Origin of the sequence: Streptomyces asoensis (genome assembly GCF_013085465.1) — a bacterium.
Classification (GTDB): Bacteria; Actinomycetota; Actinomycetes; order Streptomycetales; family Streptomycetaceae; genus Streptomyces; species Streptomyces cacaoi_A.
Genome location: NZ_CP049838.1, coordinates 3,480,656 through 3,942,028 on the forward strand (window position 1 = coordinate 3,480,656; position 461,373 = coordinate 3,942,028).

The window sequence follows — 461,373 nt, forward strand, 5'->3', positions numbered from 1 at the left end:
GCGGCTGAGCGCGGGCGTACGGGCGGCGAACCGGCGCGCTCGGACGGACGCGCCGTTCATGGTCGGCATCGGCACGCCCCGCCCGCCCGTACCGGAGCCGGACTGCGCCGAGTGCGACGACCTGGCGTCGCGCCGGGAGAGCGCCCGCGCCGCGCACGACCGGAGCGCGGAGACCGACGCGAACGTGCTGCTGCGAAGCCACCGGCGAGAACGGCATGAATGACCATGAACAGGCCATCTAGACACGGAGCGTGATCGTGCAGCACCGCTCACCCACCGAGCCGGAACGGACCGGCGAAGATCACATGTCGCCGACATACCGAACCCGTCCGTTCACAGCGCGCCGTGCGCGCCCCGCGCCCGGCCCTGAACCCCACGTCCTGTAACTGTCCGCATTGGATCTAGTGCGTTGAGTAACCGACCTCATAGGGTCAAAGCGTCGCCAACACCGCATCCCTGGAGGATTCGTGGCAAGGTTCCGCACTCGACTGGCCCTGCTCGGTTCGGCCGCGGCTCTCACCGCCGGCGCCCTCGCTCCCGCCCAACTCGCCGGGGCGCAACCCGCCGCCGCGGCGTCCTACGAATGGGTCGCCCTGGGCGACTCCTACACCGCCGGTGTCATCCCGGCGGCCGGCGAGGTCTTCGAAGTCCCCCGGGACGGCTGCGAGCGCACCGACCGGTCCTACCCGCAGGTCATCGACCGTGACCTCGGCTCGCTGATCGAGCTGACCAACGTCAGTTGCGGCGCCGCCACCATCGAGGACATCACCTTCAACGCCCAGCATCCGATCGGCCGCCACCTGCCGCCCTTCTCCGAGGACCCGGACTACCCGTTCCCCCCGGTGCCTCCCCAGTCCGAGGCGGTGCGCTCCGGCACCGACGTGATCACGGTCGGCGTAGGGGGCAACACCCTCGGGTTCGCCGACATCCTCTTCACCTGTCTTCAGCTGGGCAGCGGCAGCGGTGGCGTGGGCACGCCGTGCCGGGACGACCTCGCCGACAACATCCCCGGCCGGCTCGCCAAGGTGAGCGGGGACTACGACGACATGCTCGCCACCCTGCACGAGCGCGCCCCGCACGCCAAGATCGTGACCGTCGGCTACCCCACCGTCATCCCGGAGGACACCTCCAAGTGCCGGTACAACGACTGGGAGCAGTTCGCCTCGATCACCCCGGGGGACCTGGACTGGCTGCGCGACGACGTCCTGAACCCGCTCAACGCGACCATCGAGAAGAGGGCCGGTGAGCACGGCGACGCGTTCGTCGACCTCGCCCCCTCCACCCGCAACCACAGCGTCTGCGACGCGGGCCGCTGGGTGGAGGGCGTGTTCAGCACCTTCCCGAGCGAGGTGGCCTTCGTGCACCCCAACGCCAAGGGCCACAAGAACGCCGCCGATCACGTCTCCGCGGCGATCCTCAACGCCTTGGGCGTGAACTGACCCGCACGCACACGGCGCGAGGCCGGCCCCGACGGGTACTCCCCGTCGAGGCCGGCCTCGGTATGCCGGGTGCCGCGAGCGGCTACGCGCCGATCAGGCGGCCGGCGAGGTAGCTCTCGATCTGGTCGAGGGACACCCGCTCCTGCTTCATCGAGTCACGCTCGCGGACGGTGACCGCGTTGTCGTCCAGGGTGTCGAAGTCGACGGTCACGCAGTACGGCGTGCCGATCTCGTCCTGGCGGCGGTAGCGGCGGCCGATGGCACCGGCGTCGTCGAACTCGATGTTCCAGTTCTGACGCAGCGCGGCGGCGAGGCCCTTGGCCTTCGGGGAGAGCTCGGGGTTGCGGGACAGCGGGAGCACCGCGACCTTCACCGGGGCCAGACGGTGGTCGAGGCGCAGCACCGTGCGCTTCTCCATCTTGCCCTTGGCGTTAGGCGCCTCGTCCTCGACGTACGCGTCGAGCAGGAACGCGAGCATCGCGCGGCCGACACCGGCGGCCGGCTCGATGACGTACGGCGTCCAGCGCTCCTGGGCATCCTGGTCGAAGTAGGAGAGGTCCTGGCCGGAGGCCTTGGCGTGGGCGGAGAGGTCGTAGTCGGTGCGGTTGGCGACACCCTCCAACTCGCCCCACTCGTTGCCGCCGAACTGGAAGCGGTACTCGATGTCAGCGGTGCGCTTGGAGTAGTGGGAGAGCTTCTCCTTCGGGTGGTCGTACCACCGCATGTTCTCCTCGCGCAGGCCCAGGCCGGTGTACCAGTTCCAGCGCTGCTCCATCCAGTACTCCTGCCACGTCTCGTCCTCGCCCGGCTTGACGAAGAACTCCATCTCCATCTGCTCGAACTCGCGAGTGCGGAAGATGAAGTTGCCGGGCGTGATCTCGTTGCGGAAGGACTTGCCCATCTGCGCGATGCCGAACGGCGGCTTGCGGCGCGAAGTGGTCTGCACCTGGGCGAAGTTGGTGAAGATGCCCTGGGCGGTCTCGGGGCGCAGGTAGGCGATGGAGCCGGTGTCCTGCGTGGGGCCGAGGTGGGTGGAGAGCAGACCCGAGAACTGCTTGGGCTCGGTGAACTGGCCCTTGTTACCGCAGTTGGGGCAGTTCACGTCCGCCAGGCCGTTCTCCGGCTGGCGGTGGTGCTTGGCCTCGTACGCCTCTTCCAGGTGGTCCGCGCGGAACCGCTTGTGGCAGGAGGTGCACTCGGTCAGCGGGTCGGAGAAAGTGGCGACGTGGCCGGAGGCCACCCAGACCTCGGGGGCCAGGATGACGGACGAGTCGATGCCGACCACGTCCTCGCGCGACGTCACCATGTAGCGCCACCACTGGCGCTTCAGGTTCTCCTTGAGCTCGACACCCAGCGGTCCGTAGTCCCAGGCGGCCTTCTGACCGCCGTAGATCTCACTGCACGGGAATACGAAGCCACGGCGCTTGCTCAGGCTGACGATGGTGTCGATCTTGTCGGCGGCCACGGTGCTCTCTTCATAACGACGACGGGCGGCGAAGCGAGATGCGCTTCCAGAGAAGACTTCAGGGTACCGGCGGGGACTCCCCCTCGACCAAATCGGATCCCTACCCAGACCCTTACCCAGCCGTTACCAGGCCTTGTTGACAACGGTTTCCATATTTGTTGAAAATGACTGTCATGAACGTACGACGACGACTCATATCCGGCACCGCGATCGCCGCGGCCACCGCCCTCGGCCTCGGCACCCTCTCCGCCTGCTCCTCCGACAGCGCGGCCGCGACCAACACGGACAAGTTCGACGTCGTCGCGTCGTTCTACCCGATGGCCTTCCTCGCCGAGCAGATAGGCGGGGCCCACGTGAACGTCAGCAGCCTCACCGAGCCCGGCCAGGAGCCGCACGACCTGGAGATCAGCGCCCAGCAGACCGCCGCGCTCCAGAAGTCCGACGCGGTGCTCTACCTCAAGAACCTCCAGCCCTCCGTCGACGACGCGGTGGCCCAGTCCGAGGTCAAGACCAAGATCGACGCAGCCTCCCTCACCACACTGGAGAAGCACGGCAACGAGGTCGGCGGCCACGCGGCCGAGCACGACGACCACGAGAACGAGGAGCTGTCCGGCCTCGACCCGCACATCTGGCTCGACCCGGTCCGCTACTCCCAGGTCGCCGAGGGCGTCGGCAAGGCCTTCGAGAAGGCCGACCCGGACCACGCGGCCGACTACAAGGCGAACACCGCGGCCCTCGTGAAGAAGCTCGACGCCTTGAACACACAGTTCAAGGACGGGCTGGCGAACACGAAGACCAAGGTCTTCGTCACCACGCACGCGGCCTTCGGCTACCTCGCCGAGCGCTACGGCCTGACCGAAGAGGCCATCAACGGCCTCGACCCCGAGTCGGAGCCCAGCGCCGCCCGCGTGAAGGAGCTTGAGAAGATGGCCAAGGCCGACGGCGTCACGACCGTGTTCTACGAGACGCTCGTCAGCGACAAGACCGCGAAGACCATCGCCTCCGACGCGAACCTCGAGACCGACGTCCTCGACCCGATCGAGGGCATCACGAAGAAGTCCCGGGGCACGGACTACTTCTCGGTCCAGGAAGCGAACCTGAAGGCGCTGAAGACAGCCCTGGGAACGAAGTGATCTCTACGGAGGGCGTCATGGACGCGAGCGTCACCGGCGCGAAGGCCGAGTCCGTCTCATCGGAGTCCGTCTCTTCGGAGTCCGTCATCTCCCTGCGCGGTGTCCGCGCGGAGCTGGGCTCGCGCCCGGTCCTGCGGGGCATCGACCTCACCGTGCGGCGCGGTGAGGTCGTCGCCCTGCTCGGCGCGAACGGCTCGGGCAAGTCCACCGCCGTACGCACCGTGATCGGGCAGGTCCCGGTCAGCGCCGGGGAGGTCGAGCTGTTCGGCACGCCGCAGCGCCGGTTCCGGGACTGGGCGCGGATCGGCTACGTCCCGCAGCGCACGACGGCCGCCGGCGGGGTGCCGGCCACGGTGACGGAGGTCGTCTCCTCGGGCCGGCTCTCCCGCACCCGCTTCGGCGTCTTCCGCAAGGCCGACCGGGAGGCCGTGCGGCACGCCCTGGACCTCGTCGGCATGGCGGACCGGGCCAAGGACAACGTCGACGCCCTCTCCGGCGGCCAGCACCAGCGCGTACTCATCGCCCGCGCGCTGGCCGCCGAACCCGAACTGCTGATCATGGACGAGCCGATGGCGGGCGTCGACCTGGCCAGCCAGGAGGTCCTGGCGCGGACCCTGAAGGACCAGGTCGCGGCCGGTACGACGGTCCTGCTCGTGCTGCACGAACTGGGCCCCCTGGAGCCCCTGATCGACCGGGCGGTCGTCCTGCGCGACGGCTGCGTCCTGCACGACGGCCCACCCCCGCAGGCCCTCGGGCAGCACGCCCTGCCCGGCCACGACCACGTACACCCGCACGCACCCGCGGGCGCCGAACCGATCCGCACGGGACTGCTGAGCTGATGGACTTCCTGAACTACGCCTTCATGCAGCGGGCGCTGCTGGCCGCCGTCCTGGTCGGCATCACGGCCCCCGCCGTCGGCATCTACCTCGTCCAGCGCCGCCAGGCCCTCATGGGCGACGGCATCGGCCATGTCGCGATGACCGGCGTCGGCCTGGGCTTCCTGCTGTCCTGGTCCCCGGTGTGGATGGCCACCGCCGTCTCGGTCGTGGGCGCGGTGACCATGGAACTGATCCGCTGGTATGGCAAAACCCGCGGCGACATCGCCCTCGCCATGCTCTTCTACGGCGGCATGGCCGGCGGCGTGATGTTCATCAACCTCGCGCCGGGCGGCTCGAACGCCAACCTGACGTCGTATCTGTTCGGATCGCTGTCGACCGTCTCCGAGTCGGACGTCACGGCGATCTGCCTGCTCGCGGCCTTCGTGGTCGTCGTCACCCTGGGCCTGCGCCGCCAGCTCTTCGCGGTCAGCCAGGACGAGGAGTTCGCCCGGGTGACCGGCCTGCCGGTCCGCGCGCTGAACCTGCTGACGGCGATCACGGCGGCGGTCACCGTGACGGTGGCGATGCGGGTGGTCGGCCTGCTGCTGGTGTCGGCCCTGATGGTGGTCCCGGTGGCCGCGGCCCAGCAGCTCAGCCGCAGCTTCGCCGCCACCTTCGCGATCGCGGTGGCGATCGGCGTGACGGTGACCACCGGCGGCACGGTGACCTCGTACTACCAGGACGTCCCGCCCGGTGCGACGATCGTGCTGCTGACCATCGGCGCGTTCATCGCGCTGAGCGTGCTGGCCGCTCCGCTGGCCCGCCGCCGCGCCCGCGCGCTGGCGGCGGCGCAACCCGCCGGCGACCCGGCGGAGTGTGCGATTCCGGCCACCCGGGCAGCGGGGGACGAGGTCGGCGTCTGACCGCGCACAGCCGGGGCTGGCACAATGGCCCGGCAAGCCGCAGACGTGAGGAGGCAACGGTGACAACCGCTGGACCGCCCGTGAAGGGCCGTTCCACCCGCCAGCGTGCCGCCGTGGCGGCGGCGCTCGACGAGGTCGACGAGTTCCGCAGCGCCCAGGATCTGCACGACATGCTCAAGCACAAGGGCGACTCGGTGGGCCTGACCACGGTCTACCGCACCCTCCAGTCCCTCGCCGACGCGGGCGAGGTCGACGTCCTGCGCACCTCCGACGGCGAGTCGGTGTACCGCCGGTGCTCCACCGGCGAGCACCACCACCACCTCGTCTGCCGCGTCTGCGGCAAGGCCGTGGAGGTGGAGGGCCCGGCGGTGGAGAAGTGGGCCGAGGCGATCGCCGCGGAACACGGCTACGTCAACGTGGCCCACACGGTCGAGATCTTCGGCACGTGTTCCGACTGCGCGGGTGCCTCCGGCGGCTGAGCGGTTGTGCGGTGCGGGTCGGGTGACCGGCCCCTGGGGGCTGCGCCCCCAGACCCCCGCTTCGGCCTGAACGGCCTCGTCCTCAAGCGCCGGACGGGCTGATTTCGCTCAGCCGCGGCCGAAGCAGCGTTCCAGCTCGTCCAGGTCGTAGAACTTGCTGCCCTTGGATATCGGGGTGCAGGCGGCCTTGAAGGACGTCTCCTGCTCGTTGTAGAGCATGCGGACCAGGAACCGGCCGTTCTTCTCGTAGACGTCCCACTGGATGTTCGAGGCGAGGGGGGCCACGTCGGCGCCGCGCCACGGGTTCGAGGCGTAGGTGTACGGCTTGGCGGCGGTGACCGGCTTCGTGCTGCCGGGCAGGCCCATCAGGGCGGCCAGCGGGATGATCTCCTCGGCGTGGGTGAAGCGGAGTTCGGCGCCCAGGGTGCTGGTGCCGGACCGCTTGGCCTCCACCTGCTGGAAGAAGTCGTCGAGCAGGACGTCCGCCATCTTGTACGTGATGTCGCTGTCGGCGAAGCCGGGACCCTTCTCGTAGAAGTCCTCGGCGTCGCTCAGGTACCCGAACCAGGCGGCGTCGGAGGTGGAGATGTACCGCTGCATCCCCCAGCCCTTCCCGCCCGGGCTCTCCTCGCTCATCGCGGGGGCGATGGCGTACAGGTTGTAGACGGCCTGGGCTGCGGCGACCTGGTCGGCGCTGCCGAGCTGCTCGACGAAGGCGGCCTTGAAGAGGCGCCGCAGGACGCTGTACGCGGCCTTGTGGGTCTTCGGTTGGTCGGTGATCTTCGCCAGGGTGTCCGCGAGGCGCTGGTCGTTCGCGATGTAGTCGCGGTAGGCCGCGCCGCCGTCGGCCTTGTGGAAGTAGAGCAGGTCCTTGTCGGTGCGGGTCGTGCCGATCAGCGGCTCGAGGGCCGGGTCGGCGTCGGCGAGGGCGCCCGCGTACAGGTTGGCGCTGTCGACGGCCCGGCCCTGGCCGGAGCTGACGACGTCGATCTTCTCGCCGTCGCGCGCGATCCCGGCGAAGAGGGAGGGCAGCCGGGCGGCCGTGCGGGTGGCCGTGTCCTGGATCTCCTCCTTGCCGAGGCCGCTCAGGTTGCCGTAGCCGATCTTCGCCATGGCGGCCTGGAGGGCGCGTACCTTCGGGCCGAACTCCTCACCCTTGCCGGTGAGTTGGCCCGTGGCCTCGGCCTTGTCCCAGAGGGCGAGGATCAGGTCGCCGTCCTCGCTGTCCGTGGCGGAGCGGGAGCCGTGCCGGGAGACGTTCTCCGTGAAGACGGGGGTGAAGCCGGCCGGCGGCCGCTGGTAGGAGCGTGCGCTCTGCTCGGGCGCGTAGGTGGCCTTCGTGCCGTAGCTGTCGCGGTGCGCGAGGTGCGTACCGGAGCCGCCGGTGTCGGCGGCGTGGGCAGGCAGTGCGGTGAGCACGAGCGCGCCGAGGGCGGTGGCGAGGGCGGGGGTGACGCGGTTCATGTGCGGGCCGTTTCAGCGAGCGGGAGACCGGGGACGGACTGATCTCCCGCAGCGTCGACGGGCCGGGTGAACGCACGGAGGCTAGGAGGTGGCCTCCTGGTCCGGAGTCTTCCCCTCCATGGCCAAGAGTTCCTCATTCGTGACCGCGCCGCCGAAACGACGGTCCCGGGACGCGAACTCGACGCACGCCCGCCACAGGTCACGGCGGTCGAAGTCGGGCCACAGCACGTCCTGGAAGACCAGCTCCGCGTACGCGCTCTGCCAGAGCAGGTAGTTGGAGGTGCGCTGCTCGCCGCTCGGCCGCAGGAACAGGTCGACGTCCGGCATGTCCGGGTAGTACAGGTACTTCGCGAGGGTCTTCTCGTTGACCTTCGACGGGTCGAGCCGGCCCGCCTTCACATCCTCGGCGAGCGCCTGCGCCGCGTCCGCGATCTCCGCCCGGCCGCCGTAGTTCATGCAGAAGTACAGGGTGAGACGGTCGTTGTCCTTGGTCTGCTCCTGGGCGACCTGGAGCTCCTTGGCGACCGACTTCCACAGCTTGGGCATCCGGCCCACCCAGCGCACCCGGATGCCGAGCTCGTCGAGCTGGTCGCGGGTCTTGCGGATGAAGTCGCGGTTGAAGTTCATCAGGAAGCGGACCTCGTCGGGCGAGCGCTTCCAGTTCTCGGTGGAGAAGGCGTACAGCGAGATGTTGCGCACACCCATCTCTACCGCGCCCTGGAGCACGTCGAGGACCTGCTCGGCGCCGACCTTGTGCCCCTCGGTGCGCGGCAGCCCGCGCTCCTTGGCCCAGCGGCCGTTGCCGTCCATGACGATCGCCACATGCTCGGGGACCAGCTCGCCCGGGAGCTTCGGCGGGCGCGCGCCGGACGGGTGCGGCTCCGGCGTCCTGTACTCCCGACGCTGCCGCCCCAGGAACCCGCGTACGACCATGTGCCTCTCGTCTCCTCTGACTTTCGCTTGCTTGTTTCTCTGCGCTTGTTTCTCTGCGCTTGTTCCTCTGCGCCTATTTCTCCACGTACCTGAGTGAGCGCAGTCCGCGCTCCAGGTGCCAGTGCAGATAGGCGGACACCAGCCCGCTGCCCTCCCGGACGTGCCGCGCCTCGCACGCGTCCGCCGTCTCCCAGTCTCCCGTGAGCAGTGCGCCCAGCAGGACCAGGGTCTGCGGCGAGGGTACGACGCTGCCGGCCACCCGGCAGTCGACGCAGACGGAGCCGCCGGCCGCGACGGAGAAGAACCGGTTGGGTCCCGGCATTCCGCACTTGGCGCAGTCGCCGAAGCTGGGGGCGTATCCGTTGACGGCCAGCGACCGCAGCAGGAACGCGTCGAGGACGAGGTGCGGGGCGTGCTCCCCGCGGGCCAGGGTGCGCAGCGCCCCGACGAGCAGCAGGTACTGCTGGACGGCCGGTTCGCCCTCGTGGTCGGTGAACCGCTCGGCGGTCTCCAGCATGGCCGTCCCGGCGGTGTAGCGGGCGTAGTCGGTCACGATCCCGCCACCGTAGGGAGCGATGATCTCGCTCTGCGTGCACAGCGGCAGGCCGCGGCCGACCAGTTCGCTGCTGCCCCGCGCGAAGAACTGCACGTCGACGTGGGAGAAGGGTTCGAGGCGGGCGCCGAACTTGGACTTCGTCCGCCGTACCCCCCGCGCCACGGCCCGCACCCGCCCGTGCCCGCGCGTGAGCAGCGTGATGATGCGGTCGGCCTCGCCGAGTTTCTGGGTCCGCAGGACGATGCCGTCGTCCCGGAAGAGACTCATCGGGCACCGCCGGGGGCGGCCTGCCGGGGGTGCGGCATGCCGCGGTCCGCCGCACCCGGCTGCCGGGTGGGGGGCACGATGCCGTCGTCGCGGAACAGGCTCATACGCCCATTCTCGCCTACGCCGGAGGGGCGGTGTGCCCGCCCGCCACGATCGCTCGGACGGGGTGCGCGCGACCAGGGGCGACGCAACCAACGGGAGCGGAGAGACGTCCGTGACAGAGGAGACCATGATCCTCGACGGACGGAGAGAACGATCTTAAGCTCGCACCTTTCCCCCAGGCCCTCCCGCCGCACCCTGCTGACGGCCGGCGCGGCCGGCACGGCCGTCCTGCTCACCGCGGGCCCCGCCGGAGCCGCCACCGACGACCCCGTCACCGCCCGCCTGCGCGACCTCGAAGCCGGGCACGGCGCCCGCCTCGGCGTGTTCGCGTACAACGTCCGCACCGGGCGCTCGGTCCGCTACCGGGCCGACGAACGCTTCCCGGTCTGCTCCCTGTTCAAGACCCTGGCGGTCGCGGCCGTCCTGCGGGACCTGCCCGAGGCAACACTGGACCGCCGCGTCTTCTGGACGTCGACGGACGTGGTGGAGAACTCCCCCGTCACCCAGGACCATGTGGCCGACGGCATGACGATCGCCGAGCTGTCCGCCGCGGCCATCCAGCGCAGCGACAACACGGCCGGCAACCTGCTCCTGCGCGAGCTGGGCGGCCCCACGGCGATCACCCGCTTCGCCCGCTCCGTCGGCGACCGCGTCACCCGCCTCGACCGCTGGGAGCCGGACCTCAACTCGGCCGAACCGGACCGGGTCACGGACACCACCACCCCGTACGCGATCGGCCGGACCTACGCCCGTCTCGTCCTCGGCGACGCGCTGGCCCCGGCCGACGGCCGGCGCCTGACCGACTGGATGCTCGGCACGATCACCAGCGCCAACCGGTTCCGCGCCGGACTCCCTCCGACCTGGACGGTCGCCGACAAGACCGGCGGCGGCTGGTACGGCGCGAACAACGACGCCGGAGTCGCCTGGACCCCGGACGGCGCCCCCGTCGTCCTGGTCGTCCAGCTCACCAAGCCGGACCGGGAGGCGGCCTACGACAACGAACTGATCGTGGAGACCGCGAGGGTACTGGCGGAGACGCTGGTCTAGGGCCCGTCGGGCCTCAGTCGGACGCTGTCGGGGACGCCGTTCGGGGAAATGCCCGGGGCGGCGGCCTCCCACAGCTGGTCGAACCGGCGGATCAGGGGCTGGACCTCGTCGGCCCGGGCGTTCACCGTCGTCGAGGTGTTCACACTCAGCTGGTCCGCGTGGATCTCGTACGACAGCACCCCGTCGAAGAGGATGCAGTCGATCATCTTGCCGCGGCGCAGGTAGAGCGGGAGCTCTTCCAGGGCCACCACCTGGACCTGGATGCCCATCTCCCGCTGCTCCGCGCAGATCGGTTCCAGGGCGGCCAGCTCTTCGGGCCGCTTCACGATGAACAGGCGCCGGACCGAGATGCGCCGTTCCAGGATCGCCTCGCGCTGGGCGGTCAGGTAGCGTCCGGCCGGCTCGGTGTTCCAGAACCCGTCGTCGACGACGGTGGTGCTGATGGCGTCGATGCTCGTCCTCGCGCACTTGGTGAGGGTCAGGAGCCAGTCGTGGTTCTCGCCCGCGCACTCGGCGCTGAGGTTGGTGAAGTCCTCCATCTGCGCGGCGAGACGGTCGATCTCCGTATGCGCGAACTCGTGCAGGATGTCGGGCCCCATGGACACGACCTTGGTGGCGTGCTCGGCGAGCCGGGGCACCCCGTCGCCGCGCAGTTTCTCCACCTCGGTGAAGAGCTTCGTCGCCTCGCCTATGTCGGCGAACCGCTTGTCCACCGACTCCCTGAGTTCGCCCAGCTGGCTGACGAAGGAGGCCAGGAACTGCACGATCAGCACGATGCCGCCGCACAGCACGGACAGCACGAGCTGCCACGGGCCGTCCTCCTCGGACGGTCCGACGACATTGGTGAGCAGGTAGACGACGCCACCCGCCACCACGGTGATCAGGATCTTCTGCGTCACATGCCGGGCGCCCTCGCCGTCTCGGATCCGGTCGCCGCGGAAGTTCGGGTTCGTCGGTGCAGGCATCTCTCTTTCTCCCCCCGTCGGGATGCTGCGCGAACAGCTGTCGTGTTGCCGTCAGGACAGGGCCGGCACCTCGCCCCGGATGAGGTTCTGTAGTGCCAGCTGGTCCCGGATGCGCTGTGCCATGGTGTTCCACTGTCTGCTGAATCCCGGGTGCCGCTCGAGTTCCTCCCAAGGCGGGCTCAAGGCACGGTCCAGGCGTGCCTGAGGCATCCACAGGTGCAGCAGATGCTCGACGAGCGGACGCAGCACCTTCATCGCGGCCGCCTGGTTCTCGGAGCCGGGCGGCAGCCCGTCGAGCTTGTCGCCGACGGTCGTCAGCAGCCAGTCGTGCAGGGCGAGGTCCTCGCACAGCGTGGCCGCCGCCACGGGCGTGGTCCCTCGCGGCAGCCGCAGTTCGACGATCCGCAGGCCCGAGCCGAGCTCGGTGAAGCGCGCCGACGCCGGCTCGCCGTCGTCGGCCGGTGACGCGGTCCAGCGCAGGCTGGTGTCGGTCGTGGTGAGCGGAGCGTCGTGGTCCAGGAGGTCGTGCCGGCGGGAGATCCTCGCCAGCAGACTCTCGGCGATCGAACCGACGTCCAGCTGGTCCTGCTGATGTCCGGTCAGGAAGCCCTCGGTGACGGACTTCTCGGGCAGTCTGCCGACCGGGACCAGGGAACCGGGCCGGACCAGGTAGTACCCCCAGGGCCGCCGCCGGTCGGGCCCGGTGGCCGGGGCGGAGAAGTACGCCGTCGACTGGAGGACGCGGCCCTCGACGAGCCCCGCGTGCGCCGCCACGGTGCCGACCGCGCGGACCTTGGCCCCGGTTGCGGTGGGCAGCCGGCAGTCGACGCCGGTGAGGACGTCCGGGGAGAGGGCGTGCCGGTTGGGGCGCCGCGAGGTCCGGACGGGTTCGTCGGCGCGCAGCCGCAGCAGCCGCACGGCGGTCCGCTCGTCCACCGCCCTACGGGTGGGCAGCAGACAGGTCCGCACCTCACCGCAGGTGAGGACGGGACCGGAGGCCGTGCCCAGGCCGCTCATCTCACAACCCCGGCGGGAACACGTAGGACGTGCGGTCCACGACCCCCGCGGGCACCGTGCAGCCCTCGGCCGCGGACCGCGCGGCGACCTGCTCGAGCGCCTCGGCCTCGACGTGGACCTGGTCGAGGATGACGCGTACGGCGTGCTCGACGGGCAGGAACCGGGCCGGCAGGACGCTGCACGTGGCGTAGGCGGTGAAGGGCGTCGCGGAGGGGTTGAGCTGGAGGACGGGCGGCAGCGCGTCCCACTCGGCCGGGAACTCCTCACCCTGCCACCGGGTGGGGGTCAGCACGGCCGCGCCGTTGTCCCGCAGCAGCCCGAGCCGGACCAGCTGCCAGACGGATGCCAGGAAGGCGCAGGACCAGGTGCGCGCGTCCTCGGGCCCGTTCCACAGCTCGACGTCCAGGAACACGGAGTGGCCGCGTGCCTCGGTCTCGCTCGGCGGCTGCCAGACGCCGGTGGAGTCCAGGGCGGCCGAGGTCCGCTGGGAGGGGGCGCGGCGGCCGTTGGTGAGCCAGCCGGTGCGGCCGACGGGCGGGCGGAAGCCGTTGCTGCCGGGCGGCGGTGACTCCACCAGCCGGTGCAGGACCGACTCGGCCGGTTCGGCCCGGTCGCGGTGGGCGGAGCCGCCGGGGGCGAGGGCGGGGCCGGCGCAGCCCGACTCGCGGGCCAGGTAGTCGATGGTCAGCCCGGCCTCGGCCGCGGCCGCCAGCAGGGGCGGGATCAGCTCGGCGGGGGTGGACAGCCGGGAGAAGTAGTCGTCGATCAGGAAGCAGGTGCTGATCCGGGGCCGGCGGCCCGGCGGCAGCGGGCCGAGACCGGCCCGCGCGGCCTCCACCCAGGGCCGTACGCCGGCGAAGTGCCGACGCAGCCGGGCGGCCCCCTCGGCGAAGTCCTCCATGTACAAGTGGCCCAATTCCAGGGAGAGATGGGAGAAGGGCACGGATTCGGTGCGCGGGTCGGCGCTGCTCTCCCGGAAAACGGTGCCCGGCCCCTTCACAACTGCCCCCAGAACTTGTCGTCGGTCAGCCGCTGCGCGAGATCCCCCATGGCCTGCCAGGTCTCGTTGTTGGCGATCCGGCGGTCGTGCACGTCCTCGTCGGTGATGAGGCGTTCCTGCCACTGGAGGACGGGTTCCAGGGGAATGGACGCCAGCACCCTGGTTCTGCCGATGCCCCGGCCGGCCGCGAGTTCCTCGAGTTCCTTGTCGCACTGCCGCATCCACGCGTACTGCGCGGGCGACACCTGGGACCACAACGGCGACTCCAGATCGGGCACCGCGGCGCGCACGAACCTGATGGCGCCGCCCAGCACGTCCGGGTCGTGTCCGATGGCCGTACCGGCTTGCACTATCCCCTGTTTCCCGAATACGAGTTCGGCTGCCGCCATGACGTGCTGGCGGGTCCACCGGTGATAGACGAGCCAGCGGTTCTTGAGGCGGCCGAGCCCGCCCCGGGGCGATGTGGCGGCCAGTGCCAGGTCCATCGCATAACTGCGTCCGGCGCTCAGGTCGATGATGATGACGTCGAATTCGCGTTTCAGCCGAAGGACGAGGTCCACACAGCGGTGCAGGTTCTCCTCGTCGGTGACGAATTCACCGGCCGTGCGGTCGCCGGGCAGCAGTACCAGCCGCCCGGAGCCACCGGGCCTGCCGCGCAGGACGGGGTGCTCGGTGCGCGCCCAGACGTCGACCCGCAGCGGCTCGCCCGTCTTGCCCTTCAGATAGGAGTGCAGGCCACGCCCCTCGGCCTCGGAGAGGACGTCGGGCAGGTCGAACACGGCGGCGGCGGTGGGCGAGCCGAAGTCGAAGTCCAGGTAGCAGACGTCGTCCCCGTCCAGCGCGCGGTGATACGCGAGGTTGGCGCTGGTGACGGAGCGGCCGGTGCCTCCCTTGTCGGAGGCGGCGAAGACGAGCACTTCACACCCCCCGGGCGTCTGCGCCTCGGGCGCGGGCCAGGGCGTAGAGCCGGGCGAGGACGCCGAGGGCGAGCGCGTGGGCGGTGCCGGGCTGTTTGTCGACGAGCTGACGGGCGCGCCGCAGGTCGGCCTCGATGCCCTTGATCTCTTCTCCCTGGGGGCTCTTGGGGGCGGGGGCGGGCTGCTCCAGCTGCTCCTTGCCGAACAGGTGAGCGGCCTCGCTGAGCGCCGCCTGGGCGAGGGCGGTCATCTCGGAGCTGCGGATCGGATCCTGCGCGTAGAGGGCGTGCGCGGCGACCATGCACTCGGTGACGCGCTCGGTGATGCTCCAGGACAACGGCCCTGTGCGGACCGGTGATTCGGGGTACACGGCGTGCACGTTGTCCCACAGGCCGACGCCGTCGCCGTCGCTGATGCGACGCGCCCAGAGGTGGTCGAGGATGCTCTCGGCGAGCGTGAGCAAACGGTCCTGCGAGCCGATGTTCCGTGACAGCGCGCACAGTTGGACGGTCCGCTTGAGCAGCTGCGCGGAGAAGTCGCCCATCGTCCACTTCATGGCCGGGCCGATCTCCTCACTGCCGAGCAGCGGGAGGGTGACTCCGGGGTTGTGCAGACCGATCGCCGGGTCCTCACGGGCCGTGCGGCTGGTGATGCGGCCGCGTTCGGCGAGGCGTTCCATGACGGCCACGGTGCGGGTGAGGTCGTCGTCGGTGGCACGGCGGCGCACCAGGTCGTGGACGAGGATCGAGGCCACGGACAGGGAGAAGTACTCGGACTCCAGCTGCTGGAGCGTGGTGCGCCAGGGGATCTCCTCCAGCGGCCAGGTGGCGGCGTCGAAGCGGGCGATGCCCGACCAGTACTGCTGGGTGATCTCCCAGCGCAGCCGCAGCGCGTCGGCGAGCTTCTGCTGTTCGGCGGTGAGCAGGCCGAGGACGAGGGTGCGCTCGGAGGACAGGTCGGGGATGCCGTCGAGGGCGACGACGGTGAAGTACAGGTACGGCACGGCGTGGGCCACGCCCTGGGGCTGCTTGCCGATGTCCTGGGCGGTCTGCGCCTCCACCTCGACCTCGGGGGCGTCCTTCACCAGGCTCCAGGCCCAGCCGCACTCGAACAGCCGGTTCTCGTTGCGGAGTTGGTCGGCGACATCGGTGTCCAGGCCGAGGGTGACGCTCTCGCTGATGAGGGCGCGCAGCGACTTGAACCGGTCCTGGAAGCGGTGCAGGACCTGGCGGTCGGACAGCCGGCCCCGGCCGAGCAGCCGGGCGAGCGCCTGCCCCTGGTCGGAGCCGATGTCGACGACGTTGACGGTGAAGGAGCGCAACAGGCTCACCATGGCCGCGGTCAGGCGGGCGCTGGTCGCCTCTCTCAGCTTGTCGATGCGGGCCAGGGTGCTCGCCCGCTGGGTCTTGCCCCGGTACACCTTGAGGAAGCCGAGGGTGGCCAGGCAGAGAGTGATCGACATGGAGTAGGAGTCGACGACTCCCACTTCCTCCTGCTCCTTGGAGAGTTCCTGCTCCGGGTCCTCCGTGGCGAAGTAGTAGCCGCCGGCGAAGGTGGGGCTCTCCTCGCCGCGGTGGTTCTCCATGAAGTCGCCGAGGATCTCCAGGAGGTTCATGGGAATCTCGCTGGAGTCACCCGCGTTCCTGAGGGCCCTCTCCACGTCCAGCTGGGTGGTGTCGGGGTCGTCCAGGCGGAACGGCTCGATTTCGGTGGCGGGGTACAGAAGGCAGAGCAGACGCTCCGCGTCGGCGACGCTGCTGCGACCGCCCCATTCCCCCCATTCCCATTCTCCGTTGTCGAAAGAATGGCGAGCGATGGCCTGCCACACCTCGAGCAGGTTCTGTCTCGGCTTGATCTGCATGCCCATTCCCCTCGCACAGGCCCATCACCATGGAAAAGAACTCCGACATCTTATTCGTCGCGTCGGTCTTTTCGTTGCCCGCAGGCCAGGATCATACCCGTGTAGCCGTCCCGTACAAGCTGCTTCGGATTGGCTGTGCGGTGAATCTCCACATGGTCCGCGTAACCACTGAGAACCGCCCGCACTTCGGATTCGTCGATATCACGGGCGGGGAATGTGTGGGCACCGACGCGATATCCTTCGGAATGCTCCATGAAGGCGGCGGCGAAAGGTGCCCCGGAATTCAGGGCGTTCATGAAACAGCCCACCCCTCGCCGGAATTCGGCGAGCGAGGTGGTGATGGACTCGGCGACGAAGAACATCGTACCGAGGTCCCAGCGGCGCGTATCGGTGCAGAGATCGAAGAGACTGCCCGACTCGGGCTGCTGGACGGCCTCCTTGAACCGGACCCTGGGCGTCATGTCGAGCGTGGCATATGCCTCGTCCTTGCACAGGACGTTCCAGAACTGATCCCAGTGGGGGGCGTAGTCGGGGCACTGCCGCCGGAGGTAGTCCAGATTCCGGGCAGACCGCTCCAGCAGCGTGATCCGGTCGCACCAGGGAAGCATGGCGAGGGCCGGATAGAGATTGGGCCCGGCGCCGACGTCGATACCGGAAGCGACCCGCCCACGACCTCGGAAGTGATCACTGAAGTGATCGCGCACATGGGAGAGGATCTCCTCGTCCACGGCCTGCATCTCGAGGTAATTGTGACTGATGTACACACCGGGATCGAAGTCGTCCCAGAGCACATCACCATTCAGCTTTTGGTCAGCGGCGGGCGGTACCGAGGTCATGATTCAGCGTAGCAGGACGCATGGGTCTTGAAGGAGTGGGTGCACAGAGCAATGATGGAGATCAGGTACGCAAATCGCACTGGCTGCAATTCGATTTGTCGACATTCACAAGGGGACGGTATGACTCCTCTTCCCGGAGATCGTTTTCCGTCGGGCACCGGTTCGATAATGAGCCAGATGTCCGGAGAAAGACCCTTACGGATCAGAGCGGTCACCGAGGCGGATCTACCCCATATCGTGCGCCTCGATGCCGACGCCTTCCCCCACGGTCCCTACCCCTACTTCGTCCTGCGCCAACTCCTCGCCGCCTGTGCCGACCTCGTGTACGTCGTGGACGACGGCACGGACCTCTACGGATACGTGCTCGCGACCTCGCCGAACGACGCGCAGAGCTGGGTTCTCAGCCTTGCCATCACCCCCGGGCTGCGCGGAAAGGGTTTCGGCCGGCAACTGATGACGAAACTGCTCGGTCAGCTACGGGCGAAGGGCACCCATTCCGTCCGGCTCTCCGTCGAGCCGCGCAACGACTCGGCCATCGCGTTGTACCGCTCCCTGGGCTTCGTCCCGGATCCCGGCGGGCCCCGCGCGGACTACTTCGGCCCCGGCGAGGACCGTCTCCTCATGACGCTCACCCTGTGAGCCCCCCGAACCCCCGCACATACCTGCGCTGCCAAGGCGTCTCCACCGCGCGTCGGTCGTAGTGGCGGCGGACGTAGTCCACCGCCTCGCCCGCCGGTACGCCGTCCAGGACCGCCAGGCACGCCAGTGCCGTCCCGGTGCGGCCGCGGCCGCCGGCGCAGGCTATCTCCACGCGTTCGTCGGCCGCTCGGCGCCACGCCTCGGTGAGGGTCGCGTGGGCCTGCGCGCGGTCGCTCGGGAGGCGGAAGTCGGGCCAGCGGAGCCAGCGGGACTCCCAGGGCGGCCGTGGAGGCCGCGCGCCGAGGAGATAGACGCCGTACGCGGGGGTGGGGGCCGTACGGTCGAGCGGGCGGCGCAGGCCGCGGCCGCGGATCAGGCGGCCGGACGGCAGCAGGAGCACCCCTGGCTCACCCGCACGCCAGACCCACGCGTCGTTTCTCATCTCCCCATTCGAACGCGGTCATGGGGGACGGGCAACCGATTCGGCGCAACCGGTGGTCTGGAGGGCGAGGAGGGTGCTTGATGCAGGCCGAACAAGAAGACCGGTTCCAGGAGTTCGTCAGAGCCCGGTGGTCCCGGCTCGTACGGACCGCGTATCTGCTCACGGGGGACGTCCACCACGCGGAGGACCTGACGCAGACCGCGCTGGCCAAGGCGTACCGGTCATGGCGACGGATCTCGCGCAGCGACAACCCCGAGGCGTATGTGCGGCGGATGCTGGTCAGTTGCAACAGTGACCGGTTCCGCAAGCGGCGGGTCACCGAGGCGCTGACCGCGGCGCCGCCCGAGCGGGCGGGGCGCGACGAGGGCGCGGGGCAGGTCGAGGAGCGTGGCTCCCTGCTGGCCGGACTGGCCCAACTGCCGCCGAAACAAAGGGCGGTGGTGGTCCTGAGGTACTGGGAGGACCTGTCCGAGGCGGAGGTGGCCGAAGTGCTCGGCTGCTCGCCCGGCACGGTCAAGAGCCAGGCGTCCAAGGGACTCGCGAAGTTGCGCGTGTATCCGGGGCTGGCCGCCGACCGCACGGTGCCCGGTGGTCGGGGTCAGGGGCAGGGGCAGGGGCAGGGGCAGGGGCAGGGGCGCAGTCAGGTTCGGATTCAGGGTCAGGTACAGGGAGGCAGTAGGTGAACGGGGCGGGAAAGCAGGTGAACCAGGGGGACTTCGGGTTCGAGGAGCGGATGCGTGAGCTGCTCGCTGAGGACGCGTACACCATCCGGCCCTCGTCGGCGCCGTATCCGGCGATCCGGCGGCGCGGACTGGCCGAGCGGCGGCGGCGCGTGGCGCTGACCGGGGCGGCGCTGATGACGCTGGCCGCGGTGCCGGTGGGGGCGTACGCCGTGGCCGGGGGGAACGGGGGGCGGGGCGCTGACACGGCGGCACCGAAGCCGTCGGTCAGCGCCCCGCACAGCCCGGCCGGGAGCACGGGGGGAAGCACCGGCGGAAGCCCGTCCGCGACATCTACGGGCACGGCGGGCGGACCCGCGCAGCCCGCCACGGACGGGCAGCTGCTCGACGGGATCACCTTCGCGCAGGCGGCGGACGGGCTGAAGAAGTGCCTGGCCGCCGAGGGCGGGCCGCCCGGGAGCGCCGCGGATCTGGGCGAGGCCGAGGACTACCGGATCATCCTGGCGATCAAGAGCACCGGAGACTCCAACGCCCCCGGCGACGGCATCTACGTCACCGCGGTGAAGGAGCGGTCCGCGGGCCGCTGGGTGGTCTGCTCCATCAAGGACGGGGTGGCCTCGGGCATCAGCGCCGGCACGATCGACACCGGGGTGCCGGGCACGGGCCCGGTCGTGGTCGACGGCAACGGCGGGCAGCTGTACCAGCAGTCGTTCATGGACAAGGGCAGGTGGAAGCTGCCGTTCAGGTGGGGAATGATCGGCACCGTCGAGGCGTCGGTGGCCAAGGTGACCGTGTCCTACGGCGACGGCGGCCCCGTGACCGCGGCCCTGGACCACGGCTGGTTCGCCGCCGCCGGGATGCTGAACCAGCAGGTCACGCTGGCCCCGCACATCAAGGGCTACGACGGCTCCGGCAAGCTGGTCTACGACTCCGACGAGGACGAGACGTACCAGCGCACGCTGCCCTAGGTCGTGTCCTGGCCGACGTCGGTCAGGGGGCGCTCGGCCCCGGTGTCACCAGCCCCGACTCGTAGGCCACGATGACCAGTTGGGCCCGGTCCCGGGCGCCCAGCTTGCCCATGATCCGGCTGACGTGGGTCTTCGCGGTGAGCGGGCTGAGGCCCAGTTCCTCGGCGATCCCGGTGTTGGTCAGGCCTCGCGCGACCAGGGCCAGCACCTCGCACTCCCGTTCGGAGAGACACTCCGGGCCGCCCGCCGTGGGCGGCCCGGAGGGGCCACGCAGGAACTGGGCGATCAGCCGGGCGGTGGGCCCCGGCGACAGCAGCGCCTCGCCCGCGGCGACCGTGCGGATGGCGTCGAGTAGTTCGGCGGGCCGGGTGTCCTTCACCAGGAAGCCGGCCGCCCCCGCGCGCAGCGCCTCGACGATGTTCTCGTCGGTGTCGTACGTGGTCAGGACGAGGACGCGGACCCCGGCCAGCTCCTCGTCGGCGGCGATCAGCCGGGTCGCCTCGATGCCGTCGAGGTCGGGCATGCGGATGTCCATCACCACGAGGTCGGGGCGTTCGCCACGGGCCACCGCCACCGCCTCCCGGCCGGTACCGGCCTGCCCGACCACCCGCATGTCCGGCGCCGACTCGACGAGCATCGCGAACGCCTCCCGTACGAGGGTCTGGTCGTCGGCGAGCAGCACTCTGAGCGGCTTCATCGGTCCTTCCCGTGCGGCAGTACGGCGCTCACCTCGAAGCCCTTCCCGTCGTCGCGCGGTCCGGCCTCCAGCGAGCCGCCGACGCTGCGCGCCCGCTCCCGCATCCCGACGATCCCGAAACCGGGCGCACCACCGCCGTCCCCCGCACGCCCGCCATGACCCGCGCCGCCACCTCTCCCCACGCCGTCTCCCCCCGTGTCCACGCCCGCTCCGTCGTCGGTGACCCTGAGCCGCAGGGCGTCCTGCTCCTCGTACACCCGGACCCGGACCCCGACCCCCGCCGTCAGGTCGTCCGGCCCGCCGTCCCGGCCGCCGTGCCGCACCGCGTTCGTCAGCGCCTCCTGGACGATCCGGTAGGCGGCCGCGCCGACCGCGGGCGGTACCTCCCCGGACCGTACCGTCAGTTCGACCCGCGCACCGGCCGCACGGGCCGTCTCCGCGAGGTCGGGCAGACCGTGCAGGCCGGGGAGCGAACCCCGGGCGTCCGGCGTGCCGAGGTCGCGCAACACCTCCAGTGTCGTACGGAGTTCGCCGCGCGCGCTGCGGCAGGTCCCGGCGATGTCGTCGAGGGCCTTGGCGACGGCCGCGCGGTCCAGGCGGTCGGGGTCGGCGGCCAGGACGTGCGCGGCGACGGAGGTCTGCACGCCGATCAGGGTGATGGTGTGGGCGAGCAGGTCGTGCAGGTCACGGGCGATGCGCAGGCGTTCCTCGGCGACGCGGCGGCGGGCCTCCTCCTCCCGGGTGCGCTCGGCGCGCTCGGCGCGCTCGACGATGGCGGCGACGTACCGGCGGTAGTAGCGGACGTCGATGCCGCAGAAGAGGACGGCGATGATCCAGCCGGAGATCCGCAGGAGCTCCAGCGCCTCGTCCGGGTTGGTGAGGGCGTTGATGATCAGTGCCGGGCCGAGGACGGCGCACCCGGTGATCAGTGTCCGGCGCACCGTGCCGGTCGCCGCGACCGTGTAGAGCGCCACCATGGTCGCGGGGACGGGCGCGGCGTGGTTGTTGTCGAGGGCGTGGTACGGGACGACGCATACCACCACCGCGAGCAGGGCCGGCACCGGACGGCGGCGCCGCCACGCGAGGGGCACGTTCGCGGTGAGCAGCAGCGTCCAGCCCAGCGCGTCGGGCCGGGGCCCGTCGACGCCGAGCAGGGCGAGGGCCGTGGCGAGGGCGGCCGTCGCCGCGGCCAGCAGTACGTCGTTGCGGGTGCCGTGCGGGGCGGTGCGGGGGTCACGGTTGATCGCCGCCATGATCCGCTCGCCCCGGCGGGGCCTCACCGTTGTCGTGGTCTCCTGCACGGGTTCATCCTGCGGCACGAGGGCGCCCCTCCGGGAGAGAAGGGGCGCCCCGCCGGTCCGCGAGCGGCTCACACCGGCTCCGTCTGCCGCTCCGGTCGGCCCGGCTGCTCGGGCCGCCGCTGCTCGGTCTCCGGCGCCCGCGACAGCCGCCCCGGCCACCACACCTTGCTTCCCAGCGCCACGCTCGCGCTGGTCACGAGATAGGTGCGGACGAGGAAGGTGTCCAGCAGCACGCCCACCGCGATCACGAAGCCCAGCTCGACGAGTTGGACGAGCCCCATGTTCGTCAGCACGGCGAAGGTCGCGGCGAGGACGAGGCCGGCGGAGGCGATGACCCCGCCGGTCGTGCGCAGCGCGGTCAGCGCCGTGGCGACGGGATCGGCGCCGCGCATCGACTCCTCCCGCATCCGGTGCATGAGGAAGATGCCGTAGTCGACGCCGAGGGCGACCAGGAACACGAAGGACAGCAGCCCCAGCCCCGGATCCGTGCCCTCGAAGCCGAACACCGGCCCGAACACCAGCCCGCCGATGCCGAGCGCCGCGCCCCACACCGCGACCACGGCGGCGACGAGCATCAGCGGCGCGACGAGCGACCGCAGCAGCACGATCAGGATCAGCAGGACGGAGACGAGGACGAGCGGCACGACGATCATCCGGTCGCGGGCGTTGGTGTCCACCAGGTCGATCTGCTGGGCGCTCGGCCCGCCGACGTAGGAGCCGGTCAGCCGGGCCCGCAGTGCCTCGATGGTCGCCGTCTCGGCGGCGGACTGCGGCGGTGCGGCGGCGGTCACCGCGATCTCCGTCCAGCCTTCTCCGGTACGGCCCCGGCGTGCGTCGGCGACGCCGTCCGTGTCCCGGATCGCGGCGAGGGTGGCCTCGGCCCGGCCGGTCGGGGTCAGCACGTCGATGGGCTGGGCGGACTGCTCCGGGAAGGCCTTGGCCAGGGTCTCCATGGCGACGACCGACTCGGGCCGGTCGACGAAGGAGTCCTGCTGCTTGACCGCGCCGGGCAGGTTCAGCGCGCCCAGCGCGAGGGCGCCGAGCAGGACGGCGCCGGCCGCCAGGACGGTCCGCGGACGCCGCCCCGCCGAGGTGCCCATCGCGGCGAACAGCGACCGGCGGACCTTGGGCGTGCTGCCGTAGGCGGGCACCAGCGGCCAGAACACCCGGCGGCCCAGCAGGACGAGGAGCGCGGGCAGCAGCGTCAGCATCGTGACGAGCGCGCACAGCACGCCCACCGTGCCCAGCGGTCCCATGCCCCGGTTGGAGTTGAGGTCGGCGGCGAGCAGGCACAGCAGTCCGGCGGCGACGGTCCCGGAGGAGGCCAGCACGGCCGGCCCGCAGCCGCGCAGCGCGGCCCGCATGGCGTCGTACGGCCGCTCCACGCGCCGCAGCTCCTCCCGGTAGCGGGAGACGAGCAACAGGGCGTAGTCCGTCCCCGCGCCGAAGACGAGGATGGTCATGATGCCGGAGCTCTGCCCCGACACCGTGGTGCCGAAGGCCTGGTTGAGGCCGTAGGCGACCCCCATGGACAGGTAGTCGGCGATCCCGGCCACCGCGAGCGGCACCAGCCACAGCACCGGGCTGCGGTAGATCAGGATCAGCAGGACGGCGACGACACCCACGGTGGTGTAGAGCAGTGGCCCGCCGAGCGAGTCGTAGACCTTGGCGGCGTCGGTGGCCAGCGCCCCCGTCCCGCCCACCTCGACGGTCAACCCGCCCTCGCTGTGGGCGACTTCGCGTACGTCCTCGACGAAGGCGTCCCGTTTCTTCTCGTCGGTGCCGGGCTCGTTGGTGGCGACCGGGTACATGAGCGTGGCGCCGTCGGCGGACGGGACGCCTCGCGGGGCCCCGGTCAGCGCGTGGTCCCCGGCGACCCGGGCGACCTGCTCCCGCGCCGTCGTCCGGTCGGCGGCGGTCAGGCCGCCGTCGCGGTGGTAGACCAGCACCAGCTCGGTGCTCTCACCGCCGGGCAACTGCTCCTGGAGCCTCGCGACCCTGGTCGAGTCGGCGCTCGCCGGCAGGTAGTCGGTGACCCGGTCGTGCTGTACGTCGGCGAGCTTGGCGGCGAACGGCGAGGCGAGCGCGAGCACACCCACCCACAGCGCGAGCACCACCCAGGGGATGGCGCTGCGCCGGCCCTTCGTCTTCCCGGCCCCCATGAAATCTCCGGCCCCCATGAAACGGGCCCTCCCTTCGGCACGGCTGTCTGGTTGCGCTCTCCAGACTTCCGGCACGCAGGGGGCGGAGCGTCGCGCGTGAGGGCGAGTTCGGGAGTACTGCCGGGGGTGACCGGACGGGGGGACTACTCCCTGGGGAGTATCAGGACGGCGTCCGGGCCGCGACCAGCAGGCGGGTCACGTCTTCCGCGCGGATCGTCAGGGCCGCGCCCACCGTCGTGAGGACCTCTCGTTCGGCCGGGGTGTACGGGCCGTCCGCGAGGGCGATGCGGGCGCCCTGGAGCAGGATCGATTCGCGGCCGACCGCGGCGAGGTGCGGGGCGAGCGGGTCGAGGGCCTCGTGGAGCTCTATGGCGAGGCCCGCGCCGTACGGTTCGCCGTAGTTGTGACCGGTGTCGGAGGCGAGGGCGGCGACGAGCGCGGCGAGCTGTTCCTCCGTGCAGTCGGTGAAGCCGGCCGAGCGCACCGCGCCCGCCGCCGTCTCCAGCGACGTACGGGCGCAGGTACCGCCCGCGGACAGGACCGCGAGGGCGACGGTGTGGACGGCGTCGCGGAGCATCGCCGAGAAACGGATGGTGGTGGGGTGGTCGAGGACGTCGGTGCCGAAGTGGCGGCGGCAGGCCGCGCACTCGACGACCGGGCCGGTCTCGCCGCGTGGCACGACCGGCATGCCGAGGAGGGTGAAGCGGCGCTGGCCGGTCAGCCGCTGGTAGTTGCGGTCGCCTCCGCAGCCCGGGCAGAAGAACTCACCGTCGCCCGCGGGCGTCCACGCGGTGCGGGTCCCCAGGATGCGGGCAAGCCCGGTGACACGGCCGTCACGTCCCCGTTCTGGCAGCACGTCGCACCTCCGTAACCCCGCGGCAACATCGCCGCACGCCTCCGTGATGTTAGCCACATCCATGAGGTGTAGTCAGCACCCAGGACGAGACCTTCCCGTGACCTCCACAGGGGGATGGCCGATAAGCGACGGGGCCCTGACCGCCGTATACGGCGGTCAGGGCCCCGAAAGTCCCGGTCAGGCCGGTCAGCGGGTCGCGCGGTTGACGGCGGAGACGACCGCCTTCAGCGACGCACGCGTCGTGTTCGCGTCGATGCCGATCCCCCACAGGACCTTGTCGCCGATCGCGCATTCGATGTAGGAGGCGGCCTGCGCGGAGGCGCCCTCGCTCATCGTGTGCTCCTGGTAGTCGAGCAGGCGTACGTCGATGCCGACGGACTCCAGGGCGTTGAAGAAGGCCGAGATCGGGCCGTTGCCGGAGCCGGTCAGGACGGTGTCCTCGCCGTCGACCGTGGCCTCGACGGTCAGGGTGTCGACGCCGTCGGTGTCGGTCGTGGACTGACCCGTGCGGACCTGGATGCGGCCCCAGGGGTTCTCCGGGTTCGGCAGGTACTCGTCCTGGAAGACCCCCCAGATGGCGCCGCCCGTGACCTCGCCGCCCTCGGCGTCCGTCTTCGCCTGGATGAGCTTGGAGAACTCGATCTGCATCCGGCGGGGCAGGTCCAGCTTGTGGTCGTTCTTCAGGACGTACGCGATACCGCCCTTGCCGGACTGCGAGTTGACGCGGATGACGGCCTCGTAGGAGCGGCCGACGTCCTTCGGGTCGATCGGCAGGTAGGGGACCGCCCACTCGATGTCGTCGACGGTGACGCCCTTGGCGGCCGCGTCGGCCTCCATCGCGTCGAAGCCCTTCTTGATGGCGTCCTGGTGGGAGCCGGAGAAAGACGTGTAGACCAGGTCGCCCACGTACGGGTGGCGCGGGTGGACCTCCATCTGGTTGCAGTACTCCCACGTACGACGGATCTCGTCGATGTCGGAGAAGTCGATCTGCGGGTCGACGCCCTGCGAGAACAGGTTCATGCCCAGGGTGACCAGGTCGACGTTGCCGGTGCGCTCGCCCTGCCCGAACAGACAGCCCTCGACGCGGTCGGCGCCGGCCATCAGCGCCAGCTCGGCGGCGGCGACGGCCGTACCGCGGTCGTTGTGCGGGTGGATGGAGATGACGACGTGCTCGCGGCGGGAGATGTTGCGGCTCATCCACTCGAAGCGGTCGGCGTGGGTGGACGGCGTGGAGCGCTCGACGGTGGCCGGCAGGTTCAGGATGATCTCGCGGCCCGGGCCGGGCTGCCAGACGTCCATGACCGCCTCGCAGACCTCCAGGGCGAAGTCCAGCTCGGTGTCGGTGAAGATCTCGGGGCTGTACTGGTAGCCGAACTCCGTCTCGGGGCCCAGCAGCTTCTCCGCGTACTCGACGACCAGACGGGTGCCGTCGACGGCGATCTGCTTGATGTCGTCCTTGGAGCCGCGGAAGACCACGCGGCGGAAGACGGGGGCCGTGGCGTTGTACAGGTGGACGGTCGCCCGCTTGGCGCCCTTCAGGGACTCCACGGTCCGCTCGATCAGGTCCTCGCGGGCCTGGGTCAGTACGGAGATCGTCACGTCGTCCGGGATCGCGCCCTCTTCCTCGACGATCGAGCGCACGAAGTCGAAGTCGGTCTGACCGGAGGCGGGGAAGCCGACCTCGATCTCCTTGTAGCCCATCTTGACCAGCTGGTCGAACATCCGGCGCTTGCGCTCGGGCGACATGGGGTCGATCAGGGCCTGGTTGCCGTCACGCAGGTCGGTGGAGAGCCAGCGGGGGGCGACGGTGATCCGGTTGTCGGGCCAGGTGCGGTCGGGGATGTCGACCTGGTCGTACTGACCGTACTTGTGGATCGGCATGTGGCTGGGCTGCTGGCGGTTCGCCATGATGCGGTGGCTCCTCAGGAGGACCGGAGAGTGTCCGGACGGAAGGACGGCCGACGCGCAACACCAAGCACCGCGGGGAGGGGGTCGGCCTCGACTACAGGCCCTCGCCGCGGCAGCTAAGGAGAAGCAGCCCGAAATGCATAGTGCTCCGCAGCCTAGCGGAGCCGCTTCCGTCACGCGGGTTCGTTCCAGTATGCGGGACCGACAGGAGGAACCATAGGAAAAGGTGCAGAACGTGCGCCACGCCACTCGCCGCTCCTCCGCCATACCACCGGGCACCGCAGATCAGGCCCCTTTGTCACCGTATTTCACCAATCATGGTTGCCGGTGGTGACAGCGGCATAACGCAGTGCAAGGGTGCCGGGCATGACGACTCACGGGGGCTTCGAGCCCGTCTTCTGCACCGTCGTACCGCCACACGTCCTCGACCGGCTGGCGCGGAACGACAACCCCGCTCTCTCCGGTCCCGCCCGGCGCACCATCCTGCGCGACAGCGAGCTGCGCGCACTGCGCCAGGTGACCACCGAGTACGGCCTCCTGGCCGCCCCGACGGCGAAGGCGCCGTCGGACCAGCCGCTGCGCACGATCTACGACGCCGAGCACGGCACCTCGCTGCCCGGCACCAAGGTCCGCGCCGAGGGCCAGGACCCCGGCCGGGACGCCACCGTCAACCGCGCCTACTCCGGGCTCGGCGCCACCTTCGACCTGTATCTGAAGGCCTACCAGCGCCACTCGATCGACGGCGACGGCCTGCCCCTCGACGCCACCGTGCACTACGACGAGGGCTACAACAACGCCTTCTGGAACGGCGAGCAGATGGTGTTCGGTGACGGCGACGGCGAGATCTTCGTCGACTTCACCAACTCCATCGACGTCATCGGGCACGAGCTCACCCACGGCGTCACGCAGTACACGGCGAACCTGACCTACAACGGCCAGCCGGGCGCCCTCAACGAGTCGATGTCCGACGTCTTCGGCTCGCTCATCAAGCAGTACTCGCTCGGCCAGACCGCCGCCGAGGCCGACTGGCTGATCGGCGCGGGCCTGCTCGCCCCGGACGTCACCGGCACCGCCCTGCGCTCCATGAAGGCACCGGGCACCGCGTACGACGACGATGTCCTCGGCAAGGACCCGCAGCCCGCGACGATGGACGAGTACGTCCGCACCGGCCGCGACAACGGCGGCGTCCACATCAACTCCGGCATCCCCAACCACGCGTTCTACCTGGCCGCCACCGCCCTCGGCGGCTACGCCTGGGAGAAGGCCGGCCAGCTCTGGTACGACGTCCTGACCGGCGGCGAGCTCTCCGAGCGGGCGTTCTTCACCGACTTCGCCAAGCTGACGGTGCGAGCCGCGCGTGAGCGCTTCGGCAGCGGCGGGGAGGAGCTCCAGGCCGTGGAGAAGGCGTGGGAGCAGGTGGGGGTGCGGATTCTCTGAGTCCGTAATAGACAGGGACCCATGCGTATTCAGGTGAGTCGCACGGGCGGATTCGCGGGCATCGAGCGCCGTGCCGAGGTGGACACCTCGGGACGGCCCGACGCCCACGAGTGGCACGCCCTGGCCGAGCGGGCGGTCGCCGCCGGCCGGGGCGTGCCTTCGGTCGGCGTACCGGACGGCTTCAGCTACGAGATCACCGTGGACGGCAGGACGGTGTACGCGGCCGATCCCCGGCTCACGGAGGAGCAGCGCAAGCTGATCTCACGGGTGCTGAAGGAGGGGGCCTGAGGGGGCTCGCGGGAGGCTTGCGAGGGGCTTTCGGGAGGCTTGCGGGGTGCTTGTGGGAGGGGCATAACTGGCAGTTCACGCCGGGACGTTGACTTCCTTACCCAGCGGTAAGGATGATCCCGCCCATGGCGAACGATCCGCGCGACGCGGCGAACCCGATGCCCCGGTTTCCGGCAGACTTCCTGTGGGGCGTGTCCACCTCCGCGCATCAGATCGAGGGCGCGGCGGAGATCCGCGAACCTTCGGTCTGGGACACCTTCACCGCCGCGCCGGGACGGGTGAAGGACGGCTCCACGGCGGCGGTGGCCTGCGACCACTACCACCGCTACCCCGAGGACGTGGCGCTCCTGTCGGGCCTGGGCGTGGACGCCTACCGCTTCTCGATCTCGTGGCCGAGGGTGAACTCGCCCGGCGGTCTCGACTTCTACGACCGGCTCGTCGACGAGCTGTGCGCGGCCGGGGTCCGCCCGGTCCCCACCCTCTTCCACTGGGACCTGCCGGCGCGGCTCGACTGGCTGGAGCGGGACACGGCGGCCCGTTTCGCCGAGTACGTGTCGCTGGTGGCCGGGCGCCTCGGTGACCGCGTGCAGAAGTGGATCACCGTCAACGAGCCCGCCGAGCACACCCTGTTGGGGCACGCCCTCGGCACCCACGCGCCCGGCAAACAGCTGCTGTTCGACGCGCTCCCGGCCGCCCACCACCAGCTGCTGGGGCACGGCCTCGCCGTCCAGGCGCTGCGCGCGGCCGGCGCCACGGACATCGGCATCGCCAACTCGCACGGCCCGACCTGGCCGGCCTCCCGGGAACCCGCCGACGTGGAGGCGGCCGCCTTCTACGACCTCCTGCTGAACCGGCTGTTCGCGGAGCCCGTGCTGCTGGGCGAATACCCGGAAGGACTCGGCGAGTTGATGCCTGGGGACGTCCAGGCCGACCTCAAGGTGATCTCGGAGCCGCTCGACTGGTACGGGATCAACTACTACGCCCCGACGAAGGTGGGCGCCCCGCAGGGCACGGAGATCGAGTTCGGCGGCATCCGGATGCCGGCCGAACTGCCCTTCTCCGTCCAGCAGATAGAAGACGTCCCGGTGACGGACTTCGGCTGGCCGGTCGTCCCGGAGGGCCTGACGGAACTCCTGACCACCTTCCGCGACCGTTACGGCGACCGGCTCCCCCCGATCGTCATCACGGAGAACGGATGCAGCTACGAGGGCGTGGACGACCAGGAGCGCATCACCTACCTGGACGGTCATCTCCGCGCCCTGCACCGGGCCGTGGAGGCGGGCGTCGACGTGCGCGGCTACTTCGTGTGGTCGCTGCTGGACAACTTCGAGTGGGCGGAGGGGTACGAGCGCCGCTTCGGCCTGGTCCACGTGGACTTCGAGACCCAGGCCCGGACCCCGAAGGCGTCGTACGCCTGGCTGCGGGACGTCCTGCGGGCGCAGAGATGACGACGGCGGACAGGGCCCCGGCGGCCGCCCTGGCCGAGCCCGTCGAGCGGGTGGGCCGGGGCTGGGCATCGGCCCTGTCCCTCGCCAACGGAGCGATCTGGGTGGGCTGGTACGGCCCTCTCCAGATCCTGCTGGCCTCCCAGGCCGAGGACTTCGCACCCGGCTCGGGCATGTCGAAGGAGACGATGCTGGCCTGGGTCACGGGCGTGGGTGCGGTGGCGTCCCTGGCCGCGAACCCCCTCTTCGGCGCGCTGTCGGACCGTACGACATCGCGCCGGGGCCGCCGTACGCCGTGGATCGTGGCGGGGACCGCGGGCGGCGCCCTCTCGCTGCTGCTGCTCGCGGGAGCGGACGGCGTCTGGACCATGGCGGCCGGTTGGTGCCTGGTCCAGCTGACGCTGAACGCGGCCTTCGCGGCGGTCACGGCCGCCGTCCCCGACCGGGTCCCCCGCCTCCAACGGGGCTCGGTGGGCGGCTGGTTGGGCGCCGCGCAGATCCTGGGCGTGGTCGGCGGCACGGGGCTCGCGACGATCGCCGGGGGCGTCGGAGCGGGGTACGTGGCGTGCGCGGTGTTCACGACGCTGGGCGTGCTGCCGTACGTGCTCCGGTACGAGGATCTGCGGCTGGCGGTGGAGGACCGGCCGACGTGGTCCTGGCGGGGCTTCGCGGCCGGGTTCTGGCTGAGCCCGCGCACCTACCCCGACCTCGGCTGGGCGTGGCTGACCCGCTTCCTGATGAACCTGAGCAACGCGCTGGTGCTGCTGTACCTCCTGTACTACCTGCGCGACCGCCTGCACCACTCCGACCCCGAGCAGGGCGTGCTGATCCTGACGGCGGTGAACGGGCTGACGCTGCTCGCCACGGTGGTCGTCGGGGGCGTCTGGTCGGACCGTACCGGCAGACGCAAGCCGTTCGTGATCTGGTCGGGCGTGCTGATGGCGGTGGCGACGGCGGGACTGGCCGTCTGGCAGACCTGGCCCGGCGCGATCGTCGCGGCGGCGGTGCTGGGCATCGGCTTCGGCGTGTTCACGTCGGTCGACTTCGCGCTGATGACGGATGTGCTGCCGAAGGCCGGGGACCGGGGCAAGGACCTGGGCGTCATCAACGTGGCCAACGCCCTGCCCCAGGTCGCGGCCCCCGCCCTCGCCGCGCCGATCGTCACCTACCTGGGCGGCTACCGGATGCTGTACCTGGTGGCGGCGGTGGTCGGGCTGGCGGGGGCGGTGCTGGTGGGCCGGATCAGGGGGGTGGACTGACCGTCACAGGGCTCCGGCGTCCCGCGCCGCGTAGACGCTGGGGTACAGCGGGCGGAAGCCGAGTTCGCGGCGGATGCGTTCGGTGGAGGTCAGCTGGAAGAACGGGTCGGGGTCGGCGCGCTCGTAGAGCTCGGCGGGCACGTCGACCCCGTTGAGCTGGTGCAGTTCGACCGCCGTGACGGGCGCGTCGTCGGCGATGTTGTAGGCCCGCCCGGCGGCTCCCGGCGCGTGCAGGAGCCGCAGCAGTCCCTGGGCGACGTCCACGTGATGGACCATGTGCAGCCGCTGGGCCGCCGCCCAGTTGCCGGCCCACATCAGGGACTGGGCGAGGTGCGGATCGCCCTCGCCGTAGACGAAGGCGAGGCGGCCGACGCGCACGTCCAGGCCGTCCAGCGCGAACAGCTCCCGCTCGGCCACCCCCTTCGCCTCGGGGTAGGCGCCCCACATCGCGCCCCCGCCGGGCCGGACCTCGTCGTCCTCGACCAGCGGGCGGCCCCGCCCGAGGCCGTACACCAGTCCCGTGCTGACCTGCACGAAGCGCCGCACACCCGAGACCAGCGCGGCGCGGCCCAGTTCCACCGCCGCATCCCGGTTGACGGCCCACGCCTCCTCGTCCGGCACCCCGCGGAAGGACGCCGCGACATTCACGACCGCGTCCACCCCGGCCACCGCCTTGCCGAGCACCTCCGCGTCCCGCAGATCCCCGAGCACGACCTCGGCGCCCAGCTCCGCGAAGCGCTCCCCCCGTGCCGCGTCCCGCACCAGGACCCGCACCTTCTCCCCCGCCGCGGCCTGCGCCAGCAGCCTCGGCACAAAGCGCCGGCCGACCTGTCCCGTCGTACCCGTCACCAGTGTCAACATCGTCAGTCACTCCTCTTGGTCGGTGCCACCAGCCTCGGACGGGGCCGGGACGACCGGGAGAGACCCGTCGATCAGGGGACCAGCAGTCCCTGGATAAGACCGGCGGCCTGCCGCAGCCTGGAGGGGTGAACCGAACCGAACTCGCCGACTTCCTGCGCCGCGGCCGGGCCCGTCTGAACCCGTCGGACGTGGGTCTGACGTCGGGGGCCCGCCGCCGTACGCCCGGACTGCGCCGCGAGGAGGTGGCCCAGCTGGCGGGCATGTCGGTCGACTACTACACGCGCCTGGAACAGTGCCGCGGCCCGCGCCCGTCCCGCCAGATGCTGACGGCGCTGGCCCGCGCCCTGCGCCTCACCGCCGACGAGCGCGACCACCTGTTCCACCTGACCGGCGAGGAGCCCCCGCGCCGTGAGACGGCGTCGGCGCACGTCCCGCCCGGCCTGATGCTGATCCTGGACCGCCTGCACGACACACCGGCGCAGGTGGTGACCGACTGCGGCGAGGTCCTGGCCCAGAACGCGATGGGCAGGGCGCTGACCCGCGATGTGATGTCACGCCCCCGGCGCGAGCGCAACCTGCTCCGTCTCTACTTCCTGGATCCGCAGGCCCGTTGCCTGTTCCCGGAGGAGGACCGGCCGGACCACGCCCGCGCCCAGGTGGCCAACCTGCGCGCGGTGACCGCCGCCCGCCCCGACGACCCCGAACCGGCCGCGCTGGTCGCCGAACTCCGGGCATCGAGCGAGGAGTTCGCCCGCCTCTGGGACGAACACGAGGTGTCCCTGCGCCACAAGGCGACGAAACGCTTCCTGCACCCGCTGGTCGGCCTGCTGGAACTGGACTGCGAGGTCCTCCTCAGCCACGAGCACCACCAACTCCTGGTCATCCACACGGCCCGCCCGGGCACGGAGGCCTACGAACGGCTCCGGTTGCTCCGGGTGGTGGGGTTGCAGGACATGTCCCCGCAGGCCGTCTGAACGCCCCTGACGGCCTCAGAACCCCAGCTTGCGCAGCTGCTTCGGGTCGCGCTGCCAGTCCTTGGCGACCTTCACGTGCAGGTCGAGGAAGACGGGCGTGCCCAGCAGTGCTTCGATCTGCTTGCGGGACTTGATGCCCACGTCCTTCAGGCGCTTGCCCTTGGGGCCGATGATGATGCCCTTCTGGCTGGGGCGCTCGATGTAGATGTTCGCGTGGATGTCGAGCAGCGGCTTCTCCGCCGGACGGTCCTCGCGCGGGAGCATCTCCTCGACGACCACCGCGATGGAGTGCGGGAGCTCGTCCCGGACGCCCTCCAGCGCCGCCTCGCGGATCAGCTCGGCGACCATCACCTGCTCGGGCTCGTCCGTCAGGTCGCCCTCGGGGTAGAGCGGCGGGCTCTCCGGGAGCATCGGGGCGAGCAGGTCCGCCAGCAGTCCGACCTGCTGGTCGCCGACCGCCGAGACCGGCACGATCTCCGCCCACTCGAACCCCAGCTCCTTGCCGAGCTGGTCGATCGCGATGAGCTGCTCGGCGAGCGCCTTGGAGTCCACGAGGTCGGTCTTCGTCACGACGGCGACCTTCGGGGTCCGCTTGATCCCGGCCAGCTCCTTGGCGATGAAGCGGTCGCCGGGGCCCAGCTTCTCGTTGGCCGGCAGACAGAAGCCGATGACGTCGACCTCGGCCCAGGTGGCGCGCACGACGTCGTTGAGCCGCTCGCCCAGCAGGGTGCGCGGCTTGTGCAGGCCCGGTGTGTCGACCAGGATCAGCTGGGCGTCCGGGCGGTGCACGATGCCCCGCACCGTGTGCCGGGTCGTCTGCGGACGGTTGGAGGTGATCGCCACCTTCTTCCCGACCAGAGCGTTCGTGAGGGTGGACTTGCCCGCGTTGGGACGGCCCACGAAGCAGGCGAAGCCGGCGCGGTGGGGGGCCTCGGCCGACTGCTCGGATGACTGGTTACGAACGCTCATGGCCCCCATTCTCCCTGATCCAAGAAGCCCCGCCGCACACACGAGCGGCAGCGCCCTCCCTCGTGAGCTCCCGGAAACCTCCACGCAACGAAACGTCACGGAAACACACCTGTACGCGACCGGAAACCGGAAGCGGTGAACCTCTGACGAGCCCCCGCATCGTTGGAGACTCCCGTGACTCTGGCCGCCGTCCATGCGAACACCGGCGACACCGCCTGGCTGCTCGCCGCCACCGCCCTCGTCCTGCTGATGACCCCGGGTCTCGCCCTCTTCTACGGCGGCATGGTCCGCACGAAGAGCGTCCTCAACATGCTCATGATGAGCTTCGTGTCGATCGCGCTGGTCACGGTGGTGTGGCTGGCGGCCGGCTACTCGCTCGCGTTCGGCGACGACGTCGGGGGCGGACTGATCGGCGGGCTGGAGCATGCCGGGATGGCGGACCTCGGCCCGGACAGCGTGCAGGGCACGGTTCCCACCCTCCTGTTCGCCACCTTCCAGCTCACCTTCGCGATCATCACGGCCGCCCTGATCAGCGGCGCGATCGCGGACCGGGCGAAGTTCGGCGCGTGGCTGGTCTTCGTACCGGTCTGGGCGCTCCTCGTATACGTTCCCGTCGCGCACTGGGTGTGGGGCCCCGGTGGCTGGATCCTCGACCGGCTCGGCGCCCTCGACTTCGCCGGCGGTCTCCCCGTCGAGATCACCTCGGGTGCCTCGGGACTGGCGTTGTGCCTGGTCCTGGGCCCGCGCCTGGGCTTCAAGAAGGACGCGATGCGTCCGCACAACCTCCCCATGGTGATGCTGGGCGCGGGTCTGCTCTGGTTCGGCTGGTTCGGATTCAACGCGGGCTCGGCCCTGGGCGCGAACGGTCTGGCGGCCGCCGCCTTCCTCAACACCCTCGCCGCCGGCTGCACCGGTCTGCTCGGCTGGCTCTTCGTCGAGCAGCAGCGCGACGGCCACCCGACGACGCTGGGCGCGGCGTCCGGCGCGGTCGCGGGCCTGGTGGCCATCACGCCCTCCTGCGGCTCGGTCTCCCTGCTTGGCGCCCTGGTCGTCGGCCTCGCGGCCGGTGTCGTCTGCTCCTACGCCGTGAGCTGGAAGTTCAAGCTGAACTACGACGACTCCCTCGACGTGGTCGGGGTCCACCTGGTCGGCGGGATCATCGGCACGCTCCTCATCGGCGTCTTCGCGGTGGGCACCATGACCGGCGGCGCCGAGGGCCTCCTCTACGGCGGCGGGCTCACCCAGCTCGGCAGGCAGCTGGTCGCCGTGGTCGTCGTGGGGGCGTACGCCTTCACCGTCACGTACGGCATCGCCAAGGTGCTCGACAAGGCGATCGGCCTGCGCGCGCACGAGGACCACGAGCACACCGGCCTGGACCTTACGGTGCACGCCGAGACGGCATACGATCACGGCGTCCTGGGCCACGGCGCCCCGGTCGGCTCGCACTCCGTCCTCTCCGCCCAGAAGGTCAAGCCACAGGAATGAAGCTCATCACCGCGATCGTCAAGCCCTACCGCCTCGACGAGGTCAAGACGGCTCTCCAGGAGCTCGGTGTGCACGGCCTGACCGTGACCGAGGCCAGCGGCTACGGCCGGCAGCGCGGCCACACCGAGGTGTACCGGGGCGCCGAGTACCAGGTCGACCTCGTGCCCAAGGTGCGCATCGAGGTCGTCGTCGACGACGCGGAGTCCGAGGCTGTGATCGACGCGATCGTGCGTGCCGCGCACACCGGGAAGATCGGTGACGGCAAGGTGTGGGCGCTGCCGGTCGAGACGGTCGTGCGGGTGCGGACGGGGGAGCGGGGGCCCGACGCGCTTTAGCGTCAGCCTCCGGCGGGTTGGCCGACTTTCGACTGCGGGTCTGTGGGGGCTTGTCGCGCAGTTCCCCGCGCTCCCAGGGGGTTGCGCCGGAGCCTGATCACCAGCCATACCCCTGCTGCGATCGCTGCCACCACGACCCCCACCACCAGCCACGGCACCGCCACGAAGGACGCTTTCGCCGACTCCTCGGTGCCCTTGGCGGTCGCCGTCAGTTCGACGTCGGTCCAGTCGAGCTGGGGGGCGTCGCGCCAGCGTTCGGTGAGGCGGACGCGTTGGCCCGGGAGGAGCTGGGAGGGGAGCTTCTTCAGATCCCGGGTCAGGAGGGTACGGCCGAACAGGCCGCTCGCCTTCAGCTCCACCTTCGGCGCGAGGGTGACGTTGCCGGTGTTGTGCAGGGTGTAGGAGATCGTCGCCGTGCTGTCGCCGAGGCCGGGGATCAGCGGCTGGTCGTGGCTGATCCTGACGTTCTCGACGGCGAGCGCGGGCAGCGTGGGCCCGCCGACCTGGAGGTAGACGCGGGCGCCGACGGCCCGCTGGACGCCCAGCGCGACCCCGCCGTCGCCCTGCTCGACCCGTTCGTCGAGGGCGACGATCGCCCCCGGATGGTCGCCGGGCTCGGCGCCCTCGGGCACCCGGACCGTGAACGGCACGGTGACCGTCGCGCGGCCGGGCACGGTGACCCGGTCCTTCGGCAGCTCGGCCCACGCGCCGACGCCGCGCATCTTCTCGCCGAGCGACTTCACGGCGAACCCGCCGTCGCGCGCGGTGTTGTAGGCGTCGGCCGCGTACAGCCGGAAGGTGAGGGGCTCGTCCGTCTTGTTGGCGACGACGACCTTGTCCTCGATCGTCCGGCCGGGATCGGCGGAGACATAGAAGTAGGGCCGCGCGGCGACGGCCGAGGAGACGGGGTAGACCGACCAGCTGCCGTTGTCGGCGGCGCGGGCGGGGGTCGCGAGCGTCAGGAACAACAGCAGCGGCAGGAGGAGGACGTACGGCTTGCGCATGGGTGCGGACCCCCCAGCGAACGGGCCCCGGCTGGCGGGCCCCGACGAACGGGCTTCGACGAAACGGGCTTCGACGGCTGGGTGGACGGGCGGGTGCGGACCTGTGGGGCGGGCGCCCGGCCACCGGTGGACGTGATGCGTACGCTCAGGTGAGCGTGAGGGTCAGGACGCCGGCGTAGCTGCCCGGAGGCGTGAACGACGGTACGTCGAGGGAGAGTTGGGCGTCGGCGGTGAACTCGCCGCCGGTGGCCGTACCGTCGGGCGTGGACGCCAGGGTCGCCCCTGAGGCGCCGACCGTGCCCGCCGAACCGGCCTGACAGATGCTCGGGCTGCCCGCCTTGGTGGTGCACGCGGGTGTCCAGCTCAGCTTGCCGGCGTCGATCTTGGCGCCGGGGCCGCTGAAGTCGGTGACCTTGGCGGTCAGGGACCAGCCCGCGGGTCCGCCGCGGAAGTCCTTGACCGTCACCGTCCGGAGCGCGCCGGTCGAGGCCCCGCCCTGGCCGAAGTCGACCGCGGACAGCTGGACGGCGTCCCCGGCCTGGGACATCGACAGCGTGCCCGCCCGGACCGTGGTGGTCACCTTCTGGCTGCCCTCCGGTACGGGCTGGTCGTCGATGACGACGTACGCGACCGGCCCGGCACCGAGGTCCGAGCTCCACGCGCCGCCCTCGTACGCCACGACACCGGTCGTGGTGAGATCGCTGACGACGAGCGAGCCGGAGATGCCGCCCTGCGCGTCCGCGGTCACGGTCGCCGTGTCCGCGGTCTGGGCGGACGCGGAACGCCCGGCCAGCGTGACGGTCGCGCCCGCGGTGAAGCCGCTGCCGGTGACGGCGACGGCCGCGCCCGGACTCCCGGAGGCCGAACCCAGCGAGATCGCACGGGTGTTGGCCGGCGGGTTGTCGGCGGCGGTGACGGTCTCCGACACCGGGGCGGGCGGGTTGGTCACCGTGCAGGGGGTGTCCAGCTCCAGGATGTAGCTGGTGTGGATGTTGTAGTCACCGGGCGAAAGCGTGATCTCGCCGGGGGCGGTGACCGTGAACGTGCCGGTCATGGAGAACGACGGGAAGACGCCCTTGCCGGGCACCGGGTCGTTCTTCCTCGGCCCCGTGACCGTGACGGTGCCGGTCATCGCCCCACCGAGGACGACCTTGCCGGTCGGCGTCATGATGTCGGCGGGCAGGGCCAGGTCGGTGGGGTTGCTCGCGGCGGGCGCGACCACCGTGTAGGTGACGGTGACGACGTCGCCGACCTTGGGATTCGTGGGGTCCGCCGTGATCTTCGCGGTGGTGGTGCCGTCGATCGGCGGGAGGCCCGCGATCGCCGGCGGGATGCAGTGCGTGGCGAAGTCGACGTTGGACGCGGCGACGGCCGGGGCCGCCAGCGCCCCGCCGACGGTGACCGCGAGCGCGGTCGCCCCGAGCAGCGACGCCCAGCGCCGTCTTCGGGAACCTCGGGTGCTTCCGGAACTTCGGGGTGAACCCATGTTGCCCCCTCCTCCAGGGTGCGGGCGCAGCGGCTCTTCTGCGCCGACAGGGGGCATTGAGGTGCGGATCGCGTGAGAAGTCAATGGACATCACGTGATGAACTGATGGGCCGTCAGCTTCCTGACGCAGCAGGAGAACTGACGGCCTGTCGGCTCGGTTTCCAACCGCTATCAGCTGAACACGAACGGGCCCGGCGCCTGCGCCGCGTTCGCCGTACAGGTGACGGTGATCCCGAAGACGACCATCTTCAGGGAGCCGCCGTAGAAGTTCAGGCTGTCACCGGAGGCCACGGTCCCGTTGAGCGGACCGACCGTGATCGGGTCGCCGGTGGCCATGGCGGGGTTCACGGCGCCGGAGAAGACCCTGGCGGCACCGGTCGAGTTCGCCATCGTGAGCGTGGAACTGATGCTGTTCGCGCCGATCGGGATCGGCGCGGTGATGGCGGTGGACGACAGTTTGAGGGTGGCGGCCGTGCCCGTCTGGGTGGCCGTGAGGGTGGCTGCGCCGCCTCCGAAGAGACCGCAGTTGGCGGTGACGGTCGCCGTCAGCGGGGTGACGGCGACAGCCGAGGGCGCGAGGGCCAGTCCGGTGACCGCGAGGGCCCCGACCAGCATTGCCGCACCTGATCCGATTCGCTTGCCTCTCATGGGATCCGCTCCCTTCCCGAGTACGGGAATCCATGTGGGGGGTGGATGGACGGGAGATGCCGACGGGCCACCGCCCGGGAGGGATGGGTGCGGACACCCTGCCCGGGTGAAGATCTGACGTCCAGATCTGACGGTCCGTCGGAACTTGCGGTTCCATTGATGCGCGGGCGATACGAGAACGGCAAGGTTGAATTCCGGCCTACCTCGGGCCGCCGACCTGCCGACCCCCCGTGGACCGCTTCGGGCTGCTTCCGACTGCCCTCAGCCCGCCGTGACGGTGAGCCGAACGGTCCCGTCCGGCGAGGCGAGCAGCACCGGGGTCCCCGCCCCGCCGAGATCCCGTACGGCGGCCAGATCGGCCTCGGCGGCCGCCTCCGACGCGGTCACCACCGCCGCCGCCTCCAGCGACTCCGCCCCCGAGGCCACCGCCATCGCCACCGCCGTCCGGAGCGCGCTCAACCGCAGCGACGGCAGATCCACCGTCCCCGCGACATACGTACGTCCCGTCTCGTCCCGTACGGCGGCCCCCTCGGGTACACCGTTGCGGGCCCGCGCGGAACGGGCCAGGGTGACGATCTTGCGGTCCTCGGGGTCGAGCGCGTTGCTGTCGGTCATGCCCCGAGCATACGAAGAACCGACCGGGCCCGGTCACGCGGCCGCGGGACGGGCTCAGGGACGGTCGAGCCGCAGCCGTTCGGCCCGCGGCAGACCGGCGACCACCAGGTCGTAGGAGTCCTCGACGAGCTCCCGGACCAGCCGGTCCGGGAGCTCTCCGTCGACCGTCACCGTGTTCCAGTGCCGCTTGTTCATGTGATACCCGGGGACGATCAGCCCCTCGTGCTCCCCGCGCAGCCGCACCGCGTCGTCCGGGTCGCACTTGAGGTTCACCGTCAGGGGCCGCGCGTCCAGGGTGGTCAGGGCGAACAGCTTGCCGCCGACCTTGAAGACCGAGACCTCCGGCCGGAAGGGGAAGTCCTCCACCGCCGCGTTGAAGGAGAGGCACAAGGCGCGCAGTTCCTGAGGTGTCACTCCGTCACTCCGTCACTCCGGTTTCGTCTCGTCCTGTGGCCGGTCCGCCGCTTCCACCGGCTCCACCAGCACCGTGACGATCTTGTTCCGGCGGCCGGCCGCGGCCTCCGCCGTCAGCCGCAGCGCGCGCCCGTCCGGCAGGTCGACCACGCTCGACGCCCCGGCGATGGGCACCCGGCCCAGCGCCTTGGCGAGCAGCCCGCCGACGGTCTCCACGTCCTCGTCGTCGTACTCCTCGATGCCGTACAGCTCGCCGAGGTCGGTGATGTCGAGGCGGGCGGTGACCCGGTGACGGTCGTCGCCGAGCTCCTCCACCGGCGGGAGTTCACGGTCGTACTCGTCGGTGATCTCGCCGACGATCTCCTCGAGGATGTCCTCGATGGTGACGATGCCGGCCGTGCCGCCGTACTCGTCGATGACGACGGCGACGTGGTTGCGGTCCTGCTGCATCTCCCGCAGCAGGTCACCGGCGTTCTTGGTGTCGGGCACGAAGGCGGCGGGCCGCATCGCCGTCGACACCAGCTCGCCCTCGGCGTCCCGGTTGATGTGCGTCTTGCGGACCAGGTCCTTCAGATACACGATGCCGACGATGTCGTCCTCGTTCTCCCCGGTCACCGGTATGCGGGAGAAACCGGAGCGCAGGGCGAGGGTCAGCGCCTGGCGGATGGTCTTGTACCGCTCGATGACGACGAGGTCGGTCCTCGGGACCATGACCTCGCGCACGAGGGTGTCGCCGAGTTCGAAGACGGAGTGCACCATGCGGCGCTCGTCGTCCTCGATCAGGGACTCCTTCTCGGCGAGGTCGACCAGCGCGCGCAGCTCCGCCTCGGAGGCGAAGGGGCCCCGGCGGAAGCCCTTGCCGGGGGTCAGCGCGTTGCCGATGAGGATCAGGAGCGACGGGATCGGGCCCATGATCCGCGCCAGCGGGAGCAGCACGTACGCGGCCGCCGTCGCGGTGTTCAGCGGGTGCTGGCGGCCGATCGTGCGCGGGGAGACGCCCACGGCGACGTACGAGACGAGGACCATCACGCCGATCGCCGCGAACAGGGCCGGGGTCGTGCCGTCGATCTCCTGGAGGCAGGCGTAGGTGACCAGCGCGGCGGCCGCCATCTCGCAGGCGACGCGGACCAGCAGCGCCACGTTCAGATAGCGGGTGGGGTCGGCGGCGATCTGCGCGAGCTTGGCACTGCCCCGCCGGCCGGAACGTACGGCCTCCTCGGCGCGGAAGCTGGACACGCGCGCGAGGCCCGCCTCCGCGCAGGCGGCGAGCCAGGCGACGACGACCAGGGCGATCGCGCCGGCGACGAGGGTGGGAGTCATGAGACGGTCGGGGCCGGGGACGGGCCGGTGAGGCCCTTCTCCGCACGCCAGCCGTCGACGATGGCGGCCTGGAGACCGAACATCTCGGCCTTCTCGTCGGGCTCCTCGTGGTCGTAGCCCAGCAGGTGCAGCACCCCGTGGACGGTGAGCAGTTGGAGCTCCTCGTCCATGGAGTGCTGCGTCGGCGCCTCCGTGCCCTGCCGGGCGGCGACCTCGGGGCACAGCACGATGTCGCCGAGGAGGCCCTGCGGGGGCTCGTCGTCGTCCTTCGACGGCGGACGCAGCTCGTCCATCGGGAAGGACATGACGTCCGTCGGCCCCGGCAGGTCCATCCACTGGATGTGCAACTGCTCCATGGCATCGGTGTCCACGACGATCACCGAGAGTTCGGAGAGCGGGTGGATGCGCATCCGCGCGAGCGCGTAGCGGGCGATGTCGAGGATCGCCTGCTCGTCGACCTCGGTTCCGGACTCGTTGTTGACGTCGATCGACATGGTGCTGGCTTGTCTACTTCCGCTTGTTACGGCCGCCCTTGTGGGTGCCGTTCTCCGTACCGTTCTCGCTGTCGTACTGCTCGTACGCGTCGACGATACGGCCGACGAGCTTGTGCCGGACGACGTCCTGCGACGACAGGCGGGAGAAGTGGACGTCGTCGAGTCCCTCCAGGATGTCCTGAACCTGCCGCAGACCCGACTTCGTGCCGTTCGGCAGGTCGACCTGGGTCACGTCACCCGTGATCACGATCTTCGAGTCGAAGCCGAGCCGGGTGAGGAACATCTTCATCTGCTCGGGGCTCGTGTTCTGGGCCTCGTCCAGGATGATGAAGGCGTCGTTCAGCGTGTTGTGCGTGAGCAGATGGTCCTGGGTGACGTAGAGGGAGTCCTCGGCGGCCACCTGGATGCAGACGGTCTCCTCATTGCCTGCCGGCTCGATGCTGTCGATGAAACGCATCGGGCGCCCGCCGCCCCCGGCAGCAAGGTACTTGTCACGCTTGCGGGCGAGACGGAAGGGCTCGATGCCTTCGGGGAGGCGGATGTCGATGATGTGACTGTCGTACCGGTGTTCGACCTCCCTACCCCTTGCAAAACCCGGCTCGCGGTCTTCGGCAGCCCTGCGGCGGGTGTACGCGACACCGCCCAACGACTGCACGAGCGAAATCACGTCGTCGCGGAGCAGAATCGACGTCGTCGTGTACTGGATCCGGCAGGTGCGGTCCTTCTGCGTCACGGGACCGCCGTCGGAGTCGAGCAGGCCCTGCAGCACAGCCAGTCGCACCTCGGCCGAGTTGTACAGGTAGTCGTCAGGGACGAACTTGGTGTGCGACCGGGTACGCAGCAGGTCCAGTTCGCGCAGGACCCGCGTCACGGGGTTCTCCAGGGTGATCACATCACCGGGAGACTTGATCCGGTTGAGGACGTAGTCAGGTCCACTCTTGTGCCGCACCGCGACACCGGGAAGCGCGCCTTCCAGTGCCTGGGCCAGCTCCGCGTCCTCCGTCGCGAAGGACGGCGTCGTGGAACCGGTGAGGCACCCGTCGCCCAGCAGCAGCCCCAGCGCGTACGGGTCCATGGGGACCTCACGCTCGGGGAAACAAACCGGCGCCGTGAGCAACGGCAACTCGTACCGGCGAGCATGTGCCGCGCGCAGGTTCCCGATCATCTCCTGGGTCTCCAGGACCCGCCACGGTTGGTCGCGGCGCTTGTCGTCGCGCGTCCGGACGGTCCACAGGTGCTCACCGCAACACAGAGTCCAGGAGCCGTCCTGGGCGGTGACGCGGTAGATGTCCTTCTCACCCTGCGGATAGACACCGAGGACCGGAGTGGGCTCACCGTTCGAGCCGATGACCAGGTCCCCGACCTGAAGGTCGCCGATGGGGCGCCAGCCGTCCGGCGTCAGGACGTTCGTGAAGATCGGCTGCGCGCGACCCCTCATGTACGCCAGCGGCGCCACCTCGATGGTCCCCGCCGCCATCAGCTTCGGGATCGAGTCCGGGTCCAGCATGTCGTGCAGCGCGTCGTACAGCGGGCGCAGGTAGGGGTCGATCTTCTCGTACAGCGTGCCCGGGAGGAAGCCGAGCCGCTCCCCCGCCTCGACCGCCGGGCGGGTCAGGATGATGCGGTTGACCTGCTTGGACTGGAGGGCCTGGACCGCCTTGGCCATGGCCAGGTAGGTCTTGCCGGTACCGGCCGGGCCGATGCCGAAGACGATCGTGTGCTTGTCGATCGCGTCGACGTACCGCTTCTGGTTGAGGGTCTTGGGTCTGATGGTGCGACCGCGCGAGGACAGGATGTTCTGGGTCAGAACCTCGGCCGGGGTCTCCTGGCCGTCACTCGTCCCGTTCTCACTCGCCCGCAGCATGGCGATCGAGCGTTCCACTGCGTCCTCCGTCATCGGCTGCCCGGTGCGGAGCACCAGCATCATCTCGTCGAACAGGCGCTGGACGAGAGCGACTTCCCGTGGCTCGCCGACCGCGCTGATCTCATTGCCCCGGACATGGATGTCAGCCGCCGGGAAGGCCGTCTCTATCACGCGCAGGAGGGAGTCTCCGGATCCCAGCACCGTCACCATGGGGTGCTGGGCGGGAACGGTGAACTGTGCTCTCGCCTTGCCCTGCGCGGGCGTGTGAGCTGTGGGTGTCTGAGTCATAGGCCGGCCCGAAGGCCTCTACGTCCTCCCGGATGCGTCTCGCCTGCCACAAGGGCGGCCTGGCGAGTTCAAGGGTACGCCAGGGGACTGACAACGCCGTAGGGCTTTTCCGGGTCCGGCGGCGGGTCCGGCGGCGGTTCCGGCGACCGCGTCCGGCGACTATGCCGAGCGGCCGAAACCGATCGTCGGCACCGCTCTGCGCAGCGGCCACGGGGTGGCCTCCTCCGCCGCCGGGAGCAGCGTCGGGAGCAGGCCGTCCAGGAACGCGTACCTCAGCAGCGCCTCGGGGTCCTGGCTCTCGACCGACTGGACCCTGCGCCACCAGGCCGCGATCTCGGACCAGCCGGGAGCGGAGAGCGAGCCGCCGAACTCCTGCACGGAGAGGGCCGCGGTGAGGCCGGCGAAGGCGAGGCGGTCGGCGAGCGGCCAGTCGGCCAGCGTGCCGGTGACGAAGCCGGCCACGAAGACGTCCCCCGCGCCGGTGGGGTCGAGGGCCTCGACGGCGATGGCCGGGACCTCGGCGGACTCGCCGGTGCGCCGGTCCACGGCGTAGGCGCCCTCCGCACCGAGGGTCACGACCGCGAGCGGTACGTGCTCGGTGAGGGCGTGGGCGGCGGCGCGGGGACAGGTGGCGCCGGTGTAGCGCATGGCCTCCTCCGCGTTCGGCAGGAAGGCCTCGCAGTGCGCCAGGTCGGTGAGGCCGGCCAGGTCCCAGGCACCGGTGTCGTCCCAGCCCACGTCGGCGAAGATACGGGTGCCGCGACCGGCGGCCCGCTCGATCCAGGGGGCGGGCTTGCCGGGGGTGAGGGAGGCGACGGCGGCGCGGGCGTGCGGCGGGTGCTCGGGCGACCCTTCCTGCGTCAGCATGGCCTCGACGGGCGGTTCGTGGCCGTGCGAGACCATGGTCCGCTCGCCCTCGTAGGCCATGGAGACGGTGACCGGCGAGTGCCAGCCGGGGACGGAGCGCGAGGCGCTGAGGTCGATGCCCTCGCCCTGTTCGAGGGCGTCCCAGCAGTACTCGCCGTAGTGGTCGTCCCCGAAGGCGGCCGCGAGGGAGGTGCGCAGGCCGAGCCGGGCGAGCGCGGTGGCCATGTTGGCGACCCCGCCGGGGCTCGAGCCCATTCCGCGCGCCCAGGACTCGGTCCCGCGCACCGGGGCGGAGTCGAGCCCGGTGAAGATGATGTCGAGGAAGACGGTGCCGGTGAGGTAGACGTCCCACGGTGGGTCGTCGGGGGCGCGCCGGGCTGCCAGGGGGTCGACCCGGGCAGCCCGGCAGATCTGGCCGGCCTTGCCGGTCTGGCGGTGGTGTCCCTCTCCGGTGGACGCGTTGGACGCGGTCACGGTGCGCTCCCTGACGTGGTGCCGATCTGGCCAGTGTGCACCACACCGCCGACAACACCCCGTCCGTCACACGCGGGGCGGAAACACCTACCCGTCGGTACGGTGCCGGTCCCGGGCGGGCCGCGGCTTCAGGTGGCCCGGCATCCGCCGTTTCCCACCCGACGTGGCCGGGACTGCCGCGTCACCAGCGGGGGACGGTCGGGGTGACCCAGTCGGGGTCGGCCAGGCGCATGGCCGCCGCGTCGTCGCGCTCGCGCAGGGCGCCGTCGTCGTCGAGCCAGCGCCGGTGCAGGAACCGGAGCTTGTCCCGGTCGAGTTCGACGCCGAGGCCGGGCGCGTCCGACACGGTGACCTTGCCGTCGTCGAAGGTGAGGCGTTCGGTGAGGACGTCCTCCGACTGCCAGGGGTAGTGGGAGTCGCAGGCGTGGTGGAGGTTCGGCACGGTGGACGCCACATGGGTCATGGCGGCCAGCGAGATACCCAGGTGGGTGTTGGAGTGCATGGAGATCCCGACGCCGAACGTCCGGCAGATCTCGGCGAGTTGCCGGGTGTTGCGCAGTCCGCCCCAGTAGTGGTGGTCGGAGAGGACGACCTGGACGGCGTCGCGAATGAACGCCTCCTTGATCTCGGCGAACGTCGTCACGCACATGTTGGTGGCGAGCGGCACGTCGGTCTTCGCGGCCACCTCGGCCATGGCCGGGGTGCCGAGGGCCGGGTCCTCCAGGTATTCGAGGATGCCGCCGATCTCGTCGGCCACCTTGAGTGAAGTCGCCACGGACCAGGCGCCGTTGGGGTCCAGGCGCAAGGGGTGGCCGGGGAACGCCTCGGCCAGTGCGCGTACGGCGGCGATCTCCTCGTCCGGCGGGAAGACACCGCCCTTGAGCTTGAAGGAGGTGAAGCCGTAGCGCTCCTTGAAGCGCCGGGCCTGCTCGACCACCCCGGCCGGGTCGACAGCGGCGCCCCAGTCGTCCTTCTCCGCGGGGACGCCCTCGGGGTGATCGGCCCACTTGTAGAAGAGGTAGGCGCTGTATTCGACCGCGTCGCGCACCTTGCCGCCGAGCAGCGTGTGCACGGGCAGGCCGAGCGCCTTGCCGAGGGCGTCGAGGCAGGCGACCTCGAAGGCGGAGACGACGGACAGCCGCAGCTTGTCGGCGGTCTGGACGCCGCGCAGCCCGCCGACGTCCACCTGCCCGGAGACCCGGGAGCTGTCGACGGCCACCTCGTCGGCGATGGTGAACAGGCCGTTCAGGTCGCTCACCGGGCGGCCGTGGAGCTTCTCGGCGAACGGGCGGGCCAGTTCCAGGTACTTGGTGTCGCCGTACGTCTCGCCGACGCCCGTGACCCCGTCCGCCGTCTCGACTTCCACGATCAGCCGGGGCGTGTACGGCTGGTGCACGCCCTGGGTGTTGAGCAGCGGCGGGTCGGCGACCAGGATCGGGGTCAGGCGGACGTCGGTGATCGTGAGGTTCACAGCGCGGCTCCTACGAGGTCGAGGCCGGCGCTCAGGAGGGCCCTGAGATCGGCGAGGTCGGTGGGCGAGGGGTCGGTGAGCGGGGCGCGGACCGGCCCGACGGGGCGGCCGCGCAGCCGGGCCGCCGCCTTCACCAGGGACACGGCGTATCCCGGCACCCGGTCGCGGAGTTCGACGAGCGGGACGTAGAAGTCGCGCAGCAGCCGGTCCACCATCTTGTCGTCGCCGTCGCGCAGCGCGGTGAAGAAGGCGTTCGCGATCTCCGGGGCGAAGGCGTGGACGGCGGAGGAGTAGGCGGGGACGCCCACGGTGGCGTAGGCGCGGGCCTGGATCTCGGCGGTGGCGGCGCCGTTGAAGAAGAGGAAGCCGTCGGGGGCGGCGAGGGTGAGCCGCTGGAGGCGGTCGAGGTCGCTGTGGCCGTCCTTGAGGCCGATGACGCCCGGGATGGCGGCGACGCGCCGCAGCGAGGCGGCGGTGAAGGTGACCTGGCCGCGCTGGTAGGCGATGAGGGGCAGCCGGGTGCGGGCGGCGAGCTCCTCCAGCTGGGCGACGAGGCCGTCCTGCGGGGCGGCGACGAGGTAGTGCGGCAGGACGAGGAGGGCGTCGGCGCCGGCCTCTTCCGCGATGCGCGCGAACCGGGCGGCCTGGGCCCAGCCGTAGCCGACCCCGGCGACGACGGGCAGGCGGCCGCCCGCCTCCTCGACGGCGATCGTGACGACCTGCCGGTACTCGTCCTCGTCGAGGGAGAAGAACTCGCCGGTGCCGCAGGCGGGGAAGACGGCACCGGGTGCGGTCGCGATCCGGTCCGCGACATGCGCGCGGAAGCCGTCGGCGTCGAGGGAGCCGTCGTCGTGGAAGCTCGTGAGCGGGAAGGACAGCACCCCCTGTGCCATGCCGTCCCGCAGGCGTCGGACCGTTTCCCTGTCGAGGCTCACCCTCGGTCATCTCCCTATGTAGACGTCATCCACGTATGAAGATGGAGGTTAGATACGCGAACGTCGACCGTCAATGGGCGTGCGCCCCCCGACCCGCACACCCTTACGATCGGCACATGTCGGAGACAGGCGGCGTCCGCGAGGTGAAGTCCGCGGCACGCACGGTCGAGCTGCTGGAACTGCTCGCGGCGCGCGGCGACCGGCCGGCGCGGCTCCAGGAGCTGGCGGACGAGCTGGGGGTACCGCGCAGCTCGATGTACGCACTGCTCCAGACCCTGATCAGCCGGGGCTGGGTGCGCACGGACGTGACCGGATCCCTGTACGGCATCGGCATCCACGCCCTGCTGACCGGCACCAGCTATCTCGACTCCGACCCGCGCGTGCGGCTGGTGCGGCCCTACCTCGACGAGGCGTCCGAGGCGTTGGGCGAGACGATCCACCTGGGCCGGCTGGACGGCCGCGGCGTGGCGTATCTGGCGACGCGCGAGTCGCACGAGTACCTGCGCACGATCAGCCGGGTCGGGCGGCGGCTCCCGGCGCACGTCGGCGCGCTCGGCAAGGCGCTGCTGGCGCAGCGGCCGGACGGCGAGCTCCCCGAGGGGCCGTACGAGGCGTTCACCCCCCACTCCCGCACCAGCCGGCAGGCGCTGCTCGCCGACCTCGCCGGAGTGCGGGCGCGCGGGTACTCCGTGGACCGCGAGGAGGGCGTCCTCGGCATCGTCGGGTTCGGGTTCGCGCTGCGCTACGACACCCCCGCGCAGGACGCGGTCAGTTGCTCGGTGCCGGTGGCCCGGCTGACGCCGGAGCACGAGGAGCGGATCGTCGCGGTGATGCGGGAGATCAGGGCGAGGATCGAGGCGACGGCACCGGGTTCCGGCGGCGCCGCCGACTGGCGTTAGCGCCTGCCGCTACCCGGCCTCCCCCGCCCCAAACGCATGGTGATCCACATCACCCACCCTGCCCTTCATCTCGAACCGCGTGCTTGATACAAATTGCCCGCGCGTTCCTGTCCGTCGACGGTCGGCGCCCCACCCCTCCTCCGGCCCTTCCGAGCCGTCCCTTTCGCATGCCCTGGAACGCCCGTGTTCGCCCCTCGCACCACCCTGCCCTGGCCCGTCGTCGCCCTGTTCACGGCCGGGTACCTCGCCCCCTATCTGCTGCCGACCGTGGTCGGCCGACTGGACGCCGGGCTGCCGCTGTCCGCCACCGAGGCCGGAGCCGTCGGCAGTGCGCTGCTGCTCGGTTCGGCCTCCGCCGGGTTCCTGCTCGCCTCCCGCGTGGAGCGGATCGGGGCCCGGACCCTCGCCCGGATCGGACTGCTCCTCGCCGTGCTCGGCTACGGCGGTGCCGCCCTCGCCGGTGAGGTGACCGCCGTGGTCGCGGGCGCCGTCCTCGGCGGCTTCGGCTCAGGAACGGTCACCACAGTCGCCGCCACCCGGATCGCCGCCCATCCCGACCCGCACCGCGTCTCCACGGCGGGCCTGCTCGGGGTCTCCGCGCTCGCAGGCGTCGTCTATCTGACGGTGCCGCACCTGGGCGCGGGGCACGGTCAGCCGCTGGCGGCGATCGCCCTCACCGCGCTCGCCGTCTGGCCGCTGACGGGGCGTCTGCCCGGCCGGGCGGCCCCGGTCCGCACCCGCCGCGAGGACCGGTCTCGGCTGCCCCGGCTGCGGGCCGGACTCGTGCTGGCCGCCGCCATGCCCTGCTGGTCGCTGGTCCAGAACTCGCTCTGGGGTGTCAGCGGACGCATCGGCCTGACCCAGGCGCACCTCACCGAGGCCGGCGTCGGCGTCGTCTTCGCGGTGGCGCTGGGAGCCGGGCTCACCGGAGTGCTGGGCGCGGGGGCGCTCGGGGCGCGGCTCGGGCGGGCGGTGCCCATCGGCGCCGGGACCGTCCTGATCGCCGGCTGTGTCGTCGCCAGCGCCTCGGCGACCGGGCCGGTGAGCTTCGCGGCCGGTGAGATCGCCTGGAACACGCTCTACCCGATCGTGCTGTCGTACCTGATCGGACTGGCCGCCTCGCTCGACCCGCGCGGCCGTTGGGCGGTGCTGGTCGGGTCGGCGTCTTCGCTGGGGACGGCGGCGGGGCCGCTGACCGGGAGCGTGCTGTCGGCGTGGGCCGGATTCCCGGTGATGGGCCTGCTGCTGGGGGCCGGGCTGCTCGTCGTCGCGGTGCCGATGACCGCCGTCGCCCTGCGCACGGGCGGCGGCCCGCAGTTCGCGGGCTCGGTCCGACGGCGGGGCGGCACCCCGGAGCCGCAGGTGGTGGAGATCGCGGTGGAGGGCTCGGCGGTACCCGTCCGGGACGCGTACGGCACCGCCGGACCCCGACGGGCGGGTGCCGCGCCGGGGTCCGGTGACTGAGGCCGCCCGACCGGCCTGTCGTCGCCCGCTACCCGGCTCGCGCCGCCCTCGCCCGTCGGTGGACGTACCAGCCGGCCGCGGTGACCAGCAGTGCCAGGCCGGCCACCGTGCCGACGGTCGCGCCGGTGGAGGCGAGGCTGCCGCCGGAGGTGGTGCCGGTCGCCGACGTGCCCGTACCGCCCGTGCCGCCGGTGCCGCCCGTGCCGGAGCCGGACGTCGTGCCGCCGGACGTGCCCGAGGTCGAACCGCCGTCCGTGCCGCCGGTGGTGGTGCCGTCGTCGGTGTCCACCGGGTCCTGGCCGACGAAGGCGACCGGGACCTTCACGTCCTGGGAGCGGTCGCCGGAGAGGGTGTGGTCGGCGCGGGTGGCCAGGACGCACTTCGCCTTGAAGCAGTCGGTGAACTCGTCCTTCGCGTCCACGGTGAGTTCGACCGAGAAGGTGCCGCCGGTGCCGTACGGGGTCGCCAGCTCCTCGCCGTAGTCCGGCGGGTCGGAGGAGATCCACGCCGAGCTGTGCGAACCGCCGGTCATGTCGACGCCGCCGACGCACGGGGTCGGCAGTTCGCCGTCGCCGTTGTCGACGCACAGGGCGACGTAGATGCCCTTGTCGACGTCGTAGCCGGAGCCGGTGACCTTCACGACCTGGCCCTCGGTGGCGAGGTCGTTGACCGGGGTGACGGTGAGCTTCTGGCCCTCGCTGCCGGTGCCGGTCCTCGTGCCGGACGGACCGGAGGGGGTCTCGCCGCCGCCGGTGGTGCCGCCGTCGCCGCTCGTCTCCGTGACGGTCAGCGTGATCGGTGACGTGCGGGTAGTGCCCACCGCGTTGGTGAACTCGGCGCGGTACTCGTAGCCGTCCTGGCCGGCCTTCGCGGTGAAGGTGTACGCGTTCTTCGTCGCGCCCTCGATCTTCGACCAGGTCTGACCGCCGTCGGGACTGACGCTCCAGCTCACGGTGGGCTCGGGGGTGCCCTCGGCCGCCGCGACGAAGGTGACCTCGTCACCGGGGGCGACGGACTGGTCGGTGGGCGACTGGACGACCTTGGGGGACATCCGGACGTCGAATCTGACGACCTTGCTCTCGGCCGCCTTGGTGACGTAGACGGACGTGGCGCCGGGGGTCACGGCGACGCCCGCGTAGGTGCCCACCCGGACACTGCCCGGCAGGGCGACCGCGGCGGCCGCCGGCTCGAAGGTCGCGCTGTCGATGACCTCCAGCGAACCGGCGTTGTCCGTGGTGCCGTCGGCGAGGTCCTCGCGCAGCACGAAGGCCCGCCCGGTGGCCTTGTCGAAGGCCACCGCCATGGCCCGGTCCGCGCCGGTCAGGGTGGTCAGCGGCTTGGCGTTCTCGTCGAACACGAGCACGGACGCCCCGTTGCCGACCCAGACGTTGCCGGTCGCCGGGTCCGGCTCGACGAAGGTGAGGACGTCGGGGGTGAGTTCGGCCGTGGCGGTGACCTCGAAGGTGCCGGTGTCGACGCGGCGCAGCACCGCCTTGTCCCCGGCGGTGCCGAGGGACCAGGCGGCGCCGTGGGCGGCGTCCACGCCGAGTTCGCCGCCGCCCTCCAGGGTGACGGTGTCCTGCACGGTTCCGGTGGCGAGCTCGACGCGGCGCAGCTCGGGCCCCGCCGCGATCAGGACGGTGGAGGTGTCGGCGTCCTGGCCGACGCCGGTGTAGGTCGCGCCGGTGGCCCAGATGCCCCGCGCGGCCGTGTCGCCGGTCTTGGCGGTGCCTGTGCCGCGCAGGGGGTAGTGGAAGACGACGCCGTCGCCGGGGAGAGGGGCGATGATCCGGCGGACCACACGGGCGGCCATGACGCCGTTCAGGCCGGGGGCCTGGGCGATGTGGCCGAGCGCGGTGCCGTTCTCGGCGTCCAGGACGTACAGGCCCTGTTCGGCGACGGTCGAGGTGTCGGGGATGTTGTCCGCACCGACGTACAGCTTTCCGGAGTCGGGGTGCAGCAGCAGGTCCAGGGGGCGGCCGGCGTTGGTGCCGGCGAACTCGCCGGCCTTCGCCTCCACGTAGCCGACGGTGCCCGCCGGGACGTCCACTCCGTCGCCGCCGTCGTCCCCGTCGCCCGGGCCCTGGCCCTCGAAGGCGAGCGGGATGCGGACGTCCTGGGAGCGGTTGCCGGAGCCGTTGTGGTCGACCCGGGTGACGACCGAGCAGGCGACCTGGAGGCAGTCGAGGCCGGCGTCCTCGGCCTTGACGTCCAGGTCGACGTCGAAGGTGCCGCCTTCGCCCCACCGGACGGCGACCGTGCCCGCGCCCTCGTCGGAGGCGTCCCTGGGGATGATCCAGATCGAGGAGCCGCTGCCGCCTTCCTGGTCGGCGCCGCCGAGGCAGGGGGTGGGCACGCGGTTGTCGCCGTTGTCCTTGCACACGGCGACGTAGATGCCGAGGGTGTCGTCGTAGCCGGAACCGGTGACGCGCAGGGTCTCGCCGTCCGGGTCGAGGCCCGCGGAGGCGGAGACCGTGAGCTTCTGGCCGTCCTTGCCGAGCGCCGTCTTCGGGGTGTCGGCGGCCTCGGCGGGTGAGCCGAAGGTGACGGCCATGGCTCCGGCGGCCACCAGGGCGGCGGCTCCCAGGAGCGCCGCGGGACGCCTGAAGCGGCGTCCGGTCGTGCCGCCGCGCCGCTGCCGGCCGGTGCTGTCGTCTGTCATGAAGGGTTCCTAGGGTGACGGATGGTCACTGGAAGGTGGGACGGGCCGGAACGGGCCGGCCGGGTGGCCGGCCCGTGTGACGGCCCGTGTGACCGGCCCGTGCATCCGGTCGGGGCTACGAACGCCTACTGGAAGGTGACCGGGACGTGCACGTCGTACTTGCGGTCGTTGGTGTCGAAGTGGTCGGCGCGCGTGACGACGGCGCACTCGACGTCCTGGCCGCAGACGCTGCCGTCCTCGAGGGTGGCCTGGACGTAGATCTGCACGCTGAAGGTGCCGCCGGTGCCGAACTTGGAGCTGTTGGCGAACAGGCCGCCGAAGACGTTGTTGATCCAGTGCGAGGCACCGGTGGAGCCGGACTCGTCCTGGCCGCCGAGGCACGGGGTGGGCTTGTTCACGCCCGCGGCGCCGTCGACGACACACAGGCCGACGTAGATGCCCTGGCCGGTGTTGTAGCCGGAGCCGGTGACGGTGATGACCTGGCCGGCCGCGGCCGCGGTGTCGGGGGCCGTCAGCGACAGGTTGTAGGTGGTGCTGCCGTCGACGATCGTGCGGGTCGAGGTGGCGGCCGAGGCGGAGGTGGCCAGGCCCAGGGTGAGGGCGGCGGAGGCGGCTACGGCGAGACCGGCGCGGGCGATGTTGCGGGTGGCGGGGACTCTCATGACGGAAGGCCTCTCTCGTTCGATCCTGCGGGCGATGCCCCTGGAGGCCCCACAGGGAGAAACTTAGGTAAGGCAAACCTAAGTCCGATCTTCGGTTGCTTGTCAACAGACGGCAAAAAATCCCAACTGACCTGCGGCTTCAGGGGTTTCGGGCATGCCGAGGAGCGGACCGACCGGCCCGCTCCTGGCTGCGACTGCAAACGGCGTAACACGCAGATCAGTTCGGGGCTCCGACCCCGAACCGGACGCTCGATGCGCCCTGTTCACCCCCCACCACGGTCAGTTCGACCGTGTGCTCCCCCTCGAAGGCGTTGGCGTACACCGGGAAGCTGCGCGCGATCCCGCCCCGGGCGTCGGCCACCGCCTGGTAGCGCGTGTCGCCGTCGATGGCGACCAGCACGACCGCGCCGGGCGTGAACCCCTCGCCGGTGACCGTCTGTTCGGCGCCCGCGGTGAGCGCGGCACGGGCCACGGCGACGGTGGGTTTCCCCGGCACGCCCACCTGCGGTTCGGCTTCGGCGCTCGGGGACGCCTGTGGCGACCCGGCACCCTCCGGGGCCGCCGACCCGGCCTCCCCGGACTGCCCGGACTCCCCCGTCCCCGCTGTCACCTCGAGGACGCCGAGCCCGTCCCCGGCCGCGAACTCCGCGCCGCTCCAGGAGGACAGCAGCGCCGCCCCCTCCGCGGTGAGGGACGCCCGCAGCCCGCTCCAGGTCACCGACGTCGCCCGTACGACGGGGTCGGCTCCGGCCGCCGCCACCTCGGCGAGCGCCAGCTCGCGCGCCCGCCCGTCGACCACCGAACGGGCGTACAGGGCGCCCCCGTCACCGGCCAGCCGCAGCCGCAGCCCGGCGAGGACGAGCGGTTGCGACGCCGGGCCCTCGAAGCGGGCCGCGCCGCCCAACTCCAGTTCGGCGGCGCCGGTTTCGGGGTCGGCACCGCCACCGAGGGCCGGGAACGAGGCACGGTCCGCGCTCGCCCGTACGGCAGGCCGCGTGACGTCGAGCGACACACCCCGGCCGGTCAGTCCGGTGCCGGCCGTGGCCCAGCTCGCGGAGCCGCCGGACACCTCCCGCGGCAGCGCCTCCCCCTCGGTCCCGACCTGCGCGGCCGCCGCGGCCGGACAGCACAGCGCGAACAGGGCACCGGCCGCCAGGGCCGCGGCGCCGGGTCTCTTCGCCATCTTCGGTTCTCCCTCCGGTATATGAGGTGGTGTCGGCCTCGGTGACCGAGGTGGTGTCAGCTCGGGTTCGGGACGCTTCCGGTACGGCGCCGGCGCGCCCAGAACCAGACGCCGGCCCCGGCGCCGACCAGCCCGGCGGCGGTGAGCCCGACGGGCAGCGCGAGGTCGGACCCGGTACTGGCCATCGACCCGTCGGCGGCCTCGTCGGCCGCCTTGGTGGTGCCGGACCCCCCGGTCGTGCCGGACCCGGCGGTCGCGTTCGTGCTCGGCGTCGCCGACGCGCCGGAGCCGCCCGTCGCGCCCGAGGCCCCGAAGGTCACCGGGATCCGGACCGTCTGGGTCTGGTCGCCGCCCCGGGTGTGGTCGTTGCGGGTGATGACGGCGCAGGTCACCCCGGCGGCGGCGCAGTCGGTGTCGGCGTCCTTGGCGCGCACCTTGAGCCGCACGCTGAACGTGCCCTTGTGCGCGCTGCCGCCGTACGGCTCGGCCAGTCCCTCGCCGTAGGACGGCGGGTTGGAGGAGACCCACACGGACGCGCCCGACTCACCGGACATGTCGACGCCGCCGACGCAGGGCGTGGGGGTCTTGCCGGCGCCGTTGTCGACGCAGAAGGCGACGTAGATGCCCTTCTCGGTGTTGTAGCCGGAGCCGGTCACGGTGACCGTCTCGCCCGCCGGGTCGAGGCCGGACGACGTGGACACCGTGAGTTTCTGACCCTCGGGACCGGTCGCCGATCCGCCCGCCGCCGCGGCCGGTGAGGCCGCCGGGAGCAGGAGGGCGGACGCCGAGGCGACCGCCAGGAAACAGCCAACTCCGTGGCCGCGCAGGCCACTTGCCGACATCATGGAACACCCCCGCCACGTGAAACTAAGGGAAGGCTAACCTAAACTATTCTCCAACTGTGCACCAGCGGAGCGGAAGGGAAAGGCCATGCGCGTAGCCGGGAGACGCCGGTCCGGAAGATGCCTCGCCGCCCTCGGGCTGGCCCTCGCCGTACTGACGGGGGCCTGCGCGGGAAGCGGCGCGGGAAGCGGGAACGCGAAAGACCCGGACGCGACACCCACGTCCGCGAGCGCGCGGGCCGCCGCCGCGCAGAAACAGCTCGCGAAGAACTCGCTCGTCCCCCTCGAAGGACCGGCCCCCACCCCCGAGCTGCCGGTCACCGTCGACTCCTCCGACGGCCGCCGGGTCACCGTGACGGACGCCTCGCGCATCCTGCCGCTCAACGGGGGCGTGGCGGAGATCGTGTTCACGCTCGGGCTCGGCGACCGGGTCGTCGGCCGGGACATCACGGCCACCTTCGCGGAGGCCAAGAAACTCCCCCAGGTCACCAAGGCACACGACGTGAGCGCCGAGAGCGTGCTGTCGCTGAGGCCGACGGTGGTGCTTGCCGACACGGACACCGGCCCCAAGGAGGCGGTCGAGCAGATCCGGGACGCCGGGATCCCCGTCGTCGTGCTCGACCCGGCGACCAAGCTGTCCGACGTCACCACCCGCACCACCCGCATCGCGCAGGCCCTGGGCGTCCCCGCCGCCGGGAAGGCGCTCGACGCGCGCATGAGCGCCGAACTCGCCGCGGCCCGCGCGGGCGTACCCGAGGACAGCAGGCCCAAGGTCGCGTTCCTCTACATGCGCGGCAGCGCGGCCGTCTATCTGATCGGCGGCAAGGGCTCCGGCGCCGACTCGCTGCTGGCCGCGGCGGGCGCGGAGGACGCGGGCACGGCGGCCGGGCTGGACAAGCCCTTCACCCCCATCACCACCGAGGCGCTCGCCCAGGCACAGCCGGACGTCATCCTGATGATGACCAAGGGCCTGGAGTCGGTCGGCGGCCTCGACGGCCTCCTCCAGATCCCCGGCATCGCCCAGACCCCGGCGGGCATGAACCGCAGGGTCGTCGACATGGAGGACGGCGTGCTGCTGAGCTTCGGCCCCCGCACGCCCCTCGTCATCGACATCCTGGTCGACCGCATCCACCGGGCCTGACCAGGACAGGTCCTAGAACGTGTAGGCGTCGACCTCCGCGAGGTACCGCGCCCGCCGCTCCTCGTCGTCCTCCAGGAAGGAGGCGACGAAGGAGTTGCGGGCCAGCTCGCGCAACCGCTCCTCGCCCAGGCCCAGGGCGGCGCCCACGGCGTCGAAGTTGTCGCCGGCGTACCCGCCGAAGTAGGCGGGGTCGTCGGAGTTGACCGTGCACAGCAGCCCGGCGTCGAGCATGGCGGGCAGCGGGTGGTCGGCGAGGACGTCGACGGTCCGCAGCCGCACGTTGGACAGCGGGCACAGCGTCAGCGGGATCCGCTCCCGCACCAGCCGCTCGACGAGGGCCGGGTCCTCCATGCACCGGAGCCCGTGGTCGACACGCTCCACACCGAGCACGTCCAGGGCCTCGGTGATGTACTCCGGCGGCCCCTCCTCACCGGCGTGCGCGACGCGCCGCAGCCCGAGAGCGGCCGCCGCCTCGTACACCTCGCGGAACTTCACCGGCGGATGCCCGACCTCGGCGGAGTCCAGGCCGACACCGGTGATCCGGTCGAGGTACGGCTTCGCCGCCTCGAGGGTCTCGAGGGCCGACTCGGCGGACTCGTCGCGCAGGAAGCACAGGATCAGCCGGGTCGAGATGCCGTGCTCGGCCTCACTGCCGCCCAGCGCGCGCCACAGCCCGTCCACGACCGTGCCCATGCCGACCCCGCGGGCGAGGTGGGCCTGCGGGTCGAAGAAGATCTCCGCGTGCCGCACGCCCTGCGCGGCGGCCCGCGCGAGGTAGGCGTTCGCGAGGTCCTCGAAGTCGCGCTCGGTGCGCAGGACCGCCATGAGTTCGTAGTACAGGTTCAGGAAGGACTGGAGGTCCTCGAACTGATACGCCTTGCGGAGCTCGTCCGTGTCGGCGTAAGGCAGTGCGACCCCGTTGCGGGCAGCAAGCTCGAAAGCCAGCTCGGGCTCCAGGGTTCCTTCGATGTGCAGGTGCAGTTCAGCTTTGGGGAGGGGCATCAAAGCATCGTACGGCCGCTTTACCGCCGTTTCGGAACCGGCACTCGCAGCAGGTCGTGCGCCACGGTCAGCTCGCCCTCGAACCCGGCCGCCCGCGCCTGCCGCTCGAATTCCTCCGGCTCCGAGTAGCGCTGGCTGAAGTGGGTGAGGACGAGATGCCGCACCCCGGCGTCACGGGCCACCCGGGCAGCCTGACCGGCGGTCAGATGGCCGTGGTCGACGGCGAGTTGCTCGTCCTCGTCGAGGAAGGTCGACTCGATGACGAGCAGGTCGGCGCCGTCGGCGAGCGCGTGCACTCCCTCGCACAGCCGGGTGTCCATGACGAACGCGAACCGCTGCCCGCTCCGCACCTCGCTGACGTCGTCCAGCGACACCCCGCCGATCGAACCCTCCCGCTGGATCCGGCCGACGTCCGGACCCTTGATGCCGTGCGCGGCCAGCCGCTCGGGCAGCATGCGGCGGCCGTCGGGCTCGACGAGCCGGTAGCCGTAGGACTCGACGGGGTGGGAGAGCCTGGCGGCTTCGAGACGGTAGGACGCGCCGGTGGCCAGGACCCCGTCCGCGTCCACCGGGGCCTCGGTGATGCCGACGGTCTCGCGGTAGGCGGTGGAGTAGCGCAGCCGCTCGAAGAAGCGCTGCCCGGAGCGCGGGTAGTGCGCGGTGACCGGGTGCGGGACCTTGTCCAGGTTGATGCGCTGGATGACACCGGCGAGACCGAGCGAGTGGTCGCCGTGGAAGTGCGTGACGCAGATCCGGTTGAGGTCGTGCGCGGCGACCCCGGCACGCAGCATCTGGCGCTGGGTGCCCTCGCCCGGGTCGAAGAGGACGCCCTCGCCGTCCCAGCGCAGCAGGTAGCCGTTGTGGTTGCGATGCCGGGTCGGGACCTGGCTGGCGGTGCCGAGGACCACCAGTTCACGTACGGACACGGCGGCCTATCCGGGAGGCCAGTGCAGGCCGCGGCCGCCGACGACATGCGCGTGGGCGTGCCAGACGGTCTGGCCGGCGCCGGCGCCGGTGTTGAAGACGACCCGGTAGCTCTCCAGCTTGTCCTCGTCCGCGACCGCCTGCGTCTCGCGCAGCACGTCGGCGGCGAGCTCCGGCGCGCCGGCGGCCAGGGCGGCGGCGTCCCGGTAGTGCGCCTTCGGGATCACCAGGACGTGGGTGGGCGCCTGCGGGTTGATGTCCCGGAAGGCGATGGTCGTCTCGGTCTCCCGCACGATCGTCGCCGGGATGTTCCCCGCGACGATCTTGCAGAACAGACAGTCGTCCTGCGGTTCCCCTGCCATGCGGGTTCCTCCTCAGACGGTTGATCAGTACGGGGGCATGGTAGCTGTGAGGGTGCGTTGTTCCAGCCCGTCTGGGGGTCCCCCCTCTGGGGGAGCTTGAGGACGAGGCCGTTCAGGCCGAAGCGGGGGTCCGGGGGCGGCAGCCCCCGGAGACGGTCACCACGACGCCGGGTGAGCTATGACCCGGGCAGCAGCGGAGGCGCCTTCGCCGGGGTCTCCTCAAGTGCGGCCAGCGCCAGCGAGACCGCCTCGTCCAGCTGGACATCCCGCCCGGCCGCGTAGTCCTGAGGAGCACAGACCACCTCGACGTCGGGATCGACACCGTGGTTCTCCACGCCCCACTCGTACCCCTCCAGCCAGAACGCGTACTTGGGCTGCGTGACGAGCGTCCCGTCGACCAACCGGTACCGGCTGTCGATCCCGATCGTCCCGCCCCACGTGCGCGTGCCCACCACCGGCCCGATCCCGAGCGCCTTGATCGCCGCGTTGACGATGTCCCCGTCGGACCCGGAGAACTCGTTGGCGACGGCGACGACGGGCCCCCGGGGCGCGTCCTCCGGATAGCTGGACGCCCGCATCCCGCGCGGCAGGTCCCAGCCGACGATGCGCCGGGCGAGCTTTTCGACGACCAGCTGGGAGGTGTGCCCGCCCCGGTTCTCCCGGACGTCCACGATCAGCCCCTCCCGCGCGACCTCGATCCGCAGGTCACGGTGGATCTGGGCCCACCCGGGCGCCTGCATGTCGGGCACGTGCAGATACCCCAGCCGCCCGCCGGAGGCCTCGTGCACATACGCCCGCCGGTCCGCGACCCACGCGTGGTAGCGCAGCGCCTCCTCGTCCGCGACGGGGACGACGACGGCATGCCGCGGCTCGCCCCCGCCGGACGGCGAGATGGTCAGCTCGACGACCTTGCCCGCGGTGCCGACGAGCAGCGGTCCGGGCCCGGTGACCGGGTCCACCGGCTGCCCGCCGACGGCGACGACGGCGTCACCGGCCCGCACCGCGACGCCGGGCGCGGCGAGCGGGGAGCGCGCGTCGGGGTCGGAGGTCTCCGAGGGCAGGACCCGGTCGATGCGCCAACTGCCGTCCTCATGGCGGGAGATGTCGGCGCCCAGCAGGCCCTGCCGGGCGCCGCCGCCGTGGCCGCCGCGCGGCATGACGTAGGCGTGCGAGGTGCCGAGTTCGCCGTGCACCTCCCACAGCAGGTCGACGAGGTCGTCGTGGGTGGCGAGCCGTTCCAGCACGGGCCGGTAGCGGTCGAGGACGCCGTCCCAGTCGACTCCGCCCAGATCGGGCCGCCAGAAGTTGTCCCGCATGATCCGGCCGGTCTCGTCGTACATCTGCCGCCACTCGGCGGCCGGATCGACGCTGCGGCGGACCCGGCCGAGGTCGACGGTGATGTTGCTGTCGCTGTCCTCGTCGCCTGAGGCGCGGCGGTCGCTGGGGACGACCTTGAGCTTGCCGTCGGTCCACAGCAGCAGCCGCTTGCCGTCGCCGCTGACCTCGAAGCCGTCGGCGTCGGCGGCGAGGTGCTCGATGCGCTGCTGGGCGAGGTCGTAGCGCTCCAGTTCGGTGTGCGGGTCGGGGTCGTCCGGGGTGGCGCGGGAGGCGCCGAGGACACCGCGCACGGGGTGCCGCAGCCACAGCACACCGTCCTTCGCCGCGGCAAGCCCGGAGTACCGGCCGGCCTCGACCGGGAAGGGGACTATCCGGTCGGCGAGGCCCTCGAGGTCGATACGGGTGGTCGGGGTGCCCTCGCTGTCGGGCGTCTCGTCCTTGTCGGGGGCCTCGAAGGGCCTGCCGTGCCGCTGCGGACCGAAGGGGGACGGGGTCGTCGCCGCGAGGGTGATGAGGTGCGGGCGGGCCCCGGCCACGAAGGAGAGGTCGAAGACGTGCTCGTCGTAGACCGGGTCGAAGGCGCGCGTGGAGAGGAACGCGAGGTGCTTGCCGTCGAGGGTGAAGGCGGGCGCGTAGTCCCGGAAGCGCAGCGGGGTCGCCTCGGTGACCGACAGGTCGGTGACGTTGGCGAGCTTGAGCTGGCTGAGCGGGCGCGGCCCTGGGTGCGACCAGGCCAGCCATGCCGAGTCGGGCGAGAAGACCAGGTCGGACACCTCGCCGTCGGGGCTGCTGTCGACCTCGCGGACCTCACCGGTCTCCCGCTCGACGAGCAGCAGCCGCCCGTCGTGCGCGGCGACGGCGGCCCGGCTGCCGTCGGGCGCCATGGCGAGCTCCAGGACCCGCCCGAGCCGTCCGGCGGCGAGCCGGCGCGGAGTGGCGCCGGGGGCCGTCCCGGTGGCCGGGGCGAACTCCAGCGCGTCCTCGCCCTCGGCGTCCGTCACCCACACGACCCACTCCTCGCCCTCCGTGCGGAAGGTGCGCGGCAGCCGGGCCCGGACGCCGGGTTCGGCGGCGAGCGCGCGGGCGGGTCCGGAACGGTGGGTCACCCAGTGGACGGCGCCGCGCACCTCCACGGCGCTGCCCCGCGCGGTGTGGTCGGGCGCGGCCGCGCCCAGCCACCGGGAGGCGGCCACGGGATACGGGCGGCGGTCGGTGCGCTGCCCGCCGAGGCGGACGTCGAGCCGGCGCGGTTCGGCGCCATCGAGGTCGTCGAGGAGCCACAGCTCACCCGCCGACATGTACACGACCCGAGTGCCGTCACCGGCGGCATGCCGGGCGTAGAAACCGTCGAGCGGGGTGTGCCGCCGCAGGTCGGACCCGTCAGCGAGGGACGAGTACAGAGCCCCCGTGCCCTCGTGATCCGACAGGAAGGCGAGGCGCTCGCCCGCCCAGACGGGGTACTCGATGTTGCCGTCCAGCTCCTCGTGCAGCCGGACGAACTCCCCGTCGCCCTCCCGGTCGATCCACAGCTTGCCGGCCGTACCGCCCCGGTAGCGCTTCCAGTGGGCGGCCTCGCGCCCCATCGGCGCGGACAGCACCACGGTGTGCGGGCCGTGCGCGACCGTGCCGACCGGCCCGTACGGCAGGGTCGTCGCCGGTCCGCCGTCGACCGGGACCGCGCGGGCCCAGCTGCGGCGCAGGGTCGCCTGGTCGTAGGTGCTGACGGCGAGGACCCGGCCGTCGGGGGTCCAGCCCCGCACCCGGGTCTGCCGGCTCCCCCAGTACGTCAGCCGGGTCGACGGGCCGCCGTCGACGGGGGCGATGTGCACCTCGGGGGCGCCGTCGCGGGTGGAGGTCCAGGCCACGGTGGTGCCGTCGGGGGAGATGCGCGGCAGGGTGACCGGCACGTTGTCGGCGCTGACCCGCCAGGCGCGGCCGCCGTCGAGGGGGGCCAGCCACACGTCGTCCTCGGCGGCGAAGGCCACCGACTCGCCGTGCAGATGGGGGTATCGGAGGTATGCGGCAGGCGTCGCGGACTGGGTCACCGAATCACTGTATGCAACGGCGGGACCGCAGGTCAGGGGTTTCGATCACTTCTTTCCGCCGCCCCCGTCGCCGTCCCCGCCCACGGTCTCGGTGACGGTGACGGTCACGGTGACCGTCGGCCGGCCACCGGGCCGGTCGGAACCCGACGGCGCGACCGGCGACGGCGTCGCGGACTTGCAGTCGCCGAGCCCGCTCACCCGGAACAACTGCTTCTTGCCGACGACGGCGGTGAGATCCCCGCGCACACAGGCCCCGTCGACCGCCCGCGCGACCTGCCCCTCGACCGTGATGTCCCGCCCGTCGGCGGTCTCCCCCTGGCAGTCCACGGAGGCGACGGTCCCCGCCTTCTCCTGGCCCTCGTAGCGAGCCGTGCAGGTCAGCCAACGCACGTCCACGTCCCGCCGCTGGATCTCGGCTGTCGCGGCCTCGTCGGTGGTGTACGCCACGGACGTGCTGCTCAGCCCGCCCGGCTCGCACGCCACGGCACCGACCGCCGCCACGGCGACCAACGGGAGAAGCCAAATCCGCCTCAATGCCCCCATGGACGGCAGCGTGCCACTCGGGCGGGCGGTGCGGTAGCCCGTATGCGGTCACGTTCCGCGCGGGCCCTACCGTGGACGCATGAGCGACCAGCGCCGCCGGAGAACCCTCGTCGTGGACGAGACGACCACCTATGTGTGGACGGTCCGCCACCGGCACGAGGTCGGAGAGCCCTGCCAGGAGGTCCTCACCCTGCACCGGGACGGCGTGCGCACCCAGTTCATCTTCCGGGGCGGCGAAGGGCGTTACGTGGGTAGCGTCGCCTACGGGCACAGCGGCGGGGTGGGCGACCGCCACCATCACCTCAACCTCCACGAACCCGGTGTGGTGCGCGCCTTCGTCGACGAGGCCGTCAAGCGGGAACTGCTGCCCCTGGACGGCGAGTTGGACGGCTGGGAGCTGTTCACCGCGGTCGCGCTCAGCCGCGCAGCAGCAGCCACTCCTGAAGTTCCACCAGATTGCCCTCCGGGTCCTTGAGGTGGGCCACGCGCATCCGGTCGCCCATCGGGGCGGGGCCGTGGATCAGAGTGGCGCCGCGGGCGGTGATCCGCGCGCACATGGCGTCCAGGTCGTCGACGCGCAGCGCCACCAGGGAGCGGTGACCGTTCGCCGTGTCGCCCAGTTCACCGAGCACCTCCGCCATCATCGCCCGGTCCTGGATGGCTATCCCCGTCGAACCGGTGGCGGGAGAGAACTTCTCGTACGGTCCCCGCTCCGCCCCCGACTGCGGCTTGAGGCCGAGGACGTCGGCGTAGAAGCGGTAGCAGACCGCGAAGTCGGTGACCAGCAGCCTTACCTGGACGAATTCCACGATGTCCTCCCGGAGGGCGGGCGGGGTCAGGACCAGCGACCGGTCCTGCCCAGGATCAGGGACGCGGCCGCCGTGCCGGCGGTCGAGGTGCGCAGGACGCTCCGCCCGAGCCGGTACGCCTTCGCGCCCGCCTCCGCGAAGAGCGCCAACTCGTCCGGCGAGACGCCCCCTTCGGGGCCCACGACGAGCACGATCTCGCCCGTGGTGGGCAGTGCGGCGGTGGCCAGGGGCTCGCTGCCGTAGTCACGGTCCTCGTGCAGGACGGCGGCGAAGTCCGCGCGGGCGAGAACCTCCGCCACCTGCCGGGACGTCGACGCGTCGGCGACCTCGGGGAAGCGGACCCGACGGGACTGCTTGCCGGCCTCACGGGCGGTGGCCCGCCACTTGGCGAGCGCCTTCGCGCCGCGCTCGCCCTTCCACTGGGTGATGCAGCGCGCGGCCGCCCACGGCACGATCGCGTCGACGCCGGTCTCGGTCATCGTCTCGACGGCCAGCTCGCCCCGGTCGCCCTTCGGCAGCGCCTGGACGACGGTGATCCGGGGCGCCTCGGCGGGCTCCTCGATCACCTCTCCCAGGCTCACCACCAGCCGGTCCTTGCCCTCGACGGCGACGACCTCGCCCCGCGCCCAGCGTCCGGCGCCGTCGGTGAGGACGACCTCCTCGCCGGTCCGCAGCCGCTTCACGGAGACGGCATGCCGGCCCTCGGGGCCGTCCAGCACGAACGCGCACCGGGAGGCCGGGAGTTCGTCGACGACGAAGACGGGCGCCGTCACGAGGCACCGCCCTCACGGGCCTGGAAATCCGACAACGCTGTCCGCGCCTCGGCGATTTCGGACACCAGGACCTCCACCAGCTGCCCGGCGGGCAGCTCGCGGGCCAGCCGGTGTCCCTGTCCCGCCCACAGCGCCATGCCCTGCGCGTCGCCCGCCTTGGCGGCCGCCTTGCGCAGCGGCGAGGTGAGGTGGTGGACCTCCGGGTAGGCGGCGGGCGCGTACGGGCCGTGCTCGCGCAGGAAGCGGTTGACCAGGCCGCGGGCCGGGCGGCCGGAGAAGGCACGGGTCAGCTCGGTGCGTACGAAGAGGGGGTTGGTCAGCGCCTGCTTGTGCACGGCGTGCGCGCCGGACTCGGGTGTGACGAGGAACGCGGTCCCCAGCTGGGCGGCGTCGGCACCGGCCGCGAGGGCCGCGGCGATCTGGCTGCCGCGCATGAGCCCGCCCGCGGCGACGATCGGCAGGTTCACGGACTCGCGGACCTGGGCGATCAGCGCGAGCAGCCCGATGCCGGAGCGGTCGTTCTCCGGGTTGTCCCTGTGGGTGCCCTGGTGGCCGCCGGCCTCCACACCCTGCACGATCACCGCGGCCGCGCCGGCCCGTTCCACCGCGCGGGCCTCCGCGGCGGTGGTCGCCGTGACCAGGGTGAACGTTCCCGCGCGCCGCAGGGAGTCCAGCACCTCGGCGCTCGGGATGCCGAAGTGGAACGAGACCACCGCCACCGGGTTGTCCAGCAGCACCGCGAGCTTGGCGTCGTAGCCGTCGTCGCGGCCGCTGTCCGGGTCGCCCAGCTCGGTCTCGTACCAGGCGGCCTCACCGGCCAGCTGGTGGGCGTAGACCTCGACGGCGCCCGTCTCCGCATACTCGGGCTGCGGCATGAAGAGGTTCACGCCGAAGGGGCGGGAGGTGAGGCTCCGCAGCTGCTTGATCTCCTGGTACAGGCCGTCGGCCGTCTTGTACCCGGCGGCCAGGAACCCGAGCCCGCCCGCCTCGCACACGGCGGCCACGAGCCGCGGGACGGAGACACCGCCCGCCATGGGGGCCTGCACGATCGGATACGGGAAGAGATCGGTCAGTGCGGAGGACATGACGGCATGTTGTCACGTCCTCCGAACAAGTCCGAATCGACCCTTCCCATGGGCACGTGCTGTCACCTGCCGACAGATCCAGCCCGTCCTGCGATCGAGGACGAGGCCCGTTCAGGGCCGATACGGGGGTCTGGGGGCGCAGCCCCCAGGGACGGGAAAGGGAAGGGGCGGCGGGGGCGAGAAGGCCCCCGCACACCCACCGTCACCGCCCGTTGAACGCGTCCTTCAGCCGGGAGAACAACCCCTGCTGCCCGGGCTGGAACTGCCCGGTGGGCCGCTCCTCACCCCGCAGCTTGGCCAGCTCGCGCAGCACCCGCTCCTGCTCGGGGTCGAGCTTGCTCGGCGTCTGCACCTCGACATGCACGATGAGGTCACCACGCCCCCCGCCCCGCAGATGCGTGACACCCCGGCCGTGCAACGGGATCGACTGGCCGGACTGGGTACCGGGCCGGATGTCGACCTCCTCCAGCCCGTCCAGCGTCTCCAGCGGCACCTTGGTGCCGAGCGCCGCCGCCGTCATCGGCAGCGTCACCGTGCAGTGCAGGTCGTCGCCGCGCCGCTGGAACTGCGCGTGCGGCAGCTCGTGGATCTCGACGTACAGGTCACCGGCGGGGCCGCCGCCGGGGCCGACCTCGCCCTCGCCCGCGAGCTGGATCCGGGTGCCGTTGTCGACACCGGCCGGGATCTTCACCGTCAGGGTGCGGCGCGAGCGCACGCGCCCGTCGCCCGCGCACTCCGGGCACGGGGTCGGCACGACGGTGCCGAAGCCCTGGCACTGCGGACACGGCCGCGAGGTCATGACCTGCCCGAGGAAGGACCGCGTCACCTGCGACACCTCGCCGCGGCCGCGGCACATGTCACACGTCTGCGCGCTGGTGCCGGGGGCCGCGCCCTCGCCACTGCACGTCGTGCAGACGATCGCCGTGTCGACCTGGAGGTCCTTGGTCGTGCCGAAGGCCGCCTCCTCGAGGTCGATCTCCAGCCGGATCATCGCGTCCTGGCCGCGCCGGGTGCGCGAGCGCGGACCGCGCTGCGACGCCGTACCGAAGAACGCGTCCATGATGTCCGAGAAGTTCCCGAAGCCGCCCGCGCCGAAGCCGCCCGCGCCTCCGCCGCCCGACTGCGACAGCGGGTCGCCGCCGAGGTCGTAGACCTGCTTCTTCTGCGGGTCCGACAACACCTCGTAGGCGGCGTTGATCTCCTTGAACCGTTCCTGGGTCTTCGGGTCCGGGTTGACGTCCGGGTGCAGCTCGCGCGCGAGCCGCCGGAAGGCCTTCTTGATCTCTTCCTGCGACGCATCACGGCGCACGCCGAGAACGGCGTAGTAGTCCGTGGCCACTTACGACTCCGCCAGGATCTGTCCGACGTACCGTGCCACCGCTCGTACCGCTCCCATCGTTCCCGGGTAATCCATGCGGGTCGGTCCGACCACGCCCAGCTTGGCGACTGCCTCGCCGCCCGAACCGTAGCCGACCGACACCACCGAAGTGGAGTTGAGTCCCTCATAGGCGTTCTCGTGACCGATGCGTACGGTCATGCCCGAATCCCCCGCCTCGCCAAGGAGCTTGAGGAGCACGACCTGCTCCTCCAGTGCCTCCAGGACGGGCCGGATGGTGAGGGGAAAGTCATGTCCGAAGCGGGTGAGATTGGCGGTACCGCCGATCATCAGCCGCTCCTCGTTCTCCTCGACGAGCGTCTCCAGCAGAGTGGAGAGCACCGTCGTGACCGTGCCGCGGTCCTCGGTCTCGAAAGCATCCGGCAGATCCTCCACCAGATGCGGCACGTCCGCGAACCGACGGCCCGCGACCCGGCTGTTGAGCCGCGCGCGTAGATCCGCCAGCGAGGCCTCCCCGAAGGGTGCCGGGCAGTCCACCATCCGCTGCTCGACCCGCCCGGTGTCCGTGATCAGCACGAGCATCAGGCGTGCGGGCGCGAGCGAGAGAAGCTCCACGTGCCGCACGGTCGAGCGGGTCAGCGAGGGGTACTGCACCACGGCGACCTGCCGGGTGAGCTGCGCGAGCAGCCGTACGGTCCTGGCCACGACGTCGTCGAGGTCGACGGCGCCGTCGAGGAAGTTCTGGATGGCCCGCCGCTCGGGACCGGTCATCGGCTTGACGCCGGCCAGCTTGTCGACGAACAGCCGGTAGCCCTTGTCCGTGGGGATCCGCCCCGCACTGGTGTGCGGCTGGGCGATGTACCCCTCGTCCTCCAGGGCGGCCATGTCGTTGCGGACCGTCGCCGGGGACACGCCGAGGCTGTGCCGCTCGGTGAGCGCCTTCGACCCCACGGGTTCCTCGGTGCCGACGTAGTCCTGGACGATGGCGCGCAGCACCTGGAGCCTGCGTTCACTCAGCATCGCGCGCACACCTCCAGCAGTCGTCCCCAGTCCCCTGGGCGCCTCGTCTGGCACTCTTCACATCCGAGTGCCAGCGTTCCCCGGCCCAGTGTACGGCTGTGGGGTACACCCGGGGCAAGGTCGGCCCCCGGCTCAGCGTCGTAGGGCTAGCGTCGCGGTATGACGGTGACTTGGGAAGAGCTCGGGTGGGAGCGGGTCGCGGCCGGGGTGGGACGCGTACGGCTGCCGGGCTGGGACTGCACGGCGGGGCTGGTCGTCGGGACGGGCGCGGTACTGATGATCGACGCGGGGTCGAGCCTGGCCGAGGGGGTGCGGCTGCGGACGTGGGCCGAGGAACTCACCGGCTCGCGTGTGACCCATCTCGCGCTCACCCACCCCCACTTCGACCATGTGTTCGGGGCGGCGGCGTTCGCGGGCGCGGAGGTCTTCGGGGCGGTGGGCGTGGACACCGTGCCGGCCGAGGAACTGCGGGCGGACGCGGTGCGCAACGGTCTCGACGGGACGGCGGCGACGGAGGCCGCGGACACGCTCGTCCGGCCCCGGCACCTCGTCTCCGGTGAGTGGACCCTCGACCTGGGCGGCGGCCGGCAGGTCCTGCTGGCGAACGTCGGCCCCGCTCACACCGCCCACGACCTGGCGGTCCTGGTCCCCGGCAGGCCCGAGACGGTGTTCTGCGGCGACCTCGTCGAGGAGTCCGGCGAGCCGCAGGCCGGCCCCGACGCCGTACCGTCCCACTGGCCCGCCGCCCTCGACCGCCTCCTCGAACTCGGCGGCGAGGACGCGCTGTACGTGCCCGGTCACGGGGCGGTGGTGGACGCGGCGTTCGTCCGGGCGCAACGGGACGCGCTGGCGGCCCGTTTCGGCGTGTCGCGCTGATCGTGTGTCCCTCGGCCCGGCGCTTCTCCTATCGTCATGCGAATGCGCCAGTACTCCGCCGACCTGACCCCTCCCTGGAAGCGGCCGAAACCGGTCCCCGAGGTCCCGGCGGAGGCCGGGCTGGTGGTGGAGGAGCCCGGCACCGGGTTCTGCGGGGCGGTGATCCGCTGCGAGGCGGGCACGGTGACCCTGGAGGACCGCTACGGCAAGCACCGCGTGTTCCCGCTGGAGCCGCGCGGCTTCCTGCTGGAGGGCAGGGTCGTGACCCTCGTACGGCCTGCGTCCGGCGGTCCCGTACGTCCCACCCGTACCGCCTCCGGTTCGGTCGCCGTCCCCGGGGCGCGCGCGCGTGTGGCCCGCGCCGGCCGCATCTACGTCGAGGGCCGGCACGACGCCGAGCTGGTCGAGAAGGTGTGGGGCGACGATCTGCGCGTCGAGGGCGTGGTCGTGGAGTACCTGGAGGGCGTGGACGGCCTGCCGGCGATCGTCGCCGAGTTCGCGCCGGGACCCGACGCGAAGCTGGGCGTCCTGGTGGACCACCTCGTCCCCGGCACGAAGGAGTGGCGCATCGCCCGGTCGGTCACGAGCGAGCACGCCCTGGTCGTCGGCCACCCGTACATCGACATCTGGGAGGCCGTGAAGCCGTCGTCCGTCGGGATCGAGGCCTGGCCCCGGGTACCGCACGGCCAGGACTGGAAGACGGGCGTGTGCCGGGCCCTGGGCTGGCCGGAGAACACCGGGGCGGTCTGGCAGGCGATCCTGAAGCGGGTGGGCTCCTACAAGGACCTCGAACCGGAGCTGCTGGGGCGGGTCGAGGAACTGATCGACTTCGTGACGACGCCCTGAGTCGCGAGGCTCGGGGGTCGGGGCTCGGGGCAGCCGGAGCAACCGGGGCTCGGGGGGCAGCCGGACCAGCCGGGGCTCGGGGGCAGCCGGGGCTCAGGGGCAGCCGGAGCAACCGGGGCTCGGGGGGCAGCCGGAGCAACCGGGGCTCGGGGGGCAGCCGGAGCAACCGGGGCTCGGGGGGCAGCCGGACCAGCCGGGGCTCGGGGGGCAGCCGGACCAGCCGGGGCTCAGTCCACCAGGTCCCGCACCACCGCGTCCGCCAGCAGCCGCCCGCGCAGGGTGAGCACGGCACGCCCCTCGTCGTAGGGGCCGCGGTCGAGCAGGCCGTCCGCCAGGGCCCGCCGCGACGCCGCGAGCCCCTCCGGTCGCAGCAGGTCCAGCGGTACGCCCTCCCGCAGCCGCAGCTCCAGCAGGATCCGCTCCACCCGGCGGTCCTCGGCCGGCAGCAGCTCGCGTCCGGCCCCCGGCGACCGTCCGGCCGCCAGCGCCGCCGCGTACGCCCCGGGGTGCTTCACGTTCCACCAGCGGACGCCGCCCACGTGCGAGTGCGCTCCCGGGCCCGCGCCCCACCAGTCGGCGCCACGCCAGTACAGCTCGTTGTGCAGGCAGCGGGCCGCCTCGGAGGTGGCCCAGTTGGACACCTCGTACCACTCGTAGCCCGCCGCGGCGAGCGTCTCCTCGGCGATCAGGTACCGGTCGGCGTGGACGTCGTCGTCGGTCATCGGGACCTCGCCCCGGCGGATCCGGCGGGCGAGCTGGGTGCCCTCCTCGACGATCAGGGCGTACGCCGAGACGTGATCGGGGCCGGCGCCCAGGGCCGCGTCCAGCGAGGCCCGCCAGTCTTCGTCCGACTCGCCCGGGGTGCCGTAGATCAGGTCCAGGTTGACGTGGTCGAAGCCCGCCGCCCGGGCCTCCGCCACGCAGCGCTCGGGCCGGCCGGGGGTGTGCGTGCGGTCGAGCACCTTCAGCACGTGCTGCCTGGCGCTCTGCATGCCGAAGGAGATCCGGTTGAAGCCGCCCTCGCGGAGGGTGGTCAGGTAGGCGGGGTCGACGGACTCCGGGTTCGCCTCGGTCGTCACCTCCGCGTCCGCCGCCAGCCCGAACTCGTCACGGATCGCGCCCAGCATCCGTACCAGGTCGGAGGCGGCCAGCAGGGTCGGCGTGCCGCCGCCGACGAAGACCGTGCGGACCTCGCGCAGGTCGTCGCCGAGGACCTTGCGGGCCAGCCGGACCTCGTCGATCAGGGTGTCGGCGTAGTTGTCGCGGGAGGCGAGCACTCCGCCGGTGCCGCGCAGCTCGGTGGCGGTGTAGGTGTTGAAGTCGCAGTAGCCGCAGCGGGTCGCGCAGTACGGGACGTGCAGATAGAACCCGAGGGGGCGGTCGGCGGCGCCGGCGAGCGCGTGCGGGGGGAGCGCGCCGTCGTCGGGGACCGGCTCACCGTCGGGAAGTGCGGAAGGCATGTCGTCCATTGTCCCGCACGCCCGACCCCACCCCGGATGCCCGCCAACCCGCCCCCACCCACCGGCCCGGTACGGGGTGCCGACTGCCGGGCGGGCGCCGGGACGCCAGGCAGGCACCGGATACCAGGCGGGCGCCGGATACCAGGCAGGCACCGGACGCCAGGCAGGCACCGGATACCGGGCAGGCGCCGGACGCCAGGCAGGCACCGGATACCGGGCCGGGCCGGGGCCCGACGCCAGGCCGATGCCCGACGCCAGGCCGGGGCCCGACGCCAGGCCGGGGCCGGACGCCGCGGGGCGCTCAGCCCAGCAGCTCCGCGCCCAGCGGTCGTCCCGCTCGCGCGCCCGGCAGGATGTATGCCATCGCCGAGCCCCGGGCCTCGGCGAATCCGCTCAGCTCGTCCTGCGCCGCCATCCGGCGCTGCACCCGTGCGAAGAGCGTGGGGTCCCGCATGAACGCGAGGAACAGCATGCCCTGGTCGCTGGGGCCGTCGGCGTAGGAGTAACCGCGGCGCAGCATCCGGGCCCCCGCGTCGAGGCGGGGACTGACGGCCCGGACGTGGGAGCGCGGCGGGGCGGCGTCCTCAGGGCCTCCGGCCGACGGACCGGCCGACGGACCGGCGTCCAGCGGGCCGCCGGTCGAGCGGTCGCGGCCGATGATCTCCTCCTGGCGGTGGACGGCGAGCCGCGCGAAGTCCTCGAGGCGCAGGTGGACTCGTCGTACGACGAGGTAGGTGGCGTTGCCCGACCACACCCAGCGTTCGCACTCCTCGGGGGTCGGGTTGGCGGGCCCGTCCTGGAAGCCGAGCAGATTGCGCGGGGTGGTGCCGCCGTCGGGGGACGGAGGCAGGAACCCGTCCTGCCGCCAGCGCGGGTACAGGGTCTCCCCGGCCAGCCGGGTCAGGGTCGCGGCGATCGCCTCGGTGGCGTCCGCGGTGTCGGCGCAGAGCTGCACCAGCAGATCGCCGCCGCAGCGGTCGGGGTCGAGGCGGTCACCGGTGAAGGCGGGCAGGTCACGCAGGGCGGCCGGGGCCCGCAGACCGAGGCGCGCGGGGAGGGCGGGGCCGATACCGACGGTGACGGTGAGGCGGGCGGCGCGCGAGCTGTCCGACTCCAGCGTCTCGGCGAGGGCGTGCGTCCACGCCCCGAGCACTGCCTTCAGCGCACGCCCGCCCGCCGCGCCGCGCAGGGCGGGGTCGAGGTCGTACGCCAGGAGCAGCGCCGTGGCCTGCCGCGGGGTCGTCACCCCGGCCTGGCGCAGGCCGTGGAAGCCGGGCCCGCGGGCGTCCTCGGGCGGATCGGCGCCACGGGTACAGGCGGTCACGGTCAGCCCCAGCCCCGCGCCGGCGATCAGGACGCGTCGGCGGGTGGGCGTTTCAGATGCGGCATTCGTCGCCTTCGGCACGAACCGGACCATACATCCGCAGACCCGACCACCTGGTTTCCCCCGCCCCACCCGACACCGCCGGCCCTCTCCCGGCCGCCCACCGCGATCGCCCGGCCACCGCCACCGCCGTACAGGCCCGCCGCCATCGCCGCCGTACCCGGCTCCGGCCCCGCCACCACACCGCCCCGCCCGCCACACCCGGCCCCGCCGCCATCGCCGCCGTACCCGCCATACCCGGCCCCGCCGCCATCGCCGCCGTACCCGGCCCCGGCCCCGCCACCACACCGCCCCGCCCGCCGTACCCGGCCCCGCCGCCATCGCCGCCGCGCCCGGCTCCGGCCTCGCCACCACACCGTCCCGCCCGCCACACCCGGCCCGCCACCACTGCCGTACCCGGCCCCGCGGACTGGCACGAGCGGCGGCTACTCCGCCTGAAGCACCAGCAGTGCCAGGTCGTCCTCCGGCGGCTGGTCGCCGAACTCGTGCACCAGCCGCCGGATCCGCTCCGCGATCAGCTCCGCGTCGAGTCCGACGCAGCCCGCCAGCGCGGCGGCGAGACCGTCCTCGTCGTCGAACTGCCGGAGGCCCGACCGTCGTTCCGTGACGCCGTCGGTGACGCACAGCAGACTGTCGCCGGGCCGCAGCTCCAGACTGTCGCTGGTGTACGTGACGTCCTCGATGACCCCGAGCAGGGTCTGCGGACGCCCGCCCGTGGCGACCGAGCCGTCCGGCCCGAGCAGCAGCGGCAGCGGATGCCCGGCGGAGGCGAGAGTGCAGCGGACCCCTCCCTCGAAGGGGGCCAGCTCGCCGTAGAGGAGCGAAAGGAAGCGGGTCTGCGGGCCGTCGCCCGGCCCGGCGGGGCCGACGAAGGCTCGGGCGGCGGCGTCGGCGGCCTCGGTCGCGTCGTCGAGGAGGAGCTGGTTGAGCCGGTCCAGGACGTCGGCCACGCCATAGCCCTCGCGGGCCAGCAGCCGCAGCCAGGGCCGGGCGAGGCCGATGACGACGGCCGCCTCCGGGCCCTTGCCCTGCACATCGCCCACCGCGAAGCACCAGCGGCCGTCGCCCGCCGGGAACAGGTCGTAGAAGTCGCCGCTCGGGCCGCCCTGCTCGCGCGGCTCGTAGACGAGGGCGCTGCGCACCCCGGGGATCTCGGCGACCGCGCCGGGCAGCAGCCCCCGCTGGAGGACGGCGCTGATGGTGGCCTGGCGGGCGTACTGACGGGCCGCTCCGATGGCGAGCGCCACCCGACGGCCGAGATCCTCGACGAGCCCGGTGACCTCGTCGGCGAAGGGCGGCCGCCCCGCCTGCCCGATGACCAGGGTGCCGAGCGGCCGACCGCCGGCGATCAGCCGGTAGGCGAGGGCCGTGCCGTGCGGGCCGAGCGCCGCGCCGGGCCAGGGGAAGGGCTCGGGCCCGGAGCGGGGACCGCCGTCGGGCGGACCGGGCGGATCCTTCTCCAGGGCCCGGCGCAGCTCCTCGACGCGGTTCTCGCAGCCGTGCCAGACCCGGGCCAGCCGCGGCCCCGGCCCGCCGGCCCACTCACCGCGCCCGCTCACCTCGTCCTCGAGCCACACCGCGCACCAGTCGGCGAGCCGCGGCACGAGCAGCTGGCCGGTCAGCGCGGCCACCAGATCCTCGTCGAGCTGTCCGGCCAGCAGATCGGACGCCTCGGCGAGAAAGGAGAGGGCACCGCGGTTGAGCCAGTCCCGGTCCCTCGACCCGACCGGTTGCGGGACCGGGGCCAGGGCCTCGAGGAGACCCGGGCCGACGTCGTCGAGGGGGCGGTCGGGGTCGGCGGTGAGGCCGGCGTGGCTGAAGCAACCGAGGTGTCCCGCGTGGCCGGGGATGTTCTGCTCATGGCCGGGACGCGGGTGGTCACCACGGCCGGAGAGGTCGGCGTCCTGGGACTCGGCGGCCGTCGGCAGCAGCCGGGCCCAGACCGTCTTCGTCCCCCTGCGGTACGTCACCCCCCAGGCGTCGGCGAGCGCGGCGACCAGGCGCAGGCCGCGGCCGTACTCCGGCGTCCCGTACGACGGTTCGGCGGTGCCGTCGCGCGGGGCGCGGGAGGGATGGTGGTCGGAGACCTCGACGACGACCGCGCGGCAGCCACCGGGATGCCCGGGGTGCTCGGGGTGCTCCTCCAGCCGGCACGCCAGCTCGACGTCGGTGCCGGCGTGCACGACGGCGTTCGTGACGAGCTCGCTGACGACGAGTGTGGTGTCCTCCGCGAGGCGCTCGCCGGCGTCCCCGGTCTCGCCGGCCTCCCCGGCCGCCTTCGCGCCGAGCAGGCCGAGACCGGCCCACTCCGTCAGCGCGGCGCGCACCAGCTCGCGGGCGGCGCCGGGCGCGAGGGGGCTGCCGTTCAGGGTCGCGCGGGTGTGCGGGAGCGCGACCGAGTGCGTACTCGGGTGCGCGGGCGCGCCCTGGGCACGGGACGCGGTCTCCCGTTGCGTCGGAATGGCCCCCATGCGCAGCTCCCCGGGCGGTCGGATGCCCACAGGGTGACAGACCGATCCCGGCCATGAGCGCTGGGTTACCGAAGTGGGCCGTCCTGAGCGAGAACCGTGCTGCGCATCTGTCCGCGCATGCTCGATGAAGCGCGGTTGAGGGGCGGAATCCGAGCATTCGGACTCCGCCCCTCCGCGCGCCGACGCGCTGTGCCCCGCGCCGGTGCGCCGGCCCCGCGCCGTCGCGCCCCGCGCTACGCCTCGCGCGATCCGGCGTACATCTCGTCGATGAGGTGCTTGTACTCCCGCTCCACGACGGGCCGCTTCAGCTTCAGGCTGGGCGTGATCTCGCCGTGCTCGACGTCCAGGTCCCGGGGCAGCAGCCGGAACTTCTTGATGGTCTGCCAGCGCTGGAGTCCCTCGTTGAGCTGCTTGACGTAGCCGTCGATGAGCTCCACGGTGACGGGCGCGGCGACGACGTCCGCGTACGACTTTCCGGCCAGCCCGTTGTCCTTCGCCCAGTCGAGGAGCGACGGCTCGTCGAGGGCGATGAGCGCCGTGCAGAAGTTCCGGTCGGCGCCGTGCACGAGGATGTTGGAGACGTACGGGCACACCGCCTTGAACTGTCCCTCGACCTCGGCGGGCGCGATGTACTTGCCGCCGGACGTCTTGATGAGGTCCTTCTTGCGGTCGGTGATGCGCAGGTACCCGTCGGGCGACAGCTCGCCGATGTCGCCGGTGTGGAACCAGCCGTCGGCCTCCAGGACCTCGGCGGTCTTCTCGGGGAGCCCGTGGTAGCCCTCCATGATGCCGGGGCCGCGCAGCAGGATCTCGCCGTCGTCGGCGATCCGCACCTCCGTGCCGGGCAGCGGCTTGCCGACCGTGCCGGTGCGGTAGGCCTCACCGGGGTTGACGAAGGAGGCCGCGGAGGACTCCGTCAGGCCGTAGCCCTCGAGGATGTGGATGCCGGCGCCGGCGAAGAAGTAGCCGATGTCCGGCGCGAGCGCCGCCGACCCGGAGACACACGCGCGCAGGTTGCCGCCGAAGGCTTCGCGGATCTTGGCGTAGACGAGTGCGTCGGCGACCTTGTGCTTGGCGCCGAGCCCGAAGGGGACGGCGGCGGTGCCGGTGCGCCGGAAGTTGTCCTGGGCGGCCTTGGCGTACTCGCGGGAGACCTCGGCGGCCCACTGGAAGATCTTGAACTTTGCCCCGCCGCCCGCACGGGCCTTGGCGGCGACCCCGTTGTAGACCTTCTCGAAGATGCGCGGCACGGCGGCCATGTACGTCGGCTGGACGATCGGCAGGTTCTCGATGATCTTGTCGACGCGGCCGTCGACGGCGGTGACGTGCCCGACCTCGATCTGGCCGGAAGTGAGGACCTTGCCGAAGACGTGCGCGAGCGGCAGCCACAGGTACTGCACGTCGTCGGGGCCGACCAGACCGGTCGCGGCGATCGCCTTCGCCATGTACGACCAGTTGTCGTGCGGCAGGCGGACGCCCTTGGGCCGGCCGGTGGTGCCGGAGGTGTAGATCAGGGTGGCGAGCTGGTCCTTCGTGATCGCGCCGACCCGCTCCTTGATCAGCTGGGCTTCCTTCTCCAGCCGGGCGGCGCCGCGCTTCTCCAGCTCGTCGAGGGTGAGGATCCAGTCGGCGGTCTCCACACCGGCCGGGTCGATCACGACCACATGGGTGAGGGCGGGCAGCTCGGCGCGCTTCTCGACGGCCTTGGCGAGCTGGGCCGCGTCCTCGGCGATCAGCACCTTGGACTCGGAGTCCGCGAGGATGAACGCGGACTCGTCGGCGTTGGTCTGCGGGTAGACGGTGGTCGTGGCGGCCCCGGCGCACATGATGCCGAGGTCGGCGAGGATCCACTCGAGCCGGGTCGAGGCGGCGAGCGCGACGCGCTGCTCGGCCCGCACGCCCAGCTCGATGAGGCCGGCCGCGATCGCGTAGACCCGTTCGGCGGCCTGCGCCCAGGTCAGCGACTTCCAGGCGTCGGGTCCCTCGCCGGCCGCGGCCGGTACCGGGTACCGGTATGCCTCGGCGTCGGGCGTGGCCGCCACGCGCTCCAGGAAGAGGCCCGCGACGGACGGCGGACGGTTCTCGATCAGTGTCTGTGTGTCGCTCACGACATCCTCCGGGCCCGCGACGATGCGGCTGGCTCATTGCGGCGTCATTCGACGCGGCGGTTGCTGACAGCGGCGGTTGTTGACGGCGGCTGTTGTTTAACTCACGAGTAACTACCGAGCAGGGATCAGAGTAGAGGGCGACTGGCCAGCACGTAAGGGGCTCCGGGCAGTCACTTTCTCCTGAATAAAGCCACAGGGCCCGCCGCGCTGTCGCGCGACGGGCCCTGAAAACCGGCGTACATCGTGGCTATTTCTTGCCCTTGCCCGATCCCGCGTTGTCGTCACTGCTCAGGACGGCGATGAAGGCTTCCTGCGGAACCTCCACGGAACCCACCATCTTCATCCGCTTCTTGCCTTCCTTCTGCTTCTCCAGCAGCTTCCGCTTCCGGGAGATGTCACCGCCGTAGCACTTGGCGAGGACGTCCTTGCGGATGGCGCGGATGGTCTCGCGGGCGATGACCCGGGAGCCGATGGCCGCCTGGATGGGCACCTCGAAGGCCTGCCGCGGGATGAGCTCGCGCAGCTTGGCGACGAGCCGCACACCGTACGCGTACGCCGCGTCCTTGTGCGTGACCGCCGAGAAGGCGTCCACCTTGTCGCCGTGCAGCAGGATGTCGACCTTGACCAGGCTGGAGGCCTGCTCGCCGGTGGGCTCGTAGTCCAGGGAGGCGTAGCCGCGCGTCTTGGACTTCAGCTGGTCGAAGAAGTCGAAGACGATCTCCGCGAGCGGGAGCGTGTAGCGGATCTCGACCCGGTCCTCGGAGAGGTAGTCCATGCCGAGCAGGGTGCCGCGCCGGGTCTGGCACAGCTCCATGATCGAGCCGATGAACTCGGAGGGCGCGAGGATCGTGGCGCGTACGACGGGCTCGTACACGTCGTCGATCTTCCCCTCGGGGAACTCGCTCGGGTTGGTGACCGTGTGCTCGGCGCCGTCCTCCATGACCACGCGGTAGACCACGTTGGGCGCGGTGGCGATGAGGTCGAGCCCGAACTCGCGCTCCAGCCGCTCGCGGATCACGTCGAGGTGCAGCAGGCCCAGGAAGCCGACGCGGAAACCGAAGCCGAGGGCGGCGGAGGTCTCCGGCTCGTACACCAGCGCGGCGTCGTTGAGCTGGAGCTTGTCGAGGGCGTCGCGCAGCTCGGGGTAGTCGGAGCCGTCCAGCGGATACAGACCCGAGAAGACCATCGGCTTCGGGTCCTTGTAGCCGCCGAGCGCCTCGGTGGCCCCCTTGTGCAGGGTGGTGATCGTGTCACCGACCTTGGACTGGCGGACGTCCTTCACGCCGGTGATCAGATAGCCGACCTCACCGACACCGAGGCCGTCGGCCGACTTCATCTCGGGGGCCGAGACGCCGATCTCCAGCAGCTCGTGCGTCGCGCCGGTGGACATCATGCGAATCCGCTCACGCTTGTTGAGCTGACCGTCGATGACACGCACGTACGTCACGACACCGCGGTAGGAGTCGTACACCGAGTCGAAGATCATGGCGCGCGCGGGGGCGTCCTGGACGCCGACCGGCGCGGGGACCTCGGCCACGACCCGGTCCAGCAGCGCCTCGACGCCCAGACCGGTCTTGGCGGAGACCTTGAGCACGTCCGCGGGGTCACAGCCGATGAGGTTGGCGAGCTCCTCGGAGAACTTCTCGGGCTGGGCGGCCGGAAGGTCGATCTTGTTCAGTACGGGGATGATCTTGAGGTCGTTCTCCATCGCCAGGTAGAGGTTGGCGAGAGTCTGGGCCTCGATGCCCTGGGCGGCGTCGACCAGGAGGACGGTCCCCTCACAGGCGGCCAGCGACCGGGACACCTCGTACGTGAAGTCCACGTGCCCGGGGGTGTCGATCATGTTGAGGATGTGGGTCTTGCCCGGGTCCTCGGTCGGGGCCCAGGGCAGTCGGACCGCCTGGGACTTGATCGTGATGCCGCGCTCGCGCTCGATGTCCATGCGGTCGAGGTACTGAGCACGCATCTGCCGCTGATCGACCACTCCGGTCAGCTGGAGCATGCGGTCGGCGAGCGTGGACTTGCCGTGGTCGATGTGCGCGATGATGCAGAAATTGCGGATCAGAGCCGGGTCAGTACGGCTCGGCTCGGGCACATTGTTAGGGGTCGCGGGCACGCAGGGTCCTGTCTCTTGAGGCGCCTTGTGCCTCGGGTCGGATCGATACGTAGGCTCCATGGTCCCACGGGTGGCGACCGGGGACCGGTTTGGGCCACTCGGGGAGCCACTGGTAGTCTGGGCAGCTGTGTCTCTTGCCCTCTCAGCACGAGGCACATCGCCTCGGAGGACTTCTCGGACAACACTTCTCGGGAAACTTCGGGGCATCTCGGAAAATCATCGGTACGGGACCCGTAGGGGCCCGTGCCTGAACCTGAAAAGGCTCATTCGTGGCGAACATCAAGTCCCAGATCAAGCGGATCAAGACCAACGAGAAGGCTCGGCTGCGCAACAAGGCCGTCAAGTCCTCCCTGAAGACCGCGATCCGCAAGGCCCGTGAGGCTGCTGCCGCGGGTGACGTCGAGAAGGCCACCGAGTACCAGCGCGCTGCCGCGCGTCAGCTCGACAAGGCCGTCTCGAAGGGCGTCATCCACAAGAACCAGGCCGCCAACAAGAAGTCGGCGCTTGCTTCCAAGGTCGAGACCCTCAAGGGCTGAATCCCTCAGATCTGATCGCCGGAAGGACCCAGGGCGGGCCCTCTCTCATCCGCCCCCGACCGGCACCCAACGGATCGCGCGCGGCCTGCGTTCGCCACGCGGGCGCGATCCAGCAGCTTGAAGCTTGAACCGAAGGCCCCCGCGCCTCGCCCTTCCCCAGGGCGGGTACGGGGGCCTTCGGTCTGCCGGGGCGCCCCCGGGGCAGGGACCGGAACCGTCAGAGGTGACCGGAGGGGCCGGAGTGACCGGGGTGACAGGGGCAGCAGGGGTGGCAGGGGTGACAGGGGTGACAGGGGTGACAGGGGTGACAGGGCTCGTCAGGACCAGAAGTCGTTGCTCGTGTCGATGTCCTCGACGCACTCGTCGAGATCGCTGATCTTGTCACCGACGATCCGGAAGACGATGCCCCCGTTGTCGTCCATGTGCTTGCCGTTGCGGTCGGCGGTGATCCGGTGCAGGGAGACGGCATGCCCACGGCCGTCGACGAGTACGGTGCGCAGGTCGACGCGCAGCGACCCGCCCGTCTCCGAGAACAGCCTGCCGTACATGTCCATGACCGCGTCGAGGCCCTTGAAGTCCCCGGAGAGCATGTGGGAACCGGGCACGTGGTGCGTACAGTCCCCCGTCATCATCCCGCGCAGGGTGTCCATGTCCCCGCGGGTGAAGGCCTCGTATCCCTTGCGGACGAGTGCCGCGTGCGGGTGCTCAGCCATGTCGATCGCCACCTTTCGCATGCGTCGGCGATGTGCGGCCGGTACCCCGATTCTCCTCCCCGGCAGGGGAACGGCTACTGGATCACCCCGGTGACGCCTGGGACGTACGGCTACCCGCGGCCCCCGGACCGCGCCGCCCGCGCGACCGCCACGACGGCCTTCTCGAGGGCGTACTCGGGGTCGTCACCGCCGCCCTTCACTCCCGCGTCCGCCTCGGCGACGGCCCGCAGCGCGACGGACACTCCGTCCGGCGTCCAGCCCCGCATCTGCTGGCGCACCCGGTCGATCTTCCAGGGCGGCATACCCAACTCCCTGGCGAGATCGGCCGGCCGGCCGCCGCGCGCCGAGGACAGCTTGCCGATCGCCCGCACTCCCTGGGCCAGCGCACTGGTGATCAGCACCGGCGCCACCCCGGTCGCCAGCGACCAGCGCAGCGCCTCCAGCGCCTCGGCGGCCCGCCCCTCCACCGCCCGGTCCGCGACGGTGAAGCTCGAGGCTTCGGCCCGCCCGGTGTAGTACCGCCCGACGACGGCCTCGTCGATGGTCCCCTCGACATCGGCGACCAGCTGGGACACGGCCGAGGCCAGCTCCCGCAGATCGCTGCCGATGGCGTCGACGAGCGCCTGGCACGCCTCGGGCGTGGCCGACCGACCGGTGGCCCGGAACTCCTGCCGCACGAAGGCCAGCCGGTCCGCCGGCTTGGTCATCTTCGGACAGGCCACCTCCCGCGCCCCCGCCTTGCGCGCGGCGTCCAGCAGCCCCTTGCCCTTGACTCCGCCGGCGTGCAGCAGCACCAGCGTGATCTCCTCGGCGGGCGACCCCAGATACGCCTTGACGTCCTTGACCGTGTCGGCGGACAGATCGTGCGCGTTGCGTACGACCACGACCTTGCGTTCCGCGAAGAGCGAGGGGCTGGTCAGTTCGGCGAGCGTGCCGGGCTGCACCTGGTCCGGGGTCAGGTCGCGCACGTCCGTGTCGGCGTCGGCGGCCCTGGCGGCGGCCACCACCTCCTGCACGGCACGGTCGAGCAGGAGGTCCTCCTGGCCCACGGCAAGCGTCACCGGGGCGAGAGGGTCGTCATTCGCAGTCTTCCTGGCCATCACCGAAAGCATCCCACGAGCCACTGACAACCCGGGCCCCACCGACGAGCCGCCGACGGATCACGGTCACGGCTCCTCCCGCCAGCCCTCCCACTCCCCCGCGAACTCGTCCAGCGCCGCCGCGTCGAGGTGTTCCTCCTCGTCCCGCAGCAGGACGAGCCACTGCGCGTCCTCCGCGTCGTCCTCCCCCGCCAACGCGTCCCGGACGACCCTCGGCTCCTCGCGCACCCCGAACCGGTCCCCGAGCGCCTGGGCCACCTCCTCCGCGGCATCGCGATCGGGCAGCACCAGCACATGTCTCACATCACTCACCGCACCATTTTCCGACACCCGGTCTCCCCCACCCGGTCTCCCCCACCCGGTCTCCCCAGACGATCACCCCCACTCGGTCTCCCCAGACGGTCACCCCACTCGGTCTCCCCAGACGGTCCCCCCCCCAACGGTCACCCCAGACTTCAGCCATGGCCCTCTCCGCCCTCAGTCCCGCGCCACCCGCAGCTCCCCGCCCGTGCCGGTGGCCACCGCCAGCGCCCCGTCCCGGTCCGTCCGCAGCACTGCCGCCCCTCCCGCGCGCAACGCCGCGACCGTGCTGGGCGCGGGATGCCCGTACGGGTTGTCCGCGCCGCACGAGATCAACGCCAGCCGTGGCGCCACGGCGCGTATGAGGTCGGGGGCCTGGTAGGCCGAGCCGTGATGAGCCACCTTGAGCACATCCACCCCACGCACCAACGGTGCCGCCGGCGATCGCAACAACGCCTGCTGGGCCGGGGGTTCGAGATCGCCGAGCAGCAGCATCCGCAGCCCGGCCGCCCGCACGAGCAACGTCACGCTCGCGTCGTTCGGCCCGTCCGGGCGCGACGCCGGGCCCGGTGGCGGCCACAGCACCTCCCAGTCGAGAGCACCGACCCGCCGCCGCTCCCCGGCCGCGGCCCGCACCACCGGCACGTCCCGCGCCTCCGCCTCCCTCCGCACGAACTCCACCTGGTCCACGGGCTCCTCGAACCCCGTCGTCTCGATCGCCCCCACCGCCCGGCCCCGCAGCACTCCCGGCAACCCGGCCACATGATCGGCGTGGAAGTGGGTCAGCACGACGAGCGGCACCCGGGTGATCCCGAGCTTGCGCAGACAGCGGTCGACCAGTGCCGGATCCGGCCCGGCGTCCACCACCACGCCGACGCCCCCGCCCGCCGCCAGGACGGTCGCGTCACCCTGCCCCACGTCGCACATCGCGAGCCGCCAGCCCGGTGGCGGCCAGCCCGTGAGCACCCGGGTCAGCGGCGGCGGTTGCACCACCACGAGCAGAAGCAGCACCCCGCAGACCGCACACAGCCACGGGTGCCGCGACAGCCGCCGCCCGAGCAGCACCACCCCGCCCGTGACCAGGGCGAGCAGGAACGCCCCACCCCAGTTCCCCGGCCAGTCCACTCCCCCGCCGGGCAGCGCCGCCCCGCTCCGCGCCACACCGGCGATCCACGCGGCCGGCCAACTCGCGCACCACGCCAGCGCCTCGGCCACCGGCATCGCCACAGGAGCCGTCGCCAGCACCGCGAAACCCAGCACTGTCGCCGGCGCGACCGCGAACTCCACCAGGAGATTGCAGGGCACCGCCACCAGGCTCACCCGCGCCGACAGCACCGCCACGACCGGCGCGCACAGCGCCTGCGCGGCTCCCGCGGCCGCCAACGCCTCCGCGAGCCGCGGGGGCACCCGGCGCCGTCGCAGCGCGGCACTCCAGCGTGGCGCCAGCGTCAGCAGGGCCCCGGTGGCCAGGACGGACAGCAGGAACCCGTAACTCCGGGCCAGCCACGGGTCGTACAGCACCAACAGCAGCACCGCCGTCGCCAGCGCCGGGATCAGGGACCGACGGCGGCCGGTCGCCAGGGCGAGGAGCACGATCGCTCCACAGGCCGCGGCGCGCAGCACGCTCGGGTCGGGCCGGCACACCACCACGAAGCCGAGCGTGAGCGCTCCGCCGAGCAGCGCGGTCGCCCGGAGCGGGACGCCGAGGCGAGGTGCCAGACCGCGGCGCTCGACCTGCTGGGCCAGCCCGGGCGGGCCGAGGAGCAGGACGAGGATGATCGTGAGGTTGCTCCCGGAAACGGCGAGGGTGTGGGCCAGATCCGTCGCCTTGAACGCCTCGTCCAGTTCGGGCGTGATCCGCGAGGTGTCCCCGACGACCAGCCCCGGCAGCAGTGCCCTCGCGTCCGCCGGGAGTCCGTCGGTGGCCTCCCGCAGTCCCGCCCGCAATCGCCCCGCCAACCGCTGCGTGCCCGACGGTTCCCGCACGACCGACGGCACCACTCGGCCCCGCACCCGCAGCACGGCCGCGAATCGGTCCCCGCCGGCCAGCGCGGGCACCAGCCGCCCGGTCACCCGCACCCGCGTGGACGGCAACAGCCCCAGCCACGAAGTCCTGGACTGCACCCCGGACCGCACCCCGGAGCCCCGCACACCGCCGGCCCCAGCCGGGCCGACAGCCTCCTCGGGAGCACCGCCGAACGCCTGACGACCAGGCGCCTGGCGGCTGGGCCCCAGCTGGCCCGGCATCTGGCGGCTCTCGGGATTCGCCCGTGCCCCACCCGCGCTCCAGCGCGAGCCGACGTCCACCACCACCAGTACCGGGGCCCGCGTCGCGACGGCCGTCCGCGCCGCCCCCTCGACGCTGCGTACCTCGGCGTTGATCAGCACGGAGTCCGGGGTCACCTGGTCCCCTCTGACCCGGGGCCGGGTGAGTCGTGGATCGGAGGTGATCTCGACCTCGGCGGTGACGGTCGCGTACTCCCGCGCCAACTCCGGCACCGGCCCCCGGCGCAGATCGGCCCCGTGCAGCCCGGATGACGCGGCAGCCGCGCCCACGCAGAGCAACGAGGCGGCGACGGTGACCCGGGGCCACATCCGCCGACCGGCAACAGGCCCCGCAACGGGCCCCGCACCGCGCCCCGCCGCACGCCGCCTCACGATCAGCAGGGCACCGGCGGCCAGGAGGCAGACGGCCACGATGCCGCCCACCACCCCCGGAGACGCGTCCAACGTCAGCGCCGCCGTCACCCAGGCCGCCAGCGCGGGTGGTACCAGCCGTAGATCCACCGGCCCTTCCTGACGCGGATGGGCGTCGCCCAGCCGCTTCCCGGAGGCCGCGTGCACGGCCTGGCGGGCAGCGGAGCCGGGTCCGGCCCGGCCACCGACGGCCTCGCTGTCTTCGCGCCTCATGGCCGCACGAGATTCCGCAGGTCGGCGAAGCGTCGCTCGCCGATGCCGTTGACCTCGCGCAGTTCGTCCACCGACCGGAAACCGCCGTGCTGCGCCCGGTAGTCGATGATGTGCTGCGCCAGCACGGGTCCCACGCCGGGCAGCGTGTCGAACTGGTCCACGGTGGCCGTGTTGAGGGAGACGGGGACCGGTGGCCCTGCTCCCGTGCCGGCACCGGTGGAGCCCGCCGACGACGACCCCGCTCCCGTCCCGGCGGCCCCGGCCTGCGGGACGGGAACGCCGACGACGACCTGCTCCCCGTCCACGAGGAAACGCGCGCGGTTGAGACCGTCGGTGTCGGTGCCCGGTCGCACACCACCGGCCGCGCCCAGCGCGTCGACCACCCGTGAACCGGCCGGGAGGCGGTGGATGCCGGGCTTCCTCACCTTGCCGCTGACGTCCACCACGATCTCGGCCCCGGCCGTGCCGCCGACGCCCGGCGGGCCTGCGGAAGGGGCGGTACCGGCAGCCGAGTTCAGCTCCCCCGACTCGTAGGGGGCGGCGGCTCGCACCACCTCCGGTGCCCGCACCGGCTGGGCCCGGCCGACCCAGAAGTGCTGCACGGCGAAGGCGGCGGCGACGACGAGCAGCACCGAGAGCGCGAGCACACTCCTGCGTTCCAGCCCGCAGCGCGCCAGCAGCCACACCGGCATCCGCTCCCGCAGAGCAAGCCCCACCCGCTCCTGCCAGGGCCCGGCGACACGGGGAGTACTCCCCTTACGAATCTCGTCGCCGTCGCCGTCGATTTCGGCATCGGCATCGGCATGCTGCACACCCTCGCCACCGGGCACATCCACCCGTGACGCACCGGACCTCTTCAGAGCACCCGGCGCAACCGGCACCCCCGCCACCACCACCGCTACTGCCGCACCGGCCGATTCCTGTACACCTGACGCCCCCGATGCATCCGTTGCCCCCGACGCACCCGACGCACCCGACGCACCCGACGCACCCGACACATCAACAAGAACAGCACCCCCACCATCCCCACCGCCCTCACCCGGCGGCCCCATCCCCATCTCCCCTTGTTCCCGGGGCCGTTCGGCGAAGAGCACCTTCGCCCGGCGGCGGATCTCCTCCGCCGAGGCGTGTCGGTGTCCGTTCCGGCGGCCGCCCGGTGGACGGAGACGGTGGGAACGGCCGTCGGAGCCGGGGCCCCGGCCGGGGCCGCTGGTCGCGTTCGGGCTGCGTGGATGTGATCGAAGTGCCATGCGACGAGGATCGGGCACTTCGCCACACCGCGATGATCTTGCTCAATTTCCGGGGATGACCGCCCAGTTGTGGATAACTCCACCACTCACACGAGTGAGCCGAGCCTTCAGCGCGGCGAGACCACGACCCCCAGCAGCCCCGGCCCGGTATGCGCCCCGATCACCGCGCCGACCTCGCTCACATGCAGGTCGGCGAGTCCGGGCACGCGGGACCGCAGACGGTCGGCGAGCGCGGACGCCCGCTCGGGAGCGGCGAGATGGTGCACGGCGATGTCGACCGGCGCGCTGCCCGCCCGGTCGGCCCCGAGTTCCTCCAGGCGGGCGATCGCCTTCGACGCCGTCCGTACCTTCTCCAGGAGGTCGATGCGCCCCCCGCTCAGCTGGAGCAGCGGCTTCACCGCGAGCGCGGAGCCCAACAGGGCCTGGGCGGCGCCGATCCGGCCGCCGCGGCGCAGGTAGTCCAGGGTGTCGACGTAGAAATAGGCGGAGGTGCCGGCGGCCCGTTTCTCCGCCGCGGTGACCGCCTCGTCGACCGTGCCGCCCGCCTCGGCGACCTCGGCCGCCGCGAGCGCGCAGAAGCCGAGCGCCATCGCGACCATGCCGGTGTCCACCACCCGCACCGGCACCGGCGCCTCACGCGCCGCGACGACCGCCGCGTCGTAGGTGCCGGACAGTTCGGCGGAGAGGTGGAGCGAGACGATGCCGGTGGCACCGGACTCGGCGATCCTGCGATACGTCTCGGCGAAGAGCTGGGGGCTGGGACGCGAGGTGGTGACGGAACGTCGCTTGTGCAGGGCCTGGGCGAGGGAACGGGTCGAGATCTCGTTGCCCTCTTCAAGAGCCTGGTCGCCGAGGACGACGGTCAGGGGCACCGCGGTGATGCCGTGACGCTCCATCGTCCGCTGCGGCAAGTAGGCCGTTGAATCCGTGACGATCGCGACATGGCGGGACATGACCTGGAGGTTACCTGGCGTAGCCCCCGTGCGGCAGCCCGGCCCCTCGCAGCTGGACCGCCCTTGACCGAATCAAGTACCACGTCGAACGGCACCTGATCCAGGACCCCGTCACCTGGCGAACCGGGGCCCGGAGGGCAGGAATCCGGCTCCGGCCTCAGGTGGTGCTCTCGGGGCGCGGCTTCTTCTGCCACGGGTAGGCGGGGCGTGGTGCCGGTGGGGTGATGGCGGGCTGGGTCGGCTCCTGCGGGGTGCGCGCGCCGGGTGTCTCCGGCCAGGTCTGACCTTCCGCCGCGCTGTCGGCGGCCGGCGCCTCGGGCCACGGAGGCGGCGGTGTCTGCGTGGAGGAGTCCGCCGTGGTCCAGTGCCGGAGAGCACCGGCCTCGACGTCGATCTGGGCACTGAGGGAGTCGAGGTCGTCGTCCGCGAAGCGGCGGGCCCGGTCGCGGGCCGCCCAGCGCAGCGAGTCCGCCGATCCCACGACGCGCTCGGTGCGCTCGCGCAGTGAAGGCAGCCGCGCGGCGAGCGTCGCCCGGTCCGGTTCCGATTCCAGGCGCTTGAGCTCGGTGTCCAGTTCGTGTCCGTGCGCGCTGAGCCTGTGGAACAGGGCGAGGGACTCCTTGAGGGACTCGTCCTCGGTGACGCCCGCGTGCAGCGCGTCCTGGGTGGCCCGCATCGACGTGCGCAGCTTGAGCCTCAACTGGGCGATCTCGCCGGCCGGTCCGAACTGGGCGAAGGACTTGGCCCGCAGGGTGTGGTCCTCGACCGTGCGGCGGGCCTGGTCGATGGTGCGGTCGACGCCCCGCTTGGCGGCGCCGATCACCTTCACCGTGGCGTAGGCGCCGAGCACCACAAAGAGCACGAAGAGCAGGGCGACTACTGCGATCACTGCTTCCACGAGCTCCTCCTCCGGCCTGCCACGACACATCCGGCGCCGCACAGGGCACGCCGCACTTCAAACGGTAAACGAGACGGGCAGGCTCGGAGTTCCAGAAGAACCCCGAACCTGCCCGTAGGGGACTACCCGGAGCCGCACCCACCGGCCCGCGACACCCGGCCCCGCCGTGCGTACGGCCCGGTCATGCGCACAACCCGGTCATGATCGTCCGTACAGCCCGCTCATGCGTACCGCGCCGTCACGTTCAGCTCCCGCTCCCGCTCACGCCGGAACGATGTTCACCAGCTTCGGCGCCCGCACGATGACCTTGCGGATACCGGCCCCGCCCAGCGCCTTCACGACACCCTCGTCGGCCAGCGCCACCTTCTCCAGCTCCTCGTCGGAGATCGCCGGGGACACTTCCAGGCGCGCCTTGACCTTGCCCTTGATCTGCACGACGCAGGTCACGCTCTCGTCCACGACGTAGGCCGGGTCGGCGACCGGCAGGTCCCGGTGGACGACCGAGTCGGTGTGGCCCAGCCGGCGCCACAGCTCCTCGGCGATGTGCGGGGCCAGCGGGGCGACCAGCAGCACCAGGGCCTCGGCGACGGAACGCGGTACCGCGCCGCCCGCCTTGGTCAGGTGGTTGTTCAGCTCGGTGATCTTGGCGATGGCGGTGTTGAAGCGCAGGCCCTCCAGGTCCTGGCGCACCCCGTCGATCGCCTTGTGCAGGGCTCGCAGGGTGTTCTCGTCGGGCTCGGCGTCGACGACGCTCAGCTCGCCGGTGGTCTCGTCGACGACGTTGCGCCACAGTCGCTGAAGCAGGCGGTACTGGCCCACCACCGCGCGCGTGTCCCACGGCCGCGACACGTCCAGCGGGCCCATCGCCATCTCGTACAGGCGCAGGGTGTCCGCGCCGTACTCGACACAGATCTCGTCCGGAGTGACCGCGTTCTTCAGGGACTTGCCCATCTTGCCCAGCAGGCGGCTGACCTTCTCGTCCTGGTAGAAGTACGCGCCGTCGCGCTCCTCCACCTCGGCGGCCGGCACCGGGAAGCCGCGGCTGTCGCGGTAGACGTAGGCCTGGATCATGCCCTGGTTGAACAGCTTGTGGAACGGCTCCGCAGAGGAGACGTGCCCCAGGTCGAACAGGACCTTGGACCAGAAGCGCGCGTACAGCAGGTGAAGCACGGCGTGCTCGGCGCCACCGACGTACAGGTCGACACCGCCGTGCGGCTGACCCTCACGGGGGCCCATCCAGTACTGCTCGATCTCCGGGTCGACCAGCTTCTCGCTGTTGTGCGGGTCCAGGTAGCGCAGCTCGTACCAGCAGGAACCGGCCCAGTTGGGCATGGTGTTGGTCTCGCGGCGGTACCTGCGCGGGCCGTTGCCGTCGCCCAGGTCCAGGGTGACGTTCACCCAGTCCTCGTTGCGCGACAGCGGCGTCTCCGGGGACGTGTTCGCGTCGTCCGGGTCGAAGGTGCGCGGCGAGTAGTCCTCGACCTCCGGCAGTTCCAGGGGCAGCATCGACTCGGGCAGCGAGTGGGCGACGCCGTCCTCGTCGTAGACGATCGGGAAGGGCTCGCCCCAGTAGCGCTGGCGGCTGAACAGCCAGTCGCGCAGGCGGAAGTTGACGGTGCCCTCACCGATGCCCTTACGGGCCAGCCACTCGGTGATGCGGGCCTTGGCGTCGACGACACCCAGGCCGTCCAGCGAGATCTCCTCGTTGGACGAGGCGATGATCTTCGCGTCGTACGACCCGAAGGCGTTCTCCCACGTCGACGTGTCGGTGCCCCGGCCGTCGGTCGGCTCGACGATGCAGTGGATCGGCAGCTCGAAGGCGCGCGCGAACTCGAAGTCGCGCTGGTCGCCCGCCGGGACGGCCATGATCGCGCCGGTGCCGTAGCCCATCAGCACGTAGTCGGCGATGAAGACCGGGACCTGCTCACCGTTGACCGGATTCGTCGCGTACACGCCGGTGAAGACGCCGGTCTTGTCCTTGGCCTCGGCCTGGCGCTCGACGTCGGACTTCGACGCGGCCTGCGCCCGGTACGCGGCGACGGCCTCGGCCGGGGTCGCGTGACCGCCGGTCCAGACGTCGTGCGTGCCCTCGGGCCAGCTGTCCGGGGTGAACTTGTCGACCAGCGGGTGCTCGGGCGCCAGGACCATGTAGGTCGCGCCGAACAGGGTGTCCGGGCGCGTGGTGAAGACCGTGATGCGCTCGCCGTCCACGGGGAAGTCGACGCGGGCGCCCTCGGAGCGGCCGATCCAGTTGCGCTGCTGGAGCTTGATCGCCTCGGGCCAGTCCAGCGCGTCCAGGTCGTCCAGCAGGCGGTCGGCGTAGGCGGTGATGCGCATGTTCCACTGGCGCAGCTTGGCCTTGAAGACGGGGAAGTTGCCGCGCTCGGAGCGACCGTCGGCGGTGACCTCCTCGTTGGCCAGCACGGTGCCCAGACCGGGGCACCAGTTGACCGGGGCGTCGGAGGCGTAGGCCAGGCGGTACTCGCTCAGGACGTCGGCGCGCTCGGCGGCGGTCAGCTCGTTCCACGCGCGCGTGTGCCCCGGTACGCCGCGCTCACCGGACTCGAACTGGGCGACCAGTTCGGCGATCGGGCGGGCCTTGTCCGCCTCGTCGTCGTACCAGGAGTTGAAGATCTGGAGGAAGATCCACTGGGTCCACTTGTAGTAGTCCGGGTCGATCGTGGCGAACGACCGGCGCTTGTCGTGGCCCAGACCCAGTCGGCGCAGCTGGGACTTCATGTTGTTGATGGCCGCTTCGGTGGTGATCCGAGGGTGCTCGCCCGTCTGCACGGCGTGCTGCTCGGCGGGCAGGCCGAAGGCGTCGAAGCCCAGGGTGTGCAGGACGTTGTGGCCGGTCATGCGCTGGAAGCGCGCGAAGACGTCGGTCGCGATGTAGCCCAGAGGGTGGCCGACGTGCAGGCCCGCACCGGAGGGGTACGGGAACATGTCCATGATGAACTTCTTGGGCCGGGCCACCAGCTCGGGGTCACCGGCCAGGTCGCCCTTCGGGTTCGGTGCGGCGTACGTACCCTCGGCGTCCCAGAAGTCCTGCCAGCGCGCCTCGATCTCGGCAGCCATGGCAGCCGTGTAGCGGTGCGGCGCGGCCTCCGCCGGTGCAGCGGCGGCAGCGGGGTTCGTCTCGCTCATGGTCCTCAAAGCTCCATCGATCGTCTCTGCCAGCGGGTTGTCGTCCAGGAAACGAAAAATCCCCTCGCACAGGAGGGGACGCCGCGCCGATTCCGAACCGTCCGTTCACCGGCGGTCGGGACTGATCAGCGCGGCTCGCTAAGCAGAAGGCGTACAGCACGCATGGCGTTAGGGTACCGCAGGCCTTGAGCAAGGCGCGACGCTCGTACGTATGCATGGTCGCGACAACGTTGCTGCGACCAGAATGGCGAGGCCGGAACTGAACCAAGGTCAAGGGTTACTTCGCGTAACAGTAGCTAAGGGACATCACAACAGCCACATTGTCGTTTGATAACAGCGCAATAACTCAAACCTCGTACCCATCGGTATGGAGCCACTTAGAGTTCGGCAGCGGGACCGCTTTCCCGAAACTGCTCGGAGTTGCCCCCATGAACCCTCGTCCTAGTAACAGCTCGCTCCCCAAGCCCGGCCGGTCGGTCTATGGGGTGGCGACGGCTGTCGTCCTGGTCCTCATACCCGTGGTCGTGCTGGTCGGCGGCGACCAGTTCCAGGCATTCCTCAACTTCGGTGCGGGCGTGCTGTCACTGGTATGCCTCACCTGCTCGGTCATCTGGGGCCTCGTCGCCCAGGACCGGCTCATCCTCAACACGCGCCAGCGGATCATCGCGCAGGGCATCCACCGCGTGACCGCCGTGGGCTCCATCGCGTTCCTCGTCGTGCACATCTCCGTCAAGCTGGCGCTGCAACACACCGTCCTGATCGCCGCGCTGATCCCGTTCAGCCTGGGCATCAAGGGAAGCGCCGGACTCATCGGCCTCGGCTCTCTGGCCGCCCTGCTCATGATCTTCGTCGGCATCACCGGCGCGCTGCGCAACCGGTTCGCCGCACCCGCCGAGGTAGCCGCCCGCTGGCGCGCGATGCACATGCTGGCCTACCCGGCGCTGTGTGCGGCCCTGATCCACGGCCTGTTCGCGGGGCGCGCCGCCAAGCCGTTCTTCATGGTCTCGTACGAGCTGTGCCTGGCCGGTGTCATGGCCGCCCTCGCGCTGCGCTCCGCCCCGCGCCCGTTCAAGCGCAAGGTCGCCGACCGGATCGCCACGATCCTGGGTACGCAGGACCGCTCCGCCATGGACGGCCTGGACGCGTCACGCGCGCGCGTGGGAGAGACCGGATCGTCCGCGCTGCCCGGCTACGAAGGCCGCTCGGGCCGCTCGCCGCTGACCGACACGATGAGCTCCACCCGGATGTCCCCGCCGTCGTCACCGCTGTACGACACGCCCGCGCCCGCCGCCCCGGAGCCCGCGAACGGCTTCGCGGCCGCCTATCGCGCCGTCAACACACCGCAGCGCGGCCAGCAGCAGTCCTACGCGGCCGACCAGACGGCGCGGATGAACCTGCCGTTCGACATCCAGGCCACCGAGGCCATCCCCCGGGTCGACAACGGCGGCAGCACCTCGGGCAGCTGGCCGGTCCCGTCCCCGCCGCCGGTCGGCGAGGCGCCCCCGTCGGCCTACGACCCGCTCCAGGACACGGGATTCAGCATCCCGGTCTATGACAATTCGGGCACCGCCGGGTACGGCGGACGTGACGTGTACGACACCGGTGAGACGAATCCCCCTTACGGGACGTACAACCAGAACGACACGTACAACAGCGGTCCCGCCAATGAACCATCACCTGGCTCGTCGTTCGACGCACCGGGTTCGGGCGAACCTTGGAACACGCCTTCCGGAGGCTATAGGTGAACGAGGCCCTGCCCGACGTCCCAGAAGTCCGCGTGGTCGGGCTTCCGCAGCTCACGTCGGGCTTCGACCTTGTCGAAAGACTCGATCTGCCCATGCACCTCAAGGTGCACGGGCCGCTCGAACCCCTGGGCGGAGAGGCACTCGCGAAGCTCTCCGAGAACATCAACCTGAAGGGCCGCGGCGGCGCGGGCTTCCCCTTCCACAAGAAGCTGCGCTCGGTCGCCGAGGCGGCGATCAAGCGCGGCGTACGACCGGTCGTCGTCGTCAACGGCAGCGAGGACGAGCCGGCCTGTCGCAAGGACACGGTGCTCATCAACCGTGCCCCGCACCTCATCCTGGACGGCGCGCTGCTGGTCGCGGAGGCGCTGGGTGCCCGCACGCTCGTGGTGGGGGTCACCCGCGAATCCACCCAGCGCTCCATGGAGGCCGCGCTCGCCGAGCGCGGCCTCAGCAACGGCCGTAGATCGGCGCTGAAGGCATTCGTCCAACGCAACCCGATCCGCATGGTCACCGGCGCCGCCGCGTCACTGATCCGCTCCATCGACGGCGGCCCGCCGATCCCGCCCGGCCGCAAGGTCAGCGCCTCGCAGAACGGCGTCGGCGGCGCGCCGACCCTGCTCTCCAACGCCGAGACGTTCGCCCAGCTGGCCATCGCCGCCCGCATCGGCCCGGAGCGCTACGGCAACACCGGCCTGTACGACGAGCCGGGCACCGTCATGCTGACGGTCTCCGGCGCGGTCGCCCGCCCGATGGTGATCGAGGTGCCCACGGGCGTGCCGCTGCGCTACGTCCTCCAGCTCGCCGGTGCCCCGCCGGTGCCCCAGGGCGTGCTGACCGGCGGCTATCACGGCAAGTGGATCGACGCGGCGACGGTCAACGAGGCGATCGTCTCCCGCAACTCCCTCGACGCGGTGGGCGGGGCGCTCGGCGCCGGCGCGATCCTGCCGATCAGCCAGGAGACCTGCCCGCTGGGTGAGTCGCTGCGGGTGGCCCAGTGGCTGGCCGACGAGAGCGCGGGACAGTGCGGTCCCTGCTACCTCGGCCTGCCGGCCGCCGCGCGCGGCATGGAGGACATCATCAACGGCGGCGGCCCGGCCGCCCTGGAGGCGCTCAAGCAGGTCGCCAAGAACGTCAAGCGGCGCGGTGCGTGCTCGCACCCGGACGGCTCCGCGATGTTCCTGGAGTCGACCATCAAGGCGTTCACCGACGACCTGGCCGCGCATGTCCTCGGCAATGGGTGCGGACGCCCCGTGGAGGGCGTTCTGCCGCTCTTCGAGGCCGGCATGGCCCCGGCGGCCATCACGAGCGGCATCGCGCCGGAGGACAGCGGCTCGAGCCGTCAGAAGATCTTCGTCGACTGGACGCTGTGCCGCGGCCACGGCCTCTGCGCCGACATCCTCCCGGAGGTCTTCCAACTGGGCGCCGACGGCTTCCCGACGGTGGCACAGGCGAAGGTGCCACAGAACGCGGAGGCGAAGGCACTGCGCGCGGTACGCCGCTGCCCGGCGCTGGCCCTGCGCGTCGAGGAGGACACACGCCCTCAGGCGCCCGCCCGCAATCTCCCGGTCCTCTCCCAGGGCCGCGGCCGCCGCGCCCTCGGCCGCTGAGCACCACGACGACAGACGACAAGGGGCCGTCCGAGAACAGGCGGCCCCGAACCGTCGCCCCTGACGGAATGTCCGAAGAGGGAATGTCGGAACGCGATCCGAACGCAAAAAGATCCCGCCGGATCGAATCCGATCCGGCGGGATCTGCTGTGGAGCTAAGGAGAATTGAACTCCTGACCTCCTGCATGCCATGCAGGCGCTCTACCAACTGAGCTATAGCCCCTCGTGGCCAAGCGGCGAAGCCGCCTACCGACCGTGTCGCCCGGTTTCCCCGGCGGCGACGCCAACATTACCGGCCCGGGGCGTGGACCACCAAATCGTTTCCGCCCCGTCCGATTTCAACCGATATGCGGGTCAAGCGGTGACGAACGAATAGAACCGCTTCAGTGTGCAGTGCTCCTCGAGGAGCCGCCCGTAGATCGGCTCGCCCTCCAGCTCACGGTACGTCTCGATCGGGTCGCCTTTTATGATCAGCGCCCGCGCGCATTCCTCGCACCAGTACTGGTAGTCGGGGTTGACCGGCTCCATGTCACGGACGATCGGGGTGCCGCTGCCGCACCAGTCGCACTTTCGCCTGTGTGCACCCATCGATCAGCTCCAGCTGTGGCCGCAGGCCGTGCACACGTAGGAAATCCCGCCGTTGTCACCAAGAACCTGGGCCACATGACCGGAACCACAGGAGGGGCAGCGTAGCCGGGTGGCCCTGTCCGGTGTCACCGCCGCTTCGGAGAGATGACCGACCTCTCCGAGGATGCTCGCAGGCATCGCTACTCCCTCCCGTCGGGCCGCGCTCCCTTCCGGCCGTTTGATTCTGCCACGGCCGGGCCAATACGGTCAGCGACGCCTCAGTACCAGTCCGGACACGGCACCCAGGACAGCTGTCGTAGCGAGCGCGAACATGCATGTGAGAAGCGCTTCCGAAGAGGTATACGCCTCTGGGGCCCCAAGTGACTCAAGCCGGTGGAAGAACAGTGTGCCGAACGCCGCAACACCGATCAGCTGCCCGAGCTGGGTGACCGTGGCGAGCAGTCCGCTGGCGTCCGCCGCGTCCTCGGGCCGCACCGCCGCCAGCGCCCCGGTGAGCGTCGGGCTGAAGGCGAGGGCGAGCCCGACACCCACGCCGGCGTACGCCGCGTACAGCCAGGCACCACCGTGGTCGCCGCCCCGGAAGGCCAGCCCCACTCCCAGCACGGACAGCGCGGTGAGCGTGAACCCGGCCGGGGCCAGGGACCGTTGCCAGGCCGCGGGCCACCTGCGCCAGGTCAGCCCGACCGCCCCGAAGACCACCGCGGTCGGCGCGAAGGTGAGGCCGGCGCGCAGCGCGCTGTAGCCGAGCCCGCCCTGGACGTGCAGGGTCAGCACGAACAGGAAGCCCCCGTTGACCGCCATGACGGCCAGGACACGCAGGACGGCGAGACCCATCCCGGGGTGACGAAGCACACGGGGCGCGATCAGCGGGGCGCCGCCCCGCCGGGCGAGCCGGGCCTCGTAGCCACGGAACAGCACCAGCACGAGCGCGCCGACGGCCAGCGACACCCAGGACCACAGCGGCCAGTCCTTTTCCTGTCCGAGCACGAGCGGCACCGTGATCAGTGAGACGGCGGCGCCCAGAAGCACGAGACCGGGCCAGTCCATCCCGCGCGCCCCTTCCCACGCCCCCGCGCCCGCCGCTGCCCGTCCCGCTCCCCCACCACGGGGCAGGACGCGCCTGCCGACGATCAGCAGGACCAGACCCACCGGCACGTTCACGAGGAACACCGGACGCCAGCCGGTGCCCAGCAGATCGGCGGCGACCAGGACGCCACCCACCATCTGTCCGGCCGCCGCGCCGACGGCGAGGACCGCCGAGTAGACGCCCAGCGCCCGCACCCGGGCCTCGCCGGTGAACGTGCGCTGGATCAGGCTGAGCACCTGCGGGATCATCACCGCCGACCCGGCACCCTGCACCAGCCGGAACACGATCAGTTCGGTACTGCCCTGAGCCAGCCCGCAGGCCAGCGAGGCGGTCGTGAAGAGAGCGAGCCCGACGAGGTGGACGCGGCCGTGCCCGAACCGGTCGCCGAGGCGCGCGCCGGTGATCAGGAGCACCGAGTACGTGATGGCGTATCCGGCGACGACCAGTTGGAGGTCCGCGCCGGAGGCGTTCAGGTCGGAACCGATCGTGGGGGCCGCGACGTTCACGATGAAGACGTCGAGCAGTGCCATGAACTGGGCTGCGAGCACGACCGCCAGCAGCCGCCGCGGCCGATTGTCAGTGCCAGGGTCTTTACTGGCAGCAGGACTTGAAGCGGGTGGAACGGGCGCGGGGACCGGGCTCGTCCGGGGTGTCGTCGTCATGCCGTCGAGCGTGACGAGGATCCGGTACGGGTGCCGAGAGCCCGCCGATGCTGGTACTGACGGCACCTGGCAGAGAACGGGCGGGGGATCCACCATGGGGGACGTGACGACGGGGGACGTGACGACGGTGACGCGAACAGGCACGGAGACAAGGCCGGGACCGGCGCCGGGGCCTGCGCCGGGATCGCCGCATCGGCGCCGCCCCGAGCTGGCCGCGTTCCTGCGCAGCAGGCGGGCCCGGGTGACACCGGGTGACGTCGGGATGCCACCCGGGCTGCGGCGCCGCACACCGGGACTGCGGCGCGAGGAGGTCGCGCAGCTCTCGGGCGTGGGCGTGACCTGGTACACCTGGCTGGAGCAGGGCCGGCCGATCAACGCCTCCGCGCAGGTCCTGGACGCCGTCGCGCGCACCCTGCGGCTCGATCCGCCGGAGCGGGAGCATCTGTACCACCTGGCGGAGGTGCCCTACACGGCCGCGCCGGAAGCCCTGGTGCGGAGCGTGGGACCGGAGATCCAGGGCATCATCGACGCCCTGGCGCCCCGACCGGCGGTGGTCTACAACTCGCGCTACGACATCCTGGCCACCAACCCCGTCTACCACGACCTGTTCATCACGCCGGTGGACGCCTGCGTGCCGGGGCCGAACAACGCGCTGTGGCGGCTGTTCACGGTCCGGGAGCAGGACTGCCCGCTGCTGTTCCGGGACAAGGAGCTGCCGGTGATGGTGGCGACCCTGCGGGCGTCGTACGGGCTGCACGCCGGTGAGCCCGGCTGGGAGGACTTCATACGCCGGCTGTCGCAGGCGAGCCCGCTGTTCACGCGGCTGTGGGAGTCCGGTGACGTGGCGGAGCCCGGCCGCCGCGTGAAGGTCTTCCGGCACGAGGCGGTGGGCGAGCTGCGGATGACGTCGATGTCACTGTCGATCAACGGGATGCCGGAGTGCCGGATCGTCGTCTACACGCCCGACGACGAGGAGACGGAGCGCCGCGCCGCCATGCTGCGGAACGGAGCGACAAAAAATCCCGCCCCCTGAGGGGACGGGATCTTTGTCAACAGATCTCAACCGGTCGCTACCGATCTTTGACAACTCAACAGAGTGTCGACCGACAGACCAGGTGATCCGTGGAGCTAAGGAGAATTGAACTCCTGACCTCCTGCATGCCATGCAGGCGCTCTACCAACTGAGCTATAGCCCCTTGCGTTCTTCCCGCTCGGCGGGCGAACAAGAAGAACTTTAGCCTGCGACCTGCCGGAAAGTGAAATCCGGGTCCCGGCGGCCGCACGGCGCTCAGTCGTCGTCGCCGAGCACCGGCTCGGGCAGGGTGCCGGCGTTGTGCTCGAGCAGGCGCCAGCCCCGAGCGCCCTCACCGAGGACGGACCAGCAGCAGTTGGAGAGACCGCCGAGGGCTTCCCAGTGGTGGGCGTCCAGGCCGAGGAGACGGCCGATGGTGGTGCGGATGGTGCCGCCGTGACTGACGACGACGAGCGTGCCGTCCTCGGGCAGTTTCTCGGCGTGCCGCAGCACCACGGGAGCGGCACGGTCGGCGACCTCCGTCTCCAGTTCGCCGCCGCCTCGGCGGACCGGCTCACCGCGCTTCCACGCGGTGTACTCGTCGCCGTGGCCTGCGATGATCTCGTCGTGCGTCAGACCCTGCCAGAGGCCCGCGTACGTCTCGCGCAGGGCCTCGTCGTGGATCACCTCGAGGCCGGTGAGGGCGACGAGCTCGGCGGCCGTGTTCGCGGCCCGCGACAGGTCCGAGGAGACGATCGCGTCGGGCTGGAGGGAGGCGAGCAGCCGAGCGGCGCGACGGGCCTGGGCCACGCCGGTCTCGGTCAGCTCCACGTCCGTCGTGCCCTGGAAGCGGCGCTCCACGTTCCAGGCGGTCTGGCCGTGCCGCCACAGGATGACCCGGCGGCCACGGCCCGGCCGGCTGTCGGCGGCCGGCTCCGCGGGGGCGCTCACCGCAGGTCCCCGAACCCGGCGGTGTCGTCCTCCCCGGCCTCGGCCTGTAGCTTGGCGTGCTCCTGGGCCTTGCCGCGGGTCGCCTTGGCGTCGGCGGGCAGCTCGAGCTCGGGGCAGTCCTTCCACAGCCGCTCCAGAGCGTAGAAAACACGCTCCTCGCTGTGCTGGACGTGGACGACGATGTCGACGTAGTCGAGCAGGATCCAGCGGGCGTCGCGGTCGCCCTCGCGGCGTACGGGCTTGGCGCCGAGCTCCTTGTTGAGGCGCTCCTCGATCTCGTCGACGATCGACTTGACCTGGCGGTCATTGGGCGCGGAGGCCAGCAGGAAGGCGTCCGTGATCGACAGCACGTCGCTGACGTCGTACGCGATGATGTCGTGCGCGAGCTTGTCGGCAGCCGCCTGGGCGGCGGTCTGGATGAGCTCGATGGAGCGGTCGGTGGCGGTCACTACGTGGCTTTCCGTCGGCGGACACTTGTCCCCAAGGGTCTCACGGTCCGCCGACGGCACCCCACGTGATGGAGGGATCACCCGCGGGGGCCGCTTCGGTCCGGCCCCCGCGCGTGCTCTCAGTCGGCCGTGCCGGCCGAGGAGGGCTGGTAGTCCTCGCCCAGGACGACCGCGACGTCGGCGTTCGCGGAGACCGTGCCCTTCTTCACCGCGTCGACGTCCAGCCCCAGGGTCTTGGCGACCTCGGTGGCGTTCTCCTTGCCTGCGGCGTCCGCGTAGAGCACCTGGGAGGTGGCCTTCGTGTTGGACGGGGTGCCGGCCTCCAGGAAGGTGAAACCACCGTTCAGGAGCACCACGCGCGCGTCCTCGGTGTTGGCCTTGGTGCCGCTGGCGTTCTGGACGGAGACGCTGACGGCCGCGTCCTTGTCGGGGCTCTTCGCGGCGCCGCCGAGGACGTCCTTGACGACGCTCGCGCTGGCCTCCGCGTTGAGGGTGCCGTCGGTCTGCACGGGCAGCAGCGCGGTCTTGTAGTCGCCACCCTTGGCGAGGTTCGCGAGCTTGGCCAGGAAGGTGCCGAGGTCCTTGTCGGTCAGCGAGGGGTCGAGGATCTGCGCCAGGGTCTGGACGGTGACGGTGGCGCCCTGCGCGTCGGACGACACCTTGCGCAGCACTCCCTGCATGACCTGGCCGAACCGCTCCAGCTGGGCGTTCTGGGCCTCGCCCGTGGCGCGGTAGGTGGCGTAGGCGACGGCCGTCTTGCCGCTGAGGGTCTGGTTCTCGCCCTTGTTGACGAGGGGTGCCCCGCCCTTCTTGGCGGCCGGGTCGGGCACGGTGACGTCGGTGTCGACCTCGATGTTGCCGACGAGGTCGACGAGGTTCTGGAGGTAGGGCGTGTCGAGCCGCCAGGTGCCCTCGATGTCGGTGCCGAGGACGGTGTCCAGCGCGTCGCGCGTGCCGGCCGAGCCGTCGTCGTCGACGGACTTGGCGAGGGTCGTCGTGGTGCCGTCGTCGTCCGTGACGACGAGGGAGTTGGGCAGCAGGACCGTGGCGGCCTGCTTGGTGGTGGTGTTGTCGACGAGCAGCACCGTGGAGGTGCCGCCGCCGGTGGTGTTGTGCAGGTGGACGACGACCACGTCACGCTTCTGCGCCGCGGTGGCGGTCGTGGTGCCGGTGCCGGAGTCCGAGGACGACGGCAGGCCGGGCAGCTTCCCGGCGTACCAGAGGTAGCCCACTCCGCCGACCGCGACCAGCGCCAGGACCACGGCGAGAGCGACGAGGCGGCTGCGGGCGCGGCGCTTGGCCTCCTCACGGCGCTCGGTGCGGTTCTCCGTGAAGTTCAGCCAGTCGATGACGTCCTCGGAGTCACCGTCGGGCTCCTCCACGAACGCGAACTGCTCGGTCTCGTAGTCCCGTTGGGGCCGCCCGGGAGCTCCGGACGCGCCGCGCCCGTCCGCCGCCGCATCGGACCGTCCGTCGACGTCGACGCCGGTATCGGCCTCGGCCCCGGTCTCGACCGGACGGCCCTGCTGCGGGATGTAGGCGGTCTGCTCGGCGGCGCGGGGCTGTTCGACCCGGGGCTGCTGTCCGCTCGTGGCGGTCTGCCCGTAAGGGTCGTACGGGGCCTGCGTCGCGGTGCCGTAGGGGTCGTAGCCGACGGGAGCCTGCCGGCCGGTGTCGTACGGGTCGTACGCGGGTGTGGGCGGCTGCTGACCGGTGTCGTACGGGTCGTACGCGGGTGTGGGCGGCTGCTGACCGGTGTCGTACGGGTCGTAGGCGGGCGTCTGCTGCTGCCCGCCTGTGGCGTAGGGGTCGTAGCCGTACCCCTGCTGCCCCTGGGGCTGGTGCGTCTGCTGCCCCTGCTGCGTCTGCTGCCCGTACGGGTCGTAGGGCTGCTGCGGCACCTGCTGCGACGGGACCTGTCGGTAGACGGGCTGTCCGAACTCGTCGTAGCCGACGAGCTCGTACTGGTCGTCCCCGTACCCCGCGTCGTATCGGTCGTTCACCGGTACCCCTCTCGGCTCACTCGCCGCGGTACAGCTCGCGCTTGTCGATGTAGCGCACGACGCCGTCCGGCACCAGATACCAGACGGGGTCGCCCTTGGCGACTCTCGCACGGCAGTCTGTGGAGGAGATGGCGAGCGCGGGCACCTCGACGAGCGAGACACCGCCTTCGGGCAGACCGGGGTCCGTGAGGTTGTGTCCCGGCCGGGTGACGCCGATGAAGTGCGAGAGGGAGAACAGTTCCTCGCTGTCCCGCCAGGTCAGGATCTGGCCCAGGGCATCGGCGCCGGTGATGAAGAAGAGGTCGGTCCCGACGTTGAGGGCCCGGAGGTCGCGCAGTGTGTCCACGGTGTACGTGGGGCCACCGCGGTCGATGTCGATGCGGCTCACCGAGAACTGCGGGTTCTCGGCGGTCGCGATGACCGTCATCAGGTAGCGGTCCTCGGCCGGGGAGACACTGCGGTGGCTCTTCTGCCACGGCTGGCCGGTCGGGACGAACACGACCTCGTCCAGGTGGAACTGCGCGGCGACCTCACTGGCCGCCACGAGGTGTCCGTGGTGGATCGGATCGAATGTCCCGCCCATGACGCCGAGGCGGCGCTTGCCCGGGTTCGACGGGCCGGTAGGCATGTCCTGCTCTCCCATGCGTGCAGACCCTACCGGCCCGGTTCCGGGGCCCCGGCCGGCGGATGCCCGGAGCGCCCCGCTATGCCGGACTGCCCGTCGGTGAACACGTCGTGTCTCAGCGGTCGCGGTTGAAGCGGGTGGTGATCCACAGCAGGAGCAGCAGGATGAGGAAAGCCGCGCCGCCGGTGATGTACGGGCTGAGGCTCTCGTGGTTGCCACCGTGCTCCTCGCCCTCGGCGGCGAGGGTGACCAGCTGGGCAGCGGTGCTGTGAAGGCTCATCTTCGGCAGGACCTATCCGGTGGGCGGGATAAAGATGTCGGCCCATGGTAAGCGGGCGCCCGCGCGGCGATCACGCCGACTCCGCCATGGGGAACCTTCCCGGCGGCTCAGTCGTCCTTCCGCTTGTAGCCCCGCAGCAGGAACCACGCGGTGAGCACACAGCCCAGGATCATCACGACCAGTACGACGCGGAGCAGATTCCCCGCCCCCTGCTGCTGAGCGGCGCCGGCGGCTTCGGTGAGCCAGGCGGCTGCGGGGTGGTGCTCCATGGGGCGGGACTCCTTCGGTGTAGTGCCCGTCCACGGTAACTCCGCCTAGGCTGGGATCCGCTTCGGGGGCGCAAAGGGCCGCACAAGGGTCCGTAAAGGGTCAGGCAGAGGCCACACAGCAGGTAGCGGCCACACAGACGCACATGGGGGAAGACATGTCCGACGACGGCCACGAGCAGAACGGCACCGGCCACGAGAGCGTGCCCAGCAGGCAGCGCAGGCGCTTCCCGGGAATCTCCTCCCGTGCGTACGAGCACCCGGCCGACCGCTCCGCCCTGGTGGCGCTGCGCAAGCTGAGCGGCTTCGACACCGTGTTCAAGGCGCTGAGCGGGCTGTTGCCCGAGCGGAGCCTGCGGCTGATGTTCCTGTCCGACTCGGTGCGGGTCTCCGACCAGCAGTTCGCGCACCTCAACGACATGCTGCGGGACGCCTGTTACATCCTGGACCTGGAGAAGGTCCCGCCGATGTACGTCACCCAGGACCCGCAGCCCAACGCGATGTGCATCGGTCTGGACGAGCCGATCATCGTGGTCACCACCGGGCTCGTCGAGCTGCTCGACGAGGAGGAGATGCGCGCGGTCGTCGGCCACGAGGTGGGCCACGCCCTCTCCGGGCACGCCGTGTACCGCACGATCCTGCTGTTCCTGACGAGCCTGGCGATCCGGATCGCGTGGATCCCGCTGGGCAACCTCGCGATCATGGCGATCGTCACGGCGCTGCGCGAGTGGTTCCGCAAGTCGGAGCTGTCCGCCGACCGGGCGGGTCTTCTCGTCGGCCAGGACCTGAAGGCCTCGATGCGCGGCCTGATGAAGATCGCCGGCGGCAACCACCTGCACGAGATGAACGTGGACGCGTTCCTGAAGCAGGCCGAGGAGTACGAGGCCGGCGGCGACCTGCGCGACTCCGTGCTGAAGATCCTCAACGTGCTGCCCCGCACGCACCCCTTCACCACCGTGCGCGCGGCCGAGCTGAAGAAGTGGGCCGAGTCCCGCGACCACCAGCGGATCATGGACGGCCACTACCCCCGGCGCACCGAGGACAAGGACACCTCGGTCACGGACTCCTTCCGCGAGTCCGCCGGCCACTACGCGACGAGCGTCAAGAGCTCCAAGGACCCGCTGATGAAGCTGGTCAGCGACATCGCGGGCGGGGCCGGCGACCTGGGCGGCCGGGTGCGGCGCGGCTTCGGCGGGTTCGCGGGCTCGGCTCCGGCGGACGACCAGCCGCCGAGGAACGGCTCGGACGGGTCGGACCGGTCCGACGGCTCGGACGGGCCTACGGACACGCCTCCGCGCACCGACAACTGACTGATTCGAAGCACGGCCCTGAGCGGATTCACACCTTCGGCTGTGCGCTCGTCGCGAGCGATCCGCACAGGGCCGTCGCGCCGCCCGTCGCGTAGGGGTCCGTGCCGGCCGGGCCGCCCGTCTTCGCGGTCTGGCCGGCCAGCAGGGGGCGCAGATGGTTCGTGGAGTCCTCTGCACAGGACAGCGGGCCGGCCTGGACGTAGGACACGATCAGCTGGACCTGGTGGGTGCGCAGGTCGTTGCGGTCGAAACGGAAGTGCAGCTCGCGGCGGACGGTGAAGAGGGAGACCGAGGTGTCGGCGCCCGCGTCGGCCGGCCGCAGCGCGTACACGAAGGTGTGGTCCGCGGTGACCTCGAGGGTCGCGGAGTCGGTCTCGGCGGCCTGGAGCGTGCCCTGGACGCGGATGTTGCTGTCGGCCAGCTGGGTCTGGGCGGGGTCGAAGCGGACCAGCCAGCCGGTCGGCGCGTGTCTGCCGTCGGCGGCCGGGTGGCTGAAGCTCTCGTCGAACTGGTCGAGCTGCTCGGCGGCGACCAGGGCCCGCACGGGCCGGACCTGCTGCCGGGTGAGCACCTCCGGGTAGAGGGAGGAGTGCACGATGTACTCCTTGGCCGCGGTCAGGGCGGTGACGACCTGGCTGTCGGAGAAGTGCGCGGTGCGCCGGGAGGCGGGCAGCGGGATGCCCTCGGCGCCGACACGGAACTGCGCGGCGGGACTGTGCGCGAACAGCGACTCGGGGTCGGCCGCCCCGGGCACGACGCCCTGCGGGGAGAGCGGGATGACGGTCATCCGCAGGGGCTCGACGGACCGGCGCGCCACGGGGCTCTGGTAGGGGTTGCGTACGCCCATGTAGACGGCGGTCCCGAAGGCGACGGCGATCAGCATGACCAGGATCAGTGCCTGCCGCGACAGGCCCCGGCGCCGGGGCGGTCGGCGGCGGACGGCGGGCGCGTGGTCGGCCATGCGCTCCTGCGCGGAGTACTCCTGGATGCGGGCAGCACGGACGAACGATTCGTCGAAGACGACGGATCGGTACTCGTCCTCTCCACCTCCGGGAGTGCCCTCGGGTGTCCCCTCCGGTGGGTCTCCAGGCCCGGCCATACTTTCAGAGTAGGTCGCGCGGACCCCAGGTAAACGCCCTGCCGTACGACAACTTCTGACAGGCGCTCAGGGCGTGCGCGGAACCGCCGAGACAGGTGGCTGGGAGTAGTCGGCGGATGCCGAGGGAGGCGGCACGCTCCCCTGTTCGAGACCGGTCGTGGCGGGCGACGGCAGCTGGTCCCGGCTGCCCGAGGAGGCGCCCCGGTAGACCGCGGCGAAGGCCAGCGCGACCATGCCGACGCCCATGACGAGGGCGAGCATCCAGGCGACGGGGCGATGCCAGCGGACCTGCCTGCCGTGGGCCCCGGGGACGCCGTAGCGGCGTTCCCACGCTTCGGGGAGGTCGGCGTCGTCCGGATCGTCGAGATCGGGATCATGGCCGAAATCGCCGGGTCCTTCGGAACCGTAGGCGTCGTCGTAGCGGTCGCCTCGGGCGCGGGCCCGGCGGGCCTCGGCCTCGGCTCTCGCCTCCGCGGCGGCCAGGAGGCGTTCGACGGCGGTCGGCTCGTGCACCACGGCCGCCTTGACAAATGCCTCGTCGAAGACCACGGAGGCGAACTCTTCGTCCGACACCCCGCGGTCGTGGTCGTCGTCGGGCTCCCAGCCGTCAGGGAACGGCGTACCCCCCACGTCCTCCGGCACAAATCCAGAGTAGACCTGGGGGGTCAATTTGGGCAGTCGGTAGGGAAATTCATCCGCCGGATGAGATGCCTCTCACGATGCCCCGTAGGGGGTTTCAGCGCCGTACGTGCCCGTCGCCCGTGACGATGTACTTGGTACTGGTCAGCTCCGGGAGGCCCATCGGACCCCGGGCGTGCAGCTTCTGGGTGGAGATGCCGATCTCCGCGCCGAAGCCGAACTGGCCGCCGTCGGTGAAGCGGGTGGAGGCGTTCACGGCCACCGTGGTGGAGTCGACCAACTGGGTGAAACGGCGGGCGGCCTGCTGCGAGGTGGTGACGATGGCCTCGGTGTGGCCGGAGGTCCACAGCCGGATGTGCTCGACGGCCCGGTCCAGCGAGTCGACGACGGCGGCGGCGATGTCGTAGGAGAGGTACTCCGTCTCCCAGTCCTCGGGCGTGGCCTCGACCACGGTCGCCTTCGAGTCCTTGGCATAGGCCAGCACGCGCTCGTCGGCGTGCACGGTGACACCCGCCTCCGCGAGGGCGTCGAGGGCGCGCGGCAGGAACCGGGGGGCGATGTCCTGGTGGACCAGGAGGGTCTCGGCGGCGTTGCAGACGCTGACCCGGTGCGCCTTGGAGTTGATCAGGATGTCGATCGCCATGTCGAGGTCGGCGTGGGCGTCGACGTAGACGTGGCAGTTGCCGGTGCCGGTCTCGATGACCGGGACGGTGGACTCCGTGACCACGGTCCGGATGAGCGAGGCGCCGCCGCGCGGGATGAGGACGTCGACCAGGCCGCGGGCCCGCATCAGCTCGCGCACGCTGTCGCGGCCCTCGCCGGGCACCAGCTGCACGGCGTCGGCGGGCAGCCCGGCCCCGCCGACGGCGTCGCGGATCACCCGGACGAGAGCGGTGTTCGACTCGTAGGCGGAGGACGAGCCGCGCAGCAGGACCGCGTTGCCGGCCTTCAGGCAGAGGGCGGCGGCGTCCACGGTGACGTTCGGGCGGGCCTCGTAGATGATGCCGACGACGCCGAGCGGGACGCGGACCTGGCGCAGGTCGATGCCGTTGGGGAGGGTGGAACCGCGGACGACCTCGCCGACCGGGTCGGGCAGCGCGACGACGTCCCGGACGTCCGAGGCGATGGCCCGTACCCGCTCCGGGGTGAGGGTCAGCCGGTCCACGATCGCCTCGCTGGTGCCCGCCTCACGGGCCTTGGCGATGTCCTTGGCGTTGGCCTCGACGATTTCGCTCGTACGGACCTCCAGCGCGTCCGCGATGGCGAGCAGCGCGTCGTCCTTGGCGGCCCGGGGCAGCGGCGCGAGGTCGGCGGCGGCCGCCTTGGCGCGGTAGGCGGCGCGGGTGACCGGGGACATGGAGTCGTACGGCGAGAGCGTGGTCATAAGGGAAGGGTAGTGCGCCGCGCGGGCCGGTCCACCGTTCGTTCCACACCCCGAGATGTGCCGCGAGGACACCCCCGAGGCCCGTCGGCGGGAGTGTCAGTACGGGTGGACGCCAACCGGGGTCGCCGGGGCCGGTCCGTAGCCCTCCGCGATGCGCTGGTGGTAGGTCTGGCGGTCGATAACCTCCAGGCCGACGATCTCCCAGGGGGGCAGCCCGGCGGTCTGGCGGTGCTCCCCCCACAGCCGCAGGGCGACGGCGGCCGCGTCATGCAGGTCGCGGGCCTCCTCCCAGTACCGGATCTCGGCGTGGTCGCCCGCGTATCTGCTGGTCAGGAGGAAGGGATGGTCGTGGGCGAGCTGTTCGAGGGCCCGCCGGACCTCCTTCAGCGGGGCCTCTTCACCGGAGACGCTGAGGGTGACATGCCACAGCCGGGGGACGTCCACGGGCTGCCCGCCCTTCGACTCGGCACCCTCCTGGGCCAGGTACCGGTCGCCCGCCGCCACGCTGGTCAGGGCGCGCTCCTCGCCGGGCGCGCGCGTGGGCGCCGGAGCCGCGGCGCGTGACGACGCCGGACCGGCCGTACGCGACGCCGCCGAACCGGTTTCGCCGGTACTCCCACGGGCCGCTGCCACCCCAGGGCGCACTCGTCTCACGACGGCCTCCTTTACGCAGCGCTCGTGCGGAATCTGTCCCTGGTACAAAGTTGAGCAGGCCGCACGGCTCCGCGGGGCGGTTTCACGGAACGTCCCCCACCGGTACGGACCGTTCGAGCGGGTTTACGGGTGCAGGATCACCAGGTCGTCCCGGTGGACGACCTCGCGCTCGTACTCCGCGCCCAGCTCCCGCGCCAGTTCCCTGGTCGACCGGCCGATCAGCTGGGGAATCTCCTTGGCGTCGAAGTTGACGAGGCCGCGGGCCACCGCGCGCCCCCGGGTGTCGCGCAGTTCGACGGGGTCGCCCGCGCTGAACTCGCCCTCGACGGCGGCGATCCCGGCCGGCAGCAGCGAGGTGCGCCGCTCGACGACCGCGCGCACCGCCCCGTCGTCCAGGGTCAGCGAGCCCTGCGGGGTGGAGGCGTGCTGGAGCCACAGCAGCCGGTCGGCGGAGCGCTTGCCGGTGGCGTGGAAGTAGGTGCCGGTGTCCCCGCCGGTGAAGGCGTCGGCCGCGTGGACGGCGCTGGTGAGGACGACGGGGATGCCGGCGGCGGCCGCGATCCGGGCGGCCTCGACCTTGGTGACCATGCCGCCGGTGCCGACGCCCGCCTTGCCGGTGCTGCCGATCTCGACGTGCGCGAGGTCCGCGGGGCCCCGCACCTCGGCGATCCGTGAGGTGCCCGGCCTGGTGGGGTCGCCGTCGTACACGCCGTCGACGTCGGACAGCAGGATCAACAGGTCGGCGTGGACGAGGTGGGCGACGAGGGCGGCGAGCCGGTCGTTGTCGCCGAAGCGGATCTCGTCGGTGGCCACCGTGTCGTTCTCGTTGACGATCGGGAAGGCGCCCATCGCGAGCAGCTCGTCGAGAGTGCGGGAGGCGTTGCGGTGGTGGGCGCGCCTGCTCATGTCGTCACTCGTCAGCAGCACCTGGCCGACACGGACGGCGTAACGGGCGAAGGAGGCTGTGTAGCGGGCGACGAGCAGGCCCTGGCCGACGCTCGCCGCGGCCTGCTGGCGGGCGAGGTCCCTGGGGCGACGGCGCAGGCCCAGCGGGGCGAGACCGGCGGCGATGGCACCCGAGGAGACGAGAACGATCTCTTTCTCGCCCCCGCTGCGGCTCTTGGCGAGGACGTCGACGAGCGCGTCGACCCGGTCGGCGTCGAGCCCGCCGGAGGCGGTGGTCAGCGACGAGGAGCCGACCTTGACGACGATCCTGCGGGCCTCGCCCACGGCCTGCCTTGCCCCTGCCACCTTGTTGTTCGCCCCTCAGATAGGTCAACCGCTGCCCACCTGGCAAATCTACGGGAACGGTAGCGGAGGGCGCGCAGGGTTTCACTGCGCGGACAGGGCCGCCGCCGTAGCCGTTTGCTCACTCTTTGCGTACGGCAAAAAGGTTGCACGCGTTCCCCATACGATTTGAAGAGAACACAAATTTATTTTGAAGTTTGTGTCACCTACAGTTCGCACTGTGAAGCGCATACTCCTGAGATCGGGGAAGAGCCCCTTCGACGTCGTCCCCGTCGAGGAAGCCCTCCATCGCGACGTGATAGCCACCAACTCCGGCAACCTGATCTTCAGCGATGCCGCACACAAGATCCTCACCACGCCGGACACCGAGGTCGTCTCGAACGGCATGCGGACCGATGTGAACGCGGCGGCCCGGATCAACGAGGAGTACGACGCCTTCGTCATACCCCTCGCCAACGCCTTCCGGCCGTCCTTCGAGCAGCCGCTCCAGCGGCTGACCAGGCTCATCGGGAAGCTGAAGATCCCGGTCGTGGTGATGGGCGTCGGCGCGCAGGCCGCCCTGGACCAGGACCCGACACGGCTGAAGGCCATGGAACCGACCGTGCGGGCGTTCTGCTCGGCGGTGCTGGAGCACAGCGCCTCCATAGGCGTGCGCGGCGAGTTCACCGAGAAGTACCTCACCGACATGGGCTTCCGGGACGTCGAGGTCATCGGCTGCCCCTCGATGTTCCTGCACGGCGACCGGCTCCCGGTGGAGAAGCGGGCGGCGGGACTGACCGCGGACTCGCGGATCGCGGTCAACGGATCGCACACCGCGGTGCGCACCGGGGGCCTGCACCGGATCATCACCCGCACCCACGCGCACTACCCGAACCTGCGCTACATAGGCCAGAACCTCACCGACGCGCGGCAGCTGCACTGGCGGGACGTGAACTCGCCGGCCGGCCGGATGACGCAGATGCCGACGCACCCCGACCACCCGATGTACCGGGAGGACAAGGTCCGGGTGTACGTCGACCCGGTCACCTGGATCGACGACCTCAAGGAGTACGACTTCTCCTTCGGCGGGCGTATCCACGGCAACATCGCGGCGCTGCTGGCGGGCACGCCCGCGACCGTGCTGGCCTTCGACTCGCGCACGCTGGAGCTGTGCCGCTACTTCGAGATACCGCACCGCCTGCTCAGTGAGGTGCCCGCGGACCTCGACCCGGCCGACCTGTACGAGGAGGCCGACTTCAGCGCGCTCACGGGCAACCACAAGGAGCGCTTCGACCGGTTCACCGCGTTCCTGGACAAGAACGGGCTGTCCAACACCTTCACCCACGGTGACGGTGGCGTGGCCTTCGACAAGAAGCTGCGCTCGCTGCCCTTCCCGGCGGGCGTGCGCCCCTGGAACGACACCGACCCCGCCGCGCTGACCAGCCGGTTCGGCTGGCTCCAGCAGCAGATCGCCGAACTGGACTCCCACAACGCCCAGTTGAAGCGGGACCTGGCGAAGCACCGGCCCGGCGCGAAGGCCGCGGCCAAGGCCGCCGCGGTCATCCCCGCCCCGTCGATCTACCGTCGCGCGAAGCGCGTGGTGGGCGGCCCGCTGCGTCGCGCGCTGAAGCCGGGCAAGTAGGCCCCGCCGAGCACCACCGGGCGACACCACGGCCGGGCGGCACCGCCGGGAGGCACCGCACGCGGGCTCACGCGGCCGCCGTGCCGCCCGGTCGCATCGGGCGCCGGAGTCGGCGGAGCCTGCGGCGGACCTTGCGGCTGAAGCCGCGGAAGAAGGTTTCGGTCGGGTCCTTGCGCCAGCCCGGGAAGTCCTTCGCCTCGCGGGGCTCGGCCAGGTAGATCCGGTCGGGCAGGCCGGCCGTGCGGGAGCCGTAGTGCGGATAGGCCAGGTAGAGCTGGGTGTTGCGCTTCTTCAGGACCGGAGCCGGTTCGCTCTTGGCCTTGATGAACTCGAGGACGTCCACGAGGAGTTCGGAGCGCTGCCGGGCCACCAGCTCCAGGCGCAGCCGCTCGTGGACCCGGAGCCGCTGGGCGACGCCCTCGTTCCAGTAGGCGTCCATCAGCGGCTTGGCCAGCTCCATCTTGGTGCGCCGGATCTCCTCGTCGTTCCTGAGGAAGACGGGCCCGAACTGCGGCAGCACGGTGACGAGGAAGGGGCGGACCATGAGCACGTCCCGCTTGGCGCCGGGCGGGACGAGCCGCTCCAGCAGGCCCATCAGGGCGCGCGCGGAGTCGAAGCGCAGGGTGTAACTCCCGCTCTTCGTCACATGCTTGCCGTCGGTGCGGCCCACCAGGTAGTAGCAGGTGTAGTCGGCGACCACGGAGACGCCGTCGGCCCGCAGATAGGCCTCCATCGTGAACAGGGCGTCCTCGCCGGTCCACAGCGACTCGTCGAAGCGCATGCCGTGGCGCTCCAGGAACTCCCGGCGGAACAGCTTCTGCGCGCTGAGGGTGAACTTTATGTTGGAGGAGTAGACGTCCGTACGGTCGAGGGTCTCGCCCCACATCGACTTCGGCGGCTTGCGGTTGATGCCCTCGACCCGGCCGAGGACCACGTCCGTGCCGTTGCGGTCGGCTATGGCCACCATGCGTTCCAGGGCCTCGGCGCCGAGCCGGTCGTCGGCGTCGAGGAAGAAGACATAGCGCCCGGTGGCCTTGGAGAGGCCGACGTTGCGCGGGCCGCTGGGGCCGCCGGAGTTCTCCTGGCGGATCACGGTGACGGCCATGGGCACGCGGGCGGCGAACTCCTCCAGGTACTCCCCGGTGCCGTCCTGGGAACCGTCGTCCACGGCTATGACCTCCAGGCGCGCCGCGTCCAGGGTCTGTGCCTCGACCGATGCCAGGCACTCGACCAGGTACGGCATCGCTTCGTACGCCCCGATGACCACCGTGACGTCAGGCTGCGCAGTGGTCACTTTTCCCTCTCATCACGCACCGGTTCCCTCATATGAACACTTTGGATACCCGGTAGACGATGGATGAACGGGGTGGGTTGCCTAGGTTTCGGTACGTGTCCCACATCACAGAACGCGCAAGAGGCCGGGCCCCCGGAGAGAACTCTCCGGGGGCCCGGCCTCAGGAAATACGGGCGTCAGCCAGCCGTAACGCCCTTGGCATCCTTGGGCAGTTCCGTCGCGTCGTCCGGCGCGGCGCCGACCGCGTTGTCCGCCGCGGCGGCGTGCGACTCCTGGCCGACGTTGCGTGCCTCGGCCTTCAGCGCGAGGTCGGTGACCGCGGTGTCGAACTGTTCGAGCGAGGTGGGCTCGTCGGGTCCGAGCAGGTACTCCTTGAGTTCCTTGCGGTCCTTGGCCAGCGGATCGGCGGCCGGGGCGCGGACCGCGTCCAGCAGCTGGTCCAGCTCGGCGGCGCTGTTGCTGAGGATCACCGCCGCGCGCACGGCGGTGTTCTGCCGCCTGAACTCCTCGGCGCCCAGCTCGGCGGAGTCCGCGACTGCATACGGTTTGCCGCTCGCGATGAAGTCGGAGACCACGCTGGAGATGTCCGAGACCATCGCCTCGGAGGCGTTGAAGCAGTCGTACAGGCGGGGTCCGGCGCCGGTGATCACCCGGTGCTCGAAGGAGGGGAAGGAGCGCCAGTAGGTCTCGTTCCACTCGGCGCGCAGCCGGGCGGCCTCCTCGTGCTTGCGGACGTCGACGATGCCGTCACGGCTCGTCACGGCCTCGTCGGCGCGCTCGTCGAACGCGAGGGAGAGGCCGTCCAGCCGGGCCTTGAGGCGGGTCAGTTCCGCCTTGGCCTTGGCCTCGGCCGCCGGGTCCGCGGTGAAGCGGGGGTCGCCCACGCGCTGGGCGGCGGCCTTCTTGATCAGGGCGGTGATCCGCCGGTGCGCGGCGCCCGCCTTGGCGCTGCGGGTGCCGGTGAAGGGGTGCGGCTTGTACAGGACGCGGACCGGGGGATCGGCCGCGATCAGCTTCTTCACGATGTTCTCGCCGGCCAGCAGGAGCGAGGTGTTGCCCGGGTTGTCGTCCCAGCCCTCCCAGGTGGGCGCGTACAGCACCGTCGCGATACGACCCGCGGGTGTGCCCTCCGAGGTCCTGATCGGCGCCAGCTGCGGGCGGCCGACCTCCACGATGTCCTCGTCGCGGATGCCGACGTCGGCGATGGCGTAGCGGTCGCGGCCCGCGCGGCCGGCGGTCCACACCTCGTCGTAGACCTTGCTGAACGGGTTGACGCTGGCGAGCTTGTCGCTGTCGCCGTGGCCGATGAAGACGTGCTTCATGGTCGGCACCCGCAGCAGGTGGATGTTCTTGCCGACGTTCGCGCAGTACAACGCGACCCGCACCATGGACAGGTCCATGTTCATCAGGTGCACCCCCCCGGGCACGCAGACGACAGGGACCGAGGTGGGCGCCATCTTCTCCAGGACGGTGCGCTCACGCAGGATGACCAGGGGCCGGGACTCCATCTGCTCCATGGTCTCCAGCCACATGTTGACCTGGTAGGCGGAGTCGTCGGAGCCGGAGAAGTACAGCACCGTCTGCGGCCGGTACTCGCGCAGCCAGGCGCTGACCGTGCCGAGCACCTTGTCGGCCTTCGGCGGCAGCCGCTTAGCCCGCAGATGCGGCACCAGCACCAGCACGTACAGCGCGCCCAGGCCCAGGGTGACTCCGATGCCGGCGAAGCCCGCGGCCTCGGAGTCGGTGAGCGCGCAGACGAGGAGACCCACCACGGCCGCGAGGTCGAGGTGGAGCATCTTCACGGTGGCGCGGCTCAGCAGGCGGCGCGGCGGGGCGTCCGGTATGCGCAGCCTGGAGGCCAGGTCGACGTTCCTGGTCACGACCGGCATCTGACGGCGCTTGCCGATCAGGGCGACCAGCGCGCCGTGCGGGGCCTGGAGACCGAAGAACACCGTGAAGCACGCGATCGCCGCGTAGAAGACCGGCTCCTGGGAGAGGTCGAGTCTCGCCAGCAGCAGGATCAGCAGCAGTTCGCGGACCAGGAACCGGGTGGACAGACCTGCCCGCACCTTGCCCAGGAGGGCGATGAGGCGACTGCCTTTGCGGTGGAGGTAGAGGTCCGCCAGGTACGTCACGGCGGCCGCGGCGGCGAAGGCGGGGGCGCTCGGAACGAGCGCGGCCGCCATGAGGCCGGGGTAGCCCAGCATCATGAGGACCGCCGCGGCCAGTTCGGCCGCGCTGCCCACCCGGGCCACGCGAATAGCGGTGGATATCACGGAGAAACCTGCTCTGGGAGGGGGCCGGTCATAGGTACTAAAAGTCCGGAAAATCCTTTGTGAAGGTTTCGGGAGTTTTACGGATTCAGGCCTCTGTGAATTCTCCGTGAACAGGGAGCCACAAAGGCCTGAAAATTCGATGGCTATTTACGCTGGATTATGCCATGCCATCCTGTCGGTCGAGCACTCCGGCCAGGACCTGCTCGAAGCCCGAGGCCCGGCCGACGGCCGCCGTCGGGTCCTGCTGGCGGACGTCGATCACATGCCCGGTGAGCTCGGAGAGCAGCACGTCGAGCGAGGTGCGGGCGACGGCCTCGGAGGAGAGCAGACTGCCCGCGGGCTCCTGCCCGAAGGCCTTGGTACGCATGGGCGTAGCCGTGCGCTCCGGGTTGACGCAATTCACCCGGATGCCGTCACCGGCCCACTCGTCGGAGAGCGCCTGAGTGAGATTCACCATGGCCGCCTTGGTCGAGGAGTACAGGCTGTACTCGGCACGCCCCCGGGTGTAACTGCTGGAGGTGTACAGCAGCAGCTGCCCCTTCGTTTCCGCCAGGTACTTGTACGCCGAACGTGCGATCTGCACCGGTGCCAGGTAGTTGACTTTCAGCGCTTCCTCGATGGTCGCGTTGTCGGTCTCGGCCAGCTTGCCGATGCGCAGCACACCCGCCGTGTTGACGACGTAGTCGATGCGCCCGGTCTCGCTGTACGCCTTGGACAGGGCGTCGTCGACCTCCTCCGGGTTCTCCACGTGCGTGCCGGTGGTGGAGCGGCCCAGGGCATAGACCGTGGCGCCGTAGGACTCGGCGAGCTCGGCGATGTCCTTGCCGATGCCGTAGGAGCCGCCGAAGACGACCATGGTCCTGCCGGTGAGGAGCTCGCGGTAGACCTCCTCGCCGTTCTGCTCCGGGGTGGCGGAGGAGGCCAGCTGGAAGAGCTTGTCGGCGATGAAGACGTCGACGGGCTGGGTCACCTTCATGTTGTACTCGTCACCCGCCACGACGTGGATCGGCACGTCCGGCAGATAGCGCAGCACGACGGTGCAGTCGTCGGTGGCCTGGAAATTGGGGTCGCCCGCCGCCACCTCGTAGGCCCGGCGGATGGTGGACAGCTTGAACGCCTGCGGGGTCTGACCGCGGCGCAGCCGGGAGCGGTCCGGGATCTCGGTGATGAACTCGCCGTCCTCGCCGTGCGTGCGCGTGACGATGATGGTGTCCGCGGACGGGATGGCGACGTCGACCGCCTGGTAGCGCTCCAGCGCCGTGACGCAGTCGTCGATGACCCGCTGCGAGAGCAGGGGGCGCACGGCGTCGTGGAACAGGACGTTGAGGTCCTCGCCGTCGGCCAGCCCCTCGCCCAGGGCCGCGATGGCGCGCTCGGTGGTCTCGTTCCGCGTGGAGCCGCCCTCGATGATCTTCCGGACCTTCTTGAAACCGGCCTTGGACACGATCTTCTCGATGTCCGGCACATAGCCCGGTGCCATCAGCACGATGATCTCGTCGACCGAGTCGGCCTTCTCGAAGGTGGTCAGGGTGTGCTCGATGACTGCCTTGCCGGCGATCTTCAGCAGCTGCTTGGGGATCGACAGACCCACCCGCTGACCGGTGCCACCGGCCAGGATCACTGCGGTGGTACGGGGCTTGGCTATGTGCTGGGACACAGAGGACCTACCTTGGGGCGACAGGGAACGGGGAAATGGTCCCACTTGCGGTTACCGCGATGCAAGGTGAGCGCCGTTCGCTGCAAATGTGCACGCAACCTGGCATTCACCTTGCGTCGCCGACGATTGCCTAGACACCGACGCGGCTTCCCTGGATGGTCCCGGGAAATCCTGTGAGTTACTCCACAAGAAGTATGTCATTGCCGAGAGTGACGGAGTGACACGGACAAGAGCGGCGCCGAACGGCGTCAGTGCCGCCGCAGCCGCTTGAGACAACGGTGCCCGAGAACCCGCACGAGCTCCTTCGACGAGGTCTGGTGCACCGCGCGCGCCGAGGTCCCGCCGGGCGCCGCGGCCAGCGCGGCGAGTGCCCCGTACAGGGCCTGAGCGGCCACCTCGGGAGCGATCCGGGCCTCCGCCGGCCGTTGCACCTGCACGGCGGGCTTCGGCACAGCGGACAGCAGGGCCGGGTCACCGATCACCCGTACTCCCGTCCGTTCGATCCGGTCGGCCATCTCGGCGCCGATCCCGGTGGCCGCCCGGACGGCCCAGTCGGGTGTGGAGATCCTCACGTCCTGTGAGGTGGGACTGCACGTGTTCTTCATATGCATGACCGCGCCGTTACGAACCAGTAGGGAATAGAGCTCGTCGGGGAGACCATTACCGCGAAATTCCTTGTTGAGGTTGCGCAGCATTTCGGTCTCGGCGAGGGTGAGAGAGCGATTCGCCGTGTCCGGAACGGGCTGAAGGAGATTCGCGGGCAGTCCGAGCAGCCCCTCGAAGGTGCGCATCAGCCCGCCCCGGTCCCGGTCGTCCACCACGACGACGGTGACCCGCTCGGCCCCGACCGCCCGCACCCACCGCTCGACCAGCCGGTCGTGCCGGTGCCGACGCCAGAAACTGGGGTTGGGCTTCTCGTAGGGGGCCTTGCGGAGCATGTGCTCCAGCCACTCCTCGTAGCCCATGCGCAGGCCGTTCTGCACGTACTGCTGCCACTGCGAGGGCATGATCCTCACCAGTGGGCGCAGGGTGACCAGCACCTGCACCGACTCTCCGCCGAGCTGCTCGACGATCCGCCCGGCGGTCGCGTCGTCCGGGGCGTCGGCGAAGAACTCGCTGCTGATCACGGAGGTGCGGCGGCCGGTGGCGTGCACCTGGTCCACGAGCCGCGTCCAGTGCCGCTCGGTGGGCGTGGCGTCGCCGATCATCCCGGTCCGGGAGCAGGCCGCCAGCACGGCCTGCATGGGGTGTCTGCTCTGCGCCGGGTACGCGACGCCGTACGCCGGCAGCTTCTCCTTCGCCGCGAAGAGGGCGCCCTGGATCGAGGTGGTCCCGGTCTTGTGCGGCCCTATGTGCAGCAGGCGGGTGCCGGCGGGCAGCGGGGTGGGTTTCACGAGGGCCGGGGCGCCGTCACTCGTACAGTCCGTGGGGTTCGTACAGTCCGTCTCCATGGTCAGAAGACGGTAAGAGGGGTTCCTTAGGGGACGCTGAGAGGAGCCTGGGGCACGGATGAGTCCCGGGCTCCGGTCGGCGTTTTTCACATCGGGGTTTTCACACCCGCCGTACTCCGCTCCTACCGTCGGCCACCCGCAGCTTCGCGAGCGTACGGGCGGTCGCCTTCGGCTTGAGGACGGTGTCGACGACGCGGACGGTCGCGTCGACGGCGTCGGCGCGGAGGTCGAAGAGGTGGTAGCCGCGGTGGGCGTCGATCAGCTTCCAGTGCGGGTTGTCGGCCTTCAGCGGGTCCCACTGGGCGTGGAAGGCGGCCTGGTCCTGGTCGCCGTTGCTGGAGATGGACGTGCCGACGAACTCGGCGCCGACGACGGCGGAGCCCGGGTCGGCGAAGTCCTTCCTCAGGTCGCTGATCATGCTCAGGTGCCGGTCGCCGCTGAGGACGACCGGGTTGCGGACCGAGGCGAACTCCGCCAGGAGGGCGTTGCGTTCGACCTGGTAGCCGTCCCAGGCGTCGTAGTACCACTGCTTGCCCGGACCGGCCAGCAGATCGGTCTCCGCCAGCATGATCTGCGAGGCGACGAGGTTCCAGCGGGCGCCCGAGCCGTGCAGCGAGTCGAGCAGCCACTGCTTCTGCTCGGCGCCGAGCATGGTGCGCGCGGGGTCCTGGGCGCCCGCCTGGCCGGTGGCCTGGTCGGTGCGGTACTGCCGGGTGTCCAGCACGTTGAGCCGGGCCAGCCGCCCGAACTGGAAGCGGCGGTGCATGCGGATGTGCGGCCCGTCGGGGATCGCGGTGGCCCTGACCGGCATGTGCTCGTAGTACGCCTGGTAGGCCGCGGTCAGCCGGGCCACGAAGGCGTCGTGGGTCTGCTGCGCGGGATCCTGCGGGATCTCCCCGGCGTAGTCGTTGTCGACCTCGTGGTCGTCGAAGGTGACCACCCAGGGCGCGTGGGCGTGCATACGCTTCAGGTCGGGGTCGGAGCGGTACTGGGCGTACCGGTTGCGGTACTGCGTGAGCGAGTACGGCTCGCCGCTCCCCTCGTGCCGCCGTACCGCCGAGGCCGAGGGGCCCGACTCGTAGATGTAGTCGCCGACGAAGAGGACGACGTCCGGGTCCTGCGCCAGCATGTCGGCGTACGGCGTGAAGTAGCCGTGCTGCCAGTTCTGGCAGGAGGCGAGCGCGATGCGCAGCGGGCCGCCGGAGCTGAGGAGGCCGGGCGCGGTGCGGGTGCGGCCCACCGGCGAAAGCTGGCCGCCGGCCCGGAAGCGGTACCAGTACACGCTGCCCGGACGGAGCCCTCGCACATCGACGTGAACGCTGTGCCCGTACGCGGACCGGGCCTGGGCGGTGCCCTTGCGGACGGAGCCGGCGAAGCGCGGGTCGGGCGATATCTCCCACTGCACCGGGACGGTCCGGTCGGGCATGCCGCCGCCGTTCAGCGGGTCCGGTGCGAGCCGGGTCCACAGGACGATGCCGTCGGGCAGGGGGTCTCCGGAGGCGACGCCCAGGCTGAACAGCCCGGCGGGCAGCGGCGCTTCGGCCGCGCGGGCGGTGGCGGGCAGCCACAGCTGGGCGGAGGCGGCGGCACCGACCACGGCGGCACCCGCGGTCAGGAAACGGCGACGGTCGGGGGATGCGGTTCCGTTCGCGGCGGCGCGCTCGGCGGCCATCGGTGAACTCCCTTGCCTCGCTGGTCTCTTGGACCTTCGGAAGCTCCCACGGCTGGGCGGTCGACCCGCCGAACTCCAGGCTTCACGTGCATGACAAGTGAGAGGACAGCGGAGTCGGGCAGCGGGCGCCACCGCTCACCCGCTCCGCCACGGAGCACTCAGGGCATCGTCTGGTACGCGGGCGGAGTCTTGTCCGATACGCCGTTGTAAGTGATGCCTCCCCAGCCGACGTTCTCGCCGGAGATGTAGGGCGACGTCTCGCCGTAACAGGCGAGGAGCTGTCCAGCCGGGAGCACCTTTTCGACACAGTGGGCGTCGGGGTCGACATCCCATGCGGAATGCACGTACGAGCTCGTCATGGTGATGTTGACCGTGGCGTTGTTCCGGACGAGAAGGACCGCCTGCATGGTGTCGTTGCTGTGGTTGATGACCAGACAGGTCTGGAAGATCACTTTGGTGGACACCGAGTGGTTGTCGGTGCCCCCGCACACACTGTCGTCAGGCCGCACCCATGCCTGCCAATTGGGCGCGGCCGAAGCCGGACCGACCGCCATGGCAGCCGCCCCGAAGGTGACAGCGGCCACGGTCAGGAACCTGCGGATTGGACGACGCATGTGCTCTCCCTCGCTACACGGACATGTCCGGGCTCCTGGCGCGGCGTGACGTGCGCCCAGCCGGTCGGCCCCTTGATCATGATCTCCTCGCCAGGAGGATCATGCCCACATCAAATCGGGCCAATATCCGGAGCGGCGCGAGCAACAGGAAACGGCGAGGCGGGATCCCTGGAACAGGGCCCGCCTCGCCGCTTCCGTACGATCGCCGAGGGACTGAACTAGAAGGGCTCGAAGCCCTCGAACTCCTGGGTCGCCTCGTCGCGTTCGGCCTGCTTGTCCCGGCGGCGCTGGGTCGCGGGACGCGGCTCCTCGAAGCGGTGGTCCTCGCCCCGTCGGCCGAGCATCTCGGCGCCGGCCGTCACCGACGGCTCCCAGTCGAAGACGACCGCGTTGTCCTCGGGGCCGATGGCGACGCCGTCGCCACCGCGGGCGCCCGCCTTCATCAGCGCGTCCTCCACGCCGAGGCGGTTGAGCCGGTCGGCGAGATAGCCGACGGCCTCGTCGTTGTTGAAGTCGGTCTGGCGCACCCAGCGTTCGGGCTTCTCGCCCCGGACGCGGAACAGACCGTCCTCCTCCAGCGTGACCGTGAAGCCGGTGTCGTCGACCGCCTTCGGACGGATGACGATCCGGGTCGCCTCCTCCTTCGGCTTGGCCGCGCGCGCCGCGCCCACCATCTCGGCGAGCGCGAAGGACAGCTCCTTCAGGCCCAGGTGGGCGACCGCGGACACCTCGAAGACGCGGTAGCCGCGCGCCTCCAGATCCGGGCGGACCATCTCGGCGAGGTCCTTGCCGTCCGGTACGTCGATCTTGTTCAGCACCACGAGCCGCGGCCGGTTGCCGAGGCCGCCGTACTGCTTGAGCTCCTCCTCGATGATGTCGAGGTCGGAGAGCGGGTCGCGCTCGGACTCCAGGGTCGCCGTGTCCAGGACGTGCACGAGGACGCTGCACCGCTCGACGTGGCGCAGGAACTCCAGACCGAGGCCCTTGCCCTGGCTGGCGCCCGGGATCAGGCCCGGCACGTCGGCGATCGTGTAGACCGTGGAGCCGGCCGTCACCACACCCAGGTTCGGGACCAGGGTCGTGAACGGGTAGTCCGCGATCTTCGGCTTGGCGGCGGACAGGACCGAGATCAGCGAGGACTTGCCCGCGCTCGGGTAGCCGACGAGGGCCACGTCGGCGACCGTCTTCAGCTCCAGGACGATGTCCTGAAGGTCACCGGGCACGCCGAGCAGCGCGAAGCCGGGCGCCTTGCGGCGGGCCGAGGACAGCGCCGCGTTGCCGAGGCCGCCGCGACCGCCCTGGGCGGCGATGTACGAGGTGCCGTGACCGACCAGGTCCGCCAGCACGTTGCCGGCCTTGTCCTGGATGACGGTGCCGTCCGGGACCGGCAGGATCAGGTCCTGGCCGTCCTTGCCGGAGCGGTTGCCGCCCTCGCCGGGCTTGCCGTTCGTGGCGTTGCGGTGGGGCTTGTGGTGGTAGTCGAGGAGCGTGGTGACCGACTGGTCGACGACCAGGATCACATCGCCGCCACGGCCGCCGTTGCCGCCGTCCGGGCCGCCGAGCGGCTTGAACTTCTCACGGTGGACGGAGGCACAGCCGTGGCCTCCGTTACCCGCGGCGACATGCAGTTCGACGCGGTCCACGAAGGTGGTCATGGTGGGTGCCTCCAGCACTACGAAAACGTAAGGAACTATCTACTGCTCTAACACGCGAAAGGCGGACCCGCCTTCCCGGAAGGGAAGTGAGGTCCGCCTCGCGAAATGTTCGGTCGAAGCCGTGAATCAGAGGATTCAGGCGACCGGAACGATGTTCACGACCTTGCGGCCACGGTGGGTACCGAACTCCACCGCACCGGCGTTCAGCGCGAACAGCGTGTCGTCGCCGCCACGGCCGACGCCCGCACCGGGGTGGAAGTGGGTGCCGCGCTGGCGGACCAGGATCTCACCCGCGTTGACGACCTGACCGCCGAAGCGCTTCACGCCGAGCCGCTGGGCATTGGAGTCGCGACCGTTCCGGGTGGACGATGCGCCCTTCTTGTGTGCCATGTCTCCTCAGTCCCTTACTTCGCAGCCGCGGGGATCTCAGTGACCTTGATCGCCGTGTACTGCTGGCGGTGGCCCTGACGACGGCGGTAACCGGTCTTGTTCTTGTAGCGAAGGATGTCGATCTTGACGCCCTTGTGGTGGTCCACGACCTCGGCCTGGACCTTGATGCCGGCCAGCACCCACGGGTCGCTGGTCACAGCGTCGCCGTCGACAACGAGCAGGGTCGAGAGCTCGACCGTGTCGCCAACCTTGGCAGTGGAAATCTTGTCAACCTCAACGATGTCACCGACAGCAACCTTGTGCTGGCGGCCACCGCTGCGCACGATGGCGTACACGCGGATCTCACTCTCTCGCTCTGGGACGGCATCCCCGCAGTCCAGCCGCCCGGGAACGAACACGGACGGCCTCTCCCGGCCACCTAGGTACCGGTACCCGGGAGGAAGAGGGTTTACGGAGATGTGGCACGTCAACCGACACGCCGAGGGACAAGGCTACGGGGCCCGGCTTGAGGGGTCAAACCGGGCCCCGGGAGCACTCGCTCAGGTGAGGGACGGCTCAGGTCGGCGAGCGCCGAAGCCGTGCCGCTTCCTCCCTGTTCCTGGTGGCGGCGTCTCTCGCCTGAACCCGATCCGTCTCATGGATCAGGTGTTCCGCGAGGGACTCCAGAGCGACCGCCATCCTCTCGTGCCAGTCGACGGACTCCGCCGCCTCAGCGGATGCGAGCGGCTTTTGAGCACGTACCGCCCGAAAGTCACGCAGAGCGCTTCGAAGCTCGTCCGGAATGGTCATCGCTATCCCTTGCCTCCGATCAGCGGGAGGAGGCGAGTGCAGGCGGGACACGGCCCCAGCAGCTCGCCATGTTCGTCCAGCGGGAAGGCATTGCCTCTCGCGCCTCCCCCGATCTTCACCGACTGAAACGTCGCGCCCTCCAGTGCCTGGAAGTTCTCCAGCTGGACGGCACAGCCGACCTCACCGCAGCCTCCATGGTGACCGGACTGAGCCACGGCCCTGGCCGTCTTCTCCGGCATGCCACCGGTTCGCGAGTCCTGGGCGTAGGAGTAGACCGTGTGCTTTCCGTCTGCCGATGTCGCCTTGGTGGCGACGTTCGGACGAATCGACGAGTCGATGCTCAGCGCGTCGTCGGCGAAGTCGAGGAGGTCGTCGTCTGCATCACCGCAGTTATGGACGAGAAGGGCCGTGCTGCCCGCCGTCACGTAGTACGTATGGACGTCCGCGACCGTCAGGTCGTGGGTGCGCCGGCGCTGGTCGAAGGCGCGGACGGCCGTGAGTTCGACCGCGTCGCCGTTCGCCGTGTGCAGGCGCATGCCCGGCTTCAGATCGCCCGCCTCGATCCAAGCCCGCTCGGAGTCGGACCAGAAGGGGTGGGTCGTGGTGGAGACCAGGGACTCGGACGTTCCCGGCTCACTCCTGATCGTCAGGTCGACGAAGTGCTTGTCGTCCTCGGTGACGATGGTGCCGACGACCTCACGGACCGTCGTACCGCCCGACTCCGGGTCAGTGACGGTGATCTTGTCACCGAGCTTCACCTTTTCGATCGGCTTGGTCTTGCCGTTGCCGAGCAGCACCTTGGTGCCGGGCAGGAAGCTGTGCTTACCCTTGATCGGGCAGGTGCCGGCGTCCTCGGTCTTCTTGCGTTTCTTGAGGGCCGCCGCGGCCTTCTTCCTGACGTCCGCCAACTTCTCTGCGGCCTTGGAGAGTCCGAGCTTCGCCCGGCCCACCGCCTTGTTGGCGTTCCACAGGCTCTTGGCGCCGCCGATCAGGTCCCCGACCAGGTTGGTGACCCGCTTGGCGAGTTTGAGGCCCTTGGCCCACTTCCACGGCGCCCCGTACTTGGCGAGGATCTTGCCCGCCAGGCCGCCCGCGAAGCTGCCTGCGATGTTGAGCAGCGTTTCGCCGCAGGAACCGACGTCACCCGTGGAAATACAGTCCAGGGCCGCGTCCACACCGAGAATGTCTCGGGCAATCTTGACCAGGGCCTTGCCCGCGGACTTGATGCGCTGCTTGGCGGAGGACTGCTGCTGTTGCGCGGCCGCCACGTCGCCGGACGCCTTGCTGACTTCCGACTGCGCCTTGGAGACCTCCGGGTCGGTGTCGGTGACGGGGATGCCGCCACGGCACTCGATAAGGCCCTCCCGGCACTCCGGGACGATCATGCCGCTGGGGTCGGCGTGTGTGACCGGGGAGTTGTTGGCGTAGGCGTAGCCGTTGATCTGCTGCGGCTGGGTGTAGTCGATGATCGGGTCGACGGAGATGAACTTGCCGATCACCGAGTCGTACTCGCGCGCCCCCAGATGGGTCAGGCCGGTCGAGGCATCGATCGTGCCGCCGACATAGCCCTTCTCCCCCGGCCAGGTGCCGGTCTTCTCGCCGCGGTCGACACCGAAGGGGTCGAAGCGGCGCTGGGAGACGGCCCCGGTGACCGAGTCGATCGCCACCTCGCCCGTGCCGTGATGGTCAGAGGCAACGAAGGAGAGCTTCGCCGCGGTGCGGACCGCGACGGTCTGTCCGGCGTAGTCGTAGTAGCGGGTGGCCTCCTTCTTGGTTCCGTCGGCCGACAACTTCAGCTCGGTGCCCGGCAGGTAGACAGTGGTCCCGGAGGGGTCCTTGCGCTGCACCCTGTTGCCGGTCACGTCGTACAGATAGTTCGTCTGCGAACCGCCCGCCTCCGTGACCTTGCTCAGCGCACCGGAGTCGTCCCAGCTGAGAACCTGGGCGTTGCCGCCGATGGTGCGCTTGGTGGTGTTGCCGGAGTCGTCGTACTCGTACGACGACTGCCTGTCCCCGGTCGGGGTGTTCTCGGTGACCTTGGTGACCTGGTGCGGTCCGTCGCCGAGGGCGCCCGCGCCGCCGTACTCGTAGCTGCGGGTGATGTTGTTCGCCGCGTTGAGACCGGTGTCGTGGTTGGTCTCCGAGGTCCGGTTGCCGATGGCGTCGGTCTCGTACGACTTCCAGTACGGGGCCGGACCGCCCAGCGTGCTCGAACCGGCAGCGGCGTCACAGGCCGTGGGCCCGGTGCCGTCCACCGGCGTGGTGGAGCCGCGGGTCCCGGAGCCGGCCGCGGTCGTCGCGGTGGCCGCCGGGGTCCAGGCGTCCGACAGGCGCTGCCGGCTGTCGTAGGCGAAGCACTGCACGTCCGGCGAAGCGGAGTTCGCCGAGTCCGCGATCGACAGGACGTTGCCCGCCTGGTCGTAGGAGTAGTACGAGTCCTTCGCCGGGGCGGTCGCGCCGTAGACGTCGACCAGCGACCGGGTCAGCCGGTCGGTGCCCTTCTCATAACCGAAGGTCTGCCAGACCTTCTTGCCGCTGCCCGAAGACAGTTCCAGCTGCTGGAGCTGACTGGTCCTGGAGTAGACGGTGTTGGTGACATAGGAGGTGCTGCCCGTCATCGTCATGGGACGTTGGAGGGCGTCGTACGTGTACGTCACCGCCTCCGCCGGCAGGTCGCCGATGGCCGGCAGGCCGGTGGTCTGTAGCGTGCCGTCCCGGTTGTAGGTCTGCGAGTAGACGTACGTTCCGGCCAGGGAACCCTGAGAGGCGGGGACCTGGTAGGCGGTCTTCAGCGGGCGGTAGAACTCGTCCATCGACTGAACGGCCGTGGCGAAGTACTCCGTCGGCGAGGTGTAGCTGAGCGTGCCGTAGACCTGGCCCAGCCAGCCCGCCTTGTCGTACTTCGTCTCCGTCAGCTTGGTACCCGTGTCGGCGTCACCCGACCAGGTCGCGAGCACACGCCCGAGCTTGTCGTAGACCGTCGAGGTCTTCTTGTTGCGGCCGTCGTATGCCACGACCGGCCGGTCCAGCTCGTCGTACTCGGTACGCGAGGTACCCGCGTCCGGGTCGACCGCCTTGGTCTTGCGGCCCAGCTGGTCGTACTCGTAACGCCACACGTTGTTCTTGGCGTCGGTGACCGTCTCCAGCAGACCCGCCGTGTTGTACGTGTACTTCGTCGAGTCGTACGCCACGCCCGCGCCCGGCGAGGCGCCCTTGTAGTGGCGGATCTCGGAGAGGTTCCCCGCGCCGTCGGTGATCGTCGTGGTGGGCACGCCGCCGACCGGCGGGTCGACGTGCGTAAGTTCACCGTCGTAGCTGGTCGTGGTGCTCCACTGCTCGGCGCCACTGACCGCGGAGATCTGTGCGGTGGTACGGCCCAGGCCGTCGTACTCCAGCAGACTCTGCGCACCGACCTGACCGTTGCTCACGAGCAGAAGCTCGTCGGAGGCCGCGCCGGCCGCGTTGTAGGTGGAGTTGGTCTTCCTGACGTTGCCGGTGCCGTCGTACCACGTGTCGGCGACCATGCGGGTGCCGTCCGGGCCCTCCGTCTGCATCTGACGGGATCGCAGCATGCTGTCGAAAAGCTGGTATTCCGCGCCGTAGGAGCCGTCGTTCTCGATCTTCTCGGTCTTGATCGAGGTGACCTTGTCCTTGCGGACGTTGTACGAGTACTTGATGCTCGGCGTCTGGCTCGAGGCCCGGTCCGGCAGCCACACCGACGTCAGACGGCCCAGCGCGTCGTAGGCCAGGTCCGTCCGCTTGCCGTTCGGGTCGGTCTGCCCGGTCGACATGCCCCAGGCGGGGACATAGTCGGTGATGGTGTTGTGCCCGAGGACGTTGGTGACGGTCGTCCTGGTCAGCAGGCCGTTCGTCTCGACGTAGACGGTCTTGGTCTGGTCCGACGTCCCGTACTGCTTGGCGTCCTTCTGCGTGAGCGGACGGCCGAAGGCGTCGTAGGTCGTCGCACCCGTGACCTGGTACGTCGCCGTGGTGCCGTCGTGCGAGGTCAGCCGCTCCGTCTTGGTCGCGTCACCCTTCGTGGGCGCCGCGCCGAACGCGCCGCCGTCGTACGACACACGCTCGTCCCCCAGGACCTGGGTCTTGCGGTCGGGCGTGGTCGCGCACTTGACCGACACGACCTCGCTGCGGGCGGGCAGCGACAGGATGTTCTTCGCCGTGTTGTCCGCGTAGGTCGTACGCGTGCAGGTGTCGTCCTTCGTGGTGGAGACGTCGCCCTGGTCGTCGACGGTCAGGACCCGGCCGGTGCCGTTGGACGTGTCGTACGTCGTCGTGGACTTCGTCTCGCTCCAGCTGCCGTCGGACTTCAGACTGAAGCCCCGGCCGGTCTGGGTACGCACCATGACCGCGTTGCTGGTTCCCCAGCTGTTCTTCTGTGTAGCGGTGTTGTACTTGAAGGGCGTGTTGATCGTCTTGCCGACCAGCTTGGCGCCGTCGTAGGTGGCGACCTCCAGCTGCTGGCCGGTGAACTCCTCTGAGTCCGTGTAGGAGGCTCCCGTGGAGTCCTTGACCGTCACCGAGCGGGTGTTGCCGTCGGCGTCCTTGTCGCCGTCCATGCCCTGGAGGTACGTGTAGTCGACCCGGGTCTTCTGCACGTCGGCCGTACCGCTGGTGACCTTGACCTTGCCGTAGCCCTGCCAGCCACCCCAGGTCAGGTACTTCTCGTCGGAGATGCCGTCCGGCTTCGCCTTACGCCAGGCCGCGTCGCCCTGGTAGTCGTAGCGGGTGACCATCGAGTCGCTGCCGCCGGTGCGGTCGGTCTCGATGACCGCCGAGACCACGTACTTGTGGAACCAGTCCGTGATCGGATCCACATAGCCCGGCGGCGCCCACTTCACCGGATAGCAGCGCTTCGTCGACTCGCCCGGCTTCGGCAGCGACGCCTTCGCACAGTCGGCCGGCGCATAGGTCACGTCGAGCTGCGCGCCCGTCTCGCTGAGGACCATCGAGAGGCGGAAGCGGTAGAAGGGGGCGATGTTGTCGCCGATCGCGTCGACCCGGTTGGCGAGCTGCTCACCGAAGAGGTCCACGGACGGCAGCTTCACCGCCGTGCCGACCCGGCCCTCATTCTCGATCTTCGACAGCCACAGCGTCTTGGAGTCGTCGCCGTTGTCCGTGAACAGGTGGGTCAGGGTCCAGGCGTCCACGTCCTGGTACGTCGTGGCGTCCTTGCGCATCTGCGTGACGACCGACGTCAGCCGCTTGGTGGTGAAGAAGGTCGCGACGGGCGAGGTGCACTTGGTGGCGGACTTGCACTCCTGGTCGACCGGAACGTCCGGCCAGTAGGCGGCGTTCGCCTTGGTGCGCTTGCTCTCCGCGCAGTCGAAGTCGGAGGTCACCAGGCAGCGTTCGGCGGTGTTGAAGACGATCCGGGCCGGGGCCTTCGCCGCGTAGACCTTGGTGTCCTGCTGGCCGTAGTCGATGCGCTTCAGGTAGCCGCCGCGGTGGTACGCGGTGCCGTTGACGTCCGTCTTGCCATTGAGCGCGTAGTAGTTCGTCTCACGGTCGTAGAAGTAGGACATCACGTTGCCGTGGGTGTCCTTGACGTAGTCCAGGCTCCACCGCCACGCCTGCTGGCAGTACGCGCTCGTGAAGGTGGCGTTGTAGCACGGCTCACCGGAGTCGTCACCGAAGACGGGGGTCGTCCAGGTGGAGTTGGTCTCCTCGTTCCCGGTGGCCCAGCCCGGCAGACGGTTCTGGCCGAAGTAGTACTCGGTGCCGTCCGAGGTGGTGATGCGCCAGTACTCGCCGTCGTTGTCGCCGTTGGTGGCGCCCGTCAGCTTCTCGACCTTGCTGCCGTCGTCGGACGACATGTGCCACTTGCCGGTGGTGTCGTCCTTGACCAGCTCACCGGAAGAGCCGTTGAGCATGACCGTGGCGTTCTCGAACGCCCAGCACTGCTCGGCCGAGCTGTCGTGGCCGTCCTCGGAGCACGGCTTGTAGCGCCGCTCGATGTAGCCCGGGTCGTAGGAGAAGCCCTCACCGATCCAGGAACCCTGGTTGTTCGTCGCCGACGTGCGGCCGTCCGCCGACTGCGAGGAGTAGCCGAGACCGACGGTCGGGGTGAGGCCGCCCGGGGTCGGGACGGACCGGAAGGGATAGTTCCAGTTGAAGGCGCCGGAGGAGGTGGCGACACTCCAACTGGCCGAGGGGGCGAGAGCCGTGGCCTTGTAGGTGCCCTGCGCGCTCGACGGACCCGCCGCCACCGCCACCAGGGAGGTCGCGGTACCGGCCATCGTCGAGACGCCCTCGGCGGGAGCCGGGGCGGCCGTCACGTCGGCCGAGACCGTGCCCGACTTCACGTCGTTCACCGTCGGCAGCGCCTTCGGCTGCTCCGGACACGCCTTGCTGCCCGGAATCGCGACAGCGGCACACGCCGGAAGCTGAACCAGCTGGAGGCGGGAGGCGTACGAGCCGCCGAAGCCCTCGGCGAACTCCGAATAGTCGACCGTCAGGCGGACCTTGGCGGCCGCGTCCTCACCGTCGGCACGCTCCACACCGAGCAGAACACCAGCACCGAGCTGCCCCGCGCGCTTCGGATCGAGGACGTCCACGCGGACCTTCTCGGCGGCCTCGGACGACGCGACGCCCTTCGCGGCCTTGGACGTCTTGGACGCCTTGAGCGCCTTGCCGACCTTGACCGGCAGACCGCCCGCCTCGGTCGCGCCGGCCGCGCCGACACTCACCTCGGCGCCGCCCTGCTTCGGCCACACCGCCTTGTCGAGCCCCTTGACCGCCGCCTTGCGCGCCGGGTCTGAGGGACGGGACTTCGCTTTCGCGTCGGACCCCTGGGCGGGATCCCCGTCGTCCTGGACGCCGGGGCGGCTGGTGCGGCCCCGGTCGCCGTCGTCGAGCGCCAATGCCTGAACCGACGAAGCCGACAGCGCGAGCGTAAGCCCGAGCACCGTCGCGACAACCGTCGATCTGGGCATGCGGCGGCTCAGTGAGCGGCCACGGAAAAACATTCGGAGACTTCCTGATCGAAGGAGAACGTGATGAAGGGAAGGAGAAAGAAAGGTGACAGGAACAGGTGTGCCGGGCCCTCAAAGGACCCGGCACACCTCAGAACTGACGAGCTATCGGATCTGTCAGAGATCGGAGACGGCCGTCAGCGCGGACATCTGCTGCACCGCGATCGGGTCGGCGGCGCCGCTGTAGACGCGGACCTCGTCGATCGCGCCGGCGAAGTACTCGCTCGCCCCGCGCAGCGAACGGCCCACCTGGAGACCGCCGGTGGCGGACCACAGGGTGTCGTCCGTGCCGTAGGCGCCGGCGACCAGCTGACCCTCCACGTACAGGCGGATCGTGTTGGCGAAGGCGTCGTAGACCACCGCCAGGTGCTGGCCGGAGCCGCCGGTGTCGGGCAGTTCCTGGTCGTCGGTGAAGGTGACGACCGCGGGGGCGGCCACGTCCGACTTGGCGACCGCCAGTTCCCACTGGCCGGTGGTCGCCTGGTAACGGACCTGCACGCGGTTGGCGTTGGCGCCCGGCAGGGACAGCACCGTCTGCGACTTCTCCGGGTCCAGCGAGGTGAGCTGGGCGCGGGCGGTCACGGTGAAACTGGTGTTGCCGGTGACCGGGGCGGTCGCGGTGGACGCGTAGTCCCCGTCGCCGTCCAGGACCAGGTTGCCGTCGCCGACCAGGGCGGCCGTGTCGAACAGCGGGTCGGCGGGGCGGTAGATGGAGGCGTTGCCCGCCAGGGTGAGGGCCTGGCCGCCACCGGTCTCGACGGAGGCGCCGCTGCTGGCGTCGTCGAGCTGCCAGTAGCCCTTGCGGGCCGGCTTGACGGTCAGCAGCTCGGAGACCTCGGTCGCCGAGACGACGCGGTCGAAGACGCGGACCTCGGCGAGGTCACCGGTGAAGTTGTCGCGGTAGCCGCTCTTGGCCGTGGCCCGGCCGATCTGAAGCGGACCGTACGACTTCCAGGTGGAGCGGCGGATGGTGGACGCCTTCAGATCCTTGTTGATGTAGAGCTGGAGCTGCGGGCCGCCGGTCTTCTGCGCGTCGTACACGCCGGTCAGCAGCACCCACTGGTCCTTGACCACGGAGATTCCGGTGGAGACGGCCTTCCACTCGCCGAGCGAGTCCACGTCGTTGACCGGGACGGAGAACTTCCAGGTCTGCGCGGACGCGTCGTAGCCGAGGGCGAAACCGGGCTCGCCGGTGCCGTCCTGGCTGACCACCGTCATGTTCTTGTCCAGCGCGGTGGGCCGGACCCAGGCGCTGACGCTGAAGCTCTTGGCGGAGTCGAGGACGGTCTCGCTGGCGTCGAGGTAGGACTCGGCGGTGCCGTCGAAGTGGGCGGCCTTGTCGGCCTTCCCGCCGGGACCGTCGACACCGAAGGTGACGGCGCTGCCGGCGGTCGCCGAGTACTCACCGCTCTCGTCGTGGGCTTCGCCGCCGGCCTCGTCGGCGAGGTTCCACTGGCCGACGACCGGTCGGCCCTCGGCCACCAGGAAGTCGTACGAGTTGCTCGCGGCGTGCGTCGCCTTGTCGATGGCGATCACCTCGAGCACGTGCCGCCCGGCCCGGGTCGGCACCCACTGCGCGGAGACGGAGCCGCCACCGGTGGTCGGGGTGAGGGTGGTCAGCGCGGCGCCGTCGAAGGAGTACTGGTACTTGACGACGTCGGTGTCCGGGATGGAGTCGTTCGGGTTGGGCGAGAAGGTGAAGGTGCCGTAGGTGCCCACGCCGTCGTGGTAGACGGTGTCGGACGGGTACTGCTTGGACAGCACGTTCGGCTTGCCCGGCCAGGTCTTGTCGTAGATGAACTCGCAGCGCTGGGCGGGGTCTCCGTCCGAGCTCCACGGGCCGTTGCCGTCACCGTCGTTGGCGCGTGCGCTCCAGTAGATGACGGTGTTCTGCGGGATCGTCGACTTGACGGTGTGCTCGAACTTGGTGTTCGCGGTCGGGGAGAGCGCGTCCTTCGTGATGTAGGTGTATGAGCCGGGGGTGGTCCCGCCCCACTCGATCTTGAACTCGACCTTCACCTTGTCGGTCTGGCCGTTGCCGTGGTCGGGGTCGCTGGCGATGGCGCGCAGCTTCGGCGGAGTGTCGACGTAGGGACGGCTCGCGCCCCACTTGCACACGCCACCGGGGTCGGTGGACATGTCCGACGTCTTGATCTGCCGCGGCAGGTTGTTGTACGAGACGGACAGGTAGGCGTTGCCGCAGATCCGCTTCCATTCGGCGAAGCGGGACTCGTCGGCCGCGCGCAGGCCCAGCGTCATGGAGTTCCAGCCGCCGGCCGCGGCCGTCTTGATCTCGCTGGTCAGCTCACCGCTCGCGCCGCTCTCGAAGTGCAGGTTGGCCTGGCTGGAGCAGGACGTCGGGGAGATCGCCTTGTCGACGGTCTGAAGATAGTCGTCCCAGTCGTCCGAGGTGTTGGACCAGCTGCTGGACGAGCTGAGGGAGTAGTTCTGGCCGCCGATCCGGTACAGCTGGATGGGCTCGGCGGTCGGGGAGGCACTGTAGATGTGCTCGACGCGGGCGGAGAACGTCGCGCCCAGGATCTGCTTCCCCTTGTAGAAGGAGAGCGGCATCGTGAACATCACGCGACGGGTGCCGACGCCGTTGCAGGAGACCGGGTTGTAGTCGGTCGGGCACTTGCCCACGCCCGCGCTGCCCGAGTACTTCCAGTCCTGCTCGCTGGGCATCCCGGACATGACGCCGGTCCAGGAGGTGCGCGAGGTGGTGCGCTGGATCGGGTCGATGACGACCGGGAAGACGGTGTTCGCGCCCTTCAGGAGCTTCTGGTCGGGGACGAGACGCAGCTTGCCCTTGCCGACCTCGACGCCCAGCGGGGCCACGCGACCGCCGCCGCCCGGGCCCTCGAGCGCGGCCTCCGGGGCGGCCTGCGGGCCGGGGGTGGACGTAGAGGACGGGGTGGCCGAGGCAGTGGCGGTGGCCGTGCCGGTGCCGGCGGTCTCGTCGGCGCCGGCCACTGCGGCCGACGCGGCCTTCAGCGCCTTCGCGACGGCCTTCGGGCCCTGCTTCCTGCTCGTCGCCTCCTGGACGGCGGCCGAGTCCCACATCGAGGGCTTGCCCGCCTGGAACACGGTGCCGCCGACGACGGAGTCCTCCGCGACGATCGCTCCGGTGGCGTCCTCGGTGACCTTCAGGCCGTCCGTCGCCATGCCCAGGTCGAGCTGGGCGAGCCTCGGATCGGCCGCGGCCTCCGGCGTCTTGACGACGAGCAGGTGACCGAAGCCGTCGGCCTCGGCCCGCACCGTCAGGTCCACGCCGGGCAGGGCTTCGGCGTACGTGGCCGTGTCCCCCTCGACCGTCGGCGCGGGCAGCTTGCCGTACGGCCAGGTCAGGGCGAACTCACGCCCAGCCCGCTGCATCGTCACGAACGGCTTGCCCGCCTGACCGGCGGAGAAGGCCAGCTCGACGGTGGCGGCCTTCGGGCCCCAGCTGCCGTCGGCCCGCTTCACCAGCGTGGCGTCGACCTTGACCCACTTGCCGCCCTGCACCGTGCGCACCGGCTCGGTGTACTCACGGGCGGTGAACGTGCCGTCGGGCTCCGCGAAGATCTCCCGGCGCTCCGTGCGCAGACCCACGACCTCGGTCTTCTTGCCGCTGTCCTGCGCGGCAGCCATGGCCTGCTGCTCGGTCACCATCGGCTGGTCGGCGGCGACCGGTGCCGGTCCCGCCGGTGCGCCGCCCGGCAGGACCGCCAGGGTCCCGGCCGTCACCGCGCCGGCGACGGCGGCCGCGACGGCGGCGCGCACCAGCACGCCACGCCGTATCGGTCTCTGTGTGTCTGCGGACACGCGTCCACTCTCCCGTTGGGTCAGGTCAGTTGTGTCGAGTTTTTTGCGGGAAGCCGGTCGTCTGTCGTGGGCTGTCATCGGACCGCCGTCCCGAACGCGGCACCGCCGGCGGGGATACCGCCCTCACCGGGCTTCCAGGTCTGGGTCGGCGCGCCGCCCGAGGCCACGTTCCACGGGAAGCCGTGGACCGCGCGGCCCTCGGCCGGCCCGTAGGGCACACCCACGTACAGCAGCGACGGACTGGCCCCCAGGCCGATGCCCGCGTACGTACGGGCCGACGGACCGGAGGGAATGCCGTTGCCGGGCTCGATCCACGCGTCCGAGGCGCCGGGCGCCCCGATCATCGGGAAGATCTGGACACCGCCCGCCTCCGGGGCATCCTCGGTGGACTCCTCGCCGGGAACGCCCACCGCGAGGCGCACCGTGGCCGCCGTACTCACCACGTTGGTGGTGGTGTTGACCGCGGCGAGCCGCTGGCCGAAGAAGTCGCCGGCCTCGGCGACCCCCTCGACGTCCCCCGCGACGTTTTCCTGGTTCTGGTCGATCCAGTTGAGCAGGACGACCGTGCCGTCGGCCTTGACGTGGTAGACGTGCACCGCTCCGGCGTCGACGGTGGTGCCGAGGTCCTCGCCCGGCACGCCCACGGCGAGGAGCGAGTCGGTGATGGTGGCCGCGCCCGTCGGGCGGTACGGGGCCATCGCGAGGGCGGCGCCGTACCGGTCGTCGGTCTGGGCGGCCAGGTCCGGGTTCGTTCCGACGGTGCGGGCCTGCCCCATGCCGAAGAGCGGGTCGGGGATGCCGTTGGTGTTGATCGACGGCCGGAAGGCGACGACACCGCCCGCGAACGCGGCCGTGCCGAGGCTCTCGCCGGGGGCGCCGACCACGAAGTGCCGGTCGGTGGCGGAGACCGAGGCGCCGAAGCGGTCGTAGGGCTCGGCGTCCTCCCACACTCCGGTGGTGTCCTGGCCCACGGACGCGGCCTGGTAGTCGGTGCCGTAGACGTAGCCGATCACGCCGATGTCGGCACCGGCCGCGCCGTCCTCGCCCGGAACTCCGATGACCAGGAACGGGAAGCCGGTGCTCGAGGTGCCGGCCGCGACCGCGTAGCCGAGCCAGTCGTCGGTCTCGGGGCCGCCGCCCAGCGGCTGGGTCTCGCCCTGGACGAAGCCCTTGCTGTTGAACTCCGACCCGACGGCGGTGGTCGAGCCGTAGATCACCTGGACGTAGCCCGCGTCCTTGACCGTGCCGACATCCTCGTACGGAATACCGACGGCGAGGTCGCTGCAACCGTCCTTGTTGGCGTCGTACACCGCGAGCGAGAAGCCGAACTGGTCCCCGTCCTCAGGGGCGTCCGCCACGTTGGCGGTGTCCTGCGAGATCTCGACGACCCCCTTGCCGCCGCCGAGCACGATGTGGACCAGGCCCGCCCGCGCATGGCCCGACACGGTGGCGTCGGGATCGGCGATGGCCGTGTCCCGGACGCCGTCGCCGTTGAAGTCGGACGAGGTGCCGGCCGTGCAGGCGACGGCGGCCGCGGCCGGAGGCGCGCCGGTGCCCAGGCCCAGGAGCAGCAGCGCCGCCGCCAGCGATCCCGCGGCGATACGTCGGACGCCTGAGCCGGCCGGTGTCTGGTGTCTTCGACCGGACGGGCGACGGCGAACCGTCGAGTCTCCCGTCCGGTGTCCGCGTGCGGACATGGGTGTTCCTCCCCGTGAGGCTGGGTGTGCTTGTGGTGTCTGTGCGGGTCGTCTCCGCCGTGCCCGGACCACCGGGCACGGCGACGAACCGAAGGAAGAAGAAACCCGCCGGTACGAAAGGACCGCTACGCAAGGACCACGGCGATCAGCCGATGACCGCGCCGAAGGAGACGCCGGTCGCCGGCACCCCGCCCTCACCGGGCTTGATCGTCTGGGTCGCGGCCCCGCCGGACGCCACGTTCCACGGGAAGCCGTAGACCGCGCGGGTCTCCGCCGGGCCGTAGGGAACGCCGACGTACAGCAGCGAGGGGGTGGCGGCCAGGGAGATGCCGGTGAGCATGCGCGGCGCGGGGGTGGGCCCGACGCCGTAGCCGGGGTCGATCCAGTTGTCGGAGGCGCCGGGCGCGCCGACCAGCGGAACGATCTGGACGCCGCCCTTCTCCGCGTGCTCCTCGGCCGACTCCTCGCCGGGCACGCCGATCGCGAGCCGGGTGGTGGTGGCGGTGGAGACCGCGTTCGGGGAGGAGTTGACGGCGGCGAGACGCTTGCCGAAGAAGTCGCCGGCCTCGGCGTCCTGGTCCACGTCGGCCGTGTTCTGGTCGATCCAGGCGGTCTCGGTGAAGGCGCCGTTGGCGGCGAGCTTGAAGACCTGGACGGCGCCGGCGTCGACGGTCGTCGACAGATCCTCGCCGGGGACGCCCACCGCGAGCAGCGACTCGGTGGTGGAGGTGGCGCCGGAGGCCCGGTACGGGACCATGGCGAGCGCGGCGCCGAACTGGTCGCCGACCTCTTCGGCCCCGGAGATCACGTCCTGGTCCTGGCCGAGTCCGCCGAGCGGCTTCGGGGAGCTGGAGGTGAGTGTGTGGTTGAAGAAGGCCACGCCGCCCGCGAAGGCCACGGTGCCGAGCGCCTCGCCGGGCGTGCCGACCGCGAAGTGGGTCGGGGTCGCGGCGAGCGTGGAGCCGAAGCGGTCGTCCTGCTCGGCGTTGCCGGGAACGGCGCCGGCGACGTCGGTGTCCTGGTGGACGAAGGCCATCGTCTGCGCGGTGCCGCTGATGTAGTGGAACCCGCCCGCGTCCTCGATGTCACCGATCGACTCACCGGGGACGCCGATGATCAGGTACGGCGTGCCGGCCGAGGTCTTGCCGGCGGCCAGCGCGTAGCCCACCCAGTCCTCGTCCTCCTGACCGCCACCCAGGGGCTTGTCGGTGCCCTGGTAGAACTCCTTGACGGCCTTGGTGCCTGCGTTGAGCCCGCTCGTGGAGCCGTAGATCAAGTGCACGTTGCCGGCGTCGGGAACGGTGCCCATGTCCTCGTAGGGGTCGCCGACCACCAGGTCGCTGCACCCGTCGAGGTCGGCGTCGTACACCGCCAGCGAAGAGCCGTACTGGTCGCCTGCCTCGGGCGCCCCCGGGATGTTGTCGAGGGCCTGCGAGAGGGTGAGGACACCCTTGCCCCCGCCGTAGACGATCTGCACCTCACCCGCCCTGGCCGCGCCGCTGACGGTGGCTTCGGGGTCGGCGATCGCCGTGTCCCTGATCCCGTCCCCGTTGAAGTCCGACTCGACGCCCGAAGGACACGCCACGGCAGCCACGGCCGGTGTCCCCCCGATCCCGAGCCCCCAGGTCAGCAATGCCCCTGCCAAAACGGTGACGGAACCACGCCGCCACACTTTCCCCACCCTTGACACAGACGCCCCGTAGATAAAGAGGAACTAAAGAAGGTCAAGGGATCATCCCTTTACATGAAGTGCACATGCAACACCTGTCATGCACCCCTGAACATGACATGAATCACAGAAGACACGCGTCCGCTTCCAGGCTGCCGGCATATGCCGGACCGCCAGACAATCCGGACCGCCCGGACTGCCCGGACTGCCCGGATACCCGAAGCCGAGGCCGACAGAAAAAGGGCCCGCCTGCGAACTGGCGGACCCTGGTGGGTGGATGGGGCGTGGGGCGTCGAGGCCAGGGGGTACCGGCCTCGGCTTCGAGCAGGAGGAACCCCGAGGTGTCGAGCTCGAAGTCGAAGGGCGCCGGGATGCGCACGGGCCGCCCGAAGGGAACGTTGGTCCGGGACCGGTAGCCCTTGGGAGACGGATCCCAGAGGACGTCGATCTCCCCGATTCCCATGTCCAAAAGCAAATACACGGGGACAACCCGCCCGTACGTCTCCATCTTGTCGATCCGGTCGACATCCCTGGCCGAGTCCGAGGTCAGCTCGGCGGCGAGGGAGAGGGAGGCGCCATCGGCGTGACGGCCTTCGGCGTCGGAGGCGAACGCGTCGGCGAAGGAGAGATCGGGCCCGTAACCGCGCTCGGAGGGGGGAGGGGCGAGGTCTCCGTGACATGACCCAGCCCCTCGACGAACCGGACCATGCCCTGAAGAGTCCGCTCCACCGGGCTCAGGAACCAGCAAGGGACGCTTTCCGCAAAGCGGACCGGACATCCGGACGAGCGCAGAAATCCAGTACTTTATCAAATTCCGTACGGCAGCGAGCAAGAACCGGCACACGTGCGCCTTCGTCGTCCGCAAGCTGCACCGCATCCCGGAACCAAGCAATATCTTCCGCCGCCGCCAGGCCTCCGACAGAAACCGGGCCGACCGAGGCCTCCAGAACGAAGAGGATGTCAGAGATCCGCTCCGACGCATACGACATGAGATCGACGGAGTCGAAACGAGAACCGTTTACAGCCGACTGCCACGCCTGCACCCAGAGGTGACCCAGATCAGGCATCCCGAGTTCTTCCGATGCGCGACCTGAGGGTTCCGTGCGGATTCCCTCCGTCAACCCGGCAAAAGAGTGGAACGGGGCAAGATCTCCCATTCCGATATCTGTCAGCGCCGTCAGAGTCGCCTCCGCGGCAGCCACATCTCCAACCCAAGCCCCCAGCACGGGCGCGGCCCGCACCAGGGCAAGGTAGGTCCACCATTGCCGATGCGGTCTGCTCAGCCTCTCCACGAGCTGTCGCCTCTGCCGCATGAACTCCGGATACCGGAACCTCGGCTCGTCCCCGATCATCCAGATACGCTCGACCGTCTCGTCGATGCGCCGCCAGGCCACCGAAGCCGCCCCGAGTCTCAATGGATCGGGCAGAGCCTCTGAACACGTACACACCATGTCGATGGTGCGCGGGCCTGAGATCTCGACATCGAATGTCATCTCTTCGGACATCCGGTCGCTTCCCACGCCGGCGAGCCTGCGCGCACCTTCTTCCCGTATCCCCCCCAGCGTCTGGATGGTCCAGCGCGTGCGCACAAGACCAGTCCCAGCCGGCTCGGCGGGGGGCCAGGATACGACGGGGATTCGAACGTCACTGTAATTGATTTCGCCAGAATCCATCGCCATATCCCGACCGCCCACATGTAACGAGCTAGAGTTTGATGGTTTGCACCAGTTGCATGAAGGGCATAGCGCCAGGCCCGAAGATCACCTCTTCCGGCATCCCTTCTCCGGTGACTCTGGTCGTGATATGCCCTTCCGACACAAGCCGATCATACGTGCACCGACACATTCGGAAGATGGAAACCGCTGCTCCATTCCTTGCTCCCCTGTTCCGGGTCGCACCCCACTGTGCGGCGACACTGAGGTTGGAACCACCTCCGCGGGTGAGTTCATAGGTGAACAGGTTCCCGGGCTGTGCGACACCTCCCCCGCTCGAAGCCTCCTTCGCGGCTTGGCTGCTCAGCCCGTCGGACGCGATGCTGTCGGCGTGTTCCGCAGTCGTGCCGTGCGCGAAGTCGAGTTGCTCACCACAGTTGTGCACCAGCAGCGGCGTGACGCCTGCCAGCACGTAGTAGGCGTGAATTCCCTCGATCGTCAGGTCGTGCGTTCGCTGCCGCTTGTCGAAGTGGCGGTTGGCGGTGACCTCGACCGTGTCACCCGACGGAGTGCGCAGCTGCATGCCGGGGGCGAGATCTCCGGCCTTGACCCACGCTCGCTCGGACTCCACCCAGAACGGGTGCGTGGTCGTGGCGACCAGGGCCTGCCCCTTGCCCGACGGGCTCTTCACCGTGAGGTCGGAGAAGCTCTTGTCGTCCTCGGTCACGATGGTGCCCGCGACCTGGCGGACCGTGGTCTCACCGGTCTTGGAGTCGGTGGTGACGACCTTGTCGCCAAGTGCGACCTTCTCGATCGGCTTCGTGCTGCCGTCAGCAAGCAGCACCTTCGTGCCTGGCAGGAAGCTGTGGCATTCAGGCTCTGACTTCTTGCTCTTCTTGAGCGCGGCCGCAGCCTTCTTTCGGGCCTCGGCCAGCTTCTCCGTGGCCTTGGTCAGCCCGGATCTCGCCTTGCCCAGCGCCTTGCTCGCCTTGAAGTAGCCCTTCGCACCGCCGATGAGGTCCTTGACCAGCCCCACGACACGTTTGACGAGTTTGAGGCCCTTGGCCCACTTCCACGGCACCCCGTACTTGGCCATGATCTTGCCCGCCAGGCCGCCCGCGAAGCTGCCTGCGATGTTGAGCAGGGTTTCGCCGCAGGCTCCGACGTCGCCGCTGGAAATGCAGTCCAGTGCCGCGTCCACGCCCAGAATGTCCCGGGCGATCTTGATCAGCGCCTTGCCGGCCGACTTCATGCGCTGCTTGGCGGAGGACTGTTGCGCCTGCGCCGACGCGACGTTCGAGGAGGCCTCGTCGGCATCCGACTGCGCTTCGTCGACGGCCTTGTTGCCGGTCTCCTTCTTGTAGGTGCCCGCGTAGGCCGAGCAGTAGACCGGGTAGCAGCTCTCCAGTCCGGACGGGTCGGACAGGGTCACCGGGGTGTTGTCGGCGTACGCGTAGCCGTTGATCTGGTTCGGTCTGGTGTAGTCGATGATCGGGTCGACGGAGATGAACTTGCCGATCGCCGAGTCGTATTCGCGGGCCCCCAGATGGGTCAGGTCGGTCGAGGCGTCGATCGTGCCGCCGACATAGCCCTTCTCCCCCGGCCAGGGACCGATCTTCGCCCCGCGCTCCACACCGTAGGGGTCGAAGCGGCGTTGGGAGATCGCGCCGGTCGCGGAGTCGATCGCCAGCTCGCCCGTGCCGTGGTGGTCTGCTGCCGTGAAGGCGAGCTTCGTCGCGGTGCGCACCGCGACGGTCTGTCCGGCGTAGTCGTAGTAGCGGGTGGCTTCCTTCTTGGTGCCGTCGGCCGACAGCTTCAGCTCGGTGCCCGGCAGATAGACGGTTGTGCCGGTCGGATCCTTGCGCACGAGACGGTTGCCCGAAGCGTCGTACAGGTAACTGGTCTTCGAGCCGTTCGCCTCGGTGACCTCGTTGACCTTGCCCTCGTCGGTCCAGGTCAGGGACTGGGCGTTACCGCCGATGGTGCGCTTGGTGGTGTTGCCGGAGTCGTCGTACTCGTACGACGACTGCCTGTCCCCGGTCGGGGTGTTCTCGGTGACCTTGGTGACCTGGTGCGGTCCGTCGCCGAGGGCGCCCGCGCCGCCGTACTCGTAGCTGCGGGTGATGTTGTTCGCCGCGTTGAGACCGGTGTCGTGGTTGGTCTCCGAGGTCCGGTTGCCGATGGCGTCGGTCTCGTACGACTTCCAGTACGGGGCCGGACCGCCCAGCGCGCTCGAACCGGCAGCGGCGTCACAGGCCGTGGGCCCGGTGCCGTCCACCGGCGTGGTGGAGCCGCGGGTCCCGGAGCCGGCCGCGGCCGTCGCGGTGGCCGCCGGGGTCCAGGCGTCCGACAGGCGCTGCCGGCTGTCGTAGGCGAAGCACTGCACGTCCGGCGAAGCGGAGTTCGCCGAGTCCGCGATCGACAGGACGTTGCCCGCCTGGTCGTAGGAGTAGTACGAGTCCTTCGCCGGGGCGGACGCGCCGTAGACGTCCACCACCGAGCGGGTCAGGCGATCGGTGCCCTTCTCGTAGAAGAAGTTCTCCCAGACCTTCTTGCCGCTGCCCGACGACAGTTCGAGCTGCTGAAGCTGGCTGTTCTTGGAGTAGACGGTGTTGGTGACATAGGAGGTGCTGCCCGTCATGGTCATCGGACGCTGGAGGGAGTCGTATGTGTAGGTCACCGCCTCCGCCGGCAGATCGCCTATGGCGGGCAGGCCGGTGGTCCGAACCGTTCCGTCCGAGTTGTACGTGCTGGTGAAGGCGTACGTTCCGGCCAGAGATCCCTGAGAGGCCGGGACTTGGTAGGCGGTCTGAAGCGGACGGTAGAACTCGTCCATCGACTGGACGGCCGTGGCGAAGTACTCCGTCGGCGAGATGTAGCTGAGGAAGCCGTAGGCCTGGCCCAGCCAGCCCGCCTTGTCGTACTTGGTCTCGCTCAGCTTCGTGCCGGTACCGGCGTCGCCCTGCCAGGTCGTGGTGACGCGGCCGAGCTTGTCGTAGACCGTGGAGTTCTTCTTGTTACGACCGTCGTACGCCACGACCGGGCGGTCCAGTTCGTCGTACTCGGTGCGCGAGGTGCCCGAGTCCGGGTCGATCGACTTGGTCTTGCGGCCCAGTTGGTCGTACTCGTAGCGCCACACGTTGTTCTTGGCGTCGGTGACCGTCTCCAGCAGACCGGCCACGTTGTACGTGTACTTCGTCGAGTCGTAGGCCACGCCCACACCCGGCGAAGCGCCTTGGTAGTGGCGGATCTCCGAGACGTTGCCCTGGCCGTCCGACACGGTCGTCGTGGGCTCCCCGCCGACCGGCGGGTCGACATGCGTCAACTCGCCGTCGTACGTGGTTTTCGTGCGCCACTGCTCGGCGCCCGAGAACGCGAAGACCTCGGCGGTCGTCCGGCCCAGGCCGTCGTACTCGAGCAGGCTCTGCGCGCCGACCTGGCCGTTGCTCACGAGCAGCAGCTCGTCCGAGGCGGCGCCGGCCGCGTTGTAGGTGGAGTTGGTCTTCCTGATGTTGCCGGTGGCGTCGTACCAGGTGTCGGCGACCATGCGGGTGCCGTCCACGCCCTCGGTCTGGATCTGGCGGGCCCGCAGCATGCTGTCGTAGAGCTGGTACTCGGCGCCGTAGGAGCCGTCGTTCTCGATCTTCTCGGTCTTGATCGAGGTGACCTTGTCCTTGCGGACGTTGTACGAGTACTTGATGCTCGGCGTCTGGGTCGAGGCCCTGTCCGCCAACCACACCGACGTCAACCGGCCGAGGCCGTCGTAGGCGAGGCTGGTGCGCTCGCCGTTGGGGTCGGTCTGCCCGGTCGACATGCCCCAGGCAGGGGCGTAGTCGGTGGTGGTGTTGTGCCCGAGGACGTTGGTGACGACCGTCTTCGTCAGCAGGCCGTTGGTCTCGGTGTAGACGGTCTTCGTCGCGTCGGACGTCCCGTACTGCTTGGCGTCCTGCTGGGACTTCGGACGGCCGAAGTCGTCGTAGGTCGTGGCACCGGTGATCTGGTACGTCGCCGTGGTGCCGTCGTGCGAGGTCAGCCGCTCGGTCTTGGTCGCGTCACCCTTGGTGGGCGCCGCGCCGAACGCGAGGTTGTCGTACGAGGTGCGCTCGTCCCCCAGGACCTGGGTCTTGCGGTCGGGCGTGGTCGCGCACTTGACCGACACGACCTCGCTGCGGGCGGGCAGCGAAAGGATGTTCTTCGCCGTGTTGTCCGCATAGGTCGTGCGCGTGCAGGTGTCGTCCTTCGTGGTGGAGACGTCGCCCTGGTCGTCGACGGTCAGGGTGCGGCCGGTGCCGTTGGACGTGTCGTACGTCGTCGTGGACTTCGTCTCGCTCCAGCTGCCGTCGGACTTCAGGTTGAAGCCCCGGCCGGTCTGGGTACTCACGATCGCCGCGTGGGTGGTGCCCCAGCTCTGGGTCTGGGTTGCCGTGTAGTACTTCCACGGAATGTCGATCGTCTTGGACACGAGCTTCGCACCGTCGTAGGTGGCCGCCTCCAACTGGTGCCCCGTGAACTCCTCGGAGTCCGTGTAGGAGGCTCCCGTGGAGTCCTTGACCGTCACCGAGCGGGTGGTGCCGTCGGCGTCCTTGTCGCCGTCCATGCCCTGGAGGTACGTGTAGTCGACCCGGGTCTTCTGCACGTCGGAGCTGCCGCTGGTGACCTTGACCTTGCCGTAGCCCTGCCAGCCACCCCAGGTGAGGTACTTGGCGTCGGTGATGCCGTCCGGCTTCGCCTTACGCCAGGCCGCGTCGCCCTGGTAGTCGTAGCGGGTGACCATCGAGTCGCTGCCGCCGGTGCGGTCGGTCTCGATGACCGCCGAGACCACGTACTTGTGGAACCAGTCCGTGATCGGGTCGGTGTACCCGGGCGGCGCCCACTTCACCGGATAGCAGCGCTTCGTCGACTCGCCCGGCTTCGGCAGCGACGCCTTCGCACAGTCGGCCGGCGCGTAGGTCACGTCGAGCTGGGCCCCGGTGTCGCTGAGGACCATCGAGAGGCGGTAGCGGTAGAACGGGGCGATGTTGTCGCCGATCGCGTCGACCCGGTTGGCGAGCTGCTCGCCGAAGAGGTCGACAGATGGCAGCTTCACGGCGGTGCCGACCCGGCCCTCGTGCTCGATCTTCGACAGCCACAGCGTCTTGGAGTCGTCGCCGTTGTCCGTGAACAGGTGCGTGAAACTCCAGGCGTCCACGTCCTGATAGGTCGTGGCGTCCTTGCGCATCTGCGTCACGACCGACGTCAGCCGCTTCGTCGTGAAGAACGTCTGGACGGGCGAGGTGCACTTGGTGGCGGACTTGCACTCCTGGTCGACCGGAACGTCCGGCCAGTAGGCGGCGTTCGCCTTGGTGCGCTTGCTCTCCGCACAGTCGAAGTCCGATGTCACCAGGCAGCGTTCGGCGGTGTTGAAGACGATCCGGGCCGGGGCCTTCGCCGCGTAGACCTTGGTGTCCTGCTGGCCGTAGTCGATGCGCTTCAGGTAGCCGCCGCGGTGGTACGCGGTGCCGTTGACGTCCGTCTTGCCGTTCAGCGCGTAGTAGTTCGTCTCACGGTCGTAGAAGTAGGACATCACGTTGCCGTGGGTGTCCTTGACGTAGTCCAGGCTCCACCGCCACGCCTGCTGGCAGTACGCGCTCGTGAACGTCGCGTTGTAGCACGGCTCACCCGAGTCGTCACCAAAAATCGGCGCCGTCCAGACCGAGTTGGTCTCCTCGTTGCCCGTCGCCCAGCCCGGCAGACGGTTCAGACCGAAGTAGTACTCCGTGCCCTGCGGAGTGGTGATCTTCCAGTGCTCGCCCTTGTCGTCGGTGCTGCCGTCGTCGCCGTTGGTGGCGCCCGTCAGCCGCTCGACCTTCGTACCGTCGTCGGACGACATGTGCCACTTGCCGGTGGTGTCGTCCTTGACCAGCTCACCGGAGCTGCCGTTGAGCATGATCGTGGCGTTCTCGAACGCCCAGCACTGCTCGGCCGAGCTGTCGTGGCCGTCCTCGGAGCACGGCTTGTAACGGCGCTCGATGTAGCCCGGGTCGTAGGAGAAGCCCTCACCGATCCAGGAACCCTGGTTGTTCGTGGCCGAGGTACGGCCGTCCGCCGACTGGGAGGAGTAGCCGAGACCCACCGTGGGGGTCAGACCGCCCGGCGTCGGAACGGAATTCAGCGGATAGTTCCAGCTGAACCCACCGGAGGAAGGTGCGACGCTCCAACTGGACGACGGGGAAAGGGCCGTGGCCTTGTAGGTGCCCTGGGCACTGGAGGGGCCTGCGGCGACCGCGACCAACGACGCCGCGTCGGCCGCCATCGTGGAGACGCCGTCGGCGGGAGCCGGGGCGGCCGTCACGTCGGCCGAGACCGTGCCCGACTTCACGTCGTTCACCGTCGGCAGCGCCTTCGGCTGCTCGGGACACGCCTTGCTGCCCGGAATCGCGACAGCGGCACACGCCGGCAGCTGAACCAGCTGCAAACGGGAGGCGTACGAGCCGCCGAAGCCCTCGGCGAACTCCGAATAGTCCACCGTCAGGCGGACCTTGGCGGCCGCGTCCTCACCGTCGGCACGCTCCACACCCAGGAGGACACCGGCACCGAGCTGCTGGGCACGCTTCGGATCGAGGACGTCGACACGGACCTTGTCCGCAGCCGTCGTCGCCTCGCCCTTCGCGCCGGCCTTCCCGGTGGCCTTGGCCTTCGCCTTGCCGACCTTGACCGGCAGACCGCCGGCCTCGGTCGCGCCGGCCGCGCCGACGGTCACCTCGGCGCCGCCCTGCTTCGGCCACACCGCCTTGTCGAGTCCCTTGACCGCCGCCTTGCGCGCCGGGTCTGAGGGACGGGACTTCGCTTTCGCGTCGGACCCCTTGGCGGGATCACCGTCGTCCTGGACGCCGGGGCGGCTGGTGCGGCCCCGGTCGCCGTCGTCGAGCGCCAATGCCTGAACCGACGAAGCCGACAGCGCGAGCGTAAGCCCGAGCACCGTCGCGACAACCGTCGATCTGGGCATGCGGCGGCTCAGTGAGCGGCCACGGAAAAACATTCGGAGACTTCCTGATCGAAGGAGAGCGTTCTGGAAAGGGAGGGCATGTTGAGCCCCAACAGGCTTTGCACACAGGGGACATGGCGGTTGCGTCACATGGCGGGCGCCGCTGTCGGGCCGGACATCAGCCGGCCGCCCTCGCCGACCGAAGAGGCCTTGGCGTACAGGCCGACCGGCTAAGCGAATTCATGCCCCGCCCGCCGCCTCGACGGCACCCGCGAAGGCAGCCGTTACGCCGTACTCGCCGGATGCGTCATACAAGCCGGACGCGCCATACCTGCCGGACGCTCCGACCAACGAGTGCCGATCGAAGCCGTCGAGCGAGACGCCGAAACGGCGGTAGGACCCGCCGCGCTGGCCTGACACCGTTGCCAGGCGATCCACGACGGCCGCGTCACGCACTCCACCGCCGATGCCGTCCACATCGGTTCCACCGACGCGTCCGGCCACGCACGTCGGCGACACAGAAAAGATCCCGCTCGGGCCTGACGGCGGAAGTGCCGCCGCCGTGACAGCGGCGCCCCCGCGCCATCGCCCCATCCCCACCCCGGACACCAGCAGTCACCGTCCCCGTACAGTCGGCTGATCGCCACAGATCCTTTACCGACCTCTTACGTCTCACCAGACATGCATGTCCGACATGATCACATTCAGATGGTCACAGTTTCATCACAGAAACCCCGCAGGCATCGCCAATTACCCCATCTCGCACACACATGCCCCAATTACCTTCTCCCTTCCGTTCAGTTGAACTTCTTTACTGGTTCGGGGATTCAGGGGTCGCAGGGAACATTCGCCAACATCGCGGCTCCGTAAGGTCCATCAATACCGTGGGGGGTAGACAAGTCATGCCTGGAAAGAGACGTGTCGAGCTGGGGCGCAGGCGGTTCATAAGGGTCGCCGGCGGATCCGTCGCCGGGGTCGCGGTGGTGGGTGGGGGAACCTTCACCGCGCTGGCCACGGGAGTTCTGGACTCCCCCTCGCCGGATCTGCTCGACGGGGTGCCGCGCTCCCTCGTGCTGAGCCTTCCCGACGCCCCGGTCAGCACCCAGCCGCCGGTTCCGGAGCTGCCGGACCAGCTCGGTGACGGTGTCCTCAGCCCGCCGAGTCCGAGCACCCGGATCCCCTACACCGGTGGGACCCCGGACCCCGACGAGGGCTCCGTACCGACGACGCTGCCGTTCGAGTTCAAGACCTCGGGCTACAAGCTCGACACCGAGCTCCCCGAGTACATGCGGCCCTGGCGCGACCGGCCCACCACCTGGTCGAACGTCACGCCCAACACCGAGAACGTGTACCTCGACGCCGAGGGAGCCGTCCAGTACCGGCCCGACCGGAACACGCCGGGCTACGACCAGCCCGTCACCCAGATCCAGTTCGGGCTCGGCTGCATCTCGAGCTACCGCACCGCGACCGACCCCACCCGCAAGGCGCTCTTCCTGGAGCGCGCCAAGGCGCAGGCGAAGCGGCTCATCGACAAGCGGGTGGAGACGCGCGGCGCCTGGTACTTCCCCTACCCCTTCGACTGGTACCACCCCGAGCACAGCGGCGTCACCTACAAGGCGCCCTGGTACTCGGGCATGGCGCAGGGCGAGTCGATCAGCCTCTTCATCCAGCTGACGCAGCTGGACGGGGTCACCGAAGAGGAGAAGGCGCTCTACAGGGCCGCGGCCGACGGCGCGTTCGCCTCGCTGCTGCGCGGGGACAACGCCAAGCCGTGGGTCGTCAACAAGGACAAGAACGGCTACCTGTGGATCCAGGAGTACCCGGGCGCCACGGCCGGCACCGGTGACTACACCTTCAACGGCATGATCTTCGCCACCTTCGGCCTCTGGGACTACTACGTCGCCACCGGCAACGAACTGGCCCTCAAGATGTACGACGGAGCGGTCACCACCATCCGCGACCACTTCACGCGGCTGCGCCAGGCCAAGTGGCTCTCCTACTACTGCAACACGCACCGGGTCCCGACCAAGGGTTACCACCAGCACCACATCAACCTGTTCCGCCAGCTCCACTGGCAGACCGGCAGTCCCACCTTCGCCGCTCAGCAGGACACGCTGATCAACGACTACCCCTACGCCCAGACCAACCTGCCCGCGGGCTCGGTCGCCGCGTTCGCCGCCGGTACGCACACGCTGTACAAGCTGAAGACGCAGGGCGCGCCCCTGTACGGCTGGTCCCCCACCATGAAGGACGCCCAGCTGGCCTCCAAGAAGGTGACCTTCTCCAAGGCCACCCAGGCTCCCGTGGACGTCCGCCGCCGCATCGAGGGACGTGGGATCTACTACCGCATCAGCGCCGGCGCGTACGCGGGCTACTGGGTCGGGGAGTACTACCCGAAGGTGTTCCTGCGCGGGGTGCACCTGCCCACCACCTTCCGTCCGCAGCGCACCGCCACCTTCCCGCCGAACGTCTCGATCACCTGCATCAAGTTCGGCAGCGACGGCAAGACCGGCACCACGAAGACGGTGAAGTTCGCCAAGAGCTCCAAGGCTCCCTTCGACCAGCGGGCCATCGTCAACGGCCGGCCCATGCTGCGGATCACCGCGGGCGGGCTGACCGGGTACTGGGTGCCGAACGGGCCGGTTCTCACCGACGGGTAGTGGACGGGTGGCGCCGGACGGCAGCTGTGCCGTCCGGCGCGTTCACGCGCGGGCCCGGGGCCGGTCGCACCGGCCCCGGGCCCGCGCGTGAACGTCGTCCGCCCGGCCCCCGTATGCTCGCCAACCGAAGCCCCACACCGGAAGGCAGCAGAAGTGAACTACAGGGTCCAGCCCAGCGCGCAGGTCGACGACAGTGCCGAGATCGGCGCCGGGAGCAGCGTCTGGGACCTCGCGCAGATCCGCGAGGGCGCGCGCCTCGGTGAGGGCTGTGTGATCGGCCGTGGCGCGTACGTCGGTTCGGGTGTCCACATGGGCGACAACTGCAAGCTCCAGAACTACGCGCTCGTCTACGAGCCGGCCGAACTCGGCGACGGTGTCTTCATCGGCCCCGCCGTGGTCCTCACCAACGACCACAACCCGCGTTCCGTGGACCCCGACGGCAAGCAGAAGCGGGGCGGCGACTGGGAGGCCGTCGGTGTGAAGATCGCCGACGGGGCGTCCATCGGCGCCCGCGCCGTGTGCGTCGCGCCGATCACCATCGGCCGCTGGGCCATGGTCGCCGCCGGCGCCGTCGTCACCAAGGACGTGCCGGACTTCGGCCTGGTCGTCGGGGTTCCCGCGCGGCAGGTCGGCTGGGTCGGCAAGGCCGGCGTCAAGCTGGTCGCGCGCCCGGGCGAGGCCGACGTGTGGGAGTGCCCGCAGACCGGTGAGCTGTACGACGAGAAGGACGGCGTGCTGGTGGAGCGGGTCGCGGGCTAGCCCCTCCCCTCCCCGACACGTCAGAAAGGGTTCGGCCGCGTCCAGTTGGACGCGGCCGAACCCTTTCTGACGTTCCGGCCGCCTGGTTACCCGGCAAGCGGGTGACCGGGCGGCCCGACAATCCCTGTGGCGACTACGCCTGACCGCCCAGCAGCAGCCGGTCGAACTCGCGGCTCACCACCGACCAGTCCCACATCGTCAGCGCGTGCTTCGCCGCGGGCTCCGTCGCCGCGCGCCAGCTGTCCTCCGTGGCCGTGAGCTTCAGGATCCGCTCCGCGGCCTCCTCCGGCGTCGAGACGACCCAGTCGGTCGGGAAGAGCGTACGCGGCCCGTTCTCCAGCGAGGCGAAGAACGGCCAGTCGCGGACCACGGGGAGCGCACCGCTGACGGTGCCCTCCACCAGGCCGCAGTGGAAGCTCTCACGGACCGAGCTGCTCAGGATGACGCCGACCTCGGTGAGCGCCGCCGGCACGTCGTCCGTCTGGCCCACCAGGTGTACGGCGCCGGCCGCCTCCAGCTCCTCCAGGTCCGCCTGAAGGAGGTCGTCGTAGGCGCGGACGGCCGCGCTCGCCTTACGGGGCAGGCCCTCGCCGATGACGACCAGGCGGTACCGCTCGTCCTTCTCGCGCAGCAGCCGCAGAACCTGCACCGCCCAGCGCGGGTCCTTGGCCACGGCGCTGACGCCGACCAGACCGAGGTTGAATCGGGCGTCCGGGTCGGTCTTCTCCCGGTCGAAGGGCAGCAGATCCATGGCGTTGGGGACGACGTGCGTCGTGGCGGTGTCGGATCCGGCCAGTTGCGGCAGGACCTTCTCCACCACCTCGCGCAGATGGTCGCTGACCAGGATCAGGTCGTCGACCCGCGTGAAGTCCACGAGATGCGGCCAGAACGCGAAAGCCTCGTAGCTGTGCAGCCGTATGACCATGCGCGTGGTGCCGGGGTCGACGGCGGTGAAGATCGCCGCTGCGTTGGTGCACCAGTCGACGAAGACGGTGTCCGCCCAGTCGAGGTGGGGCCGCAGCGCCTCCTCGACCTTGTCGTGGAAGGCCGGCTGACCGCCCAGCGCGTGCTCCATGATCCGCTTGATGCCACGGACCAGCGGCCGCAGCGTGTCGTCCTCGTTGACGTCGAGATAGCGGATCTCGACGTCGGGGTGGTTCTCGTAGCGGTCCCGGATCGCCTTGAGGAAGGCGGCGTTGGCGTATGTCGTGACCAGCAGCCGCAGCGGGCGTCCGGTCGGGGCCGGCGCGGCCGGAAGGGCGCGGCCGCGCGGCGCGGACAGCGCCTTGAACGCGGCGTTCTTACGGAAGACCGCGAGGTAGGCGTCGGGATCGTCGGCCATCGGCGAGGAGACCCCGTCGAAGTGCAGACCCCGGTTGAAGGCGAGGGCGAACGCCGTGGAGAGCTGGTCGGCGGCGGCCGCGAGGTCCTTCTTCTTGAAGCGCTGGTCCGCGAGGTTCAGCGCGGCCCCGATGGCCTTGTTGCGCAGCTTCGGGTTGTCGTGTCCACGAGCCAGGTCTGCGCGGGCGGCGTCCGCGAGCAGGGCGGCGCTGAGCTTGCGGTTGCCGATCCGCTCGGCGGCCTGGTCCAGCACCAGCGTGGCGCCGGTCTTGCGGCCGCCCTTCGCCATGCTGAGGCTCACCCGGCGGGCCAGCTTGGCGCGCATCGCGTCCGGGACGCGCGGCGCGACGACCGCGGTCCGCCAGGCCTTGGCGCCGATCGCGGTGCGCATCACGGCGGGCGACGAGGCCCGTCGCAGCACGGCACCGGCGCTGTGCCGCACCCCGCGCTTGGTGGAGCGCAGGGTGACGGTGGGCGAGGGGACGGTACGGACGGCGTCGCGCAGCACGTACTGCACCGGGCGCTCGGCGCGCGCCTGGAGGGCTCGAAGGCCGGGCGCGACACCGAAGACCGCGTCGGCCCGCCGGTTGCGTTCGGCGAACCGCCAGACGGTGTACACGGCGTTCGCGTCCAGGGCGACCAGGACCTGCGCCCGGCGTGCGTCACGCAGGACCCGACGGTTGCGCTCCGCGCTCGCCCAGGTCCTGCGGGCGGGCGGCAGTTTCGCGACGCGCTTGGCGAAGGCATCGCCCCGCTCGGCGGCCGCTTCGGTCAGCGAGCACACGTCGGCGGCGTCGAGCACGCCGTCCACCGCTTCGCGATCGAAGTAGCCGGCCAGCCGCACCGTCGCTCCCGCGGCCCGGAACTGTTCGACGGCGGCTTTCAGCATCGAGAGCGTCGGCGCCGTACCGGCGACCAGTAGTACGTGGGTCATGCGAGGAGGTCCTCCACCTGTTCTGCGTCCGTGCGGGGGTCGTGCTGTGGACGTCGGTCCGGTGAAGGGACGTTTCCCTGTCCCTTCACCGGACCGACGCCGTGGGTCACAGCCGTCCCGTCACACGGCCTTCCCGTCGCCGGGCAGCAGCCGGCTGTAGATCTGGTCCAGGACCACGGCCTGGGCCTCCCAGGTCCACTTCTCGAGCAGCCCCGGATCGTCGTAGGCGGCCCGGTAGCGCTCCGGGTTGGCGAGGACGGCCTTGACGGCGCGTACGTAGTCGTCGACGTCCTTCGCCTTGAAGATCTCGCCCTGGCCGGTCTTCTCGACCATCTCGGCCATGGTGCGGATGTCGCTGACCACCAGCGGCAGCCGGGCCTGGGAGTACTCGAAGAACTTGTTGCTCAGGGCCAGTTCGTGGTTGGGCAGGTGGTGCAGCGGGCTGACCGCCGCGTTCGCCGTGGACAGGAACTCGGGCACCTGCCAGTGCGGCACGAAGGGCAGGATGTGGGCACGGTCGCCCACGCCCAGCTCCTCGATCAGTTCGATGATCTTCTTCGTGGCGGGGAAGTGCTTGCCCGACGGCGGCAGGGAGACCAGCGCGACGTGCACGTCCGGCATCCGGGTCAGACCCTCGATGATGGTCTCGACGCCACGCACCGGGTTGATACCACCGCAGTAAGCCAGCAGCGGAGTGTCCTCGTCGACGCCGCACAGCTCCCGCAGGTCGGGGACCGGGTCCACGTCGGCCACCTCGTCGGGGGCCGGCTTCATCACCGGGGCGTTCAGGACGACGTAGGGCGTCTCCTTGAGCTTGTGGCCCTTGACCAGCAGCTCGGCGAGCGAGGGCGAGACGGTGATCGCCGCGTCGGCGAAGACCGCGTGCTCCTTCTCCCAGGCCACGTGGCCGGGGATCCAGCGGTCGTGGTGGGAGTGCAGACCGGGCACGAACTCGTGCGCGTCCCAGACCAGCTTGACCGGGTGTCCCGCGGCCCGCAGCCGGACGGCGGACCGGGCGGCCACGCCCAGCATGCGGAAGTCGTGCGCGTGGATCAGGTCGGGCTTGAGCTCGTCGATGTGCGGGCCGAAGGCCAGCTCGAAGTCCCACAGGTACGGCAGCAGCCGACGCCAGGCACGCCGGCCCATGGTGAGCTGCCAGAACTTGATCTGGAGCTTGTCCAGCGGCGTGTCGAACGTGGACCGCTTCCGCTTGGCGCGGTGCGTCAGGCGGGAACGCAGCGACACCCACTTGCTCGTCATCTTCGCGGCGGCCTTGGGTACGACCAGCCGGACAGCCGCACCACTGGCGCTCGGACGGCCGGGGCCGACGGCCTTGGCCGCCGCGGCACGGAACCGGAGGTCCGCGCGCCAGGCCTTCACCTGCTGCTTGCGGTACTTGGCGATCTGGGGCGAGCGGTATGCGAGCGGGCTGCGCCAGCGCAGCCCGTGCCTGTCCTGCCTGCTGGGGCCGAGCGGGCTCGGCTTGGGCACCAGACGGACCTCGGCGTCACCGATGTTCCAGGTCTGGATCTCGGGAGCGGGTGAAATTCCGAAAAGAACGACCTCCCACCCGGCTTCGGCGGCAGATCGAGCCGACTTCTGGACACGCGAGTCATTTCGGACACCGTTGTCGACCAGCATCACAATTCGGCCTCGGGAGGCCGCTCGGGGCCTTCTCTGCCCGTCGGTGCTGTCGAGCTCCATGTATGTGTGCCTTTCCTGAATCTGAAGCTTCTGGCACGTTGCAGGAGCCCGCAAGGATGTTCGGGCTCGCACACCAGTTTCCGTCCAAAAGCGGGCGTCTCGTGCAGTGCACTGGGGCGCTGACGGCACGGCTGCATAACCCGATAACCCGGCCCACCGAAGCATACCGTCCGCCAAGAGCCTCCCAACGGCACGGGCCGCGCCGTTGCAGGGCCGTTGCCTGGCTGTCGCCGGGCCGTCGCCGGGCCGCGACGTCGGTGGCCGACGCGCCCGTATGATCTGGGTTCGGCCGTCCATACGTTTATTCGGTAGGAGCAGCGCACGTGAAGGTCATCAGTGTCGTGGGCGCACGCCCCCAGTTGGTCAAGCTCGCACCCATCGCGGCGGCTTTCTCCGACACCCCCCACGAGCACGTCATCGTGCACACCGGCCAGCACTACGACGCGGATCTCTCCGATGTCTTCTTCTCCGGACTGGGCATCCCGGACCCCGACGTGCACCTCGGTGTCGGCTCCGGCGGCCACGGCGAGCAGACCGGCGCGGTCCTCGCCGCCATGGACAAGGTGCTGGAGTCGGAGAAGCCCGACTGGGTGCTGGTGTACGGCGACACGAACTCGACCGTCGCCGGCGCGCTCTCCGCGGTGAAGCTGCACTACCGCGTCGCCCACCTCGAGGCCGGTCTGCGTTCCTTCAACCGGCGGATGCCCGAGGAGCACAACCGCGTCCTCACCGACCACGCCGCCGACCTGCTGCTCGCGCCGACCGAGGAGGCCATGCGCCACCTCGGGAACGAGGGCCTGGCACACCGCTCGACGCTCGTCGGCGATGTGATGGTCGATGTGTGCCTGCGCATCCGCGACGCCGTGCTCGCCGGCGAGCACCCCCGCCCGTCGCTGCCCGAGGGCATCGACGCCGACGCCCCCTACCTGGTGTCGACGCTGCACCGCCCGGACAACACCGACGACCCCGAGCGGCTCGCCGCCATCATCGGCTCGCTGGCCGCCCTGCCCGTTCCGGTGGCGCTGCTGGCCCACCCGCGCCTCGTGGCCCGTGCCGAGCAGCACGGCATCGACCTGAACCAGGGCGCGGTGCGTGTCGGCCGTCCCCTTCCTTACGCCGGCCTCGTGGGCGCCGTTCTCGGCTCCGCGGGTGTGGTCACCGATTCGGGTGGTCTTCAGAAGGAAGCCTTCCTGCTGGGCCGCGCCTGCACCACGGTGCGCCCGGAGACCGAGTGGGTCGAGACCCTTGAGGACGGCTGGAACCACCTCGTGCCGGACCCGCACGAGACCCCCGACTTCACCGAACTCGCCGTCCGCCCGGCGCCCGAGACTCCGCGCGGTACGCCGTACGGTGACGGGAACGCCGCCGTGCGCGCGGTCCAGGCCATCGTCGAGGCCTGATCCGACCGCCGTTCTCGTCACCGTTCCATCAGTCTCTCGGAGCACCCCTTGCGAAACGTGATCAAGCGCCCCAGGACGACGGGCCCACGACCCGACGGAGTCCGTCCGCACATGATCTACCTGGCCATCGGCTTCCCGCCGGCGGCCAAGAGCTGTGCGTACCGGATGCGTGAGACGGCGAACAAGTTCGTCGAACTCGGCTGGGACGTGACCGTGCTCACCATCGCGGAGGAGTCCTGGGAGCGTGAGTACGGTCTCGACCACACGCTCTCCGACCCGGTGGACCCCCGGGTGCGCATCGTCGAACTCCCGCTGGCCCGCGAGGACCTGGAGACCGACATCCGGCTGTTCACCGAGGACCGGGCACTGAACCCGATCCGCTGGATGCAGCGGGAGCGGGACCGGCACCTGGAGCACTTCCCCGAGCCGGTGTTCGGCGGCTGGCGGTCGGCCCTGGAGCAGGGCGTCGTCGACATCCACCGCGAGTTCCCGGCCGACCTGCTGCTGGCGAGCTGCGCGCCCTACGTCAACCTGGCCGCCGCCTGGAAGCTGTGGGAGACCCACAAGGTCCCCTACGCGATCGACTTCCGTGACGGCTGGTCGGTCGACGTCATCGGCGGCGGCGAGGCGTTCACCCGTGACTCCGAGGCGAGTGAATGGGAGGAGCGGGTTCTGTCGGACGCCGTCGCGATCTGGTGCGTCAACGATCCGATCGCGGACTTCTACCGCGAGCGCTACCCCCGGCTCGCCGAGCGGGTGCACGTCGTACGCAACGGGTTCGACCCGGACAGCGTCCCGGAGGTGCACGGCCAGCCGGACCCGGAGAAGGGTCTGACCTTCGGTTACCTGGGTTCGGTGAACTTCAAGCCGGCATTCCTGGCCACCGTCCTGGACGGCTGGCGGGCGGCCCGGGAGCGCGACCCGCTGGTCGCCCGATCCCGGTTCGAGATCCGCGGGCACATCGGCGCGGGCGCCAGCCGCGAGGCCAACGCCCACATGACGCTCATCCGGCAGGCCGAGTCCGACGGTGTGCTCTTCGGCGGCCCCGTGCCCAAGGCGGAGGTCGGACCGACCTACGGCCGCTGGGACGCGCTGGTCCTGATGCTCGTCGGCGGCCGCTTCGTCACCTCGGGGAAGGTGTACGAGTTCATGGCCTCCGGGCTGCCGGTGGTCTCCGCCCACGAGGTGGACCACGACGCCTCCGCGGTTCTGGCCGGCCACCCGCTGTGGACCGGGGCGTGCGGCCTCGACGCGGAGGGCATCGCGGACTCGTTCGTCAAGGCGGCCCGGATGGCCGTGGAGACGACTCCCGAACAGCGTGCCGACGCGCGCGCACACGCCGCCCGGTTCACGCGAGGCCTGCTGATGGCCCCCGCGGCCGAGCAGCTGAGCGAGGCCGTCCGCCCGGCGCTCGCGGGGAGCCCGCAGGCATGACGAACGGCAAACGGGGGGTTCTGCGACTACCCGGAGCGGTGGCCCGCAGCGCCCTGCATCCAAGGGTGCTGCGGACCGGAGCGGGCGCGCGGGCCTGGCGGATCGTGGTGTCGGCTCCGGGTCTGTCCGACTCGCTGCGCTTCCGTATCGCCCAGCGCGTACGGGACAGCCTGGACAAGGCCAACCGGCCCGAGGGCGCGGTCCTCACACTGAGTTCGGCCGCCCGCCGCACGAGCAGCGCGCGGCACCGGGCCGACCTGCTCGGCGACGCCGCCCGTCTCGAGCTGGCACGCGGACGGTCCCCACGCGCTCTGACCGCCGCCCTCACCACCGAACTCTCCTACGCGGACGCCCAGTTGGCCGCAGGCGAGGCAACTGTGGCCGCCGCTTCCGTGATCCGGGCACTACGGCTCGCGTTCCACCGGGTGCTGCACTTCGACCGGACCACCTCCCCCCTCGCCCAGGACCCCGGCGCCTACCTGACGCCGGTGCACGCCAGCACGGCCGTCCGGGCACTCGCCGAGGGAGCCGGCCGGTCCGCCGAGCCGGCCGACCCGCCGGCCGATCGGCCGCTGCGCCTGCTGTTCGTCACCCGGGGCAACGCGAACTTCCTCCGCCAGATCCATGACCATTACCTGGCCCACCCCAAGGTGGAGGTGCGGTCCCTGGACCTGGCGGACGAGCCGGCGCTCGACGAGCTGGCCAACTCCCTCACCCGGATGGCCGCCCACCGCCTCGGTGACGACTCCGAGTTCGGCCGGCAGGCCGAGGAACTCCTGCGTCCCCACCTGGACTGGGCGGACACCGTCTTCGTCGACTGGTGTGTCGGACCGGCCGCGCTGCTGACCTCGGTGGATCCCGGCACCACACGGATCGTCGTGCGGCTGCACAGCGCCGAGACCTTCAGCCTCTGGCCGTTCCTGGTCGACTTCTCCCGCGTCGACGACCTGGTGTTCGTCGGCGCCCATCTGCGGGATCTGACGGTCGCGGTGGTGCCCCAGCTGGCGCCCACGGGGCAGCAGCGAGTACCCCGGCTGCACGTCATCGCCAACGCCATGGACCTGGCGGGCCAGGTGCGCCACAAGGCCGACGACGCCCGCTTCACCCTCGGGGTGACGGGAATCTCGTCGGTGGCCAAGGATCCCCGCTGGGCGATCGAGGTCCTGCGGATTCTGCGCGCCGAGGATTCGCGGTACCGGCTTCTGCTGATCGGTGAGGACGTCGACGCGAAGCTCAGTGCCGCGGCGCGCGCCTACGCCCGGCTCTACCGGGGCGACCTGGCGGAGCTGGAGCCCTCGGGTGCCGTCCGCAGGCTGGGTCAGCTGGACGACATCCCCGCCGCACTGACCGACGTCGGTGTCATTCTCAGCTCCTCGGTGCGGGAGAGCTTCCACTGCGGGTTCGTCGAGGGCGCCGCGAGCGGGGCCGTGCCGGTGGGCCGCGACTGGCCGTTCTTCGCGGGCAAGGCCAACGGCGCCCGCACGCTGTTCCCCGCCGACTGGGTCGTCGCCTCGCCGGAGGAGGCCGCCGAGCGGATCCTCAAGGTCACCGCGACACCCGAGAGCTGGCGCAAGGCCGGAGAGGCGGCGTCCGCGCATGCGATGGCAGCATGGGACTGGACGGTCGTCCGTGAGGAGTTCGACCGCCTTCTGCTTCCCTGACAAGGACCTCCATTGACCTCCATACCCGGGCCCGGTCGCGACCGGCTTCCGTCGCTGACCGGGCTCCGCTTCTGGGCGGCTCTGCTCGTCGTTCTGTACCACCTGTCCCGCCAGGTCGGCACCGTCCCGTACCTCAGCGAGACGGTCTGGTACGGCCGTAGTGGTGTGACGTTCTTCTTCGTCCTGTCGGGCGTCGTCCTCGCCTGGACGTACGACGGCGTCCGGATCCCCACCAAGGTCTTCCTGTGGCGGCGCTTCGCCCGCATCTGGCCACTGCTGGCCGTCAGCGTCGGGCTGTCCGTCGCCGTATGGGCCGTCATGGGCCATGCCGTACGGCTCGATGCGGTGGCCGCGACGCTGCTGGTGGTGCACGCCTGGTTCCCGCAGCCGGTGATGTTCACCGGGGGCAACCCGGCAGCCTGGTCACTCAGTGACGAGGCCTTCTTCTATCTGATCTTCCCCGCGCTGCTGGCTCTGCTCGCGGGCCGCCGCGCCCGGGTCTGGGTCTGGACGGCCGTCGCCGTCACCTGTGTCGCCCTCGTGCTGTGGCCCGCCCTGTCGGGCCTCTCGCCCACCACCCGCAGCTGGGCGCTGGACTACCTGCCGCTGACCCGCGCCCTACAGTTCGTGCTGGGTGTGGTCGCCGGTCTGGCGCTCAAGCGCGGCTGGCGGCCCCCCGTGCCCCTGTGGGCGGCCGTGGGACTCGTCGTCGGCTGGCACCTGGCCCTGATCCCGTGGTCGCACGCCGTCCCGGACGCCCTCTGGTACAGCCCCTACACCGCCTCGCAGTGGCTCTCGGCCCCGATCTTCGCGGCCCTGATCTGCGCGGCCGCCCGTGCCGACCTGGACGGCAGGCGCACCGGGCTCGGCGGGACCTGGATGATCAGGCTGGGACACTGGTCGTTCGCCTGGTACCTCATCCACGAGATCGTGATCCGCGCGGCCGTCTTCCACTGGGGCAAGCCCGCCCCGGGTGCCGAAACGCTTCTGTTCTGGGCGGGTGTGCTGGTCGTCAGCCTGGCTGCCGCGGGCACGGCCTACCACTGGGTGGAGCACCCGGCCGAACGGTGGCTGCGCCGCGCCGGACCGTCCGTGCAGCACTCCGGCCGACCCGACCCCCGGCCGACCGTGGGCGCACAGTAGTCGACGCGGAAGAACGGCTCGGGCCCTTCCTCGTCCGTACGAGGAAGGGCCCGAGCCGTCTGTTACGCGGGTGTCGCTCAGCCGCCGATGACGACGCGGCGGACGCCCTTCCAGGCCTCCGGGTCCGTCGTACGGCGACCGTCGACCAGGACGGTGACGTCCGGCAGGTCGGCCGGGGTCAGCGTGCGGTACTCGGCGTGGTCGGCCTGGAGGATCGCCGCGGTGACCTTCTCGCCCGCGTGCGGGGTGAGACCGTGGGCGGCGAGCTCCTCGTCCGTGTACATCGGGTCCGAGACGAACGGCACCGCGCCCCGCGCCTTGAGGGCCTCGACGGTCGGGAAGACGCCGGAGAAGGCGGTCTCCTTCACGCCACCGCGGTAGGCGGCGCCCAGCACCAGCACGTTCACACCGGTCAGGTCGCCATAGGCGGCGGCCAGCAGGTCGACGGCGTACTCGGGCATCGCGGCGTTCGCCTCACGGGCGGAGCGCACTACGGTCGCGGCCGGGTCGTTCCACAGGTACATCCGCGGGTAGATCGGGATGCAGTGACCGCCGACGGCGATGCCCGGCTGGTGGATGTGGCTGTAGGGCTGCGAGTTGCAGGCCTCGATGACCTTCTTGACGTCGATGCCGTTGCTGTCGGCGAAGCGCGCGAACTGGTTCGCCAGGCCGATGTTGACGTCCCGGTAGGTCGTCTCGGCGAGCTTGGCCAGCTCGGAGGCCTCGGCGGTGCCCAGGTCCCACACGCCGTTCGGCTGGGGCAGGTCGTCGCGGACGTCGAAGTCGAGGACCGCCTCGTAGAACTCGACTCCACGGGCGGCGGACGCCTCGTCGACGCCGCCGACCAGCTTGGGGTAGCGGCGCAGGTCGGAGAAGACGCGGCCGGTGAGGACGCGCTCCGGGGAGAACACCAGGTGGAAGTCCTCGCCCGCGGTCAGACCCGAGCCCTCGGCCAGCATCGGCGCCCAGCGGGTGCGGGTGGTGCCGACCGGCAGCGTGGTCTCGTAGCTGACGAGCGTGCCGGGCTTGAGGCCCTGGGCGATCGCCTTCGTCGCGGAGTCCATCCAGCCGAAGTCCGGGGTGCCCTCGGCGTCCACGAACAGCGGGACGACCACGACCACGGCCTCGGACTCGGCGACGGCGGACGCGGTGTCCGTGGTCGCGCTCAGCAGCCCGGCGTCGACGGCCTGCTTCAGCTTGACGTCGAGGTCGTGCTCGCCGGGGAACGGCTCGATGCCGGCGTTGACCAGCTCGACGACCTTCTCGTTGACGTCCGCGCCGATGACCCGGTGGCCCTTGGAGGCGAACTGCACGGCCAGCGGGAGGCCAATCTTGCCGAGTGCTACTACACAGATGTTCATGGAGGGTCGCTACTTCCTTTTGGAACCGGTCGACTTCTTGAAACCGGCGGACTTCAACTTCCTGACACCGACCGACCTCACGCGGACGGCCAGGGACTTCAGCTTCCGGGCGGGAGCTGCCAGCGCCCGGAGGATCCGTTCCCTCTTCGGCGGGTGCATCTGGGCCGTGTCGATCACGACCCGCCCCTTGTCGTTCACCAGGGCCGACGCGCGGTAGGGGTCCCCCTCCCGGCCCCACTGGCGGGCCAGCGGCATGGGCAGATCCTTGCCCCGCACGGGGATTTCGTACGTCGAACCGGCGACATACAGGTATACCCGCACACCGCGCTTGGCGGTGACGTACTCCAGCGGGACCCGGGCGTGCAGCACGGTCGCCGCGCCGTCGTCGGCGGGCTCCGCCGTCATCTCGCCCACCGGCGCGGGCAGGACGTGGTCCGGCTTCAGCCGACGTGCGCCGGGCTTGTTCGCCGACTTGGGCATGGCCCCCTTGACGAGCCGCAGCACCGTGCCGTCGACGTCACCGAGGACCGGCACCCGCACGGACACCGTGTAGGTGAGGGTCTCGCCCTGCTGCTCCCAGGCGGAGGCCAGCAGCCGGGTCCCCTCGGCGAGACGGCCCGGAACCGACTCCCCGACCAGCTCGTAGACCCGGTCGGCCAGGCCGATGCGCGGGTCGCGGAAGCCGGCGTACCGGGCGTAGGCGCACTCGCCCTCGATGACGAACGGCGGCGCCCCGTACTCCTTCTCCGAGCTGATCGCCTCGGCCAGCTCGTCGATGGCGCCGGCCTGCGCCAGCGCGATGCGCACCCGGCGCTTGACGTCCATCGCATCGCGGATGCCGTCGGTGAAGTAGACATCGGCGAGCCGCGCGATGCCCGCACAGATCTGCTGCTGGAGTGCGCGGTCCAGGCCCGGGAAGTCGTCCTGGACGAGCTTGGCGAGCTCCCACGTGAAGTGCCGTCGCAGCAACGCGTCCCGCCCGGGGCCCGCCTCGACGAGACCGGCCGTGAAGTCCATGATCTCAGCCGTGGCACGCAGCCGTGCCAGGTGGTCGGCGCGGTAGGTGATGTTGCTGGCGTCGCCCCGCTTGACCGCGAAGTAGCAGGTGTAGTCGGCCACCACCGAGATCTTGCGCGCACGCACGCAGGCCTCGATGGTGAAGGGCTGGTCGCTGCCCACGGGCAGGTGCTCGGGGAAGCGCAGCTTGTACTTCTCGACCAGTTCCCGCCGGAACAGCTTTGTGTTGGCCAGGGTGAAGGGCAGCGGCGAGTCGTACAGACTGACGTCCGGGTCGCTCTTCTTGTAAAGGGCCTGATGCACGTACCGACCGTTGGTGCCGACCATCTTGCCGACGACGACGTCCGACTCGTACTTGTCGGCACACCGCACCATGCGCTCCAGCGCTTCCTCACCGAGGTAGTCGTCAGAGCCTATGAAGTACAAGTACCGGCCGGTGGCAACCTCCAGCGCCCGGTTGCTGGGCGCTGCCGGGCCACCGGAGTTCGGCTGGTGGATCACCTTGACGGTGTCCGGGTACAGCGCCGCGAACCGGTCGAGTTCGCGGCCGCTGTCATCGGTGGAACCGTCATCGACAGCGACGATCTCCAGCCGCTCCCGTCCGATGCTCTGCTGCACCAAGGAGTTCAGGCACTCCGTCAGGTACGGCATGGTGTTGTAGACCGCGACGACGACGCTGACGTCGGGCGCAGCACTCATTCTCGGGCTCCTGGTCTCCGCCAGCCGGCGTGGCTGGGTCCTGCGGGGAAAGTCTCACAGAACATAGGAGTCCTACCGAGCACGCACCGTTCCCCCGATGTGTGATGCTCAGCTGCCATGGACGGCCAGGTCCTCCACCGGAAGGGTAACGCTGGTGTTGCTCGTGGCCGATTCCAGGAGTGCCGCCGCCACCTCGACGGTGCGCATGCCCTGGCGCAGGGTGCAGATGTCGGCGGGCTTGCCGAGCACCGCGTCCCGGAACAGCTCGTGCTCGACCTGGAGCGGCTCGCGCTTCGGGATGGCGTAGCGGATCATGTCGCCCTCGGACACGCCGCGGAATGCCTGGAGGGCCTCCCACTCGGTGGTCACGGCGGCGTTGGAGTGGAACGTCAGGTCGGCGGTGAGGGTGTCGGCGATGAAGCAGCCGCGCTCACCGGTGACCGAGGTGAACCGCTCCTTGAGCGGGCTCAGCCAGTTCACCAGGTGGTTGACCATGGTGCCGTCGTCGAGACGCCCCACCGCGGAGACCATGTCCTCGTGCTCACGGCCGCTCTTGGAGACGGTGTGCGCGGCGATGGACACGTACTGGCGTCCGGTCACCCAGCCGGTGAGGTCGATGTCGTGGGTGGCGAGGTCCTTGACGACGCCGACGTCCGCGATGCGGTGCGGGAACGGACCCTGGCGGCGGGTGACGACCTGGTAGACGTCACCGAGCTCGCCGGCCTCCAGACGGGCGCGCAGCGACATCAGCGCCGGGTTGCAGCGCTCGATGTGACCCACGCCGGCCACCAGACCGCGCGACTCGAAGGCCTCGACGAGACGACGGGCACCCTCGACGGTGTCGGCGACCGGCTTCTCGACCAGCGCGCACACGCCGGCCTCGGCGAGCGCCAGGCCGACCGGCTCGTGCAGGGCGGTGGGGCAGGCCACGACGGCGTAGTCCACGCCGAGCGCGATGAGCTCCTCGACGGTGTTCAGGATCGGCGCGCCCTGGGCGGCGCCGAACTTGTCGCCCATCGGGTCGACGACGCCGACGAGGTCGACGCCCTCCAGACCCGACAGGACGCGGGCGTGGTGACGCCCCATGGAACCGAGGCCGACGAGTCCCGCTCGCAGCGACTTCCCGGTACTCACAGTTGCTCCCCCAGAGCATTGACGGCGGTGACGATGCGCTCCAGGTCCTGTGCGGACAGGGCCGGGTGCACGGGCAGGGACACGACCTGGGCGGCCGCGCGGTCCGTTTCGGGCAGGTCCCAGTCACGGCCCGCCTTCTGGTCCGGCTCCCAGTACGGCTTCAGCCGGTGGATGGGAGTCGGGTAGTACACGGCGTTGCCGATGCCGGCCTCGGTCAGCTTGGCCATGGCGGCGTCGCGGTCACCCAGGACGCGCACCGTGTACTGGTGGTAGATGTGCCGGGCGCCCTCGGCGACCTTCGGCGTGATCACGTTCGGCGCGGTGATGTGCTCGGTGAGGTACGCGGCGTTGGCGATGCGCTGCTCGGTCCAGCCGTTCAGCTTGCCGCGCTGGACGCGGCCGATGGCGGCGGACACGTCCGTCATGCGCACGTTGGCGCCGACGATCTCGTTGGCGTAGCGCTTCTCCATGCCCTGGTTGCGCAGCAGGCGCAGGGTGCGGGCGGTCTCCGCGTCGCCGGTGGAGATCATGCCGCCCTCGAGGCTGTGCATGTTCTTCGTCGGGTAGAAGCTGAAGGTGCCCGCGGCACCGAAGGCGCCGACCGGGGTGCCGTGCAGCGCGGCCGCGTGGGCCTGGCAGGCGTCCTCGATCACGGCGAGCCCGTGCTGCTCGGCGATCGCCATGATCTTGTCCATGGCGGCCGGGTGACCGTACAGGTGCACCGGCATGATCGCGGCGGTGCGCGGCGACAGGGCGGCCTCGACGGCGGCCGGGTCCAGGCAGTACGTCTCCGGGTCGATGTCGGCGAAGACCACGTCGGCGCCGACCAGCCGTACCGCGTTGGCGGAGGCGGCGAAGGAGAACGACGGCACGATGACCTCGTCGCCCGGGCCGAGGCCGAGGGCGAGAAGCGAGAGGTGCAGCGCTGAGGTACCGGAGTTGACCGCGACGCAGTGACGCCCGTCGACGAGCTCCGAGAACTCCTCCTCGAAGGCGGCCACTTCGGGCCCCTGGACGACCATGCCACTGCGCAGTACGCGCACCGCGGCCTCGATCTCCTCCTCGCCGATCACGGGCTTGGCGGCCGGTACGAACTCATGGGCGTCGGTCATCGACATCCCCTCCTCTACGGCGACCTCTAAGCCGCACCACGTCTTGCATGGTCGGGAAGAGACCGTGTCGATACTCAGCACGGCCGCATCCCTGGTGTTGTCCGCCGATGCCGGTGAGCGGGGCGGACGGGTTGTACACAGGACCCCGCCCCCCTGAGGGTTCCTTGCGGGAAGTCAGCCGCGTCCGGTGGAAGACCGGATGTGCTCATCGGCCGGGGTCACGGTATGCATATCTTTGGCCACCGGGACCACAGTGCACGTTACCAGCACGCGGACAGCGATTTTCCCCAGGGTTACCACAGTGAAACTCACGGAGAGCGTGCGCTCCATCACAAGCGAGACACAGAGTAACTCGCCGCTGAACGCAACGCGACGCGGGCACCCGGGGGATACCGGGTGCCCGCGTGACGGTCAGCCAGACTCAGCCGGATTCACGAAGAGTCGGACGGAGTCGGAGAGGAACCGGAAGGACCGGAGTCACTCCTCCGTCGAGGCCGAGACCGTCGGCTGGCCCTGCTGGGCCGCCGCCGTCGTCTTCGACACCGTCTTCGCGGCCTTCTTCGCCGTCGTCTTCTTGGCGACGGTCTTCTTCGCGGCCGTCTTCTTCACCGCCGCCGTCTTCTTGGTGGCGGCCTTCTTCGCCGTGGCCTTCTTCGCCGTCTTGCGCGCGGCCGCCTTCTTCGCCGGAGCTGCCTCCGCCTCCTCGGCGGGCGCCTCGATCTCCTCGGCGGCCGTCTCCACGACCGACGGCACGACCACGACGGCCGTCTCCTCGGACGCGGTCGGCGCGGTGGCCTTGCGCACGGCGCGGCGCCGCGGGCGGGCCGGAGCCGCGCTCTCGACGACGGGCTCGGCGACCTGCTCCGCCTCGGGCTGCTCCACCGGAGCGACCTCGGCGGCCGGGGCCGGTGCGACCGACGGCTCGGCGACCGTCAGCACGGCGGCCTCCGCCCCGGCGGGCGAACCGGCCGGCGCGGACACCTTGCGGGTGGCGCGACGACGGGTACGGCCCTTGGGCGCGGCCTCGTCGACGACCGGGGCCTCGGCGACCTGAGCCTCGACGACCGGGTCCTCGACGGCGACCGGTTCGGCCTGCGCGGTGACCGCCTCGGCCGGCTGCACCGGACGCTCGGCCTCCGCCTCGGCGGTGACGTCCTGCGCGGTGGGCGCCTCGACGGCAGCCTCGACGGGCTCCTCCGTGGCGCTCGCCTCGGAGCCGCCCGCCCTGCGCGACGCGCCGCCCCTCGGCGCACCCGCCGGAGCGGACGCCCGGCGGCTCGCCCGACGGCGGCCCCGGCCACGCGTGGCAGAGGCCTCCGCCTCGGCGATGCTGCTGTACAGCTCCTCGTCCGGCGCGAACTCGGGGGCCGCGAGCGCAACCGGCTCGGCCACCTCGGCGGCGACCTCGGCCTCGCTCTCCGTCTCCTGCCCGGCGTCCACGAACGACTCGACGACGTCGACCGTCACCATGTCCTGCTCGTGGTCGTGGCCCTGTCCGTCGCCACCGCGGCCGCGCTTCTTGCGCTTGCCGCCGCCACCGACCGCGGTCGGCTGCTCCATGTGGACGATGACCCCGCGCCCGTTGCAGTGCACACAGGTCTCGGAGAACGACTCCAGCAGCCCCTGGCCGACCCGCTTACGGGTCATCTGCACGAGCCCCAGCGAGGTCACCTCGGCGACCTGGTGCTTCGTACGGTCACGGCCCAGGCACTCCAGCAGGCGCCGCAGCACCAGGTCCCGGTTGGACTCCAGCACCATGTCGATGAAGTCGATCACGATGATGCCGCCGAGGTCGCGCAGCCGCAGCTGGCGCACGATCTCCTCGGCCGCCTCCAGGTTGTTCCTGGTGACCGTCTCCTCGAGGTTGCCGCCCTGACCGGTGAACTTGCCGGTGTTGACGTCGACGACGATCATCGCCTCGGTCCGGTCGATCACCAGCGAACCGCCGCTGGGCAGCCAGACCTTGCGGTCCAGCGCCTTGGCGAGCTGCTCGTCGATCCGGTACGTGGCGAAGACGTCGACCTCGGAGGTCCACCTGTTCAGGCGGTCGGTCAGGTCGGGCGCGACGTGCGAGACGTACCCGTGGATGGTCGACCAGGCCTCGTCACCGCTGACGATGACCTTGGAGAAGTCCTCGTTGAAGATGTCGCGCACGACCCGGACGGTCATGTCCGGCTCGCCGTACAGCAGCGTCGGGGCGTTGCCGCCGTTCTTCGCCTTCTTCTGGATGTCCTCCCACTGCCCCTGGAGTCGCTCGACATCGCGGCGCAGCTCGTCCTCGCTCGCGCCCTCGGCGGCGGTGCGCACGATGACGCCCGCGTCGTCGGGGACGATCTTCTTGAGGATCGTCTTCAGCCGGGCCCGCTCGGTGTCGGGCAGCTTGCGGCTGATGCCGGTCATCGAGCCCTCGGGCACGTACACGAGGTAGCGGCCCGGGAGCGAGACCTGGCTGGTCAGCCGGGCGCCCTTGTGGCCGATCGGGTCCTTCGTCACCTGGACGAGGACCGACTGACCCGACTTGAGGGCGGCCTCGATGCGACGCGGCCCGTTGGCCATGCCGAGCGCCTCGAAGTTGACCTCACCGGCGTACAGGACGGCGTTGCGCCCCTTGCCGATGTCGATGAAGGCGGCCTCCATCGACGGCAGCACGTTCTGGACCTTGCCCAGGTACACGTTGCCGACGTAGGAGGTGGCCTGCTCCTTGTTGACGTAGTGCTCGACGAGCACGTTGTCTTCCAGGACGCCGATCTGGGTGCGCTCGCCGCTCTGGCGGACGACCATCACGCGCTCGACGGCCTCGCGGCGGGCCAGGAACTCGGCCTCGGTGATGATCGGCACCCGTCGGCGGCCCTGCTCACGGCCTTCCCGGCGGCGCTGCTTCTTGGCCTCGAGACGGGTCGAGCCCTTGATGGACTGCACCTCGTCGGACGGTTCGGAGGGCTTGCGCGGCTCACGGACCTTGACGACCGTACGCTCCGGGTCCCCGTCGGCCTGCTCGGCTTCGGGAGAGGAGTCACCGGCACGACGACGACGGCGACGGCGACGACGGCTGCCGGCGGTGGAGCCACCGGCCTCCTCCTCGGCGTCCTCCGCGTCCTCGTCCTCCTGCTCGGCGGTGTCCTCGGCGTCCTGCGCGGCCTGCTCGGCGGCGAAATCGTCGGACTCGGACTCCCCGGAGTCCCCCTCGCCGTCGGTGGCATCGCCACGACGACGGCGACGGCCACCACGACGGCGACGGCGACGCGACCCGGTCTCCTCGGTCTCGTCGTCACTGTCGACGACGTCGTCGGCCTCGTCGGCCTCCTCCGGCTCGGTCTCCGACTCGTCCGCGGCAGGGGTCTCGGCGGGCGCGGCGGCCGCGACGGTCCGGCCGGTCTCGGCCTCCTCGCCGGTACCGGCGGCCCGGCGACGACGGCGACGACGCGACCCGGTCGGCTCCTCCTGAGCCTCCTGAGCCTCCTGAGTCACCTCGACCTCTTCGGGCTCCTCGGTCTCCGTCACCTCGACCCCGGCGGCGGCAGCCTCGGCTGCGGCCCGCTGCGGCGTCTGGAACTGCGGCTCGGCGAACACGGGCGCCTGGAACACGGCGACCGCGGGCCGCGCCGGACGACGCGGCGCGTCGGCCTCCGCGCTCTCCTGCGAGGGCGCGGAGAAACCTCCGGCGGCCCGACGGACCACACGACGACGCCCACGACGCGAACCGGCGTCCTCGTCGGCGGTCTCGGCGGCGGGGGTGGCCTCGGCCGGAGCGGCAGGCGCCTCGGGAGCCTTCGCCTCTTCGACGGGGGCGACGGCAGCGGTGACGGCCGGCTCGGAAACCTCGGCCTCGACGGGCGCGGTCACCCGGCGGGTGGCGCGACGGCGGGTCCGGGGCGCGGCCTCGGCGGGCGCCTCGTCGGTCACGGCCGAAGCCTCGGCCTCGGCGGCGACGGCGGGCGTCTCGGCCTCCGGCGCACCGGCGGGCGCGGTCGCCCGACGGGTGGCCCGGCGCCGCGTACGGGGCGCGGCCTCGGCGGGCGCTTCGTCAGCCACCTGGGCGACGGGCTCGGACTCGACGGCGGTCTCGACGACCTCGGCCGGAGCTTCGGAAGGCGTGGTCACGCGACGCGTGGCCCGGCGACGGCTACGGCGAGGAGCGGCGTCCTCGGCGGCAGCCTCCTCGGCGGGGGCTTCCTCCACGGCGGGCGCGCTCACCTCGGCGGCGGCCACGGGCAGCACGGTCTCGGCGGCCTCGGCGGCGGCCGGAGCCCCGGCGGGCGCGGAGGCACGGCGGGTGGCCCGGCGCCGGGTACGCGGCGCGGCCTCGGCGGTTTCCTCGGCCTTGGTGCCGGCCGTGCCGTCGGCCTGAGCGGCCTCAACTGCCTCGGTGGCCTCGTCCTCGAGGTCCTCCTCCGCCAACTGCTCGGCGGACTCCACGGCCGGTATGGCCGGCGTGGTGATCTCGGCCGAGGTGTCGGCGCCGGCGACCGGCGGACCCGCCGGTCGGGATGCGGCACGGCGCCGACGACGCGGCGGCAGGGTGTCGCTGGGGGTGTTCGCTTCGGAGTCCGTGGCGGACTCTGCGGATTCGGTTGGCTCGAGCATGCGGGCGTTTCTCCCGTCAGGCTCCCGGGCGCCGCGCCTGGTCCGGCGTCGATCACGAGGGATCGATCACCGTTGACGTCCGCGGCTCGCGCGATGCGCGGTGCCGCCGTCCGGGGCGCGGGCGCCGCACGGGAGCTCTCTGTGTCCTGTCTCGCCGGTTCCGTACGCCGAATGCGTACGGCCTGGCGAAAGTCTTCTGGTCGGTTCGCCGCCCGACCCAGGTGGCTCCCGAGTACGAGGGCGGCGCTACGACGTACGTTCCTTCGCGGAACCTTCCCTACGCGGGCGCCTTCGCGGCGGCAGCGGGTTCGGCCGTTGTGGGGGCCTGAGCTGCCTCGCGGTCGGGCGCGAGCGGGTCGGTCACCGTGCCGGTCTCTTCATCGAGCAGCCCCTGCGCCAGCCTGGTCACCGCAGCGGGGACCGGCGGCGCCAGGTCGGCCACGGCGCGAAGACCGGACAGGACGTCGTCGGGTCGTACGGCAGGCGTCACGTGCCGAACAACCAGCCGCAGTATCGCACAGGGCTGGTCCGTCGGCCTATCAGCAGGTTCACTGTGCGTCTCAAGTTGTACGACAGCGGCGCGGGCGTCGAAGGTTCGGACGCCGTTCTTGGCCATGCGCTGTACCTCGACGGCGTCGGCCTTGTTGAAGGCCTCCACCGCGCGATCGGCGTCGGCCGGGTCCACCCCGTCCAGCCGCAGCTCCCACACGGAGGCCGTCAGCCGGTCGGCGAGCCCCGAGGTCCGGGCCTCGACCGCGTCGACGACATCGAGCCCGGTGGGCAGCGACTCGTCGAGGAGGATTCTCAGCTTCTCCGGGTCACGCGCCGCGGTGAGCGCGATCTCCAGATACTCCGCCTCACTGCCCGTGCCGGTGGGTGCGGCATTGGCGTACGACACCTTCGGATGCGGCGTGAACCCCGCCGAGTACGCCATCGGCACCTCGGCACGGCGCAACGCACGCTCGAAGGCGCGCTGGAAGTCACGGTGGCTGGTGAACCGGAGGCGGCCGCGCTTGGTGTAGCGCAGTCGGATGCGCTGCACCGCGGGTGCGGGCGGCGGGCCTTCGGGCTGTCGCTTGCCCAGTGTCGTTCAGTCCTTCGTGAGAGCGGTCGTACTACTACCAAGAGTACGTGTCTCGGCTCCGGATGGTTCCCGCCGGCCGACCGCCTCCCGCTCCCGCGACTCCCCGAAAAGCATCCGGCGCACGTCCGCGCGGGCCTGCCGGGCCGTCTCCCGGGCGGCGGCCAGGGTCTGCCGGGTGGCCCGGCCGACGCTGCGCGCGGCACGGGCGGCGGGGCGCAGCACGGCATCCCGGACGGCATGCCCGACCGGTGTGAGGACGGTCCGGTACGCCCAGCGCACGGGCTCCACGAAGATCCACCGGAAGAGGGTCCCGAGGAACCGTCCGACGGCCCGCGAGATCCGTCCGGCGATCCGCCAGGCGAGCCCGAGGGCGTCCCCCACCTCACGCGCGACGACCGCCAGGAAGCGGCCGACGGGCGCGAGCACCCAGCGCCACAGGGAGAGCGCGGGCAGCACGACCAGGATCCGGGCGGTCCAGTACAGGACCAGGCCGATCCCGGTGACGAGCAGCGCCAGGAGCCGCCACACCCCTCGTGCGCACCAGGCGATCGCCCGCCCGACCGGCGCGAGGATCCACCGGTGGACCCAGCCGGCCGGAACGACGAGGAGATGGCGCACCAGCCACGCCACGGCGGTGTACGCGCCGACGCCGACGGCGGCGAGAAGAGCCCCGATCCCCTTCAGCAGCCACCGGCCCGCATGCCCGACCGGCGTCAGCACGCGCGCGTACACCCACGCCAGCCCGGCCCCGATCCCGCGCGCCAGCCACGCGATGCCGTGCCCGACCGGAGTCAGGAGGTACCGGTAGGACCACACCGCCGGCACCACGAGCAGCACCTGTACGAGCCACCCGAGTGCCCGGCCCACCGGGACGACGACGTACCGCCACAGTCCGATCAACGGCCGGACGAACAGCGCCTTCCCGAGCCACAGCAGGGCCCGCCCCAGCGGCCGGAGCACCGTGTCCCGGAGGAGCCGCCCCACGACGACGAGCGCGTCCCACACCATCCGCACGGGCACGACCAGCACGAGCACGACGATCCGCACGGGCAGCCGGATCGCCACGACGAGGCACCCCTCGGGTTCCCGCACGGGCGGCTGCGCGGGCGGTCCGGCGGGCGGTTTCTCCAGGTCCATAACGACGTAGACGCTACAGCCGCCCCGGTGGATGCGCTGCTGAGGGTGTGTCAGGGGCGGGCTACTTCTTCCGGGGTCGCGCCGCCTTCCCCGCCCGGGACGCCTTCGGACGGCGTTCCGGGCCGGCCGGCCGGGGGACGGCCTGGACGTGCGGTGCGGAGAACTCGCGGTTGGTCTCCGTCTGACGGCGGACGGCATCGGGCAGGTCCGGCATCGCCAGCAGCGTGTCGCACGCCCGGACGGCGGCCGGGTGGTCGCCGACCCAGTAGGCGCAGATGGAGAACTCGAAGAGCAGACCCCACCGGTACACCCAGGACTTGGTGAAGAGCAGGTCGTCGGGCTCACCCCTGCCGACGACCGCGCAGAGCAGGGCGTACGCGGTGTGGTAACGGCTCTGGAGGCGCAGTCGCGAGGCCAGTTCGTAGACGGCTTCGAGACGGGCCGGGCGGGACTCCCAGGCGCGGGAGAACGCGTTCATGGCACCGGGCCAGTCGTCCGCCTTCTCCGCCCGCAGGATCCCGGCCTCCAGGAGCGAGCAGTAGACCTCCTCGCCCCAGCCGCCCAGCTCGGCACGCCGCTCGTACAGTGCGATCGCCTCGTCCACATGGCCCAGGTCGCGTTCGGTGTTGGCGAGGTAGAAGACCGTGCGCGCGTTGGTGGGGTCGCGCTCCAACTCGCCCCGCAGCAGGCGCGCGTCGCGCTCGAACTTGTCGCTGCGACAGCCGCCGTCCGCGTGGTCCTCGATGACGAGCGCGTCCAGGTTCTCCTGCCGGTCGGGGCCGTCGGTGCACGGGTACTCGTGGGTGACGCCTTCGTAGCGCCAGGCCCGGTCGCCCCGCATGAGGTGCTTGAAGCGGTGCTGGGTGCCCGGGGTGTCGTAACGCAGCATGTACGAGCCCGCCGTCAGCCGGGGCAGCGGGGCGTCCTGGCGCATGACGTGGTCGGCGTCGAGAGTGAGCAGGTAGTCGGCCTTGCCGCGGGCGTGCTGGATGTTCTGCGTCCGGTTGTGCCCGAAGTCGACCCAGGGCTCCTCGTGGAGCTCGCCCGGGATGCCGTCGAGCACCTTGCGGATCAGATCCTGTGTGCCGTCCGTCGAGCCGGTGTCGGAGATCACCCAGTAGTCGATGAGGGGCCGTACGGACTCCAGGCAGCGCTCGATCACGCGCGACTCGTCCTTGACGATCATGCACAGGCACAGGGTCTGATGTGTCACGGGCGTCAAGGTGACACAGGTCCACTCCCCGGCCGTCCGCTCCACGCGAGGAGTACCCCATCAGTACGCATCAATTAGTCCGATACGTCGATAAAAAATATCTTTTGGACCTCATGCCTCGCGTGAACCCGTTCGCTCGGGTCAAGCTCGCCCTCAGGTTCGGGGAGTGCCCGGACCGGTCGAGGCTAGGAGCACTTGATGCGACCAGAGTTCGGACCGTATTCCCTCCTTGGGCCGGTGGCCCGCCACAGATGCAAGCAGGCCGGCATGGTGGCCTCGCTCGCCGTGATCCTGTCGGCCGGCGTGATCAGCCCGGCCGCGGCGGCGGCCCGCAGCATCACCGACCGAGTACAGGCGGAGCTCCCCTCCGCCGGCGACAAGTGCAGGCCGGGGCACCACAAGCCGGAGCACCACAACCCGAGGGCGATCGAGGCCGGCGGCAAGGACAAGTGCAAGGGCCCGACGGGTCCCACCGGCCCCAAGGGTCCTAAGGGTCCCAAGGGCGACAAGGGATCCACCGGCGCCACCGGCGCGACCGGCCCGACAGGACCGACGGGCTCCACCGGCGCCACCGGCTCGACGGGCACCCAGGGTCAGCAGGGCGTGACGGGCCCGACCGGACCCACCGGCCCCACCGGAGGCACGGGCGCCACCGGCACCACCGGCACGGCAGGCGTCGACGGCGTGACAGGCCCCACCGGACCCACCGGCCCCACGGGAGGCACCGGCGCCACAGGCACCACGGGCACGGCAGGCACCGACGGCGTACCCGGCCCCACCGGACCCACGGGAGCCACCGGCACGGCAGGCGTCGACGGCGTGACAGGCCCCACGGGTGCCACCGGCTCGACCGGCGCGACCGGACCCTGTTCCGACATCGACGCCTCGCAGGACGCCAACGGCTTCGAGCTGAGGGTCGCACTGACCGGCGGAGTGACGTACGCGGGCATCCACGACCTCCGCGGCGTCACGCCCCGCCCGTTCCTGTGGACGGACCTCAGCACCCACCCGAACTACCCCGCGGGCGGCCTGGACCCCGACGGACGTGACGTGGGCTTCGTCTGCGGAGCCGCCGTCAACGGGCACAACGCCAACGCCGGGAACCCCGTCAAGTTCGACGTCATGACCACCACCGGCCAGGTCTGGGAGACCACCTGCGTCGCGGTCGGTACGACCAACCCGGCCAGTCTGAACTGCAACGACGCCAACGGTCTGCCCAACCCCTGGACCAAGGTGACCCTCCAGCCGCTGGTGGGCGCCGTCAACGGCGGCTCGTGACGGACGCGGCACCACGCTAGAAGCGATGCCCGGAGGTCCGCCGACTGACCTCCGGGCATGGGTCGCGATACCCCGCAGGGCCGCCGCGAATCCTCAGTGGCTGTGCGCCGCGCTCCCGGCCGGCTGCTTCACCGTCAACGGCAGCAGCTTCTTCCCGGTCGGACCGATCTGGATGTGGGTGTCCATCGCCGGGCACACCCCGCAGTCGAAGCAAGGCGTCCAGCGGCAGTCCTCGACCTCCGTCTCGTCGAGGGCGTCCTGCCAGTCCTCCCAGAGCCAGTCCTTGTCGAGGCCCGAGTCCAGGTGGTCCCAGGGCAGGACCTCCTCGTAGGACTTCTCACGTGTCGTGTACCAGTCGACGTCCACGCCGAAGGCGGGCAGCGTCTTGTCCGCGCAGGCCATCCAGCGGTCGTAGGAGAAGTGCTCGCGCCAGCCGTCGAAGCGGCCGCCGTCCTCGTAGACGGCCCGGATGACGGCGCCGATACGACGGTCGCCGCGCGAGAGGAGACCCTCGACGATGCCCGGCTTGCCGTCGTGGTAGCGGAAGCCGATCGAGCGGCCGTACTTCTTGTCGCCGCGGATCTTGTCCCGAAGCTTCTCCAGTCGCGCGTCGGTCTCCTCGGCGGAGAGCTGCGGCGCCCACTGGAACGGGGTGTGCGGCTTGGGCACGAACCCGCCGATCGACACCGTGCAGCGGATGTCGTTCTGGCCGGAGACCTTGCGGCCCTCGGCGATCACCTTCATCGCCATGTCCGCGATCTGGAGGACGTCCTCGTCCGTCTCCGTCGGCAGACCGCACATGAAGTACAGCTTCACCTGGCGCCAGCCGTTGCCGTACGCGGTGGAGACCGTCCGGATCAGGTCCTCTTCGGAGACCATCTTGTTGATGACCTTGCGCATGCGCTCCGAGCCGCCCTCGGGGGCGAAGGTCAGGCCGGACCGGCGGCCGTTGCGGGTCAGCTCGTTCGCCAGGTCCACGTTGAAGGCGTCCACGCGGGTGGAGGGGAGGGACAGACCGATCTTGTCCTCCGTGTAGCGGTCCGCGAGGCCCTTCGCGACCTCGCCGATCTCGCTGTGGTCGGCGCTCGACAGCGAGAGCAGGCCGACCTCCTCGAAGCCGGTCGCCTTCAGGCCCTTCTCGACCATGTCGCCGATGCCGGTGATCGACCGCTCGCGCACCGGGCGCGTGATCATGCCGGCCTGGCAGAAACGGCAGCCGCGGGTGCAGCCGCGGAAGATCTCCACCGACATGCGCTCGTGCACCGTCTCGGCGAGCGGGACCAGCGGCTGCTTGGGGTAGGGCCACTCGTCCAGGTCCATGACCGTGTGCTTCGACACGCGCCACGGAACGCCCGACTTGTTCGGCACCACCCGGGCGATCCGGCCGTCCGGCAGGTACTCCACGTCGTAGAACCGCGGGATGTACACCGCGCCCGTCTTCGCGAGACGGAAGAGGACCTCCTCGCGGCCGCCCGGCCGGCCCTCCGCCTTCCACTCGCGGATGATCTTCGTCATGTCCAGCACGGCCTGCTCGCCGTCGCCGATGACCGCCGCGTCGATGAAGTCGGCGATCGGCTCGGGGTTGAAGGCCGCATGGCCGCCCGCCAGCACGATCGGGTCGTCGAGACCGCGGTCCTTGGACTCCAGCGGGATACCCGCGAGGTCCAGCGCCGTGAGCATGTTCGTGTAGCCCAGCTCCGTGGAGAAGGACAGCCCGAACACGTCGAAGGCCTTCACCGGACGGTGGGCGTCCACGGTGAACTGCGGGACCGCGTGCTCCCGCATCAGCGCCTCCAGGTCCGGCCACACGCTGTACGTGCGCTCGGCCAGGACCCCCTCCTGCTCGTTCAGCACCTCGTAGAGGATCATGACGCCCTGGTTGGGCAGTCCGACCTCGTACGCGTCCGGGTACATGAGCGCCCAGCGGACGTCGCAGGACTCCCAGGGCTTGACGGTGGAGTTGAGCTCGCCGCCCACGTACTGGATCGGCTTCTGCACATGCGGGAGCAAGGCTTCTAGCTGCGGGAAGACCGACTCGACAGACATCGCGGCGTTACCTTCGTGAGCTGGCGGGGACAGGGGTGACCATCAAGCGTAACCCGCTCGGAGGACTCCCCCGTCCGCGAAGCTCCCGGCGCTAAACCTCCATCGAACCGCTGGTCTTCTTCCACTCCGCCGGCAGGGCCTCCTCCACCCGCTCCGCGCGCCGCTCCTCACGGGCGTACAGCACGCCGTACGTGAAGGCGCTCTCCCCCGCCGCGTGCGCCACGGCGGACAGCTCCCGCAGGGTGATGCGGGCCATGACGCTGTCCTGATGGTCGCCGAGCAGGCTCTGGAGCGACTTCATGGACTTGACGAGGGTCTTGGCCGTGCCGCCGAGGGCCGGGCCGGCCGTCTCGGCCGCGTACCGCGTCCGCTTGGCCTTCTTGCGGGCCTCGTGCAGCGCGAGGTCGCGGTCGGTGCCCGGCGGCTGCTCCATGGCCTCCTCGACCAGCGCGGACACCTTCCCGAAGTCCTTGCGTACGGCCTTGGCGAGCACCTTGTCCGGCTTCCTGCCGGCCGCCTCGAGCGTCGGCGGGTCGGTGACCACGGCGTCCAGGCTGTCGAGGAGCGCCAGATAGCGCTGCGAGTCGAGCACGCCGAGCAGCCTGCGGCGGGACCCGTGCTCCCCGGCCTTGGCCCAGGCGCGCAGCCGGTCGTGGATCGGGCCGGAGACCAGGGTGGAGGGAAGTCCGTCGAGGGCCGCGTCCAGCCGTTCGGCCAGCACCTCGTGGTCGCGGCCCACACCCAGCTCCCCGGCCAGCCATTTCAGTTCGGCGCCGATCGGGTCGGTGACCTCGCGGTCGAGGACCCTGCGGAAGGAGCGGAACGTGCTGCGCAGTCGGCGGGTGGCGACCCGCATGTCGTGGATCGACTCCTCGGCGTCCCGGCGCACGGCCGGGTCCAGCTCGACGATCGCGTCCCGCTGGGCACGGATGTACGCCAGGACGTGGTCACCGGCGGTGACGGGCTCGACGGGGCCCTTGTCCTTCGGCCGCGGGTGCCCGCCCTTCGTCTCCGCCAGCGCCCGCGCCAGCTTCGACGCCGACTTCGACGGCCGTACGCCCGCCTTGCGCAACCGCTTCTCCACCTTGTCGAGCAGGACCGGATCGCCCCCGTCGGCGAGCTCCACCTCGATCTCGGTCCACTGGGCCCTGCCCTCGCCGCCGAACTTCCGGTCCGCGCGTACGGCGTCCACGCTCGCCTCGGCGAGCAGCCGGCCCCGGGCGTCGACGAGTTCACGGATGTCCCGGCTGGAGCGCAGCCGCACCACGGGCACGAGCTGTCCCTCACGGACGCGGGAGCGGACCAGCCCGGCGAGCTCGTCGGGTACGGCGTCGGAGAGCGGGGCCCGGATCTCGTCCCGGACACCGGGTCCCACCGGCAGTTTCAGGTGCCAGCCGGCGTCGGAGCCCCCGGTGCGGCGACGCAGGGTGATCGAGGCCGAGGCCAGGCGCAGGTCGGAGGTGTCGTAGTAGGTCGCGTCCAGCTCGGTGACGCCCTTGTCGAGGACGGACGCGACCCCGGCGACACCGGTCAGGTCGGGCAGCCCGCTCTCATCGGATTCGTACTTGCGCTCGATCTCGCGTTTCGTCTCCGTCATAAATCGAACCTAGTCGGAGTCGGGCCGGAACGGCAGTGTGCGCAGACCCGAATCACGACCCCACCAGGGGAAAACAGAAGGTCTGGCGCTTTCTCGTGCCTCTTACGCCGACATGGGCCGCTGCACCCGGATGGACTGGAGCAGCCCCACCGCCACCCAGACCGCGAACATCGACGTGCCGCCGTAGGAGACGAACGGCAGCGGCAGACCCGTCACCGGCATGATCCCCAGGGTCATCCCGATGTTCTCGAAGGACTGGAAGGCGAACCAGGCCACGATGCCCGCGGCGACGATCGTGCCGTACAGCTCCGTCGTCTCGCGAGCTATGCGGCTGGCGCGCCAGAGGACCACACCGAGCAGGACGATGATCAGGCCCGCGCCCATGAAGCCCAGTTCCTCGCCCGCGACGGTGAACACGAAGTCCGTCTGCTGTTCCGGGACGAACTGGCCCGTCGTCTGTGAGCCGTGGAACAGCCCGGCGCCGGTGAGGCCGCCGGAGCCGATCGCGATCCGCGCCTGGTTGGTGTTGTAGCCCACGCCCGCGGGATCGAGGCTGGGGTTGGCGAAGGCGGCGAAGCGGGCGATCTGGTACTCGTCCAGGATGTGCAGCTGCCAGACGGCGATCGCGCCGGCCGCGCCGGCGCCGAGCAGTCCGAAGACCCAGCGGTTGGAGGCGCCGGAGGCCAGCAGCACGCCCAGCACGATCATCACCATGACCATGACCGACCCGAGGTCGGGCATCAGCATCACGATCAGCATGGGGACGGCCGCGAGCCCGAGGGACTGGAGCACCGTGCGGTGGTCGGGGTAGAGCTTGTCGCCGGCGTCGACCCGGGCCGCGAGCAGCATCGCCATGCCCAGGATGATCGTGATCTTCACGAACTCCGAGGGCTGGAGCGAGAAGCCGCCGCCGACCACGATCCAGGAGTGCGCGCCGTTGACCGTCGAGCCCAGCGGCGTCAGCACCGCCAGGATCCCCATGAGCGACAGGCCGTAGAGGACCGGTACCGCGTTGCGCAGGGTGCGGTGGCCGAGCCAGATGGTGCCGATCATCAGGCAGATCCCGATGCCGGTGTTCATCAGGTGCCGGACGAGGAAGTAGTACGGGTCGCCCTGGTTGATCTCGGTGCGGTTGCGCGTCGCCGAGTAGACCAGGAGCGAGCCGATCAGCGACAGGGCGATCGCCGACATCAGTATCGGCCAGTCCAGCCGCCGGGCCATCGAGTCACGGGCGAAGACCCGGGTCCAGCCGGCCCGCTCGGGCCCGTATCCGGAGACGGAGAATCCGTTCGCGCCGGTCATGTGCACATCCTCCGGCTTCCCCTCTTCCGCCGTCGCCTGCGGGTGTCGCGGTTGGTGCTGGTGTTCTGCTGCACGGTGGCCCCCGGCTGCGTCTCGTCCGGCTCCGGCGCGCCCTCCTGGCTGACGCGCTGCTCCTTCGCCGGGTCCTTGGAGACCTTCGGGGCCTTGATCGTGCCGTCCGCCTGGACCTTCGGCAGGCTGGTCTGCGGGGTGGGCAGCAGGGCGTTCTTCTTGTCGATCTTGCCGTCGTCGGCGACGCCGTACATCGCGTTGTAGATGTGCCGCACGGCCTCACCGGAGGCGCCCGAACCGGTACCGGCCTGCGCGATCGTCATCACGACCGTGTAGTCCTTGCTGTACGTGGCGAGCCAGGACGTCGTCTGCTTGCCGTAGACCTCCGCGGTACCGGTCTTGGCGTGCAGCGGGATCTCCTCCTGCGGCCAGCCGCCGAACTTCCAGGCGGCGGTACCGCGCGTGACCACGCCCTCCAGCGCGGCGTCCATGCCCTTGATCGTCGCCTTGTCGACCGGCAGCTTGCCCTGGACCTTGGGCTTGATCTCCTGGACGGTCTTGCCGTCGGCGCTGACGATCGCCTTGCCGATGGTCGGGGTGTACATCGTGCCGCCGTTGGCGAGCGCCCCGTAGATCACGGCCTCCTGGATCGGGGTGACGAGGGTGTCGCCCTGGCCGATGGAGTAGTTGATCGAGTCACCCTCGCGCATCTTGTTGCCCTCGAGGCAGTTCTCGTACGCGATCTTCTCGACGTAACTGCCGTCCTTCTTGCCGTACTTGCACCAGGAGTCCTTGTTGGCCTTCCAGTAGGACTCCTTCCACTGACGGTCCGGGACGCGGCCGGTGACCTCGTTGGGCAGGTCGATGCCGGTCTCCTTGCCGAGACCGAACTGGTGGGCGGCCTTGTAGAAGTAGTCCTTGGGCTCACCCTTCGCCGGGTTGATGCCGCCGTCCTTCTTCCACTCCCGGTCCGCGAGACCGTAGAAGACGGTGTCGCAGGAGACCTCCAGGGCCCGGCCGAGCGAGATGGGGCCGAAGCTCTCCCCCTCGAAGTTCTTGAAGACCTGGCCGCCCACCGAGTACGAGCTGGTGCACGGGTAGCCGCCGTCCCACTCGTAGCCCGCCTCGACCGCGGCGGCCGTGGAGACCACCTTGAAGGTCGAACCGGGCGCGGACTGACCCTGTATGGCCCGGTTCAGCAGCGGGTAGTCGGAGTTCTTCCCGGTGAGCTTCTTGTAGTCCTTGGCGGAGATGCCGCCGACCCAGACGTTGGGGTCGTAGGCCGGGGCGGACGCCATGGCGACGACACGGCCGGTCTTGGCCTCCATCACCACGACCGCCCCGGAGTCGGCCTTGTAGTTCTCGCCGGTGATCTTGTCGAACTGGGTGCGGGCGATCTTCATCGCGTTGTTCAGCTCGTACTCGGCGACCCGCTGGACGCGGGCGTCGATGCTGGTGACGAGGTTGGAGCCGGGCTGGGCCGCGTCCGCCTCGGCCTGGCCGATGACACGGCCGAGGTTGTCCACCTCGTAGCGGGTGACGCCGGCCTTGCCGCGCAGCTCCTTGTCGTACTGGCGCTCCAGGCCGCTGCGGCCGACCTGGTCGGAGCGCAGATAGGGCGAGTCGGAGTCCTGGGCCTTGGTGATCTCGTCGTCCGTCACCGGGGAGAGGTAGCCGAGGACCTGGGCGGTGTTGGCGTTGCCGGGGGCCGCGTAACGACGCACGGCCTCGGGCTCGGCGGTGATGCCGGGGAAGTCCTCGGCGCGCTCACGGATCTGGAGGGCCTGCTTGGCGGTGGCCTCGTCGGTGATCGGGATCGGCTGGTACGGCGAGCCGTTCCAGCAGGGCTGGGGCGTCTTCGAGTCGCACAGCCGGACCTTCTGCGCGACCTCCTCGGCGCTCATGCCGAGGACGCCCGCGAGCTTGGCCAGGACCGCCTTGCCGTCGTCCTTCTGCTTCAGCAGGTCGGTGCGGGAGGCGGAGACCACGAGCCGCGTCTCGTTGTCGGCGAGGGCCACCCCGCGCGCGTCCAGGATCGAGCCGCGTACGGCGGGTTCGACGACCTGCTGGACGTGGTTGCCGGAGGCCTCCTTGGCGTACTCCGCGCCCTCCCGGATCTGTAGGTACCACAGGCGGCCGCCGAGGGTGCCGAGCAGGGAGAGGACGAGGATCTGGATCACGACGAGCCTGATCTGGACCCGTGGGGTCCGACCGGTCTCGGGAATGTTGGTCACTGCGGTGCCTCCCCCTCTCCGTACGCGAACTCCGTACGCGAACCTGTGTGCGCGGACGAATGATGAACGATCAGCCTGTGGAGCCTCGTTCCGCCGGAACTTCCCCGTTCGGGTGATCCGTCCCCTGGCGCGCTCCGCACGCCGGCGCTCGCGCTCACAGCCGCTTGACCCCCTTGATACGACCGGCGCGCGCCCCGCGTGAGCGGGCCGCCTTCAGCTTCAGCCCGTTGCGCTGCCCGCCGATCCTGAGACCCGTCCCGGAGGAGAGCCAGCCGGACGAGATGTTCGGGCTCTTGGCGGCGGAGTTGGTCTCCGCGAGCGGGTCGTTGTCGGCGCGCCGCGCCAGGAACATGATCGCGGGGACGACGAACGGGGCCAGCAGCAGGTCGTACAGGCCGGCCGTGAACAGCAGCCCGGTGAGGCCGACATGGCGGGCGGCGGTGTCACCGACGAGGGCGCCCACTCCGGCGTACAGCAGGGTGGAGCCGATCGCGGCCCCGACGACCACGACCATCGGGCCGGTGGCCGACTTGATCTGCCCGCTCTCGGGCTTGATGAGCCCGGCGAGATAGCCGATCACGCACAGCACGAGGGCGTAGCGCCCGGCGGCGTGGTCGGCGGGCGGCGCGAGGTCGGCGAGCAGACCGGCGCCGAAGCCGATGAGAGCGCCGCCGACATGGCCGTAGACCATGGCGAGGCCCAGCACGGTGAGCAGGAGGAGGTCGGGGACGGCGCCGGGGAGGTGGAGGCGGGCGAGAACACTCACCTGGATCACCAGGGCGACGACGACCAGCGGGACGGAGAGCAGGATCCGGTTGACGCGCATGGGGTTGTCAGCTCCTACTGCTGCTGGCCGTCTACGGGTGCGTTCGCGTTCGGAGTGACCGTCACGGTCACCGTCGGCGTGGGGACCGGTTTGGGCTTCGAGGGGAGCACGGTGTCGCGCGGATCCTTCTTCGGGGCCTCGACGACCACGCCCACGATGTCGAGCTTGGTGAAGCTGACGTACGGCGTGACGTAGAGGGTGCGGGTGAGGTCGCCGCCGGAGGGGTCGACGCGGGAGACGACGCCGACGGGGACGCCGGGCACGAAGGGCTTGTCGGCCTGCGAGCCGAAGGTGACCAGCCGGTCGCCCTTCTTCACGTCGGCCTTGCCGTTGAGGAGTTCGACGCGCAGCGGCCGGTCGCCCTGTCCGGAGGCGAAGCCGAGCTCGTCGGACGCCTCCATCCGCGTGCCGACGGTGAAGTCGGGGTCGCTGGCCAGGAGCACGGTCGCGGTGTCGGGCCCGACGGTGGTGACCCGCCCGACCAGGCCGTCCCCGTTGAGGACCGTCATGTCGCGCTTGACGCCGTCGTTCGCGCCGACGTCGATGGTGATGGTCCAGGAGAAGCCCTGGGCCGCTCCTATCGCGATGACCTCCGCGCCCTTGATGCCGTACTGGCCCGTGCCGGCGATCTTCAGCATCTTGTCGAGCTGCGCCAGCCGGCTGCGGTTGCGGTCGTCGCTGCCGAGCTTCGCCTTGAGAGCCGCGTTCTCCTTCTCCAGATCGGTGAGCCGGTCATGGCGCTCACCGGAGTCCCGGACGGCGGAGACGGCGTTGCCGACGGGATCCACCGCCGACGACACGCCGTTCTCGATCGGGCCGAAGGCCGCGGCCGCGGCCTGCCGGGCACCGTCGACCGGGGAATCCTCCCCACCCCGGATGTCCACCGTGATCAGCGCGAACGCTACGGCGATCAGCAGCACCAGGAGCAGCCGGCTCTCTCGTGTGTCCCTCACGTGCGGCGGCCGTGCCCTTCCTCGAGAAAAAACCAAGAACAGTAATCAGGAAGCAGGAAGCAGGAATTGGGGTAGCCCCGGGCCAAGATGACCAAGGGCGCTTTGTGGGAGCTTATGCCTCGATATCAACGATCCGCCGCACGAGAGGGGATCATCCCGTACGGCGGAATCGAAGTGTTACGTCATCTGCGGGGCGCGGCGTCCAGGACCTGCTGGAGCGCCTCGAACTCCTCCACGCACTTTCCGGAGCCGAGCGCCACGCTGTCCAGCGGGTCCTCGGCGATGTGGATGGGCATGCCGGTCTCCCGGCGCAGCCGCTCGTCCAGACCCCGCAGCAGGGCTCCGCCGCCGGTCAGAACGATTCCGCGGTCCATGATGTCGCCGGACAGCTCCGGCGGGCACTTGTCGAGGGTGGTCTTCACGGCGTCGACGATCGCGTTGACCGGTTCCTCGATCGCCTTGCGCACCTCGGCGGCCGAGATGACGACGGTCTTGGGCAGCCCGGACACGAGGTCCCGGCCGCGGATTTCGGTGTGCTGGTCGTCGTCGAGGTCGTAGGCCGAACCGATCGTGATCTTGATCTGTTCGGCCGTCCGCTCACCGAGGAGGAGGCTGTACTCCTTCTTGATGTGCTGGATGATCGCGTTGTCCAGTTCATCGCCCGCGACGCGGATGGACTGGGCGGTGACGATGCCGCCGAGCGAGATGACCGCGACCTCCGTGGTGCCGCCGCCGATGTCCACCACCATGTTGCCCGTGGCCTCGTGGACCGGCAGGCCGGAGCCGATGGCCGCGGCCATGGGCTCCTCGATGATGTGCACCTGACGGGCGCCGGCCTGGGTCGACGCCTCGATGACGGCGCGGCGCTCGACACCCGTGATGCCCGAGGGCACACAGACGACGACCCGCGGACGAGCCAGATACCGCCGCTTGTGGATCTTCAGGATGAAGTAGCGGAGCATCCGCTCGGTGATCTCGAAGTCGGCGATCACGCCGTCCTTCAGCGGACGCACGGCAACGATGTTGCCGGGCGTGCGCCCGATCATCTTCTTCGCTTCGGCGCCGACCGCGAGGATGCCACCGGTGTTGGTGTTGATCGCGACGACGGACGGCTCGTTGAGTACGATCCCGCGACCCCTGACGTACACCAGCGTGTTGGCGGTCCCGAGGTCGACAGCCATGTCACGGCCGATGAACGACATTGAGTTCCCCATCAGGATTCGACTGGCCTTCCATGAGCTTTGAGGGCTTATCAGGTCGGCGAGGTGGGTGCTGTGACGTGAAGGCTTCCATCGTAAACGCGCCTGCACGAACACTGCGGAGCGGTCTCCGCCATTGTTTGCAGATGCTGTGTGGGTTCGCTTCCGGAGACGGGCGTTCGGGGGCTCACGTTCCCTCGATCGCCCGTTTCAGCCGCTCCGGCCGCCGTCGGATCAGGCTCGGCCGGGGAAGAAGATCTTCACCTCGCGCTCGGCGGACTCCTCGGAGTCGGAGGCGTGGATCAGGTTCTCGCGGACGATCACGCCGTAGTCGCCGCGGATGGAGCCGGGGGCCGCGGCGATCGGGTCGGTCGGACCCGCGAGCCCGCGCACACCCTCGATGACCCGGTCGCCCTCGACGATCAGCGCGACGACCGGACCGGAGGCCATGAACTCCACCAGCGGCTCGTAGAAGGGCTTGCCCTTGTGCTCGCCGTAGTGCTGCTCCAGCGTGTCCTGATCCAGGGTCCGCAGCTCCAGCGCGGTGATCTGCCAGCCGGCCTTGCGCTCGATACGGCTGATGATCTCGCCTGTCAGGCCACGACGGACGGCGTCGGGCTTGAGCAGGACGAGGGTGCGCTGGCTCACGAGGTGACTCCTTCTACTGCCGGGGTGCGGTGGGATGAGGTTACAGGTCGTATCCGGCCACTTGTCACGCAGCGTCAGCGGTATCCGGAGAGCCTGCGGCGGCCTGTGCGGCGAAGCGCGCCTTCGCCTCGTCGACCTTGCGCCCGAAGTGCACGGACGCCCACCACAGGGCCCCGAAGAGCACCCCCAGGAAGAACATGATCGGGACGAAGAAGCCGGACGCGACGAGGGCGATCTGAAGCGCCCAGCCGAGGGCGACGCCCCCGGGCCGGGTGACCATGCCGCACAGCAGCACGCTGAGGAACATGGCGATGCCGCACACCGTCCACACCGTGGCGGTGGACAGGTCGGCGTCCTTCATGGCGACCAGACCGGCGAAGCCGATGACGAAGAACTCGCCGATCAGGGTCGAGGAGCAGAGCGTACGCATGGTGGGGGACCTCAGCCCTTTCCGAGGAGCAGCCGGGCCTCGCCGACTGTGATGACGGAACCGGTGACCAGCACCGCGCCGCCCGCGAACTCGCCCTCCTCCTCGGCGAGCGTGACCGCCGCCTCCAGAGCGTCGGGCAGCCTCGGCTCGACCTGGACGCGGTCGTCACCGAACACCTCGACGGCGATCGCGGCCAGTTCGTCGGCGTCCATCGCGCGGTGGCTGGAGTTCTGGGTGACGACGACCTCCGCGAAGATCGGCTCGAAGGCCTCCAGGAGCCCTCGCACGTTCTTGTCGCCGCTTGCCCCGACCACGCCGATCAGCCGACTGAAGTCGAAGGCCTCGCCGACGGCCTCGGCGGTGGCACGAGCGCCGGCCGGGTTGTGGGCGGCGTCGAGGACCACGGTCGGGGAGCGCCGTACGACCTCGAGGCGGCCCGGCGAGGAGACGGCCGCGAAGGCCTTGCGGACCGTGTCGATGTCGAGCGGATCGGGACGCTGCGAGCCGACGCCGAAGAACGCCTCGACGGCGGCGAGCGCGACGGCCGCGTTGTGCGCCTGGTAGGGGCCGTGCAGGGGCAGGTACACCTCGGGGTACTCGCCGCCCAGGCCGCGCAGGGTGACCATCTGTCCGCCGACGGCGACCTGGCGGGCGACGACCCCGAACTCCAGCCCTTCCCGGGCCACGGTCGCGTCGACCTCGACGGCCTTCTTCAGCAGCACCTGGGCCGCGTCGACGGGCTGCTGGGCCAGGATGACGGTGGCGTCCTGCTTGATGATCCCGCCCTTCTCGGCGGCGATCTCACCGGTCGTCTCCCCGAGCCGGTCGGTGTGGTCCAGGTCGATGGGCGTGACGACGGCGACGTCACCGTCGATCACGTTGGTCGCGTCCCACGAGCCGCCCATCCCCACCTCCACGACGGCGACGTCGACCGGCGCGTCCGAGAAGGCGGCGTACGCCATGCCGGTGAGCACCTCGAAGAAGGACAGCCGGTACTCCTGCGTGCCGTCGACCATCTCGACGTACGCCTTGATGTCCTCGTACGTCTCGATGAACCGCTCGGCGGAGATCGGCGCGCCGTCCAGGCTGATCCGCTCGGTGATCGACTGGACGTGCGGGGAGGTGTACCGGCCCGTGCGCAGGTCGAAGGCGCCCAGCAGGGCCTCGACCATGCGGGCGGTGGAGGTCTTGCCGTTGGTCCCGGTGATGTGGATCGAGGGATACGACCGCTGCGGGTCCCCCAGCACGTCCATCAGCGCGGCGATGCGGTCGACCGAGGGCTCCAGCTTGGTCTCGCCCCAGCGGGTGGCCAGTTCCGCCTCGACCTCGCGCAGGGCCTTGTCGACCTCGGGGTCCTCGGGACGCGTGGGCACATCGGCCTGCGGCGCGCCGCCCTGGGTGCGGAGGGTGCGGCTGCCGGCTTCGATGACCGCGAGATCGGGGTCGCGGTCGGTCTCCTCCGCGATGATCTCGTCGAAGGGATCGAGAGGGTCGGGCAGGTCGTCTTGGTTGCCGTTCGGGGGGAGCTCGCTCACGGGGCCAGTCTACGGACGGCCGGTGACAGACGTGGGCGAAGGCCCCCGGAACCGTAACGGTCCCGGGGGCCTTCGTCGTCAGGCGTTGCCAGGGCGCCCCACGGTGCCTACGCCTGCGGCAGGCGCTCCAGCTGGGTCTGGATGCGGGCGATGTCCTCGTCCGCCTTGGCGAGGCGGGTGCGGATCTTCTCGACCACGTTGTCCGGGGCCTTCGCCAGGAACGCCTCGTTGCCGAGCTTGGCGTTGGCCTGGGCCTTCTCCTTCTCGGCGGCCGCCAGATCCTTGGCAAGGCGCTTGCGCTCCGCGACCACGTCGATCGTGCCGGACAGGTCCAGCGCGACCGTGGCGCCCGCGACCGGCAGAGTCGCCGTCGCCGAGAAGGCGTCGCCCTCCGGCTGGAGGCGGAGGAGCTGGCGGATGGCGGTCTCGTGCGGGGCGAGCGCGGTGCCGTCGAGGGTCAGGCGGGCCGGAACCCGCTGGCCGGGCTGGAGGCCCTGGTCGGCACGGAAGCGGCGGACCTCGGTGATCACCGACTGAAGGCTCTCGATCTCCTTCTCGGCGGCCGTGTCCCGGAAACCGCTGTCCTTCGGCCACTCGGCGATGACGACCGACTCGCCTCCGGTGAGCGTGGTCCACAGCGTCTCGGTGACGAACGGGACCACCGGGTGCAGCAGCTTGAGGGTGACGTCGAGGACCTCGCCGAGGACGCGGCCTGAGACCTTCGCAGGCTCACCGCCGGCCATGAACGTCGTCTTGGACAGCTCGACGTACCAGTCGAAGACCTCGTCCCAGGCGAAGTGGAACAGCGCGTCGGAGAGCTTCGCGAACTGGTAGTCCTCGTAGAGCGCGTCGACTTCGGCGACGACGGAGTTGAGACGGGAGAGGATCCAGCGGTCGGTCGCCGACATCTGCGAGGCGTCCGGCAGCGGGCCGTCGACCGTGGCGCCGTTCATCAGCGCGAACCGCGTCGCGTTCCAGATCTTGTTGGCGAAGTTGCGGGAGCCCTGGACCCAGTCCTCGCCGATCGGGACGTCGACCCCGGGGTTGGCGCCACGGGCCAGGGTGAACCGGAGCGCGTCGGAGCCGTACTTGTCCATCCAGTCCAGCGGGTTGACCGCGTTGCCGAAGGACTTCGACATCTTCTTGCCGAACTGGTCGCGGACCATGCCGTGCAGGGCGATGGTGTGGAACGGCGGGGTGCCGTCCATCGCGTACAGGCCGAACATCATCATCCGGGCGACCCAGAAGAACAGGATGTCGTAGCCGGTGACCAGGACGGAGTTCGGGTAGAACTTCGCGAGCGACTCGGTCTGTTCGGGCCAGCCGAGCGTGGAGAACGGCCACAGGCCGGAGGAGAACCAGGTGTCGAGGACGTCGGTGTCCTGACGCCAGCCCTCACCGCTCGGCGCCTCGTCGTCGGGACCGACGCAGACGACCTCGCCGTTCGGCCCGTACCAGACCGGGATGCGGTGACCCCACCACAACTGCCGCGAGATGCACCAGTCGTGGAGGTTGTCGACCCAGTCGAAGTAGCGCTTCTCCATCTCCTGGGGGTGGATCTTGACGCGGCCGTCACGGACGGCGTCACCGGCCGCCTTCGCCAGCGGGCCGACCTTGACCCACCACTGCATGGACAGGCGCGGCTCGATGGTGGTCTTGCAGCGCGAGCAGTGGCCGACGGAGTGGGCGTACGGCCGCTTCTCGGCGACGATCCGGCCCTCGGCACGCAGGGCGGCGACGATGGCGGAGCGGGCCTCGAGCCGGTCCAGACCCTGGAAGGGGCCGTGGGCCGTGATGACGGCGTGCTCGTCCATGATGGTGAGGGACGGCAGGTTGTGGCGCTGGCCGATCTCGAAGTCGTTCGGGTCGTGGGCCGGGGTCACCTTGACGGCGCCGGTACCGAACTCGGGGTCGACGTGCGTGTCGGCGACGACCGGGATGGAGCGGTCGGTCAGCGGAAGGCGGATCTCCTTGCCGACCAGGTGCTTGTAGCGCTCGTCGTCGGGGTGGACGGCGACGGCCGTGTCGCCGAGCATCGTCTCGGCACGGGTCGTGGCGACGACGATGGTGTCGTCCCCCTCGCCGTACTTCATGGAGACGAGCTCGCCGTCGTCGTCCTGGTACTCGACCTCGATGTCGGAGATCGCGGTGAGACAGCGCGGACACCAGTTGATGATGCGCTCGGCGCGGTAGATGAGCTCGTCGTCGTAGAGCCGCTTGAAGATGGTCTGGACGGCCTGGGAGAGGCCCTCGTCCATGGTGAAGCGCTCGCGCGACCACGCGACGCCGTCTCCCAGGCGGCGCATCTGGCCGCTGATCTGGCCGCCGGACTCGCCCTTCCACTGCCAGACGCGCTCGACGAACGCCTCACGGCCGAGGTCGTGCCGGGACTTGCCCTCCTTGCCCAGCTCCCGCTCGACGACGTTCTGCGTGGCGATGCCCGCGTGGTCCATGCCGGGCTGCCACAGCGTCTCGAAGCCCTGCATGCGCTTACGGCGGGTGAGGGCGTCGATGAGGGTGTGCTCGAAGGCGTGCCCGAGGTGCAGGCTGCCCGTGACGTTCGGCGGGGGGATGACGACGGTGTACGGAGGCTTCTCGCTCTTCGCGTCGGCCTCGAAGTAGCCCCGCTCTACCCAGCGCTCGTACAGCGGCCCCTCTACATCGGCCGGCGCGTACTGGGTCGGCAGTTCGGTGTGGGGCGCTGATGGCTGCTGCTGAGCGTTCTCGGTCACGGGCCCAGTTTAGGGGTGTCACGGCGCCGTCCCGAAACGTGTTTGCTCTGTAACGGTGGGGGCCCCGCCGCCGTGCAGGTGTTGGCTTTGAGCCAGGATGTGAAAATCACATAAGCATCTGGAGGGGAACCCAGAAATGAGTCACAACCAGCCGGGCCCGTACGGCGGGCCGCCCCAGCAGCCCGGACCGTACGGCCAGCAAGGCCCGTACGGCCAGCCGCCGCAGGCGCCCCAGCCCGGCTACGGCTACCCCCAGCAGCCTCCCGCCCCGCAGCCCGGCTACGGCTTCCCGCAGCAGCCCCCGCAGGGCGTACCCCCGCAGACCCCGCCCTACGGCCAGCAGCCGCCGTACGGTCAGCAGCCGGCGCCTCCGTACGGCCAGCAGCCGCCCTACGGCCAGCCTCCTTACGGCGTCCCGCAGCCCCCGGCCCCGAGCGGCGGCGGCAAGAAGGCGGGCATCATCATCGGCGCGATCGCGGTCGTCGCCGCGATCGGCGTGGGCGCGTACTTCGTGATCGGCGGGAGCGGCGGCGGCCTCGAGGACGACGGCGCACACAAGCTGGACACCCCGGCGACCGTGATCACCGAGTACAAGCAGGTCGGCAAGGGCGGCGAGAGCAGCGACTCGGACACCACCAAGTATCTGACGGCCAGCGGCGTCAAGGGCGGCAAGGCCGTCGTCGGGCAGTGGTCGACGGCCGACTTCGGCGACTACGACCCGGAGAACCCCGACTCCGCCGACCTGCCCAGCGAGGCGGAGCTGCTCACCGCCAAGGGCATCACGATGCTGGGCGGATACGGCGAGATCGCGGACCCCGAGACGGCCCTGGACCAGTACTTCGCCGCCATCCAGAAGGAACTCGAGGACAGCAACTCCTCCAGCTCGTCGAGCAGCACCCAGGGCAAGACCGAGCTGATCGGCCAGCCCGAGGAGGCCGACATCGACGGCGCGCTCATGAAGTGCCAGTCGGCGAAGAGCACCAACTCGCTGACCAAGAAGGAGTCGACCGACTGGTTCTGCGTCTGGTCCGACTACAGCACGATCGCCATGGTGTCCCCGGGCGACAACACGAAGAGCATCACCAAGGACGCGGCGGTCGACATCACCACGAAGCTGCGTGACGAGGTCCGCGTCAAGGCCTGACGCCTCGGACCGCTCGACTCAACGACGAAGGGGCCCCGGTCGGTCGACCGGGGCCCCTTCGTCGTACGGGTGCGGATCAGGCGGTCTTCTGCTCGCCCGGGCCACGGCCGCCGCGCGCGTCTCGCGGGATCAGGGTCGGGTTGACGTTGGAGAGGACCACGTCCGCCGTGATGACGACGCGGGCCACGTCCTTGCGGGACGGGACCTCGTACATGACCGCCTGGAGGACTTCCTCCATGATGGCGCGCAGGCCGCGGGCGCCGGTCTGGCGGAGGATGGCCTGGTCGGCGATGGCCTCCAGGGCCTCCCGCTCGAAGTCCAGCTCCACACCGTCGAGTTCGAAGAGCCGCTGGTACTGCTTCACCAGCGCGTTGCGCGGCTCGATCAGGATCTGGAGGAGCGCCTCGCGGTCCAGGTTGTGGACCGAGGTGATGACCGGGAGACGGCCGATGAACTCCGGGATCATGCCGAACTTGACCAGGTCCTCCGGCATGACGGCCTCGAACTGGTCCTTGGACTCCAGCTCGCGCTTGGAGCGGATCGTCGCGCCGAACCCGATGCCCTTGGCGCCGGCCCGGGTCTCGATGATCTTCTCCAGGCCCGAGAAGGCACCGCCCACGATGAACAGCACGTTCGTCGTGTCGATCTGGATGAACTCCTGGTGCGGGTGCTTGCGTCCGCCCTGCGGCGGGACCGAGGCGGTGGTGCCCTCCAGGATCTTCAGCAGGGCCTGTTGCACGCCCTCGCCCGACACGTCACGGGTGATGGAGGGGTTCTCGCTCTTCCGCGCGACCTTGTCGATCTCATCGATGTAGATGATCCCGGTCTCGGCCTTCTTGACGTCGTAGTCCGCGGCCTGGATCAGCTTCAGCAGGATGTTCTCGACGTCCTCGCCGACGTAGCCCGCCTCGGTCAGCGCCGTGGCGTCGGCGATCGCGAACGGGACGTTCAGCATGCGCGCCAGGGTCTGCGCCAGGAGCGTCTTGCCCGAGCCGGTGGGGCCGAGCAGGAGGATGTTGGACTTCGCCAACTCGATGGCGTCCTCGCGGCTTTGGCCGCCGCCGTTCTCACCCGCCTGGACGCGCTTGTAGTGGTTGTACACCGCGACCGACAGGGCCTTCTTGGCGGGCTCCTGGCCCACCACGTAGCCCTCGAGGAACTCGTAGATCTCGCGCGGCTTCGGGAGTTCCTCCCAGCGGACCTCGCTCGTCTCCGCGAGCTCTTCCTCGATGATCTCGTTGCAGAGATCGATGCACTCGTCGCAGATGTACACACCGGGCCCTGCGATGAGCTTCTTGACCTGCTTCTGGCTCTTGCCGCAGAACGAGCACTTGAGCAGATCGCCGCCGTCACCGATGCGTGCCACGGTGTGCTTCCCCTTCGCCTGGGAGACGACTGGACGCTTTCGAATCCAGCGGCTCCTGGTGCTGCCTTATTCCGACGGTACCTTGCCTGGCCCCCCGTTCGGGCCCCCCTTGGCACGGTTCACTGTGACGTGGACCCTGTCACACCGCCCCGAGGGGGGCCCGAACGGGACGACCCCGTGCGTCAAACGAGCGAGTTGTTGTTCAGCTTGCGGGTGGAGATGATCTGGTCGATCAGTCCGTACGCCAGCGCGTCCTCGGCCGTAAGGATCTTGTCGCGCTCGATGTCCTCGCGGATCTTCTCGATCGGCGTGGTCGAGTGCTTGGCCAGCATGTCCTCCAGCTGCGCGCGCATCCGGAGGATCTCGTTGGCGGCGATCTCCAGGTCGGAGACCTGACCGCGGCCGGTCTCGCTGTACGGCTGGTGGATCAGCACGCGCGCGTTCGGCAGCGCCATGCGCTTGCCCGGCGTACCGGCGGCCAGCAGGATCGCGGCGGCGGAGGCCGCCTGACCCATGCAGACCGTCTGAATGTCGGGCTTCACGAACTGCATCGTGTCGTAGATCGCGGTCAGCGCCGTGAAGGAGCCGCCGGGGCTGTTGATGTAGACCGAGATGTCCCGGTCGGGGTCCATCGACTCCAGGCACAGCAGCTGCGCCATGACGTCGTTGGCGGAGGCGTCGTCGATCTGCACGCCGAGGAAGATCACGCGCTCCTCGAAGAGCTTCGCGTACGGGTCGTACTCGCGAACGCCCTGGGAGGTGCGCTCGACGAAGCGCGGGATGACGTAACGGGATTCGGCGCGAGGGCCGGTGTACTCGGCCTCGGTGCGGGCGTAGATGCCGCTGCCGGGGAAGTCGTTCACGGTGTCTCCTGGAAAGAGGACTGGGGCGGTGGGCTGGAGGGGCTGGATGGGGCACTGACGGCTTCCGAGGTCCTCGGTGACCCGGGAGGCCCTGCGGGACCTTGAAGGGCTCCGGGAGGCCCCCAGGGGCTCCCTGGAGCTCCTGGGGCTTCGAGGGCTTCCGAGGGGGCTCCTGGAAGTCCGGGAGTCCGGGACTCTCGAAGGGCCTCCGAGGAGCTCCGGAACTCCGCGGGCCTCTGGGTGCTCCCGGGACCTTTCGGAACTCCGGGGCCTCCGAGGGCTTTCGGGACTCCGCAGGGTCCAGGGGGCTCCCGGAGACTCCGGAAGAGGCTCAGGGAGTCAGGGGGCTCCGCGGAGCGCCCTGCGTGGCCCTGCTGCCGTCAGTGGTCCTCAGGCCGCCCCGGTGCCGCCGCCGCCCGGCATGCCGGCGGCCGTCGGGATGACGTCGTCGATGAGGCCGTACTCCTTGGCCTCGAACGCGTCGAACCAGCGGTCGCGGTCCGAGTCGCGGGTGACCTGCTCGACCGTCTGGCCGGTGTGCTGGGAGGTCAGCTCGGCCATGCGCTTCTTGGTGTGCAGCAGCCGCTCGGCGTGGATCTTGATGTCGGAGGCCGAGCCCGCCAGGCCCGCGGAGGGCTGGTGGATCAGGATCTCGGCGTTCGGCAGCGCGAAGCGCTTGCCGGGCGTGCCCGCGCTGAGCAGGAACTGGCCCATGGAGGCCGCGAGACCCATGGCGATGGTCACCACGTCGTTCTTGATGAACTGCATCGTGTCGTAGATCGCCATGCCGGCCGTGATCGAGCCGCCGGGGCTGTTGATGTACAGGTAGATGTCCTTGTCCGGATCGGCGGCAAGGAGCAGCAGCTGTGCGGTGATCTTGTTGGCGATGTCGTCGTCGACCGCCTGGCCGAGGAAGATGATCCGCTCGCCGAGCAGCCGGTTGTAGACCTGGTCGCCGAGGCCACCACCGATGGGGTCGCCGGCGGCTGTGGGCATCAGATTCGTCACGTATCCACCTGCTCGTCTTACGACGGCGCCGGGCCGTCTCACGTGTACTGCCGGGGGCAACGGAGAGTCCCCTGCCCTCGTACTCATGGACCCTAACGCGCGGGTCCCTTCGGGGAATCCCGGAGAGGAGAGTGTTCGCCGGGGGCGTAGACGTGGGGCTCTCCTCCGTGGGCGGCCACGGGCCGTCCGCGGACGGTCGCACCCCGCAGCGGGGCCGCGCCTCCGCCGCCGCGAAGGCCGTACCGGCGCCACCCGGGCCGCCGCGCGCAGCCGCACCCCGGCACCGGCTTGCGGGCCGCCCTGCGACCGGTCGCGCCTTGTGGCAGCCCCGGCAGCTCTGTGACCGCCCATGGTGCCCATGCCCGCACGGGCGAGCCTGCCCGGCCCTCCCATGACAGAGGGGCCCCGGAGCGCATACCGCCCCGGGGCCCCTCGTGTCTGCGTCAGAGGTGACGCGAGGCCGCTCAGGCCTCGGTGTTCTCCTCGGAGGTCGCCGCCTCGGTGGCGTCTTCCTCGGTGGCGTCTTCCTCGTCGTCCAGGTCGATGACCTCGCCGTTGGTGTCCTTCACCGTGGCGGACTCGACGACCGTGGCCAGAGCCTTGCCGCGAGCGACCTCGCCGACCAGGAGCGGAACCTGGCCGCCCTCGACGACCGCCTGGGCGAACTGGTCGGGGGACATGCCGGAGGAGGCGGCACGGCGCATGAGGTGCTCGGTGAGCTCCTCCTGGTTGACGTTCAGCTTCTCGCGCTTGACGAGCTCGTCGAGCACGAACTGGGTCTTGATGCCCTTGACCGCGGCCTCACGGGTCTCGGTCTCGAACTCCTCGGCGGTCTTGCCCTGGATCTCCAGGTACTTGTCGAGGTCGAGGCCCATCTGGCCGAGCTGGTGGTGCTCCAGGTTGTGCTTGCGGGTGTTGACCTCGTCCTCGAGCAGCTTCTCGGGGACGGGCACCTCGACGAGCTCCAGCAGCTTCTCCAGGACGCGCTCCTGGGCCTGCGTGGCCTGGTCGTACTGCTTCGTGTTCTCGAGGCGCTTGCGGCTGTCCGCCTTGAGCTCCTCGAGGGTGTCGAACTCGGAGGCGAGCTGCGCGAACTCGTCGTCCAGCTCGGGGAGCTCGCGGGCGGCGACCTGGGTGACCTTGACGGTGACCTCGGCCTCCTTGCCGGCCGCCGAGCCGCCCTTGAGCTCGGAGGTGAAGGTGGCCTCGCCACCGGCCTCCAGGCCCTTCACGGCCTCGTCGATGCCTTCCAGCAGCTCGCCGGAGCCGATGGTGTAGGAGACGCCGCTGGCGACGCCGTCCTCGAGGATCTCGCCGTCGACCTTGGCCTCCAGGTCGACGGTCACGACGTCGCCGTCCTCGGCGGCACGCTCGACCGGGGAGGTCGAGGCGAAGCGCTCACGGAGCTGCTCGACCGCCTTGTCGATGTCCTCCTCGGACACCTCTACGGCGTCGACCTCGACCTCGATGGAGGAGAAGTCCTCGGGGAGCTCGAGGGAGGGACGGATGTCGACCTCGGCGGTGAAGTTCAGCGTCTCGCCGTCCTTCAGCTCCGTGATGTCGACCTCGGGCTGGCCGAGGACGTCGATCTCGGCCTCGTTGACCGCCTCCGTGTAGAACTTCGGCAGCGCGTCGTTGACGGCCTCCTCCAGCACGGCGCCACGGCCGAAGCGCTGGTCGATCACCCGGGCGGGGATCTTGCCCTTGCGGAAGCCCTTCACCGTGACCTGCTGGTTGATCTTCTTGTACGCCGCGTCGAGGCTGTCCTTGAGCTCCTCGAAGGGCACCTCGATGCTGAGCCGAACCCGAGTCGGGTTCAGGGTCTCCACGGCGCTCTTCACGGTTCGGTCTCCTTGGGGGCTGACTTCTTGGTTTCTGCCGGAGCCAGACCGGCTCCCGCGGATTCGCCGCCCGGAGGACCTACCAGAGGATGAGGCACACGGGCGTGCAGCTTGCATAGTAACGGCAGCGAGGACACGCCCCAAAGGCGATCAAGCGAGGTGACCGCGCAGATGGCCGGTGACGGCCGGTGATGGCCGTTCGGTGGCCGCTGATGGCCGGGTCGGAGGCCGGTGCCGACCGGTACCGGCCGGATCGGTGGCCGCTCGCGGCCGGTCGTTGGTCGGGGTGGCGGGATTTGAACCCACGGCCTTCCGCTCCCAAAGCGGACGCGCTACCAAGCTGCGCCACACCCCGTCTGGTGCGACACGTAGGGTACATGCCCGCAGGCCGTCCGACCGCCGCTTTTGCCGAGCCTGGGGGCGCGTCGCGGCGGGCCCGGGAAACGGGGTGTGCGCGGCACGGTGCCGACCCGCTACGATGCCTGAAGTGCCGCGGTCGCTGACCTGCGGCGCGTCGTGTGCGGGCGTAGCTCAATGGTAGAGCACTAGTCTTCCAAACTAGCTACGCGGGTTCGATTCCCGTCGCCCGCTCTGTACGGCCCGGGCCGGGTCGGAGATCACTTCTCCGACCCGGCCCTCGTCGTGTTCGGGCACCCGCCCGGACACGCGGGGGCGGGCCTCAGAAGCTGATCGAGTTGATGGTGTCCGCGAGGGAGTCGAGGAAGCGGTTGATCGACGGGGCCATGCCGGTCGAGGCGAGGAAGAAGCCGAACAGGATCGCGACTATCGCCGGCCCCGCCTTGATCGACCCTCCCCGGATGAGCACCACCAGGATGATCGCCAACAGCAGCACCACTGACAGTGAAATGGCCACAACTGATCACACACCCTCGGTCGGTCCGCACTCCCGAGACCATCGTGCCACCAACAGGGCCTCCCTATGCGGCCCGTGACACATCATCGCGCGGACCCGTCCGGCCGGGGGTGTGCCGCACAGCAATTCGAGCACGTACCCGCACAGGGAATTGGGGCAGTTCGTTGCCGTGTCCACACAACGCCTGCGCAGGTAATTCGAATTATGGCCGCAGCCACGTCAACACAAGTGCAAAACCGGCGTTATGCACCTTTTAGTCGGGATGAATCGTGACATCAAGGCCGGATGCGAACGATGGCCACCACCCCCGAGGCCAATGCGGTGAGCAATCCGGAGGGCAATAACAAGGAATGACCTGGGGCGTTTTACGAATACGCGCGCGCGACGCTAGGGTGCCTCAAATGTTCCCCGCCGCCTCGTCTCTCGTTCCGAGCCTCCGCTCACCCCAGAGCCAGAACGATCAGCACGACCAGTCCAGGGACAGATCCGCCGGACGACCGTCGCCACGGCCCGCCGCGAAGCGTGACGCGTTCTTCGACAACGCGAAGTACCTGGCGATCGTGCTGGTGGCGATGGGGCACAGCTGGGAGCCGCTGAAGGGTGACAGCCGGGTGCTCCAGGCCGCGTACATGCTCGTGTACACGTTCCACATGCCGGCCTTCATCGTCATCTCCGGCTTCTTCTCCCGCAGCTTCGACGCGAGCCCCGGCCGGCTGAAGCGGCTGGTCACCGGAGTCGCCGTGCCGTACGTCGTGTTCGAGAGCGCGTATTCGCTCTTCAAGCGCGTCGTCGACCACGACCCCCAGGCGGCCATCACCCTCCTCGACCCGTACTACCTGACCTGGTTCCTGTGCGCGCTGTTCATCTGGCGGCTGACGACCCCCATCTGGAAGATGGTCCGCTTCCCGCTGCCGCTCGCGCTGGCCATGGCGATGCTGGCGTCCCTCACCCCGAACCTCGGCGGCGATCTGGACCTCCAGCGCGTGCTCCAGTTCCTGCCGTACTTCGTACTCGGCCTGTGCCTCAGGCCTGAGCACTTCCGGATGGTCCGCCGCCGCTCGGTGCGGATCGCGGCAGTCCCCGTGTTCGTCTTCTCCCTGGCCTTCTGCTGGTGGGCGGTGCCGAAGATGGACACCGGGTGGCTCTACCACCGCTCCTCCGCGCAGGAGTTGGGCCTCCCGTGGTGGGTCGGCCCCGCCATGCAACTCGCGCTGTTCGGCTGCTCGCTCCTGCTGACGGCCTGCTTCTTCTCGTGGGTGCCGGGCCGCACGATGTGGTTCACGGCACTCGGCGCGGGCACGCTGTGCGGCTATCTGCTGCACGGCTTCCTGATCAAGACCGCCGACTACCGCGGCTGGTTCGACCACACCGCGGTGCACCGGCCGCTCGGCGAGATCGCCGTCACCGTGGCCGTGGCCGCGGCCGTCACCCTGTTGTGCACCGAGCCCGTACGGCGGACGTTCCGGTTCGTGATGGAGCCGAAGATGGACTGGGCCTTCAAGCGGGACGCCGCCGAACTCGCCCGGGAGCGCGAGACGCGGGAGAAGCAGGAGACGCGGGAGAAGCAGGAGACAGGCAAGAAGCTTGAGACGCAGCGTGCGAAGGCCGATGCCTGACCGGTATCAGCCTGCCTGACCTGCGTGACCTGCGTGACCTGCCTGATCCGTGAGACCGAGGAGTGCGCGCATCCGGGTGTACTTCTCGGTCAGTCGCGCCCGGGTCGGTGCGTCCAGGACCGCGAGCCGCGCCGGGTCCGCGTTGTGCGCCAGGTCCGCCTCCTTCACCAGCAACGCGCCCGGTGTGGCGAGGATGCGCCCCGCGTACGCCTCCGGCGTCTCCCTCGCCCGTTTGGTGACCGCCAGGACGACGGCCTTCGTACGGTCGCTCAGCGCCGCCTCGTCCAGCCAGGCCTGGGACAGGGCGTCGTCCTCGACCGCGTCGTGCAGCCAGGCGGCCGCGATCTGCTCGGCGTCGCCGCCACGCGCGCGTACGCCCTCGGCGACCGCCTGGAGGTGCTCGGCGTAGGGGCGGCCCGCCTTGTCGGTCTGTCCCTGGTGGGCGGCGCGGGCGAGGCTCTCGACCTCGGACAGGGTGAGCATGGTGGGTCGGTCCCCTCGGGAGTGTCGGGAGTCCAGGCGGAGCTCAGGACGGTTCGGGAGAGCTCAGGACAGGGGGGCCGACTGGGCCGTCGGGCCCTCGCGGCAGACCAGCAGCAGGGCACGGTCGTCGTTGACGTCCTTCGCCACCGCCTCGATCAGGTGCCAGGCGGCGCCCTGGAAGCCGCCGGCCACATACCGGTCGGCCTCGCCGGTGAGGCGGTCGATGCCCTCGACGATGTCCCGGTCGGAGGTCTCCACCAGGCCGTCGGTGAAGAGCATCAGCACGTCGCCGGGGCGCAGCGAGCCCTTCACGGGGTCGAACTGGGCGCCGTCGTACACCCCGAGGAGGGGGCCCTCGGCGGCCTTCTCCTCCCAGCGGCCGCTGCCCGCGCTGAGCTGGAGGCCCGGCGGATGGCCGGCCGAGTAGAGCTCGTAGTCGCCGGAGTCGAGGTCGAGGACCAGGTGGATGGAGGTCGCGAAGCCCTCGTCCCAGTCCTGGCGGAGCAGATAGCCGTTGGCGGCCGGGAGGAAGGCGTGCGGCGGCAGCGAGCCGAGCAGGCCACCGAAGGCGCCCGACAGCAGCAGCGCTCGTGAACCGGCGTCCATGCCCTTGCCGGAGACGTCCGTGAGGACGACCTCCATGGTGCGGCCGCCATTCGTCCGGGCCGCGACGACGAAGTCACCGGAGAACGACTGGCCGCCCGCCGGCCTCAGCGCCATCTCGCGGTGCCAGCCCTGCGGCAGGCTCGGCAGCTTGCTCTGCACCCGGATGCGTTCGCGCAGGTCGAAGAGCATGGTGCCGCCGCGCCGCCAGGGCACGCCGACACGGCTGCGGAACTGGGCGATGAGGAGTCCGAAGAAACCGCATGCTGCGACGACCAGGACCACGCCCGGGGTGACTCTGGACGGGCCCTCCGTGTACGGGCCCAGTTGCACCGACTCCACGATGAGGGCCGTGGCCGCCGCCGCGTACAGGCCGAGCAGGCTCGACGGGCGCAGCAGCAGTCCGCCGGCGACGATCGGCAGGACCAGGGCGGCCGGTGAGCACCACACCGAGTTGGCGAGTGTGGTGACGGCGATCAGCGGGACGGTGAGCAGCAGGAAGGCCAGCGCGATCCAGTCCGAACCGTCGCCGCGGAAGTAGTCCACGGCGCTTCTGCGCAGGCCGGTGCGGACCCGGTGCATCAAGTGCTTCAACCGGGCCGTCAACGTCTCGGCTTCCGCGCGCCGCTGCCGTCCTACTGCCATTAGTTCGGGACCCTATCCATCGAACCCGCCGCTTGGCACGGGAGGTCCCACTTGTCCCCCCTCCAAGGCTCAACTTCACAGTGAACTTCACGGAAAGCGCTCGCGCCCCGAGGAGGGGGAAATTGGCTGGCTCGTCCCGCATCGGACTGCTAGGCATGAGTCCATGACGAGTGAGGCGACGGGCCGTGCGACCTCTTCCGCGGCCGGGCGTGGGCAACAGCGGAAGGTGCGGGAGATGCGGGAGTCGCGCGAACCACGGGTGCTGCGCCGGGACGAATGGGACGAGTGGTACGACACCCTGCTCCGCGCCTTCGGCGGGATCGGGGAGTCGACCGAGGAACGGGAGCTGTTCAGGGCGCTCACCTCGTACGAGCGCTCCCTGGGTGTGTGGGACGGCGACCAGTGCGTGGCCACGGCGGGGGCGTACGACTTCCGGCTGACCGTACCGGGCGGGGCCTCGGTACCGGCGGCGGGCGTGACGATGGTCGGCGTGAGCGCGACCCACCGGCGGCGCGGGGTGCTGACGTCGATGATGCGGCGACAACTGGACGACGTGCGGGCGTGGGGCGAGCCGCTCGCGATCCTCACCGCCTCCGAACCGGACATCTACGGACGGTTCGGGTACGCCGCGGCGACCTTCGGCCTGCACGCCGAGATCGACACCAGTCGGGTACGGCTGTCCGTCCCGGCCGGCACGGACGACGTACGGCTGCGGTACGCCGACCCCGGCGCGGAGCTCGAGGCGTGCGAGGCGGTGTACGCGCGGACCGTGCCCGCCCGGGCCGGGATGCTCGCGCGCCGGCCCGGTTGGGAGCGGCTGGGGCTGCTCGATCCGGAGAGCGAGCGGGGCGGGGCGTCGCCGCTCCAGTGCGTGCTCGCCGAGCGGGACGGGGAGGTCACCGGGTACGTCCGCTTCCGGGTGCGGTCCGAGTGGCGGGACAGCGGGCACAACGGGCAGGTGCGGCTCCAGGACCTGGCGGGGGTCGATCCGGTGTCGGAGGCGGCACTGTGGCGCTTCCTGTTCGGGATCGACCTCACGACCTCGCTGAAGGTGCGGGGGCGGCCGGTGGACGAGGCGTGGCAGCATCTCGTCTCCGACATCCGGCGGTGCGAGCTGCGGGTGCGGGACTCCTTGTACGTGCGGCTGGTGGACGTGGGGGCGGCGCTCGAGGCGCGGACGTACCAGACGCCGGTGGACGTCGTACTGGAGGTCGAGGATGCCTTCTGCCCCTGGAACTCGGGGCGTTGGCGGCTGTCGGGGGACGCCAAGGGCGCGGTGTGCGGGCGCACCTCCGACGCCGCCGATCTCGCGCTGTCCGTACGGGAGTTGGGGGCGGCCTATCTCGGGGGTGTCAGCCTTGCCTCGCTGGCGGGGGCCGGGCGGGTGCGGGAGCTGCGGCAGGGCGCGCTGGCGGAGGCCGCGATGGGGTTCGGGGCGATCACCGCCCCCTGGTTGCCGCACGGGTTCTGACGGGATCCGCGCGGTCAGCCCTTCTGGCAGGTCGGGCACCAGAAGAGGTTGCGGGCGGCGAGGTCGGCGGTACGGACGGCGTCGCCGCAGAGGTGGCAGGGCTGGTGGGTACGGCGGTACACGTACACCTCGCCGCCGTGGTCGTCGACGCGGGGCGGACGGCCCATCGCCTCGGGGGTGTGCTGCGGGCGGACCGTGTCGATGCGGTTGTTGCGGACGCCCTCACGCATCAGGGCGACCAGGTCGGCCCAGATCGCGTCCCACTCGGCGGGGGTGATGTCCCTGCCCGCGCGGTACGGGTCGATGCGGTGCCGGAAGAGGACCTCGGCCCGGTAGACGTTGCCGACGCCGGCGATGATCTTCTGGTCCATGAGGAGGGCGGCGATCGTCGTACGGCTGCGGGAGACACGGGTGTACGCGGACCGGGGGTCGGCGTCGGCGCGGAGGGGGTCGGCGCCGAGACGGGCGTGTATCGCCTGCTTCTCGTCGCCCGTGATCAGGGCGCAGGTGGTGGGGCCTCGGAGGTCCACGTAGGACGTGGGGTCGGCGACGCGGAGACGGACCGTGTCCGTGGGCGGCGGCGCGGGGGCCGGGCCGAAGTCGACCTTGCCGAAGAGGCCCAGGTGGATGTGGATCCACAGGTCACCGGTGAAGCCGAGGAAGAGGTGTTTGCCGTGGGCCTCGGTGCGGGTGAGGGGGGTGCCGGCGAGGAGGGCGGCGGCGTCGGTGAACTTGCCCTGGGGGCTGGTCACTTGGAGGGGGCGGTGGGTGAAGCGGGCGTAGTCCTGCGCCAGTCGGTGAATCGTGTGCCCTTCAGGCACCGGCGTCTCCTTCTCTTTCCCTCCCACCCGCCCGACCCGGTCAGGTGAGAGGTCACCCACACCACGGCTCCGCCCCGGCCCCTCGCCCACCTGCCCACCCGACTCGGTCGGGTGAGAGGTGGAGGACCGGGGCTCCGCCCCTGCACCCCAGCCGGCTACTGCTGCGGGTGGTGGGGCGGGATTGCCGGGAGGTCGCCTGTGGTCTCGTACGACGAGAGCATGTCGATGCGGCGGATGTGGCGCTCGTCCTCGGAGAACGGGGTGGCGAGGAAGGTCTCGACGAACTTCGTCGCCTCGTCCTGGGAGTGCATGCGGGAGCCGACCGCGACGACGTTGGCGTTGTTGTGCTGGCGGCCGAGGGATGCGGTCTCCTCGCTCCAGGCCAGGGCGGCACGGACGCCCTTCACCTTGTTCGCCGCGATCTGCTCGCCGTTGCCGGAGCCGCCGATCACGATGCCGAGGGACTGGGGGTCCGCGGCCGTCCGCTCCGCGGCGCGGAGGCAGAAGGGCGGGTAGTCGTCCTGGGCGTCGTAGATGTGGGGCCCGCAGTCGACCGGGTCGTGACCCGCCGCCTTGAGCCATTCGACGAGGTGGTTCTTGAGTTCGAAGCCGGCATGGTCCGAGCCGAGATACACGCGCATGGGATGAGTGTGACACGAGTGTTGCGGGGTAGCAGCGCCGGGTGCCGCGTCCGAAAACTGCGAGTAACCCCATCGAAGCTCAGGAAAACCTCAAGTAACGATCTGGAATCATAGGTTCCCGAATTCATTCACCTCGGATTCACTGGACCGGCTCGTACGCCCCCCACGCACGACGCACCTGATTCCCCTCACGCGGCGCAAAGGAAAACCATCCTCATGACTTCGCAGCCGACCCTCACCAAGGCCGACCGCGGCCCCGGAGGTTCCGGAGAACCCGGAACCGGATCCGGATCCGGACTTCAGGCAGGGCTCAAGAACCGGCATCTGTCGATGATCGCTATCGGCGGGGTCATCGGAGCCGGATTGTTCGTCGGTTCCAGTACCGGTATCGCCACCGCCGGGCCGGGCATTCTGCTGTCCTACGCTCTCGTCGGCACGCTCGTGGTGCTGGTGATGCGGATGCTCGGCGAGATGTCCGCGGCCAATCCGACCTCCGGTTCCTTCTCCGCGCACGCCGACCGGGCGCTCGGCCGCTGGGCCGGTTTCTCCATCGGCTGGCTGTACTGGTTCTTCTGGGTCGTCGTGCTCGCGGTGGAGGCCACCGCCGGAGCCAAGATCCTCGAAGGGTGGATGCCCGGCGTACCGCAGTGGGGGTGGGCGCTCATCGTGATGGTGGTGCTGACCGCCACCAACCTCGTCTCCGTCGGGTCCTACGGCGAGTTCGAGTTCTGGTTCGCCGGTATCAAGGTCGTCGCGATCGGCGCCTTCATCGTCGTCGGCGGGCTCGCCGTCTTCGGCGTGCTGCCCGGTGCGGACAGCGACAAGGCGGGGCTCGGCAACCTCACCGACCACGGCGGCTTCCTGCCCAACGGACCCGGCGCCATCCTCACCGGTGTGCTGCTCGTCGTCTTCTCCTTCATGGGCAGCGAGATCGCGACCCTCGCGGCCGGCGAGTCCGAGAACCCGCAGCGGGCCGTGACGAAGTCCACGAACAGCATCATCTGGCGTATCGGCGTCTTCTACCTCGGGTCGATCTTCGTCGTCGTCACGCTGCTGCCCTGGGACGACGCGTCCATCAAGGAGCAGGGCTCCTACGTGGCCGCCCTCGACTCCCTCGGGATCGCGCACGCCGGTCAGATCATGAACTTCATCGTGCTGACGTCGGTGCTGTCCTGCCTCAACTCCGGGCTCTACACGGCCTCCCGCATGGCCTTCTCGCTCGGCGAGCGGGGTGACGCGCCGAAGATCTTCGCCCGCACGACGAGTCGTGGCGTTCCTCTCGCGGCGATCGTCGCCTCGGTGACGTTCGGGTTCGTCGCCGTCTTCTTCAACTACAAGTTCCCCGACTCCGTCTTCCTCTTCCTCGTGAACTCCAGCGGCGCCGTGGCCCTGTTCGTCTGGCTGGTCATCTGCTTCTCGCAGCTGCGGATGCGGAAGATCATCCAGGCCGAGGCGCCGGAGAAGCTGGTCGTGAAGATGTGGCTGTACCCGTATCTGACCTGGGCGACGGCCGCGCTGATCGTCTTCGTGCTCGGTTACATGCTGACCGACACCGAAGGGGAGAGCAGCGGGCGGACGACCGTGCTGCTGTCGCTGCTCGTTGCCGCCCTCGTGGTCGGCGTCGCCTTCCTGAAGGAGGGCCGGGTCAAGGCCAGGGCCAAGGCCGAGGCCACTGCCACTGCCACTGCCGGGAGTGAAGTCGAGTAGCTGCGCTCGAAGGCCGATGAGCCGATGAGAGGGGTCCGCTTCGGCGGGCCCCTTTCTTTTCTCCCACCTCACCGTCCCACCGTCACATCACGGTGAAGCTGTCCTTGACCTTGTCGTACGTCTTCAGGGCCGCCGCCTCGGTCGCGGGCTGGTACCACGTGTTGATCTGGTACGACTTCCCGCTGTCGTCGAAGCCGAGGAGCCGGGCGTGCCAGGGGGTGCCCTGGAGCGTGAAGGTGTACTCCCAGACGACCGCCGGCCGGCCTCGGAACGTCGTCTCCTCCAGGCGGATCTTGCTGTAGTCCTGGCCCTGGTGGGCGTTCCGTTCCGAGGTCCGCCAGGTGTCCATCAGGTCGCCACGGGCCAAGGAGGACTTGGCGACGAGCTCCTGGCTGCCGTCGGGGGACGTGTAGTGCACCTCCGCTCCCGTCTTCACATCCCGCCGCCATCCCTTGGGCGTCGCCCACGCGAAGCCTCCGGCCTCCTGGTGCGTGCCCGGGGGCAGGCTCGGGGGCCTGAACGTCCCCTCGACGGTGGGCGACGCCGAGGGACTCGGACCGGAGCCGGAACCGGATGCAGAGCCGTCGCCGGCGCTCGAGCCGGTGACCGGGGACGGCTTGGGCGAGGAACCGCCTGCCTGGTTGTCGCCGTCGTGCGAGCCGGGGGCCGACGCCAGCACGATCGCGAAAACCGTGGCCACGACGACGACACCGAGGGCGGCGACCGCGCCGGTACGGCGCCCCGTCCATCCCCCCGTACGACGGGCCGGCGACGGGTGCGGGGCAGGTTGCGGGGCCGGGTTGCGTTCCGTCACCGAGCGGGAGCGGGTGAGTGAGATTCCGGAGCGCGGGGATGGGGTTCCCGGTGGGCTGGGGGACGGAGGTTCGGAGCCCGACTCCGAGCGCATCTCCGAGGCCGCTTCGGTGGAGGCATCGGTGGAGGCATCGGTGGAGGCATCGGTGGAGGCATCGGCGGCGACAGAGGGGGCGGGCGGGTCGGGCGCCTTGATGGGGTTCAGGAGTACCCGAGTCGGCGATTCCCGCAGCGGCAACTCCCCCACGTCCGACGCCGGTTCCGTCCCCACACTCGCCTCTCCCCCGGTCACCGTCAGCGTGGGCGTGGGCGTGGGCGTGGGTGGAGGCGTAAGCGGCGGGAAGGCTATGCGCTCAAGGGTGGATTCCAGGTCGGTGAGGGTGGGGCGGGCTGTGGGTTCCTTTGCCAGGAGGGCGGTGAGGATGTCGTACAACGGGCCCGCGTCGGACGGAAGTCGGGGCTCCTCGTAGAGGACCGCGAGCAGGGTCGCCAGGGTGGTGTCCCGGGAGAACGGGGAGTGGCCGGCCAGGGCGGCGCAGAGCGTCGCACCCAGGGACCACACGTCGGAGGGCGGGCCCTGCGGGTGGCCCGAGATGCGCTCGGGGGCCATGTAGTCGGGGGAGCCGACCAGCATGCCGACCATGGTCAACGCCTTCGTGTCCTGGATCGCGGCGATGCCGAAGTCGGTGAGGACGACCCGTCGGACGCCAGCCTCCGCGCTGCCCAAGCCTTCCACCAGGACGTTGCCCGGTTTGATGTCGCGGTGCAGTACTCCCCTCGCGTGCACCTGGCGCAGTGCCGTGACCAGGCCCAGGCCGATCCGGGCGGTTTCGCGCGGGTCCAGTGGACCTTCCTCGGCCATGATCCGTTCAAGGGAGCGGCCGGCCACCAACTCCATGACGATCCACAGGCGTTCGCCCTCGTCGACGACGTCGTAGACGCGTACCACGTTGGGATGGTCGATGCGGGCGGTGGCCCTGGCCTCGCGCAGGGTGCGTTCGCGGCGGGTGCGGGTGTCCTCCGAGTCAAGGCCGTCGATGCGCATTTCCTTCACCGCGACCTGCCGGTCGAGAACCTCGTCGGTGGCTCGCCACACGCGCCCCATTCCCCCCTGGCCGATACTCTCGACCAGCCGGTAGCGCCCCGTCACCAGTAACCCGGAGAAACCTCCACTCCCCGAATTCCCTGTGTTCCCCGGATTCTCTGCGTTTCCCGAGTTTCCCGCATTTCCCGGCAATCCGCTGCACCCCCTCCATTGCCCGGCCCCGGAACACAATAGTCACACTTACTGCCCTACCAGCATAGTGTGGAGAAATCTTGTGGTACCTCTTCCAGTACTGCGAATTCAGGCGCAGCCAAGGGGGGCGAACATGAGTTCTCGTCGGGTGACGACCGTCGCCGGATCGCTGGTCGCGGCATCTTTCTCGGCGGTGTTGATCCTTTCCTTCCCTGCCGGGGCGGACGATCAGGGCCCCGGAAGCAGCAAGGGGGGAAAGCCCGTTGACGAGGCGCCCGCGGGCGTGAAGACGACGACGACACTGCCGGAGCGGATCTCGGTCGACAACAGTTCCAAGAAAACGGCGATCACCGCCACGGTGAAGAACGAGGGGACCAAGGACAGCGGACAGATAAGGCTTTTGGTCGTCGGTTTCGACGGCCTTGCGGTCAAAAGCGTTCAGGGGTGTGACGCCATCGCGGAGAAAGATCTTCCGGAGGGATCCAACAGCGGTTTCTCCTGCCCCATCGACAATCTCGCGGCCGGGGCGTCGAAGTCGTACGCCGTCGACGCGACCTTCGATCTGAGCAAGACCGGGAAGATCTGTCTGCCCGTCCAGACAGCCGACGGGAAGAAGACGTTCTGGCAGCAGGGCCCGGTGCCGTTCGGTACGACGAACCCGTCGCCGAACGCGCCCGCCACCCCGCTGCTCCTCGGCACCGACAACACGCCCGTGGGTCCCGGCGGCGAGGAACTGCCCAAGGCCGGTGTCGGACGGGACGTGTTGCCGCTCGGCGCGGCCGGAGCCGCACTGCTCGCGGCGGGCGCGGCCGGGCTGTGGTGGTCCCAGCGACGGCCGGCGCAGCGTGAGAGCTGAGCGGCCCCACGCGAAAGGGGTTCGCCGGGTCGAGTCGCGTGCTGCGACCCGGCCCGGCGAACCCCTTCGTGAGCACCTTAGGGCGGTTACTCCTTGACGAGCTTCCAGGCCGTCGGGAGCAGACCCATCGCCAGGACCGCCTTGACGGCGTCGCCGATGAGGAACGGGGTGAGGCCGGCCGCGATCGCTGCGGAGGCGCTCATGTCGGCGGCGTAGGCGAGGTACGGGACGCCGACGAGGTAGATGATCGCCTCGCCCAGCAGCATCGTGCCCGCCATGCGCGGCACGGAGCGGTCGGCGCCCCGGCGGGCCAGGGCGCCGACGGCGGCGGTCGCGAGGATCATGCCGAGGATGTAGCCGAAGGAGACGGAGACGCCGGAGCTGCCGCCCGCGAACCACGGCACACCTGCGAGACCGGCCAGCGCGTAGACGGCGAGGGAGGAGACCCCGCGGCGGACGCCGAGGGTGGTGCCGACGAGCAGCGCGGCGAAGGTCTGGCCGGTCACCGGGACCGGGGAGCCGGGGACCGGGACCGCGATCTGGGCCGCGAGGCCGGTGAGCGCGGCACCGCCGAGCACGAGCGCGATGTCCCGGACACGGGAAGCGGGGAGAAGGTCGGCGAGGACCTTTCCGGGACGAGCGGGGGTGACGGCGGCGGTGCTCATGGGGACTCCGCGAGATCGGGACGGACGGGACACGGCGACGCTATCCCAGGGGGGTCGAGGCGATCACCGTCCGCGGTCGACAAACGGTCGAACGCGAGGTTGGTGGGCTCCTGACAAAGGGTGGGGGTTACACGCGGTACGAGGTGACCCTGGTCACTGAGGTGGAGTGGTTCGGGATACGCAGGCGCCCCGGGCGGTCTCTGTAGGGTTTCGCCAACCGAACAGCGGCCGTCTCGCCCGTCGGTCGGCATCTGGTCGGGGCCTGCCCCCTTTGCTAGCTTCGAGCCATGGTTGCCCAGGCCCAGTCTCTGAACTTCTCGTCGCGTCGCCATGTCGACCTGCGACGCGTGGGCGCGGCCGCCTGTCGCCCTCCGGTGTGAGGCGGGCGGAGCCGATCATCCGGCGCGCCGCGCTCCACAGACGGCGCAGTGTCGGACCGGCTCCCGACTTCCGAGGAAGTTCCCCATGCCCCGTACCGCGGCTCCTCCCGCCCCGACCTCTCCCGTTACCCGGGTCGCCGACAGCGACCGGCGGCGTACCAGCGCCAGTGTGGTCCTGCGGTCCGTGCTGGAGCACGGGCCGGTCGCGCGCTCCACCATCGCCCGGCTCACCGGGCTGTCCCCCGCTTCCGTCACCGACCACTGTGCCCGGCTCACCGGGCTCGGGCTGCTCCGGGAGGCGGCGGTGCCCCGGCGCAGCAACGGGGTGGGCCGGCCGCACGTTCCGGTGGATCTGGACGACTCGCGGTTCGTGGTGGGCGGGGTGCATGTGGCGGTGCCGTACACCACGGTCTCGCTGCTGGATCTGCGCGGCCGGGTGGTCGCACGGCGGGAGTTGAAGCATCGAGGCCGCCTCGAACCGTCCGAGGTGCTGGCGCGGGCCTCCGACGGGCTCGGCGCGCTGCTCGAGGAGGCTCCCGGCTGCCGGGCCCTCGGGGTGGGGGTCGCCGTGGGCGGCTGGGTGGACCGGGATTCGGGGACCGTCGTCGAGCATCCGCTGCTGGGCTGGCGGGACGTGCCGGTGCGGGAGTCGGTCGGCGCGCACACCGGGCTGCCGGTCCAGGTGGACGGACACGCACGCGCGTTGGTCAACGCGGAGCGGCTGTTCGGGCAGGCACGCGGCAACCTGAGCGTGCTGCATCTGTTCGTCGGGAACGTGGTCGACGCGGCGTTCGCCACGAACGACGAGGTGCACCACGGGCCGCGTTCACAGGCGGGCGCCATCGCGCATCTGCCGTTGGCCGGCGGCACGGAGCCCTGCGAGTGCGGCCGGGTCGGCTGCCTCCAAGTGGAGCTGAGCGAGCGGACGTTGTGCCGACGGGCCCGGCAGGCCGGGGTGATCGACGGGGTGAACCCGATGCACGTGGTCGCCGCGGCGGAGGCCGGGAACCCGGTGGCCGTACGGCTGTTGCGGGAGCGGGCGCGGATGGTGGGCCGGGCTGCCGGGCTGCTGCTGGACGTGCTCAATCCGGAGCGGGTCGTCGTCACCGAGGTGGGTGTGCTGTTCCGGGAGGACTGCCTCGCCGCGCTGCGGGACGAGGTCGGCGCGGGGCGCTCCGCCGGCGTCTCGCCGAGCAGTTTCCCCGACTCCGTGCTGGCCGTGGCGGGCGGGGCGGTGGCACTGGACGTGCTCTACCGGGATCCGCTTGCCTCCTCCTGGCCTCGTCCTCCGGGCGTCCCACCTGAGCCGAGTTAATTCAGAAACTCCGAATGTTGACAGGCCCCACACGTGGACAGGAACATCTTTCTCATGAGCTGTCGCACCTTCTGTTGCTGACGCCCCGGTGCGCCGGGAGCGCACCCTTCTCCTGCCTTTAGTCGCAGGATTCGTTTCGGTCTTGTTGCAGATTCCTTGCGGATCTCCTGCGGATTTCTTGTGGATTCCTCTCGATTCCCGCAGGCCCTTGCGGCCTCTGCCACGCCCGCTTTCCTCTGCCGGCTTCCGCCTGCCTTGTCTCCGTTTTCCCCTGGGGGTTCTCCCGTGCCTGTTTCCCGTACGCCCGGTGTCGACCGGCGTCTCTTCCTCGCCTCGCTGCTGGGCGCCGCCGCCGGTGTCGCAGGGCTCAGCGGCTGCGCCGAGAGCAGTGCCGCCACCGGTGGCGAGGGCGCCTCCACGGCCCCGCTCGCCGACAAGGTGCCCGCCGGCACGAGCCTGAAGATCGCCTCCTTCCAGGGCGCGCAGCAGTTGCAGCTGAAGCTGGCGAAGCTGCCCGAACTGCCCTTCGCGGTGTCGAGCTGGCTGAACATCGGGGCCGGTCCCGACGTCATCAACGCCTTCCGCGCGAAGTCCCTGGACGTCGCCAACAACGCGGGAATTCCGCCGATCCAGGCGCATTACCAGGGCTTCGACGCGAAAATCGTCGCGATCAACATCACCCGCAAGCCGAACTACGTCTTCGCCACCAAGCCGGGCAGCGACATCAAGACCGTCGACGACTTCCGCGGAAAGAAGCTGGCGTTCTCGCAGGGGCAGGCGCAGGGCGTCGTCCTGCTGCGGGCGCTGAAGAAGGCCGGCCTGAAGTACGACGACGTGAAGCTGGTCCCGCTGACCAGCAACCAGTTCCTCACCGCGCTTCAGTCGGGCCAGGTGGACATCGCCCCGCTCGGCAACACCCAGTCGCCCGCCTACCTCAAGCAGTACGAGTCCAAGGGCGCCCGCATCATCACCACCGACGTCGTCGACCTGCTCAGCCTGCTGTGGGCGCCGGTGTCCGTGCTGAACGACAAGGCGAAGGCCGCCGCCGTCGCCGCGTACATCCCGCAGTGGGCGCAGGGCCTGGTGTGGAGCTACGAGAACCCGGACGTCTGGAACGAGGAGTTCTACGTCAAGACGCAGAACCTGACCCTCGACCAGGCCCAGTCGATCACCGCGCTCGCCAACAAGCCGCTGTTCCCGCCGAGTTGGGACGAGGCCATCAAGTGGGAGCAGGAGACCGCGGACCTCCTCGCGGAGGGCGGCTTCGTGAAGAAGTTCGACGTCTCCTCGCTGTTCGACCACCGCTTCGAGGGCATCGCCGCCAAGTCCGTGGCAGCCGAGTACCGGAGTTGACCGCCATGACCACCAGCGCAAGCACGAGCACGAGCACGACCACCGGCACGACCGCGACCACGGTCCCCGCCGTCGCCGTCACCGCCGACGACGGTCCTCGGGTCCGCCGCCGACAACGACGCCGTGGACTCGCTCCCGGCAAACCGTGGCCCGCCTCCCGGCTCGTCGGGCCCCTGCTGCTCATCGCCTTGTGGGCCGCCGCCTCGGCCGCCGGGCAGCTGGACACCGGGGCGATCCCCGCGCCCTGGACGGTGCTCAGGACCGGCGTGAACCTGTGGACCGACGGGACACTCACCACCGACGTCCTCACCTCGCTGGAGCGCGCCGCCTACGGCTTCGCGATCGGCCTGACCGCCGGGGTGACGCTCGCGCTGGCCTCGGGGCTGACCCGGTCCGGGGAGGCCCTGATCGACGGGACCGTGCAGCTCAACCGGGCGATCCCGACCCTCGGTCTGATCCCGCTGTTCATCCTCTGGCTGGGCATCGGCGAGACCTTCAAGATCGCGATCATCGCCATCGTCGTCTACATCCCGATCTACCTCAACACGCATGCCGCGCTGTCCGGCATCGACCACCGGTTCGTCGAACTCGCCGAGGTGCAGGGCCTGTCGAAGGTCGAGTTCATCCGGCAGATCGTGATCCCCGGCGCCCTGCCCGGATTCTTCGTGGGACTCCGGCTCGGGGTGACCGGCTCCTGGCTGGGACTGGTGGTCCTGGAGCAGATCAACGCCACCAGCGGCCTCGGTTACATGATGTTCCAGGCCCAGAACTACGGCCAGTCGGACGTCATCCTCGTCGGCCTCCTCATCTACGGCGTCTTCGGTCTCCTTTCCGACACCGCGGTCCGTCTCATCGAACGGAGGGTGCTGTCGTGGCGCCGCACACTGAGCAGCTGACCCGCTCCGCCGCAGTCCAACTGCGCGGCCTGACAAGGTCGTTCGAGGAACGCACGGTTCTCGACGGCATCGACCTGGACATCCCCGCCGGCCAATTCGTGGCACTCCTCGGGCACAGCGGGTCCGGCAAGAGCACCCTGCTGCGGGCGGTCGCCCACCTCGACCACGAGGTCGTCGGCAGCGGGCAGCTCACGGCCCCGGAGAGGGTGTCGGTGGTCTTCCAGGACTCCCGGCTGCTGCCCTGGCGGCGGGTGCTGGACAACGTGCTGCTGGGTCTTGACGGCAAGGAGGCGGAGCAGAAGGGCCGCGAGGCCCTCGCCGAGGTGGGGCTGAAGGGCCGCGAGCGGGCCTGGCCCAATGAGCTGTCCGGCGGTGAGGCGCAGCGCGCCGCACTGGCCCGATCGCTGGTCCGCGAACCCGAACTCCTCCTCGCCGACGAGCCGTTCGGGGCGCTGGACGCCCTCACCCGGATCAAGATGCACACCCTGCTGCGCGAGCTGTGGGAGCGCCACAAGCCTTCCGTACTGCTCGTCACCCACGACGTGGACGAGGCGATCGTGCTCGCCGACCGGGTCCTCGTCCTCGACCACGGCCGTATCGGCCTCGACCTGACCATCGACCGCCCGCACCCGCGCTCGTACCGGGACCCGCTGCTCGGCGAGTACCGCGAACGGCTGCTCGCCGCCCTGGGCGTCACGGAGGACCACAAGTGACCACGGCTCACAACGGACGACAGCTCCACCTGAACGCGTTCCTGATGAACACCGGCCACCACGAGGCGTCCTGGCGACTCCCGGAGAGCGACCCGTACGCCCACGTGGAGCTGGACCACTACGTCCACCTGGCCCGGATCGCCGAACGCGGCACCTTCGACTCCCTGTTCCTCGCCGACGGTCCGCAGCTCTGGGGCACCATCGCCCAGCGCCCGGCCGGCGCCCTGGAGCCGCTCACGCTGCTCACCGCGCTGGCGACGGCCACCCGGCACATCGGCCTCATCGCCACCGCCTCCACCTCCTACAACTCCCCCTACAACCTGGCCCGTAAGTTCGCCTCGCTCGACATCATCAGCGGCGGCCGGGCGGGCTGGAACATCGTCACCACCGCCGGCGCGGAGGCCGCCCGCAACTTCGGTCTGGACGCCGAGCCCGCGCACGCCGAGCGCTACGCCCGCGCCGGCGAGTTCCTCGACGTGGCCCTGAAGCTCTGGGACAGCTGGGAGGACGACGCGATCGTCGCCGACAAGACGGCCGGCGTCTGGGGCGACGACGCGAAGGTCCACCCGCCCCGGCACCGGGGGACGTATTTCAGTGTCGAGGGCGCCCTCAACGTCCCGCGTTCACCCCAGGGTTACCCGCTGCTGGTGCAGGCCGGGTCGAGCGAGGACGGCAAGGCGTTCGCGGCCCGGTACGCGGAGGCGGTGTTCACCGCGCAGCAGACGCTCGGCGACGCGCAGGCCTTCTACGCCGACCTCAAGTCCCGTACCCGGCAGGCCGGCCGGGATCCCGAGCACATCAAGGTGCTGCCCGGGATCGTCCCGGTGATCGGCTCGACGGAGGCCGAGGCACGAGCCAACGAACAGGTCCTCGAGGACCACATCGTGCACACGCACGGGGTCCAGCGGCTGGAGCAGCTGCTCCAGCTGGAGCCGGGCGCCCTGGAGCTGGACTCGGAGCTGCCCGCCGACCTGCCGCCGGAGAGCGCGATCGAAGGCGCCAAGAGCCGCTACACCCTCGTGGTGGAGCTGGCCCGGCGCGATCGCCTCACCGTGCGGCAGCTGATCGGGCGGCTCGGCGGCGGGCGCGGGCACCTCACCTTCGCGGGCACGCCCGAGCAGGTCGCCGACGCGATCGAGAGCTGGTTCACCCAGGGCGCCGCCGACGGGTTCAACATCATGCCCGCGGTGCTGCCCTCCGGCCTGGACGCCTTCGTGGACCACGTCGTGCCGATCCTGCGCGCCCGCGGCCTGCTGCGCACGGAGTACGGCCCGCGCACGACCCTGCGGGAGAGGTACGGCCTTCCGCGCCCCGCCAACCAGTACGTGAACGCTCCCGCACCCGTCCTCGTCTGACCCTCGTCCGAAAGGAACCTCCCATGAGCATCGAGATCCGCAAGGTCACCGCGAACATCGGCGCCCAGGTCTCCGGCGTCGACATCGCGAAGCCCCTCGACGAGGAGACGTACACCGCCCTGCGCGAGGCGCTCAACGTCCACAAGGCCCTGGTCTTCGACGACGTGGACCTGGACGACGCGGGCCAGCAGGCCTTCGTCCGCCACTTCGGCGACCTCACCACCGCCCACCCGACCGTGCCGGCCGTCGACGGCGCCCCGAACGTGCTGCCGGTCGACAGCGAGCGCGGCCGCGCCGCCAACCACTGGCACACGGACGTCACCTTCGTCCTCAACCCGCCGCAGGCCAGCACCCTGCGCAGCCTGGTCCTCCCGCCGTACGGCGGCGAGACCCTGATCACCAGCTCGGCGGCGGCCTACCGCCAGCTGCCGGAGCCGCTCAGGCAGCTCGCCGACACCCTGTGGGCCGAGCACACCAACGACTACGACTACGCGGTGCCGCAGGAGACGGTCGACGAGGCGCAGGCCGCCGCGCGCGCCCAGTTCACCTCGATCAAGTACCGCACGGTCCACCCGGTGGTCCGCGTGCACCCGCTGACCGGCGAGCGGGGCCTGTTCATCGGCGGGTTCGCCCAGCGCATCGTGGGCCTGTCGCCGGCCGAGTCCCGCAAGATCCTCGACCTGCTCCAGTCGTACGTCACCCGGCCGGAGAACATCGTGCGCCACCGCTGGTCGGAGAACCAGCTGGTCCTGTTCGACAACCGCATCACCCAGCACTACGCGGTCGACAACTACGACGGCCGGCCCCGCCGGCTGCACCGGGTGACCGTCGCGGGTGACATCCCGGTCGGCATCGACGGCAAGGAGAGCTACTCGATCGAGGGCGACGCGGCGCACTACACCTCCGTAGCGGCCTAGACACACCGCGTATCCGGTCCGTCCGGATGGTGGGCAGCCCCTTCGCCCGAGCGGAGGGGCTGCCCAGACTGTGGGCGTTTTTGCCCATCTCACGCATTGGACGAGCCGCGCCCATGCCCAGCAGCAGCACCGTCGGGACTCCCCCGGAGCCGGACGTCACCCTGTCCCACGGCCTCAAACAGCGCCATCTGTCGATGATCGCCCTCGGTGGCGTCATCGGCGCCGGTCTCTTCGTCGGCTCGGGCGCGGGTATCGCCGCCGCCGGTCCGTCGATCGTCCTCGCCTACGCCCTCTCCGGCCTGCTCGTGATGCTGGTGATGCGGATGCTGGGCGAGATGTCGGCCGCGTATCCCTCGTCGGGCTCGTTCTCGGCGCACGCCGAGCGGGCCTTCGGTCCCTGGGCGGGTTTCACCGTGGGGTGGGCCTTCTGGGTCCTGCTGTGCACGGCCGTCGGCCTGGAGGGCATCGGCGCCGCGAAGATCGTCACGGGCTGGCTGCCGGGCACGCCCGAGTGGGCCTGGGTGGCGCTGTTCATGCTCCTGTTCTGCGGGGCGAACCTGACCGCGGTGAAGAACTTCGGCGAGTTCGAGTTCTGGTTCGCGGCCCTGAAGGTCGGCGCGATCACCCTGTTCCTGGTGCTGGGTGTGCTGGCCGTGGGCGGTGTCCTGCCGGGCACGGACTCCCCGGGGGCCTCCCATCTGGGCGAGCTCTTCCCGCACGGCAGCGAGGGCCTGGTCGTCGGCCTGCTCGCGTCCGTCTTCGCGTACGGCGGCCTGGAGACGGTCACCATCGCCGCCGCCGAGTCGGAGAACCCGGTCCGGGGCGTGGCGAGCGCGGTCCGTACGGCGATGTGGCGCATCGCGCTGTTCTACGTCGGCTCCATGGCGGTCATCGTCACCCTCGTCCCCTGGGACGCGAAGGCGGTCGTCGAGAAGGGCCCCTACGTCGCCGCTCTCGACCAGCTCGGCATCCCGGGGGCCGGCCAGGTCATGAACGTGGTGGTGCTGGCCGCGCTGCTCAGCGCCATGAACGCCAACGTCTACGGCTCCTCGCGCATCGCGTACTCGCTGGTGGAGCGGGGCCACGGCCCGAAGGCGCTGGGCCGGGTGTCGGGCGGCGCACCCCGGGTCGCGGTGCTCGCCTCCTGTGTCTTCGGCTTCGGCTGCGTCCTGCTCAGCTACTGGCGTCCGGACGATGTGTTCCCCTGGCTGCTGAACATGATCGGCGCGGTGATCCTGGTCGTCTGGATCTTCATCGCGCTCTCCCAGCTGCGGCTGCGCGGCCGTCTGGAGCGGGAGGCGCCCGAGCGGCTGGCCGTCCGGATGTGGGCGTTCCCGGTGCTCACCTGGGTCGCGCTGGCGGGGATGGCGGCGATCTTCGTCCTGATGGCGCGGGAGCCGGGCACCCGGGTGCAGCTGTACTGGTCGGGCGGGATGACGGCGTTCCTGGCGGCCGTCGGGTACGCGTGGCAGCGGCGCCGGCTGCGGGCCACGGGCTGACCTGCCCGCCCCTCCCCCCGGCTCCTGTCGGCCTGTCGGCCCTCACGCGAAAGACGCGTGGGGGCCTTCTCGTTGCCGCCACGTCCGTCGTTGTTGCCCGGAACCCCCTTCTTGTTGCTAGCCTGCACTTGCAAGTCACTTGCAATAAGAGGTTTGAGGGGACCCCGCCATGCCCGTCTACACGCTGCCCGAACTGCCCTACGACTACTCCGCGCTCGCCCCCGTGATCAGCCCGGAGATCATCGAGCTGCACCACGACAAGCACCACGCGGCCTATGTGAAGGGCGCCAACGACACCCTGGAGCAGCTGGCGGAGGCGCGGGACAAGGAGCAGTGGGCGTCGCTGGGCGGCCTGGAGAAGAACCTGGCCTTCCACCTCTCCGGCCACATCCTGCACAGCATCTACTGGGCCAACATGACCGGCGACGGCGGCGGTGAGCCCCTCGCGGCGGACGGCGTCGGCGACCTCGCGGACGCGATCACCGAGTCCTTCGGCTCGTTCGCCGGCTTCAAGGCCCAGCTGACCAAGGCGTCCGCGACCACCCAGGGTTCCGGCTGGGGCGTCCTCGCCTACGAGCCGCTCAGCGGCCACCTCATCGTCGAGCAGGTCTACGACCACCAGGGCAACGTCGGCCAGGGTTCCGTGCCGATCCTCGTCTTCGACGCCTGGGAGCACGCCTTCTACCTCCAGTACAAGAACCAGAAGGTCGACTTCATCGAGGCGATGTGGGCCGTCGTCAACTGGCAGGACGTGGCCGGGCGTTACGCCGCCGCGAAGTCCCGCGCGGATGTGCTGCTGCTCGCCCCCTGAGGCAGCGGTGAAGCGTCCTGCCTCGTGATCGTCTTCTCACCCTTCACGGCGGCAGGCGGAGTGAAGGAGCGGCCCCGCGAGGACATGACTCGCGGGGCCGCTCCCGTTGCACACCGTTCCCTTACGCCCGGGCGGGGGCTTCCCCAAGGGCGGTGTTCCGGGCGACAGTGGCCCGCATGGGTCTTCCGAAGAGGCGTTGCCCCAACTGCGGGGACACCGAACAGCACTTCCGGCACCTGCACGGCGCCGAGCGGGCCTTCGCCCTGACGCAGACACAGGTGCTGGTGCACAGGGCGGATCTCGACAAGTACCGGCGCTGCACCCACGAAGGCTGTGTGCGGGTGCAGTCCTACTTCAACTGGCGGTCCGGCTTCGACCTTCCGGAGGAGTTCCGGACGTCTCCGCAGCCGGCCACCTAGGGGAGATCCCCCGGCCCCGTCGGGGGATCCCCCCAGCCTCCGGGTCCACCGATCGGTGGACGGGAAGTTCAACCGGGCACCTCTGTCCGCCAACTGCCCTGGCCGGACAGGCTTTTGGGCATGAACTCACTCACTGTGCGCATGGCGCGTTCCAGTGCGCGGCACCCCTGGCGGGCGATCGTCGGCTGGCTGGTCTTCGTGGCGCTCTGCCTGGCGGCCGGCAGCGCCGTCGGGATGAACAGCGCGAGGACGGCCGACTACCGGGTCGGCGAGGCCGGCCGGGCCGAGGCCATGGCGGCCGAGGGGCAGCTGGAACGCAGATCCGCCGAGCAGGTGCTGATCTCCGCGCGGGCGGGCACCCTCGGCACCGAGGCGGCCCGCGGCGCCGTCCGGGACCTCACCGCCCGGATGGAGCGGCTGCCCGAGGTCGCCGAGGTGGCCGCGCCGGTCCGCTCCGCCGACGGCCGGATCCTCATGGTCGAGGTGGCGCTGCGAGGCGAGGAGCGGGACGCCAAGGACAAGGTCGACGCGCTCACCGCGCAGACCACGGCCGTCCAGCGGGCCCACCCGGAGCTGCTGCTCCAGGAGACCGGCAGCCCCTCCATCAGCAAGGGCGTCGACGAACAGCGCGGTGACGACCTCGCGCTCTCCGAGAAGATCACCCTGCCGGTCACGCTGCTGACCCTGCTGGTCGTGTTCGGCTCGCTCACCATGGCCGCCGTACCGCTGCTGCTCGCACTGTCGTCGATCGCGGCGGCCGTCGGGCTGTCGATGGTGGCCTCGCACGTCTCCCCGGACACCGGGGTCGGCACGAACGTCATCCTGATGATCGGCCTCGCCGTCGGCGTCGACTACACACTCTTCTATCTGAAGCGGGAGCGCGAGGAGCGGGCCCGCTCCGGGGGGCGGCTGAGCTCGCAGGCCCTGGTCGAGCTGGCGGCCGCCACCTCGGGCCGGGCCGTGATGGTCTCCGGGTTCGCGGTCGTCGCCTCCACCGCCACGCTGTACCTGGCCTCGGACGTCGTCTTCTCCTCGCTCGCCACCGGCACCGTGGTGGTCGTCCTGGTCGCGATGGCCAGTTCCCTGACGGCGCTCCCCGCGCTGCTGACGGTGCTGGGGAAGCGGGCGGAACGCAGGGCCGCGCGCCGGGCGGAGCGGGGCAGGCCCGTCCGCCGCCCTCGCGGCGGAAGCGGCGGAAGCGGCGAGAGGGGTGAGAGGGGTGAGAGCGGCGGCCGGGTCTGGGCCGCGCTGCTGCGCCCCGCCGCCCGGCACCCCCTCGCCACCCTCGGTGTCTCCGTCCTCGCCCTGCTCGCACTCGTCGTCCCGCTGGCGGGCCTGCACATCACGGAGATGAGCCGGGACACCCACTCCCGGGAGATCCCCGCCATGCGGGTGTACGACCGGCTCAACGAGGCGTTCCCGCAACACCGGGTCACCCACCAGGTGGTCGTGCGCGCCGACGCGGCACGGGCCGCCGAGGTCGCCGAGGCCCTGGACGCACTGACCCGGCTCGCGGACGCCGACCCCCTGTTCACCGGCACGCCCCGGCTCCGCACCTCCGCGGACCACCGTGTCAGCACCCTCGAACTGCGCGTGCCGTACCTCGGCGACTCCGACCAGGCCTACGACTCGCTCGACCACCTGCGCCACGACTACCTGCCCGCCACCGTCGGCCGGATCGCCGGCGCCGAGTACGGCGTCAGCGGGGACGTGGCCCGGTACACCGACTATCCGGCGCACCAGAACGGCAAACTGCCCCTCGTCCTCGGGGCGTTGCTGCTGGTGACCTTCCTGATGACGCTGTACGCGTTCCGCTCCGTCGTCCTCGGGCTGATCGGCGTGGCGCTGAACCTGCTGTCCGCGGCGGCCGCGCTCGGGCTGCTGGTCCTCGTCTTCCAGCACACCTGGGCCGAGGGGCTCTTGGACTTCCGCTCCACCGGGTCGATCGGGTCGCGGGTCCCGCTGTTCCTGTTCGTGATCCTCTTCGGACTCTCCATGGACTACCAGGTGTTCGTCGTCAGCCGGATCCGGGAGGCCGTGCTCGCGGGCACCCCGACCCGGCAGGCGGTGCTCGACGGGGTCCGCCGGTCGGCGAGCGTGGTGACCAGCGCGGCGGTCGTGATGACGACGGTGTTCGTGAGCTTCGTCTTCCTGCACATCATCGAGATGAAGCAGATCGGGTTCGTGCTCGCGGCGGCCGTCCTGCTGGACGCCTTCGTCGTACGCATCCTGATCCTGCCGTCGGCGATGCTGCTGCTGGGCGAGCGGAGCTGGTGGCCGGCGCGACCGGACCGGGGTACGGCGGGGCCGCGGGCCCAAGCGACCACCGGGCGCCCGGTGGTCGACGTACGTTGATCGGTATGACCGCTCTCGCCGGGCCCTCCGCCGACGCCTTCTGGGCCACCTCCCTGCGCCGCTGGAACGCGGTGTGCTGGGTGCTGTTCGCGGCGATGGCCGTCGGGATCGCCGCCCTGGGCCGGCCCGGCGGGGGCATGTACGAGGCGCTCGCGCTGCTGGGCAGCGTGGTGCTGTGCTACGCGATCCTCGACCGCTTCCCGGACAATCCCGTGGTACGGCCGCACGGCTATCTCACGGTGCTGGTGCTCGCGCTCGGCGGGCTGGCGTATCTGCGCACCAGCTACGCGGCGCTGTTCATGGTGACGCTGCCGCACTACTGGATGTTCGGGCGGACCCCGAGGATCTCGATGGGGTTCCTGGGGCTCGCCACCGCCTCGACGCTGCTGGGCAGCTGGCTCCAGCAGGGCTGGTCGGCGGAGTTCCTCGGCGAGACGGCCGTGTCCACCCTCATCGTCGTCGCGGTGGGGGTGCTGATCGGGCTGTGGGCGCACTCGGTGGTCGCGCAGAGCACCGAACGGGCGCGGCTCATCGAGGAGTTGGAGCGGACGCAGGCGCAGCTCTCCGCGGCGCACCAGCGGCAGGGCGCGGCGGACGAACGGGAGCGGCTGGCGCGCGAGATCCACGACACCCTCGCGCAGGGCTTCGCGTCGATCGTGGTGCTGGCGGAGGCGGCCCGGGCCGGGATGGCGGCCGATCCGGGGCGCAGCGCACAGCAGCTGCGGTCGATCGAGTCGACGGCCCGCGAGAACCTCGCGGAGGCACGGGAGTTGGTGGGCCCGGGCGGGCAGGCGGGGGCCGCGGTGGCGGGCTCCGCGGCGCCGGCGCTTCGGCGGGTCCTGGACCGTTTCGTCGAGGACACCGGGCTCAGCGTGGACGCCGACCTGGCGGACCTCGACTGCGACCAGCGGACCCGGATCGCGCTGCTGCGCTGCACCCAGGAGTCCCTGGCCAATGTGCGCAAGCACGCCCGGGCCTCCACGGTCGGGGTGGTGCTGGCCCGGCGCCCCTACGGGGTGGAGCTGGAGATCACCGACGACGGCGCCGGGTTCGTGGTGGAGGAGTCGAGGGGCTTCGGACTGGACGGGATGCGCAAGCGGGTGGCGGAACTGGGCGGAAGGCTGACGGTGACCAGCTCGGTCGGGGACGGGACGCGGATCCTGGCGTCGATCCCGCTGGTTCGGGGCACGGAGGGAGCGGCATGAGCGAGGTGACGGCGCTGCGGGTCGTCGTGGTCGACGACCACACCGTGATGCGGGCCGGGGTGGTGGCCCTGCTGGCCGGTGAGGACGGCATCGAGATCGTCGGCGAGGCGGCCGACGGCCGTGCCGCCCTCGACCTCGTCGAGCGGCACGACCCCGACGTGGCCCTGGTCGATCTGCGGATGCCGGTGCTCGACGGGGTCACCACGACGACCGAGATCGTCGCCCGCCATCCGCGCACCCGGGTACTGATCCTGACGACGTACGACACGGACGCGGACATCGAGCGCGGGGTGGAGGCCGGCGCCATCGGCTATCTGCTGAAGGACACCACGCGCGAGCAGCTCGTCGACGCGATCCGGGCGGCGGCGCGCGGGGAGACGGTGCTCGCGCCCCGGGTGGCTCAGAAGCTGGTGGCCCGGCTGCGGCGCCCGGTCCAGGAGGCGCTGACCGCCCGGGAGACGGACGTCCTCGGCGCGGTCGCCGACGGGCTGACCAACGCCGAGATCGGCCGGCGTCTCGTGATCTCGGAGGCCACCGTCAAGACCCATCTGCTGCGCCTGTTCGCCAAGCTCGACGTGAACGACCGGACCCGGGCGGTGGTGGTGGCCATGGAGCGGGGGCTGTTGCGCCCGCCGTGACTCAGGGCTTGCGGGCCAGGCCGCCGTGCTGGCCGATCGGCAGCGCAGGCGTTCCGTCCGGGCGCCACGTCGGGACGGACACCACGCCCGGTGCCACCAGCTCGAGCCCCTCGAAGTAGCCCTCGATCTGCTCGACCGGGCGCAGGAAGTACGGAACGGCCCCGGTCTCGTTGTAGGCATCCTGGGCCTGCTCGTAGGCGGGATCGGTGCCGCGGGAGCCGTCGTTGACGCAGAGATAGCTGCCGGAGGGCAGGCCGGCCAGCAGCGCGCGGACGAGGTCGCGGGCGCGGTCGTAGCCGTCGACATGGCCGAGGATGCCGCTGAGGATCAGGGCGGTGGGGCGGGTCAGGTCGAGGGTCCGGCCCGCCGCTTCCAGGATGCGCGCGGGCTCGTACAGGTTCAGGTCCTCGTACGCGGTGACGCCCTCGGGGGTGGAGGTGAGCAGGGCACGGGCGTGGGCGAGGACCAGGGGGTCGTTGTCGACGTAGACGATCCGCGACTCGGGGGCGAGGCGCTGGGCGACCTCGTGGGTGTTGTCGACGGTGGGCAGTCCGGTGCCGACGTCGAGGAACTGCCGGATGCCCGCCTCCTCGACCAGGTAACGGATGCTGCGGCCGAGGAAGGCCCGGCTGCTGCGGGCGATGGTGACGATGCCGGGGAAGACGGCGGTGTAGGCGTCGCCGGCCTCCTCGTCCACCGGGTAGTTGTCCTTGCCGCCCAGCCAGTAGTTCCAGATACGGGCCGAGTGCGGTACCGAGGTGTCGATCTCCGTCATGGGGTCCATGGTGCCCCGCGAGCGGCGCTCGCGGGGCACCACCGCCGTCACAGGTTGCTGAAGTCCGGGCCCTTGGTGCGGGTGCGCTTGATCTCGTAGAAGCCGGGAACCGAGGCGACGGCGAGGGTGCCGTCCCAGAGGCGGGCGGCCTCCTCGCCCTTCGGCGCGGGGGTGACCACGGGACCGAAGAAGGCGATCTGCTCACCGTCGGGGCCGGGGACGGCGATCACGGGAGTGCCGACGTCCTGGCCGACCTTCTCGATGCCCTCCTTGTGGGAGGCGCGCAGCTGGGCGTCGAACTCGAAGTCCGACTGCTCGGCGTACTCGATCAGGGACGCGGGCAGACCGACGTCCTTCAACGCGCCCGCGATGGCCTCCACGGTCGGGCCCTCGCCGTTGTTGTGGATGCGGGTGCCGAGCGCCGTGTAGAGGGGGCCGAGGACGTCGGCACCGTGCAGCTGCCAGGCGGCGGTGACCACGCGCACCGGCTGCCAGGCCTTGACCGCGAGCATCTCGCGGTACTCCTCGGGCAGCTCGTCGAGCTTGTTCTCGTTGAGGACGGCGAGGCTCATGACATGCCAGCGGACCTCGATGTCACGGACCTTCTCCACTTCCAGCACCCACCGGGAGGTCATCCAGGCCCACGGGCAGAGCGGGTCGAACCAGAAGTCGACGGGGGTCTTCTCCGACATGTCTCTCCTCGAGCAATCCTCATGAGATAAGCCTTTCCCTCCTGAACACCGCCGTCCGTGCCGCACATTCCCTGCTGCCCGGCGTCAGGGGCGCGTGGCAGGATCACTCCTGTCCGAAAGCCCATGCTCAACGCACTGAGGGAGTACCGCCGTGCCCGGTGAGAACCTGTCCCGCGACGAAGCCCGGGAGCGGGCCGCCCTGCTGTCCGTCGACGGGTACGACGTGTCCCTCGACATCCGGTCGGCGGTCGGCGACCGGACCGGGGACGAGCCTCGCACCTTCCGGTCGGTCACCACGATCCGCTTCCGCAGCAGCGAGCCCGGCGCCTCGAGCTTCGTGGACCTGATCGCGCCGAGTGTGACGTCCGTCTCCCTCAACGGCCGCGACCTCGACCCCGGCGAGGTCTTCGACGGGGCCCGGATCCTGCTGGAGGACCTGGCCGCGGAGAACGAGCTGATCGTCGACGCCCAGTGCGCCTACTCCCGCACCGGCGAGGGCCTGCACCGCTTCGTCGACCCGGAGGACGGCGAGGTGTACCTGTACACCCAGTACGAGCCGGCCGACGCCCGCCGGGTCTTCGCGGGCTTCGAGCAGCCCGACCTCAAGGCCCCGTTCCGCTTCGAGGTGCGGGCGCCCGAGGAGTGGGTGGTGTGGAGCAACGGCGCCGGCGAACGCGCCGACGGGGTGTGGCGCTTCGCGGAGACGAAGCCGATCTCGACGTACATCACCTGTGTCGTGGCCGGCCCTTACCACTATGTGACGGACACGTACACGCGCGACCTGGGTGACGGTACGACGCTGGAGATCCCCCTCGGCGCGATGTGCCGCAAGGGTCTGGCGCCCCACTTCGACTCCGCGGACGTCTTCCTCGTCACCAAGCAGGGCCTGGACTTCTTCCACGACCACTTCGACTACCCGTACCCGTTCGGCAAGTACGACCAGGCGTTCGTGCCCGAGTACAACCTCGGCGCGATGGAGAACCCGGGTCTGGTGACCTTCCGCGAGGAGTACATCTTCCGGGGCAAGGTGACACAGGCGTCGTACGAGGCGCGGGCGAACGTCATCCTGCACGAGATGGCGCACATGTGGTTCGGCGACCTGGTCACCATGGTGTGGTGGGACGACCTGTGGCTGAAGGAGTCCTTCGCCGACTTCATGGGCACGTTCGCGAACGTCGGCGCGACCCGCTTCACCGACGCCTGGATCACCTTCGCCAACCGCCGCAAGGCGTGGGCCTACCGCGCGGACCAGCTCCCCTCCACCCACCCGATCACCGCCGACATCCGCGACCTCCAGGACGCGAAGCTGAACTTCGACGGCATCACGTACGCCAAGGGCGCCTCCGTCCTGAAGCAACTGGTGGCGTACGTCGGCCAGGACGCGTTCCTCGAGGGCGCGCGGCGCTACTTCAAGCGGCACGCGTACGGCAACACGCGCCTCGGTGATCTGCTGTCGGTGCTCGCCGAGACCAGCGGCCGCGACATGGGCGGCTGGGCGCGGTCCTGGCTCCAGACGGCGGGCGTGAACGCGCTGACCCCGCAGGTGCTGCTGGACGCGCGGGGCCGGATCGACGAGTTGGCGGTGGTCCAGGAGGCCGCCGAGGCATACCCCGAACTGCGGCCGCACCGGGTGGCGATCGGCCTGTACCGCCGCGAGGACGGCCGTCTCGTGCGGTACGCGCGCGCCGAGACGGACGTCGACGGTCCGCGTACGGTCGTGACGGAGCTGGCGGGCGCCGAGGCCCCGGAACTGGTGCTGGTCAACGACGACGACCTGACGTACTGCAAGATCCGCTTCGACGAGACCTCGCTGGCCACGCTGCGGGAGCACCTGGGGTCGATGACCGACCCGCTGGCCCGGGCCCTGTGCTGGTCGGCGCTGTGGAACCTGACCCGGGACGCGCTGCTGCCCGCGCCCGACTTCGTGGACCTGGTGATCCGGTTCGGGCACCGCGAGTCCGACATCGGCGTCCTCCAGATGCTGCACGCGTGGGCGGACTCGGCGCTGGTGCACTACGCGCCGCGGTCCTGGCGGCGGACGGGCGAGGAACTGCTGGCCGACACCGCGCTGCGGGATCTGCGGGCGGCCGAGCCGGGCAGCGAGCACCAGCTGGCCTGGGCGCGCTTCTTCGCCACGGTGGCCTCCTCCGACTCCGACTTCGAGCTGCTCCAGGGCCTGCTGGACGGCTCGGCGAAGATCGACGGCCTGGAGGTGGACCAGGAGCTGCGCTGGGTGTTCGTGGAGCCGCTGGTCGCGCACGGGTACGCCGACGAGAAGGCGCTGGCGGCCGAACTGGCCCGTGACGACACGGCGTCCGGCAAGCGGCATCAGGTCCGCTGTCTCGCGGCCCGCCCGTCGGCGGCGGTCAAGGCGCAGGCATGGGCCCAGCTGGTGGAGTCGGACTCGCTGTCCAACGCGCTGGTGGAGGCGACGATCGCGGGATTCGACCGGCCCTCGCAGCGGGAGCTGCTCGTGCCGTACGCGGAGAAGTACTTCGCGTCGATCGAGCGGATCTGGGCCGAGCGGTCGATCCAGATCGCGATGACCGTCGTCAAGGGCCTGTTCCCGTCGCTCCAGGACTCCCCTCGGACGCTGGAGGCGACGGACGCGTGGCTCGCGGCGCACGAGTCGGCGGCCCCGGCGCTGCGCCGGCTGGTGCTGGAGGCGCGCGACGACCTGGCGCGGTCGCTGCGGGCGCAGGCGGGTGGCGCGGAGGCCGGAACCGACTGAGCGCTCCGGCCTTGAGCTTTGGGCATGAGCTTTGGCCTTGAGCTTTGGGCATGAGCTTTGGCCTTGAGCTTTGGGCATGAGCTTTGGCCATGAATCCGGCTGACGGTCACCGTTACGGAATTCAGGCAATCCGACCCGTAACCCCTGGCTCCCTCATTCGGGACCAGGGGTTTTCGGCGCCTCATCGGCATCCGAACACCCGTCCTTTAGGGCGAGCTTGTCCGGATTTGTCGACGGGCGTGTAACAGCGGTTATGAGACGGTCCGGGTGCGGAATCCCCGTTGCATGAACCACCACAACACCCCGCTCCCCCAGGTTCCCTCGGCGTCCCCCCGCCCCGTCCACCACCTGTCGGACGTACAGCGCCGCGTCACGACGGCGGGCCGGCTCCGTTCGCAAGGCATCGCGGTGGCCGAGGCGAACGAGCAGTGCCGTCCCGGCGGACCCTGGCAGCAGCTCCTCCCCGGCGTGTACCTGCTCCACCCGGGCCCGCCGACCAGCGAGGAGCGGCTGCACGCGGTGCTGATGTACGCGGGCCGCGACACGGCGACACCGCCGCCCGCGGTGCCGACCCAGCCGGGCGCCGGCGACCCGCACCGGCCGGTGTACAAGGAGGCGATGATCACCGGGCTGGCGGCCCTGAACCTGCACGGGCTCTCGTCCGCTCCCCCGCTGCTGTCCCTGGAGCACATCGACGTCCTGGTCCCGCGGCTGCGCCGGCTGCGCTCGACGGGCTGCGCCCACGTCGTCCGTACGGGCACTCTGCCGGCTCCCGAGCAGGCCACGGGAGTTCCGGTGGCGCCGGTGCCCCGCGCGCTCGCCGACGCGGTGGCCCGGCTGACGGATGCGGGAGTGGTACAGCGGCTGCTGTCCGAGGCGGTGCGCGGGGGCCACTGCGAACCGACGGCGGTGGTGCGGGAGTTGAACAACGCCAAGTTGCTGAGCCGCCCGCACGTGGTGGACGCGGTGGACTCGCTGCTCGCGGAGGGACGCGCGATCGCCGAGCACCGGCTGTACACGATGGTGTGCGAGTACGGCCTTCCCGACCCGGTGTGGAACGTGGACCTGCGCCTGCCGGGCGGTCCCCACCTGGGAGGCCTGGACGCGTACTGGCCGGAGCAGGCGGTCGCGGTCGAACTGGACACGCGGGCGCCGCGACAGGACGAGGACGCGCTCTGGTCGGAGTACGCCCGCAAGCGCGAGCATCTGGAGCGGCTCGGCATCACGGTCGTGTACATCACGCCGAAGAAGCTGAGGGACACGATGGAACAGCAGGCGGCGGTGGTCCGCACGGCGCTGATGGCGTCGGGCGACAGGGACCCGGCCGCGTATGTCGTGGTGCTGCCCCGCTAGTGACGGACCGGGGCAGGGCCGGGAGGGGAGAGGAGCGGGCCGTCGGCTGTGACCCGACGGCCCCCTCCTCATGCCGTCACGCCATCGCCGTCATGCCGTCACGCCGTGCGCAGCGGACAGCCGGTGCCGACGCGGTCGGCGAGTTCGGCACGGAGGGCGGCGAGTTCGGCCATACGGGCGTCGACGATCCGGATCTTCTGCTCGAAGAGGGCGGAGAGAGCCTCCGCGGAGTCGGGGGCCTCTCGCAGTTCCTCGCCGTGCCGGGCGATCTCCGCGAGGGTGAACCCCAGGGTCTGGGCCGTACGGACGTAGGCCAGCCACTCCACCGTCTCCGGCGCGAAGTCGCGGTACCCGTTGGGCAGTCGGCGTCCCTCGACGAGGCCGACCTTCTCGTAGAAGCGGATGGTGTCCCGGGTGGTGCCGGTGCGGGCAGCCAGCTCTCCGATGCGCATGCGGGAGCCTCCGTCAGGTAGCGGTCCGACGCTTGACCTTGGAGCGTAGTCCAGTGTTTAGCGTCGGCCTCATGACCACTTCCGCACCTCTCCTCGATCCCGACGGCCCCTCCTATCTCCGTGTCGTCCGCGCGAGCGCCTGGTACGACCTCGTCGTCACGGCCGGCTTCGCGACGCCGTGGACGTACGCGCCGGTCCATGACGTGCTGTCGGCGTGGAGCCGGGCGTGGGGGCTGGGCACGTTCCCGCAGGCCGACCCCGTCCAGACCCTGTTCGCGAACCTGATGGGGTCGGTCGTGATCGTCTGGGCCGTTCTGCGCCTGGCCGGACCGTTGGCGGTGCACGGACTGCTCGACGGCTTCGCCCGCGCCCTGTTCACGGCGTGGATGGCGTACGCGCTGGCCCAGGGCGCCCCGGGGGTGCTGTGGCCGTTCCTCGGCGTGGAAGCGGCCTGGGGCGTTGCGCAGTTGGTGCCGTGGCTGCGGTCGGTGCCGTGGCGGCGGCCGGGAGGGCGCCCCGCTCCCGCCCGGGACGCGGCCCTCAGCCGTCTTCCGAAGAGGTGACGCTCAGGGCGGCCCCCGCGTACACCCGGTCGATCAGGGCCGCGTACGAGGCGATCATCCGGGTCCGGCTGAAGCGTTCGCGGCTCGCGGCCAGGGCGGGGGCGTACCCGTCCCGGCCGGCCACCGCCTCGGTCCACGCCGCCGCGATCGCCTCGGGGTCCGGCGCGGTCACGATGCCGTGCCCCGCCACGATCGCCGCGCTGTCGCCGACGGCCGTGGCCACCGATCACGCCGGGCGGATCACCTGCGGCCGCCCTTCCTCAGGAGCAGCTCCGTGTTGCGGTCCTTCGCGTCGCCCGCCAGCCGTGCCCCGTCGAAGCGGGCGTTCGCGGACAGCTCGCGGTAGAGGGCCGCCAGGCCGGTCTGGGAGAGGTCGGTGTGGTCCGTGCGGTGCGGGGCGGACGACTCGATGAGGGTGGTGTGGATCGAGAGGGTGCCGTCCTTGTTGTCCACCAGCTCGACGATCCGGGCGAGCTGCGGGAACTCCACATGGGAGGCCGTGGAGATCTCCCAGAAGGTGCCGCCCTCGGCGGATCCCTCGCCGGATCCCTTGTGCGGGGTGATGTCGTTGCGGTGGATGTGGCCGTTGATCCAGGCCAGGACGTTGGGGTGGCGGCCGAGCAGCGCGGTCAGCTCGGCTCCGTCGTGGCGGCGCTCGGCCGGGCGGGCCGGGTCGGGGCGGGTGTTGGACATGCTCTTGCCGGTGTGGTGGCTGAAGACGACGGCGTACGCGTCCCGGTGGGCCCGCAGCGTCTCGTCCAGCCAGTTCAGCTGCGCCGTGCCGATGGAGCCGTCGTAGTGGCCGCCGGGGTCGGTGGTGTCGAGGCTGACGCCGATCACGCCGTCGGCGATCGGGAAGGTGTGGTACTGCGTGCCGGCGTCCAGGTTCGCGGCCGTGTAGCCGTGGCCGACCGGTCCGCCCACGCCCTTGTGGGCCGGGTCCAGATGGGCCCGGAGGTATTCGGCGGGGGTGTACGGGGCCCGTCGTTCGTCCGGGGTTACGGCGCGGGACTTGCGGGCGTACGTCTTCAGCAGGTCGCGGATGACCTCGCCCCGTGGGTCCTTGTCCCGGCTGATGCTCTGCTGGAGTTTCGCGGCCTCGGCGGCGCTCAGCTCCATCAGTTTGCGGCCGCCCACCGCGTACTCGGCGAGGTAGGGGTCGCCGTGCGCGTAGCAACCCAGCGGCATCGCGTCGTGGTTGCCGACGGTGGGGTACCAGGGCAGGTTCAGGCCGGGGCTGCGCACCTCGCGGATCGCGGCCGCGAGGAAGCCGTCCAGGTGCGGGAAACCGCGCTGTTTGTAGGCGTCACGTGTGGTCGAGTCGGGCTGCCAGTACAGAGGCACGCCGCTGTTCTGGACGCCCTCGTAGTGGCGCGGGTCACCGGAGTCGGGGGTGATACGGCCACCGCTCATCACCTTCAGGTACCACTCCAGCTCGGTGTGGGCGTTGTTGTCGGTGTTGTCGCCGGTGGTGATGACGAAGTCCAGCGGGGCGCCGGTGACGGGGGCCGTCCGGAGGGCGTTGACCCGCTCCACCAGCGCGACCGCGCCCTGCACGGTGAGCGCCTCCTGGGGACGCCAGGCGATCTCGCTCGCGGCCCGCAGGTACTCCAGGCGCAGCGGGTGCTGGCTGTCGATCAGGTGCAGGTCGGTGAGCTGGACGAAGGCGGCGAGGGTCGTACGGCGGCCCGCCCGGCCTGTCACGGGCGCGGCCAGGTCGCCGCGGACGACGCGCCGCCAGCCCGGAGCGCTGCCGAGGCGCCGGTACCCGGAGCCGGCTCGCGCGGCGGCGACGGAGGCGAGGGTGGTGCCCTTGGTGTAGGGGGCGGAGGGCGCGGCGGGCACGGCGGGCGCCTGCGCGGCCTCCCTGGCCGGGGCGGCCGGCGCCGGAGCGGCGGCCGGTGGCCTCGCGGGAGCCGCCTCGCTGTCGGTGGGGCGCAGGGCGTAGCCGACGCCCGCGGAGACGGAGACGGCCGCGGTGGCGGCGAGGACGGTACGACGGTCGACCCCCAGGACGGAGGACGTGACAGAGCGTGTGCGCGGCATGGCGCGATCTCCCCGAGTGCGAACGCGTCGACGGTGGGCGCGGGCGGTCGCGGCAGCGAACGTCCCGCTCCCTCGGATGCTCGACACCGGGAGTGGCCTGCGCGTGAACGCCTTCGCAACGGGCAACGCCGATCGCGTACGTGGATCTCGGGGGCCCCGATCGGACCGGGGCGGACCTCGGCTGCTCCGCACACCGCCCGGAGCCGGTCACTCCGCGTTCATCTCACGGGGTATCGCTCACCGGGTTCGGCTCATACCCCGGGGCCGGTCGGCGGGGGCGCGAACACCCGCCCGTCCACCGGCCGTTCGTGCCACAGCTTCAGCGCGATGTCGACCAGCCGGACCCGGGTGAGGGCGGGGACCGCGTCCAGGTCGTGCCAGGCGGCCAGGTCGGTGGAGCCGTTCACCTCGTTGCGCAGTTCGCCTCCGACGACCCGGACCTCGTAGACGACCCGGACGCCGTGGCGGTCCACGGGACGGCGCAGTCCCCGGCGGCGGAAGGTGCGGTGGGAGGAGTCGATGCCGAGCAGGCCGGTCACCTCGACGCGGTAGCCGGTCTCCTCGTCCAGTTCGCGCACGACGGTGTCGAGGGGGTCCTCGCCGTGCTCCATGCCACCGCCGGGCAGCACCCATTCAGGGGTGCCGTCGGGGGCCGGCGAGCGGGCGAGCAGGAGCTGTCCGTCACGGACGCAGACGGCATAGGCCGCCACCCTCAACTTCTTGCGCATGGAGGGACGCTAGCCGGTCGGATCCGGGTTCGCAGGGGAGTATTCCGGGGCGGACCAGCGCAGCGGGAGCGCGCCGGGGGTGTCGACCGCCTCCGTGACGGTGAAGTGGACCCTACGTTCGCCGTCGGGGGCGAACCGGGTGCGGGCCTCGCCCGTGAGCTGGAGGGTGCGGCCCGTCGTCCAGTCGAGGAACAGCAGGCCGGCGCGGGGGTCCGTGACGAGGTTGCCGAGGGTGAGGAACATGGAGTTGCCGGGGTGGTCGCGCCAGGTCAGAGTGCGCGGTGAAGTGACGTGCACGAAGCCGGGGTTGCCGCCGCGGTGGCTGACTTCGACGCCGGTGCCGCCGGGCTGGACGGTGGCGAGGAAGAAGGTGTCGGCGGCGGCGAGGAACTCCCGCTGCCCGGCGGTCGGTTCGGCGCTGCGGCGCGGGCTGCCGGGCGAGCGGTCGACCATCTCGCAGGTCTCCCTGCGCTGCACGTACTTGGGGCAGTTGGCGAACACCCGTTCGGTCTCGACGGCGAAACCGCGCGGGGTGGGCCGCAGCCGGCCGTTCAGCCGTACCCGGCGTCGCGTGCGCGGATCGAGGGCGATCGTGCCCACGGGAGTCCCGGGGGTGGCCAGCGCCGCCGCGAGGGGGTCGGCCGGGGGCGGCCCGTCCGCACCGCTCGACGTGTACGTGCGGGAGGTGCCGGTGGCGACCGAGATCCGGCGGGGGCCGGTGGCCCGGACGAACCCGGGGGCGCCCGTGACCGCCGACGCCCACACCCGGCCGTCGACCGGGTCGGCCGCGCCCAGCACCAACAGCGGCTGGAGCTCCAGGAAGGCGGCGACGACCGGCCTGATGCCCTCGCCGATCGCCCGACCCATGTGATCGGCGAGGTCACGGACCCCGACGCGGTCCTGAACCGCACGCGAGCCGGAGTGGTAGACGCCCATGAGTTGCTCGACCTCCTCGGCCCCGGCGGTGCGGCCCCCTCGGCCCTGCACCGATCACGGGACTTAACCTCTCACCTTCAAGTTAAAGGTTAGACTCGAGCGTGTCAACCGGTCACGTACTCTTGAGCGGTTAGCACGGAAGGAGCCCCGATGTCCGCCACCGCCCCCGATCCCCGCCCCCTCACCGGCGAGCCCCTCGCGCTCGACCTGCTCAACACGCGGTGGGTACGGGAGGGCGCCGTACAGGATCTGCTGCGGGACCCGGACGGGCTCGCCGTGTGGCTCGCCGCGAACGGGCTGGACGGGCGGTTCGCGGCCGACGCGGCGACCCTGCGGCACACCCTCCAGGCACGCGACGCGATCGAGGCCGCGGTGGACGGCCCGGCGGACACCGTCGGCGTCGACACCGTGCTCGGACACGGACGGATCCGACCCACCCTCACCGCCGAAGGACCCGGCGAGCGGCCCGAGTTCAGGGACGACGCCTGGGGGCCCGGCTGGCTGGCCGCCCGGAACTACCTGGAGTTGCTCTCCGCCGCCCCCGACCGGATCCGCGGCTGCGCGCACGAGGCCTGCGTGCTGCACTTCTTCGACACCTCACGCAACGGCACCCGCCGCTGGTGCTCCATGGCAGCCTGCGGCAACCGCGCGAAGGCCTCCCGGCACTACGCCCGCGCCAAGGACGTCTGACACCGCCGACCCGACCGACCGAAACCCGCACAACCGGCGAACAGCCCTCTCACAGGGGGCTCGTAGAGGGTTTTCCCCATACATCCATATCGATTCGGTCAACTCTCCCCAAACAGCTGTCCCTTAGGTAAAGCTTTGCGGTCATCCGGGACCGCGTTCCGGACGACCGTGATCAGGCAGGAACGGCCTGGTCACGTGGTGCTCGTTCCTTTACCTACAAGGGATGCCGATGACCCTCACCCCCCAGCGTGAACCGATATCGGGCGCAAGACGTGTGGCCCGGATAGCCGTGGCCGCGGGCCTGGTGGCCGCGCTGTCCGCAGCCGGGCCGATACCCATGGCCTTCTCCGCCGACGCCGGCCAGACCCCGGCGGCGGACCCGGGCGCGAAGTCCGCCCACGACAAGCTCGGCTCCGACGACGCCGACCTCCTCGCCGAGGCCAAGGCCGCCGGCGACAAGAACGTCACGCTGATGGTCGCGACCGCCCCCGGCCAGACCGAGCAGGTCGCCAAGGAGCTGGACGCGGTCAAGGGCGGCTCCGTGGGCCAGTCCTACGACAAGGTCGGCTACGTCCGCGCCACCGTCCCGACGGGCAAGGCCGACTCGGCGATCGCCGCCGCGGTCAAGCTGTCCTCGGTGCACGCCATCGACCTGCGGCAGGACATCGCCCTCGACGACCCGACGCCGAGCGCGGACACCGCGAAGGGCGCCAAGTCCGCCGCGACGACGAAGACCTACGCCGCGCCGAACAAGAACACCCCCGCCGAGAACCCGTACAACCCGTCCTTCGAGACGGGCGCCGTCGACTTCGTGAAGAAGAACCCGAAGGCGGACGGCCGCGGTGTCACCATCGGCATCCTCGACTCCGGTGTGGACCTGGCGCACCCCGCGCTCCAGAAGACCACCACCGGCGAGCGCAAGATCGTCGACTGGGTGACGGCGACCGACCCGATCATCGACGGCGACGCCTCCTGGCGGGCGATGACGACCTCCGTGTCCGGGCCGAGCTTCACCTTCGGCGGCCGGACCTGGACGTCGAAGGCCGGCTCGTACCAGGTCAACCTCTTCCGGGAGTCCGCCACCGCGGGCGGTGACGCCAAGGGTGACGTCAACCGCGACGGCGACACCACCGACGTGTGGGGCGTCCTGTACGACGCGGCCGCCGGCACGGTCACCGTCGACGTGAACAACAACGGCGACTTCACCGACGACACCGCGATGAAGCCGTACAAGGACGGCTACCAGATCGGGTACTTCGGCACCGACAACCCGGCGACCGACGTCGCCGAGCGGCAGCCGTTCGTCGTGCAGATCCGCAAGGACGTGCCGATGGACCCGTACGGCGGCGACTGGGTCGGCAAGAAGGCCGACTTCGCCAACATCGGTCTCATCGCCAGCGAGCACGGCACGCACGTCGCCGGCATCACCGCCGCGAACGGACTGTTCGGCGGCAAGATGAACGGCGCCGCGCCCGGCGCGAAGATCGTCTCCTCCCGCGCCTGTGTCTTCGGCCCGGGCTGCACCAACGTCGCCCTCACCGAGGGCATGATCGACCTGGTCGCCAACCGCGGTGTCGACATCGTCAACATGTCGATCGGCGGTCTGCCGGGTCTGAACGACGGCAACAACGCGCGCGCCGAGCTGTACACGCGGCTCATCGACACCTATGGCGTCCAGCTGGTCATCTCGGCCGGCAACGAGGGCCCCGGCGCCAACACCATCGGCGACCCCGGTCTGGCCGACAAGGTGATCTCGGTCGGCGCGGCCATCTCCAAGGAGACCTGGGCCGCCAACTACGGCTCGCAGGTGACGAAGAAGTACGCGCTGCTGCCCTTCTCCTCGCGCGGCCCGCGTGAGGACGGCGGCTTCACGCCGACGCTCGTCGCCCCGGGCGCCGCGATCAACACCACGCAGACCTGGCTCGAGGGCGCCCCGGTCGCCGAGGCGGGCTACCCGCTGCCGGCCGGCTACTCCATGCTCCAGGGCACCTCGATGGCCTCCCCGCAGGCCGCGGGCGCCTCGGCGCTGCTGATCTCGGCCGCCAAGCAGGCCGAGGTCGCGCTCACCCCGGCGATCCTGCGCACGGCGCTGACCTCGACCGCCGACCACATCAAGGGTCTCCAGGCGTACGAGGAGGGCGCGGGCGCCATCAACATCGTGGACGCCTGGAAGTCCATCAAGAAGGGCGCCACCGCCCACGACTACGCCGTCAAGGCGCCGGTCGACACCGCGCTCGACTTCGCGCTGAAGACGCCGGGCTTCGGCACCGGCATCTACGACCGCGAGGGCGACCTGAAGGCCGGTCAGAAGAAGACGTACGACGTCACCATCACCCGTACGTCCGGCGCCGACAAGGCGATCCGCCACGAGCTGCACCTCGAGAACAACGCGGCCGGCACCTTCAAGATCCTCGGCTCCGACGAGGTGAAGCTGTCGCTGAACAAGCCGGTGACGGTCAAGATCCAGGCCCTGCCGAAGGCCGCGGGCATCGCCAGCGCGATCCTGGAGGTCGACGACCCGAAGACCGAGGGACTCGACAAGCAGATCCTCAACACGGTCGTGGTCTCGACGCCGGTGAAGTACACGTTCCACGCGTCGGACTCCGTGCAGCGCAACAGCTCGCAGTCCTACTTCCTGACCGTGCCCGAGGGCGCGCAGTCGCTGGAGGTCGCGATCGGCGGGCTGAAGGACAAGAGCCAGACCCGGTTCATCTCGATCCACCCGTACGGTGTCGCGGTCGAGGACAGCTCCACGATCTACTGCTACAACAACTACCTCGACGGCAACGGGTGCAGGCCCGACGCCCGTTCGTACCAGAACCCGCAGCCCGGGGTCTGGGAGATCGAGGTCGAGTCGCGCCGCACCTCGCCGCTGCTCGACAACCCGTACCAGCTGGACGCCACCGTCTACGGCGCGGTCTTCGACCCGGCGACCGTGACCGTGCCCGAGGCGAAGGTCGGCACCCCGGCCCCCGTCTCCTGGAAGGTCACGAACAACTTCGCCGCCATCGACGGCAAGCTGGCCGGCGGCCCGCTCGGCTCGTCCAAGTCGGCCCGCCCGACCATCGCCAACGGCGCGACCGAGACCACCACGGTCGAGGTCCCGGCCGGCGCCAAGTCGCTGGACGTCTCCATCGGCAACGTCTCCGACGCCTCCGCCGACCTGGACCTGACGGTCTACGACGCGGACGGCAACCAGGTCGCCCAGCAGGCCGACGGTGACTCGGAGGAGGCGGTCTCCATCCCGTCGCCCGCCGCCGGCACGTACACCATCGAGGTCGCGGGCTACTCGGTCCCGGCCGGCACGACGGCGTACGACTACCTGGACGTGTTCTTCTCGTCCTCGCTCGGCACCGTCACCGTCGACGAGTCGACGCCGGTGAAGCTCGGCACGGGTGCCTCGGCGTCGGTCTCCGCGACCGTCACCGCCGCGGCCGCCGCGCCCGAGGGCCGGGCCTTCTTCGGCCAGGTCCAGCTGGTGAACGCGCGGGGCACCGTCGCGGGCATCGGCAACGTGGCCATCGAGAAGGTCACTCCGTAACCGGTACCGGTTGAACCGGTCGACCGACAGTGGTCGACCGGTAGTGATCGACAGGGGCGGGCGTCCACCAGGGCGCCCGCCCTTCGCCGTGTCACGGCATGCCGCGCCTATTCGCAGGTGACGCCCTCCGTCTCGGGCAGGGCCCGGGTGAGCGCCTCTCGCTCGGGGGCGATGTCGGGCTCGCCGACCGCCCAGACGTCGGGGGTGGTGGACCCCTTCGACAGCGCGACCAGGACGTGGTCACCCTCGCGCAGCAGCGGGTCCATGTCCGCCTCCATCACGAAGTCGACCTCGGGCCCGCTCCCGGCCGGCCGGTAGGCGTGGGTGACATGCAGGGTGACCCGCTCCCGGGTGGTGCCCGCCACCCGGCGGACGTCCGTCACTTCCCCCTCGACGACGAGCCGGGCGCAGGCCAGATAGCCGGGGTCGCCCAGGAGGCTCGCGCCGTCGCCCGCCGAGGCGTCGGCCTTCTCGTCGGACGCCGCCCCGCTGTCGGCGCTCTTGCTCGACGCGCTGCCGGCCACCCCCTGGCCGACCTGGACGACCACCCACCCGCCTCCGAGCACCAGCGCACCGGCGGCGGCCACGCCGACGAGCCGCAGGGCGAGGGGACGGACCCGGCGCGGTGGGCGCAGCTGCCGTACCGGGGCGGGCGCCGGGGCCGGCGTCGGCTCGCGCACCGGCTCCGTCAGGACGTCCGCGAGGACGCCGAGCTGCTCGCGCAGGAGCGCCACGTCGGCGGTCGCCGAGCGGTGGGCGGCCAGGTAGGCGGAATCGGCGCGGGCTTCCTCGGAGAGGCCGGAGGGAGGCACGTCGAGGACGGCGGCCATCAACGCGTCCATACCGTCGTATCCCTCCTGTCCGTCCTGGCCCTCGTACGGGTCGTGGCTCTCGTCGTGCGGTTCGTATCCGGGTCCTGGTTGTTCTGGTTGTCCTGGCTGTCCGGGCAGGGCGGTCACGTCACACCACCTCGTCTTCGTGCAGGCGGGCGCGCAGGGCCCGGACCGCCGTGTGCAGGCGGCTCTTGACCGTGCCCTCCGGGACGCCCAGTTCCTGGGCGATCGAGCGCACCGGCAGGTCGGCGTAGAAACGCAGGACGAGCACCTGGCGCTGGGCGTCGGGCAGGTCGTCCAGGCCCTGCGCGACGGCGAGCGAGAGCACGCTGGTGTCCTCGCCTGACGGGTGCTCGTGCTGGCGCAGCGAGGCCAGCCGCTCCCCCAGCCGCTCCTGACGGCGCTTGGCGCGGTGCCAGTCCATGGCGAGGTTGGAGGCGACGACCGCCGCCCACGCGGAGACGTCGCGCGGCGTCTCGTACCCCTTCGCCGCGCGCTCCAGGAGCCGCAGGCGGACCTGCTGTACCCCGTCCGGCAGGTCCGCCTGCGGCACCCCGCCCAGCGCGAGCACCGCCCGCACCCGGCGTTCCTGCGCCGCGTCCAGCGGATCGTCGCCCTGTCCGGCCCCGTCCCCCTGGGCGCGCCGGGCCTTTCTGCGCAGCACAGCCACCCCTCCCTACCGCGTTTCCTCTACGACGCCGTGGCGCGCGAAAACGTTCGGCCCCACCGTGGGGAATCCTCGGGAGGCGTACGTCACACCGGCGGGCGTCCCAGTCCTCGGGCATGGTGGGCAAAGAATTGGACAGGTGGGCCGGGGTCGGCCGCATGATGGAAAAGTCCGTAAAGAGCCGTGAACAGAGCAAGGAGTCGCCGTGAGGGTCGGAATCGTCGGAGCCACCGGTCAGGTCGGCACGGTCATGCGCAGGATCCTCAAGGAGCGTGACTTCCCCGTCACGGAGCTGCGTCTGTTCGCGTCGGCCCGTTCGGCGGGGACGGACCTGGACGGCGTGACGGTGGAGGACGCGGCGACGGCCGACTACTCGAACCTCGACATCGTCCTGTTCTCCGCCGGTGGCGCGACCTCGCGGGCGCTGGCCGAGAAGGTCGCCGCGCAGGGCCCGGTCGTGATCGACAACTCGTCGGCGTGGCGCAAGGACCCCGAGGTCCCGCTGGTCGTCTCCGAGGTGAACCCGCACGCGATCGTGGACCGCCCCAAGGGCATCATCGCCAACCCGAACTGCACGACGATGGCCGCGATGCCGGTCCTGAAGCCGCTGCACGAGGAGGCCGGTCTGGAGGCGCTGGTCGTCGCGACGTACCAGGCGGTGTCCGGTTCGGGCCTCGCGGGCGTGGCGGAGCTGCACGGGCAGGCGCAGAAGGTCGTGGCCGACGCCGACAAGCTGACGCACGACGGCGAGTCGGTCGACTACCCGGAGCCGCAGGTCTACAAGCGCCCCATCGCCTTCAACGTGATCCCGCTCGCGGGCTCGGTCGTCGAGGACGGCCTGAACGAGACCGACGAGGAGCAGAAGCTCCGCAACGAGTCCCGCAAGATCCTGGAGATCCCGGGGCTGAAGGTCTCCGGCACCTGTGTGCGCGTCCCGGTCTTCTCCGGCCACTCCCTCCAGGTCAACGCCCGTTTCGCGCGTCCGATCAGCGCCGAGCGCGCGACGGAGCTGCTGGGCGGCGCCCCGGGCGTGGCGCTCAGCGACATCCCGACCCCGCTCCAGGCGGCCGGCAAGGACCCGTCGTTCGTGGGCCGCATCCGCGAGGACGAGACCGTGGAGCACGGCCTCGCGCTGTTCATCTCCAACGACAACCTCCGCAAGGGCGCGGCGCTGAACGCGGTACAGATCGCGGAGCTGGTGGCGGCCGAGCTGAAGAGCTGACGCCCGGGGTTCCCGAGCGGCGGTGAGGGGCGGGTGCGGCACGCACCCGCCCCTCACCCATGTCCGGGCCGGGCCTCGCGGTCAGCTCCGGCGCACCTCGTACAGGAAACAGCCGTACTCGACGGCCCTGACGTGGACGAGAGCGACCTCGGGGTCGCTGAACGCCTCGGCGAAGGCCGCGTCGAACCCGTCGGCTTCCTCGACGAGCCGGCCGCCCAGGATGCGCCCGGCGGCGGAGTAGCGGCGCACGGTGCGACGGGCGCCGCTGAACGGCAGGCCTCCCCCGGCCGGGCCCCGGCACGCGCGCGCGTGGATGAACACCGGGCCCTGCTCGTCGTACGCGCCGGGGTCGGCGCCGGTCGCGGCCGCCCAGCGGCGCAGCGGGGCGTAGGAGACCAGCGCGATCAGCTCGCCGGGCTCGCTGTGGCGCAGACAGCAGCGCAGCGGGGCGCCGCCCTCCTCGTCGGTCAGGGGGACGGCCGGGCGACCCGCGTCGTCGGTGGAGCGCAGCTCGTCGAGGGCGTCCGGCGGGATGGGCCGCACGGTGCGGGGGGCCGGGTCGGTTGCCGGGTCGGTGGCCGGGTGCGTGCCGGTGTGGGTGTCTGCCTGGGTCGTCATGTCTCGAGCCTCCCGCTCACCGCCCGGCCTCACCGGCGGAATCCGGACGTCGCGCTCCGGCCGCCGCGACGGGCAGCGGGGCGGTCCGCCGCCTGCCCGGAAGGTCGTCGCCTCGGGCAGGTGTCCCGTGGAAGGATGGCGCAACCGACACATATCCGAGGAGATGACCGCGTGCCTGGCACAAACCTGACTCGCGAAGAGGCGCAGCAGCGGGCGAAGCTGCTCACCGTTGACTCGTACGAGATCGATCTCGACCTGTCCGGCGCGCAGGAGGGAGGGACCTACCGGTCCGTCACGACGGTGCGCTTCGAGGTCGCGGAGAGGGACGCGGAGTCCTTCATCGACCTGGTGGCCCCGACCGTCCACGAGGTCACGCTGAACGGGGACACGCTCGACGCGGCGGGGCTCTTCAAGGACTCCAGGATCGCGCTGCCGGGGCTGCTGGAGGGCCGTAACGTCCTGCGCGTCGTCGCGGACTGCGCATACACCAACACCGGTGAGGGTCTGCACCGGTTCGTCGACCCGGTCGACGAACAGGCCTACCTGTACACGCAGTTCGAGGTGCCGGACGCCCGCCGTGTCTTCGCGTCCTTCGAGCAGCCGGACCTCAAGGCCACCTTCCGGTTCACCGTGAAGGCGCCGACCGGCTGGACCGTCATCTCCAACTCCCCGACGCCCGAGCCCAAGGACGACGTCTGGGCCTTCGAGCCGACCCCGCGGATCTCCAGCTACATCACCGCGCTCATCGTCGGGCCGTACCACAGCGTCCACAGCGTGTACGAGAAGGACGGGCAGTCGGTGCCCCTCGGCATCTACTGCCGGCCCTCCCTCGCCGAGTACCTCGACTCGGACGCGATCTTCGAGGTCACGCGGCAGGGCTTCGACTGGTTCCAGGAGAAGTTCGACTACGCGTACCCGTTCAAGAAGTACGACCAGCTGTTCGTGCCGGAGTTCAACGCGGGCGCGATGGAGAACGCGGGCGCGGTCACCATCCGGGACCAGTACGTGTTCCGGTCGAAGGTGACCGACGCGGCGTACGAGCTGCGCGCGGAGACGATTCTGCACGAGCTGGCCCACATGTGGTTCGGCGACCTGGTCACCATGGAGTGGTGGAACGACCTGTGGCTGAACGAGTCGTTCGCCACGTACACCTCCATCGCCTGCCAGGCGTACTACCCGGGGTCGCGCTGGCCGCACTCGTGGACCACGTTCGCCAACTCCATGAAGACCTGGGCGTACCGGCAGGACCAACTGCCGTCCACCCACCCGATCATGGCCGAGATCCGCGACCTGGACGACGTCCTCGTCAACTTCGACGGCATCACCTACGCCAAGGGTGCGTCCGTCCTGAAGCAGCTCGTGGCGTACGTCGGCATGGACGAGTTCTTCGCGGGCGTGCAGGCCTACTTCAAGCGGCACGCGTTCGGCAACACGCGCCTGTCCGACCTGCTCGGCGCGCTGGAGGAGACCTCCGGCCGTGACCTCGGCACCTGGTCGCAGAAGTGGCTCCAGACCGCCGGCATCAACATCCTGCGCCCCGAGATCGAGACGGACGCGGCCGGTGTCATCACGTCCTTCGCGATCCGCCAGGAGGCCCCCGCGCTCCCGGCCGGCGCCAAGGGCGAGCCGACCCTGCGCCCGCACCGCATCGCCGTCGGTCTGTACGAACTCGACGACGACAGCGGCAAGCTGGTGCGTGACGAGCGCGTGGAGCTGGACATCGACGGCGCGCTGACGGCCGTGCCGCAGCTGGTCGGCAAGCGCCGTCCGGACGTCGTCCTGCTCAACGACGACGACCTGTCGTACGCCAAGGTCCGCCTCGACGAGCAGTCGCTCGCCTTCGTCACCGAGCACCTCGGCGACTTCGAGTCGTCCCTGCCGCGCGCCCTGTGCTGGGCGTCCGCCTGGGACATGACCCGGGACGGCGAACTGCCCACCCGCGACTACCTGTCCCTGGTGCTGTCCGGCATCGGCAAGGAGTCCGACATCGGGGTGGTGCAGTCGCTGCACCGCCAGGTCAAGCTCGCCCTCGACCTGTACGCCGCCCCGGCCACCCGCGAGGCCCTGCTGACCCGCTGGACGGACGCCACGCTGGCGCATCTGCGGTCCTCGGCGGCGGGCAGCGACCACCAGCTGGCGTGGGCGCGCGCGTTCGCGGCCACCGCCCGTACGCCGGAGCAGATCGACCTCCTGGAGTCGCTGCTCGACGGAGGCCAGACCATCGAGGGCCTGGCCGTCGACACCGAGCTGCGCTGGGCGTTCGTGCAGCGGCTGGTGGCCGTGGGGACCTTCGACGAGGCGGACATCGCCGCCGAGTACGAGCGGGACAAGACGGCCGCCGGTGAGCGGCACGCGGCGACCGCACGGGCCGCCCGGCCGACCCCGGAGGCCAAGGCGGAGGCGTGGGCGTCGGTCGTGGACTCCGACGAACTGCCGAACGCCGTGCAGGAGGCGGTCATCGGCGGCTTCGTCCAGACCGACCAGCGTGAGCTGCTCGCGCCGTACACGGACCGGTACTTCGAGGTCGTCAAGGGCATCTGGGACTCCCGTTCGTACGAGATCGCCCAGCAGATCGTGGTCGGCCTCTACCCGGGGGTCCAGGTCTCCCGGGAGACCCTGGACAAGACGGACGCCTGGCTGGCTTCGGCCGAGCCGAACGCGGCCCTGCGCCGCCTCGTCTCCGAGTCCCGCTCGGGCGTGGAGCGCGCGCTGAAGGCCCAGGCGGCCGACGCGCAGTAGTCCTGGCAGCATTGCGCGGCAGAGGGCGCCCGATATGACATCGGGCGCCCTCTGCCGTGCGCGGGCCGCGTCGCGCTCACCGCCGGAGCGCCGGACCTGTCACGTCCGGCCGGTCCCGGTCTCCGCGGGCCTTCCTCCCAGTGGGCCCGAACGTGCGTACGGCCGTCCCGCCGGCCCTCAGCTGGCCCGCCACCGTCGCGCCGAACGCCAGCGCCATGCCCGTCAGCTGGAGCGGCGTCAGCGCCTGGCCGAGGGCGGCCCAGCCGACGACGGCCGCGGTCAGCGGGGAGAGCGGACCCAGGAAGGTGACCTGGGTGGCGGTGAGCCGGCCGATGCCGCGGAACCAGAGCCAGTACGAGACCGCCGTGTTCGCCAGGGCCAGGTAGAGGTAGCCGCCGACCGCGCGGCCGTCCAGGGCGGGCGGGGCGCCTTCGACGAGGAAGGCGAGCGGGGCGATCAGCAGGCCGCCCGCGGTGAGCTGCCAGCCGGCGAGGGCGAGCGGGCCGACGCCGTCCGGGCGGCCCCACCGCTTGGTGAGGACCGTGCCGGCCGACATCGAGGCGGTGGAGGCGAGCGCCGCGAGGACGCCGAGCGGGTCCAGCGCCCCGGCCGCCTTCAGCACCACCAGGCTGACGCCGAACGCGGCCACGACCCCGGCCACCACGGTCCGGGCAGTCGGCCGCTGCCCCAGCAGCAGTGCCGAGAGACCGACGACGAACAGCGGTCCGACCGAGCCGACGACCGCCGCCATGCCGCCGGGCAGCCGGTAGGCGGAGAGGAAGAGGAGCGGGAAGAAGGCGCCGATGTTCAGCGCGCCGAGTATCGCGGCCTTCCCCCACCAGACACCGCGCGGCAGGACCCGGCCGAGGGCGAGCAGCAGCAGCCCGGCGGGCAGGGCCCGCATCAGGCCGGTGAACAGCGGGCGGTCGGCGGGGAGCAGCTCGGTGGTGACGGCGTAGGTGGTGCCCCAGGAGATCGGGGCGAGAGCGGTGAGCAGGACGGTCGTGGACCTCTTCATGGAATTAGCTTAGCTCTAAGCAACTTAGCGTCAAGCGGCTTGGCGTAGAGCGGCTTAGCGCCGAGCTACTTTCTCGCGGGTGACCGGAATCGGGGGATACTCATCCCATGAGCAGCCCGCAGGCCCCGCGCAAGGACCCCGTCGACGCGATCATCGAGCAGTGGGCGACGGTCCGGCCCGACCTCGACACCAGCGCCATGGAGGTCTTCGGCCGGATCTCCCGGCTCGCGCGCGCGATGGGCGACCGGATGGAGAAGGCGTACGCGACTCTCGGCATCGGACGGGGCGAGTTCGACGTACTCGCCACACTCCGCCGCTCCGGCGAGCCCTACACCCTCTCGCCCCGCCAGCTGTCGGCGACGCTCATGCTCACCACCGGCGGCATGACCGGCCGCCTCGACAAACTGGAACGGGCCGCACTGCTGCGCCGCTCCCCCGACCCGCACGACCGCCGGGGCCTCCACGTGACGCTGACCGAGAAGGGTCTCGAGCTGGTCGACCGGGCGGTCGGCGCGGGCCTCGCCGCCCAGACCGAGGCCCTGACCGCCGCCCTGGATCCCGAGCGGTCCGGTCAACTGGCCTACCTGTTGCGGGAGTTGCTGTTGACGACGGAGACGTCGAGGAGCTGAGCCGGGGTGGCGCCCGACTCCGCGTCGAGGTCGGCGGTGGCGGTCCAGGAGGGCTCGGCCAGCAGTCGGCCGAGGGACGCCGGGTTCGGCGGAGCGGGGGTGCAGGGTGGCCGGATCCTCCGGCAGCGGGTTCAGCACCTCCCGGACGACACCCGCCGGCTCCCTGCGGGACGGCCGCGTCCCAGGACGCTCCGAAGGGAGGTCGGCGGGGAAGTCGGTGCGGAAGTCGGCGGGGAGGTCGAAGCCGCGGCCGTGCGGGAGCCAGTCCGGCGACTCCCGCCTCAGGCGCGGTCCCTGGTCGTACAGGCGGGCGGCGGCACAGCCGGGGCGCGCTCACCGAGCGGTGTGCAACTCGATTCGGCAGGTCATGCGCGGGAACCTGTCGGCCCGGCCCACGGCCTGTCGAAGGAACTACCTGCACCGCCGTGCGCGGGTGCTTTCCGGCGCGTCTTCAGCCGACGTGCGTCGCGACGGTGCAGCGGTATCTGACGGCACCCCACCCCTAGGACCCGGCCGGGCGGGGCGTGGTCCCTAAACGAGTCGAGGGCGTCGGCTCCTTCCACGTACGGCACGCGCGTACGTGGAAGGAGCCGACGCCCTCGGGCCCGAATCCGGGCCGGAAGTCAGGGGGCCGGCGAGCTAGGCCTTGGCCTTGGCCCGACCCTTGACGGTGATGTTGGAGCTGGTGGTGTCGCCCCTGTCCTTCGACTTGTCCAGGACCCACACCAGACCGGCGATCAGCGCGAACAGCGCGAGCGGGGCCACCACATAGAGGCCCAGCGTCTCGCCGACGCTCAGACCCGGGCCGGGGTCGTCACCGTCGTCGCGGGTCAGCGCGAGCGCGGGGGACGACATGAGCAGCATCATCAGCGTCGTACCGGCAGCCAGGGCGCCGGCGCGCAGGGCGTTCTTCTTGTCCACGGTGCCCAAGTTAGCGAACCCTGTCGGGGAGCGCGCGTCCGGGGTGCCGTATGAGGCGCGGGGCGCTCGTACGCCCGTCCGCGGGGCTGCCGCCGTCGCACCCCCGCTACGGCACCGAAAGGCCCCGCCCGCCTCACCCTCGGACTCCCGCTCGCTTCGGCTCGGACTCCCGCTCGGACTCCCGCTCAGACTCCCGCAGACGGGGTGTCCCCAGGCGGGCCGTGTTCCTCCCGCAGTACCTCGATCAGCGACCGCAGCCTCGGCGAGGCCGCCAACTCCTCCAGGGTCACCGGGCGGCCCGCCGCGTCCGCGATCGGCAGTCGCCAGTTCGGATACTGGTCCCAGGTGCCGGGGAGGTTCTGCGGGCGGCGGTCGCCGACGCCGTCCGGGAGCCAGACGCCGATCATGCGGGCGGGGGTGCGCAGCAGGAAGCGGTGGACCGCCTGGACCTCGGCCTCCTCCGAGGAGAGGTCGCTGCCGCCGCCGGTGCCGGCCAGGAGTCCGAGACGGGTGAGCAGGGCCAGCCACTCCGCCGTGTCGTTGGCCGCTTCGGCACGCTCCTCCTCCACGGACCGGGCCAACAGGCCCAGCCGGTCCCGGAGTTCGACGTGCTCGCCGGTGAGCCGGGCGGCGGTGGACGGCAGGTCGTGCGTGGTGGCGGTGGCCAGACAGTCGTCGCGCCAGCGGTCGGGGGGCAGGGGGCGCCCGTCACCGTCCCAGTCCCGTTCGAACCACAGGACGGACGTCCCGAGCACTCCCCGTTCACGCAGCGTCTCCCGCACGCCCGGCTCGACGGTGCCGAGGTCCTCGCCGATCACCACCGAACCGGCCCGGGAGGCCTCCAGCACCAGGACGGCGAGCATGGCCTCGGCGTCGTAGCGGACGTAGGCGCCCTCGGTCGGCGGCTCGCCCTGCGGGACCCACCAGAGGCGGAACAGGCCCATGACGTGGTCGATGCGCAGGGCGCCCGCGTACCGGAAGAGCGCCTTGAGGAGCCGGCGGTAGGGGGCGTAGCCGGAGGCGGCCAGCCGGTCCGGGCGCCAGGGCGGCAGGCCCCAGTCCTGGCCGCGCGCGTTGAAGGCGTCCGGCGGTGCGCCCACCGACATGCCGGCGGCGAAGTACTCCTGCTGCGCCCACGCGTCGGCTCCCTCGGGGTGCACGCCGACCGCCAGGTCGTGCACGATCCCGACCGGCATGCCCGCATCGCGCGCGGCGCGCTGGGCGGCGGTGAGCTGGGCGTCGGTGAGCCAGGCGAGGCGGGAGTGGAAGTCGACGCGGTCCATCAACTCGCCGCGGGCGCGGGCGGTCTCGGCGGAGCGCGGGTCCCGGAGCCCGGACGGCCACTGCCGCCACTGCGACCCGTGCACCTCGGCGAGCGCGCACCAGGTGGCGTGGTCCTCCAGGGCCTGGCCCTGCTCGGCGAGGAAGTCGCAGTAGGCGGCGCGCCGACCGGGCCCGAGCGGCACCCGGGCGACCAGCTCCAGCGCCTCCCGCTTCAGTTCCCACACGGCGTCCCGGTCGATCAACTCGCCCTTTTCCAGGACGGCTTCGCGCAGTCGCCCGGCCCGTTCGAGCAACGCGGAACGCGGATCCTCGTCGTCCCGGACGTACGCGAACTCGGGGACGTCCTCGACCCGCAGATGCACCGGGTCCGGGAAGCGGCGCGAGGAGGGCCGGTACGGGGAGGGGTCGGTCGGGGTGCCGGGCACGGCCGCGTGCAAGGGGTTGACCTGCACGAACCCGGCGCCGAGCGCCCGCCCCGCCCAGGCGGTCAGCTCGCCGAGGTCACCGAGGTCGCCCATGCCCCAGGAGCGCCGGGAGAGGAGGGAGTACAGCTGGACGAGGAGTCCGTACGAGCGTCCCGTGGGCGTGGGCAGGCGGGGCGGGGCGACGACGAGATGGGCGCGGCCGGTCCGCCCGTCGGGTGCGGTGGCCGTCAGCTGATGCACCCCGAGCGGGAGTTCCTCGACGGAGTCGCGACACTCGCCCTGCTCGGTCTCCACCCGCAGGGCGGTGCCCTCGGGGAGCGCGGCGAGCGCTTCGCAGGGGCTTCCGCGCCAGCACACCACCGTCGGCGGCAGCAGCCGCTCGCGCAGCTCCCGTTCCCGGGCGGCGAGCGCGGCACGTACGGCCTTCGGGGTGCCCGCGTCGACACCGAGGGCGGCCAGGGCGCGGGTGACGGCACCGGCCGAGGCCATGACCGTGCGGTCCGGGGAGGGCTGGTAGGAGGTGGCGACGCCGTGCAGCGCGGCGAGCCGGGCGAGCTCCTCTCCGGCGGGCACGGTCATCTAGGGCCTCGTGGAGTCGGAGTCCGCGACGGCGAGCGGCGGCTCGCTGGTCAGGGGCTCGGCGTCGGGCAGCGGAGGTTCGCTGGTCAGCGGGGGTTCGGCGTAGGTGCCCTCGGCGCTGAAGGCACAGAGGCAGGGGTCGTCGAGCTCGACGGGGGTGGCGGCGGAGGGCTCCGCCAGGCGTTTGGAGCGGGCCGGCGCGATCACGGTGGCCTCCTCATCAGTACGGCATCGGATACCCCAGCCCTACCCAGCGGACGCGGGGACAGACGTCCTCACGTCATTACACGCCGCCACCCCCTCCCGGGACCCGCGCCGACACGGCGGACCGACGCGCCGAAACGACGACGCACGACTGCGCACGACGAACGAGACCGTCATCGGGAGACGGCCTCGGCCCCTCCAGCCCTCCGACGCCCTCAACCCTCCTCCGACCGCCCCAGCCCGCCCTCCGACCGCCCTCAACCCTCCTCCGACCGCCCCAGCCCGCCCTCCAGCCACCCCGAGCCCGCCCCCAAGCCGCCCCGAGCCCGCCCTCAGACCGCCCCGAGCCCGCCCCCGACCACCCTCAGGCCGCCCTCAGACCGCCCCACCACGCCCTCAGACCGCCCCGAGCCCGCCCCCGACCACCCCCAGGCCGCCCTCAGACCGCCCCACCACGCCCGCAGACCGCCCCGAGCCCGCCCCACCACGCCCGCAGACCGCCCTGAGTCCGCCTCCAGCCACCCCCAGGCCGCCCCCGACCACCCCCAGCACGCCCTCAGGCGCGCAGAGCCGCGTCGAGGTCGCGCATGAGCTCTCCCGCGCGTCCACCGCCGGGAGGTGCGGCCGGCAGTCGGCCGAGCACCGCGGCGACCGCCGCCGGTGCGTGATGACACGCCCATTCCAGGGTCCCCACACCGACAGGGCTCCTCCCCGTGGCAGAGGTCCCCCCAGTGACAGAGGTCCCCCCAGTGACAGGGCTCACCGCGGTGACAGGCCGGTCTTCCCCCGCTGCCAGCTCTTCCGCTCGCGCCGCGTGCGCCGCCGCACCGAGAATGTGCTTCACCTGGTGCGCGTTCGCCAGGGGATGCAGATACGCGGCGGCGGCCGCGTGGCTCGCCGCTCGTGCCGCGTCGGCCGCGGCGGGCAGTGCGGGCTCGGCCTCCTGCGCCGCCCGGTACGCCGCCCACGCGCTCTGCCGCAGCGCGCCCGTGCGCCGGCCGCCCCCGGCGAAGGCATCCGCCGCTTCGACGGCGTCGCGAGGGCGCGGGTCCGCGGGAAGGCTCTGTTCGAAGATCGGCAGCGCTCTGCGCGCGCAGTCCGCCGCGTAGCCCGCGATCTCGCGCAGTTCCTGTTCGCTCAGCTCGATCTTGTCCGACTCGGTGGGCACGGCTCCATCCTGCCGCCGCCCGAACCCCGCCCACCAGACCGGCGCCCTTCAGACCGGCGCCGCGCCACGCACGACGATGCGGCTCCGGGGGCACAGGGGACCCCCGGAGCCGGTCACACCCGGCTCGGGGGCCGTTGTGGCGCGGTGCGAAGACGCGGGCGACGCAATACGAAGACCCGGATCGTCAGGCGGAGATGCCGTCGATCCGGGCCAGAGCGTCGTCCGCGCCGTACGGCTGCAAGTACGGCAGCCAGCGCGGGTCCCTATGCCCGGTGCCGATGATGCGCCAGGCGAGTCCGGAAGGGGGAGCGGGTTTGTGGCGCAGCCGCCAGCCGATCTCGACGAGGTGCCGGTCGGCCTTGACGTGGTTGCAGCGACGGCAGGACGCCACGACGTTGTCCCACACGTGCTTGCCTCCGCGACTGCGCGGGATGACGTGGTCGACGCTGGTTGCGACGCCACCGCAGTACATGCACCGGCCCCCGTCCCGGGCGAAGAGCGCCCGGCGGGTCAGAGGAACGGGCCCCCGATAGGGAACCCGGACGAATCGCTTGAGCCGGACCACGCTGGGTGCGGGGACTGTGACGGTCGCACTGTGCAGGAAGGCGCCGGATTCCTCGAGGGAGATCGCCTTGTTCTCCAGGACGAGGACGAGCGCGCGGCGGAGCGGTACGACGCCGAGCGGCTCGTACGACGCGTTGAGGACCAGGACATGCGGCACGGATGCCTCCTTGGGCGTCGGCGGCGCGTGGCTCGCGCCGGGACGATCTGTGGTCAGTCTCCCCTCTTGCCTGGTGGACGCGCCACCATGTCCCGGTAACGGGCCGGGAGTGTTTTCGACCACACCCTGTTGTCTCCCCAGGATCATGGCCGGTTCAAGCGCAGGTGAGGACCGTCTCTCCTTCACGGAACACGCCGAACCGCACACAATGCCCCGTTAGTGTGGTGGTTCTGCCCGTCCGGTGACCTTTCCGTGACCTCGCAGCGCGTGTCGCCCTTGACCGCCGCACCGAATGGAGCAGAGCAGCACCTGGAGGTACCTGCCGTGTCCTTGCCCGCCGTCCTACCGGCCGCCGACGTGTCACCGTCGCCGACTCCCTCGGAGTCGCCGACCGCGGTGACCGTCCCGTCCCTCCAGGACGCCCAGGAGAGCGCGACGAACGCGGCCAGCTGGGTCGAGCAGAACTGGTCGACCTGGCTGGCGATCGGTCTGCGCGTCCTGCTGATCCTGGTGATCGCGGTGGTGCTGAGAGTGGTGGTGCAGCGGGCGATCACCAAGCTGATCGACCGGATGAACCGCACCGTCTCCTCGGTCGACGGCACGGCGCTGGGCGGGCTGCTGGTCAACAACGAGCGGCGGCGTCAGCGCTCGCAGGCGATCGGCTCGGTGCTGCGTTCGGTGGCGAGTTTCGTGATCCTCGGCACGGCCGCGCTGATGGTGCTGGGCACCTTCGAGATCAATCTGGCCCCGCTGCTGGCCTCCGCCGGTGTCGCGGGCGTGGCGATCGGTTTCGGCGCGCGCAACCTGGTCACGGACTTCCTCTCCGGTGTGTTCATGATCCTGGAGGACCAGTACGGCGTCGGCGACCAGATCGACGCGGGTGTGGCCACGGGCGAGGTCATCGAGGTGGGGCTGCGGGTGACGAAGCTGCGCGGCGCCAACGGCGAGATCTGGTACGTCCGCAACGGCGAGGTCAAGCGGATCGGCAACCTCTCGCAGGGCTGGGCGACGGCCGGTGTCGACGTGACCGTCAAGGCGTCCGAGGACCTCGACCTGGTCAAGGCCACCCTGGACGAGGTCGCCGAGAAGATGAGCAAGGAAGAGCCCTGGAACGAGCTCCTGTGGAGCCCGATCGAGGTGCTCGGCCTGGACAGCGTGCTGCTCGACTCGATGGTCGTCCGCGTCTCCGCGAAGACGATGCCCGGCAAGGCCCTGGTCGTCGAACGGGAGCTGCGCTGGCGCGTCAAGCGCGCCTTCGACGCGGCCGACATCCGCATCGTGGGCGGCGCGACCGCTCCCGTCACGGAGGACCCGGCCGACCCGACGGCCGCGGTCGCGGCCCCGTCGGTGTTCTCCAACACGGACTCGCCCCAGGCAGCGGCGGCGACACCGATCACCCAGCCCCGGCCGGTGACCCCGGCGAAGTAGCCCGTACGCCGGAAGGCCGCACCCGCTCCCCGGGTGCGGCCTTCCGGCGTTTCCCGGCCCCACCGAACGTTTCGCCCCCGAAGTAACGACTCTGTTGCCTCGGGGGCGTTTCCCATTTCACTCCTTGACGTCCCCTTCGTGACGGGTCTACGTTCCTGCCAGCCGATAGGAAACTTTCCTAACAGTGGCCGGATGTGGACTTGCGTCCGGCGGACTTGAGAAGCTGGGCAGTTCAGAAAGGCAGGTGTCGACCCCATGGCAGGAACCGCCGGTACGCCGGGCACCCCGCGCGTCCTGCGCGCCATGAACGACCGCGCCGCCCTCGACCTCCTGCTGGCGCACGGCCCCCTGTCCCGCACCCGCATCGGCAAGCTCACCGGCCTGTCGAAGCCCACCGCCTCACAGCTGCTGGCCCGGCTGGAGGCGGCGGGACTGGTGCTCGCGACCGGCACCACCGAGGGGCGCCCCGGCCCCAACGCCCAGTTGTACGAGGTCAATCCGGCCGCCGCATACGCCGCGGGGCTCGATGTCACCCCCGAACGCGTCCTGGCCGCCGTCGCCGACGCCACCGGCCGGACCGTGGGCACGTTCGAGGTGCCCACGCCCGGCCGGAAGACCGCCGACGCCGTCGTACGGCAGGTCACCGACGCCCTCGACGGCGCGGTGAAGGCCGCGGGCCTCACCCGGGACGAGGTGCGACGGCTGGTCGTCGCCACCCCCGGCGCCTTCGACCCCACCACCGGTCGTCTGCGCTACGCCTCCCACCTGCCCGGCTGGCACTCCCCCGCGCTGCTCGACGATCTCGCCGCGGCCCTGCCGATGCCGGTCGAGTACGAGAACGACGTCAACCTCGCCGCCGTCGCCGAGCAGCGCCTGGGCGCGGCACGCGGCCACGAGGACTTCGTCCTGCTGTGGAACGAAGGCGGTCTCGGCGCCGCCCTCGTCCTCGGCGGCCGGCTGCACCGCGGCTGGACCGGCGGCGCCGGCGAGGTCGGTTTCCTGCCGGTTCCGGGCGCCCCCCTGGTCCGCCAGGTGACCAAGGCCAACAGCGGCGGCTTCCAGGAGCTGGCGGGCTCCCAGGCCGTCCCCCGGCTGGCCCGGGAGCTCGGCATCACCGACCTCCCGTCCGGGCCGTACGCCGAGGTCGCCGCCGCGCTCGTCGAGCGGGCCGCCGCCGAGGACACCGCCCCGCACCGGCAGCTGCTCCAGACGTACGCGACCCGGCTCGCGACCGGTCTCGCCTCGCTCGTCTCCGTACTCGACCCCGAACTCGTCGTCCTCAGCGGCGCCTCCCTGACCGCCGGCGGCGAGGTGCTGCGCGCCCTCGTCCAGGACGAGCTGGAGGAACTGGCCGCGTCCCGGCCGAAGCTGGTCATGGGCGACGTCACCGAACGGCCCGTGCTGCGCGGCGCGCTGGAGAGCGCGCTGGCGGCCACCCGCGACGAGGTCTTCGACACCTCGCGCTAGCCGCACCACCACCCCCCTCCCCCGGACCCTCACCTCACCCCGCTCCACCTCACCTCACCTCACCGCATTCCACTCACCCTGCTCTGTCCCTGGAAGGCTCCGCCATGCCCACACGCATACCCGTAGTCGTCCGAAAGGCGGCTTTTGCCCTCACCGCCTCCACGGCCCTCCTGCTCAGCACCACCGCCTGTACCGGCCAGTCCGCGACCGGCTCCGACGACGACGCGTCGAAGGAGACGACCCTCACCTTCTGGCACGCCTGGAGCGCGCCGAACGAGGTGAAGGCCGTGAAGTCACTGATCGCGGGCTTCGAGAAGACGCACCCCAACATCCATGTGAACGTCATCGGCAACATGACCGACGACAAGATCAACCAGGCGCTGCGCGCGGGCGGCACCAAGGCGCCGGACGTGATCTCGTCGTTCACCACCAGCAACGTCGGCAAGTTCTGCTCGTCGGGCGCCCTGGTCGACCTCAACCCCTTCTTCAAGAAGGCGGACATCGACCCGTCCACGACCTTCCCGAAGGCCATGAACGAGTACACCCAGTTCGACGGCAACCGCTGCGCCGTGCCGCTGCTGGGCGACGCGTACGGCCTCTACTACAACAAGACGGCGTTCGAGAAGGCGGGCATCACCACTCCCCCCAAGACCTGGTCCGAGTTCGAGGCCGACGCCAAGAAACTGACGATCACCCAGGGGAACACGTTCAAGCAGCTCGGCTTCATGCCGAACTACCACGGCTGGGAGACGACCACCGAGCACTACCTCGGCCAGTTCTCCCCGACGTACTTCGACACGGCCGGCAAGTCGACCATCGCCACGGACCCGGCCGTCGCCTCCGCCTTCACCCTCCAGAAGAAGCTCGTCGACGACCTCGGCGGCTTCAAGAAGCTGGAGACCTTCCGCTCCACGCTCGGCGACGAGTGGGGCCCCAAGCACCCCTTCCAGACCGGTCAGGTCGCCATGCAGCTCGACGGCGAGTGGCGGCTGGGCATGGCCCTGGAGGCCAAGCCCGGCTTCGAGATCGGCGTCGCCCCGCTGCCCGTCCCGGACGACCAGGCGGCCCAGTACGGCAAGGGCTACATCACCGGCACCATCGCCGGTATCGCCGCCACCAGCAAGAAGCAGAACGCGGCCTGGGAGCTGGTGAAGTACATGACCACCGACACGGACGCGGTCGTCGCCTTCTCCAACGCCATCCACAACGTGCCGTCCACGCTGGCGGCCCTGAAGTCCCCGGACCTGAAGTACGACGCGCGTTTCAAGACGTTCCTGGACATCGCCGCGAACCCGAACTCGACCACCGCCCCGGCGTCGATCAACGGCGGCGTCTACCTCACCACCGTGCAGCAACTCGGCTACGACTACGAGAGCGGCAAGGTCACCGACCTGAAGGCCGGCCTGAAGAAGGCGGCGGCGCAGATCGACACGGACATCGCGCAGGCGAAGTAGCGATGGCGACCACTCACACGTTGAGGGCGAAGCACCGGCGCTCGGCACTGCGCACCCTCGCCTTCCTCTCCCCCTGGCTGATCGGTTTCGCGGTCTTCTTCGCGTACCCGATGATCTCGACGGTCTACTTCTCGTTCATGCACTACGACGGCTTCAAGCCGCCGACGTGGAGCGGCACGAAGAACTGGACGTACGTCTTCGAGCACTACCCGTTCTTCTGGCCGGCCCTGCGCAACACGCTCTGGCTCGTCGTGATCATGGTGACCCTCCGTGTCCTGTTCGGACTCGGGATCGGCATGCTCATCACGAAGATCAAGACCGGTACGGGTGTCTTCCGCACCCTCTTCTACCTGCCCTACCTGGCCCCGCCGGTGGCGGCCACCATGGCCTTCGCCTTCCTCCTCAACCCCGGCACCGGCCCGGTCAACTCGATCCTGGAGAAGATCGGCATCCCCGCGCCGGGCTGGTTCAACGACCCGAACTGGTCCAAGCCCGCCCTCACCCTGATGTTCCTGTGGGGGGTCGGCGACCTGATGGTCATCTTCATGGCCGCGCTGCTCGACGTGCCGAAGGAGCAGTACGAGGCCGCGGAGCTGGACGGCGCTTCGGCGTGGCAGCGGTTCCGGTTCGTCACCCTCCCCAACATCTCGCCGATCATCATGTTCGCGGTCGTCACCGGCGTGATCGCGGCGATGCAGTGCTACACACAGCCCCTGATCGCCGGAAAGGTCGCCTCGGGTGTGATCCAGGGCGCGGGCACCATGTTCGAGCCCGGCTACCCGGAGCACTCCACGCTCACCCTTCCCCAACTCGTCTACAACCTCGGCTTCCAGCGCTTCGACTACGGCTCGGCCTGCGTCGTGGCCCTGGTCCTGTTCGCCCTTTCGATGGCGTTCACCGCGCTGTTGATGCGGCGCCGGGGCGGCCTCATCCAGGCAGGTGACTGACCCACATGACTCAAGTACTGGACCGGCCGGTGGAGTTGAAGGCACCTTCCTCGCCCGCCGAGCGCACCGCCCGCCGCAAGGCGCTGCTGGAATGGATCGCGGTCCACTCCCTCGGCGTGGCCGCGGCCCTCTTCTTCACCCTCCCCTTCGTGTTCGTGTTCCTGACGTCCCTGATGAGCGACTCCCAGGCACTCAGCCGGGACCTGATCCCGCACACCTGGGAGTGGGCCAACTACAAGAAGGTCTTCGACACCCCGGGCTTCCTCACCTGGTGGAGGAACACGCTGATCTACGCCGGACTGGGCACGGTCCTCACCGTCGTCTCGTCCATCCCCGTGGCGTACGCGCTGGCCAAGTTCCGCTTCCGGGGCCGGAATCTGACGCTCATGCTGGTGATCTCGATGATGATGCTGCCCCCGCAGGTGGTCGTCATCCCGATGTACCTGTTCTGGGCGAAGCAGCTGGACCTGTCGGGCACCCTGTGGCCGATGATCATCCCGCTGGCGTTCGGCGACGCGTTCTCGATCTTCCTGCTGCGTCAGTTCCTGCTGACCATCCCGAACGAGTACCTGGACGCGGCGAAGGTGGACGGCTGCGGCGACCTGCGCACCCTGCTGAAGGTCGTACTGCCGATGGCGAAGCCCGGCATCGCAGCCGTCGCCCTCTTCCAGTTCTTCGCCGCCTGGAACGACTACTTCGGTCCCCAGATCTACGCCTCCGAAAATCCGAACGCGTGGACCCTCTCCTACGCCCTGGAGTCCTTCAAAGGCGCGCATCACACCGACTGGAACCTCACCATGGCGGCCACCGTGCTGGTCATGGCCCCCGTGATCCTCGTGTTCTTCTTCGCCCAGAAGGCGTTCGTCGAAGGTGTCACCCTCACCGGAGTAAAGGGTTAACAAGCCATGAAACTCACCGTGGTCGGCGGCGGCTCGACCTACACACCCGAACTCATCGACGGCTTCGCACGCCTGCGGGACACCCTCCCCGTCGAGGAACTGGTCCTCGTCGACCCGGCGGCCGACCGCCTGGAACTCGTCGGCGGCCTGGCCCGCCGGATTTTCGGCCGTCAGGACCACCCGGGCCGCATCGTGACGACGTCCGACCTGGACGCGGCCGTCGAGGGCGCCGACGCCGTGCTGCTCCAGCTCCGCGTCGGCGGCCAGGCGGCCCGCGAGCAGGACGAGACATGGCCGCTGGAGTGCGGCTGCGTCGGGCAGGAGACGACGGGAGCGGGCGGCCTCGCGAAGGCGCTGCGGACCGTCCCGGTGGTCCTGGACATCGCCGAACGGGTCCGCCGGACCAACCCGCACGCCTGGATCATCGACTTCACCAACCCGGTCGGCATCGTCACCCGGGCCCTCCTCCAGGCCGGCCACAAGGCGGTCGGCCTGTGCAACGTGGCGATCGGCCTCCAGCGGAAGTTCGCCGCCCTGCTCGACGTCACCCCGGCCGACGTCCACCTGGACCACGTGGGCCTCAACCACCTCACCTGGGAGACCGGGGTGCGCCTGGGCGGTCCCGAGGGCGAGGACGTGCTGCCGGGCCTCCTGGCCGCCCACGCCGACACGATCGCCGCCGACCTGCGCCTGCCCCGCGTACTCCTGGACCGGCTGGGCACGATCCCCTCCTACTACCTGCGCTACTACTACGCGCACGACGAGGTCGTACGGGAGCTGCGCACCAAGCCGTCGAGGGCGGCGGAAGTGGCCGCGATGGAACGCCAGTTGCTGTCGTTGTACGCGGACCCGGCCCTGGACGAGAAGCCGGAGCTGCTGGCGAAGCGCGGCGGCGCCTACTACTCGGAGGCAGCGGTGGACCTGGCGGCGGCGCTGCTGACCGGCTCCGGCAGCCCCTACCAGGTGGTGAACACCCTCAACAACGGCACGCTGCCCTTCCTCCCGGACGACGCGGTGATCGAGGTCCAGGCGGCGGTGGGCCCCAAGGGTCCGTCCCCGCTCCCGGTACCGCCCCTCGACCCGCTCTACAAGGGCCTGATGGCGAACGTGACGGCGTACGAGGACCTGGCCCTTCAGGCGGCCCTGCGCGGTGGCCGCGACAGGGTCTTCAAGGCCCTGCTGTCCCACCCCCTGGTCGCCCAGTACGAGTACGCCGAGCAGCTGACCGACCAGCTGATCGCACACAACCGGGAGCATCTCGCGTGGGCCTGACGGCAAGCGTGCTCGCCATCGACGCGGGCAACAGCAAGACGGACGTCGCGGTCGTGGCGGCCGACGGAGAGGTCCTCGCCACGGCCCGCGGCGACGGCTTCCGCCCGCCCGCCGTGGGCGTGACGGCGGCGGTGGACGCCCTGGCCGACACCGTCACGCGCGCGTACACGGCGGCCGGCGTCGACTCGGCGGTCCATGTCTCGGCCTGCCTGGCCAACGCGGACCTGCCGGTGGAGGAGGAGCAGCTGGCGGCGGCCCTGCACGCACGCGCGTGGGGCACCTCCGTGGACGTCCGCAACGACACGTTCGCCATCCTGCGGGCGGGCGTCGCCGACCCCCGGGGGGTGGCCGTCGTCTGCGGCGCCGGCATCAACTGCGTCGGCATGCGCCCCGACGGCCGCACCGCACGCTTCCCGGCCCTCGGCCGCCTCTCCGGCGACTGGGGCGGCGGCTGGGGCCTGGCCGAGGAGGCGATATGGCACGCGGCGAGGGCGGAGGACGGCAGGGGCGGACCGACGTCCCTCACCGACGCGCTCCCGTCCCACTTCGGTCTGCCGTCCATGTACGCCCTGATCGAGGCCCTCCACCTGGAGCACATCTCCCCGTCCCGCCGCCACGAACTGACCCCGGTCCTCTTCAGGACGGCGCGGGACGGGGACCCGGTGGCGCGCACGATCGTCGACCGGCTGGCGCAGGAGGTGGTGTCGATGGCGACGGTCGCCCTGACCCGTCTGGACCTTCTGGAGGAGGAGACACCGGTACTTCTGGGGGGAGGCGTTCTCACCGCGGGCCACGAGCAGTTGGACGACGGGGTACGCGAGCTCCTGGCCGCCCGGGCGCCGAAGGCGGTGCCGAGCGTCGTACGGGAGCGCCCGGTGCTGGGGGCCGCGCTGCTGGGCCTGGACCGGCTGGGAGCGGACGCCGACGTGCAGGGAAGGGTGCGAAGACACTTCGACGCGGGGTGAGTGACCGCAGGTGCCCCCGGACACAACACGGGTCCCCACGAAGGAACCGAACACCCACCCGACGCGTATTCATGGACAGGGGTGACTGCGATCTGATCAAGATCCAGTGAAGGCCGGTGCGCATGACCGGTCCCGCCAGCGATACTGGCGGCGGTAGATGACCATGGGGGAGGTCAAAAACGTGGCAAACCCGGCACCAAGCAGCACCGTAGCGCCACTCGCGCCGGCCTCGGCGCCACCGCCGACGCGCCGTACGGCGTTCGCCGAGGGCGTCGACAAGGCGCGCGCGGCGGCGACCACGGAGCCGGGCCGGCTCCGCATCATCGGCGCCTTCCTCGCCCTGCTCGTCCTCGCCTTCGGCGCCGTGACGGCCTGGCAGACGACCGACCGCGCGGCCGCCGCCGACGACGTGCTGCACAAGAGCCAGCCGCTCAGCACGGCCGCGGCCGACATCTACCGTGCGCTGGCCGACGCCAACACGGCGGCCTCCAGCGGGTTCCTGGCGGGGGGCCAGGAGACGGCGGAGTCCCGGTCGCGCTACGAGGAGGACATCGACGAGGCCGCCTCCAAGCTCGTCACGGCGGCCAACAACGCCGATCCCGACTCGCCCTCGACGGCGTTCATCACCAAGCTGAACAAACTGCTGCCCGAGTACAAGGGCCTGGTGGAGCGCGCGCGGACGTACAACCGGCAGGGTTTCCCCGTCGGCGGCGCCTATCTGCGGTACGCGAACCAGAAGATGCAGGGGGAGATGCTCCCGGCGGCCCAGGATCTCTACACGAAGGAGAACCAGCGCCTCCAGGACGACTACGGCGACGCCACCCCCTACCCCTGGGCGGCGATCGCGCTGGGCGTCGTCGCGCTGGCCGGTCTCGCCTGGGCGCAGCACCGCAACTACCGCCGTACGAACCGCGTCCTGAACCACGGCCTGGTCGCGGCGACGGCGACCACCACGGTCGTCCTGCTCTGGCTGGTCGTCGGCCACAGCGTGGCCCGCGCGGGGCTCGACGACTCCTACGACCACGGCGTCCGCTCGCTGAACGTCCTGCACGACGCCCGGATCGCCTCCCTCAAGGCGCGCGGCAACGAGAACCTGACGCTGGTGGCGCGCGGCGCCGAGACGGTGAAGGTGACGGCCGACGGCGACGAGGTGACGCTCGACAAGTACGACCACGACTTCACCACCGAGATGAACACCCTCGGCAAGGGCCTCACCCTCGCGGCGAAGCTCGCCGACGACCAGGCGGGCGAGAAGCCGGTCGCGTCGGCCGAGAGCAACATGGCGGAGTGGAAGAAGCGCCACACCGCGGCCCGCGCGCAGGACGACAACGGCAACTACGAGCAGGCACTGGCCCTGGTGATCGGCGGCAAGGACGCGACCGGCGCGTGCTTCGACAACGTCGACCAGAACCTCGCGGACGCGCTGACGCACGAGCAGACCGAGTTCCGGCAGGCGGCCGGGGACGGTCTGGGCGCGATGACCGGCCTGCCGATCGGCGCCGCCGTGCTCGCCGTGCTGGGCGCCGCGGGCGCGGTCGTCGGCATCGGCCGCAGACTGTCGGAGTACCGGTGAACAGGCGTGGGCCGGTGAACGGGCGCGGATCGGTGAACAGGCGTCTCCCGGTGGGCAGGAGCGTGTCGGTGGGCGGGGGCGAACCGGCGGAAGGAGGCGTACCGGTGGAAGGGGGCGTGACGATGCGTGTGCGACGAGTGCGGGCCGGCCTGAAGGGCTGGGGCGGAGTGGGCGCGATGGCGGCCCTGTGCGCCCTCGCACTGTCCTTCGTCCTGCTGCTGCCGTGGACGACCCGGTCGCCCGGCGACGGAAGCACCGGCCGGGCCGGCCAGGGCGTCGCCGCGGGCACCCAGGCGGCCGACGCCGACTGCACGGACCCGGAGAAGCGGACGCCGACACCGTCGAGCGCGGACGGTCCGACGATCGCCGCCATCAAGGCCCGGACGGGCGAGAAGCGCAAGCTGATCGTCGGCGTCGACCAGAACAGCTACCGCTGGGGCTACCGCGACCCCAACAACACGGGCGCGGAGCTGGAGGGCTTCGACATCGACCTGGTCCACCGGATCGCCCAGGACATCCTCGGCGACCCGAACGCGGTCCAGTTCAAGGCCATCCCGACCAACCAGCGCATCCCGGCCATCCAGGAGGGCCGGGTCGACATGGTCGTACGCACCATGACGATCTCCTGCACCCGCCTGAACGATGTCGCCTTCTCCGCGCCCTACTTCAAGACGGGACAGCAGGTCCTCGCGCCCAAGTCCTCGACGATCAAGGGCTACGACGACACGCTGGCGAAGAAGAAGGTCTGCACGGCGACCGGTTCGACGGCCAACACCAAGCTGGTCGACGACAAGGAGGCCGGCAAGATCGCCTCCAGCGTCGTGATCGCCGCCCCCGTGCCCAACCAGCTCGACTGCCTGGTGAGGCTTCAGCTCGGCGAGGTCGACGCGGTGGTCACCGACGGCGCGCTCGCGGCCAGTCAGGCCGCCCAGGACCCCACGGTCGAACTGAAGGGCGCCCCCTTCACGACCGAGTACTACGGCGTGGCCATGAAGAAGGACGCGACGGATCTGGTACGCCGGGTCAACCAGATCCTGGTGGAGTACCGAGCGAGCGGCTGGCAGGCGTCGTACGACAAGTGGCTGTCGGCGACACTGGGCAGTGACGCGACGAAGTCGAAGCCGCCCGCGCCGCAGTACCTGAGCACGAGCTGACGGACCGGCGGGCAGGACGGCGGGGCCGACGGCGGACAGAGCCGAGAGACCGACACAGCAGCGAGAGGTGATCGATGGGCGTCACGGGACCCCCCGGGCCGGTGATGGACCGGGACGAGGTCGACCGTGCGCTGGCGCGGCTCGGCGCGGAGCACGAGGCGATCGAGACCTCGCTCCTCGCCCTCCAGGACCACGCGGGCCGCAGGCTCCTCGAAGGCGCCGAACTCACCGGTGTCACCAAGGAGCGCTGGGCGTCCGCGGACGCGTCGATCACGCTGCTGTGGACGTACTTCGACGCGTACACGGACGCGCTGCGCGGCGCCCGCGACATCCGCTCGCGCCGCCGCTGGTCCAGCCGCGAGGACCTGGCGGAGCTGACGGAACTGCTGCGCGGCGAGTCGGTCACGGTGGCGGGCTCCGCCGCCGGCACGGCGGCCGCCACCGCCAACGCGCCCACGCTGCACAGCGCCGGCCGGCTCAGCCACAGCTTCTCCCTCAGCACCCTCGTCGACCGGATGAACGAGCTCTACGCGTCCTCGCTCGACATGGTCGTGACCGCCGACGCGGTGTGGTCGGCGCTGCCCGCCCGGATAGATTTACTGGCCGCGGAGCTCCAGCGCACCCGCCGGCTCGCCCACTCCGTCGGCGTCCGCCCGGGCGAGCACCCGGCGGGCGACGACCTCGAGCGGATCACCCACACCCTGACCTCCCTGCGCGAGCAGGTGGTGTCGGACCCGCTCGCCTTCTGGGTCCGCGCACAGGGCAGTTCGGCGCCGGGCGGCGGCCGTCCGGACACCACGGTGTACGACCGTGAGGCACGCGCCCTGGAGGACGTACGCCGCGAGATCGACGCCGTGCTGACGGTCCGCCAGGACGCCGAGCAGCGACTGGTGAAGCTGCGGGACACCCTCAGCCGGGCCGACCGGACGCTCGCCGAGGCGCGCACCGCGCGCGGCGAGGTGCTCGCGAAGATCGCCGCGACGGAGGTGCCGGTGGTCAGCGGCCCGCCGACCGTGCTCCAGGAGCAGCTCGCGACGGCCGCCGAGTACCGCAGGCACGCCCAGTGGCACCGCCTGTCCCCGCTCCTGGAGTCCCTGGAGCAGAAGGCGGAGGACGAACTGCTGCGCGCCCGCGAGTCGTTGACCGCGGTCACCCAGCCATTGGCGGTCCGCGCGGAGCTGCGCGGCCGTCTCGACGCGTACAAGGCGAAGGTCGCCCGGCACGGGCTCGCCGAGGACCCGTTCCTCATCGAGCGCTACGACGCGGCGCGCCGCATGCTGTGGAGCGCGCCCTGTGATCTGCGCGTCGCCGAACAGGCCGTCCTGCGCTACCAGCGGGCGGCAGCCGAACTGCTCACGGCACCGCGCGTGCCGGAGCAGGGCGGACCTCAGGACCGTAGGGGGGAGCAGTAGCCATGAGTCAGGCAGGGCAGGCGTGTCAGCGGCCGGGCTGCGAGGGGTCGTACGAGGATGTGGGCGGCGGCGAGCTGTACTGCGACACCTGCGGTCTGGCCCCGGTCGTCTCGTCCGGGGGTCCCGCCTCCGGGGGAGGCCTGATCGGCTCACCGCCGACCGGGGTGACCGGGGGCGGCAAGGGGTCGGCGGGCAGCGCCAGTTCACGCTCCAGCGCGCGCAGCGCCCGCAGTACCCGTACGTCGTCGCAGTCGTCGAAGTCGCGGCGCTCGGTGTCCGGGCGGCTGTCCCGGTCGCTCTCGGGCAAGTCGACGGGCCGTTCGGTGTCGGTGCGCAGCTCCGGCTCGACCGCCGGCTCCTCCGGGCGGGCCCGGCTCGGTGCCGGCCTGGTCACGGTGCCGCAGGTGCCGAGGCCCGACCCGCGCGGGATGGTGCAGGAGAATCCCGAGGTGCCGGAGCGCAAGCGGTTCTGCTCGCGCTCCGACTGCGGTGCTCCGGTGGGCCGTTCGCGCGGCGAGCGGGAGGGGCGCACGGAGGGCTTCTGCACCAAGTGCGGCCACCCGTACTCCTTCGTGCCGAAGCTGAAGGCCGGCGACGTCGTGCACGGCCAGTACGAGGTCGTGGGCTGTCTCGCGCACGGCGGGCTCGGCTGGGTCTACCTGGCGGTCGACCGCGCGGTCTCGGACCGGTGGGTGGTGCTCAAGGGCCTCCTGGACACCGGTGACCAGGACGCGATGGCCGCCGCCATCTCCGAGCGGCGCTTCCTCGCCGAGATCGAGCACGCCAACATCGTGCGGATCTACAACTTCGTCGAACACCTCGACCAGCGCACCGGCTCGCTCGACGGCTACATCGTCATGGAGTACGTCGGCGGCAAGTCCCTCAAGGAGATCGCCAACGACCGCCGCACTCCGCAGGGCAAGCGGGATCCGCTCCCCGTGGAGCAGGCGTGCGCGTACGGCATCGAGGCGCTCGAGGCGCTCGGCCATCTGCACAGCCGCAACCTGCTGTACTGCGACTTCAAGGTCGACAACGCGATCCAGACCGAGGACCAGCTCAAGCTGATCGACATGGGCGCGGTCCGAAGAATGGACGACGACGAGTCGGCCATCTACGGCACGGTCGGCTACCAGGGCCCGGAGGTCGCGGAGGTCGGCCCGTCGGTCGCGTCCGACCTGTACACGGTGGGCCGTACGCTCGCCGTCCTGACCTTCGACTTCCAGGGCTACACGACCGTCTTCGTCGACTCGCTGCCCGACCCCGACAACATCGAGGTCTTCCGCCAGTACGAGTCGTTCTACCGGCTGCTGGTCCGCGCCACCGACCCCGACCCGGCCCGCAGGTTCGCCTCCGCGCAGGAGATGGCGGAGCAGCTGACGGGCGTGCTGCGCGAGGTCGTCTCGCTCCAGAGCGGCCGGGCCCGGCCCGCGCTGTCGACACTGTTCGGGCCGGAGGTCAAGGTCACGGACACGGAGCTGTTCCCGAAGCCGACCGGCGAGGTGTCACGGCTGGGCGCGCGGGTCGCCGTCAAGTCGTCGCGGCTGTTCGGCGGTTCGGGCGCCGCGCCGGCCCTCACCCGCGGCGCGGGCCACGGGACCGCGGCATCCGGCGGCACCGCTCCCGCCCTGCCCGGCGTCGCTCCCGCCTTCGCCGGCGCCGCTCCCGCACTCTCCGGCGCCACTCCCGCCTTCGTCGGCGGCCCCGGGCTGCCGGGTGCCGGCGGTGTCGCGTCGCCCGGCGCAGGAAGCACCGGCGCCGGGAGCACAGTCGCCGGGAGCACCGTCTCCCCCGGCCTCGTGAAGACCGTCCCCGCGCCCGCTGCCGCGCTCGCGCTGCCCGTTCCGCACGTCGACGCCACCGACCCCAACGCGGGTTTCCTCGCCGGCCTGCTGGCGTCCGCGCCGGCCGAGCTGATCACGGCTCTCGCGGCCGCGCCCGCACCGTCGGTCGAGACCCGGCTGCGGCAGATCCGCGCCTGGCTGGAGAACGGCGACCACCAGGCCGCCCTCATGTCCCTCCAGAAACTGGAGGGCGAACGGCCCGACGACTGGCGGGTGGTCTGGTACCGGGGCGTGACCTCGCTGGTCACCGGCGACCACGAGGGCGCCGCGCTCGCCTTCGACGCGATCTACGACGCCTTCCCGGGCGAACCCTCGCCCAAGCTGGCGCTCGGCCTGTGCGCGGAGGTGCTGGGGCAGCTGGACAACGCCGCCGAGTACTACCGCCTGGTGTGGTCGACCGACCCGAGCTATGTGAGCTCCGCGTTCGGCCTGGCCCGCGTGCAGCTCGCGGCCGGGGACCGCCGCAGTGCCGTACGGACGCTGGAGTCGGTGCCGGAGTCCTCCATCCACTACACGGCGGCCCGGGTGGCGGCCGTGCGGGCCCGACTCCGGGAGCGGACCGCCCTCGCCTCCGACGTACCCTTCCTGGAGGACCTCACCGCCGCCGCGGCCCAGGTCGAGGCGCTGGACGCGTACGGTCTGGATCCGACGCGGCGCGAGCAGTTGTCCGCGGAAGTCCTCGGCTGTGCCCTCGACTGGATACTCTCCGGTGGCCAGGGCGCGGGCTCGGCCGCCCGGGTGCTGCTCGGCAGCGAACTGGACGAGCGGGGGCTGCGCTTCGGCCTGGAGCGCTCGTACCGCACGCTGGCCCGGCTGGCGACCGGCGGCGAGGAAAGGATCGACCTGGTGGAACGTGCCAATCGTTACCGCCCCCGGACGTGGGTGTAGTTGATGTCCCAGATGCCCCGGCAGGCCGCCCTGCCGCCGTGTCCGAGCTGCGCTGAGCCGCTCGACGCGGCTGACCGTTTCTGTGGTGCGTGCGGATACGACCTGTCCGCCGTACCGTCGCGCCCGGACGACCACCCGACCCTCACGATGAACGGCTCGGCCCAGCCGGCCCCCGCGCAGGCCGCGGCGGGACCGACGGGGCCGACGGTGAGCGGCACGGCCGTGCCGGGTGCCGCCCTGAGCGGTATCACCGCGAACGGTGCCGGTGTGAGCGGTGCCGGTCCGAGCCGTGCCGGTGCGAGTGGTGTCGCCGCTGCGGCACTGCCGCCCCAGTCGGCCTCGGGAGTACCGGTGCCGCAGGGTTCCGGTGCGTCGGTGCCGCAGGGTCCCGGTGTGCCGCCGTCGGGTCCCGCCGCGCCGGTGCCGCCGGCCCCCGGCGCCCCGCTCCCGTCGGCTCCCCCCGCTTCCGGTGCCTCCGGTGTCACCGGAGGCGCCGGCGTCTCCGGCGTCCGGTTCGACCGGCCCTCGGAGCCCGACGAGTACGCCCTCCAGGCGCCGGACCCCCGGGTGGCCGCCGAGGCCGCCGTGGTGGCCGAGACCGCCCAGGTGTGCGTGGCCTGCCGGGCGGGCCGGGTCGACGACGACGGGTACTGCGAGAACTGCGGGCACGCCCAGCCGCGCGAACGCGACCACATGGAGCTGGAGTCGGGGCCTTTGGCCGCCGTCAGCGACCGTGGTCTGCGCCACCACCGCAACGAGGACGCCTTCGGCCTCGGCCGCACCGCCCTGCCCGACGGCTCCCCCGCGCTCGTGGCGATCGTCTGCGACGGCGTGTCCTCCGCGACCCGCCCCGACGACGCCTCCCTCGCCGCGTCGAAGACGGCACGGGAGTCGCTGCTGGCCGCGCTGCCACAGGGCACTCACCCGCAGCAGGCCATGCACGAGGCGATCGTCGCCGCCTCGCACGCGGTCAACGCGCTGGCCGACGAGCCGGCCACGGCCCGTGAGCACGCCCCGCACCAGAACGCCCCGGCCTGCACCCTCGTCGGGTCCATCGTCACGCCAGGGCTGCTCGTCGTCGGCTGGGTCGGCGACAGCCGCGCCTACTGGGTCCCGGCGGACCGCAGTTCACCCCCGGCCCGGCTCACCGAGGACGACTCGTGGGCCGCGCAGATGGTCGCCGCGGGCCTGATGAGCGAGGCGGAGGCCTACGCCGACGAGCGCGCCCACGCGATCACCGGCTGGCTCGGCGCCGACGCCTACGAACTGGAGCCGCACACCGCGTCCTTCAAGCCGGACCGGCCCGGCGTGGTGGTGGTGTGCACGGACGGCCTGTGGAACTACGCGGAGGCGGCCGAGGAAATGGCCGAGGTCCTCCCGCCGGACGCCTCCGCCCGCCCTCTGCACAGCGCACGCGTCCTGGTCGGCCACGCCTTGGACGGCGGGGGCCACGACAACGTAACAGTGGCCGTCGTGCCGTTCCCCGCCCCCGCACAGGGGGCAGGATCGGCCTGAGGCCGCAAACAGGGAAACACCGGAAAACACGGGGAAACACGGGAAACACGGGAAGCACGGGGAAGCACGCGTACGGACCGGTGGGGACCGGTCCGTATTCAGACATCGCCCCGCGAACGTGGGGTTTTCGAGGGGGATTTGAGTAGGCATGGCCAATTTCTCGAAGTCGAACGTGCCGCAGTTCTCGGTGGACGTCTATCAGAACGAGTACCTGCCGGAGGGCGGCCGCGAGGTCAACGCGATCGTCACGGTCACCGCCACCGGCGGCGGCACGGTGGGCAGCGCGGCAGCCGCGCCGCACCTGTACTCGCCGAGCCAGGGCCCGTCCGCCGCCGTGGCGATCATGGTGGACTGTTCCGGCTCGATGGACTACCCGCCGACCAAGATGCGCAACGCCCGCGACGCCACCGCCGCCGCCATCGACACCCTGCGCGACGGCGTGCACTTCTCGGTGATCGGCGGCACCCATGTCGCCAAGGAGGTCTACCCGGGCGGGGGCCGGCTCGCGGTCGCCGACGCGACCACCCGCGAGCAGGCCAAGCAGGCGCTGCGCCGGCTGAGCGCGGGCGGCGGCACCGCGATCGGCACCTGGCTGCGGCTGGCCGACCGGCTGCTGTCGACGGCGGACGTCGCCATCCGGCACGGCATCCTGCTCACCGACGGCCGCAACGAGCACGAGTCGCCGCAGGACCTCAAGGCCGCCCTCGACGACTGCGCCGGCCGTTTCACCTGTGACGCCCGCGGCGTGGGCACCGACTGGGAAGTGAAAGAAGTCACAGGGATCGCCTCCGCCCTGCTCGGCACCGCCGACATCGTCGCCGACCCGGCCGGCCTCGCCGCCGACTTCACGCAGATGATGGAGACGGCGATGGGCAAGGAGGTCGCGGACGTCGCGCTGCGCCTGTGGACCCCGGTCGGCACCGCCATCAAGTTCGTCAAGCAGGTCGCGCCGACGGTCGAGGAGCTGACCGAACGCCGTACCGAGGCGGGCCCGCGCGCGGGCGACTACCCCACCGGTTCCTGGGGCGACGAGTCCCGCGACTACCACGTGTGCGTCGAGGTCCCGGCCGCGAACGTCGGCCAGGAGATGCTCGCCGCCCGGGTCTCCCTGGTCATTCCGCAACCGGACGGGACGGTCCAGAACCTCGGCGCGCAGGGTCTCGTGCGGGCCGTGTGGACCGACGACATGTCCGCCTCCACGTCGATCAACCCTCAGGTCGCGCACTACACGGGCCAGGCCGAACTGGCACAGGTCATCCAACAAGGGCTGGACCTTCGCAAAGCGGGCGATATGGATGGAGCAACGGCCAAACTGGGCCGGGCCGTTCAGCTCGCGAGCGCCTCGGGGAACGGTGATACTGCGAAACTGCTTGCGAAGGTGGTGGACGTGGTCGACGCCACGACAGGTACTGTGCGACTGAAGGCGAAGGTCACGGACGCCGACGAGATGACGCTCGAGACCCGGTCCACAAAGACTGTTCGTGTAAAGAAGTGACCTGAACGCGCTTTTGGGACACCGAAGGAGAGAGGGGGACGCGCCGACATGCCGACCTGCCCGAACGGACACCAGTCGGGTTCCGACGACTGGTGCGAGGTCTGCGGTCACCGCATGGCCGGTGCCGTACCTCCGCCCCCTCCCCCGCCGCCCCCGCCCGCCGGCGGCTACGGCTTCCCGCCGCCCCCGCCCGGCCAGGGCGGCCAGCCCGGCCAGCCCGGCGGACGGCACCTGTCGTCCGTGCCGGACCACGAGCCCGAGCTCTGCCCGCAGTGCCGTACGCCCCGTGAGGGCGGTGCGCCGTTCTGCGAGGAGTGCCGGTGGAACTTCCTGACCAACACGGCCACCTCGTACACCCCGGCCGCCCCACGCCCACCGGCGCCGGGCCCCGGCGCGGGTCCGGGCGGTCCGGGCGGTCCGGGCGGTCCGGGCGGTCCGGGTCCGGGTGGTCCCGGCGGTCCTGGCGGTCCCGGCGGGCGTTTCCAGCCGCCGCCTCCCTCCTACGGGGGCAGTGACTCGTTCGAGTACCAGAGCTCCCGCCCGTCCCAGATGAACCGTCCCGCCGAGCCGATCCCGCCGTTCGGCGGCGAGCCGTCGGGCCCGGGCGGTCAGGGCGGTCAGGGCAGGCACGGTGGACAGGGCGGTCCGGGCGGTCCGGGCGGTCCTGCCGGTGGTCCGCCTCCGGGCGCCTACGGGAGGGACCCCTCCGGCCAGGGCGGCGACCCCTTCGGGCGCGAGCCGTCAGGCCCCGGCGGCCGTCCCCCCGGCCCGCCCGGCGACCCCTTCGGGCGTGAGCCGTCGGGTCCGCCCTCGGACCCCTACCGACGTGAGCAGACCGGACAGGCCTCCGATCCCTTCGGGCGCGAGCCCGGCGGTCCCGTCGGCGACCCCTTCGGTCGCGAGCCGTCCGGTCCCGGCGGCCGTCCCCCGGGTCCGCCCGGCCCCGGCCCCGGTGGCCCGTCCGGCTTCGGCGCCGACCCCTCGCGGCCGGTTCCGCCGCCGCCCGGGCCCACACCCACGGCCGGTCCCGGCATACCGGGCCAGGGCGGCTTCGGCGGCGGCCAGAACGACCCCAGGAACCAGGGCGGCCCCGGGGCTCCGCAGGCCTTCCAGCCGTCCGGCCCGCCGGCCCAGCCCGGCTTCCCGCAGGAGACGGGCCGTCCACAGCCCGGCGGCCGGCCCTTCGGCGGCGCCGACGACGACTGGGTGATCTCCCCGCCGTCGAACACGGGCCCCGGCCAGGGCGCGCCCGGCGGCCCCGGTGGCCCCGGCCCGGCTCAGGGCGGCGGTGGCTACGGCTACCCGCAGCCCGGCGCCACCCAGGCACCGCCCCCGCCCGGCCCCGCCTACCAGCAGCAGCCGGCCACGTGGTCGGTGACCATCGGCCCGGACCGCGCGTACTTCATGGCGATGATGCACCGCTCGGGCCCCGAGGCCGCGGGGCTCAACCTGCCCGCGTACTCGCCCGAGCAGCAGCGCACGCTCACCGGCAACCAGTTCACCATCGGCCGCCGCCGCCACTCCACCGGGGAGACCCCCGATCTGGACCTGTCGGTGCCGCCGGAGGACCCGGGCGTCTCGCACCAGCACGCGGTGCTGGTCCAGCAGCCGGACGGCAGCTGGGCGGTCGTCGACCAGAACTCGACGAACGGCACCACGGTCAACGGCTCGGAAGAACCGATCCAGCCGTTCGTCCCGGTGCCGCTCCAGGACGGCGACCAGGTGCACGTCGGCGCCTGGACGACGCTCACGATCCGCCGCGGCTAGTCCTCGAAGAGGCCCGGACCCGACGGACCCGACAGATCTGACGGACCCGACGAACCCGGCAGGGGCCACGCGTACGGCCCCTCCGGTTCGTCGAGCCACGCCCACGCATGCTCGGCGCCGACCGTGATGCCGTACCGCTCCCGTCCCGGCATGCCCTCGCGCTCCCACAGGGCGGACGCCTCGTGGGGGTCGAGGGTGCCCCGGGTCAGGGCCAGCAGGAAGCGGAACAGGTCGCTCTCCCTGGCCCGGTGCGGCACCCCGGCCAGTGCCACCGGCTCCGGCTCGGGCCGGTCCGACCCGCGCAACGGCACGAAGTAGGCCGGAGTCTCCAGGAAGTGGCCCTCGGCATGTCCGGCGTCCCGGACGGTCAGCGCGATCAGCCCGGTGGCCAGCGGCGCCAGGATCAGGGCCCCGGGGGCGCACTGGGCGAGCCAGGCGCGCGGGATCGACGCCAGCGTGCAGGTCGCGATGATCCGGTCGAAGGGGGCGCGTTCGGGCACCCCGCGCGCCCCGTCCCCGGTGACGACGGTGGGCCGGTACCCGACGTCGTCGAGGTGCCGGCGGGCGGACTCGGTGATCTCCGGATCCAGGTCGACGGTGGTGATGTTCGCGTCGCCGAGCCGGTACGACAGCAGCGCCGCGTTGTACCCGGTGCCCGCGCCGATCTCCAGCACCCGGTCGCCGTCCTCGACCCGCAGCTCGGCCAGCATCAGCGCCATCAGCGAGGGCTGGCTGCTGGAGGAGAGCAGTACGCCGTCGCGCAGCCTGGTGGCCAGCGGGGCGTCCTCGTACGCGCCCCGCACCCAGCGCTCCCGGGCACGGGGGTCCGGGCTCCCGCCCCAGCGCCGTTCATAGCCGCCGACACCGCCGACGTAGTAGTACGGCACGAAGAGGTGGCGCGGGACCGCCGCGAAGGCCTCCGCCCAGCGCGGATCGGCGTCGAAGGCCCCGCTCGCCTCGATCTCGCGCAGCAGCACGGCCCGCGCCGATGCGGCGAGGTCTGCCAGCTCCTTGTCGAGTGCGTCCGCGCTCATGACTCCACTGTGCGGTGCGCGGCCCCGGGAAGCGAGCTGCTGGCAGGGCCGGAGGGGCCGGTCCTAAGCCTCAAGTCCTCCGTCTCCCGGTCTGAGACCATGGGAGGCGTGAAAGAGATTCGGCGCGGCACGCTTCAGGAGCAGACCTTCTACGAGCAGGTCGGTGGGGAGGAGACCTTCCGCCGGCTGGTCCACCGTTTCTACGAGGGAGTCGCCGAGGACCCGATCCTGCGGCCCATGTACCCGGAGGAGGACCTGGGTCCGGCCGAGGAGCGTTTCGCGCTGTTCCTCATGCAGTACTGGGGCGGTCCGACGACCTATAGCGAGCACCGCGGTCACCCGCGTCTGCGGATGCGGCACGCCCCCTTCGTCGTGGACCGGGCCGCGCACGACGCCTGGCTGGCGCACATGCGGGTCGCGGTCGACGAGCTCGGTCTGTCCGAGGAGCACGAGCACACCCTGTGGAACTACCTGACGTACGCGGCGGCATCGATGGTGAACACCCCGGAGTAGGCCGCGACGGGGGGACGAGCCGAGGCATGACGTGGCATGACGGGGCCGAACCGGGGGCATGACGGGGAACGGACCGGGGGCATGGCAGGGGACGAACCGGGGGCATGGCAGGGGACGAACCGGGGGCATGAACGGGGCCTGGCGCCGCGGACGACGAGCGTCAGCGCACGCTGACGTCGAGCATCCCCAGCCGCCCCGCCCGCCGTACGGCGATCGACCCGTACGGTGTGCGCAGCCGCAGCCACGCGCCGAAGGAGAGCAGTTTCAGCTCCTCCGAACCCGTGGAGGGCCGAAGGAATCCGAGCGACTGGGCCGCGTGCACGGCGCGCACGGGAAGCCCGGTGTCCCCGACCGTCCGGGACCAGATCTCCCGACCGATCCGGTCGAGTTCGGCCCGCGTCCGCAGCTCGGCCGTCAACTCCTCGGTGCGGGAACGGAATTCGGCGACGGCCGCACCGACCATCGCGCGCAGCGCGTCCGCGGCGGGCAGCCCCGCCTCGGGCTGCCATCCACCGCGCGGCGGCAGCACACCGGCCCACGGAGGCCCGGTGACGGCCGCGGGAACGGCGGCCGTCGCGGCACTCTCGTCGACGGACTCCAGCAGCTCCCCCGCCGACACGGTCACGTCCAGCGTGACGTCGAGGCCGTTCTCGTACGGCTTGGCCAGCCGGACCGCGCGGATCGCGAGCACCTCGAAGGAGGGCGGCCGGCCGAAGACGGCCAGCGCGGTGCCGGCCGCCTGGAGCCGGACCGCCGCTCCACGGTCGTAGTGGAGCAGCCGGGAGAGGAAGGCCGCGACATCCGCCGCCTCCCCCTCGTCGGCGAGGTGGAGCACCGTCATGCTGCGACGGCCTCCTCGTCGTCGTCCCGGTACTCGGCGAGGAAGTCACGCTCCTCGGCGGTGATCCGGCGCGGCCGCTGCGCCTCGAAGTCGAACGGCACGATCACCGTGGAGGCGGTGACATAGACCTGGTCGCCGTCCTTCACCTCGTAGGCGATGGTGAAGGACGCGGCCCTGATCTGCGTGATCCACAGTTCGATGTCGACCGGGGAATGCCGGTGGACGAGCTGCCGCTTGTAGTCGATCTCGTGGCGCGCCACCACGGACCCCTGCTTGAAGTCCTTGTCCGGGCGGAACAGGAAATCGATACGGGCTTCCTCCAGATAGCGGAGGAAGACCACGTTGTTGACGTGGCCGTACGCGTCCATGTCCGCCCAGCGCAGTGGGCAGCGGTAGATGTGCCGCAAGATCGATCAGCCCCGGGTCAGCTTCTTGTAGGTGGCGCGGTGCGGACGCGCGGCGTCCGCACCCAGCCGCTCGATCTTGTTCTTCTCGTACGACTCGAAGTTGCCCTCGAACCAGAACCACTTGGACTCACCCTCGTAGGCGAGGATGTGAGTGGCGACCCGGTCGAGGAACCACCGGTCGTGGGAGACGACCACGGCCGCACCCGGGAACTCCAGCAGCGCGTTCTCGAGGGAGGACAGCGTCTCGACGTCGAGGTCGTTGGTCGGCTCGTCGAGGAGGAGCAGGTTGCCGCCCTGCTTGAGGGTGAGCGCGAGGTTGAGGCGATTGCGCTCACCACCGGAGAGCACACCGGCCGGCTTCTGCTGGTCGGGGCCCTTGAAGCCGAACGCGGAGACATACGCGCGGGACGGCATCTCCACCTGCCCGACGTTGATGTAGTCGAGCTCGTCGGAGACCACGGCCCACAGCGACTTCTTCGGGTCGATGTTCTCGCGGCTCTGGTCGACGTACGAGATCTTGACGGTCTCGCCGACCTTGATGGACCCGGAGTCGGGCTCCTCGAGTCCCTGGATCATCTTGAAGAGGGTGGTCTTGCCGGCGCCGTTCGGGCCGATGATCCCGACGATGCCGTTACGCGGCAGCGTGAAGCTGAGGTCGTCGATGAGCACCTTCTCGCCGAAGGCCTTGGAGAGGTTGCTGACCTCGACGACGATGGAGCCCAGGCGCGGGCCCGGCGGGATCTGGATCTCCTCGAAGTCCAGCTTCCGCATCTTGTCGGCCTCGGCCGCCATCTCCTCGTAGCGGGCGAGACGCGCCTTGGACTTGGCCTGACGCCCCTTGGCGTTGGACCGCACCCACTCGAGCTCCTCCTTCAGACGCTTCGCACGCTTGGCGTCCTTCTGCCCCTCGACCTTGAGACGGCTCGCCTTGGTGTCGAGGTAGGTGGAGTAGTTGCCCTCGTAGGGGTGGGCGCGACCGCGGTCGAGCTCCAGGATCCACTCGGCGACGTTGTCGAGGAAGTACCGGTCGTGGGTGACGGCGACGACGGTGCCGGGGTACTTCGCGAGGTGCTGCTCCAGCCACTGCACGGACTCGGCGTCCAGGTGGTTGGTGGGCTCGTCGAGCAGCAGCAGGTCGGGGGCCTCGAGCAGCAGCTTGCACAGCGCGACGCGGCGGCGCTCACCACCGGAGAGGTTGGTGACGGGCCAGTCGCCGGGCGGGCAGCCCAGGGCGTCCATGGCCTGCTCCAGCTGGGTGTCCAGGTCCCACGCGTTGGCGTGGTCCAGGTCCTCCTGGAGCTTGCCCATCTCGTCCAGCAGCGCGTCGGAGTAGTCGGTCGCCATCAGCTCGGCGACCTCGTTGAAGCGCTTGAGCTTGCCCATGACCTCGGCCGCGCCGTCCTGCACGTTCTCCAGAACGGTCTTGGACTCGTCGAGCGGCGGCTCCTGGAGCAGCATCCCGACGCTGTACCCGGGCGACAGGAACGCGTCACCGTTGGAGGGCTGCTCGAGCCCCGCCATGATCTTCAGAACGGTGGACTTACCGGCACCGTTAGGTCCGACCACACCGATCTTCGCGCCGGGCAGGAAGCTCAGCGTCACGTCGTCAAGGATGACCTTGTCGCCGTGTGCCTTGCGTGTCTTGCGCATGGTGTAGATGTACTCAGCCAAGAGAAACCGTCCGGCAGCTTGAAATCTGGCAGTGGGCAGATACACCCCATCTTGCCTGAGGTCCAGCCCTGGGTGTTAACCCATTCGGCCGGGGATGGCTGACCTGGGGTTTCGGCGTAGACGGCTGTGGCGCACCTGTCATCACCGGTCGCTGATCAGTGGCCACGGTCACCGCCGCACGGCCCAGAGACAGCCCGGAGACGGCCCGTCCGAGGGTGCCGCTCCCCTCCCCAGCCGGTCTATCGTGCCGCTGTGACCAGCGCAGCGGAGCGTCCCCTTCTCTTCCTCGACGTCGATGGTCCACTCATCCCGTTCGGGACGTCTCCCGACCACCCACAGGCCGCCGCTACCGGCGCCCCGACGCCTGCCGATCAGGGAAACCCACTGCTGGAGCGGCTTGACCCCGGGATCGGGCCGCGTCTCCTGGCCCTGGGCTGTGACCTCGTATGGGCCACGACCTGGATGGAGAAGGCGAACGAGGTGGTCGCCCCACGGATCGGGCTCCCGAACCTGCCCGTGGCCGATTGGCCGGACACCGCCGCCGATGCCGGGCCAGACCCACGCGGCCTGCACTGGAAGACCCGCCGCCTCGTCGAGTGGGCCGCCGGCCGACCGTTCATCTGGGTCGACGACGAGATCAGCTCCATGGACCGCCTCTGGGTCGCTGCCCAACATCCCGGGCCGTCGCTGCTCCACCGCGTAGAACCGGCCCGGGGCCTCACAGACGCGGACCTCTCCGCGATCACCGATTGGCTCGACCTCGTCACGCCGAGATGAGCACCGCTTCCGCGCCGTCGATTTCAGCGGACCCGTGGCGGCGCGGGGCGGTGACGAGGAGGCGTTGTGATGCGGATCGGGTTCTTGCCCGCTGTTGTCCGCAGAAGCGATGCTCTGAGCCATGACCACGATGCGCGGGCCCTTCGACGGCGTGCCGCTGGATGAACTCTTCCCGCGCGTCGACGATCTCGGTAGGCAGCGCATGCGCCGAGCGGTGGCTGTGGTGGATGCCGTGCGCCCCACAGACCAAACGCCCGAGTGGGAATGGTGGCCGCACCACATCGACTTCCCTGGTCCAGGCGTTGGCATCCCCGAGATACTCCTGACGGAACTCTCGCTGTATGACGATCGCGTCGACTGGTTGTCGATGGCGATCGATGTGGCGTGGACTCCGGCCGGCCGCCTGAGAGTCTGTGCCGCAGTAGAGGTGGCGTGCTGGTGCGTGAAGAACCACAACACTCACTACGCGCCGAGCCTTGGGATCCCTGTGCGCGACGGTGTTTCGCTGGAGGCGGCTTTCGAAGCCGCAGCGCAACAGCTGACGAAGTGGCTCGAAGAGCCCTGGGACCCCGAACATTGGAGGGCTCGGGCCAACCTGCCGCAGCGGTTTCGGACTGCCGGCGAGGGTGGGCCTGAGCGCTGAGCTTGGGAAGCTCGGGTTTCTACGGCTGGTTGCAGGGTTGCCCTGAGGGCGGGCCTGCGACTTGGTCGAGGTGTATATACGCCCCCGTCCGGCGTCGTTGATGTCAGCCGTCGATGTCACTGGCCTGATTAGGGAGCGGAGGTGGGGTCCACTCCAGTCCCTCCCTGGCGAGAGTCGCCAGGATCCATGCTTGGCCGGCCGGACCTGCCACAGCCCAGGTCCAGGCCATGGGGCGCTGCTGCTTGCGCCAAAACGTCCACCGGGATTCTCGTCTCGCGCCCATGGCAATGTTGTGAACAAGGTCGGCAAGCCAGGCGATGCATGCGACGTAGTCATCACCGGGCCAACTGGCCAGCGGCTTGTGCCGTCGTGCCATGGCTCGAATCTCGATCACAGCGCAGTAGGTCAGCATGGCCATTGCCGCCTGGTCGTCAACGCGTCGATCCTTCGCCATGAGGCCCTCCAGCTTGCTGATGCGGCGGGCACCCTAGCGTGAGGTCGACGAAGCCACGTTGGCCGGCACCTCGCACCGGGGTCTGCACACACGGCTCCGGGGGCCCAGTGCGCGTCAGACGTTTGAGCCTGCTGCCCGCGTCAGGTGCCGTGCCGTCAGGACGCGAGGAACTGTGCTGCTCGCGAGCGGTCATGAGCCACGAGGTTCCCGGCAGGTCGTCCCCGCCTGCCGGGACCTCGGCGCGCTGCGGTTGTGGTCGGGTCAGTGACGGGGTTCGTTCTCCTTGCGGCCCACGAGCAGGAGGGCCGCTCCGCCGATGACCACCAGGCCGATGGCGGTGCCGGCGATGAGGGGGGTGGCGCTGGTGCCGCCCGTCGCGGCGAGGTTGGTGTCGTCGGTGGTGGAGGTGCCGCCCACGGTGGCCGGGCTCGGTTCGCTGAGGGTCTGGGTGGTCAGGCCGGCGATCTCGTCGGCCTGGGTCTCACAGTCCAGGACGCCGGTGAAGCGGCTTTCGACGCCTTGCGGGCCGTTGATCGTGAAGGCGTAGGCCTGGTCCTCCTGGAGCGGGATCGTCACCGTCTGGGACGCACCGGCCGGGATGGTGTACTCGGTCCCCATCAGCTCGAAGGTGAAGACCTGGTCGCCCTGGTTGACGGCCGTGATGTCCACCCCGGTCTTCGCGCAGTTCTTCGCCGCGGACAGTGCCGGTATGGCGCCCTGCTTCGCCCAGGTCGCGCTCGCCGTCGCCGACACCGTCGACTCGCTGGAGCCGGCCAGGATCTGGGTCTGGCTGCGGCTCTCGGAGGTGAAGGCGCGGCCGACGGGGACGGTGGTCGAGGCCTGGACGGTCAGCTCGGCCGAGCCGTCGGCCGAGTCGGCGGGCACGTCGAAGAACAGTTGGCTGCCGTCCGTCACGGACGTGACCACCTTGCCGTCCTTGCCGACGATCCGTACGCCGCTGGTGGCGGCGTCCAGCGGAGGCGTCACCGTCACGCCGCTGGCGTTGGTGTGCACGGTCACCGGGCCGAGGAGTTCGCCGGGGTGACCGGAGACGGCGGGCGCCTCGAGGGTGAGCGACGCCTCGGGCTCCGCCACGGTGCGGGCGGCCTTCTGGAGGTAGTCAGCGAGCCGCTCGGCCTGCGGGTCGACGGCGTCGACGTCCGCGCCGTCCGAGTAGCGCCAGATGGCCACCTGGGTGCCGGTGGCCGCGTCCTGTTCGGTGAGACCGCCGTCGATGCCCGCCTTGTCCGCGAGCGAGGCCAGGTCGTTCACCTGGGGGTAGGAGTGCTGAAGGATCCAACGGATGCGGCCCGCGTCCTTGTTGGCGCCCAGCGAGGTGCCGCTCCAGGGTGTCTCCTGGTACTTGGCGTCCTTCTGCGTGGGGTTGTAGAGGTCGACGCAGTAGGTCTGCAAGGTGCCGCCGCCCTCGACGGACATCTCGAACAGGCCGGCCGAGACCTCCTGGTCGCCGCCGTCGGCGTGGATCACCGCGGCGCCGTAGGTCTTGAGGCCACCTATCGTCGCGGTGGCACCGCCCTGACTCTGCGTCACCTCGGCGGCGGCGGCCGTACCCGCGCCGGCGATCACACCGACGGTGAAGAGGCCGGACACCAACGCCGCCGCGGCGAGGCGGACCGCCCCTCGCCCGCGCGCGAACGGCGCCGAGAATGAACAAATCACGCAATTCCCCTTCGAGCAGGACCCGTTGATGTGGGGGGTACGGGTCCCACCAGCAGAATCAGAAGCCCCGTGAGCCACGTCCGGCATCCTAGAGACGTCGCGCACCGCACTTACTGGTCATCTCATCGGATCGCCGATCCGACTCGGAATCGTTATCCCCAAGATCGTCCCGAGGTCCGGCTTATCGACAAATACACTTGGTCGCTCGAAGTGCATGCGTCGATAAGCCGCAGTTCGGTCGGCGTCGGCGCGGCAAAGACCTTGACACTCCGTCACCACTCCGTCGCATGACATCGCGCCTCGCACCGCCCGCACCGCACCACGCCTCCCCGTCCTGCCCCTCAGCTCACGTCACCGCCACCGGCTCGCGACGCCGGCTCTGCGGGGTGTCGGGCTCCGGCTCGGCGGCATCGGCGGCCGGCGTCTCCCAGTTGGGCTCGGGGCGCGCCGGTGCGCCGACGGCCATCGGCTCGGGTCGGCCCGAGCGCCGGAAGGCGGAGGTGCCCCGCGAGATGTCATGGCCGATCGCCACAGCGTCGATGTCCGCCGACGTCCAGCTCTGCTGTCCCTCGCGCGACTCCGTACGCACCCTCAGCCTGCCCTGCACCATCACCGGGTCGCCGACGTTCAGCGAGGCCGCCGCGTTGGTGGCCAGTTGCCGGTTGGCCCACACCGTGAAGAAGTTGGTGTGCCCGTCGGTCCAGGTGCCCTTCTCGCGGTCCCAGTAGCGCGAGGTCACCGCCAGCCGGAACCTCGCCGACGCGCCCGCCGCCAGGTCCCGGTAGACCGGCTGCGTCGCCACGTTGCCGACCGCGCAGACCATCGTCTCGTTCATCGTGAACCCCTCCTCGCCGGACGGTCGACCCGCCCGGATACACGTACGGGCCCGTCCCGCACGGCTGCGTCCGCCGTGACGACCGCGGCCTTCACCGCGTACCGTCACCGCCCTCACGGCGACCGCATCCGTCGCGATCACCGCGAAGCCAGACTGCCTCCGTCGGACCGAGCCCGCCGAGCGCTGTGGACCACCCACCGCCTGTGGAAAACTCCACCACCCGGACGAGTGATCCACGCCCCTCTCCCTGTGGATCACCCCATGTGGATCACTCCTCGTAATTCACTCCTCGTAGATCACCCACAGCGCCTCACCGCGCGGCGGCCCCCACCCCCGTGACCCGCCCGTACTGCTCCCGGACCTCCCGGTACCGCAGCAGTTCCGCGGCGACGGGATCCAGTACGCGGGCCCGGCCGCACCCGGCCGCCGCCTCCCGCAACCGGCGCTCCGCGTCCTGCCCGTACCGCCGGGCCGGTCCCCGTGCCGCCAGTCGGCAGCTCCACTCGACGAGCGGGCCGCCGATGATGCCCGTCACCATCAGCAGCACCGGAACCCCGAGGTTCGGCGCCATCACCCCGACGATCTGTCCGAGCAGCCACAGCCCGCCGACCACCTGGAGCAGGGTCATGGACGCCTGTGCCAACACGGCCACCGGCCACCAGCCCGGCCGCGGCGGCCGGCCCGGCGGCAGGCCGGCCCGCGCCGCCAACTGGTCCAGCGCCTCGGGCAGCCCCTGGGCACCGCGTACGGCCGCCTCCCGCACGGCCTGCGCCCACGGAGTGGGCAGCCCCGCCGAGGCCCGCTCGGACACCGTGCGCACCGCCTGTTCGACGCGTTGCCGTGCCGTGGCCTCCTCGTCGGCCTGGGCGCGGACCGGCAGCCGTCCGGTGGGAGGGTCGCGCCGGTCCTGTTGCCACCGCCACAGCCGCAGCCACGGCGTCCCGCACGCCCTGCCCGCGTTGCGCAGCCAGGCGCGTTCGGCGGCCTCGCCCGCGGCGGTGGCGCCCACGGCGTCCGCCAGACGGTCCGCGAACTCGTCCCGCGCCTCCTCGCTGAGCCCGGTGCGCCGCCCGGTGGCATAGACGGACCGCAGCCGCCACGCGGCGGCGTCCACGTCGGCGGCGATCCGCCGCGCCGCGGCGCCGCGCTCCGTGACGAACTGGCCGAGCACTTCGCGCAGTTCCCCGATGCCGTCGCCGGTGAGCGCGGACAGGGCGAGCACGGTCGCGCCCGGTTCGCCGTACTCGCCGAGGGCGACGCCGTCCTCGTCGAGCAGGCGTCGCAGGTCGTCCAGGACCAGCTCGGCGGCCTCGCCCGGCAGCCGGTCGACCTGGTTGAGGACGACGAACATGACCTCCGCGTGGCCCGCCATGGGCCGCAGATAGCGCTCGTGGAGGATGGCGTCGGCGTACTTCTCGGGGTCGACGACCCAGATGACGGCGTCGACGAGCGCCAGAACGCGGTCGACCTGCTGCCGGTGCTGCACAGCCGCCGAGTCGTGGTCGGGCAGGTCGATCAGGACGAGCCCGCGCAACTGCGCCTCCGCGTCCTGACTCTGCACCGGCCGCCGGCGCAGTCGGCCCGGGATGCCCAGCCGGTCGATGAGGGTCGACGCGCCGTCGCTCCAACTGCACGAGATGGGTGCGGAGGTGGTCGGACGGCGTACGCCCGTCTCCGAGATGTTCACTCCGGCGAGGGCGTTGAACAGCTGCGACTTGCCGCTGCCGGTGGCGCCCGCGATGGCGACGACGGTGTGCTGACCGGAGAGCCTGCGCCGGGCCGCCGCCTCGTCGAGCACCCGGCCGGCCTCGGCGAGCGTCCGGCTGTCGAGCCGGGTGCGGGAGAGCCCCACGAGTTCCCGCAGCGCGTCGAGCCGGGACCGCAGGGGCGCGTCGTACGTGAGCGGGGTCGAGGGCAGGGCGTTCCCGTCGCCTCCACCGACCCGGGTCTCCATGACGGCGGCCTGCTCGGCGGCGGAGGCCTCGCTCACACGGCGGGCGATGAGCCCGTCGTCCCAGGCCCCGGCGGAGTCCGCACCCGGGTCCGCACCCAAGTCCGCACCCAAGTCCATACCGGGTTCCGTACCGGTTTCCGAACGGAGTTCCGAATGGGGTTCCCTGCGGGAGGGCGCGTGTGGGCCTGTGCCGGGGGCCGTACGAGGGGCGGTGACCCCGTCGGCGTCGGGTACGCGCGCGTGGACGGCCTCCTCCTGCGCGTGGGGTTCCTTCGCGGGCGCCTTCGCGGGCTTCTTCGCCGTACGGCCGTCCTCCGCGTCCGCGCGGCCCTGCCCTTGCGCCTGCGCCTGTTCCCCGGCTTCCGGGTTCTCCCCCGACCCCGGGCCGCTGTTCTCCGTCCGCTCCGAATCCCTGCTGTCCCTACCGTCCCTGCTGTCCCTGCTGTCCCTGCTGTCGTTGTCGATCTGGTCGTTGGCGATCTGATCGTTGTCGGTCTGGTCGTTGTCCGTGTGGTCCTGGTCAGTGACGGCGGTCACCGGTCACCTCTCCTTCTGAAGTACGGACAGCGCGGCGATGAGTTCGGCCTGGGGTTCGGGGTGGACTTCGAGCCCCTCGAGGGGCTCGAGGCGCCGCTCACGTTCGGTGTGCAGCACGCGGTCGAGGTGTTCGGTGAGCAGCCGGCCGGCACGGTCGCGCAGCCGCAGCGCCCCGTGGGCGCCGATCCGCTCGGCGAGCCCCTCACCGGCCGAGCGTGCCCTGCGGCCGCCCAGCAGGGCGGTGGCGACGAGGGCGGCGACCGACTCCGGATCGGGCGCGACACCGCGTTCGAGGCCGCGGACCTCGTCCTCGGCGTACTCCTCGAGCTCGCGCCGCCACCGTCGTACGGCCAGGCCGATCCGGTGCTCGGTGCTCTCCGGCGAGGCCTCCCGGTCCGTCAGCTCAGGTGCGTCCGAAGCCGGTTCGCGCCGCCAGGCGTCGTCGACGCGCTCGTCGGCGGCGGTGACGGCGCACAGCAGGAGGGTGCCGAGGCTCTCCACCAGGGCGTCGAGGAGTTCACCGGCGGTGCAGTCCAGTGGGAAGGCCCGCCAGCGTTTGAGCGCGTCACCGGCGAGCACGGCGCCGCTCTGTAGACGGCCCCGCACGCGCGTGTACTCGGTGTCGTACGCCGTGTCGACGGCCGAGGTGAGGCGCAGCGCGGCGGCGTGCTGCGAGGCGGCGGCGCCCGCCAGTTCGGGCATCCGGGCCTTGAGGGAGTCGAGGACGCCCTGGGCCGTGCGGGCCAGTGCGTGGCGGCGGGAGCCGGGGTCCTGGACGTGGTGGACGAGCCAGTTCCGCAGCGGCGCCACGGCGGTGGCCGGGAGGAGCCCGCCGCCCCAGGCGGACTCGGGCAGTTCGGGCACCGTGAAGCGCGGTACGTCGCCCAGCCCGGCCTTGGTGAGCAGCGCGCCGTACTGCCGGGACACCTCGGAGACGACCTGGTGGGGTACGCGGTCGAGGACCGTCACGAGCATGGCGTCGTACTCCTTGGCGGTGCGGAGCAGGTGCCAGGGCACGGCGTCGGCGTATCGGGCGGCGGTCGTGACCATCACCCAGATGTCGGCGGCGCAGATCAGTTCGGCGGCGAGCACGCGGTTTTCGGCCACGAGGGAGTCGATGTCGGGTGCGTCCAGGAGGGCGAGGCCCGGCGGAAGGGTGTCTGCGGTCTCGATCCGCAGCACGTGTCTGCCGTCCTCGCCGGGCAGCAGCAGGTCGTCCGCGGACTCCTGATGGGGCGCCCACACGCGCGTGAGTCGCGGCAGCACCCGCATGCCGCTGAACCAGTGATGGTCCTCCGGATGGCACACGAGCACCGGAGTCCGTGTCGTCGGTCGCAACACGCCCGCTTCGCTGACGCGCTGGCCCACCAGGGAGTTGACGAGAGTCGACTTGCCGGCGCCGGTGGAGCCGCCCACGACGACCAGCATCGGCGCGTCGGGCTGCTTGAGCCGGGGCACCAGGTAGTCGTCGAGCTGGGCGAGCAGTTCGTCGCGGTTGGCACGCGCGCGTGGGGCCCCCGCCAGGGGAAGCGGGAAGCGTGCGGCGGCGACACGGTCGCGCAGGGCGGAAAGTGCGTCGAGCAGCTGAGGCCGTACGTCCAAGGTCACCACATGCGAAGAATGCCCAATTTTAGGGGATTTATGAAGCATATAGGCATGTCTGCGCGCCGATAGGACACAAGGGACGGAAGGTACGACTGGGACAGAGGCACAGCGCAGGCATAACGAGTGCACAACACCCGTGGCCCGGGACGCGAAAAGCGATGCACGATTCGCACCTGCCTGCGATTATCAGGACCGCTTCACTGAACCTCCACATTGAGCCACGGAGGCGAAGCAACCGGGACAAGGAACCGGGAGCCCTATCCTTGTCCCCGGCAACGTCACGGATCAGCCCACACCCGGGCAGCACGTACGAGGCCACCACACCCGGCCCCCGTAGCTCAGTGGATAGAGCAGGCGCCTTCTAAGCGCTTGGCCGCAGGTTCGAGTCCTGCCGGGGGCGCAATCACCCTCTGACCAGCGCAAACGGGTCGAGGGCTTTTTCATGTCCAGTTCGTACAGTGCATATAGACCAAGCGCCTTCACCTGGTTACCGTTCCGGGATGAGCGATCGCACCGCGTACGACCTCGGCCCTCTCGCCTCTTCCTGGGCCCGCTCCCTGCGCGCCCGCAACCTCTCGGCCAACACTCAGCGGATCTACGCCCGCGCCGCGGGCGACCTCCGCGAGTTCCTCCTCAGCTACGAACCGGAGGACGGTGACGCGCGGCCGGCGCCGACCCAGCTCGAGGGCGCGCACGGCATCCACCGCGAGCACCTCGAGGTACACCTCACGCGCCTCAGGGAGCGGACGTCCCCCGGCAACGCACACCAGCACTTCCGCAGCCTGAAGACGTTCTTCAACTGGCTCGTCGACGAGGAGGAGATGGATCGCTCCCCCATGCGCACGATGAAGGCCCCGGCCCTGCCCGAGGTCGAGGTGCCGATCATCCCGGACGACGCGCTGAAGAAGCTGCTGGGCGTCTGCAAGGGGACGGCGTACAAGCAGCGTCGGGATACCGCGCTGCTGATGATGTTCCTCGACACGGGGGGCCGTTTGGCCGAGGTCACGGAGCGCATGCAAGTCGCACTGGACCTGGACCTGATGGTCCTGCACGTGCAGGGCAAGGGCGGCCGCGAGCGTCCACTGCCGTTCGGTCGGGCTACGGCCGTGGCGATGGACCGGTACCTGAGGGCAGCTGGCAAGTACCTGGAGCGCGAGCTGCTGCCGGGTGACCCGCTGTGGTTCAGCGTGAAGCGCCGTGAGGCCATGACCGTGTGGGGCGTCGGGACGATGATCGAGAACCGATGCAAGGAGGCCGGCATCCCGCACATCCACCCGCATCAGTTCCGGCACACGTTCGCGCACCTATGGAAGGTGAACGGGGGGAACGAGGATGCGTTGATGCGGATCATGGGGTGGCGGTCCCGGCAGATGCTGTCGCGGTACGGCGCGTCCGCAGGCGAGGAACGGGCGCGGCAGCAACACCGGGACCTGAGCCCTGGCGATCGCCTGAAGTGACGCGTAGGGCGGAGCTAGTGCCCCGCCTCTCCGTCGTCGTCGGGACCCTGCCGTCGCGTCCAGCGCCGGGTGTCGACGCTCTCCTGGAACAGCTGGGTGAGGCTGGCGGCGACCTCATCCGGCGGGCGGCTGAAATCGATCGCCAGTCGGAACTCGGTGCGGCTGTCCTTCAACGCGGCGGGAGACCTGCCCCCGAGATCCGCCGCGTAGACGTGCACCTGCGGTACTTCCAACTCGACCCCCATTCCACGTACGTACGAGGGCAGCGCCGTTCGCACGTACGTTCGACCTGCACGAGGTTCGATCACTGTACGCGCCACAAGTGCAATCAGACAGTCACCTGATTGGCTGAAGTTAAACCATGTGTTGCATGGAAAGCAGCAGGCCAGGAGCGATTACTGCGAGTCAGGTTCACCCTCGGGGTTGTCCAGAACCCGCCTTGCGGACTCCAACTCCTGTGGCGTTGCGCCGACTTCATGGGCGACGCGCACCACAACGTCGTCGTCGCCCGCCTCGGTGCTGAACGGGTCAGTCACCTCGATCCCGATGTACTGCTGGATGGCCGCCACCCGAACGCGGCCGAGATCCACACCGATGCCGGCGGCGATGGCGCGCAGGACTTCCGGGGTGACCTTGATCTGGTGGCCCCGGGCGACGTTCTCGGCGGTGGACTTGCTGATACGGCGGCCGGTGACGGGGTCGACGGCCTGCTCTTCGAAGGCGCGGAACGTCATGCGGCGTCCCCGGCCTACGTGCTCCTGCACCAGGCGCGTGAGCGCATCCTCATGATCCGGCATTCGCCCTCTCCCTTACCAACTGTCCACGTTGTCACTGTGGTGTCAGCGGAACGTCCCAGCCTGAGGGGCGTTAGGCAACCCTCAGCGTGTGGACAGTCATTGTCCACGACCGTGGACAGACGGCGCCACCGGTCCCCGCGTCTTTGGCCGACTCCTTGCCGAAAGCGTGGACACCCCTTGTCCAGAAAGCTGGACAAGCTCTGTACTAGGTGCCATGCTCCTCGTGTCCAGAAACGTGGACGCGAACGGAGAACCGTGGACTACCGCTACCGACTGCACTCCGGTGACCTGCTGAGACGTCTGATGGACGACCACTCGGCGGAGGAACCGGGAAGCACCCGCGAACTGGCCGATGCTGTCGGACTGAGCAAGAGCAAGGTGGACGCGCTTGTCCACGAGACTCGGCCAACCGTCAGCTCCGCCGAGGCGCGGCGGGTAGCGCACGCCTACAACCTCCCCCCGCGCGCTCTCTTTCATCCGGTGTCCATGTCCATGGACATGGACACTGACCCCCTCACACGCAAGGAGGCCTCCCGTGCCGACGGATATGAACCCGCAGGAGCGATCGCTCCGGGCCCGTCTCGCCGTGCACAAGAGCTGGGCGAACACGCTCGACCCGAAGAGCCGCACGGCCAAGGCGCGTGCCGCTCGGGCCGCCCGGTTTGAGGCCAAGGCCCGCGAGCTCCACCCGGGCGCGACGCCCGAGCAGATCGCCCGCGTCGCCGAGCACCTCAAAAAGGCGCACTACGCGGCAATGGCGCTCGCCTCGGCAAAGGCCCGTCGTGTGAGGAAGCAGGCGGCGCAGCCCGCCGCCTGATCCGCCCCTGAACGCCGAAGGGCCGTCAGACCCTGCCCGGTCCGAACGGCCCTCGCACGACGCCAACCTCACCACTGAGAAATGAGGTTCACGTGGACCAGGCTAAGGCCACCACGCCCACCCCGACCACCATGCAGGCCGACGCCCGCGCCTCGTACGACCGTGCCACGGCGCTCGCCGCCCGGCTCGTCGACCGCTCCCGCGTCCTGCCGATGTCCGTGGACGTCGCCACCTTTGGCGGCCCGTACATCGTGCGGCTGCACTTCGGCCCGGGCCTCGAGGCCGGCCGCGCCGTCCTCGACATCGCCAGCACCGCCGACGGCGACGCCGTCCGCGACGAGGCCGCCAGCTGCACCGGCGACTGGATCGAGTGCCGCACGGTCATCGACGGCGTCCCGGTCGTCGCCCGCGCCCTGCTCACCAAGGCCCACGCCGACGAGCTGATGCAGCAGACGCCGCCCACCCCGGCCGCGCCCGCCGCGCAGCCCGTGCCCCTCGCCGCCAGCGCCCTCGCCCGGCCATGACCCGCTCGACGTCGCGCGTCGCGGTCATCGCCCGCGTCCTGCGCGGCGAGCGGCCCGTGCGGCAGCTGCTCGCCTGCGAGTTGCGCGGCCAGGTCGTGCAGCTGCTCGGGTACGGCACCACGGATCCGACCTGGACGGCCACGCCCGAGCTGCTCGCCGAGGCCATCGACGCCGGCCTCACCCGGGCCGAGCGCGAGGAGAAGGACACCCCCGCCGGGGCGCCGTCCACTGCTCACGCCCTGGTCCTCGAGGCCGACGGCCTCGACCTGGTCGGCGTCTGCCAGTGCGGCCGGCGTATCGGCCGCGCTCCGCTGGCCCGCTCCGTCGACGGCCTGGTCGGCCTGTGGCAGCGCCACACCGACCAGGCCGACCGCGACGCCGCCGCATGGGCCGACGCCCTCACCGCCCTGCCCAACACCCGTCCGATCGGAGCGTCATGACCGCCCGCACCCTCCCGCACGACCCCTACATCGTCGCCGTCCTGGGCGCGCTCACCGCCGCGGGCCTGGAGCCTGACGACGTCTGGACGTCCGACGCCGAGACCGACCCGTACGAGGCCGGGCCCGACGCTGGCTGCACCACGATGCTGAACGCGGTCATCACCTGGGACGACGAGACGGACGACGACTCCGGCGGCCTGCTGCTGCTCTGGGACCACCCCGCCGAGCAGTGGCAGTACGCCCGCCCGCGCGCCGAGGGTGGCAACACCGAACCGGAGTTCCTCGAGCGCCTGGGCCGCTGGTCCGACCCGGCCGCGGTCGCCGCCACCGCCCGGGCCCTCCTCGCCGGTACGCCGCTTCCCGACGGACACGCCCCGTACTGGCACGAGGCCGACGCGGTCCGCGTCGCGGTCGACGCCTGGGCCTCCGAGGAGCACTGACCGAGTGGCAGGCAAGCCACCGGCCTGCGAGTGGCAGCGCGTCGACCTGCACGCGCTGACGTACGCGCGGCTGTACCCGTCCGGCTGGTGGTGCGCCCGCCACACCCCGAACGCGCAGCGCGGCCTCCCCGAGCCCCCGCCCGGCCCGGGGTGGCCCGTCCACCGCCAGCCCCCGGCCGACGACCCGAACACCGAGCACGAGGACCCGACATGACCACTGCCCGCCGCCCGAGCCCTGCCGATCTCGCCCGCCGCCACGCTCCGCAGACCGCGCAGGCCGCGCCGACCGCGAAGCCTGCGCGCCGGGCCAAGGCCAGGCCGGCCGATCCGCTGCCGCGCCGCCGCACGGCATACGTCGCTCGCGTCCTCACTGTCGAGGAGTCGATCGCGCCCGGCCAGCTGGAGAGGCACGAGCACTTCCGCCCCTTCTACCGGCTCGGGTTGACCGTGAGCGGCATGCCGGCGCCTGCCCGGCTGGTCGGGCATGACCTGCTCTGGCGGGCCCACCACCGCACGGGCCGGATCGACGTCGCGGACCAGCCGCCCGCCCAGGCCCTCGCCGACACCACCGGCCTGTCCGTCCCTCAGGTCCTGGTCGCCGTGCAGGTCCTGCACACCCGCGGCTGGCTCGTCGTGAAGCAGCTGCGCCGCGGCGAGGCGTTCGACCTCGTCATCCCCGGCGCGGTCCTCGAGACCGTCCGCGTCCTGCACAGCTGCCGCGCCAACTGACCGGAGAACCAACCGACATGTCCGCCGTCGCGCTCGCAGCCTCCGAGGCTGCACCGCACCCGCAGCCGCCGCGCGCGGCCGCCGTGGTGCGCCCGCGCGACGGCGGACATTCCATTCGTGTGCCCCTGCGCCTGGTCGTAGGCGTCCAGTACAGCGATGCGGCCCTGGCCGTCTACGTCAAGATCGCAGCGCTCGCCCTCCGCCCGGAGGGCTGCACCGCCAAAGTGTCCGTGCTCGCCGAGTACCTCGGCATGTCCAAGAGTGCGGTCGAGCGCGGCCTGCGCCAGCTCGCCCAGCCCGACCCCCTCGAGGGCCTCACGGAGGTACCGACCACCCGGCGCACCCTGCCCGGCGGCCGGGGCCAGTCCGCACACCGCACCGTGCGCCCGCTCGCCGACGGCGAACTGTGGGTGCGCGTGCCCGTGCGCGCGGCCGAGGCCCTCACCCCGCGCCTGCTGCGCGTGTATGCCCTGCTCGCCTACGCCACGGCCCGCCGGATCCCGGTGACCGCGGCCGAGCTGGGCGCGATGCTCCACCACCACACCGGCAAGCAGACCGGCGAGTCCCTCGGCGAGCGGCAGGCCCGCCGCCTGGTCGACGAGCTGGCCGCAACCGGCTGGCTCACGCTGCACCGCCGCGAGGGCGAGCAGGGCCGCCACGCGTACGAGACGCACCGCAGCCCGCTGCACGCCGTCCCGGCCGCCGAGCAGGCCCCGGCGACTCCGGTCATCCATGACGGATCGGGTGCGGGCGATCATGACGGATCCCTCGCGTCTAAGGAAGACCTCACTACTGACCGACGTCTTAAGACGCAGCTGGGTGGGGGTAACCGCCGTAGGCGAGGTGACCGTAAGTGGGTCGCGGGACCTGTGGATAACTCCGTGTCGCCCACGTTCGGCTCTGGTGGTCTCGTGCTGCGCACGGATGACGAGACGCTGTCCTCGAGCCCGGCCGCCGGCCGCGCCGCGTACACCAGTCCCGCCCTGCAACTGTCCCCCCGTATCTGGCGGGTGCTGGAGCCCGTACGCCACGAGGTCGCCGCGCTGAGCCCGTACGTGATGCGCCGGATCGCCCGCGAGATCGGCGCCCAGCTCGACGCCTACGGAGGCAGCGAGGAGCGCCTGCACGACCGGCTCACCCGCCGCTACGCCAGCAGCAAGGCGGTCCGTGACTTCGGCCGCTGGATGCTCGGCGCGGCCCTCGTACGCCACGGCTGCGGAGACCCGCGCTGCGAGACAGGCGTCATGTGGGACACCGGCACGGACTGCGAGACGTGCGCGCTCACCCGCCAGGTCGACCAGGCCCGCGCCGCCCGGGACGCCGAACTCGCCGAGAGCGCCCGGCTCCTCGAGGAGCGGCGACAGCAGCGCCTGCGCCAGACCGCCGAGCGGGACCAGGAGCAGCAGAGCGCGCACCAGCTCCCGCGCAAGTTGACGTACCGCGAGCGCGAGCAGGCCCCCGACGACGAGATCCGCGCGGTGATGGCCGTGCACGGCCCGGTCGTCGCCCTTCACCTGTACGGCCATCTGCGGACGCTCCCGCTCCTGGACGGCCGCCTCGACCCCGACCAGACCGGTAGCGACCGGAGGACACATGCCGAGTCTCAGTGACCACACCGTCGTCCTGTGCGACGACTGCCAAGCCCGGATCCGCTGGGCCATCACCGTGCGCGGCCGCCGCCAGGCCGTCAACGCCGACCCCGACCCCGCCGGCAACCTCGGCGCCCTGGTCGACGGCACCGGAACGCTCAAGGTCCGTGTGCTGTCCGGTGAGCGCTCGCGGCTCGAGGGCGGCGAGTGGCAGGCCATGCCCCACGTGGCGACCTGCGCCCGCCCGCGGCCGCGGGCCGCCTCGAGGGCCAGGCGCCCGGTCGTACGCCCCGGCGCCTGGCGCTACCAGCGATGACCGTGCGGGCGCTGCTCAGCCTGCTCGACGAGATCGACCGCGAGGGCGGCCCGGACGCCGCCCGCAACAACCGCCTGCACCTGCTCAGCGAGAGGACCAGCCCCATGACCACCGCACCCGCCACTCAGCACCAGACCGCCGCGGCCCTCACTGCCGTACCCCGCGCTGCCGGACCGGCCCAACCCCAGCCCCCCTCCGTCGGCCAGCTCCTCGCCTGGGCCGACAACCACACCGACGAGGAGATCCGCGACCAGTCCAGCCGCGCCCGCCTCGCCCTCGCAGGCCTGCGCCGCCGGTACGACACGGACAAGGAGCTGACTGAGATCGGCACCGAGGCCGAGCGGCTCGAGCAGCGCCTGGCCGAAATCCGCGCCCGCGAGGCCGAGCTGGCGCCCGCCAAGCAGAAGAAGGCACGGACGCCCGTCGACTACCCGGCGGCCGAGGTACGCGCCTGGGCGGCCGAGGCCGGCATGCCCTGCTCGCCTACCGGGCGGGTGCCCAAGGCCGTGGTCGACGCATGGCGCGCCCGCGAGCAGTGACGGACAACCCCCTCGAGACTCAGGAGTCGCTATGCCCATGCGCGAACTGAACTGCCCCGGTTGCCCCGGCCGCCGATCGCCTCGTCAGTACCTGTGCCGTACCTGCTGGTTCGCCCTGCCGCAGGCCACCCGCGTGCGGCTCACACTCCGCGACGGGCGGGCCCTGCTGCGGCTGCGCCAGCTGCACCAGGAGCTGGCCGCCCGTACCCCGCTGGGCGTCATCCGGGTCGGCCGGTGATGGCCCGCATCGTCGGCGCAGCGCTGCCGACGCTCGCGTTCCTCGCCGTCATAGGGGCCCTCGCCCTCGCCCTGTTCTACGAAAGAGGTGACGGCGCATGACCAGGCACAGCCGCCAGCGCAACGTCGCGTTCCTCGGCGCCGTCGTCCTGGCGGCCGCCGCCATCGTCGGCGGCCTGCGCCACCTCTACCCGTACGCCCTGGTCCTCGGCTTCGGCGTGCTGGTCCTCACCGAGGCCGCGCTGCGCGCCGACCGAGCCCACCGGCGGGAGGTACGCGAGCACGACTGGGCGCGCCGCCAGGCCGTCGGCGAGAACCCCGGGCCGCTGTGGCCCTGCTGCCTGCTCGCCGAGGCCTCGAAAGGCGAGGCACACAGCCCCCGCTGCACCGGCGACCTCACCACCCAGCAGTTCCTGGCGATCGTCGCGCACCTCGACGACCACTGACCCACCGAGTACCGGAGCGCACCATGCCCACCACCGCCACCGGCAACCTGTTCACCGTCATCCGCCACTGGCCCGACCTCACAGAGGCCCTAGGCGCGAAGAGCGCACCGACGTGGCCGCCGGCCGGGCGCATGAGCGACTTCGTCCGGGACCTCGAGCAGCGCGACGCCGAGCAGCTGGCCACTGAGCGCCAGCGTTCTGCGGAGCTGCGGGCCCTCGAGCGGGACCCGGGCCAGATCGGCGAGCGGCCGATCCCAATCCGGCTGACCGTGCACGAGACGATGACCACCGTGCAGGGCGACCTGGTCGAGTGCGCCGACCAGGTCGCGGCCGCCGTGCAGCGCCACGTCATCGGCCAGCTGCCTAAGGGCTACCCGCTCACCGCGCGACAGCGGCGCGAGCTGGAGATCATGCGGGACCGCCGGGACCCGCGCCGCTGGTCCTGGACCAAGACGCGGCCGGACGCGCCGTACGCGGCTCTGTGGCTGCTGGCCAGGGTGCAGGGCGCGCCGGGCCCGTTCCGGCCGCTGGACGTACGGCAGCTGGACCAGGTCTCCGCCGTCGCCCGGCAGGCGGCCCGCATGGTCGAGGCTGCTCTCGACCTCGGCGAGGGCCGCGCATACCTGGCCCGGCCGTGCCCGCTGTGCGGTGGACGTCTCGCCATGTACGGAGGCGCCGGCGCGGTACCCGTGGCGCGCTGCGGAACCTGCGGGCACGTGTGGGGCGGCAGCAAGCTGACCGCCCCGGCGTGATCAGGTGTCCGGGTCCTTGCGCGGCCTGTTCTTGCCCGAGCCTGAGTAGCCAGCCTCGATGTCCTGGACCGTCCGCAGCGAGACGCCGAGCCGGGCCGCGATCTTCCGGTAGGACACCGGCGGTTGCTGCGCACGGAGGTCGAGGACCGTCTTCCTGCGGTCCTCACGCCACCGCCGGGCCCGCTCCGCCTGGTCGGCCAGTACCTCGCCGATGGCCCGGGCACGCTCCTCCGGGTCGGCGATCGCCTCTACCGCTTCCATCGCGTCGATCACTCGCTGAGCCTCCTCGGTCACACCCGGCCTCATCTCCTCGGGCGGGCCGCTTGCCACGAGTGTATGGGGTCCCATACATTCGAGGGAAGCAGTCCGCACTGCCCACGCAAAACGGCCCCGTCCCGCTGAGTTGGCGCTCCGGGACGGGGCCAGGCCCACCTCAACCACGACGAAAAGGCAGGCCATGGCCCACCGTACCGACCAGCCCCAACCGCACACACCCCGCTACGGCCGCGGCCACAGCACAGTTGAAGCTCTGGTTCGCACGATGCTCGGCGAGATCGCCGACCGCCTCGAGCGCCACCGCACCGACGAGCCGCTCACCCCCACCGGCCGCGCCGCCGCCATCCAGGCCACGACCCTGGACCCGGTCCTCAGCCGCGCCGCACCGGAGATCACCGAGCCGATCACCCGCGCCGCGTACGCCGAGATCCTGCGCACCATCGCGCAGCCGGCGGCCGAGCAGTGAGCCGACGTCGCCCGCGCCGTACCGGCGCCCGCCTCCTCGCCCTCCTCGGCCTGGTCCTCACCGCCGTCGGCCTGGCCGTCGCCCTGCTGAACACCGGCGGCCGCTGATGGGCCTCTTCAGCGGCCGCGCGAAGAGCGCCCGCGCCTACCCCGCCGCCGGGACCACGGTCACCGGCCCGGTCGGCCGCTTCCTCCGGTCCAAGACCACCGGGGCCCGCGCCGCCGGCCGCGCCGCTCAGTCCTGGGAGGACGCCGACCGCGCCAACGAGCGCCAGCGCCGCGGCCCGTACGCCAACTGACACACCCGAGACGCAGGCCCCCGCGAACCCCCGCGCGGGGGCCTGCCCACCCGCTCCGAGGAGCCCCGTGAACACCCGACTGCAACGCCTCCGTGCCAGGCTCACTCCGCGCCCGCGACGCGCGTCTCACCCCGCGTCTCACCGCGTCCCATGGTGGGTGCGCTGGTTCACCAACGCGGGACGCCCCGTCGTCGCGGTCGTCGTCCTCGTCATGTGCGCACCCGGCGAACACCACCTGGCCGTCCTCGCCGGGTGGGACGGCCGTCTCGCCTGGGGCATGGCCGCCGTCCTCGCCGCCTACGCCGGCATCGCAGCCTCCGTCGCCTCCAACCGCCCCGCCGGAAGCCCCGGCAAGCGGTCCGCGGTAGCAGGCGCGGTCGTCTCACTCGGCGCCGCAATGGCCGCCCAGCCCGTCTCACACGCGTTCGTCACCGGCTGGCTCTCCGCCGAGCCCCGCGCTCCGTGGCAGCTCGTCATCGCCGTCTCGTGCGTCCCACCGCTCGTCTTCGGGCACCTGCTGCACCTCGCAGCCACCCCCGTCACCCGCAGCACCGAGACACCCACCGTCGCACCCGCCCCGGCCGCCGAGACGCAGGACGCCCGCCCCGCGTTGCAGCCTCTTCCCACGGTGCAGCACTGGCGGGACGCCGTCCCACCCGGCGTCCGGCTGCTCCCGCTCGCCCGTCGCGACCCCGAGCCGCAGGACGACGACCGGGACACCCGCGAGACGCACCGCTTCCTCACCACCGAGGAGGTCGCCGACCGCTACGGGATCACCGTCTCAACGGTCCGCACCTGGAAGTCGCGCGGCAAGATCCTCCCCGCGTTCGTCGACCCGGCCCGCGGCGCCATGTACGACCCCGAGACGCTGCCCTCCGCAGCAGCGGTCGGGTGAGACACATGCCTGAGACAGCCGTCTTCCTCTGGCCACTGGCCGCCCTTCTCAGCGCGGCAGGCCTGCGCGCCATCGCGCCCCGCCGCGCCCGGCACCTCTACCTCGGCCCGGCCGTCTGCACCGTCCTCCTGCTCGCCCTCGCCGCCGCCTACGTGGCCGCCCTCTTCCACTAGGACCCCGGATGACCCCGCTCGACATTCCCGTCTACGGCTACGTCACTCTCGGAGGCGTCACCGTCGGCCTGTCCCTCCTCGGCTGGGACGTCGCCCAGTGGTGGGCAGGCCACAAGAAGCACTTCACGCTCAAGGCACTGCGCCAGCTCGCCCCGACCCTCGCCTGCCTCTCCTACGGCGCTCTGCTCATCCTGTGCGCCGGCGGCATCATCGGCGGCCTGGCCGACTGGAGCCTGTGGGGCACCAACCAGATCGGCGACGTCGGCCTGATCTGGGGCGTGGGCGGCACCAGTCCCGGCGTCACCCGCTCCTCGTACGTCGGACTCACGCCCGGCGGGCACTCCGTCGTCGTGATCGCGACCGTCATCCTGGCGGCCGTCGCCGCCAAGCGCGGATGGCGCTGGGACTACGTCCGCCCCATCGGCGCCGGCATCAGCCTCGGCCTGGCCAAGAGCGTCGCGGGCGCCATCGGCCTGATTGTCGCCCCGACCGTCTCGTGGGCGGGCGACTACGTGGCAGGGATCGCGTGAAGGGCCGCGCGGCCACCGCGGGCCGCCGCCTGTCCCTCGGCACCTGGCTCCAGCTCGAGGCCTGGGGCCGGTGGCTGTCCGGCAAGAGCCACGCCGACCGGTCCGGCCTGGTCCGCCTCGCCGTGTCCCTGCGGCGCGCCGTGGCGTGCGCACTCACCGCCGTGTTCTACGGCCAGCTACTCGAGCGCGTACCCGGCGGCATCTACGTGCTGCCCCTCGCATGGGTGATCGGCGCCTGGCAGATGTCCGATACGTCCGCCACTCCCCCACCGCAGCAGGAGCGCCCCTCCTGCCGCAAGTGCGCAGGTCGCACGCTCGTCAGCGTCACCCCTTCCGGAGGCCAGAAGGGGATGTTGATCTACACCAGCAGCCCGCCCGACCGCCCGAACCACACCCATGTCCACGTCCAGCAGCTCGCCGAGGAGGCACACGCGTAGGCCTGCCGCGCACCGTACGTAGTTGCACTCGGCGCGATCATGGCGCATCCTGGCCCCACGTCCGGCGTGCCTGGACTCAACAACCACACGAAGCCCCCCGGTGACCTGAACCCCGGGGGGCTTCGTCGTGCAAGGAGCACGCCATGGCCACCGACCGTGACGAACTCACCAGCTACGCCTGGCGCCTGCTGCGCGCCCGCACCCTGGCCGCCTCCGACATCTGCATCGTGTGCGGCCACCCGCACGCCGACGCAGCCGACCACATCCATCCCGTCAGCAAGGGCGGCGCACCCCTCGACCCGGACAACGTCGCGCCCATCCACGGCGTGCGCGGCTGTCCCGTCTGTCTGAGGAAGTGCAACAGCGAGAAGAGCGACCGGCCGCTGTCCGACGTCGTGCAGCTGCACACCTCGGTCGACTGGTTCGCAGGCCCGTAGAGAGGTAGCCCACCGATGGCGCGTGACAGCAACGTCCACCCCGCACCCACGCCGGACTACCGACCCCTGCTCGAGCTGTCCGAGTCCGGGCTGCTGTGGCTCATCAACCGCACCGTCTTCCACCCTCGCGGCCTGGCGCTCGCCCTCTACCAGGACGGCCAGGTGGCGCACGGGTGGACGCTGATCGGGGCCGGCGGCGACGAGCCGTTCACCTTCCCTGAGTCCACCGACCTCGACGGCTTCAAGCGCGCCGAAAAGACGCTTCGAGCCGCCCTGAATTCGACCCAAACTTGCAGCTCAGAAGCCTGATCTCGCTGAGATCGGCTGGATCTTTTAGGGAAGATCATCTTCTCAACCCCGCGCCCAGCTGTTTTTTTTCTCTCCCCGGGCCGGCCAGACCCCCGCCATGATCGCGGGCCGACCCTCGGCATCTAAGGGAGGCGATGATGGCGGCTCGCGCCATCCAGATTGGCGAGTCGGGCGCGCACTTCGCGGCCGCCGTCGCCGAGCACCGCCAGCGCCGTGGCTTCGACCAGGCGCGCCTGGCCGCCCGCGTCACCGAGGCCGGCCGCCCCATGAGCGCCTCGGTCCTCGGCAAGGTCGAGTCGGGCGCTCGCCGGGTCGACGTCGACGACCTGGTGGCGATCGCGGCCGCACTCGATGTCCTGCCGCAGCAGCTGCTGCCCGGCGACGGCGAGCAGACGGCCGACCCGTTCGAGGAGGCGGCCGGGCCCGGCTCGGTACGGGCGCGCGTCCTCGAGGACATCGCCGCACTCGGCGACCTCGAGGTGCTGGACGCCACCGCGCCCACGCTGGCCGCCATCGCGGTACGGCTGGCCACCGAGGTCGACGCTCCCGTCTCCCTCGGGTCATCGCTGCACTCGCTGTCCAAGGAGTTGCGCCAGGTCGTTGCGGAGCTGCGCTCCCTCGCCCCTGAGGAGCCGGACGATGACGACGACCTCGGCGACCTGGCGGCCCCCGGCTGAGTTCGCCGAGCAGTGCCGCGAGCTGTACGGGCTGGAGTGCCCACCGATGTGGGGGACCCCACGCCGGCCGGACTTCCCCACCCTGGGCGGCAAAGTCGCCATCGTCATGCAGCGGCTCGGCTACACCCCGATGCCGTGGCAGCGCTACGTCTGGGACGTCGCCCTCGAGGTGAACCCGGCCACCGGGATCCTGGCGTACCGCGACGTCGGCCTGTCCGTGCCCCGGCAACAGGGCAAGACCCAGGGCCTGCTGGCCGTGAAGGTCCACCGGGCCGCGGCCTGGAGGAGACAGCGGATCGTCTACGCCGCGCAGACCCGGACCATGGCGAGGGAGCGATGGGAGGACGAGTTCTGGGTCACCATCGAAGCGTCGCGGCTGGCCCGCCGATTCGTGGCACGCAAGGCCAACGGACACGAGGCGATCATCCACCGCAACACCCGGTCGAAGATCGGCATCACCTCGAACACCGAGCGCGCCGGCCACGGCCCGCCCCTCGATCTCGGCGTGATGGACGAGTACTTCGCCCACGAGGACGACCGCCTCGAGCAGGCTTTCTCTCCGGCCATGCTGACGCGCCCGATGGCACAGCTGTGGTGGGCGTCGGCCGGCGGCACCGAGAAGTCGGTCCCGCTGAACAAGAAGAGGCAGCAGGGCCGGGCGATGATCGAGGAGCTGTGGCGTACGGGCATACACCCGCGCTCGGCGTACTTCGAGTGGTTCGCTCCGGACGAGCTGCCGCGCGACGACCCGGCAACCTGGCGGGTGTCCCTGCCAGCGCTGGGCTTCACGGTGACCGAGGACATCATCCAGGCCGAGCTGGAGAAGCTCGACCCTGGCGAGTTCGACCGGGCGTACCTGAACCGCACGCGGAAGGCGACGCCGCCGCCGGACCCGAACGTGCCCAAGGCGACTTGGCCCGGGCTGGTCGACCGCGAGAGCAAGGCGAACACCGACGTCGCCCTGGCGCTCGACGTCGCCCAGGACCGCAAGACCGCCTCGATCGCCGCGGCGTGCCGTCGGCCGGACGGCCGGATCCATCTCGAGGTCATCGCCCATCGGCCCGGCACGGACTGGGTGGTGCCTGCCATGGCGCGGCTGCACCGGCTGTGGTCACCGGTGGCCGTGGCCGTGGCGTCCTCGGGCGCTCCGGCCGCCTCGCTCATCGACGACCTGGTGGCCGCTGGCATCGACGTTCCCAAGGACAGGGCCAAGCCCGAGCGCGGCGACCTGGCCGTCATGCGGTCGGGCGACGTGATGGAGGCGTGCGGCCAGCTGGCCGACGCCATGAACCAGGGCACCGTCCGGCACCTGGACCAGGTGCCGCTCACGGCCGCCGTGAACGGCGCGCGGACCCGCCGGGTCGGCGACGCCTGGACGCTCGACCGGACCAACAGCCTGGCCGACATCAGCCCGCTCGCCGCGGCGACGTTCGCCCGCTGGGCGCTCGTCATCCGCGGACCGCACGTGCTCGAGGACTACGACATCGCGGACTCGTTCGCGTGAGAGGGGGACGGCCATGGGCGCCTGGTCCAAGCTGAAGGGCGCGTTCACCCGGGACGCCCAGATCACCTCTGCCGAGGATCTGCTGTCGCGGTCACGTGGCCGGCGCACCAGCCGAGTGCACGTCACCAACGAAACCGCGCTGCGCAACTCGGCTGTATGGGCGTGCCTGCGGCTGCGGGCCGACCTGGTGTCCAGCTTCCCGATCGACGTCTACCGCTACGTCAACGGCATCCAGGTCGAGGTGCCCAAGCCTCCGGTCCTGGTCAACCCGGGCGGTACCGAGATCGGCATCAAGGAGTGGATGTACTCCACCCAGTTCGACCTGGACCGGGGCGGGAACTGCTTCGGGATCATCACCGAACGGACGGGCGTCATCGGCCCGGACGGGCGCGGCCTGCCCGGACGGGTCGACCTGGTCGAGCTGAGCACCGTGTCGGTGCGCGGCACCGGCTCGACCATCACGAAGTTCGTCATCGGCGGCAAGGAGTACGAGCCGTGGGAGGTCTGGCACGAGAAGCAGTACACCGTCGCCGGAGTCCCGCTCGGTCTGTCCCCCGTGGCGTATGCCGCGTGGACGATCGAGGAGACCCTCAGCGCCCAGCAGTTCGCGCGCGACTGGTTCGCCGCCGGCGCCGTGCCGCTGGCCGAGCTGAAGAACACGGCGAAGATCGTCAACGCCAAGGACGCCCGGGTCGCACGCGAGCAGTTCAAAGCGGCCGTCGACGACTCGGGCCTGTTCGTCCACGGCGTCGACTGGGAGTACAAGCCCATCCAGGCCGTCGCCTCGCAGAGCGCGTTCCTCGAGTCCCGGCAGTACGGAGCCAGTGAGATCGCTCGGTTCTTCGGATGCCCGGGCGACCTGATCGACGTGGCCGTGTCGGGCAGCAGCATCACGTACGCGTCCATGACGCAGAGGAACTTGCAGTTCCTGATCATGAATCTGGGCCCGGCCGTCGGCCGCCGCGAGGACGCCTTCAGCCGCAAGCTGGTGTCCGGCCCGCGGTTCGTGAAGCTCAACACCGACGCGCTGCTGCGCATGGACCCCGAGGCCCGGACCCGCACGATCGGCGCCCGCATCACCAACCGGACCCTCACCCCGAGCGAGGGCCGTGCCCTGGACAATCTGCCGCCCTTCACCGAGGACCAGCTCGCCGAGTTCGACCGGCTGTTCGGCTCGCGGTCCGTACCCGTCCAGCCCACCACCGCCGTACCGGGAGCCCCGTCATGACCACACCAGCGCTCGCCGCCGCCGCGGCGACCCGAGCCCAGAACATCCGCCAGCGCGCCGACCGACCCTCGCAGCGCCGCAGCGCCGAGCAGACGTCCGCCCGGGCCATCGTCCGCGCCACGCTCTCCGGCGTGCAGCTGCGTGAGGCCGACGGCGGTGGCGGCCTGCTGGAGTTCACCGGCCGCGCCACCGTCTACGAGCGCGGCTACGAAATGTGGGACTACTACGGCCCGTACACCGAGATCGTCTCCGAGGGCGCCGGCACCGCGACCCTCGCCCGCGGCGACCTCGACGTGCCGCTCGTCCTCGGGCACGACCAGCTGCGCCGCCTGGCCCGCACCACCACCGGCAGCCTGTTCCTCACGGAGAGCGCCGACGGCCTGGACGTGCGCGCGCCCGCCCTGGACCCGGCGGACTACGACGTCGCGTACATCGCGCCCAAGCTGCGCGCGGGCCTGGTCGACGAGATGAGCTTCGCGTTCCGCATCGAGTCGGGCCAGTGGTCCCCGGACTACACCGAGTACCGGATCAACCGGTACGACATCCACCGCGGCGACGTCGCGATCGTCGGCTACGGCGCCAACCCGCACACCGAGGCGAGCGTCCGCCAGCCCGCGGCCGCGGCCACCTCGAGCCGCGCCCGGGCGCTGCTGGAACTCGCGATCGCCCGCTGACCCCTGATCTTCCCGCCGCCCGGCGGGAGTTACTGCCCTGCGCTCGCGCGCACGAGACCGCCCGGCGCCATGCCTCGGGCGGCCGTCTGACCTGGACACGGGGCGCCTGATGACGACAACGAAAGGACGGCCGAGATGACTCTCGCCGAACTGATCGCCCAGGCGCGCACCGCGCTGGACACGGCGATCGCCAACCGCCAGCGGGAGCAGGACGCGCTGATGGCGCTGCGCTCCGACGAGAACCTGACCGAGGAGGCAGTCACCGCGCAGGTCACCCTGCGCGACACGGCGGACGCCGAAGTCACCCGCCGCCAGGAGGCGCTCGCTGGCCTCGAGGCGGAGCAGGCCCGCGAGAACGAACTGGCCGCGCTCCAGGCCCGCACCACCCCGGCGGCCAACCGGGCGCCGGCCTACGACCGGGTGCACCGCGTCGGCCAGGACGAGCGCACGTACCGGCCCGACGTCGACCGGCGCGGTGCTGGCTTCGAGCGGGACGTGGCCGCCGCGTTCCTCGGCGACTACGACGCCCAGGCCCGCCTCGCCCGGCACATGCAGGAAGAGCGGGTCGAGCGCGGCGACCAGCTGCGCGCCGACGCACAGCAGCAGCGCGCCGTCGGCACCGGAGCGTTCGCCGGCCTGGTCGTGCCGCAGTACCTGACCGATCTGTACGCCCCGGCGGCCATGGCCAACCGTCCGTTCGCGGACGCCTGCCGCCCGCACGACCTGCCGCCGCAGGGCATGCAGGTCAACATCAGCCGCATCACGACCGGCTCGTCCGTGGACATGCAGGCGGCCGAGAACGATGCGGTCGCCGAGCAGAACATGGACGACACCAACCTGCCGATCACCGTGCAGACCGCGGCCGGCCAGCAGACCATCTCTCGCCAGGCCATCGAGCGCGGGGCCGGAGTCGAGGCAGTCGTCATGGACGACCTGTTCCGCCGGTACAACACCAACCTCGACGGCAAGCTGCTGAACCAGGCCACCACCGGACTGACGAACGTGGCCACCGCCGTCGCCTACACCGACGGCACGCCGACCGCGACCGAGCTGTACCCCAAGGTCATCGAAGGCCTGGCCGGCGTCGAAGCCGCCATGCTCGACATGGCCTCGGGCGACAACATCGCGGTCATGCACTCCCGCCGCTGGTACTGGATGCAGAACGCCATGAGCAACACGTGGCCGCTCATCACCCAGCCGAACATCGTGGCCCAGACCCTGGGCGCGAACTACGCCGAGGCCTACGGGCGCGGCATCCGTGGCGTCCTGCCCAACGGGACCCCGGTCATCGTGGACAACAACATCGCCACGAACTTCGGCGCCGGCACCAACGAGGACGAGATCTACCTGGCGGACCGGCAGGAGTGCCACCTCTGGGAAGACCCGGACGCCCCGATGTACATCCGGGCGGACCAGGCCAAGGCGGCCAACCTCGGCGTCCTGCTGGTCGTGTACGGCTACTTCGCCTACACCTTCCAGCGCTACGCCCACGCCCGGAAGATCGCGGGCACCGGCCTGGTGACGCCCACCTTCACCGGCGTCTGATCCCGACTCCGCCGGGCCCGCCCTCACCTCATCCGGGGCGGGCCCGGCGGGCACACCCACTCACCTCAGGAGTACCGCCATGAGCGACACCCCCCAGACCGAAGACACGATGGTCGCCGCCCTGCTGCGCGAGCGCGCTGGCTACGCCGGACGCAAGGACATGCAGGACCGCGTCGACGCGGTCGACGAGCAGCTGCGGCTGCGCGGCTACGGGCCGGACGGCGAGCGCATCGCCAAGGACAGCGCCCCGGCCGAGGATCGCGCCCCGGCTACGGGCCCGGAGACCGGCCCGGCCGGGACACCGGAGGCCGACCCGGAGGCCGCGACGCCTCAGGCTGTGGCTGTCCCTGCGCAGCGCACCGTGCCGCCGAAGGGCCGCCAGGCGCGCGGCACCGACAAGGCGTGACGTGGCCAACGAGTACGTCACCTTGGAAGAGCTGAAGAGCCAGCTCAAGATCGAGCCGAGTGACGACACTCGCGACGCGGACCTGAACCGCGCCCGGGCGTCCGCGTCGCGCAGCATCGACAAGACGACCGGCCGCCGCTTCTGGCTCGACCCCGAGCCGGTGACGTGGACGTTCAACCCGCGTGGCCGGATCTGCCGCGAGGACGACGGTGACCTGTTCCTCGTAGACGACATTGGCAGCGAGGAGGGCCTGGTCGTCGAAGTCGGTTCGGGCGCCAACTGGTCGGCGGTCACCGACTACGAGACCAGCCCGGACAACGCGCTCGCCAAGGGCCAGCCGATCACCGGGCTACTGCGGGTGCTCGGCACGTGGGGCATCGCCACGGCCCGGCTCCGGGTGACCGCCCAGTTCGGATGGCCGACCGTGCCGGACGACATCCAGCAGGCCGCACTCATCCAGGCCACCCGGCTCTTCAAGCGCAAGGACAGCCCCGAGGGCATCATCGGCTCGGCCGAGTGGGGCGTGCGCAACCTCAGCCGCCGGGACCCGGACGTGTGGGCGCTGATCGAGCCGTACATCATCCCCGGGTTCTGAGGAGCACGACATGCAGATCTCCGCTGTGCGCGACGCGCTCGCGGACGCGGCCCGCGCGGTCGTCCTGCCCGACGGCGTGCCGAAGCTGACGTGCTCGGGCTACGTCCCGGACGCGATCACCGAGCCGCACTTCTTCGTCGCCGAGTACGAGTGCGACTACGACAAGGCGATGCGGCGCAGCCTCGACGAACTCGTCTTCACCACCCGCGTCCTGGTCGGCCGCGCCGACGACCAGTCCTCGCAGCGCGTGCTCGACGCGATGCTGTCCGGCTCGGGCCCGGCCTCGCTGAAGCAGACCATCGAGCTGGCCCGAGGAGCGCCCGGGGAGTACGCCCTGGGCGGCCTGGCCCACGACCTGCACGTGATGCGCGTGCAGGGCTACCGCTGGTACGAGCACGCCGGCACCACCTACGTCGGCGCCGAAGTGATGATCAAGGTCATCGGACAGGGGGACGCGTGAAGATCCGCATGCTGATCGAGCAGTCCGAGGGCGCCATCCTGAACGGCGAGCCATGGCCCGGGGTCGGGGAGGTTGCCGACGTGCCGACCGCCCAGGCCGCGCACCTGGTCGCGTCCGGCGTCGCCGAGGACGCCACCGCCGACGAGCGGCCGCCGCGACGCCGCAAGGCGGCCAGCCCCGAGAGTGAGGCGACGTGAGCAAGACGATCCTCACCAACGTCCGCACGTTCGCCGCCGGCCTCGACCTCACCGGCAACTCCAACAAGATCGAGATCTCGTCCGAGGTCGAGGACAAGGACGCCACGAACTACGGCAGCCAGGGCTGGAAGGAAGTCCTGGGCGGCCTTGGCTCCGCCGAGCTGGCGGCCGAGGGCCAGTGGGAGGCGGGCGACCCGAGCAAGGTCGACGATGCTTCCTGGACGCACCTCGGCTCCGTCATCCCCTGGTCGGCCAGCGCCAACAACGGCGCGGCCGTCGGAGACCTGGCCTACTTCCTGGCCGCACTGCGCGCCGACTACAAGCTGTTCGACGCCGTCGGAGAGATCGCCCCCTGGTCCGGCACCGCAAAGAGCAGCTGGCCGCTGGTGCGCGGACAGTTCGCACACCCGCCCGGCACCGCCCGCACCGCCACCGGTACGGGCACCGGCCTCAACCTCGGCGCCATCACCGCGGGCAAGCGGCTGTACGCCGCGCTGCACGTGCTGTCCGTGGCCGGCACCGCGGTGCCCACCATCACCGCCCGGGTCGAGTCCAGCGTGGACAACACCTTCGCAGCCCCGACGACCCGGGCCACGTTCACCGCGGCCACCGCAGTCGGCGGGCAGATCCTGCGCACCGACGGGACCGCCATCACAGACACCTGGTGGCGCGTCGCCTGGACCATCTCGGGCACCACGCCCAGCTTCCTGTTCGTCGGCTCCCTCGGCATCCGATAGCCGCCCCGCACCACCCGTAACCCGGCCCGTACCGGGGCCGTCGCCACGCCCTGGAAGGGGACCCCGCCATGCCCAAGATGGTCCTGCTCGCCCAGTACCTGAGCATCAACGCCAACGTCCTGAACGAGTTCACCAAGAAGGCCGAGATCTCCGTCGAAGTCGAGGACAAGGACGTCACCACCTACGCATCGCTCGGCTGGAAGGAAGTCCTGGGCGGCCTCAAGTCCGGTGAGCTGGGGTGCGACTTCCTCCAGGACTTCGCCGCCACCAAGCTCGACGCGCTCATGTGGCCGCTGCTCGGGCTGGTCGTCCCGTTCGAGGTGCGCGCCGACCAGGCCGCGGTCGGCACGTCCAACCCGAAGTACACCGGCAGCATCCTGATCAAGTCCTGGAACCCCCTCGAGGGAAGCGTGGGCGACGAGGCCACGGTGGGCGTCAGCTTCCCGACGTCGGGGGCCGTCGTCCGCGCAACGGTCTGATGGCCGGCGGGGGACCGCCGTTCTCCCTCGGCGTGGAGACGCACGAGGGCCTGGCCGCCCTCACGCGTGCGATCCGCGCCGAGGAGGACGGCAAGCAGCTGCGCAAAGAGCTGGCCGCGAACATGCGCGACGCGCTCCGCCCCGGGGCCGCCGAGGCGAAGTCGTCGATCATGTCGCTGTCCTCGGCAGGCCTGCCCACCGCGCCCGCCCTGCGGTCCTCTGTCGCCCGGAAGATCCGGCCCGAGGTCAAGCTCGGCGGCCGCTGGTCCGGCGCCCGTGTGAAGGCCTTCAAGACCAAGAACGTCCGCGGCTTCCCCAACGCACCGAAGCGGCTCAACCGGGCGGGCGGGTGGCGGCACCCGGTCTACGGCAACCGTGAGATCTGGGTCCAGCAGCACGGCAAAGTCGACTGGTTCGACCGCGCCTTCGAGGGCCGCGAGGGCCACTACAAAGAGGCCGTTGAGGCGGCCATGGAGAACATGGCCCAGCGCCTCGCGGCGCGGGCCGGATGAGGAGAGAGACGTGTTCCTGGTCTACGCGCAAGAGGGCACCGAAGAGCCCAAGCGGTGGCGGTACAACCCCCGCCGGATCATGTCGGCGGAGCGGGAGAACATCGAGCGGCTGACCGGTCGCACCTGGACCGAGTTCACCAAGGACGTCGTCCAGGGCAGCAGCATCTGCCGGCGGGCGCTGCTGTTCACCTTCCAGAAGCGCGACCATCCCGGGATCAGGTTCGACGACATCGACTTCGCCTGGGAGGAGCTGACGCTCGAGTACTCCAAGGGCGAGCTGAAGCAGATGCGCGACGCGGCCGCCGAGTCGGCGCCGGCCGAGATGCGCGCGGCCGTCCTCGCCCGGATCGACGGGCAGATCGAGGCGGCCCCCGATGACCCGGAGGAAGAGGGAAAAGCCCAGCCGCCCGTCGCCGAGTAAGGCGCCTGGGCGACGCCGCGCACCTGCTGCACATCCGCCCCTGGGAGTGGGAGCTGATGACGGCCGAGCAGGAAGACGCGGTCCTGGACTGGCTCGACGCCTACCAGAAGGCGCAGCAAGAGGCCGCGGAAAGACTGAAGAGCAGGGGCCGCTGACCCCTGGTGAAACGGGAGGTCAGCGGTCATGAGCGATACATCCCTGGTGTTCAACCTGGTCGCACGGGACCGTACCGAGGAGGGACTCTCCTCGGCGCGGGAACGCTTCGACCAGGTCGCCACCGGCATCGGTGCGGGGGCCGGCGTCGCGCTCGGCGCGAGCCTCGTGCAGAGCATCAGCATCGACCAGGCCAACGACAAGTTGGCCGCCCAGCTAGGGCTGACCGAGTCGGAGTCAGCCCGCATCGGCGACGTGGCCGGCGACCTGTACGCCAACGCGTACGGCGAGTCGATGGAACAGGTCAACACCGCGGTCGGCTCGGTCATGTCGTCCATCGACGGCATGTCCACCGCCTCGAGCGCCGCCCTGGAGGGCGCGACCGAGAGCGCCCTGAACTTCGCGTCGACCTTCGACATCGAGGTCGACCGGGCGGTGCAGAGCGTGGGCACGCTCATCAACTCGGGCCTGGCTACGAACGCGACCCAGGCGTTCGACCTGATCACGGCCGCCTCGCAGCGGGTGCCGGCCTCGCTGCGGGAGGACGTCCTCGACGCGTCCGATGAGTACTCCAGCTTCTTCCGCACCCTCGGCTACAGCGGTGAGCAGTCGTTCGCGCTGCTCGTCGACGCGTCCTCGAAGGGCGCGATCGGCATCGACAAGGCGGGCGACGCCGTCAAGGAGTTCACGGTCCTGTCGACGGACATGTCCGCGAAGTCGGTGGCCGCATACGACTCCATCGGCCTGGATGCCCAGACCATGGCGAACAAGATCCTGGCCGGTGGGTCGACAGCCCAGGGCGCCACCCAGCAGATCATCGACGGCCTGCTCAGCATCAAGGACCCGGCCACCCAGGCCAACGCCGCCATCAGCCTCTTCGGCACGCCGCTCGAGGACATGAACGTCCAGGACATCCCCGCGTTCCTCACCGGCCTGAAGGGCGCGTCGGGATCGATGGACGACTTCGCGGGCGCGGCAAAGCGCAGTGGGGACGCCCTCAACGACAACGCCGGCGTCGCGGTGGAGGAGTTCCACCGCAAGCTGATGAGCAAGCTCACCGAGATCACCGGCGGATTCGTCGCGTTCGCCATGGACAACCGGTCCGTATTCGAGCCGCTCGCCTACACCCTCGCCGGGCTGGCCGCCACGGTCCTCGTCGTCAAGGCCGCCATGACGACCTACGCGGCCGTCTCCTCCGTGGTCGCCGGGGCCAACGCGATCATCTCTTCGTCCGCGTGGGGCGTGATCGTCGGATGGATCCGGATGAACGCCGTGGGCCTGGCCGCGTACATCCGCATCGGCGCGGGCGCGGTGGCGTCCGCCGCGACGACGGCTGCCGCCTGGACCGGCTCCGCGCTGGTGTCGATCGGGACATGGATCCTGGCCGTCCTGCGCGCCAGCGCAACGGCCGTCGTCCAGTTCGCGCTGATGGCCGCGCGGGCGGTCGCCTGGGCCGCGGTCATGGCCGCACAGTGGCTGATCGCCATGGGCCCGATCGGCTGGATCATCCTTGCCGTGGCCGGACTGGTCGCGCTGATCGTCGTGTACTGGGACCAGATCAAAGCCTGGACGCTCGCCGCCTGGGACTGGGTCGTCGGAAAGCTGATCTGGGCGAAGGACATGATGATCTCCGCCTTCATGAACTTCACCCTGATTGGCCTGTTGATCAGCCACTGGTCGAGCATCAAGGCCACCGCGATCTCCTGGTGGAACGGGATCGTCAACTGGGTGAAGGGCATCCCGGGAAAGGTCTACAGCGCGTTCCTCAACTGGACTGTCCTCGGCCTGATCATCAAGCACTGGTCGTCCATCAAGACGGCCACGGTGAACAAGGCCACCGAGATGATCAACTGGGTGCGGGGGATCCCGGGCCGGGTGAAGGCGGGGCTTGGGAACATGGGGACCCTGCTCTACAACAGCGGCGCATCCATGATCAACGGATTCATCAACGGGATCAAAGCCAAGATCGGGCAGGTCCGGGACGCGGCCTCCTCGGTCGTCAGCGCGGCGCGTGACTTCTTCCCCTTCAGCCCCGCCAAGGAAGGGCCGTTCGCCGGCCGCGGCTACACCTCGTACTCCGGTGAGGCGCTGGTCGATGCTTTCCGGGGCGGCATCATCGGCCAGATCCCCGCCCTTCAGTCCACCCTGAACGGCCTCCCGGGGGTGGCCCCTCAGTCCGTCCAGGCCGCACCTCTCACGGCCGGTATGGCGCCTGCCCTCGGGGCGTCCGCGGGCGGTGGCGTTCAGCGCCTGATCGTCGACGTGCGCGGCGCGGACGAGGACCTCAAGCGCTTGTTCCGCAAGATCGTGCGTCTCGACGGCGGGGGCTCCACGGGGGACGCCTTCGACCGGCGCCGCTAGAAAGGAGGCCACGCTGTGGCGTTCCCGCAGACTCCGCTCGACATCCAGGCCGACCTGAAGATCGGCGGTGTCTGGCAGAACATCACCGCCGATGTCTTCACCCGCGACCTGATGACCATCATCCGCGGGCGCCCCGACGAGGGCTCGCGCTCCGACCCGGGCAAGCTGAAGCTCACGCTCAACAACGGGCGCAGCAAGGTCAACCCGGCGGTCTCCGGCCGCTACAGCGACGGCAACCCCCTGTCGGACCTGTACGGCTACATCGGCCGCAACACCCCGGTCCGGGTGCATCTGCCCGCGAGCACATCTCACCTCGAGCTGGACGGTGACCCGGCCGGCTACGTCTCCACCCCGCACGTCGCGGCACTGAACATCACCGGCGACCTGGACGTGCGCGCCGAGTTCGACGCTGACATGACGCTGACCGCCGGCAACCTCGGCATCCTCGGCAAGTGGGGCACCGTCGACGCCGACCGCTCTTGGTTCCTGCGCTACTTCGACGGCAACATCACCTTCATCTGGCTCGACTCCGGCGCCCTCGTGCACTCCACGAACATCAGCATCGAGCGCTACGGCGGCGCGGTCCTGCGCGTCACCCTCGACGTCGACAACGGCGCGTCCGGGCACACGGTGCGCTTCTACCAGGGCGACACCATCACCGGCCCGTGGACCCAGCTCTTCACGGATATCGTCGGCGCCGGCACGACCAGTCTCCAGTCGACCACCAGCGCGCTGCGCATCGGGCCGAGCGATGCCTCGACCACCCCGCCGAGGACGCCGTTCGTCGGGAACGCAACGCGCTTCCAGGTTCGCTCCGGCATCGACGGAACCCTCGTCGCCGACGCAGACTTCCGCCCCCTGGCGCACGGCGCCGCAGGCTTCACCGACTCCGTCGGCCGGGTGTGGACCGTCAATGGCACGGCCACGGTACGCAAGCGCTCGGACCGGATGGTCGGGGAGATCTCCACCTGGCCGCCCCGGTGGGACGTCTCGGGGAACGACCGCTGGGTACCGGTCGAGGCGGCCGGGATCCTGCGCCGCCTGGGCCAGGGCGCCGCCGCTCTCCAGTCCCCGCTGCGCCGCCGCATCCCCGCCTACAGCCCGCTCGCCTACTGGCCGCTGGAGGAGGGCGCACAGGCCACCCGCGCGTACTCGCCGATCCCCGGCGTCGCACCGCTCACGCTGACCGGCGTCAACTGGGCGGCCAACAGCGACCTGATCTCATCCGGCCCGCTGCCCGTGTGGGCGGCCGGCACCGGGCCGTCCGCCGTCATGCAGGGCACCGTGCCCGCCCCGGCCGGAGCGACGACCGGCTGGCAGGTTGCATGGGTCTACCGGCTGGACACCCCGCCACCCACCACCCTGCGCACGATCATGCGGATCAACACCACCGGCACCGTGCGCGAGTGGCGCATCCAGTCCAAGGACAGCCAGTCCAAGATCTTCGGCGTAGACATCGACGGCAACACCGTCGTCGACCAGGGCATCGGCACCAGCAACAACATCTTCGGCACGTGGGTGGCCTCCCACTTCCGCGTCTCCGAATCGGGCGGCACCGTCACCTACACCGTCGTCTGGTCGGACATCCACGGCAGCGCCGGCTCCTACACCAACACGGTGGCGGCCACCGCGGGCCGGGTGACCAACGTCGGCTCTCCGCCGGGAGGGTTCTCCTCCGAGCTGGACGGCATGGCCATGGGGCACATCGCCGTTTTCGGCACCACCACGACGTCCGCCTACACCAGCGCCCTGGACGCGTGGACGCCCGAGTACGCAGGGCAGCGCATGGTGCGCCTGGGCAGCGAGGAGAACGTGCCCGTCAGCGTGCGCGGAGTCATCGCCGACCAGGAGGAGATGGGCGCGCAGCGCATGCTCACCCTGCTCGAGCTGTTCGGCGAGTGCGGCGACTCCGACGGCGGCATCCTCATGGAGCACCGGTCCCGCCCGTCTCTGCGGTACCGCGGCCGCACCACGATGTACAACCAGAGCCCGGCTCTGACCCTCAGCTACACCACGGACGGCGAGATCGCCCCGCCGCTGGAGCCGATCGCCGATGACGCCGACGTCAACAACGACGTCACGGTCACCCGCATCGACGGCAGCTCGGCGCGCGTGGTCCTCGAGGACGGGCCCCTGTCCGTGCAGGCCCCGCCCGACGGCATCGGCCGCTACGACACCAGCGTGCAGCGCTCGCTCGCTACCGACGAGCAGGCCGGGCCGATCGCCGGATGGCTGCTGCACCTCGGCACATGGGATGCCCCCCGCTATCCGGTCGTTCACGTCGACCTGGCCGCCGCCCCGCACCTGGCCGACGCCGTCATGGCCGTCGACCAGGGCGACGTCATCCGCCTCACCGACCTGCCCGCCGACGTGCCGCCGGGCGACGTCGACCTGATCGTGCAGGGCTACAGCGAGAGCTTCGACCAGTACGGGTGGGACTGGTACGCCGCGTGCACGCCGGCCGCACCGTGGACCGTCGGAGTCGTCGGCGACACCAACCGCGGGCGGGCCGACACCGCGGGCACCGTGCTCGCCGCGGCCGCCACGTCCACGGCCACCGCGCTGCACTTCCTCACCACCGCACAGCAGCGGTGGGTCACCACCGCGATCCGCCCGGGCGCGTTCCCGTTCGATGTCCGCCTGGGCGGCGAAGTCGTCACCGCCACGGCGATCACCCCGTGGCTGAACGACCTCTTCAGCAGGACCGTGTCGAACGGCTGGGGGTCGCCCAACTCGGGCCCGGCCTGGACCGTCGTCGGCGGCTCGGCGTCGGACTTCAGCGTCGGCTCCGGCTACGGCACGCAGCTGCTGGCCACCGTCGACGTCAGCCGCCGCGTCTCCATCCCGGCCGTGCACGCCGACTTCGACATGTACTGCGACGTCAGCACCTCGGCGACGGCCACCGGCGACAGCCTGTACGCGGCGCCCACCGCGCGCATGCTGGACAGCGACAACATGTACATGGCCAGGGTGGCCTTCACCACGGCCAACGCCGCCACGGTCGTACTGCGCAAGTTGGTCGCGGGCGTCGGTACGGACCTCGGGACGTACACCGTGCCCGGCTACACCCACACCGCCGGCGCCTTCATCCGGCTCCGCTTCCAGGCCACCGGCAGTGCCCTGCGGGTGAAGGCCTGGCCCGCCACGCAGGCCGAGCCGGATGTGTGGCACATCGCCGCCAGCGACACCTCGATCACGGCGGCCAACTCGTTCGGCACCAGGTCGATCCGGGTGACCGGCAACACCAATGGCGCCACCGCAGCCATCCGTTATGCCAATTTCATCGTGGTCAATCCGCAGACCGTGACGGCCACCCGGTCCGTCAACGGCATCGTCAAGGCCCAGACCGCGGGGACCGGCGTGCGGCTGGCCACCCCGTGCATCGTCCCCCTGTAGGAGGCCTTCACCATGTCTCAGTGGCCGCAGATCTTCGCGGGCGACCTGCTCGACGCGGACCTGCTCATGTCGATGGTGCCGCTCGACGCCCGCAAGTCGGTGTCCACGTCCAGGGCGTCCAACATCGTGGTGGCCGCAGACCCGGAGCTGGTGCTCACGGTCGCGGCCAACGCCGAGTACCGCATCGAGTTCTACTTCCGGATCTCCGGCGACCCGGCCGCCGACATGGACATCAAGTTCACCGTCCCGTCCGGGGCGACCGGGTCGTACACGGTGACGGGCCGCCTGGCCGGCACCTCCGTCGCGGACTCCGACGCACGTACCTCCACCCGTATCGCGTTCGGCGTGGAGACCCAGTTCTCGACTCCGTCCACCGCGGCCGCCCAGGCCAACCACGGGGCCGGCCGACTCATCACAATCAACGGCGGGACCGTTTCCATCGACTGGGCGCAGACCGTGTCGAACGGCACCGCGAGCGTCATGGAAGCCGACTCGTGGATCTCCCTCCGCCGCATCGCCTGAGAGGCACCGCATGCCCGTCATAACCAGCCGCCTCGAGGCCGTCCAGTACGACGGCACCAACGGCGCGTTCATCGCCTCCGAGTTCCTCAGCAGCACGACAGTGGGCAGCGACGACGGCCAGCTCCTGGCCCTCGTCGACGGCACGAACGACCCCCAGGTACGCCTCGGCTGGTGGGTGATCCGGCAAGCCATCAGCGTCGGACTGTTCCAGTACCTCGGCACCTACAACGACGACGACTTCCGGGCCCGGTACGCCGAACTGCCGTAACCCGCCCGCCCCTACCGAACACGCCCCGCGCCGACGGCCGGGGCGTTCCTCATGTCTGGAGCACCCATGGCCACACCCCTGACCGCATCCGCGGTCCTCGCCGCCCTCAAGGCCGAGGGCGTCACCGTCGCCGAGGTCGGCAGCTGGCGCACGCATAACCGGGCCGGACACGGCTCGTGGGGCCCCGTGCACGGCGTGGTCGTCCACCACACCGTCACCTCCGGCACAGCCTCCTCGGTGGCGATATGCCGCGACGGGTACGCGGGCCTGCCCGGGCCGCTGTGCCACGGAGTCATCGACAAGGCAGGCACTGTGCACCTCGTCGGCTGGGGCCGCACCAACCACGCCGGAAGCGGCGACGGCGACGTGCTCCAGGCGGTCATCGCCGAGAAGGCACTGCCCACGCCGAACGAGAACGACACCGACGGCAACGTCCACTTCTACGGCTTCGAGTGCGTCAACCTCGGCGACGGCAAGGACCCCTGGCCCGACGTCCAGCTCGAGGCCATGGTCCGCGCGGCCGCCGCGCTGTGCCGTGCGCACGGCTGGTCCGCCGCCTCCGTGATCGGACACAAGGAGTGGACGAACACGAAGACCGATCCGCGCGGCTTCACCATGGCCGACTTCCGCAAGCGGGTCACGGCCCGCCTGGGCAAAGCGCCCACGCCCAGCACTCCCCCGACCGGCACCACCAAGCCGAGCGTCTCGCTCAAGCAGGTCGTCGCGGCGGCCCGCCAGGACCCGGCCGCCGAGCAGGGCCACACCACGCACAAGGCCGCCGTCCTCCTGGTCGAGCGAGCGCTGAAGGCCGAGGGCCTCCTCGGCGCGGCATACGTCGACGGCTCGTTCGGCTCCAAGACGCTCGCCGCGTACGCCCGCTGGCAGCGCTCCCCGGCCGGTGGCGGCTACACCGGCGCGGCCGCCGACGGCATCCCCGGCAAGGCCTCGCTGCGCCTCCTCGGCGCCCGGCACGGCTTCACCGTCACCGACTGATCCATCGAGAGGAACGATCCGCATGAAGATTTCCAGCATCGCGAAGTCGCTCGTCGCCGGAGTGGCCGCCGGCGCAACCGCCGCAGCCACCGCCGTGCAAGACCAGGTCCTCACCACCGGCGAGGGCGTGACCATCGTGCTCGCCGTCCTCGGCGCGTGGGGCATCACCTACGCCGTGCCCAACCGGCCGACCAGCACCACCACGCGCGACCTGTAGGGAGCCACCATGGACGCCACCACCCTCGGCAGCCTGCTCGTGGGCGTGGGCGCGGTCGTCGGCGGCGTGGTGGCGTACCTCGGGAAGCGTGGCGAGAACGCCCTCACCGGCTACAGCTCGCTCACCAACGACCTTCAGGAGGAGCGTGACGCCCTCAAGGCCGAGCGCACCGAACTGAACGCGAAGCTCGCCGAAATGGCAGCGCACCGGGCCGCCGACCAAGCGGAGATTGCCCGGCTCCGCACACTGATCCCACCCGGAGGACAACCGTGACCCGGACCGAGCGGGCCCTTGCCCGCCGCTGGCGCCCGCTGGCGCTGCTGTGCTGGCTCGTCGCTCTGTCCGGCGCGGTCGTCATCGTGTGGGCGCGAATGGACGCCGAGATGAACCGCGCCGACCAGCTGGCCGCCGAGGCAGACCGGCGCGGCCAGGCCGTGACGACGCTGGCCACAGACGTACGTCAGCTACGGACCCAGGTGACGAGCGAGGGCGAGACACCCGTCGCGCCGGACCCGTCCGACGCGGTCGACGATCTGCCCGCCCGCGCCGAGGTACCGGTGCCCATCCCCGGGCCCAAGGGCGACCCCGGAACGCCAGGCCAGCCCGGTGAACCGGGAGCTGCCGGAGAGTCTGGCGCCCCCGGCTCGGCTGGGATCGACGGACAACCCGGACCGCAGGGAGAGCAGGGACCGCAGGGAGAGCAGGGACCACGGGGAGAGCAAGGGCCGCAGGGAGAGCAAGGACCCCGCGGTGAACCGGGAGCGCCCGGCCCGGCCTGCCCCGACGGCTACAGCCTTCAGCCGCCGGCCGACGATCCGGACGCACTCGTATGCCGCCGAGACGGAGCCCCCGATCCACAGCCCGGCAACGGGAGCGGCCTACTGTCCGTCGCCCTCGATCCATCGCGCCGTCAATACCCGTGAAAGCGGCCCCGTCCTCCCCATGCGGGAGGGCGGGGCCGCTTTCGTGCGTCCAGAGTCAGGGAGTTGGGACCTGCCCATACACCGACACCCATCGGTCGCCGCGCATCACGACGTCTGCTGTCTCCACCGGGCGCGCGGTGGCCTGGTCGTAATAGGTCCGCTCGATCGCCAGGACCGGGCCCGGAGGCGTCATGCCGAGGGCCTGCGCCTCCGCACGGTTGGCCATGCGAGCGCGGACGCGCTCGACGGGGTCGCCCACCTCGATCGAGAGGACCCGCATCCGGGCGGCCACTCCGACGCCGGCGTACGGGCCCACCTCGGGCAGCGCCACGAGGGAGTGACCAGTGAGGGCGAGGGGTTCCCACGACTCGGCGAGTTGCACGGGCTGCTCATCGGCGAGGTACACGTACGAGGTGTGCATGACGGCCGCGCCTGGCTCGATACCGAGTCGCTCGGCCACGGCTTCGCTGGCCTGCTCGGTAGTGGAGTCGTGCCGCCAGCTGCCGACCGCGCCCTGCTCGGCCACGCCCTGGCCAAAGGGTGAGTCTTCGCTACGACGGCGATGTTGGCGCACGAGCAGCTCGGGTGTCTCGCGGCTGCGGACGTAGTGGCCTGCACCGTGCCGGGAGACCACCAGGCCGTCGTCGACCAGGAGCCGGTACGCGGCGGTGGCGAGGCTGCTGCTGCCTCCCCACTCGGCGGAGATCTCGGACACGGACGGGAGGCGATCGCCCGGGGCGAGGTCTCCGGACTCGATCCGGGCGCGGATCTGGTCGGCGACCTGCAAGTACTTGGGCGTATCGGTCGTCACCCTGTGCCCCTTCCTGTGTGACTTACGTGACAGAGTACGGAGGCCCGGTCTACTCTTGCGCAAGAGTCAGCCTCTCACGCAAAGGCGGGGATGCGTCATGCCGGAAAGCCGGGCAGCGGAGTTACGCGCCGCTCTCGAAGACGCTCTCGGCGGCCGCGTGGATCTTTTCCCCGGCCAGCGCTGTAGCCGCATCTCGGCTCCGGCGCCGGCATCGCCGTCCTGCGGACCGCGGATTCGTGGGGCAGCAGCGACACCGGCGACGCCCCGGAGATCTGGGCTGAAGTAGAGGACGGGGTTTCCCTATGAGCTACGTACGAGCGGGCCTCCGCCTGGCCCGCGCCCGAGCGGATGAGGCGTTTCGGCGTCTGTCGGATCACTGCCTCCGGGAGTGCGCGGAGTGTCGAGCCAGTCGGACGGATTCCTGCCCCACGGGCCGGGAACTGCACCAGGCCTGGAGCACCGCGAACAGGGAGGCACGGGCGTGAAGATCTGCGACCGGTGCGGCCTGGCCATCCGGCCCGGCGAGCACTACGACACCCACATCCCGGAGTCGATGTCCGGGGCACGGCCAGCCGCGTACATCCATCGACAGCCGTGCAAGGCGGAGCCTGTGCAGCCGCAGCCGTCCTGATGACTCCCGGTGTCGGCGACGGTGAGCACGATGCCGGCACCGGGTCAGACGCGGCCGCCCTGCGCCCCCCGTCGCGGGGCGGCCGCTCACTGCACGAAGGCGACAAGAGGCACCCCGATGGCTACGGCCAGACGGATCAGCGTGTCGACGGTGGGCGACTGCTGGCCCTGCTCGATCCGCACGACGGACGCCCGGTCCACGCCGGACCGGATCGAGATCTGTTCCTGAGTGAGTCCTGCGTGTAGCCGCTCCGCGCGGATGCGCTCGCCGATAGCCCGGCGCTGGGTGAGCACCCAGTCGGGCGGGGGCGAGGCAGACGGCACCCGCCCACGGTTCCGGGTTCATGATCGTTCTGTCTGTAGTCGCAGTCCTACATTGTTTGATCTACGAGGGGCGGTGGGTAGCGATGCGGAGCGCCACCCCCCTCAGCAACGCCGGCCGCGGCGACACTCTGCACGAGGTCACCCGCCCAGATGGCGGACCCGCGCGTCGGCTGGCCGCCCCGGTCCTAATATGGGCCGGGGCGGTCGTCTTTCGGGGCGTCGGTTCTCGGTCGAAGAGGCCATGAGATTGGCCAAGCGCCTTCCATTAATGTGCTGGAGCGCGACCAGGCAAAACCGCAGGTTAGTACAGAGCTAAGTACTCAACACCTTCTAAGCGCTTGGCCGCAGGTTCGAGTCCTGCCGGGGGCGCAAGTCTCCGCCCTCCCCTCGGGAGGGCATTTTTGCTGCTCAGAGCACGTTTCCCTCGCCATGCCGAAGCCCCGGACACTCCCCCGATGATCAAGGGGAGGTTCCGGGGCTGTCCGGCTGTCACCGGGTTTTCGCGGGTGGCCCTGTCGAATACGTGTCGAAATTCTCGGCGAGAAGCCTCAGCCTGCGTCGGCCGGCTCGGGAAGGTCTCCAGCGGCCTCCAGGCGCCTTTTCAGGTCAGGCAGCTGCCCCTCGACGCACCGTGCGTAGGTGGCCGGCAGCGCCGGCGCGCTGTCCGCGGCCCATACGGCCACCCGGGCGGGCGGGATCCCGTCGTTGTGCCACTCCTCAGCGCAGTTGCTCGGCCAGTCCGACGATGATGCCCTCCGGGCCGCGGAGGTAGCAGAGCAGATAGCTGTCCTCGAACCGGGCGATCTCGCCGACGAGTTCGGCGCCGTGAGGGCGCAGGCGGGCAACGGTGTCCTCGATGTCGTCGACGGCGAACATGACGCGGTGCGTGCCCAGAATGTTGTGCGGCCGGTTGCGCGGCCCGGCGCTGATCACCGCGGGGCTGCGGTACTTCGCCAGCTCGAGCCTGCTGTGGCCGTCCGGGGTCCGGACCATCGCGATGTCACAGCGGACGCCGTCGAGTCCGGTGCACTGGTCGGCGACGAGGCCCTCGACCTCCGTCCTGCCCTCCAGCTCCATACCGAGTTCCACGAAGAACGCGATGGCGGCATCCATGTCCTCGACGACGATGCCGACGTTGTCCATCCGCTGAATCGCCATGCCGGTTTCTCCTTCTTCCTCGTGCGGCCGGTGATGGCCGCTGATGTCCCTGGGACGGAGCCGGTGGCACGTTCTCGACCTCCGCAGACCGCCGAACTCCGAAAAATCTGGATCGCCTCAGGTGGGATTCATCCGGATGTACCAACCCACGGCCAGCACGATGAGAATGGCTCCCACAAAGGCCCACACCAGGCACCTTCTCAGCGCTTGGCCGCAGGTTCGAGTCCTGCCAGGGGCGCAAGTCTCCGCCCTCCCCTTGGGAGGGCTTTTGCTGGTGTTCCGCGCTGGTGGTTCCGCGCGAGAAGTCTGGCCGATTCTCGGCCACGCCGAGAGCGCAGAAGGGTGCAGAAAGGCACAGAAGGGTGCAGAAAAAGGCCGAAGGTCCGGGAGCGATCGGGCGATCACACGTCGTACGCGGCCAGTACCTCCGAGCCGTCGTGCAGGGCGACCCGCACGCCGTCGGCCTCCCCCTCCCCTGCCCCGACCCCGGCGACCGCCACCGCCGCGGGATGCCCGCCGTCGACGACCAGGTCCGCCATGCTCATGCTGGGCCGGGCAGCGAGTCGACCGGGCCAGGCGAGAACGGCCGGCGGTCGCTCGGGACCGGACACCTCCAGCTCACGCAGCGGCACCCCCAGCCCCACGCCAAGCGCTTTGAGTACGGCTTCCTTGCGCGTCCAGGTGCGCAGGAAGGCGGCCTGGCGTTCGGCTGCCGGGCGGGCGTACAGCGCGGCGAGTTCGGAGTCGGACAGGGCGACACGGGCAGCGGAGTCGACGTCCATGTCGCCGTGGGACTCCTCGACGTCGAGGCCCACCTCCCCGTCCCGGCAGACGGCGACGCCGACGAGCGCGCCGCTGTGGGTGACGGAGAAGTCGTAGCCCGGAGGGGTGCCCGAAGGGCCGTCCGGCGGTAGTGCCAGGTGAACCTTGCCGTGCGGCCCGCCACAGCGTGGACACACGCGGCGCAGGGGGACGTCCGCCGGGGGCAGCCCGAGCAGTTCGCCGAGGACCAGGCGGCTGAGGGCGCAGCCGACCAGGAACCGTCCCCTGCCCGCGGGGTCGACGGTCGACTCGTACCGGGCGCGTTCCACGGGATCGAGGAGTGCCCGTAGACCCGCCCGGGCGTCCTCCAGACGGGCCCACCACACCTGCACCGGGTGTCCTGTCACAGCGCCTCGTCCTGGTTCGATGATCAGCCCGCGCCCTACACTCCTGCTCACACCACACCACACGAGGGGCAGCCGCATGCGACTGCACGCACAGGAGTGGGGAACGGGCGAGCGCGTCGCCGTCCTCGTCCACGGCATCATGTCCGACCACCGCACGTGGCACGAGCTGGTCCCGGTCCTGACCGGACGGGGCTACCGCGTCCTCGCCGTGGACCTGCGCGGGCACGGCGTCAGCGCGCGTGGGGAGTACGAGCCCCGGCTCTTCGCCGACGATCTCCTCGAGACGCTGCCGCACGCCCCGGAAGTGGCGCTGGGCCATTCACTGGGCGCGCTGGCCCTGGCCCTCGCGGTGGCGGAGTTGCAACCGGCACGCGCCGTCTACTCGGAACCGGCCTGGCAACTCGCCGGGGCCCACGGATCTCTGGACCCGGCTCTCTTCACGCTCTTCAAGCGCTCTTCCCGCGCTCTCGCCGCCCTCTCCCGCCCACCGCACAACGGGGAACCGGACGAGCGGCTCGAGAAGCGGGCCGCGGCCGAGCAACAGGCCCTCGACCGCTGGGACGAGAAAACGGCGCTCGCGCTCTCCTCCCACCGGCACATCGACCACACGCCGGAGAAGGCTCTGGTGCCCTCTCTCGTCCAGACCTCGGACCCGAGCATGCTCGTCAGCACGGAGATGCGGGCGGAACTGGTCCGGCGCGGTTTCGAGGTGCGTACGGTGCCCGACGCACCGCACGCGATCCACCGGGACCGGTTCGACGCTTTCGTCGAGTCGCTGTCGGGGTGGTTGTGAGACCTGCGGCCAGGCAGGCCGGAAAGGCAGTCGAACCAGGTCAGTGAACCGCGCGCAGCATGCGCGTCACGTTGATCCGTGTCGGCGAAAGGCCGAGTTCCACGCTCTGCATCATCCGCTCGCCGTTCAGTCGGCCATAAGCGAGCAGGTCGACATTGGCCAGGCTGAATTCGGGCCAGGTGTGAATGCTCAGGTGCGACGCGGAAAGCAGGAGAATCGCGGTGACGGCGCCGTTCGGGAAAACGTGCGACGCCTCACCGAGTACCGTGGCGTTTCCCTTTTCGGCGGCCGTACGCAGCACCTGGAGGAGGCGCTCCTCGTCGGTCAGGATGCTGTGGTCGCTCACCCATACGTCGACGGCATAAGAGCACAGATCGTCGACGTTTATACCCTCGGTGGCGAGGTTGGCGGAGTTGGTCATGGGGAACCGGGGGTGACGAACCGCTGCCCCCGTCTCCTTTCACATAGATCTGCGCTGGTCCGCGCGGCCAAAGGGGAAGGTTGCGAGGCCGGTAAGCGGCGCTCGATGGTACCCAGCGTAGCATCCGGGGCGCTCTAGGGCTCGCGCGTGCACCGCGTCAAGGGGAGAGGAGGGGGTCCGAAGGATTCACCCGAAAACCCGCAGCACCCCCTCCGGTAATTCTTTCCCAAACCTTCCCGTAAACATCACACAGAACACCGAACAGAACACCGAGCGGAACGTCGCGCAGAACACCGATCAAACACCGAGCAGAATCCCGTACCGAACATTACGCAGTCATCACGGAATTCCCTCTTGCCCGCCCGAATTTCGCACCGTTTCCCCTCAGTTTCCCGACCGTCCGAGTGGGTCCGGAGGCCTGCGTACCAGCCCGTATACTCGATAGTCCCGGAATCCATCAATCAGCTTGCCTGGAGCAGCATTGTGACGAACGCGCGTCGGCACCCTCGGAGCACCACCGCGGATTCCGTGCTCACGGAAGTCGCGGAAGCCGTCCGGCTCCAGGAGGGCCCGCCCGGAGTGCGGTCCGTCCTGCGTGCGCTGCGCCGTCTGGCGCCCGCCTCCACGAAGGACCTCAGCCGCGCGACCGGCCTGCCCGTCCCGATCGTGGCCGCCCTGGGCAACGAACTGCGCCGCCGGGGATTCATCACCACCCAGCGCCCGTCCCGGCTGACCGAGGACGGCCTGGACCTCGTCGCCCGGCTCGGCATGGACCTGTCCCTCGACGCCACCTGCACCACCTGCGACGGGCGCGAGCTCGTGATCCCCGACGTCCTGGACGAAGCCGTACGGCGGCTGCGCGCCCTCATGGAGTCGGGTCCCGCCGCCGACATGGCCATCGACCAGTCGCACTGCACGGCCGAGACCAAGGTCCGCCGGGTCCTCGCGCTGCTCACCGCGGGCGCGCTGCCGGGCGGCTCGCTGCTGCTGATCGGCGACGACGACCTGGTCTCCCTCGCCGTCGCCGTGGTGGGCGACGTGCTCGGCGCTCCGATCGTCGAGCGGGTGACCGTCGTGGACATCTCCCCGGAGATCCTCGACTACATCCGGAAGGTGTCGGCCGGCCTCGGCACCCGCGTCGAGACCGTCCGACACGACCTGCGCCTGCCGCTGCCCGCCGAGATCCGCGGGCAGCACGACGTGGCCATGACCGACCCGCCCTACACCCCCGAAGGCGCCCGCCTCTTCCTCTCCCGCGCCGTGGAGGGCCTGCGCCCCGGCCCCGCACACAGCGTCTTCTTCTCCTTCGGCGGCAAGAGCCCGGACGAGATGCTGGAGGTGCAGCGGGAGATCATGGGACTCGGCCTGGTCACCAACGCACTCATCCGCAACTTCAACGAGTACGAGGGCAGCGGCATCCTCGGCGGCGTCGGCTTCTTCCAGCACCTGCTCACGACCACCTCCACGGCCCCCTCCCACGAGGGCGAGTTCAGCGGCCCCCTCTACACCGGCGACAAACGGACCCGGCAGCGCGAATACACCTGCGTGGCATGCAACACCCGGCTCCGCGTCGGACCCGGCGCCCGCTGGACCGCGGTCGCCGCCCTGCGCACGGAAGGCTGCCCCAACTGCGGCAAAGGCCCCTTCCGCCCCGGCCGCCTCGTCCCCGCCGACGATCCGACCACCCCGGCCGAACAACCCCCGACCCCGGCCCAGCAAGCCGCACCTCCCCAACAGGCTCCGGCTCCCCAGCAGGCTCCGGCTCCCGCCGAGACCCCGGCCGCGGTCCGGAACGCCGCAGTCCCCGCCCCGGCTCCGGCTCCGACTTCGGCTCCGGCCACTCCCGTCGGACGCACCTTCGGCTGGCACCCGCCGGCCGACGAGGACCGTGCCGCCCTCGCCGAGCGGGCCCGACCGTACGCCACCCGCCGGGCCGACGAGCGCGATCTGCCGGCCATCGGAAGGTTCGAGGCCGAGATCGCCCGTGTCTCCTTCGGCGAGGACGCCATCGACGATCCCGCGCGGTGGGAGTCCCGCCTCGGCCGTGCCATGGAGAAGTCGAAGGAGGGCATGATCGTCGCGGACGGTCCGGGCGAGGAGCCCGTCGGCTGGTGCTGGGTGAGCATCAACCAGAACGCGATGACCGGCGACCGCTACGCCAACTTCCGCTCCCTGGCGGTGTCCCCGGTGGACAACCGCAGCGACGTCGCCGAACTCCTCCTCACCGCCGGTCTGGAGTTCTGCCTGGCCAACGGCATCACCGAGGTCGTCGGCCGGGTGCACGTGGGCAACGTCCCGATGCGCACGGTCTACCGCAAGTTCGGCTTCGACCCCACCAGCCTGTCGATGAAGCTGTTCCTCCCGGAGGGAGACAGCGCCCGATGAGCGTCACGGAAGGCTTCGATCCCGACGGCGTCAAGTGCGTCGTATGGGACCTCGACGGCACCCTGTGGGACGAGATCGCCGTCGAGTCGGCCACCGACGACCTGCCCACGCCCCGCCCCGCGGCGCTCGCCGCGATCGACGCCCTGGCGGCCCGCGGAGTGCTCAGCAGCATCGCGAGCCGCAGCGCGCCCTCGGTGCTCGACCGGCTGGACGCCGTGCCGGAGGTGCGGGCACGCTTCCTGGCCCCGCAGGTGTCCTGGCAGGACAAGAGCGAGTCGCTGCGCAGGATCGCGAAGGACCTCGGCATCGCGGTGGACGCCCTGGTCCTGGTCGACGACTCCCCGTACGAGCGCGCCGAGGTCGAGGCCCTCCTGCCGGGCGTACGCACCCTCGCGCCCCAGGACGTGCCCGCGCTGCTGGCCGCGTTCGAGGGCCGGGAGGTCACCGCCGAGTCCCGCGAACGCGTGCGCCGCTACCGCACGGAGGAGACCCGCAAGGCAGAGGGCGAGCGCTTCGAGGGCTCGCGCGAGGAGTTCCTGCGCTGGTGCGACATGCGCCTCACCATCGGCGCGGCCACGGCCGACGAGATCCCGCGCGCGCTGGAGCTCGCCGCCCGTACCCATCGGCTGAACTCCTCCGGGCTCACCCCCGACCGCCTGCGCGAGCTGGCCTCCTCGGACGGACACGAGCTGTACACCGCCCGCATGACGGACCGTTTCGGCGAGTACGGCATCATCGGCGCCGCCCTCGTCGACCGCACGCACCGCACCGACCGCGGCACCCCCGCCGCCTGGTCCGTCCCGCTGCTCGCGCTCTCCTGCCGGGTGGCCGGCCGGGGAGCGGCGGCGGCCTTCCTGTTCCGGCTGATGGAGCGGGCCCGCGAGGCCGGCGCCGAGGAGTTCCGGGTGACCCTGCGCCCGACGGACGCCAACCTGGAGATGCGCATCCTGCTCCGCCAGGCGGGCCTGCGCCGTACGGACGACACCGACACCGAAACGGCCACCGGCACCGCCGCCGCCACCGCCGCGGATTCGGCGGTCCTGGGCAGGACACTTCAGGGCGACCTGCCCGGGTCGCCGGCATGGCTGCACGTATCCGACCGAGAGGAAACCGAAGCGTGACGGACACCCGAGAGCGGGCCGCGGTGGAACGGGAAATCCGTTCGCTGATCGCCGAGGCGGCCCGTCTGGACGAGGCTGTGGTCGCGGAACTCCCCGCCGACACCGACCTGTTCGGCCCGGAGATCGGCCTCACCTCGCTGGCCGGCGTGACCCTGCTGGGCACGGTCGACCAGCGTTACGGCGTCGACGTGGCCGCGCTGGACCTGAGCCTGGACAGCCTCCAGTCCATCGCCACCCTGACCGACTTCATCGCGACACACCTCCAGTCGCACTAGCCACCCGACTGTACGACCGTCCTGTTCAAAAAGGGTGATCCGTCCGAACGCACCGTGACCCGCTCACAGTGTCGGCGTTGAACGGGGAGTGCGGCGGCGCCCCCTGCCACCGCACGAACCGATTCCCTAAGGAGAACGTGATGTCTCGCATCGCGAAGGTGGCCGCTGTTGCCCTCGGCACCAGCGCCGTGGTGGTCAGCGGAGCCGGCCTGGCCATGGCGGACGCGGGTGCGCAGGGCGCGGCCGTGGGTTCGCCGGGTGTCCTGTCGGGCAACGTCGTCCAGGTTCCGGTCCACATCCCGGTCAACGTCTGCGGCAACAGCGTCAGCATCATCGGCCTGCTGAACCCGGCCTTCGGCAACACCTGCGCCAACGTCAGCGACCACGACAAGGGTGGCGACAAGCACCACGACAAGCACGACGGCAAGCACGGCGGCGGCTACGGCGGCTGAGCTTCACCCCCGTACGTCCCGTACGTACACCCCGGTCGTACCCCGCGTACGTACCACCAGGAGAGCCCCGGCACCTCGAGCGCCGGGGCTCTCCCCTTGTCCGCGAGCGGTTCACCGCCGGGATCACCTCGCCGGGATCACCTCGCCGGGCTCACCGCGACCCGCTCACGCGTACCGGTAGATCCCGGACGCGTCCTCCAACTGGTCCGGGGTCACGTCCCACGGGGGCAGCTTCTCCTGCCGGGCGACGACCCGGCGGTACTGGCCGTTGGTCGGCCCCGGCGGTTCGGCGGGCAGGTAGCGGTGTTCGCGGTGCCTGCTCTGCCAGCGGGTCCACAGCAGGTCGACGAAGGCGTGGTGCAGCCAGAAGACGGGGTCGTTGACCGAGGCGCCGCCGAGCATGACCCCGCCGACCCATCGGTGCACCCGGTTGTGGTTGCGCCAGGCGGCGCTGCCCGAGCCGGTGCCCCACCCCTCCAGCTTGTTGCGGAAGCCCCGGGTGACCGTCGAGTCCCAGGGCTCGGTGTCGTAGACGGGGTCCTGAAGCGCCCGGTCCAGGTCGCTCCGGGTGGGCAGGTCGATCGGGGCGGCGGCGCGGCCGAGGTCCCGGGTGAGGAACTCCCCGTCGGTCACGTTCTCCGTGATGGTCCAGTCGCCGGTGGCGTAGGCGAACGGCCCGGTCGTCACCTGGCGGTCGGAGCGCCGTCCGTTGCCACCGAGGAGGTCGTCGGTCCAGGGGACGGCGGTCGAGGTGCGATCGCGCGTCCAGTCCCAGTAGGGCACCGTCACCGAGGAGTCGACCCGGCGCAGTGCCTGCTCGAGGTCCAGCAGGAACCTGCGGTGCCAGGGCAGGAAGGACGGCGCCATGTGGGCCGTCCGCAGGCCGCCGTCGCCGTCGGATACGTAGTAGTCGATGTGCGTGCGGACGAACTCGTCGTACTCGCCCGTCCGTTTGATCTCCAGCAGCGCCTTCACGAAGCGCCGTCGTTCGGCGCTGGTGAGTGTGCTGACGTCCTTACGGGTGTAGGCCATGGTGTCCCCCCATGTGCGGGTGATGGTGTGCTGGATCCGCCTCGCGCAGCCGCTCCCCCGGACCGAGCCCGTCCACGGCGGCACGGACCGCCTCCAGTGGCGTGGCGTACGAGCTGTAGTGGTCGACCATGCTCAGCCAGGTGCCGTCGGCGCGGCGCATGAGGTGCAGGGGGCGACCGTCGACCGTGATGTCCCACCGGACGTCCGACGCGGCCGCCCGTCCTGTCGGGGCGAGGACGCCGTGGATGTGCCGGCCCCGGTAGGTCTCGTCGAAGGAGTCCGTGGGACCGCCGTCCACCGGGCGCGAGGGCCGGGAGGCGGTGACGACGGGGACGATCGCGAGGGCCGCGGCGGCGCCGAGCAGCCCGCGCAGCAGGTCCCGTCGCCGTGCGCCGTGCGCCGTGCCGGGTCTGCCCGTGACCACCGGTACTGCGGTCACGGGTGCTCCGTCGACGCTGACGACCATGGTGTGCTCCTCTTCCGGTGCACCGGCCCGGTTCGCTGATCCGGTCCGGCTGTCCGTAGCGGGTTTCTGTAGCGGGTTTCTGTAGCGGGTTTCTGAGCGGCTTTCCCTGGCGGTTTCCATGGGGGTAACCGCCCGGTGGCCCTCCTGGTCACCGTCCGGCGCCCGAACGGTCCGCCGGGGACACGGATCCGGACACGGCGACGGGCCCGGACGGCGGCGTCCGGGCCCGTGATTCGCGGCGGTTCGTCCGCCGGAGCGCTAGAGCCCCTCGCCCACACCGAGGTCCGCGCCGGGCACCGCCTGGAGCACCGGGGTGAGCACTCCCGCCTGGGGCGTCCGGAGGTCCGGCAGACCGAAGCGGTCGGGGTTGGGTGCGGTCAGCGGGGCGTCCAGGGCCAGGCCCGGGCTCAGCGTGCGCAGGTCGGAGGCGGGGGCGTCGAGGCCGAGGTGGTTGAAGTCGTTGCCCAGGACCTCCGGCAGAGGCGCGCGCAGCCCCACACCGGGCAGCCCCGCGGCGACGGGCAGCTGCGGAACGACCCGCTCCGGGATGAGCCGACCCTCGACGAAACGCGGTCCCTCGGGCGCACCCGGCGTCGGCAGGGGGATCTCGCCGCCGATCGTGGGCAGTTCCACGTTGAGGGACTTCTCCACGCCGTCGAGCGGTACGGGAACGGGCACCGTGCCGATCGCGGCGGCGGGGGTCACGCAGGCGGCGGCACCGGCGGCGGCCGCCACACACGTGATGACTGCGGCGAGGGTTCCTCGGGTGGTCGACTTCATCTCGGGTACGGGCCCTTTCGGAGGAGTTCGGGGGGCGTTGCGTCCGTACCGGGTAACGAGCCGGAAAACGACATCAGTTCACAATTCCCCCGAGTGCCGCAATAGTGCTAAGGCCATACAGAGCTAAGGGCACACAGCACCAAGGCCACATCGGTACGACGGGCGGATGGTCAGCTCGTCCAGAAATCCCACCATCGGGTCAGGATCAGCATGCCGATCACCCCGATGTGCAGCAGCGGCAGTACCCAGGTGAATTCGGCGAGGAAGTTCCGCACTCCGGCCGGGGCCGGCAGGAACGCGTGGCGTACGTCGAACGAGACGGCGTACCAGAACATGAGGATCGTGGCGACCCAGGCCAGACAGCACCACAGACACAGCGCGTTGATCCGGTACAGGGACTCGAACTGCAACCAGGACACGAACCCGACGCCGAAGAGACAGCCGCCGGTGAAGGTCAGCCAGTACCAGCGCGGGAAGGCGGCACCGGCCAGCAGGCTCACGCCGACGCACACGACGATCCCGTAGGCGACCAGGCCCAGCATCGGATTGGGGAACCCGAACGCCGAGGCCTGGTCGCTCGTCATGACGCTGCCGCAGGAGACGACCGGGTTCAGGCTGCACCCGGGGGTGAAGCCGGGGTCCTCCAGCAGCTTGAACTTGTCGAGGGTGATGACCCAGGCGGCCAGCAGGCCGGCCGCACCGGTGAGGACGAGCAGCAGGGCGTACGCGCGGCCGCCGCCCGCGGGCGCCGGGTGCGGCCCCCGCATCAGCCGCGCAGCCGGCGAGCGGGCAGGACGATGTGCGCCGCCGCGGTCAGGGTCTCGTGGGCGCCCGCGAACGCGGCCAGCTCCTCGGGCGTGACGGCTCGGCCGGGCGTGGCCTCCGGCCAGGCACGGGTGGTGAGGACGAGGTAGGCGTAGCCGCGCTGCTCGACGGCCGCGAGCCACTCCGGCGGCGGCAGGCACTGGGCGTTCAGGCTCGGCATGCTCAGGACGGCCGCACCGGACTGGACGAGCAGGCTGAACGGCAGGCCGGGCCGCTCGGTGCCGTCGACGACGTCCCCGCCGACGGGCATGCCGTTGTCGGTGAGCAGGCGCGCGACGGCGACGGCGGTCCCCTCGGGGCCTTCCTCGGTGTCACCGAGGGAGTAGGCGAGGAGGTAGGGCATGTCACTGCCGTCGGGGGCCTCGCCGCTCCACGGCATCACGACGAGGGTGCCCAGGTCGGCCACGCGGAAAGGGCGGGTTGCGCTTGGGGTTGAGGTCACCGCGCGACCTTATCGGCGGTTCCGGGGGCGTTCGGGCGTGTTCTCACCCGACCGGGGGACGCCGGTCCGTTGCTCCACACGAACGAGGGACGCGCCGCTCGACCCGCCTCGAACAGCGCCGAGGGCCGGTCCCGTCGGTGAGGGGACCGGCCCTTTCGGGAAAGGCGACTCAGCCCTGTAGCGGCAGCCCGCCGAGGAGGGCGTTGTGGTTGTTGAGGGCACCCGTCGCGCCCTTGACGGTGCTGAGTACGGAGTCCTTGTTCTCGGTGTCGAGCGCGTCCGACTGGTGCTGGACCGGCATCGCGTCCTCCAGGTTGATGGGCCCCCTGGTGAGGGTGTCCACGGCACCGTTGAGGCTGGTGGGCGTGAGGTCGGCGGGGGTCGCGAACGCGGGCGCGGCGGCACCGGCGAGGACCATGGATCCGGCAACGACAGCGGCAGCCTTCAGGGACTTCATCGGATTCCTTTCTTCGGCGACTCGGCGACTCGGCGACTCGACCACTCGGCGAATCGGCGACTCAAGTCACCAGGGAAATTCTGACGTCGTGCCTAACGAGCCCCGCCGAAAGCGGAAACCGTGTGCGCAAAAAATTTCCGCACCCCGGTGGGAGGCCGGGGTGCGGAAATCAGGGAGCGACCGTCAGCTGGTGGGCAGCGCCGGCACGGCCGCGGCCGGAGCCTCGACGGGCAGGGTCGGCAGGGTCAGACCGGTGCCGGCCAGCGTCGCGCTGAGCAGGTCGAGCAGGCTGGACACCACCCCGGTCACCGCCGGGGCGACCTGGCTGGCGTCGAGGGACGTCGCGGCCGCGAGCAGGGCGGCGACCGCCTTGTCGAGCGCGGCGACGGCGTCGGACACCGGGTCGGCGGCGGCCTTCGCCTTGGCGTCGTCACCGCCCTTGCTGAGCACGGGCTTGGCCGGCAGCGCGGCGGCCGGGTCGGCGGGCTTGGCCGGCAGCACGACAGCCGAGTCGGCCGGCACCGCGGGCTTCGCCGGCAGCACAACAGCCGAGTCGGCCGGCACCGCGGGCTTCGCCGGCAGCACGACAGCCGGGTCGGCCGGCACCGCGGGCTTGGCCGGGAGTTCGGCGACCGGCTCGGCGGGCTTGGCAGGCAGCTCCGCCTCGGGGTCGGCCGGGGTCTCCGGAGTCGCCGGGGTCTCCGGAGTCGCCGGGGTCTCCGGGGTCGTCGGGGTCGTCGTCGTGATCTTGGCGACGGCGGCCTTGACGGCGTCGCCGAGCTCGGTCGCCTGGTCGGCGGTGAGTTGACCGTCGTCGGCCTTGAGGACGGTGTTGAGCAGGTTGGCTACCGGGGTGAGGACAGTGCCGAGCTCACCGAGGCTTTTGGCCTGGGCGAGCAGCGCGTCGGTGCCGGCGACGGGCGTATCCGACGCCGCGGCGTTGCGCTCACGGGCAGCGGCTCCGTCGGCCGCCATGGCGGCGGGGGCGGCGATGCCGAGGACGAGGGTGGCGCAAAGTGCGGTGGAAGCGATACGCCGTACGGGCAGACCACGCATGGGGAAATCCTTTCGATTGCGTCGGGCCTTCGTCCCCACCGTGCAAACGGCCGTCGCCCTCCGCAACAGCTCGGTCGCTTTGTGTGACGTCTGTTCGCCCAGCTCAATCGCATCACCCCTGGTGAGGCGGCCTGTCAAGGCTCACCGAGCGTGTCGGAGCAACGTCCCTCCATTCGGGGCAAGGCCGCCGGCGGCACCCGCGACAACGCGAACGGCCGCCCTCCCGACGGGAGGGCGGCCGTTCGACGAATGACGCGTCGTGACCTCGAAACAGAGGAGACGTCAGTCGTTGATGCAGGTGTTGCCGAACGCCGGGTTCAGCAGGCCGACCACGTTGATCGTGTTGCCACAGACGTTGACCGGGATGTGCACGGGAACCTGGACGACGTTGCCCGACAGCACGCCCGGGGAGTGCTCGGCGACGCCGTTCGCGCCACTGTCGGCGGCGGCGATGCCGGAGGCGCCGGCGACGGCCGCGGCGGCAACGGAGGTAAGGACCAGGCCCTTCGCGATACGCGACATGGAGAGGTGCTCCTTGGGGTTTTGACACAAACACCTGGGCGGGGATGCCCGGCGCTGAGGTCAACGCGCGGGACTCGCGGGGGTTGTGCCGCCAAATGAGTGATGTCACCGGAGCCCGGCTTCACCATTCCGACACACTTGTCCGGTTTCGACGGATTAATCCGGACAGCGGCTAGAGTTGCGCCCCATCCGACGCACGCCTATAGCAAGCAAATCGCACGAAAGGGCACCGCCGGTCATGCGTAATTCCCTGGGTCCGCTGCTACGCCGCGCGACAGTCGGCGTTCTCGCTCTCACCGCCCTCTGGGCACCCGGGGGCGCCCGGGCCGCCGGTGCGCCGCCCGCCGCGGAGGCACAGCAACTCGCCTTCACACAGCGCTATCACGCGACACAGCACGGCGGGATCGTCCGCGCGGCCAACGCGGCCATCAGCTGCCGCACCTCCACCACGTTCACGGGCAGGGCGGCGCCCGCCTGTCCCGCCGTGCGCCGGGGCGGGGCCGCCGTCAACAACGACTTCGACATGTTCTACGTCGACGTGGACCGCGACCCGAACACCTACAACTCCTCCCGCGCCGAGGTCCGACTCCCGCAGGGCGCGCGGGTGTCGTACGCGCGGCTGTACTGGGGCGGCAACCTGCGCGTCGGCGAGCAGAAGCCGCCGAAGGACAACGGGCGGGTGCTGATCGCCGAGCCCGGCGGGGAGTACAAGGCGGTGCTCGCGGACACGGTCGTCGGCCACCGGGTGGCCCAGGGCGCCGACGCCTTCCAGGCCTCCGCGGACGTCACCGCGCTGGTGCGCGCGAGCGGTCAGGGCCTGTACACGGTCGCCCAGGTCAATGTGGCCATGGGCCGTTCGACGGCCGGCGCGTGGGGCGGCTGGACGCTGGTCGTGGCGTACGAGAACCCGACGGAGCCGCTGCGGGACCTGTCCGTATGGGACGGCTTCGACACCCTCGGCTCCCCCGAGGGCAAGGAGATCCGGCTGCGCGGGCTCGCCATTCCGCAGGGCGCGGGCGGGCGGGCCGGGCTCGTCGCGTACGACGGCGACCGCGGCCGAACGGGTGATTCGCTCACGCTCTCGACCGGTGACCGAACGGGCACCGCGCTCACGGACGCGGTCAATCCATCTGACGATGTGTTGAACTCCACGATCAGCGAGCCGGGGGAGGCTCCGGCGGCGCGTGTACCGGCGTACGTCAACACCCTCGGCTACGACTCCGACGTGTTCGATCTGAGCGGCGGTTTGCGGCGCGGCGGTGACCAGCTGGCTGTCCGGCTCGTTTCCCACCGGGACGCGGCGTGGGCCGGGGCGCTCTTCGTCGCCGTCGACACACAGAAGAAGCAGTAGGCGCGTTCCCGCCCGTCCCGAGCGCCACCGTGAGCGAGGAAACCGCGCAATGCACCAGCCAGAACCCGACGCCAGACCCCGGGTCCTGCATCTCACCCAGCCCGTGGACGGCGGGGTCGCCCGGGTCGTGACGGATCTGACGCGGGCCCAGCTCGCGGCCGGCCTGCACGTCACCGTGGCCTGCCCCCCGGCCGGCCGGCTCGCCGGGGACCTGCGGTCCCTGGGCGCGGACGTGCGGCACTGGGCGGCGAGCCGGTCGCCGGGACCCTCGCTCCCCGGTGAGGTACGACGGCTCGTACGCCTGCTCGACGAGGTACGCCCCGACCTGGTGCACGCGCACAGCGCGAAGGCCGGGCTGGCCGGGCGGCTCGCGGTGCGCGGGCGGATCCCGACCGTGTTCCAGCCGCACGCCTGGTCCTTCGAGGCGGTCGGCGGGACCACCGCGGCCCTGGCACTCACATGGGAGCGGTTCGGCGCCCGTTGGACGGACCGGCTGGTGTGTGTGAGCGAGGCGGAGCGCACCACCGGCCTGCGCGCCCGGATCGGCGGGCAGGTCAGCGTCATCCCCAACGGCATCGATCCCGAACGCTTCCACCCGGCCTCCGTCGACACCGTACGGGCCTCTCTCCTGCCCGAACTCGACCCGGCCGCACCGCTGGTGGTGTGCGTGGGGCGGCTGTGCCGGCAGAAGGGGCAGGACGTACTGCTGACGGCGTGGACGGACATCGCACGGAAGGTGCCCGGCGCCCGGCTGGTCCTGGTCGGCGACGGCCCGGACGGGGAACGGCTCCGGGCCCGCACGCCGGAGTCGGTGCTCTTCACCGGGTCCGTCGCCGATGCCGTGCCCTGGTACCAGGCCGCCGACCTGGTCGTGCTGCCCTCGCGCTGGGAAGGCATGGCCCTGGCACCGCTGGAGGCGCTGGCCTGCGGGCGGCCCGTGGTGGTGACCGACGTGGACGGCGCCCGGGAGAGCCTGCCGAGGGCGCTCGCGCCCCGCTGTCTGGTGCCCGCCGAGAACCCGGCGGCGCTGGCCGGTGCCATCGCCGGACTGCTGCTCGACCCGCTGCTGCGCGAGTCGCTCGGCCACCAGGGACGCCGGCACGTCCTGACCACGCACGACGTGCGGCGCACGGCCGAGGCGGTCGTGGGCGTGTACCGCGAACTGCTCACGACCACCCAAGGGGCGCGCGTCGCGCCCACCGAGTGCAGGGAGTCCATCCACTCGTGACTGCGGAAAGCACCGTCCCCTCTCCCGGCGCGCAGCCCGGGTACTCTCCCGTCTCGGTCATTCCGCGACGGGAGAGCGGAGCGGGATTCCGGTTCCCCACCCGGCGGCCCCCGGCGCGCCCCGCGTCGCCGCTGCCGCTGCTGTTCACCGACGGCCTCGCCACCTTCGTGGGCGCGCTGGCACTGACCGGGGCGCAGCGCCGCCCCCTGCTGGTGGCCCTGCTGGTGGCGGCGACCATATTGCTGCGCCCGCAGCGACCGCGTCCGGTGGTGGGGGTGCTGGACGAACTGCCCGCCGTCTGCGGCCAGATCGCGGTGGCCTGGCTGGCGCTGGGCACGCTCGTCGCGGCGTGGAACCCGGCCCACGCGCTGTCGGTCCGCACGCTGGTCCTCGGGTTCGCTGCGCAGGCCGCGGCCGGCTGCGCGGGCCGCGGCCTGGTGCATCTGCGGCGCCGCCGGGCGGTGCTGCGCCGCCCGCACGCCGCGCTCGTCATCGGCCCCGCCGAGACCGCACAGCGGGTGGCCGCCGCCGTGTTGCGGCACCCCAGGTCCGGGGTCCAGCCGGTGGGCATCGTGGCCGAGCAGCCGGACGGCGCCGACGGACTGCCCGTGCTGACCACGGGTCAGGAGGTGCAGCGGGCCCTCATCCAGAACGGCGTCCGGGACGTCCTGTGCGTCCACCCCGCCGTACGCACCGTGCAGGGCCCGCTGCTGCGGGCGCTCGCCGAGTCGGGCTGCACGGTGTGGGAGGTCGACGCCGACACCCCCTCGTACGCGAGCCGCGAACAGCTCGCCGGGTTCTCCTGCCGTCGTCTCGACATGGGCGCCCGGCGCCGGGGCAGCCTCGGCAAGCGGCTGCTGGACATCGCGGTCTCCGGGGCCCTGCTCCTGCTGCTGAGCCCGCTGCTGCTGGTGTGCGGGGCGGTGCTGCGGCTGACCGACGGGCCGGGGGTCGTCTTCCGGCAGGAGCGCATCGGCAAGGACGGCCGCCCCTTCACGCTGCTGAAGTTCCGCACCCACCGCCCGGTCGACGAGCACGAGGCCGCGACCCGGTGGAGTGTGGCCGGCGAGCGGGAGATGAGCCGCTTCTGCCGCTTCCTGCGCCAGACCTCGCTGGACGAGCTGCTCCAGCTCTGGAACGTCCTGTGCGGCGACATGAGCCTGGTCGGCCCGCGCCCCGAACGCCCTTACTTCGTCGGCCAGTTCAGCCAGACCTACCCCGGCTACGCGGCCCGCCACCGGATGCGGACCGGCATCACCGGCCTCGCCCAGGTCCAGGGGCTGCGCGGCGACACCTCGATCGAGGACCGGGCCCGCTTCGACAACGCGTACATCGACAACTGGTCGCTGTGGCAGGACATCTGCATCCTGCTGCGCACCGCGGCCGCCCTCGTGCGACCGACCGGGAGCTGAACCGCCGATGACCCTCGCCCTGCCCCTGCCCCGCGCCCGGACGCTGTCACCGGTCCTGCCCGTGGTCGCCGTGGTCGCCCTGCTCTGCCTGCCGCTCGGCCCCGGCGGCGAGGGCGGCGCCGGACCGGCCGACGCGCTGTCCGCGCTGGTCGTGCTGTTCTGCGCGGTCCGGCTGCTGCGACAGCGGCGGCGCCCGCTGTCCCGTACGGCCGCCCTGGTCCTCGGACTGCCGGTGGTCGGGCTCGCACTCGCCGCGATGGGCGCGTCCTCGCCGGGGGCGGGACTCTCCGGTCTGGGCCGCTACCTCCAGATCTTCGTGCTCGTCCCGGCGGCCGTCGTCCTCCTCGTCCGCGACCGGACCGACTTCCGGGTGCTGGCCTGGTCGTTCGTCGGGCTCGCGGGGTGGCAGGGGGCGGTCGGCGTCCACCAGTTCGTCACCGGGACCGGCGCCTCCTACCAGGGCGAGAACATCCGGGCGGTCGGCACCTTCGGGCCGCAGGACGTGATGGGCATGGCGACCGTCGTGGCGTTCGGCCTGATCTGCGCCGTCGGGCTGGCGCTCGGCCGGACCCCGGTACGGCAGCGGGCGATCGCCGCCTGCTCGGCGCTCGCCCTGTTGGTGCCGCTCGCGCTCTCCTTCAGCCGGGGCGCGTGGATCGCGACCGTGCTGACCTGCGCGATCCAGCTGGCCCTCGCCGGGCCGCGGCGGGCGCTGAAGGTGGGTGCGGTGACGGCCGCGGCCGGGGTGGTCCTGGTGGGCGGCTTCGGGGTCGGCTCGGCGATGCTCCAGGAGCGCGTCAACAGCATCACGGAGGTCAGGGACGCGCCCGACCGGTCGGTCACCGACCGGTACACGATGTGGGCGGCCGCGGTCGGCATGTGGCGCGACCAGCCGTTGACCGGCGTCGGGTTGAAGGGCTTCCCCGAGCACCGCGACGGCCACGCCTCCCTCGCGCTGTCCTCCGGCAGCGACACCGACGGCGCGGGCTCCGGGTTCGTCAAGCAGCCGCTGCTCTCCCCGCACAACATGTACCTGCTGATCCTCAGCGAGCAGGGCCTGATCGGACTGCTCGCCCTCGCGGGCGGCTGGCTGGCGATGCTGGCGTGCGGGCTGCGCGGATGGTTCCGGGTCCGGCGCTCCGGACCGGGCCTCGACTGTGCGCTCGTCGCCTGCGGCCTGCTGATCTGGCAGCTCGTGGACTTCACGTACGCCGACATCGGCGGTCCGTCGACCGTGCTGACCGCCGTCGTCTTCGGGGCCGTGGCCTGGTGGGCGCTGGTCGGCGGCCGTGGCCGCGAGGAGGCGCTCGCCCGATGACGGTCACGCCTCCCCGGACGCCTCGCACGGACGGTCCCGCCTCCGTGCCGTCGGCGCGGTCCGCCGCCCGGTCCGGGGAGACGGCCGACGGGGCCGACGGGGCCGACGAAGCCGTCGCAGCGACCGCCGAGGCGGCGGCCGGCGAGAAGGGGGGCGGCGGGCAGGGCGGCGGCGAACTTCCCCCGGCCTCCCGTGGGTTCCTCGCCAAGGCCACGCTCGTCACCGCGGTCCTCTCGGTCGCCGGGGCCCTGCTCGGGCTGGTGCGGGACCAGGCGCTGGCCCGGCTGTTCGGGGCGGGCAGTGACACCGACGCCTTCCTCGTGGCGTGGACCGTGCCCGAGTTCGCGGCCACGCTGCTCATCGAGGACGGACTCGCGTTCGCCCTGATCCCGGCGTTCAGCATGGCGCTGGCCCGCCGCTCCCACGGCGCCCCCGGCGACCCGGTCCGCGCCCTGGTCGCCGGCACGCTGCCCCGCCTGTCGCTGGCCTTCGTCGCGATCGGCGCCCTGTTCATCGGCCTGGCACCGCAGTTGGTCGAGGTCCTCGCCCCGGGCCTGCCCGACCCCGCGCTCGCCGTCGACTGCACCCGGCTCACCGCCACCTGCGTGGTGAGCTTCGGGCTCGCCGGGTACTGTAGCGCCGCCCTGCGCGCGCACCGGCGGTACGGAGCGCCCGCGGCGATCTACGTCGCCTACAACGTCGGCATCATCACCGGGATGTTCGTGCTCGGGGGGCGCTGGGGGGTGCGCTCGGCGGCGGCCGGGGTCGCGGTCGGCGGGCTGCTGATGGTCCTCGTCCAGCTGCCCTCCCTGCTGGGGCAACTGAGGAAGCGCGGGGTGGCCGAGGAGGCCTCCGCGCAGGAGGAGGCCCGGCCCCTCGACACCCTGCTCCTCACGACCGTGCTCCTGTTCGCGCTGTGCCGGCAGTCCCAGGTCCTGATCGAGCGCTTCCTCGCCTCGCGGCTGCCGGCCGGGGCGATCTCGCACCTCAACTACGCGCAGAAGGTCGCGCAGATGCCGATGATCCTGTCGGTGATGGTGTGCACGGTCACCTTCCCGGTGGTCGCGCGGGCGCTGGCCGAGGGGGACACCGAGCGGGCCCGCACCCGGGTGGAGCGGGATCTGGCGCTGGCCGCGTGTGTCGTGCTGCTGGGCACGGCGGCCGTGCTGGCCTGCTCGCCGCAGATCATCGAAGTGCTCTTCCAGCGGGGCGCGTTCACCGCCAAGGACACGGCGGCGACGGCGGGCGTGATGCGGGTGTACGCGCTCGGGCTGCTCGGCCAGACCCTGGTGGGCGTGCTGGTCCGCTCGTACTTCTCGGCGGGCCGCGGCTCCTGGTACCCGGTCGCCGCGATGGCCTCCGGGATCGTCGTGACCTCCTGGATCGGCGCGCTGAGCGTCGGTTCCTGGGGCGTGTACGGGATCGCCGCCGCCAACGCGATCGGCATCACCGTCACCGCCCTCGTCCTGCTGGCCGGGATGGGTCCGCGCAGCGTTCCGGTCGAGGTCCGGGGCGTGCTGCGCGAACTGAGCCGGCCGGTGCGGGCGGCCCTGGTGGCCACCCTGGCGGGGTCCTTCGCCGCCGGTCGGTTCACCGACCCCCTGTCCGGACTGGCCGCCGGGGGGCTCACCGTGACCGTCGTCTTCCTGCTGCTCGGCTGTGCCCTGGGCTCCCAGGGCATCGCCTCCGCACTCCGTTCCGTACGTTCCGCGACCCGAAGGTTCTCCCATGTCCGCTCCTGACCACAGCAGACGCACTCCCGTCCCGTGGGTGGCGATGTACCACTCCGTGGGGGACTGCTCCGAGGATCCGTACCGCATCACCGTCACCCCCGAGCGGCTGGAGAAACAGCTGACGTGGCTGCGCCGACGCGGGCTGCGCGGCGTCTCCATGGCGAAACTGCTCGCCGCCCGCGCCCGGGGCGAGGGCCGCGACCTGGTCGGTCTCACCTTCGACGACGGTTACGCCGACTTCCTCACCGAAGCGCTTCCCGTGCTGCGCCGCCACCGCTGCACGGCCACCCTGTTCGTGCTGCCCGGCCGGCTCGGCGGCGACAACGCCTGGGACCCGCTGGGCCCGCGCAAGCCGCTGCTGACCGCCGACGGCATCCGCCGCGCGGCCCACGAGGGCGTCGAGATCGGCTCGCACGGTCTCACCCACGTCGACCTGACCAAGGCCGACGACCTCACCCTCAAGACGGAGACCGTCGAGAGCCGCGCGGCCCTCACCGCGTTGCTCGGCACCGAGGTCGACGGCTTCTGCTACCCGTACGGGACGATCGACCAGCGCGCCATGGACGCCGTACGCGAAGCCGGTTACAGCTACGCCTGCGCGATCGACCCCGGCTCGCTGAACGGGCTCCACGCCCTTCCCCGCCTGCACATCGGGCAGGACGACAACTTCGTCCGCATGCACCTGAAGTACCGGCTGCACCGGCTGCGCCGGCGGCCCGTCGAGGGGCTGCGGTGAAGGCACTGCACATCATCACGGGGCTCGGCGTCGGCGGTGCCGAGCAGCAACTGCGGTTGCTGCTGCGGCACCTGCCGGTCGAGTGCGAGGTGGTGACGCTGACGAACCCGGGGACGGTGGCCGACGGACTGGCCGCGGACGGGGTCCGGGTCGTCCACCTCGGCATGGCCGGCAACCGCGACCTGGCCGCGCTGCCCCGCCTGGTCCGGATCATCCGCTCCGGCGGCTACGACCTCGTCCACACCCATCTCTACCGGGCCTGCGTCTACGGCCGGCTGGCCGCGCGGCTCGCCGGGGTCCGCGCGGTCGTCGCCACCGAACACTCCCTGGGCGACTCGCAGATGGAGGGGCGGAAACTGACCTCCGGGGTCCGTGCGCTCTACCTCGCCAGCGAGCGGCTGGGCCGCACCACGGTCGCCGTCTCCCCCACGGTCGCCGACCGCCTGCGCGGCTGGGGGGTCCCCGACCCGCGGATCGAGGTCGTCCCCAACGGCATCGACCTGGCCCGCTTCCGCTTCGACCCGGACGCCCGCCGGCACACCCGGCGCCGCCTCGGCCTGCCCGACCACGCCTATGTCGTCGGCGGCGTCGGACGGCTCACGGCGGGCAAACGCTTCGACGTCCTCATCCACGCCCTCGCCCGGCTCCCCGCCGACCACTGGCTGTTGCTGGTCGGCGGCGGCCCCGAGGAGAACGTGCTGCGCCGCACCGCGCACGAGGCGGGGGTCGCCGACCGGGTCCTGTTCACCGGCGAACGCCCCTGTGTTCCCGACGGCACCCCCGGCCCCGACCTGCCGTCCCTCACCTCCGCCATGGACCTGTTCGTCTCCCCGTCCCCCGAGGAGACCTTCGGTCTGGCCGTCGTCGAGGCGCTGGCCAGCGGCCTGCCCGTGCTCTACGCCTCCTGCCCCGCGATCGAGCAGCTGCCCACCCGGGCGGCGGGCGCCCGCCGGGTGACCGGCGGAACCGAGGCGTTCGTCCGCGCGCTGACCGAGGCACGCGCGCAGACCCCCGGCCCGCGCACCGCCGCCGAAGCCGCCCGCCACTACGACATCACCCGCAGCGCCGCCCAGCTCATGGACGTGTACGCGGCCACCGTTTCCGGACCACCCCTGCTCTCCCCCGCCACCCCGACACCCCAGGGAGTCAGTTCCCCATGACCGAGAACCCCCGCCGCCCCGCCGCCCTGCGCCGCGCCAAGGCGCTCCCGCCCTGGTCCCTGCTCGCGGTCGGCGCCGTCGCCGGCGGACTGCTCGGCGGCACCTACGGCACCCTCAAGCCGCCCACGTACACGGCCACCGCCTATGTCGTCGCCGTCCCCACCGAGAAGTCCGACCCGGCGTCCGCGCTCGGCTTCGCGCAGGCCTACGGCCGGGTCGCCGCGCAGCTGGCGGTGCTCGGGGACGCGCAGGTGTGGGCCGGCGTGCCGGTGAAGACGCTCCAGCAGAGCGTGCAGACCGCGACCTCGCCGGACGCCCCGATGGTCTCGATCTCGGCGACCTCCTCGCGGGCCGACCTGGCCGCCGACATGGCCAACGCGGTCTCCCGCTCGCTGACCCAGCACGCCAAGAGCTCCCGGACCGCCACCAACGTCGAGCTCCAGCAGTTCGCCCGCGCGGTCCGGCCGACCAGCCCCTCCTCGGTGTCCCCGGCGGTGACGGGTCTGGTGGGAGCGAGCGCGGGCGGCCTGCTCGGCGGGCTGCTGCTGCTGGTGCGGCCGAGGCGGGGCCAAGAGGACGAGGCCGCGCGCCCCGCCGCCGTCCCCGGCCCGGCCCTCGCCGCCGACGCCCACGGAGCGCTGTGAAGCCGACGTTCACGACCGAACTCGTCACCGACGAGCGGGCCTTCGCCGCCCTCGCCCCCGCCTGGGGCCGGCTGTACCAGCGGTGCGCGAGTGCCACCCCGTTCCAGAGCCACGCCTGGCTCCACTCGTGGTGGCTGTCGTACGGCAGGCGCGGCCGGCTGCGTCTGCTGCTGGTCCGCGACGGCGGTGAACTCGTCGCCGCGGCCCCGCTGATGGCCGTACGCCGACCGCTGCCGGCGCTCGTGCCGCTCGGCGGGGCGATCTCCGACTACGGGGACGTCCTCGTCGACGACGAACAGGGCGAGCTTGCCGTCGCCGCGCTCACCGAGGGCCTCGCGGCGGCCGCCCGCACCGCGCTGATCGACTTCCGCGAGGTGCGGCCGGGCGGCGCGGTGGAGCAGGTCTACGAGCGCTGGCACGGCCCCCGGCGGCGGGTGAGCGACTCGGTGTGCCTGGAGCTGCCCGCCGTGCCCATGGACGAGCTGGTGGCCCGGCTGCCGTCGGCGAAGGCCCAGCGGGTGCGCGCCAAGCTGCGCAAACTGACCGCGCTGGGCGTCGAGCGTCAGGTCGTGTGCCCGGAAGAAGTCGACTCGGCGCTGCGCCGGCTGCTGGAGCTGCACCAGTTGCAGTGGCAGGGGCGGAAGGTGACGGGTGAGCACCTGCGGGCGCGGTTCTGCGAGCACCTGGTGCGGTCGGTCGGGCCGATGGTGCGCTCCGGGGACGCGGTGGTCACCGAGTTCCGGCTCGACGACGACGTGGTGGCCGTCGATCTGACGCTGCTGTCGCGGCGGCTGGCCGGGGGCTATCTCTACGGCGCCCATCCCCGGCTGCGCGAACGCAAGGCGGACGTGGCGGTGATGCTGCTCGACGCGTGCGCCGAGCACTCCCGCAGCGGGGGCCGCGCCGCGCTCAGCCTGCTGCGCGGCAACGAGCCCTACAAGCACCACTGGCGGCCCGAACCGGTCGTCAACCAGAGGCTGCTGCTGGCCCGTCGGCGCACCGCGCCGTTGCTGTCGGCGGTCGTGTGCGACGTGGCCGCGCGACGGCGGGGCAAGGAGTTGCTGCTCCGGCTGGAGCAGCGGAGGGAGCGTGACGGTGGCGGCAGGTCCTGACGCGGGCCTGCCGCCACCGCACCGCGGTTCACCGGTCGGCCGACCACCAGTCCAGTCGGAAGCACAGCTTGCCGCCGATCCAGTACTCGACCCAGTCGCCGAGGTTCAGCGGAGTGCAGTTCCCCGGGGGTTCGGCGGGGGGCTCGGTCGTGGGATCCGTCGAGGGCGCCGGACTCGTCGGTGCGGTGCTCGGCTCGTCGGTGCGGCCGGACAGCAGCGAGCGATAGACGGAGGACGACTGCGGGTTCTGCCCGCACAGCCACACGCCGTGCGGGCAGTAGTCGGTCACCGTGTTGTACACCGGTTTGTGCTCGTCCATCCAGGCGAGCATGCGCCTCATGTATTCGGCGTTGTCACCGTTGCGGAAGAGTCCCCATTCGGGATAGGAAATGGGCTTGCCATGGCTTTTGGCGAAGTCCACGTGCGCCTGGAGCCCGTAGGGTTCTTTCACCTGCTCGTCGAAGGACAGGCCGGACGGCTGGTCGTAGGAATCCATTCCGAGAATGTCGACCGTGTCGTCCCCCGGATAGCACTCGGTCCACGGAACGGCGTCCTTGCCGCGGGTCGGCGTGAAGTCGAACCTGAATTTCTGGCCCGGCACCGAGCGCATGGTGGAGACGATCCTGTTCCAGTACTTCTTCCAGGCCTCCGGGTCCGGCCCACACCGATGGGTGTACGTGATGCCGTTCATCTCCCAGCCGAGCACGATCACCGTGTCCGGCACCTTCAGCGCGACCAGCCGCTCGGCGAGAGCCCTGAAGTGGTGATCGAACTCCCCGGCCGCACCCTGCCGCAACAGCCCGCGCACCTCCTCGTCGGACACCCCCTCCTCGTTGCGCTCCATCATGGGCACGTTGAGGACGAGCATGCGGTCGTCCTTCTCCAGCCTCCAGTCCGCCCACACGTCGAGGAAGCCGGGCGGGCCCTCGATGTTGTGCCACCGGTCGCCCGGCAGGTAGGTGTGGCCGACGCGCAGCTCCGCGCCGTCCAGCCACTCGCTGAGCTGGGCGATCCGGGCCACGCCCAGGGCGCCGTAGTCGAGGTAGGCGCCGAAGGCGGGGGCGCCCTTCACGGACGGGTCGGACGGGACGGACGGGACGGACGGGGTGGACGGCGTGGCGGTCTCCGCCGGCGTCACCGGCGCCTCGGAGGCCACTGGTACCTCGGGGGTCACCGGGACCTCGGGGGTCACCGGTGCCGCCGGTGTCGCGCTCGGGGCGGGTACGACCGGGTCGGGCTCAGCGGGTGCGGGGAGGGTCACGGCGGCCGTCGGGACGGTCGGGGTGGGAGCGGGAGGATCGGCGACCCGCACCACCCCCGCACCCGCGGCGAATCCAGGTCCGGACGCCAGGGCGGCCGACGCCGCGACCGCTGCCGCGACGAAGGCCAGCCGTCGGGACCGTGCGCGTCGCTGCTGTGGGGCCATGCCTGCTCCTTTCTCCACTCTCACGTAACGCGCAAGGATCGCGCCTTACTGACACTCAGTCATATGAAAGTCACACGAAAAGGAATTACGCCACCGCCGTTACGGCTTTCGAGTGCCTCGATCGCCCATACCGGTGAACTGAACCGAAGGACCCGGAAAAAATGCCCGAGTCGCTGCTCGACACCCGCGTCCCCGCCGTTCTGCTGCGGATCGACCGGAATCCCTTTCACCACGGAACGCTGGGTGCCGTGCGCTCTCTCGGCAGAGCCGGAATCGACGTGCACGTGGTCGCCGACTCCACGGGAAGCCCCGTACGCAAGTCCCGTTTCGTACGCCAGTTGCATCCCCCGCCGCCGCCCGGAGCCACCCTCGCCGACATCGCGGCCACCCTGCTGCGGGTCGCCGCCCGCGTCGAGCGGCCCGCCGTGCTGATCCCGATGGACGACGCCGGCGCGGTCGCGGTGAGCCGTCTGCGCGAGGAGCTGGCGCCCGCCTACCTGCTGCCGCAACAACCCGGCTCGGTGCCCGAACGGGTCGCCGACAAGGCGGAACTGACCAGGCTGTGCGCCGCGGCGGACGTGCCGCACCCGCTCACCGTGATCCCGGACAGCGCGGCGCAGGCCGCCTCCGCCGCCTGGCGGCTCGGTCTGCCGGTGGTGGCGAAGTGGAGCCGGCCCTGGCTGCTGCCCGCCGATTCGGGGCTGCGCAGCACGGTCGTGGTGCGCTCCACCCAGGAGGCGCGCGACCTGTACCTGCGCACCCCCGAGGCCGGCAGCCAACTGCTGCTCCAGGCCTTCCTGCCGCCGGGCCAGGACCGCGACTGGTTCTTCCACGGGTACGCCGACCGCTCCGGCGCGGTCGGCGGCGGTGGCCCGGGCCGCAAGCTGTGCGCCTGGCCACGCGGCGCGGGGCTCACGGCGGTGGGCGAGTGGACCGAGAACCCGCAGGTGCGGACACTGGCCCAGCGGCTCACCGACGAACTCGGCTACCGGGGCATCTTCGACCTCGACTTCCGCCGCTGCGGCGCGACGGGCGACTACCACCTGCTCGACTTCAACCCGCGCCCCGGCGCCCAGTTCCGGCTCTTCGCCGACGGCGCCGGACTAGACGTCGTCCGCGCCCAGCACCTCGATCTGACACACCGCCCGCTGCCGGCCGGGGTGCCGCTGCCGGGCCGGGCGTTCGTGGTGGAGAACTACGCGCCGCTGGCCGCGCTGCGACCGGCGCGCCGCGGCCGTGAGCTGGCCTGGCACGCGGGCGACGACACCGCTCCCGGCCGGGCCATGTGGGGCCTGTGGGGCGCCCATGTCGCCCGTCGGTTGCTCGACCGGCTGCGCCGGGCCGGTGCCTCGGGCGCGGCCGGGGTCCGACCCCGCGTGGTCCGCCAGGCGACGCCGCCCATGCCGTCCCTGACGGACCTGACCGAACCGCCGCCGAGCACACCGGCCCCGAGCACGCCGGTCCCGACCGCACCTGCCCCGGCCGCACCCACCGACGACGAGAAAGCGAGCAGCTGCTGATGGACGACCTGCTGGTGGTGGGCGCGGGCCCGTACGGCCTGTCCATCGCCGCGCACGCCGCGGCCGCCGGGCTGAAGCTGCGCGTCTTCGGCCGGCCGATGGCCTCCTGGCGCGACAACATGCCGGGCGGGATGTTCCTGAAGTCCGAGCCGTGGGCCTCCAACCTCTCCGACCCCGCGGCCCGCTGGCGGCTCGACACGTACTGCGCGACCCAGGGCGTGACGGCCCGGCACGGGGAGCCGATCCCGGTGGAGATGTTCGCGCAGTACGGGCTGTGGTTCGCCCACAACGCCGTCCCCGAGGTCGACGAGCGCACGGTGACCCGGATCGTGCCCCGGCCGGGCGGCTTCGAGGCGGTCACCGCGGACGGCGAGACCGTGCGGGCTCGGACGGTCGCCCTCGCCGTGGGCGTCATGCCGTTCGTCGAGATCCCGGCCGCCCTGCGCGGGCTCTCCCCCGACCTGGTCTCGCACAGCAGCCACCACGGTGACCTCGACCGCTTCCGCGACCGGGACGTCACGGTGATCGGCGGTGGCCAGGCGGCCCTGGAGACGGCCGCGCTGCTCGCCGAACAGGGCTCCCGGGTAAGGGTGTTGGCCCGGGCCGACCGGCTGCGCTGGAACGATGTGCCGCCGCCCTGGGAGCGTCCGTGGTGGCAGTCCGTCCGTTCCCCGCAGAGCGGGCTCGGCTGCGGCTGGCGCAACTGGTTCTACGCCGAACGCCCCGGCTTCTACCGCCGGCTCCCGGAACCGACCCGGGCGCGCATCGCGGCGACGGCGCTCGGGCCGGCCGGCGCCTGGTGGGTACGGGACCGGGTCGAGGGCTCCGTGCGGGTACGTCTCGACCACGAGGTGACGGCGGCGCGAGCGGTCCCGGGCGGGGTACGGCTGGAGCTGGCCGGAGCGGAATCCTTCGAGACCGAGCACGTGATCGCGGCCACCGGCTTCAAGGCGACCCGTGACCGGCTCGGACTGCTCTCCGGTGAACTGCGCGGGGCACTGGCCACGGTGTCCGACGGTTCCCCCGAGGTGAACCGGGACTTCGAGTCGTCCCACCCCGGCCTGTTCCTGGCCGGTCTGGTGACGGCGGCCGGCTTCGGCCCTGCGATGCGCTTCGTGTACGGCGCGACCTTCACTGCGGGGACCCTCGTCCGGGGTGTGCGGCGCCGACTGCACACGGGTGTGCCGAGCGGGGCGATCCCGGCACCGGGTCGACACGGGGCGGCGGAGGCCGTACGGCGTTGAGCCGGGTGGGGCGTGGGTGCCGGGCGCGAGAGCGTCCGGCACCCGGTGCGTTCACCGACGGGACGCGGCTCGGCCTCGCCGGTACAGGACGGCGCCGCCCGCGATGAGCGCCGCGCTGATCCCGGAAGCGGCCAGCAGACCGGCACGATCACTGCCGGTGTGCGACAGCTGCGGCGGCGAGCTGTGCTCACCACCACCCTCCGGAGGCGCGGTGTACCCCCCATGCGGAGGCTGACCGCCGCCACCACTGTGCGGGGGCGGGGTCGAGTGCCCGCCGTGCGGCGGCGGGGTGGAGTGCCCGCCGTGGGGAGGCGGAGTGGAGTGCCCACCGTGCGGGGGTGGGGTGGAGTGCCCACCGTGCGGGGGTGGGGTGGAGTGCCCACCGTGCGGGGGTGGGGTGGAGTGCCCACCGTGCGGGGGTGGGGTGGAGTGCCCACCGTGGGGAGGCGGAGTCGAGTGACCGCCGTGCGGAGGCGGAGTGCTGCCACCACCGTAGGGAGGCGGAGTCGAGTGGCCCCCACCAGGCGGAGTGCTGCCGCCGCCGTGCGTAGGCGGAGTCGAGTGACCCCCACCAGGCGGCCTCGTGTGGTGGCCCCCTCCGGGAGGCGGGGTCGTGTGACCGCCACCGCCGCAGGTGTCGCCGTAGCCCCCGCAGTCGTCCCCGGGACCGTGGTCCTCGTGTCCGGAGTCGCCGTAGCCGGAGCCGCCGTAGCCGGAAGCCTCGTCGAGGGAGTCGCCGTAACCGGAATCCTCGCATCCGGAAGCCTCGTCGAGGGAATCGCCGTAACCGGAGCCGCCGTGACCAGAATCCCCGTCCAGGGAATCGCCGTAACCGGAGCCGCCGTGACCAGAATCCCCGTCCAGGGAATCGCCGTAACCGGAGTCTCCGTGACCAGAATCCCCGCATCCGGAAGCCTCGTCGAGGGAATCGCCGTAGCCGGAATCGCTGTGGTGGGAGTTGTCGTCGCCGTACGGTGCGCCGTTTGAGCCATACCCGTGCGCGTCCGAGAGGTTGGCACAGGCGTTGCCGAACGCCGGGTTGAGCGCGGCGACGACGTCGATCGAGTTGCCGCAGGCGTTCACCGGGACGTGCAGCGGGGCCTGGACGGTGTTGCCCGACAGGACCCCGGGCGAACCCTTGGCGGCTCCTTCGGCTGTTGAGTCGGCGAGGGCGTTGCCGCCCGCGCACAGGGACAGAATGCCCGTCGCGGCGGCGGCCGCGACCATTCCCCTGCTCAGGGTCTGTCGCAATCTCGTTGTCTTCCTGCTTGTAGAAGTGGGAAAAGCCGGCCCTGGACCACAGGAATGTCGTCCAAAGCCGGCCTCGATCCAGCGGTACGGCTGGCGTGTCGCGTTGTCAGTCGTTGATGCAGACGTTGCCGCCGGCCGGGTTCAGCGCGGCGATGATGTTGATCGAGTTGCCGCACACGTTGATCGGGATGTGGATCGGAACCTGGACGACGTTGCCCGACAGGACACCCGGGGAGCCGATGGCCGCACCGTTGGCACCTGCGTCGGCGAAGGCGGGGGCGGCCCCGCCGAGGGCCAGGATCAGACCCGCGACAACAGCAGCGCTCTTCTTCATGAGTTTCCCTTCTCTGCGGTCATGCCCAGATGACGGTCGAAACCGAGCGAGCGCAACTGGAACGGCTCGCACCATGACCCGCAAGCTGCAAACGAGAGATAGACAGCCAAGAAACTAACGAACGCGCGTCGCCCGACAATTCACTCGAACGCCTTCGGGTAATTAACACGAACGGCCCACTGGAGAGGAAACGATTCGCCTGAACCACGAGAAAATGACAGAACGTCAGTGTGAAATGCTGTGGCCGGACGGCCCGCCGGGAACAGAACGGGCCGCCCGGCGGGCAGTGCCGGGGACGTCAGTGGTTGGCCACGCCGTTGCCCGAGAGGGCGGAGATGTCGTCCAGGATGTGCGACAGCGGCTCGTCGCCCTTGGCCTGGGTGCTGTTCTCGGCGCACTGCTGGTTCTGCGGGGCCGACAGGATCGGGACGTCCTGGACGCCGATGTTGACCGCGCCGACGAGCGACTGGACGTCACCCTTGACCGGCAGACCGATGCAGAGCTTGTTGACGGAGCTCTGGACCAGGGTGGCCTGGGGGCTCAAGTCGCCCTTGGTCACCGAGTTCCCGAACGCCTCGTGCGCGCCGTTGCCACTGGCGGAGGTGGTGCCGGCATCGTCCCCGATGGCAAGCGCCTGGGGGGCGACCGCCGCGGACATACCGACGACGGAAGCGGCGACCGCCGCCGCGGCCATTGCCTTCTTGAGCATTTCGCTATTCCTTTCCCTGCCCTGACTCCGGGCCAGGACCATGTGCCTGCCCCCGAACCAACCGGATGCTCCGGGTTTGGTTGCGGCCCTTCACCCGATCGGTTTTTCCGACCCGACGACCGGATTTCCCTCCAATAGGCCATCGGAGTGAAGCGGGGCAACCAAACGGGACATGGGGGCGTTAATCAGAACGCTCCGGTGGACGGGGTTTCTCACGAAGGGACTTACAAGTGATCAAGAAGGTTCTGGCCACCGCCGCGGTCGCCGCCTCCGTCGCCGGCGTCTCTGCCGCCGCAGCTGCCCCGGCGCTCGCCATCGGCAACGACAGCGGCACCACGTCCGCCAGCGGCAACGGCGCGAGCCAGTCGTTCGGCAACTCGGCCACCTTCGGCAACATGAGCCCCCAGATGGCGCTCATCCAGGGATCCTTCAACAAGCCCTGCATCGGTCTGCCGGCGAAGCTCAACCTCCAGTCGCTCGTCGGCGCGGCCAACATCGGCGTCCAGGACATTCCGATCCTGTCGGCCCCGCAGAACCAGCAGTGTGTCGAGAACAGCACCCAGGCCAAGGGCGACGAGCCGCTCTCGCACATCCTGGACGACATCTCGGTCCTGGCGGGCAACGGCGCCGCCAACCACTGAGTCCGACGTGGTGAACGGGTTCTTTTCCTGAGCCCCGGGGTGGTTTCTCCGCTCCGGCAGCGGGCCGCCGATTCATCGGCGGCCCGCTGTTCTAGCGTGCGGCGCGTGACGATGAAGAGAAACCTTTTGCCACGCCGCCTGGCGATTCCCGGAATCGTCCTGGCCGCCACGGGCGCGTTGCTCGGCAGTTCCGCACTCCCCTCGCTGCCCGGACTCCCCGGACTCCCCGGACTCGCCGACCGGGAACCCGCCCCGCGCGGGCTGAACGTCCTGCTGATGGGCACCGACGAACGGAACACCCTCACCGCCGCCCAGAAGAAGAAGTTCCACGCCGGCGGCCGGCCCTGTGGCTGCTCGGACGTGCTGATGCTCGTACACGTCTCGGCCCGCGGGGACCGCGTCAGCGTGATCGGCATGCCCCGTGACTCCTACGCGGAGATCCCGCCGTACCGGGCCAAGCCCGGCGGCAAGGAACGCCCGCCGCATCCGGCGAAGCTCAACGCGGCCTACCAGGAGGGCGGACCGGAACTCATGATCCGGACCGTGGAGTCGATGACCGAGGTGGACATCGACCGGTTCCTCCAGGTGGACTTCCGGCGCTTCATGAACAGCGTGGACAAGGTCGGCGGCGTCGAGGTGTGCACACCGCGGCGGCTGAAGGACGCCGCGACCAGGCTCGATCTCAAGCCCGGCAAACACCGGCTCGGTGGCGGACAGGCGTTGCAGTACGTCCGCTCACGACATGTCGACGGCAGCGCCGACCTCGGCCGGATCCAGCGTCAGCAGCGCTTCCTCGTCCAGGCGTGGCGGGAGCTGAAGGAACGGAAGCTGCTCACCCACCCGAAGCGGATGACGGACCTGATGGAGATGTTGCTCGGGTCCGGGCGGCAGGGCTTCTCGCCCGGCGAGCTCGTGGAACTGGCGGCCACGCTGCACCGGCTGCCGGACTCGGCGACGGAGTTCACGACCGTGCCGATCGCGGGGTTCGCCCCGGCCAAACTGGGCATCGGCGCGGCGCTGGCCTGGGACCGGAAGGAGACGGACGCGCTCTTCGCGAAGGTGCGCGACGACCGGCCGCTGGTCGAGCGGGGCGCGCAGCCGAAGCCGAAGGACCCGCCGGACATCCTCGGCAAGACGGTGCCGGTGCGTGGGAGCGCGTACGCCTGCCACTGAGGGGCGCACGGTTGTCGTGCGCGGTGCGCTACGCCGATCGGGGCAATGGGCGCAACCCGGGGCGGGCGCAGGCCGTTGATGATCACGCAGCTCCTCCCCCGGAGTCCGCCTTTTCGAAGGGAACGAACATGAAGAAGCTGTGGGCATCCGCGGCCCTCGCCGCCTCGGTCGCCGCTCTCGCGGCCGTGAGCGCCCCGCAGGCCCTGGCCATCGGTGACGACAGCGGCACCACGTCCGCCAGCGGCAACGGCGCCTCGTCGGAGTTCGGCAACTCGGCCACCTTCGGCGACCAGAGCCCGCAGCTCTCGCTGGTCCAGGGTTCGCTGAACAAGCCCTGCATCGGTCTGCCGGCGAAGCTCAACCTCCAGTCGCTCGTCGGCGCGGCCAACATCGGCGTCCAGGACGTCCCGATCCTGTCGGCCCCGCAGAACCAGCAGTGTGTCGAGAACAGCACCCAGGCCAAGGGCGACGAGCCGCTCTCGCACATCCTGGACGACATCTCGGTCCTGGCGGGCAACGGCGCGGCCAACGGCTGAGCCGCAACCTGACGTACCGCGACGGCGGGTCACCGGTCTCCGGTGGCCCGCCGTTTCGTGTGTCACTTGCGGTACAGGTCCTCGATCTGCTCGGCGTATCTGGCCGTCACCGCGTGCCGTTTGACCTTCAGGGACGGGGTGAGCAGTCCGTTCGCCTCGTTGAACTCGCCCTCGACCAGGGTGAAGGCGCGGATCGACTCGGCCCGGGAGACGGCCTCGTTGGCGTAGTCGACGGCCTTCTGGACGTCCGCGCGCAGGCGGAAGTCGCGCAGCACCTCGGTGAGCGGGGTGTCGGCGGGGAGCCCGCGTACGGTCAGCCAGTGGGCGACCGCGTCGGGGTCGAGGGTGACGAGGGCGGCGACGAAGGGGCGGTTGTCGCCGACGACCAGGCACTGGCCGACCGGGGTGCGGCTGCGCAGCCGGTCCTCCAGGACGGCCGGGGAGACGTTCTTCCCACCGGAGGTGACCAGGATGTCCTTCTTGCGGCCGGTGATGGTGAGGTAGCCGTCGTCGTCGAGGGAGCCGAGGTCGCCGGTGGCGAACCAGCCGTCGGTGCGGACCTCGGCGGTGGCCGCCGGGTTGTTCCAGTAGGAGTCGAAGACCACCCCGCCCTCGATGAGGATCTCGCCGTCGTCGGCGATCCGGACGGCCGTGCCGGGGACGGGCTGACCGACGGTGCCGGGCCGGGGTTTCAGGGGCGGGACGAGGGTGGCGGCGCCGGTGGTCTCGGTCAGTCCGTAGCCCTCGTAGACGATGATGCCGGCCGCGTAGAAGAAGAGGCTGAGGGTGCGGTCGAGGGGGGAGCCGCCGCTGATGGCGTAGCGCATGCGGCCGCCGAGCTCCTTGCGGATGCGGCGGTAGACCAGCAGGTCGTAGAGGGCCCAGGCGGCGTAGAGGCCGGGCCCGGGGCCCTTGGGCTTCCGCTTGCCCCTGCCTCCGTCCCTGTCTCCGTCTGCGTCCCCGCTTTCGTCTTCGCCTTCGTTCAGGAACTTGTCGAGGTATGCCTGCGCGAAGCGGACGGCGATGCGTTCGGCGCGGTCGAAGGAGGCGCCGCGGCCGATCTTCTCGGCGGTGGCGCGGCCGGTGTCGTGGATGCGCTCGAAGAGGTACGGGACGCCGACCAGGAAGGTGGGGCGGAACTCCTTGAGGGCGGGGCGGAGTTCGTCGGGTTTGACGCTGGGGAAGTGGCCGGTCTCGATGCGGGCCATCAGACAGGCGATCTGGAGGGTGCGGCCCATGATGTGGGCGAGCGGGAGGAAGAGGAGGGTGGAGGCGGTCTGGCCGGTGACCTCCTTGAAGATCGGGTGGAGCAGTTCGAGGGTGTTGGCGGCCTCGGCGTGCAGGTTCGCGTGGGTGAGGACGCAGCCCTTGGGGCGGCCGGTGGTGCCGGAGGTGTAGCAGAGGGTGGCGGTGGTGTCGGGGGTGAGGGCGGCCCGGCGCTTGGTCACCTCCTCGTCGGGGAGGTCGCGGCCGAGGGCGTTCAGTTCGGCGACCGCGCCCGCGTCGAGTTCGAGGATGCGCGGGGGCAGCGGGTGGTGTGCCGTGCCGGTCGTCGCCGTACGGGCGTTGTCGGCGTTCTCGACGACGATCAGGCCGGCGCCCGAGTCCCGGACGATCCAGTCGACCTGTTCGGCCGACGAGGTGGCGTAGATCGGGACGGTCTGGCCGCCGGCCGCCCAGATCGCGAAGTCCAGGAGGGTCCACTCGTAGCGGGTGCGGGACATCACGGCGACCCGGCCGCCCGGTGCGAGGCCGTGCGCGATCAGGCCCTTGGCCGTCGCGGTGACCTCGGCGGCGAAAGCCGCGGCGGTGACCGGGTGCCAGCCGTCGGGCCTCCGGCGGCGCAGCACCACCGCCTCGGGGGCCTCGGCCGCGTTGGTGAAGGGGAGGTCGGCGGTGCTGCCCGTGGTGGGCGGCGCCACCAGGGGCGCGGTGCGGGCCTCCCTTACGGTGCCGGTGTCGTCCCTGAGCAGGTCGACCCGGGTGCGGGAGGCCAGGTCGGTGCGTTGCCTCGCCCGCTTCAGATCTTTGCGTACGCCCATGACGGCTCCCCGGTCGCGGTGCGGCTGGCTTGTGCCGGGGGGCCAACTTACTCACGCGTAACGTTCTGCACTAGAGGTCGAGACGGCTTGCGTCGTCGATTGCGTCGGCCAGGCCGCGGACCTCCTTGTCCTCGGTCTTGTTCGCCAACGCCTCGGCGGTTTCCCGGAGTTCGCTCAGGCTGGGGGCGTCCGGCAGTGAGGTCTCCGGGCGGCGCAGGGCATCGGCGAAGTAGGCGGCCGTCGTCGTGACCTGGAAGCGGGCGGGTGCGTCGGTGAGCCGGTCGTGCAGGGCGCCGGTCTCCAGTCGGCCGGAGGTCTCGTGCGGGGTGCGGGTGTCGGGGTCGAGCCAGCGGACGGTGGCCGTGGCGAGGTGGCCGTCGGCGCCGGGCTCGGTGCGGACGGCGTAGAGGGCGGTGACGGTGTGGCCGGGGCCGACCTCGCCGCCGTCGACGCGGTCGTCACGGAAGTCGTCGTCGGCGACCCGGCGGTCGTCGTAGCCGACGAGACGGAACTCGGCGACGGTCTCGGGGTCGAAGGCGACCTGGGCCTTGGCGTCGCGGGCGGTGAGGTCGATGTTCTGCGGGAGGTCGGTGGAGAAGACCTTGCGGGCTTCGTCCTCGGTCGAGACGTAGGTGGTGTGGCCGTCGCCCTTGTCGGCGAGGCGCTCCATCAGGGCGTCGCCGTAGTCGCTGCCGACGCCGACACCGAAGAGGGTGATGCCGTGGTCGCGGCGGGCGGTGGAGATGCGGTCCAGGATGGAGTCCGCGTCCGTGTCCCCGGTGTTGGCGAGGGCGTCGGAGACCAGGACGACCCGGTTCGTGGCGCCCTCGCGCAGGCCCTCGACGGCGGTGGCGTAGCCGGTCTCGACGCCGGCGCCGAGGTTGGTGGAGTCGGTGGGTTCCAGGCCGCTGATGGCCTTGTGGACGCGGCCGCGGTGGTCGCCGAGGCGGGTCATCGGCAGTACGGTCTCGGCCTCGCCGCTGAAGGTGACGAGGGCGACGGAGTCGTCGTCGCGGAGGCGGTCGGTCATCGTGCCGAGGGAGGACTTGGCCAGGTCCAGGCGGCCGGGTTCGCCCATCGAGCCGGAGACGTCGATGACGAAGGTGAGGGCGGCGGGCGGGCGTTCGCCCTGCTGCTCGGCGGTGCGGGTGGCGAGGCCCACGCGGACCAGGGACCAGTCGTCGTCGCCGGTGCGGGCGCCGTCGACGGTGACCGAGAAGCCGTTGCCGTCGGGGCGTTCGTAGTCCTGGCGGAAGCTGTTGACGAACTCCTCGGGGCGGATCGTCGAGGGGTCCGGGCGCTGTCCCTCGGTGAGGGTGCGGCGGGCGTAGCCGTACGACGCGGTGTCGACGTCGAGGGCGAAGGTGGAGAGGTGGTCGGGGGCGGCCTTCCTGCCGTCCTCGTCCGCCTCCTTGTCCGTGTCCCCGCGGGGTGCGCTCGGCGCGGGGAAGGCCTCGCTGCCGCGGGCCGCTCCGTCCGAAGCCCTGTCGGTGTCCGAGCCGTCCGCGCCGCAGCCGGTGAGCAGCAGTGCGGTGGCCGCCGCGGTGGCGAACAGTCGTGGTATCCGGTGTGTCCGGTGTGTCTTCATGTGCCGTGCCCCCTGTGTCCGTCGACGTCTGTGACTGTGACGGGACAGGGGGCCGGAACGTGCGACACGGGGTGTTGCGGATCCGTCTCGAACCGGGCACGAGGACGGCCCTTCGAGACCGGTGGGTGACCCTCCGGTGACCTAGGACACCACGTCCTTGCGGGCGAAACCGCGGAAGGCCAGGGCGAACAGGACCAGGGCGTACGTTACCGAGACGGCGGTGCCCTGGATCATGCCGGACCACTCGGGGGTGGGCTGGACGGCGTCGGCCCAGGCGAACTGCCAGTGCGCGGGCAGGAAGTCGCGCCAGTCGCCGAGGGCGGTGACGGCGTCCAGGACGTTGCCGACGATGGTCAGGCCGACCGCGCCGCCGACCGCGCCGAGCGGGGCGTCGGTCTTCGTCGAGAGCCAGAACGCGAGGCCCGCGGTGACCAGTTGGGAGACGAAGACGTACCCGACCACGATCACCAGCCGCTGGGCCGCGGTGCCCGGGTCGAGCGCGCCGCCGGTGGGCAGCTCCAGGGAACCCCAGCCGTAGGCCGCGGAGCCGACGGCGAGGGCGACGACCGGCAGCAGGACCATCGCGGCCAGGCTGAGACCGAGGCCGACGACGAGCTTGGACCACAGGAGGCGGGCCCGGGGCACGGGTGCCGCGAGGAGGTAGCGCAGCGAGGACCAGCCGGCCTCCGAGGCGACCGTGTCCCCGCAGAACAGGGCGACCGGGATGACCAGGAGGAAGCCCGCGGACACGAACAGGTTGACGGCGGCGAAGTTGGCGCCGGACGCCGTCGCCGTGTCCATCAGGGTGACCTGGTTGTTGCGGCCGCCGGGCTCGCCGCCGATCGCGAAGGCGATGAGCAGGACGAACGGCAGGACGGCGAGGATGCCGCCCATGACCAGCGTGCGACGGCGCTTGAGCTGGCGGACCAGCTCGACGCGCAGCGGCAGCGTGCGGCCCGCCTGGTAGCCGGAGGCGACCTCGGTGAGCGTGCTCATGCGGAACCTCCGATCAGGGTGAGGAAGGCGTCCTCCAGGCGGCGGTGCGGGCCGACGGCCTGTACGGGCACGTCGAGCCGGACGAGTTCGGCGACCAAACGCTGGGCGCTGCCGTCGGCGTCCAGGCGGACCAGCAGGCCCTCGGCGGTGGGGGCCGCGGAGGCCACGCCCGGCAGCGCGGCGATCTTCTCGACGACCGGCTCCTCCACGGGGGTGGCGGTGCCGACGAGGAGGGTGTCGCCGGAGCCGACGATCTCGGCGACCGGGCCCGCCTGGACCAGCCGGCCCCGGTCCATGACCACGAGGTGTGTGCAGGACTGCTCGACCTCGGACAGGAGGTGGCTGGAGACGATGACCGTACGGCCGGCCGCCGCGTACCGGATCATCACCTCGCGCATCTCGCGGATCTGCGGCGGGTCGAGGCCGTTGGTCGGCTCGTCGAGGATGAGCAGGTCCGGGAGGCCGAGCATGGCCTGGGCGATGGCGAGGCGCTGGCGCATGCCCTGCGAGTACGTGCGTACCGCGCGGGCGAGGGCGTCGCCGAGGCCGGCGATCTCCAGGGCCTCCGCCAGGTGGGCGTCCCCGGCGGGGCGGCCGGTGGCCTGCCAGTACAGCTCCAGGTTCTCCCGGCCGGACAGGTGCGGGAGGAAGCCGGCGCCCTCGACGAAGGAGCCGACGCGGGAGAGGACGGGCGCGCCCGGGCGGATGGCGTGGCCGAAGACCCGGATCTCGCCGCCGTCGGGGCTGATCAGGCCCATCAGCATGCGCAGGGTCGTCGTCTTGCCCGCGCCGTTCGGGCCGAGGAGACCGAGGACCTGGCCCTTCTCGACGCGGAAGGACAGGTCGCGGACGCTGTAGCGGTCGCCGTTCGCGTACTTCTTGCTCAGGTCGGTGATCTGGAGCGGGACCTCGGCGAGCGCGGGGTCGGGGGCGGGTGTGGCGGTGCGGCGGCGGGCCGTCAGCAGCAGGGCCAGCGCGATCGCCGCGCCCGCGAGGGGCAGCCACCAGACCCAGGACGGGAGCGGGGCGGCCGCGGTCGTCACGGCGGGGGCGGTCGGGACCTTCAGGTCGCCCTTCATCGAGACGGTGTACGTCGCCGGGGTCATCGGGGACGCGTAGCCGAGGTCGGTGGAGGCGAGGACCAGGCGCAGCCGGTGGCCCTCCTCGACCTTGTGGTCGATCGCCGGGAGGGTGATCGTGACGTCCTTGCCGGCCTCGGCGCCCTCGACTCGGACCGGGGTGACGAGCTGGGAGGGCAGCACCTGGCTGCCGGCGCCGCTGACGTCGTAGACCTTGGCGAAGAGAACGGCGGTGTCGGACGTCGACTTCACATGGACGGTGACCGTCGGGGAGCCGGTGACGCGCAGGTCGCCGGTGACCGGGGCGGAGTCGAAGGCGGCGTACTGGCCGGGGAAGTCGAGGGAGACGCCGACGCCGAGGGAGGAGAGCTGGGAGAGGCCTCCGCCGCCGAGCCCGGGCAGGGCCGAGACGGCGGGCGGGCTGGCGCCCGGCGGGTTGGCGAAGGACTGCTCCTCGCGGCGGCCGGTCAGGGGGAACGCGCGCTCGCCGTTCTCCAGGCCGGGGTAGCTGTCCGCGCTCGCGCCCCTGAGCTGGGCGGCGCCGTCGGTGGAGTCGACGCCTCCGGTGCGGGTGACGCGGAAGGCGGGGCCGGTGTCGGCGGCCTTGTCGTCCTTGAGGTAGCGGTCGAACCAGGCACGCACGCGTGTCTGGACGCGATCGCCCTCCATGTCGCCGCCGTCGTGGCCGCCCGCGATCCAGTCGACGTCGACGGGGGCGCCGTTGGCGCGGATCGCCTTCTCGGCCGCGTCGGACTGGGCGAGCGTGAAGAGGGAGTCGGTCTGGCCCTGGATGAGCAGCGTGGGGACCTTGATGCGGTCGGCGACGGCGGACGGCGAGCGCTGTTCGAGGAGCTCGCGGGCGGCGGTGTCGGGGGTGCCGGACTCGGCGACGCGGTCGTACATCGCGGCCAGCGCGGGTTCGAAGCGGGCGGAGCCGCCGCCCGTGTTGAAGAAGATGCCGGCCCACAGCTTCTTGAACACGCCGTCGGGGAACAGGGCGTCCGCAAGGTTCCAGTAGGTGATCGCGGGGGCGATGGCGTCGACACGGTCGTCGTAGCCCGCGGCAAGGAGGGAGATCGCGCCGCCGTAGGAGGCGCCGGCCACACCCACCCGGGGGTCGCCGGTCCTGTCGAGCTGCACCTGTGGCTGCTTGGCGAGCCAGTCGATCAGCCGGGAGACGTCGGCGACCTCGCCCTTCGGGTCGTTCAGCCCGATCTTGCCGGTGGACTTGCCGAAGCCGCGCGCCGACCAGGTGAGCACCGCGTATCCGTCGCGGGCCAGCTTCTCGGCCTGCTGACGTACGTCGTCCTTGCTTCCGCCGAAGCCGTGCCCGAGGAGGACGGCGGGGCGGCGGCCGGCGGAGCCGGAGGTGAAGTAGGAGGTGTCCAGGCGTACGCCGTCCACCGCCATGACCCGGTCGGTGTGGTGCACCGCGGGCGTGTCGTCGTCGGAGGCGACGGCCGTCCAGGTACCGGCACCGGCGAGTACGGCCACGGCGGCCACGGCGGAGACGAGCCGTCGTGGCCGCCGTGGTCCTCGCAGACCGGGCAGTCGAAGATCCATGCTTCAACCGTACGGGGTCAACCTGTCGTGGAGTTGTCGACCGTAGACCGAACTCGTCGCCCTCCCGGGGGCGTACGGGCCGGGGCCGGCGTACACCAGTCGCGGTACGCGTCAGGCCCGCGCGTCGTCCGGGATCGACACCAGCCAGCGGGTGTCGCGGCGGGGGCGGAGGTAGAGGGCCCAGTAGAGGGTGGCGGCGGCGGTGATGCCGCCGGTCCACAGGAGGTAGGCCGTCTCCTGCTGGGTGAGGATGTAGCCGAGGACGACGATCAGCAGGACCGGCAGCACCGGCCACAGGGGCATGCGCCAGGCGTGGGTGCCCTTGTGCCGGCCGCGGCGGGAGAGCAGGGCGGCGACCGCGACGAGCAGGTACATGCCGGTCACGGAGACGCCGGTGACGCCGTAGAGGGTGTCCAGGTTCACGAAGCAGAGCAGCGCGCCGGGGACGCCGACGGCGAGGGTGGCGACCCAGGGGGAGCCGAACCGGCCGAGCTTGGCGAAGACGGCGTTGACCGGCTGGGGCCAGGCCTTGTCGCGGGCGGAGGCGAACAGGACGCGGGAGTTCTGGATGACCATCACGATGCCGGCGTTGATGATCGCGAGCGCCACGCAGAGGCTGACGAAGGTGCCGACGGCCGAGTTGGACCAGGCGGTGACCATGGCGCCGATGTCGCCGCCGGTGAGCTCGGTGAGGTCGGAGGCGCCGAAGGTGATGGCGACGACCGGGACCAGGATGATCACGGAGGAGATGGCAAGGGTGGCGAGGACCGTGCGGGCGACGTTGCGGCGCGGGTTCTCCAGTTCCTCGGAGAGGTAGACGGCGGTCGAGAAGCCCTGGGTGACGAAGAGGGCGATGGCGAGGCCGGAGACGACCAGCATGGCGGTGACGGTGTCGGTGTGGCCGTCGGCGCCGGCGACCCGCATCGAGACGAGGCTGCCCGCGCCGCGGTGGCCGTGGGCGAAGCCCAGCACCGCGACGACGGCGGCCGCGATGACCTCCAGGACCAGGAAGACGCCGGTGATCCAGGCGTTGGCGCGCAGGTCGAGCAGCCCGGCGAGGGTGGCGAGGAGCATGACGGCGGCGCCCGCGAACGAGGGGTCGAGGTGGACGACCGGGGCCAGGTAGTCGGCCGTGCCCATCGCGATCACCGGCGGGACGATCATGACGACGAGCAGGGAGAGGACGAAGACCAGCCAGCCGGCGAGCCGCCCGGCCAGCGTCGACACCATGGCGTACTCGCCGCCCGCGCTGGGGATGAGGGTGCCCAGCTCCGCGTAGCAGAACGCCACGGCGATACAGAGCAGCGAGCCGATCGCGATCGTGAGGGCGGTCGCGGTGCCGAGCGAGCCGAAGAGGTCCGGGACGACGACGAAGAGGGTGGAGGCGGGGGTGACGCAGGAGAGGGTGAGGAGGGTGCCGCCGACGACTCCGATGGAGCGCTTGAGCTTCTGGGGACCGTCGGGCACCGGCGCCTGGGGGGCGGTGGTGGCGACGGGGCGGAGCGTGTCGGTCATGCGGCGGGTCCGATCGACTCGTGCGGATGCCTCCGGCGGCTGTGGTGGTGCTGCATGGAACCCCGACGAAAACCGGCGCGTCAATAGGTGTTCACCTACGAAATCCGTAGGTCGATGGCGGGTTGGGCTGCGTTTACGGTCGTTCGCGGCAAGTAACTACGGTGGCTGGGCACGTACGGGAACCGCAGGCCCTGCGTCGAAAAAGCGTGAAGCCGTCCGGAGTCCGGACGGCTTCACAGGGGGAACTTCGACGGTCAGTGGTTGCGCGGGAAGCCCAGGTCCACGCCGCCCGGGCCGTCGGCCGGGTCCGGCCAGCGGGTCGTGACGACCTTGCCGCGGGTGTAGAAGTGGGTGCCGTCGTTGCCGTAGATGTGGTGGTCGCCGAAGAGCGAGTCCTTCCAGCCGCCGAAGCTGTGGTAGCCCACGGGGACCGGGATCGGGACGTTCACGCCGACCATGCCGGCCTCGATCTCCAGCTGGAAGCGGCGGGCCGCGCCGCCGTCCCGGGTGAAGATCGCCGTGCCGTTGCCGAACGGCGAGCTGTTGATGAGGGCCACGCCCTCGTCGTAGGTGTCCACGCGGAGCACGCACAGCACCGGGCCGAAGATCTCGTCCTGGTAGGCCTTCGCGGTCGTCGGGACCTTGTCCAGCAGCGAGATGCCGATCCAGTGACCGTCCTCGAAGCCCTCGACCGTGTAGCCGGAGCCGTCCAGGACGACCTCGGCGCCCTCGGCCGCCGCGCCCGTGACGTAGGACGCCACCTTGTCGCGGTGGACCTTCGTGATGAGCGGGCCCATCTCGGAGGTGGGGTCGTTGCCGGGACCGATCTTGATCTTCTCGGCGCGCTCGCGGATCTTCTGCACCAGCTCGTCGCCGACCGCGCCGACGGCCACCACCGCGGAGATCGCCATGCAGCGCTCGCCCGCCGAGCCGTAGGCCGCCGAGACGGCCGCGTCGGCCGCCGCGTCGAGGTCGGCGTCCGGCAGCACCAGCATGTGGTTCTTCGCGCCGCCCAGAGCCTGGACGCGCTTGCCGTTCGCCGAGGCGGTGGTGTGGATGTAGCGGGCGATCGGGGTCGAGCCGACGAAGGACACGGCCTTGACGTCCGGGTGCTCCAGGAGGCGGTCGACCGCGACCTTGTCACCGTTGACGACGTTGAAGACGCCGTCCGGCAGCCCGGCCTCCGCCAGCAGCTCGGCGAGCTTCAGGGCCGCCGACGGGTCCTTCTCGGACGGCTTCAGCACGAAGGTGTTGCCGGTCGCGATGGCGATCGGGAACATCCACATCGGGACCATCGCCGGGAAGTTGAACGGCGTGATGCCCGCGACGACGCCCAGCGGCTGGCGGATGGACGAGACGTCCACCCGGCTGGCCACCTCGGTCGACAGCTCGCCCTTCAGCTGCACGGTGATCCCGCACGCCAGGTCCACGATCTCCAGACCGCGCGCGACCTCGCCCAGCGCGTCGCTGTGCACCTTGCCGTGCTCGGCGGTGATCAGCTCGGCGATCTCGTCGCGGTGCGCGTCCAGCAGCGCCCGGAACTTGAACAGGATGGTGGTCCGCTTGGCCAGCGAGGACGTGCCCCAGGTGGCGTAGGCGTCCTTGGCGGCGGCCACCGCGGCGTCGACCTCGTCGACGGTCGCGAACGCGACCTTCGTGGTGACGGCGCCGGTCGCCGGGTCGGTGACCGGCCCGTACGTACCCGACGCGCCTTCGACGGTCTTGCCGCCGATCCAGTGGTTGACGATCTTCGTCATGACCGAGTACTCCTTCACAGATGGCGGCGTCGGGTAGAGACGTGCCGTTCGTACAGCTCACGTGCCTTCACCGCGGACGGTCGGGTCGCGGTCTCGGCCACAGGTACATCCCACCAGGCCTGCGCGGGCGGCGGGCCCGACACAGTGTCGGCCGTTTCCGTCTCGACGTAGACACATGTGGGAGTGTCGGCGCGGCGCGCCTCGGCGAGGGCCTCGCGCAGTTCGCGGACGGTCTTCGCGCGCAGCACGCGCATGCCGAGGCTGGCCACGTTGGCGGCCAGGTCGACGGGCAGCGGGGCCCCGGTGTAGGTGCCGTCGTCCGAGGTGTAGCGGTACGCGGTGCCGAACCGCTCGCCGCCCACCGACTCCGACAGACCGCCGATCGAGGCGTAGCCGTGGTTCTGCACGAGCAGGATCTTGATCGCGATCCCCTCCTGCACGGCCGTCACGATCTCCGTCGGCATCATCAGGTAGGTGCCGTCGCCGACCAGGGCCCAGACGTTGCGCTCGGGGGCCGCCAGTTTCACTCCGATGGCGGCCGGGATCTCGTACCCCATGCAGGAGTAGCCGTACTCCAGGTGGTACTGGTCCCGGGAGCGCGCCCGCCACAGTTTGTGCAGGTCACCCGGGAGTGAACCGGCCGCGTTGATGATCACGTCCGACTCGTCGGCGAGGGCGTCCAGCGCGCCGAGCACCTGCGGCTGCGTCGGCCGTACGTCGGGCTCCTCGGCCTCGTAGCAGGCGTCGACGCGCTGCTCCCAGCGCTCCTTGTCCTCCGAGTACTCGGTGACGTAGGCGTCCGTGACCCGGTGGCCGTGCGTCTGGAGGGCCGCGGTCAGCTCGCCCAGGCCGCTGCGGGCGTCCGCCACGAGCGGCAGACCGGCGAGCTTGTGGCCGTCGTAGGGCGCGATGTTGAGGTTGAGGAAGCGGACCCCGTCGGCCGCGAACAGCGTGTTGGAGGCCGTGGTGAAGTCCGTGTACCTGGTGCCCACGCCGATCACCAGGTCCGCCGTGCGGGCGAGTTCGTCCGCCGTCGCCGTACCGGTGTGGCCCACGCCGCCCACGTCCTGGGGGTGGTCGTAGCGCAGCGAGCCCTTGCCGGCCTGGGTGGAGGCGACCGGAATGCCGGTGGCCTCGGCGAACTCGGCGAGCGCCTCCTCGGCGCGGCTGTGGTGGACCCCGCCGCCGGCGACGATCAGCGGGCGGCGTGCGGCACGGATCGCGCGGACCGCCTCCGCGAGTTCGGTCGGGTCGGCGCCCGGACGGCGTACGACCCAGGTGCGCTCGGCGAAGAACTCGTCGGGCCAGTCGTAGGCCTCGGCCTGCACGTCCTGGGGCAGCGCGAGGGTGACCGCGCCCGTCTCCACCGGGTCGGTGAGGACGCGCATCGCCTGGAGGGCCGCCGGGATCAGGGCCTCGGGTCGGGTGACGCGGTCGAAGTACCGGGACACCGGGCGCAGGGTGTCGTTGACCGACACGTCGCCCGCGTAGGGGACCTCGAGCTGCTGGAGCACCGGGTCGGCGACGCGGGTCGCGAAGATGTCGCCGGGCAGCAGGAGGACCGGGATGTGGTTGACGGTCGCCAGCGCGGCGCCGGTGACCAGGTTGGTCGCGCCGGGGCCGATCGACGTCGTCACCGCGTGGGTGGACAGCCGGTTCGACTGGCGGGCGTAGCCGACGGCCGCGTGGACCATCGACTGCTCGTTGCGGCCCTGGTGGAACGGCATGTCGTCGCCGTACTCGATCAGCGCCTGGCCGAGGCCGGCCACGTTGCCGTGGCCGAAGATGCCCCAGGTCGCGCCGATCAGCCGCTGCCGTACGCCGTCGCGCTCCGTGTACTGGGCGGCGAGGAAGCGGACGAGTGCCTGGGCGACCGTCAGCCTCGTCGTCGAGGTCTGCGCCGTCATCGGTAACCCCCTGTGCTCTCTACGTGGTCCGGGTGGAAGCAGATCCGCCACTCCCGTGTCTCGCCCGGTCCCGCCATGACGTTCAGGTAGTACATGGCGTGGCCGGGCTGGGCGATGGCCGGGCCGTGCCAGCCGTCGGGGACGAGCACGGCGTCGCCGGAGCGGACCTCCGCGAGGACGTCGGATCCGCCTTCGCGTGAAGGGGATACGCGCTGATAGCCGAAACCGTTCGGGCCGTCGATCTCGAAGTAGTAGATCTCCTCGAGTTCGGCCTCCTCGCCCGGCCGGTGCTCGTCGTGCTTGTGCGGCGGGTACGAGGACCAGTTGCCGCCCGGGGTGATCACCTCGACGGCGATCAGCTTGTCGCAGTCGAAGGCGTCGGCGGAGGCGAAGTTGCGCACCAGACGGGCGCAGTTGCCGCTGCCGCGCTCTTCGACGGGGACCTCCGGCGCGGGGCCGTAGCGGGCGGGGAGTTGTCGCTCGCACTTCGCTCCTGCCAGGGCGAAGCGGCCTCCCGCGCCGGAGGCGATCTGGACCCGGGCGTCACGGGGAACGTACGCGAAGTCGGTTACCGACGCGAAAACGCTCTCCCTGCCCAGGAGTTGGAACTCTTCACCGGCTGTTTGCACGGTACATCCGCCTTCCAGCGGAAGCACGATCCACTCACTGTCACCCGTGGTGAAGAGGTGCGTGCCACCCGGCTCCAGCTCGACGATCCGCAGAGCGCAGTAGCCCCAGCCCGCTCGTTCGGGATCGATGTCGAGCGTGTAGTGGGTGCCGGCGGTGGTGCCGTGCGGGATGTACAGGTCGTGGTGCGGCTCTGTGTGTGTCATGCGGCCCTCACAGCAGTCCTACGGCGGTGTCCACGGCGGCGGCGACATCCCCGTCCGCCGGGTAGAGCAGCGAACGGCCGACCACCAGGCCCCGGACGGTGGGGAGTTGGAGCGCCCCGCGCCACTTCTCGTACGCACCGTCCTGGTCCTCGCCGACCTCGCCGCCCAGCAGGACGGCGGGCAGCGTGGACGTCTGCATGACCTCGGCCATGTCGTCGGGGTTGTCGGTGACCGGGAGCTTCAGCCAGGTGTAGGCCGAGGTGCCGCCCAGGCCCGAGGCGATGGCGATCGACTTGGTGACGGCCTCGGCGGAGAGGTCGTTGCGCACCTTGCCGTCGGGGGTGCGGCGGCTGATGAACGGCTCGACGAAGAGGGGGAGCTTGCGGGCGGCCATGTCGTCGATGGCGCGGGCCGTGGACTCCAGGGTGGTGAGCGAGCCCGGGTCGTCGTAGTCGATGCGCACGAGCAGCTTGCCCGCGTCGAAGTTCAGCCGCTCGATGTCCTCGGGGCGGTGACCGGTGAAGCGGTCGTCGAGCTCGAAGACGGAGCCCTGGAGGCCGCCGCGGTTCAGCGAGCCCATGACGACCTTGCCGTCGAGGGCGCCGAGGAGGAGCAGGTCGTCCAGGATGTCGGCGGTCGCGAGGACGCCGTCGACGCCGGGCCGGGAGAGGGCCAGGCACAGGCGCTCGAGCAGGCCGGCCCGGTTGGCCATGGCCAGCTTGTCGCCGCCGACGCCGAGCGCGCCACGGGCCGGGTGGTCGGCGGCGACGATCATCAGACGGCCGGAGTCGCCCAGCAGCGGTCTGCGCGGGCGGCGGGCGGCCGCCTCGGCGATCGCCTCGGGGTGCTGCGTGCGCAGGCGGACGAGTTCGGAGATGTCGACGGTCGTCACAGGACGGCCCCCGCCTTGAGCGCGGCTTCCACTTCGTCCGGCGTCGGCATCGCGGAGGAGCACTCCAGCCGGGAGGCGACGATGGCGCCCGCGGCGTTGGCGTGACGCATGATCTTCTCCAGGTCCCAGCCCGCGAGCAGACCGTGGCAGAGGGAGCCGCCGAAGGCGTCACCGGCCCCGAGGCCGTTCAGGACGTTCACCGGCAGCGGCGGGACCTCGGCGGACTCGCCCTCGCTGTTGACGGCGAGGACGCCCTTGGGGCCCTGCTTGACCACCGCGAGCTCGACGCCGGCGTCCAGCAGCGCCTGCGCCGCCGCCCGGGGTTCGCGCACTCCGGTGGCGACCTCCACCTCGTCGAGGTTGCCCACGGCGACGGTGGTGTGCTTGAGGGCCTCGACGTAGAACGGGCGGGCGGTGTCGGGGTGGCTCCAGAACATCGGGCGCCAGTCGAGGTCGAAGACCGTGGTGCCGGCCTTGGCCCGGTGGGCCAGGGCGGCGAGGGTCGCCGTACGGCTGGGCTCCTCGCTCAGGCCGGTGCCGGTGACCCAGAAGATGCGGGTCTCGCGGACGGCGTCGAGGTCGAGTTCGTGGGCGTCGATCTCCAGGTCCGGCGCCTTGGGCTGCCGGTAGAAGTACAGCGGGAAGTCGTCCGGCGGGAAGACCTCGCAGAAGGTGACCGGCGTCGGCAGCCCGGGCACGGCGGTGACCCAGCGGTCGTCGACGCCGAAGCCGCGCAGGGCCTCGTGCAGATAGGTGCCGAAGGGGTCGTCACCGGTGCGGGAGATCACCGCCGTCTCCCGGCCCAGGCGGGCGGCGGCGACCGCGACGTTGGTCGCCGATCCCCCCAGGAACTTCCCGAAGGACGTGACCTGCGGGAGTGGGACGCCCGTCTGTAGCGGATAGAGGTCCACCCCTATCCGCCCCATGGTGATCAGGTCGTACGCCATCGAGTTCCCTTCGTATCGGCTCGTCCCCGTGAGACCGCTCGTGGCACGTCCCCGGCACGTCCCCGTATCGGCTCTCACGGCTTTGTAGCCCCGCGCGGCGGGCCCTGTCAATGTTTTGTCCAGACATTCGGACCAGCCCTTGACACCCCCTTCGGTGAGACAGCACGCTGACGCCCATGACGTCGTTGTCACCTCAGTCACCAGTTTCCGGTGTTTCCCGTATCCGTGTCGGATCCGCCCCCGACAGCTGGGGCGTCTGGTTCCCGGACGATCCCGCCCAGGTCCCCTGGCAGCGCTTCCTCGACGAGGTCGCGCAGTCCGGCTACGAATGGATCGAGCTCGGCCCCTACGGGTACCTGCCGACCGATCCCGCGCTCCTCACCGAGGAGACGACGAAGCGCGGCCTGAAGGTGTCGGCGGGCACGGTCTTCACCGGCCTGCACCACGGCGAGGCCGTCTGGGAGAAGACCTGGGCGCACGTCGCGGACAACGCGGTGCTGGCCCAGGCGATGGGCGCGAAGCATCTCGTCGTCATCCCGTCCTTCTGGCGGGACGACAAGACCGGCGACGTGCTCGAGCCGGACACCCTCACCCCCGAGCAGTGGCGCAACCTCACCTCGCTGACCGAGCGGCTCGGCAAGGAGGTGCGGGAGCGGTACGGCCTTCAGATCGTCGTCCACCCGCACGCCGACACCCACATCGACAGCGAGGAGAACGTGGTCCGGTTCCTGGACGGCACCGACTCCGACCTGGTGTCGCTGTGCCTGGACACCGGGCACTACGCGTACTGCGGCGGCGACAGCGTCAAGCTGATCGAGACCTACGGCGAGCGGATCGGGTATCTGCACCTCAAGCAGGTCGACCCGGAGATCCTGGCGGACGTGCGGGCCAACCAGGTGCCGTTCGGGCCGGCCGTCGCGCGGGGCGTGATGTGTGAGCCGCCGACCGGCGTGCCTGCGCTGGGGCCTGTGCTGGAGGCGGCGCAGAAGCTGGATGTCGATCTGTTCGCGATCGTCGAGCAGGACATGTATCCGTGCGAGCCGGACGCGCCTTTGCCTATCGCGCAACGCACGCGGGCGTTTTTGAGGTCGTGCGGGGCGTAGACGCGCCCACCGGGGTGCCAGGCCTGTGCTCGCGCGAGTACGGGTTGTGTGGGGCTTGTCGCGCCCATGCTGCGGAGCCGCATATCAATACAGCCCCGCGCCCCTGGGGAACTGCGGTGGCCGCTTCTAGCATGGGTGCCCATGACTGCGAGCGTGGTACGCACCCGGTCTGGACAAGGGCCCGGTGGCTCCTGGGAGTTCGCCCTCGCCGCACCCCATCCGCGGTTGCGGCCCGGGGTGATGAGCTACCGCGGGATCCGGCTCGCCATGAACCGGCCGCGGCGGCGGCTCGAGACGCCCATCGGGGCCTCGACGCTGCTGCTGGGGTTCGAGCAGCCCGTGCGGATCTCGCGGGCGGGGCGGACGCCGGACACGCTCGTGTCCGTGTACTGCGGGCCTACGACCACGCCCGCCGTCGGGGAGCACGGCGGGCGGTTTTCGGGCATCGAGGTGCTCATGACGCCCTGGGCCGGGTTCACCCTCTTCGGCACACCCCAGCACGAGCTCGTCAACCGCACCGTCGATCCCGACGAGCTGCCGCACTCCCTGGGCTCGCCCCTCGGTGAACTCGCCGCCGCGCTGGCCGCGTTACCCGGTTGGGCGGAGCGGTTCGGGCTGCTCGACGAGGCCCTCGCCCGGTGGCGGGAGGCCGGCACGCCGAGTTCGGAGCGGGTGGCGCGGGCCTGGTCGCTGCTGGTGCGGACGGGCGGCGCGATACCGGTGCCCCGGCTGGCCGAGGAGGTCGGCTGGAGCGTACGGCATCTGGAGAACCGTTTTCGTGAGCAGATCGGGCTCGGCCCCAAGGCGGCGGCCCGCGTGCTGCGGCTCCAGCGGGCCCGCCGGCTGCTGGCGGAGGGGCAGAGCGCGGCCGAGACCGCCGCCCTCTGCGGCTTCTACGACCAGGCTCATCTCAGCGGTGAGTTCAAGGCGATGACGGGGTACACGCCGAGGGAGTTCGCGCAGGCCAGGCGCCTTCCGGCGCAGGTGTCGCCGACGGCGGACCGGCTGAGCGGGGAGGCGACGAGCCTGGTCCTGCCGGCCCGCCCGGACGATTGGTCCGGACCGGGTGCGCATTTTTCCAAGACCCGCCGCATTGGCTGAATACAGGCTGGGGGTCTGCCAGTTGATCCGGCGATTTCCGGCCGTTCCGGGTGCTTCGAGCGCTCCGGGCTCTTCGGTCGTTCTGGTCGTTCCGGGGGGATGGCGGGGAACGGGAACGGGTCGGGCCTGTCGCAGCGGGCCCGGCCCGCCTCCTGTCGGCGACCTCGGGGCATTTGTCAACGCGCCTCTCCCATGAGTCCCGCGCACTCCTTTGCTTCACCTGTGTCACAAACTCCCCTTTTCTGTCACGCATGTCGCGTGTACGCGGGTCTTGCGTCACACGCGGTCAACAGCCACTTCCGCACAGTCACCGAGCGTCGTTCACGGGGCACAGGCTTGGTGATCGCCAGCGCAGCGCCGGGCTCCCCCGGGCGGCCTCCCGGCCGCCGACCCCCGCGCGCGCAGGGAGGTGCAGCTCATGACCGACCGAAGGCTCTGGTCCTACAAAGAGATCGCGGCGCACATCAAGGTGCAGCCGGACACCGTACGGTCCTACCGCAAGCACGGACTGCTGCCCCAGCCCGACCACGTCGAGGGCGGCAAGCCCTTCTGGTACGTCGACACCGTGCGGGCCTGGGTCGCCTCCCGGCCGGGCAACCGGGGACGCGCCCTGGACTGACCCTCTCGGAAGAAAAACCAGCTGTGCCCCGCGGACGCGTGGGGCACAGTGCTGCGGGTGAACTTCTCCGTCAAGCCCCTGCTCTCCGGCCCGAAGACCGTGCTGCGCCCCTTCACCGAGGCCGACGCCGACAGCATGTGGGAGATCATCGGCGATCCCGAGGTCGTCCGCTTCACCTTCCCGCCGAACAGCGACCTCACCCGGGAGCGGGTGCGTTCCTGGTACGGCTCCCGCGCCGAGCAGCCCGACCGGCTGGACCTCGCCGTCACCGACCGCGACACCGGCGAACTCGTGGGCGAGGTCGTCCTGCACGAGTGGGATCCGGACGCCCGCAGCTGCACCTTCCGCACCCTGATCGGCCCCCGGGGCCGCGACCGCGGGCTCGGTACCGAGGCGACCCGGCTCATCGTCGGCCACGGCTTCGAGCGACTGGGCCTGCACCGCGTCCAGCTGGAGCTGTACGGCGACAACGAACGGGCCCGCCGTGTCTACGAGAAGGTCGGGTTCGTGGTCGAGGGAGTGCGGCGGGAGGCCGCGCTGCGGAACGGGGTGTGGGTGGACGAGGTGCTCATGGCGATCCTGGACCGGGAGTGGGCCGCGCTCAGGCCCACGGATCGATGACCGTCACCCCCGCGCCCGGTGCGGTGCCCAGCGCGGACAGGGCGGCCGGGGTCTCGTCCAGAGTGATCGTCGACGTCACCAGCAGATCGGGACGCAACACCCCCGTACGGACCAGCTCCAGCATCTCCGGATAGGTGTGCGCGGCCATGCCGTGACTGCCCAGGATCTCCAGCTCCAGGGCGATGGCGCGGGCCAGCGGGACGGGGGTCGTGCCGTCCGCCGAGGGAAGCAGGCCGACCTGGAGGTGACGGCCGCGGCGGCGCAGCCCGTTCACCGAGGCGGCGCAGGTGACGGGGGATCCGAGCGCGTCGAGGGAGAGGTGGGCGCCTCCCCCGGTCAGCTCACGGACCGCCTCCGCCGTGTCCGGCACCCCCCGTGCGTCCACGCACTCCGCCGCGCCGAACTTCCGCGCCAGGTCCAGGGCCTTCGGGGAGACGTCCACCGCCACCACCCGTGCCCCGCTCGCCGCCGCGATCATCACCGCCGAGAGGCCCACGCCTCCGCAGCCGTGCACCGCCACCCACTCCCCGGCCGCGACCCGGCCCTGCTGCACCACCGCCCGGAACGCCGTGGCGAACCGGCAGCCGAGGGAGGCCGCGGTGGCGTACGACAGGTCGTCGGGGATCGCGACCAGGTTCACGTCGGCGTGGTCCAGGGCCACGTACTGGGCGAAGGAGCCCCAGTGCGTGAAGCCGGGCTGGGTCTGCCGCTCGCACACCTGGTGGTCGCCGGCGGCGCAGGACGGGCAGCTGCCGCAGCCGCACACGAAGGGGACGGTGACCCGGTCGCCCGCCCGCCACCTGGTGACCCGGGAACCGACCTCCCGCACGACACCGGCGAGTTCATGCCCGGGCACATGCGGCAGGGTGATGTCCGGGTCGTGGCCCATCCAGCCGTGCCAGTCGCTGCGGCACAGGCCGGTGGCCTCGACGCGCACGGTCACTCCGTGGGGGGCCGGTCGGGGGTCGGCCAGCTCACGTACCTCGGCCGGCTCCCCGTACCGCTCGAACACCACAGCCCGCATATGCCTTCACCCTCGCCTTCGCCCGCGGTGACCCGCGGAGACCCACGGACCTCTGTCCGCCGTGGATCTCCGCGAACGCTAACCGTGCGCGTCGACCTTGTCCCGCCCGGGCCCGTCCGACGCTGATTCGTCCGGCGCGGGTTCGTCCGGCGCCGATTCGGACGGCGCTGATTCGGACGGGGCGGCCGGGGCCTGCCGTGCCGGCTCCCCCTCACTCAGTCCGAACCGCTGGTGGAACCTGCGCAGCGGTGCCGGTGCCCACCAGGTGGCCCTGCCGGTGAGGCGCATGATGGCCGGGACCAGGAGGCTGCGCACCACCATCGCGTCCATCAGGACCGCCAGGGCGATGCCCAGGCCGAGCATCTTGGTGTTGGTGACGCGCGAGGTGCCGATCGCGACCATCACCACCGCCAGGATGACCGCCGCCGCCGTGATCAGCCCGCCGGTGCGCCGCAGGCCCAGGGCGACCGCCCCTTCGTGGTCGCCGGTGCGGTCGTACTCCTCCTTGATGCGGGAGAGCAGGAACACGCCGTAGTCCATCGAGAGGCCGAAGGCCACGCAGAACATCAGGACCGGGAGGGTGGTCTCTATGGATCCTGGGCTGGTGAAGCCGAGCAGGCCGGAGAGGTGGCCGTCCTGGAAGACCCAGACCACCGCGCCGAACATCGCCGTCAGGCTGAGCGCGTTGAGCAGCACCGCCTGGAGCGGGATCAGCACACTGCCGGTCAGCAGGAAGACCAGGAGCAGGGTGACTATGGCTATGAAGGCCGCCGCCCAGGGCAGTTGGGAGCCGATCGCGTGCTTGGAGTCGACCAGGACGGCCGCCGTGCCGGTCACGCTGGTCTCGAAGGGGGCGGCTGTGGCGCGCAGGTCGCCCACCAGGTTCTGGGCCGCGTCGTCGACGGCCTCGCCCTTGGGCAGCACCGTGAAGTACGCCGAGTCGCCGTTCACCAACGGGCCGTCCACCCGGGCCACTTCCGGCAGCGCGGCCACGCGCTCCTTGTAGGCGGCGTACTGGGCCTGGGTCGCCCTGCCCTCGGCGAGGACCTCGAGGCCACCGCCGGGACTGCCCGGGAAGCCGTCCCTGATGTGCTGCTGCACGACGTGGGACTCGGCCGAGGAGGGCAGCTGGCGGTCGTCCGCCGTGCCGAACTTCACGCCGAGGAAGGGCAGTCCGAGGAGGACGAGGACGGCCGTGGTGGCCAGGGCGAAGAAGGGGGCACGGCGCATGACCAGGTTCGCCATCCGGCCCCAGGCCCTGCCGCCCTCCTCGCCGGACGCCACCGCGGGCCGGCCCCGGCGGAACAGACGGCGCAGGTCGAGGGAGTTGACCCGGTCGCCCAGCAGGATCAGTGCCGCCGGGAGCAGGATCAGGGCGGCCGCGGCGGCCAGCAGGACCACGGCCATGCCGGCGTAGGCGAAGGAGCGCAGGAAGTACTGCGGGAAGAGGAGCATCGCCGCCAGGGACACCGCGACCGTGAGCGCGGAGAACAGGACCGTGCGGCCGGCCGTGCGCAGGGTGGTGCCGATGGCCGTCGACGGATCCGCGCCGGCGGCGAGTTCCTCGCGGAAGCGGCGGACGATGAACAGGGCGTAGTCGATGGCGAGCCCGAGGCCCAGGGCCGTGGTGAGGTTCATCGCGAAGATGGAGACGTCGGTGAACCGCGTGAGGCCGCTGAGGACGGCGTTGGTGCCGAGGATCGCGACGATGCCGATGCCGAGCGGCAGCAGGGCGGCGACCGCGCTGCCGAAGACCATCACCAGCAGCACCAGCGTGATCGGCAGGGCGATCACCTCGGCGCGGGTCAGGTCCTCCTGGATGATGGTCTGCATCTCGTGCCGCACGGCGACGCCGCCGCCGATCTTCACCTCCACCGGCCCGTGCGTGCCGCGCAGGGCGGGGGCGATGCGGTCGAGGGTCTCCCCCATCGTCTTCTCGTCGCCCGTGATGCGGGCGGCTATCAGCGCCTCGTGGCCGTCCTCCGCGCGCAGGGCGGAAGCCGCCCCCGCCGCGTCGGCCTGCCAGTACGAGCCGACGCCGACGACGCCCTTCTCGGCGGCCAGGCTCGCGGTGAGCCGGTTCGCCTCGGCGACGACCGCCGGGTCGTCCACGGAGGCCTCGCCCGCGTCGACCAGCAACAGGAGATTGGGCTGGGAGCCGGGGAACTCGCGCTCCAGGGCCTTGGTCGCATAGGTGGACTGCGCGGCCGGATCCTCCCATCCGCCGCTGCCCAACCGCTCGGCGACCCCGCTGCCGGCCAGCACCGCGAGCACGGTGAGCACCAGGGCCGCGAGCAGCGACAGCCTGGGCCGGGCGGTCACGAAGCGGGTCCAGCCTCCGGGACGGGGTGGGCTGTTGACTTCGGTCATCGTGCGGTGTCCCCTTCACCATGCAAGCAGTCGTGCAAGCCGTAAAATGGCAAACACGAGAGAGCGCTCGCGTTTCTGATCTCAGAATGCGAGCGACCGCTCGCGTTTGTCAATCAGGTTCGGGAAAGCTGGGGAAAACGCGTGGCCGAGAGCCAGGAGAAGGAACAGCCGCGCCGCCGCCAGGCGCGCGGTGAGCGGCGTATCGCGCAGCTGCTCGAGGCCGCGGCCAGCGTCTTCTGCACGACCGGCTACACCGCCGCCAGCACCAACGCCATCGCCCGCGAGGCGGGCGTCTCACCGGGCACGCTCTACCAGTTCTTCCCGAACAAGGAAGCGATCGCGATCGAGCTGGGCGACCGCCTCATGCACGAGATGCGCGACACCTTCGGCGAGGCTCTCGCCCCGGTCGACCCCGCGACCCCGCTGGAGGAGGCCGTCGCTGCGGCCGTGGACCGGTTCATCGCCTTCAACTGCGACCATCCGGTGTTCTTCGCCCTGATGCACGGGCCCGACATCCCCGGCCACATCGCCGAGGAGCACGACGCGCTGCACGCCACACTGCTCGCCCGCATCGAGGGCCTGCTCTCCTCCCTACTGCCGGACTCGTCTCCCGCCGACCTCGCCCGCACCGCGCACATGTGCCTGGGCCTGTACAAGGCGGGCCTGGAGCTGGTCCTGGGCCACGAGGGCGCCGAACGCGACGCCTATGTGCAGGAGCTCAAGAACGTGCTGATCCGCTACCTGGAGCCGCTGGTGGGCGACCGGCTGGGTCGCGACGACAGCGGCGCCGGGGCCGTCACAGCCCTCTAGCCCGACCTTCCCGCCGCGAGCCGTACGCACCGGAGCATCTCCGCACGGCCGTCCGCGCGGCGGGCCCTCTTTTCTTGGATTCATACCCCCTAGGGGTATAGTCTCAGTTGACGGGAGACCTCTCGCGGCCCCGCCCGCCCCACCTGCCTCCACGAGGAGAACGACATGACCGCTCAAACCGACACCCCGGGCTCCGTCACCACCGTCTACAAGGTGAGCGGCATGAGCTGCGGCCACTGCGAGGGCGCCGTCTCCGGCGAGCTCTCCGAGCTCGCCGGTGTCACCTCGGTGAAGGCCGTCGCCTCGACCGGTGAGGTCACGGTCGTCTCCACCGCCGCGCTCGACGAGGAGGCCGTCCGCGCCGCCGTCGACGAGGCGGGCTTCGAGCTGGTCGGCCAGGCCTGAGGCACCCGCACCTCCTCACCTCTCCTCGACACCCCTCCTCCACCCACCGGGCCGTGCCGACCAGCTGATACTGGTTCCGTACGGCCCGGTCCGCTTCCTGGAGCACGGACATGACCAGCACCACCACGAAAACGCCGATATCCGAACCGCCCGCGCCGACCGCCGAGGTCGAACTGCTCATCGGCGGGATGACCTGCGCCTCCTGCGCGGCCCGCATCGAGAAGAAGCTCAACCGTATGGACGGCGTCGTCGCGACGGTCAACTACGCGACGGAGAAGGCGAAGGTCAGCTTTCCGGCCGGGACCGACGTCGCCGATCTCATCGCGACCGTGGTGAAGACCGGGTACACGGCCGAGGAACCCGCACCCGTGCCGGAGCCGGTCCAGGAGGACACCCCCCAGGACCCCGAGCTCGCGAGCCTGCGTCACCGGCTCCTCGTCTCCGTACTGCTCGCCGCGCCCGTCGTCCTGCTGGCGATGGTCCCGTCGCTCCAGTTCGACAACTGGCAGTGGCTCTCGCTGACGCTCGCCGCTCCCGTGGTCGTCTGGGGCGGCGGCCCACTGCACCGGGCCGCCTGGACGAACCTGCGGCACGGCGCGGCCACCATGGACACGCTGGTCTCGGTCGGCACGCTGGCCGCGCTCGGCTGGTCGCTGTGGGCGCTCTTCTTCGGTGACGCGGGCATGCCCGGCATGCGGCACCCCTTCGAGCTCACCGTCTCCCGTACGGACGGCGCCTCCACGATCTATCTGGAGGTCGCCGCCGGCGTCACCGCCTTCATCCTGCTCGGCCGCTACCTGGAGGCCCGCTCCAAGCGGCGCGCGGGGGCGGCGCTGCGGGCGCTCATGGAGCTGGGCGCGAAGGACGTGGCCGTGCTGCGGGACAGGAGGGAGGTACGGATCCCCGTCGACCTGCTGGCCGTCGGGGACCGGTTCGTCGTACGGCCCGGGGAGAAGGTCGCCACCGACGGGACGGTCGTGGAGGGCACGTCCGCCGTGGACGCCTCGATGCTGACCGGTGAGTCGGTCCCGGTGGACGTCGGGCCCGGCGACGCCGTCACGGGCGCGACCGTGAACGCCGGCGGGCGGCTGGTCGTCGAGGCCACCCGGATCGGCGCGGACACCCGGCTCGCGCGCATGGCGCAGCTGGTCGAGGCCGCACAGACCGGCAAGGCCGAGGTGCAGCGGCTGGCCGACCGGATCTCCGGGGTCTTCGTGCCGGCGGTGCTGCTGATCGCGGTCGCCACGTTCGGAGGCTGGCTCGGCGCGACGGGCGACACGGTCGCCGCGTTCACGGCGGCCGTCGCGGTCCTGATCATCGCCTGCCCGTGCGCGCTCGGGCTCGCCACGCCGACCGCGCTCATGGTCGGCACCGGGCGCGGCGCCCAGCTCGGCATCCTCATCAAGGGCCCCGAGGTCCTGGAGTCCACGCGCCGCGTCGACACCGTCGTACTCGACAAGACCGGGACCGTCACCACCGGCCGGATGAGCCTTCAGGACGTGTACGTCGTCGACGGCATCGACGAGCGACAGCTGCTGCGGCTCGCGGGCGCCCTGGAGCACGCCTCCGAGCACCCGGTCGCCCGGGCGGTGGCGGCGGGCGCCGGGGAAAGGGTCGGGGAACTGCCGGCGGCCGAGCGGTTCGAGAACGTGCCCGGGCGTGGGGTGCGCGGGCGGGTGGAGGGCCGCGAGGTGGCCGTGGGGCGCCTCTTCGAGACGGTTCCGGACGAGGTGGCCCGGGCGAAGGAAGAGGCCGAGCGGGGCGGTCGTACGGCCGTCGTCGTCGGGTGGGACGGCGTGGCGCGCGGGGTGCTCGCGGTCGCGGACACGGTCAAGGAGACCAGCGCCGAGGCGGTGCGGGAGCTGCGGGCGCTGGGGCTCACCCCGGTGCTGCTGACCGGGGACAACCAGGCGGTCGCGGAGGCGGTCGCGGAAGCGGTCGGGATCGACCGGGTGATCGCCGAGGTGCTGCCCGAGGACAAGGTCGCCGTCGTACGGCGGCTCCAGGACGAGGGGCGGGTTGTCGCCATGGTCGGGGACGGCGTCAACGACGCGGCCGCGCTCGCCACCGCCGATCTGGGGCTGGCCATGGGGACCGGCACGGACGCGGCGATCGAGGCGAGCGATCTGACGCTGGTGCGGGGGGATCTGCGGGTGGCCGCGGACGCCATCCGGCTGTCCCGGCGGACGCTGGCGACGATCAAGGGCAACCTGGTGTGGGCCTTCGGCTACAACGTGGCCGCGCTGCCGCTGGCCGCCGCCGGGCTGCTGAACCCGATGATCGCGGGGGCCGCCATGGCGTTCTCGTCGGTGTTCGTCGTGACGAACAGCCTGAGGCTGCGCGCCTTCAAGTAATACCGCCGAGTAGGACGTTGCCGATCAGGGAGACCCCTGGAGTCCTGCGCGAGCCTCACATAAGCTCTTCACAAGGCTCGCGCATCATCCTTACGCTTGGGCCTCGATCGCCGTATCCGGTCTCTTGCGCATCTAACGGACATATGCAAGAGACACAGATCACAGTGATGTGAACGTAACCATCGAAGGGGTTCGAAGGTCTAAGTTGACGATGTCAGGAAGCGTCTTGGGGGGCGTGACCTGACGTCTGAGGATGTCTTGGGGGACTTCCTCAGAGATGCGTTGCCGGGGCACGTACACCGGGAAGCTTTGAGCGGCCCTCCCAGCGTGCGCTGTCCCGGCAGATCGCACACAGCGGTGGTGGGACGAGTTCTGCTCGTTCTGCTCAGCCGCGGGTACAACAACCGAAGATGGTTACAAACAGCGAATTCAGGCGCTGTTCTCACAACGCCCGGCCGGATCCCGTGGGGGGAATCCGCACCGGGACATGGGAAGGCGCCCTGGTCGTCGGCCCGTGGGGGGACTGGCGCCGGGGCGCCTTCCGTATGCCCTGCGCGCACGACTGCCGGGACGCACCACTGCCCGGGACATCGGTCCCGGGCAGTTCAGGAAAATCACCGGTGACGGGGCGCCCGATCAATCGGCGCCCCCACCACCAGCAGGTGTCAGCGCTCCTCGACGGGGACGAAGTCACGCTCGACGACGCCCGTGGCCGTGTCACCCGGGGGACAACCCCCGGACCCCCGGCCGCAGCTCCGAGCCCAGCAGGCCCGGCCGACACTCAGCGCAAGCCAGGAGAGCACCACCCGATGACGGGGCGCCCCCAAGCAGCGGCGCCCCCACCGGCAGGTGTCAGCGCTCCTCGACCGGGACGAAGTCACGCTCGACGACGCCCGTGTAGATCTGGCGCGGGCGGCCGATGCGGGAGCCGGGCTCCTTGATCATCTCGTGCCACTGGGCGATCCAGCCCGGGAGGCGGCCCAGGGCGAACAGGACCGTGAACATCTCGGTGGGGAAGCCCATGGCCCGGTAGATCAGGCCGGTGTAGAAGTCGACGTTCGGGTAGAGGTTGCGCGAGACGAAGTAGTCGTCGGAGAGCGCGTGCTCCTCCAGCTTCAGCGCGATGTCCAGCAGCTCGTCGGACTTGCCGAGGGCCGAGAGGACGTCGTGCGCCGCCGCCTTGATGATCTTCGCGCGCGGGTCGAAGGACTTGTACACCCGGTGGCCGAAGCCCATCAGGCGGACGCCGTCCTCCTTGTTCTTCACCTTGCGGATGAAGGAGTCGACGTCGCCGCCGTTGGCCTGGATGCCCTCGAGCATCTCCAGCACGGACTGGTTGGCGCCGCCGTGCAGCGGGCCCCACAGGGCGGAGATGCCGGCCGAGATCGAGGCGAACATGTTCGCCTGCGAGGAGCCGACCAGGCGGACCGTGGACGTCGAACAGTTCTGCTCGTGGTCCGCGTGCAGGATCAGCAGCTTGTCGAGGGCGGAGACGACGACCGGGTCGAGCTCGTACTCCTGCGCCGGCACCGAGAACGTCATGCGCAGGAAGTTCTCGACGTAGCCGAGGTCGTTGCGCGGGTAGACGAACGGGTGACCGATCGACTTCTTGTAGGCGTACGCCGCGATCGTCGGAAGCTTGGCGAGCAGCCGGATCGTGGAGAGGTTGCGCTGCTTCTCGTCGAACGGGTTGTGGCTGTCCTGGTAGAACGTGGACAGCGCGGAGACCACCGACGACAGCATGGCCATCGGGTGGGCGTCACGCGGGAAGCCGCGGTAGAAGTTCTTGACGTCCTCGTGCAGCAGCGTGTGCTGGGTGATGTCGCTCTTGAAGACGGACAGCTCGTCGACGGTCGGCAGTTCGCCGTTGATCAACAGGTAGGCGACCTCGAGGAAGGTCGACCGCTCGGCCAGCTGCTCGATCGGGTAGCCGCGGTACCGGAGGATGCCCTGCTCGCCGTCAAGGTAGGTGATGGCGGATTTATAGGCGGCGGTGTTGCCGTAGCCGCTGTCCAGGGTCACCAGACCGGTCTGGGCGCGAAGCTTCCCGATGTCGAAGCCCTTGTCGCCGACGGTGCTGTCGATCACCGGGTAGGTGTACTCGCCATCGCCGAACCGCAGTACTACAGCGTTGTTGGTGTGCTCGCTCACGTCATCCCTCACCGACGTTGTGCCTCTTCTTCGAGGTTGCCCTGACTGTCTCTAACCATCCCCCATTTGGCGCACGAGAGTGCACTCGGGGTCGACCATTGGGCTTATCGGCGGCACTCAGTGCCGCCAACTAGCTCATCCTGCCGCCTTCGTCACGCTTGGGGAAGTGCTCTGTGACCTTCACGACTCATTTGATCGATCATTTTTTGGGATGTTCCGGCGATCTTGCGGGAACCGGACGTCAGCGGCCTGCCAGCCGGAAGTCCAGGGCCGTGCAGCGGCGGCCCGCGGACACCGTGCGCACCGCCTGACCGATCGCCTTGCGGGACCCGACGAGGACGACGAGCTTCTTGGCGCGCGTCACGGCCGTATACAAGAGGTTCCGTTGAAGCATCATCCATGCTCCCGTGGTGACGGGGATCACCACCGCGGGATATTCACTTCCCTGTGAACGGTGGATGGTGACCGCGTACGCGTGGGCCAGTTCGTCCAGTTCGTCGAACTCGTACGGAACCTCCTCGTCCTCGTCGGTCAGCACCGTGAGGCGCTGGTCGACCGGATCGAGCGAGGTCACCACGCCCACGGTGCCGTTGAAGACACCGTTCTTCCCCTTGTCGTAATTGTTGCGGATCTGGGTGACCTTGTCGCCGACACGGAAGACCCGGCCGCCGAACCGCTTCTCGGGCACGTCGGGGCGACCGGGGGTGACGGCCTGCTGGAGCAGGCCGTTGAGGGCGCCGGCACCGGCCGGGCCGCGGTGCATGGGCGCGAGCACCTGCACGTCCCGGCGCGGATCCAGGCCGAACTTCGCCGGGATGCGCCGGGCGACCACGTCCACCGTGAGGCGACCGGCCTCCTCCGTGTCGTCCTCGACGAAGAGGAAGAAGTCCTTCATGCCGTCGGTGACCGGGTGCTGTCCGGCATTGATCCGGTGCGCGTTGGTCACCACGCCGGACTGCTGGGCCTGGCGGAACACGCGCGTGAGGCGCACGGCGGGTACCGGGCTGTCGTCGGCCAGCAGATCGCGCAGCACCTCGCCCGCGCCGACGCTGGGCAGCTGGTCGACATCCCCCACGAAGAGCAGATGCGCGCCCGGGGGCACGGCCTTGACCAGCTTGTTGGCGAGGAGCAGGTCCAGCATCGACGCCTCGTCGACCACCACCAGGTCCGCGTCCAGCGGACGGTCCCGGTCGTAGGCCGCGTCGCCGCCGGGCTTGAGCTCCAGCAGACGGTGGACGGTGGAGGCCTCGGCGCCGGTCAGCTCGGCCAGGCGCTTGGCGGCGCGACCGGTCGGGGCGGCCAGCACGACCTTGGCCTTCCTGGCGCGGGCCAGCTCCACGATCGAGCGGACGGTGAAGGACTTGCCGCAGCCGGGGCCACCGGTGAGCACGGCGACCTTCTCGGTCAGCGCGAGCCTGACGGCCGCCTCCTGCTCGGGCGCGAGTTCGGCCTCGGTACGGGTCTTCAGCCAGGCCAGCGCCTTGTCCCAGGCCACGTCGCGGAAGGCCGGCATCCGGTCCTCGTCGGTGCGCAGCAGGCGCAACAGCTGGGCGGAGAGGGAGAGTTCGGCGCGGTGGAAGGGAACCAGGTAGACGGCGGTGACGGGCTCCCCTCCGTCGGCCGCCGGGACCTTCTCCCGGACGACTCCGGGGTCCTCGCCCTCCTCCGGCGGCGCCGCGAGTTCGGCGAGGCACTCGATGACCAGGCCGGTGTCGACCTGGAGCAGCTTCACCGCGTCGGCGATCAGCCGCTCCTCGGGGAGGTAGCAGTGGCCCTGGTCGGTGGCCTGGGACAGCGCGTACTGGAGGCCCGCCTTGACGCGCTCCGGGCTGTCGTGCGGGATGCCGACGGACTGGGCGATCTTGTCGGCGGTGAGGAAGCCGATGCCCCAGACGTCCGCGGCGAGCCGGTAGGGCTGGTTCTTCACCACGGAGATGGAGGCGTCGCCGTACTTCTTGTAGATGCGGACCGCGATGGAGGTGGACACCTCGACGGTCTGGAGGAAGAGCATGACCTCCTTGATCGCCTTCTGCTCCTCCCAGGCGTCGGCGATCTTCTTCGTGCGTTTCGGGCCGAGGCCGGGGACCTCGATGAGCCGCTTCGGCTCCTCCTCGATGATCTTCAGGGTGTCCATGCCGAAGTGCTGGGTGATGCGGTCGGCGAAGACCGGACCGATGCCCTTGACCAGGCCCGAGCCGAGGTAGCGGCGGATGCCCTGGACGGTGGCGGGCAGGACGGTCGTGTAGTTCTCGACGGTGAACTGCTTGCCGTACTGCGGGTGGGAGCCCCAGCGGCCCTCCATGCGCAGGGACTCGCCGACCTGGGCGCCGAGCAGCGCGCCGACGACCGTGAGAAGGTCGCCGCCGCCTCTGCCGGTGTCGACGCGGGCGACCGTGTAGCCGTTCTCCTCGTTCGCGTACGTGATGCGCTCGAGCACGCCTTCCAGCGTGGCCGTACGCCGTTCCCCCGCCTGGGCGGCCCCCGCCTGATCGGTCATGATCCGACGTTACCGCCCGCCACCGACAGGCCCCTGAGGGCGACGGTCGGCTGCCCGCCGGGTGCTGTTCATCACGATCCGGTTTCGGGATGCGGTCGAGGGCTTGATTAACCCCCGTGTAATCGATTCCAATCCTTCGTACACGTCGATGTAATCGATTCCACGACCTCGACGTTTCATGAACCGAGTCCACAAGGAGGTGGGGCGGCGATGGCGAGCATCAAGGACGTCGCGGCCGAGGCGGGGGTCTCCGTCGCCACGGTGTCGCGCGTCCTGAACGACCATCCGTCGGTCAGCGAGGACGCACGCACCCGTGTGCTGGCCGCCGTCGAAGCGCTGGGCTACCGCCCGAACGCCGTCGCCCGGTCGCTGCGCACCGACCAGACCCGCACCCTCGGCCTGGTCATCAGCGATGTGCTCAACCCGTACTTCACCGAACTGGCCCGCTCCGTCGAGGAGGCGGCCCGCGCGCTCGGCTACAGCGTCATCATCGGCAACGCCGACGAACGGCCCGACCTCCAGGACCACCACGTACGGACCCTGCTGGACCGCCGGATCGACGGCCTCCTCGTCTCCCCGACCGACGGCGGCTCGCCGCTGATTCTCGACGCCGCGCGCGCGGGGACGCCGATGGTGTTCGTCGACCGGTGGATCCCGGGCGTCGACGTGCCGGTGGTGCGGTCGGACGGACGCGCGGCCATTCGGGACCTCGTCGCGCATCTGCACGGACTGGGGCACCGCAGGCTCGCCATCATCGCTGGCCCCGCCGCCACCACCACCGGCAGCGAGCGCGTCGAGGCCTTCCGGGCCGCCATGGCCGAGTACGGGCTTCCCCTCCCGGACGCCTACATCGGCCAGGGCGACTTCCAGGCGGAGAGCGGCCGTCGGGTCACCGAGGGCTTCCTCGACCTGCCCGAACCGCCCGAGGTCGTGTTCGCCGCCGACAACCTCATGGCACTGGGTGCCCTGGACGCCGTACGCGCGCGTGGGCTGCGGGTTCCGCAGGACATCGCGCTGGCCGCGTTCGACGACATCCGCTGGTTCGTGCACACCGATCCGCCGATCACCGCGATCGCCCAGCCGACGGGCGAGCTGGGCCGGGCCGCCGTGCGGGCGCTCGTCGACCGCATCGAGGGACGCCCCCCGCAGTCCGTCACCCTCCCGGCCCGGCTGGTCGTCCGCCGTTCGTGCGGCGAGCCGGCATCCCAAGAGCCGCCCGCTCCCGAGGAGTTCCCCGCCTCTCAGGAGCCGTCCCCCGTAATGAACAGGAGCCAGACGTGAGCAACGCGGACGAGTTGCTGCGCATCGAAGGCATACGCAAGACCTTCCCCGGTGTGGTCGCGCTCGACAGCGTCGACTTCGACCTGCGCCGGGGCGAGGTGCATGTGCTGCTCGGTGAGAACGGCGCGGGCAAGAGCACCCTCATCAAGATGCTCTCCGGCGCCTACCGGCCCGACGCCGGGCGGATCCTGGCCGGCGGCGAGGAGGTGCGCATCCATGGCGCGCAGGACTCCGAGCGCCTCGGGATCGCCACCATCTACCAGGAGTTCAACCTCGTTCCCGATCTCACGGTCGCCGAGAACATCTTCCTGGGGCGGCAGCCGCGTCGCTTCGGGATGATCGACCGGAAGCGGATGGAGGCCGAGGCGGCCGCCCTGCTGGAGCGGGTGGGGGTGAACGTCTCGCCCCGCACGCGCGTGCGTGAACTCGGCATCGCGCGCCTCCAGATGGTCGAGATCGCCAAGGCGCTCAGCCTGAACGCGCGTGTGCTGATCATGGACGAGCCGACCGCCGTGCTGACCTCCGAGGAGGTCGAGAAGCTCTTCGCCATCGTGCGCAGGCTGCGCGAGGACGGCGTCGGCATCGTGTTCATCACGCACCACCTCGAGGAGATCGCCGCCCTCGGCGACCGGGTCACGGTCATCCGGGACGGCAGGAGCGTCGGGCAGGTCCCGGCCGCCACGCCCGAGGACGAGCTGGTGCGGCTCATGGTGGGCCGCTCCATCGAGCAGCAGTACCCCAGGGAGCGCGCCGAGACGGGCGCCGCGCTGCTGTCCGTCGAGGGGCTCACTCGGGACGGCGTCTTCCACGACGTCAGCTTCGAGGTGCACGCCGGTGAGGTCGTCGGTGTCGCCGGGCTCGTCGGCGCCGGTCGTACCGAGGTCGTTCGGGCCGTCTTCGGGGCGGACCCGTACGACCGCGGAGCCGTGCGGGTCGGCGGCGCGCACCTCCCCCGGTACGACGTGAACGCCGCGATGGCGGCCGGGATCGGGCTGGTGCCCGAGGACCGCAAGGGCCAGGGGCTGGTGCTCGACCAGTCGGTCGAGGAGAACCTCGGGCTCGTCACCATGCGGGGCGCGACCCGTGGCGGGCTGGTGGATCTGAAGAGCCAGCACGAGGCGGCGGCGCGGATCGCGGGGCAGCTGGGCGTGCGGATGGCGGGCCTCGGCCAGCAGGTGCGCACGCTCTCCGGCGGCAACCAGCAGAAGGTCGTCATCGGCAAATGGCTGCTGGCCGACACCAAGGTGCTGATCCTCGACGAGCCGACGCGCGGGATCGACGTCGGCGCGAAGGTCGAGATCTACCAGCTCATCAACGAGCTGACGGCCGCCGGTGCCGCCGTCCTGATGATCTCCAGCGATCTGCCCGAGGTGCTCGGCATGAGCGACCGGGTGCTGGTGATGGCCCAGGGCCGGATCGCCGGCGAGCTGTCGGCGGACGAGGCGACCCAGGACTCCGTCATGGCACTCGCCGTCAGCACCACTCTTCACGACGAAAAACACCAAAACCACCAAAACGACGAAACCGAAGAACTGGAGGCCGGCCGTGGCCGCTGAGACGCTCAAGAGCGGGGCGGGCGCCGGTGGCGCCGCGGCGGTCCGCCGTCTGCTCCTCGACAACGGCGCGCTGACCGCGCTGATCGTCCTCGTCATCGCCATGTCGGCGCTGTCGGGTGACTTCCTGACCACGGACAACCTGCTCAACGTGGGTGTCCAGGCGGCCGTGACCGCCATTCTCGCCTTCGGCGTGACCTTCGTGATCGTCTCGGCGGGCATCGACCTGTCGGTCGGCTCGGTGGCGGCCCTGTCGGCCACCGTGCTGGCCTGGAGCGCCACGCAGCACGGTGTGCCGGTGGTGCTCGCGGTGGTCCTGGCCGTCGCCACCGGTATCGCGGCCGGTCTGGTGAACGGTTTCCTCATCGCCTACGGCAAGCTGCCGCCGTTCATCGCGACGCTCGCGATGCTGTCGGTGGCGCGCGGTCTGTCGCTGGTGATCTCCGAGGGTTCGCCGATCGCCTTCCCCGACTCGGTCTCGCACCTCGGTGACACGCTCGGCGGCTGGCTGCCGGTGCCGGTGCTCGTGATGGCCGTGATGGGGCTGATCGCCGCGTTCGTGCTCGGCCGGACGTACATCGGCCGTTCGATGTACGCCATCGGCGGCAACGAGGAGGCGGCACGCCTCTCCGGCCTGCGGGTGAAGAAGCAGAAGCTCGCGATCTACGCGCTGTCCGGTGTGTTCGCGGCCGCGGCGGGCGTCGTGCTCGCCTCCCGGCTGTCCTCCGCGCAGCCGCAGGCCGCCGACGGCTACGAGCTGGACGCGATCGCCGCGGTCGTCATCGGCGGTGCCTCCCTGGCCGGCGGTACGGGCAAGGCCTCGGGCACCCTGATCGGCGCGCTGATCCTGGCGGTGCTGAGGAACGGCCTGAACCTGCTGTCCGTCTCCGCGTTCTGGCAGCAGGTCGTCATCGGTGTCGTCATCGCGCTGGCGGTGCTCCTCGACACGGTGCGCCGCAAGGCGGGGGCGACCCCGATGGCGGCCGGGACGGGCAGCGGTGGCGGCAAGGGCCGGCAGGCGGCGACCTACGGTCTCGCGGCCGTGGTCACCGTGGCGATCGTCGGCGCGACCTCCTTCCTGCACGGCGGCAACTCGTCGAGCGCGAACCCGAAGGTCGGCCTGGCGCTGTCCACGCTCAACAACCCGTTCTTCGTGCAGATCCAGTCGGGCGCGAAGGCCGAGGCGAAGAAGCTGGGCGTGGACCTGACGGTCACCGACGCGCAGAACGACGCCTCGCAGCAGGCCAACCAGCTCCAGAACTTCACCAGTTCCGGCCTCGACTCGATCATCGTCAACCCGGTGGACTCGGACGCGGCGAGCAACTCGGTGAAGGCCGCCGACAAGGCGAAGATCCCGGTGATCGCGGTCGACCGGGGCGTCAACAAGGCCACGGTGGACGCGCTGGTCGCCTCCGACAACGTCGCCGGCGGTGAGCTGGCCGCCAAGACGGTCGCCGAGAAGCTGGGCGGCACGGGCAAGATCGTGATCCTCCAGGGCCAGGCGGGCACCTCCGCGGCGCGGGAGCGGGCGGAAGGTTTCGCCAAGGGTCTGAAGGCCTACCCCGGCATCCAGGTGCTGGCCCAGCAGCCGGCCGACTTCGACCGCACCAAGGGCCTCGACGTGATGTCGAACCTGCTCCAGGCGCACCCGGACGTCCAGGGCGTCATCGCCGCCAACGACGAGATGGCGCTCGGCGCGATCAAGGCGCTGGGCTCCAAGGCCGGCAAGTCGGTCCAGGTCGTCGGCTTCGACGGCACCCCGGACGGGCTGACCGCCGTCAAGAACGGCACGCTGTACGCGTCCGTGGCGCAGCAGCCGTCCCAGCTGGGCAGGATCGCGGTGGACAACGCGCTGAAGGCGCTCCAGGGCAAGAAGGTCGAGGAGACGGTGAAGGTGCCGGTGAAGGTGGTCACGAAGGAGAACGTGGCCGGATTCAGCGGCTGACATTCGGCGAGCGGGCGGACGGTCACCCGGGGGAACACCTCCGGGGGCCGTCCGCCCCGAGTCACGTATCAGGGGAGTCACTTCATGTACGACTACGACCTTCTGGTCGTAGGGTCGGCCAACGCCGACCTGGTGATCGACGTCGAGCGCAGGCCCGCCGCCGGTGAGACGGTGCTCGGTTCCGACCTGGCGGTCCACCCCGGCGGCAAGGGCGCGAACCAGGCCGTCGCGGCCGCCCGGCTCGGGGCCCGTACGGCCCTGCTGGCCCGGGTCGGCGACGACGCGTACGGGCGGCTGCTGCTCGACTCGCAGCGGGCGGCCGGGGTCGACACGGTCGGCGTCCTGGTGGGCGGGGCGCCCACGGGCGTCGCGCTGATCACCGTGGACCCGTCGGGCGACAACAGCATCGTGGTGTCACCGGGGGCGAACGGGCGGCTGACCCCGGCGGACGTCCGTGCGGCCGGTGGCCTCTTCCACGCCTCCCGGGTGGTGTCGGCGCAGCTGGAGATCCCGCTGGAGACGGTCGTGGAGGTCGTGCGCAGCCTGGCGCCGGGCAGCCGCTTCGTGCTGAACCCGTCACCGCCGCGCCCGTTGCCCGCCGAGGTGCTGGCGGCCTGCGACCCGCTGATCGTCAACGAGCACGAGGCGAAGGTGATCCTCGGCGAGACGGGTGTGAGCGAGGAGCCCGAGGAGTGGGCGCGGATCCTGCTCGCGAAGGGGCCGAAGTCGGTGGTCGTGACGCTGGGTTCGCAAGGCGCGCTGGTGGCGTCCTCGGAGGGCGTCGCCCGGATCGCGTCCGTGAAGGTGGACGCCGTGGACACGACGGGCGCGGGCGACTCCTTCACTGCGGCGCTGGCCTGGCGGCTGGGCGCGGGTTCCGCCCTGGCCGAGGCGGCGGCGTACGCGGCGCGGGTCGGGGCGGCGGCCGTGACCCGGCGGGGGGCGCAGGAGTCGTTCCCGACGGCTCAGGAGGTCGACGCTCTGTGCCGTGCCGACCCGGGGGACGACCCCCGGACCCCCGGCCGAGGGCCGGACAGCGTGCCCGGAGACGCACGGCGAGGTGACGCCCTGTGAAGAAGGCCGGGATCCTCAACCGTCATCTCGCCGGGGCTCTGGCCGAGTTGGGGCACGGGGACGGGGTGCTGGTGTGCGACGCCGGTATGCCGATACCGGACGGGCCCCGGGTGGTCGACCTCGCGTTCCTGGCGGGGGTGCCGTCGTTCGCGGAGGTGGTCGAGGGGCTGCTCGCCGAGCTGGTCGTGGAGGGCGCCACGGCGGCGACGGAGGTGCGGGAGGCGAATCCCGCGGCGGCCGGGCTGCTGGACGGGCACTTTCCCGAGCTGGCGCTGGTCCCGCACGAGGAGCTGAAGAGGCTGTCGGCCGGGGCCCGGCTGGTGGTCCGCACGGGCGAGGCACGGCCGTACGCGAACGTGCTGCTCCGGTGCGGGGTGTTTTTCTGAGGTCCACCGACCGAGGCGAAAAGCTTCGAGGGGGTCCGGTCCGTCGACCGGGCCCCCTCGGCTTTTTCCCCTCCGTATCAGAACCCCCGCGATCCCCCCGGATCCCCCTCCAGAAGCCCTGATGCCATGTACGACACGCGGAGGTGCGGAAGGGTTGCACGGCTTCCCAGAAATTTCTGACAGCCCGTTCGATGCGAACGGCAGAGCGAACAAAACAAGCCGCTGGCACATGCCATACGCATCAAACACCTCCCGGGCGCATTGCATCTCTTGTAGTGAACTGCGCAGGTCAAACGGGTGATGCGGGCAAATCACCCCCCATGATGTGGTCGTTCCCCACCCCCCTCCCGCAAGGAGCACGACCATGCCCGAGAAGACCGAGCCCGAGGTCGGTCCGTTCACGATCGGCGATCCGCTCGCCTCGCCGAGCAACCCTGTCGAGGTACCGGACCGCGACGAGGAGTGGACCGTCACCAAGGGCTTCACCTGGGTTTTCTACGGTGAGGGCAACAGTCACCTCACCCGCCCGGTGATCATCGCCGACGGCTTCAACCACGGAAAGAGCGACCTCAAGAAGCTCTACGAGTTCCTCGAGGGCGAGGAGTACGGCTTCATCAGCGCACTCCGTGAGCGTGGCATGGACGTGATCCTGCTGGGCTTCCAGGACCGCACGGCGTCCATCCTGGAGAACGCGAAGGCGGCCGAGGCGACCGTCCGGGAGGCCATCGCCCGCCGCGTCGGCGACCACCGGCTGGTCGTGGGCGGCTTCAGCATGGGCGGCCTGGTCACCCGCTACGCCCTCGCCAGGATGGAGAGCGAGCGCATCGACCACCAGACGGGGGTGTACTTCTCCTACGACACCCCGCACCGCGGTGCCACGATCCCCATCGGCGTCCAGGCGTTCTCCTACCTGCTCCCCCGGGGCCTGGACCTCAAGCCCCACCCCTTCACCCAGCAGATGGACAGCGCGGCCGCGCGGCAGATGCTGTGGCAGCACTACGACAACAAGACCGGGAAGACCGGCGTCGCCCCGGAGCGCGAGACACTGCTGACCGCACTCGACGAGGTCGGCCAGTGGCCGCAGATCCCGCTCAAGGTGGCCGTCGCCAACGGCCGCGGCGACGGCGTGGGACTGCCCGAGGTGAAGGCAGGTGAGGTCGCACTGCGGCTGGACGTCCGCTATCCCGGCACCACCTTCTACACCCAGGCCCAGGGTGACGACGTGACGGTCGCCTACCTGAAGCGGGCGTTCCCGGCGACCGAGAAGACCATCACGACCAGCGGCTTCCCCGAGCTGGACGGCGCGCCGGGCGGCACGCTCCTGACGTACGGGATCCTCGCCAAGTCGATGGAGGAGGCCGGCGGGCAGGCAGATCTGCGGCACGCCGAGGTGTGCTTCGTCCCCTCGGTCAGCGCGGTCGACATCTCGGACTTCGAGAAGCAGGAAGACCTGTACGCCAAGGTCGACGACCTCAACCCCGACAAGAGCAGCCTGGACGCGTTCCTCTGCTCGCCCACGACGACGGCGCACACCCTCCCGACCGAGGAGCTGTGCACCTGGCTGATGGACCACTTCGAGCGGTGACCGGCATACTCCGTCGCCCGCCTCGCACCAGGCGGGCGACGGACACCGTCATTCCGTCAGCGCACCACGTGCTCCACGAACCGTGCCGCCGTCTCCGCCAGGACCTCGCGGCCGTCGCGGGCCCACAGGGCGTCGTTGAACAGTTCGACCTCGATGGCGCCGGTGTATCCGGCCGCCGTCACATGGCCCAGCCACTCGCGCATGTCGATCGCGCCGTCGCCGATCTGGCCGCGGCCGTTGAGGACGCCCTCCGGGAGGGGGGTCGTCCAGTCGGCGAGCTGGAAGGTGTGGATACGGCCGCCCGCCCCCGCCCGGGCGATCTGGGCGGGGGCCTGGTCGTCCCACCAGATGTGGTACGTGTCGACGGTGACGCCGACCTGGTGGGCGGGGAAGCGTTCCGCGAGGTCCAGGGCCTGGGCGAGGGTGGAGACCACGCAGCGGTCGGAAGCGTACATGGGGTGCAGGGGCTCGATGGCCAGCTTCACCCCGTGCTCCTCGGCGTACGGGCCCAGTACCGTCAGCGCGTCCGCGATGCGTTCCCGCGCGCCGTGCAGGTCCTTCGAGCCGGCCGGGAGACCGCCGGAGACCAGGACGAGGGTGTCCGTGCCGAGGGTGGCCGCCTCGTCGATCGCCCGGCGGTTGTCGGCCAGGGCCGCGGCCCGTTCGTCCGGGTCGAGCGCCGTGAAGAAGCCGCCGCGGCACAGTGTCGTCACCGTCAGGCCCGCGTCGCGGACCAGCTTGGCCGTCCGCTCCACGCCGTACGTCTGCACCGGCTCGCGCCACAGGCCGACGTTGGTCACGCCCGACTCCCGGCAGGCGTCCGCCAGTTCGGGCATCGACAGGTGCTTCACCGTCATCTGGTTGATGGAGAAGCGGGTCAGGTCCGGGTTGCTCACTGGGTCACTCCGTACAGGGCGAGCAGGTTCTTCATCCGTTCCTCGGCCAGCTTGGGGTCGGGGAACAGGCCCAGGCCGTCGGCGAGTTCGTAGGCGCGGGCGAAGTGCGGGAGGGAACGGGCCGACTGGAGGCCGCCGACCATCGTGAAGTGCGACTGGTGGCCGGCCAGCCAGGCCAGGAACACCACGCCCGTCTTGTAGAAGCGGGTGGGGGTCTGGAACAGGTGGCGCGAGAGGTCGACCGTCGGGTCGAGCAGCGCCCGGAAGCCGGCCGTGTTCCCCGTGTCGAGGACCCGGACCGCCTCCGCCGCCAGCGGGCCCAGCGGGTCGAAGATGCCGAGGAGGGCGTGGCTGAAGCCCTTCTCGTCGCCCGCGATCAGCTCGGGGTAGTTGAAGTCGTCGCCCGTGTAGCAGCGGACGCCCTGCGGCAGCCTGCGGCGGATGTCGATCTCCCGCCGGGCGTCCAGCAGCGAGACCTTGATGCCTTCCACCTTGTCGGGGTGGGCGGCGATGACCTCCAGGAACGTGTCCGTCGCCGTGTCCAGGTCCGACGAGCCCCAGTAGCCCTCCAGCGCCGGGTCGAACATCGGGCCCAGCCAGTGCAAAACCACCGGCTCCGAGGACTGGCGCAGGAGGTGCCCGTAGACGTCGAGGTAGTCCTCGGGGCTCGACGCGGCCGCAGCCAGGGCGCGGGACGCCATCAGGATGGCCCGGGCGCCGGAGGCCTCGACGAGGGCGAGCTGCTCCTCGTAGGCCGCGCGGACCTCGGCGAGGGTCGCCGGACCGGTGAGCTGGTCGGTGCCGACGCCGCAGGCGATGAGGCCGCCCACCGACTTCGCCTCGGCTGCCGACCGGCGGATCAGTTCGGCGGCGCCCGCCCAGTCCAGGCCCATGCCGCGCTGGGCGGTGTCCATCGCCTCGGCGACGCCGAGCCCGTGGGACCACAGATGGCGGCGGAAGGCGAGGGTGGCGTCCCAGTCGATCGCGGCGGGCGAGTCGGGGGTGCTGTCCGCGAACGGGTCCGCGACGACGTGCGCCGCCGAGAAGACCGTACGGGAGGTGAAGGGCGCGCCGGTGGTGAGCGCGAGGGGCTCGGTGCGGGGCTCGTGGGTCCGCAGGGTCCCGTCGGCGCCGGGCAGCCGGATCGTCACAGCGTGACCTCCGGGACGTCCAGACGGAGGCCCTCCGAGGAGGACTTCAGGCCCAGTTCGGCGAGCTGGACGCCACGGGCGCCGGCCAGCAGGTCCCAGTGGTAGGGGGCGTCGGCGTAGACGTGCTTGAGGAACAGCTCCCACTGGGCCTTGAAGCCGTTGTCGAACTCGCCGTTGTCGGGCACCTCCTGCCACTGGTCGCGGAAGACCTCGGTGGCGGGGATGTCCGGGTTCCAGACGGGCTTGGGGGTCGCGCTGCGGTGCTGGACACGGCAGTTGCGCAGGCCGGCGACCGCCGAGCCCTCCGTGCCGTCGACCTGGAACTCCACGAGCTCGTCGCGGTTGACCCGGACCGCCCAGGAGGAGTTGATCTGGGCGATGGCGCCGCCGTCGAGTTCGAAGATGCCGTAGGCGGCGTCGTCGGCCGTGGCGTCGTAGGGCTTGCCGTTCTCGTCCCAGCGCTGCGGGATGTGGGTGGTGGCGATGGCCTGGACGGACTTCACCCGGCCGAACAGCTCGTGCAGGACGTACTCCCAGTGCGGGAACATGTCGACGACGATGCCGCCGCCGTCCTCGGCGCGGTAGTTCCAGGACGGGCGCTGGGCGGCCTGCCAGTCGCCCTCGAAGACCCAGTAGCCGAACTCGCCGCGGATGGAGAGGATCCGGCCGAAGAAGCCGCCGTCGATGAGGCGCTTCAGCTTCAGCAGACCCGGCAGGAACAGCTTGTCCTGGACGACGCCGTGCTTGATGCCCGCGGCGGTGGCCAGCCGGGCGAGCTCGAGGGCGCCGTCGAGGCCGGTGGCCGTCGGCTTCTCGGTGTAGATGTGCTTGCCGGCGGCGATCGCCTTCTTGATGGCCTCCTCGCGCGCGGAGGTGACCTGGGCGTCGAAGTAGATGTCGACGGTGGGGTCGGCGAGGACCTCGTCGACGTCCGTCGAGACGTGCTCCAGGCCGTGCCGCTCGGCGAGCGCCCGCAGGGCGTGCTCGCGGCGGCCGACGAGGATCGGTTCCGGCCACAGCACGGTGCCGTCGCCGAGGTCGAGCCCGCCCTGCTCGCGCAGGGCCAGGATGGAGCGGACGAGGTGCTGGCGGTAGCCCATGCGCCCCGTCACGCCGTTCATGGCGATACGCACCGTCTTGCGTGTCACGTCGGTCCCTTCGTAGGCGTAGTACGCGGTTGTGCGCGCCGCGTACGCCTCTTCCTGATCAGCGTTACAGCAAGCGCTTTCTATACAAGGAGAAGCTAGCCTCTGACCAGCGGTCCGGACAAGACCGTGTCCATCTCGAGTTGTTCGAGGGGGCGAACAACGGGGGTCCTGGGCCGTAAGGTCTGCTCGACACGCCCGGAACCATGCCCGGGTGGCAGCTGTCTACCAGGGCGTACGACGACGTACGACAAGATGCGTGACCGGAGGACAGACGAGATGACGGTGACCCTGGCGGACGTGGCGGCCCGCGCGCAGGTCTCGCCCGCGACGGTGTCGCGCGTGCTGAACGGGAACTACCCCGTCGCCGCTACCACCAGGGAGCGGGTGCTGCGGGCGGTCGACGAGCTGGACTATGTGCTGAACGGGCCGGCGAGCGCGCTGGCCGCGGCGACGTCCGACCTGGTCGGCATCCTGGTGAACGACATCGCGGACCCCTTCTTCGGGATCATGGCGAGTGCGATCCAGTCGGAGATCGGGGGGCCGGGCGGGCGGGCCGGCGGCGAACGGCTGGCGGTGGTCTGCAACACCGGGGGCTCTCCGGAGCGCGAGCTGACCTATCTGACGCTCCTTCAGCGGCAGCGGGCCGCAGCCGTGGTGCTGACCGGCGGGGCCATGGAGAACGAGCCGCACGCGGCGGCGGTGGCGGCGAAGCTGCGCAGACTCGGCGAGGCCGGGACGCGGGTGGTGCTGTGCGGTCGGCCGCCGGCGCCGGAGACCACGGCGATCGCGCTGACCTTCGACAACCGCGGAGGCGGGCGGGAACTGACCGAGCACCTGCTCGGGCTCGGACATCGGCGGCTCGGCTACATCGCGGGTCCGGAGGAGCGGACGACCACCCGGCACCGGCTCGAGGGCCACCGCGCGGCGCTGGCCGCGGCCGGCATCGAGGAGGACCCCCGCTGGACCGTGCACGGACGCTACGACCGCCGGGCCGGCTACGAGGCGACGCTGGAACTGCTGCGCCGGGATCCCTCTCTGACGGCGGTCGTCGCGGCCAACGACTCCGTCGCCCTGGGCGCCTGCGCGGCGCTGCGCGACTCCGGTCTGCGGATCCCGGACGACGTCTCGGTCGCCGGCTTCGACGACCTCCCCTTCAGCATCGACGCGGTGCCCTCCCTCACGACCGTGCGGCTGCCGCTGGCCGAGGCAGGAGCGCGGGCGGGGCGCATCGCCATGGGCCGCGAGGAACCGCCGCCCGGCGGGATCGCCACGGTACGGGGCGAGTTGATGGTGCGGGGGTCCTCCGGAGTGCCGCGGGGGTGAGGCTGCCCCTCGCTCACGACCGGGCCGAGCTGATCGAGGTCGTCCGGATCGGCGATCCCGCCAGGCACCTCACCTCGCGGGATCTGGCCGGTGACGTCGTCGAGGTCTGGGCAGGGGAGGAGGTGCGGCAGCTCCTGCACCTGGTGGGCGAGCTGCCGGACAGCCCGAAGTACCGCTGCTTCCTCCCCGGCTGGGGCATCCGCGCCTACGACGCCACCGATCCCGAGCCGCTCTTCGAGATCGCGTTCTGCTTCCGGTGCAACGGAGCCCGCGTCTGGGGACGTGAGGTCACGGAGGAGCAGCGACACCAGGACTTCGAAGCGGAGAGTCCGGCCGGACGGGAGCTGCTGCGCCGGTTCCGCGCCTGTGCCCCCGGGTGAGGCGTCGGCGGCCCCCACTGGACCCGGACCCCGTACCGGGGTGACAGTGGTGACCATGAAGCTCGCCTTCTCCACCCTCGGTGTTCCCGGTGCCCCCCTGTCCGAGGTGCTGCGGCTCGCGGTCGCGCACGGGTATCACGGCGTGGAGCTGCGCGCCCATCCGGAGGAGCCGGTTCATCCGGGGCTGAGTCCGGACGAACGGGTCGACGCCGCCGCCCGGTTCAAGGCGGCGGGCGTCGAGATCCTGGGGCTCGCGGGCTATCCGCGGGTCGCCGCGCCGGGCGACGACGAGCCCGTGATCGAGGAGATCCGGGAACTCGTCTCCCTCGCCCGTGACCTCGGGGCGCCCTTCGTCCGGGTCTTTCCCGGCGGCGAGGACGAGCACGCCGACGCCATCGCCGCCCGGCGGCTCGGCACCGCCGCCGAGTACGCCGCCGACCTCGGCGTACGCATCCTGCTGGAGACCCACGACTCGCACCGGACCGGCGCGGACGCCATCCGGGTGCTCGGCCTCGTCGGGCATCGCCAGGTCGGTGCGCTCTGGGACGTCATGCACACCTGGCTGGGCGGTGAGCAGCCGCACGAAACCTACGCGGCGCTCTCGCCGTATCTCGGATACGTGCAGGTCAAGGACATCGCCTCGGCCGAGGACAGCACTCCGCTGGCGCTCGGCGCCGGGGTGCTGCCGCTCGCCGAGTGCGTGGAGGTGCTGACCCGGAACGGCTGGGACGGGTGGCTGTGCTGGGAGTACGAGCAGCGCTGGTACGAGAACGCCGAGCCCCTGCCCGGCCTGCTGAGCGCCGGCCGCGAACACCTCGGACGGCTGCTGAACGACTCCGCGTGAGGGTTCGGCACCCGGCCTGACGCCCGGCGGGGCATCCGCCTGGCGTTCGGTCTGCTGCCCGGCGGAACAGGGGCGGGCGTACGGCGGGGTGTGCGGCCTGGCACCAGCAGGGCGTCCGGCGGGGTGTGCGGCCTGGCACCAGCAGGGCGTCCGGCGGGGTGTGCGGCCTGGCGTATGGCCTGAGGTGCGGTCTGGTCCGGCCGGACGTACTGCCTGGTCCCGGCAGAGCGTCTCGTCGGGCGTTCGGCCTGACGCCCGGCGGGGCAGGCGCCGGGCGTCACCGCAGGGCGTGCGGGGTGGGGTAATCGGGTGGCGCCTCGGGCGGGGGGCGGGTTAGCCTCCGCGCCGTGAATCAGCAGCCAGCGGCGTGCGGCGCCGTCGTTCCGTCATGAGTCTCCTGTCCAGGGTCCTGGTCGACGTTCGTCCTCTTCGTTCCTCCCCCGTCTTCCGGCGGCTGCTGATCGGGCGCACGGTGTCCACGCTCGGTGGCTTCATGACCATGGTCACCGTCATGTACCAGGTCTGGGACACGACCCACAGCTCGGTCTGGAGCGGCGCGGTCGGGCTGGCGCAGGCGCTGCCGCTGATCGGCGTCGGGCTGTTCGCGGGCGCCTGGGTGGACCGGGCCGACCGGCGCCGCGCGTATCTCCTGAGCACCGTCGGCTCGGCGGCCTGCTCCGTCCTGCTGGCCGTACAGGGCTTCACCGGGCAGGTGCCGGTGGCCGTGGTGCTCGCGCTGGTGGCGGTGCAGTCGTCGTTCGGGGCGATCGGCGCGCCCGCGGCGGGCGTGTTCCTGCCCCGGCTGCTGCCCAAGGACCAGGTGGCCGCCGGTCTCGCCCTGAACCAGGTCACCGGCCAGGCGATGATGCTGCTCGGGCCGGCCGTCGCCGGTGTCGTGCTCGGCTGGTGGGGCGTCGGCGTGTGCTACCTGGTGGACGCCCTCACCTTCGGCATGGCCTTCTACGGCGCCTACGGGCTGCCCGCGCTGCCGCCCGAGGGCGAGAAGTCCCGCCCCGGTGTCCATGGCGTCCTGGACGGGCTGCGGTTCCTGACCGGTCACCGTGCGGTACGCGGCGCGCTGCTGGTCGACCTGGCCGCCACCGTGCTGGCGATGCCGGCCAGTCTGTTCCCGCTCGTCAACGAGGAACGCTTCGGCGGCGACCCGCGCACGCTCGGTCTGTTCCTGTCCGCGCTCGCCGTCGGAGGAGTGGCGGCGACCGCCCTCTCCGGGCCGGTCACCCGGCTCGCCCGCCCCGGCCCGGTGATGCTCTGCTCCGCGGGCGTCTGGGGCGCGGCCCTCGCCCTCTTCGGCCTGACGACCAGCGCCTGGGCGGGCCTGGGCATGCTGGCGGTGGCCGGTGCGGCGGACTCGGTGGCCGTGCTGTCCCGGGCCACGATCGTGCAGACCCGCACCCCGGACTCCCTGCTGGGCCGGGTGACGGCGGCCGAGGCGATCGTCGGCCAGGCGGGCCCCAACCTCGGCAACCTGCGCGGCGGTGTGGTGGCCGGCTGGACCTCGGGCACGACCGCGCTGATCACCGGCGGCCTGATGTGCCTGGCGGCGGTCACCGCGGTGGGGACGACGACTCCGGAGCTGCGCGGCGCCCGTGCGGGCGGCACGGATCCGCAGACCCCGGGCCGGCCGGCCGCCGAGTCCGCCGCACCGGTCACCCCACCGGCCACCGCGCCGCCCGCTACCGCACCGTGAGCTTCGCCTCCCCGTCCAGGCACCACTCCAGCACCGACGGCCAGGAGCCGTACCCGGCGTCCAGGTCGAGGTGGGCAGCGCCCGGGAGGAGCTCGGCGGTGAGGCCCAGGGGGTCGCCGTAGGCCGCCTGCACGCCTTCCGGGAGGTAGGGGTCGTCGTCCCCGGCGACGAGCCGGGTGGGGTGCGGGAGGGTGCGGCCGTCGAGCCGCGGCCCGAGGACGTTCCCGGCGAACCCGAACCCCTCGACCTCCGGATACCGCGCGAGGACCGAGCCGGACGGCGGAGCCACCAGCAGCACCCGGTCGACGCCCGCGAGTCCCGGCAGGTCGCGGGCGACGGCGTGCAGCCAGAGCAGGACCGAGAGGCTGTGGGCGACGACCACCCGCTCGGAACCGGCGGCGAGCCGGTCGAGGTGGCGGGCCAGCTCCGTCAGCCACACCTCCAGGTCGGGGTCGTCCGGGTCGGGCAGCTGCGGGTAGACGGCCTCGTGGCCGAGTTCGGTGAGGCGGTCCGCGAGCCAGTGCTGCCAGTGGCCCTCGGGGCGGTGGTTCTGCCAGCCGTGGAGGATGAGACAGGAGCGCGTGGTCATGGGTCCGATGATTTCCGACCTCGTCGCGCAAGGTCCAGTTAATCTTTTCCGGTGGAACCCGTAAGCCAGTCCTTAAGCCAGCCTCCAAGTCAGCCCTTGGGTGCCGCCTTCTCCGTCGACCTGCGCCGGCTGACCGTCCTGCGCGAGCTGGAGCGCCGGGGCAGCCTGGCGCGGACGGCCGAGGCCCTGCATCTCACCCCCTCGGCGGTCTCCCAGCAGCTCGCCGCCCTCGCCCGCGACCTGGGCGTACCGCTCACGGAACGGGACGGCAGAGGCGTACGCCTCACCGGTCAGGCGCGGGTCCTGCTCGCGCATGCCGAGATCATCGCCGCTCAACTGGAGGAGGCCCGCGCGGACCTGGCGGCGTACGGGGAGGGCGGCCGGGGCGCGGTGACCGTCGGCTGTTTCTCCAGCGGCATCCTGGGGCTGCTGCCGGCCGCGCTGCGGGCGTTGCGGAACCGGTTTCCGCACCTGCGCGTGGACGTCGTGGAGGCCGAGCCGCCGGATCTGTTCACCGCGCTCGACGGCGGGCAGGTCGATGTGGCCGTCGCCGTCGACTTCGCGGCCGCTCCCCCGCACACCGACCGCCGTTACACCCGCGAGAACCTGCTGACGGACGTCCTGGACGTCGCCCTCCCGCCCGACCATCGCCTCGCGGAGCGCGCCGAGGTGCCGTTGCGCGAGCTGGCCACGGACGTCTGGATCGTCGGGAACGCCCTCAGCTGCTGCGGGGCGGTGACCCGTTCGGTCTGCGCGGCGGCCGGGTTCACGCCCGACATCCGGCACGACGTGAACGACTGGGCCGCGCTGGCGGGTCTGGTGGAGGCGGGGCAGGGGGTGGCGCTGGTGCCCCGGCTGGTGCGGTCGCTGTACGCCCACCGGGAACTGGCGCTGCGCCCGGCGCAGGGCGAGCCGCCGTCCCGGAACGTCTTCGTCGCCGTACGGGCCGGGGCCGAGCGGGATCCGGTGGTGGCGGCGGTGCGGGAGGAACTGCGTACGGCTGCCGCCCGCGTGCCGGCATGAGTACGCCAGGGAGCGGCTTGTGTCAGGTGACGATGGCGATGACGACCAGCGCCGCCCAGATCACGGCCACCGCGGCCCCCCCGGGCCAGGGCCACCCGGTCGAGGACACCGCCCAGCCGACCGGTGCGGCCGGCCGGCAGGGCGCGCAGCGCCCAGGTGAGCAGCAGCGACGCCCCGGCCGCGTAGGCCAGCAGGAAGACCGGGCCTTCGGCGGGAAGGTCCGGGTCCCAGGGCTCCCGCGCCTGGTTCTCCAGGTACAGGAGCATGGCGAGCGCGTACCAGAGGAGTGCGCTGCCGGCCGTGACGACGGTTTCCAGCGCCGAGGACAGCACCTCCCCGGGCCGGACGAAGCGCCGCGCCGCGTTCCTGGCGGCGCTCACCGCGCGCCCGGCAGGAATCCCGCCACCCGCTCCGCCAACTGCCGCTCGCACCGTGGCCATTCCTCCGCCGTGATGGAGAAGATCGCGGAGTCGCGCAGGCGGTCGTCCTCGCCCGGCGCCCAGGAGCGGGACCAGTTGCGCAGGACGCCCTCGAAGCGGGCGCCGACGCTCGCGATGGCCGCGCGGGAGCGGGTGTTGCGGGCGTCCGTCTTCAGGTCCACCCGGGAGACGCCCCACTGCGCGAAGGCGTGCCGGAAGAGGAGGAGCTTGGCCTCGGCGTTGACGCCCGTGCCCTGGGCGGAACCGGCCAGCCAGGTGAAACCGACCTCGACGGCGTCCAGTTGCTCGTCGGTCCGCCAGGAACGCGGCTCCCAGTACGAGGTCGCGCCGACCGCCCGGTCGGAGGCGAGGGAGATCTGCGCGTAGGGCGCGAGTCTGCCGGTCGCCGCGCGGGCGAGCTGGGCGTCGACGTAGTCACCGACCTCGTGCGCTCTCGGCACCCAGGTGAAGTCGTACGTCTGCCGGTTCTCCTCCGCCGCCACCGCCAGCTCGGCCGTGTGCCGTCGCTCCAGCGGCTCCAGGCGCACCAGCGCGCCCTCGAGAACCGGTCCCTCCAGCTTGAAACTCACCCGTCACTGCCCTTCCGCAGTACCTTCGCCAGTTCCGCGAACGCCTCGTGGAAACCGGGGAAAGTCTTGCGGACACAGCCCGGGTCGTCGAACGAGATTCCGGGGATGCGCAGTCCGGTCACCGCGAAGGACATGACGATGCGGTGGTCACCGTAGGTCTTGATGTCGGCGCCCGTGAGGGAACCGCCCGGACGAGAACCGCCCGCGCCGGGCCTGATCTCGATCCAGTCGGGGCCGGTCGCCACCTCGGCGCCCAGCCGCCGGAGATTCTCCGCGCAGGCCTCCAGGCGGTCGCACTCCTTCACCCGTGTGTTCGCCACGTCCTCGATGCGTACGGGGCCGGAGGCGAAGGGGGCGATCGCGGCGAGGGTCGGCATGGTGTCGGAGATGTCCCGCATGTTGACCGTGACGCCGTGGAGTTCACCGGTCCCGGACACGGTCGTACGGTCCGCGCCGACGTCCACCCGGGCGCCCATCCGCCGCAGTACGTCCACGAAGCCCAGGTCGCCCTGGAGCGCGCGCTCGCCGAGACCCGGCACGGTCACCTCGCCGCCGGTCAGCGCGGCCGCCGCGAAGAAGTAGCTCGCGGTGGAGGCGTCGGGTTCGATCGCGTAGGTCGTGGCCCGGTAGCCGCCCGGCGGGACGACGTACGTGTTCCCCTCGCGCCCCACCTCCACCCCGAACGCCCGCATCATCGCGATCGTGATCTCGACGTACGGCACCGAGACCAGGTCCGTGACGGTGATGCGCAGGCCGGTGCGGGTGAGCGGGCCGAGCAGGAGGAGGGCGGTCAGGTACTGGGAGGACTGGCCGGCGTCCAGCACCACGTCCCCGCCCTCGACGCCGGCCGCCCGCACGGTCAGCGGGTGGTGGCCCTCCGCCTCCTCGTGCCGCAGGTCCACGCCCAGGTCGCGCAGGGCGCGGGTGAGCGGGAGGAGGGGACGGCGGCGCATCTGCGGGGAGGCGTCGAAGCGGTAGGTGCCGTGGCCGGCGGCGGCGAGGGTCGGCAGGAAGCGTGCCGTGGTCGCGCCGTCCCGGCAGTAGACGTCGGCCTCGGCCAGCGCCGGGCCCTGCGGACGGCCGTCGACCTGCCAGGCGTCCGGTGTCCGTCCCACCCGGTAGCCGAGCCGGGTCAGGCCCTCGGCGAACCCCTCGGTGTCGTCGGAGCGAAGGGGGCGCTGGAGGGTGGTGACGCCGTCGGCTGCCGCCGCCAGGAACAGGGCGCGGGCGGTGAGGGACTTGGAACCGGGGATGTCGACGAGGGCCATGCCCCTCATGATCCCGCGCCGGTCCGCTCCGGCGCCGGTACGTCCACGGGATGGACGGGGGTCCAGGCGGTTCCCTCCGGCTGAACAACAGGTTGATCAGCGGGTGCATCAGCAGGTTGAGCAGCGGGTTTATCGGCAGGTTGAGCAGCTGATGGGACGGCAGGTCGAACGACGGGTTGAACGGCGCGTCGCGCGTCGGGGCGGACGGCGTGTCGGACGGCGTGTCGGACGGCGGCTCGACGGGCAGGCCGGGCAACCGGGCGGACGGCTGGGCGGACGGCTGGGCGGGCGGCCGGTCGCGCGGCCGTCCTCGCCGGTGCGAGCGAGGTCAGGGCCACCCCGCCCACCAGCAGTGCCGCCGCGCACCAGCGCAGGCCGCTCACCGGCTCGCCGAGGAACAGGGCGGCCGACGTCATGCCGAAGACGGGGACCAGGAGGGAGAAGGGGGCCACCGTGGACGCCGGGTGGCGGTGCAGCAGCCAGCCCCAGGCGCCGAAGCCGAAGACCGTGGTGACCCAGGCGACGTAGCCGACCGTGCCGGCGCCCTGCCAGTCCAGCGCGCGCAGCGCGGCCAGGTCCCGCGACGGGCCCTCGGTCAGCAGGGAGAGGGCGAGCAGGGGCAGCACCGGGACCGTGCTCACCCACACCATGAAGTTCAGCGGGTCCGGCGGGGAGGCCCTGCGGGTGAGGACGTTCGACGCGCCCCAGCAGGCCGCCGCCGCGATGACCAGCGCGAACGCGCCGAGCGAACCGGAGGCGCCCTCGTCGACCGCGGCCACCCCTATCCCGGCGAGGGCCACGGCCATGCCCAGCAGCCGGACCCGGGTCGGACGTTCGCCGAGCACCACGAAGGCGATGCCGGCCGTGAACACCGACTGGATCTGGAGAACCAGCGACGACAGGCCGGCCGGCATGCCCGCGTCCATGCCGACGAACAGCAGCCCGAACTTCGCCACCCCCAGCACCAGGCCCACCGCCACGATCCACTTCCAGGCCACCTTCGGGCGGCCCACGAAGAACACCGCGGGCAGGGCCGCCACCAGGAAACGCAGGGCCGAGAAGAGCAGCGGCGGGAAGTGGCCGAGGCCGATCTCGACGACGGTGAAGTTCACGCCCCAGACGGCGGCGACGAGGACGGCGAGGGCGAGGTGGGCGGGTCGCATACGCCGAGGATCACCCGCCCTGACCGTGAAGCACCAGCGATGATTACTGCATGGTTGGATGAAGGAACGCTACCGATTGGACTCACGGTGCTCGATCTCCAGCGACTGCGCGCCCTGCACGCCGTCTCCGTCCACGGCACCGTCGGCGCCGCGGCCGCCGCTCTCGGCTACACCCCGTCGGCGGTCTCCCAGCAGATCACCAAGCTGGAACGGGAGACCCGGACGGTGCTGCTGGAGCGGGCGGGGCGCGGTATCAGGCTCACCGACGAGGCGCTCCAACTCGCCGCCACGGCGAAGGAGTTGCTGGCGATCGTCGAGCGGGCCGAGACCGGGCTCGAGGAGCGGCGCGGGGTGCCGGCCGGGCGGCTGACCATCGCCGCGTTCGCCTCGGCGGCGCGCGGACTGCTGCCGTCCGTCCTCGCCGACCTGGCCCGTCGGCACCCGGCCCTGGACGCCCGGCTCACCGAGGTCGACCCGCACCTGTCCGTGGACCTGGTGGCGAAGGGGGCCGTCGACCTCGCCGTCGCGCACGACTGGGACATCGTGCCGCTGCCCGCCCCGGCGGGTGTCGAACACGCGGTGATCGGCGACGACGCATGCGATCTGCTGGTGCCCGAGGGTCATCCCTTCGCCGGGCGGACGGGCGTGCGGCGGGAGGAGCTGGGCGGTGAGCGGTGGATCTGCCAGCCGCCGGGCCGGGTCTGCCACGACTGGCTGGTGCGCACGCTGCGGACGGCGGGGCACGAGCCCGACCTCGTCCACACGGCCGAGGAGAATCCGACCCTCGTCGCCCTGGTGGCCGCCGGCCTCGGGGTCGCGCTCATCCCCCGCCTCGGGCGCGGCCCACTGCCGGCCGGGGTCGTGGAGGTCCCGCTCGACCCGACGCCCGTACGGCGGCTGTACGCACTGTGGCGCACGGGGGCGGCCCGGCGTCCGGCGATCGCGGAGGCGGTGCGGGTACTGCGGGAAGAATGGCCGAGGGCGTCGGCCCACCAGGCCCCTCGGGCCACCGACCGCACGCCCCCTGGCCAGGGCTGAACAGCCGCACCCCGGACAGCCGGGGCCCGACAGCCGCACACCGGACAGCCGGGCCCGACAGCCGGGGCCGCGCAACCACACACCGGACGGCCTGCCCCGCGTGACCGCACGCCCGACAGCCAGGGCCGGATGACCGCACACCGGACAGCCGGGGCCCGACAGCCGCACACCGGACGGCCCGGGCCGGATGACCGCACACCGGACAGCCGGGCCCGACAGCCGGGGCCGCGCAACCACACACCGGACGGCCTGCCCCGCGTGACCGCACGCCCGACAGCCAGGGCCGGATGGCCGCACACCGGACGGCCGGGGCCCGACGGTGGTCCCATCGGGCTCTCGTGTCGCATTCGCACCGACTTCCGGGAAACGGGGCGGGACCGGGAACCCTGGCCGAACTCCGCTCGTCCAACTCCCAAGCTGTCGGACGAGTCACCTCGGTGCGGTGTCGGCCCTCGCTGCTGGCTGCGATCGCTGACCCACCCTCTCCGCCGCACCGCGGCCCGGCAGTCGAGCCGTCATCGGCGCGCCCCCCTCCAATGCGCCGATGGCGGCGCCTTCCGCGGGTAGCGTGCGCCACCGGCCCCCCACCGGAAGGAGCGCACATGCCCTCCAGACGCACCGTCCTCGCCGCCGGCGCGGGCGTCACCGCCACCCTCGCCGTCGGTGGTTCGGCGCACGCGGACGACCGTCGGCCCGGCGAACTCCTCGCCCGTATGACCCTGGAGGAGAAGGTCGGCCAGGTCTTCGTCTCGCGGGTGTACGGCCACTCGGCGACCGCGCCCGACCAGGCCGACATCGACGCCAACCTCCGCGAACTCGGCGTACACACGGCCGCCGAACTGCTCGCCCGCTACCGGCTCGGCGGGATCATCTACTTCGGCTGGGCGCACAACACCCGCGACCCGCGGCAGATCGCGGACCTCTCCGACGGCATCCAGCGGGCCTCCCTCCAGCAGCCGCGCGGCCTGCCGGTGCTGATCTCCACCGACCAGGAGCACGGCGCCGTCTGCCGGGTGGGCCGCCCCGCCACCCTGTTCCCGGGCGCCATGGCGATCGGCGCCGGGGGCAGCCGCGCCGACGCCCGTACCCTCGGCCGCCTGGCCGGCCGTGAGCTGCGGGCGATGGGCATCCGGCAGAACTACTCCCCCGTCGCCGACGTCAACGTGAACCCGGCCAATCCGGTCATCGGCGTCCGCTCCTTCGGCGCCGACCCGGCCGCGGTGGCCGCCCTGGTCGCGGCGGAGGCGGAGGGCTACCGGGCGGCGGGAGTGGCGGCGACCGCCAAGCACTTCCCCGGGCACGGCGACACCGCCGTCGACAGTCACACCGGCTTCCCCGTCATCACCCACTCGCGCGAGGAGTGGGAGACGCTGGACGCGGTGCCCTTCCGGGCGGCGATCGCGGCCGGCGTCGACTCCCTCATGACCGCCCACATCCTGGTGCCCTCCCTCGACGGATCCGGTGACCCCGCCACCCTTTCCCGTCCGATCGTCACCGGCATCCTGCGCGAGAAGCTCGGCTACGACGGGGTCGTGGTCACCGACGCCCTCGACATGGCGGGCGTGCGTACGAAGTACGGCGACGACCGGGTGCCGGTGCTCGCGCTGAAGGCCGGTGTCGACCAGCTCCTCAACCCGCCGGACCTGGACGTGGCCTGGAACGCCGTCCTGGAGGCCGTACAGGACGGGGAGCTCACGGAGCGGCGGCTCGACGCGTCGGTCCTGCGGATCCTGCGGCTGAAGTCGCGGCTGGGGCTGTTCGACGAACCGTACGTCGGCCCGGCCGACGTGGAGCGGACGGTCGGGGCGCCGGAGCACCTCGCCGCGGCCGACCGGATCGCCGAGCGGACCACGACGCTGCTGGTCAACGAGGGGCCGTTGCTGCCGCTCTCGCCCCGGACGCACCCCCGGCTCCTGGTGGTCGGCGCCGACCCGGCCTCCCCCACCGGCACCACGGGCCCACCCACCGGCGTCCTGGCCGCCGCCCTCACCGAACTGGGGTTCAGGGCGACGGCCCTGGCCACGGGCACGGCTCCCTCCGCCGAGACGATCGCCGGGGCGGTCACGGCCGCGGCCGCGGCGGACGCCGTGGTGGTCGCGACCTACAACGTCACGGCGGCCGACGCGCAGCGGACGCTGGTCGAACAACTGGCGGCGACCGGACGGCCGGTGGTGGCGGTGGCCGTCCGCAACCCGTACGACGTGGCCCGATTCCCGTCCGTCCGGGCCTGCTTGGCGGCCTACTCCTGGACCGACGTCGAACTGCGGGCCGCCGCCCGGGTGATCGCCGGGGCGGTCGAGCCGCGCGGGAAGCTGCCGGTGCCCGTGCGGCGGGCGGACGATCCGACGCAGGTGCTGTATCCGATCGGGTACGGCCTGACGTACTAGGCGTACGCCGACCGCCGAGCGCGTCCCCCGCACCGCGCGCAAAGCGCCCCGCGCGGCTGGCGTGCGGCCGGCGTCGCGGGTCACGCTGGTCAGGCCCTGTTCGCCGGGGCGGGTGGGGGAAGCCGATGCGCGGGAGACGACGGTCCGTGGGGGTGGTGGCCTGGACGCTGACCGCCGCCCTGGCCCTGGGCGGGTGTCGGATCCTGTCGTCGGACGGAGCCGGGGCCGGCCCGTCGACGGCGGCACGGACGCCCTCCTCGCTGGCCCCCGTCTCGGGCTTCGGCACGGAGTTCCTCGCCGTCGGCGAGTGCAGCTCCTTCGGAACGACCAGCTTCACCGAGGTGCCCTGCGCCGGTGAACGGGCCGCGGCCCGGGTGGACGCCCGGTACGACGGGAAGATCGGCGAGGGCCCACTGTGCCCGCCGGCCACCGACTTCGTCCTGCACATCGGCGAGCAGCCCGCGCACGGCGGCACCGGCACCGTCCGGCGGGGCTACGCCTGTATGCGCAACCTCCAGCCGCCCCACCCCGGCGACCCGGGCGCCGGCGGCGGCCCCCGCACGGTCGTCGGCGACTGCGTCTACGGCGCGGGCAGCGGGCAGGTCCGCGAGACGGCGTGCGACGGCTCGGGCACGCGGAAACCGCAGTACAGGGTGACGGAAGCGGTACCCGCACGCGCCGACTGCCCGGCGTCCACCGCCCTCTACGTCCAGCTCGGCGGCGGCACGGATCCGGTGGGCTGCGCGCGGCCGGTGTGAACGGCCGATGTCGGCTGCCCCGGGAACCCGATCAGCCGCTCCGTCCACGGCCGTATGGTGGGCCGATGCGCGCAGGGATCGGGCTCAGGGAGGTGGCCGAGCGGGCCGGGGTGTCCATGCGGACGGTGTCCAACGTGGTCCGCGGCACCGGGCGGTTCTCCGAGACCACGCGAGAGCGGGTGCAGCACGCGGTCGAGGAGCTCGGCTACCGGCCCAACACCGCCGCCCGGCGGCTGCGCACCGGCCGCAGCGGAGTTCTGCTGCTCGCCGTGCCCGACCTGTCCATGCCGTACTTCGCCGAGCTGGCCGGACATCTGCTGCGGGAGGCCGCGGGACACGGCCGCACCCTGCTGGTGGAGGCCACCGGGGGACGCCCGGAGGCCGAGCTGGAGATCGTCCTCGGCCGGACCGATCCCCTGGTCGACGGGGTGATCCTGAGCCCGCTCGCGCTCGACGACCGGGCCGCCGCCCGGGCCGGGTCCACCGCGCCGCTGGTGCTGCTCGGCGAGCGCGTGCACGACCTGCCCTGTCCGCACGTCACCATCGACAACACCGGTGCGGCCCGCGAGGCGACCGCGCATCTGCTGGCCCGCGGCCGCCGCCGGATCGCGGTGATCGGCCGCCAGACCGTGCCGCACGCCGCGACCTCCGCGACCCGTCTGGCCGGTCACCGGCAGGCCCTGGAACGAACCGGGCTGCGCTACGACGAGACGCTCGCGCCGCCCGTCGCCGCCTACCACCGGGCCGACGGCACCGCCGCCATGCGCGCCCTCCTCGACCTGCCCGAGCCGCCCGACGCGGTGTTCTGCTTCGCCGACGCGCTGGCCCAGGGCGCCCTGCACGCCGTACGGGAGCGGGGGCTGACGGTCCCCGGGGATGTCGCGGTCGTCGGTTTCGACGATGTCGAGGAGGCCCGCTACACCGCTCCCCCGCTCACGACGATCGCCCCGGACAAGCGGGAACTGGCCCGGCTGGCGGTGACGGCCCTCGTGGACCGGACCGGCGGGCGGGCCCCGGCCGAGTCCTCGGTGCTGATCGCCGGACACCGGCTCGTCGTCCGGGAAAGCACCTAGGACGGGCCCCTACCCCCGTACCGCCCCCGCCGTCAGCCCCGACACGAAGTGGCGCTGGAGCAGTACGTACACCACGACCACCGGCGCCGACGCGATGACGACCCCGGCGAACAGCAGCGGGTACTGGGTGAGGAACTCGCCCTGGAAGTCGAGCAGGGCCAGCGGCAGCGTGCGGTGTTCCTGGGAGCGGACGAACAGCAGCGGGTACAGCAGGTCGTTCCAGTCCATGACGAACAGGAAGATGCCGGTGGTGGCGAGGGCCGGGCGGGTCAGCGGGAGCGCGATCGAGCGGAACGCCCGCAGCGGGCCCGCGCCGTCCAGTTCCGCCGCCTCGTACAGCTCCTCCGGGATCGTGCGTAGGAACGCGCCGAGGATGAACACGGCCGTCGGCAGCGTCATCGTCGTGTCGACGAGGACCAGACCGAGGAGGCTGTCGGTGAGACCGAGCCGGTCGAAGAGGACGTACTGCGGGACGATCGCCGCCTGGGCGGGCACCGCCAGCCCCGCCACCAGCACGCCGAACACCGCCCAGCCCGCCCGGCCGGGCATCCGCGCGCAGAAGAACGCGGCCAGGCTCGCGACGACCAGGGTCAGCAGCACCGCGCCCGCCGTGACGACGAGGCTGTTGGTGAACGCCGCGCCGAGTCCGCCCTCGTCCACCGCACGGCGGTAGTTGTCGAGGGTCGGCGAACCGGGCGGCGACAGCGGGGAGTCGAAGAGCTGGGGCAGCGTCTTGAAGGTGCCGAACAGCACGACGAGCAGCGGCAGGACGACGGCCGCCGCGCCCAGCAGGAGCACCACGGGTCGGATGGTCTTGTGCAGCACGTCAGGCAGCCCTCCGCAGCGCCCGCCGCTGCACCCAGGTGAGCAGCGCGATCAGCGCCATGAACACCAGGGACTGGGCGGCCGCGTAGCCGAACTCGTTGTTGGAGAAGGTGGTGTAGACGCGGGTGGAGAGCAGGTCGAGGGCAGGTCCCGGCGGGTTGCCGCCGAGACCGAGCACCAGGTCGAAGGCCTTGAAGGACTGGACGGTGGTGTACGCGACGACGATTCCCGTGGCGGGGGCGACGAGCGGCCAGGTGATGTGGCGGAAGCTGTCCCAGCGACCCGCGCCGTCCAGCTCGGCCGCCTCGTACAACTCCCTCGGTATCGCCTGGAGTCCGGCGACGTAGACGACCATCATCTGCCCCGCGTGGAACCACACCTGGGTCACCGCCAGCCAGAACACGGCCGTGTCCGGGTTGCCGAGGTACACCGACTGCCAGGAGTCCAGCCCCACCGCGCGCAGGCCCGAGTTGAGCAACCCGCCGTCCGGGTCGTACACGAACCGCCACACGAACGCGACCGAGACCGAGGACAGCACGGTGGGGAGGAAGAACAGGGCCCGCAGCAGGGTCGAGGCCCTCGTCGTCCGGACCAGGTACAGCGCGAGCAGCAGGGCCAGGGCCGTCTGGGCGAGGACCACGGTGACCGTCAGCTTGAGGTTGTTCTCCGCCGCGTTGCGGAACACGTCGTCGCCGGTGGCGAGTTCGGTGAAGTTGCGCAGGCCGACGTTGTCGTAGGTGGTGCTGTAGCCGTCCCAGTCGGTCAGCGCGTACTGCACCGCCTGGGCGGTGGGGTAGGCGAAGAAGAACAGGTAGAGGGCCAGCGCGGGCACCGGGAAGAGCCACAGTGCCCGCGTCGCGCGGCGGCTACGCGCGCTTCTGGTCGATGACACGCTGGGCCTCCTCGGCCGCCTGCGCCGGCTTCTTCCCCCCGACGACCGCCACGGTCGCGTTCTCGACGGCCGTGCGGATGTCGAGGTTCAGGAACTGGAAGCGGGGTGCGAGCAGCGTCTTCTTCGTCAGCCAGGGTGCGACGGCCTTGAGGTCCGTGTTGGTGTAGTCGACGCCCTGGACGGTGACGTGCTGGCCGGTGCCGTTGGCGTAGACGCCCGCGTTGGCCGGGTCGCCGAGGAACTCCAGGAAGGCGTAGGCGGCGGGCTGGACCTTCGAGGCGCTGTTCACGCCGAGGATGAAGGTGGTGTTGAAGACGCCCTCGTACTTCGCCTTCCCGGCCGCGGTGGTGATCGGCGCGAGGAGGTCGAAGGGGAACTTCGCGCCGAGCGCGCGTACGCCCGCCATCTGGAAGGAACCGGTGGCCAGCAGGCCCGCTCTGCCCTGTGCGAACAGTTGGGTGACGGCGTCCGTGGTGGAGCCGGTGGCGCGCGTCTGGAGGTACGGGACGAGCTGGGCGTACTGCTCCAGCGTGGTGAGGAACCAGTCGTCGGTGACCTTGTAGGCGCCCGACTCGATCTTCGTGAACGCGTCGTCGGTGGGCGCGTTGTTCATGACCATCGTGTTGAGCAGCTGGCCCGCGTTGGCCGCGTCGCCGCCGGGCCAGGCGAGCGGGGTGTAGCCCTTGGTCTTCAGGTCGTCCAGCAGCTGGAGGAAACCGTCCCAGTCCGTCGGCGCGGCGGTGTGGCCCGCCTTGTCGAGGGCGTCGGTGTTGGCGAGCGGCATGTTGAAGACCAGCTGGTAGGGCAGCCCGTACTGCACGCCGGCCTGTGCGCCGGGGCCTATGAGGTTCGCCCGGTAGTTGTCGACGGCGGCCGTGCCGGTCAGCGGCGCGTACACGCCGGCCCTGACGATCTGCTGGAACTGCGCGCCCCGGAACGCGGTGAACAGGTCACCGGTCTTCGAGCCCTGGATGCGACGCAGGGCGGTCGACTGGTAGTCGGCGGAGGGGGCGATGTCCTGCTCGACCCCGGCGTCCGGGTACTTCCGCACGAACGCCTTGATCAGGTCGGCGATCACCGCCTTGTCCTCGGCCCGCCAGTGGGCGAAGGAGACGGTCCCCTCGGGGGTGCCGGAGGTGGCGAGGGCGGCGGGGGAGGCGCTGGAGGACGTCGCCCCCGAGCCGCCGCCGGGACCGGCGCAGGCGGCAGCGGCGAGGCCGAGGCCCGCGGCGCCGAACAGGCGGAGGGCTGCTCTTCTGTCGAGGGAACGGGGAGAGGACATGGCGGGGTTCCTTAGGCGGGGTCGGGCGCACTCGCCGCACCGGATCGCTCGCGGATGCAACGTTGAATCACGTCGGAGACGGGACGCCGCGGGCGCACGACGAAAGGAGATACGGCAGAGGGGGGAAGAGGAAAGAAGGCGCCGGGAAAAGGGCGCGCGGGTCAGCTACACAGCGCGGTGGCGACCCTGAGCAGGTCGATGTGCGCGCGCTTCACGAGCTCGACACCGGATTCCATGAGGCGGGACTATACACACCACCGGTGAACGACACGACGGCCGACCGGCAGGTGAGCCGGCCGGCCGTCGGGGCCGCTGTGCGCGGGGAGTTCACGGTGTCACGGGCGCAGCGCGGGCTCCCGCTCCACGTCCCGGACGTCCAGCTTCGCGTCGAACTTCGCCAGTGGCTCTGCCTGCGAGACGGCGGTCGGCGCGACGCCCGCCCAGGCCAGGATCCGGGCCGTGGCCAGCGTCTTCTGGTCGGCGACCAGGCCGGCGACGTTCGCGCCGTGGTTCAGGCCGGGGGCCGTGAAGACATAGCTGTCCTTCGCGCCCTTGCCGAGCCGGAAGCGTTCCGCGCCCCACGGGTCGTTCTGGCCGTAGACGAAGAGCATGTGATGGGCGTTGTGCTTCACCCAGGTGTCCACGTCACGCATCGCCCGCGGCTGGAACTTCATGGTGATGTCGCGGGGGACGAAGTTCCGCGGGGGCTGGTAGCCGTAGCGGATGTACTTCTTCTCGATGGACGGGAAGTGGATGGTGGGGGCGCCCAGTTGGGTGCCCGCCTGGTAGTAGTACGGGGTGTACGGGGTCAGGCCCTGGTCCGTGTAGAACGAGAAGCCCGAGATGGTGTCGATGGACGTCCAGATCTCGTCGTCCGTCGCCGTGGCCGCGTCTCCCGGGATCGACTCGCAGTCGGACAGCAGGCTGTACTGCCAGAAGCCCCAGACGTAGTCGAGGACGACCGCCTCGTAGGCGCGGTCCAGGCCGCCGATGGTGTCGAAGGTGAAGCCCTCCGCGGCCGCGTAGTCCGCGTACTTCTTCTCCAGCGGCTCCCGGCGCACCAGCGCCTCGCGCTGTACGGCGTTGAGGCGGTCGCGGCACTCCTTGGTGCCGACGCTCGCGAAGAAGCGGTCGTAGGCGGAGTCCTCGTCGTTGACGACGTCGTTCGGGGCCACGTAGGCCACCACGCCGTCCATGTCCCTGGGGTAGAAGCGCTCGTAGTACGTCGCTGTCATGCCGCCCTTGGAGCCGCCCGTGGAGATCCAGTTCTTGGTGTAGATCTTCTTCAGTGCCTTGAAGATGCGGTGCTGGTCGCTCGCCGCCTGCCAGATGTCCAGCTTGGACCAGTCGGCCGGGTCGGGGCGGGAGGGCGTGAAGAAGCGGTACTCCATGGAGACCTGGTTGCCGTCCACGATCTGGGTGGGCTCGCGGCGGCTGGGGGTGGTGGAGACGTTGTAGCCGCCGGTGTAGAAGACCGTGGGGCGCGCGGTGTCCTTGTGCAGCACGGTGATCCGCTGCTGGAACGTGCCCTTGGCGGGGTGCCGGTGGTCCACCGGCTGGGTGTAGTTCAGGACGAAGTAGCGGTAGCCGGGGTACGGCTTCTCCTCGACCAGGCTCATACCCGGTACGGCGAGGAGCCGGTCCTTGATGTCCGTGCCGGCGGTGGCCTTGGGCTCGGCGGCGGTGGCCGCCCCTGCCGTGGCCGCCGAGCTCAAGGTGCCTATGAGCACCGTGAGCGCCAGCAGCCATCTGAGCGCCTTGCGCATGCGCGTGCACCCTCCCTGTGAGACAGATGTGCGTCGCCGGAAGCTATCGGAGCAACACCCGTCACACCAGAGGGGGTTGACGGACCGTGCGGTCACGTCGCAGGCCGACTCAGCAGAGGATCCAGCCCGAGCGGTACGAACCGCCGGCCACCGCGCCCGTCACCCGCACACACCGGTGCCCCGCGTAGACCCTGGCCGACGGGGAACTACGCGTGTGCTTCCTCGACTTCGACACGGCGACATGGCCGCGCGCCTGCACGCTCACCGAGATCAGCCGCTTGGTGCCGGGGTTCTTCTGGACGGTGAAGGCGCAGACGTAGCCACCGTCCTTGTAGACCAGCACGGAGCCGGTGGAGAAGGACAGCGTCCGCACCTTCCGGCCCGTGCAGGACGAGGCGGAGGTCGCGGCCTGGGCGCTGCCCGGCGCGACGACGGCGAGCAGCCCCGACACGATCAGCAGGACCAGCCCGAGCACCAACCGCCGGACTGTCACGCTTCTCGCACCTGTGCCCACGGTCCCCGCCCCTCCCACGTCCGCCGTACACCCGATCGCCGTACCGATGTACGGACGCACGACACCCGCCGAATGGTTGCCCTCACACCGCCGCGGGCTCGTCCTCGCCGACGAAAGTGCGCCACAGGCGGGCATACCGTCCGCCCAGGGCCAGGAGAGCGTCATGGGTGCCGTCCTCGACGACCCGGCCGTGGGCTGAACCTCCCACTGTCGCCCTCACACCGCTCGGCCCTGGCGGGCCTCCCGGGCTTCGGGACGACCGGCCGGACTCCATCCGGCTCGCCGACCCGCCGACAAGGCCCCCGGCCACGACACACCGGCGCCCTCACACCGCCGCGGGCTCATCCTCCCCGACGAAAGTGCGCCACAGGCGGGCATGCGTCATGGGTGCCGTCCTCGACGACCCGGCCATGGGCTGAACCTCCCACTGTCGCCCTCACACCGCTCGGCCCTGGCGGGCCTCCCGGGCTTCGGGACGACCGGCCGGACTCCATCCGGCTCGCCGACCCGCCGACAAGGCCCCCGGCCACGACACACCGGCGCCCTCACACCGCAGCGGGCTCGTCCTCGCCGACGAAAGTGCGCCACAGGCGGGCATACCGTCCGCCCAGGGCCAGGAGAGCGTCATGGGTGCCGTCCTCGACGACCCGGCCGTGGGCTGAACCTCCCACTGTCGCCCTCACACCGCTCGGCCCTGGCGGGCCTCCCGGGCTTCGGGACGACCGGCCGGACTCCATCCGGCTCGCCGACCCGCCGACAAGGCCCCCCGGCCACGACACACCGGCGCCCTCACACCGCCGCGGGCTCGTCCTCCCCGACGAAAGTGCGCCACAGGCGGGCATACCGTCCGCCCAGGGCCAGGAGAGCGTCATGGGTGCCGTCCTCGACGACCTGGCCGTGGTCCATGACCACGACTCGGTCCGCTCGGGCGGCGGTGGTCAGGCGGTGGGCCACGACCAGTGTGGTGCGGCGGCCGGCCAGGCGGTCCGTGGCCTGGTTGACCTGGGCTTCCGTGGCCAGGTCGAGGGCGGCCGTCGCCTCGTCGAGGAGCAGGACGTCCGGGTCGACGAGCTCGGCGCGGGCCAGCGCGATCAGCTGGCGCTGGCCGGCGGAGAGGTTGCGGCCGCGCTCGGCGACCTCGTGGAGGTAGCCGCCGTCGAGGGTGGCGATCATCTCGTGCGCGCCGACCGACCGCGCCGCCGCCTCCACCTCCGCGTCGGTGGCGTCGGGCCGGCCGTAGGCGATGGCGTCGCGGACGGTGCCGGGGAAGAGGTACGCCTCCTGCGGGACGACGCCCAGCCGGTGGCGGTACGAGGTGAGGTCGAGGGCGCGCAGGTCCGTGCCGTCGACGGTGACCCGGCCGCCGGTGGGGTCGTAGAACCGGGCCACCAGCTTGACCAGGGTCGACTTGCCCGCGCCGGTCTCGCCGACGAAGGCGACCGTCTGGCCGGCCGGGATGCGCAGCTCGATGCCGGTCAGGGCCTCTTCCTCGGCGCCGTACTTGAAGTGCACGTCCTCGAAGGCGATCTCGCCGCGCAGCGAGAGGACCTCCTCCGGCTCGTCGGCGGACTTCGTGGACGTCGGCTCCCGGAGCAGCTCCTGGATCCGGCCCAGGGAGACGGTCGCCTGCTGGTAGCCGTCGAAGACCTGGGAGAGCTGCTGGACGGGGGCGAAGAACAGGTCGATGTAGAGGAGGTACGCGACCAGCGCGCCGGTGGTGAGGGTCGCCGCGTCCACCCGGCCGGCGCCCGCGATCAGGACCGCCGCCGCCGCGACCGACGACAGCAGCTGCACGAACGGGAAGTAGATCGAGATCAGCCACTGGCCCCGGATGCGCGCCGCGCGGTAGCTGTCGCTGCGCTCCGCGAACCGTGCCGCGCCGTCCCGCTCGCGCCCGAAGGCCTGCACGATCCTGAGCCCGGACACCGACTCCTGGAGGTCGGCGTTGACGGTCGACACCCGCTCGCGGGCCAGCTCGTACGCCTTCACGCTCGCCCGGCGGAAGAAGTACGTGGCGACGACCAGGGGCGGGAGCGTGGCGAAGACGACCAGCGCGAGCTGTACGTCGATGACCAGCAGCGCGCCCATGATGCCGAAGAAGGTGACGACCGAGACGAAGGCCGTGACCAGGCCGGTCTGGAGGAAGGTGGAGAGGGCGTCGACGTCCGTCGTCATCCTCGTCATGATCCGGCCGGTCAGCTCCCGCTCGTAGTAGTCGAGTCCGAGACGCTGGAGCTGGGCGAAGATCTTCAGCCGGAGGGTGTAGAGGACGCGCTCGCCGGTACGGCCGGTCATCCGGATCTCGCCGGTCTGCGCGACCCACTGCACCAGCACGGCGAGCAGCGCGAGCAGCGAGGCCGCCCAGACGGCACCCAGCGCCGCCCGGGTCACGCCCTGGTCGATGCCGTGCCGGATCATCACCGGCAGCAGCAGACTCGTCCCGGCGTCGACGGCGACCAGGCCGAGGCTGACGAGAAGGGGCGCGCCGAAGCCGCGCAGCAGCCTGCGCAGGCCGTAGGACGCCTCCGGCCGGACCGCCTGCCGCTCGTCGACGTCGGGGGTGTCGACGAGCGGCGGCAGCGCCTCGATCTGGGCGAGCAGCTCGGGGGTGGCCGGCATCCCGGAGAGGGCGGTGTCCTTCGGCTCCCGGTCGCCGGTCCACAGCCGGGGGGTCACCCCGCGCTCGGCGTCGAACTCGGCGTCCAGTTCGTCGCGGACGGAGGTGTCCTCGCCCGGCACCACCGGCTGGGTGTGGCCGGGCGAGACCCCGCCGAGCTCGTCGGGGTCGGTGAGCAGGCGGCGGTAGAGCGCGGAGCGCTCCTGGAGCTCCTCGTGGGTACCGAGATCGGCGAGACGGCCGGCGTCCAGGACGGCGATGCGGTCGGCGAGGTTGAGGGTGGAGCGGCGGTGGGCGATGAGGAGCGTGGTGCGGCCCTGCATCACCTGTTTCAGGGCCTCGTGGATCTCGTGCTCGACCGCCGCGTCCACGGCGGAGGTCGCGTCGTCGAGGACCAGCAGGCGCGGGTCGGTGAGGATCGCCCGGGCGAGCGCGACCCGCTGGCGCTGGCCGCCGGAGAGGGTGAGGCCGTGTTCGCCGACCGTCGTGTCGTAGCCCTGGGGCAGCTCGGCGATGAACCGGTCGGCCTGGGCGGCGCGGGCGGCCGCCTCGATCTGCTCCTGGGTGGCTTCGGGACGGCCGTACGCGATGTTGGCGCGGACCGTGTCGGAGAAGAGGAACGAGTCCTCGGGGACCAGACCGATCGCGGCGCGCAGCGAGTCGAGGGTGAGCTCGCGGACGTCGTGGCCGCCGATGAGGACGGCGCCCCGGCTGACGTCGTAGAAGCGGGGCAGCAGGAGGGAGACGGTGGACTTGCCGGAGCCGGAGGAGCCCACCACCGCGAGGGTCTCGCCGGGGCGGATCTCGAAGGTGAGGCCGTCGAGGACGGGCCGGCCGGGGTCGTAGCCGAAGGTCACGTCGTCGAACTCGACGGTGGCGGGGGCGTCGGCGGGCAGTTCCTTGGTGCCGTCCTTCATCGACGGTTCGGTGTCGATCAGCTCCAGGACGCGTTCGGTGCCGGCGCGGGCCTGCTGGCCGACCGTGAGGACCACGGCGAGCATCCGTACCGGGCCGACGAGCTGGGCGAGGTAGGTGGAGAACGCGACGAAGGTGCCGAGGGTGATGTGGCCGCGCACGGCCAGCCAGCCGCCGAGCGCCAGCATGGCGACCTGGCCGAGGGCGGGGACGGCCTGGAGGGCGGGGGTGTAGGCCGAGTTCAGGCGGATCGTGCGCAGCCGGCCGGCGAAGAGCCGGCGGCCGACCTCGCGCAGTTTGCCGGTCTCCTGGTCCTCCTGGCCGAAGCCCTTCACGACCCGTACGCCGCTGACGGCTCCGTCGACCACACCCGCGACGCCCGCCGCCTGGGCCTGGGCGTACCAGGTGGCGGGGTGGAGCTTGGTACGGCTGCGCCTGGCGATGTACGCGAGGGCGGGTGCCACGGCGAGGGCGACCAGGGTGAGCGGGAGGGACAGCCAGGCCATGACGACCAGGGAGATCAGGAAGAGGAGCAGGTTCCCGATCGTCATCGGGAGCATGAAGAGCAGACCCTGGATGAGCTGGAGGTCGCTGGTGGCGCGGCCCACGACCTGGCCGGTGGACAGCTCGTCCTGACGCCGGCCGTCGAGGCGGGTGATCGTCTCGAACATCTCGGTCCGCAGGTCGTGCTGGACGTCGAGGGCGAGGCGGCCGCCGTAGTAGCGGCGGACGTAGGTGAGGACGTAGACGAGTACGGCGGCGGCGAGCAGGGCTCCGGCCCACAGGCCCATGCCCCGGGTGTGGTCGCCGATCACATCGTCGATGATCACCTTGGTGACCAGCGGGACCAGTGCCAGGACGGCCATGCCGGCGAGCGAGGAGCCGAGCGCGAGCACCACGTTCGTCGGGTGGCGCCAGGCGTACCCGGCCAGTCTGCGCGCCCAACCTCGCCGCTGCTCCCCCTGCTGCACTGCCACGCCGGCGCCTTCCTGTCGTCCCAGTCGTCCTGGTCTGCCGGAAGGCACCAACGCCGAAGGAAGCGGATTTCATCCCTCCGCAACAATCGGGGACACACGGTCACAGCCGGTCAGCGGCGGTCGGACCCGGTCAGACGCGTACGCGCAGCCGGTAGAAGCGGGTCGTCTGCGCCGCGTTCTGGTTGTCGTCGCTGACCAGGAGCACCTCCAGGCGGCCCTTGGCGCGGCCGGTGATCACCATGCCCTCGATGTTGTCGAGCAGCGGGTTCGGCTGGGGCTGCTTGGCGGTCGCTCCCCGTGACGGGCAGTTCACGATGTCGGCGAGGAGGGTCTTCTTCACCAGGCGCACGCCGTCCTGGCCGGTGAGGTTCGCGACGCCGCCGGTGTCCGTGGCGTGGCGGGGGTCGGCCAGGTAGAGGCGGACCGTGTTGCCGACGCCGGTGGTGAAGCCGCGCTCCAGGACGAGGAGCCGACCGTCGGGCAGGGCCTGGACCTCGGGGACGCCGAGGCCGGAGTCGGCGCGGTAGCCGTACTGGGCCGAGAGCGCGAACCGGCCGTGCTGCCGCCGCCAGGTCTGGAAGCGGACGATGCCGGTGCTGTCGCCGGAGATCGCGTACTCCATCGACGCGAGGAGGGTGCGCCCGCCCGGCAGCAGCGTCAGGCCCTCGAAGGTCTGGTTGGACGTGGCGCGGCCGGCCGGGGCGACGAGGAGCGAGGACGGGACCGGGAGGCGGTCGAGGATCCTGCCGTCACGGCTGTAGCGGCGGATGGACGGCTCGGTCTCGGAGGTGATCAGCCGGGTGCCGTCCCGGTCGATGGCGAGACCCTCGCTGTCGAGTGCGGCGCCGCTCTCGTCGGCGAGCGGGACGACCGACTTCGGGGCGAGCGTCTTGGCGTCCAGGCCGAAGAGCGAGGAGCGGTCGGACAGTGCGGCGAGGGAGCCGTCCCGGTCCAGGGCGAGCGCGGAGAAGTTGCCGACGAAGGTGCCGTCGAAGGTCGTCTTGTCGAGGGCGTCGGAGAAGCCGTCGAGGGAGACGGCCGGTGAACAGGCGTTGCTCGTGGCCGTGCCGGTGGCTGTGCTCGTGGCCGTGCCGGTGGCCGGGTGGGCGTTCGCGGGCCCGGCGGCGGTGAGAGTGGTGGCCGCCGCCAGGCCGGCGGTGAGGGTGGCGAGTACGGTTCGCAGGCGCATGGGCGTCACCGTAGATCGGGTCGGTGACGTGCGGTGGGACACCGCGTAAAGGCTCGTTCAGGAGGCGGCCAGGTCCTTGTGGATGACCTTGGCGACGCCCTGAATGGTCGTGATGCCGTAGTTCATGGTGCTGTTGCCGTGAGTGAGGACGGTCATGACGTAGTCGTGGCCGCCGCCCTTGAAGGTGCCGACGCTGTGCACCCGCCAGCCGTGCGTGGCGCGCGACAGCCACCCGTTCTTGACGTGCCAGCTGACCCCGGCCGGCCTCCCGTAGGGGGTGCCCCAGCGCTGCGCCGAGATGACCTTGCCCATCAGCGTGTTGACGTAGGCGCGCGAGGCGTCGGTCAGGACCGTGTTCTTGGCGGGGAGCAGCTTCAGCAGCTTCTGCTCGTCGGTGACGGTGATCTGGGTCAGGCCCCAGTAGCCGTTCGCGCCCGGCTTGGTCTGCGTCATCTTCGCGGCCGTCAGAAAGTTCTTGATCTTCGTCGTGCCGAGCTGCTTCCACAGGGTGGAGGTGGAGGCGTTGTCCGACTTGGTGATCATGGCCGTGGCGAGGGTCTTCTCACGGCTGGTCAGCGCCCGGCCGGTCTTCTGCGCGTCCCACAGCAGCGCGGAGAGGACGGTGACCTTGACGACGCTGGCCGAGTCGAAGGCGGTGGAGGCACGCAGGGTGCAGGTGGTGTTGGTGGTGCGGTCGTAGAGGCCGACGGCGATCGTGCCCTTGCGGTTCGCGAGTGCGGCGGTGATGTCCTTCTTCAGCTTGGCCGCGAGCCCGGCCTTGGCCGACGTACAGCTGACGGTGGGGGTGGCGGCCACGGCGGGCGCGGCGGCCGCCACGCCGGATATGAGGACGCCGGCGGTGAGCCCGGCGCCGAGCAGCCTTCTGCTTCTTCGTGTCCGGTGAGTCATGACCTGTTGACACACAAGTTCGTACGAAAGGTTGTACGCATCGCCAAGGTTGTGTGCGTCACCAACGTTGTGTGCGTCACCAACGTTGTGTGTGCGTCACCTCAAGTATTGGGGAAAGCCTGGGCAACGCGTTACCGCGGCCTGTGCGTTCTCACAGGCGGCGGCCAGCTCGACCACAGCGACCACCCACAACGGCCGTACAGCATGCGCAGGGTGACATCTGCCACCGATCCACTCCCCCACCCGCCCGTGCCCCCCGCCGTGTCCCCGGACCGGTCACCGCCGACGACCTCCGATACGGCCCCCGCGGCACCCCCGCCGGACAGGGCGCCGCGCTGGTCGCTGCCCGCGCTGATCGCGATCATGATCCTGGCGGGCGTGCTGTACTCCTGGAACCTGTCCGGGTCGAGCCTCAACAGCTTCTACAGCTCCGCGATCTACAGCGGTACGCAGAGCTGGAAGGCGTGGTTCTTCGGCTCGCTGGACGCCGGGAACTTCATCACCGTCGACAAGCCGCCGTTCGCGCTCATGATCATGGGCCTGTCCTGCCGGATCTTCGGGTTCGGCACCTGGCAGATGATGCTGCCGGAGGTAGCGGCGGCGCTGGGCACGATCTGGATCCTGCACTCCTCGGTGAAGCGGGTCTTCGGACACGCGGCCGCCGCCGTCGCGGCCCTCGTGCTCGCGCTGACGCCGATCACCGTCGCCATCAACCGCGACAACAACCCCGACACCGTCCTCGTCCTGCTGATGGTGGCCGGCGCGGCCCTCGCCCTGCGCGCCACGCGCGACGACCGGCTGCTGCCGCTCCTCGGCTCCGCGGTCTGCTTCGGGCTCGCCTTCAACACCAAGATGCTCCAGGGATACATCGCCCTGCCGGCCGTCTTCGCCGTGTACCTGTACGCGTCGAGGCTGGGCTGGAAGAAGAAGGCCGTGAACCTGGCGCTGGCCGCCGTGGCACTGGCCGTCGCCAGCTTCTGGTGGGCTACGGCCGTGTCCCTGGTGCCCGCCGACGACCGGCCGTACATCGGCGGTTCGACCGACGGCAGCGCCTGGGACCTGATCATGGGCTACAACGGCCTGGGCCGGGTCCTCGGCGGCGAGGGCAACGGCGGGGGCGGCGGAGGCGGCGGCTCCTTCGCCGGCACCGCGGGCATCGGCCGGATGTTCAACGACGTCCTCGGCGGCCAGATCTCCTGGCTGATCCCCTTCGCGGCCATCGCGCTCGTCGCCGGCCTGGTGCTGCGCGGCCGGGCCCCGCGCACCGACCCCACCCGCGCCGCGCTGGTGCTGTGGGGCGGCTGGCTGGTGCTGCACTATCTGACCTTCGCCATGGCGGAGGGCACCATGCACCCGTACTACACGACCGCGCTCGCCCCGGGCATCGCGGCGCTGTGCGGGGGCGGCGGGGTCATGCTGTGGCGTGCCCTGCGCGGCGGTGACGCCCGCTGGTCGTGGGTGCTGCCCGTGGGGCTCGCGGTCACCGGCGTCTGGGCGATCGTGCTGCTGCGGCGCGCCACCGGCTGGAACACCTGGCTGTGGCCGGTCGTCGGCGCGGTCATGGTCCTCGCGATCGTGGGCCTGTTCGTCCTGCGGTCCGCGAGTTCCGGCACCAGGGTCCGGCTCCTCGGCGCGTCCGTCGCCGCGGCGATCGTGGCGGCCCTCGCCGGTCCGACGGCGTACGCCGCCTCGCCGGCCTTCGGTTCGTCCAGCGGCATGATGGGCGGCACCAACCCGACCGCGGGTCCGTCCACCGGTGGCGGCATGGGCGGTCCCGGTGGCGGCGGTGGCGGTGGCCGGGGCGGCTTCGGCGGCGGCAACGGCGGTCCCGGCGGCCAGGCACCCGGCGGCACGCAGCAGGGCGGCCAGGCGAGCGGCGAGTTCCCCGGCGGCGGCAACGGCCAGATGACACCGGGCGGCGGCGACGGCGAACTCCCGCAGGGCGGCGGCGCCCCGAGCGGAGCGCCGAGCGGCGGCCAGGGCGGCCAACAGGGCGGCACGAACGGGGAGATCCCCGGCGGCGGCCAGGGCGGCGGCGAGAGCGGCACGGCTCCGAGCGGCGGCACCGGTGGTGGCCCCGGCGGCGGTACGGGTGGCGGCGGGATGGGCGGTGGCGGCGGCATGGGCGGCGCCGACAGCGAGCTCATCTCCTACCTGGAGAAGCACCAGGACGGCGCCACCTGGCTGATCGCGGTCTCCAACTCGCAGAGCGCGGGCCAGATGATCCTCAGCAGCGGCAAGCCCGTCATCTCCATGTGGGGCTTCACCGGCAGCGACCAGGCGATGACCCTCGCCAAGCTCAAGGAGCTGGTGAAGAAGGGCGAGCTGCACTACATCCAGCTCGGCGGCGGCGGTATGGGCGGCAACAGCAGCCTGAACCAGGAGATCACCGCCTGGGTGCAGAAGAACGGCACGGCGGTGCCGGCGAGCGCCTACAGCTCGACGTCGAGCTCCGCGTCCGGCTCGGATTCCGCGTCCGCGTCCGGCTCGGAGACCTCCGGCTCGGACGCCTCGGGCACGGACACCTCGTCGCAGAGCAACCAGTCGACGATCTACCGACTGGACGCCTCGGACGTGAGCTGACCGGCACGGCCCAACGGTCCGGAACGGCCCCTGACATGACAGTCAGGGGCCGTTTCGTCGTGAGAAAGCGCGTTCAACTCGCGTAGACAAGGGGCAATTTGCCGGTTCCCGTCACCTGATAGACATGTCAGATTCATTGCCATGACCGCATGTGCATGTCACTCTCCCGATTGCCGCCTCCAATCAACCCGCGTAGATCGGACACCCCACATGCTGGCGACACGCATACGCCGATGGAAGTCGGTGGCGCTTGCCACCACTGCCGTCCTGGTCGGTCTCACCGCGCCCGCGCTCACCGCGACCCCCGCCGCGGCGACCACGACGGCCTACGACGCGACGTACTACAAGAACGCGGTCGGCAAGACGGGTACGAGCCTGAAGTCCTCGCTGCACACGATCATCAGCAGCCAGACGAAGATCTCGTACTCCGCGGTCTGGGACGCTCTGAAGGCCACCGACCAGGACCCGAACAACAGCAGCAACGTGATCCTGCTGTACAGCGGTGTCTCGCGCAGCAAGTCCCTCAACGGCGGTGACGTCGGCGACTGGAACCGCGAGCACACGTGGGCCAAGTCCCACGGCGACTTCGGCGAGGTGACCGGTCCGGGCACGGACCTGCACCACCTGCGCCCCGCGGACGTACAGGTCAACAGCATCCGCGGCAACCTGGACTTCGACAACGGCGGCAGCGCGGTCACCAACGGCGGCGGCAGCACCGTCGACTCCGACTCCTTCGCGCCGCGCGCCGCGGACCGGGGCGACGTGGCCCGCATGATCCTCTACATGGCCGTGCGCTACGAGGGTGACGACGGCTTCGCCAACCTGGAGCCCAACGAGAAGGTCGGCAACGGCAGCAACCCCTACATGGGCAAGCTCTCCGTCCTCAAGGCGTGGAACGAGGCGGACCCGCCGAGCGCCTTCGAGGAGAAGCGCAACCAGGTCATCTACGACACCTACCAGCACAACCGCAACCCGTTCATCGACCACCCGGAGTGGGTCGAGGCGATCTGGTAGCAGCTGGAGCGCGACCGCGGAGGGGCTGAACTTCCCTTGATGCCAAGGGGGTTCGGCCCCTTTCGGCGTTCACGGGCACCATCCCGCCCAAGGGGCTGGTGTGTTGCATCACCGGTTCCCTCACACGGGTGAAGTCGATCTCCGTCCCGGGCATGTCGTCGCGACCGGGCGAAAGCATGAAGGCCGCCTCGGCAGATCCGCCGGGGCGATCGCGATCCCGACTCCCTTTCCCGGAGACCTTCATGAAGCTTCGCGCCTGGTCCTTCGCCGCCGCTCTCGCTCTGACCGCCCTCGCCCTGCCCGCCCAGAGTGCCTCGGCGGCGGCAGCGGCGCCGTCCTGTCCCGACGGATCGATCTGTTTCTACAGCGGCGAGAACTTCCGCGGCAGCAGCTGGGAGTGGACCGCCCGCAGCGGCTACCGCGACATGCCGCCCGCCCTCCACGACCACGTGGGTTCCTTCGTCTCCGGTACCCGTGCCTGTTTCATCAACTGGGGCCCGGTGGAGAAGCGGAACGTCTTCAACGCCGACTACCGCTCGCGCTACCTGGGCGACTTCGGCGGCCGGATCGACGCCGTGGGCCCGGGCGCCTGCTGAGCCCTACCGCTCGCCCTCGCCGCGGGGAGCGCCGTACCAACGCCACCGGGTGAGACGCGCGTGACCCGGGAGCTCTCCCCGGCCGGTGGCCCACAGCAGGGTGGGCCACCGGTCGGTGCCGGTCGGGGCGTCCGGGAAGAGCCTCGCCAGCACCCGGTCGCACAGGTCGGTGTCCGGCTCCCACCGGAGACCGAGCCCCTCGGCGACGTCGTACAGATGCACCAGCGTCTCGACGACCCCCATGGCGGCGAACCCCTCGGGGTCGGAGACCCCGAAGACGTGATGCGACCTGACGCTCGCCGGCGTCGTACGCACCATGGCGGTCAGCAGCGCCCCGCAGGCCTCCAGCACCTGCGCGAGTCCGGCCGCCCCGGCCGCCCGGTCCGCGAAGACGACGTTCGCCGGCGCACCGGGCCGCTCCGCGCACCACACGAAGGGCACCTCGGTGTCCGACGGCCCGCCCCGCGGGCCCAGTTGGGCGGCGTAGGCGAACAGGTCGTCGGCCAGATGCTCGACGGTCTCCCAGCAACTCCAGTCCAGGGAACCGGCCTTGGCGTCCCAGTCGGCCGCCTCGGCCCCGCGCAGGGCGGCCACCGCCGACCGGACCGCCTCCTGCACGTCGTCGGCGGTGACGGGGCCGGGTGATCGATCTGCTTCAGACATGGCGGGACCGTATCAACGGTCTTCTCTAGGTGAGGTGCGTGGGCGCGAACATCCGCAGCACCGCCGGGAGGAGGACCACCGAGGGACCGGGCGTGGACAAGGCCTTCGTCAGGTCCGCCTCCAGGGTCTGCGGAGACGTCCGCACCCCCGGGACCCCGAAGGACTCCGCCAGGGCCACGTAGTCCGGGCAGGTCAGTTCGGTGGCCGTGGGCTCGCCGAAGGCGTCGGTCATGTACTCGCGCAGGATGCCGTAACCGCCGTCGTCGACGATCAGCCAGGTGACGTTCAGGTCGTACTGCCTGGCCGTCGCCAGCTCCGCGATCGAATACAGGGCGCCGCCGTCGCCGGACACGGCCAGCACCGGGCGGGTCGGGTCGGCCGCCGCCGCGCCCAGCGCCGCCGGGAAGCCGTAGCCCAGACCGCCCGCGCCCTGGGCCGAGTGCATGTGGTTGGGGCCCTTCGCGTCGAAGGCCGACCAGGCCCAGTAGGCGAGGATCGTCATGTCCCAGAAGGACGGGGAGTCGGCCGGCAGTGCCTTGCGGACGGACGCCAACACCTCCTGCTCCAGGGTGAGTTCCTGGGCGGCGATGCGGTCGGCGACCTTCGTGAGGACCTCACGGACGCGCTCGGCGGCCTCCGGCCGGGCCCGCTCCGCCACCGGCTCCACCGTCTCGAGCAGCGCCTGCAACGCCAGTCGGGCGTCCGCGTGGATGCCGAGCGCCGGATGGTTCGACTCCAGCTTCCCCAGGTCCGCCTCGATCTGGATGACCCGGCCCCGCGGCTTGAACGTGTGGTAGTTGGAGGAGAGTTCGCCGAGCCCGGAGCCGACGACCAGGAGTACGTCCGCGTCCTCGAGGAAGTCCGTGGTGTGGCGGTCCTCGATCCAGGACTGGAGCGAGAGGGGGTGCGTCCAGGGGAACGCCCCCTTGCCGCCGGGCGTGGTGACCACCGGGGCCCGCAAGAGCTCCGCCAGCTGCCTCAGCTTGCCCGAGGCGTCCGACCGTACGACCCCGCCGCCCGCGATGATCGCCGGACGGGCCGCCTTCGACAGCAGGTCGGCTGCCACGGCGGTCAGTTCGGGGCGCGGCGGCAGCTCTTCGGGGAAGGCGTCGCCGCCGGTCACCACCGGGATCAGCGTCTGCGCCAGGAGCACGTCCTGCGGGATCTCCACCCACACCGGGCCGTGCGGCACGGTCAGCGCGGACTTCCAGGCCGCCTCGATCGCGGACGGGATCTGGGACTGGGTGCGGACGGTGTGGACCGACTTCACCACACCACGGAACGAGGCCGCCTGGTCGGGCAGTTCGTGCAGATAGCCGTGGCGGCCGCCGCCCAGACCGGCCGTCGGGATCTGGCTGCTGATCGCCAGCACCGGCGCCGAGGCGGCCGCCGCCTCCTGGAGCGCCGCGAGCGAGGTCAGCGCGCCCGGGCCCGTCGACAGCAGCAGCGGGGCCGCCTCGCCGGTGATCCGGCCGTACGCGTCCGCCGCGAACCCCGCGTTGTTCTCCACCCGCAGGCCGATGTACCGCAGCGAGGAGCGGCGCAGCGCGTCGAACATGCCGAGCGCGTGCTGGCCGGGCAGGCCGAAGACGGTGGTCGCGCCGAGCCCGGCCAGGGTCTCCACGACCAGGTCTCCGCCGTTGCGGCCGGCGGGAGGGTTCAGTGCAGCGGCGATCTGCGCCTGAGTCGGCCGGAGCACCAGGTCGTGGTCGTGAGTCACTTCGCGCGAGCCTCGGCAATCTGTCGGGACATGATCGTGGTCAGTTCGTACGCCGTGTGGGACGCGGCCACCGACGTGATCTCCGCGTGATCGTACGCGGGGGCCACCTCGACGACGTCGGCCGAGACCAGGTTGCAGGAGGCCAGGCCGCGCAGGATCTCCAGGAGTTCGCGCGAGGTCATGCCGCCCGCCTCCGGGGTCCCGGTGCCGGGGGCGTGCGCCGGGTCGAGGCAGTCGATGTCGATGGAGATGTAGAGGGGGCGGTCGCCGATGCGCTGACGCAGCTGGTCGGCGACCTCGTCGGCGCCGCGCCGGTACACGTCCGCCGAGGTGACGATGCCGAAGCCGAGCTTCTCGTCGTCGGTCAGGTCCTGCTTGCCGTACAGCGGGCCGCGGGTGCCGACGTGGGAGAGGGCCTCGGTGTCGAGGATGCCCTCCTCCACGGCCCGGCGGAACGGCGTGCCGTGGGTGTACTCCGCGCCGAAGTACGTGTCCCAGGTGTCGAGGTGCGCGTCGAAGTGGAGCAGGGCCACGGGTCCGTGCTTCTTCGCGACCGAGCGCAGCAGCGGCAGCGCGATGGTGTGGTCGCCGCCCAGGGTCATCAGGCGGGCTCCGGTGCCGAGCAGGTCGTCGGCCGCCGCCTCGATCGTCTCCACGGCCTCGTGGATGTTGAACGGGTTCACCGCGATGTCGCCGCCGTCCGCCACCTGGGCGAGGGCGAAGGGGGAGGCGTCCTGCGCCGGGTTGTACGGCCGCAGCAGCCGGGACGCCTCGCGGATCGCGTTGCCGCCGAAGCGGGCGCCCGGCCGGTACGAGACGCCCGAGTCGAACGGCACGCCCACCACGGCGACGTCGGCGCGGCCGACCTCGTCGAGGCGGGGCAGCCGGGCGAAGGTCGCGGGGCCGGCGTACCGCGGGACGCGGGAGGAGTCGACGGGGCCGCGGGGCGTCTCGTTGCCACTCATGATCAAATGCTCTCTTTCTTACGCTTCATCGCGTATGTACTACTTCTCGTACGACTCTACTGGGACACCGGGACGGGGGAGGTTCCGGCTGTCTCGGGGGTCCGCCCGGCCAGTCGCTCACGCCAGGCGGCCAGCACGGCGGGGTCGGTGGCCGGGGTCGCCAGGGAGACCGCGAGGTAGGCGGCCAGGGAGGCGAGGAGGCCGTAGTAGACCGGCTCGTTGGCGAGGATGCCGTAGCCGGCCATCAGGCCGATCACCGCGACGCCGCCGACCACGACGGAGGCGAGGGCGCCCTGGACCGTGCCGCGCTTCCAGAGCAGCCCGCCGAGGATGGGGACCAGCAGTCCGCCGACGAGCAGGTTGTACGCCACCGTCAGCGCCTCGACGACGTTGTTCAGGGCGATCGCCGTGACGATCACCGCGACGCCCATCACAAGGATGAACAGGCGGTTGCCCCTGACCTCGTCGCGCTCCTCGCCGTCGGCGCCGGCGACGCCCCGCAGCCGCGACCAGATGTCGTTGTTGGCGACGGTCGCGCAGGCGATCAGCGCGCCCGACGAGGTCGACATCACCGCGGCGAGCGCGGCGGCCAGCACCAGTCCCCGCACGCCGACCGGGAGTTCGTCCTTCACGATCGTCGCGAAGGCGGCGTCCGCGGAGGCGAGGTTCGGGTAGAGCACCTTGGCCGCCGTGCCGATGACGGCGCCGGCGAGGGCGTACACCAGACAGTAGGTACCCGCCACCGTGCCGCCCCACTTCGCCGTGCGGTCGCCGCGGGCGGTGAACACGCGCTGCCAGATGTCCTGGCCGATGAGCATGCCGAAGGTGTAGATCAGCACATAGGTGAAGATCGTCTCGCCGCCGATGCCCAGCGGGTCGAAGTAGCCGGTCGGCAGCTTCGCCTTCATCTCGCTGAAGCCGCCCGCCTTGACGACCGCGATCGGCAGCAGCAGGAGCAGCACGCCGATCGTCTTCACCACGAACTGCACCATGTCGGTGAGGGTGATCGACCACATGCCGCCGAGCGTCGAGTACGCGACGACGATCGAGCCGCCGAGGATGATCGCGACGGTCCTGTTCATGTCGAAGAGGACGTCGAAGATGGTGGCGTACGCGATGGTCGACGTCACGGCGAGCATCAGGGTGTACGCCCACATGACCACGCCCGAGATCACACCGGCCCGGCCGCCGTAGCGCAGGTCCAGCATCTCGGAGACCGTGTAGACCTTGAGGCGGGCGATGCGGGCCGAGAAGAAGACGGAGAGGGCGAGCAGCCCCAGGCCGATGGTGAACACCATCCACGCGCCGGACAGCCCGTACTGGTATCCCAGACCCACGCCGCCGATGGTGGACGCGCCGCCGAGGACGATCGCCGCCATGGTGCCGGAGTACATGACGGGCCCGAGGCGACGCCCGGCGACGAGGAACTCGCTCTTCGAGCGGGCGCGGCGCATGCCCCACCAGCCCATGGCCAGCATGCCGGCCAGATAGACGACGATCACGGTGTAGTCGACGGCCATGGGGGCCCACCCTTCTCGATGGCTGAGGTGGTTCGGGAGTTGACCCTAGGTGGCCGAAAAGTGCCCTGGAAGTGTACGTTTCATCCACTCGATCCGCGCTCAGTGGAGGGAACGTCCATGGTGCCGGAGCCCGCCGTACCCCCCGCCGTACCCCCCACCCCACCGGTCCCCCTCGCCGCTCTGCTGGCCCGCGAGGACCTCGCCCTGCGGCAGATCGCCGGGCCCGCCGATCCCGGGATCGTGCTGCACGGGGCCCACACCTCGGAGATGGCCGACCCGTACCCGTATCTGCTGGGCGGCGAGCTGCTGCTGACGGCGGGCGTGCACATCCCGGAGGCGGCCGGGTCGGGGACGTACTTCGAGGACTATGTCTCGCGGATCGTCGCGGCGGGCGGCGCGGCGCTCGGGTTCGGGGTCGCGCCGGTGCACGACACCGTGCCGAGGGCGCTGGTCGCCGCCTGCGAGGCGTACGAGCTGCCGCTCCTGGAGGTGCCCCCGCAGACGACGTTCTCGGCCGTGGCCCGCGCGGTCTGGCAGCTGATGGAGCGGGCCCGCACCGCCGAGCTGCGCCGGGTGACGGAGGCCCAGCAGAGCCTCGCGGCCGCCGCCTCCCGCCCGGACCCGGTCCCGTCCGTCCTGCGCCAGCTCGCCCAGCGGGTCGGGGGGCGAGCGGTGCTGTACGGGCCGGAGGGCACGGAGATCGCGGCGGCGGGACAGACGTCCGCGGACGCCCCCCTCGCCGGGCTCGCCCGGCTCCTCCTCTCCCGCGCCTCCGCCACCGCCAGCGACACCACCCCCGACGGGACCCACCTCGCCGCCTACGCGCTCGGGGCCGGCCGGGGGTTCGTGCTCGGGGTGGCGGCGCCCCGGCGTGACCCCGGGGACCACACCATCGCCTCCGTCGCCGCCGTCCTGCTCTCCCTCCTCACCGGCGAGCACCAGAGCGGCTCGGGAGCGGCCCGCTCGTCGGCGCTCGTACGGCTGCTGCTGGGGGCCGCGCCCGCCGAGGTGGCCCCGCTGCTGGGGGGCGAGCGGTGGCTCGTCGTGCACGCCCGGCCGGACGCGCAGGCTCCCGACCCGGTGGCGGCCTCCGCGCTCGGCGCCGGCCTCGGATCACCGCTGGTCGACCTCGCGCCCGGCGTCGTGCGGGTGCTCGTCCCGGCCGGCGGCGCGCCGCAGCCGCAGCCGGGCTGGACCCTCGGCGTCAGCGCGGACGCGGCCCCCGCCGACTGGCCCGCCGCCGACGCGCAGGCGGCCCGTGCGCTGGCCCGGGCCCGCGCCACCCGCACGGCACTCGTCCGCCACGGCTCCGGGGCCGGGCTGCTGGACCTGGTGCCCGACGACGAGGCCCGGTCCCACGCCCGGGCGCTCCTCGCCCCGATCAAGGCGAGTGCCGCGAGCGCCGCGCTCCTCGAGACCCTGCGCACCTGGCTCTCCCTGCACGGCAGTTGGGACCGTACGGCGGTGGCCCTGGCCGTGCACCGCAACACCGTGCGGCAGCGGATCGCCCGCTGCGCCGCCCTGTTGGGGACGGACCTGGACGATCCGGACGTCCGAATGGAACTGTGGTTCTCCCTGAAACAACAGTGAGTGACGCGTGTCCCAGCGTCCGGAACAGCACAGACGCGCACAGCCCGCTGCCTCACAATGGAAAACATGCCGATACCCGGGACGCCCAGCCGCGCCGAACTCGTCGACCACCTCGTCAGAACCCGTATCGCCGGGGACGTCGCCACGCCCCGCGAGAACAACCTCTCCCACTACCGCCAGCTCGCGAACGGGGTCCGCAACTTCTGGCTCGGTCTGGAACTCGGCGACCGCTGGACCGACGAGCAGGACGTGCTCGCGGTGATGGCGGAGCGGGTGGGCGTGAACGACGATCCCGAGTACCGCTACGGCCAGGACACCATCGACCCCGAGCTGACGGTCGACGGCCTCGACCGGCTCGCGGCCCGGCTGCGCAAGGCGGCCGAAGGACAGCAGCGGGTCCTCTTCGCCACCGGCCATCCGGGCGGTCTCCTCGACGTGCACCGCGCCACCGCCGCCGCCCTGCGCGCGGCCGGCTGCGAGATCGTCGTCATCCCGGAGGGGCTCCAGACGGACGAGGGGTACGTCTGGCAGCTGGCCGACGTGGCGGTCCTCGAACACGGCGCCACGCTCTGGCACACCCACTCGGGCGAGCCGATGAAGGCCATCCTCACCGCACTCGAACGCGAGGGCCGGCCGCTGCCCGACCTGGTCGTCGCCGACCACGGCTGGGCGGGCTACGCCGGGCAGCACGGCGTCGACTCCGTCGGTTACGCCGACTGCAACGACCCGGCGCTGTTCATCGCCGAGTCGGAGGGCACCGTCCAGGTGGCGGTCCCCCTCGACGACCACGTCGTCAGCCCGCGTCACTACGACGTGATGACGGCGTATCTGCTGGCGGCGGCGGGGCTGACCGACTAGGCGCGGGAGAAGTCCCCCCGGAGGGGCGCCGCACGCGCGTGTGCGGCGCCGTGTGCTCAGTCGCCCCGGGGGGCGCGGACCACACCCTCCTGGATCACCGAGACGGCGAGCCGACCGTCCTGGGTGTAGATGCGGGCCTGGCCGAGGCCCCGGCCGCCGTGCGCGGACGGCGACTCCTGGTCGTAGAGGAGCCACTCGTCGGCGCGGAACGGACGGTGGAACCACATCGCGTGGTCCAGGGACGCTCCCACCACGTCACCGACCGCCCAGCCGCCGCGCCCGTGCGCGAGGAGGATCGAGTCGAGGAGCGTCATGTCGGAGACGTAGGTGGCGAGGACGACGTGCAGGAGCGGGTCGTCGGCCAGCTTGCCGTTGGCGCGGAACCAGACCTGGGAGTGCGGCTCGCGCGGTGCGCCGTACTGGCCGTACGGCGGCTCGTCGACATAGCGCAGGTCGACCGCCTCGCGGGCCTCGAGGAACTTCTCGACGACCTCGGGGGCGAGGTGGGCGTAGCCGCGCAGCCGTTCCTCGGAGGTGGGCAGGGTGGCCGGGTCCGGGGCGGGCGGCATGGGGGCCTGGTGGTCGAAGCCCTCCTCGTACCGCTGGAAGGAGGCGGACAGCGCGAAGATCGGCTGTCCGTGCTGGACGGCGACGACGCGGCGCGCGGTGAAGGACCGGCCGTCGTTCATCCGGTCGACCGTGTAGACGATGGGCGCGCCCGGGTCGCCCATGCGCAGGAAGTACGCGTGCAGCGAGTGGGCGAGCCGGTCCTCGGGGACCGTCCGCCCGGCGGCGACCAGCGCCTGCGCCGCGACCTGCCCGCCGAAGACGCGCGGGACGACGGCGGAGCGGGACCGGCCGCGGAAGATGTTCTCCTCGATCTGCTCGAGATCGAGCAGATCGAGGAGATCCTGTAGTGCCTGGCTCATGGCATCTAGTTGTAGCGGCCCGTGGTTGCGGGCTGCTTACAGACCCATGTCCTTCGCGATGATCGACTTCATGATCTCGCTGGTGCCGCCGTAGATGCGGTTGACGCGGTTGTCCGCGTACAGGCGGGCGATCGGGTACTCGTTCATGAAGCCGTAGCCGCCGTGCAGCTGGAGGCAGCGGTCGATCACCCGGTGGGCGACCTCGGTGCAGAACAGCTTGGCGCTGGCGGCCTCGGCCGGGGTCAGCTCGCCCGCGTCCAGGGCCTCCGTGGCGCGGTCGGCGACGGCCTCGGCCGCGTCCACCTCGGCCTGGCAGGCGGCCAGCTCGAACTTGGTGTTCTGGAAGTGCGCGACCGGCTTGCCGAAGACCACGCGCTCCTGCACGTACTGCTTGGCGAACCGGACGGCGGCCTTGGCCTGGGCGTACGCGCCGTAGGCGATGCCCCAGCGCTCGGAGGCGAGGTTGTGGCCGAGGTAGTAGAAGCCCTTGTTCTCCTCGCCGAGCAGGTCCTCGACGGGCACCTTGACGTCGACGAACGCCAGCTCGGCGGTGTCGGAGGTCTTCAGGCCGAGCTTGTCCAGCTTGCGGCCGACCGAGTAGCCCTCGGCCTTGGTGTCCACCACGAAGAGGGAGATGCCGTGGCGGCGGTCCTCGGCGGTGGGCGCGGAGGTACGGGCGCAGACGATCATGCGGTCGGCGTGCACGCCACCGGTGATGAAGGTCTTGGAGCCGTTGAGGACGTAGTGCGTGCCGTCCTCGGAGAGCTTGGCGGTGCTCTTCATGCCCGCGAGGTCGGAGCCGGTGCCCGGCTCGGTCATCGCGATCGCCCACATCTCCTCGCCGGAGACGAACTTCGGCAGGAAGCGCTTCTTCTGCTCGTCGGTGGCGAGCAGCTTGAGGTACGGCAGACCGAGCAGCACGTGCACACCGGAGCCGCCGAAGGAGACACCCGCACGGGCGGTCTCCTCGTACAGCACGGCCTCGAACTTGTACGAGTCGATGCCGGCGCCGCCGTACTCCTCGTCGACGCGGATGCCGAAGACGCCGAGCTCGGCGAGCTTGTAGTAGAAGTCGCGCGGCGCCTGGCCGGCCGCGAACCACTCGTCGTAGACGGGAACGACCTCGGCCTCGATGAAGGCCCGGAGGGTCTCCCGGAACGCCTCGTGATCCTCGTTGAACACCGTACGGCGCACCGCCGGCCCCTCTCTGCGCCTAAGCCGGCGCCGCTCTCGCGGATGTGGTTGCTCGCCGTCGGGGGCTCCATTGATGGCTGCGACCCCATGGCTAAGCGCTTGCTCAGAGAACAACCGTACCGGCGAGTACGAAGAGCGTCCAGGGTGGGGCGGGGGTAACGCTCGTCACTCCACGGCCGCCGCGAACGCCCCCCTGGCCATCCGGTGCAGCAGCAGCGCCGTGGCCGCGCGACCCGGCAGGGAACCCGGTCGGCCGAGGTGCGGGGTGGAGTTCAGCAGACCGAAGACGGAGTGCACCGCAGAGCGGGCGGTCGGCTCGGCGAGGCCCGGATACACGGCACGCAGGGCCTCCACCCACAGTTCGACGTACTGCCGCTGGAGCTGGCGGACCAGCTTGCGGTCGCTGTCACGGAGGCGGTCCAGCTCGCGGTCGTGCAGGGTGATCAGGGGACGGTCGTCGAGGGCGAAGTCGATGTGACCCTCGACGAGCGAGTCGAGGAACTCTTCGGGCGGCACGCCGTCGGCCTCCTGGAGGCGCCGCTTCGCACCGGTCAGCAGCCGGCCGCTGATGCCGACCAGCAGCTCGGCGAGCATCGCGTCCTTGCCCGGGAAGTGCCGGTAGAGCCCCGGCCCGCTGATGCCGACAGCGGCGCCTATCTCATCCACCCCGACACCGTGGAACCCGCGCTCGGCGAACAGCCGCGCGGCCTCCCTGAGGATCTGCTCGCGACGGGTGGGGGCGTCGGTTCTCGTGGCCATGAAGGCAATTCTAGACAGGGAGGTTAGCGGTCGTTAACCTGAAGGAAATGGTTAACGCTCATTAACAGTCGATCACTGGGTGAGGGGACCGCAAGGATGGAGCAGGCACCGGAGCTGACGAGCGCGGCAGACCCCGCGTCGGAGGCCTGGCGGGCCAACGAGGCGGCGCACCGCGCACTCGTCGACGAGCTGCGCGGCAAGCTGGCCGCGGCCCGGCTGGGGGGTGGGGAGAAGGCGAGGGCGCGCCACACCGCGCGCGGGAAGCTGTTGCCCCGGGACCGGGTCGACACCCTCCTGGACCCGGGTTCGCCCTTCCTGGAGCTCGCCCCCCTCGCCGCCGACGGCATGTACGAGGGGCAGGCCCCGGCGGCCGGGGTCATCGCCGGGATCGGACGGGTCGGCGGGCGCGCGTGCGTGATCGTCGCCAATGACGCCACCGTCAAGGGCGGCACGTACTACCCGATGACGGTGAAGAAGCATCTGCGGGCCCAGGAGGTCGCCCTCGAGAACCGGCTGCCCTGCCTGTATCTCGTGGACTCGGGCGGGGCCTTCCTGCCCATGCAGGACGAGGTGTTCCCGGACCGGGAGCACTTCGGGCGGATCTTCTACAACCAGGCCCGGATGTCCGGGGCCGGGATCCCGCAGATCGCCGCGGTGCTGGGCTCGTGCACGGCCGGCGGGGCCTACGTCCCGGCCATGAGCGACGAGGCCGTCATCGTCCGCGGCCAGGGCACGATCTTCCTGGGCGGGCCCCCGCTGGTGAAGGCCGCCACCGGCGAGGTCGTCACCGCGGAGGAGCTGGGCGGCGGCGAGGTGCACGCGCGGGTGTCCGGCGTGACCGACCACCTCGCGGAGGACGACGCGCACGCGCTGCGCATCGTCCGGAACATCGTCGCCACGCTCCCCGCGCGCGGGCCCCTGCCCTGGGAGGTGCGGCCGTCCGTCGAACCCAAGGTCGACCCCTACGGGCTGTACGGCGCGGTGCCCGTCGACTCCCGCACCCCCTACGACGCGCGCGAGGTCATCGCGCGCGTGGTCGACGGCTCCCGCTTCGCGGAGTTCAAGGCCGAGTTCGGGCAGACCCTGGTCACCGGCTTCGCCCGGATCCACGGCCACCCGGTCGGCATCGTCGCCAACAACGGCATCCTGTTCTCCGAGTCCGCCCAGAAGGGCGCCCACTTCATCGAGCTGTGCGACCAGCGCGGGATCCCGCTGGTGTTCCTCCAGAACATCTCCGGGTTCATGGTCGGCCGGGACTACGAGGCCGGCGGCATCGCCAAGCACGGCGCCAAGATGGTGACGGCCGTGGCGTGCACGCGCGTGCCGAAGCTGACGGTCGTCGTCGGCGGGTCGTACGGCGCCGGGAACTACTCCATGTGCGGCCGGGCCTACTCGCCCCGCTTCCTGTGGATGTGGCCGGGCGCCAAGATCTCCGTCATGGGCGGCGAGCAGGCCGCCTCCGTCCTCGCGACCGTCAAGCGGGACCAGCTGGAGGCGCGGGGCCAGGAGTGGCCCGCGGACGAGGAAGAGGCCTTCAAGGCCCCGGTCCGGCAGCAGTACGAGCGCCAGGGCAACGCCTACTACGCCACCGCCCGACTCTGGGACGACGGCGTCATCGACCCGCTGGAGACCCGGCAGGTACTGGGCCTCGCCCTGACCGCCTGTGCCCATGCGCCGCTGGGTGACCCCCAGTTCGGCGTCTTCCGGATGTGAGGAGGGGAGCAATGATGTTCGACACCGTGCTTGTGGCCAACCGGGGCGAGATCGCCGTCCGCGTCATCCGCACCCTGCGCGCGCTGGGCGTGCGCTCGGTGGCCGTCTTCTCCGACGCCGACGCGGACGCCCGGCACGTCCGGGAGGCGGACACGGCCGTACGCATCGGTCCCGCGCCGGCGGCCGAGAGCTATCTGTCCGTGGAGCGGCTGCTGGCGGCGGCCGCCCGCACCGGCGCCCAGGCGGTCCACCCCGGCTACGGCTTCCTCGCGGAGAACGCCGGCTTCGCGCGCGCCTGCGCCGACGCCGGCCTGGTCTTCATCGGGCCGCCCGCGGACGCCATCTCCCTGATGGGCGACAAGATCCGGGCCAAGGAGACCGTGCAGGCGGCCGGGGTGCCGGTGGTGCCCGGGTCCAGCGGCAGCGGACTCACCGACGCCGAACTCGCCGACGCGGCCCGGGAGATCGGCACCCCCGTCCTGCTCAAGCCGTCGGCCGGCGGCGGCGGCAAGGGCATGCGCCTGGTGCGGGACCTGGCCGTGCTGGACGAGGAGATCGCCGCCGCCCGCCGCGAGGCCCGCGCCTCCTTCGGGGACGACACGCTCCTCGTCGAGCGGTGGGTGGACCGGCCCCGGCACATCGAGATCCAGGTGCTGGCCGACGGCCACGGGAACGTGGTGCACCTGGGCGAGCGCGAGTGCTCCCTCCAGCGCCGGCACCAGAAGATCGTCGAGGAGGCGCCCTCCGTCCTGCTGGACGAGAAGACCCGCGCGGCCATGGGCGAGGCGGCGGTCCAGGCGGCGCGTTCGTGCGGGTACCGGGGCGCGGGCACGGTGGAGTTCATCGTGCCGGGCAACGACCCGTCCTCGTACTACTTCATGGAGATGAACACCCGCCTCCAGGTGGAGCACCCGGTCACCGAACTGGTCACCGGCCTGGACCTGGTGGAGTGGCAGCTGCGGGTCGCGGCCGGTGAGCCGCTGTCCTTCGGCCAGGACGACGTCCGGCTGACCGGGCACGCGGTCGAGGCGCGGATCTGCGCCGAGGACCCCGCGCGCGGGTTCCTGCCCTCCGGCGGGACGGTGCTCCGGCTGCGCGAACCCCAGGGCGACGGCGTACGCACCGACTCCGGGCTGAGCGAGGGCACCGAGGTCGGCAGCCTCTACGACCCGATGCTGTCCAAGGTGATCGCCTACGGACCGGACCGGGAGACCGCGCTGCGCAAGCTCCGGGCGGCCCTCGCGGAGACGGTCACGCTGGGCGTGCAGACCAACGCCGGGTTCCTGCGGCGGCTGCTGGCCCATCCGGCTGTGGTGGCAGGCGAGTTGGACACGGGCCTCGTGGAGCGGGAGGCCGCGACGCTCGTCGCGGCCGACGTACCGCAGGACGTCTACGCGGCGGCGGCGCTGCTGCGCCAGGCCGCACTCACCCCCGTGCCCGGGACGGGCTGGGTGGACCCCTTCGCCGTCGCGGACGGCTGGCGGCTGGGCGGCGAGCCCGCCTGGACGGCACACCACCTGCATGTGCCGGGACACGACCCGGTGACCGTCCGGGTGCGCGGCACGGCGGGCGGCACGACCGAGGTGCTGCCGGACGGGGCGGACACCCCGCTGCGGGGTGCCGGGGGCCCGCTCCCGGCACCGGGAGCGGATCCCCGGTTCACCTGCCGGCTCGACGGCGTCGCACAGTCCTTCGCCGCGCTGCCGGACGGCACCTGGCTCGGCCGGGACGGCGACGCCTGGAACGTGCGCGATCACGATCCGGTCGCCGACTCCCTCTCCCGAGGGGCTCACGCGGGCGCCGACTCGCTCACCGCGCCCATGCCCGGCACGGTCACGGTGGTGAAGGTCGCCGTCGGCGACGAGGTGACCGCGGGCCAGAGCCTGCTGGTCGTCGAGGCGATGAAGATGGAGCACGTCATCTCCGCCCCGCACGCCGGCACGGTCGCCGAACTGGACGTGACGCCGGGCACGACGGTCGCCATGGACCAGGTGCTGGCCGTCATCGCACCGGCAGAGGCAGAGGCACAGGAGGACCAGTGACACTTCCCATGGCCGTACCGGCCGAGGGCCTTCCCGCGCGGGTGCGCATCCACGAGGTGGGCCCGCGCGACGGCCTCCAGAACGAGAAGTCGACCGTGCCGACGGCTGTCAAGGCCGAGTTCGTCCACCGCCTCGCCGACGCGGGCCTCACCACCATCGAGGCCACCAGCTTCGTCCACCCCGGGTGGGTGCCCCAACTCGCCGACGCCGAGGAGCTGTTCCCGCGCGTGAGCGGCCTCGAGGTGGCGCTCCCGGTGCTGGTGCCGAACGAGCGCGGGCTGGACCGCGCCCTCTCCCTGGGCGCCCGCCGGGTCGCCGTCTTCGCCAGCGCCACCGAGTCCTTCGCCAAGGCCAACCTCAACCGCTCGGTGGACGAAGTGCTGGCGATGTCCGAGCCGGTGGTGGCCCGGGCCAAGGCGCAGGGCGTGCATGTGCGCGGCTACCTCTCCATGTGCTTCGGCGACCCTTGGGAGGGCGCGGTCCCGGTCGACCAGGTCGTCCGGGTCTGCCGGGCCCTGCTCGACCTGGGCTGCGACGAACTGAGCCTGGGCGACACGATCGGCGTGGCCACCCCGGGTCACGTCCGGGCCCTGCTGACCGCGCTGAACGAACAGGGCGTGCCCACGGACGCGCTGGGCGTGCACTTCCACGACACGTACGGCCAGGCGCTCGCCAACACCCTCGCCGCACTCCAGCACGGCGTCACCACCGTCGACGCCTCGGCGGGCGGTCTCGGCGGCTGCCCGTACGCCAAGTCCGCCACCGGCAATCTCGCCACCGAAGACCTGGTGTGGATGCTGCGGGGCCTCGGCATCGACACCGGGGTGGACCTCGGCCGTCTCGTCGCCACAAGCGAGTGGATGGCCGGCCGACTGGGCCGACCCAGCCCTTCCCGCACCGTCCGAGCACTCGGCACAACGACACAGTCCCACAAGGAGCAGTGACCCGAAATGGACCACCGTCTCTCTCCCGAACTGGAAGAACTCCGGCGCACTGTCGAGGAGTTCTCGCACGACGTGGTCGCGCCCAAGATCGGTGACTTCTACGAGCGGCACGAGTTCCCGTACGAGATCGTCCGCGAGATGGGCCGCATGGGCCTGTTCGGGCTGCCGTTCCCCGAGGAGCACGGCGGCATGGGCGGCGACTACCTCGCCCTCGGCATCGTGCTGGAGGAACTCGCGCGCGTCGACTCGTCCGTGGCGATCACCCTGGAGGCGGGCGTCTCGCTGGGCGCCATGCCGATCCATCTCTTCGGGACGCCGGAGCAGAAGCGGGAGTGGCTGCCGCGGCTGTGCTCCGGCGAGATCCTGGGCGCCTTCGGGCTGACCGAGCCGGACGGCGGCTCCGACGCGGGCGCGACGCGTACGACGGCCCGGCTCGACCCCGAGACGGACGAGTGGGTGATCAACGGCACCAAGTGCTTCATCACCAACTCGGGCACGGACATCACGGGGCTGGTCACGGTCACGGCGGTGACCGGCCGCAAGCCGGACGGCCGGCCGCTGATCTCGGCCATCATCGTCCCGTCCGGCACACCGGGCTTCACGGTCGCGAGCCCGTACTCGAAGGTCGGCTGGAACGCCTCCGACACCCGTGAGTTGTCCTTCTCGGACGTGCGTGTCCCGGCGGCGAACCTGCTGGGCGAGGAGGGCCGCGGGTACGCGCAGTTCCTGCGGATCCTCGACGAGGGGCGGATCGCCATCGCGGCGCTGGCGACCGGCCTCGCGCAGGGCTGTGTGGACGAGTCGGTGAAGTACGCGAAGGAACGGCACGCGTTCGGCCGTCCGATCGGCGCCAACCAGGCCATCCAGTTCAAGATCGCCGACATGGAGATGAAGGCCCACACGGCCCGCCTCGCCTGGCGGGACGCGGCCTCACGGCTGGTGGCCGGGGACCCCTTCAAGAAGGAGGCGGCCCTCGCCAAGCTCTACTCGTCGACGATCGCCGTCGACAACGCCCGCGACGCCACCCAGGTGCACGGCGGCTACGGCTTCATGAACGAGTACCCGGTGGCCCGGATGTGGCGCGACTCCAAGATCTTGGAGATCGGGGAGGGCACGAGCGAGGTGCAACGGATGCTGATCGCCCGCGAGTTGGGGCTGCCCGGCTGAGCCCGGACGGGCCCGGCCGGGCCCGGGGGCGCGGCGCCCTGCGGTGGCCGCGGTGACGCGTTCGCACGATGACCGGAAGTCGACCTGACATCGCGGGTCCGCTGCGCGCAGGAGGTCGTCGTACCGCTCGATTCGGGCCGGTACGGCGGCCTCCCAGGCATGCCCTGAGGCCGTCCGATCGCTCTTCACATCCTCGGAGCAAGCAGCAACTCCAGGCCCGAATCAGTCTCCTGACATCCCGTACACCTTTGATCCACAGGACGGGCACAGGAAACGGGCATGCGTCGACGTGGGCGTTCCACAACCTGGAACCACCCTCTGGACACGAGCTGAGGTTAGGCTAACCTACGTTCGAACCGTCCTCGGGTGATCCGCCCCGTCCGAAAGTAGCCAGAGACATGCCCAACGCCAGAGCCGCTCGTCCCACCCGCCGTGGCATCCTCGCCGTCGGTGGCGCCCTGGGCCTCGGTGCCGCCCTCGCCGCCTGCGGGGACGACGACGCGAGCAGCAGTGGCTCCAAGTCGTCGGCGAGCGCCTCGGCCAAGTCCGGTCCCTGGACCTTCAAGGACGACCGCGGCACCACGGTGAAGCTCGACAAGATACCCACGAACATCGTCGCCTTCACCGGCGTCGGCGCCGCCCTGTACGACTACGGCATCCAGGTCAAGGGCGTCTTCGGCCCGACCAAGACCGCCGCGGGCAAGGCCGACGTCCAGGCCGGCGACATGGACATCAGCAAGGTGACGATCCTCGGCAACGTCTGGGACGAGTTCAACGTCGAGAAGTACGCGGCCCTCGCGCCCGAGGTGCTCATCTCCACGATGTTCGACAACGCCGGCACCCTCTGGTACGTCCCCGAGGCCTCCAAGGACAAGATCGCCAAGCTCGCCCCGAGCGTCGGCGTCTCCGTCTACGACCGTCAGCTGACCGCTCCGCTCCAGCGCATGTGGGAGCTGGCCGAGTCGCTCGGCGCCGACATGACGGCGGCCGCGGTCACCGACGCCAAGAAGAAGTTCGAGGACGCGGCCGCCCGGCTGCGCGCCGCCGCGAAGGCCAAGCCCGAGATCAAGGTGCTGGCCGGTTCCGCGAGCGAGGCGCTCTTCTACGTCTCCGGCACCAACCTCTCCATCGACCTGGAGTACTTCAAGGCCCTCGGCGTGAACTTCGTCGAGCCGCCGGAGAGCGCGAAGGCGGAGGGTGGCGGCTGGTACGAGTCGCTGAGCTGGGAGAACGTCGACAAGTACGCGGCCGACATCATCATGATGGACGACCGTTCCTCGACCATCCAGCCGGCCGACATCGCCGAGGCGACCTGGAAGAAGCTGCCCGCGGTGAAGGCCGGTCAGGTCATCGCGCGGTCGCCGGAGCCGATTCTCTCCTACGCGAAGTGCGTGCCGCTGCTGGAGAACCTCGCCGAGGCGCTCGAGAACGCGAAGAAGGTTGCCTGAGAAGGCTGACTTCATGTCGTGGGTGAGCTGCGGGTCCGGCTGTGGCCGGTCGCGCAGTTCCCCGCGCCCCTAGGTAGGCAATCTCCTCCTACGTTTCCAGGAGCACCCCGTGACCACCGCCGTTGTCGCGCCATTCCGGTTCTTCTCGCTTCAGGTCGTGCGGGCCCGGCGGGTCGGGTCGTCGCTCGTCCGGGTCACGTTCACCGGGCAGGATCTCGAGCACTTCTTCTCCGACGGGCACGACCAGTCGCTGTCACTGTTCCTGCCTCAGCCGGGTCAGAGCGAGCCGCAGGTGCCTTTCGAGCTCGGGGACGGCTGGTGGCAGGCGTGGCGTGAACTGCCGGACGACGTGCGGGCGGTGATGCGGTCGTACACGCTCCGGGCCCTTCGCCGGGACGCGCTCGGGCGCACCATCGAGATCGACATCGACTTCGTGCTGCACACCCCGGCCGGGCCCGCCTCCGCGTGGGCCTCGGATGCCGGTGCCGGGGACCGGGTCGTCCTGCTGGGCCCGGCTCTGGCCGACAACCGGGCGATCCGGTTCCGGCCGCCCGGCGACACCGACCTGATCGTGCTGTGGGGTGACGAGAGCGCCCTGCCGGCCGTCGCGTCGATCCTGGAGTCCCTGCCGGCCGGACAGCGCGTCCGGGTCTGGCTGGAGGCGCACGACGTCGGGAACGTGCGGGAGTTGGCGACCGCGGCGGACGCCGAGATCACCTGGGTGGTCGGGGAGAGTTCCGTGGACGCCCTCCGGGAGGCCCGGCTCCCGGCCGCCGAGCACCCGTACGTCTGGATCGCGGGCGAGTCGGGGTGTGTGAGGGCGTTGCGCCGCCACTTCGTCCAGGAGCGCGGGATCGACCGGCGCCGGATCACCTTCGTCGGATACTGGCGCCAGGGCATGAACGAGGAACAGCTCCGGGCGTCGGAATAGCCACCACCCGTGCCCCCGCAGGCAGTTGCGCGGGGGCATCGACGTGATCACAGTCACGGCAGAGGCAGGGTTTCCCTCGCCACGCTTAGGTTAGGCTCACCTAAGTTGAACCAGAGGCTCCGTCCCCGAGCCCGTCACGCAGCAGACCTCGTCCCCACCCCCCGGAGGACCCCCACCATGCGCTCGCACCTGCTCAATGACACGACCGCGGAGCAGTACCGCCGCTCCGTGACCGAAGGAGTAGAGCGGGTGGCCGCCAAAATTGCCGCCACCGACCGTCCGTTCACCGGCGTCTCGGTCGACGCCCTCGCGCCCCGTATCGACGGGATCGACCTGGACAAGCCGCTGCACGACACCACGGCCGTCCTGGACGAGTTGGAGGAGGTCTATCTCCGCGACGCGATCTACTTCCACCACCCCCGGTACCTCGCCCACCTCAACTGCCCGGTCGTCATCCCCGCCCTGCTGGGCGAGGCGGTCCTGTCGGCCGTCAACTCCTCCCTCGACACCTGGGACCAGTCGGCCGGCGGCACCCTCATCGAGCGCAAACTGATCGACTGGACGACGGCCCGGATCGGCCTCGGCCCGGCCGCCGACGGCGTGTTCACCTCGGGCGGCACCCAGTCCAACCTCCAGGCGCTGCTGCTCGCCCGCGAGGAGTCCAAAGCGGAGTCCCTCGCCGAACTGCGCATCTTCGCCTCCGAGGTCAGCCACTTCAGCGTGAAGAAGTCCGCGAAGCTGCTGGGCCTCGGACCCGACGCGGTGGTGTCCATCCCGGTCGACAACGACAAGCGGATGCAGACCGTCGCGCTCGCCCGCGAGCTGGAGCGGTGCAAGGAGGCCGGTCTGACGCCGATGGCCGTGGTCGCCACCGCCGGCACCACCGACTTCGGCTCCATCGACCCGCTGCCCGAGATAGCCGAGCTGTGCGACCGGTACGGCACCTGGATGCACGTCGACGCGGCCTACGGCTGCGGTCTGCTCGCCTCCGTGAAGTACCGGGGCCGGATCGACGGCATCGAGCGCGCCGACTCCGTTACCGTCGACTACCACAAGTCCTTCTTCCAGCCGGTGAGTTCGTCGGCCGTGCTGGTCCGCGACGCGGCCACGCTCCGCCACGCCACCTACCACGCCGAGTACCTCAACCCGCGCCGCATGGTGCAGGAGCGCATCCCCAACCAGGTGGACAAGTCCCTCCAGACCACCCGCCGCTTCGACGCGCTCAAACTGTGGATGACCCTGCGCACCATGGGCGCCGACGGCATCGGACAGCTCTTCGACGAGGTCTGCGACCTGACCGTCGAGGGCTGGCACCTGCTGGCCGCCGACCCGCGCTTCGACGTCGTCGTCCAGCCGTCGCTCTCCACCCTCGTCTTCCGCTACATCCCCGCCGCCGTCACCGACCCGGCCGAGATCGACCGCGCCAACCTCTACGCCCGCAAGGCCCTGTTCGCCTCCGGTGACGCGGTGGTCGCGGGCACGAAGGTCGGCGCCCGCCACTACCTGAAGTTCACCCTGCTGAACCCCGAGACGACGACCGACGACATCGCCGCCGTCCTCGACCTGATCGCCGGCCACGCCGAGCAGTACCTGGGAGAGTCCCTTGACCGCGCTTCCTGAAGCCAGCCACACCTATGACTTCGTGGGGATCGGGCTCGGCCCCTTCAACCTCGGCCTCGCCTGCCTCACCGAGCCCATCGACACGCTCGACGGCGTCTTCCTGGAGTCCAAGCCGGACTTCGAGTGGCACGCCGGCATGTTCCTGGACGGCGCCCACCTCCAGACGCCGTTCATGTCGGACCTGGTCACCCTGGCCGACCCGACCTCGCCGTACTCCTTCCTCAACTACCTGAAGGAGAAAGGCCGGCTGTACTCGTTCTACATCCGCGAGAACTTCTACCCGCTGCGGGTCGAGTACGACGACTACTGCCGCTGGGCCGCGAACAAGCTGAGCAGCGTGCGCTTCTCGACGACGGTCGCGGAAGTGACGTACGAGGACGACGTGTACGTCGTGCGGACCACCGCCGGCGAGCGGTTCCGCGCCCGTCACCTGGTCCTCGGCACCGGCACGCCCCCGTACATCCCGGAGGCCTGCGCGGACCTGGGCGGCGACTTCCTGCACAACTCCCGCTACCTGCGGCACAAGGCGGAGCTCCAGAAGAAGGAGTCGATCACGCTGGTCGGCTCCGGGCAGTCGGCCGCCGAGATCTACTACGACCTGCTCAGCGAGATCGACGTCCACGGCTACCAGCTGAACTGGGTCACCCGCTCCCCGCGCTTCTTCCCGCTCGAGTACACCAAGCTCACGCTGGAGATGACCTCCCCGGAGTACATCGACTACTTCCGCGAGCTGCCGGAGCAGACCCGCTACCGCCTGACGGCCGAGCAGAAGAGCCTCTTCAAGGGCATCGACGGCGATCTCATCAACGAGATCTTCGACCTGCTCTACCAGAAGAACCTCGGCGGCCCGGTGCCCACCCGCCTGCTCACCAACTCATCGCTGAACAGCGCGAGTCACGCCGACGGCAGCTACACCCTCGCCTTCCGCCAGGAGGAGCAGGAGAAGGACTTCGAGCTGACCTCCCAGGGGCTGGTCCTGGCCACCGGCTACAAGTACACCGAGCCGGAGTTCCTCGCGCCCGTCCGGGACAGACTGCGCTACGACTCCCACGGCAACTTCGACGTCGCCCGCAACTACTCCATCGACACCACGGGCCGGGGCGTGTTCCTCCAGAACGCGGGCGCGCACACCCACAGCATCACCTCCCCCGACCTCGGCATGGGGGCGTACCGCAACAGCTCGATCATCCGTGACCTGCTCGGCAGCGAGTACTACCCGGTCGAGAAGACCATCGCGTTCCAGGAGTTCTCCGTATGAGCACGACCACGGCCGCCGTCGGCCGTCTCACCCTCCGCCCCCTCGACCCCGTCGAGGACGCCGAGCTGCTGCACGGCTGGGTCACACACCCCAAAGCCGCGTACTGGATGATGCAGCACGCGAAACTGGTGGACGTCGAGCGCGCCTACATGGACATCGCGGCCGACGAGCACAGCCACGCCCTCATTGGCCTGCACGACGGCGAGCCCGCGTTCCTGATGGAGTACTACGACCCGGCCCACCGTGAGCTGGTCGGCCTGTACGAGCCGCGGCCCGGCGACGTCGGCATGCACTTCCTGGTCGCCCCCACCGACCGGCCCGTGCACGGATTCACGCGGGCCGTGATCACCGCCGTGATGACGCGCCTCTTCGACGACCCGACCACCTCCCGGGTCGTCGTCGAGCCGGACGTCTCCAACACGGCGGTGCACGCCCTCAACGAGGCCGTCGGGTTCGTGCCCGAGCGGGAGATCCAGAAGCCGGAGAAGCAGGCGTTGCTGAGCTTCTGCACCCGCGAGCAGTTCGTCGCGGCGACGGGGGTGCCGGCATGAGCCTCGCCGACGCCGTCGCCCACCTCTCCCCCGAGCGCTGGGAGAAGGCCAACCGTCTGCTCGTCCGCAAGGCCCTCGCGGAGTTCGCGCACGAGCGTCTGATCACCCCCGAGGAGAAGGACGGCCGCTTCGTCGTCCGCAGCGACGACGGGCTGACCTACTACCGCTTCACCGCCGTCCGCCACGCCCTCGACCACTGGCAGGTGGACGCCGACTCGATCACCCGGACCCGTGACGACGCCGAACTCCCGGTCGCCGCACTGGACTTCTTCATCGAGCTGAAGAAGACGCTGGGCCTGAGCGAGGAGATCCTGCCGGTCTACCTGGAGGAGATCTCCTCCACCCTCTCCGGCACCTGCTACAAACTGACCAAACCGCAGATCACGTCGGCGGATCTGGTCAAGGGCGGCTTCCAGGCCATCGAGACCGGGATGACCGAGGGCCACCCCTGCTTCGTCGCCAACAACGGGCGGCTCGGCTTCGGCATCCACGACTACCTGTCGTACGCCCCGGAGACGGCGAGCCCGGTCCGGCTGGTGTGGCTGGCCGCGCACCGCTCGCGGGCCGCGTTCACGGCGGGCGTCGGGATCGAATACGAGTCGTTCGTGCGGGAGGAACTGGGCGAGAAGACGGTCGAGCGGTTCGACGGGATCCTGCGCGAGCAGGACCGGGACCCGGACGACTATCTCCTCATCCCCGTCCACCCCTGGCAGTGGTGGAACAAGCTCACCGTCACCTTCGCAGCCGAGATCGCGCGCGGGAACCTGGTCTGCCTGGGCGAGGGCGACGACGAGTACCTGGCGCAGCAGTCCATCCGGACGTTCTTCAACTCCTCGCACCCCGAGAAGCACTATGTGAAGACGGCCCTGTCCGTCCTCAACATGGGCTTCATGCGCGGTCTGTCGGCCGCCTACATGGAGGCGACCCCGGCCATCAACGACTGGCTGGCCCAGCTCATCGACAACGACCCGGTGCTGAGGTCGACGGGCCTGTCGATCATCCGGGAGCGGGCGGCCGTCGGCTACCGGCACCTGGAGTACGAGGCGGCGACGGACCGCTACTCGCCGTACCGCAAGATGCTGGCCGCGCTGTGGCGGGAGAGCCCGGTGCCGACGCTCCGGGACGGCGAGTCGCTCGCGACCATGGCCTCCCTGGTCCATGTGGACCACGAGGGCAGCTCGGTGGCCGGCGTGCTGATCGAGCAGTCGGGCCTGACGCCGACGGAGTGGCTGCGCGGCTACCTCCAGGCGTACTACACCCCGCTCCTGCACAGCTTCTACGCCTATGACCTGGTGTTCATGCCGCACGGCGAGAACACCATCCTGGTCCTGAAGGACGGGGCGGTGCAGCGGGCGATCTACAAGGACATCGCCGAGGAGATCGCGGTCATGGACCCGGACGCGGTGCTGCCGCCCGAGGTCCGGCGCATCCGCGTCGAGGTGCCCGAGGACAAGAAGCTCCTGTCCATCTTCACGGACGTCTTCGACTGCTTCTTCCGCTTCCTCGCGGCCGGCCTCGCCACCGAGGGGATCCTCGAGGAGGACGACTTCTGGCGCACGGTCGCCGAGGTCACCCGCGCCTACCAGGAGGCGAACCCCGAACTGGCCGACAAGTTCCGCCAGTACGACATGTTCGCCCCCGAGTTCGCCCTGTCCTGCCTCAACCGTCTCCAGCTGCGCAACAACAGGCAGATGGTGGACCTGGCGGACCCGTCGGGCGCCCTCCAGCTGATCGGAACCCTGAGCAATCCCGTCACGGGGTTCTGATCCAGGCAGACGGGCGCCCCCGAGTACGGTCCTCGGGGGCGCCCGTCGCCGTCTTTGGAAGAATCCTCCCATGGCGGAAATCATCCAGAAGGACGGCACCTGGGTCTTCGACGGCGATGCCCTGCGGCTGACCCCGGGCCGGGACAAGAACGTCAGCCCGCTCCGCAGGGAACTGGGTGAACTGATCGTTCCCCTGGGCGCGTTGGCGGGGCTGTCGTTCGAGCAGGGGAAGAAGACCGGGCGGCTGCGGCTACGGCTGCGCGACGGCGCCGATCCACTGCTCCAGGCGACCGGCGGACGGCTGACCGAGCCGCACGATCCGTACCAGCTGCTCGTCGACTCCGACCGGTACGGCGTCGCCGAGTACCTCGTGGACGAGGTGCGCCAGGCGCTGCTCCTGGACGAGGTGCCGGCCGACCCGGTGGACGCGTATCTGCTGCCCGGCCCGTCCGTGCCGCTGTCCGCCTCCGCCGGGGACGGCACCGCGAGCTTCGACGGTGAGCGGGTACGCCTGGAGTGGAACTGGAAGACCGAGGAGTCCAAGGCCTCCGCCGGCGCCCGCAGTCTCGGCATCGCGGAGATCGAGGCCGTGGAGTGGCAGCCCGCGGTCGGCCTCGAGAACGGCTGTCTGCGCTTCCGGCTGCGTCACGCGCCCACGAAGGCGCCGGCCAAGTACGACCCCAACGCCGTGGAGCTGTGGGGGTTCAAGAAGGACCCGCTGATGGCACTCGTCGCGGCGGCCGTGCAGGCCAGGCTGCCCCATCCGGCGGCCGGACCCCGGGACGCCGTACCCGCGCAGCGCGAGCCGGACTCCGCCGCCGGGGACGACCACGACGCGCTGCTGCGCCGCCTGCGCGAGCTCGGCGAGCTGCGCCGCGACGGCGTCCTGACGGACGACGAGTTCGCGATGGCCAAACAGGCGGTCCTCAGACGCATGTAGCGCGGACGAGGACCGCCTGCCGACGTGGGTGTGCAGTGGGTGTGCGCCCTGCCTTCCGGGCGCACCCGCCGGGGTTACTTCGCCTTGCGGGCCACCGTGAAGTGGTCGACCTGGTCGCCGGTCTCGGCGATGCCGCGCACGGTCAGCGTCGCCGTCCGGCCCTTGGCGGCCGGGGTGACGTCCACCCGCAGGAACGAGTAGTCGAGGTATCGCACCCGCGACCAGGTGACCGTCTCGTCGACCTTGCCGTCCTTGGTGTTGATGAAGGAGGCGACGGAGTCGACCTCGTTCTCGTGGCCCTCGTAGGACAGCGGGGCGGTGAAGGCGTACAGGCTGCGGCCGGCCGCGCCCGCCGTGACGTACACCACTCCCTCGGTCTCGGGGTACGCCGTGCCGCCGATCGGGAGCTTCTTGGTGACCGCGCCCTTCTTGATGACGTCGGTGCGCTCGTACTGGTGGTTGTGGCCGTTGATGACCAGGTCGACCGTGTACTTCTCGAACAGCGGCACCCACTCCTGGCGCACGCCCCCCTCCGAGGCGTGCGCGGTGGAGGTGCAGTAGGCGCAGTGGTGGAAGAAGATCACGATGAAGTCGACGTCCTTCGACGCCCGGTACTTCTTGAGCTGTGTCTCCAGCCACGTGGTCTGGGTGCCGCCCGAGATGCCGAGGTTGGCCGGGATCTCGAAGGAGATGTCGTTGGCGTCGAGCGAGATCACCGCCGTGTTGCCGTAGACGAAGGTGTAGACGCCCGGGAGGTTCTTCGCGTCGGGGCCGTTGTCCGGCAGGTTCCAGCGGGCCTCCTCGCCGCCGTAGCCGTTGGGCGAGTACCAGGCCTCCATGTCGTGGTTGCCGTAGGCCGGCATCCACGGGACGGACTTGGCGACGGACTCGGTCTGGGCGAGGAACTGGTCCCAGACGCGGGAGTCGAAGCCGGTGTCGGCGGTCTTGCCCGCGCCGGCCGGGTCGGCGTAGGCGATGTCGCCGGCGTGCAGGTGGAAGGCCGGGTTCTGGCCGAGCAGGAGGCTGTTGTTGGCGAGTCCGTGGTAGCCGACGCCCTCGTCGCCGAAGGCGGTGAAGGTGAACGGCGCCTTGTGGTCGGGGGCGGTGGTGAAGGTGCCGAGGGTGCCGAGGAGGTGGGCGGCGGCCGGGTCGAAGCCCGTGTGGCCGACGCCGTAGTAGTACGTCCTGCCGGGCTTGAGGTGGGTGAGCTCGGCGTGCACGTAGTACTGGGTGTGGTCGCCGCTGGCGCCGACACCGGCCGGGGTGTGGAGGGTGCGCACCTCGGCCTCGATCCTGCGGGAGAGGTCCCAGGGGTGGGCGCCGATCCGGATGAAGGGCTTCTTCACCGCGACCGGGACCTGCCAGGAGACCGTGATCTCGGTGCGCGGGTCCTTGCCGTAGGCGAGGTGGCGCCCGAAGGGGGCGACGAGGGCGCCGTCGACGTGCTCGGCGGCCGGCGTGGTCTTCGGGGTCTGCGTCGGCACCGCGGCCTGTGCCGTGGCGCCGGTCACGAACGCGCCACCCGTGACGGTGCCCAGGGTGACGGCGCCGCCTCTGATCATCGTGCGCCGGGAGAACTTGGCGCGCAGGTACTCGTGCTGCTCGGCCATGCTCATGCGGTCGGCGAGCTGCTCGGGTACGCCCATGCGAGGAGTGTCCATGACGTCTGAAACTGGTCGCCTCGGGCGACGGGCCGCAAGACGCCATATGGACGGTGTGCGAACAGCGGCTCATAACACATTCAATGTTCCCCCAAGGCTCCTTAACAGGGGCCTGCCCGAAATCGGGCACGATTCTTGCGAATCCGGCTCGCGTACCCCAGGATCTACCGGGTGCACGACGAACTCGTAGATCATCTGACGCGCTCCACGCCCCTCCAGCGGGGCGAGGCGCTACGGGTGATCCAGGACGTGCTCGCCTACTTCGACGAGACGACCGAGAACTACGTCCGTCGCCGCCACCGCGAGCTCCAGGCCCAGGGCCTGGTCAACGCGGAGATCTTCGAACGGGTCGAGGCGGACCTGAAATACCGTGCGGTGGCGCCGCCCGAGCTCACGCTCAGGCAACTGCGACGCATCGTCTACGGGTGATCGAAAGCTTGGGGATACCTATATATGTGCGGAATCGTCGGATACATCGGCAGGCGTGACGTGGCCCCGCTGCTGCTCGAAGGCCTTCAGCGGCTCGAGTACCGCGGCTACGACTCTGCGGGCATCGTCGTCACCTCGCCGAAGACGGCCGGCCTGAAGATGGTCAAGGCCAAGGGCCGGGTGCGTGACCTGGAGGCCAAGGTCCCGGCGCGCTTCAAGGGCACCACCGGCATCGCCCACACCCGCTGGGCCACCCACGGCGCCCCCTCCGACGTGAACGCCCACCCGCACATGTCGGCCGACCTCAAGGTCGCGGTCGTCCACAACGGCATCATCGACAACGCCTCCGACCTGCGGAAGAAGCTCGAGGCCGACGGCGTCGAGTTCCTCTCCGAGACGGACACCGAGGTCCTCGTCCACCTCGTCGCCCGCGCCCAGGCCGAGAAGCTCGAGGACAAGGTCCGCGAGGCGCTGCGCGTGGTCGAGGGCACCTACGGCATCGCCGTCATGCACGCCGACTTCAACGACCGGATCGTCGTCGCCCGCAACGGCTCCCCGGTCGTCCTCGGGATCGGCGAGAAGGAGATGTTCGTCGCCTCGGACATCGCCGCGCTGGTCGCCCACACCCGCCAGATCGTCACCCTCGACGACGGCGAGATGGCCACCCTGAAGGCCGACGACTTCCGCACCTACACGACCGAGGGCACCCGCACCACGGCCGAGCCGACCACCGTCGAGTGGGAGGCCGCCTCCTACGACATGGGCGGCCACGACACCTACATGCACAAGGAGATCCACGAGCAGGCCGACGCCGTGGACCGCGTGCTGCGCGGCCGCATCGACGACCGCTTCTCCACCGTGCACCTCGGCGGCCTCAACCTGGACGCCCGTGAGGCGCGCCAGATCCGCCGGGTGAAGATCCTCGGCTGCGGCACCTCGTACCACGCGGGCATGATCGGCGCCCAGATGATCGAGGAGCTCGCCCGCATCCCCGCGGACGCCGAGCCCGCCTCCGAGTTCCGCTACCGCAACGCGGTCGTGGACCCCGACACCCTGTACATCGCCGTCTCGCAGTCCGGTGAGACGTACGACGTGCTGGCGGCCGTCCAGGAGCTGAAGCGCAAGGGCGCCCGGGTGCTGGGTGTGGTCAACGTGGTCGGCTCGGCGATCGCCCGCGAGGCGGACGGCGGCGTGTACGTGCACGCGGGCCCCGAGGTCTGCGTCGTCTCGACGAAGTGCTTCACCAACACCACGGTCGCCTTCGCGCTGCTCGCCCTGCACCTGGGCCGCACCCGCGACCTCTCCGTGCGCGACGGCAAGCGGATCATCGAGGGCCTGCGCAAGCTGCCCGCGCAGATCGCCGAGATCATGGAGCAGGAGGCGGAGATCGAGAAGCTGGCCGAGACGCTCGCCGAGGCCCGCTCGATGCTCTTCATCGGCCGTGTCCGGGGCTACCCGGTCGCGCGTGAGGCCTCGCTGAAGCTCAAGGAGGTCTCGTACATCCACGCCGAGGCCTACCCGGCCTCCGAGCTCAAGCACGGTCCGCTGGCCCTCATCGAGCCCGCGCTCCCGACGGTCGCGATCGTCCCCGACGACGACCTGCTGGAGAAGAACCGCGCCGCCCTGGAGGAGATCAAGGCCCGCAGCGGAAAGATCATCGCGGTCGCCCACCGCGAGCAGGAGAAGGCCGACCAGACGGTCATCGTCCCCAAGAACGAGGACGAACTCGACCCGATCCTGATGGGCATCCCGCTCCAGCTCCTCGCCTACTACACGGCGAAGGCGCTCGGCCGCGACATCGACAAGCCGAGGAACCTCGCGAAGTCGGTGACGGTGGAGTAGTCCTCCCCGCTCACACAGAACGGCCCCCCACGCGCGCCACCCGCGCGTGGGGGGCCGTTCTCCTGCCGGGGACGCCCAACTCCCCGGCGCCGGCTGCCGATCAGCCCGTGGCCGTCACGCCGGGGCGGGCAGCGCGTCGCGGAACCGCCGTGGGCCAGTGGGCCAGCGCCGCGGTCGCCGCGTACCAGGCCACCGCGCCCGCCGCGACGGCGAACCAGCCGCCGACCTTGGTGAGCCCGTCACTGTCGGCGAACCGGGCGACGGCCATCAGCACCAGCCCGACGCAGAACAACCCGTAGGTGCCCTGGCCGAGTTGGTCGCCACCGGCGAGGGTCAGGGAGAGCGCCACAAGGGCGAACAGGAGCAGGAAGAGCCCTGCGGCGTTGTCGGAGACCTGGGTGCCGGCGGAGACCGCCCAGGTGAACCAGAAGGCGCCGAGGACGGTGTAGGCGGTGCCGGCGGCCGCGTCGCGGTCGCGGAGTGCGAGCAGGCCGGCGACGAACAGTGCGACGCCGCCGACGTAGTGGGCGATGGATACGGCGTCCGCAGCCGTCACGCCGTCGATGAGGTCGGTGTACCCGAGCCCGAAGGCCAACAGGGTGACACCCAGGGCGAGTCGGCCGGCGATCGTGGTGGTGCTGCTTCCCGCAGAGACGTCGTTGTCCACGGCGGGCTCCCTTCATGCATGTGCAGTTGTGTGAGCGGTATATGCCCTTCACAAAGGCACAAACACCCCTACGCGCCAGTAGATTTATGCTGCGCGACAAGGGGGGACGGGCGTACCCAGATCTCATCTCACCTGGGAGAACGGCGAGTTACGGAATGACAACGACGGGGCGCTTGGCCCGCTTGGCGAGCCGCCCCGCGACCGAACCGAAGATCCGGCCGACGATGCCGTGGGTCGAGCCGACGACGATCGCGTCGGCCTCGTACTCCCGCCCGACCTCTTCGAGTTCGTGGCAGATGTCACCGCCGCGCTCGACGAGGATCCAGGGCACCTCGGCGAGGTACTCCGCGCAGGCGAGCTCCAGACCGAGCACCTCGGTGCGGTGGTCCGGCACATCGACGAAGACGGGCGGCTCGCAGCCGGCCCACACCGTGGTGGGCAGCCGGTTGGCGACATGGACGATGATCAGGCCGGAGCCGGAGCGGTGGGCCATGCCGATGGCGTACGCGAGCGCGCGTTCGCTGGACGTGGAGCCGTCGAAGCCGACGACCACGCCGTGCTTGAAGGCTGGATCGCAGGAGTGGCGTGCGTCTTCCGCCGCCAGGGGCTCGGCCGCCGTAGGGTCGGCGACGGGCCGCTTGCGGTCCGCGGGTTCGAAGAATTCGTGACCGGCCATGGCTGTCTCGGCGTATTGATCCTTATACGGGTGGGACGCGGCGATGAGCGACGGAGCTGTCCGGGAATCATCTTCCCAACCCCATACCCCCAAGGGTACGGCGGCACGCCTCCTAGGCCCAGATCCCGCGCGCCCCCGGTGGGGGTTCCAGGGAGCATGCACGAGCGGAAGCCCGTAACGCAATGGTTGCTGCCCCGTACAGGCGGTTTGCACAGGATTCACTTACGCGGGACCGACTCCGGCAGTGACCGACCGCTCGAACAGGCGTTGAACCCCATGCACCGCACTCCCACCGCCGCCGCACCGCCCCTCGCCACCGCCGCCCCAGGAAGGAGCCCACCCCGTGCCCTCGTCCCGCGCCACCCCCGAACCCCGTCCCGGCGACGACCGGTCGACCGACCTGATCCGCTGGGCGGCCTTCAGCTGTTTCCTGGTCCCGGTGGTCCTCCTCTGGTACGGCAGCTCGCTGGCCGGCGCCGCCGGTACCGCCCTGGGGCTCGCCGCCGTCACGGCCGCCTGCCGGGTGCTGCTGCGCCGGTCCGAGCGGTGCGCGGCCCGGTTGCTCGACGAGGAGGACGCGCCGCAGACGCACCCCCGGGGGCGCCATCAGCGCACCGGACCGGGCTCACACCGTGGCGGTCGTCACTCTGGGGGAAACTCACCGGTCGGTTGACCGGTTTTCACGCACGGACCCGCTTCTTTTCAGCCAACTTCCGGTGATGGCGCATCCCTTGCCCCAACCACCCCCCACCCCCCGTTCCACCTGCACGGAAAGGGCCTCCGGGGCCCTGCGCACCCTACGGGGATTGGCCACCACACCGAGGCGCACTTCCCTGCACGGCCCACGAGTGCAACGCTTCGTGATCGAATGCTTCACGCCAAGTTGCCATGTCGACAATCTGCCGGGTGGTGAACTGGCCACGCCGGCATTGTGCGACACGTTAGATTCGATCTTGACTGTCTACGGCGGGGGACTCGTGCAGGACCGAGGGGAAACGTGCAGGAGCGACACAACCGAGGAGCCGCGACCACCGAGGGGGGCTTAGCAGGATGAGCCACGACTCCACTGCCGCGCCGGAAGCCGCGGCCCGGAAACTCTCCGGGCGACGCCGCAAGGAGATCGTCGCGGTGCTGCTGTTCAGCGGCGGCCCCATTTTCGAGAGTTCCATTCCACTGTCGGTGTTCGGGATTGACCGCCAGGACGCCGGCGTACCGCGCTACCGCTTGCTGGTGTGCGGTGGCGAAGAAGGCCCGCTGCGGACCACAGGGGGCCTGGAACTCACCGCGCCACACGGCCTGGAGGCGATCTCACGGGCGGGCACGGTCGTCGTGCCGGCCTGGCGTTCGATCACCTCGCCGCCGCCGGAGGAGGCGCTCGACGCACTGCGCCGGGCGCACGAGGAGGGTGCCCGCATCGTGGGCCTGTGCACCGGCGCGTTCGTGCTGGCCGCCGCGGGTCTGCTGGACGGCCGCCCGGCCACGACCCACTGGATGTACGCGCCGACGCTGGCCAAGCGCTATCCGTCCGTACACGTGGATCCGCGCGAACTGTTCGTCGACGACGGCGATGTGCTGACGTCGGCGGGGACGGCGGCCGGAATCGACCTCTGTCTGCACATCGTGCGGACGGATCACGGTAACGAGGCGGCGGGCGCGCTGGCCCGGCGGCTGGTCGTCCCACCACGCCGGTCGGGCGGCCAGGAGCGCTACCTCGACCGGTCTTTACCCGAAGAGATCGGCGCCGACCCGCTCGCCGAGGTCGTCGCCTGGGCGCTGGAGCATCTCCACGAGCAGTTCGACGTGGAGACGCTGGCGGCACGCGCCTATATGAGCCGGCGCACCTTCGACCGCCGCTTCCGGTCCCTGACCGGCAGCGCGCCACTCCAGTGGCTGATCACCCAGCGGGTGCTCCAGGCACAGCGCCTGCTGGAGACGTCGGACTACTCGGTGGACGAGGTCGCGGGGCGCTGCGGATTCCGCTCGCCGGTGGCCCTGCGCGGCCACTTCCGCCGGCAGCTCGGCTCGTCCCCGGCGGCGTACCGGGCGGCCTACCGGGCCCGCAGGCCACAGGGCGAACGGCAGACGGACAACGAGCCGTCGGCTCCGCCGCCGCCGCCTCCGGCGCTGCACCCGGACGCTCCGGGACCGGTACCGCCGCAGCTGCGGCGCACGGCCTCGGCGTCGGCCGGTGCGATGGGCTCGTCGGCGTCCCTGCCGTCCGAGCACGCGCGCGACGCGTACGCGACCTCGCGGGCGAGTCTGCCGGGGCAGCGCAGCAGTACCTGAGCGGGTGACGGAACCTCCCGAGCGCCGGTCGGGCCCACCAGCCCGACCGGCGCTCGAGCACGAGAGCGTCCACGCGGGGCACCTCAAAGGCCGACGTCAGCTTTAGGGTGGTCGCATGAACGATCGCATGGTCTGGATCGACTGCGAGATGACCGGCCTCTCGCTGTCGGACGACGCTCTCATCGAGGTTGCCGCCCTCGTCACCGACTCCGAGCTGAACGTGCTCGGCGACGGTGTCGACATCGTCATCCGCCCGCCGGCCCGGGCACTGGAGACGATGCCGGAGGTGGTGCGCGAGATGCACACCTCGTCCGGGCTGCTCGACGAGCTGGCGGGCGGGACGACCCTCGCAGAGGCCGAGGCCCAGGTGCTGGCGTATGTACGGGAGCACGTGAAGGAGCCGGGCAAGGCGCCGCTGTGCGGCAACTCCGTCGGCACCGACCGCGGCTTCCTGGCGCGGGACATGACCGCCCTCGAGGGCTATCTCCACTACCGGATCGTCGACGTGTCGTCGATCAAGGAGCTCGCCCGGCGCTGGTACCCGCGGGCGTACTTCAACAGCCCCCCGAAGAACGGCAACCACCGCGCCCTCGCCGACATCCGGGAGTCCATCGCGGAACTGCGCTACTACCGCGAGGCCGTCTTCGTACCGCAGCCCGGGCCGGACTCCGACACCGCCAGGACCATCGCCGCGAAGCACGTCCTGCCCGGCAGCTGACGGGGCCCCGTAAAGCCGTGCGCGAGCACCCCTTCGGACCATGTACACTTTTTCTCGGCCGGTAGGGAGACCGCAAAGTCCAACTGCCGGGCATGGTGGGTGTAGCTCAGCTGGTAGAGCACCTGGTTGTGGTCCAGGATGCCGCGGGTTCAAGTCCCGTCACTCACCCTGAGTCATCAGCCGGTGACCTCCCGCAAGGGAGGTCACCGGCTGATGTGTTTCCCGGGAGGGGTCATGCTCTCGACTGTCCCGGCCGAGCCGTTCGCGACCGCCCGGCTCGACCTTCTCCCGCTGCGCGTCGAACACGCGGCGGAGATGGCGGTCGTCCTGGGCGACCCCGCGCTGCACACCTTCATCGGCGGTGCCCCCAGCACACCCGAGGCCCTGCGCGCCCGCTACGAACGGCTCGTCGCCGGTTCGCCGGACCCGTCCGTCTCCTGGTGCAACTGGGTGCTGTGGGTGCGGGACGCCGACCGGCCGGCCGGGACCGTCCAGGCCACCGTCACCGGGCGGGACCACGCCGAGATCGCCTGGGTCGTCGGCACCCCGTGGCAGGGCCGCGGCTTCGCCTCCGAGGCGGCGGCGGGACTCGTCGGCCGGCTGCGGGAACAGGGCGTGCGCACGTTCGTCGCCCACATCCACCCCGACCACCACGCGTCCGCGGCCGTGGCCCGTTCCGCCGGGCTCTCGGCCACCGCGGAGCGGCAGGACGGCGAGGTGCGGTGGCGGCTGGCCGTCACGCCGTGAACCCACGCCACGCCCAGAAGCTCCACGCTCGGAGCGCCACGCTCAGGAGGAGGAGCGCCCCACCAGCTCCGTCGCCAGCACGACCTGCCGTCGCTCCAGGCCCCGTGACACCGCCGGACGGCGGTCCGCGATCTCCGTGAGGAGCAGGTCCAGCATCCTGCGGCCCATCTCCTCGATGGGCTGGCGGACGCTCGTCAGCGGCGGGTCCATGTGCCGGGCGATCGCCGAGTCGTCGTAGCCGACCATCGCCACGTCCTCCGGGAGACGGAGGCCCGCCTCGCGCAGTGCCCGGCGGGCGCCGGCCGCCATGACGTCGGAGCCCGCGAAGACCGCGTCGAGGGAGGGGTTGCGGGCGAGGAGCTCCCCCATCGCGCGGTGTCCGCCCTCCTCGGTGAAGTCGCCCGGGGCGATCAGGCCCTCGTCCGCCGGGTACCCCGCGTCGCGCAGGGCGTCCCGGTAGCCGTCGACGCGCCGCTGGGCGCCGTAGACGTCCAGGCGGCCTGTGATGTGGGCGATCTGGGTGCGGCCCCTGGAGAGCAGGTGTTCCACCGCGGAGCGGGCGCCGCCGTAGTTGTCGGAGTCCACGGACGGGAGGGTCTCCGCGGCGGAGCGCGGGCCGCTGATCACCGCCGGGATCTCCAGCTGGGCCAGCAGATCGGGCAACGGGTCGTCCGCGTGGACCGAGACCAGGAGAACCCCGTCGACGCGGTGCGCCGCCAGGTACTGGGCGAGCCGGCGTCGTTCGCGATCGCTACCCGCGAAGATCAGCAGCAGCTGCATCTCGGTGTCGGAGAGCTCCGCGCCCACACCGCGCAGCATGTCCGAGAAGTACGGCTCGGCGAAGAAGCGGGTCTCCGGCTCGGGGACCACCAGCGCGATCGCGTCCGTGCGGTTGGCGGCCAGGGCACGGGCCGCGGTGTTGGGGACGTAGCCGAGCTCGGCGACGGCCGCCTCGACGGCCGCGCGGGTCGCGTCACTGACCCTCGGCGAGCCGTTGATCACCCGGGAGACCGTGCCGCGGCCGACACCGGCGCGTGCGGCCACCTCTTCGAGAGTCGGCCGCCCTCCGCTCCGGCTCCGCGCTCCGTGGCTTGCCATGGGCCCCGCCTTCCCGCCGTCGTTCACGCTGGCCTGGAATCTAACAGCCCCGTCCGTTCAGCCCATCTTCGCCGACGGCCGCTGCCCCCGGGGGGCCCGCGTCGGCTCCGCGGGGCCCTGCCCCCGCACACCGGACAGGCCCCGCCCCGTACGCCGAACGGGCCTCGTCCCGGGCCGCGGGGCGCGCCCAACTCCCGGACGCCGGGCGGCCAGAGCGTTGCCGCTCACGGCCGGAAAGCGCTGTCCCCTCGAGTTAGCTAACAGGCAGATAACTGAACGCATCTCTCCGCGCCCCCGCCCTTGACACCCCCGCCCGAACCGACGACTCTTCAACACATCACCTGTGGGAGCGCTCCCACGGTACCTGACACATACACATCCCGCACGTTCCCCGCCCGAGCCGCAGCGAGTAACTAACGGGCCCAACAATGCAGTTGGCCGGGGGGTCGGCACGTCAGGGCAACAGGAGGACGCAATGCGAGCACGTACCCGAACCACCCGCCGGGTGGTGGTCCTCGCGGCCGTAGCGTCGCTGGGCGCCGGGCTGCTGGCCGGCTGTGCCGACGACGGCAACGACGACGCTTCCGACGGCTCGTCGTCGGGCAGCGGCAAGGGCAAGACGACGATCACGCTGGGTCTGTTCGGCACGATGGGCTTCAAGGAGGCCGGTCTCTACGCCGAGTACGAGAAGCTCCACCCCGACATCAAGATCGCCGAGAACGTCACGGAGCGGAACGAGAACTACTACCCGGCGCTCGTCAACCACCTCACCACCAACAGCGGCCTGATGGACATCCAGGCCATCGAAGTGGGCAACATAGCCGAGGTCGTCGCCACCCAGGCGGCCAAGTTCGAGGACATGTCGAAGGTCTCGGGCGTCGACAAGAGCAAGTGGCTGGACTGGAAGTGGTCGCAGGGCACCACCAAGGACGGCCAGACGATCGCTCTCGGCACCGACATCGGCCCGATGGCCCTCTGCTACCGCAAGGACCTCTTCGAGGCGGCCGGTCTGCCCACCGACCGCACCGAGGTCGGCAAGCTGTGGGCCGGTGACTGGAACAAGTTCGTCGCCACCGGTGAGCAGTACAAGGAGAAGGCCAAGGCGGGCACCTTCTTCATGGACTCCCCCGGCGGCCTGATCAACGCCATTCTCAGCAGTGAGAAGGAGAAGTTCTACGACTCCTCCGGCGAGATCATCTACAAGACGAACCCGGCCGTGAAGGCCGCCTTCGACCTGACCGCGAAGGCCGCCGAGGAGGGCCTGGTCCAGGCCCAGACGCAGTTCCAGCAGTCGTGGGACACCACGATCGCGAACAGCAAGTTCGCCACCATCGCCTGCCCGCCGTGGATGCTCGGCACCATCAAGGGCAAGGCGAAGGCCGAGGACGCCGGCAAGTGGGACGTGGCCGTCGCCCCCAAGTCCGGCAACTGGGGCGGGTCCTTCCTGGGCGTCCCGAAGAGCGGCAAGCACGTGAAGGAGGCCGAGGCGTTCATCACCTGGCTGACCGCGCCCGAGCAGCAGGCGAAGCTGTTCAAGGTGCAGGGCTCCTTCCCGAGCGCGCCGAGCGCGTACACGATGCCCGAGGTGACCGGCGCGAAGAACGACATGACCGGTGACTCGCCGATCGGCACGGTCTTCTCCGAGGCCGCCAAGACCGCTCCGGTGCAGGTGATCGGCCCGAAGGACCAGATCATCCAGCAGGGCCTGACCGACAACGGCGTCATCCTCGTGACGAAGGGCAAGTCGGCGGCGGAGGCCTGGAAGACGGCCACCAAGACCATCGACAACAACCTGGACAAGTGACCCGAATGGCCACCCGCCACGACACCGCCGCGCCCCCCGCCAAGGAGGGGGGCGCGGCCCCGGGCCGCCCGGCCCCCGTTCCCACGGAGGCGGAGCAGCGGCATCGGGCCCGGCTCTCCCGCCGTTGGCAGCGGGACAAGCGCTGGAGCCCGTACGCCTTCGTCTCGCCGTTCTTCCTGCTGTTCCTCGCGTTCGGCCTGTTCCCGCTGGTCTACACCGGCTGGGCGTCGCTGCACCAGGTGGAGCTGACCGCGCCCACCGACATGGAGTGGGTGGGGATGCGCAACTACACGCGCATCTTCGACGACGACTTCTTCTGGAACGCGGCGAAGAACACCCTGACGATCGGGATCATCTCGACCGTTCCGCAGCTGCTGATGGCCATGGGCCTCGCCCACATCCTCAACTACAAGCTGCGCGCCTCGACCTTCTACCGGGTCGCGATGCTCGCGCCGTACGCGACCTCGATCGCAGCCGCCTCGCTGGTCTTCGTGCTGCTCTTCGGGCGCGACTACGGCATGATCAACTGGGCGCTGCACTTCGTCGGGATCGACGCGATCGACTGGCAGAACGACAAGTGGCCGTCGCAGTTCGCCGTCTCGTCGATCGTCATCTGGCGGTGGACCGGCTACAACGCGCTGATCTACCTGGCCGCGATGCAGGCGATCCCGCAGGACCTGTACGAGTCGGCGGCGCTGGACGGCGCCAGCCGCTGGAAGCAGTTCCTGCACGTCACGCTGCCGTCGCTGCGGCCGACGATCCTGTTCACGGTCGTCGTCTCGACGATCGGCGCCAGTCAGGTCTTCGGCGAGCCGCTGCTGTTCGACGCCAACAAGGGCGCGTCCGGCGGCGCGGAGCACCAGTTCCAGACGCTGGGCCTGTACCTGTACGAGCAGGGCTGGGTGAACCAGCACCTGGGCCGGGCCTCGGCGATCGCCTGGACGATGTTCCTGATCCTGATCGTGATCGGCATCGTCAACTACGTCATCTCGCGCCGGCTGCGCGCCAGTAGTTAGGAGTACCGGCCGTGACGACGACGACAACGACCGCGAAGTCCGTGGCACCCGAGGACGCCGTGCCGACGGCCCGGAAGGTGCGCCGGCCCAAGTCCGCGCGGGCCGGCGGGCAGATGCACGGCGGCCCGATCGCCTACATCATCCTGGGCGTGTTCACCATCGTTTCGCTGTTCCCGCTGGTGTGGACGGCGATCGCGGCGTCCCGCGACAACAACCGGCTGGCGCAGAACCCGCCGCCCTTCGTGTTCGGCTCGAACCTCTTCCACAACCTGGACGTGGCCTGGAACGACGCGAACCTGGGCAAGGCGTTCGTCAACACGACGATCGTGGCGGGGACTTCGGCGGCGACGATCGTCTTCCTGTCGACGATCGCCGGGTTCGCCTTCGCCAAGCTCCGGTTCCGGGGCCGGGGCGCACTGATGCTGATCGTGATCGGCACGATGATGGTGCCGCCGCAGCTGAGCATCATCCCGCTGTACATGATGGTCGCCGAGCTGGAGTGGACGGACCAGCTCCAGGCGGTGATCCTGCCGTCGCTGGTGAGCGCGTTCGGTGTGTTCTTCATGCGGCAGTACCTCATCCAGGCACTGCCCGACGAGATCATCGAGGCGGCCCGGGTGGACGGCGCGAGCAGCTGGCGCGTGGTGTGGCACGTGGTGTTCCCCGCGGCGCGCCCGGCGATGGCGGTGCTCGGCATGCTGATGTTCGTGCAGACGTGGAACGACTTCCTGTGGCCGTTCCTGGTGCTGAGCCAGACCGGCAACCCGACCGTGCAGGTCGCGGTCGCGGGCCTCGGCCGCGGGTACACCCCGGACCAGTCCCTGATCATGGCGGGCGCGCTGCTGGGCACGCTGCCGCTGCTGCTGGTCTTCGCGATCTTCGGCAAGCAGATCGTGGGCGGCATCATGCAGGGCGCCGTGAAGGGCTGAGGACGCGACGCGACTCCGTACGACGCCCCACTACGCCCTCCCGTCCGTCAGTCCGTGACTTCACGGGGGCCGGGTCACCGCCGCCCCGGCCCCCTCCGCACCACTTCCCCCCCGACCTCGTCGGTCTCGACGACCACCCATGGGAGCGCTTCCATGCCTGAGCCCATTACTCCGGTGACCTTTCCGTCCGCCTTCCTCTGGGGTGCCGCGACCTCCGCGTACCAGATCGAGGGGGCGGTGCGCGAGGGCGGCCGCACCCCCTCGATCTGGGACACCTTCAGCCATACGCCAGGCAAGACGGCCGGTGGCGAAACCGGTGACATCGCTGTCGACCACTACCACCGCTACCGCGACGACGTGGCGCTGATGGCGGAGCTGGGCCTGTCCGCGTACCGCTTCTCCATCTCCTGGTCGCGGGTCCAGCCGACCGGCCGGGGCCCCGCGGTGCAGGTGGGCCTGGACTTCTACCGCCGTCTGGTGGACGAGCTGCTGGCGGCGGGCATCAAGCCGGCCGTCACCCTCTACCACTGGGACCTCCCGCAGGAGCTGGAGGACGCGGGCGGCTGGCCGGAGCGGGACACGGCGTTCCGGTTCGCGGAGTACGCGCAGATCGTCGGCGAGGCGCTCGGCGACCGCGTGGAGAACTGGATCACGCTGAACGAGCCGTGGTGCAGCGCGTTCCTGGGCTACGCGTCCGGGGTGCACGCGCCGGGTCGTACCGAGCCGGTGGCATCGCTGAAGGCGGCGCACCACCTGAACCTGGCGCACGGGCTGGGCACGTCGGCGCTGCGCGCGGCCATGCCGGCCCGCAACTCGGTGGCGATCAGCCTCAACTCCTCGGTGGTGCGCCCGCTCTCCCCGGGTGACCCGGCGGACCTGGCCGCGGTGCAGAAGATCGACGACCTGGCCAACGGCGTCTTCCACGGCCCGATCCTGCGGGGCGCCTACCCGGAGACGCTGCTGGCGGCGACCTCGTCGCTGACGGACTGGTCGTACGTCCTCGACGGCGATCTGCGCGCCATCCACCAGCCGTTGGACGCGCTGGGTCTGAACTACTACACGCCGACGCTGGTCTCGGCGGCGGACGCGTCGGTGCGGGGACCCCGCTCGGACGGTCACGGCGCGAGCGACCACTCGCCGTGGCCGGGCGCGGACGACGTGGCCTTCCACCTGACGCCCGGCGACCGCACGGAGATGGGCTGGTCCATCGACCCGACCGGTCTGCACGAGCTGATCATGCGCTACACGGCGGAGGCGCCGGGCCTGCCCCTCTACATCACGGAGAACGGCGCGGCCTACGACGACAAGCCCGACTCGGACGGCCGCGTCCACGACCCGGAGCGCATCGCCTATCTGCACGGCCATCTCTCGGCGGTCCGGCGGGCGATCGCGGACGGCGCGGACGTGCGGGGCTACTACCTCTGGTCCCTCCTCGACAACTTCGAGTGGGCGTACGGCTACGAGAAGCGGTTCGGCGCGGTGTACGTGGACTACGCGACGCTGACCCGCACCCCGAAGTCGAGCGCGCTGTGGTACGGCCAGGCGGCCCGCACGGGCACCCTGGCGCCGACCGAGACCACCTGACCCGGGGAGCGGGGAGAGGGCGCGGCGGGCTGGGGGCCTGCCGCGCCCTTCGCCGGTGATCGGGGACCCTGTCGGGACTCTGCTCCCTGCTCGGCGAACCGAACCACGACAAGGCGACCCGGGACCTGGTGCCTCCCGGCGCCTATCAGGGCGCCCTCTGCCCCTGAAAGTGCCCCACCACGACGATCGAGGAGGCTGCATGACCGAGCTGGTGCGGTGGACGCCGGACAGCGGCGGCGAGGTGATCGTGGAGGTGCCGCCGGACGCCCGGCCTCCCGGACGGGCGGCCTCGTCGAGTCGGCCGGCACCTCGCTGAGCTCCGCGCTCGGCAACGTCCGCCAGGCCGCGTCGGACGTGTTGGGCCAGTTCCGCGCGATGGACGTCCGGCCGGGCACGATCGAGGTCGAGTTCGGTGTGAAGCTGACCGCGGAGGCCGGCGCCATCATCGCGAAGACGAGCGCCGAAGGCCATCTGAACGTCAAGCTGACCTGGGAGAACGACAATTCGCAGGAGGCACGGCCGACGGACCCCGCCCCCTCCGGCCGACCGGCTCCCGCTCCCTCCGACTGACCGGGTTCCGCACCCTCCGGCTCACCGGTGCCCGCGCGGCTCCCGCACGACCACGACCCCGTAGGGCGGGAGCCCGACCGAACCGTCCCGCACCGACTGCCCGGCGAGCAGTTCGACCGCCCCGTCCGCGACCGCGATCTCGGCTCCCGCCCCCGCGTGGTCGATGAGGAAGAGGTAGTCGGCGTCACTCCCCCGGCGCCGGACCGCCTCCACGCCCGCCGGCACCTCGTCCAGCACCGGCCGCACCCCCGCCTCCTCCCGGACGCGCTCCAGCAGCGCCGCCAGCGTGTCCGGGTCGGGGAGCGTGGCCAGGTACCAGGCGGTGCCCGTGCCGTAGCCGTGCCGCGTCACCGCCGGGACGCCCGCCAGAGCGCCGTCCGTGTACGAGGCCACCACCCGGGCCCCGGCCGGGCGGACCCGCTCCGACCAGAGCGAGCCCGTGCCGCCTGAGTCCAGGCCGACCCGCTCCCCCGGCAGCAACGGGAACAGTTCGTCCGTGCGGACGCCGAGCGCCTCGCGGAACGCGCCCGGGTAACCGCCCAGCCGTACATGGCAGTTCTCGTCCACCGCTCCGCTGTGGAAGCCGACCGCCAGCGTGCCGCCCCGCTCGGCGAAACCGGTCAGGTTCGTCGCGCCCGCGTCGTCGACCAGGTACAGGCTCGGCGCCAGAACGAGGCGGTACGCCGACAGGTCCGCGTCCGGGCGGACGAAGTCCACGGCGACGCCCGCCCGCCACAGCGGCTCGTACCAGGAGCGGACCAGCTCCAGCTGGCGGACCGACTCGCTCGGCTGGGAGGGGAGTTCCAGCGCCCACTTCGCGTCCCAGTCCCAGACGATCGCCGTCTCGGCCGTGCCCGTGCTGCCGCGCACCTCCGCCAACGCCCGCAGATCCGCGCCGAGTTGAACGACGTCCCGCCAGATGACACTGTCCGTGCCCGCGTGCGGGAGCATCGCCGAGTGCCACTGTTCGGCGCCCGCCTTCGCCGCCCGCCACTGGAAGTAGGCGATGCCGTCGGCGCCACGGGCCACGTGCGCCAGGGCGTTGCGGCGCAACTCCCCCGCGGTCTTCGCCCGGTTGACCTGCTGCCAGTTCACGGCGCCCGTCGAGTGCTCCATCAGCAGCCATGGCCGGCCGCCCGCGAGCGAGCGCACCAGATCGCCGCTCATCGCGATGTCGATCTCCGACTCGGGGTCCGTGGAACGGAGGTAGTGGTCGTTCGAGACGATGTCCAGCTCCGGTGCCCAGCGCCAGTAGTCCAGCGCGTCGAAGTTGTACATCACCATGAAGTTGGTGGTCGCGGGCACCGCCGGGGCGGCTTCCGCCAGCACCTCCCGCTCCGCCGTGCACAGGGACAGCAGCGCGTCGCTGGAGAAACGGCGCCAGTCCAGCCGGTGCGTGGGGTTCGGGACCGCGCCGGTCGCGCGGGGCGGCAGGATCTCGTCCCAGTCGTAGTACCACTGACTCCAGAAGGCGGTGCCCCAGGCGTCGTTCAGCGCGGCCAGGTCGTCGCCGTACCGGTCGCGCAGCCAGTCCCGGAACGCCGCCGCGCTCGCGTCGCAGAAGCACTCCGCGTTGTGACAGCCGTACTCGTTGTGGACGTGCCACATGACCACCGCGGGGTGGTCCGCGTACCGCTCGCCCAGCGCGCGGGCGATCCGCAGCGCGGCCTCCCGGTAGGCGGGGCTGCTCGGGCAGAACGTCTGGCGGCTGCCGTACGACAGTCCCCGGCCGTCCCGGTCCACCGGCAGCGCCTCGGGGTGGGCCCGGAAGAACCAGGCCGGCGGCGCGGCCGTCGGGGTGGCCAGGTCGGCGGCGATGCCGTGGGCGTAGAGCATGTCGAGGACGCGGTCGAGGCGCGAGAAGTCGTACATGCCCTCGGCGGGTTCCAGCAACGCCCACGAGAAGATGTTGACGCTGACCATGGTCACCCCGGCCTCGGCCATGAGGCGCATGTCCTCGGCCCAGACCTCCTCCGGCCACTGCTCGGGGTTGTAGTCGCCGCCGTAGGCGATGCCGGGGACGTCCAGCACGCGACGCGTCACCGGTCGCCTCCCGACAGCAGACGGCGGGTGGTGTCCACGCCCCAGATGTCGAGCGACAGC

The 461,373-nt window shown here is 71.0% G+C and carries 395 protein-coding genes, 6 tRNA genes and 2 pseudogenes (2 of these 403 only partly in view); 193 read left to right on the forward strand and 210 right to left on the reverse strand.

All coding sequences use genetic code 11. From position 1 onward, the window contains the following. Window positions 1–223, forward strand: partial view of a hypothetical protein gene (locus tag G9272_RS15550; RefSeq protein ID WP_171397139.1) — the 3' portion only. Its footprint begins 167 nt before the window's first position; only the last 223 of its 390 coding nucleotides appear in the window; its start codon lies beyond the left edge, outside the window; it ends in the stop codon at window positions 221–223. 244 nt (window positions 224–467) lie between these two features. After that, window positions 468–1,439 (forward strand): SGNH/GDSL hydrolase family protein, encoded by a 972-nt coding sequence (locus G9272_RS15555; protein WP_171397140.1) that lies wholly within the window; start codon window positions 468–470, stop codon window positions 1,437–1,439. Window positions 1,440–1,521: 82 nt separating this feature from the next. On the opposite strand, the gene G9272_RS15560 is transcribed toward G9272_RS15555, so the two are convergent. Next, window positions 1,522–2,904: a glycine--tRNA ligase gene (locus tag G9272_RS15560; RefSeq protein ID WP_171397141.1), complete on the reverse strand. Its 1,383-nt coding sequence runs from the start codon at window positions 2,902–2,904 to the stop codon at window positions 1,522–1,524. Between the two features lie 173 nt (window positions 2,905–3,077). On the opposite strand from G9272_RS15560, the gene G9272_RS15565 reads away from it, so the two are divergent. The 4 genes from G9272_RS15565 to G9272_RS15580 are packed head-to-tail and all read left to right on the forward strand — an operon-like array spanning window position 3,078 to window position 6,257. Next, the gene (locus G9272_RS15565) at window positions 3,078–4,037 is read left to right on the forward strand and encodes a metal ABC transporter substrate-binding protein (protein WP_171397142.1); all 960 of its coding nucleotides are present in this window, start codon (window positions 3,078–3,080) and stop codon (window positions 4,035–4,037) included. Window positions 4,038–4,054: 17 nt separating this feature from the next. Further along, window positions 4,055–4,876, forward strand: coding sequence for a metal ABC transporter ATP-binding protein (locus tag G9272_RS15570; protein ID WP_171397143.1), 822 nt, complete (start codon window positions 4,055–4,057; stop codon window positions 4,874–4,876). Then, window positions 4,876–5,778 carry a metal ABC transporter permease gene (locus tag G9272_RS15575; protein WP_171397144.1) on the forward strand — a complete coding sequence of 301 codons (903 nt, stop codon included), beginning with the start codon at window positions 4,876–4,878 and terminating at the stop codon, window positions 5,776–5,778. Before G9272_RS15570 ends, G9272_RS15575 begins: the two co-directional genes overlap by 1 nt. A gap of 59 nt (window positions 5,779–5,837) precedes the next feature. Further along, the gene (locus G9272_RS15580) at window positions 5,838–6,257 is read left to right on the forward strand and encodes a Fur family transcriptional regulator (protein ID WP_028806487.1); all 420 of its coding nucleotides are present in this window, start codon (window positions 5,838–5,840) and stop codon (window positions 6,255–6,257) included. 108 nt (window positions 6,258–6,365) lie between these two features. Here the strand turns inward: G9272_RS15580 and G9272_RS15585 are convergent, their stop codons facing one another. The 3 genes from G9272_RS15585 to recO form a co-directional block, all read right to left on the reverse strand. Further along, complete coding sequence (locus G9272_RS15585; RefSeq protein ID WP_171397145.1) at window positions 6,366–7,721, reverse strand: histidine-type phosphatase; 1,356 nt, start codon at window positions 7,719–7,721, stop codon at window positions 6,366–6,368. An 81-nt stretch (window positions 7,722–7,802) separates the two neighbouring features. Further along, window positions 7,803–8,654, reverse strand: coding sequence for an isoprenyl transferase (locus G9272_RS15590; RefSeq protein WP_020127702.1), 852 nt, complete (start codon window positions 8,652–8,654; stop codon window positions 7,803–7,805). 73 nt (window positions 8,655–8,727) lie between these two features. Then, window positions 8,728–9,477, reverse strand: a complete 750-nt coding sequence (gene recO, locus G9272_RS15595; protein WP_062649449.1) for a DNA repair protein RecO — start codon at window positions 9,475–9,477, stop codon at window positions 8,728–8,730. A 255-nt stretch (window positions 9,478–9,732) separates the two neighbouring features. Between recO and bla the strand changes: the two genes are divergently transcribed. Further along, complete coding sequence (bla, locus tag G9272_RS15600) at window positions 9,733–10,626, forward strand: class A beta-lactamase (protein WP_437184368.1); 894 nt, start codon at window positions 9,733–9,735, stop codon at window positions 10,624–10,626. Here bla and G9272_RS15605 read toward each other — a convergent pair. The 6 genes from G9272_RS15605 to G9272_RS15630 are packed head-to-tail and all read right to left on the reverse strand — an operon-like array spanning window position 10,623 to window position 17,222. Continuing rightward, the gene (locus G9272_RS15605; RefSeq protein ID WP_171397147.1) at window positions 10,623–11,591 is read right to left on the reverse strand and encodes a hypothetical protein; all 969 of its coding nucleotides are present in this window, start codon (window positions 11,589–11,591) and stop codon (window positions 10,623–10,625) included. The two genes, bla and G9272_RS15605, sit on opposite strands and share 4 nt — an antisense overlap. Before the next feature lie 51 nt (window positions 11,592–11,642). Next, window positions 11,643–12,608: an SCO2521 family protein gene (locus G9272_RS15610; protein WP_171397148.1), complete on the reverse strand. Its 966-nt coding sequence runs from the start codon at window positions 12,606–12,608 to the stop codon at window positions 11,643–11,645. A 1-nt stretch (window position 12,609) separates the two neighbouring features. Further along, window positions 12,610–13,608, reverse strand: a complete 999-nt coding sequence (locus tag G9272_RS15615; protein WP_253267818.1) for an SCO2522 family protein — start codon at window positions 13,606–13,608, stop codon at window positions 12,610–12,612. Further along, window positions 13,605–14,525: an SCO2523 family variant P-loop protein gene (locus tag G9272_RS15620; protein WP_171397149.1), complete on the reverse strand. Its 921-nt coding sequence runs from the start codon at window positions 14,523–14,525 to the stop codon at window positions 13,605–13,607. Before G9272_RS15620 ends, G9272_RS15615 begins: the two co-directional genes overlap by 4 nt. Window position 14,526: 1 nt before the next feature. After that, window positions 14,527–16,386 carry an SCO2524 family protein gene (locus G9272_RS15625; RefSeq protein ID WP_171397150.1) on the reverse strand — a complete coding sequence of 620 codons (1,860 nt, stop codon included), beginning with the start codon at window positions 16,384–16,386 and terminating at the stop codon, window positions 14,527–14,529. Window positions 16,387–16,436: 50 nt separating this feature from the next. After that, a complete protein-coding gene (locus G9272_RS15630; RefSeq protein WP_253267819.1) occupies window positions 16,437–17,222 on the reverse strand; it encodes an SCO2525 family SAM-dependent methyltransferase in 786 nt (261 codons plus the stop codon). A 177-nt stretch (window positions 17,223–17,399) separates the two neighbouring features. Here G9272_RS15630 and G9272_RS15635 point away from each other — a divergent pair, with 177 nt between their 5' ends. Beyond that, window positions 17,400–17,861: a GNAT family N-acetyltransferase gene (locus tag G9272_RS15635; protein ID WP_171397151.1), complete on the forward strand. Its 462-nt coding sequence runs from the start codon at window positions 17,400–17,402 to the stop codon at window positions 17,859–17,861. Here the strand turns inward: G9272_RS15635 and G9272_RS15640 are convergent. Further along, the gene (locus G9272_RS15640) at window positions 17,851–18,303 is read right to left on the reverse strand and encodes a protein-tyrosine phosphatase family protein (RefSeq protein WP_171397152.1); all 453 of its coding nucleotides are present in this window, start codon (window positions 18,301–18,303) and stop codon (window positions 17,851–17,853) included. The two genes, G9272_RS15635 and G9272_RS15640, sit on opposite strands and share 11 nt — an antisense overlap. A gap of 80 nt (window positions 18,304–18,383) precedes the next feature. Here G9272_RS15640 and G9272_RS15645 point away from each other — a divergent pair, with 80 nt between their 5' ends. Both G9272_RS15645 and G9272_RS15650 read left to right on the forward strand, forming a co-directional pair. Then, window positions 18,384–18,986, forward strand: coding sequence for a SigE family RNA polymerase sigma factor (locus G9272_RS15645; protein WP_171397153.1), 603 nt, complete (start codon window positions 18,384–18,386; stop codon window positions 18,984–18,986). Continuing rightward, on the forward strand, window positions 18,983–19,951 hold the full coding sequence (locus G9272_RS15650) for a hypothetical protein (RefSeq protein WP_367398551.1): 969 nt from the start codon (window positions 18,983–18,985) through the stop codon (window positions 19,949–19,951). Before G9272_RS15645 ends, G9272_RS15650 begins: the two co-directional genes overlap by 4 nt. A 22-nt stretch (window positions 19,952–19,973) precedes the next feature. Here G9272_RS15650 and G9272_RS15655 read toward each other — a convergent pair whose 3' ends face one another. The 5 genes from G9272_RS15655 to leuA form a co-directional block, all read right to left on the reverse strand. Then, window positions 19,974–20,648, reverse strand: coding sequence for a response regulator (locus G9272_RS15655; RefSeq protein ID WP_171397154.1), 675 nt, complete (start codon window positions 20,646–20,648; stop codon window positions 19,974–19,976). After that, the gene (locus tag G9272_RS15660; RefSeq protein WP_437184274.1) at window positions 20,645–21,949 is read right to left on the reverse strand and encodes a sensor histidine kinase; all 1,305 of its coding nucleotides are present in this window, start codon (window positions 21,947–21,949) and stop codon (window positions 20,645–20,647) included. Before G9272_RS15660 ends, G9272_RS15655 begins: the two co-directional genes overlap by 4 nt. Before the next feature lie 68 nt (window positions 21,950–22,017). After that, window positions 22,018–24,111: an MMPL family transporter gene (locus tag G9272_RS15665; RefSeq protein WP_171402007.1), complete on the reverse strand. Its 2,094-nt coding sequence runs from the start codon at window positions 24,109–24,111 to the stop codon at window positions 22,018–22,020. 160 nt (window positions 24,112–24,271) lie between these two features. Then, on the reverse strand, window positions 24,272–24,967 hold the full coding sequence (locus G9272_RS15670; protein ID WP_171397156.1) for a TerB family tellurite resistance protein: 696 nt from the start codon (window positions 24,965–24,967) through the stop codon (window positions 24,272–24,274). A gap of 186 nt (window positions 24,968–25,153) precedes the next feature. Continuing rightward, on the reverse strand, window positions 25,154–26,875 hold the full coding sequence (gene leuA / locus G9272_RS15675; protein WP_171397157.1) for a 2-isopropylmalate synthase: 1,722 nt from the start codon (window positions 26,873–26,875) through the stop codon (window positions 25,154–25,156). A 366-nt stretch (window positions 26,876–27,241) separates the two neighbouring features. Here leuA and G9272_RS15680 point away from each other — a divergent pair, with 366 nt between their 5' ends. The 4 genes from G9272_RS15680 to G9272_RS15695 all read left to right on the forward strand — a co-directional run bounded on the left by G9272_RS15680 (window position 27,242) and on the right by G9272_RS15695 (window position 31,304). Continuing rightward, window positions 27,242–28,312, forward strand: a complete 1,071-nt coding sequence (locus tag G9272_RS15680) for a M4 family metallopeptidase (RefSeq protein ID WP_171397158.1) — start codon at window positions 27,242–27,244, stop codon at window positions 28,310–28,312. Between the two features lie 21 nt (window positions 28,313–28,333). Then, a complete protein-coding gene (locus G9272_RS15685; RefSeq protein WP_171397159.1) occupies window positions 28,334–28,600 on the forward strand; it encodes a protealysin inhibitor emfourin in 267 nt (88 codons plus the stop codon). A 125-nt stretch (window positions 28,601–28,725) separates the two neighbouring features. Further along, window positions 28,726–30,048, forward strand: a complete 1,323-nt coding sequence (locus G9272_RS15690; protein WP_171397160.1) for a GH1 family beta-glucosidase — start codon at window positions 28,726–28,728, stop codon at window positions 30,046–30,048. Further along, window positions 30,045–31,304, forward strand: coding sequence for an MFS transporter (locus G9272_RS15695; protein WP_171397161.1), 1,260 nt, complete (start codon window positions 30,045–30,047; stop codon window positions 31,302–31,304). The genes G9272_RS15690 and G9272_RS15695 overlap by 4 nt, the downstream gene beginning before the upstream one ends. Window positions 31,305–31,307: 3 nt before the next feature. Here the strand turns inward: G9272_RS15695 and G9272_RS15700 are convergent, their stop codons facing one another. Further along, a complete protein-coding gene (locus tag G9272_RS15700) occupies window positions 31,308–32,165 on the reverse strand; it encodes an NAD-dependent epimerase/dehydratase family protein (protein WP_171397162.1) in 858 nt (285 codons plus the stop codon). A gap of 125 nt (window positions 32,166–32,290) precedes the next feature. Here G9272_RS15700 and G9272_RS15705 point away from each other — a divergent pair, with 125 nt between their 5' ends. After that, on the forward strand, window positions 32,291–33,139 hold the full coding sequence (locus G9272_RS15705) for a helix-turn-helix transcriptional regulator (RefSeq protein WP_171397163.1): 849 nt from the start codon (window positions 32,291–32,293) through the stop codon (window positions 33,137–33,139). A gap of 15 nt (window positions 33,140–33,154) precedes the next feature. On the opposite strand, the gene era is transcribed toward G9272_RS15705, so the two are convergent. Next, the gene (gene era / locus G9272_RS15710; RefSeq protein ID WP_171397164.1) at window positions 33,155–34,117 is read right to left on the reverse strand and encodes a GTPase Era; all 963 of its coding nucleotides are present in this window, start codon (window positions 34,115–34,117) and stop codon (window positions 33,155–33,157) included. A gap of 165 nt (window positions 34,118–34,282) precedes the next feature. Between era and G9272_RS15715 the strand changes: the two genes are divergently transcribed. Both G9272_RS15715 and G9272_RS15720 read left to right on the forward strand, forming a co-directional pair. After that, window positions 34,283–35,593 carry an ammonium transporter gene (locus tag G9272_RS15715; RefSeq protein ID WP_171397165.1) on the forward strand — a complete coding sequence of 437 codons (1,311 nt, stop codon included), beginning with the start codon at window positions 34,283–34,285 and terminating at the stop codon, window positions 35,591–35,593. Then, the gene (locus G9272_RS15720) at window positions 35,590–35,928 is read left to right on the forward strand and encodes a P-II family nitrogen regulator (RefSeq protein WP_142264251.1); all 339 of its coding nucleotides are present in this window, start codon (window positions 35,590–35,592) and stop codon (window positions 35,926–35,928) included. The genes G9272_RS15715 and G9272_RS15720 overlap by 4 nt, the downstream gene beginning before the upstream one ends. 2 nt (window positions 35,929–35,930) lie before the next feature. Here the strand turns inward: G9272_RS15720 and G9272_RS15725 are convergent, their stop codons facing one another. The 11 genes from G9272_RS15725 to G9272_RS15775 all read right to left on the reverse strand — a co-directional run bounded on the left by G9272_RS15725 (window position 35,931) and on the right by G9272_RS15775 (window position 47,808). Further along, window positions 35,931–36,932 (reverse strand): WxL protein peptidoglycan domain-containing protein, encoded by a 1,002-nt coding sequence (locus G9272_RS15725; protein ID WP_171397166.1) that lies wholly within the window; start codon window positions 36,930–36,932, stop codon window positions 35,931–35,933. 145 nt (window positions 36,933–37,077) lie between these two features. Beyond that, complete coding sequence (locus G9272_RS15730; protein ID WP_171397167.1) at window positions 37,078–38,418, reverse strand: beta-xylosidase; 1,341 nt, start codon at window positions 38,416–38,418, stop codon at window positions 37,078–37,080. A gap of 171 nt (window positions 38,419–38,589) precedes the next feature. After that, on the reverse strand, window positions 38,590–39,066 hold the full coding sequence (locus G9272_RS15735; protein ID WP_057600003.1) for a hypothetical protein: 477 nt from the start codon (window positions 39,064–39,066) through the stop codon (window positions 38,590–38,592). Between the two features lie 261 nt (window positions 39,067–39,327). Then, a complete protein-coding gene (locus G9272_RS15740) occupies window positions 39,328–39,681 on the reverse strand; it encodes a cytidine deaminase (protein ID WP_171397168.1) in 354 nt (117 codons plus the stop codon). Between the two features lie 54 nt (window positions 39,682–39,735). Continuing rightward, complete coding sequence (locus G9272_RS15745; RefSeq protein WP_171397169.1) at window positions 39,736–40,095, reverse strand: MmcQ/YjbR family DNA-binding protein; 360 nt, start codon at window positions 40,093–40,095, stop codon at window positions 39,736–39,738. A 12-nt stretch (window positions 40,096–40,107) separates the two neighbouring features. Beyond that, window positions 40,108–41,415 (reverse strand): hemolysin family protein, encoded by a 1,308-nt coding sequence (locus tag G9272_RS15750; RefSeq protein WP_171397170.1) that lies wholly within the window; start codon window positions 41,413–41,415, stop codon window positions 40,108–40,110. Continuing rightward, window positions 41,412–41,909, reverse strand: coding sequence for an rRNA maturation RNase YbeY (gene ybeY, locus G9272_RS15755; RefSeq protein ID WP_020127737.1), 498 nt, complete (start codon window positions 41,907–41,909; stop codon window positions 41,412–41,414). Before ybeY ends, G9272_RS15750 begins: the two co-directional genes overlap by 4 nt. Window positions 41,910–41,922: 13 nt before the next feature. After that, window positions 41,923–44,061 (reverse strand): PhoH family protein, encoded by a 2,139-nt coding sequence (locus G9272_RS15760; protein WP_171397171.1) that lies wholly within the window; start codon window positions 44,059–44,061, stop codon window positions 41,923–41,925. A 159-nt stretch (window positions 44,062–44,220) separates the two neighbouring features. Then, window positions 44,221–45,402 carry a carbohydrate kinase family protein gene (locus tag G9272_RS15765; RefSeq protein WP_171397172.1) on the reverse strand — a complete coding sequence of 394 codons (1,182 nt, stop codon included), beginning with the start codon at window positions 45,400–45,402 and terminating at the stop codon, window positions 44,221–44,223. 181 nt (window positions 45,403–45,583) lie between these two features. Then, window positions 45,584–46,873 (reverse strand): glucarate dehydratase family protein, encoded by a 1,290-nt coding sequence (locus G9272_RS15770; RefSeq protein WP_171397173.1) that lies wholly within the window; start codon window positions 46,871–46,873, stop codon window positions 45,584–45,586. After that, complete coding sequence (locus tag G9272_RS15775; RefSeq protein WP_171397174.1) at window positions 46,870–47,808, reverse strand: 5-dehydro-4-deoxyglucarate dehydratase; 939 nt, start codon at window positions 47,806–47,808, stop codon at window positions 46,870–46,872. The genes G9272_RS15770 and G9272_RS15775 overlap by 4 nt, the downstream gene beginning before the upstream one ends. Before the next feature lie 116 nt (window positions 47,809–47,924). Between G9272_RS15775 and G9272_RS15780 the strand changes: the two genes are divergently transcribed. Both G9272_RS15780 and G9272_RS15785 read left to right on the forward strand, forming a co-directional pair. Next, entirely contained in the window at window positions 47,925–48,707 is a 783-nt protein-coding gene (locus G9272_RS15780; protein WP_171397175.1) for an IclR family transcriptional regulator, read from the forward strand. Window positions 48,708–48,890: 183 nt separating this feature from the next. After that, window positions 48,891–50,171: an MFS transporter gene (locus G9272_RS15785; protein ID WP_171397176.1), complete on the forward strand. Its 1,281-nt coding sequence runs from the start codon at window positions 48,891–48,893 to the stop codon at window positions 50,169–50,171. A gap of 28 nt (window positions 50,172–50,199) precedes the next feature. On the opposite strand, the gene G9272_RS15790 is transcribed toward G9272_RS15785, so the two are convergent. The 4 genes from G9272_RS15790 to G9272_RS15805 form a co-directional block, all read right to left on the reverse strand. Then, entirely contained in the window at window positions 50,200–52,833 is a 2,634-nt protein-coding gene (locus tag G9272_RS15790; RefSeq protein ID WP_171397177.1) for an immunoglobulin I-set domain protein, read from the reverse strand. Between the two features lie 125 nt (window positions 52,834–52,958). Next, entirely contained in the window at window positions 52,959–53,495 is a 537-nt protein-coding gene (locus G9272_RS15795; RefSeq protein WP_171397178.1) for a hypothetical protein, read from the reverse strand. A 217-nt stretch (window positions 53,496–53,712) separates the two neighbouring features. Further along, entirely contained in the window at window positions 53,713–54,678 is a 966-nt protein-coding gene (locus G9272_RS15800) for an HtaA domain-containing protein (RefSeq protein WP_171397179.1), read from the reverse strand. Between the two features lie 56 nt (window positions 54,679–54,734). Then, window positions 54,735–55,523, reverse strand: a complete 789-nt coding sequence (locus G9272_RS15805) for a hypothetical protein (RefSeq protein ID WP_253267820.1) — start codon at window positions 55,521–55,523, stop codon at window positions 54,735–54,737. An 85-nt stretch (window positions 55,524–55,608) separates the two neighbouring features. Between G9272_RS15805 and G9272_RS15810 the strand changes: the two genes are divergently transcribed. Next, window positions 55,609–56,661: a heme/hemin ABC transporter substrate-binding protein gene (locus G9272_RS15810; protein ID WP_171397180.1), complete on the forward strand. Its 1,053-nt coding sequence runs from the start codon at window positions 55,609–55,611 to the stop codon at window positions 56,659–56,661. A gap of 12 nt (window positions 56,662–56,673) precedes the next feature. On the opposite strand, the gene G9272_RS15815 is transcribed toward G9272_RS15810, so the two are convergent. From G9272_RS15815 to G9272_RS15835, 5 genes are all read right to left on the reverse strand, one after another. Continuing rightward, window positions 56,674–57,663 carry an adenosine deaminase gene (locus G9272_RS15815; protein WP_171397181.1) on the reverse strand — a complete coding sequence of 330 codons (990 nt, stop codon included), beginning with the start codon at window positions 57,661–57,663 and terminating at the stop codon, window positions 56,674–56,676. 20 nt (window positions 57,664–57,683) lie between these two features. Next, a complete protein-coding gene (locus tag G9272_RS15820) occupies window positions 57,684–58,589 on the reverse strand; it encodes a ribonuclease Z (protein WP_171397182.1) in 906 nt (301 codons plus the stop codon). Window positions 58,590–58,595: 6 nt separating this feature from the next. After that, the gene (locus tag G9272_RS15825) at window positions 58,596–58,949 is read right to left on the reverse strand and encodes a histidine triad nucleotide-binding protein (RefSeq protein ID WP_054244874.1); all 354 of its coding nucleotides are present in this window, start codon (window positions 58,947–58,949) and stop codon (window positions 58,596–58,598) included. A 176-nt stretch (window positions 58,950–59,125) separates the two neighbouring features. Continuing rightward, the gene (locus G9272_RS15830; protein WP_171397183.1) at window positions 59,126–62,332 is read right to left on the reverse strand and encodes a S41 family peptidase; all 3,207 of its coding nucleotides are present in this window, start codon (window positions 62,330–62,332) and stop codon (window positions 59,126–59,128) included. Window positions 62,333–62,377: 45 nt separating this feature from the next. Further along, on the reverse strand, window positions 62,378–62,875 hold the full coding sequence (locus tag G9272_RS15835; RefSeq protein WP_171397184.1) for a hypothetical protein: 498 nt from the start codon (window positions 62,873–62,875) through the stop codon (window positions 62,378–62,380). Between the two features lie 79 nt (window positions 62,876–62,954). Between G9272_RS15835 and G9272_RS15840 the strand changes: the two genes are divergently transcribed. Then, window positions 62,955–63,350, forward strand: coding sequence for a hypothetical protein (locus G9272_RS15840; protein WP_171397185.1), 396 nt, complete (start codon window positions 62,955–62,957; stop codon window positions 63,348–63,350). On the opposite strand, the gene G9272_RS15845 is transcribed toward G9272_RS15840, so the two are convergent. The 5 genes from G9272_RS15845 to hrcA form a co-directional block, all read right to left on the reverse strand. Continuing rightward, window positions 63,292–63,684: a VOC family protein gene (locus tag G9272_RS15845; protein ID WP_171397186.1), complete on the reverse strand. Its 393-nt coding sequence runs from the start codon at window positions 63,682–63,684 to the stop codon at window positions 63,292–63,294. The genes G9272_RS15840 and G9272_RS15845 overlap by 59 nt on opposite strands. A gap of 26 nt (window positions 63,685–63,710) precedes the next feature. Further along, window positions 63,711–64,457 (reverse strand): 16S rRNA (uracil(1498)-N(3))-methyltransferase, encoded by a 747-nt coding sequence (locus tag G9272_RS15850; RefSeq protein ID WP_171397187.1) that lies wholly within the window; start codon window positions 64,455–64,457, stop codon window positions 63,711–63,713. Further along, on the reverse strand, window positions 64,454–65,542 hold the full coding sequence (locus tag G9272_RS15855) for a nitronate monooxygenase (protein WP_171397188.1): 1,089 nt from the start codon (window positions 65,540–65,542) through the stop codon (window positions 64,454–64,456). Before G9272_RS15855 ends, G9272_RS15850 begins: the two co-directional genes overlap by 4 nt. Before the next feature lie 202 nt (window positions 65,543–65,744). Then, window positions 65,745–66,881: a molecular chaperone DnaJ gene (dnaJ, locus tag G9272_RS15860; protein WP_020127760.1), complete on the reverse strand. Its 1,137-nt coding sequence runs from the start codon at window positions 66,879–66,881 to the stop codon at window positions 65,745–65,747. Next, a complete protein-coding gene (hrcA, locus tag G9272_RS15865; RefSeq protein ID WP_020127761.1) occupies window positions 66,882–67,898 on the reverse strand; it encodes a heat-inducible transcriptional repressor HrcA in 1,017 nt (338 codons plus the stop codon). Between the two features lie 159 nt (window positions 67,899–68,057). Here hrcA and G9272_RS15870 point away from each other — a divergent pair, with 159 nt between their 5' ends. Next, window positions 68,058–68,774 (forward strand): MBL fold metallo-hydrolase, encoded by a 717-nt coding sequence (locus G9272_RS15870; RefSeq protein ID WP_171397189.1) that lies wholly within the window; start codon window positions 68,058–68,060, stop codon window positions 68,772–68,774. Between the two features lie 42 nt (window positions 68,775–68,816). Next, window positions 68,817–69,620, forward strand: coding sequence for a DUF3097 domain-containing protein (locus G9272_RS15875; protein ID WP_171397190.1), 804 nt, complete (start codon window positions 68,817–68,819; stop codon window positions 69,618–69,620). Between the two features lie 227 nt (window positions 69,621–69,847). Here G9272_RS15875 and hemW read toward each other — a convergent pair whose 3' ends face one another. The 5 genes from hemW to lepA all read right to left on the reverse strand — a co-directional run bounded on the left by hemW (window position 69,848) and on the right by lepA (window position 79,159). Next, entirely contained in the window at window positions 69,848–71,080 is a 1,233-nt protein-coding gene (gene hemW / locus G9272_RS15880) for a radical SAM family heme chaperone HemW (protein ID WP_171397191.1), read from the reverse strand. A 301-nt stretch (window positions 71,081–71,381) separates the two neighbouring features. Beyond that, window positions 71,382–72,485: a Dyp-type peroxidase gene (locus G9272_RS15885; protein ID WP_253267821.1), complete on the reverse strand. Its 1,104-nt coding sequence runs from the start codon at window positions 72,483–72,485 to the stop codon at window positions 71,382–71,384. A gap of 404 nt (window positions 72,486–72,889) precedes the next feature. Beyond that, window positions 72,890–74,935 carry an ATP-binding SpoIIE family protein phosphatase gene (locus G9272_RS15890; protein ID WP_171397193.1) on the reverse strand — a complete coding sequence of 682 codons (2,046 nt, stop codon included), beginning with the start codon at window positions 74,933–74,935 and terminating at the stop codon, window positions 72,890–72,892. 233 nt (window positions 74,936–75,168) lie between these two features. Continuing rightward, window positions 75,169–77,043 (reverse strand): AMP-dependent synthetase/ligase, encoded by a 1,875-nt coding sequence (locus G9272_RS15895; protein ID WP_171397194.1) that lies wholly within the window; start codon window positions 77,041–77,043, stop codon window positions 75,169–75,171. Window positions 77,044–77,290: 247 nt separating this feature from the next. Then, window positions 77,291–79,159 carry a translation elongation factor 4 gene (gene lepA / locus G9272_RS15900; RefSeq protein ID WP_171397195.1) on the reverse strand — a complete coding sequence of 623 codons (1,869 nt, stop codon included), beginning with the start codon at window positions 79,157–79,159 and terminating at the stop codon, window positions 77,291–77,293. A gap of 269 nt (window positions 79,160–79,428) precedes the next feature. Between lepA and rpsT the strand changes: the two genes are divergently transcribed. Then, window positions 79,429–79,695, forward strand: coding sequence for a 30S ribosomal protein S20 (gene rpsT, locus G9272_RS15905; RefSeq protein WP_020127768.1), 267 nt, complete (start codon window positions 79,429–79,431; stop codon window positions 79,693–79,695). 317 nt (window positions 79,696–80,012) lie between these two features. Here rpsT and G9272_RS15910 read toward each other — a convergent pair whose 3' ends face one another. The 8 genes from G9272_RS15910 to leuS form a co-directional block, all read right to left on the reverse strand. After that, the gene (locus G9272_RS15910; protein WP_171397196.1) at window positions 80,013–80,408 is read right to left on the reverse strand and encodes a nuclear transport factor 2 family protein; all 396 of its coding nucleotides are present in this window, start codon (window positions 80,406–80,408) and stop codon (window positions 80,013–80,015) included. Window positions 80,409–80,518: 110 nt separating this feature from the next. After that, window positions 80,519–81,508 (reverse strand): DNA polymerase III subunit delta, encoded by a 990-nt coding sequence (gene holA, locus G9272_RS15915; RefSeq protein WP_437184275.1) that lies wholly within the window; start codon window positions 81,506–81,508, stop codon window positions 80,519–80,521. 66 nt (window positions 81,509–81,574) lie between these two features. After that, window positions 81,575–81,820 (reverse strand): hypothetical protein, encoded by a 246-nt coding sequence (locus G9272_RS15920; protein WP_171397198.1) that lies wholly within the window; start codon window positions 81,818–81,820, stop codon window positions 81,575–81,577. 165 nt (window positions 81,821–81,985) lie between these two features. After that, window positions 81,986–84,718: a ComEC/Rec2 family competence protein gene (locus tag G9272_RS15925; protein WP_253267822.1), complete on the reverse strand. Its 2,733-nt coding sequence runs from the start codon at window positions 84,716–84,718 to the stop codon at window positions 81,986–81,988. After that, on the reverse strand, window positions 84,715–85,968 hold the full coding sequence (locus G9272_RS15930) for a helix-hairpin-helix domain-containing protein (RefSeq protein WP_171397199.1): 1,254 nt from the start codon (window positions 85,966–85,968) through the stop codon (window positions 84,715–84,717). The genes G9272_RS15925 and G9272_RS15930 overlap by 4 nt, the downstream gene beginning before the upstream one ends. A 107-nt stretch (window positions 85,969–86,075) precedes the next feature. Next, window positions 86,076–86,921: a DegV family protein gene (locus G9272_RS15935; protein WP_171397200.1), complete on the reverse strand. Its 846-nt coding sequence runs from the start codon at window positions 86,919–86,921 to the stop codon at window positions 86,076–86,078. A gap of 157 nt (window positions 86,922–87,078) precedes the next feature. Beyond that, window positions 87,079–87,819 carry a hypothetical protein gene (locus G9272_RS15940; protein WP_171397201.1) on the reverse strand — a complete coding sequence of 247 codons (741 nt, stop codon included), beginning with the start codon at window positions 87,817–87,819 and terminating at the stop codon, window positions 87,079–87,081. Window positions 87,820–88,080: 261 nt separating this feature from the next. Continuing rightward, window positions 88,081–90,966 (reverse strand): leucine--tRNA ligase, encoded by a 2,886-nt coding sequence (leuS, locus tag G9272_RS15945; RefSeq protein WP_171397202.1) that lies wholly within the window; start codon window positions 90,964–90,966, stop codon window positions 88,081–88,083. A gap of 428 nt (window positions 90,967–91,394) precedes the next feature. Between leuS and G9272_RS15950 the strand changes: the two genes are divergently transcribed. Further along, the gene (locus tag G9272_RS15950) at window positions 91,395–92,711 is read left to right on the forward strand and encodes a ferric reductase-like transmembrane domain-containing protein (protein ID WP_171397203.1); all 1,317 of its coding nucleotides are present in this window, start codon (window positions 91,395–91,397) and stop codon (window positions 92,709–92,711) included. Continuing rightward, window positions 92,708–94,318, forward strand: a complete 1,611-nt coding sequence (locus G9272_RS15955) for an NADH-quinone oxidoreductase subunit NuoF family protein (RefSeq protein WP_171397204.1) — start codon at window positions 92,708–92,710, stop codon at window positions 94,316–94,318. Before G9272_RS15950 ends, G9272_RS15955 begins: the two co-directional genes overlap by 4 nt. Before the next feature lie 150 nt (window positions 94,319–94,468). On the opposite strand, the gene G9272_RS15960 is transcribed toward G9272_RS15955, so the two are convergent. From G9272_RS15960 to G9272_RS15970, 3 genes are all read right to left on the reverse strand, one after another. Beyond that, window positions 94,469–94,541 (reverse strand) — tRNA-Ala (locus G9272_RS15960). 131 nt (window positions 94,542–94,672) lie between these two features. After that, on the reverse strand, window positions 94,673–94,906 hold the full coding sequence (locus tag G9272_RS15965) for a hypothetical protein (protein WP_003976229.1): 234 nt from the start codon (window positions 94,904–94,906) through the stop codon (window positions 94,673–94,675). A gap of 246 nt (window positions 94,907–95,152) precedes the next feature. Beyond that, the gene (locus tag G9272_RS15970) at window positions 95,153–96,541 is read right to left on the reverse strand and encodes an MFS transporter (RefSeq protein ID WP_171397205.1); all 1,389 of its coding nucleotides are present in this window, start codon (window positions 96,539–96,541) and stop codon (window positions 95,153–95,155) included. 208 nt (window positions 96,542–96,749) lie between these two features. On the opposite strand from G9272_RS15970, the gene G9272_RS15975 reads away from it, so the two are divergent. Further along, entirely contained in the window at window positions 96,750–97,688 is a 939-nt protein-coding gene (locus G9272_RS15975) for a helix-turn-helix transcriptional regulator (RefSeq protein ID WP_301272132.1), read from the forward strand. A 90-nt stretch (window positions 97,689–97,778) separates the two neighbouring features. Here G9272_RS15975 and G9272_RS15980 read toward each other — a convergent pair. The 7 genes from G9272_RS15980 to G9272_RS16010 form a co-directional block, all read right to left on the reverse strand. Further along, window positions 97,779–97,851: transfer RNA gene (locus tag G9272_RS15980), tRNA-Ala, on the reverse strand. 92 nt (window positions 97,852–97,943) lie between these two features. Beyond that, a complete protein-coding gene (locus G9272_RS15985; RefSeq protein WP_171397206.1) occupies window positions 97,944–98,618 on the reverse strand; it encodes a histidine phosphatase family protein in 675 nt (224 codons plus the stop codon). Then, window positions 98,615–99,067, reverse strand: a complete 453-nt coding sequence (gene rsfS / locus G9272_RS15990; protein WP_171397207.1) for a ribosome silencing factor — start codon at window positions 99,065–99,067, stop codon at window positions 98,615–98,617. The genes G9272_RS15985 and rsfS overlap by 4 nt, the downstream gene beginning before the upstream one ends. Before the next feature lie 119 nt (window positions 99,068–99,186). After that, window positions 99,187–101,070, reverse strand: a complete 1,884-nt coding sequence (locus G9272_RS15995) for an LCP family protein (RefSeq protein ID WP_171397208.1) — start codon at window positions 101,068–101,070, stop codon at window positions 99,187–99,189. A 16-nt stretch (window positions 101,071–101,086) separates the two neighbouring features. After that, on the reverse strand, window positions 101,087–101,713 hold the full coding sequence (gene nadD / locus G9272_RS16000; protein ID WP_171397209.1) for a nicotinate-nucleotide adenylyltransferase: 627 nt from the start codon (window positions 101,711–101,713) through the stop codon (window positions 101,087–101,089). 97 nt (window positions 101,714–101,810) lie between these two features. Further along, entirely contained in the window at window positions 101,811–101,975 is a 165-nt protein-coding gene (locus G9272_RS16005; protein ID WP_020127785.1) for a hypothetical protein, read from the reverse strand. A gap of 107 nt (window positions 101,976–102,082) precedes the next feature. After that, window positions 102,083–102,244 (reverse strand): hypothetical protein, encoded by a 162-nt coding sequence (locus tag G9272_RS16010; RefSeq protein WP_020127786.1) that lies wholly within the window; start codon window positions 102,242–102,244, stop codon window positions 102,083–102,085. A 155-nt stretch (window positions 102,245–102,399) separates the two neighbouring features. On the opposite strand from G9272_RS16010, the gene G9272_RS16015 reads away from it, so the two are divergent. After that, window positions 102,400–103,551 (forward strand): M48 family metallopeptidase, encoded by a 1,152-nt coding sequence (locus tag G9272_RS16015; RefSeq protein WP_171402011.1) that lies wholly within the window; start codon window positions 102,400–102,402, stop codon window positions 103,549–103,551. A 28-nt stretch (window positions 103,552–103,579) separates the two neighbouring features. Here the strand turns inward: G9272_RS16015 and G9272_RS16020 are convergent, their stop codons facing one another. From G9272_RS16020 to proB, 5 genes are all read right to left on the reverse strand, one after another. After that, window positions 103,580–104,650 carry a hypothetical protein gene (locus tag G9272_RS16020; RefSeq protein ID WP_171397210.1) on the reverse strand — a complete coding sequence of 357 codons (1,071 nt, stop codon included), beginning with the start codon at window positions 104,648–104,650 and terminating at the stop codon, window positions 103,580–103,582. Window positions 104,651–104,716: 66 nt separating this feature from the next. After that, the gene (locus G9272_RS16025) at window positions 104,717–105,319 is read right to left on the reverse strand and encodes a hypothetical protein (RefSeq protein ID WP_171397211.1); all 603 of its coding nucleotides are present in this window, start codon (window positions 105,317–105,319) and stop codon (window positions 104,717–104,719) included. Between the two features lie 67 nt (window positions 105,320–105,386). After that, the gene (locus tag G9272_RS16030; RefSeq protein ID WP_171397212.1) at window positions 105,387–106,673 is read right to left on the reverse strand and encodes a glutamate-5-semialdehyde dehydrogenase; all 1,287 of its coding nucleotides are present in this window, start codon (window positions 106,671–106,673) and stop codon (window positions 105,387–105,389) included. A gap of 96 nt (window positions 106,674–106,769) precedes the next feature. After that, window positions 106,770–107,327, reverse strand: a complete 558-nt coding sequence (locus G9272_RS16035; protein ID WP_253267824.1) for a hypothetical protein — start codon at window positions 107,325–107,327, stop codon at window positions 106,770–106,772. A 123-nt stretch (window positions 107,328–107,450) separates the two neighbouring features. Then, window positions 107,451–108,557, reverse strand: coding sequence for a glutamate 5-kinase (proB, locus tag G9272_RS16040; RefSeq protein ID WP_171402013.1), 1,107 nt, complete (start codon window positions 108,555–108,557; stop codon window positions 107,451–107,453). A gap of 238 nt (window positions 108,558–108,795) precedes the next feature. Between proB and G9272_RS16045 the strand changes: the two genes are divergently transcribed. After that, window positions 108,796–110,196, forward strand: a complete 1,401-nt coding sequence (locus G9272_RS16045; protein WP_171397213.1) for a polysaccharide pyruvyl transferase family protein — start codon at window positions 108,796–108,798, stop codon at window positions 110,194–110,196. A 67-nt stretch (window positions 110,197–110,263) separates the two neighbouring features. On the opposite strand, the gene G9272_RS16050 is transcribed toward G9272_RS16045, so the two are convergent. From G9272_RS16050 to G9272_RS16125, 16 genes are all read right to left on the reverse strand, one after another. Further along, the gene (locus G9272_RS16050; RefSeq protein ID WP_171397214.1) at window positions 110,264–111,490 is read right to left on the reverse strand and encodes a glycosyltransferase family 2 protein; all 1,227 of its coding nucleotides are present in this window, start codon (window positions 111,488–111,490) and stop codon (window positions 110,264–110,266) included. Window positions 111,491–111,666: 176 nt separating this feature from the next. After that, window positions 111,667–113,766, reverse strand: coding sequence for a CDP-glycerol glycerophosphotransferase family protein (locus G9272_RS16055; RefSeq protein ID WP_253267825.1), 2,100 nt, complete (start codon window positions 113,764–113,766; stop codon window positions 111,667–111,669). Window positions 113,767–113,923: 157 nt separating this feature from the next. Next, window positions 113,924–115,423, reverse strand: coding sequence for a bifunctional cytidylyltransferase/SDR family oxidoreductase (locus G9272_RS16060; RefSeq protein ID WP_171397215.1), 1,500 nt, complete (start codon window positions 115,421–115,423; stop codon window positions 113,924–113,926). 248 nt (window positions 115,424–115,671) lie between these two features. After that, the gene (locus G9272_RS16065) at window positions 115,672–116,874 is read right to left on the reverse strand and encodes a hypothetical protein (protein WP_253267826.1); all 1,203 of its coding nucleotides are present in this window, start codon (window positions 116,872–116,874) and stop codon (window positions 115,672–115,674) included. Between the two features lie 100 nt (window positions 116,875–116,974). Continuing rightward, window positions 116,975–118,546 carry an alkaline phosphatase D family protein gene (locus tag G9272_RS16070; RefSeq protein ID WP_171397216.1) on the reverse strand — a complete coding sequence of 524 codons (1,572 nt, stop codon included), beginning with the start codon at window positions 118,544–118,546 and terminating at the stop codon, window positions 116,975–116,977. 158 nt (window positions 118,547–118,704) lie between these two features. Further along, on the reverse strand, window positions 118,705–119,160 hold the full coding sequence (locus G9272_RS16075) for a hypothetical protein (RefSeq protein WP_171397217.1): 456 nt from the start codon (window positions 119,158–119,160) through the stop codon (window positions 118,705–118,707). Window positions 119,161–119,378: 218 nt separating this feature from the next. Next, window positions 119,379–120,815, reverse strand: coding sequence for a GTPase ObgE (obgE, locus tag G9272_RS16080; protein ID WP_171402016.1), 1,437 nt, complete (start codon window positions 120,813–120,815; stop codon window positions 119,379–119,381). A 135-nt stretch (window positions 120,816–120,950) separates the two neighbouring features. Further along, window positions 120,951–121,205, reverse strand: a complete 255-nt coding sequence (rpmA, locus tag G9272_RS16085; RefSeq protein ID WP_007381992.1) for a 50S ribosomal protein L27 — start codon at window positions 121,203–121,205, stop codon at window positions 120,951–120,953. Window positions 121,206–121,219: 14 nt separating this feature from the next. Beyond that, the gene (gene rplU / locus G9272_RS16090) at window positions 121,220–121,540 is read right to left on the reverse strand and encodes a 50S ribosomal protein L21 (RefSeq protein WP_007381993.1); all 321 of its coding nucleotides are present in this window, start codon (window positions 121,538–121,540) and stop codon (window positions 121,220–121,222) included. Between the two features lie 456 nt (window positions 121,541–121,996). Beyond that, window positions 121,997–128,944, reverse strand: coding sequence for a polymorphic toxin-type HINT domain-containing protein (locus tag G9272_RS16095; protein WP_171397218.1), 6,948 nt, complete (start codon window positions 128,942–128,944; stop codon window positions 121,997–121,999). 156 nt (window positions 128,945–129,100) lie between these two features. Then, a complete protein-coding gene (locus G9272_RS16100) occupies window positions 129,101–132,787 on the reverse strand; it encodes a LamG domain-containing protein (RefSeq protein WP_171397219.1) in 3,687 nt (1,228 codons plus the stop codon). A 74-nt stretch (window positions 132,788–132,861) separates the two neighbouring features. After that, window positions 132,862–134,484 (reverse strand): FG-GAP repeat protein, encoded by a 1,623-nt coding sequence (locus tag G9272_RS16105; RefSeq protein ID WP_171397220.1) that lies wholly within the window; start codon window positions 134,482–134,484, stop codon window positions 132,862–132,864. Between the two features lie 145 nt (window positions 134,485–134,629). After that, complete coding sequence (locus G9272_RS16110) at window positions 134,630–136,078, reverse strand: VCBS repeat-containing protein (RefSeq protein WP_253267827.1); 1,449 nt, start codon at window positions 136,076–136,078, stop codon at window positions 134,630–134,632. 809 nt (window positions 136,079–136,887) lie between these two features. Continuing rightward, window positions 136,888–137,742 carry a hypothetical protein gene (locus tag G9272_RS16115; RefSeq protein WP_171397221.1) on the reverse strand — a complete coding sequence of 285 codons (855 nt, stop codon included), beginning with the start codon at window positions 137,740–137,742 and terminating at the stop codon, window positions 136,888–136,890. 115 nt (window positions 137,743–137,857) lie between these two features. Beyond that, the gene (locus G9272_RS16120) at window positions 137,858–144,790 is read right to left on the reverse strand and encodes a polymorphic toxin-type HINT domain-containing protein (protein ID WP_253267828.1); all 6,933 of its coding nucleotides are present in this window, start codon (window positions 144,788–144,790) and stop codon (window positions 137,858–137,860) included. A gap of 219 nt (window positions 144,791–145,009) precedes the next feature. Then, window positions 145,010–145,246 (reverse strand): hypothetical protein, encoded by a 237-nt coding sequence (locus tag G9272_RS16125; protein ID WP_171397222.1) that lies wholly within the window; start codon window positions 145,244–145,246, stop codon window positions 145,010–145,012. 425 nt (window positions 145,247–145,671) lie between these two features. Between G9272_RS16125 and G9272_RS16130 the strand changes: the two genes are divergently transcribed. Next, entirely contained in the window at window positions 145,672–147,429 is a 1,758-nt protein-coding gene (locus G9272_RS16130; RefSeq protein ID WP_171397223.1) for a D-glucuronyl C5-epimerase family protein, read from the forward strand. 153 nt (window positions 147,430–147,582) lie between these two features. Continuing rightward, window positions 147,583–148,188 (forward strand): acyltransferase, encoded by a 606-nt coding sequence (locus G9272_RS16135; protein WP_171397224.1) that lies wholly within the window; start codon window positions 147,583–147,585, stop codon window positions 148,186–148,188. A gap of 133 nt (window positions 148,189–148,321) precedes the next feature. On the opposite strand, the gene G9272_RS16140 is transcribed toward G9272_RS16135, so the two are convergent. Both G9272_RS16140 and G9272_RS16145 read right to left on the reverse strand, forming a co-directional pair. Next, window positions 148,322–150,463: a glycosyltransferase gene (locus G9272_RS16140; protein WP_171397225.1), complete on the reverse strand. Its 2,142-nt coding sequence runs from the start codon at window positions 150,461–150,463 to the stop codon at window positions 148,322–148,324. A gap of 120 nt (window positions 150,464–150,583) precedes the next feature. Next, window positions 150,584–151,954, reverse strand: coding sequence for a glycosyltransferase family 4 protein (locus G9272_RS16145; RefSeq protein ID WP_367398552.1), 1,371 nt, complete (start codon window positions 151,952–151,954; stop codon window positions 150,584–150,586). A gap of 536 nt (window positions 151,955–152,490) precedes the next feature. On the opposite strand from G9272_RS16145, the gene wecB reads away from it, so the two are divergent. The 4 genes from wecB to G9272_RS16165 all read left to right on the forward strand — a co-directional run bounded on the left by wecB (window position 152,491) and on the right by G9272_RS16165 (window position 157,805). Then, window positions 152,491–153,567: a non-hydrolyzing UDP-N-acetylglucosamine 2-epimerase gene (gene wecB / locus G9272_RS16150; protein WP_171397227.1), complete on the forward strand. Its 1,077-nt coding sequence runs from the start codon at window positions 152,491–152,493 to the stop codon at window positions 153,565–153,567. A 111-nt stretch (window positions 153,568–153,678) separates the two neighbouring features. Continuing rightward, the gene (locus G9272_RS16155) at window positions 153,679–155,001 is read left to right on the forward strand and encodes a glycosyltransferase (protein WP_171397228.1); all 1,323 of its coding nucleotides are present in this window, start codon (window positions 153,679–153,681) and stop codon (window positions 154,999–155,001) included. Further along, window positions 154,998–156,662 carry a glycosyltransferase gene (locus tag G9272_RS16160; protein ID WP_171397229.1) on the forward strand — a complete coding sequence of 555 codons (1,665 nt, stop codon included), beginning with the start codon at window positions 154,998–155,000 and terminating at the stop codon, window positions 156,660–156,662. Before G9272_RS16155 ends, G9272_RS16160 begins: the two co-directional genes overlap by 4 nt. Before the next feature lie 12 nt (window positions 156,663–156,674). Further along, window positions 156,675–157,805 (forward strand): acyltransferase family protein, encoded by a 1,131-nt coding sequence (locus G9272_RS16165; RefSeq protein WP_171397230.1) that lies wholly within the window; start codon window positions 156,675–156,677, stop codon window positions 157,803–157,805. Window positions 157,806–157,882: 77 nt separating this feature from the next. Here the strand turns inward: G9272_RS16165 and G9272_RS16170 are convergent, their stop codons facing one another. From G9272_RS16170 to G9272_RS16205, 8 genes are all read right to left on the reverse strand, one after another. Continuing rightward, window positions 157,883–159,166 carry a nucleotide sugar dehydrogenase gene (locus G9272_RS16170; protein ID WP_171397231.1) on the reverse strand — a complete coding sequence of 428 codons (1,284 nt, stop codon included), beginning with the start codon at window positions 159,164–159,166 and terminating at the stop codon, window positions 157,883–157,885. A gap of 9 nt (window positions 159,167–159,175) precedes the next feature. Beyond that, on the reverse strand, window positions 159,176–160,882 hold the full coding sequence (locus G9272_RS16175) for a glycosyltransferase family 2 protein (RefSeq protein WP_171397232.1): 1,707 nt from the start codon (window positions 160,880–160,882) through the stop codon (window positions 159,176–159,178). A 108-nt stretch (window positions 160,883–160,990) separates the two neighbouring features. Continuing rightward, window positions 160,991–162,016: a Gfo/Idh/MocA family protein gene (locus G9272_RS16180; protein WP_171397233.1), complete on the reverse strand. Its 1,026-nt coding sequence runs from the start codon at window positions 162,014–162,016 to the stop codon at window positions 160,991–160,993. Continuing rightward, the gene (locus G9272_RS16185; RefSeq protein WP_171397234.1) at window positions 162,013–163,128 is read right to left on the reverse strand and encodes a DegT/DnrJ/EryC1/StrS family aminotransferase; all 1,116 of its coding nucleotides are present in this window, start codon (window positions 163,126–163,128) and stop codon (window positions 162,013–162,015) included. Before G9272_RS16185 ends, G9272_RS16180 begins: the two co-directional genes overlap by 4 nt. 477 nt (window positions 163,129–163,605) lie before the next feature. Then, window positions 163,606–167,712: an Rne/Rng family ribonuclease gene (locus G9272_RS16190; RefSeq protein ID WP_171397235.1), complete on the reverse strand. Its 4,107-nt coding sequence runs from the start codon at window positions 167,710–167,712 to the stop codon at window positions 163,606–163,608. Window positions 167,713–167,989: 277 nt separating this feature from the next. Then, window positions 167,990–168,754, reverse strand: a complete 765-nt coding sequence (locus tag G9272_RS16195; protein ID WP_171397236.1) for a TIGR03936 family radical SAM-associated protein — start codon at window positions 168,752–168,754, stop codon at window positions 167,990–167,992. Window positions 168,755–168,802: 48 nt separating this feature from the next. Then, a complete protein-coding gene (locus tag G9272_RS16200) occupies window positions 168,803–169,933 on the reverse strand; it encodes a hypothetical protein (protein WP_171397237.1) in 1,131 nt (376 codons plus the stop codon). Between the two features lie 61 nt (window positions 169,934–169,994). Beyond that, window positions 169,995–171,146, reverse strand: coding sequence for a glycosyltransferase (locus G9272_RS16205; protein WP_171397238.1), 1,152 nt, complete (start codon window positions 171,144–171,146; stop codon window positions 169,995–169,997). Between the two features lie 237 nt (window positions 171,147–171,383). Here G9272_RS16205 and G9272_RS45925 point away from each other — a divergent pair, with 237 nt between their 5' ends. Next, window positions 171,384–172,424, forward strand: coding sequence for a hypothetical protein (locus tag G9272_RS45925; protein ID WP_301272133.1), 1,041 nt, complete (start codon window positions 171,384–171,386; stop codon window positions 172,422–172,424). 93 nt (window positions 172,425–172,517) lie between these two features. Here the strand turns inward: G9272_RS45925 and G9272_RS16215 are convergent, their stop codons facing one another. The 11 genes from G9272_RS16215 to G9272_RS16265 form a co-directional block, all read right to left on the reverse strand. Further along, the gene (locus G9272_RS16215; protein ID WP_171397240.1) at window positions 172,518–174,470 is read right to left on the reverse strand and encodes a TIGR03960 family B12-binding radical SAM protein; all 1,953 of its coding nucleotides are present in this window, start codon (window positions 174,468–174,470) and stop codon (window positions 172,518–172,520) included. A gap of 91 nt (window positions 174,471–174,561) precedes the next feature. After that, a complete protein-coding gene (locus tag G9272_RS16220) occupies window positions 174,562–176,067 on the reverse strand; it encodes a CYTH and CHAD domain-containing protein (protein ID WP_171397241.1) in 1,506 nt (501 codons plus the stop codon). A gap of 102 nt (window positions 176,068–176,169) precedes the next feature. After that, complete coding sequence (gene rodA / locus G9272_RS16225) at window positions 176,170–177,369, reverse strand: rod shape-determining protein RodA (protein ID WP_171397242.1); 1,200 nt, start codon at window positions 177,367–177,369, stop codon at window positions 176,170–176,172. Further along, a complete protein-coding gene (mrdA, locus tag G9272_RS16230) occupies window positions 177,366–179,615 on the reverse strand; it encodes a penicillin-binding protein 2 (RefSeq protein ID WP_171397243.1) in 2,250 nt (749 codons plus the stop codon). The genes rodA and mrdA overlap by 4 nt, the downstream gene beginning before the upstream one ends. A gap of 154 nt (window positions 179,616–179,769) precedes the next feature. Further along, window positions 179,770–180,441 carry a rod shape-determining protein MreD gene (mreD, locus tag G9272_RS16235; protein WP_171397244.1) on the reverse strand — a complete coding sequence of 224 codons (672 nt, stop codon included), beginning with the start codon at window positions 180,439–180,441 and terminating at the stop codon, window positions 179,770–179,772. A gap of 14 nt (window positions 180,442–180,455) precedes the next feature. Beyond that, window positions 180,456–181,394 carry a rod shape-determining protein MreC gene (mreC, locus tag G9272_RS16240; RefSeq protein ID WP_171397245.1) on the reverse strand — a complete coding sequence of 313 codons (939 nt, stop codon included), beginning with the start codon at window positions 181,392–181,394 and terminating at the stop codon, window positions 180,456–180,458. A gap of 182 nt (window positions 181,395–181,576) precedes the next feature. Further along, the gene (locus G9272_RS16245; RefSeq protein ID WP_020127820.1) at window positions 181,577–182,596 is read right to left on the reverse strand and encodes a rod shape-determining protein; all 1,020 of its coding nucleotides are present in this window, start codon (window positions 182,594–182,596) and stop codon (window positions 181,577–181,579) included. A 231-nt stretch (window positions 182,597–182,827) separates the two neighbouring features. Next, on the reverse strand, window positions 182,828–183,241 hold the full coding sequence (gene ndk, locus G9272_RS16250) for a nucleoside-diphosphate kinase (protein ID WP_171397246.1): 414 nt from the start codon (window positions 183,239–183,241) through the stop codon (window positions 182,828–182,830). A 64-nt stretch (window positions 183,242–183,305) separates the two neighbouring features. After that, complete coding sequence (locus tag G9272_RS16255; protein WP_171397247.1) at window positions 183,306–183,671, reverse strand: DUF4233 domain-containing protein; 366 nt, start codon at window positions 183,669–183,671, stop codon at window positions 183,306–183,308. Window positions 183,672–183,682: 11 nt separating this feature from the next. Then, window positions 183,683–185,206: a bifunctional tetrahydrofolate synthase/dihydrofolate synthase gene (folC, locus tag G9272_RS16260; protein WP_171397248.1), complete on the reverse strand. Its 1,524-nt coding sequence runs from the start codon at window positions 185,204–185,206 to the stop codon at window positions 183,683–183,685. Between the two features lie 107 nt (window positions 185,207–185,313). Continuing rightward, the gene (locus G9272_RS16265; protein WP_171397249.1) at window positions 185,314–187,938 is read right to left on the reverse strand and encodes a valine--tRNA ligase; all 2,625 of its coding nucleotides are present in this window, start codon (window positions 187,936–187,938) and stop codon (window positions 185,314–185,316) included. Window positions 187,939–188,074: 136 nt separating this feature from the next. Between G9272_RS16265 and G9272_RS16270 the strand changes: the two genes are divergently transcribed. Next, a complete protein-coding gene (locus G9272_RS16270; RefSeq protein WP_171397250.1) occupies window positions 188,075–189,082 on the forward strand; it encodes a hypothetical protein in 1,008 nt (335 codons plus the stop codon). A 76-nt stretch (window positions 189,083–189,158) separates the two neighbouring features. Here the strand turns inward: G9272_RS16270 and clpX are convergent, their stop codons facing one another. The 5 genes from clpX to G9272_RS16295 form a co-directional block, all read right to left on the reverse strand. Then, on the reverse strand, window positions 189,159–190,448 hold the full coding sequence (gene clpX, locus G9272_RS16275; protein WP_020127826.1) for an ATP-dependent Clp protease ATP-binding subunit ClpX: 1,290 nt from the start codon (window positions 190,446–190,448) through the stop codon (window positions 189,159–189,161). 182 nt (window positions 190,449–190,630) lie between these two features. Continuing rightward, complete coding sequence (locus G9272_RS16280; RefSeq protein WP_020127827.1) at window positions 190,631–191,311, reverse strand: ATP-dependent Clp protease proteolytic subunit; 681 nt, start codon at window positions 191,309–191,311, stop codon at window positions 190,631–190,633. A 390-nt stretch (window positions 191,312–191,701) separates the two neighbouring features. Continuing rightward, complete coding sequence (locus tag G9272_RS16285) at window positions 191,702–192,307, reverse strand: ATP-dependent Clp protease proteolytic subunit (protein WP_028806515.1); 606 nt, start codon at window positions 192,305–192,307, stop codon at window positions 191,702–191,704. A 476-nt stretch (window positions 192,308–192,783) separates the two neighbouring features. Continuing rightward, complete coding sequence (tig, locus tag G9272_RS16290) at window positions 192,784–194,160, reverse strand: trigger factor (RefSeq protein WP_171397251.1); 1,377 nt, start codon at window positions 194,158–194,160, stop codon at window positions 192,784–192,786. Between the two features lie 278 nt (window positions 194,161–194,438). After that, a tRNA-Pro gene (locus G9272_RS16295) sits at window positions 194,439–194,515 on the reverse strand. Window positions 194,516–194,680: 165 nt separating this feature from the next. On the opposite strand from G9272_RS16295, the gene G9272_RS16300 reads away from it, so the two are divergent. Continuing rightward, a tRNA-Gly gene (locus G9272_RS16300) sits at window positions 194,681–194,751 on the forward strand. Window positions 194,752–194,839: 88 nt separating this feature from the next. On the opposite strand, the gene G9272_RS16305 is transcribed toward G9272_RS16300, so the two are convergent. Beyond that, window positions 194,840–195,034 carry a hypothetical protein gene (locus G9272_RS16305; RefSeq protein ID WP_030779494.1) on the reverse strand — a complete coding sequence of 65 codons (195 nt, stop codon included), beginning with the start codon at window positions 195,032–195,034 and terminating at the stop codon, window positions 194,840–194,842. A gap of 401 nt (window positions 195,035–195,435) precedes the next feature. Here G9272_RS16305 and G9272_RS16310 point away from each other — a divergent pair, with 401 nt between their 5' ends. Then, complete coding sequence (locus tag G9272_RS16310; RefSeq protein ID WP_171397252.1) at window positions 195,436–196,650, forward strand: acyltransferase family protein; 1,215 nt, start codon at window positions 195,436–195,438, stop codon at window positions 196,648–196,650. Window positions 196,651–196,656: 6 nt separating this feature from the next. Here the strand turns inward: G9272_RS16310 and G9272_RS16315 are convergent, their stop codons facing one another. Continuing rightward, window positions 196,657–197,133 (reverse strand): HD domain-containing protein, encoded by a 477-nt coding sequence (locus G9272_RS16315; RefSeq protein WP_171397253.1) that lies wholly within the window; start codon window positions 197,131–197,133, stop codon window positions 196,657–196,659. 63 nt (window positions 197,134–197,196) lie between these two features. Further along, a complete protein-coding gene (locus tag G9272_RS16320) occupies window positions 197,197–198,381 on the reverse strand; it encodes a PP2C family protein-serine/threonine phosphatase (protein WP_171397254.1) in 1,185 nt (394 codons plus the stop codon). Window positions 198,382–198,616: 235 nt separating this feature from the next. On the opposite strand from G9272_RS16320, the gene G9272_RS16325 reads away from it, so the two are divergent. After that, window positions 198,617–199,852, forward strand: a complete 1,236-nt coding sequence (locus tag G9272_RS16325) for a GNAT family N-acetyltransferase (RefSeq protein WP_253268205.1) — start codon at window positions 198,617–198,619, stop codon at window positions 199,850–199,852. 14 nt (window positions 199,853–199,866) lie between these two features. On the opposite strand, the gene G9272_RS16330 is transcribed toward G9272_RS16325, so the two are convergent. After that, window positions 199,867–200,673 carry an Fpg/Nei family DNA glycosylase gene (locus tag G9272_RS16330; RefSeq protein ID WP_171397255.1) on the reverse strand — a complete coding sequence of 269 codons (807 nt, stop codon included), beginning with the start codon at window positions 200,671–200,673 and terminating at the stop codon, window positions 199,867–199,869. Window positions 200,674–200,828: 155 nt separating this feature from the next. Beyond that, the gene (locus tag G9272_RS16335; protein ID WP_171397256.1) at window positions 200,829–201,314 is read right to left on the reverse strand and encodes a ribose-5-phosphate isomerase; all 486 of its coding nucleotides are present in this window, start codon (window positions 201,312–201,314) and stop codon (window positions 200,829–200,831) included. Between the two features lie 216 nt (window positions 201,315–201,530). Here G9272_RS16335 and G9272_RS16340 point away from each other — a divergent pair, with 216 nt between their 5' ends. Beyond that, window positions 201,531–203,021 (forward strand): amino acid permease, encoded by a 1,491-nt coding sequence (locus tag G9272_RS16340; RefSeq protein WP_171397257.1) that lies wholly within the window; start codon window positions 201,531–201,533, stop codon window positions 203,019–203,021. 82 nt (window positions 203,022–203,103) lie between these two features. On the opposite strand, the gene G9272_RS16345 is transcribed toward G9272_RS16340, so the two are convergent. Next, window positions 203,104–204,984, reverse strand: coding sequence for a serine/threonine-protein kinase (locus tag G9272_RS16345; protein ID WP_171397258.1), 1,881 nt, complete (start codon window positions 204,982–204,984; stop codon window positions 203,104–203,106). Between the two features lie 220 nt (window positions 204,985–205,204). On the opposite strand from G9272_RS16345, the gene G9272_RS16350 reads away from it, so the two are divergent. Continuing rightward, window positions 205,205–205,927: a hypothetical protein gene (locus G9272_RS16350; protein WP_171397259.1), complete on the forward strand. Its 723-nt coding sequence runs from the start codon at window positions 205,205–205,207 to the stop codon at window positions 205,925–205,927. Between the two features lie 86 nt (window positions 205,928–206,013). Here the strand turns inward: G9272_RS16350 and G9272_RS16355 are convergent, their stop codons facing one another. Beyond that, on the reverse strand, window positions 206,014–206,592 hold the full coding sequence (locus G9272_RS16355; RefSeq protein WP_171397260.1) for a biotin transporter BioY: 579 nt from the start codon (window positions 206,590–206,592) through the stop codon (window positions 206,014–206,016). Window positions 206,593–207,057: 465 nt separating this feature from the next. On the opposite strand from G9272_RS16355, the gene G9272_RS16360 reads away from it, so the two are divergent. From G9272_RS16360 to G9272_RS16415, 12 genes are all read left to right on the forward strand, one after another. Beyond that, window positions 207,058–208,287: an ROK family transcriptional regulator gene (locus tag G9272_RS16360; RefSeq protein WP_171397261.1), complete on the forward strand. Its 1,230-nt coding sequence runs from the start codon at window positions 207,058–207,060 to the stop codon at window positions 208,285–208,287. Between the two features lie 285 nt (window positions 208,288–208,572). Next, the gene (locus tag G9272_RS16365; protein ID WP_171397262.1) at window positions 208,573–209,640 is read left to right on the forward strand and encodes an ABC transporter substrate-binding protein; all 1,068 of its coding nucleotides are present in this window, start codon (window positions 208,573–208,575) and stop codon (window positions 209,638–209,640) included. Between the two features lie 5 nt (window positions 209,641–209,645). Continuing rightward, window positions 209,646–210,536, forward strand: coding sequence for an ABC transporter permease (locus G9272_RS16370; RefSeq protein WP_171397263.1), 891 nt, complete (start codon window positions 209,646–209,648; stop codon window positions 210,534–210,536). Next, window positions 210,512–211,249, forward strand: a complete 738-nt coding sequence (locus G9272_RS16375; RefSeq protein WP_171397264.1) for an ABC transporter ATP-binding protein — start codon at window positions 210,512–210,514, stop codon at window positions 211,247–211,249. Before G9272_RS16370 ends, G9272_RS16375 begins: the two co-directional genes overlap by 25 nt. Then, on the forward strand, window positions 211,246–212,604 hold the full coding sequence (locus tag G9272_RS16380) for an LLM class flavin-dependent oxidoreductase (RefSeq protein WP_301272134.1): 1,359 nt from the start codon (window positions 211,246–211,248) through the stop codon (window positions 212,602–212,604). Before G9272_RS16375 ends, G9272_RS16380 begins: the two co-directional genes overlap by 4 nt. Before the next feature lie 23 nt (window positions 212,605–212,627). After that, window positions 212,628–213,521, forward strand: a complete 894-nt coding sequence (locus G9272_RS16385; RefSeq protein ID WP_171397265.1) for a TauD/TfdA dioxygenase family protein — start codon at window positions 212,628–212,630, stop codon at window positions 213,519–213,521. A gap of 113 nt (window positions 213,522–213,634) precedes the next feature. Further along, the gene (locus G9272_RS16390) at window positions 213,635–215,020 is read left to right on the forward strand and encodes an amino acid permease (protein ID WP_171397266.1); all 1,386 of its coding nucleotides are present in this window, start codon (window positions 213,635–213,637) and stop codon (window positions 215,018–215,020) included. Between the two features lie 169 nt (window positions 215,021–215,189). Continuing rightward, entirely contained in the window at window positions 215,190–215,831 is a 642-nt protein-coding gene (locus G9272_RS16395; protein ID WP_171397267.1) for a superoxide dismutase, read from the forward strand. 176 nt (window positions 215,832–216,007) lie between these two features. After that, window positions 216,008–216,250 (forward strand): hypothetical protein, encoded by a 243-nt coding sequence (locus tag G9272_RS16400; RefSeq protein WP_171397268.1) that lies wholly within the window; start codon window positions 216,008–216,010, stop codon window positions 216,248–216,250. A gap of 120 nt (window positions 216,251–216,370) precedes the next feature. Further along, a complete protein-coding gene (locus G9272_RS16405; RefSeq protein ID WP_253267830.1) occupies window positions 216,371–218,605 on the forward strand; it encodes an MMPL family transporter in 2,235 nt (744 codons plus the stop codon). Between the two features lie 5 nt (window positions 218,606–218,610). Then, entirely contained in the window at window positions 218,611–219,810 is a 1,200-nt protein-coding gene (locus tag G9272_RS16410; RefSeq protein ID WP_171397269.1) for a sensor histidine kinase, read from the forward strand. Further along, window positions 219,807–220,448 (forward strand): response regulator, encoded by a 642-nt coding sequence (locus tag G9272_RS16415; RefSeq protein ID WP_171397270.1) that lies wholly within the window; start codon window positions 219,807–219,809, stop codon window positions 220,446–220,448. The genes G9272_RS16410 and G9272_RS16415 overlap by 4 nt, the downstream gene beginning before the upstream one ends. A gap of 1 nt (window position 220,449) precedes the next feature. Here the strand turns inward: G9272_RS16415 and G9272_RS16420 are convergent, their stop codons facing one another. Together G9272_RS16420 and G9272_RS16425 are read right to left on the reverse strand one after the other, a co-directional pair. Beyond that, window positions 220,450–221,223 carry an SAM-dependent methyltransferase gene (locus tag G9272_RS16420; RefSeq protein WP_171397271.1) on the reverse strand — a complete coding sequence of 258 codons (774 nt, stop codon included), beginning with the start codon at window positions 221,221–221,223 and terminating at the stop codon, window positions 220,450–220,452. Between the two features lie 47 nt (window positions 221,224–221,270). Beyond that, window positions 221,271–221,915 carry a DsbA family protein gene (locus G9272_RS16425; RefSeq protein ID WP_020127854.1) on the reverse strand — a complete coding sequence of 215 codons (645 nt, stop codon included), beginning with the start codon at window positions 221,913–221,915 and terminating at the stop codon, window positions 221,271–221,273. A gap of 151 nt (window positions 221,916–222,066) precedes the next feature. Between G9272_RS16425 and pepN (G9272_RS16430) the strand changes: the two genes are divergently transcribed. Then, the gene (pepN, locus tag G9272_RS16430; RefSeq protein ID WP_171397272.1) at window positions 222,067–224,646 is read left to right on the forward strand and encodes an aminopeptidase N; all 2,580 of its coding nucleotides are present in this window, start codon (window positions 222,067–222,069) and stop codon (window positions 224,644–224,646) included. A 285-nt stretch (window positions 224,647–224,931) separates the two neighbouring features. After that, window positions 224,932–225,999, forward strand: a complete 1,068-nt coding sequence (locus tag G9272_RS16435) for a hypothetical protein (protein ID WP_171397273.1) — start codon at window positions 224,932–224,934, stop codon at window positions 225,997–225,999. A gap of 98 nt (window positions 226,000–226,097) precedes the next feature. On the opposite strand, the gene G9272_RS16440 is transcribed toward G9272_RS16435, so the two are convergent. Further along, entirely contained in the window at window positions 226,098–226,451 is a 354-nt protein-coding gene (locus G9272_RS16440) for a MerR family transcriptional regulator (protein WP_171397274.1), read from the reverse strand. 71 nt (window positions 226,452–226,522) lie between these two features. On the opposite strand from G9272_RS16440, the gene G9272_RS16445 reads away from it, so the two are divergent. Beyond that, complete coding sequence (locus tag G9272_RS16445) at window positions 226,523–227,014, forward strand: hypothetical protein (protein ID WP_253267831.1); 492 nt, start codon at window positions 226,523–226,525, stop codon at window positions 227,012–227,014. Here the strand turns inward: G9272_RS16445 and G9272_RS16450 are convergent. The 4 genes from G9272_RS16450 to G9272_RS16465 all read right to left on the reverse strand — a co-directional run bounded on the left by G9272_RS16450 (window position 226,992) and on the right by G9272_RS16465 (window position 230,724). Then, a complete protein-coding gene (locus tag G9272_RS16450; RefSeq protein ID WP_253267832.1) occupies window positions 226,992–227,237 on the reverse strand; it encodes a hypothetical protein in 246 nt (81 codons plus the stop codon). The genes G9272_RS16445 and G9272_RS16450 overlap by 23 nt on opposite strands. 17 nt (window positions 227,238–227,254) lie before the next feature. Further along, entirely contained in the window at window positions 227,255–229,060 is a 1,806-nt protein-coding gene (locus tag G9272_RS16455; protein ID WP_171397275.1) for a TIGR03767 family metallophosphoesterase, read from the reverse strand. A 251-nt stretch (window positions 229,061–229,311) separates the two neighbouring features. Continuing rightward, window positions 229,312–229,788 (reverse strand): NUDIX hydrolase, encoded by a 477-nt coding sequence (locus tag G9272_RS16460; RefSeq protein WP_171397276.1) that lies wholly within the window; start codon window positions 229,786–229,788, stop codon window positions 229,312–229,314. A gap of 9 nt (window positions 229,789–229,797) precedes the next feature. Beyond that, complete coding sequence (locus tag G9272_RS16465; RefSeq protein WP_171402023.1) at window positions 229,798–230,724, reverse strand: pyridoxamine 5'-phosphate oxidase family protein; 927 nt, start codon at window positions 230,722–230,724, stop codon at window positions 229,798–229,800. A 150-nt stretch (window positions 230,725–230,874) separates the two neighbouring features. Here G9272_RS16465 and G9272_RS16470 point away from each other — a divergent pair, with 150 nt between their 5' ends. Continuing rightward, window positions 230,875–231,414, forward strand: a complete 540-nt coding sequence (locus G9272_RS16470) for a CGNR zinc finger domain-containing protein (protein ID WP_171397277.1) — start codon at window positions 230,875–230,877, stop codon at window positions 231,412–231,414. Between the two features lie 229 nt (window positions 231,415–231,643). Then, window positions 231,644–234,955, forward strand: coding sequence for a S8 family serine peptidase (locus tag G9272_RS16475; RefSeq protein ID WP_171397278.1), 3,312 nt, complete (start codon window positions 231,644–231,646; stop codon window positions 234,953–234,955). 107 nt (window positions 234,956–235,062) lie between these two features. Here the strand turns inward: G9272_RS16475 and G9272_RS16480 are convergent, their stop codons facing one another. Next, window positions 235,063–235,914: a hypothetical protein gene (locus G9272_RS16480; RefSeq protein WP_253267833.1), complete on the reverse strand. Its 852-nt coding sequence runs from the start codon at window positions 235,912–235,914 to the stop codon at window positions 235,063–235,065. 1 nt (window position 235,915) lies between these two features. Next, a complete protein-coding gene (locus tag G9272_RS16485) occupies window positions 235,916–236,458 on the reverse strand; it encodes a sigma-70 family RNA polymerase sigma factor (RefSeq protein ID WP_171397279.1) in 543 nt (180 codons plus the stop codon). Between the two features lie 202 nt (window positions 236,459–236,660). Here G9272_RS16485 and G9272_RS16490 point away from each other — a divergent pair, with 202 nt between their 5' ends. Further along, window positions 236,661–237,677, forward strand: a complete 1,017-nt coding sequence (locus G9272_RS16490; protein ID WP_171397280.1) for an aspartate-semialdehyde dehydrogenase — start codon at window positions 236,661–236,663, stop codon at window positions 237,675–237,677. 81 nt (window positions 237,678–237,758) lie between these two features. On the opposite strand, the gene G9272_RS16495 is transcribed toward G9272_RS16490, so the two are convergent. Further along, complete coding sequence (locus tag G9272_RS16495; RefSeq protein ID WP_171397281.1) at window positions 237,759–238,295, reverse strand: DUF1203 domain-containing protein; 537 nt, start codon at window positions 238,293–238,295, stop codon at window positions 237,759–237,761. Between the two features lie 171 nt (window positions 238,296–238,466). Between G9272_RS16495 and pepN (G9272_RS16500) the strand changes: the two genes are divergently transcribed. Then, the gene (gene pepN / locus G9272_RS16500; protein ID WP_171397282.1) at window positions 238,467–241,034 is read left to right on the forward strand and encodes an aminopeptidase N; all 2,568 of its coding nucleotides are present in this window, start codon (window positions 238,467–238,469) and stop codon (window positions 241,032–241,034) included. Window positions 241,035–241,110: 76 nt separating this feature from the next. Here the strand turns inward: pepN (G9272_RS16500) and G9272_RS16505 are convergent, their stop codons facing one another. Further along, window positions 241,111–242,052 carry an EamA family transporter gene (locus G9272_RS16505; protein WP_171397283.1) on the reverse strand — a complete coding sequence of 314 codons (942 nt, stop codon included), beginning with the start codon at window positions 242,050–242,052 and terminating at the stop codon, window positions 241,111–241,113. 107 nt (window positions 242,053–242,159) lie between these two features. On the opposite strand from G9272_RS16505, the gene G9272_RS16510 reads away from it, so the two are divergent. Further along, window positions 242,160–242,681, forward strand: coding sequence for a MarR family winged helix-turn-helix transcriptional regulator (locus tag G9272_RS16510; protein ID WP_171397284.1), 522 nt, complete (start codon window positions 242,160–242,162; stop codon window positions 242,679–242,681). Window positions 242,682–243,320: 639 nt separating this feature from the next. Here the strand turns inward: G9272_RS16510 and G9272_RS16515 are convergent. The 5 genes from G9272_RS16515 to G9272_RS16535 all read right to left on the reverse strand — a co-directional run bounded on the left by G9272_RS16515 (window position 243,321) and on the right by G9272_RS16535 (window position 247,983). Further along, on the reverse strand, window positions 243,321–243,602 hold the full coding sequence (locus G9272_RS16515; RefSeq protein ID WP_171397285.1) for a hypothetical protein: 282 nt from the start codon (window positions 243,600–243,602) through the stop codon (window positions 243,321–243,323). 185 nt (window positions 243,603–243,787) lie between these two features. Beyond that, window positions 243,788–245,890 carry a 4-alpha-glucanotransferase gene (gene malQ, locus G9272_RS16520; RefSeq protein ID WP_171397286.1) on the reverse strand — a complete coding sequence of 701 codons (2,103 nt, stop codon included), beginning with the start codon at window positions 245,888–245,890 and terminating at the stop codon, window positions 243,788–243,790. Further along, window positions 245,891–246,127 (reverse strand): hypothetical protein, encoded by a 237-nt coding sequence (locus G9272_RS16525; protein WP_437184369.1) that lies wholly within the window; start codon window positions 246,125–246,127, stop codon window positions 245,891–245,893. A gap of 523 nt (window positions 246,128–246,650) precedes the next feature. Beyond that, entirely contained in the window at window positions 246,651–247,262 is a 612-nt protein-coding gene (locus tag G9272_RS16530) for a putative immunity protein (RefSeq protein ID WP_171397288.1), read from the reverse strand. Between the two features lie 184 nt (window positions 247,263–247,446). Beyond that, complete coding sequence (locus G9272_RS16535; protein WP_057600138.1) at window positions 247,447–247,983, reverse strand: HNH endonuclease; 537 nt, start codon at window positions 247,981–247,983, stop codon at window positions 247,447–247,449. Between the two features lie 324 nt (window positions 247,984–248,307). Between G9272_RS16535 and G9272_RS16540 the strand changes: the two genes are divergently transcribed. The 10 genes from G9272_RS16540 (at window position 248,308) to G9272_RS16585 (ending at window position 260,554) form a co-directional block, all read left to right on the forward strand. Continuing rightward, complete coding sequence (locus G9272_RS16540; protein ID WP_171397289.1) at window positions 248,308–249,411, forward strand: mechanosensitive ion channel family protein; 1,104 nt, start codon at window positions 248,308–248,310, stop codon at window positions 249,409–249,411. Between the two features lie 255 nt (window positions 249,412–249,666). Further along, window positions 249,667–250,878: an ROK family transcriptional regulator gene (locus G9272_RS16545; RefSeq protein ID WP_171397290.1), complete on the forward strand. Its 1,212-nt coding sequence runs from the start codon at window positions 249,667–249,669 to the stop codon at window positions 250,876–250,878. 104 nt (window positions 250,879–250,982) lie between these two features. Next, a complete protein-coding gene (locus tag G9272_RS16550; RefSeq protein ID WP_171397291.1) occupies window positions 250,983–252,332 on the forward strand; it encodes an ABC transporter substrate-binding protein in 1,350 nt (449 codons plus the stop codon). A 2-nt stretch (window positions 252,333–252,334) separates the two neighbouring features. Beyond that, complete coding sequence (locus tag G9272_RS16555) at window positions 252,335–253,279, forward strand: carbohydrate ABC transporter permease (protein WP_171397292.1); 945 nt, start codon at window positions 252,335–252,337, stop codon at window positions 253,277–253,279. Window positions 253,280–253,284: 5 nt separating this feature from the next. Then, window positions 253,285–254,178, forward strand: a complete 894-nt coding sequence (locus tag G9272_RS16560) for a carbohydrate ABC transporter permease (protein ID WP_171397293.1) — start codon at window positions 253,285–253,287, stop codon at window positions 254,176–254,178. A gap of 6 nt (window positions 254,179–254,184) precedes the next feature. Next, entirely contained in the window at window positions 254,185–255,450 is a 1,266-nt protein-coding gene (locus G9272_RS16565) for a 6-phospho-beta-glucosidase (protein ID WP_171397294.1), read from the forward strand. After that, window positions 255,441–256,415, forward strand: coding sequence for an N-acetylglucosamine kinase (locus G9272_RS16570; RefSeq protein WP_171397295.1), 975 nt, complete (start codon window positions 255,441–255,443; stop codon window positions 256,413–256,415). The genes G9272_RS16565 and G9272_RS16570 overlap by 10 nt, the downstream gene beginning before the upstream one ends. Before the next feature lie 163 nt (window positions 256,416–256,578). Then, on the forward strand, window positions 256,579–257,988 hold the full coding sequence (locus G9272_RS16575; RefSeq protein ID WP_171397296.1) for a hypothetical protein: 1,410 nt from the start codon (window positions 256,579–256,581) through the stop codon (window positions 257,986–257,988). Between the two features lie 122 nt (window positions 257,989–258,110). Next, window positions 258,111–259,142: a glutamate ABC transporter substrate-binding protein gene (locus tag G9272_RS16580; RefSeq protein WP_171397297.1), complete on the forward strand. Its 1,032-nt coding sequence runs from the start codon at window positions 258,111–258,113 to the stop codon at window positions 259,140–259,142. Between the two features lie 74 nt (window positions 259,143–259,216). Next, entirely contained in the window at window positions 259,217–260,554 is a 1,338-nt protein-coding gene (locus G9272_RS16585) for a hypothetical protein (protein WP_171397298.1), read from the forward strand. Window positions 260,555–260,579: 25 nt separating this feature from the next. Here the strand turns inward: G9272_RS16585 and G9272_RS46405 are convergent, their stop codons facing one another. After that, entirely contained in the window at window positions 260,580–260,948 is a 369-nt protein-coding gene (locus G9272_RS46405; protein WP_437184276.1) for a hypothetical protein, read from the reverse strand. Window positions 260,949–260,958: 10 nt separating this feature from the next. Here G9272_RS46405 and G9272_RS16590 point away from each other — a divergent pair, with 10 nt between their 5' ends. From G9272_RS16590 to G9272_RS16605, 4 genes are all read left to right on the forward strand, one after another. After that, a complete protein-coding gene (locus tag G9272_RS16590; protein ID WP_437184277.1) occupies window positions 260,959–263,283 on the forward strand; it encodes a tetratricopeptide repeat protein in 2,325 nt (774 codons plus the stop codon). Window positions 263,284–263,286: 3 nt separating this feature from the next. Continuing rightward, entirely contained in the window at window positions 263,287–264,798 is a 1,512-nt protein-coding gene (locus G9272_RS16595) for a PP2C family serine/threonine-protein phosphatase (RefSeq protein WP_171397300.1), read from the forward strand. 148 nt (window positions 264,799–264,946) lie between these two features. After that, entirely contained in the window at window positions 264,947–266,293 is a 1,347-nt protein-coding gene (locus tag G9272_RS16600) for a vWA domain-containing protein (protein WP_171397301.1), read from the forward strand. Between the two features lie 48 nt (window positions 266,294–266,341). Next, a complete protein-coding gene (locus tag G9272_RS16605; RefSeq protein ID WP_171397302.1) occupies window positions 266,342–268,060 on the forward strand; it encodes an FHA domain-containing protein in 1,719 nt (572 codons plus the stop codon). Here the strand turns inward: G9272_RS16605 and G9272_RS16610 are convergent. Then, complete coding sequence (locus G9272_RS16610; protein WP_171397303.1) at window positions 268,057–269,094, reverse strand: methyltransferase domain-containing protein; 1,038 nt, start codon at window positions 269,092–269,094, stop codon at window positions 268,057–268,059. The two genes, G9272_RS16605 and G9272_RS16610, sit on opposite strands and share 4 nt — an antisense overlap. Before the next feature lie 99 nt (window positions 269,095–269,193). Here G9272_RS16610 and G9272_RS16615 point away from each other — a divergent pair, with 99 nt between their 5' ends. Next, the gene (locus tag G9272_RS16615; protein WP_171397304.1) at window positions 269,194–269,607 is read left to right on the forward strand and encodes a globin; all 414 of its coding nucleotides are present in this window, start codon (window positions 269,194–269,196) and stop codon (window positions 269,605–269,607) included. Window positions 269,608–269,767: 160 nt separating this feature from the next. On the opposite strand, the gene G9272_RS16620 is transcribed toward G9272_RS16615, so the two are convergent. The 3 genes from G9272_RS16620 to ettA are packed head-to-tail and all read right to left on the reverse strand — an operon-like array spanning window position 269,768 to window position 272,526. Further along, window positions 269,768–270,448, reverse strand: coding sequence for a hypothetical protein (locus tag G9272_RS16620; protein ID WP_171397305.1), 681 nt, complete (start codon window positions 270,446–270,448; stop codon window positions 269,768–269,770). Next, on the reverse strand, window positions 270,445–270,855 hold the full coding sequence (locus G9272_RS16625; RefSeq protein ID WP_171397306.1) for an acyl-CoA thioesterase: 411 nt from the start codon (window positions 270,853–270,855) through the stop codon (window positions 270,445–270,447). Before G9272_RS16625 ends, G9272_RS16620 begins: the two co-directional genes overlap by 4 nt. 6 nt (window positions 270,856–270,861) lie before the next feature. Beyond that, window positions 270,862–272,526, reverse strand: coding sequence for an energy-dependent translational throttle protein EttA (ettA, locus tag G9272_RS16630; protein ID WP_171397307.1), 1,665 nt, complete (start codon window positions 272,524–272,526; stop codon window positions 270,862–270,864). A 252-nt stretch (window positions 272,527–272,778) separates the two neighbouring features. Between ettA and G9272_RS16635 the strand changes: the two genes are divergently transcribed. Further along, complete coding sequence (locus G9272_RS16635) at window positions 272,779–273,303, forward strand: HAD domain-containing protein (protein ID WP_171397308.1); 525 nt, start codon at window positions 272,779–272,781, stop codon at window positions 273,301–273,303. Window positions 273,304–273,424: 121 nt separating this feature from the next. After that, window positions 273,425–273,946: a hypothetical protein gene (locus tag G9272_RS16640; RefSeq protein WP_171397309.1), complete on the forward strand. Its 522-nt coding sequence runs from the start codon at window positions 273,425–273,427 to the stop codon at window positions 273,944–273,946. A gap of 103 nt (window positions 273,947–274,049) precedes the next feature. On the opposite strand, the gene G9272_RS16645 is transcribed toward G9272_RS16640, so the two are convergent. The 5 genes from G9272_RS16645 to G9272_RS16665 all read right to left on the reverse strand — a co-directional run bounded on the left by G9272_RS16645 (window position 274,050) and on the right by G9272_RS16665 (window position 281,017). Next, on the reverse strand, window positions 274,050–274,400 hold the full coding sequence (locus G9272_RS16645) for a hypothetical protein (RefSeq protein ID WP_171397310.1): 351 nt from the start codon (window positions 274,398–274,400) through the stop codon (window positions 274,050–274,052). A 261-nt stretch (window positions 274,401–274,661) separates the two neighbouring features. Then, window positions 274,662–276,080: a TQXA domain-containing protein gene (locus G9272_RS16650; RefSeq protein WP_171397311.1), complete on the reverse strand. Its 1,419-nt coding sequence runs from the start codon at window positions 276,078–276,080 to the stop codon at window positions 274,662–274,664. Window positions 276,081–276,426: 346 nt separating this feature from the next. Further along, window positions 276,427–276,915: a single-stranded DNA-binding protein gene (locus G9272_RS16655; RefSeq protein WP_171397312.1), complete on the reverse strand. Its 489-nt coding sequence runs from the start codon at window positions 276,913–276,915 to the stop codon at window positions 276,427–276,429. Window positions 276,916–277,225: 310 nt separating this feature from the next. After that, window positions 277,226–279,406 (reverse strand): YfjP family GTPase, encoded by a 2,181-nt coding sequence (locus G9272_RS16660; protein WP_171397313.1) that lies wholly within the window; start codon window positions 279,404–279,406, stop codon window positions 277,226–277,228. A gap of 3 nt (window positions 279,407–279,409) precedes the next feature. Further along, window positions 279,410–281,017 (reverse strand): dynamin family protein, encoded by a 1,608-nt coding sequence (locus tag G9272_RS16665; protein ID WP_171397314.1) that lies wholly within the window; start codon window positions 281,015–281,017, stop codon window positions 279,410–279,412. 321 nt (window positions 281,018–281,338) lie between these two features. Here G9272_RS16665 and G9272_RS16670 point away from each other — a divergent pair. After that, a tRNA-Arg gene (locus tag G9272_RS16670) sits at window positions 281,339–281,411 on the forward strand. 100 nt (window positions 281,412–281,511) lie between these two features. Continuing rightward, on the forward strand, window positions 281,512–282,468 hold the full coding sequence (locus tag G9272_RS16675) for a tyrosine-type recombinase/integrase (protein ID WP_171397315.1): 957 nt from the start codon (window positions 281,512–281,514) through the stop codon (window positions 282,466–282,468). Between the two features lie 14 nt (window positions 282,469–282,482). Here G9272_RS16675 and G9272_RS16680 read toward each other — a convergent pair whose 3' ends face one another. Together G9272_RS16680 and G9272_RS16685 are read right to left on the reverse strand one after the other, a co-directional pair. After that, window positions 282,483–282,713, reverse strand: a complete 231-nt coding sequence (locus tag G9272_RS16680; protein ID WP_171397316.1) for a hypothetical protein — start codon at window positions 282,711–282,713, stop codon at window positions 282,483–282,485. Window positions 282,714–282,863: 150 nt separating this feature from the next. Next, window positions 282,864–283,265, reverse strand: a complete 402-nt coding sequence (locus G9272_RS16685; RefSeq protein ID WP_171397317.1) for a hypothetical protein — start codon at window positions 283,263–283,265, stop codon at window positions 282,864–282,866. 535 nt (window positions 283,266–283,800) lie between these two features. Between G9272_RS16685 and G9272_RS16690 the strand changes: the two genes are divergently transcribed. The 12 genes from G9272_RS16690 (at window position 283,801) to G9272_RS16745 (ending at window position 290,094) form a co-directional block, all read left to right on the forward strand. Next, entirely contained in the window at window positions 283,801–284,082 is a 282-nt protein-coding gene (locus G9272_RS16690) for a hypothetical protein (protein WP_253267834.1), read from the forward strand. Window positions 284,083–284,174: 92 nt separating this feature from the next. Further along, window positions 284,175–284,606: a hypothetical protein gene (locus tag G9272_RS16695; protein WP_171397318.1), complete on the forward strand. Its 432-nt coding sequence runs from the start codon at window positions 284,175–284,177 to the stop codon at window positions 284,604–284,606. Next, window positions 284,603–285,046 carry a hypothetical protein gene (locus tag G9272_RS16700; RefSeq protein WP_171397319.1) on the forward strand — a complete coding sequence of 148 codons (444 nt, stop codon included), beginning with the start codon at window positions 284,603–284,605 and terminating at the stop codon, window positions 285,044–285,046. Before G9272_RS16695 ends, G9272_RS16700 begins: the two co-directional genes overlap by 4 nt. Further along, entirely contained in the window at window positions 285,043–285,486 is a 444-nt protein-coding gene (locus tag G9272_RS16705; RefSeq protein ID WP_171397320.1) for a hypothetical protein, read from the forward strand. The genes G9272_RS16700 and G9272_RS16705 overlap by 4 nt, the downstream gene beginning before the upstream one ends. Before the next feature lie 4 nt (window positions 285,487–285,490). Then, on the forward strand, window positions 285,491–285,700 hold the full coding sequence (locus tag G9272_RS16710) for a hypothetical protein (protein WP_171394569.1): 210 nt from the start codon (window positions 285,491–285,493) through the stop codon (window positions 285,698–285,700). Beyond that, the gene (locus G9272_RS16715; protein ID WP_171397321.1) at window positions 285,697–286,215 is read left to right on the forward strand and encodes a hypothetical protein; all 519 of its coding nucleotides are present in this window, start codon (window positions 285,697–285,699) and stop codon (window positions 286,213–286,215) included. The genes G9272_RS16710 and G9272_RS16715 overlap by 4 nt, the downstream gene beginning before the upstream one ends. Before the next feature lie 17 nt (window positions 286,216–286,232). Beyond that, the gene (locus G9272_RS16720) at window positions 286,233–287,825 is read left to right on the forward strand and encodes a hypothetical protein (RefSeq protein WP_171397322.1); all 1,593 of its coding nucleotides are present in this window, start codon (window positions 286,233–286,235) and stop codon (window positions 287,823–287,825) included. Further along, window positions 287,809–288,120 (forward strand): hypothetical protein, encoded by a 312-nt coding sequence (locus G9272_RS16725; RefSeq protein ID WP_171397323.1) that lies wholly within the window; start codon window positions 287,809–287,811, stop codon window positions 288,118–288,120. The genes G9272_RS16720 and G9272_RS16725 overlap by 17 nt, the downstream gene beginning before the upstream one ends. After that, window positions 288,117–288,659 (forward strand): Lsr2 family DNA-binding protein, encoded by a 543-nt coding sequence (locus tag G9272_RS16730; RefSeq protein ID WP_171397324.1) that lies wholly within the window; start codon window positions 288,117–288,119, stop codon window positions 288,657–288,659. Before G9272_RS16725 ends, G9272_RS16730 begins: the two co-directional genes overlap by 4 nt. Before the next feature lie 31 nt (window positions 288,660–288,690). Then, window positions 288,691–288,897 (forward strand): hypothetical protein, encoded by a 207-nt coding sequence (locus tag G9272_RS16735; protein ID WP_253267835.1) that lies wholly within the window; start codon window positions 288,691–288,693, stop codon window positions 288,895–288,897. A 97-nt stretch (window positions 288,898–288,994) separates the two neighbouring features. Continuing rightward, window positions 288,995–289,342: a hypothetical protein gene (locus tag G9272_RS16740; RefSeq protein ID WP_171397325.1), complete on the forward strand. Its 348-nt coding sequence runs from the start codon at window positions 288,995–288,997 to the stop codon at window positions 289,340–289,342. Window positions 289,343–289,365: 23 nt separating this feature from the next. Beyond that, the gene (locus G9272_RS16745; RefSeq protein ID WP_171397326.1) at window positions 289,366–290,094 is read left to right on the forward strand and encodes a hypothetical protein; all 729 of its coding nucleotides are present in this window, start codon (window positions 289,366–289,368) and stop codon (window positions 290,092–290,094) included. Here G9272_RS16745 and G9272_RS16750 read toward each other — a convergent pair whose 3' ends face one another. Further along, on the reverse strand, window positions 290,095–290,388 hold the full coding sequence (locus tag G9272_RS16750) for a helix-turn-helix domain-containing protein (protein WP_253267836.1): 294 nt from the start codon (window positions 290,386–290,388) through the stop codon (window positions 290,095–290,097). Between the two features lie 163 nt (window positions 290,389–290,551). On the opposite strand from G9272_RS16750, the gene G9272_RS16755 reads away from it, so the two are divergent. The 29 genes from G9272_RS16755 (at window position 290,552) to G9272_RS16895 (ending at window position 312,183) form a co-directional block, all read left to right on the forward strand. Further along, complete coding sequence (locus G9272_RS16755; RefSeq protein WP_171397327.1) at window positions 290,552–290,836, forward strand: hypothetical protein; 285 nt, start codon at window positions 290,552–290,554, stop codon at window positions 290,834–290,836. A 106-nt stretch (window positions 290,837–290,942) separates the two neighbouring features. Beyond that, complete coding sequence (locus tag G9272_RS16760) at window positions 290,943–291,134, forward strand: hypothetical protein (RefSeq protein WP_171397328.1); 192 nt, start codon at window positions 290,943–290,945, stop codon at window positions 291,132–291,134. A gap of 157 nt (window positions 291,135–291,291) precedes the next feature. Next, complete coding sequence (locus G9272_RS16765) at window positions 291,292–292,029, forward strand: helix-turn-helix domain-containing protein (protein ID WP_171397329.1); 738 nt, start codon at window positions 291,292–291,294, stop codon at window positions 292,027–292,029. Between the two features lie 5 nt (window positions 292,030–292,034). After that, window positions 292,035–292,202, forward strand: a complete 168-nt coding sequence (locus G9272_RS16770; protein WP_171397330.1) for a hypothetical protein — start codon at window positions 292,035–292,037, stop codon at window positions 292,200–292,202. An 8-nt stretch (window positions 292,203–292,210) separates the two neighbouring features. Beyond that, the gene (locus tag G9272_RS16775) at window positions 292,211–292,732 is read left to right on the forward strand and encodes a hypothetical protein (RefSeq protein WP_171397331.1); all 522 of its coding nucleotides are present in this window, start codon (window positions 292,211–292,213) and stop codon (window positions 292,730–292,732) included. Then, a complete protein-coding gene (locus G9272_RS44750) occupies window positions 292,729–293,169 on the forward strand; it encodes a hypothetical protein (protein WP_216377821.1) in 441 nt (146 codons plus the stop codon). The genes G9272_RS16775 and G9272_RS44750 overlap by 4 nt, the downstream gene beginning before the upstream one ends. Window positions 293,170–293,312: 143 nt before the next feature. Then, entirely contained in the window at window positions 293,313–293,606 is a 294-nt protein-coding gene (locus tag G9272_RS16785) for an HNH endonuclease (protein WP_171397332.1), read from the forward strand. 15 nt (window positions 293,607–293,621) lie between these two features. Then, the gene (locus G9272_RS16790; protein WP_171397333.1) at window positions 293,622–293,915 is read left to right on the forward strand and encodes a hypothetical protein; all 294 of its coding nucleotides are present in this window, start codon (window positions 293,622–293,624) and stop codon (window positions 293,913–293,915) included. Window positions 293,916–294,052: 137 nt separating this feature from the next. Beyond that, window positions 294,053–294,592 (forward strand): helix-turn-helix domain-containing protein, encoded by a 540-nt coding sequence (locus G9272_RS44755; RefSeq protein ID WP_216377822.1) that lies wholly within the window; start codon window positions 294,053–294,055, stop codon window positions 294,590–294,592. Further along, on the forward strand, window positions 294,555–296,096 hold the full coding sequence (locus tag G9272_RS16800) for a terminase (RefSeq protein ID WP_253267837.1): 1,542 nt from the start codon (window positions 294,555–294,557) through the stop codon (window positions 296,094–296,096). Before G9272_RS44755 ends, G9272_RS16800 begins: the two co-directional genes overlap by 38 nt. 13 nt (window positions 296,097–296,109) lie before the next feature. Next, a complete protein-coding gene (locus tag G9272_RS16805; RefSeq protein WP_171397334.1) occupies window positions 296,110–297,324 on the forward strand; it encodes a phage portal protein in 1,215 nt (404 codons plus the stop codon). Then, window positions 297,321–297,998 carry an HK97 family phage prohead protease gene (locus G9272_RS16810; RefSeq protein WP_171397335.1) on the forward strand — a complete coding sequence of 226 codons (678 nt, stop codon included), beginning with the start codon at window positions 297,321–297,323 and terminating at the stop codon, window positions 297,996–297,998. Before G9272_RS16805 ends, G9272_RS16810 begins: the two co-directional genes overlap by 4 nt. A gap of 135 nt (window positions 297,999–298,133) precedes the next feature. Continuing rightward, on the forward strand, window positions 298,134–299,543 hold the full coding sequence (locus G9272_RS16815; RefSeq protein ID WP_171397336.1) for a hypothetical protein: 1,410 nt from the start codon (window positions 298,134–298,136) through the stop codon (window positions 299,541–299,543). A gap of 79 nt (window positions 299,544–299,622) precedes the next feature. Then, complete coding sequence (locus tag G9272_RS16820) at window positions 299,623–299,949, forward strand: hypothetical protein (RefSeq protein ID WP_171397337.1); 327 nt, start codon at window positions 299,623–299,625, stop codon at window positions 299,947–299,949. Window position 299,950: 1 nt separating this feature from the next. Then, a complete protein-coding gene (locus G9272_RS16825) occupies window positions 299,951–300,544 on the forward strand; it encodes a head-tail connector protein (protein ID WP_171397338.1) in 594 nt (197 codons plus the stop codon). 10 nt (window positions 300,545–300,554) lie between these two features. Continuing rightward, complete coding sequence (locus G9272_RS16830) at window positions 300,555–301,004, forward strand: hypothetical protein (protein WP_171397339.1); 450 nt, start codon at window positions 300,555–300,557, stop codon at window positions 301,002–301,004. Further along, window positions 301,001–301,201: a DUF7302 family protein gene (locus G9272_RS16835; protein WP_171397340.1), complete on the forward strand. Its 201-nt coding sequence runs from the start codon at window positions 301,001–301,003 to the stop codon at window positions 301,199–301,201. The genes G9272_RS16830 and G9272_RS16835 overlap by 4 nt, the downstream gene beginning before the upstream one ends. Continuing rightward, window positions 301,198–301,938, forward strand: a complete 741-nt coding sequence (locus G9272_RS16840) for a hypothetical protein (RefSeq protein ID WP_171397341.1) — start codon at window positions 301,198–301,200, stop codon at window positions 301,936–301,938. The genes G9272_RS16835 and G9272_RS16840 overlap by 4 nt, the downstream gene beginning before the upstream one ends. Before the next feature lie 68 nt (window positions 301,939–302,006). Beyond that, window positions 302,007–302,417 (forward strand): phage tail tube protein, encoded by a 411-nt coding sequence (locus G9272_RS16845; protein WP_171397342.1) that lies wholly within the window; start codon window positions 302,007–302,009, stop codon window positions 302,415–302,417. Further along, the gene (locus G9272_RS16850) at window positions 302,417–302,929 is read left to right on the forward strand and encodes a hypothetical protein (RefSeq protein ID WP_171397343.1); all 513 of its coding nucleotides are present in this window, start codon (window positions 302,417–302,419) and stop codon (window positions 302,927–302,929) included. The genes G9272_RS16845 and G9272_RS16850 overlap by 1 nt, the downstream gene beginning before the upstream one ends. A gap of 10 nt (window positions 302,930–302,939) precedes the next feature. Then, the gene (locus G9272_RS16855; protein WP_171397344.1) at window positions 302,940–303,350 is read left to right on the forward strand and encodes a hypothetical protein; all 411 of its coding nucleotides are present in this window, start codon (window positions 302,940–302,942) and stop codon (window positions 303,348–303,350) included. 183 nt (window positions 303,351–303,533) lie between these two features. Beyond that, the gene (locus tag G9272_RS16860; RefSeq protein ID WP_171397345.1) at window positions 303,534–305,864 is read left to right on the forward strand and encodes a hypothetical protein; all 2,331 of its coding nucleotides are present in this window, start codon (window positions 303,534–303,536) and stop codon (window positions 305,862–305,864) included. Between the two features lie 15 nt (window positions 305,865–305,879). Continuing rightward, on the forward strand, window positions 305,880–309,260 hold the full coding sequence (locus tag G9272_RS16865; RefSeq protein ID WP_171397346.1) for a hypothetical protein: 3,381 nt from the start codon (window positions 305,880–305,882) through the stop codon (window positions 309,258–309,260). 12 nt (window positions 309,261–309,272) lie between these two features. Then, window positions 309,273–309,782 carry a hypothetical protein gene (locus G9272_RS16870; protein ID WP_171397347.1) on the forward strand — a complete coding sequence of 170 codons (510 nt, stop codon included), beginning with the start codon at window positions 309,273–309,275 and terminating at the stop codon, window positions 309,780–309,782. 10 nt (window positions 309,783–309,792) lie between these two features. Continuing rightward, window positions 309,793–310,050: a hypothetical protein gene (locus G9272_RS16875; protein WP_171397348.1), complete on the forward strand. Its 258-nt coding sequence runs from the start codon at window positions 309,793–309,795 to the stop codon at window positions 310,048–310,050. Between the two features lie 66 nt (window positions 310,051–310,116). Next, entirely contained in the window at window positions 310,117–311,043 is a 927-nt protein-coding gene (locus G9272_RS16880) for a peptidoglycan recognition protein family protein (RefSeq protein ID WP_171397349.1), read from the forward strand. Window positions 311,044–311,065: 22 nt separating this feature from the next. Then, a complete protein-coding gene (locus G9272_RS16885; protein WP_171397350.1) occupies window positions 311,066–311,260 on the forward strand; it encodes a hypothetical protein in 195 nt (64 codons plus the stop codon). Between the two features lie 9 nt (window positions 311,261–311,269). Next, window positions 311,270–311,533 (forward strand): hypothetical protein, encoded by a 264-nt coding sequence (locus tag G9272_RS16890; protein ID WP_171397351.1) that lies wholly within the window; start codon window positions 311,270–311,272, stop codon window positions 311,531–311,533. Next, window positions 311,530–312,183: a collagen-like protein gene (locus tag G9272_RS16895; protein WP_216377823.1), complete on the forward strand. Its 654-nt coding sequence runs from the start codon at window positions 311,530–311,532 to the stop codon at window positions 312,181–312,183. The genes G9272_RS16890 and G9272_RS16895 overlap by 4 nt, the downstream gene beginning before the upstream one ends. 55 nt (window positions 312,184–312,238) lie before the next feature. Here the strand turns inward: G9272_RS16895 and G9272_RS16900 are convergent, their stop codons facing one another. The 4 genes from G9272_RS16900 to G9272_RS16915 form a co-directional block, all read right to left on the reverse strand. Then, window positions 312,239–312,994 (reverse strand): GntR family transcriptional regulator, encoded by a 756-nt coding sequence (locus G9272_RS16900; RefSeq protein ID WP_171397352.1) that lies wholly within the window; start codon window positions 312,992–312,994, stop codon window positions 312,239–312,241. A gap of 717 nt (window positions 312,995–313,711) precedes the next feature. Beyond that, complete coding sequence (locus tag G9272_RS16905) at window positions 313,712–313,948, reverse strand: helix-turn-helix domain-containing protein (RefSeq protein WP_171397353.1); 237 nt, start codon at window positions 313,946–313,948, stop codon at window positions 313,712–313,714. 717 nt (window positions 313,949–314,665) lie between these two features. Continuing rightward, entirely contained in the window at window positions 314,666–315,106 is a 441-nt protein-coding gene (locus G9272_RS16910) for a VOC family protein (protein WP_171397354.1), read from the reverse strand. Window positions 315,107–315,507: 401 nt separating this feature from the next. Continuing rightward, complete coding sequence (locus G9272_RS16915) at window positions 315,508–316,275, reverse strand: 4'-phosphopantetheinyl transferase family protein (protein ID WP_253267838.1); 768 nt, start codon at window positions 316,273–316,275, stop codon at window positions 315,508–315,510. 76 nt (window positions 316,276–316,351) lie between these two features. Here G9272_RS16915 and G9272_RS16920 point away from each other — a divergent pair, with 76 nt between their 5' ends. Next, on the forward strand, window positions 316,352–317,068 hold the full coding sequence (locus G9272_RS16920) for an alpha/beta fold hydrolase (protein WP_171397355.1): 717 nt from the start codon (window positions 316,352–316,354) through the stop codon (window positions 317,066–317,068). 40 nt (window positions 317,069–317,108) lie between these two features. On the opposite strand, the gene G9272_RS16925 is transcribed toward G9272_RS16920, so the two are convergent. Beyond that, a complete protein-coding gene (locus tag G9272_RS16925) occupies window positions 317,109–317,489 on the reverse strand; it encodes an S-adenosylmethionine decarboxylase family protein (protein WP_079662176.1) in 381 nt (126 codons plus the stop codon). Window positions 317,490–318,017: 528 nt separating this feature from the next. Between G9272_RS16925 and G9272_RS16930 the strand changes: the two genes are divergently transcribed. From G9272_RS16930 to G9272_RS16945, 4 genes are all read left to right on the forward strand, one after another. Continuing rightward, a complete protein-coding gene (locus G9272_RS16930) occupies window positions 318,018–319,874 on the forward strand; it encodes a GNAT family N-acetyltransferase (RefSeq protein ID WP_171397356.1) in 1,857 nt (618 codons plus the stop codon). Continuing rightward, complete coding sequence (locus tag G9272_RS16935; protein ID WP_171397357.1) at window positions 319,871–320,995, forward strand: HAD-IIIC family phosphatase; 1,125 nt, start codon at window positions 319,871–319,873, stop codon at window positions 320,993–320,995. Before G9272_RS16930 ends, G9272_RS16935 begins: the two co-directional genes overlap by 4 nt. Further along, the gene (locus tag G9272_RS16940; protein ID WP_171397358.1) at window positions 320,992–321,270 is read left to right on the forward strand and encodes an acyl carrier protein; all 279 of its coding nucleotides are present in this window, start codon (window positions 320,992–320,994) and stop codon (window positions 321,268–321,270) included. Before G9272_RS16935 ends, G9272_RS16940 begins: the two co-directional genes overlap by 4 nt. 140 nt (window positions 321,271–321,410) lie before the next feature. Beyond that, window positions 321,411–321,722: a chaplin gene (locus G9272_RS16945; protein ID WP_171397359.1), complete on the forward strand. Its 312-nt coding sequence runs from the start codon at window positions 321,411–321,413 to the stop codon at window positions 321,720–321,722. A 165-nt stretch (window positions 321,723–321,887) separates the two neighbouring features. On the opposite strand, the gene G9272_RS16950 is transcribed toward G9272_RS16945, so the two are convergent. The 8 genes from G9272_RS16950 to G9272_RS16985 all read right to left on the reverse strand — a co-directional run bounded on the left by G9272_RS16950 (window position 321,888) and on the right by G9272_RS16985 (window position 327,302). Beyond that, window positions 321,888–322,754 (reverse strand): tyrosinase family protein, encoded by an 867-nt coding sequence (locus G9272_RS16950; protein ID WP_171397360.1) that lies wholly within the window; start codon window positions 322,752–322,754, stop codon window positions 321,888–321,890. Beyond that, window positions 322,738–323,220, reverse strand: a complete 483-nt coding sequence (locus G9272_RS16955) for a tyrosinase family oxidase copper chaperone (RefSeq protein WP_171397361.1) — start codon at window positions 323,218–323,220, stop codon at window positions 322,738–322,740. Before G9272_RS16955 ends, G9272_RS16950 begins: the two co-directional genes overlap by 17 nt. Window positions 323,221–323,478: 258 nt before the next feature. Continuing rightward, complete coding sequence (locus tag G9272_RS16960; protein WP_171397362.1) at window positions 323,479–324,000, reverse strand: hypothetical protein; 522 nt, start codon at window positions 323,998–324,000, stop codon at window positions 323,479–323,481. 170 nt (window positions 324,001–324,170) lie between these two features. After that, the gene (locus tag G9272_RS16965) at window positions 324,171–324,767 is read right to left on the reverse strand and encodes a vitamin K epoxide reductase family protein (protein WP_171397363.1); all 597 of its coding nucleotides are present in this window, start codon (window positions 324,765–324,767) and stop codon (window positions 324,171–324,173) included. After that, complete coding sequence (locus G9272_RS16970) at window positions 324,767–325,267, reverse strand: DUF5949 family protein (RefSeq protein WP_171397364.1); 501 nt, start codon at window positions 325,265–325,267, stop codon at window positions 324,767–324,769. Before G9272_RS16970 ends, G9272_RS16965 begins: the two co-directional genes overlap by 1 nt. A gap of 169 nt (window positions 325,268–325,436) precedes the next feature. After that, window positions 325,437–325,724 carry a hypothetical protein gene (locus G9272_RS16975; RefSeq protein ID WP_020132936.1) on the reverse strand — a complete coding sequence of 96 codons (288 nt, stop codon included), beginning with the start codon at window positions 325,722–325,724 and terminating at the stop codon, window positions 325,437–325,439. Between the two features lie 183 nt (window positions 325,725–325,907). Further along, the gene (locus G9272_RS16980) at window positions 325,908–326,780 is read right to left on the reverse strand and encodes a hypothetical protein (RefSeq protein WP_171397365.1); all 873 of its coding nucleotides are present in this window, start codon (window positions 326,778–326,780) and stop codon (window positions 325,908–325,910) included. A gap of 282 nt (window positions 326,781–327,062) precedes the next feature. Beyond that, complete coding sequence (locus tag G9272_RS16985; protein ID WP_171397366.1) at window positions 327,063–327,302, reverse strand: chaplin; 240 nt, start codon at window positions 327,300–327,302, stop codon at window positions 327,063–327,065. 238 nt (window positions 327,303–327,540) lie between these two features. On the opposite strand from G9272_RS16985, the gene G9272_RS16990 reads away from it, so the two are divergent. Genes G9272_RS16990 through G9272_RS17030 form a run of 9 tightly spaced genes read left to right on the forward strand, consistent with a single transcriptional unit; the run spans window position 327,541 to window position 337,996 of the window. After that, the gene (locus G9272_RS16990; RefSeq protein ID WP_171397367.1) at window positions 327,541–328,653 is read left to right on the forward strand and encodes a DUF3344 domain-containing protein; all 1,113 of its coding nucleotides are present in this window, start codon (window positions 327,541–327,543) and stop codon (window positions 328,651–328,653) included. A gap of 49 nt (window positions 328,654–328,702) precedes the next feature. Continuing rightward, window positions 328,703–329,881, forward strand: coding sequence for a glycosyltransferase (locus tag G9272_RS16995; protein WP_171397368.1), 1,179 nt, complete (start codon window positions 328,703–328,705; stop codon window positions 329,879–329,881). Beyond that, on the forward strand, window positions 329,878–331,293 hold the full coding sequence (locus tag G9272_RS17000; RefSeq protein ID WP_171397369.1) for an exopolysaccharide biosynthesis polyprenyl glycosylphosphotransferase: 1,416 nt from the start codon (window positions 329,878–329,880) through the stop codon (window positions 331,291–331,293). Before G9272_RS16995 ends, G9272_RS17000 begins: the two co-directional genes overlap by 4 nt. A gap of 7 nt (window positions 331,294–331,300) precedes the next feature. After that, complete coding sequence (locus G9272_RS17005; protein ID WP_171397370.1) at window positions 331,301–332,611, forward strand: O-antigen ligase family protein; 1,311 nt, start codon at window positions 331,301–331,303, stop codon at window positions 332,609–332,611. Then, complete coding sequence (gene murJ, locus G9272_RS17010) at window positions 332,608–334,353, forward strand: murein biosynthesis integral membrane protein MurJ (RefSeq protein WP_171397371.1); 1,746 nt, start codon at window positions 332,608–332,610, stop codon at window positions 334,351–334,353. Before G9272_RS17005 ends, murJ begins: the two co-directional genes overlap by 4 nt. Continuing rightward, entirely contained in the window at window positions 334,340–335,080 is a 741-nt protein-coding gene (locus G9272_RS17015) for a polysaccharide deacetylase family protein (RefSeq protein WP_171397372.1), read from the forward strand. Before murJ ends, G9272_RS17015 begins: the two co-directional genes overlap by 14 nt. Further along, entirely contained in the window at window positions 335,077–336,240 is a 1,164-nt protein-coding gene (locus G9272_RS17020; protein ID WP_171397373.1) for a glycosyltransferase, read from the forward strand. The genes G9272_RS17015 and G9272_RS17020 overlap by 4 nt, the downstream gene beginning before the upstream one ends. Then, window positions 336,237–336,884, forward strand: a complete 648-nt coding sequence (locus tag G9272_RS17025; protein ID WP_171397374.1) for a lipopolysaccharide biosynthesis protein — start codon at window positions 336,237–336,239, stop codon at window positions 336,882–336,884. The genes G9272_RS17020 and G9272_RS17025 overlap by 4 nt, the downstream gene beginning before the upstream one ends. Then, entirely contained in the window at window positions 336,881–337,996 is a 1,116-nt protein-coding gene (locus tag G9272_RS17030; RefSeq protein ID WP_171397375.1) for a GNAT family N-acetyltransferase, read from the forward strand. Before G9272_RS17025 ends, G9272_RS17030 begins: the two co-directional genes overlap by 4 nt. 28 nt (window positions 337,997–338,024) lie before the next feature. On the opposite strand, the gene G9272_RS17035 is transcribed toward G9272_RS17030, so the two are convergent. Beyond that, window positions 338,025–339,422: a glycoside hydrolase family 26 protein gene (locus G9272_RS17035; RefSeq protein ID WP_171397376.1), complete on the reverse strand. Its 1,398-nt coding sequence runs from the start codon at window positions 339,420–339,422 to the stop codon at window positions 338,025–338,027. 161 nt (window positions 339,423–339,583) lie between these two features. Here G9272_RS17035 and G9272_RS17040 point away from each other — a divergent pair, with 161 nt between their 5' ends. The 3 genes from G9272_RS17040 to G9272_RS45305 all read left to right on the forward strand — a co-directional run bounded on the left by G9272_RS17040 (window position 339,584) and on the right by G9272_RS45305 (window position 343,173). Then, entirely contained in the window at window positions 339,584–340,942 is a 1,359-nt protein-coding gene (locus tag G9272_RS17040; RefSeq protein WP_171397377.1) for a carboxylate--amine ligase, read from the forward strand. Then, window positions 340,942–342,186: an FAD-dependent oxidoreductase gene (locus tag G9272_RS17045; protein WP_171397378.1), complete on the forward strand. Its 1,245-nt coding sequence runs from the start codon at window positions 340,942–340,944 to the stop codon at window positions 342,184–342,186. Before G9272_RS17040 ends, G9272_RS17045 begins: the two co-directional genes overlap by 1 nt. Window positions 342,187–342,801: 615 nt before the next feature. Beyond that, window positions 342,802–343,173, forward strand: coding sequence for a hypothetical protein (locus G9272_RS45305; RefSeq protein ID WP_253268294.1), 372 nt, complete (start codon window positions 342,802–342,804; stop codon window positions 343,171–343,173). A gap of 36 nt (window positions 343,174–343,209) precedes the next feature. On the opposite strand, the pseudogene G9272_RS45310 reads toward G9272_RS45305, so the two are convergent. From G9272_RS45310 to G9272_RS17060, 3 genes and pseudogenes are all read right to left on the reverse strand, one after another. After that, a pseudogene (locus G9272_RS45310) lies at window positions 343,210–343,413 on the reverse strand (chaplin); the annotation flags it as partial. Window positions 343,414–343,543: 130 nt separating this feature from the next. Further along, a complete protein-coding gene (locus tag G9272_RS17055; protein WP_062648335.1) occupies window positions 343,544–343,771 on the reverse strand; it encodes a chaplin in 228 nt (75 codons plus the stop codon). Between the two features lie 298 nt (window positions 343,772–344,069). Further along, a complete protein-coding gene (locus G9272_RS17060; RefSeq protein ID WP_171397379.1) occupies window positions 344,070–344,480 on the reverse strand; it encodes a rodlin in 411 nt (136 codons plus the stop codon). Between the two features lie 230 nt (window positions 344,481–344,710). Here G9272_RS17060 and G9272_RS17065 point away from each other — a divergent pair, with 230 nt between their 5' ends. The 3 genes from G9272_RS17065 to G9272_RS17075 all read left to right on the forward strand — a co-directional run bounded on the left by G9272_RS17065 (window position 344,711) and on the right by G9272_RS17075 (window position 346,830). Next, complete coding sequence (locus tag G9272_RS17065) at window positions 344,711–345,121, forward strand: rodlin (RefSeq protein WP_171397380.1); 411 nt, start codon at window positions 344,711–344,713, stop codon at window positions 345,119–345,121. A gap of 111 nt (window positions 345,122–345,232) precedes the next feature. After that, entirely contained in the window at window positions 345,233–346,294 is a 1,062-nt protein-coding gene (locus G9272_RS17070; RefSeq protein WP_253268207.1) for an LCP family protein, read from the forward strand. Between the two features lie 128 nt (window positions 346,295–346,422). Next, on the forward strand, window positions 346,423–346,830 hold the full coding sequence (locus G9272_RS17075) for a rodlin (protein ID WP_171397382.1): 408 nt from the start codon (window positions 346,423–346,425) through the stop codon (window positions 346,828–346,830). A 62-nt stretch (window positions 346,831–346,892) separates the two neighbouring features. Here the strand turns inward: G9272_RS17075 and G9272_RS17080 are convergent, their stop codons facing one another. The 10 genes from G9272_RS17080 to iolC all read right to left on the reverse strand — a co-directional run bounded on the left by G9272_RS17080 (window position 346,893) and on the right by iolC (window position 361,949). Further along, window positions 346,893–348,872, reverse strand: coding sequence for an AMP-dependent synthetase/ligase (locus G9272_RS17080; RefSeq protein WP_171397383.1), 1,980 nt, complete (start codon window positions 348,870–348,872; stop codon window positions 346,893–346,895). A 70-nt stretch (window positions 348,873–348,942) separates the two neighbouring features. Beyond that, complete coding sequence (locus G9272_RS17085; RefSeq protein WP_171397384.1) at window positions 348,943–350,460, reverse strand: VWA domain-containing protein; 1,518 nt, start codon at window positions 350,458–350,460, stop codon at window positions 348,943–348,945. A gap of 141 nt (window positions 350,461–350,601) precedes the next feature. Beyond that, complete coding sequence (locus tag G9272_RS17090) at window positions 350,602–351,456, reverse strand: ABC transporter permease (RefSeq protein WP_171397385.1); 855 nt, start codon at window positions 351,454–351,456, stop codon at window positions 350,602–350,604. Continuing rightward, a complete protein-coding gene (locus G9272_RS17095) occupies window positions 351,453–354,098 on the reverse strand; it encodes a CocE/NonD family hydrolase (protein ID WP_171397386.1) in 2,646 nt (881 codons plus the stop codon). The genes G9272_RS17090 and G9272_RS17095 overlap by 4 nt, the downstream gene beginning before the upstream one ends. Window positions 354,099–354,209: 111 nt before the next feature. After that, the gene (locus G9272_RS17100) at window positions 354,210–355,613 is read right to left on the reverse strand and encodes an APC family permease (RefSeq protein WP_171397387.1); all 1,404 of its coding nucleotides are present in this window, start codon (window positions 355,611–355,613) and stop codon (window positions 354,210–354,212) included. Between the two features lie 254 nt (window positions 355,614–355,867). Beyond that, window positions 355,868–357,370, reverse strand: coding sequence for a CoA-acylating methylmalonate-semialdehyde dehydrogenase (gene mmsA / locus G9272_RS17105; protein WP_171397388.1), 1,503 nt, complete (start codon window positions 357,368–357,370; stop codon window positions 355,868–355,870). Window positions 357,371–357,384: 14 nt separating this feature from the next. After that, entirely contained in the window at window positions 357,385–359,277 is a 1,893-nt protein-coding gene (iolD, locus tag G9272_RS17110) for a 3D-(3,5/4)-trihydroxycyclohexane-1,2-dione acylhydrolase (decyclizing) (protein ID WP_171397389.1), read from the reverse strand. Beyond that, complete coding sequence (iolB, locus tag G9272_RS17115) at window positions 359,274–360,110, reverse strand: 5-deoxy-glucuronate isomerase (RefSeq protein WP_171397390.1); 837 nt, start codon at window positions 360,108–360,110, stop codon at window positions 359,274–359,276. The genes iolD and iolB overlap by 4 nt, the downstream gene beginning before the upstream one ends. A 7-nt stretch (window positions 360,111–360,117) precedes the next feature. Next, a complete protein-coding gene (locus tag G9272_RS17120; RefSeq protein WP_437184370.1) occupies window positions 360,118–360,987 on the reverse strand; it encodes a Cgl0159 family (beta/alpha)8-fold protein in 870 nt (289 codons plus the stop codon). 11 nt (window positions 360,988–360,998) lie between these two features. Further along, window positions 360,999–361,949, reverse strand: a complete 951-nt coding sequence (gene iolC, locus G9272_RS17125; protein WP_171397392.1) for a 5-dehydro-2-deoxygluconokinase — start codon at window positions 361,947–361,949, stop codon at window positions 360,999–361,001. A 176-nt stretch (window positions 361,950–362,125) separates the two neighbouring features. Between iolC and G9272_RS17130 the strand changes: the two genes are divergently transcribed. The 4 genes from G9272_RS17130 (at window position 362,126) to G9272_RS17145 (ending at window position 365,393) form a co-directional block, all read left to right on the forward strand. Then, a complete protein-coding gene (locus tag G9272_RS17130; protein WP_171397393.1) occupies window positions 362,126–363,052 on the forward strand; it encodes a sugar phosphate isomerase/epimerase family protein in 927 nt (308 codons plus the stop codon). A 267-nt stretch (window positions 363,053–363,319) separates the two neighbouring features. Beyond that, entirely contained in the window at window positions 363,320–364,153 is an 834-nt protein-coding gene (locus G9272_RS17135) for a helix-turn-helix domain-containing protein (protein ID WP_171402032.1), read from the forward strand. A gap of 418 nt (window positions 364,154–364,571) precedes the next feature. Continuing rightward, window positions 364,572–364,772, forward strand: coding sequence for a helix-turn-helix transcriptional regulator (locus G9272_RS17140; protein ID WP_171397394.1), 201 nt, complete (start codon window positions 364,572–364,574; stop codon window positions 364,770–364,772). 57 nt (window positions 364,773–364,829) lie between these two features. Continuing rightward, window positions 364,830–365,393, forward strand: coding sequence for a GNAT family N-acetyltransferase (locus G9272_RS17145; RefSeq protein WP_437184278.1), 564 nt, complete (start codon window positions 364,830–364,832; stop codon window positions 365,391–365,393). On the opposite strand, the gene G9272_RS17150 is transcribed toward G9272_RS17145, so the two are convergent. Both G9272_RS17150 and G9272_RS17155 read right to left on the reverse strand, forming a co-directional pair. Further along, window positions 365,374–366,417, reverse strand: a complete 1,044-nt coding sequence (locus tag G9272_RS17150) for a zinc-dependent alcohol dehydrogenase family protein (RefSeq protein ID WP_171397396.1) — start codon at window positions 366,415–366,417, stop codon at window positions 365,374–365,376. The genes G9272_RS17145 and G9272_RS17150 overlap by 20 nt on opposite strands. A 78-nt stretch (window positions 366,418–366,495) precedes the next feature. After that, window positions 366,496–368,787, reverse strand: coding sequence for an MMPL family transporter (locus G9272_RS17155; RefSeq protein ID WP_171397397.1), 2,292 nt, complete (start codon window positions 368,785–368,787; stop codon window positions 366,496–366,498). 141 nt (window positions 368,788–368,928) lie between these two features. On the opposite strand from G9272_RS17155, the gene G9272_RS17160 reads away from it, so the two are divergent. The 3 genes from G9272_RS17160 (at window position 368,929) to G9272_RS17170 (ending at window position 372,356) form a co-directional block, all read left to right on the forward strand. After that, entirely contained in the window at window positions 368,929–369,597 is a 669-nt protein-coding gene (locus G9272_RS17160) for a TetR/AcrR family transcriptional regulator (protein WP_171397398.1), read from the forward strand. Window positions 369,598–369,762: 165 nt separating this feature from the next. After that, window positions 369,763–370,002, forward strand: a complete 240-nt coding sequence (locus tag G9272_RS17165; RefSeq protein ID WP_171397399.1) for a heavy-metal-associated domain-containing protein — start codon at window positions 369,763–369,765, stop codon at window positions 370,000–370,002. Window positions 370,003–370,112: 110 nt separating this feature from the next. Further along, window positions 370,113–372,356, forward strand: a complete 2,244-nt coding sequence (locus G9272_RS17170) for a heavy metal translocating P-type ATPase (protein ID WP_171397400.1) — start codon at window positions 370,113–370,115, stop codon at window positions 372,354–372,356. Window positions 372,357–373,208: 852 nt separating this feature from the next. Here the strand turns inward: G9272_RS17170 and G9272_RS17175 are convergent. Continuing rightward, the gene (locus tag G9272_RS17175; RefSeq protein WP_020131734.1) at window positions 373,209–374,507 is read right to left on the reverse strand and encodes a citrate synthase; all 1,299 of its coding nucleotides are present in this window, start codon (window positions 374,505–374,507) and stop codon (window positions 373,209–373,211) included. Window positions 374,508–374,748: 241 nt separating this feature from the next. Continuing rightward, a complete protein-coding gene (gene recD2, locus G9272_RS17180; RefSeq protein ID WP_171397401.1) occupies window positions 374,749–377,004 on the reverse strand; it encodes an SF1B family DNA helicase RecD2 in 2,256 nt (751 codons plus the stop codon). Between the two features lie 210 nt (window positions 377,005–377,214). On the opposite strand from recD2, the gene G9272_RS17185 reads away from it, so the two are divergent. From G9272_RS17185 to G9272_RS17210, 6 genes are all read left to right on the forward strand, one after another. After that, window positions 377,215–378,285 (forward strand): LacI family DNA-binding transcriptional regulator, encoded by a 1,071-nt coding sequence (locus G9272_RS17185; protein ID WP_171397402.1) that lies wholly within the window; start codon window positions 377,215–377,217, stop codon window positions 378,283–378,285. Then, window positions 378,282–379,841 (forward strand): sugar ABC transporter ATP-binding protein, encoded by a 1,560-nt coding sequence (locus tag G9272_RS17190; RefSeq protein WP_171397403.1) that lies wholly within the window; start codon window positions 378,282–378,284, stop codon window positions 379,839–379,841. The genes G9272_RS17185 and G9272_RS17190 overlap by 4 nt, the downstream gene beginning before the upstream one ends. After that, window positions 379,831–381,783 carry an ABC transporter permease/substrate-binding protein gene (locus tag G9272_RS17195; RefSeq protein WP_171397404.1) on the forward strand — a complete coding sequence of 651 codons (1,953 nt, stop codon included), beginning with the start codon at window positions 379,831–379,833 and terminating at the stop codon, window positions 381,781–381,783. Before G9272_RS17190 ends, G9272_RS17195 begins: the two co-directional genes overlap by 11 nt. Before the next feature lie 84 nt (window positions 381,784–381,867). Beyond that, window positions 381,868–382,857 (forward strand): ribokinase, encoded by a 990-nt coding sequence (locus G9272_RS17200; protein ID WP_171397405.1) that lies wholly within the window; start codon window positions 381,868–381,870, stop codon window positions 382,855–382,857. Further along, window positions 382,854–383,243, forward strand: a complete 390-nt coding sequence (gene rbsD, locus G9272_RS17205; RefSeq protein ID WP_171397406.1) for a D-ribose pyranase — start codon at window positions 382,854–382,856, stop codon at window positions 383,241–383,243. Before G9272_RS17200 ends, rbsD begins: the two co-directional genes overlap by 4 nt. 364 nt (window positions 383,244–383,607) lie before the next feature. Beyond that, complete coding sequence (locus G9272_RS17210; RefSeq protein WP_171397407.1) at window positions 383,608–384,828, forward strand: esterase/lipase family protein; 1,221 nt, start codon at window positions 383,608–383,610, stop codon at window positions 384,826–384,828. A 56-nt stretch (window positions 384,829–384,884) separates the two neighbouring features. Here G9272_RS17210 and G9272_RS17215 read toward each other — a convergent pair whose 3' ends face one another. Genes G9272_RS17215 through G9272_RS17225 form a run of 3 tightly spaced genes read right to left on the reverse strand, consistent with a single transcriptional unit; the run spans window position 384,885 to window position 388,023 of the window. Continuing rightward, window positions 384,885–385,685 (reverse strand): sugar phosphate isomerase/epimerase family protein, encoded by an 801-nt coding sequence (locus G9272_RS17215; protein ID WP_171402033.1) that lies wholly within the window; start codon window positions 385,683–385,685, stop codon window positions 384,885–384,887. 35 nt (window positions 385,686–385,720) lie between these two features. Further along, a complete protein-coding gene (locus tag G9272_RS17220; protein WP_171397408.1) occupies window positions 385,721–386,875 on the reverse strand; it encodes a dihydrodipicolinate synthase family protein in 1,155 nt (384 codons plus the stop codon). Beyond that, window positions 386,872–388,023, reverse strand: coding sequence for a Gfo/Idh/MocA family protein (locus tag G9272_RS17225; RefSeq protein ID WP_171397409.1), 1,152 nt, complete (start codon window positions 388,021–388,023; stop codon window positions 386,872–386,874). Before G9272_RS17225 ends, G9272_RS17220 begins: the two co-directional genes overlap by 4 nt. A 276-nt stretch (window positions 388,024–388,299) precedes the next feature. On the opposite strand from G9272_RS17225, the gene G9272_RS17230 reads away from it, so the two are divergent. The 4 genes from G9272_RS17230 (at window position 388,300) to G9272_RS17245 (ending at window position 392,278) form a co-directional block, all read left to right on the forward strand. Continuing rightward, entirely contained in the window at window positions 388,300–389,346 is a 1,047-nt protein-coding gene (locus G9272_RS17230) for a LacI family DNA-binding transcriptional regulator (protein WP_171397410.1), read from the forward strand. After that, window positions 389,343–389,726: a hypothetical protein gene (locus G9272_RS17235; protein ID WP_171397411.1), complete on the forward strand. Its 384-nt coding sequence runs from the start codon at window positions 389,343–389,345 to the stop codon at window positions 389,724–389,726. The genes G9272_RS17230 and G9272_RS17235 overlap by 4 nt, the downstream gene beginning before the upstream one ends. A 55-nt stretch (window positions 389,727–389,781) precedes the next feature. Then, window positions 389,782–390,570, forward strand: coding sequence for a sugar phosphate isomerase/epimerase family protein (locus tag G9272_RS17240; protein WP_171397412.1), 789 nt, complete (start codon window positions 389,782–389,784; stop codon window positions 390,568–390,570). Between the two features lie 388 nt (window positions 390,571–390,958). Next, on the forward strand, window positions 390,959–392,278 hold the full coding sequence (locus G9272_RS17245) for an MFS transporter (RefSeq protein WP_171397413.1): 1,320 nt from the start codon (window positions 390,959–390,961) through the stop codon (window positions 392,276–392,278). On the opposite strand, the gene G9272_RS17250 is transcribed toward G9272_RS17245, so the two are convergent. Beyond that, entirely contained in the window at window positions 392,265–392,867 is a 603-nt protein-coding gene (locus G9272_RS17250) for an alpha/beta hydrolase (RefSeq protein WP_171397414.1), read from the reverse strand. The two genes, G9272_RS17245 and G9272_RS17250, sit on opposite strands and share 14 nt — an antisense overlap. Before the next feature lie 96 nt (window positions 392,868–392,963). On the opposite strand from G9272_RS17250, the gene G9272_RS17255 reads away from it, so the two are divergent. After that, window positions 392,964–393,890: a LysR family transcriptional regulator gene (locus tag G9272_RS17255; protein ID WP_171397415.1), complete on the forward strand. Its 927-nt coding sequence runs from the start codon at window positions 392,964–392,966 to the stop codon at window positions 393,888–393,890. A 376-nt stretch (window positions 393,891–394,266) separates the two neighbouring features. Here G9272_RS17255 and G9272_RS17260 read toward each other — a convergent pair whose 3' ends face one another. From G9272_RS17260 to G9272_RS17270, 3 genes and pseudogenes are all read right to left on the reverse strand, one after another. After that, window positions 394,267–394,899, reverse strand: coding sequence for a GNAT family N-acetyltransferase (locus G9272_RS17260; protein ID WP_171397416.1), 633 nt, complete (start codon window positions 394,897–394,899; stop codon window positions 394,267–394,269). Next, entirely contained in the window at window positions 394,896–396,167 is a 1,272-nt protein-coding gene (gene aroA / locus G9272_RS17265; RefSeq protein ID WP_171397417.1) for a 3-phosphoshikimate 1-carboxyvinyltransferase, read from the reverse strand. The genes G9272_RS17260 and aroA overlap by 4 nt, the downstream gene beginning before the upstream one ends. A 248-nt stretch (window positions 396,168–396,415) precedes the next feature. Next, window positions 396,416–397,330: pseudogene (locus G9272_RS17270) on the reverse strand (EamA family transporter); the annotation flags it as partial. Between the two features lie 87 nt (window positions 397,331–397,417). Here G9272_RS17270 and G9272_RS17275 point away from each other — a divergent pair. From G9272_RS17275 to G9272_RS17290, 4 genes are all read left to right on the forward strand, one after another. Continuing rightward, complete coding sequence (locus G9272_RS17275; protein ID WP_171397419.1) at window positions 397,418–398,368, forward strand: LysR family transcriptional regulator; 951 nt, start codon at window positions 397,418–397,420, stop codon at window positions 398,366–398,368. A gap of 602 nt (window positions 398,369–398,970) precedes the next feature. Beyond that, window positions 398,971–400,755: a glycoside hydrolase family 3 protein gene (locus G9272_RS17280; protein WP_171397420.1), complete on the forward strand. Its 1,785-nt coding sequence runs from the start codon at window positions 398,971–398,973 to the stop codon at window positions 400,753–400,755. Between the two features lie 125 nt (window positions 400,756–400,880). Next, window positions 400,881–401,513 (forward strand): hypothetical protein, encoded by a 633-nt coding sequence (locus tag G9272_RS17285; RefSeq protein WP_171397421.1) that lies wholly within the window; start codon window positions 400,881–400,883, stop codon window positions 401,511–401,513. A 65-nt stretch (window positions 401,514–401,578) separates the two neighbouring features. Then, the gene (locus G9272_RS17290; RefSeq protein WP_171397422.1) at window positions 401,579–402,586 is read left to right on the forward strand and encodes a LacI family DNA-binding transcriptional regulator; all 1,008 of its coding nucleotides are present in this window, start codon (window positions 401,579–401,581) and stop codon (window positions 402,584–402,586) included. Window positions 402,587–402,595: 9 nt separating this feature from the next. Here G9272_RS17290 and G9272_RS17295 read toward each other — a convergent pair whose 3' ends face one another. The 6 genes from G9272_RS17295 to G9272_RS17315 all read right to left on the reverse strand — a co-directional run bounded on the left by G9272_RS17295 (window position 402,596) and on the right by G9272_RS17315 (window position 407,844). Beyond that, complete coding sequence (locus tag G9272_RS17295; protein ID WP_253267841.1) at window positions 402,596–403,411, reverse strand: carbohydrate ABC transporter permease; 816 nt, start codon at window positions 403,409–403,411, stop codon at window positions 402,596–402,598. Window position 403,412: 1 nt separating this feature from the next. After that, the gene (locus G9272_RS17300) at window positions 403,413–404,303 is read right to left on the reverse strand and encodes a carbohydrate ABC transporter permease (RefSeq protein WP_253267842.1); all 891 of its coding nucleotides are present in this window, start codon (window positions 404,301–404,303) and stop codon (window positions 403,413–403,415) included. After that, window positions 404,278–405,585 (reverse strand): ABC transporter substrate-binding protein, encoded by a 1,308-nt coding sequence (locus G9272_RS17305; RefSeq protein WP_171397423.1) that lies wholly within the window; start codon window positions 405,583–405,585, stop codon window positions 404,278–404,280. The genes G9272_RS17300 and G9272_RS17305 overlap by 26 nt, the downstream gene beginning before the upstream one ends. Window positions 405,586–405,746: 161 nt before the next feature. After that, window positions 405,747–405,821 carry a putative leader peptide gene (locus G9272_RS46195; RefSeq protein WP_350328511.1) on the reverse strand — a complete coding sequence of 25 codons (75 nt, stop codon included), beginning with the start codon at window positions 405,819–405,821 and terminating at the stop codon, window positions 405,747–405,749. A 99-nt stretch (window positions 405,822–405,920) separates the two neighbouring features. Then, window positions 405,921–407,351 (reverse strand): S28 family serine protease, encoded by a 1,431-nt coding sequence (locus G9272_RS17310; RefSeq protein WP_171397424.1) that lies wholly within the window; start codon window positions 407,349–407,351, stop codon window positions 405,921–405,923. A gap of 109 nt (window positions 407,352–407,460) precedes the next feature. Continuing rightward, the gene (locus G9272_RS17315; RefSeq protein ID WP_171397425.1) at window positions 407,461–407,844 is read right to left on the reverse strand and encodes a hypothetical protein; all 384 of its coding nucleotides are present in this window, start codon (window positions 407,842–407,844) and stop codon (window positions 407,461–407,463) included. Between the two features lie 13 nt (window positions 407,845–407,857). On the opposite strand from G9272_RS17315, the gene G9272_RS17320 reads away from it, so the two are divergent. Then, window positions 407,858–408,064 carry a hypothetical protein gene (locus G9272_RS17320; RefSeq protein WP_171397426.1) on the forward strand — a complete coding sequence of 69 codons (207 nt, stop codon included), beginning with the start codon at window positions 407,858–407,860 and terminating at the stop codon, window positions 408,062–408,064. 346 nt (window positions 408,065–408,410) lie between these two features. Here the strand turns inward: G9272_RS17320 and G9272_RS45930 are convergent, their stop codons facing one another. From G9272_RS45930 to G9272_RS17335, 4 genes are all read right to left on the reverse strand, one after another. Beyond that, window positions 408,411–408,536 (reverse strand): hypothetical protein, encoded by a 126-nt coding sequence (locus tag G9272_RS45930; RefSeq protein WP_301272135.1) that lies wholly within the window; start codon window positions 408,534–408,536, stop codon window positions 408,411–408,413. Window positions 408,537–408,654: 118 nt separating this feature from the next. After that, on the reverse strand, window positions 408,655–412,374 hold the full coding sequence (locus G9272_RS17325; RefSeq protein WP_171397427.1) for an ABC transporter ATP-binding protein: 3,720 nt from the start codon (window positions 412,372–412,374) through the stop codon (window positions 408,655–408,657). Window positions 412,375–412,504: 130 nt separating this feature from the next. Next, the gene (locus G9272_RS17330) at window positions 412,505–413,563 is read right to left on the reverse strand and encodes an esterase-like activity of phytase family protein (protein WP_171397428.1); all 1,059 of its coding nucleotides are present in this window, start codon (window positions 413,561–413,563) and stop codon (window positions 412,505–412,507) included. Window positions 413,564–413,620: 57 nt separating this feature from the next. After that, a complete protein-coding gene (locus tag G9272_RS17335; RefSeq protein ID WP_171397429.1) occupies window positions 413,621–414,472 on the reverse strand; it encodes a serine hydrolase in 852 nt (283 codons plus the stop codon). A gap of 213 nt (window positions 414,473–414,685) precedes the next feature. Between G9272_RS17335 and G9272_RS17340 the strand changes: the two genes are divergently transcribed. From G9272_RS17340 to G9272_RS17350, 3 genes are all read left to right on the forward strand, one after another. Further along, window positions 414,686–417,055, forward strand: a complete 2,370-nt coding sequence (locus G9272_RS17340; RefSeq protein ID WP_171397430.1) for a glycosyltransferase family 39 protein — start codon at window positions 414,686–414,688, stop codon at window positions 417,053–417,055. Window positions 417,056–417,265: 210 nt separating this feature from the next. Beyond that, entirely contained in the window at window positions 417,266–418,069 is an 804-nt protein-coding gene (locus G9272_RS17345) for an endonuclease I family protein (protein WP_171397431.1), read from the forward strand. 242 nt (window positions 418,070–418,311) lie between these two features. Further along, window positions 418,312–418,665, forward strand: coding sequence for a peptidase inhibitor family I36 protein (locus tag G9272_RS17350; protein WP_171397432.1), 354 nt, complete (start codon window positions 418,312–418,314; stop codon window positions 418,663–418,665). Between the two features lie 3 nt (window positions 418,666–418,668). On the opposite strand, the gene G9272_RS17355 is transcribed toward G9272_RS17350, so the two are convergent. The 4 genes from G9272_RS17355 to G9272_RS17370 are packed head-to-tail and all read right to left on the reverse strand — an operon-like array spanning window position 418,669 to window position 423,533. After that, entirely contained in the window at window positions 418,669–419,328 is a 660-nt protein-coding gene (locus tag G9272_RS17355) for a DinB family protein (RefSeq protein WP_171397433.1), read from the reverse strand. 25 nt (window positions 419,329–419,353) lie between these two features. After that, on the reverse strand, window positions 419,354–421,048 hold the full coding sequence (locus G9272_RS17360) for a thiamine pyrophosphate-binding protein (RefSeq protein ID WP_171397434.1): 1,695 nt from the start codon (window positions 421,046–421,048) through the stop codon (window positions 419,354–419,356). Further along, window positions 421,045–422,013: an agmatinase gene (speB, locus tag G9272_RS17365; RefSeq protein ID WP_054240122.1), complete on the reverse strand. Its 969-nt coding sequence runs from the start codon at window positions 422,011–422,013 to the stop codon at window positions 421,045–421,047. Before speB ends, G9272_RS17360 begins: the two co-directional genes overlap by 4 nt. A gap of 56 nt (window positions 422,014–422,069) precedes the next feature. Further along, window positions 422,070–423,533 carry a sodium:solute symporter gene (locus tag G9272_RS17370; protein ID WP_171397435.1) on the reverse strand — a complete coding sequence of 488 codons (1,464 nt, stop codon included), beginning with the start codon at window positions 423,531–423,533 and terminating at the stop codon, window positions 422,070–422,072. Between the two features lie 117 nt (window positions 423,534–423,650). On the opposite strand from G9272_RS17370, the gene G9272_RS17375 reads away from it, so the two are divergent. Together G9272_RS17375 and G9272_RS17380 are read left to right on the forward strand one after the other, a co-directional pair. Then, window positions 423,651–425,123 (forward strand): PucR family transcriptional regulator, encoded by a 1,473-nt coding sequence (locus G9272_RS17375; protein ID WP_171397436.1) that lies wholly within the window; start codon window positions 423,651–423,653, stop codon window positions 425,121–425,123. A 66-nt stretch (window positions 425,124–425,189) separates the two neighbouring features. After that, window positions 425,190–425,981, forward strand: a complete 792-nt coding sequence (locus G9272_RS17380; RefSeq protein WP_171397437.1) for a phosphatase — start codon at window positions 425,190–425,192, stop codon at window positions 425,979–425,981. Window positions 425,982–426,037: 56 nt separating this feature from the next. Here the strand turns inward: G9272_RS17380 and G9272_RS17385 are convergent, their stop codons facing one another. The 3 genes from G9272_RS17385 to G9272_RS17395 form a co-directional block, all read right to left on the reverse strand. After that, entirely contained in the window at window positions 426,038–426,910 is an 873-nt protein-coding gene (locus G9272_RS17385; RefSeq protein WP_171397438.1) for an acyl-CoA thioesterase, read from the reverse strand. Window positions 426,911–426,946: 36 nt separating this feature from the next. Next, window positions 426,947–428,104, reverse strand: coding sequence for an acyl-CoA dehydrogenase family protein (locus tag G9272_RS17390; RefSeq protein WP_171397439.1), 1,158 nt, complete (start codon window positions 428,102–428,104; stop codon window positions 426,947–426,949). Window positions 428,105–428,269: 165 nt separating this feature from the next. Then, window positions 428,270–428,863: an SACE_7040 family transcriptional regulator gene (locus G9272_RS17395; RefSeq protein WP_171397440.1), complete on the reverse strand. Its 594-nt coding sequence runs from the start codon at window positions 428,861–428,863 to the stop codon at window positions 428,270–428,272. Between the two features lie 96 nt (window positions 428,864–428,959). Here G9272_RS17395 and G9272_RS17400 point away from each other — a divergent pair, with 96 nt between their 5' ends. From G9272_RS17400 to G9272_RS17450, 11 genes are all read left to right on the forward strand, one after another. After that, the gene (locus G9272_RS17400; RefSeq protein WP_171397441.1) at window positions 428,960–430,576 is read left to right on the forward strand and encodes a carboxyl transferase domain-containing protein; all 1,617 of its coding nucleotides are present in this window, start codon (window positions 428,960–428,962) and stop codon (window positions 430,574–430,576) included. Between the two features lie 14 nt (window positions 430,577–430,590). Beyond that, entirely contained in the window at window positions 430,591–432,618 is a 2,028-nt protein-coding gene (locus G9272_RS17405) for an acetyl/propionyl/methylcrotonyl-CoA carboxylase subunit alpha (protein ID WP_171402036.1), read from the forward strand. An 8-nt stretch (window positions 432,619–432,626) separates the two neighbouring features. Further along, on the forward strand, window positions 432,627–433,562 hold the full coding sequence (locus G9272_RS17410; RefSeq protein ID WP_171402037.1) for a hydroxymethylglutaryl-CoA lyase: 936 nt from the start codon (window positions 432,627–432,629) through the stop codon (window positions 433,560–433,562). A gap of 6 nt (window positions 433,563–433,568) precedes the next feature. Beyond that, the gene (locus G9272_RS17415) at window positions 433,569–434,729 is read left to right on the forward strand and encodes an acyl-CoA dehydrogenase family protein (RefSeq protein ID WP_171397442.1); all 1,161 of its coding nucleotides are present in this window, start codon (window positions 433,569–433,571) and stop codon (window positions 434,727–434,729) included. A gap of 398 nt (window positions 434,730–435,127) precedes the next feature. Then, on the forward strand, window positions 435,128–436,177 hold the full coding sequence (locus G9272_RS17420; RefSeq protein ID WP_171397443.1) for an ABC transporter substrate-binding protein: 1,050 nt from the start codon (window positions 435,128–435,130) through the stop codon (window positions 436,175–436,177). Between the two features lie 109 nt (window positions 436,178–436,286). After that, window positions 436,287–437,108 (forward strand): siderophore-interacting protein, encoded by an 822-nt coding sequence (locus G9272_RS17425; protein WP_171397444.1) that lies wholly within the window; start codon window positions 436,287–436,289, stop codon window positions 437,106–437,108. Between the two features lie 177 nt (window positions 437,109–437,285). Beyond that, window positions 437,286–438,728 carry a lysine decarboxylase DesA gene (gene desA, locus G9272_RS17430; protein WP_171397445.1) on the forward strand — a complete coding sequence of 481 codons (1,443 nt, stop codon included), beginning with the start codon at window positions 437,286–437,288 and terminating at the stop codon, window positions 438,726–438,728. Continuing rightward, window positions 438,712–439,986: a lysine N(6)-hydroxylase/L-ornithine N(5)-oxygenase family protein gene (locus G9272_RS17435; protein WP_171397446.1), complete on the forward strand. Its 1,275-nt coding sequence runs from the start codon at window positions 438,712–438,714 to the stop codon at window positions 439,984–439,986. The genes desA and G9272_RS17435 overlap by 17 nt, the downstream gene beginning before the upstream one ends. Beyond that, window positions 439,983–440,537 (forward strand): GNAT family N-acetyltransferase, encoded by a 555-nt coding sequence (locus G9272_RS17440; protein ID WP_171397447.1) that lies wholly within the window; start codon window positions 439,983–439,985, stop codon window positions 440,535–440,537. Before G9272_RS17435 ends, G9272_RS17440 begins: the two co-directional genes overlap by 4 nt. Further along, on the forward strand, window positions 440,534–442,303 hold the full coding sequence (locus G9272_RS17445; protein ID WP_171397448.1) for an IucA/IucC family protein: 1,770 nt from the start codon (window positions 440,534–440,536) through the stop codon (window positions 442,301–442,303). Before G9272_RS17440 ends, G9272_RS17445 begins: the two co-directional genes overlap by 4 nt. 70 nt (window positions 442,304–442,373) lie before the next feature. Continuing rightward, entirely contained in the window at window positions 442,374–443,243 is an 870-nt protein-coding gene (locus tag G9272_RS17450; protein WP_171397449.1) for a DUF4429 domain-containing protein, read from the forward strand. A 74-nt stretch (window positions 443,244–443,317) separates the two neighbouring features. On the opposite strand, the gene G9272_RS17455 is transcribed toward G9272_RS17450, so the two are convergent. Next, the gene (locus tag G9272_RS17455; protein WP_171397450.1) at window positions 443,318–444,889 is read right to left on the reverse strand and encodes a purple acid phosphatase family protein; all 1,572 of its coding nucleotides are present in this window, start codon (window positions 444,887–444,889) and stop codon (window positions 443,318–443,320) included. 186 nt (window positions 444,890–445,075) lie between these two features. On the opposite strand from G9272_RS17455, the gene G9272_RS17460 reads away from it, so the two are divergent. Next, the gene (locus tag G9272_RS17460; protein ID WP_020131788.1) at window positions 445,076–445,333 is read left to right on the forward strand and encodes a hypothetical protein; all 258 of its coding nucleotides are present in this window, start codon (window positions 445,076–445,078) and stop codon (window positions 445,331–445,333) included. A 24-nt stretch (window positions 445,334–445,357) separates the two neighbouring features. After that, window positions 445,358–447,175 (forward strand): glutamine--fructose-6-phosphate transaminase (isomerizing), encoded by a 1,818-nt coding sequence (gene glmS / locus G9272_RS17465; RefSeq protein ID WP_171397451.1) that lies wholly within the window; start codon window positions 445,358–445,360, stop codon window positions 447,173–447,175. Between the two features lie 100 nt (window positions 447,176–447,275). Here glmS and G9272_RS17470 read toward each other — a convergent pair whose 3' ends face one another. Continuing rightward, window positions 447,276–447,842 carry a GPR1/FUN34/YaaH family transporter gene (locus G9272_RS17470; protein ID WP_020131790.1) on the reverse strand — a complete coding sequence of 189 codons (567 nt, stop codon included), beginning with the start codon at window positions 447,840–447,842 and terminating at the stop codon, window positions 447,276–447,278. 148 nt (window positions 447,843–447,990) lie between these two features. After that, complete coding sequence (locus G9272_RS17475) at window positions 447,991–448,518, reverse strand: universal stress protein (RefSeq protein ID WP_020131791.1); 528 nt, start codon at window positions 448,516–448,518, stop codon at window positions 447,991–447,993. Between the two features lie 343 nt (window positions 448,519–448,861). Between G9272_RS17475 and G9272_RS17480 the strand changes: the two genes are divergently transcribed. From G9272_RS17480 to G9272_RS17500, 5 genes are all read left to right on the forward strand, one after another. Then, window positions 448,862–449,191, forward strand: a complete 330-nt coding sequence (locus G9272_RS17480; protein WP_171397452.1) for a hypothetical protein — start codon at window positions 448,862–448,864, stop codon at window positions 449,189–449,191. A gap of 377 nt (window positions 449,192–449,568) precedes the next feature. Then, on the forward strand, window positions 449,569–450,804 hold the full coding sequence (locus tag G9272_RS17485; protein ID WP_171397453.1) for a helix-turn-helix domain-containing protein: 1,236 nt from the start codon (window positions 449,569–449,571) through the stop codon (window positions 450,802–450,804). Window positions 450,805–450,919: 115 nt separating this feature from the next. After that, window positions 450,920–451,522, forward strand: a complete 603-nt coding sequence (gene orn, locus G9272_RS17490; RefSeq protein WP_171397454.1) for an oligoribonuclease — start codon at window positions 450,920–450,922, stop codon at window positions 451,520–451,522. 95 nt (window positions 451,523–451,617) lie between these two features. Further along, a tRNA-His gene (locus tag G9272_RS17495) sits at window positions 451,618–451,690 on the forward strand. A gap of 66 nt (window positions 451,691–451,756) precedes the next feature. Continuing rightward, window positions 451,757–452,269: a GNAT family N-acetyltransferase gene (locus G9272_RS17500; protein WP_171397455.1), complete on the forward strand. Its 513-nt coding sequence runs from the start codon at window positions 451,757–451,759 to the stop codon at window positions 452,267–452,269. Window positions 452,270–452,311: 42 nt separating this feature from the next. Here G9272_RS17500 and G9272_RS17505 read toward each other — a convergent pair whose 3' ends face one another. Further along, window positions 452,312–453,367 carry a LacI family DNA-binding transcriptional regulator gene (locus G9272_RS17505; RefSeq protein ID WP_171397456.1) on the reverse strand — a complete coding sequence of 352 codons (1,056 nt, stop codon included), beginning with the start codon at window positions 453,365–453,367 and terminating at the stop codon, window positions 452,312–452,314. 475 nt (window positions 453,368–453,842) lie between these two features. Between G9272_RS17505 and G9272_RS17510 the strand changes: the two genes are divergently transcribed. From G9272_RS17510 to G9272_RS17530, 5 genes are all read left to right on the forward strand, one after another. Next, window positions 453,843–455,171 carry an ABC transporter substrate-binding protein gene (locus G9272_RS17510; RefSeq protein WP_171397457.1) on the forward strand — a complete coding sequence of 443 codons (1,329 nt, stop codon included), beginning with the start codon at window positions 453,843–453,845 and terminating at the stop codon, window positions 455,169–455,171. Window positions 455,172–455,176: 5 nt separating this feature from the next. Beyond that, window positions 455,177–456,187 (forward strand): carbohydrate ABC transporter permease, encoded by a 1,011-nt coding sequence (locus G9272_RS17515; RefSeq protein ID WP_171402038.1) that lies wholly within the window; start codon window positions 455,177–455,179, stop codon window positions 456,185–456,187. Window positions 456,188–456,228: 41 nt separating this feature from the next. Continuing rightward, window positions 456,229–457,116, forward strand: coding sequence for a carbohydrate ABC transporter permease (locus tag G9272_RS17520; RefSeq protein WP_253268208.1), 888 nt, complete (start codon window positions 456,229–456,231; stop codon window positions 457,114–457,116). Window positions 457,117–457,269: 153 nt separating this feature from the next. Then, complete coding sequence (locus G9272_RS17525; RefSeq protein WP_171397459.1) at window positions 457,270–458,700, forward strand: GH1 family beta-glucosidase; 1,431 nt, start codon at window positions 457,270–457,272, stop codon at window positions 458,698–458,700. Window positions 458,701–458,916: 216 nt separating this feature from the next. Then, window positions 458,917–459,270, forward strand: a complete 354-nt coding sequence (locus G9272_RS17530; protein ID WP_171394570.1) for a CU044_2847 family protein — start codon at window positions 458,917–458,919, stop codon at window positions 459,268–459,270. Window positions 459,271–459,291: 21 nt separating this feature from the next. Here G9272_RS17530 and G9272_RS17535 read toward each other — a convergent pair whose 3' ends face one another. After that, window positions 459,292–461,313, reverse strand: coding sequence for a beta-galactosidase (locus G9272_RS17535; protein WP_301272136.1), 2,022 nt, complete (start codon window positions 461,311–461,313; stop codon window positions 459,292–459,294). After that, window positions 461,310–461,373: the 3' end of a glycoside hydrolase family 36 protein gene (locus G9272_RS17540; RefSeq protein ID WP_171402040.1), read on the reverse strand. It continues 1,253 nt past the right edge of the window; only the last 64 of its 1,317 coding nucleotides appear in the window; its start codon lies beyond the right edge, outside the window — the gene reads right to left on this strand; its stop codon occupies window positions 461,310–461,312. The genes G9272_RS17535 and G9272_RS17540 overlap by 4 nt, the downstream gene beginning before the upstream one ends.

Coding starts and splice junctions, on each gene's coding strand:
- G9272_RS15565 (WP_171397142.1), top strand. CDS start 3,078: ATGAACGTACGACGACGACTCATATCCGGCACCGCGATCGCCGCGGCC.
- G9272_RS15570 (WP_171397143.1), top strand. CDS start 4,055: ATGGACGCGAGCGTCACCGGCGCGAAGGCCGAGTCCGTCTCATCGGAG.
- G9272_RS15575 (WP_171397144.1), top strand. CDS start 4,876: ATGGACTTCCTGAACTACGCCTTCATGCAGCGGGCGCTGCTGGCCGCC.
- G9272_RS15585 (WP_171397145.1), bottom strand. CDS start 7,721: ATGAACCGCGTCACCCCCGCCCTCGCCACCGCCCTCGGCGCGCTCGTG.
- G9272_RS15590 (WP_020127702.1), bottom strand. CDS start 8,654: ATGGTCGTACGCGGGTTCCTGGGGCGGCAGCGTCGGGAGTACAGGACG.
- recO (WP_062649449.1), bottom strand. CDS start 9,477: ATGAGTCTCTTCCGGGACGACGGCATCGTCCTGCGGACCCAGAAACTC.
- G9272_RS15605 (WP_171397147.1), bottom strand. CDS start 11,591: ATGCCTGCACCGACGAACCCGAACTTCCGCGGCGACCGGATCCGAGAC.
- G9272_RS15610 (WP_171397148.1), bottom strand. CDS start 12,608: ATGAGCGGCCTGGGCACGGCCTCCGGTCCCGTCCTCACCTGCGGTGAG.
- G9272_RS15625 (WP_171397150.1), bottom strand. CDS start 16,386: ATGCAGATCAAGCCGAGACAGAACCTGCTCGAGGTGTGGCAGGCCATC.
- G9272_RS15630 (WP_253267819.1), bottom strand. CDS start 17,222: ATGACCTCGGTACCGCCCGCCGCTGACCAAAAGCTGAATGGTGATGTG.
- G9272_RS15635 (WP_171397151.1), top strand. CDS start 17,400: ATGTCCGGAGAAAGACCCTTACGGATCAGAGCGGTCACCGAGGCGGAT.
- G9272_RS15640 (WP_171397152.1), bottom strand. CDS start 18,303: ATGAGAAACGACGCGTGGGTCTGGCGTGCGGGTGAGCCAGGGGTGCTC.
- G9272_RS15645 (WP_171397153.1), top strand. CDS start 18,384: ATGCAGGCCGAACAAGAAGACCGGTTCCAGGAGTTCGTCAGAGCCCGG.
- G9272_RS15655 (WP_171397154.1), bottom strand. CDS start 20,648: ATGAAGCCGCTCAGAGTGCTGCTCGCCGACGACCAGACCCTCGTACGG.
- G9272_RS15665 (WP_171402007.1), bottom strand. CDS start 24,111: ATGGGGGCCGGGAAGACGAAGGGCCGGCGCAGCGCCATCCCCTGGGTG.
- leuA (WP_171397157.1), bottom strand. CDS start 26,875: ATGGCGAACCGCCAGCAGCCCAGCCACATGCCGATCCACAAGTACGGT.
- G9272_RS15680 (WP_171397158.1), top strand. CDS start 27,242: ATGACGACTCACGGGGGCTTCGAGCCCGTCTTCTGCACCGTCGTACCG.
- G9272_RS15685 (WP_171397159.1), top strand. CDS start 28,334: ATGCGTATTCAGGTGAGTCGCACGGGCGGATTCGCGGGCATCGAGCGC.
- G9272_RS15690 (WP_171397160.1), top strand. CDS start 28,726: ATGGCGAACGATCCGCGCGACGCGGCGAACCCGATGCCCCGGTTTCCG.
- G9272_RS15695 (WP_171397161.1), top strand. CDS start 30,045: ATGACGACGGCGGACAGGGCCCCGGCGGCCGCCCTGGCCGAGCCCGTC.
- G9272_RS15700 (WP_171397162.1), bottom strand. CDS start 32,165: ATGTTGACACTGGTGACGGGTACGACGGGACAGGTCGGCCGGCGCTTT.
- era (WP_171397164.1), bottom strand. CDS start 34,117: ATGGGGGCCATGAGCGTTCGTAACCAGTCATCCGAGCAGTCGGCCGAG.
- G9272_RS15720 (WP_142264251.1), top strand. CDS start 35,590: ATGAAGCTCATCACCGCGATCGTCAAGCCCTACCGCCTCGACGAGGTC.
- G9272_RS15725 (WP_171397166.1), bottom strand. CDS start 36,932: ATGCGCAAGCCGTACGTCCTCCTCCTGCCGCTGCTGTTGTTCCTGACG.
- G9272_RS15730 (WP_171397167.1), bottom strand. CDS start 38,418: ATGGGTTCACCCCGAAGTTCCGGAAGCACCCGAGGTTCCCGAAGACGG.
- G9272_RS15735 (WP_057600003.1), bottom strand. CDS start 39,066: ATGAGAGGCAAGCGAATCGGATCAGGTGCGGCAATGCTGGTCGGGGCC.
- G9272_RS15740 (WP_171397168.1), bottom strand. CDS start 39,681: ATGACCGACAGCAACGCGCTCGACCCCGAGGACCGCAAGATCGTCACC.
- G9272_RS15750 (WP_171397170.1), bottom strand. CDS start 41,415: ATGACTCCCACCCTCGTCGCCGGCGCGATCGCCCTGGTCGTCGTCGCC.
- ybeY (WP_020127737.1), bottom strand. CDS start 41,909: ATGTCGATCGACGTCAACAACGAGTCCGGAACCGAGGTCGACGAGCAG.
- G9272_RS15760 (WP_171397171.1), bottom strand. CDS start 44,061: ATGACTCAGACACCCACAGCTCACACGCCCGCGCAGGGCAAGGCGAGA.
- G9272_RS15780 (WP_171397175.1), top strand. CDS start 47,925: ATGTCGGAGACAGGCGGCGTCCGCGAGGTGAAGTCCGCGGCACGCACG.
- G9272_RS15790 (WP_171397177.1), bottom strand. CDS start 52,833: ATGACAGACGACAGCACCGGCCGGCAGCGGCGCGGCGGCACGACCGGA.
- G9272_RS15795 (WP_171397178.1), bottom strand. CDS start 53,495: ATGAGAGTCCCCGCCACCCGCAACATCGCCCGCGCCGGTCTCGCCGTA.
- G9272_RS15800 (WP_171397179.1), bottom strand. CDS start 54,678: ATGGCGAAGAGACCCGGCGCCGCGGCCCTGGCGGCCGGTGCCCTGTTC.
- G9272_RS15805 (WP_253267820.1), bottom strand. CDS start 55,523: ATGATGTCGGCAAGTGGCCTGCGCGGCCACGGAGTTGGCTGTTTCCTG.
- G9272_RS15810 (WP_171397180.1), top strand. CDS start 55,609: ATGCGCGTAGCCGGGAGACGCCGGTCCGGAAGATGCCTCGCCGCCCTC.
- G9272_RS15815 (WP_171397181.1), bottom strand. CDS start 57,663: ATGCCCCTCCCCAAAGCTGAACTGCACCTGCACATCGAAGGAACCCTG.
- G9272_RS15825 (WP_054244874.1), bottom strand. CDS start 58,949: ATGGCAGGGGAACCGCAGGACGACTGTCTGTTCTGCAAGATCGTCGCG.
- G9272_RS15835 (WP_171397184.1), bottom strand. CDS start 62,875: ATGGGGGCATTGAGGCGGATTTGGCTTCTCCCGTTGGTCGCCGTGGCG.
- G9272_RS15840 (WP_171397185.1), top strand. CDS start 62,955: ATGAGCGACCAGCGCCGCCGGAGAACCCTCGTCGTGGACGAGACGACC.
- G9272_RS15855 (WP_171397188.1), bottom strand. CDS start 65,542: ATGTCCTCCGCACTGACCGATCTCTTCCCGTATCCGATCGTGCAGGCC.
- hrcA (WP_020127761.1), bottom strand. CDS start 67,898: ATGCTGAGTGAACGCAGGCTCCAGGTGCTGCGCGCCATCGTCCAGGAC.
- G9272_RS15870 (WP_171397189.1), top strand. CDS start 68,058: ATGACGGTGACTTGGGAAGAGCTCGGGTGGGAGCGGGTCGCGGCCGGG.
- G9272_RS15875 (WP_171397190.1), top strand. CDS start 68,817: ATGCGCCAGTACTCCGCCGACCTGACCCCTCCCTGGAAGCGGCCGAAA.
- hemW (WP_171397191.1), bottom strand. CDS start 71,080: ATGCCTTCCGCACTTCCCGACGGTGAGCCGGTCCCCGACGACGGCGCG.
- G9272_RS15890 (WP_171397193.1), bottom strand. CDS start 74,935: ATGGGGGCCATTCCGACGCAACGGGAGACCGCGTCCCGTGCCCAGGGC.
- G9272_RS15910 (WP_171397196.1), bottom strand. CDS start 80,408: ATGGCTGAGCACCCGCACGCGGCACTCGTCCGCAAGGGATACGAGGCC.
- holA (WP_437184275.1), bottom strand. CDS start 81,508: ATGGCCAGGAAGACTGCGAATGACGACCCTCTCGCCCCGGTGACGCTT.
- G9272_RS15925 (WP_253267822.1), bottom strand. CDS start 84,718: ATGAGGCGCGAAGACAGCGAGGCCGTCGGTGGCCGGGCCGGACCCGGC.
- G9272_RS15930 (WP_171397199.1), bottom strand. CDS start 85,968: ATGGCACTTCGATCACATCCACGCAGCCCGAACGCGACCAGCGGCCCC.
- G9272_RS15935 (WP_171397200.1), bottom strand. CDS start 86,921: ATGTCCCGCCATGTCGCGATCGTCACGGATTCAACGGCCTACTTGCCG.
- leuS (WP_171397202.1), bottom strand. CDS start 90,966: ATGAGCGAGACGAACCCCGCTGCCGCCGCTGCACCGGCGGAGGCCGCG.
- G9272_RS15950 (WP_171397203.1), top strand. CDS start 91,395: ATGAACCCTCGTCCTAGTAACAGCTCGCTCCCCAAGCCCGGCCGGTCG.
- G9272_RS15965 (WP_003976229.1), bottom strand. CDS start 94,906: ATGGGTGCACACAGGCGAAAGTGCGACTGGTGCGGCAGCGGCACCCCG.
- G9272_RS15975 (WP_301272132.1), top strand. CDS start 96,750: ATGGGGGACGTGACGACGGGGGACGTGACGACGGTGACGCGAACAGGC.
- nadD (WP_171397209.1), bottom strand. CDS start 101,713: ATGGGAGAGCAGGACATGCCTACCGGCCCGTCGAACCCGGGCAAGCGC.
- G9272_RS16005 (WP_020127785.1), bottom strand. CDS start 101,975: ATGAGCCTTCACAGCACCGCTGCCCAGCTGGTCACCCTCGCCGCCGAG.
- G9272_RS16010 (WP_020127786.1), bottom strand. CDS start 102,244: ATGGAGCACCACCCCGCAGCCGCCTGGCTCACCGAAGCCGCCGGCGCC.
- G9272_RS16015 (WP_171402011.1), top strand. CDS start 102,400: ATGTCCGACGACGGCCACGAGCAGAACGGCACCGGCCACGAGAGCGTG.
- G9272_RS16020 (WP_171397210.1), bottom strand. CDS start 104,650: ATGGCCGGGCCTGGAGACCCACCGGAGGGGACACCCGAGGGCACTCCC.
- G9272_RS16030 (WP_171397212.1), bottom strand. CDS start 106,673: ATGACCACGCTCTCGCCGTACGACTCCATGTCCCCGGTCACCCGCGCC.
- G9272_RS16065 (WP_253267826.1), bottom strand. CDS start 116,874: ATGGAGACGGACTGTACGAACCCCACGGACTGTACGAGTGACGGCGCC.
- G9272_RS16070 (WP_171397216.1), bottom strand. CDS start 118,546: ATGGCCGCCGAGCGCGCCGCCGCGAACGGAACCGCATCCCCCGACCGT.
- G9272_RS16075 (WP_171397217.1), bottom strand. CDS start 119,160: ATGCGTCGTCCAATCCGCAGGTTCCTGACCGTGGCCGCTGTCACCTTC.
- obgE (WP_171402016.1), bottom strand. CDS start 120,815: ATGACCACCTTCGTGGACCGCGTCGAACTGCATGTCGCCGCGGGTAAC.
- rpmA (WP_007381992.1), bottom strand. CDS start 121,205: ATGGCACACAAGAAGGGCGCATCGTCCACCCGGAACGGTCGCGACTCC.
- G9272_RS16095 (WP_171397218.1), bottom strand. CDS start 128,944: ATGCCCAGATCGACGGTTGTCGCGACGGTGCTCGGGCTTACGCTCGCG.
- G9272_RS16105 (WP_171397220.1), bottom strand. CDS start 134,484: ATGTCCGCACGCGGACACCGGACGGGAGACTCGACGGTTCGCCGTCGC.
- G9272_RS16120 (WP_253267828.1), bottom strand. CDS start 144,790: ATGCCCAGATCGACGGTTGTCGCGACGGTGCTCGGGCTTACGCTCGCG.
- G9272_RS16130 (WP_171397223.1), top strand. CDS start 145,672: ATGCCTGGAAAGAGACGTGTCGAGCTGGGGCGCAGGCGGTTCATAAGG.
- G9272_RS16140 (WP_171397225.1), bottom strand. CDS start 150,463: ATGACCCACGTACTACTGGTCGCCGGTACGGCGCCGACGCTCTCGATG.
- G9272_RS16155 (WP_171397228.1), top strand. CDS start 153,679: ATGATCTACCTGGCCATCGGCTTCCCGCCGGCGGCCAAGAGCTGTGCG.
- G9272_RS16160 (WP_171397229.1), top strand. CDS start 154,998: ATGACGAACGGCAAACGGGGGGTTCTGCGACTACCCGGAGCGGTGGCC.
- G9272_RS16170 (WP_171397231.1), bottom strand. CDS start 159,166: ATGAACATCTGTGTAGTAGCACTCGGCAAGATTGGCCTCCCGCTGGCC.
- G9272_RS16175 (WP_171397232.1), bottom strand. CDS start 160,882: ATGAGTGCTGCGCCCGACGTCAGCGTCGTCGTCGCGGTCTACAACACC.
- G9272_RS16185 (WP_171397234.1), bottom strand. CDS start 163,128: ATGACCGACGCCCATGAGTTCGTACCGGCCGCCAAGCCCGTGATCGGC.
- G9272_RS16190 (WP_171397235.1), bottom strand. CDS start 167,712: ATGCTCGAGCCAACCGAATCCGCAGAGTCCGCCACGGACTCCGAAGCG.
- G9272_RS16200 (WP_171397237.1), bottom strand. CDS start 169,933: ATGGACCTGGAGAAACCGCCCGCCGGACCGCCCGCGCAGCCGCCCGTG.
- G9272_RS16215 (WP_171397240.1), bottom strand. CDS start 174,470: ATGTCTGTCGAGTCGGTCTTCCCGCAGCTAGAAGCCTTGCTCCCGCAT.
- G9272_RS16220 (WP_171397241.1), bottom strand. CDS start 176,067: ATGACGGAGACGAAACGCGAGATCGAGCGCAAGTACGAATCCGATGAG.
- rodA (WP_171397242.1), bottom strand. CDS start 177,369: ATGACCGGCGCGAACGGATTCTCCGTCTCCGGATACGGGCCCGAGCGG.
- mreD (WP_171397244.1), bottom strand. CDS start 180,441: ATGCGCGTCAACCGGATCCTGCTCTCCGTCCCGCTGGTCGTCGTCGCC.
- G9272_RS16245 (WP_020127820.1), bottom strand. CDS start 182,596: ATGTCGTTCATCGGCCGTGACATGGCTGTCGACCTCGGGACCGCCAAC.
- G9272_RS16255 (WP_171397247.1), bottom strand. CDS start 183,671: ATGCGTACGCTCTGCTCCTCGACCCTGATCGGCGAGTTCTTCGTCATC.
- G9272_RS16270 (WP_171397250.1), top strand. CDS start 188,075: ATGAGTCACAACCAGCCGGGCCCGTACGGCGGGCCGCCCCAGCAGCCC.
- G9272_RS16285 (WP_028806515.1), bottom strand. CDS start 192,307: ATGCCCACAGCCGCCGGCGACCCCATCGGTGGTGGCCTCGGCGACCAG.
- G9272_RS16310 (WP_171397252.1), top strand. CDS start 195,436: ATGTTCCCCGCCGCCTCGTCTCTCGTTCCGAGCCTCCGCTCACCCCAG.
- G9272_RS16315 (WP_171397253.1), bottom strand. CDS start 197,133: ATGCTCACCCTGTCCGAGGTCGAGAGCCTCGCCCGCGCCGCCCACCAG.
- G9272_RS16320 (WP_171397254.1), bottom strand. CDS start 198,381: ATGGCAGTAGGACGGCAGCGGCGCGCGGAAGCCGAGACGTTGACGGCC.
- G9272_RS16325 (WP_253268205.1), top strand. CDS start 198,617: ATGCGGGAGTCGCGCGAACCACGGGTGCTGCGCCGGGACGAATGGGAC.
- G9272_RS16335 (WP_171397256.1), bottom strand. CDS start 201,314: ATGCGCGTGTATCTCGGCTCGGACCATGCCGGCTTCGAACTCAAGAAC.
- G9272_RS16340 (WP_171397257.1), top strand. CDS start 201,531: ATGACTTCGCAGCCGACCCTCACCAAGGCCGACCGCGGCCCCGGAGGT.
- G9272_RS16350 (WP_171397259.1), top strand. CDS start 205,205: ATGAGTTCTCGTCGGGTGACGACCGTCGCCGGATCGCTGGTCGCGGCA.
- G9272_RS16355 (WP_171397260.1), bottom strand. CDS start 206,592: ATGAGCACCGCCGCCGTCACCCCCGCTCGTCCCGGAAAGGTCCTCGCC.
- G9272_RS16360 (WP_171397261.1), top strand. CDS start 207,058: ATGCCCCGTACCGCGGCTCCTCCCGCCCCGACCTCTCCCGTTACCCGG.
- G9272_RS16370 (WP_171397263.1), top strand. CDS start 209,646: ATGACCACCAGCGCAAGCACGAGCACGAGCACGACCACCGGCACGACC.
- G9272_RS16385 (WP_171397265.1), top strand. CDS start 212,628: ATGAGCATCGAGATCCGCAAGGTCACCGCGAACATCGGCGCCCAGGTC.
- G9272_RS16390 (WP_171397266.1), top strand. CDS start 213,635: ATGCCCAGCAGCAGCACCGTCGGGACTCCCCCGGAGCCGGACGTCACC.
- G9272_RS16395 (WP_171397267.1), top strand. CDS start 215,190: ATGCCCGTCTACACGCTGCCCGAACTGCCCTACGACTACTCCGCGCTC.
- G9272_RS16400 (WP_171397268.1), top strand. CDS start 216,008: ATGGGTCTTCCGAAGAGGCGTTGCCCCAACTGCGGGGACACCGAACAG.
- G9272_RS16405 (WP_253267830.1), top strand. CDS start 216,371: ATGAACTCACTCACTGTGCGCATGGCGCGTTCCAGTGCGCGGCACCCC.
- G9272_RS16410 (WP_171397269.1), top strand. CDS start 218,611: ATGACCGCTCTCGCCGGGCCCTCCGCCGACGCCTTCTGGGCCACCTCC.
- G9272_RS16415 (WP_171397270.1), top strand. CDS start 219,807: ATGAGCGAGGTGACGGCGCTGCGGGTCGTCGTGGTCGACGACCACACC.
- G9272_RS16420 (WP_171397271.1), bottom strand. CDS start 221,223: ATGACGGAGATCGACACCTCGGTACCGCACTCGGCCCGTATCTGGAAC.
- G9272_RS16425 (WP_020127854.1), bottom strand. CDS start 221,915: ATGTCGGAGAAGACCCCCGTCGACTTCTGGTTCGACCCGCTCTGCCCG.
- G9272_RS16435 (WP_171397273.1), top strand. CDS start 224,932: ATGAACCACCACAACACCCCGCTCCCCCAGGTTCCCTCGGCGTCCCCC.
- G9272_RS16440 (WP_171397274.1), bottom strand. CDS start 226,451: ATGCGCATCGGAGAGCTGGCTGCCCGCACCGGCACCACCCGGGACACC.
- G9272_RS16445 (WP_253267831.1), top strand. CDS start 226,523: ATGACCACTTCCGCACCTCTCCTCGATCCCGACGGCCCCTCCTATCTC.
- G9272_RS16455 (WP_171397275.1), bottom strand. CDS start 229,060: ATGCCGCGCACACGCTCTGTCACGTCCTCCGTCCTGGGGGTCGACCGT.
- G9272_RS16460 (WP_171397276.1), bottom strand. CDS start 229,788: ATGCGCAAGAAGTTGAGGGTGGCGGCCTATGCCGTCTGCGTCCGTGAC.
- G9272_RS16465 (WP_171402023.1), bottom strand. CDS start 230,724: ATGGGCGTCTACCACTCCGGCTCGCGTGCGGTTCAGGACCGCGTCGGG.
- G9272_RS16470 (WP_171397277.1), top strand. CDS start 230,875: ATGTCCGCCACCGCCCCCGATCCCCGCCCCCTCACCGGCGAGCCCCTC.
- G9272_RS16475 (WP_171397278.1), top strand. CDS start 231,644: ATGACCCTCACCCCCCAGCGTGAACCGATATCGGGCGCAAGACGTGTG.
- G9272_RS16495 (WP_171397281.1), bottom strand. CDS start 238,295: ATGACGACCCAGGCAGACACCCACACCGGCACGCACCCGGCCACCGAC.
- G9272_RS16505 (WP_171397283.1), bottom strand. CDS start 242,052: ATGAAGAGGTCCACGACCGTCCTGCTCACCGCTCTCGCCCCGATCTCC.
- G9272_RS16510 (WP_171397284.1), top strand. CDS start 242,160: ATGAGCAGCCCGCAGGCCCCGCGCAAGGACCCCGTCGACGCGATCATC.
- malQ (WP_171397286.1), bottom strand. CDS start 245,890: ATGACCGTGCCCGCCGGAGAGGAGCTCGCCCGGCTCGCCGCGCTGCAC.
- G9272_RS16545 (WP_171397290.1), top strand. CDS start 249,667: ATGGCAGGAACCGCCGGTACGCCGGGCACCCCGCGCGTCCTGCGCGCC.
- G9272_RS16550 (WP_171397291.1), top strand. CDS start 250,983: ATGCCCACACGCATACCCGTAGTCGTCCGAAAGGCGGCTTTTGCCCTC.
- G9272_RS16555 (WP_171397292.1), top strand. CDS start 252,335: ATGGCGACCACTCACACGTTGAGGGCGAAGCACCGGCGCTCGGCACTG.
- G9272_RS16560 (WP_171397293.1), top strand. CDS start 253,285: ATGACTCAAGTACTGGACCGGCCGGTGGAGTTGAAGGCACCTTCCTCG.
- G9272_RS16565 (WP_171397294.1), top strand. CDS start 254,185: ATGAAACTCACCGTGGTCGGCGGCGGCTCGACCTACACACCCGAACTC.
- G9272_RS16575 (WP_171397296.1), top strand. CDS start 256,579: ATGGGGGAGGTCAAAAACGTGGCAAACCCGGCACCAAGCAGCACCGTA.
- G9272_RS16580 (WP_171397297.1), top strand. CDS start 258,111: ATGCGTGTGCGACGAGTGCGGGCCGGCCTGAAGGGCTGGGGCGGAGTG.
- G9272_RS16585 (WP_171397298.1), top strand. CDS start 259,217: ATGGGCGTCACGGGACCCCCCGGGCCGGTGATGGACCGGGACGAGGTC.
- G9272_RS16595 (WP_171397300.1), top strand. CDS start 263,287: ATGTCCCAGATGCCCCGGCAGGCCGCCCTGCCGCCGTGTCCGAGCTGC.
- G9272_RS16600 (WP_171397301.1), top strand. CDS start 264,947: ATGGCCAATTTCTCGAAGTCGAACGTGCCGCAGTTCTCGGTGGACGTC.
- G9272_RS16605 (WP_171397302.1), top strand. CDS start 266,342: ATGCCGACCTGCCCGAACGGACACCAGTCGGGTTCCGACGACTGGTGC.
- G9272_RS16610 (WP_171397303.1), bottom strand. CDS start 269,094: ATGAGCGCGGACGCACTCGACAAGGAGCTGGCAGACCTCGCCGCATCG.
- G9272_RS16615 (WP_171397304.1), top strand. CDS start 269,194: ATGGGAGGCGTGAAAGAGATTCGGCGCGGCACGCTTCAGGAGCAGACC.
- G9272_RS16620 (WP_171397305.1), bottom strand. CDS start 270,448: ATGACGGTGCTCCACCTCGCCGACGAGGGGGAGGCGGCGGATGTCGCG.
- G9272_RS16640 (WP_171397309.1), top strand. CDS start 273,425: ATGACCACGATGCGCGGGCCCTTCGACGGCGTGCCGCTGGATGAACTC.
- G9272_RS16645 (WP_171397310.1), bottom strand. CDS start 274,400: ATGGCGAAGGATCGACGCGTTGACGACCAGGCGGCAATGGCCATGCTG.
- G9272_RS16655 (WP_171397312.1), bottom strand. CDS start 276,915: ATGAACGAGACGATGGTCTGCGCGGTCGGCAACGTGGCGACGCAGCCG.
- G9272_RS16675 (WP_171397315.1), top strand. CDS start 281,512: ATGAGCGATCGCACCGCGTACGACCTCGGCCCTCTCGCCTCTTCCTGG.
- G9272_RS16680 (WP_171397316.1), bottom strand. CDS start 282,713: ATGGGGGTCGAGTTGGAAGTACCGCAGGTGCACGTCTACGCGGCGGAT.
- G9272_RS16685 (WP_171397317.1), bottom strand. CDS start 283,265: ATGCCGGATCATGAGGATGCGCTCACGCGCCTGGTGCAGGAGCACGTA.
- G9272_RS16700 (WP_171397319.1), top strand. CDS start 284,603: ATGACCCGCTCGACGTCGCGCGTCGCGGTCATCGCCCGCGTCCTGCGC.
- G9272_RS16705 (WP_171397320.1), top strand. CDS start 285,043: ATGACCGCCCGCACCCTCCCGCACGACCCCTACATCGTCGCCGTCCTG.
- G9272_RS16715 (WP_171397321.1), top strand. CDS start 285,697: ATGACCACTGCCCGCCGCCCGAGCCCTGCCGATCTCGCCCGCCGCCAC.
- G9272_RS16720 (WP_171397322.1), top strand. CDS start 286,233: ATGTCCGCCGTCGCGCTCGCAGCCTCCGAGGCTGCACCGCACCCGCAG.
- G9272_RS16725 (WP_171397323.1), top strand. CDS start 287,809: ATGCCGAGTCTCAGTGACCACACCGTCGTCCTGTGCGACGACTGCCAA.
- G9272_RS16730 (WP_171397324.1), top strand. CDS start 288,117: ATGACCGTGCGGGCGCTGCTCAGCCTGCTCGACGAGATCGACCGCGAG.
- G9272_RS16735 (WP_253267835.1), top strand. CDS start 288,691: ATGCCCATGCGCGAACTGAACTGCCCCGGTTGCCCCGGCCGCCGATCG.
- G9272_RS16740 (WP_171397325.1), top strand. CDS start 288,995: ATGACCAGGCACAGCCGCCAGCGCAACGTCGCGTTCCTCGGCGCCGTC.
- G9272_RS16745 (WP_171397326.1), top strand. CDS start 289,366: ATGCCCACCACCGCCACCGGCAACCTGTTCACCGTCATCCGCCACTGG.
- G9272_RS16755 (WP_171397327.1), top strand. CDS start 290,552: ATGGCCCACCGTACCGACCAGCCCCAACCGCACACACCCCGCTACGGC.
- G9272_RS16760 (WP_171397328.1), top strand. CDS start 290,943: ATGGGCCTCTTCAGCGGCCGCGCGAAGAGCGCCCGCGCCTACCCCGCC.
- G9272_RS16770 (WP_171397330.1), top strand. CDS start 292,035: ATGCCTGAGACAGCCGTCTTCCTCTGGCCACTGGCCGCCCTTCTCAGC.
- G9272_RS16775 (WP_171397331.1), top strand. CDS start 292,211: ATGACCCCGCTCGACATTCCCGTCTACGGCTACGTCACTCTCGGAGGC.
- G9272_RS16785 (WP_171397332.1), top strand. CDS start 293,313: ATGGCCACCGACCGTGACGAACTCACCAGCTACGCCTGGCGCCTGCTG.
- G9272_RS16790 (WP_171397333.1), top strand. CDS start 293,622: ATGGCGCGTGACAGCAACGTCCACCCCGCACCCACGCCGGACTACCGA.
- G9272_RS44755 (WP_216377822.1), top strand. CDS start 294,053: ATGGCGGCTCGCGCCATCCAGATTGGCGAGTCGGGCGCGCACTTCGCG.
- G9272_RS16800 (WP_253267837.1), top strand. CDS start 294,555: ATGACGACGACCTCGGCGACCTGGCGGCCCCCGGCTGAGTTCGCCGAG.
- G9272_RS16805 (WP_171397334.1), top strand. CDS start 296,110: ATGGGCGCCTGGTCCAAGCTGAAGGGCGCGTTCACCCGGGACGCCCAG.
- G9272_RS16810 (WP_171397335.1), top strand. CDS start 297,321: ATGACCACACCAGCGCTCGCCGCCGCCGCGGCGACCCGAGCCCAGAAC.
- G9272_RS16815 (WP_171397336.1), top strand. CDS start 298,134: ATGACTCTCGCCGAACTGATCGCCCAGGCGCGCACCGCGCTGGACACG.
- G9272_RS16820 (WP_171397337.1), top strand. CDS start 299,623: ATGAGCGACACCCCCCAGACCGAAGACACGATGGTCGCCGCCCTGCTG.
- G9272_RS16830 (WP_171397339.1), top strand. CDS start 300,555: ATGCAGATCTCCGCTGTGCGCGACGCGCTCGCGGACGCGGCCCGCGCG.
- G9272_RS16845 (WP_171397342.1), top strand. CDS start 302,007: ATGCCCAAGATGGTCCTGCTCGCCCAGTACCTGAGCATCAACGCCAAC.
- G9272_RS16850 (WP_171397343.1), top strand. CDS start 302,417: ATGGCCGGCGGGGGACCGCCGTTCTCCCTCGGCGTGGAGACGCACGAG.
- G9272_RS16860 (WP_171397345.1), top strand. CDS start 303,534: ATGAGCGATACATCCCTGGTGTTCAACCTGGTCGCACGGGACCGTACC.
- G9272_RS16870 (WP_171397347.1), top strand. CDS start 309,273: ATGTCTCAGTGGCCGCAGATCTTCGCGGGCGACCTGCTCGACGCGGAC.
- G9272_RS16875 (WP_171397348.1), top strand. CDS start 309,793: ATGCCCGTCATAACCAGCCGCCTCGAGGCCGTCCAGTACGACGGCACC.
- G9272_RS16880 (WP_171397349.1), top strand. CDS start 310,117: ATGGCCACACCCCTGACCGCATCCGCGGTCCTCGCCGCCCTCAAGGCC.
- G9272_RS16885 (WP_171397350.1), top strand. CDS start 311,066: ATGAAGATTTCCAGCATCGCGAAGTCGCTCGTCGCCGGAGTGGCCGCC.
- G9272_RS16890 (WP_171397351.1), top strand. CDS start 311,270: ATGGACGCCACCACCCTCGGCAGCCTGCTCGTGGGCGTGGGCGCGGTC.
- G9272_RS16910 (WP_171397354.1), bottom strand. CDS start 315,106: ATGGCGATTCAGCGGATGGACAACGTCGGCATCGTCGTCGAGGACATG.
- G9272_RS16920 (WP_171397355.1), top strand. CDS start 316,352: ATGCGACTGCACGCACAGGAGTGGGGAACGGGCGAGCGCGTCGCCGTC.
- G9272_RS16925 (WP_079662176.1), bottom strand. CDS start 317,489: ATGACCAACTCCGCCAACCTCGCCACCGAGGGTATAAACGTCGACGAT.
- G9272_RS16935 (WP_171397357.1), top strand. CDS start 319,871: ATGAGCGTCACGGAAGGCTTCGATCCCGACGGCGTCAAGTGCGTCGTA.
- G9272_RS16945 (WP_171397359.1), top strand. CDS start 321,411: ATGTCTCGCATCGCGAAGGTGGCCGCTGTTGCCCTCGGCACCAGCGCC.
- G9272_RS16950 (WP_171397360.1), bottom strand. CDS start 322,754: ATGGCCTACACCCGTAAGGACGTCAGCACACTCACCAGCGCCGAACGA.
- G9272_RS16955 (WP_171397361.1), bottom strand. CDS start 323,220: ATGGTCGTCAGCGTCGACGGAGCACCCGTGACCGCAGTACCGGTGGTC.
- G9272_RS16960 (WP_171397362.1), bottom strand. CDS start 324,000: ATGAAGTCGACCACCCGAGGAACCCTCGCCGCAGTCATCACGTGTGTG.
- G9272_RS16965 (WP_171397363.1), bottom strand. CDS start 324,767: ATGCGGGGGCCGCACCCGGCGCCCGCGGGCGGCGGCCGCGCGTACGCC.
- G9272_RS16975 (WP_020132936.1), bottom strand. CDS start 325,724: ATGAAGTCCCTGAAGGCTGCCGCTGTCGTTGCCGGATCCATGGTCCTC.
- G9272_RS16980 (WP_171397365.1), bottom strand. CDS start 326,780: ATGCGTGGTCTGCCCGTACGGCGTATCGCTTCCACCGCACTTTGCGCC.
- G9272_RS16985 (WP_171397366.1), bottom strand. CDS start 327,302: ATGTCGCGTATCGCGAAGGGCCTGGTCCTTACCTCCGTTGCCGCCGCG.
- G9272_RS16990 (WP_171397367.1), top strand. CDS start 327,541: ATGCGTAATTCCCTGGGTCCGCTGCTACGCCGCGCGACAGTCGGCGTT.
- G9272_RS16995 (WP_171397368.1), top strand. CDS start 328,703: ATGCACCAGCCAGAACCCGACGCCAGACCCCGGGTCCTGCATCTCACC.
- G9272_RS17005 (WP_171397370.1), top strand. CDS start 331,301: ATGACCCTCGCCCTGCCCCTGCCCCGCGCCCGGACGCTGTCACCGGTC.
- murJ (WP_171397371.1), top strand. CDS start 332,608: ATGACGGTCACGCCTCCCCGGACGCCTCGCACGGACGGTCCCGCCTCC.
- G9272_RS17015 (WP_171397372.1), top strand. CDS start 334,340: ATGTCCGCTCCTGACCACAGCAGACGCACTCCCGTCCCGTGGGTGGCG.
- G9272_RS17025 (WP_171397374.1), top strand. CDS start 336,237: ATGACCGAGAACCCCCGCCGCCCCGCCGCCCTGCGCCGCGCCAAGGCG.
- G9272_RS17035 (WP_171397376.1), bottom strand. CDS start 339,422: ATGGCCCCACAGCAGCGACGCGCACGGTCCCGACGGCTGGCCTTCGTC.
- G9272_RS17040 (WP_171397377.1), top strand. CDS start 339,584: ATGCCCGAGTCGCTGCTCGACACCCGCGTCCCCGCCGTTCTGCTGCGG.
- G9272_RS17045 (WP_171397378.1), top strand. CDS start 340,942: ATGGACGACCTGCTGGTGGTGGGCGCGGGCCCGTACGGCCTGTCCATC.
- G9272_RS17055 (WP_062648335.1), bottom strand. CDS start 343,771: ATGAAGAAGAGCGCTGCTGTTGTCGCGGGTCTGATCCTGGCCCTCGGC.
- G9272_RS17060 (WP_171397379.1), bottom strand. CDS start 344,480: ATGCTCAAGAAGGCAATGGCCGCGGCGGCGGTCGCCGCTTCCGTCGTC.
- G9272_RS17070 (WP_253268207.1), top strand. CDS start 345,233: ATGAAGAGAAACCTTTTGCCACGCCGCCTGGCGATTCCCGGAATCGTC.
- G9272_RS17075 (WP_171397382.1), top strand. CDS start 346,423: ATGAAGAAGCTGTGGGCATCCGCGGCCCTCGCCGCCTCGGTCGCCGCT.
- G9272_RS17080 (WP_171397383.1), bottom strand. CDS start 348,872: ATGGGCGTACGCAAAGATCTGAAGCGGGCGAGGCAACGCACCGACCTG.
- G9272_RS17085 (WP_171397384.1), bottom strand. CDS start 350,460: ATGAAGACACACCGGACACACCGGATACCACGACTGTTCGCCACCGCG.
- G9272_RS17090 (WP_171397385.1), bottom strand. CDS start 351,456: ATGAGCACGCTCACCGAGGTCGCCTCCGGCTACCAGGCGGGCCGCACG.
- G9272_RS17095 (WP_171397386.1), bottom strand. CDS start 354,098: ATGGATCTTCGACTGCCCGGTCTGCGAGGACCACGGCGGCCACGACGG.
- G9272_RS17100 (WP_171397387.1), bottom strand. CDS start 355,613: ATGACCGACACGCTCCGCCCCGTCGCCACCACCGCCCCCCAGGCGCCG.
- mmsA (WP_171397388.1), bottom strand. CDS start 357,370: ATGACGAAGATCGTCAACCACTGGATCGGCGGCAAGACCGTCGAAGGC.
- iolD (WP_171397389.1), bottom strand. CDS start 359,277: ATGACGGCGCAGACCTCGACGACGAGGCTGACGGTCGCCCAGGCACTC.
- iolB (WP_171397390.1), bottom strand. CDS start 360,110: ATGACACACACAGAGCCGCACCACGACCTGTACATCCCGCACGGCACC.
- iolC (WP_171397392.1), bottom strand. CDS start 361,949: ATGGCGTACGACCTGATCACCATGGGGCGGATAGGGGTGGACCTCTAT.
- G9272_RS17130 (WP_171397393.1), top strand. CDS start 362,126: ATGACGTCGTTGTCACCTCAGTCACCAGTTTCCGGTGTTTCCCGTATC.
- G9272_RS17135 (WP_171402032.1), top strand. CDS start 363,320: ATGAACCGGCCGCGGCGGCGGCTCGAGACGCCCATCGGGGCCTCGACG.
- G9272_RS17140 (WP_171397394.1), top strand. CDS start 364,572: ATGACCGACCGAAGGCTCTGGTCCTACAAAGAGATCGCGGCGCACATC.
- G9272_RS17150 (WP_171397396.1), bottom strand. CDS start 366,417: ATGCGGGCTGTGGTGTTCGAGCGGTACGGGGAGCCGGCCGAGGTACGT.
- G9272_RS17155 (WP_171397397.1), bottom strand. CDS start 368,787: ATGACCGAAGTCAACAGCCCACCCCGTCCCGGAGGCTGGACCCGCTTC.
- G9272_RS17165 (WP_171397399.1), top strand. CDS start 369,763: ATGACCGCTCAAACCGACACCCCGGGCTCCGTCACCACCGTCTACAAG.
- G9272_RS17170 (WP_171397400.1), top strand. CDS start 370,113: ATGACCAGCACCACCACGAAAACGCCGATATCCGAACCGCCCGCGCCG.
- recD2 (WP_171397401.1), bottom strand. CDS start 377,004: ATGACCGATCAGGCGGGGGCCGCCCAGGCGGGGGAACGGCGTACGGCC.
- G9272_RS17185 (WP_171397402.1), top strand. CDS start 377,215: ATGGCGAGCATCAAGGACGTCGCGGCCGAGGCGGGGGTCTCCGTCGCC.
- G9272_RS17200 (WP_171397405.1), top strand. CDS start 381,868: ATGTACGACTACGACCTTCTGGTCGTAGGGTCGGCCAACGCCGACCTG.
- G9272_RS17210 (WP_171397407.1), top strand. CDS start 383,608: ATGCCCGAGAAGACCGAGCCCGAGGTCGGTCCGTTCACGATCGGCGAT.
- G9272_RS17215 (WP_171402033.1), bottom strand. CDS start 385,685: ATGACGGTGAAGCACCTGTCGATGCCCGAACTGGCGGACGCCTGCCGG.
- G9272_RS17230 (WP_171397410.1), top strand. CDS start 388,300: ATGACGGTGACCCTGGCGGACGTGGCGGCCCGCGCGCAGGTCTCGCCC.
- G9272_RS17240 (WP_171397412.1), top strand. CDS start 389,782: ATGAAGCTCGCCTTCTCCACCCTCGGTGTTCCCGGTGCCCCCCTGTCC.
- G9272_RS17245 (WP_171397413.1), top strand. CDS start 390,959: ATGAGTCTCCTGTCCAGGGTCCTGGTCGACGTTCGTCCTCTTCGTTCC.
- G9272_RS17250 (WP_171397414.1), bottom strand. CDS start 392,867: ATGACCACGCGCTCCTGTCTCATCCTCCACGGCTGGCAGAACCACCGC.
- aroA (WP_171397417.1), bottom strand. CDS start 396,167: ATGGCCCTCGTCGACATCCCCGGTTCCAAGTCCCTCACCGCCCGCGCC.
- G9272_RS17280 (WP_171397420.1), top strand. CDS start 398,971: ATGCCCTCCAGACGCACCGTCCTCGCCGCCGGCGCGGGCGTCACCGCC.
- G9272_RS17285 (WP_171397421.1), top strand. CDS start 400,881: ATGCGCGGGAGACGACGGTCCGTGGGGGTGGTGGCCTGGACGCTGACC.
- G9272_RS17290 (WP_171397422.1), top strand. CDS start 401,579: ATGCGCGCAGGGATCGGGCTCAGGGAGGTGGCCGAGCGGGCCGGGGTG.
- G9272_RS17305 (WP_171397423.1), bottom strand. CDS start 405,585: ATGTCCTCTCCCCGTTCCCTCGACAGAAGAGCAGCCCTCCGCCTGTTC.
- G9272_RS17310 (WP_171397424.1), bottom strand. CDS start 407,351: ATGCGCAAGGCGCTCAGATGGCTGCTGGCGCTCACGGTGCTCATAGGC.
- G9272_RS17330 (WP_171397428.1), bottom strand. CDS start 413,563: ATGCGCCTGCGAACCGTACTCGCCACCCTCACCGCCGGCCTGGCGGCG.
- G9272_RS17335 (WP_171397429.1), bottom strand. CDS start 414,472: ATGACTCACCGGACACGAAGAAGCAGAAGGCTGCTCGGCGCCGGGCTC.
- G9272_RS17345 (WP_171397431.1), top strand. CDS start 417,266: ATGCTGGCGACACGCATACGCCGATGGAAGTCGGTGGCGCTTGCCACC.
- G9272_RS17350 (WP_171397432.1), top strand. CDS start 418,312: ATGAAGCTTCGCGCCTGGTCCTTCGCCGCCGCTCTCGCTCTGACCGCC.
- G9272_RS17355 (WP_171397433.1), bottom strand. CDS start 419,328: ATGTCTGAAGCAGATCGATCACCCGGCCCCGTCACCGCCGACGACGTG.
- speB (WP_054240122.1), bottom strand. CDS start 422,013: ATGAGTGGCAACGAGACGCCCCGCGGCCCCGTCGACTCCTCCCGCGTC.
- G9272_RS17370 (WP_171397435.1), bottom strand. CDS start 423,533: ATGGCCGTCGACTACACCGTGATCGTCGTCTATCTGGCCGGCATGCTG.
- G9272_RS17375 (WP_171397436.1), top strand. CDS start 423,651: ATGGTGCCGGAGCCCGCCGTACCCCCCGCCGTACCCCCCACCCCACCG.
- G9272_RS17380 (WP_171397437.1), top strand. CDS start 425,190: ATGCCGATACCCGGGACGCCCAGCCGCGCCGAACTCGTCGACCACCTC.
- G9272_RS17385 (WP_171397438.1), bottom strand. CDS start 426,910: ATGAGCCAGGCACTACAGGATCTCCTCGATCTGCTCGATCTCGAGCAG.
- G9272_RS17395 (WP_171397440.1), bottom strand. CDS start 428,863: ATGGCCACGAGAACCGACGCCCCCACCCGTCGCGAGCAGATCCTCAGG.
- G9272_RS17400 (WP_171397441.1), top strand. CDS start 428,960: ATGGAGCAGGCACCGGAGCTGACGAGCGCGGCAGACCCCGCGTCGGAG.
- G9272_RS17405 (WP_171402036.1), top strand. CDS start 430,591: ATGTTCGACACCGTGCTTGTGGCCAACCGGGGCGAGATCGCCGTCCGC.
- G9272_RS17410 (WP_171402037.1), top strand. CDS start 432,627: ATGGCCGTACCGGCCGAGGGCCTTCCCGCGCGGGTGCGCATCCACGAG.
- G9272_RS17415 (WP_171397442.1), top strand. CDS start 433,569: ATGGACCACCGTCTCTCTCCCGAACTGGAAGAACTCCGGCGCACTGTC.
- G9272_RS17420 (WP_171397443.1), top strand. CDS start 435,128: ATGCCCAACGCCAGAGCCGCTCGTCCCACCCGCCGTGGCATCCTCGCC.
- desA (WP_171397445.1), top strand. CDS start 437,286: ATGCGCTCGCACCTGCTCAATGACACGACCGCGGAGCAGTACCGCCGC.
- G9272_RS17440 (WP_171397447.1), top strand. CDS start 439,983: ATGAGCACGACCACGGCCGCCGTCGGCCGTCTCACCCTCCGCCCCCTC.
- G9272_RS17445 (WP_171397448.1), top strand. CDS start 440,534: ATGAGCCTCGCCGACGCCGTCGCCCACCTCTCCCCCGAGCGCTGGGAG.
- G9272_RS17450 (WP_171397449.1), top strand. CDS start 442,374: ATGGCGGAAATCATCCAGAAGGACGGCACCTGGGTCTTCGACGGCGAT.
- G9272_RS17455 (WP_171397450.1), bottom strand. CDS start 444,889: ATGGGCGTACCCGAGCAGCTCGCCGACCGCATGAGCATGGCCGAGCAG.
- glmS (WP_171397451.1), top strand. CDS start 445,358: ATGTGCGGAATCGTCGGATACATCGGCAGGCGTGACGTGGCCCCGCTG.
- G9272_RS17475 (WP_020131791.1), bottom strand. CDS start 448,518: ATGGCCGGTCACGAATTCTTCGAACCCGCGGACCGCAAGCGGCCCGTC.
- G9272_RS17485 (WP_171397453.1), top strand. CDS start 449,569: ATGAGCCACGACTCCACTGCCGCGCCGGAAGCCGCGGCCCGGAAACTC.
- orn (WP_171397454.1), top strand. CDS start 450,920: ATGAACGATCGCATGGTCTGGATCGACTGCGAGATGACCGGCCTCTCG.
- G9272_RS17500 (WP_171397455.1), top strand. CDS start 451,757: ATGCTCTCGACTGTCCCGGCCGAGCCGTTCGCGACCGCCCGGCTCGAC.
- G9272_RS17505 (WP_171397456.1), bottom strand. CDS start 453,367: ATGGCAAGCCACGGAGCGCGGAGCCGGAGCGGAGGGCGGCCGACTCTC.
- G9272_RS17510 (WP_171397457.1), top strand. CDS start 453,843: ATGCGAGCACGTACCCGAACCACCCGCCGGGTGGTGGTCCTCGCGGCC.
- G9272_RS17515 (WP_171402038.1), top strand. CDS start 455,177: ATGGCCACCCGCCACGACACCGCCGCGCCCCCCGCCAAGGAGGGGGGC.
- G9272_RS17525 (WP_171397459.1), top strand. CDS start 457,270: ATGCCTGAGCCCATTACTCCGGTGACCTTTCCGTCCGCCTTCCTCTGG.